The organism is Sulfitobacter indolifex (assembly GCF_022788655.1).
GTDB classification, from domain to species: Bacteria; Pseudomonadota; Alphaproteobacteria; order Rhodobacterales; family Rhodobacteraceae; genus Sulfitobacter; species Sulfitobacter indolifex.
This window is the reverse complement of the sequence record NZ_CP084951.1, coordinates 395,527-843,846: the sequence shown is the minus strand read 5'-3', so window position 1 is coordinate 843,846 and position 448,320 is coordinate 395,527. Positions and strand designations below refer to the sequence as shown.

The window sequence follows — 448,320 nt, the reverse complement described above, 5'->3', positions numbered from 1 at the left end:
TGCGGGCGGGACAGCTGGAACTGCCGGGCGTGCAGGCCCCGATTGGATCGCGGGTGCGGCTGCGGGTATTGGCACAAGATGTCATACTTTCACGCCATCGGCCCGAAGGGCTGTCATCGGTCAATATTCTAGCAGTGCGGGTGGAGGCCGTACATCCGGGCGACGGGCCGGGTGCGGCCATTGCCCTCAGCGCAGGCGGAGACCGCCTGCTTGCCCGCGTTACGGCGCGCGCCGTGCGCGATCTTGACCTGCGCGCAGGGATGGAGTGTTACGCCATCATCAAAGCGACCACCGTGGCACCGGGCAGCATCGGGCGTTAATCAAAGTTTCGGGGGTTTTCGGCCCATTTTCAGCCGCAACCGCGCGACCAGTTCTTCCTGAGGGATATCCGCTTCAATCGCCAATTTGCGCATGCCAAAATGCACATGCGCCATATCCTGATAATAGCTGGTATAGGCGTAATTCGTCGCCGCCCCGGCCACCGCCCCCAGCACCGGCACGGCTTGGGCCGCGAGTTTTTGACCCAGCACCACGGCAAGGCGCGGCGCCACACGAGCGATCACCGCGTTCATCGCCCGCCCCGTCAGCGCCATGCGCACGGTCAGAAACCCCAGATCGGCACTGTCGTCATCGGCCAGCGGCCCTGCGGCGGTGAAGACATGCACGCAATCGAACTGCACGTTCTCAGCCGCCGGATCAAACCCATGTTCTGCGGCCACACCCTGAATAACCCGTAAAAGCAGCGTGGTGGTTACGGGCAGCTCGGCCAGCGCGGTGGGCAGCCCCCCGGCCCCGCCAGCGGCCCCCATGGCGGTCGAGACCGCTTGGTTTAGCCAACCTTGCTGGTCCTTCACATAGCTGCGGCTGGAATGCGCAGCCTGCATTGCGTGGTTCAGCGCTTTCATCGTGGCGCTTTCAAGGTTGCGGCGCACAGCCCCCGGCAAACGGTCTATCAATCCATCCGCGCTGCCGCCGATCAGATTCAGCACATGGATTCCGACCCCTCCCGCCTGTTTGTAACGGCGGGCGATTTCATCCAGTCGGGCATCGACGTCGATGGTGCTGGGCAGGTTGCTTTCGATCCGCATTGGCGTCCCTCTTTGAGCTTAGGCTCAAAGTGGGTCGGGGATGGGGTAAAATCAATCGTGCCAGTGGCGAACCTTGCCGATTACGCCGGCCCAAGCATCCTCTGCCAAGGACCGGCCCAAGACGCGCGCGGGGTTTGTGGGCGGGGGCATTTCCACGTCTTGCAATAGGGTAAAGCCAAAGCGGTTATAGTAAGGCGCATCGCCCACCAGCATCACCCGTTCCCAACCAAGCGGCCCCGCATGCGCCAGCGAGGTCTCGATCAACGCCGCGCCCAGCCCTTCGCCCTGCCGCGTGGGGTGGACGGCAACCGGGCCCAGCAACAGCGCCTCTGTCGCGCCGATCCTAACGGGCCAATAGCGGATCGCGCCTGCCAGAATACCACCACTGTCACGCGCCACATGGCTCAGCCCCGCCACGGGCGGCACACCATCGCGCAGCCGGTAAGACGACAGCGCCTCGCGCCCCGGCGCGAAACAGGTGTCATAAAGCGCCTCAACCTCCCAATGGTCGGCGGGCACCTCCGGGGTCATCTTGTAGGGCATCTGATGCAAGGCCGGAGGCTTTCAGGAGCAATTGCGGGTGGCGCTGGACGTAGCATGAGGCTAGCCATGGGTGCAAACCATCAAGGAGTGTTCATGTTCTATCGTCCCGAAGACGGCCATGGTCTGCCGCACAATCCATTCAACGCCATCGTCACCCCGCGCCCCATCGGTTGGATCTCCAGCCGCGATGGTCAAGGCCGCGACAACCTTGCCCCATATTCTTTCTTCAACGCCGTGGCCTATGTGCCGCCACAGGTGATGTTCGCGTCGACCAGCGCCAAGGATGATGTGGACGGCACCAAGGATTCGGTGGCCAACATCCGCGAGACCGGGGTGTTTTGCGTGAACATCGTGGAATACGCGGCGCGGGATGTGATGAATGTGACCTCCGCAGGGTTGCCGCATGGCACCGATGAGTTTGAACGCGCCGGGATCGTGAAGGCGGAGTGTGAGCAGATCGCTTGCGCGCGGGTGGCGAATGCGCCGGCGAATATGGAATGTAAGGTGACGCAGATCGTGCAGTTGCCGGGCGAGGCGAACTTTGTGGTCTTCGGCGAGGTGATCGGTGTCCATCTGCGCGACGATTGCGTGGTGGACGGACGCTTTGATGTGACGCAGTTCCATCCGCTGTCGCGCATGGGGTACCGTGATTATACGGCGGTGCGTGAGGTGTTTGAGCTGAAGCGGCCTGATGATTGAGTAAGGGCCAGCGCCTGCCCGCGGGTGGGCGATCCTAAGGCCTATGCTGCCACTTTATGGCTCAACCATGATGTGCGTTCTCGAAGGAGCGCCTAGCCTCACCAAATCGCCTACCCGTCCGGGCGGGCAGGCGATGGCCCGGTGCCTGCGGCTTGATTCCGGGCTATGGTGAAAGAAAAAACCCGGCGCTTGAATTAAGCGCCGGGTTTTCTTTTTTAGTGCCCGCCTAGTACGCCGGTGCGCACGTCGTAGTCCACGGCCAATTCGTAATCCGGATCATCGTCACTATCGACCATGAGATGCCCGGCCTTGGTCAGCAGACGGTGACAATCGCGGCTCAGGTGGCGCAGCTGCAACCGCTTGCCTGCGGCCTCATATTTCGCAGCCATCGCCTCGATCGCTTGCAACGCGGATTGATCGACCACACGGCTGTCAGCGAAATCGACAATCACCACCTCGGGGTCATTCTCCACGTCAAACAATTCGGCGAACCCATCTGCGGATCCGAAGAACAGCGGCCCGTGAACCTCATAGACCTTGGCCCCTTCCTCGCGCACCGACTGGCGGGTGCTTGCATGGATGCGCCGCGCGTTGTTCCACGCATAGGCCAGCGCCGAGACGATAACGCCAACAACCACCGCCACGGCAAGGTCTTCCATCACGGTCACAACCGTCACCAGAATGATGACAAAGGCATCCATCAGCGGCACTTTGCGCAGGATGGTGAGCGAGTTCCACGCGAAGGTGCCGATCACCACCATGAACATCACGCCAACCAGCGCGGCCAGCGGAATGAGTTCAATGATGGAGGAACCAACGAGGATGAAGAGCAGCAGGAATACCGCCGCCGCGATGCCTGCCACACGCGTACGCCCACCGGATTTCACATTGATCATCGATTGGCCGATCATCGCACAGCCGCCCATGCCGCCAAAAAAGCCGGTGACGGTATTGGCCACGCCTTGGGCGATACATTCCTGGCTCGCGCCACCGCGCTTGCCCGTCAGATCGCCAACAAGGTTCAGCGTTAGCAGGGATTCGATCAGACCAATTGCGGCAAGGATCACCGCATAGGGCAGGATAATCTCAAAGGTTTCCCACGTCAGCGGCACCATCGGGATATGCCATTCCGGCAGGCCACCTTGGATCGAGGCCAGATCGCCCACGCGCGGCACATCTAGGCCAAAGCCGATCACCAGCGCGGCAATGATCCCAATGCCTGCCAAGGGCGCAGGGATAAGGCGGGTAATGCGCGGCGTGAGCCAAATGATCGCCATGGTTGCGGCAACCAATCCCAACATCATCACGAGCGGCTGACCCGAAAGCCATTCGCCGCCGCCCATGCCGTGACCTGTGTCGACCATGGTGCCGGGCACCTTAAACTGGCTCATTTGTGCCAAGAAAATCACGATGGCGAGCCCGTTGACAAAGCCCAGCATCACTGGATGCGGCACCAGTCGGATGAACTTGCCCCATTGCATGACGCCCGCGAAAATCTGCATGAGCCCCATCAGCACCACGGTGGCAAAGAGGTACTCGACCCCATGCTGCGCCACCAAGGCCACCATGACCACAGCCAACGCCCCTGTGGCGCCCGAGATCATGCCAGGTCGGCCGCCAATCAGCGCTGTGATCAGACCGACGAGAAAGGCCGCGTAAAGCCCCACCAGCGGATGCACCCCGGCGACAAAGGCAAAGGCCACCGCTTCGGGCACCAGTGCAAGTGCCACGGTCAGCCCCGACAGCAATTCGATCCGCAGCCGCCCGATGGAGAAACCATCGTCGGGCATCCAGCGCAAATCGGTCACATCAAGGTTCTTGGCAAAGTTGTGCAGCGTGGCGCGCATAGGGGCGTCCTTTGACTATCGGAAAACAGATATGAGCGCCGGAAGCCGCAGTTGCGGGGCGCTTTTGGCTGCACCTAGAACAGTTTTGCCGTGAAGAAAAGCATCTTGCCGATGATCAGGCCGAGGCTGCTGCAATGCAGAAACACATTGATGCAACGGCCAACGCGCAATGTGCTCCGGAAATTCCTGACGAAGACGTGTCTTCCGCGGTGGCAAAAACACTTGAACCCCACTGGAATCTGTGAGGTTCTTTGGGCTTCACTGGCAACCACCCAAGGCACAGGCTCCTTCATGACAGATACGAAAATCGCCGTTATCGGCGGCTCCGGCATTTATGACATCGACGGGCTGCAGGATGCCGATTGGGTCACAGTGGAGACCCCATGGGGTGCGCCGTCGGATCAAGTTCTGACCGGGACTTTGGATGGCGTTGCCATGGTCTTTCTACCGCGCCATGGCCGTGGCCATGTGCATACGCCGACTTCCGTGCCCTACCGCGCCAATATCGACGCGCTGAAACGGTTGGGCTGTACGGATGTGATCAGCGTCTCAGCCTGCGGGTCGTTCCGCGAAGAGATGGCACCGGGCGATTTCGTGATCGTCGACCAGTTCATTGACCGCACCATGGCGCGGGAGAAAACCTTCTTCGGCCCCGGCTGTGTGGCCCATGTCAGCGTGGCCCACCCCACCTGCCCGCGCTTGGGCGACGCCTGCCAAACTGCGGCACGGGAGGCCGGCATCAACGTGCACCGTGGCGGCACCTATCTGGCGATGGAGGGGCCGCAGTTCTCAACCTTGGCCGAATCCAAAATGTACCGCGAAAGCTGGGGTGCGGATGTGATCGGCATGACCAATATGCCGGAGGCCAAGTTGGCGCGGGAAGCTGAGCTTTGCTATGCTTCTGTCGCGATGATCACCGACTATGACAGTTGGCATCCGGATCACGGTGAGGTGGACGTGACACAGATCATCGCGACGTTGATGGGGAACGCCGACAAGGGCCGCGCCATGGTGTCGCGCCTGCCCGCGCTGCTGGGGGCCGACCGCGCGCCCTGCCCGCACGGTTGTGACCGGGCGTTGGAGTTTGCGATCCTGACCCAGCCGGATGCGCGGGATCCTGAATTGCTGGCAAAACTGGATGCAGTGGCGGGGCGGATGCTTTGAACGCGGGCGGTGGTGTGTGCAGCTGAGTGCGGACGGTATTTGAGAAAGGATGAAAGGGAGGGAGTTGGGCCCTCTTTCCAATAAGGTGCCAGGCGCAGATGAGGGCTTCGCCTACGGGGCGGCTTGCGCTAAGACGGGTCGGGTTAATTCACGCGGAAGGGCGGCATGAAACAGGTTCAGGACTATATTCGCACGATTGTAGATTTCCCGCACGAGGGGATCATGTTTCGCGACGTGACGACACTTTTTGCCGATCCACGCGGGTTTCGCATGGCGATCGACCAAATGCTGCATCCCTATGCAGGCATAGACATTGACAAGGTTGTGGGCCTTGAAGCGCGCGGCTTTATCTTGGGTGGCGCGATTGCGCATCAGTTGAGTGTGGGTTTTGTGCCTGTTCGCAAGAAGGGCAAGCTGCCGGGCACTGTAATCAGTCAGGAATACAAACTTGAATATGGCGAGGCCATTGTCGAGCTGCATGATGATGCCATCAAACCGGGAGAGAAAGTTTTGGTTGTCGACGACCTGCTGGCCACAGGGGGCACGGCGGAGGCCGGGATCAAGCTGATTGAGCGTTTGGGCGGTGAGATTGTTTCCTGCGCGTTCATCATCGACTTGCCCGAGTTGGGCGGCCGTAAGCGGTTGGAAGCGCTCGGCAAAGAGGTCCACGCGCTTTGTGCCTTTGAGGGGCTTTGAACGGCGCTTAGGCGCGTAGGACGGCGCCGGGGTTCATGATGCCCTTGGGGTCAAGTGCCGCTTTGATGGCGCGCATGGCGGCGAGTTTCGCCGGATCGCCGTAGCGTTCAAGGTCATCGACTTTGATCCGCCCGACGCCGTGTTCGGCACTGAATGAGCCGCCGAGCTCGTGCACAAGGTCGTGGACCAGGCGTTTGACTGCATCGCGTTGCTCTTCGTAGTCGGCACGCGTTTTTCCCTTTGCGGGGAAGACGTTGTAATGCAGGTTGCCGTCCCCGACATGGCCAAAGCAATTGATCCGGAAATCGTTGAGGGCGGTGAGTGCTTGGGTGGCGCGGGTGATGAACTCAGGAATCGCGCTGAGGGGCACCGAAATGTCGTGGCTGGAGACCGAGCCGATCAGGCGGTTGGCTTCGGGAATTGTCTCGCGAATGGTCCAGAAGTCTTGGGCCTGCTGGGCGTTTTGGGCGATCAAGCCGTCTGTGACGAGGGTCGCCTCTAGCGCCGCAGCGAAGAGGCTTTCGAGGGCGGCGTCAGTGTCGATCTCTCCGGGCGTGCCAATCTCGATCAATACGCACCACTCGGGGGGAGTGGCGAAAGGCTGACGGATATTGGGAAGGGTTTCGTTAAGAAAATCGAAACCTTGTCGGTGCATCAATTCAAAGGCGCTGATCATCTCGCCCAGGTGATCGCGCGCAAGTGAAAGGAGCGATAGCGCGGCGGCGGGGCTGTCGACAACCATGAGGGCGGTGCCACTGCGCGCCGGTCGGGCGTAGAGTTTGAGGGCTGCGGCGGTGATGATGCCGAGCGTACCTTCGGCGCCGATCAGCAGGTGGCGCAGGTCATAGCCAGTGTTGTTTTTGCGCAGGCGGGTCAGGCCGTGCCAAATTTGACCGTCAGGCAGAACGGCTTCGAGGCCTAGGCAGAGGTCCCGGGCATTGCCGTAGCGCAGCACGCCGGTGCCCCCAGCGTTGGTTGCCAGCGTCCCACCGATGCGGGCGGTGCCTTCGGCGGCGAGCGACAGCGGGAACAGGCGGTTTACCTCTTCGGCGGCGGTTTGGACGTCGGCGAGGATCACACCGGCTTCGGCGACCAACACATTCTCTTCGGGGAGTACGGCGCGGATGCGGTTCATGCGTTCGAGAGACAGGATCAGCGGAGCAGGTCCATCGCTGCTGATCTGACCACCGACGAGGCCGGTGCCGCCGCCATAAGGCACCACCGGTACGCGGGCCGCATGGGCAGCGCGGATCAGAGTGGAAACCTCCTCTGCGCTGCGTGGCAGAGCCAGCAGGCCGCCCTGCCCGGCATAGCGGCCACGGGGCTCTTCGAGGTGGCGCGGTTCGGGCTGGCGCAGTACCTCGTGGGCCAGATGCTGGCGCAGGGTGTCGGCGAAGGCGATGTCGGCGGGGTTCAGTGTCATACGGTCTTGATCCTGTGATGGAGGGAAGGATGCAAGGACAAAGCGGAGAACCGTTTGGCGGGCATGTGGCTTAGCAGGTGAAGGAGAAGCGGGGTTGCTTTTCGAAGGTTAACCGACATCCGTACGTCCGCGCCGGTCTTTGCGCAGCGCGGCGTAAAGCACATGGGTGCGCCAACGGCCATCAATTTGTAAATAGCTTTGTGCCACGCCCTCATATTTAAAGCCGGCCTTTTCCAACAGCCCCCGAGATGCTTGGTTTTCTGGCAGACAGGCAGCTTCGATGCGCGACAGGTCGAGCCGGGTGAAGGCCTGATGCACCGCCGCCTCGATCGCCTCGCGCATGTAGCCTTGGCGCGCGAAGGGCTCGCCCGTCCAATAGCCGAGCGTGCCTGATTGCGCAGGGCCGCGGCGGATGTTGTCCAGCGTGATCGCACCAACAAGGTTCTGATCGCTGCGTCGGATCAGGAACAGCGGCATGGCATTGCCCGACGATACCGAGCGCTGCGCCCAATAGACGCGGTTGGTAAATGCCTTGCGGGTGAGGTGATCCTCCGCCCATGTCGGCTCCCACGGGCGGAGATAATCGTTGCTGGCGCGGCGCAGGGCAGACCACGCGCGGAAATCGGCATGGACCGGCGGACGCAGGGTCAGCCGTTCCGTTTCGATCCGCAGTTTGCGTCGCCCCAGCAGCATCAGGCAGCGCGTCTGCTGTGGAGTTCGTCGAGCGTTGGCGCGCCATCAACGGGGCCGTAGAGCGCAAGTGCCGCGGGCGCTTGGGTGGCCATGCGTTCAGCAAAATCGCGCACGTCGCCGGTGGTGACGGCGTCGATCTGGGCCACGGTTTCTTCCAGCGGCGGGACACGGTCCCAGATCTGGATCAGGCGGGCCAAACGTTCGGCGCGGTTAGAGGGGCTCTCTAAGCCCATCAGCAGCCCGGCCTTCATCTGCGCACGGGCGCGGGCGACTTCGGCGGGGGACATGTCAGTGGCGGCGCGCTTCATCTCGTCTATGGTGATATTGGCCAGCTCGGGCAATTGCTCGGCGCTGGTGCCGGCGTAGATCGTGGTCATCCCTGTGTCGGCATAGGCGCCGGCTTGGGCGAAAATCGTGTAGCAGAGGCCGCGGTTTTCGCGAATCTCTTGGAACAGGCGTGAGGACATGCCGCCACCCAACGCAGAAGCGTAGATTTGAGCGATATAGATGTCGTCGGAGCGGTAGCCGGGGCTTTCGAAACCGAGGGCAAAATGGGCCTGTTCGAGCTTTTTGACCTGCCGGAACTCGCCGCCGCCGAAGCGGGCGCCGTCGACCTGGTAGAGCTTTTTCGACGGCATATCGCCAAAAAGGCTTTCGGCCAGTTTGACGATTTTGTCGTGATCGACGGCCCCAGCGGCAGAGAGGATCATCTGCTCTGGCCCGTAGTGGTCGGCGATGAAGAGTTTGAGATCGTCACGTGAAAAAGCCGAGACACGCTCGGATGGCCCAAGGATCGTGCGGCCGATGGGCTGATCGGGGTAGGCCTGCTCTTGCAGCCAGTCAAAGATCACATCGTCGGGCGTGTCGAGGGCTTGGCCAATCTCTTGCAGGATTACGCCGCGTTCGACTTCGACCTCGGAAGGGTCCAGCACCGGGTTGCGCAGGATGTCGGCGATCACGTCGAGGCCAAGCGCCACGTCGTTTTCCAACACGCGGGCATAATAAGCGGTGACTTCGCGCGAGGTATAGGCGTTAATATAGCCGCCCACGTCCTCGATGGCCTCGGCTATTTGCAGCGACGAGCGGGTCGCGGTGCCCTTGAAGGCCATATGCTCGAGGAAATGCGCGATGCCGTTCTGCTGCGGGGTTTCGTGGCGTGCACCGGCGTTCACCCAAACGCCGATGGCAGAGGAGGCAAGCCCCTCCATATGTTCGGTGACGATCCGGAAGCCGTTGGGCAATGTGGTCTGGTTCAAGCTCACGCGGGGAGGTTTCCTTTGATATGCGCTTTGAGCGCGTCGAGGTCATTGGGCAGCCGGGTGAAACGCTCTTCGCGGTCGAAAAGGTCCGACATGCGGGGCGGCAAGGCTGGGCGAATGCCGGTGGCCGCTTCAACAGCGTCGGGGAATTTCGCCGGGTGCGCGGTGGCGAGGGTGACCATTGGGATGGCCGGGTCGCGCTGCTCATCCGCGACCTTCACGCCAACGGCGGAATGCGGGCAGAGCAGCTCGCCGGTGGTACGGCGGCGGTCGGCGATGGTGGCAGTGGTTTCTTCCTCCGAGGCGCGGCCCGAGCGGTAGGTGTCTCGCAGCGCTTGCATCGCGCCTTGGGAGACGTCGAAACCGCCCTGCCCTAGCTCGTCCATCAATTGTGCCACGGCACCCGCGTCGCGGTCGTAGGCGTCGAAAAGGGCGCGCTCGAAGTTGGACGAGACTTGGATATCCATCGAGGGGCTGATCGAGGGGGTCACGCCGCCCTTGTGATAGCCCTGCCCCGAGAGGCAGCGGTGCAGGATGTCGTTTTGATTGGTGGCGACGACCAGATCGGCGATAGGCAGGCCCATGCGTTTGGCGATGTAGCCTGCGAAAATGTCGCCGAAATTGCCGGTGGGCACGGTGAAGCTGATCTCGCGTGCCGGTGCGCCGAGGCTGGTGGCGGCGGTGAAATAGTAGACCACCTGTGCCAGCACGCGGCCCCAGTTGATCGAGTTCACACCCGCCAGCCGCACCGAATCGCGGAAGTCGAAGTCGTTGAACATGTCTTTCAAGCGCGCTTGGCAGTCGTCGAAATCCCCGTCGATGGCGAGGGCGTGGACGTTGGCCTCCGACGGCGTCGTCATCTGGCGGCGCTGCACGTCCGAGACCCGGCCATGTGGGTAGAGGATGAAGACGTCGACGTTATCCAAGCCTTTGAAGGCTTCGATCGCGGCGGAGCCGGTATCGCCGGAGGTCGCGCCAACGATGGTGACGCGTTCGCCCTTGCGGCCCAGAGCGGCTTGGAACATCTGGCCGATCAGCTGCATGGCGAAGTCTTTGAATGCCAGTGTGGGGCCGTGGAAGAGTTCCAACAGGAAGTGGTTCGGGGCAAGTTGCACCATGGGGGCGCGGGCAGTGTGCTCAAAACCTGCGTAAGCGCGGCCGATGATAGCGCGAAATTCTTCGTCGGTGAACGTATCGCCGATGAAGGGGCGCATGACGATAAAGGCGACTTCTTCGTAGCTTTGGCCCTGCATGGCGGTGATCTGGTCGGCGCTCAGCGTCGGGATGGTTTCGGGCACATAAAGGCCGCCGTCACGGGCAAGGCCGGTTAGCATCGCCTCTTCGAAGGACAGGACGGGGGCGGAGCCACGGGTAGAGATATAGCGCATAGGGTCAGTCGACTTTCGGCGTTGCAGGGGCGCGGCGGCGGCGCAGGAAAAGGACGGTCATCGCCAGCCAGATGGCGGCGAGGGAAAACCAGGTGATCGCATATTGCAAGTGATCGTTGGGGATGCGGGCGGTATCGACGGGCAGCGGGGCGATTTTCGGGTCGATCCCGGTTCCATCGCGGGCGACGACGAGCAGCGGTTCGGTATTGAGGGTTTCGGCCATGCGGGGGACATTGCGGGCGAACCAAATGTTGCGCTCGGTATCGGCCTCTGGCGTGAAGCTGTCGACCTCTTGGGGCCATTGCATATTACCGATGATGCGGGAGGGGCCAGCAGTGTTGATAACGTCTTTGTTCTCGGTAGGCGTGAAACCCAAATCGACGAGAATCCGCCGGCCGTCTTCCAGCATCAGAGGAGCAATCACACGGTAGCCCGCGCCCGTTTGCTTTTGGCTGACCAGCACATGCAGCGCCTCGGCGCCGATTTCACCACTTACGGTGACGGGCAGATAGGCATCGACCTCCGGGTCGGGCGACGTGGGCAGGTCCACCGGCGTCGCGGTGATGCGTCCGTTGATGTCAGCGACAATCGCCTCTTTCCACGCCAGCCGTTGTACTTGCCATATCCCGAGCGTAACGAGGATGGCAGCCCCGCCGAGACCTACGATGATGAAGAACAGGCTGCGCCGCATTCGAATCTCTCTGGCTGAAACGACAAACGCGCGAAGAAGGCTTCGCGCGTTTGGGTTTTACGGGTGTGGGGCGCGGATGCAACCCCGCCTTATGTTTAGGGTGTGCCCCACATGTAGACAGCGAAGAAGAGGAACAGCCAGACCACATCAACGAAGTGCCAGTACCAAGCCGCCGCCTCGAAGCCGACGTGGCGTTCGGGGGTGAAATGGCCGCGCATGGCGCGCAGCAGGCAGATGAAGAGGAAGATCGTGCCGATGATCACATGGAAGCCGTGAAAGCCTGTCGCCATGAAGAAGCTGGAGAAATACATGTCACCGCCGAAGGTCCAGTCGTCATGAACCAGCAGTTCGTAGTATTCAAATGCCTGCAGCGCGGTGAAGAACACACCAAGCACCACGGCGATGGCCAGACCCGCGATCAGGTCTTTGCGGTTGTTTTCATGCGCCAGCGCGTGGTGCGCCCATGTCACGGCGCAGCCCGACAGCAGCAGAACCAGCGTGTTGATCAGCGGCAGGTGGAAAGCGTCAACCGCGTGGATCTCAGGTTTGAGATATGTGCTCCCGGCATATTCGTACATCGGGTAAAGGGCCTGTTTAAAGAAGGACCAGAACCACGCGACGAAGAACATCACTTCGGACATGATGAACAGGATAAAGCCATAGCGCAGGCCGATCCGCACCACACCGGTGTGATCGCCCACTTCGCTTTCGGTCACGACTTCAGCCCACCAGGCGAACATGACGTAGCAGACGGCGACAAAACCGCCGAGAAAGACAAAAGGCGTAATGCCGTGCATCCACAGCACAGCGCCGGCCAACATCGCAAATCCACCCAGCGATCCCAGCAGCGGCCAGGACGAGGGGGCTAGAATATGGTAGTCGTGGTTCTTTGCATGGGCCATGGTTTCGGGTCCCTCACCTTTGTTTAATCAGGTCGTTAATTGGTTGCTGTGGCGCTGTCCTGATCGAGGGCGGCATAGCCTTCGGGCAGGTCAATTTCGTAGAATGTATAGGACAGTGTGATGGTATGTACAAACTTCCCATCACGGTCGTTGACCATTTCTGGATCAACAAAGAAGCTTACCGGCATCTGCACCCGTTCGCCCGGTGCAAGCACCTGTTCGGTAAAGCAGAAACAGTCGATCTTCTCAAAGAAGGCCCCGGCGGTGTAGGGGGTTACGTTGTAGCTCGCCTGCCCCGCCACCGGTTTATCGGTAGGATTATAGGCCTCATAGAAGGCCAACCCCGTCTCGCCGATGCGGACTTCCATTTCGCGGACCACGGGTTTGAATTCCCATGGCATGCCGTCGTTCAACGAGCCGTCAAAGCGGACCTTGACCGTTTGGTCGAGAACTTCACCGCTGGATGCGCTCACCTGCCCCGGCGTGCCGCCAAAGCCGGTGACCCGGCAGAACCAGTCGTAAAACGGCACCGATGCCCAAGCCAGACCGCCCATCAACACCACGACGCTGACGGTTTGCATCACTGTTTTTTGAGGACCGGAAAGCGCCATTACTGGGTCACCTCACGTTGGTTGGCGGGCAGTTCAAAATCTGTCTGCGTAATTTTGACGTAGGTAAGTGCCATGATCAGCACCACAAAGGCCGCCAGCATCAAACCGACGCCGATATTGCGGCCGCGGCGGCGCTTGTGCAGTTCGTGCTCAGGACGAAAGCTCATGCCCAGCCTCCCAGTCCAAAGGCACGCAGGGCGGCTTCGCCCAAGATCGCGCCGAAATGCAAGAAGAGGTAGGCCAGCGACAGGCGGAAGAATTTGCGCTCTTCGGCGTAGTCGTCGGCTTCGGCCATCACCTCATCGCGGTTCCAGATGCGCCATGCGCCCAACAGGAATGCGGCGTTCAGAACCAAGGCCACGGCGAAGTAGAAGATACCACCGATAGCCGTAAAGGCTGTGCCGATCGCCAGAGCAGCCAGCAGAACGGTATAGATCAAGATATGCAGCCGCGTGGCCGGACGGCCATGGGTCACGGTCAGCATCGGCACTTTGGCATCGTCGTAGTCAGAGCGCATGAACAGGGCCAGCGCCCAGAAATGCGGCGGGGTCCACATGAAGATCAGCGCGAACATCAGCCATGCCTCGACCGAGAAGCTGCCGGTGGCGGCGACCCAGCCGATTACGGGCGGGAAAGCACCAGCCGCACCGCCGATAACGATGTTCTGCGGCGTCAAACGCTTGAGCCACATGGTGTAGAAAACCGCATAGAACAGGATGGTGAACAACAGCATACCGGCGGCCAGCAGATTCGTCGCCAGCCCCAGCATCATCACCGACAAGCCCGACAGCGCGACGCCAAGCGTCAAGGCTTCGCCGGGCTGTACACGGCCCGATGGGATCGGGCGGCCACGGGTGCGGCGCATCACAGCGTCAATGTCCGCATCCCACCACATGTTCAACGCGCCCGAAGCACCGCCGCCGATGGCGATGAACAGGATGGCGCAGAAGCCGACGATCGGGTTCACGGACACTGGTGCGGCCAAAAGCCCCACAAATGCAGTAAATACAACAAGCGACATCACGCGCGGCTTCAGCAGGGCAAAGTAATCCCCCAGCTGCGCATCGTACTCACTTGTCGGTGTATTGGTGATGTCAGTCATCCCGAACCTTCCAGGTTAAAAACGGGGCAGGTTTCCTCCCTGCCCCGCAGAACTGGCTTACTTGGAGGCCACGGTCAGCGGCTGTTCGATACCCGCATATTCCGCCTTAGCCTTACCGAGCCACTCGGCATAGGCTTCTTCCGAAACAACCTTCACGGTGATCGGCATATAGGCATGGGCCTGACCGCAAAGCTCGGAACACTGACCGTAGTAGACGCCTTCCTGCTCAGCGGTGAACCACAGTTCGGCCAAGCGGCCCGGCACGCCATCCTGCTTCACGCCAAAGGCGGGGATGGTCCAAGAGTGGATCACGTCGCTTGCGGTAACCTGTACCACGATGGTTTTGCCAACCGGGATCACGACCGATGTATCGGTGGCCAGCAAGAAGTCTTCGCGGGCATAGCCTTCGTCTTCGAGCTTGGCGACCATCGCGTCATTCAGCACGAAGGGGGTCACATCTTCGTCGCCATCGCCCAGCGTCGCGGGCGCGCCGATCATGTAGCTGTCAAAGGCGATTTCTTCGTCGACATATTCATAAGTCCAGTACCACTGGTTGCCGATCGCTTTGATCGTGATGTCTGCCTCAGGGATTTCCTGTTGGCGGAACAGGATGGGCAGCGAATATGCACCAATCAACACAAGGACCAAGATCGGCAGGATGGTCCAGGCGATCTCAATCGGGGTGTGGTGGGTGAACGACGACGGTGTCGGGTTCCGCTTTTTGTTGTAGCGGATCATGACCCAGATGATCAGGCCGGTCACAAAAACGGTGATCAGCGTGATGATCACGAGAATCAGATAGTCCAAATCGTGGATATCCTGCGCCACCCGCGTCACAGCCGGTTGAAAGCCTGTCTCGCCGTCAACAGGTCTGCCGATGACATCAAGCCCGTCAATGCGCAGGCTGTCCTGTGCCAATGCTGGCAGGGCGGCAAGGCTGGTCAAAAGACCGGAAAGGGGGAGTAGATGTTTCATATGTCGTCCTGATCTTGTGACCATTAAGAAGCCGATTAGACACCCGAACCGCTGCTGCGACCCGGTGCCGTTGTAATCCTGGATGCTTACAATCATATTCTGGTTACAAGATAAAGTCACATGCTTGCGTCATAGGGACGCGCGAGACAGTTTTGTGACAGCAAGCAAGGATACCCCCCAATGAGCAGCGCGCAATTTACCCCGTTTGAGGCCGATCTGGACCGAGAAACCGCTCTGAGCGTGCTGCGCGAGGCCGTGGCCGGTGCCGATGACGGCGAATTATTCCTCGAACGCCGCCGCTCTGAGGCGCTGGTGTTTGATGACGGGCGGCTTAAGACCGCGAGCTATGACGCCGCAGAGGGCTTTGGCCTGCGCGCGGTGCGTGGCGAGGTGGCGGGCTATGCGCATTCGACCGAACTCAGCGAAGCCTCCTTGCGCCGCGCGGCAGAGACGGCACGGCTTGCGGTTGGTGACGGCGGCGGTACTTGGGCTGATGCGCCGCAGGCCAGCAACGCGCGACTGTACACGGACGAAGACCCGATAGCCGGCCACGCTTTCCCAGTAAAAGTCGACACACTGCGTGAGATCGACGCCTATGCCCGCAGCCTCGATTCCCGCGTGGTGCAGGTGAGCGCGACGATTGCCGCCAGCATTCAGGAGGTTGAGATACTCCGGCCCGAGGGTCATTCCGTGCGCGACGTGCGCCCCATGACGCGGGTTAATGTCTCAGTCATCGTGGAACAAGACGGTCGACGCGAGAGCGGCGGTGTCGGCGGTGGCGGGCGGATTGGGCTGGACGGGATGCTGGCCCCTGAGGATTGGCAGGCCAAGGTGCGTGAGGCATTGCGCATCGCCTGCGTCAACCTTGAGGCTGTCCCCGCCCCGGCGGGCGTGATGGACGTGGTGCTTGGCCCTGGCTGGCCCGGCATCCTGCTGCATGAGGCCATTGGCCACGGGCTGGAGGGCGATTTCAACCGCAAAGGCTCCAGCGCATTTGCGGGTCTGATGGGCCAACAAATCGCCGCTAAAGGGGTCACCGTGTTGGACGATGGCACGATTCCCGACCGCCGCGGCTCGATCTCTGTCGATGATGAAGGCACCCCTTCGGCGCGCAATGTGCTGATCGAAGATGGCGTGCTGGTGGGATATATGCAGGATCGCCAGAACGGGCGATTGATGGGCGGTGCGTCAACCGGGAACGGGCGGCGGCAATCCTATGCGCATATCCCGATGCCGCGCATGACCAACACCTATATGCTGGGCGGTGATGCAGCGCCGGGTGATATCGTGGCAGACCTCAAGGATGGTATCTATGCCGTCGGATTTGGCGGGGGTCAGGTCGATATCACCAACGGCAAGTTCGTTTTTTCCTGCACCGAGGCGTATCGCGTGCAGAACGGCAAAGTTGGTGCGCCGGTCAAAGGGGCCACGCTGATCGGCGACGGGGCCACGGCGCTGCAGCAGATTCGCGCCATCGGAAATGACCCGACGCTTGACCCTGGAATGGGCAACTGCGGCAAACAGGGTCAGTGGGTGCCGGTGGGTGTCGGACAGCCGACGTTGATGATCGGCGGGCTGACCGTGGGCGGCGCGGCAACCTGACGGCACGCCTGAGTTGAATCGAATGGGTGGGGAAAAATTCATAGGTTGTTAAGCACTAAATCCTATACCTGATTCTGCAACGGACGGAGCTTTGGGATGACTGACAAGGACCTACATCCTTCTTCCACTCACCCCCCACTCCCACCCACCCAGGAAGATGAACGGTTTGCCCGGCTTCGTCTGTTGCGTTCTCGCAGGGTTGGTATCTCGACCTACCGGCGTTTGTTGGATGAACATGGCTCGGCGATTGATGCGCTGACCGCCCTGCCAGAAGTTGCCCGTGCCGCCGGCATTTCGGATTATCGCATCTGCCCCGAAGGGGTTGTTCAAGCCGAACTTAACGCCGCCCGCGCCGCCGGGGCGCGGCTGCTGGTGCAGGGCCAAGCGCCCTACCCTGACCTATTAAGGGATCTTGACGATGCACCGCCCTTTTTGTGGGTAATCGGTGACCCCGCGCTGCTGACCCGCCCGATGATTTCCCTCGTCGGCGCGCGGAATGCCTCATCGCTTGGCCTGCGCATGGCACGCACCCTTGCGGCAGAGCTGGGGGAGGCCGGGTTTGTCGTTGTCTCCGGCCTTGCCCGGGGCATCGACGCCGCAGCGCATGAAGCGGCCCTTACGCGCGGCACAATCGCCGTCCAGGCAGGTGGGGTCGACACTATATATCCCAGCGAAAATTCCGAACTGGCGGGGCAAATCGCGGCACAGGGGCTGCGGCTGTCAGAGCAACCAATGGGGCTGCAACCGATGGCGCGGCATTTCCCAAGACGCAACCGCATCATCTCGGGCCTGAGCCGGGCGACTGTCGTGGTAGAAGCGGCGGCACGGTCTGGCAGCCTGATCACTGCGCGAGATGCGCTGGATCAAGGGCGTGATGTGCTGGCGGTGCCGGGGCACCCGATGGACGCGCGCGCCGCAGGGTGCAACATGCTGATCCGCGACGGTGCTGTGTTGGTTCGCACCGCCGCCGATGTCTTGGAGATTTTGCCTGAACAGGATCGGCAAAAGGACAACGCGCCTGCCCCTGTGAAACCAGCTTCGGGTCCGACATCTGCGCCCCCGTCTCGCGCGACTCAACCCCGTGAAAATACGGGCTCCATCGCGAAGCTACACGCACGCATCCTATCTCGGCTTGGCCCTGCACCGATTGCAGAGGATCAGCTGATCCGCGATCTGCAAGTGCCCAGCACCGCCGTAGCCCCGGCGCTTCTTGATCTTGAAATGGACGGCCAAATTGAAAGACAGCCCGGTGGATTGCTGAGCCGCACCGCGTAGCTAGCAGAGTGACCTCTGCAAGCGATGAAACAGCAGCAAACCGCCAGCGTCTGAGTGAAGCCCTTCCCCGCCAGAGGCTCTGCACAAAGCATCGCAACCATGGCGCCTTTCCAAACCAACAAGCGCAGCAAACCGCTGCCGCGCAGAATCCTCATAATCAGCAGCCGCATTGACAAACACCCCCGCCATCCCACATGAGACAGCGCAAAGCTGCCCTCATTTTTGATCTAAGGTGCCTGTATTTATGCCCGTCGTCGTTGTCGAATCCCCCGCCAAGGCTAAAACGATCAACAAATATTTGGGCGATAATTATACCGTCCTCGCCTCCTATGGCCACGTCCGAGACCTGCCGCCCAAGGATGGATCAGTCGACACCGACGCTGATTTCGACATGAAGTGGGAAGTCGCCAGCGACAGTAAGAAACACGTCAAGGCGATCGCGGATGCGCTGGCCAAAGACAACGCATTGATCCTCGCGACTGACCCCGACCGCGAAGGCGAGGCGATCAGCTGGCACCTGCAAGAGGCGCTGACCAAGCGCAAATCGATCAAGAAAGACACGCCTGTCAGCCGCGTGGTGTTTAACCAGATCACCAAGAAGGCCGTGACCGAGGCGATGGAAAACCCGCGCCAAGTCGATATGCCACTGGTTGAGGCCTATCTCGCCCGCCGGGCTTTGGACTATCTGGTGGGTTTTAACCTGTCGCCCGTTCTCTGGCGCAAACTTCCCGGCGCGAAATCGGCAGGCCGGGTGCAGTCGGTTACCCTGCGCCTGATCGTTGAGCGTGAGATGGAAATCGAAGCTTTCCGCGCCCGCGAGTATTGGTCGGTCAAGGCGCTGCTCGCCACGCCGCGCGGTCAGGAGTTCGAGACGCGTCTTGTTTCTCTTGCGGGCAAAAAGCTGGATCGTTTCGACTTGGCCGATGCCACACAGGCCGAGATGGCGGTGCAGGCGATCACCAGCCGTGCGCTGAAGGTCATGAACGTCGAGGCCAAACCGGCCAGCCGCAACCCATCAGCGCCCTTCATGACGTCGACCCTGCAGCAAGAAGCCAGCCGGAAGTTTTCGATGGGCGCACGGCAGACGATGTCAACGGCGCAGCGCCTTTATGAAGCCGGTCACATCACCTACATGCGGACAGACGGCATCGACATGGCCCCCGAAGCGGTGACAATGGCGCGCGATGCGATCGCCGACCGTTTTGGCGCGGACTATGTGCCGAAAGAGCCGCGCATCTATAAAAACAAGGCCAAGAACGCCCAAGAAGCGCACGAATGTATCCGCCCGACGGATATGACGAAAGACGCCAAAGCGCTGAAACTCGACGCCGATCAGGCGAAGCTTTACGATCTGATCTGGAAACGCACCCTCGCCTGTCAGATGGAAAGCGCGCGCCTTGAGCGCACCACGGTTGAAGTCGGGAGCGAAGATGGTCAGGTCGGCCTGCGTGCAAATGGTCAGGTCGTGCTGTTTGACGGCTTCCTGCGCGTTTATGAAGAAGGCCGCGATGATGTGGTCGACGAAGACGACAAGCGCCTGCCCCAGATCAACAATGGCGATGCGATGGACAAGCGCAGCGTCACGCCAGAGCAGCACTTCACCCAGCCACCGCCGCGCTATACCGAAGCGACATTGGTCAAACGGATGGAAGAGCTTGGCATCGGCCGCCCCTCGACTTACGCCAGCATCGTCACCACGATTCAAGACCGCGAATATGTTCGCAAGGATGGCAACCGCCTGATCCCAGAAGATAAAGGCCGTTTGGTCACCGCCTTCCTTGAGAACTACTTCCGCCGCTACGTTGGGTATGATTTCACCGCCGATCTGGAAGACCAGCTTGATAAGGTCAGCGCGGGCGATGCGGCTTATAAAGAAGTGCTGCGTCGCTTCTGGCGCGACTTTTCGGCGGCGATTGCCGAAACATCCGAGCTGCGGATCACGGAAGTTCTGGAAAAGATCAACGAGGTGCTGGAACCGCACCTCTTCCCACCCACAGAAGACGGCAGCGATCCGCGCCTTTGCCCGAATTGCGAGATTGGACGCCTGTCGATGCGTACCGCGCGGTCGGGCGGGGCATTTATCGGCTGCTCAAACTACCCCGAATGCCGCTACACCCGCCCCTTCGGCCCGCCGGACCCAGAGGCTGAAGCCTCGGCCATTCCGCCTGATGGGAAGCTGTTGGGCGAAGATCAGGGGGACGAAATCCGCGTCTTCAAGGGCCGTTTTGGCCCCTATGTACAGCGCGGCCCGGTGACCGAAGAGAACAAAAAACCTCCGCGCCAATCGATCCCAAAGGATTGGCCCGCCGAAGAAGTGACGCTGGAACAAGGTGTTATGCTGCTGTCCCTGCCCCGCCAGATCGGCCCGCACCCAGAAGATGGCGTGATGGTCTGGTCGAACATCGGGCGTTATGGGCCGTATATCAAACACGCCGAGAGCACCTCGGACCGGGGCGGCACCAATGCCAACCTTGAAGGGATCGACGAGGTCTTTACCGTGGGCATGAACCGCGCGGTGCAACTGCTGGCCGAAAAAGTCGCCAGCCGTGGCGGCCGTGGCAAGGCCGCAAAACCGATCCGTGAGATGGGTGAACACCCAGATATGGGCGGCGCGGTGAATATCATGGAAGGCAAATATGGGCCGTATGTGAAGTGGGAAAAGGTCAACGCGACGATCCCGAAAGAGGTTGAGCCGGCGGACCTGACCATGGAACGCGCGGTGGAATTGATCGAGGAAAAGCTCGCTAAATCTCCGGCCAAGCGCAAGGCGGCAACCAAGAAGAAGGCGCCTGCAAAGAAGCCTGCGGCCAAGACCGCCACCAAGAAACCCGCAGCGAAAAAAACGGCTGCTAAGAAGCCGGCCGCAAAGAAACCGGCGGCTAAAAAGACCGACGGCGCGTAACCGATCGCGCCCGCACTGCAGCGGCCGCGCCGGATCGGCGCGGTTCCGCCTGTGGCGCACCGTCACATCCAGCATCATGAATATGTGATTTGCCATTTACCTTCGATTTTCGGATCAGGGGCAGACGGCAAGACCAGTATGAAAGGCAGATATATGTCAGGCATTAAATTTACCCGACGCGGCGTGATCGCCGCCAGCGGTGCGGCGTTGATGACCCCGCAGATCCTGCGCGCGCAGGAATTCGGCCAATCGGCCCGCGAATTTTCCAACGAAGCGCCAGTGTCGCGCAATGCGTCTAGCTTTGCCACGCAACGCTGGCAGGACCATTTCGACAGCCTCGGTCAAGGCGCAATCGTTGCCGACACGATCAGCCGCGCGTTGCATTACTGGAGCGCCGATGGCCAGACCTACAAGGTCTACCCGACATCCGTGCCTGCCACCGAAGAGCTGACCAAACGCGGCTATACCGAGATTGTGCGCAAGAAAGAGGGTCCGGATTGGACACCGACCGCTTCGATGATGGAGCGTTTCCCGCATTACAAATACATGCCGCCCGGCCCCGACAACCCGCTGGGCACCCATGCGATGTACCTCAGCTGGCCTGCGTACATCATTCACGGCACCCATGACACGCGCAAGATCGGGCGTCGGTCTTCGGACGGCTGTATCGGTCTCTATAATGAAAAGATCGAAGAGCTTTTCGGCATGTGCCCGGTCGGCACACAAGTGCGTATCATCTGACCCTTTCGGGCGGCCTCCCTGCGTAGCACCACGTAATTGACACTGCGACGACGCAGGGTCACATATGGCGCAACGAAACCAGAGGGAGGTCGCCCGTGAACAAAATCTATGGATCCGCCGCTGAGGCACTGGAAGGTGTCTTGTCGGATGGCATGCTGATCGCCGCCGGGGGCTTTGGCCTTTGTGGCATTCCTGAATTGCTGCTGCAGGCGATCAAGGATAACGGGGCCAAAGACCTTACCTTTGCCTCCAACAATGCGGGCGTCGACGATTTCGGCATCGGCATTCTGCTGCAATCGCGGCAGGTGAAAAAGATGATCTCCTCCTATGTCGGTGAAAACGCCGAGTTCATGCGCCAGTATCTGAGCGGTGAGCTGGAGCTTGAGTTTAACCCCCAAGGCACATTGGCCGAGCGCATGCGCGCCGGCGGTTCGGGCATTCCGGGTTTCTACACCAAGACCGGCGTCGGCACCCAGATCGCTGAGGGCAAGGAAGTGAAGCAATTCCACGGTGAGGATTACATCCTCGAAGAGGGCATTTTTGCCGACCTGTCGATCGTGAAAGCATGGAAAGCCGATGACACCGGCAACCTCGTGTTCCGCAAAACCGCGCGCAACTTCAACCCGCCTGCGGCCATGTGCGGCAAGGTTTGCATTGTTGAGGTCGAAGAGATCGTCCCCCGCGGCAGCCTCGACCCCGATAAAATCCATCTGCCCGGCATCTACGTGCATCGCATCATCCAAGGCGATCACGAGAAACGGATCGAAAAGGTCACAACACGCAAGCGGGAGGAAGCCTAATGCCCTGGGATAGAGATCAGATGGCCGCCCGCGCAGCGGAAGAACTCGAAGACGGCATGTATGTGAACCTCGGCATCGGCATTCCGACGCTGGTGGCGAACTACGTGGGCGACAAGGACATCACCCTGCAGTCGGAAAACGGCATGCTGGGTATGGGCCCCTTCCCCTTTGAGGGCGAAGAAGACCCCGACCTCATTAATGCAGGCAAGCAGACCATCACCGAACTGAGCCGCACAGCCTATTTCGACAGCGCCATGTCCTTCGGTATGATCCGCGGTGGTAAGATCGCCGCGGCGATCCTTGGCGCGATGGAAGTGGCCGAGAACGGCGATCTGGCGAACTGGATGATCCCCGGCAAGTTGGTCAAAGGCATGGGCGGCGCGATGGACCTTGTTGCCGGCGTGCGCAAGGTGATCGTTGTCATGGATCATCAGAACAAGGCCGGTGAGTCCAAACTACTAAAAGAATGCACCCTGCCGCTGACCGGCAAAGGCGTGGTTGACCGGATCATCACCAACCTTGGTGTGCTTGACGTGGTCGAAGGTGGATTGCGCATCGTCGAATGCGCCGATGGCGTGACGGAGGATGAGTTGCGCGCCGCGACAGACGCCACCATCGTTTAGACAAAGCCCCCGGCGGCATCCGCCGGGGCGCCACTGCGACGTTAGTTCATCGCCGCGAAAACACACCCATCGCTGATCAATTCCGGCGGTGTCAGGCAAAGCCCCTGCGCCACTTGGAAGGCTGCCAGTACCTTTGGCACATAGTCCCGCGTTTCAGCAAAGGGCGGCACGCCCGCGTGTTTGCGCACCGACCCCTCGCCCGCGTTATAGCCCGCAAGTACGAGGATCGGATCACGGTCGAACTCTCCCATCAGCCAATCGAGGTATTTGACGCCGCCCAAGATGTTCTGCGCCGCGATCATACTATCGCCTACGCCGAAACGTGCAGCGGTATCGGGCATCAGTTGCATCAACCCCGCAGCCCCTGCCCGGCTCACTGCATCGGTGCGCCCAGCGGATTCAACGCTGATCACCGCCAAGACGAGTGCCGGAGAAACTTTCGTGCCGACTGTCGCACGCAAAATATCCACACCATTGCTGCGAGCGATGTCTTGTAGATGTTGCAAACGCGGCGCGGGCACTTTGCCAGTGGAAAGCACGGCCATGGCAGGCGCCAGCCGCCCTGCCCCGCCCAAATCAGCAGCGGGAGAGACTTTATCCCAGAACCAATCAAACTGACCTGCGTTCAAAGGCGCGATGGCACCTGAAGGCGTGGCCGCCACGGCTGGACCTGTCTCAACCCTGGCAGCGGCGGCGGCACGGGCAGCCGGGTCGATCTGTACGGTGATGCGCTTGGCCCCTTTTTTGGGCGGCGCGACCCGTTTGGCCGAGAACTCGGGAAAAGGAGCGAGCCCCTCTGCCCAAGTGGCGGGGGCCGAAAGGGCCATGATCAGCCAAAGTGCCAATAAACGATACATGCCTGCTCTACCTTGCGTCTGACGCGCCTTTGGTTGGCAATATCTCATGAAAAGGGGAATCGGGCCAGCGATTGAGACGGGGATCGTGGCGATTTCGCCGCAATTGCGCCGATAACCCGGGAAAACACGCTAAAAAGCGACCTCAAAACGCCTTTAGACTCAATGGAAACAGGACGTTGAAGCCATTTTCAAAGAAAAACATGCCAGAACGGTAAAAGTCACATTTGCTGCCAAATTCGCGCCCCAATCGCAGGGCTATATAGGGTCATACCAAGTCGGACAGCCTTAATGAGAGAGCGAGGCAAACCGGACGGCGAGGTTAAAACCTTTACTCAGTGATCCTTGGAGGGACATGACATGATGAACTTTATCAAAAACTTCCGCAATGACGAAGACGGTGCCGTGACAGTTGACTGGGTCGTTCTGACCGCTGCGATCGTCGGCTTGGCAATTGTTGCTTTCAGCACCATCGGTGAAAACACAGAACTGCTTACAGGCCAGATTGCTGGTGATATTTCCGGTGAGATGCGCGCACCATAAGCTGTGTTAACAGTCCTACTTTTGTAGCCGCCTAAAGTGCTAGGGCCGCCTCCCTATCCAGGGTGCGGCCCTAGCTTATTCTCACAAACCGCTATCAAACGGAAATAGTTATGCCCAGATTTTTCAAAGGTTTTGCAAGCGACCAGAGTGGTGCGGTGAGCGTTGATTGGGTCGTTCTAACCGCCTTCCTGATCGGTATGACTATTTTGCTACTTGGCGTCTTCTCCAACAGTGTCGGTGAACTCTTGGAGTACATTCAGGTACAGATGACCTCCTGACAGCGGTAAGCTTCTAAAGACCGATATTCGCTACGGCAGGCATCATCGCATCGCCGCTGTGCCGACCAATTCTCGTCATAATCGGCAGCTATTCTGCCTTTGACACAAGCGGGCTCAGACCCGCTTCCATAGCAAAGAGGTGACAACATGCGGGCCGTATTTGGATTGGTTCTTTTGGTAGGTATCGCACTTGCCGGTGGGGCCGTATATCTGGCGAAAGACCGGATTTCTCAGTATCAAGCAGCCAATGCACAGGCGCAGGCCGCGCTGGCGCAAGTGGTGCCAACACAAACCGTCTGGGTGGCCGAAAAGCCGCTTAAATATGGGCAGCCCCTGACCCGCGAGGATGTGCGCGCCGTAAATTGGCCCGAGAACGCGATCCCCGAGGGCAGTTTTATTGAGGAAACCCTGCTGTTTCCTGAAAACACCAAGGACCACCGCATTGTCCTGCGCAATATCGAAAAAGATGAAGCAATCATGGCCGTCAAGGTGACGGAGCCGGGTGAAGACTCGGGTCTGACCTCGCGCCTGGCCCGCGGCATGCGCGCCTTTACCATCAAGGTGGATGTCTCCAGCGGTGTGTCGGGCTTCTTGCGCCCCGGCGACCGGGTCGATGTTTACTGGACGGGCCGCGTGAACGTGGGCAACCAATCCAGCAACGGCGACGTAACCAAGCTGATCGAATCAGCTGTGCAACTGATCGCCATCGACCAAAGCGCCGATGCGCTGGTGATGGAGGAAGCCTCAATCGCTAAGACCGTGACCGTAGCCGTGAAACCCCAACAGGTCGCCGCCCTTGCCCAAGCGCAGTCGACCGGCAAACTGTCTCTCTCCTTGGTCGGCACCAATGACGATACCGTGGCCGAAGCCATTGAGGTCGATCAGCGGTCGCTTCTTGGGATTGAGATGCAGGAAACCATCGCAGAGGTCGCCAAAGAGAAGATTTGTACGATCCGCACACGTCGCGGCGCTGAGGTGGTCGAACTTCAGATCCCCTGCACAAACTGACCTGATGACACCCTCTTGCTATGCTAAGCAAAGACGTCGCAGCCTCTGCGGCGTCTTTCCATTTCAAGTTATGTTGCGAATTGCCCACATGCAAAGCACCCGCGAAGAGCTTGATTCTTGCAATAAAATTCGAATTGCCTCAGAGTGCTGCCAAACGAGGGCGAAAAGACCCATCCCGAGGCGTGATCAAAAAGGCAGGTCACATGAAAATCGATAGATTTCTAAAAGCAGCCCTATTGGGGCTGACTCTGGGCGCGATGCCACTGGCATTGACCCTGCCCAGCTCTGCTGGCGCCGACACGCTGCGGGTTGTGAAACGCGGCACGAATTCCAGTCTCGATGTTCCGATGAACCGCGCCGTGGTGGTCGAAAGCGACATCCCCTTTGCGGAATTGAGCATTGCCAACCCTGGCATCGCGGATATCTCTTCGCTGTCTGATCGCACCATCTATGTGCTCGGCAAATCCCCGGGTCTGACCACGCTGACGCTGTTGGACGCTGGCGGGCAATTGATCACCAACGTCGATGTTCGCGTGGCTGCGGATGTATCCGAGTTTAAAGAACGGCTGCGCCAGATCCTTCCGGGTGAGAAGATCGAAGTGCGCACGGCCAATGATGGCATTGTGCTGTCGGGCATCGTGTCTTCGACACAGCGCTTGCAACGCGCGCTTGATCTGGCTGAACGCTATGCGCCTGAGCGGGTCAGCAACCTAATGAGCGTTGGCGGTATCCAGCAGGTGATGATGAAGGTCCGCTTTGCGGAAATGCAGCGTAACGTGTCCAAATCGCTGGGCTCTTCGCTTGCGATCAATGGCGCGATCGGCGGCACCGGCATCAACGGTGGGACAGGCAGCACCAATTCATCTGGCGGGGTTGCTTCCTCTCTTGGCGGCACGATCCCCTCTTCCAACCAGAACGCGGGCGCGGTGCTGTTTGGCTTTAACGCGGGTTCGACCCAAGTGGGCATCTTGCTGGAAGCGCTAGAAGAAAAAGGCGTTGTGCGGTTCTTGGCGGAACCGAACCTCGTCGCGCTGTCGGGGCAAGAGGCCAAGTTCCTCGCCGGGGGGGAATACCCCGTTCCCGTCGCGCAAACAGGTGACACCATCGCGGTGGAGTTCAAACCCTTCGGTGTTGAGCTCGCCTTTATTCCACGCGTCGTGGACAAAGATATCATCAACCTTGAGATGAACGCCGCCGTGTCGGCCATCGACGGGAGTAACAGCATCGCCCTGGGCAATGGGATTGAGATTTCAGCATTTACCCGCCGCGAAACGTCCACCACGGTTGAGATGCGCGATGGCGAAAGCTTTGCCATTGCCGGGCTTTTGACCGACGACTTTACTGACAGCACGCGGCAACTGCCGTGGATCGGCGATGTGCCAGTGCTGGGCGCGCTGTTCCGCTCAGCGGATTATCAGCGCAGCCAGACAGAGCTGGTGATCATCGTCACCGCGCATCTGGTAACGCCAACCCGCAGCGAAGCGCTGGTACTGCCCACGGACCGCATCAAGCCGCCCTCCGAGAAAGACCTTTTCTTGCACGGGCGCACCGCCGACGGCACCCGCACTCCGACCCGAGGTGCGGCGGGCGAAGTGGCCAAGCAGGACTTCCGCGGCTCCTACGGTTATGTACTGGATTGATCCGATGACACGCAGACATATCACGTTGATCGCTGGCACCGCGGCCCTCGCCGGGCTCACCGCCTGCGCGCCCAGCAACGATCCAGTCTATACACAGTTCTACCGCGAAGCCGGCTCGGTTGTGGACACAGGCCAGTTCGGCAATGCCACGCTGCACAACCGGCAGGTTATGACGGGCGAGGAGCGTGTGACCTTTGATCTGGCGAACCGTTTCGCCAACGAAGTCGGCTCTACCGTGACCTTCGCCTTTAACTCCGCCCAGCTGGACGCCACTGCACAGGCCGTTTTGCGCCAACAGGCCGGATGGATCCGCCAGTTCCCTGAGATTCGCTTCCGCGTTTATGGCCACACCGATCTGGTCGGCTCGCAGGCTTATAACCGGGCCTTGGGTATGCGCCGCGCGCAGGCGGTGGTCGGCTACCTCTCGACCTTGGGGATCAGCCCAAGCCGTCTGGAAGCCGTTGTTTCCTATGGTGAAACACAGCCCCTGATCGTGACCCAGGGCCGCGAGCGCCGCAACCGGCGCACCGTGACCGAGGTCAGCGGGTTTGTGCACGGCCATTCGATGCTTCTGGATGGTAAATATGCGCAGGTCATCTATCGCGAGTATGTGGCCAGCGCCGTGCCCCCCTCGCAGTTAAGCACCAGTGCCACTGCGGCTGGTGGCAGCGGCGGGGAGTAAGGCCAAGGGCCTCTTCTGCAATAGAAATTTACCCCCGTGCCCTTGGGTCGCGGGGGTTTCTCGTACCCGCCAAGAGATGTCCAATAGGGCGCTAAAACGCGGATCGTTTCACAATACCCAACAATGGAGGCTTTTTGGCCCCAATCTCGCCCCAGTTGGGCGCGATATTCGACCCAGAAGGACAGATGTGCCCGGCTCAGAGGCCGTGCATGAGGCAGAGGCCAGAGCGGACGCGGCGACAGAATATCGCCGCCCCCGGCCAAACCGTTGATGTAAAGGACAAAAGGTCATGAGCAACAGTATGCCCCAACCCGAAGCAGCGCCGATCGTTGCCTGCACAATCAGCCGTGATGTACAAAACTTCGACCTCTTGATCGAAGATATGGAGGCCACGCTTGGCGAAAGCTGGGGCGACCTGGGATTCGCCGAAGCGCTGGCATTCTTTGGGCAACCCGAAGCCGCGGCGATGGAATTTGTAGCCTTGGCTATGGATGAGACCGACGAAGACAACCTTGTATTGATGAGCGAGATCATCACCCAAGCCAAGGCACGTGATATCCGCGTGATCCTGATCGCCGAGGACATGACCCCCGCAGCGTTGCATTCACTGTTGCGCCAAGGTGCTGACGAATTCGTTCCCTATCCGCTGCCCGAAGGCGAGTTGGCTCAAGCTATCGCACGGGTTCGCGCAGGGGAGAATGCCCCCCCTGCCCCCGCCGCAGAGACAGAATCAGCAGCCCCACAGTTGAAAGCTGGCGCGCGCAAAGACGGTGCCTTGATCGTGGTGCACGGGTTGGCCGGTGGCACCGGTGCGACAACTCTTGCTGTGAACCTTGCTTGGGAACTTGCCAACGCGGACAAGAAGAACGCGCCCTCGGTCTGCCTGCTGGATTTCGATTTGCAATCTGGCTCCGTCGCGACATTCCTTGACCTGCAACGCCGCGAGGCGGTCTATGAGATGATGTCCGACACGCAATCCATGGACGAAGAGATCTTTGGCCAAGCCCTGCAAACCTTTGAAGACAAGCTGCATGTGTTGACCGCCCCCGCGGAAATGCTGCCGCTCGACATCATCACCAACGAAGACGTTGAACGTATCCTGAGCATGGCCTGCAACCAGTTCGACTACGTCATTGTGGATATGCCCTCAACGCTGGTGCAATGGTCTGAAACCGTACTGACCAGCGCGCATATCTATTTCGCTATGCTGGAGCTTGATATGCGTTCGGCCCAGAACGCACTACGCTTCAAACGCGCCCTGCAATCCGAAGAGCTTCCCTTTGAGAAGTTGCGCTATGTGATGAACCGCGCGCCCAAGTTCACCGATCTCAGCGCCAAGAGCCGGGTCAAGCGCATGGCCGAATCGCTCAGCATCTCGATTGACGTACAACTGCCTGATGGCGGCAAGGCGGTGACGCAGGCCAATGATCACGGCCTCCCGCTCGCCAATTCTGCCCCAAAAAGCCCGCTCCGGCGCGAAATAGCCAAGCTGGCAGGCTCCATCCACGATCTCAAGGGCGATCAGGCCAAAGCAGCCTGAGCCCCTAGCGAAAGAGCGTATCGATGTTTTCCAAGTATAAGAAACCAGCCTCCGCGACCCCGAAAGCGGCCCCAGCTTCGGCGCCAGCCAAACAGGCCGCGCCCGCCAAGGTTGTTGAAGCCGCGCCAGTAGCCACCCCCGCAGTTGCTGAGGCCGCCAAATCGGCTTCGATGCGCCGCGCCCTCAAGCCCGCAGCAGCAGCGCCGGAAGACCGTGATGTCAAGCGCAAGCAGCGGATGAGCGACATCAAACTTGAGCTGCACCGCGCGCTGTTGGACAACCTCAACCTTGCCGCTTTGGAACATGCTTCAGAAACAGAATTGCGCCAAGAGATCAACGACATAGCGGTCGAAATTCTCTCGGAAAAAAGCATCGTTCTCAACCGCGAAGACCGCATGACGTTGAACTCTGAGCTGTATGACGAGGTGACCGGTCTTGGTCCGCTGGAAACGCTGCTGAAAGACGACACCGTCAACGATATCTTGGTGAACGGCCCGCAGCAGATCTTCGTCGAGCGCGACGGTAAGCTGCAACTGACCGACATCACCTTTAAGGACGAAAAGCACCTGCTGCGGATCATCGACAAGATCGTCTCGGCGGTGGGTCGTCGCGTGGATGAAAGCAACCCTTACGTCGACGCACGCCTGAAAGACGGCTCGCGCTTCAACGCCATGGTGCCCCCCGTCGCGGTGGATGGGTCGCTGGTGTCCATTCGTAAATTCAAGAAAGACAAGCTGGGCATCGACGATCTGGTGAATTTCGGTGCCTTCTCGGAAGAGATGGCCGCCTATTTGCAGGCCGCCGTGGCGACGCGTCTGAATATCATCGTCTCCGGCGGTACTGGCTCGGGTAAGACCACCACGCTGAACGCGCTGTCTTCGTTCATCGCCAATGATGAGCGTATCTTGACCATCGAAGACACCGCCGAACTTCAGCTTCAGCAGACCCACGTAGGCCGGATGGAAAGCCGCCCGCCCAACGTCGAAGGCAAGGGCGAAGTCTCTCCCCGCGACTGTCTGAAAAACGCCCTGCGGATGCGCCCGGACCGGATCATCGTCGGCGAAACCCGCGGCGAGGAAGTCATCGACATGTTGCAGGCGATGAACACCGGCCACGACGGCTCTATGACCACGATCCACGCGAACTCTGCCCGCGATGGGGTGTCACGTCTGGAAAACATGATCGCCATGGCCGGGATCGAAATGCCACTCAAAGCCGTGCGCAGCCAGATTTCTTCGGCGGTGAACCTGATCGTGCAGGCCTCGCGCCTGCAAGACGGCTCGCGCCGCATGACCTCCATCACGGAAATCACCGGCATGGAAGGCGAGGTAATCTCAATGCAAGAGATCTTCCGCTATCAGCGTGTCGGCCTGACCCCGGAAAACAAGATCATTGGCCATTTCACCGCCACAGGTGTGCGCAGCCACTTCTCCGAGCGGTTCCGCATGTGGGGCTATGATCTGCCTGCGTCCATCTACGAACCGGTCGCGGCCCAGTAAGGATTGATGTAATGAGTGCCGAACCAATCATCTATGGTCTGATCTTCATCGGCGTTCTGGTGCTGGTCGAAGGGCTGTACCTTGTCGCATTCGGCAAATCCATCAGCCTCAACAGCCGGGTGAACCGTCGCCTTGAGATGCTGGAAAAAGGCGCCCGCCGCGAGGAAGTCTTGGACAAGCTGCGCAAAGAGATGCAGCAGCATATGAACGCTAAGTCGATCCCGCTGTATTCCCTGCTGTCAGAACGTGCGCAGAAGGCCGCGATTGCTTTCACGCCGCAGCAACTTTTGATGATTATGGCTGGTCTCGCCGCCGTGGCCTTTCTGGGGCTGACGATTGGCACTGATACGTCAGTGTCGGTGCGCGCGCTTATGTCCCTCGTCATGGGCGTTGGCGCGGTGTTCTTTTGGGTGTCGCACAAAGCCGGTAAACGTATGTCGATGATCGAAGAGCAGCTTCCCGATGCTGTTGAGTTGATGGTCCGCAGCCTGCGCGTCGGCCACCCGTTTTCTAACGCCATTTCGATCGTTTCTAAAGAAATCCAAGACCCGCTTGCCTCCGAATTCGGGGTGATCGCAGATGAGGCCGCCTATGGCCGTGATCTGGGCGAGGCGCTGAAAGACATGGCTGAAAGGCTCGACATGCAGGATTTGCGCTTCTTGGCCGTCGCTGTGACCATTCAACAGCAATCTGGCGGCAACTTGGCCGAAATCCTTGCCGGCCTGGCCAAGGTGATCCGCGCCCGCTTTCGCCTGTTCCGCCGCGTCAAAGCGATCACCGCCGAGGCAAAATGGTCGGGCAAATTCCTATCGGGTTTCCCACTTGCCGCGCTGGTCGTGATTAACCTTGGCGATCCGCATTACTACGACGAGGTCCGCGATCACCCCTACTTCATCCCCGCCTGTTTCATCGTGGGCATGTTCCTTGTGCTGAACTTGTTCGTGATGCGCATCCTCACCAATATCAAAGTCTGAGAGGCCGATGATGGAATTTCTCAATCAGCTTAACGAGCAGATCAACGAGGTCTTGGGCCCGATGGGCCTGATCATCATCATCGGCACCTTGGGCGTTACCTTGGTTGCGCTCACCTTGGTGATGATGTTGCGCCAGCCCGAAGATCCGCTGTCCAAGCTCAAACGCACCAGTTCTGCGCCTGCGGCTGACGGAGCGCGTCAGCAGTTGCGCCAGTCCGACCAAAACGCGCAATTGCAGAAATTCGCCAAATTTCTTGAGCCTGAGGACGTGGCCGAACTCAGTGCCAAACAGTTGATGCTGCGTCAGGCGGGCTATCGTTCGCGCGATGCGGTCCGGCTTTATTACTTTGCCCAGTTTGCCCTCGGGATCCTCGGGTTGGTGGGCGGTTTGGTCTATACCAAAGTCTTGGGCGGCGGCGAAGGGATGACCACGCAGCAGACAATGATGTGGGCCATCGGCCCCGGTGCGATCGGGTACTATCTGCCGAAATACTGGGTCCGCCGCCGGGTTGATTCCCGTAAAGAAGAGATCACCCGCGGCTTCCCAGATGCGCTTGATATGATGCTGGTTTGCGTCGAGGCGGGTCAATCGCTGGATCAATGTATCGTCCGTGTCGGTCGCGAACTGCGCGCCTCTTACCCCGCCCTTGCCGAAGAGTTCGAGATGGTCGCCTATGAGATGAAAGCCGGCAAGGACAGGATCACCGTCCTAAACGACATGAGTGAACGATGCGGCGTGCAGGATGTCTCTTCTTTCGTGACAGTGCTGATCCAATCCGCCGCCTTTGGTACCTCCATCGCCGACGCGCTGCGCGTCTACGCCGAAGAGATGCGCGACAAACGTGTGATGCGCGCCGAAGAAGCGGCAAACAAGTTGCCAACCAAGATGACCCTTGCCACAATGGGCCTCACCGTACCGCCGCTGTTGATCATTCTGATCGGCCCCTCGGCACATGGCATCTCGCAATTGGGACAGATGGGGAAATAATGACGGGCAAAATTCGGCGCAGGCTCGCCCGCGTCGTCTTCATCGGGCCGATCTTGGTCCTTGCTCTGGCCGCCTGTTCGACAGGCGGCTTTTCTGCGTTGGGTGGCGATAACAAGAAACCAGATACCCTTTTTGCCCCCGGTGTGAACCAGCGTGCAGAGGCCGTCGACGGGATTGAAGTGGGCCACAGGCTTATTGCCGCAGGACAGTATGAACTGGCGCTCAAATCCTTTAACCGCGCGGCGCTTGATCATGGGCTGACCGGCGAAATCCTCTCAGCTCTGGGCAGCGCCAACCTTGGGCTGGGCCGCTTGGGCCAAGCCGAGACCCTGCTGCGCCGCGCCGTGGAAAAGGACGCTGCCGGGCCGGAAGTCTGGAACAACCTTGGCGTCGTGTTGATGGAAAGCGGCCAAACCGCCGAGGCGGAGCAGATTTTTCGCAAAGCCTATGCGCTCGACAATGGCGAAAGTGACGCAATCCGGGACAATCTGCGCTTGGCGCTCGCAAAAACGGAAAAATCTGTTATAACAGAAGTCAATGAGGATAATTATAAATTGGTGCGGCGCGGCAGCGGGGATTACCTGATCCGTCCGACACCATGACCAGGCAGAGCAGTAAAAGGACGCAAAATGCGCCATCCAATCATTCTGGCCGTCTGCATGGCAGGCGTCACCGCCCTTGCTGGCTGCGGTGAAAAAGACGCGAACGCCACCGTTGAACGGGCCTTCAAGGACGTCAACGTGGTGGATGAAACCAACCTTTCAGACGTGATGCTGACCGTGGCCGACCCCAATGAGGCGGTCAGTTACTTTGCGCGGTCCGTCAAGGAAAGCCCCGACCGGGTCGACCACCAGCGCGGGCTGGCCGCATCGCTCGTGCGCGCCAAACGCACCACCGAAGCCGTGGGTGAATGGGATAAGGTCACCAAGATGGAGGGCGCCACGCCCGAAGACAACGTGCAACTGGCTGATGCGCTGATCCGCTCCGGCAACTGGGCGCGGGCCGAAACGGTCCTGAACGGCATCCCCCCCACCCATGAGACATTCGCCCGCTACCGGCTTGAAGCGATGGTCGCCGACAGCAAAGAACAGTGGAGCCGCGCCGACAGCTTTTATGAAATCGCCGTCGGGCTGACCACCACCCCCGCCGCTGTACTGAACAACTGGGGTTATTCCAAACTGACCCGTGGCGACTATGCCGAAGCGGAGCGTCTGTTCGGCGAAGCGATCCGTCAGGATGACACGCTTTTCACCGCCAAGAACAACCTCATCATGGCCCGTGCCGCGCAGCGCGATTACACCCTGCCCGTGATGCCGATGGAGCAATCCGAGCGCGCGCAGCTTTTGCACACAATGGCGCTTTCCGCGATCAAACGCGGCGATGTGGAGACCGGCAAAGGCCTGCTGCGCGAAGCGATCGACACCCACCCCCAGCATTTCGAAGCCGCCGTCCGTTCCCTGCGCGCATTGGAAAACGGCTAACCCATGGCGATCTCTGCCATGGCGGCCCTGTGGTTCCTGCCCTTCGTATTGCCGATCTGTCTTTATGTCGCCTTTACGGACATGAAGCAGATGCGCATTACCAATCAGGCAGTCTTACTGCTCACTGCGATCTTCGTAGTGCTGGGGCTGTTTCTGCTGCCCTTTGAGACCTATCTTTGGCGCTTGCTGAGCCTTGTCATCGTCTTGGGAGTCGGCATCGTGCTGAACGCCGCAGGGGTTATGGGCGCCGGAGACGCCAAATTCGCCGCCGCCGCTGCGCCCTTCATCGCGCTAGGTGATCTGCGTCTGCTGATGATGCTTTTCATGGCGACCCTTTTGGCCGCCGCCACCACGCACCGAGGGGTCAAATACACCCCTCTACGCCGCCTCGCCCCCGACTGGCAAAGCTGGCAGGAGACCAAGAAATTCCCCATGGGGCTCGCCCTTGGCACCACCCTTGGCCTCTATCTGATCCTGGGGGCGATCTACGGCGCTTGAGGTTGTCTGGCCCCTGATACAGCCCCCTTCACGACAATTAGATTGTCCATATTCACGCCATATTCACCATTTAGCCTACAGTCTGACCGAGCGCCGCCGCCCGCCCTTTCAAGGAACCCGTTGATGAACGCCCCGACCAGCACCGTGCTTGCCCCGCCGGCCCCCAAGCGGCTGGAGGAAATGAAGCTGCCCATCGTCATGATGCGCGACATCCTTCTGAAAACGATTTTCCGCAAAAACGTCGAATTGGTCAGCGATCTGGCAAGGGCACTGTGCCTACCGATCCAAGTCACGCAAGAAATGGTCGACCAAGCCCGCGGCCAGCGCCTGCTTGAGGCGACAGGCACACTGAGCGCTACCAGCGGCAATGAGATGGGATATCAGCTGACCGATGCGGGAAAGGCACGCGCGCTCGACGCGTTGGCGCAGTCGGAATATTTCGGCGCTATGCCTGTCCCGCTTGAGGTTTACCGCAAACAGGTCAAACGCCAGTCGGTGCGCAACCTACAAATCACCCGCGCGCAACTCACCAGGGCGATGGGCCATCTGGTGCTGCCCGACAGCTTGCTGGACCACCTTGGCCCCGCCGTATCCGCAGGACGGTCGATCCTGATGTACGGCCCGCCGGGCAACGGGAAATCCAGCATTTCTAACGGGATACGAGATGCGTTGGGCGACAAGGTCTATGTGCCGCGCGCCATCGAATACGCGGGCCAAGTCATCACCGTCTACGACCCGATCGTGCATTCCGCCGCCGAGTCTGAGGTCCAAGACCCCACCTCACTGCGCCGCGTCACCCGTTATGACGCCCGCTATGTCTGCTGCGAACGCCCCACCGTCATCACCGGCGGTGAGCTGACACTCGACATGCTCGATTTGGTCTACAATCCCGCGGCACGGACCTATCAGGCCCCGCTGCAACTGAAAGCCACGGGCGGCGTCTTTATCGTCGACGACCTTGGCCGCCAGCAAGAGCCACCGCAAAGCATCATCAACCGCTGGATTGTGCCGCTAGAAGAAAGCAAAGACATCCTCGCCCTGCAATCGGGTGAGAAGTTTGAGGTGCCGTTCGATACGCTGGTGATTTTCTCAACCAACTTCCACCCGAATGAGATTTTCGACCAAGCGGCCCTGCGGAGGATTTTCTTTAAAATCAAGATCGACGGGCCGAACCAAGAAAACTTTCTCAAAATCTTTGCCCTAGTCGCACGCAAACGCGGCATGCCATTGGACGAAGCGACACTGGTTCATCTGCTCAAAGAGAAATACCCAACCATCGACAACGTCTATGCGAACTATCAACCAAACTTCCTAATCGACCAGATGATCGCCATCTGCGATTTCGAGGGCATCCCCTATCAAATGAACCCCGATCTGGTGGACCGCGCTTGGGCAAACATGTTCGTCCGCGATGAGGTGATCGTTAAATAGCTCCAGCTGCTGGCCCCACGGCCTGCCGATACTACATTGGGTGTCATGCGCGCCCTACCCATTAAATTCGCCGATTGGTTTGCCCAAAACGGCTGGTCCCTGCACCCGCACCAGCAAGAGATGCTGGACCTCGCCGATGCCCCCGCCCTGCTGCTCATCGCCCCCACAGGCGGCGGCAAAACGCTGGCGGGCTTTTTGCCCACCCTCGTCGATCTGACCGAAGAGCCGCATGAGGGGATGCACACGCTCTATATCTCGCCCCTCAAAGCGCTGGCCGCCGACATCAAGCGTAACCTGACCCGCCCGGTTGAGGAGATGGGCCTACCGATCCGCATCGAAGACCGCACCGGCGACACCTCGCAATCGCGCCGCCAACGCCAACGCGCCGATCCGCCGCATATCCTGCTGACCACACCGGAAAGCCTCGCCCTGCTGACCTCTTACGAGGACGCGGCCCGCACATTTCGCGGCCTCAAACGGGTGGTGATCGACGAAATCCACGCCCTCGCCGAAAGCAAACGCGGCGATCAACTGATGCTCGCGCTAACCCGTCTTCAAGCGCTCTGCCCCGGCCTTAAACGGGTTGGCCTCTCGGCCACGGTCGAAGACCCCGCCGCGATCGCCCACCTCATGGCCCGCCACCCTGATCCCTGCGAAGTGCTGCTGGCCGACCCCGGCCCCGCCCCCGACATCCAGATGCTACATACCGAAGAAGCCCCGCCGTGGGCCGGCGGTGGCGCAGCCTATTCAATCCCGGCAGTGCTGGAGCAGGTTCGCCAACACAAAACCACGCTGATCTTTCACAATACCCGCGCGCAGGCAGAAATCTTCTTTCACAATCTATGGCTCGCCAATGAAGACGCGTTGCCCATCGCGATCCACCACGGCAGCCTCGACCGCGCCCAACGCGAAAAGGTCGAAGCGGCCATGGTCCGCGGCGATCTGCGTGCCATCGTCTGCACCGGCACGCTGGATCTGGGCATCGACTGGGGCGATGTGGACCTGATCATTCAGATTGGCGCGCCAAAGAACGTCAAACGCCTCGTCCAACGCATCGGCCGTGCCAACCACCGCTATAATGCGCCGTCCAAGGCGCTGCTGGTGCCCGCGAACCGCTTTGAAGTGGTCGAATGCGTGGCCGCCCTAGAAGCCGTGCTCGAGGGCGCACTTGATGGTGATCCCCGGGGCCCCGGCCCGCGCGACGTGCTTTGCCAACACATACTCATCACCGCTTGCGCTGGCCCTTTTGACGCAGATGACCTCTTTACCCAAGTCCGCTCTGCCGGAGCCTATGCCGCCCTGCCCCGCGCCGAGTTCGACGCATGCCTCGATTTCTGCGCCACGGGCGGCTACGCCCTGCGCGCCTATGACCGTTGGCAACGTTTGCTGCAACGCGCGGACGGTCAATGGCAGCTCCGCGACCCGCGCAGCACACAACGCATCCGCATGAACATTGGCACCATTCAGGATACCGATAAGCTGAAGGTTCGCATGAAACGCAACCGCGGTGGCAAACCGCTGGGCGAGATCGAAGAAGGCTTCGCCGCGACCCTCACCAAAGGCGACACGTTCCTCATCGGCGGCCAGATCGTGCGCTACGAAGGCTTGCGCGAAACAGTGGTTGAGGTCAGCCGGAACGCTGCGAAGAAACCCAAAGTTGCTACTTTCGGCGGCACCAAATTCGCCACTTCCACGCAGCTGTCGGCCCGCGTACAACGGATGTTCACCCAAGACAGCTGGCCTGAATTGCCGCGCCACACCGCGGAATGGCTGGGCTTGCAACGCGAAGTGAGCCAACTACCGCAACCCGGAACCCTGCTGGTCGAAAGTTTCCCGCATGACATGGCCGAGCAAACAGTCTTTTACGGCTTTGCCGGACGCAACGGTCAGCAGACATTGGGCCTTCTGCTAACCAAGCGCATGGAAGACCTGGGCCTACGGCCCTTGGGGTTTGTTGCCACTGACTATGCCACTCTGATCTGGGGACTGTCCCCTGTCGAGGACCCGGCGCTGCTGCTTGATCCCACCTTGCTACACGAAGGTCTCGACAGTTGGCTTGCAGGCAACGCCGTGATGAAACGCACTTTTCGCGCAGCGGCAACCGTCGCAGGGCTGATCGAGCGCAACACCCCCCAGGCCCGTAAATCCGGCCGGCAAGCGACGTTTTCCAGCGACATTCTTTATGACACGCTACAGCGCTATGAACCGGACCATCTGATGCTCGACATCACCCGCGAGGAGGCATTGAGCGGGCTGGTGGATTTTGGCCGAATCGAAGAGATGCTTGCCCGCATCGCCGGGCGCATAACCCATCGCAAACTGGCCCGGGTGAGCCCACTTGCCGCGCCGCTCTTTCTGGAAATGGGTCGTGTGCCCGTCGAAGGAGCCGGACAGGAACGCATGCTGGCGCAAGAGGCCGAAAGACTGATGGAAGCGTCCGGACTTGCTCAGCTCACCCCACCGCCATCCGATCAACCCCGCTGGCGAACGGGAGGCTAAACGCAGACTCCCCGCGGGTTGAGATGTCGTGCACGGTATTTGAAAAAGGATGAAGAGGATTAAGCATTCTTTAATCAACGAGGTGCATGTTTCCTCTGCGGTACAGGCTGCGGAGCCGATGACCGCAAAGGATGAAGGCGCGCCTCCGGTCGAGTTACCGCTTGGTTGCGGGGCGCGTTTTCTGCATTTCATCCTTTCGAAAATACCGCTGCGAGACCTTTTCCGATCATCCTACATCTGCGTTTGCCCCTTGCCAAATCAGCGCCGATCTCAGATGAACAAAGGATGAACGGACTGGATTTTTCTTTCGTAGGCGCCCTGCTGACTGCCCTTGGCTCAGGCGCGCTTTGGTGGCGTGAACGGGACTTGCTGTGTGTGAGTGATCTGCACTTGGGTAAGTCAGAGCGGATGGCGCGACGTGGCGGATCGGCATTGCCGCCTTATGAAACCCGGGACACATTGAACCGTCTGGCCGCGGATTTATCCTTTACGCAAGCGCGGCATGTGGTCTGTCTTGGCGATAGTTTTGATGACCTTGGCGCGGCGCAAGCGTTGCCGGAAGACGAGCGTTTGTGGATACTGGGCCTGCAAGCCGGTCGCCGGTGGGATTGGATTGAGGGCAACCACGATCCTGGTCCGGTCGGGCTAGGCGGTACGCATTTGAGCGAGCTTTCATTGGGGCCGCTAACTTTTCGTCATATCGCCGTGCCGGGGAGCCGTGGAGAAGTATCGGGTCATTATCACCCTAAGGCGACAGTCCGGACACGGGGGCGTAGCATATCGCGGCCAGCCTTTTTGTTTGACACTTCGCGGCTGATTATGCCTGCTTACGGCACGTATACTGGCGGACTTCGCAGTCAATCGCGGGTGCTCTGTGACCTGATGGACGCGGATGCCCGCGCGGTGCTGACCGGGCCGCAACCTGTGGCCATACCCATGCCCGGAAAGGGGCGATAATGAACGACACGATTGAACGCCGCGTGCGGGAGAGCTTTGCATCGCAGACGATGATGCAGACGCTCGGGGCGAGAATTATTGAGGTTCAGCCTGGTTTGGTGCGGGTTTCTGCGCCGATCTTGCCGAGTGCAATGCAGCAGCAAGGGTTCGGCCATGCGGGGTTAACCTTTTCCATCGGCGATTCGGCCGCGGGGTATGCGGCCTTAAGCATGCTTCCACCCGATGTCGATGTTGTGACCTCTGAGATAAAGATCAATCTATTGGCCCCGGCGCGTGGGGACCGGCTTGTTGCCACAGGCCGGGTGGTGAAACCGGGGCGGCGGCTATGCGTGGTTACGGCTGAGGTTCATGCTGAAAACGATGGCGAGACAAAGCTGATCGCCATCCTACAGGGCACCATTGTACCGGTGAGCGCTTCTTAAGCCGTTAGCCCCTCGGGTTCATCAAGGCCGTTGGCGCGGCAGCAGGCAGTGACGGTATTGGCCAAAAGGCAGGCGATGGTCATTGGCCCTACACCGCCCGGAACGGGGGTGATGGCCCCGGCGCGCTGACTGGCGCTTTCGAAATCGACATCGCCGACCAATTTAGTTTTCTCACCCACCTCGATCCGGTTGATGCCTACGTCGATCACCGTGGCGCCTTCTTTGATCCAATCCCCCGGTACCATCTCAGGGCGGCCCACAGCGGCGACGACGATATCGGCGCGGCGCACCACATCTGGCAAATCGCGGGTGCGGCTATGGGCAATGGTGACTGTGCAGCTATCGCCTAGGAGCAGCTGCGCCATAGGTTTGCCAACGATGTTTGAGCGCCCGATTACCACGGCGTTCATTCCAGACAGATCACCATGCTGTTCGCGCAGCATCATCAGACAGCCCAAGGGTGTACAGGGCACCATGCTTTTCTGCCCCGTACCCAGCAGACCGACGTTGGAGATGTGAAAGCCGTCCACATCCTTGGCCGGGGACACGGAGTTTACCACGCGCTGTTCATCAAGGTGGTCCGGCAGCGGCAGTTGGACAAGGATGCCATGGATCTCTGGATCGTTGTTCAACCTGTCAATCAGCTCAAGCAACGCCTGTTGTTCCACAGTGGCGGGCAGCTTGTGTTCAACCGACTTCATGCCAACTTCGCGGGTCATTTTGCCCTTGGAGCGCACGTAAACTTGGCTCGCGGGGTCTTCGCCCACCAGCACCACGGCGAGGCCCGGCGTTATCCCATGATCGGCCTCAAGCCGTGCAACATGGCCCGCCACCTTTTCACGCACTGTTGCCGCAAAGGCTTTGCCGTCGATGATCGTCGCTGCCATATCCGTCTCACTTTCGCTCGCTTCAGGTTGAACACGCCCTACATCACCGCGACGGCTGGGCAATGCAACCCGCCTTAGAACAATCCCTCCACATCGCCGTCGGCGTTAAGCTTGATTGCCTCCGCAGAAGGCACCCTTGGCAGGCCCGGCATGGTCATGATCTCACCGCAGATCACCACGACAAATCCCGCCCCAGCCGAGAGCCGTACCTCGCGGATTGGTACGCTAAAGCCTGTGGGCGCGCCGCGCAGGTCAGGGTCAGTTGAAAAGCTGTATTGCGTCTTTGCCATGCAGACCGGCAGGTCGCCGTAACCCTGTGCCTCCCAGTCTTTCAGCTGGTTGCGCACCTTTTGGTCGGCCAATACCTCGTCCGCGCGGTAGATGCGTTTGGCGATGGTCTCGATTTTTTGGAACAGTGGCATGGCGTCGGCATAGAGCGGTGCGAAATTGGCGCTGTCGCCATCGGCAATTTCTGCCACGCGGGTGGCCAGATCGGCGGAGCCTTCGGAGCCCAATTCCCAGTGGCGCGACAGGATCGCTTCTGAGCCCTGCGCGGCAACGTAGTCCTTTACCGTCTGGACCTCAGCGTCGGTGTCGGTGACAAAGTGGTTGATCGCCACAACAACCGGAACGCCAAAGGATTTGACGTTCTCGATATGGCGTCCGAGATTGGCGCAGCCCTTCTGAACGGCATCGACATTTTCGGCCCCAAGGTCGGCCTTAGCCACACCGCCGTTCATCTTCATCGCGCGCACCGTGGCCACGACGACAACGACCGACGGCGCGAGCCCAGCCTTGCGACACTTGATGTTCATGAACTTCTCAGCACCCAGATCGGCACCAAAGCCTGCTTCGGTCACCACGTAATCGGCCAGTTTCAGGGCCATTGTCGTCGCGATGACCGAGTTACAGCCGTGGGCGATATTGGCGAAGGGACCGCCGTGCACGAAAGCGGGGTTGTTCTCCAGCGTCTGCACGAGGTTCGGCTGCATCGCGTCTTTCAGTAGCACGGTCATGGCACCATCGGCTTTGATGTCGCGGGCATAGACCGGGGTGCGGTCGCGGCGGTAGGCGACGATCATCGCACCCAAGCGCTCTTGCAGGTCGGTCAAATTGCGCGCGAGGCACAGGATCGCCATGACTTCGGACGCCACAGTGATGTCGAACCCGCTTTCGCGCGGGAAACCGTTCGGCACGCCGCCCAAACTGGCCGTGATCTGGCGCAGCGCGCGGTCGTTCATGTCGACCACCCGACGCCAGACAACGCGGCGTGTGTCGATCTCTAGCTCATTGCCCCAGTAGATGTGGTTGTCGATCATTGCGGCGAGCAGATTATGCGCCGAGGTAATGGCGTGAAAGTCGCCGGTGAAATGCAAGTTCATCTCTTCCATCGGCACGATCTGCGCATAGCCACCGCCCGCGGCACCGCCCTTCATACCAAAATTTGGCCCGAGCGAAGCTTCGCGGATGCAAACCGCTGCCTTCTTACCAATACGGTTCAGCCCGTCTCCGAGGCCGACCGTGGTGGTCGTCTTCCCCTCCCCCGCGGGCGTGGGGTTGATCGCGGTGACGAGGATCAGCTTCCCGTCAGGGCGGTCCTGAACAGAATCGATAAAACTTTGGCTTACCTTCGCTTTGTCATGGCCATAGGGCAGCAGATCATCGCTGGAAATGCCCAGCTTTTCGCCGATTTCCTGAATAGGGCGTTTCGCCGCTTCGCGGGCGATTTGAATGTCGGTTTTAAAAGCCATGAGATTCCCCTGTTGCCATTGTTGGCGATCTTGATCCTTAATCCATAGCGCGACTACACCCCGGCGGGGAGCCGTGTTTCCGACACTCAAAGTTCGCGAAACGGCGCGCGGTTAGCCGAGGTGGGGCCAACTGGGTTGGTTGGGTACAAAAAGTCGCAGTTCGTCACCCAAGGACAGCGGCCCTTCCCGTTCGACCCAAGCGGTCACACCGCGCTTGCCCCGTGCCGCGGCCTTGAAGCCCTTGCCGTGACCGGGGGCCGCGCTTTCGATCTCTCGCGCGGGCAAATTGCAGGGGCCGTTTTCGATGTCGACCACAAGCGTCGTACCTTGGGCGTTTTGCAGGCGTGACCCCGGTGGCACGAGGGTAAAATCCGGAATGCCTTCAAGGATGATCGACACGCCGAGTAGTGTGGGATCAAGCTCAGGCAGATCGATGGCCGTGGCGATCTGGGCCATCTCTTCGGCTGAGAGAATAGAAAGCTGGCGCGTGTTGCGAATTTCCCGGCCCTTGGGGTACAGATTACGGACGCGCACGCAGGCAGGACGGGTGAGCCCGGCGTGGAAGTCGCCCTCGAACCCAGCGTAGGTCGCAAATGCCGCCTCCATAGAAACGGAGCGAATGTTCTTGCGGTCTTGGGGGACCATGCCCAGCCAGGTGATCCGGGCGCTGTGATCGGTCGTGCGTAGCTCAGGCATCTTTGCGTCCTTTGAGGCGGTTTGATCGAATGGTGAAACCCCCGCCTATTGGCGGGTCAGATGCACCTTGAATCCGCCACCGCTTAACGAAGCTTTGGCAAGTTCACCTGCCGTATAGACAAGCTCCATCCCAAACGACTTGAGGTAGAAAGGCGAGACATACCCCGGCCCCATCACAACGCGATAAGACATTTCGCAAAGCACAGAGGCCCCCTCTTGGCTCGTTGCTTGGGTCGCAATCTGAACCACGCGGCGGCCATCGTAGAGGGCAAGCGGGGACGGACAGCCACCGGATTTCGCCAATGCTGCAAAAACCTCGGGCGGGAACAGGACGCCGGCAGGCACCGCTTTGGCATTCGACATCGCAGTCATTTCCGAAGAGGGCGTGATCGTCACCGAAGTGACCCGATCTGCGGTTCGGGCAATCGCGATATCGCGCGTTTCGCTTCCCCGGTTGGAGCCAAGATAGCTGACGTCGCCTCCGGCAGATTGCGTCACCGCGTTAAAGGTGCCGTTCTTGATACCAAAGGGCGCATTGTTGAGCGACAGCAAGAATGCCGCGTTCCGGCTTTGCCCATTAAACTGCAATGTGCCCAAGGGACGCCCGCCCAAGGCCACCATGTAGTTTTGTGCCTCAGCCCAAGCCGGACCGGTCATAAATGCAGAGAGCGCAGCCAGAGCCAGAAGAATGCGTCGCATAAAACCCTTAATATAAAGCCATTTACCCACATCTAGCGCGTCAGCGCCGATGAGGCGACACCTGAATCTCTACTAGGGCCCATTCAGCCAGCCGTAACAAAAAAGACCCCACCGAAGCGGGGTCTTTAAAGGTAGCCTTAAGGTCAGGTTAAACCGAAGGCTCAGGCTCCATCCCGCCATCCTTTGGCGGGGTCTTCTTGCCTTTCGCTTTGGGGATCGCGGTGACGCTCGGCGCACTGCCCGCGTCAGAGTTGTCGTCGTCGGAATCTTCCGCAGGCGGCAGCCCCTCCATGACGCGTTTGATCTCATCGCCCGTCAGGGTTTCGTATTCCAGCAAACCTTGCGCCAGACGCTCGAACTCCACCTCTTTCTCGGTGATGATCTTCAGCGCGTGGTCATAGCCGTCCTGAATGAACTTCTGGACCTCTTTCTCAACCAGTTCCTTGGTATTAGCTGACACCGAGAACCCGCCAGTGTTGCCCTGATAGCCCTGCGCTGCTTCGGAATAGTCGATGTTGCCGACTTTATCCGACATGCCCCATTGCAGCACCATTGCACGTGCCAAGGCAGATGCCTGCTGGATGTCGCCCGCTGGCCCGTTGGAGACAGAATCGGGGCCGTACTTGTGAATCTCGGCCGCCTTGCCCGCCATGGCCATGGCCAAACGCTGGTGGCATTCGTCCTTGAACATGTTCAGACGGTCAATCTCAGGCAGGCTCATCACCATACCAAGCGCACCACCACGCGGAATGATCGTGGCCTTATAGACCGGATCACATTTCGGCAGGGTCATGCCCACCAGCGCATGACCAGCTTCATGATAGGCGGTCATTTCTTTCTGCTCGGCGGTCATCACCATCGAGCGGCGCTCTGGCCCCATCATGACTTTGTCTTTGGCCTGCTCAAAATCGATCATTGTGACGAAACGGCGGCCCACACGGGCGGCCATGAGTGCTGCCTCGTTCACAAGGTTCGCCAGATCAGCACCCGAGAAGCCCGGCGTGCCGCGCGCGATGATGCGCAGGTCAACATCCGGCCCAAGCGGGGTCTTGCGGGCGTGAACGGAGAGGATCTTCTCGCGGCCTTTGATGTCGGGGTTTGGCACTGTGACCTGACGGTCAAAGCGACCCGGCCGCAGCAGCGCGGGGTCGAGCACGTCGCGGCGGTTGGTCGCGGCGAGGATGATGACACCTTCGTTGCTCTCAAAACCGTCCATCTCGACCAGCAACTGGTTCAATGTCTGCTCACGCTCGTCATTGCCGCCGCCATAACCGGCACCCCGGTGACGACCCACGGCATCGATTTCGTCGATAAAGACGATACAGGGCGCGTTTTTCTTGGCCTGTTCGAACATATCGCGGACACGGCTCGCACCGACACCGACAAACATCTCAACAAAATCAGAGCCGGAGATGGTGAAGAAAGGCACACCCGCCTCGCCTGCAATCGCGCGCGCCAGCAATGTCTTACCCGTACCGGGAGGGCCCACGAGCAGCGCGCCTTTAGGGATTTTGCCGCCAAGGCGCGAGAATTTCTGCGGGTTGCGGAGGAATTCGACGATCTCTTCAAGCTCTTCCTTGGCCTCGTCGATGCCCGCCACGTCGTCAAAGGTCACGCGGCCCTGCTTTTCGGTCAGCATCTTGGCTTTGGATTTGCCAAAGCCCATTGCGCCGCCTTTGCCGCCGCCCTGCATGCGGTTCATGAAGTAAATCCAGACACCAATCAGCAACGCGATCGGCAGCAGCGACATCAGGAAGGTTTGGAAACCAGACTGCTGCTGCGGGCGCGCTTTTACAGGGATCTCATTGCTGATCAACAGCTGCGTCAGTTCTGCGTCTTCGGGCTTGATCGTGAGATAGTCCGCCCCGTCTGCCGACCGAAAACGCACCTGCTCGCCGTCCAATGTCACATTACGGACATCACCATCCTGTACGGAGGTAACAAACTCGGAATAGCTGACCTCGTTGTTTTGCAGCGAACCGCTGGACCCGCTGAACAGGTTGAACAGCGCCAGTACCAGCAGCATCAGGACAACCCAGAAGGCGAGGTTACGAACATTTCCCAAGGGAATTCTCCTAAATTCACATGGCCGCAGGCAAGTCCTGCGACCCAAGGGGCGCCCGTTCGGGCAACCACCATACTAAGATAGACATGATACGCTCATGTTCAATGCGATAATGGCGCGGTGTTGATCCATTCCGCGCCGCTTTCGAGCAGGACATGCCATTTCTCGTCCAGCCCGGCAAGGGGCGCTGCAAGCAGCTGCGCGCCTTGCCAGATCGCCGGGGTGGACAACAGCATGGCCCGGGGCCGCCCAAGGCTGCGCCAATTGGGACATTGGGCCAGACCTTCGGGCCCCAAGGCGCGCAACTCAGCCCCCTCTGGGGCCCCGCCCGACGGCACCGCACGCCAGCGCTTATCCCAGAGGTGATTCACAGGCACCCGAAGATCCCGCACCGCATTATATTCGCGAAAGAGCCAGATTTCACCGCGCCGTACCAGCGCCTGACAACCATCCAGCGTTGCGGCCTGTCCTTCCGCCAGCCCGGCAATCAGGGCTGCTACGGGTCCGCGTCGAGGGGAATAGGCGCTGCCGCTAATCTTCCCTAGCGCGCGGATCATCAGGCGGCGGCGGATCTCTTCGGGTTCGGCAAAGAAAGCCTCAGACCGCATCACCAGTGCCCCACCCTCCATGCGCAGAATATCGCCTGCGGCACGCTCAGTCTGGCGTTCCAGCGCGTCGCGGGCGGTTGCCATATTGCTTGCCACCTCGGCCAGCGTCTCGACATCAATGCCAAGCGGATCAAGTGCCGCAAGGCTTTGGCGGGTTTGAATGCGCGCGTAACGAGGATCATCGTTGCTGGGATCGTCGACCCACTCAAGACCCGCGCGGCGCAGATAGTCGCGCAAGCTTTCTCGGCGGGCGAAGAGTAAGGGACGCAGCCATGTGACCCCGTGCCGCCTGCTCTGCGGGGCCATGGCCGACAAGCCATCAACCCCAGAGCGGCGGGCCAGTCGCATCAAAACCGTCTCGGCCTGATCATCTGCCGTATGGCCAAGGGCGATGCAGGGCAAATCGCGTCGCGCCGCCCAATCCGCCATCAGCCGATACCGCGCCTCACGCGCAGCGTTTTGGAGGTTGCCCTGCCCATCCCAGCCGCGCCATTGCAGCGTTTCATGGGGCAGGCCCAAAGCACCCGCATGGTGTGCCACGAACGCCGCTTCTGTCGCGGCTTCGGGTCGCAGACCGTGATCCACGGTAACGGCTTCAAGTTGCGTACCCGCCGCCGCGCAAAGCCCGTGCAGCAGGGACAACAACGCCATGGAATCGCCCCCGCCCGAGACCGCAACACCAAGGCGGGGCGGTAACGTGCCGCCAAGCCCCGCCACCAGCCTGTCGGCCAGCGCGGTGTCAGCCAAAGCGGCGGGGGCAGCCATCAGCGTTTAGGAGCAACCCAGCGTCTGGCGCTGCGCTTCGGCTTGGCTCACCTGCGGCGCGCCGGGGAAACGCACGGCCACCTCAGACAGGGTTACGCAAGCCTCCTGTGTCTGCTCCAAGGTGCCAAGCGAACGGCCCAGCTCAAACAAAGACTGCGGTGCGACGGGCCCTTCTGGATCAGCGCTAAAGGCCGCGAGAAACGCGCGGGCTGCTTCGCGGTTGTCGCCCAACCCAGTCAGGGCTTCGCCCCGGCGCAATTCGGCTTCGGCGGCTAGCGGACCACCGGGATAGGTCTGACTGAAGGTCGCAAAGAGATCGGCGGCGCTGCGAAAGTCACCGGATGCGAGCGCCCCCTGCGCCCGCTCGAAATCGGTCTTTTCGCTGACCGCCAGCTCTGCCTCATTGATGGGGGTGATGATGCTACCCGACGTGCTTGCACCGTCGCCCGGGGTGACTTCTGTCACCGCCCGGCCTGCGTCGGGGGCAGGTGCCACAACAGCGGGTTTTTCACCGCCGCCCAGCGTCGAGGTTTCGCCAATCGCGCCCAGATCGCCGCCCTCAAGCTCAACCAGACGGTATTCCAGATCGCCGATGCGATTGGTCCCATCGGAAACGACCCGGTTGATCCGGTTCTCCATCTCTTCGGTTTTCGAAGTGAGACGCTGTAGTTCACTTTCCATGGTGCCGACACGTTCCAAAACCGAGTTGCCACCCGTTTCGACCGAGCCAGCGCCCGTGGTGGACAACTCGCGGCGCAGCTTTTGCACCTCGACGCTCAGCACAGTCAGTTGCTGGCGGATGTCCGCCAGCGTCTGATCGTTGTCCTGCGCCATAAGCGCGGCGGGGGCGGTCATCAGCCCCATCACCGCCACGAAGATATATCGCTTCAGCACATCGGCCTCCTTGGATTTTTATAACGTCGGCAGTTGCCGCGATTAGCTGGTCAGCGCGCCACCGGCCAGCACGGTCACGGCGCGGCGGTTCTTGGCATAGCAAGCCTCATCTGAGCAAATCTCGATCGGGCGTTCTTTGCCGTAGCTGATGGTCTTGAGCCGCGATGCAGCGATACCGCGCGAAATCATGTATTCACGCACCGCATTGGCGCGGCGACCGCCAAGCGCGATGTTGTATTCGCGTGTGCCCTGCTCATCCGCGTGACCTTCGATCACGGCTTGATAGTCCGAGTTTGTCTGCAACCAAGCGACCTGCCCATCGAGCGTGGCGCGGCCTACATCGGTCAGTGTGGATTGGTCCACAAGGAACAGCACCCGGTCGCCGACAGCCTGTTGGAAATAGGCTGTGGAGGTGGGATCGTTCGCACTGCCCGGCACCACGCCGGCGTTGACCCCTGCGCCACCATTGGCCCCGACCCCGGCACCGCCCATGCCATCGGCACCAAAGCGGTCAGGGTTGGTACAGGCCGACACGGCCAATGCGGAAATCAAAAGCGTGCTGGTCAAAATACGTTTCATGAGGGATCTGCCTTCTCTGTGGTGGCGTTGTTGTTGCTGGTGTTAACACAGGCGCGGAACCATTGGAATTGCCCGCGCCCGTTTGAAAGGTGTGGAATACGTTACTGCTGTAGCGGTGACCAAGAGGGGTCAGAGCCGCCTTCGGGCGTGCGCACCGGCTTGAGGTTGCGCCCCGAAATATCGACGGAATAAAGCGAGGACGACCCGCCTGCCCCTTGGGTTTCACGGGCGAACATGATCACCCGACCGTTGGGCGCCCAAGTCGGACCTTCATCAAGGAAGGACGCGGTCAACAGCCGCTCTTCTGAGCCATCAAGGCGCATCACGCCAATGTGGAAGCGGCCTTTGTTTTGTTTGGTGAATGCCACCAAATCCCCACGCGGCGACCAGACGGGCGTGCCATAACGCCCTTCGCCAAAGGAAATCCGCGTCGCCTCTCCGCCTGTGGCGGGCATGACATAAAGCTGCGGGCTGCCGGAACGGTCACTCTCAAAGACGATTCTGCTGCCATCGGGAGAGAAGCTGGGCGCCGTCTCGATCGCGGGGGTATTGGTCAGGCGCACCGATTGGCCGCTGTTGATGTCCATCGAGAAAATGTCGGTATTGCCACCTTGGCTCAGCGAATAGACCACGGTCTGACCGCTGGGTGAGAAGCGCGGCGCGAAGGCCATGGAGCCTTCGGCGCTTTGCAGCGCGCGGCGTTGGACAGTGCCGATATCCAGCACATAGATGCGCGGGAAACCGCTCTCGTAGCTGGTGTAAAGAACCCGATCACCGGTGGGCGAGAACCGCGGCGCAAGCACGATAGAGCCAGATTCGGTCAGATACTTCAGGTTGGCCCCGTCGTAATCCATCACTGCCAGACGTTTCTGGCGGGCGTCCTTCGGGCCGGTTTCCGAGACATAGACAACACGGCTGTCGAAATAGCCGCCCTCGCCGGTGATCCGGCTATAGACCGCATCGGCCACCTTATGCGCCATCCGGCGCCAGCCATCGACGGTGCCGGTAAATTGCAAACCGCCCTGCCCGCGGCCATCCAGAAGCTCTTCGCCCGAGAAAACATCATAGACGCGGAACTTCACGTTTACAGAATTACCGCTAACGTTCACCGCCCCGGTGATCAGCGCCTGCGCGTTAATCGCTTTCCAGTCCGCGTATTCCACGGGCGCGTTAAAATCGCTGACGGTGGAAATATAGGCGCTGGCCGGGATCTCACGGAAAAGCCCGGTGCCGGTCAGGTCTTCGGACACAACCCGCGCCAGATCGACGGCCATCTGCCCGGCCTCGCCGCTTTCAGGCTGAAAGCTGGGCACGGCGAAGGGCAAAGGCTCAATCGTTGGGTCGTCGATCACGATGCGCAGCGGTTGCGCGTGCGACTGGTTGGGGGCCAGTGTGAGCGTGGCCGCCGTGGCGCAGAGCGCCAGTAGTCCCAGAAGTCTAGTCAGCATGTTATCGGCTCCTCATTGGGTCGAATGTCATCTCGATGTCTTGCCATTGGCTGTATTTTTCCTGCGGCAGTTTGTAGCCGCTGCTGCCGCAACGAATGACCGCGCGCTTTGCGGCCTCATAGGCTTGCCGCGCGGCGGTGTCGCTGCCACCGCTGGAGCTCAGCAGGCGGATTGAACTGGCAACTGGCGTGCCGTCGGTGTTCATCTGCATGCCGACCACGACCGTGGTGCGGGCCGCCTCTGTCGAGAGCGCGCCGATGTTCCAGCAGGCAGATACCGCCACGCGCAGAGATTCGCGCTCACCCGACGACAGCGGCGGGCCGCTTGGTGTGGGCGCGGTGGCTTCTGGCTGGCCCAAGACTTCGCTCAGCGCATCGGCGATGGCGTCCTCGGTTGAGCTGGACGTCGCCGGTTCCTCTACGGGTGTGGGTTCTGGCTTCGGCTCGGGTTTTGGTTCAGGCTTCGCCTCGGGCTTCGGCTCGGGCTTTGGCGTCTCAACCGGTTTTTCAGCCACCTCGACGGGGGCCGGGGGCGGCGGTGTCGGACGGCGGCCGGGCGGACGTGCAGAGGCCGCCGGCGCTTTGTCGGCTTCGGTGACGATCTCGGTCGTGCTGTCCTCGGGCGTGCGGGCCTCTTGCGGCTCTTCCACGACGGCTTCGGCCTCGGCTTCGGCATCCGGCTCAACGGCGGGCTGCTCGTCCAGATCGGGGCGCACTTCGGGGTCGGGTTGCTCTACCGGTTCAGGGGCCACGCGCGGCGCTTCGCGCGGGCGGGATTCGGGCGCGATCTCAGGCACCAACACGGCGGTATCACCCACCGGCTCGTTCATCTCGGGCGGGGTATCATCCACTTGGGTCTGCGGCGGCAGTTCCAATTCCGTCACCTCAGGAGGGAGATCCTCCGGCGGGGTTTCGGTCTGCACCGGCTCGGGCTGTTCGATCTGCGTGTCAGGCTCTGCCGTGACCTCGGGGGTCTCCTCACTCACCTCTGGCGGGGCGGGTTGCGCCACTTCAGTGGACGAGGATGGCGGCTGTTGCGCGGCCACCAGCGCGTCATATTCGGCGGCCGAAATCACCGAAACCTCGGTCATTTCAACGGGCTCAGGCTCGGAGGTGAAGATGCTTCCAAACAACAGCCAGGCGATAAGGCCCAGATGCCCGGCACCTGATATGTAATGCCCGGTATGCACCGCTCAGCCACCCGACGTGTCGCTGCCGTCCAACGCCGGGCCACCGCTGTCGGTCACCAGACCGATATTGGAAAAACCGCCTGCGTTGAGCGCGCCCATGACTTCCATGACCTGCGCATAAGACACTTTGCCGTCCGCGCGCAGGAACACCCGATCGCTTGCGCGCTCCGAGGCGATCGCCCGCAACTTGGTCACCAATTGGTCACGCGCCGTGTCGGTAGTCTGGATCTGCACCGCGCCTTCGGCGGTGATGGTCACGGTCAGCGGTTCTTCCTGTTCGGACGGCAGGGCGCTGGCGGCGGTTTTGGGCAATTCAACAGGCACGCCCACGGTCAGCAGCGGGGCCGCGACCATGAAGATGATCAACAGCACCAGCATAACGTCAACAAAGGGCGTGACGTTGATCTCGGCCATCGGCTGCGCGCGGCCGCGACGCCGCCCCCTGCCGCCTTGTTTTTTCATGACACCTGCGCCCATGGCTTAGCTGTCCAACTGGCGGCTGAGGATGGTGGCGAACTCATCCGAAAAGGCTTCGTAGTTGCCAAGGATGCGGTCACTGTCGGCGCTGAGCTTGTTGTAGAACACAACCGCCGGGATCGCAGCCAAAAGGCCGATACCGGTCGCCAAAAGCGCCTCGGCAATACCGGGGGCGACGACCGCGAGATTGGTGTTTTGCTGCGCGGCGATCTCAATGAACGAGTTCATAATGCCGAAAACCGTGCCGAACAGACCGACGAAGGGCGCGGTGGACCCCACGGTCGCCAGCACCGGCAGCCCCTTTTGCAGACGTTCCGCCTCTTTGGAAATCGCCACATCCATCGAGCGGTCGATCCGCGCGGTGGCACCGGGGATCAGCGCGCCGTCTTCGCGGTGCGAGCGGCGCCATTCCGACATGCCAGCAGCAAAGATTTTTTCTGAAGATCCATCCGGGTCAGCGCCGATATTATCAAACAACCCATCCAGCGGCTCGCCCGACCAGAACGCCTGATCAAACTGCGCCGCTTCGGCGCGGGCTTTGCGGTACTGGATGGTCTTTTGAACGATGATTGACCAAGACCAGAAAGAGGCCCCGATCAGCATGATCATTACAAGTTTGACCGTGACTGTCGCCTTCGCGAACAGCCCCCACAGGGAGAAATCAATCCCCTGTGCCAATGCCAGCGTCTCTGCTTCCATTTAACTATGCTCTTTTACTGCCGCCCCTTTGGGGCAATCTGCCTCATGGGCCCTATTTTCCGGCCTCTATTTGGAGCAAAGCTAACGGACTGCAACCGGGATTGCCAGAATTATGGTATCACGCCGCAGGATCGCCGTCTGACAGGCGGAGTTTCGCTGGCAAACGGGTGGGTTTACCGGCTGTTGTCATGCAAACGGCCGTGACTTTAGCGCGAAAGATCACCTTTCCGTCGCGCAGCACGTCTTGATCGAACACCCACCGCACCGGCCCTTCGGCTTGGTGGGTGGTATGCACTTCCAGCCGATCCCCGAACCGCGCAGCGCCCAGATAATCCGCCTCTACCCGCGTCACGACAAAGACCAGCCCCTCGTCGTGCATGGCGCGTTGGTCGAGGCCGATCTGTTCAACAATGTCCGACCGCGCCCGTTCGATATAGCGCAGGTAGTTGGCGTAATAGACGACGCCCGCCATATCGGTGTCTTCGTAAAAGATGCGAACCGGGAAGGTATGGCTCATGACGCGACCTGCACCCGCGCGGCAAGGCGCAGCGCATGGGTGGGATCATTAGCGGCGGGCGGCATCACCGGGTCATAGGCGGCCCGGATCACATCGGCCACTTCGGGGCGCAGCACCAAAGCTTCGTCGGCCAAGGCCAGCGGGGATTGCTCTTGAAAGGCATCCTCGGACCACAGCAGGATGACCTGCACCGCTTGGCTCAGCGCCAGCACCTGCGCGGACATCTCTTGCAGGCTCTCGTCCATGCGCAGAAAGACAAAAGCCGCTTTGATCGCGCCATTCTCTTCAAAGCGGAAGAAGCGGTATTGGTTGGCCCCTGCCGCCTGCAAGCGCTCGACTTGCCCCGCAAGGTCCGGCACCAAACCATCCATCCCCGGCACGTCCAGCAGCTCTGCCCAATCGGCAAAGAAGAACATCATCAGGTTGCTGCCAAGCTCGGTGTCCGTCTCGGCCATGTCATGGCCTGCAAGTTTCACCACTGCTTCAAGCGCGCCCTTCACCACCGGCAGCGCGTCTTCCTCTATCCCAAAGGCCACCGGCGCGATGGGGCGGCCCCAGCGGGCAAAGGCGAACTGTCCGTCGCGGCGGGTGAAAAGGGTCTCGATCTGCTCAGCTGTCATCGTCATCTGTCTTACCTTCGATCTGGGGCGTCAGCCGAAAAGGTCGTTCTGCCCCTTGGGCGCAGCCATGCCGAGATGGGTCCACGCCTTGGCCGCCAACATTCTGCCGCGCGGGGTACGCTGGATCAGCCCTTGCTGCAACAGGAACGGCTCGATCACCTCCTCCAGCGCATCACGGCTTTCCGACAGCGCGGCGGAAAGGGTTTCGATCCCCACCGGGCCGCCTTGGTAATTTTCGGCGATCAGTTTGAGGTAGCGCCGGTCAGCGCCATCGAGGCCGAGGTGATCGACCCCAAGCCGGGTCAGCGCCATGTCGGCCAGTTCCTGCGTCACCCGGCCATCGCCTTCGACCACGGCGAAATCCACCACCCGGCGCAAGAGCCGACCCGCAATACGCGGCGTGCCCCGCGCGCGTTTCGCGATCTCGCGCGCGCCGCCTTCGTCTGCGGGGGCACCTAGTTTGCGGGCGTTGCGATCAACGATGATGAAAAGCTCGTCTTCGGTATAGAATTGCAGCCGCGTCGGGATGCCGAAACGGTCGCGCAGCGGCGTGGTCAGCAGGCCCATACGGGTTGTGGCCCCTACCAGCGTGAATGGCTGCAACTCGATCCGCACAGTCCGCGCGGCCGGGCCTTCGCCGATCACCAGATCAAGCTCAAAGTCTTCAAGCGCGGGATAGAGCACCTCTTCCACCGCCGGGTTCAGACGGTGGATCTCGTCAATAAACAGTACATCGCGGGCTTCGAGGTTGGTCAGGATCGCCGCCAAATCGCCCGCCTTGGCCAGCACCGGACCAGAGGTCATGCGAAAGCCCACGCCCAACTCCCGCGCCATGATCTGCGCCAGTGTGGTTTTGCCAAGGCCCGGAGGCCCATGGAATAGCGTGTGGTCCATCGCCTCGCCGCGCTGACGGGCGGACTGGATAAAGACGGCAAGGTTCGCCCGCGCCTCGGCTTGCCCGACAAATTCCGCCAGCATCTGCGGCCGCAGCGCGCGGTCGAAATCTTCAGGCATCGGCGCAGGCCGGACGGTGGGGTCAATGTCGGTCATAGAGCCTCGTTATGCCGCAGGGCGGAGGGTTCTGCCAGAGGAAGCATCACCCCTTCGGCGCCAGCAGTTTCAGCGCGGCGCGGATCAGCGTCGGCGTGTCCGCATCTGGCATCTCACCCGCGGCCTGCGCCACGGCGCCTGCTGCATCGCCGGGGCCGTAGCCGAGGTTGCCAAGCGCCGAAAGCGCTTCGGATTGGGCCGAGGCATTGGGCGCGGCGGGTTTCGGGGCGCGACGCGGGGTGGCGGCTTCGATGACGCTCTCATCTGCAGCGGCTTCGGCCTCGCCCATGGCGTCGGCCACCGTGCCGGTCATCGCCATGACACCGGGGGCTTTGTCCTTGAGGTCAAGCACCACGCGCTGCGCGATCTTTGGGCCGATGCCCTTGGCCGCCTTCACCGCGTTCCAGTCCCCAAGCGCAATCGCGCGGCTTACACCATCCGGCCCCAAAGTGCCGAGGATCGCCAGTGACGCCTTGGCCCCGACCCCCTGAACAGAGGTGAGCAAGCGGTGCCATTCCTTTTCCACCAAGGTCTGAAAGCCAAACAGTTGCATCAAGTCTTCGCGCACCACCAGATCGGTATAGAGCGCAACAACCTCGCCCACGCTCGGCAGCGCCGCCATGGTGCGGTCAGAGACATAGACGAGGTATCCAACACCGCGCACATCGATCAGGACATGGTCAGCGGCGCGGTAATCGATCCGGCCAGAAAGCTTGCCAATCATGCCTGCGCCCTCGCCACGGCCTGCGCCAAGGTGCTGGCTCCGCCGTGATGGGCGTGGCAGATGGCAATCGCGAGCGCATCGGCGGCATCCGGCCCCGCAATCTCGATCCCCGGCATCTGCATCCGCACCATATGCGCCACCTGTCCCTTGTCCGCATGGCCCACACCGACCACGGTTTTCTTGACCTTGTTGGGCGCATATTCGCCCACCGTCAGGCCAAACTGCGCAGGCACAAGCATCGCAATGCCCCGCGCCTGACCGAGTTTAAGCGTGCCCGCCCCGTCTTTGTTAACGAATGTCTGCTCAACCGCCGCGGCACCGGGGCGGTAGGTGGCCAGCACCCGCGTTAGCTGCCCGTGCAGGGAGAGGAGCCGCGCCGCAAGGTCTTCGCCCTCGGAATGACAGATGCCGTTGGCGACATGCGCGATTCGGCTGCCAGAGACGTCGATGACCCCCCAGCCCAAATTGCGCAGCCCCGGATCTATGCCGATCACCCGTATCATCTCTGCCCTCGATAAAATTGTTGCTTTTTTGGTGCACTAGCACGAAACGCGAACATCGCAAAGCCCTGATGCACCACAGGCGCTTTGCGACACGCGCCTTGTCGCTTTTAAGCCGCGCTGTCGAATTGCGTCTTTCCGTGACGCAAAACCGACACCGCCAAAGCGAGATTTATCCATCTGTAGTAGTAGGTTAACGCCACTTTAGACCTATGCAAAAAACGCAGAGCTCACTGTCGTTTTTAAGGGATTGCGCGACGCGATATTCGGGCATAATTGCCAAAAATCCCGTTTTGAACATGGCGCACTTTTATGCGCCGTGCAGGACGCAACCGACGATTAAACAAAGGACGGCACCATGGCAGCTTTCGACACCACCCGCACCGCTTACGGCTCAACATCGGCCGTCTCTCGTATTTTCAACTTTTTAGGCGCGTTCTTTGCTGCGGTCGAAGCATGGCAGGACTCCCGCGCGACCCGCAAAGCGCTGTCCGACCTGACCGATCTTGAGTTGCAGGACATTGGCCTGATCCGCGGCGATATCGACCTCGTGGCGCAAAACCACTTCGTGCGCTGACTGCTGTGCGCCTTTTGCGGCGCAGCGCCCTGCCCGAACGCAAAAGCCGTAGCCGGATGCCCCGCTACGGCTTTTTCTGTTTCAGAGTTAAGGCGCTTAAGATTAACGCATGATCGGGCCAGTCAACCCCGCCAAAGCCCCTGTCACCGGATCAATAGCCATCAACTTGGCACCAATCTGTTCGACACTTGATCCGTTGTTCAATCTCGACAGCCGCTCATTATACGTCACCGGACCGATCGCGGCGAGGGTGAAGACCTTAAATCCAAAGAAGACCAGGGCGATCAGGTAGAGCCCTGCCATCGGGAAGCTCCGTTTGCCGCGCTTTGGTAAGACGCTGATCAACCCGTCGCGACCGACACGGGTGACATAGCCATGCTGCATCTTCCGATGCTTGCGCCCCAGAAGTTCAATACGTTTCGCGAATTGAGCGTGTCCTTCAGCCATCACAGCCTCCGTAGCAATTCGGCCCCCACCGTTTGCTGCCAATTTGAATAAAGACAAATTGTGGCAGCAAAGGGGCAAAAGGGCCAAATGCAACGAAAATGAGGCGTGAATTATGCGTTAGTTTGCAACGTTAGTGTCGTCCAGTCGCCAATGCTTTCGCGATGTACCAGATTGATGCCAGATCGTGCATAAACCTCGATCACCTCGTCGGCTTGCTCGTTCAGCAGCCCCGAGAGAATCGCATAGCCCGCGGGCCGCAGTACTTCGGCCATGTCGGGGGCCAGTGCGACCAGCGGGCCTTTCAGGATATTGGCAAAAACCAAATCAAACGGCGCGGCTTGCGCCAGTTGCGGATGATCGAAGCCCGCGGCTTCGACACAGGTCACGCGGCCCGAAAGGTCATTGGCATCAACATTGGCCTGCGCCACTTCGACCGCGACCTCGTCGATGTCGCTGGCCAGCACAGGCTCGGGCCAGATGCGCGCGACGGCCATGGCCAGCACAGCAGTGCCGCAGCCGATATCGACAACGTTTTTGCCGTGAAACCCCTCGCCCGCCAGACGGTCCAAGGCCCGCAGGCAGCCCAGTGTCGTGCCGTGGTGCCCGGTTCCGAAGGCCATCGCGGCCTCAATTAACAGCGGTTCGCAGTTGTCTGGCACCTTGTCAGCGTCATGGCTGCCGTAGACAAAGAAACGCCCAGCTTCGACCGGGGCCAACTCGCGGCGCACATGTGCAACCCAATCGGTTTCGGGCAGCTCTGAGATCGTGAAATCCTTGGCCCCCAACGCAGCGGCCAACACGGCCAAGGCGGCGGTGTCGGGAGCTTCCTCGAAATAGCCGCCGACTTCCCACAGGCCCGATCCGTCTTCGACCTCAAACACGCCGACGCCAGTGGGTTCGGGGATCAGCCGTTCCATTGCCTCGCCCAAAGCGTAGGCAGGGTCGCGGCCCGTGAGGGTGGTCAGAGCGGTGAAAGTGGGCATGGCGCGGTCCTTTGCTGCGGTGCGGTTGCGCTTCGCCTAGGGCTGTGTGCGCTTCGGGTCAAGCCATGCTGGTTTTCGCGCGCTACTCGGCGGCTTGTGGCACAGCGCGCTGAAAGATCGTCTCATGCCCCGGTGCCGGGTGGCGCGGGATCAGCAGCGACAGCATCAGCGACACCGCCGCCATCCCCGCCGCAAGAAAGAACACTGCCGCGGGCGAGACGAGCCACAAGAGGCCAAGCCCGACCGGCAAGAACACCGCCGCGATGTGGTTGATGGTAAAGGCGACCGCCGCCGTGGGGGCGATATCTGCGGGGTCAGCGATTTTTTGGAAATAGGTCTTCAGCGCCAGCGCCAAGGCAAAGAACATATGGTCCAGCACATAAAGCGTCGCCGCGATGACCACGCCCCAGCCAAGGTAGTAAACCCCGCCGTAAGCAAGGAAGACGAGGATCAGCCCGACATATTCAACGGTCAGCGTCCTGCGTTCCCCGAAATGGCCAACCGCTCGGCCCATCAATGGGGCAAAAATCATATTGGCAACGAGATTGATGAGGTAAAGCATGGTGATCTCATGCACTTCAAAGCCGAAGCGTTCGACCATCATGAAACCCGCGAAGACCACGAAAATCTGCCGCCGAGCGCCAGACATGAATTGCAACGCGTAATAGAGCCAGTAGCGTTTGCGCAGGATCATCTTTTTGTTCTGCACTGTGGGGGATTCAAACTGCGGATAGGCAACCATCGCGATGATGGCGATCACCACGGTGACACCGCCGCCGATCATATAGACGATGTTGTAGCTGAGGTTCAGCGTCTCCCACAGCGCCATGATAGCGAGATAGGCCACCAGTGTTGCGAGCGACCCGGCGGCCATTAGCCAGCCGATCATGCGCGGCGCGTCTTCGATTTTGAGCCATTGTAGTTGCAGCGACTGGTTCACCGTCTCGTAGTAGTGAAAGCCGATGGAACTGAGCATGGTGATTGTGAGAATCCCGCCCATGGAGGGGAAATAGGCCGTGATCGCCGTGGCCGCGCCCAGCAGAATGAGCGAGACCAGCCCCAGCACCTGTTCGCGGACGAAGATGATGATGGCGATGACGCCAATGGCGAAAAATCCGGGGATCTCGCGCACTGTGTGCAGCAGTCCAATGTCGGACCCGTCGAAGTCGGCCACCTCGATGACGAAGTTGTTCAGCAGCGCCGACCATGTGTTGAAAGCGATGGGCATTGCCAGCGCCATGAGGAACAACAGGGCCACAGGACGGCGCCAGAACGGTAGGCGCTTGGCCTCTTCGAGGGTGATGAAACGGGTCATGGGAAATCCAATACGCCGAGGTTCTGCGCTTGGCGAGAGAAAAGGCGCAGAGCCGGGCAGTGCCAGACCGGGGGCTGGCGCTCACGACTTCACAGTTGGGCAATTTATGGCAGCACCCCATGTCGAGCCTCGCAAGCTGGCAATCCGATTGCAAAAGCGCCAGCCCAAGGGCCGGTCTGGCGCTGCCCGGCGGCCTTCGGCCTTGACTCCGGGCTGTTGCGCCCGAGGCAAACGGTTTGCTAGCTAACCTCAATAAAAACTCTGCGGATCAATATCCACTGCTAGCCGCAAGTCCCCCTTCAGCCGCACTGACCCGACCCAACGGCTCAGCGCCTCTTGCAGCGCCACACTCTTATCCGCCTTCACCAGCAACCGCACCCGATGCCGCCCGCGCACCCGGGCAATCGGCGCGGGCGCTGGCCCAAAAACCTGCGCGCCCACGGCCCTAAGCGGCCCGTCGTGCCGCGCCAAGTGGTTGCCCAAATCAAACACCGCGGCCGCATCGCTGCCGCTGAGGATGATCCCTGCCATACGCCCATAGGGCGGCACCCCGGCTTGCCGGCGCTCGCCCGCCTCGGCCGCCCAAAATTTCTCTTCCTCACCCGCCAAAATCGCCCGGATCACTGGATGCTCAGGCTGATAGGTCTGCAAAAGCGCCGCCCCCGGCGCTTCGGCGCGCCCTGCCCGGCCCGCCACCTGCCGCATCAGCTGAAACGTCCGCTCCGCTGCCCGCAGGTCCGACCCGGTCAGCCCCAAGTCCGCATCAATCACCCCCACCAAGGTCAGCTTGGGAAAGTTGTGCCCCTTGGCGACCAGCTGTGTGCCGATGATGATATCCGCCGTCCCCTCGGCGATTCCCGCAATCTCGGCCTTGAGCGCCCGCGCCGAGCCGTACATGTCCGAACTCAGCGTCGCGATGCGTGCTTCGGGCCAGAGCGCCGTGGCCTCTTCGCCTAATCGCTCAACCCCCGGCCCGATAGGCGCAAGCTTGCCTTCGACCTCGCACGAAGGACAGGCTTCGGGCATCGGCTTGGTCTCACCACACTGATGGCAAACCAGCCGCTTGAGGAACCGATGCTCCACCATCCGCGCGTCACACTGATCGCAGCCAATTTGTTCGCCACAGGCCCGGCACAGCGTGATCGGCGCATAGCCACGGCGGTTGATAAAGAGCATCGCCTGCTCGCCGCGCTCCAGCCGCGCATCAACCTCGCGTTTCATTTCAGCCGAGATCCACTTATCGCCGGGCAAGCCCGCCTGCCGCATGTCAATCGCGCCCATCTGCGGCATCACCGCCGGGCCAAAACGCGAGGTCAGCTCCAAACGTCGATACTTGCCTGCCTCGGCGTTGGCCCATGTCTCAAGGCTTGGCGTTGCACTGGCCAGCACCACCTGCGCCCCACAAATCGAGGCGCGGAGCACCGCCATGTCGCGGGCGTTATACAGAACCCCGTCCTCCTGCTTGTAGGACGTATCATGCTCCTCATCGACAACGATCAGCCCGAGGCTCTGGAACGGTAAGAACAGTGCCGAACGCGCGCCGATGACCAATTGCGCATTGCCCTCGCCCACCATGCGCCAGATGCGGCGACGCTCAGTCATGGTGACGCCGGAATGCCACTCGGCGGGCTTGGCCCCGAAACGCTCTTCGACACGGTCCAAAAACTGCTCGGTCAGGGCGATCTCGGGCAGCAGCACCAATGCCTGCCGCCCAGACTCAATCGCCGCCGCCACGGCTTCGAGATAGACCTCGGTCTTCCCCGACCCGGTGACGCCACGCAGAAGGGTCGTGCCGTAGGTCTCGGCCTTGATCCCCTCGCGCAGCACCGCCGCCGCTGACGCTTGGTCTTCGGTCAGCGCCTTGCCGGGCAATGACGGATCCAGCCGCCGAAACGGCAGATCGCGGGGGCTTTCCTCTTCGCGGACGGCTCCTTGCTCGACCAGCCCCTTCACCACCGAGGACGTCACCCCGGCCATCTCCGACAGTTCCTTCAGCGTAAACGCCAGATCGCCGTATTCCTCCAGCACCGCCATCACCCGCTGGCGCGCGTCGGTCATGCGGGTCGGCACGCCGTCGCCCGCGCGGTAAATCTTGCGCATCGACGGCGGATCGCCCAAGCCCGGCGCACGCGTGGCCAGCCGCAGCATCGCAGGCAGCGGGGTCAGCGTATAGGCCGCCGAGCGCAGCAAAAACTCGCGCATTTCATCGCGCATCGGCGGGGCGTCGAGCACGCGGATCACATGGCGCACCTTGTTGATGTCGTAATCCCCGGCCCCCGGCCCCCAGACCACGCCCATCACCTTGCGCGGACCCAACGGCACCTCGACAAATGCTCCCGCATGGCAGCCGCCTTCGGGGGCGCGGTAGTCCAGCGCCCGGCCCAGAGGCTGGGTGGTCATCACCGAGAGCAACTCGCCATGATGGTAGAATTCAGCCATGTCTGCCGCATGCTCCGTGTCGCTTGGGGGAATTGAGGCTTTAAGCATCGCAGATCATGCGGTAAAGCCAAGGCAAGCAATAGACCTGTTAGCGATCACATTCCAACCCGGAAGGAAAGCCCATGAAATTCTTCGTAGATACCGCCGAGATCGACGCCATCGCCGAACTCAATGACCTTGGCATGGTCGACGGCGTGACCACCAACCCCTCCCTGATCCTGAAATCAGGCCGCAACATCCTTGAGGTCACCAAAGAGATTTGTGACCTCGTTGACGGCCCCGTTTCCGCCGAAGTGGTGGCGCTGGAGGCCGATGCGATGATCGCCGAGGGCCGCAAACTGGCCGAGATCGCCGACAACATCACCATCAAGCTGCCGCTGACATGGGACGGGCTGAAAGCCTGTAAAGTCCTGTCGGGCGAAGGCCGCATGGTGAACGTTACGCTCTGCTTCTCGGGCAACCAGGCGCTGCTGGCTGCAAAGGCTGGCGCGACTTTCATCTCGCCCTTCATCGGCCGTTTGGACGACATTAACCTTGATGGCATGGACCTGATCCAGGACATCCGCACCATCTATGACAACTACGGGTTTGAGACGCAGATCCTTGCCGCCTCCATCCGCAGCCCGAACCACGTGCTCGACGCTGCGCGCATTGGGGCCGACGTGATGACCGCGCCGCCGGAAGTGATCAAGAAACTGGCCTCGCACCCGCTGACCGACAAAGGTCTTGAGCAGTTCATGGCCGATTGGAAAAAGACCGGTCAGAACATCCTCTGATCCGGCCTCATGGCAAAACAACAAACCCCTTCCGCCCGTGGCGGAGGGGGTTTTTCTTTGCCTTAAGCTGCGTTGCCTTCGACCGTCAGATGGTCACCGGACCACAGACCGGGGCGGACCTCGGCCTCAGCCGCACCCGCGCGAATGCGGCGACATTGGCCCACGGGGATCGCGGCGGCCTGCAAAACCAAATCGGTGCCATGCGCAGCCGTCTGCGGCGGCAAGGCCGCGTGCATCCCGTCCAGCGCTACGGAAACGTCGCAGGGCAAATACACGCTCGCCCCGCCCACGCCGGTGTCTTCCTGCCACGGGGTCAACGGCGCGCCAACAGCGCCAACGCAGCAAACGGCGGTCTGCAATTCAATCGCCCGCGCCCGCGCACAGCTAAAGACGCGGTTGTAGCCGGTGATCATGTCGGTCTTGGCCGGGATGATTACCAGATCAAGGTTCAGCTCCCCCAGCTTCGACCAAAGCGCGGTGTATTCCGCATCAAGGCAGATCGCGATCACGCAGCGCAGACCGTTCCACTCAAACAGGTTAATCCCCGTACCCGCGATGGTCACGCCACTGGCGCCATTCGCCTCAAGTGGCGTCAGGCTCAGTTTATTTTGCACCTGCATGCCGCCGCCCGGCGTCAAAAACCACGCTTGATTGAGGTAGCCTTCAGGCGCATCGACAGAGGGGAAAGCCACTGGGAAAGTGCCGGGCAGCAGGGCCACGCCGGTCTCCTCAACCATGCGGCGCATAGAATCGAGTGCAATCACGGCGGTTTGTGCCAACCAGCCCAACTGTTGATCTGCGGGCAGGTCCACCGGGGCAAAACTCAGCCATTGCGCGCAGCAAAATTCCGGCATCACCAGCAGGTGCGCTTCGCGCGCAGCGGCTTGTTGCAGACGCAGCTCGACACTGGCGAGCCAGCTTTGCAGGGACTCGGGCGCAACTTGAAGATTGGCCGCCCAGAGATCGACAGAAACATGTTCCATGTGAGATTTCCTCTCCCGGGAATGGCCATCTCACCACATCCGGGGATATGCGGCAGGCTTGTATCATGCGCGCAGCCTAGCGGCTGAAATCCGCGCGTTGACCGAAGCAAACACCCCCGCGCCGCTTTTGTTCCCGAAGGCTTCGTTCTACATCGGCGGCCTGACGCAGAGCGGCAACAAAGACCGCAAGCGGCAGAACCGTGACCAATTTGGGGCAGATCTTGGCGCCCCACCATGTTATGACACCGCAAATCAAAAAGAGACGCCCATGAGCAGCAGCCCGAAAATCGACGACGCCTTGCGCGAGGCGATCATCTCCGCGCCCGATGTCATCCTTGACGACAGCGATGTGATGCAGGCGCTGATCGCGGCGAACGAAAAGGCAATGGGTGGCAATATCGTCGACCTGCGCGGTATCGCGATGGAGCGTTTGGAAACCCGCCTCGACCGGTTGGAAGACACCCACCGAAGCGTCATCGCGGCGGCCTACGAGAACCTTGCCGGAACCAACCAAATCCACCGTGCGATCTTGCAAATGCTGGACCCGGTGGAATTTGAGACGTTCCTACGCAATCTAGGTGGAGAAGTGGCAGACATTCTGCGCGTAGATGCGGTGAAGCTGGTACTGGAGTCGGTCCAGAACGACAATGATCCGGCGGTGCAGCGTTTGGGTGATGTGCTGACCGTTGCCGAACCGGGCTTCATTGATGATTACCTCAGCCATGGCCGCGGCGGCTTGGTGCGGCAGGTGACCCTCCGTGCGCTCCAAGACGGTTCTGAGACGCTGTATGGCACCAAGGCTGGTTGGATCCGTTCTGAGGCCTGCCTGAAACTTGATTTCGGCACGGGCCGCCTGCCCGGTCTTTTGGTCATGGGGGCCGAAGACCCGCATATGTTTGGCCCGCAACAGGGCACTGATCTGCTCACCTTCTTTACCGGCGTGCTGGAACGTACCATGCGCCGCTGGCTGACTTGAGCGCCGAGGCAAATCCGCTGCTGATCAGCCCCGCCGCGCGGGATGCGCTGCAAACGTGGCTGACGCATCAAAGCGCGTTGAAGGGCGCGGCAGAAAATACCGTCACCGCCTATCGGGGCGATGTGACCGAGTTCCTCGCCTTCATGACCTTGCATAAGGGCGATACCCAAGGCCTTGGCGCTTTGGCCAAAATCACCATCAGCGACATGCGGGCCTGGATGGCCCGCATGCGCAGTGGCGGGGTCGGGTCCAGGTCGGTTGCGCGCAAGCTGTCAGCGGTGAAAGCCTTCTACCGCTGGCTGGCCGAGCGTGAGGGGTTCGAGCCCACCGCCGTGCTTCTTACCCGCTCGCCCAAGTTTCAAAAGAAACTCCCCCGCCCTTTGGCCGAAGACGCCGCCCGCGCGTTAATCGACTGTGTGGAGACCCAAGCCCGCGCCCCATGGGTGGCGGCACGGGATGTGGCGGTGCTGACGATGCTTTGGGGCTGCGGGCTGCGGATTTCCGAGGCGCTCGCACTCAAGGGCGGCGATGCGCCTTTGCCGAGCAGCCTACGTATTCTTGGCAAAGGCGGCAAAGAACGGGTCGTACCAGTGCTGCCTGCCGCCCGCGCCGCCGTCGAAGACTACCTCGCCGTCTGTCCCCACCCGCAAGAGCCGCACGCCCCGCTGTTCCGGGCTATTCGCGGCGGTGCCTTGGGCGCGCGGGCGGTGGCGCAAGTAATGGCCGATGCGCGGATGCAACTGGGCCTTCCAGCCACCGCCACACCCCATGCCATGCGTCACAGCTTTGCCACGCACCTGCTGGATGCGGGCGGCGATCTGCGGGCGATCCAAGAGCTTTTGGGGCATGCGTCCCTGTCGACCACGCAGGCTTACACCGCCGTTGATACTGCGCGGCTGATGGAAGTCTATAACAACGCCCATCCCAAGGCGGGCCGCTGACCCTCTTGCACCCTGCGCGCCAATCGCCATATTGGGGCCAAGCGAGGACGACCTCCCCCATTTGGGCAACCACTCGGGACGACCCGACCAATACCGGGACCGCCCCATGCGCAGCACCGCAGACCGCATACGCCACGCCATCAGCTTTGAAATTCTCGCCCTTTTGATCGTCACGCCCATGGGCGCGTGGCTTTTTGACAAACCTCTGCATGAGATTGGCGTTGTCACCGTCGTCAGCGCCAGCATCGCAACGGGATGGAATTACCTTTACAACCTTGGGTTCGACCACGCGCTGCGCCGTCTGCGCGGCACGGTGCGCAAGACCGTGCCGATCCGAGTTCTTCACGCCGTGACATTTGAGATCGGCCTGCTCTTCGTCCTAATGCCCTTTATCGCGTGGTATCTGGGCATTTCGCTGATGGAGGCGTTCTTGATCGACGTGAGTTTCGCGCTCTTCTACCTGATCTACGCTTTCGCGTTTAACTGGATCTACGACGTGATCTTCCCGGTGCCCGAGCCTGCAAGGCAGTCTTAATCGGCCCGCAGGCGGCTCACGAACTCGGCTGCCGCCTCTGCCGGATCGCGCGCGCCCTCGGCCACCGCGTCACTGAGGCGGCTCAGATCGTCCTTCGCCTGCGGTGTTTCCAACTGCGCCAAAAGCCTTTGTTTCACGTCTTGCTCGAACCAATAGCGCGCCTGCGCGGCGCGTGTTCGGTCCCAAAAGCCATTTGCGCGCCGCCAGTCGATCAGCTCCTGCAACGCGGTCCAAGTCTCATCTAGCCCGTGCTCCTCAAGCGCCGACACCGCCGTCGCTCGGGGATAACCTTCGGGATCCTGCGGGCGTTTGCGCAGAAGACGCAGTGCCCCGGCGTAATCCGCGCGCGTGCGCGACGCGGTGGATTTCAGGTCACCATCTGCCTTGTTAATCACAATCAGATCGGCAATCTCCATGATGCCGCGTTTGACGCCCTGCAACTCATCCCCGCCCGCCGGCGCCAGCAGCAGCACAAAGGCGTCAGACATCTCGGCCACCACGGTCTCAGATTGACCCACGCCCACGGTCTCGATCAGCACCACGTCAAACCCCGCCGCCTCGCACAGCCGCACCGCCTCGCGTGAACGGCGCGCCACGCCGCCGAGATGCGTCTGACTGGGGGAGGGCCGGATGAAAGCGCGCGGTTCACGGCTGAGCCGGTCCATCCGCGTCTTATCGCCCAAGATCGACCCACCTGAGCGCGCCGAACTGGGGTCTACTGCCAGTACCGCCACGCGCTTGCCCTGCGCGGTCAGCATCATGCCAAAGCTTTCGATGAAGGTGGATTTGCCCACCCCCGGCGTGCCCGACAACCCGATGCGCAGCGCTTGCCTATCGGTCGGCAAGGCCGCCAACAGCTCCGCCGCCGCCGCGCGATGGTCCGCACGGCCCGATTCCACCAGCGTGATCGCCCGCGCCAACGCGCGGCGCTCGCCTGCTATGATGCCCTTGGCCAGATCGTCGATATTCATGGGCTAACTTTTGCGGGGGCGGCGCGGAATTGTCCATCCCCACCCTTGGCGCGGCGGCGGCTTTGCCCGATAACCGCCCCATGTCCAACGCTGATTTCGCCCTGCCCATCGACGCCGTCCTGCCTGATGTGATCGCCGCCCTGCGCGAGACCGGCCGGGTGGTGCTGCAAGCGCCCCCCGGCGCGGGCAAGACCACCCGTGTGCCGCTGGCGATGCTCGACGCCGAGCTAACCCAAGGCCGCATTCTGATGCTGGAGCCGCGCCGCCTCGCCGCCCGCGCCGCTGCTGCGCGTATGGCCGACAGCTTGGGCGAAGAGACGGGACAGACCGTTGGCTTTCGCGTGCGCGGGGCCTCTGCCGTGTCGAAAAGCACCCGCGTTGAGGTCGTGACCGAAGGCATCCTGACCCGCATGTTGCAGGACAACCCCGACCTGCCCGGCATCGGTGCGGTGATCTTTGACGAATTCCACGAGCGCTCGCTGAACGCCGATCTGGGCCTCGCGCTTTGCCTCGAAGTCGCGGGGGCGCTGCGTGACGATCTGTTGCTCGTCGCCATGTCTGCCACGCTCGATGCCGCGCCGGTGGCTGAATTGATGGACGCACCCATCGTGACCTCTGAGGGGCGCAGTTTCGATGTGGAGCCGCGCTGGCTCGATAAGCCGGTGGGCAAGCAGCGGCTGGAGAACGCCGTGGCCGACCTCACGCTCAAGGCACTTAGCGAGGCTCCTGGCTCCGCGCTAGTCTTCCTCCCCGGTGAGGGCGAGATCAGGCGGGTGGAGGGGCTGTTGCGTTCTACCTTGCCGAGCGATTGCACCTTGGCCCCGCTGTTTGGCGCGCTGGATTTCAAAGCCCAGCAAGCGGCCATTGCTCCCGCAAAATCAGGTCGCAAGGTGGTGCTGGCCACCTCCATCGCCGAAACCTCCCTGACCATCGAAGGTATCCGCATCGTGGTCGACGCAGGCCGTTCCCGCCGGGCGCTGTTCGACCCGTCCTCGGGCATGTCGCGGTTGGTGACCGAGCGCGTCACCCGCGCCGAGGCGACACAACGCGCAGGCCGCGCCGGGCGGCTTGATGCGGGCGTGGCCTATAAGCTTTGGACCCGCGGCGAAGAGGGTGCCCTCGCCGCCTTCCCCCCGGCGGAGATCGAAGCGGGCGACCTCACCGGCTTTGCGCTGGAGCTGGCGCTCTGGGGCGCGCAGGCGGAAGAGTTGAGCTTTGTCACCCCGCCCCATGCGGGTCGCTTGGTCGAAGCGCAGTCGGTCTTGCAGATGCTGGGCGCGCTGGACGACAGCGGACGTATCACCGCGCATGGGCGGGTGCTGGCCAAACTGCCGCTGCACCCCCGTCTTGCGCATATGGTCGCGCGCGGCGGGCCACGCGCACCGCTGCTGGCCGCGCTTTTGGCAGAGCGTGATCCGATGCGCGGCGCGCCCGTCGACCTGTCGCTGCGGATGGACGCGCTGGCCGGAAAACGCACCGCCGCCGTGCCTCACGCCCCAACGCTTGCGCGGATCAAGGCAGAGGCCAAGCGGTTGGGCCGCATGACGAAGGGCGACGGGCCGGACGGTTTGGGCGTGCTGGCCGCCTTGGCCTATCCGGACCGTGTCGGCCTGCGCCGCAAGGGCGACGCGCCGCGCTATGTGCTCTCGGGGGGCAAAGGGGCGATTTTGCCGGACACCGATCCGATGGCGGGCGCACGTCTGCTGGTGGCAACGGATCTCGACGGCGACCCGCGTGAGGCGCGCATCCGGCAGGCGGCGCTGATCACGGACGCTGAGTTGCGCGCGACTTTCCCCGAGCAAATCCACTGGCAAGATGTTTGCCTCTGGTCGCGCCGCGAGGGGCGCGTGCTGACCCGGCGGCAAGAGGTTTTTGGTGCGCTGGTGCTGGAGGACCGCACGTGGCCCGACGCGCCTGCCGATGCGGTGGCCGTGGCGATGCTCGACGGGGTGCGGCAATTGGGTCTGAAGCCCGGCAAAGCAGCTGACCTGTTCTTGGCCCGCGCCCGTCTGATGTCCGCTCCTTTTCCTAATTTTTCTGACGATCACCTGATGGCGACGCGCGAAGACTGGCTGCTGCCGCATCTCGCGGGTGTGCGCAGCACGGGCGATTGGAAGGGCTTTGATCTAACCCCGGCGTTGAAGGCGCGGCTGACGTGGGAGCAGCAGCAAGAGCTTGACCGCGCGGCGCCGGGGCATTTCGAAACCCCGCTCGGGCGGCGTGTGGCGATTGACTACAGCGGCGAGCAGCCCGGCATCGCGCTGCGTCTGCAAGAGATGTTTGGCGTTACGCGGCATCCGACGGTGGGCGGGCAACCGCTGCAAGTCACCCTGCTGTCCCCCGCCCAGCGCCCGGTGCAGGTGACGATGGACATTCCGGGCTTTTGGGCGAGCTCCTATGCCGATGTGCGCAAGGATATGCGCGGGCGCTATCCGCGGCATCCATGGCCCGAAGACCCGACAGTGGCCGACCCGACCCTGCGCGCCAAACCGCGCGGCACTTAAAAACGAAAACGCGCGCCGAAGCGGCGCGCGGTCGGGTCGTCTAGGTCTTAGCTCTTAAGCTGCGACAAATTTCAACGAGACACCGTTGATGCAATGCCGCTTGCCGGTCGGCTCTGGCCCGTCGTCGAACACATGGCCCAGATGGCTACCACAACGGTCGCAATGGACCTCGGTTCGGCGGAAGAACAGGCTGTTGTCGGGCATGGTCTCGACGGCGTTGTCGAGCGGTTGATAGAAGCTCGGCCAGCCGGTCCCACTTTCGAATTTGGTCGCCGCATCGTAAAGCGGCTGATCACAGCCTTTACAGGTGAAGGTGCCAGCGCGGTCTTCATCGTTAAGCGGGCTGGTGAAAGCACGTTCCGTGTCGCCCTCGCGCATGACGGCATATTCCGTGTCGCTTAGCATCTTGCGCCATTCGGCCTCTGTGCGCTTAATCTCGAAATCACCGGAGACATAGGCCGCGAGCGCCCCCCGCGCACCCAGCCCAAAAGCGGTGGCGCCCAAAAAGGTCGATGTCAGAAAATGACGTCTGTTCATGGTATTACTCCTCGCGGTGGGGTGGGATTGCGCCGGGCCAACATGGGGGTGCTGGCCCGGCATCACAGTGTGTGTTGCCTATTATTTGGGAACCAACACGCTGTTTACAACGTGGATCACCCCGTTGGACTGGTTCACATCTGCGATAGTCACGCGCGAGGCGTTGCCGTTCTCGTCAAGGATATAGACGTTTTTGCCTTTGACCTGAGCCGACAGCGCGTCGCCCGACACGGCTTCGAAGTGGTAGAACCCATCTTTCGACGCGCGCGCCTTGGCGGCGATGTCTGCGGCGGACCACTTGCCGGCGACGACATGGGCGGTCAGCACTTTGGTCAGCATGTCTTTGTTTTCGGGCTTCAGCAGCGTGTCGACAGTGCCCGCGGGCAATGCGGCAAAGGCCGAATTAACCGGGGCGAAGACAGTGAAGGGGCCTTCGGAGGCAAGCGTATCCACCAGACCTGCGGCTTTCACAGCGGCAACCAGCGTGGTGTGATCGGCAGAATTCACAGCGTTTTCGACGATGTTCTTGCTCTCGAACATATCCGCACCGCCGACCTGTGGGTTGGCAGCGATGGCACCGGTGGCCAGCAGAGCGGCAGTGGCCGTGGCGGCGGCGAATGTCTTGAAGTTAATCATTTGGGTTTCCTCCTCAGATGCCCCCCGTTTTGGGCGGCGATGCAGAACCCACGGGTCGAGAAGGAGAGGAGTTTCAGAAAGGTTCAAAGAAATCTGAAAAAAATTTAAGGCGCTGCTTTTGCGAAGCAAAGTAAAACGCCCACCCTGATCTGGGGTGGGCGTTTGGCCTTTAAAGTTCGGCAACGGCACCGAGGGCCATGATGCCGCCAGTGGGCGATCCATCCGGCGCGCCGCCCGGTGGCTCGTCGGTGATGGCCAGCGTGATCTGTGCCGCCTCGGCAGCCAGATCGGCGGGCAAGGCCACGCGGGTCACGTCACCCTCAGGCAACACGCCCAAAGAGATCGGCGCGCGGTCGGGCAGAATGGCCCAAAGCTCCAGCACGCGGCCCTCAGGTGCATTACCCGATACCCGGCGCAACGCGATGTCGCCGCGTGACATGTCCATAACAGCCAGCATTTCCAGCGCACTGTCCTCGGCCGCCATGCGGGTGGCATAGACATCGCCTGGCAGTTCCGTCGGTGCTTCGCGCAGCATTGGCAGGGCGAGGAAGGCCACGGTGGCAAGTGCCGCAACCGACACACCCTGCCAGAGCCAGAGGCGCTGCATCAAAGGCACGCGGCGCGTGGGGAAGAGCCGCGACATCAACGCCTTGCGCGCCTTTGCAGGTGGGGCGACGGGCGCGATATCATCGGTCATCGCGACGAAACGCTCCTGCCAATCGGCCACACTGCGGGCAAACGCGCGATCCTGCAAAAGGCGGGCGCGTGCAGCCGCGCGGTCTTCGCCCTCAAGCAGGCCTAATGCCACTTCGGCAGCGAGCAGATCGTCGTCTTCGGGCGGGATGATGGGGGTATCGCTCATGCGCTCATACACTCCCGCAGGCTCAACAGCCCGCGCCGCAGCCAAGTGCGCATTGTGTTGAGCGGTACGTTAAACCGCTGGGCGAGGTCCGCGTAACTGTCGCCATCAAGATAGGCCCCGCGCACCGCAGCGCCCCGGTCAGCCTCTAGACTATCCAGACAGCCGGTCAGGCGCTTGGCCTCTGACGCGGCCACAGCGGATTGTTCGGGGTTCGGCCCCGGTGCGGCCAATTCCAGCCCTGGTGTGTCGATATCCTGATGCCCCTTGCGGGTCGCACGCAACCGGTCGATTGCAGTGTTCCGCGCAATGGTAATCAGCCACGTCATCGGCGACAGACCATTGGCCTGATAGCGGTCGGAATTATTCCAAATCTTGACGAAACTATCCTGCATGGCGTCCTCTGCTGTGGCCCGTGTCTCCAACACACGCAGGCACACCCCGAATAGTTTCGCCGACACTCGATCGTAGAGTGTCTCAAAGGCTGCGCGATCTCCCAAGGCTACCTGCGCGATCAAACGCTCAATCTCTTCACGGTCGCTGTTCAAGGGCCACTCCTTTGGGCGGTCATGTCTTTGGCGACGCAGGCGCGGCCCCATCGCTCATGGTGCGACAGACGCCACAAAAGTCAACGGCGCATTACAACCAGACGTTCTCTGCGCCACCCTGCCCCATCGTTGAGCATTCGCGCAACCCATCGCGGAAAAAGGAAAATCTGCCGTCCTGTTCACAGAGATTGCAGGCTGTGGATGCTTAGGCTACCCACGATTCAGAGGGGAATGCGCAAGGGGAGAATGTGCATGCAAAACGCGCTTGAGGCGTCTTATGACGTGGTTATCGTGGGCGGGGCCATCTACGGCTCGGCCTTGGCTTGGTGGCTAACGAACACGCCGGGCTTTGACGGCAAAGTGCTGGTGGTAGAGCGTGATCCCACCTATGAATTCGCCTCGACCAGCCATACGAATTCCTGCATTCGCCAGCAATTCAGCGCGCCGGTGAACATCCAGATTTCGCAGTTTGGGGCCGAGTTCATTCGCAACTTCCGCCATTTCATGCATGACGATCCCGAGGTGCCAGAACTGGCTTTGCAAAGCTTCGGCTACCTCTACCTTGCTGACACGCCCGAGTTTGCCCAGACCCTGCGCGAGGCGCAGAGCATTCAGGCCTCCATGGGCGCGCATACCCAGCATATGACCAAAGATGAGATCGCCGCGCGCTATCCGTTTTACATGCTCGACGACGTGATCGCGGGCAATCACAACACAGTTAACGAGGGCTACTTCGACGGCGGCACCATGTTTGACTGGTTCAAGCGCATGGCCAAGCGTCGGGGCGTGACCTTTATCCATGATGAGGTGACGGGCATGACGCTGAACGCCGCAGGCAGCGCGGTGGATGCGGTGGTACTGAAATCCGGCGCAACGGTCTCTTGCGGCACGGTGGTCAATGCCTCTGGTCCCCGCGCGGCGGCGACGGCGCAGATGGCGGGCATCGCCCTGCCGGTCGTACCGCGCAAACGCTACACCTTCATCTTTGACGCCGCCGAGCCGCTAGAGATGGACCTGCCGCTGACCATCGACCCCAGCGGCGTGCACATGCGCCAAGAGGGCAAGTATTATATGGCAGGCTGCCCGCCCGACGATGACTACGACGCAGCCTATGATGATTTCACCTTTGACCATTCGATCTGGGAGGAGAAAGTCTGGCCCATCATCGCCACCCGCGTCCCGGCCTTTGAACGGGTTAAAGTGATCAACGAATGGGTCGGGCATTACGCGTTTAACACCGTGGATCAAAACGCAATCGTCGGGCGGCACGATAAGGTTGAGAACTTCGTTTTCATGAACGGCTTTTCCGGCCATGGGTTGCAGCAAGCCCCCGCCATCGGGCGCGGCACGGCGGAGTTGATCACCCACGGTGCATATCGCACGCTGGACCTCACACCACTAGACTACGGGCGCATCACGCGGTCCGAAAGATTTATTGAAAGGGCCGTGATATGAAACACCCAGAGAACAAGTTCCTCTCTGCACTTCGCGCCGGGCAAAAACAGCTTGGCCTTTGGGTCTCCCTCTCCGACGGCTATGCCGCTGAAGTTGTGGCCCATGCAGGCTATGACTGGGTGATGCTGGATATGGAGCATGCGCCAAGTGATATGAAGTCGGTGCTGGGGCAGCTGCAGGCCTTTTCGGGCAGCGACACAACGGCGATGGTGCGGCCTGATTGGAACGACGCGGTCAAGGTTAAATGTCTGATGGATCTCGGCGCGCCGGGGCTGCTGTTTCCGATGGTACAGACCCCTGACGAGGCCCGCGCCGCTGTTGCCGCCTGCCGCTATCCGCCGCGCGGTATCCGGGGTGTGGCCGGGCTGAACCGGGCCAACCAATTTGGCCGGGTTGAGGATTACAACGCCGAGGTCGAGAACCAGACCGCCATCCTGATCCAGCTTGAAACCCGCGCCGCGGTGGAAAACGCCGCCGCTTATGCTGAGGTTGAGGGGATCGACGGTATTTTCTTTGGCCCCGCCGACATCGCCGCCGATATGAGCCATCTCGGCCAAACCATGCACCCCGAGGTTTGGGACCTGATCCGCCCCGCAGCCAAACTGCTGATGGATAAGGGCATTCCCGTGGGCACGCTGGTAACCGACCCTGATTTCGCGGCTCAATTGCTGAACGAAGGGTTCACCTTCGTCGCCTGTGGGACCGACGTGGGCCTTTTGGCCAGAGGGGCCGACGCGCTGCGCGCCCAAGTGCGCGACAAGATTTCTGAGACGTGAAAGGAAGATATTATGAAATTTAAAAAACTGGTCCTGACAGGTGCCGCCGGACGGCTTGGCTCCTACCTGCGCGAACCACTGGCCGCGATGTGCGAAGAGCTGGTTAGCACTGACATCGCTGATGACATCGGCAAGCTTTACGACGGCGAGCGCTACGCCAAGGCCGATCTGGCTGAATATGATCAGATCGCCCCTCTGATGGAAGGTGCCGACATGGTCGTGCACTTCGGCGCGATTGTGGACGAGAAGCCTTTCATGGAACTGCTCGGCCCGAACTTCGTCGGCTCTTATAACGTCTGGGAGGCCGCCTATCAGGCAGGCGCGCGGCGCGTGGTCTATGCCTCATCCATCCACGCCGTGGGGATGCATAAGAAATCCGATTTCATCGGCATCGACGCGCCCCACAAGCCCGACACGTTCTACGGCCTCGCCAAATGCTTCACCGAAGACTTAGGCTCCATGTATTGGGACAAGCGCCAGCTGGAATCGGTACATCTGCGCATCCTCAGCGCCGCGCAGGTCAACAACTCCCGCGCGCTTGGATCGTGGCTGTCGTATGACGATCTGATCCAACTGGTAACCCGCGCTGTGGATACGCCCTCAGTCGGTTTCTCGGTGATCTACGGTGTCTCGAACAACGACCGCGCCCCGGTGGACAACGCAAAGGCGTCCTTCCTCGGCTACCGCCCCAAGGACAACGCCGAGCAATTCGCCGAAAAAGTGCTGGCAGAAGAAGGCCCGGTGGACATCACCGACCCCGGCCAGATGTGTCACGGCGGCCCCTTCGCCAAGGTTGATCTGGGCGAAAGCGGATTGGCACAGATGACCATCGTCAACGACAAGAAAGAGACCTGATCGCAGGTTAACAAGAGGGACCGTCATGAAACTGCAAGACCTTGAAGTGATCGTGACGGCCCCGCCCGCCCCCGGCTGGGGCGGGCGCTATTGGATATTGGTTAAGGTGACGACCGATACGGGCGTGACCGGCTGGGGCGAATGCTACGCCAGCAGTGTCGGCCCAAAAGCGATGACTGCGGTCATCGAGGACGTTTTTGCCCGTCACATGGAAGGCGAGAACCCCGAGAACATCGAGTTAATGTTCCGCCGCGCCTATTCCTCGGGCTTCACCCAACGGCCCGATTTGACGGTCATGGGTGCCTTCTCGGGGCTTGAGATCGCCTGTTGGGACATCTTGGGCAAAGACCGAGACCGCCCGGTGCACGCGCTGCTGGGGGGCCGCACCAATGAAAGGGTCCGCGCCTATACCTACCTCTACCCACTGCCCCATCATGATGCAGCGGCCTTCTGGACCTCGCCCGAAATGGCCGCAGAGTCGGCCGCGGACTGCGTGGCGCGCGGCTATACGGCGGTTAAGTTCGACCCCGCGGGCCCCTACACGCTGCGCGGCGGCCATATGCCCGCGAAGTCGGACATCACGCGCTCAGTCGCCTTTTGCAAAGCGATCCGCGAGGCGGTGGGGGACAAGGCCGATTTGCTTTTCGGCACCCACGGGCAGTTTACGACTGCGGGAGCGATCCGTTTGGGCAAAGCCTTAGAGCCCTACGATCCGCTGTGGTTTGAGGAGCCGATCCCCCCCGACGCGCCAGAGCAAATGGCAAAGGTCGCGCGCGGGGTGCGCATTCCCGTCGCAACGGGCGAGCGGCTTACGACAAAGGCCGAGTTCGCGCCGCTGTTGCGCTCTGGTGCAGCGGAAATCCTGCAACCGGCGCTTGGTCGTGTGGGCGGGATCAACGAGGCCAAGAAGATCGCGGCGATGGCCGAGGTCTATAACGCGCAGATCGCGCCGCATCTCTATGCCGGGCCAGTGGAATGGGCGGCGAATGTGCAGCTTGCCACGGCGATCCCGAATATCCTGATGTGCGAGTGTATCGAGACGCCGTTTCATGACCGGCTGATCAAGGGGTCGATCCGGGTGGAGGATGGGTTTATCGCCGCCCCCGACGCGCCCGGTCTGGGGATTGACGTCGATGAGGAGCTTGCCCGCGCGCATCCCTACACCGGAGATGGTCTGCATCTGGAAATGCAGGAAGCACCTTGCGACTATGCGAACGGCAACAACTTCCAAGGCGGCGCGCCAGCGGAGAGCAGTTAGGCCGATCGCCTGCCCCAGCCCGGAATCAGGCCGCAGGCGCCGGGCCATCGCCTGCCCGCCCTCCGGGTAGGCGATTTGGTGAGGCACGCCGCAACCCCGCAAAGTCACGCAAATGCCGCCCCATAAAGTGGCATGAACCACCCTTCGCATCGCCAACCCGCAGGCAGGCGCTGGCCCTACCCCAGAAACTCTCGCGCCGCCGCTACGATCCCCTCACGCGACGGCAGCGTCGCCGCATAAGCCGGCCCCGTGGCGATAAAACTATCCTCCGCCGTCAGCCGCGCAAAGTGCTCAACGCCCCGCTCCGCCATCAGCGCCATCAACCCCTCAGCCTGCCCGCCCGTGCGGCGACATTCATCCACAATCAACACGGGTCGATCCCCAATCGCCTCGATCAACGCCGCCTCCGGCAAAGGCGCCAGCCAGCGCAAGTCAATCACCCGCGCATCCACCCCCTGCGCCGCCAAATCACGCGCCGCCTGCTGGCTAAGGTAATGCCCGTTGCCATAGCTCACGATCGCCAAGTCGGCACCGTCGCCCGACACACCAACCTCGCCCAAGCCAATCCGCTGGTCCGGCGCAGGGTAGCTCCGCATCCAGCCGCCATCCCCGGCCTCCGCCAAATCGCGCATCGGATAAAGCGCAATCGGCTCAACAAAAACCACCACCCGCTGCTCTTCGCGTGCCAGACGGTGCGCCTCGCGCAGCATCATCGCCGCATCATCCCCCGCAGAGGGGCATGCAATGATGATCCCCGGAATGTCGCGCAGCACCGCCAGCGAGTTGTCATTGTGGAAATGCCCGCCAAAGCCCTTCTGATAGCCCAGCCCCGCGATGCGCAGCACCATCGGGTTGCTCCATTGCCCGTCTGAGAAGAACGGCAGCGTCGCCGCCTCACCGCGCAACTGGTCCTCGGCATTGTGCAGATAAGCCAAAAACTGGATTTCTGGCATCGGCACAAAGCCATTATGCGCCATGCCAATCGCCAGCCCCAAAATGCTTTGCTCATCCAACAGCGTGTCGATCACACGGCCCGGCCCAAAGCGCCCCTGCAATTTCTGTGTGACGCCATAAACGCCGCCCTTCCGGCCCACATCCTCGCCCATCAACATGGTTTCGGGATGCGCCAACATCAGATCATGCAGCGCCCAGTTGATCAGCCGCGACATCGGCTGCGGGTTGTCCATCTGCGCCATATCACTGCCGAAGGTTTCGGCGCGCGTCTCTGCACTTGGCCCGTTGCTAGGTGCGCAGTCCCGCTTGGGCGGCACGAGGCTCGCCATCACATCCGATGCAGTCTTGAGCCGCGGGCGTTTAACCACCTTTGCCACCGCTTTCGCCACAGCCTCTTGCGTATCGCGGTAGATCGCCAACGCCTCCTCGGCGCTCCCCCCCGCCTCTACCAAAAGCCGCGCAGAATGCAGCAAAGGATCATTCGCCTCATCGGCCTCAACCTCGGCGCGCGGCAAATAGGAGGTCGCCACATCCGCACCAGCATGGCCATAAAGCCGCACCGTCCGCAGATGCAGGAAGGCAGGCTTGCGGTGCACCCGCACATAATCCGCCGCTTCTTTCGCCGCTGCAAAGGCGGCATGGAGATCCAGCCCGTCCCCCTCAAAATACTTCAGCCCCGGCCGTGCGGACATAGACGCCTTAATCCAGCCTGTCGGCGTCTTGGTCGAAATGCCAATCCCGTTGTCTTCGCAGACAAAGAGCAGCGGCAGCGGCACGCCCTGAACGGCGGTCCAGCAGGCCGCATTGATCGCTCCCTGCGCGGTGGAGTGGTTCGCCGATGCGTCCCCAAAACTACACATGGCAATCGCATCACGCGGCAAGATCGCATGCTCAGGACGGTTGCGCCGCGCCATGCCGATGGAATGCGCCGCCCCCACGGCCTTGGGCAGATGGCTGGCGATGGTCGAGGTTTGCGGCGGGATCATCAGGGGCCGCGAGCCAAGCACCTTATGCCGACCGCCGCTGATCGGATCGTCGGCGGAACAGGCGAAGCTCAACAGCATATCGCGCAGCATGTCCTGCCCCTCGGCCTGATCGGCCCGGGCGATCTGAAACGCCGCATCGCGGTAATGCAGGAACGCAATGTCATCCACGCGCAGGGCCGCCGCCACTGCCGCCATCCCCTCATGCCCGGACGAGCCGATGGTATAGAACCCTTGCCCCTCTTTCTGCATCACACGGCTTTGCAGGTCGAGCGCACGGCTCAACACCTGCGCGCGATAGAGCTGCTCCAACGCGGCACGATCAAGCGCCTTTTTATCGGAGGTGGAAACGGGAAAATCCCCCGCCGCAACGCGACGGAGGAAGTTCTCATGAACGATGGCAACGCGGTCCATGGGGCCTCTTGGTATTTTAGGATTCTACTTTCGGCGCGGCGAGATGGGGGGAGCCGATCCCCCCAAACCGTTTCTTAAAAGAACGCCTGCAGGCCGGTCTGGGCGCGACCCAGGATCAGCGCGTGGACGTCATGGGTGCCCTCATAGGTGTTCACCGTCTCAAGGTTCATCATGTGACGGATCACTTGGAATTCACCCGAGATGCCGTTGCCGCCGTGCATGTCACGCGACATACGCGCCACGTCCAGCGCTTTGCCGCAGTTGTTGCGCTTAACGATCGAGATCATCTCAGGCGCGGCGTTGGCGGCATCCATCAGACGGCCCACCTGCAACGACCCTTGAAGGCCCAGCGAGATTTCGGTCATCATGTCGGCCAGCTTTTTCTGGAACAGCTGTGTCTGCGCCAGCGGCTTGTTGAACTGTTTGCGGTCCAGACCATACTGGCGCGAGGCATGCCAGCAGAATTCAGCGGCGCCCATCGCACCCCAAGAGATGCCGTAACGCGCACGGTTCAGACAGCCAAACGGCCCTTTCAGACCCTGCACATTCGGCAGCAGCGCGTCTTCGCCGACTTCGACACCGTCCATGACGATCTCGCCGGTGATGGAGGCGCGCAGGGACAGCTTATTGCCGATCTTCGGCGCGCTCAGACCCTTCATGCCTTTTTCCAGCACGAAGCCACGGATTTTGTTGTCGTGCTCTTCGGACTTGGCCCAAACAACGAAAACATCGGCGATGGGGGAGTTGGAGATCCACATCTTGGAGCCGGTCAGCTTGTAGCCATTCGCAGTCTTTACGGCGCGGGTTTTCATGCCGGCAGGGTCAGAACCCGCATCAGGTTCGGTCAGACCAAAGCAGCCAATCCATTCGCCCGAGCAGAGCTTTGGCAGGTACTTCTTGCGCTGTTCTTCGGAGCCATAGGCATAGATCGGGTACATGACGAGGCTTGCCTGCACCGACATCATCGAGCGATAGCCGCTGTCGACCCGCTCAACTTCGCGCGCGACCAGACCGTAGGAGACATAGTTGCCGCCCAGCCCGCCGTATTCCTCGGGGATGGTGACGCCCAGAAGGCCCATGTCGCCCATCTCGCGGAAGATGCCTGCATCGGTTTCTTCGTTGGCGAAGGCGTCGATCACGCGGGGCTGTAGTTTTTCCTGCGCATAGGCATGGGCAGAATCGCGGATCATGCGTTCGTCTTCGGTCAACTGGCCGTCGAGGCGGAAGGGGTCCGTCCAGTCGAATGTACCAAGGTCGGGTTTATCTTTGGCGCGCAGCTTGGGGGCTTCGGAAGTCATGAGGCATCCTTTCGGGTGAGGTGATTTGCGGCAGTATTGCAAATTGGCGCGGCGAACTCTATCGCTGCTTTGTCCTGAGTTCATGAGAAAAAGTCATATGATCGCCCCGCGCCGCTTTTTACCGTCGATCTCGGCCCTGCTGTCTTTCGAGGCGGTCGTGCGGCTTGGCACCGCCACGGCGGCGGCGCAGGAGTTGAACCTGACCCAAAGCGCGGTGAGCCGTCAGATCAAGACGCTAGAGGATCAACTGGGCGTGTCGCTGATGATCCGGCAAGGGCGGCGGCTTTCGCCCACACAGGCTGGGTTGGACTATGTAACGCAGGTGCGCGATATCCTGAACCGGCTGGCGCAGGCCTCGGTCTCGGCCCGGACAAATCCTACCGGTGGCACGCTCGATCTGGCGATCCTGCCCGCCTTTGGGATGCACTGGCTCGCCCCCCGGCTGCGGGATTTCGCGCGGGCGCATCCTGAGGTGACGGTGAACCTTTCCACCCGATTGCATCCCTTTGCCTTTGCGGGCAGCCGCTTCGACGCCGCCATTCATTTTGGTCATGAAGACTGGCCCGGCGTGCGCTACCTGCCACTGCTGCCGGAAACGGTCGTGGCGGTCTGCGCGCCTGATCTGCTGGCCGAGCCGTTGGAAGATGCACGCGATGTGCGGCACTTGCCGCTGCTGCATCTTGAGACCCGCCCGCGCGGATGGGCGCGCTGGCTGTCGTCGCTGGGCGTGACCGATGAGCCGCCGGGCGGGATGATGTTTGACCAATTCTCGACCATGGCGCAGGCGGCGATCCACGGACTGGGCGTGGCGCTGTTGCCGACATTCTTTGCGCGCCCCTATCTGCGCGATGGTCAATTGGTGCTGGCCGCCTCGCAAACCACCCAGAGCATCGGCAATTACTATCTTGTCTGGCCGGAAGACCGGGACGAAACCGCCGCGCTCGCGTCCTTTCGCGCATGGCTGGCCGAGCAAGCCGAAGCAGTGGCGACCGATTAAACCGACCCCGAGACGGCCAAAGTTATGCCGCATTCACCCTATACTGAAGCGGCCAATCCGCCCGCGTCGGGCGACTTTGAGGAGCAGATGATGCTAAGTTCATATCGTAAAAGCGCTGGTGCTCTGGCCCTTGCCATGAGTGTTTTCGCAGCTTCCGGCGCAAGCGCCGAAACCCGCAATGTGCTGATCGTTGACGGCGCCTATTTCCCATCAATCTCGCATGTGCAACCGGGCGATCAGGTGGTTTTCACCAACAATGCCACGGGCGGCCACACGGTCACCGGCGACGCAGAAGCGTGGACCAGCGGCGCAATCCCTGTGAACGGCAGCTATACGCTCGATATCACCGCTGAGACCCCCACCACATTCAGGGGCCAAACATCAGATAACGCCGAGTTTGAAGGGGCGATCAGTTTCGACGTGCCCGTCACGCAGTAACGCGGCAGCCTCGCGCAAGACCAAAGCCCCGCCATGCTGCGGGGCTTTGTCGTTTTAGCGATCCGTTTTACTGAGCAAAGACACGCTCCATATCCGCGAAACCTTTGACCTCAATCGGGTTGCCCGACGGGTCGCGGAAGAACATCGTCGCTTGCTCACCCGGCTCACCCTCAAACCGCAGCGAAGGCTCGATCACGAAATCGACCTTTGCGCCTTTCAGCCGTTCTGCCAGCGCCTTCCAATCGTCCATCTGCAAAACCACGCCCAGATGCGGCATCGGCACCATGTGTTCGCCGACTTTCCCGGTGGCCTGCGTGGCGAAAGGCTCTCCCAGATGCATGGAAATCTGATGCCCAAAGAAGGAATAATCGACCCAAGTCTCGGTCGAGCGGCCCTCAGTACAGCCCAGCACATCGCCATAAAAGGCGCGGGTTTGGTCAAGGTCACGGACGTTGTAGGCAAGGTGGAACGGGGTGAGCATTGGTGGTCTCCTATTTATCTGCCGCCTGTGTATCTTGCCGGTGCAAAGGTGCAAGTGCGACCCGCGCCGCAGATCGAAGACAGGGGCCAAGTGCCGCCAGCCACGCATAAAAAAAGGGCGCGCCCGAAATCAGACGCGCCCCCAAAAATCAGGTTTGACCCCGTTTTACTTCATAGTGATCCGACCATCGGTATAGGGCTTATATGTCCCGTCCTTGGCCAAATACTCCGCCGTGACATCCGCCAAATCTGGGCCGTAGTCATAGGCATTGGCGGCGTCTTTAAACATCGCATAGCCATCGCCACCGTTGCGAACGTAGTTGTTCGAGACGGCACCATAGGTTTTCTCAAGGTCAATCGGCGCACCAGCAATCATCACATCGCTGATCCGGCTGCCAGCTTCGGCCTTAGGATCAAAGGCAAAGGACATGCCCGCCACTTGCGGGAAACGCCCTGCGCCTTCTTCATGCTGGCTCACACCGTTCTCCAGCGCCTCAACCAGTTGTGCGCCGGTGACTTGGAAGATCGACAGCGTGTTCTGGAACGGCAGCACGGTGAGCACTTCGCCCATCGTCACCTCGCCCGCGTCGATGGAGGCACGCAGCCCGCCCGAGTTGGCAATCGCCACGTCGATGCCCTGATCCTTCACCCGGTCAAGCATCGCGTCGGCCACAAGGTTGCCCATTGAGCATTCCTGCGCGCGACAGCTGCCGCGCTCCCCGTCGATTGCCTCGGCTGTATCGGCCACCACCCGGTTGCGGATTTCCTCGAGCGGCTTGGCGGCTTCGGCGATACGGTCGACGGTGGGCTGATCCTCGGTCACGGCCGCGTCCATGATCAGCGGCTCGCCCTCGGCCTTGGTGATGTTGCCCTCATCGTCAAAGGTCACATTCAACTCGCCAAGGAATTTGCCAAAGGCATAGGCCTGCACGATTGCAGTTTCGCCCACCATCGTCGGGTACGGCCCTTCAGCACGCTCGTTCGTGTTGCTGAGCAGCGTGTTGGTGTGGCCGCCCACGATCACATCGACCCCGGTGGTTTCCGCCGCCACCTTCTGGTCAACGCCATAGCCTGAGTGGCTGAGCACGATGATTTTGTTCACACCCCTAGCAATCAGCAGATCGACCTCACCCTGCACGGCGGCTACCGGGTCAGAGAAGGTGATATTGTCGCCTGGGCTGGCCAGCTCATGCGTGTCTTGCGGCGTCAGGCCGATCAAGCCGATCTGTTCGCCCCCCTTTTCGATCACGGTCGATTTGGCCAGCTTGTCGGCCAGCAGCGGCTCGCCAGAGACATCGGCATTGGACATAAGCACCGGGAATTCCAAGGCGTCCATAAAGCCGCGCAGCACTTCGGGGCCATCGTCAAATTCGTGGTTGCCCACGGTCATCGCATCATAGCCCATCTGGTTCATCATCTCGGCGGCCAATGCGCCCTTGTACTGGGTGTAGAACAACGTGCCCTGAAACTGGTCGCCGCCATCCACAAGGATGCTGTTGCCTGCACGCTCGCGCGCCTCGGTGATCGCGGTCATCAAACGGCCAGATCCTCCGAAACATTCACCCGCTGTGTTGTCTTCGGCACCGCAGGGACCGTCGTATTTGCTGATCGGCTCAAACCGCGCGTGAAAATCATTGGTGTGCAAAATGGTGAGATTATACTCAGCCGCCGCCATGCCACTGGTCAGCGCCAGTGCTGCGGTCGCAGTCAGGAATCGTTTCATGATAGTTCCCCTGTTGGTTGTTATGCCGGTATCGTGGCGCGCGGTTCGGCCTGTGTCAAAGGTCATATCGCCTGCCCTATGGTCAGCCACAGGTCTTGACCCCGCCCCGCCCGGCGGGCATCAGAAGTTATGCTGATTTTTAAGATATTCCGCGCCGACGAATGGGCGGCGCTGCGCAAAGATGGGGCCACCGATGGGGCGCCGATTGATGTAACCGACGGCTATGTGCATTTCTCAACCGCCGAACAGGCTGAAGAGACTGCTGCCAAACATTTCGCCGGGGTCGATGGCCTGTTTCTGCTCGCCATTGAGGCCGAGACGCTGGGCGATGCGCTGAAATGGGAGCCCTCGCGCGGGGGCGCGTTGTTTCCGCATCTCTACCGCCAGCTTAAACTGGGCGATGTGGTCTGGGCACAGCCCTTGCCCTTGGTGGAGGGCGCGCATGAATTCCCCGCCGGACTAGGCGAAGCAAGCGCATGATGCCGCTGATCGAAAAAATGGGCCTCAGCGCGCTGCACCGGGTTGATCCTGAAGCGGCCCATGGTTTGGCGATCCGGGCCTTGCGGTCGGGTCTGGCCCCGTCCCCCGGCCCTCAGACCTCTGCACGTTTGCACACAACGATCGCCGGGCTTGATCTGCCGAACCCCGTCGGGCTGGCGGCGGGCTTTGACAAAAACGCGACCGCCGTGGCTCCGCTCAGCCGGGCTGGATTTGGCTTTATCGAAGTGGGGGCTGCCACGCCCCTGCCCCAACCCGGCAACCCACGTCCGCGTCTGTTTCGCCTGACCGAAGACCGCGCGGCGATCAACCGTTTTGGCTTTAACAACGACGGGATGGAGGCGATCTGCGCGCGGCTTTCGCGGCGCGGTGCTGGCGTTCCGGTGGGGCTGAACCTTGGCGCGAACAAGACCAGCCCCGACCGCGCCGCCGACTTCGCCCGCGTGATGACCGCCGCGCGCAATCACGTCGATTTCGCAACGGTGAACGTCTCCTCTCCCAATACCGAGAAGCTGCGCGACCTTCAGGGCAAAGCGGCGCTGTCGGCCCTGCTCGAAGGGGTGATGGAGGTGCGCGGTGCGACGCCCGTGTTTCTGAAAATCGCCCCCGATCTCAGCCCGGCAGAGATTGAGGACGTGGCCGAGGTCGCCCAAAATTCGGGCGTCGCTGCCATTATCGCGACCAATACGACACTCGACCGGACCGGCCTTGCCAGCGCCCACGCGAGCGAGGCCGGTGGCCTTTCCGGCGCACCGCTGTTTGAGCGCTCGACCCGCGTTCTGGCACGGCTCGCCGGGCTGACCGACATCCCGCTGATTGGCGTCGGTGGCGTATCAGACGCCGAAACCGCCTATGCCAAGATCTGCGCAGGTGCCTCGGCGCTGCAACTCTATACGGCGCTGGTGTTTGGCGGCCTTGGACTGGTGCGTGAGATTACCTCCGGGCTGGAGACGCTGCTCGCCCGCGATGGCTTTGCCACTGTGGCCGAAGCTGTGGGCAGCAAGCGTGAGGACTGGCTATGATCACCCTGTGGCACAACCCGCGCTGCTCAAAGTCCCGCCAGACCTTGGCGTTGATTGAAGAAGCCGGAGCGCCCGTGACCGTCCGCCGCTATCTCGAAGACGCGCCGACACGGGATGAGATCGTGGCCGCCCGCGACACTCTCGGCCTGCGCGCTATCGAGATGCTCCGGACGGGCGAAAAGGTCTTTAAAGAGTTGAACCTGACCAAGGACAGCTCTGATGATATGTTGCTTAATGCGATGGCCGCCCATCCGATCCTGATCGAACGCCCCATCGCCTTTGCCCAAGGTCGCGCCGTGATTGGCCGCCCGCCCGAAGCGGTACGGGTGCTGCTCTAACCCGCCGCGCGCTCCAACGCCGGATAGCGCAGCCCCAATGTGACGCCCCGCACCACGAAGGACACCAGCAGCGAAATCCACAGCCCGTGGTTGCCCAGAGTCGGCACCAACAGCAACGCTACGGCGACATAGATCAAGAACGACACCAGCATCATGTTGCGCATATCGCGCGAGCGGGTGGCGCCGATGAAGATCCCATCGAGCATGAAGGCCGCACAGCCCAGCAGCGGAGCCGCAACCATATAGGGCAAATAGACCCGCGCGAGGTCCTGCACGTCGGACGCTTTGGCCATCAAGTCGATGATTAGGCCACCGCCAACCGCAAAGGCCACGGCCATCACAGCACTCACCAACAGCGCCCAGCCCGAGGTCAGTAGCGCCCCGCGCCGCAGCACTTCGCGCTGGCCCGCACCAAACGCCCGGCCTACGATCGCTTCGGCGGCAAAGGCGAAACCATCAAGGCCGTAAGCGGTGATCATCAGGAATTGCAGCAGCACCTGATTGGCGGCTAGCGTCACATCGCCCAAGCCCGACCCCATGAAAAGGAACGAGACAAAGATCGCCTGCAACAGCAGCGAGCGGATCAGGATGTCAGTGTTCACCTGCATCATCCGTTTCCAGCGCGGCCCGTCAAAGACCTGCACCCAGTCGCGCCAGGCCACCCCGGCAAAGGCCGCGCGGCAGAACCACAGCCCTAATGCCGCCCCGCTCCATTCCGCAAGGAAGGTAGCAATTGCGACGCCTTCGACACCCCAGCCGAGGCCCAGCACAAACCACAGATCAAGCAGGATGTTCAGCCCGTTCATCCAGACCTGCAACACCAGCACCGCGCGGCTGCGTTCTTGGGCAATCAGCCAGCCGGTGATCGCATAGATCGAAATGGCGGCGGGCGCAGACCAGATGCGGATCGCCATATACTGCCGCGCCAGCCCTTCAACTTCGGCAGAGGCCGGGGCGACCTGAAAGGAGGCCCAGAAGAGCGGCAATTGTAATGCCATGAGCACGAGCCCCGCACCCGCGCCGATCAGCAGACCGCGCGTCAGCAGAGCCGCGACTTCCCCGTCATCGCCATTGCCCGCCGCCTGAGCAGTCAGCCCGACAGTGCCCATGCGCAAGAAGCCGAAAATCCAGTACAGCGCCGAGAGGATAATCGCCCCTAGCCCCACCGCGCCAATCGGGGCCGCTGCGCCCAGCTGCCCCACCACGCCCGTATCAACCGCGCCGAGGATCGGCACGGTGGCGTTAGAAATCACGATGGGCAGGGCAATCTTCAGCACCCGGCGATGGGTCACCACATCACGCGCGGCCAGTGTGCCACGCTCAACCGCGCGCACTTCAGCGTCGGTGAGCGGCTCGGCCTCTGCGCCGGCCTCAGCCACGCCGTTGCGGCATTAGGAAATGGCCGGTGGCCTGTGCAAATATACGGCTGCGGTTGTCCTGCCACGCCTCAACATGAACCGAGGCATAGCGCCGGCCCGAGCGGTTAATCCGCGCCCGCGCATAAGCGTCGCGCGGCAGACCGGTGCGCAGATAGTCCACTGTGAAATCAATCGTCTTTGGCAGCCGTGGCAGGTGGTCACTGTCCAGATTATCCAGATCAAGCGCGCCGCTTTCCATGTCTTCCCAGATCAACCCCCAGCTCAGCGTGATGATCGCCGTGACCTCAAGGAAAGCTGCCGTCGCCCCGCCATGCAGGGCGGGCAAGATAGGGTTGCCGATCAACTGCTCGGAAAAGGGCATGACCCCAGTCAGCTCATCGCCCCGGCGCTCAAACTCGATACCAAGAAAGCGGATATAGGGCACGCCTTCGACCATGGCGCGCAGCACCCCGTCGCGGCGCTGTTTGACGACCTGTACTGGCTCTGGCTTGCGGTGTTTGGTCATTTGTGGCCCTCCACGGTGAAGGTTCCGGTGGCCGTGGCGACAAGGTTTTCGGCATCTTCATCAGTCGCCGTGGCGCGCACAAAGGCGACCGAGCGGGTGACGTGATAGCAGGTCGCGCGGGTCGTGATCGTCTGCCCGGGCTTTGCCGCGCGCAGGTATTCAATGCGCAAATCCATCGTCGCAGTCGCGGCGGGATTGCTGGGATGGCTCATCACTGCCGCCCCACAACAGGTGTCCATCAAGGCCGAGACCGCCCCACCGCTGATCACGCCAGTCTTCGGGTCGCCGATGAGTTTTTCATCATAGGGCATCGTGATCTCGGCAGAGCCGTCACCCAGCTCCTGCAGCTCCATCCCAAGCGCCATAGAATGGGGCAACGCTTGAATGAACTGTCGTGCCATCTTCAACTTGTCCGACATGCGGCTCGACCTCGTGTATCTGATTTCGACCTTTATCACGGGGGGATAGCGAAAGGGCAAGACCACCTGTTGCGCATCCCCGCGGCTGACAATAGTTTGCCTGAAGGGGGAAAACACTTTGGACGATGAACGCCTGACATTCAAAGAGATGTGCGCCGCATTCGACGTGACGCCACGCACCTTGCGCTATTACGAATATATCGAATTGCTACAGCCGCACCGCGAAGGGCGCTCTCGTTTCTATGGCCCGCGCGAACGCGCGCGGATGAAGCTGATCCTACGCGGCCGCAAGTTTGGCTTTGCGCTGGAAGACATCCGCCAGTGGCTGTTGATCTACGAAAAAGAGGGCACAGAGGCACAGATGCGCGCGTGGGTGACTATGGCGGATGGACAACTGTCAGAATTGGCCGAGCAACGCCGTCAGTTGGACGAAGCGATGGCAGAATTGCAAAAGCTGCGTGATGACACCGCCGCAGCAATCGGATCGGGCCAAGGCTAACCCCCGCCCTCCTGCGAGAGTTCAGTGACTGCTGCGCTGAGACAGTTGCCTGATGAGCATTTGCAAATCAGCGGCAATACGAATGAGGTCAGACACCGTATCTGGGTTTGCGGCTCCGGCCAGATCAAAGGCGCTATTCTCAATGATCTCCGACGCGGCTTTGAGGTCCGTGACCACACGTTGGCGCGTCTTTTGGTCAGAACCGTTTCCAGTCCCGTTACCTGTGCCTGTCTTCTCGTTTTCGTCCGACATACCTCACGCCTTTCTAGGTCAAGTTCCCTGACCTACAGAGCGCCCCCGCCGGGGTCATGTCACGCAGTCACGCGACAGCACAGCATGCTATTATGGTACCCGTTACGGCGCATTGTCTTTTGGACGGCGCAGCAGTCCTGCCCCCAGCCCCCGAATGGCTGCGGTGGTACGATCGTTCACGTCGAGCTTGGCAAAAATTCGGCGCACGATCGTATCCACCGTATGCGGCGAAATCCCAAGTATTTCAGCGATGACACCGTTGCTTTTGCCGGTAGCAATCCACTCCAACACCTCAACTTCACGCGGAGAGAGGCCAAAATCACGGGGCGATTGGCTCTCGGCCAAAGCGCAATACCGCAGGTGCGCAATCTGGGCGGCACAAAGAAGTTTATAGAGCGCAATTGATGACAAACGCGCCTGTTTCGCCGCAAATCCCAACCCCACGACGGCAGAATCTCCGCCAGGGCCGTGGACCTTTAGGGAAATGCCGTCATTTGGATACCGCCCCAGCAGCCTGTCCATATATGCACGCTCAGCGCGGGTAAGGCGGGCTTCTTTGGACACGGCTGACCAATAGACTGGCAGAACCTGCTGTCGGGCTATGGCTTCGACAGGGCTTTCGCGTAGCGTCTCTACGTCCAAGAACCGCGAATGCCACCGGGGCGTCTCCGCACCCGTCGCCTCATACCGATAGAGGATTGCCGGCGCGCCTGTGCTATCGCCATGATAGCTCACCAAATCGATCCCATGCGGTTGATAATAGGCCAGCCCACAAGCCAATAGGCTCGCTGCGGTCATAGCGTCCTGACAACACTGAACCAGCTCATCCAGCGTTTTGGGACTATGTTGATTGAGGTCGATCATCTCCCGTCCACTCCGATGCCCAGCGCCGTGGAGCGGACAGCCCGCCCCCGCAGCGCATGTCAAACCAAACGGTCGTTCCCTCGCGCACAAAGTGACGCAACGTATCGCTTACGTCAACGTCAGCTTCCGTTGTAACAGAAACGCCAGTCCCCACCTAAAGTCCTGAAACGACCATTGGAGAGTGATGAGATGACCGCCGACACGCTGACCATTCGCCAGATGTGCGACGCCTTTGAAGTGACCCCCCGCACCCTGCGCTTCTATGAGGCGAAAGAGTTGCTCTTCCCGCTGCGGGAAGGTCAGAAACGGCTGTTCACCAAAAGCGATCGCGCCCGGCTCAAGCTGATCCTGCGCGGCAAACGTTTTGGGTTCAGCCTCGAAGAAATTCGCCAGTTGCTCGACCTATACCACATGGGCGACCAACAGCAGACTCAAATCGCCGCCGCTTATGACGTGGCCCGCGCCCGATTGGCCGATCTAGAATTGCGCCGCGAAGAGCTGAACGAGGCCATCGACGACCTCAAAGACCAGTTAAAATGGGGGGAAAAGATGATCGCCTCCATGAACCAACCGCGCCGCGCCGCCGAATAATTATTAACACCCATAAAAAGACCACCCGGAGAGCATAGATGCCCAGCTACACAGCCCCCACCAAAGACCTGCAATTCGTTCTGCATGACGTGCTGAAAGTCACCGAAAGCAAGACACCCGGCTATGATGAGCTGGAGCCTGATTTCACCGCCGCCATCCTTGACGAAGCGGGCAAGCTGACCTCCGAAGTCCTCGCTCCGCTGAACGCCGTGGGCGACAAGGAAGGCTGCCGTCTGGAAAATGGTGTGGTCTATACGCCCAAGGGTTTCAAAGAAGCCTTTGAGAAGGTCAAAGAAGGTGGCTGGCCCGGTCTCGACATGCCCGAGCAATACGGCGGGCAGAACATGCCTTATGTCATCGGCACCGCCGTCGGCGAGATGTTCTCTGCCGCGAACCAAGCCTTTACCATGTACCAAGGCCTGACCCACGGCGCGGCCTCCGCGATCCTCGCCCATGGCACCGACGCACAGAAAGACACCTATCTGCCCAAGATGGTCTCCTGCGAATGGACCGGTACCATGAACCTGACCGAGCCGCATTGCGGCACCGATCTGGGCCTGATGCGCACCAAAGCAGTCCCACAGGACGACGGCAGCTACAAAATCTCCGGCCAGAAGATCTTCATCTCCTCGGGCGAACACGACATGGCCGACAACATCATCCATCTGGTGCTGGCCAAGATCGAAGGTGGGCCTGAGGGCATCAAGGGCGTGTCGCTCTTCATCGTGCCGAAGTTCATGGTCAAGGAAGACGGTAGCCTTGGCGAGCGCAACGGCGTCTCCGTCGGCTCCATTGAGGAAAAAATGGGCATCCACGGCAACTCAACCTGCGTGATGAACTACGACGGTGCCACCGGCTACCTGCTGGGGACCGAGCACAAAGGCATGCGCGCTATGTTCACCATGATGAATGAGGCCCGCGTCGGCGTCGGCATGCAGGGTCTGGCACAGGCAGAAGTCGCCTACCAAAACGCGGTGATCTACGCCAACGATCGCCTGCAAGGCCGCGCCGTGACCGGTGCCGTGGCGCCCGAAAAAGCGGCTGACCCGCTGATCGTACACCCCGACATCCGCCGTTCTCTGATGGACCAGAAAAGCTTTGTCGAAGCCGCCCGCGCCTTCATCCTCTGGGGTGCGACGATGATCGACGCCGCCCACCGCGCCGATGACAAAGACGCCGACGGTCTGGTGTCGCTGCTAACGCCTGTCATCAAGGGTTTCCTGACCGATCAAGGCTACGACATGACCGTGAAGGCCCAGCAGGTCTACGGCGGCCACGGCTATATCGAAGAATGGGGCATGTCCCAGTTCACCCGCGACGCCCGGATCGCCCAGATCTACGAAGGCGCCAACGGCGTGCAGGCGCTGGACCTCGTGGGTCGCAAACTGGCCCAAGACGGCGGCAAACACGTCATGGCCTTCTTCGATCTGGTCAAAGGCTTCATTAAAGACAACGCAGGCCAAGACGCCGAGTTCGACGCGGCCTTCCTTGACCCATTGAAAGCAGCGAGCAAAGACCTGCAATCGGCGGGCATGTACTTCATGCAGAACGGCATGAAGAACCCCAACAACGCGCTCGCGGGCTCCAATGACTTCATGCATATGTTCGGCCATGTCTGCTTGGGCCTGATGTGGGCCAAAATGGGTTTGGCTGCGAAAGAAGCCCTCAAGACCGGCAGCGGCGACGCCACGTTCTACGAGACGAAACTCGCAACCGGGCGCTACTATATGGCACGGCAACTGCCCGCCACGGCCCTGCACCTGACCCGCATCCAATCGGGCGCGGACACAGTCATGGCGCTGGAGGCCGCAAACTTCTAAAACGGGTGGTGGGGGTACGCCCCCACCCTGCCCAACACCCGGAGAGACCATGCCCAAACGCTTCCGCCTGACCCGCCGCTTCCCCGTCGCTATGACCGAAGAAGGCTACCGCAGGCTCAAGAAGTTCAGCACGGATGCAGGTCTTGATGAAGGGGAAGCACTGTCGTTCCTGTTCGAGAATTTCAACTCGGTCATGAACGAAGAAAACCTGACCGCGCGGCTGCGCCTGTTCAACGCTGAACTGGATGCCCGCAAACGCTGAACCCTTGGGGAGGGGGCCAGAAGATGCAGAACAAAACATCCACATGGATGACCGATGAACACCAGATGATCGCCGATATGACGGCGCAGTTCATCAACACCGAATGGGCGCCCAAATTCGAGAAATGGCGCAAGCAAGGCCAGATGGACCGCGAGACATGGGTCCAAGCCGGTGAGCTCGGCCTGCTTTGCCCCTCAGTGCCCGAAGAATACGGCGGCGCCGGTGGTGATTTTGGCCACGAAGCCGCGATCCTAATCGAAGGCTCCCGCGCCAACCTCGCCTCTTGGGGCCACGGCATCCATTCCGGCATCGTGGCGCATTACATCCTCGCCTATGGCACCGAAGACCAGAAGAAACGCTGGCTGCCCAAGATGGTTTCGGGCGAGCTTGTCGGCGCACTCGCGATGACCGAACCCTCCACCGGCTCTGACGTGCAGCGGATCAAGACCAAGGCCGTGCGCGACGGCAATGCGTATAAACTGTCGGGCCAAAAAACTTTCATCACAAACGGCCAACACGCAAACCTAATCATTGTCGCCGCCAAGACCGATCCCAAGGAAGGCTCCAAAGGCGTCTCGCTCGTCGTCGTCGAAACCGGCGGCGCACAGGGTTTTCAACGCGGCCGCAACCTCGACAAGATCGGCCTGCCCGCGGCGGACACCTCGGAACTGTTCTTCGACAACGTCGAAATTGCGCCCGAAAACATCCTCGGCCAAGAAGAAGGCCAAGGCTTCTACCAGATGATGAAGCAACTTCCCCAAGAACGGCTGATCATCGGCTGCGGCGCGGTGGGAGCGATGGAAGGCGCCGTGGCCCGCACGATCGCCTACTGCAAAGAGCGCGAAGCCTTCGGCGGCCCGCTGACTCAGTTTCAGAACACCCGCTTCCAATTGGCCGAGGTCAAAACCAAGACCGCCGTGTCGCGGGCATTCCTCGACGAATGCATCAGCGAGCACCTGCGCGGCGAGTTGACCGTCGATAAAGCCGCGATGCAGAAATATTGGCTCACCGACACCCAAGGCGAAGTGCTCGATGCGTGCTTGCAACTGCACGGCGGCTACGGCTTCATGCAGGAATATGCCGTTGGTGAAATGTGGGCCGACGCGCGGGTGCAACGGATCTATGGTGGCACCAATGAGATCATGAAGGAACTGATCGCGCGCAGCCTTTAACCGCGCGCCAGGGCCCGACCGCCGCGCAGAGGTATTTAAGAAAGGATGAAGATATGGCCCACTCTGCCCCCTTCATCCTTTTAAAAATACCGTCCGAATGTGCAGCGGGCGCCAACAGAATGAGGAGGAGAACAACGTGACCATTCAGCTCTATTGCTTTGGTGAATCCGGTAATGCCTACAAAGCTGCGCTCGCTTTGGAACTCTCAGGACTAGACTGGGAGCCGGTGAAGGTAGATTTCTTCGGCGGCCAGACGCGCCAGCCTGATTACCGCGCAGAGATCAATAATATGGGCGAAGCGCCAGTGATGGTCGACGGTGATCTGCGCCTAACCCAATCGGGTGTAATTCAGGATTACGTAGCGGAAAAGTCAGGAAAATTCGGCGGGCGCGACGCGACGGAACGGCGTGAAATCCTGCGGTGGGTGCTATGGGATAACCACAAGCTTAGTGGCGTGGCCGGGATGACTCGTTTTTTGATGAACTTTCTACCCGAGGACAAACGCCCTGCAGAGGTCATCGCCTTTAGCCAAGGACGGCTTAAGGCAGCCTACGCAGTGCTGAACGATCATCTCGATGGCCGCGACTGGATCGTGGGCGACGAATTAACCAACGCGGACCTGAGCTGTTGCGGGTATCTTTATTACCCCGAACCTTTCGGCTTCGACCGTAGCGACTGGCCGCATATCGACGCGTGGCTCACGCGTCTGAGTGAAACACCGGGCTGGAAAGCCCCATACGACCTGATGCCCGGCAGCCCTGCTGACCGCGCTTGATCCCGGAGGACATGAACATGACCCAAGACGCTTATATCTACGACGCCCTGCGCACCCCCCGTGGCAAAGGCCGCAAGGACGGCGCGCTGCACGAAGTCACGTCGCTGCGCCTCTCGGCCTTGACGCTGAATGCCCTCAAGGAGCGCAACAACCTTGAAGGTCACGCTGTTGAGGATGTGATCTGGGGCAATGTGACCCAAGTCATGGAACAGGGCGGCTGTCTGGCCCGCTCTGCCGTGCTGGCCTCGGACCTAGATGAGCGCATCCCCGGTTTGGCGATCAACCGTTTCTGCGCCTCTGGTATGGAAGCTGTGAACCTTGCCGCCAACCAAGTCAGAGGCGGCGCGGGTGACGGCTATATCGCGGGCGGGGTCGAGATGATGGGCCGCGTGGCCATGGGCGCTGATGGTGCGGCGATTGCCGTAGACCCAACGCTGGCGATGGAGAAATACTTCGTCCCGCAGGGCATCTCGGCGGACATTATCGCGACCGAGTTCGGCTTCACCCGCGATGAGGCGGATCAATTGGCCATGCAGTCTCAGCAGCGCGCGGCGCGGGCTTGGGAAGAGGGCCGCTTTGACAAATCCGTGATCACCGTGCGCGATCAGAACGGCCTCGCGATTTTGGACCGTGACGAATACATGCGCCCGCAAACCGATATGCAGTCGCTTGGCGGCTTGAACCCGGCGTTCCAGCAGATGGGTGAAGTCATGCCCGGCTTCGACAAAATTGCGCTGATGAAATACCCGCATCTGGAGCGGATCAACCATATCCACCACGCCGGCAACTCGTCCGGCATCGTTGATGGGGCCGCTGCCGTGTTGATCGGCAACAAGGAGTTTGGTGAAAAACACGGTCTGAAGCCCCGCGCCCGCATCCGCGCCACGGCCAAGATCGGCACCGACCCGACCATCATGCTGACCGGCCCGGTCCCGGTGACCGAGAAAATCCTCAAGGACAACGGCATGAATATCGGTGACATTGATCTGTTCGAGGTCAACGAAGCCTTTGCCGCCGTTGTCATGCGTTTCATGCAGGCCTTTGACGTGGACGATAGCAAGGTGAACGTGAACGGCGGCGGCATTGCCATGGGTCACCCACTGGGGGCCACCGGTGCGATGATCATCGGCATTCTGCTCGATGAGATGGAACGCGCGGACAAGGAAGTGGGCCTCGCCACGCTTTGCATCGCGTCCGGCATGGGTGCCGCAACCATCATCGAGCGCGTCTAATGGCCTCGGATCATCCTTTCCACGCGGTTGCGGCGCTTGCCGCGGCCCGTGGCACGCCGGACCTGCAGATCAAGGTCGAACGCGGTGGCGATTATGTGCGGCTCTATAGCACCGACCCTGCCCTATTCTTCAAACACCGCGACGATCCCAGTGACAGCTTTGACCGCGAAGCCTTTGGCCAGTCCAAACGCATCCTGCTCAGTGCCGATGACTGTGACGCGGGCCCCGAAGCCACGCTGGCCCTGATCGAGACGCTGCTGGAAAAATTCGCTGGCTACACGTTTCAGCGCCCCTAACCCATTTGAGGGAGAGACCAATGACCGATTTTACATTGAATAAAGACGCCGAGGGCATCGCCACCATCACATGGGACGTGCCGGGCAAGAGCATGAACGTGATGTCCTTTGACGGGCTGCGTGATCTGGAAACGCACATCGACGATGCGCTGGCCGATGACGCCGTGAAGGGCATCATCATCACCTCTGGCAAGGAAGGGTCTTTTGCCGGCGGCATGGACCTCAACCTGCTGGCCAAGATGAAAGACGATGCGGGCGACGATCCGGCCAAGGGGCTGTTCGAGGGCACGATGAAAATGCACGCCCTGCTGCGCAAGATCGAACGCGCAGGTATGGACCCGAAGACCAACAAGGGCGGCAAGCCTGTGGCCTGCGTGATCCCCGGCACGGCGGCGGGCATCGGGTTGGAACTACCATTGGCCACACATCGGACGTTTGCCGCCAACAATCCCAAGGCGCGCATCGGCTTGCCTGAAATCCTCGTTGGGATTTTCCCGGGTGCCGGTGGCACCACGCGGATGGTGCGCAAGCTTGGCGCGATGGCGGCCTCGCCCTTCCTGCTCGAAGGCAAGATGGTCAGCCCCGACGCTGCCGTTAAAGCCGGTATTTTGGATGAGGTCAGCGATGACCCGATGGCCGCCGCGCGTGACTGGGTGTTGGGCGCCAAAGACGCCGATCTGGTGAAACCGTGGGATGCCAAGGGCTACAAGATGCCCGGCGGTGCGCCTTATCACCCGGCGGGTTTCATGACCTTTGTGGGTGCCTCGGCCATGGTCAACGGCAAGACGCAGGGCGTCTATCCGGCGGCCAAGGCGTTGCTCTCGGCGGTCTATGAAGGTGCGCTGGTGCCTTTCGACACGGCGCTCAAGATCGAAGCACGCTGGTTCACCAATGTTCTGATGAACCCGTCCTCGGGCAATATGATCCGCTCGCTCTTCCTCAACAAAGAAGCGTTGGAGAAGGGTGCTGTGCGTCCTGAAGGTGTGCCGGACCAGCGCGTGAAGAAACTGGGCGTTCTGGGTGCAGGCATGATGGGTGCGGGCATCACGCTGGTGTCGGCCCAAGCGGGCATCGAAGTCGTACTGGTCGACCAGACGCAGGAAGCCGCCGATAAGGGCAAAGCCTATTCCGCGAGCTATTTCGACAAGGGCATCGCCCGGAAGAAATCGACCGCGGAGAAGAAAGAGGCCGCGCTGAACCTGATCACTGCGACCACCGATCTGGATGCGCTGAAAGGCTGTGACCTAATCATTGAGGCCGTTTTCGAAGACCCCAAAGTGAAGGCTGAGATGACCCAGAAAGTCGAAGCCGTGATCCCCGAAGATTGCATCTTTGCCTCTAACACCTCGACCCTGCCGATCACCGATCTGGCGAAAGCGTCGAGCCGTCAGGAGCAGTTCATCGGGATCCACTTCTTCTCGCCCGTTGAAAAGATGCTGCTGGTAGAGATCATTAAGGGCAAGCAGACCGGCGACCGGGCCGTGGCCAAGGCGCTCGACTATGTGCGCCAGATCCGCAAGACGCCGATCGTGGTGAACGACGCGCGCTTCTTCTACGCCAACCGCTGCATCATCCCCTATATCAACGAGGGTGTGCGCATGGTCCAAGAGGGCGTTGAGCCCGCGTTGATCGAGAATGCCGCCAAGCTCGTTGGCATGCCGCTGGGGCCGTTGCAGTTGATGGACGAGACCTCGATTGATCTCGGCGCCAAGATTGCCCGCGCGACCAAGGCAGCGATGGGTGCGGACTATCCGAACGATGACATCGACCCGCTGGTCTTCTGGATGGAGAGCGAGGGCCGTTTGGGCCGCAAGGCGAACGCTGGTTTCTACAGCTATGACGCCAAGGGCAAGCGCGAGGGTCTGTGGAAGGGCATGGGGGACAAGTATCCCGTGGCCGAGCAGCAGCCCGATCTGATTGAGGTGCAGCACCGACTGCTCTTCAGCCAAGTACTGGAAGCTGTGCGGGCGCTTGAGGAAGGCGTGCTGATGGACATCCGCGAGGGTGACGTTGGGGCGATCCTCGGCTGGGGCTTCGCGCCTTGGTCCGGTGGCCCGCTGAGCTGGCTCGACATGATCGGCGCGCCCTATGCCGCGGAACGTTGCGACCAGTTGACTGAGAAGTTCGGTGAGCGGTTTGCTTGCCCGGAGTTGCTGCGCGAGATGGCGAGCAAGGGGCAGAGCTTTTACGGGCGGTTCAACCCGGATGCCACAAAGGCAGCTTGATAGATCGGGGCGCTTCGGCGCCCCTTTTTATTGGGACCACAAGGGTCATCGCCTGCCCGCGGGTCGGCGATCATTACGGTCGTTCATGCCACTTTATGTCTCGGCCATGATGTGCGCTCTCAATGTCGCACCCAGCCTCACCAAATCGCCAGCCCGCCGGGACGGGCAGGCGATGGCCCGGCGCCTGCGGCTTGGTTCCGGGCTTAGGGGCCGCCGTAAACGTAGCCAAACCGTGCGATATCCTCGGCGCAGACCTCGGCCACGATATCGCGCAACTCTGGCGTGTAAGCCGCCGCCTCCTCGCGAGCCGAAGCATTCACCCGTGGCAATTCCAATTCAAACCCTAGATGCGCAAACAACGGCTGCGCATCCTCAGAAAAATGCTCCAACCGGATATACAAATCACAGCGCTCCCGCCCCGCCGCGTCCTCCATATACCGCCGCGCATGCCACGCCCGCAAACTCGCACGCGTCTGCGGATGCCGCAGGAACCCTGCAAAATCCTCCGCCTTGGCCAGACGCACCGCCGGATGCTCAAACCCCTGCCCGCGCAGCCAGCGGTAATAGCTTGCCACCCGATCCCACGGGTTGCGCACCAGCGTGAAGCAGAACAACCCGTCCAACTCCTCCGCCGATACCAGCCCGTCGATATCTGCCAGCGTGGAATGCTTCCACAACCGCCCCGCCGCCTGCCCCCCCTGCAACCGCCGCCGCCGTTTCAGCGCTTTGGGCGTGTCACCCAGCATCAGATCGTCCTTCATCGCCCGCCCCTCCAGCGCCAAGGCCAGCGAGGTGCCCCCAGTTTTAGGAATATGCACAAAGGCGTAGCGACGGCCGCGGCTGATGATCACTCTACTGCCTCCGGCGCGCGCAGGGTCGAAGGCTCATCGCTGCGCAGGGCAATCACCGCGCCCGCCAGCGCGATCAATGCCATGCCAACAAAGCCAAGCGCTGAGACCGTCTGCCCCCAAAGCACCCAGGCCCAAAAACTGGCGAAAATTAGCAACGAATACTCAAAGATCGCCACATGCCCGGCCTCGCCCAATTGGTAGCCGCGCACCAACAGCCCAATGCCCACCAGCGAGCCCACGGCCTGTACCGCGATCCAGAACCACATCGCCCCATCCAGCGGCCCCCATGTGCGGCTGACGAAGCCTTGCGCCCCCGTCACCTCGGCGCCCGGCAAGATCAGCATGCCAATCCCGCCCATCACCGCCAACATGCCAAAGAACCCGGCGGTCATGACCATGGTGCTTTCGCCCTCGCACCACGCCCGCGTTGCCACAGCACCGATGGCATAGAGCACCCCAGCCAGAAGCGGCAGAAAGGCCACGGGATCAAGGTCGGACGGGTCGGGTCGGATCACCATCAACGCCCCGGCAAAGCCCACGGCCACGGCACCCCACCGCCAGCGCCCGACGCGTTTGCCCTGAAACAGGGCCGAGATCATCAACACGAACAGCGGCGAGGTGAACAGCCCCGCCACCACAACGCCGATAGGCAAAAATGCCAGACAGCCGAAATAGATCAACATGGCCCCAGCCTGGAAAAGGCTTCGTCCGACCACCGCCCAGAACCGCAGCGGACGCAATATGCCAAGGCCAAAAGCCGCCAACACCGCGAGGATCGCCACCGCCATGATCCCGCGCACAAAATGGAACTGCCAGAGCGAGCCGCGCTCAGAAATATAGGGCACAAAGTTATCCGTGAGCCCCAATGCCGCCATGCCGCCCACCGCGCATAGCGCCGCCATGCCTGATTTTACCGCTACGTCCTGCATCAATCCTCCTTTTCGCGTCCTGCCCTCTTTGCAAAGTCACGCCTCAGCAGCAATACTCAACCCTAAATCGCAACCAATGCCTTGGGAGGGGTCGCATGGGGTGGATGACAGACGAGCGCGGGCTGGATAAATGCGCGGCGAACTTTGTGCCGCTGACGCCGCTGTCACATCTGCGTCGCGCGGCACAGGTCTTTCCGACCCAAACGGCGGTGATCTATGCCAACCACCACGCCACCTATGCGCAGTACCATGACCGCTGCACTCGGCTGGCCTCTGCGCTTGTAAAGTTGGGCGTTGCTCCGGGCGATGTCGTGGCCACGCTCATTCCCAACCTGCCCGCACAGGCCGAAGCGCATTTTGGCGTACCCGCCTGCGGTGCGGTGCTTAATACCATCAACATCCGGCTCGATGTGGGCACGGTGTCCTACATCCTTGATCATGGCGGCGCGGTTGTGCTGCTGGTCGACAGCGAGTTTATCGCTTTAGCCGAGGCCGCCTGCGCTGCCATGGATGGCCCGCCACCTGCGATTGTCGAAGTGCCCGACACGGATGCGGGGCACCCGCCCACAGGCCGCCATCCGCTTTACGAAGACCTACTGTCCGAGGGCGACCCCGCCTTCGATTGGATCTTGCCAAGCGACGAGTGGGAAAGCCTTGCGCTGAACTATACCTCTGGCACCACCGGGCGGCCCAAGGGTGTGGTTTATCACCACCGCGGCGCCTACCTAATGACCATGGGCACGGTCGTCTCATGGCAGATGGTGCTGCGCCCGGTCTTTATGCAGATCGTGCCGCTGTTTCACTGCAACGGCTGGAACCACACGTGGATGATGCCCCTGCTGGGCGGCACGCTGGTCTGTTGTCGCGACATCACGGCGGCGGCGATCTATGACGCCATCGCCGATCACGACGTCACCCATTTCGGCGGCGCACCGATCGTGCTGAACATGTTGGTCAACGCTGCTCAGGAAGACCGCCGCGCCTTCGATCATACGGTCGAAGTCTTCACCGCTGGTGCGCCCCCCGCCCCCGCAACCCTGTCGAAGATCGAGAAACTGGGCTTCAACGTCACGCAAGTCTACGGGCTGACCGAAACCTTTGGCCATGTCACCGAATGCCTCTGGCAAAGCGATTGGGACGCCCTGTCAGAAAACGAACGCGCCGCGATCAAAGCGCGCCAAGGCATTGCCATGCCGATGATGGAGGAGATCACCGTCACAGACGCCGAGATGTCCCAAACCCCGCGCGATGGCAAAGCGCAGGGTGAGATCATGATCCGGGGCAATGCGGTGATGAAAGGTTATCTCAAGAACCCCGAAGCAACGGCCGAGGCTTTTGCAGGCGGGTATTTCCACTCCGGCGACATCGCGGTGCAGCATCCCGACGGCTATATCCAAATCTCTGACCGGGCCAAGGACATCATCATTTCTGGTGGAGAGAACATCTCAAGCGTTGAGGTTGAGGGCGTCTTGATGGGTCACGACGCGGTTAATCTGGCCGCCGTGGTGGCGCAACCGCATGACAAATGGGGCGAGGTGCCCTGCGCTTTTGTTGAGATAAAACCGGGGTCAGAGGCCACCGAAGAGGCGCTGATTGCCTTCACCCGCGAAAGCCTTGCCGGGTTCAAAACCCCCAAACGGGTGATTTTTGGCGAGTTGCCTAAAACCTCCACCGGGAAGATACAGAAATTTGAACTTCGAAAACGGGCCGCAGCGCTCTAAGTCGGGGCGCATTATGTCACCTCCCATTGCTGATCCCGCAGCGCGTGGTAGAGTGGCGAAAATTGACAGGCCCGCAGCAGAACCCCATGACCGCCTTGACAAAATACGCCCGGCTCGAAGCGACGGGCCTTTGGCGCGCTACGCCCGAAGCGCAGCGACGCGAGGTGATCGTATCCATCGGTGATGCGACGCTGGTGATCAGTGATCTTAAGGATCAGGCGCTGACCCATTGGTCGCTTGCGGCGATCGAGCGGGCCAACGCAGGGCAACTGCCCGCGCTCTATCATCCTGACGGTGATCCGGGTGAAACGCTGGAACTGCCCGACGATGAGACCCAGATGATCGAGGCCATCGAGAAGCTGCGCCGCGCAATCAACCGCAGCCGCCCAAAACCGGGCCGCCTGCGGTGGATGGGCATGGCGGCATCTGTGGCCGTGGTGGCCGCGCTCGCGGTGTTCTGGATGCCCGGCGCACTGCGCGATCACGCCATCAAAGTGGTCCCAGACGTCAAACGCACCTCCTTGGGCACCGCGCTGCTGAAACGGCTTGAACGGGTCTCTGGCCCTGCCTGCGAAAGCGCGGGGGGCAGTGCGGCGCTGTCACGCCTCTCCAAGCGGTTGGAGGTGGGACGCGTGGCGATCCTGCCCGATATGACCCGTCCGAGCCTTCATCTGCCCGGACGCCTTATCGTGCTCGACCGCGCGGTGCTGGAAGATCACGAAGAACCAGACGTCGCCGCGGGCTATGTGTTGACCGAAGATGTCCTGCGGGTAGAACATGACCCCTTGCGCGCGCTGCTAGAGGCGGTTGGCCTGCGTGAGAACTTCCGACTGTTGACCACCGGCGACATCTCCTCAGAGGCGCTTGATGCCTATGCTGAGCAACTTCTGCTGCGCCCGGCTGCCAACAAACCGCAGGTCGACATGCAGCTGGCCCGCTTTGCCAAGGCTGAGTTGCGCAGCACCCCTTATGGCTATGCGCGCGACATCACGGGCGAAACCACCCTGCCCCTGATCGAAGGCGATCCGATGAGCGGTAAGCTGACCGCGCCGCTGTTGTCGGATGCTGATTGGCTGAGATTGCAAAACATCTGCGGCGGTTGACCGACCCGCACAACGCAAAAGGCCAGCCGGGGGGAACCACGGCTGGCCTTTGTTGTCTTCGCAATACGCTCAGCGGCGCAGGTAGGCGTCGCGGTATCCCGCCCGGCGCAGCTGGCTTACCGCCGATTGAACCGACCCACCCGCGATAGGACCGGCCTGAACGCTGTGATAGGTCTTGCCACCGCGTGTCTGTTTGCCGATGCGGGCAGGCAGGCCCATACCGGCGATCTGGCGTGCCGCGCGTTGGGCATTGGCCGGGCTGCCAAAGACACCGACCTGAACGTAACCCGCGCTTGCGCTTGGCTGTGGCACAGGGGTCGACCGGCTGGAATAGACCGGCTCTGCTTTGATCGGGCGGGCGTCGCGATGCACCGGCGCGGCATTGCGGTAGCGCACGACGCGTTTCACCACTTGGCCGTCCCGCTCAACAATCTTGACCAGCCCCAGTTTGCGACGCTGTGTTTCGATATCAAGATAGGGGTAAATCAGCGGCACTTTGGCAGTCACGTCTTCGCCGGTCGCCTTGTTCACCAAACGGCGCGGCAAGGTCTGGGTCCAGACCAGCAGCATGTCAGCGCGGCCTTCCAAGGTCTGCTCGGCCCGGTGCGGGTTCAGACGATCGTCTTCCCAAACCTTTTTATAGCCGTGTGGGACTTTCACATTGGTGGTGTTCAAACGGTTGATCGCCACATGTTTCGGCACGATCCGCGTCTGGGTGCCCACGGCTTTGGCAGGCGGCGCGGTGACCACCGGGGCAGTGACTGCAACAGGCGTCACGATCCGTGCGGGTGCTGCGACAACGCCGGGCATCATACCCGCGCTGCGGTAGGGCTGCGGTGCCGTGCCGCGCTGTGGGCTCGAGGGCGCAAACCGGCCCGTCACGATAGGTTCGGCCTGCGGGCCACAGCGCACGCTATAGCCATCACCGCGCCGCATGTAGCGTTGGGACAAGGGCGACGCGTCGGGGCAAGCTGTGCCCTCAAATGTAGGCGCCGCCAAGGTGACTGGTTTGCTCGGCACCACGGGCACAGGACGCGGCGCGGTTTGACGCACGACGACGGGCGCGGCGGTGCGTACCGGCGCAGGGGCCACCCGGCGCACGACCTTTTGCGGTGCGGGGCGGGCCACCGGCGCTTTGCGCGCTTTTGCAGTGGCGGCCGATGCTTCGGTCACGCGGGTCGGAGCTGGCTTGGCGGGTGTCGGCTCAACCGCAACCTTTTCAGCCACTGCGACCTTCGCCGCAGGCGCCGCTGCAGTTTGCACGCCACCGGTTGGCTGAAAGCCGCAAACTTGATCTCGTGCCCGGCTCATGCGCGGCACCCATGACACATTGCCGTCGATCCCTGCCCGGATAAACACACATCCCGCGCTGTCGACATATTGCTTGCCCTTGTAAGAGGACGGCGGAAATTCTGCTGGCTGGCTGCGGCTGTCTTGGGCCTGCGACTGCGATCCGCCGACGCCCAAAGCAGCGACGATCATCGCCATGGCAATACTTCTGGTAAGTGTCATCTAATGCCCCCACACTATCTGGTAGAACGATGCATCAGCGCGCGGCCTGAGTAAAGCACCGCGCGCTACATTGCTGATTTTACCCGATCACTTGGTGCCAAACATCCGGTCACCCGCATCGCCGAGACCCGGAATGATATATCCCTTCTCGTTCAGGGCTTCGTCCAGCGAGGCCGTGACGATCCGCACATCGGGATGCGCTTTCTTCATCGTGGCCACCCCTTCGGGCGAGGCAAGCAGACATAGGAAGATGATATTCGTGGCGCCCGCTTGTTTCAGCAAATCAATTGCTGCAACCGAGGAGTTGCCAGTGGCGAGCATCGGATCGACGGCAATCACCAGACGGTCATCCAGCCCTTCGGGCACTTTGAAGTAATACTGCACCGGCTGAAGCGTTTCTTCGTCCCGGTAAAGACCAACAAATCCGACCCGTGCCGACGGGATCAGTTCCAGCACACCGTCCATCAGACCATTGCCCGCCCGCAGGATCGAGATCAGCGCCAGCTTTTTGCCGTCTAGCGTCGGCGCGTCCATCTCTTGCATCGGGGTTTCGATGCGTTTGGTCGTCATCGGCAGACCGCGCGTGACCTCATAGGCCAAAAGCTGGCTGATCTCGCGCAGCAATTGCCGGAACACCGCCGTGGGCGTGTCCTTGTCGCGCATGATGGTCAGCTTGTGCTGCACCAGCGGGTGGTCGACGATCGTGAGGTGGTTGGGGATATCGGTCATGCGGCAGGCTCCTTTAGTTGCCTTGCTTCTAGCCGCACAAGTGCCTCGCTCGCAAGCAAAGGCTGCGCGGCTACTCCGGCACCTTTATCCCCAAATGCCCGGCAACAAGTGCCGCGACATCGGTAAAACTAATCTGACCCAGCTCCCCCGCCCCGGTTCCGGCGACCAGCACCGGCACCCTTTCGCGTGTGTGATCGCTGCCCGACCATGTGGGATCGTTGCCGTGATCCGCTGTGACGACCAGCATGTCACCGTCGCGCAGCGCGTCGATGACCTTGCCGATCTCGGCGTCGAACCACTCCAACGCGCGGGCATAACCCGACACATCGCGGCGGTGGCCATAAAGGCTGTCGAACTCCACGAAATTGGCAAATGTCAGGCTGCCCTCTTCGGCCTCGTTCATCAGATCATTCAAATGCCCCATCAGCACCGCATCCGGGCCTTTGCGCAGCTCATCAATGCCCTGCATGGTGAAGATGTCGCCGATCTTGCCTACCGCATAAACACGCCCCCCGGCGTTTTGCACCCAGTTGGTTAGCACCGGTTTCGGCGGCGTGATGGCATAATCGCGGCGGTTGGCAGTGCGCTCAAACGCGCCCGGCTTGCCGGTGAAAGGCCGCGCGATCACCCGGCCGACCTTCATCTCATGCAAGCGCGGCGCGATGTCTTCGCAAAGCTTCAGCAGACGGTCGAGGCCAAAGGTTTCTTCATGTGCTGCGATCTGGAAAACGCTGTCGGCGGACGTATAGCAAATCGGCCAGCCGCTCTCGCAATGCTCTGCCCCCAGCCGTTCGATGATCGCCGTGCCGGAGGCGTGGCAGTCCCCCAAAATGCCCTCCGTTCCCGCCAGCCGCGCGACCTCCTCCGTTAGGTCGGCCGGAAAGGCAGGGTGCTCATCTGGGAAGTAATGCCATGCCCAAGGCACCGGCAACCCGGCCAATTCCCAGTGCCCCGAGGGGGTATCCTTGCCCTGAGAGATTTCCGTTGCCGCGCCCCATCGCCCCTCGGGCGTGGCGCCCAAGCCCGGTGCCTCCATCCCGCTGGCGAGCGTCAGCGCAGCACCCAGCCCCAACCGGTCGAGATTGGGCAAAGTAAGCGGCCCACTGCGGCCCTCCTCGGCCTTTCCCGCAGCACAGGCCAGCGCGATATGGCCCAGCGTATTGGCCCCGCTATCCGGCAGATCGCCGTTAAAGAAATCCCCCGCATCCGGCGCACCGCCGATACCTACGGAATCAATCACGACCAAAAAAGCACGTCCCATCAACCGATCCTTTCAAAGATCAAATCCGGTGCCGCGACCGGCGCATCGCCCAAGCTGATCGCCGCCAGTACAGCCGCCTCGGCGGCATCCGCAGCCTCTGGCCGCGCCGCATGGATCATCGCCAAGGGTTGACCTGCCTGCACCTCATCGCCCAGACGCAGCACTTCTGAGAGGCCGACCGCCGGGTCGATCCGATCCGCCTCAACCACGCGACCTCCGCCAAGGTTGACGACAGCCATGCCAAGCGCGGCCCCGTCGATTGCGTTGACATAACCGGCGCGCGGCGCAGGCACAGCGCGGATCACAGGAGCCTCGGGCAGGACGCGGTGCCAAGTCTCAGCGAAATCTGCAGGCGCGCCCATCGCACTTAGCATGCGCGCGAAATGCTCCAATGCACGGCCATCGGCAACTGCTGCGCGCAGCGCTTGCGCGCCCGCTTCCGCATCCGCCGCCAAACCGCCACTGGCAAGCAGGCCGCCCCCCAGCTCGACTGTCACATCAAGGATCGGCCCGGTCTTCGCCCCCGTCAACACCCGCATGACTTCGGCCACTTCCAGCGCGTTGCCAAGGCTTGGCACCAGCGGCTGGTTCATGTCGCTGATGACCGCCGTGGTCGGGCAACCCGCCGCCGTAGCGGTGCCGCTCAGCGCTTGCGCCAAAGCGCGCGCCTCGGCCAAATCTTTCATGAAGGCGCCGCTGCCAACTTTCACGTCCAGCACCAACCCATCCAGCCCCGCCGCGAGTTTCTTGGACAGGATCGACGCGGTGATCAGGTCGAGCGAGTCGACCGTCGATGTCACATCCCGCACCGCGTAAAGCCGCCGATCCGCTGGGGCGATGTCGCCACTGGCGCTGACGATGGCGCAGCCGACTGTCCTCACGACCTCGCGAAACTGCGCCTCTTCCAACTGAGTACTAACGCCGGGAATCGCCTCCAGCTTATCAAGCGTGCCGCCCGTGTGACCCAAGCCCCGGCCCGAAATCATCGGCACGAACGCTCCGCACGCGGCCAGCGCCGGGGCAAGGATCAGTGACACACAATCGCCCACACCCCCGGTGGAATGTTTATCCAGCACCGGGCCGTCCAAGTCCCACGCCAGCACCCGCCCCGAATCGCGCATCGCAAGCGTCAGCGCCACGCGGCCTTGCTCATCCAAGCCGTTAAGGCAGATGCCCATGGCAAAAGCCCCGGCCTGTGCGTCGCTCACCGAGCCGTCAGCCAACGCGCCCGCCATCCAAGACAGGGCTTCGGCGTCCAGCGCCTTGCCGTGGCGCAGACGCGCCAAAATATTCCGCGCGCTCATAGGCTTAACCCTGCATATGGGCGGCGCCGAATGCCCCCGGCAGTAGGTCGCCCATGGTCATTTTCTGTTCTTTGCCTGCGACTGTCGCCATGGTCACCGACACCAAGTCGCCCGAGAACTCGGCCAGTTTCTGGCGGCAGCCACCGCAAGGCGTTACCGGCATGTCGCTGCCTGCCACGACATAGACCTCGGCAATCTCACGCTCGCCTGCCGCGACCATAGCGGCGATCGCCCCGGCCTCGGCACAAGTGCCCTGTGGGAAGGCAACGTTTTCGACATTGCAGCCGCTGAACACCGCACCCGAGGCGGTGCGGAGTGCCGCACCAACCTTGAAATTCGAATAGGGCGCATGGGCATTTTCCCGCACCTTCACAGCCGCTTCGCGCAAATCGCTCATCATGATCTCCCTTTTTCTTGGACTATAGAAAATTGCCCCGCCCTGTGCGATGCAAAACCGCGCGTCATTCCAGCCGTCCCTCATATCTCTAGCGCAATGGCCTGCAAGAACGACGCCAAGTCACCCCCCTTCAACCAGGGGCCCAAATGCCGCTTTGCCTGCGCGCAAAAAATAGTTTAACGCTAAACCATTATTCGGGAGAAGCATGAACGATGTCCGACACCCCCAACTTGCGCCAAGCAGCATTGGATTACCACGAACACCCCCGGCCCGGTAAGCTTGAGGTCCGCGCGACCAAGCCGCTGGCCAATGGTCGCGATCTGGCACGGGCCTATTCGCCCGGTGTGGCCGAGGCCTGTATCGAAATTCAAAAAGACCCCGACACCGCCGCCCGCTACACCTCGCGCGGGAACCTTGTTGCCGTGGTCACCAACGGCACCGCTGTGTTGGGGCTCGGCAATATCGGCGCGCTGGCCTCCAAACCGGTGATGGAGGGCAAGGCCGTGCTCTTCAAAAAGTTCGCCAATATCGACTGTTTTGACATTGAGCTGGACCAAGCCGACCCCGAAAAACTGGCCGATATCGTCTGCGCGATGGAGCCGAGTTTCGGCGCGATCAACCTTGAGGACATCAAGGCCCCCGATTGTTTCACGGTGGAGCGTATCTGCCGCGAGCGGATGAACATCCCCGTTTTCCACGATGACCAGCACGGTACTGCCATCGTCGTCGGTGCTGCTGTGAAGAACGCTTTGCATGTCGCAGGCAAACGGTTCGAGGACATCAAGATCGTCTCCACCGGGGGCGGGGCGGCGGGCATCGCTTGCCTCAACATGCTGCTGAAACTGGGCGTAAAGCGCGAGAACGTCTGGCTGTGTGACATTAACGGTCTGGTCTATGAGGGCCGTACCGAGGATATGAACCCGATCAAGGCCGAGTATGCGCAAAAGTCCGATCTGCGCACGCTGGACGATGTGATCGACGATGCTGACCTCTTCCTCGGCCTCTCCGGCCCCCGCGTGCTCTTGCCCGAGATGGTCGCGAAAATGGCCAAACGCCCGATCATTTTCGCATTGGCCAACCCGACGCCCGAAATCCTACCCGATCTGGCCCGCGCGGTGGCCCCCGATGCAATCATTGCCACAGGCCGCAGCGATTTTCCCAATCAGGTCAACAACGTCCTCTGCTTCCCCTTCATCTTCCGAGGCGCGTTGGATGTGGGGGCGACAACGATCAACGACGAGATGAAAATCGCCTGCATCGATGGTATCGCCGCCCTCGCCCGCGCCACGACAAGCGCCGAAGCGGCGGCGGCCTATCAGGGCGAACAGCTCACCTTTGGCGCCGATTATCTGATCCCGAAACCCTTCGATCCGCGCCTCATCGGGGTCGTGTCCTCTGCTGTGGCCAAGGCCGCGATGGAGACGGGCGTGGCCGCACGGCCCATCGAAGACCTCGACGCCTATAAGCGTAAACTCGACGGATCGGTGTTCAAATCCGCGCTGATCATGCGCCCGGTGTTCGAATCCGCCCGCTCCTCCCCGCGCCGTCTGGTCTTTGCCGAAGGCGAGGACGAGCGCGTGCTGCGCGCCGCACAGGCGATCATCGAAGAAACCGTCGAACGGCCCATTCTGATTGGCCGCCCCGAGGTGATCGAACGGCGCATCGAAAAGGCCGGGCTCAACCTGCAGCTGGGTCAGAACGTCGATCTGGTGAACCCCGAGAATGACCCCCGCTACCGCGACTATTGGGAGACCTATCACAGCCTCATGTGCCGCCGTGGCGTCAGCCCCGACATTGCCCGTGCGGTGATGCGCACCAACACCACTGCCATCGGCGCGGTCATGGTGCATCGCGGCGAGGCCGACAGCCTGATCTGCGGCACCTTTGGCGAGTTCGGCTGGCACCTGAACTACGTCAATCAGGTGCTGGGACGCGACGGCTTCCGCCCGCATGGCGCGTTAAGCATGATGATCCTCGAAGACGGGCCACTGTTCATCGCCGATACGCAGGTGAATCTGCACCCCTCTCCCGAACAGATCGCCGAGATCGCCATTGGTGCTGCCCGCCACGTGCGGCGCTTTGGGATTGAGCCGAAGGTCGCACTCTGTTCGCAAAGCCAGTTTGGCAATCAGGGCGAAGGGTCAGGCAAGCGTCTGCGCGCCGCGCTGCAAATCCTCGACGCGGGCCAGCATGATTTCTGCTATGAAGGCGAGATGAACATCGACACCGCGCTTGATGCGGAATTGCGCGGGCGGCTCTTGCCCTGCAACCGGATGGAAGGGGCCGCGAATGTGCTGGTCTTTGCCCATGCCGATGCGGCCTCGGGCGTGCGGAACATCTTGAAGATGAAGGGCGACGGTCTTGAGGTTGGACCCATCCTGATGGGCATGGGCAACCGGGCGCATATCGTTTCGCCCTCAATCACCGCGCGCGGGCTGCTCAACGTCGGCGCCATCGCGGGAACCCCGGTCGCGCATTACGGTTGAACCCAAAGCAAAACGCCGCCCCCATCAGGGGACGGCGTTGCGCGATCGGGCGTAGGCTTATTTACGGGGCGTGGCGGACTTGATCTCCGCGACGGAGGACGGGGCCTTGGAGGCTGGCTTTGCCGCCGCCTTGGCTTGCTTTTTCTTGTTGCTGATCTTGTCACCCATGGTCGGGCCCTTTGTCATGCGAGGGGCGCTGGCATCATGCCGCGCCTGCCCTCATCATGACAAAAACCCCTGCCCACGCTGATCCGTTTTCGACCATGATGTCGCAAACGACGCGCCGCCCCAAAGGGCGGCGCAATGCCGCTTAGAACCGCCAGTTGAACGCGCGGCTGACGCCAAGGCGCATGGTCCATTGATCGTCCGAACCAGCTTGGGTGATCGGGCTATCGGCAGCATCGTTCAGCAGACGTTGATAGGCCACAGCCCCTTCAAGTGCCCATGCGTCATCCAAACGGTAGGTCGCCTGCACCTCAACACCCGCGCCCAAAAGGCCGCCATCCGCCTCATAGGCCGCCAGTGTCGGCGTGGCGGTATCAACCCCGAAATAGGTGTCGGCATAGGTGTCATTGCCAAGGCTAAAACGTGGGCCTGCGGTGATGGTCCAACGCTCATCGGGGCGGAAGATCACGTCTGCGCCAATGTCACCGGTCACGCCTTCATGCCCGCCAAAACCTTGGCGCACCTTACCGAAGACTTGCCAGTTCACTTCGCGGTAGACCACGCCAAAGCCCAGTTCGACCGCCGCGTCGATATCCTCAAGCCCCGCCAGTTCGGGGTAGTCGGATGTGTCACGCTCGCCCACATACCGGAATGCGCCGGTAAAGCCGAAGCCGGTTTTGGGCGCGTCGCCGATGTTGGTGCCGATCTTACGACCGCCCCATTCCAGTGACCCGAAGGTGAAGGACAAATCCGGCGTCGCGCGGTAGCTGCTGGCGCCCGGATAATCCGGTGCCGCCCCGACCCCGCCGCGCAGGGCGAAGTTGAACGAACGGTCCTGTGCCGCTGCTGGCAGCGCGGCAACCAAGGCAAGACAGGAAGCAAGGGGCAGTGAAAGGGCGAGGCGCATGGGGGCAGGCTCCAAAGATAACAGGGTTTCAGGCCAACTTAGCATGACGCGCCACAACTGACAGGAACAATAGCGATCCGCTTGCTGAATTCTTTCTAAGCGGCCAGAGTGGCTGGAAATATTTGCGCGTCAGTACAGCTATACCCGGCCCGCGGGTTTGCCCCGCCCGCGCAATAAGAGGAGGATCACCATGGGATACCGCGACACCTACGACCGTTGGAAGGCCGACCCCGAAGCCTATTGGTTAGAGCAGGCCGAGGCGATCGACTGGGACATCGCGCCGAAACAGGCGCTTTTTGACCGGGGCGATGACATCTATGAATGGTTCGCGGATGCCAGTGTAAACACCTGCTACAACGCCGTGGACCGCCATGTGGAGCAGGGCAACGGCAAGCGCGTCGCGATCATCTACGACAGCCCAATCACCGGCAAGAAATCTACCCTGACCTATAGCGAATTGCAGGCCCATGTCGCCTCACTCGCCGGGGCGCTGGTGGCGCAGGGCGTGGAAAAAGGCGACCGCGTGGTGATCTATATGCCCATGGTCCCCGAAGCGGTGGAGGCGATGTTGGCCTGTGCGCGTATCGGCGCGATCCATTCGGTGGTGTTTGGCGGCTTTGCCTCCAGCGAACTGGCGGTGCGGATCGACGATTGCAAACCCAAGGCGATCATCGCCGCCTCCTGCGGGGTCGAGCCGTCGCGCGTGGTGGATTACAAACCCCTACTGGACGGCGCCATCGAACAGGCCACGCACAAACCCGACACCTGCATCATCCTGCAACGCGGCCAAAAACCCTGTGAGTTGAACCCCGAACGGGACATTGATTGGTACGCCGCCCAAGACGGCGTGCGCCCCGCGCCTTGCGTCCCCGTTGAGGGGAACCACCCGGCCTATATTCTTTACACCTCCGGCACCACTGGCGCGCCCAAAGGCGTGGTGCGCCCGACAGCGGGGCATCTGGTGGCGCTGAACTGGACGATGAAGAACATCTATAATGTCAATCCGGGCGAGGTGTTCTGGGCCGCGTCAGACGTGGGCTGGGTCGTGGGCCACAGCTACATCTGCTACGCGCCGCTGATTGCCGGCAACACCACTGTCGTCTTTGAAGGCAAGCCCGTGGGTACGCCGGATGCAGGCACCTTTTGGCGGGTGATCGAAGAACATGGCGTGTCGAGCTTTTTCACCGCCCCCACCGCGATCCGCGCTGTGAAACGCGAAGACCCCAAGGGCGAGGAGATCAAGAAATACGATCTGTCGAGCCTGCGTGCGCTTTATCTCGCGGGTGAGCGGGCCGACCCTGATACCGTCGAATGGGCGCAGGAAAAGCTGGGCAAACCGGTCTACGATCATTGGTGGCAGACCGAAACGGGCTATACCATCGTCGGCAACCCCGCAGGGCTTGAGGCGCTGCCGGTCAAGGTCGGCTCCCCCACCGTGCCGATGCCGGGCTATGACGTGCAGATTTTGGATGAGCGCGGCCAGCCGCTGCCTGCCGGAGAGTTGGGCGCCATCGCCATCAAGCTTCCCCTGCCCCCCGGCACCCTGCCCGGCCTGTGGAACGCCGAAGACCGCTTCCGCAAATCCTATCTGAACACCTTCCCCGGCTATTATGAGACCGGCGATGCGGGCCGGATTGATGAGGACGGCTATGTCTGGATCATGGCGCGCACCGATGACGTGATCAACGTCGCGGGCCACCGTCTGTCGACCGGCGCAATGGAAGAGGTTTTGGCGGGCCACCCCGATGTGGCCGAATGCGCCGTGGTGGGGGTTAGCGATGACCTCAAGGGCCAGACGCCCGTGGGCTTTTTGTGCCTCACCAAAGGCGTCGACCGCCCGCATGAAGAGATCGTCGCGGAATGCGTCACCCGAATGCGCGAGCAGATTGGCCCCGTCTCCGCCTTTAAGCAGGCCGTTGTGGTGGACCGGTTGCCCAAAACCCGATCGGGCAAAATTCTCCGCGCGACGATTGTGAAAATCGCGGATGGAGAGGACTTCAAGCCGCCTGCGACCATCGACGATCCGGCGATTTTGGACGAAATCCGCGAGGCGCTGAAAGGCATCGGCTACCCGCAGAGCTAATCAATCAACCTCAGGGCGGTGGACCTTCGCAGGTCTGGCGCTAAACTCTCACCCATGGAAACGCACGGGCTTGCCTGCCCGCGCGTTTTTTTACAATTGCGCTGCTTGCGCGAAATATGCGAAGCGCCCTCGGAAATGCCCCGCAGCGGGGCCAACCACGACAGCACATCCAGTGGGTCTTTTCCCTCCCGGAGCATGCACTCCGGCCGCGCAGAAAGGTTTTCGACGTGCAGACACCTTATTACCTGATCGACAAGGCCAATCTCCGCGACAATATGGAGAAGATCGCCCGCCTTCGCGCGCTTTCGGGCGCCCGTTGCCTGCTGGCGCTCAAGTGCTTCGCCACATGGTCGGTTTTCGATTTCATGTCGGAGTATATGGACGGTTCGACCTCCTCTTCGCTTTACGAGGTGCGGCTCGGGGCCGAGAAATTCCCCGGAGAGACCCACGCCTATTCCGTCGCCTATGCCGATCACGAGATTGACGAGGTGCTGGGCCACGCTGACAAGATCATCTTCAATTCCATCGGCCAGCTCGACAAGTTCGACACCCAATCCTCGGGCCACATCCGCGGCCTGCGGGCAAATCCCGGCGTCTCGACCTCGGAGTTTGACCTTGCCGACCCCGCGCGGCCCTTCAGCCGTCTGGGCGAGCACGACCCTGAAGAGATTGACGCCGTGGCGGACCGGATTAGCGGGCTGATGTTCCACAACAACTGCGAGAACGATAGCTTCGAGCGGTTCGACGAGATGCTAACGCTGATCGAAGACCGCTTTGGCGCCGTGCTGCATAAGATGGACTGGATCAGCCTTGGTGGCGGCATTCATTTCACGGGCGCTGACTACCCGCTTGATGATTTGGCGCTGCGCCTCAAAGCCTTTGCCGAAGCCTTCGGCGTGCAGGTCTATCTAGAGCCGGGTGAGGCCGCGATCACCGGGGCGGCCACGCTGGAAGTCACCGTGCTCGACACGATGCACAACGGCAAGAACCTCGCCATCGTCGACAGCTCAATCGAGGCGCATATGCTCGACCTGTTGATCTACCGCGAACCGGCCAAGATCGCCCCCAACACGGGCGACCACGAATGGATGATCTGCGGCAAGTCCTGTCTTGCGGGCGATATCTTTGGCGAATTCCGCTTTGACGCGCCGCTGAAAGCTGGCGACCGGCTGTCGTTTCAGGATGCCGCTGGCTACACGATGGTCAAGAAAAACTGGTTCAACGGCGTCAAGATGCCCAGCATCGCGATCCGCGAGTTGGACGGAACCACCCGAATGGTGCGCGATTTCGACTATGACGATTTCGCCGCCGCTCTGTCGTGACATTGAGAGAGGTACCCTACATGAAACGCAATGTTCTTATCATCGGCGCGGGCGGCGTCGCACAGGTTGTGGCGCATAAATGCGCGCAGAATAACGACAAATTGGGCGATCTGCATATCGCCAGCCGCACGGTCTCTAAATGCGAGGCGATCATCGCCAGCGTGCATGAGAAGAACGCGATGAAACAAGACGGCGTGTTCAAGGCCCATGCAGTCGACGGGATGGACACCGAAGCCGTGGCCGCCCTGATCAAGGAAACCGGCTGCCAGATCGTCATCAACGTCGGCTCGCCCTTCGTAAACATGACCGTGCTCGAGGCCTGCATCCAGACCGGCGCTGCCTATATCGACACCGCGATCCACGAAGACCCGACCAAAATCTGCGAAACCCCGCCGTGGTATGGCAACTATGAATGGAAGCGCCGCGAGGCCTGCGCCGAAGCAGGTGTGACCGCGATCTTGGGCGCCGGTTTCGATCCCGGTATGGTCAATGCCTTCGCCCGTTTCGCGGTTGATGAGTTCATGGACGAAGTGAAATCCATCGACATCGTTGACATCAATGCGGGCGATCACGGCAAGTATTTCTCGACCAACTTCGACCCGGAAATCAACTTCCGCGAATTCACCGGCACCGTCTACAGCTGGCAAGAAGGCGCATGGCAAGAAAACAAGATGTTCGAGGTGGGCCGCGAATGGGATCTGCCCGTCGTCGGCAAGCAAAAGGCCTATATGTCGGGCCATGATGAGGTGCATTCGCTGGCCGCGAACTACCCCGAGGCCGATGTGCGCTTCTGGATGGGCTTTGGCGATCACTACATCAATGTCTTCACCGTTTTGCAGAACCTCGGTCTGCTTTCCGAGCAGCCGGTGACCACTGCCGAGGGGCTAGAGGTCGTGCCGTTGAAAGTGGTGAAAGCCGTGCTGCCCGATCCGTCGAGCCTTGCGCCAAACTACACCGGCAAAACCTGCATCGGTGATCTGGTGAAGGGTGTGAAGAACGGCGAAGAGGTTGAGGTGTTCGTTTATAACGTCGCCGATCACAAGGACGCCTATAACGAGGTCGGCAGCCAAGGGATTTCCTACACCGCTGGCGTGCCGCCGGTCGCTTTTGCGATGCTGATCGCCGAAGGCGCTTATGACACGGGCACGATGGTTAATGTGGAAGAGCTGGACCCGAAGCCGCTGTTTGGTCTGCTGGACGACATTGGCCTCCCAACACGCGTAAAAGACGACAAGGGCGACCGCGCTTGGCACGAAGCTTGATGCCTTAGCGCATACTTAAACGCAAAAAGGCGACCCCTCGGGGTCGCCTTTTCTGATCTATCGTCAAGAACTCAATGCTTTGCAGCAAAGTCGTCAACCTGACGCTCGGCCTCGTCCTTGGCCACGCCGTAACGTTCTTGAATCTTGCCCACCAGCTGCTCGCGGTTGCCGCGTGCTTCGGTAATCTCGTCGTCCGTCAGATCACCCCATTGCGACTTCACGGCGCCGGTCATCTGTTTCCAATTGCCTTCGATACGATCCCAATTCATAGCAGGTCTCCTTTTATCGGCTGCGAAAATGCGGGATTGCCCCGCTCTTGCAAGTACAACGCTGGCGGGAAGTTCGTGGTTCCTGCGCCAATCCTCAGCAGCGGAAAGGTGCCAGCGGAACAGTCAGCCCGTCCCGTAGCCTAATTGAATTGCTCAGAGATCAACCGCTCTTCCAACCCATGTCCAGGATCAAACAGGATGCGGTGGGTGATCCCGGGATCTGAGGCCACTTCAACGGTCGTCACATTGCGGTGTGACTGCCCGTCGGCGTCCGCCATAACGGGGCGCTTTTCAGGCTCCTGCACATCAAAACGCACCGTGGCGCGTTTGGGCAGCAACGCCCCCCGCCAACGACGCGGGCGGAAGGCTGCGATAGGGGTCAGGGCCAGCACATCCGACCCAATCGGCAAAATCGGACCATGCGCGGAATAGTTATAGGCGGTGGAGCCCGCAGGCGTTGCCACCAGCGCGCCGTCGCAGACAAGCTCTTCCATCCGTTGCCGCCCGTCTATCGTGATCCGCAACTTGGCCGCCTGCGGCCCGGCGCGCAACAAGGACACCTCATTGATCGCAAGCGCGGTTGAGATGGTCCCATCAATATGCGTGGCACGCATGACCAAAGGGTTAATCACCGCCTCTTCGGCAGCGGCAAGACGCGCTTGCAGGTCACCTTCGCGGTAGGCGTTCATCAAAAAGCCGATGGTGCCCCGGTTCATCCCATAGACCGGCGCGTCCATCTCTTGGGTGCTGTGCAACGTGTGCAGCATGAACCCGTCACCACCCAGCGCCACAATCACATCCGCCTGACGCAGAGGCACATCGCCGTAGCGGCCAATCAGGGCGGCACGCGCTGTCTGGGCCACGGTGGCGCGGCTGGCCACAAAGGCGATCTTTAGGGACATGTCAGCAAGCTCACTCGGGGCAAAGTTTCCGATCATCGGCGTTTGGGGCCAAAACAACCACATTATTCCGCGCGCCACCAGTGTTGACGCACATATCTTGCACATGGTCGGTTTACAGCCTTCACCTCGGCCCGCGTTTCCGATAGGCAACACGCGAAACCAGCTCCAATGAGGATCCCCTGATGTCCGATTTCTTCACCAAATCTCTTGCAGATTCTGACCCAGCGATTGCCGCCGCAATTGGCGATGAATTGGGCCGCCAGCGCGATGAGATCGAACTGATCGCCAGCGAGAACATCGTCTCTGCTGCGGTGCTTGAAGCACAGGGCAGCATCATGACCAACAAATACGCCGAAGGCTATCCGGGCCGTCGGTACTATGGCGGTTGTGAGCATGTTGATGTGGCCGAGAACCTCGCGATTGAGCGGGCCTGCAAGCTGTTTGATTGTCAGTTCGCCAACGTGCAGCCGAACTCCGGCAGCCAAGCGAACCAGGGTGTCTTTACCGCCCTGCTGCAACCGGGCGACACCATTCTGGGCATGAGCCTTGATGCCGGCGGTCACTTGACCCACGGGGCCAAGCCGAACCAATCCGGCAAGTGGTTCAACGCCGTGCAATACGGCGTGCGCAAGCAAGACAACCTGCTGGACTATGATCAGGTCGCCGAATTGGCAGCCGAGCATAAGCCCAAGATGATCATCGCCGGCGGCTCTGCCATTCCGCGCCAGATCGATTTTGCCAAAATGCGCGAGATTGCCGACAGCGTGGGGGCCTACCTACTGGTCGACATGGCGCACTTCGCGGGCCTCGTTGCAGCGGGTGAACACCCCTCGCCCTTCCCGCATGCCCATGTCGCCACCACCACAACCCACAAAACCCTGCGTGGCCCGCGCGGCGGGATGATCCTGACCAACGACGAAGCGATCTCGAAAAAGATCAACTCGGCGATTTTCCCCGGCATTCAGGGCGGCCCCCTGATGCATGTGATCGCGGCCAAGGCCGTGGCCTTTGGCGAGGCGTTGCAGCCCGGCTTCAAAGACTACGCCAAACAGGTCATCGCCAACGCGCAGGCGCTGTCGGATCAGTTGATCAAAGGTGGGCTTGATACCGTGACCCACGGCACCGACACCCATGTCGTGCTGGTCGATCTGCGCCCCAAGGGCGTCAAAGGCAACGACACCGAAAAGGCACTGGGCCGCGCGCATATCACCTGCAACAAGAACGGCGTGCCGTTTGACCCCGAAAAGCCGATGGTGACCTCGGGCATCCGTTTGGGCTCCCCCGCAGGCACGACACGCGGTTTCGGTGAGGCCGAGTTCCGCCAGATCGCGGATTGGATCATCGAAGTGGTTGATGGGCTTGCGGCGAATGGTGCCGAAGGCAATGCCGAGGTTGAGGCGAAAGTGGCTGCCGAAGTCGAAGCGCTGTGTGAGCGCTTCCCAATGTATCCGAACCTGTAAGGCATTTGGCCCTCGCAGAGATGCGGGGGCTTTTCTGTGCCCGGACTCAAAGCGCCCTTCAGCAGGGCAGCGCCCGACCGCGGGTGGGCATCGCAACGAGCGTTCCTACCGCTTAATTTCTCAACCATGATGTGCTCCCAAGCTGACGCGTCCGGCTGCAAAAGCGCCCGCCCATGGGGCGGTCGGGCGCTGCCCGGCGGCGCAAAACGCCTTGATTCCGGGCGATCATCGCTAGACATCCCCCTTGCCGATCCCCCCGCCCCGCGCCACATTCTCCTGCAAAGGAGACCCACATGATCATTCACCCCCAAGGCAGCCGCCCCACTGAGCCCGGCCCCGAAGATTACTTCACCGGCGAGGTCGAAATGGCCCCGCTGATTTCGGCCCCGGCCCCTGCCCGACTGCGCGCTGTGACGGTGACCTTTCAACCCGGTGCGCGCACAGCGTGGCATACTCATCCGCTCGGTCAGACGCTGATCGTGACCGAAGGCACAGGCCGCGCCCAGACCGAAGGCAGCCCGGTGCAGACACTCAACAAAGGCGATGTGGTCTGGTTTGAACCGGGAGAGAAGCACTGGCACGGGGCCGCACCTGACAGCGCCATGACCCATATCGCCATGCAAGAGGCACAGGTCGGCGGAGCCGTTGAATGGATGGAGCAGGTCGCGGATGCGGACTACGATCCGTCCTGAGCCAAACGGCGCGGTGGCTTAGACGTATCCGCGCCACCACAGCCAGATCACAAACCCCACGAAAACCACGAGGATGTTAAAGGCAATTCCTGCCAAGCGATCCAGAATCTTACCGCGCCGTCGGGCTTTGCCATCGATTTCACGCAGATGTGTCGTCACCCGGTCGAAGGCAGCCCAAACAGGCGCGTCCTCTAGCTGACGTGCAATATGAGGGTTGGCGACCAGATGTTCGGTCTTGCCCAACAGGGCCCCATCGCCCCGAATGCCGCGCGGCAATTCCCGGCCTGCCCGATGAAAGGCCTGACGCAGATCACGCGTTTTGATGCGCAACCTATCCTCAAACAGGGGGCGCAGCGCCTCGGCGCGGGTGTTGAATTCTTGACGGTCGATCATGGCCGCATCTAATCGCTCTGGCCCCCGGGCTGCAATGACCGTAATTTAGTCGCATGTTAAATTACACTGAATATGGCGACACCGCCGCCGACCATCCGAGCTTGATCATTGTGCACGGGCTTTATGGCTCTGGCCGCAATTGGGGCGTGATTGCCAAACGTCTTTCCGATAACCGCCGGGTTGTGACCGTGGACATGCGCAACCACGGCAGCAGCCCGCATCACGCCAGCCACAGCTATCCCGACATGGCCCAAGACATCGCGGAGGTCATCGAACATCTGGGTGGGCCAGTGGACATCTGCGGCCACTCCATGGGCGGCAAGGCGGTGATGCTGCTGGCACTCACCCGTCCTGAGCTGCTGCGCCGCGTGATTGTCGCCGATATTGCGCCCGTCCCCTATGGCCACACACAGCAAATGTTCATCGACGCCATGCGCAGCGTGGATCTGGCCCATATCGAGCGCCGCTCAGACGCAGAGGCGCAGCTGGCCAAGGCCGGCGTAGAGCGCGCCTTGCAAAGCTTTTTCACCCAATCGCTTGACGTGCCCGGCAAACGCTGGCGCTTGAACCTTGACGCGCTTGAAGCAGAGATGCCCAAGATCATCGGCTGGCCCGAAGGTGTCGGCGGCCAGTTCGACGGGCCGACGCTTTTTCTATCCGGCGGCGCATCAGACTATGTCCGCGCCGAACATCGAGGTCCGATCAAGGAACTCTTCCCGCAGGCGCGCTTTGCCAAGATCCCCGGCGCGGGTCATTGGCTGCATGCCGAAAAACCACGAGAGTTTGAAGCCACGCTGCGCATCTTCCTGAATACCGAAAGAGCGGACACGCCAAGCTAGGTACCTCCTACTCCCGCATAGACGGACCAGAGCATCACCCCATGGGTAGAAGTCACCGCTCAACCCCGCGTTCTCAGGCCGTCAACGCCATTCCCCCTTGCAGCCACAGCCGCCTTGCCTATAAGGCAGGACAATTTTCAAGCACAGGGGGCCGCCATGCCAAAACGTACCGACATCCAGTCGATCATGATCATTGGTGCGGGGCCGATTGTCATCGGACAAGCCTGCGAGTTTGACTATTCCGGCGCTCAGGCCTGTAAGGCACTGAAAGAGGAAGGCTACCGCGTCATCCTCGTTAACTCCAACCCCGCCACGATCATGACCGATCCGGGCCTCGCCGATGCCACCTACATTGAGCCGATCACGCCTGAGATCGTTGCCAAGATCATCGAAAAAGAACGCCCCGACGCGCTGCTGCCCACGATGGGCGGCCAGACGGGCCTGAACACCTCGCTCGCGCTCGAAGAAATGGGCGTGCTCGAAAAATTCGGCGTTGAGATGATCGGCGCCAAGCGCGAAGCCATTGAGATGGCCGAAGACCGCAAGCTGTTCCGCGACGCGATGGACCGTCTGGGCATCGAAAACCCCAAGGCAACCATCGTCACCGCCCCCAAACGCGCGGACGGCAAGAAAGACCTCGCCGCAGGCGTGAACCTCGCACTTGAGGCACTGGAATACGTGGGCCTGCCCGCCATCATCCGCCCTGCGTTCACGATGGGCGGCACCGGCGGTGGCGTGGCCTATAACCGCGAAGACTATGAATTCTTCTGCCGCTCGGGCATGGACGCCTCGCCGATGGGGCAGATCCTCGTCGACGAGTCCCTGCTCGGCTGGAAAGAGTTCGAGATGGAAGTGGTGCGCGACACCGCCGATAACGCGATCATCGTCTGCGCGATTGAGAACATCGACCCAATGGGCGTGCATACCGGCGACAGCATCACCGTGGCTCCGGCCCTGACGCTGACGGACAAAGAATACCAAATCATGCGCAACCACTCCATCGCCGTGCTGCGCGAAATCGGCGTGGAAACCGGCGGCTCCAACGTGCAATGGGCCGTGAACCCCGCAGATGGCCGCATGGTCGTGATCGAAATGAACCCGCGCGTCTCGCGCTCCTCGGCGCTGGCGTCCAAGGCGACCGGCTTCCCCATCGCCAAGATCGCCGCAAAGCTCGCCGTGGGCTTCACGCTGGATGAGCTCGACAACGACATCACCGGCGTCACGCCCGCATCGTTTGAGCCGTCCATCGACTACGTCGTCACCAAGATCCCGAAATTCGCCTTTGAGAAATTCCCCGGCGCCGAGCCTCATCTCACCACCGCGATGAAATCTGTGGGCGAAGCCATGGCGATTGGCCGCACCATCCATGAAAGCCTGCAAAAAGCGCTGGCGTCGATGGAATCCGGTCTTACTGGCTTCGACGAAGTCAAGATCATCGGCTTCAACGCCGATCTGCCAAACGACGCGCCGGAAAACAGCGCCGCCCTTATAAAAGCGATCACCGCCCAGACCCCCGACCGCATGCGCACCATCGCCCAAGCTATGCGCCACGGAATGGCGGACGAAGATCTGCACGCCCACACGATGTTCGACCCATGGTTCCTCGCCCGTATCCGCGAGATTATTGAGGCCGAAGAAGCCGTCCGCACGAATGGCTTGCCGGAAGACAGCGACAGCTTCCGCGACCTCAAAATGATGGGCTTCACCGACGCCCGCCTCGCCATTTTGACCGACCAACGCGAAGCCGCAGTCCGCGACGCCCGCCTCGCCCTCGGCGTCAAAGCTGTCTTCAAACGCATCGACACCTGCGCGGCCGAGTTCGAGGCGCAGACGCCCTACATGTACTCCACCTATGAGACCCCGCTCATGGGCGAAGCCGAATGCGAAGCGCGCCCGTCGGACCGCAAAAAGGTCGTCATCCTCGGCGGTGGCCCCAACCGCATCGGCCAAGGCATCGAATTTGACTACTGCTGCTGCCACGCCTGCTACGCGCTGACCGACGCGGGCTATGAGACCATCATGGTCAACTGCAACCCCGAGACAGTATCGACCGACTATGACACCTCGGATCGCCTGTACTTCGAGCCGCTGACCTTTGAGCATGTCATGGAAATCCTGCGTGTTGAGCAGGAAAACGGCACGCTGCACGGCGTAATCGTCCAGTTTGGCGGCCAGACTCCACTGAAGCTCGCCAATGGCCTGCAAGAGGCGGGCATCCCGATCCTCGGCACCACGCCCGACATGATCGACCTTGCCGAAGACCGCGAGCGTTTCCAGCAGCTTGTGCTGAACCTCGGCCTCAAGCAGCCGCACAACGGCATCGCCCATTCCGACGCCGAAGCGATGGAAATCGCCAAGGAAATCGGCTTCCCGCTGGTGATCCGCCCCTCCTACGTTCTGGGTGGCCGCGCCATGGAGATCGTGCGCGACCAAGCCAGCCTTGAGCGCTACATCACCAACGCCGTGGTCGTCTCGGGCGACAGCCCTGTGCTGCTCGACAGCTACCTCTCGGGCGCTGTGGAGCTAGACGTCGACGCCCTCTGCGATGGCAAAGATGTCCATGTCGCAGGCATTATGCAGCACATCGAAGAGGCCGGCGTCCACTCCGGCGACAGCGCCTGCTCCCTGCCGCCCTACTCCCTCCCGCGCGAAATCATCGCCGAAGTTGAAAAGCAAACCCGCGCACTTGCGCTGGCGCTCAACGTCGTCGGCCTGATGAACATCCAATTCGCGGTCAAAGACGGCGAGATTTACCTCATCGAGGTCAACCCCCGCGCCTCGCGCACCGTGCCCTTCGTGGCCAAAGCGACCGACAGCGCAATCGCCTCCATCGCCGCACGGATCATGGCTGGTGAGCCGCTCAGCAACTTCCCCCTGCGCGCGCCCTATGACGCCTCCGCCGCCTATGAGGACACCCTGCCGCTGGGCGATCCGATGACGCTGGCCGACCCCAACATGCCGTGGTTCTCGGTCAAAGAGGCCGTGCTGCCCTTCGCCCGCTTCCCCGGCGTCGACACGCTGCTGGGACCGGAAATGCGCTCTACCGGCGAGGTTATGGGCTGGGACCGCGATTTCCCCCGCGCTTTCCTTAAGGCGCAGTTGGGCGCGGGCAACCCGTTGCCACGCAAAGGCTGCGCATTCTTGTCTGTCAAAGATGCCGACAAGGGCCAAGGCATGTTTGAGGCGGCAGAAATCCTGCTGGACCAAGGCTTTACCCTCATCGGCACCCGCGGCACCGCGGAATGGCTGTCTGAGAATGGCCATGCCTGCGATGTGGTGAATAAGGTCTACGAAGGCCGCCCCGACATCACCGACATGATGAAGAACGGCGATGTACATCTGGTAATGAACACCACGGAAGGCGCGCAGGCTGTCGAAGACAGCAAGTCGATCCGCTCCATCGCGCTTTATGACAAGATCCCCTACTTCACCACCGCCGCAGGCGCACATGCCGCCGCATTGGCGATCAAGGCGCAGGCCGAAGATGAGATCGGGGTGAAGGCCCTGCAAGGTTAAGAAATTGGGGCTGTCCATTGGGCGGCCCCACTTCATTGATGCGCTCAGCTGCCCTGAGGATCGGTGCCCTTTCAAGCGCCCCAAAGTGCCACACGGCTAACTAGCTGACGATGCACCTCAGCCAGCACAGCTGCGGCGCAAAGCGCATTCGCGTGGCGTGGGATACGCTGACTTCCCGGCCCTCTAGTCCAATCTGCGCGATCGGTTCGTGCATGAACGACGTCTCGACCAGCACCAGCCGGTCGCCTTCGGCCATCAGCGGCACGCGCTGACGTGACAGACCTGCTGCGAAATCCAAGTTCAGCAGACTGTCTAATCCAATCCCTTGCGAGAAATCGACCAAAATGATCCGACGGTTAAGATCAGCGCAATTGCTGAGACAGCGAACTTGGGTGATGCGCAGGGACACATCATAGCCGATCAACTGCTCTGCGACCGATTGAAGCCCAAGCAGCTCGTTCAGGTCAATTGGCGTTGTTTCCCGCGACAGGCTGTCGGCGATAACGGCAGTGGCATCCGTGGCCATTGCACGAATGCGAAATGCATCCGTAAAGGTCAGCATCGCCATGATGGACCAAACCAAAAGTGGCAATAGAACGACAAAGGCGATCGTTTGACTGCCCTCATCTGCCTTCAAGAAGCGTTTGAACCTATTTGCAATCATCCGCGCGGCTCCGTCACGAAGGCAGTAGTGACCCGCACGCCATACTGACTGTCAGACCCTTCGGGCAGACGGCGCCCCAGCCCGGTCCCCGGCAAAAGCGGGTCGAAAAGGCGGCAGACCCGCATCATCATCAGGTTGTTCTGCTGGCCGGGTAGAAAGCCGTTGGCCGGATCGTAATCCTCGTCTCGGTCGACACAGGGGGCTGGCCCTGAAAAGTCTGCCCAATCCGCCACAGGCTTGGCCTGCATCTCAATACGGATCCCCTCAAGACACCCTGCCTCAAACACAGAACGCTCGCAGATCAACGCCTTCATGTCATCATAGCTCGGCGTGGTGCCGGTCGACAGGCGCACATCCCGCACGGCCAAGTTCGTTGCGCGCCGCAACGTGATTTCACGCGCGCTCCACAGGCCGGTCTCAAGCGCTAAGAAGAAGAAATAAAGCACCAAGGGCAGCAGGATGACGAACTCAATGGTGACCCCGCCCGCCTCGGATCGGCGAAAACGATGTTTGAGAAAACCCTTCATTTCGTCAGCCTCAACATTGAGATCGACGCGGCGATCATGTCAAAAGCTGTCTGGATCTCCAGCCCTTCAACATCGAAGTAATGGGATTCAGAAGAGGCGCAGTCCTTCAGAAGGTTCAGCGAATTGGTGTTGTCCACGTCCATGCCGATGGAATAGATGACGACCCCCGCAGCATTCGCCACGCCGCAAATTTGCCGAAGGCGGCGGTCTTTTTCCACCGAGTCGACCGTCCATTGAATGTAATCTCGGAAATCTGTCGCACGCTGGTACCAGTACCAACTCGAATTGTATCGCCGCCCATACATGTTGTAGCCGTAGTAGTAGGGCGACATTTCGGCCCAGACTTCAGGCCAGTCCAGGCGCACTTCAGTTGACATTCGTGCCTGTCTGAAGTCGGAATTGTTCGCGAGCGTGTAATTGCTCCACATTCGCTGGGTTCCAAACGGGTGTATCGCGTAAAAGTTAGATTCGGGATAAGTCCAATCGCTGTCATTCTCGTAATTGCTCTCCGAAGACGCGACAGAATAGTATGTGTAGCCCCCATAAGTCGTTCGGGTCAAATCCGATTGGCCAGATGCAAATTCTGGCTTTAGGCGATACTCCTCGCGGTTCTCACCGTCGGTCATCAGCACCAAGACTTTCATGCTATTATCGGCACCATAAACATGGGGTCGACCCTGAAATGCGCGGTTGACCTGACCTGACGCAATCATGGCAGCGATGGGTGTTTGGGCGGAGGGATCAAGCAATGCCAACCCCCATTTCGCACCCATGTCGATTGATGTTGAACCCAGAGGGGTCAGCGCAGCAATCTGCGCTTTCAGCTCGGCGACTGAACTAGACAAAGGCGTCACCGCGAAGCCCGAATCAAACCGGCACACCCATTGCCCCGCAGTTCGGTTTGAAGTCGACTCACTGCCGATCAGAAAATGCCCGGTTCGCTGCAGTTCGGTGGCTGTATCAATGCGAAGATGCGTGAAGTCATCAGCGTCAAAGTCAACGCAATGCGAATATGAATGCTCTTGGGACACGGTGTATTGACCCAACAACGCCGACCCGGGGTTCACCTTTGTCGAATATGGAACGATTGAAATTGACACACGCCCCTCTTCAGCATCACTTAAAATCGTCTCAACAAAATCGCCTGCCGCCCTCTTTAGCAAATCCATCTTGATCCCGCTGCGGTCGCTGGTGATGTCCCCCATCGATCCCGAAACATCGAGCACGAGTGAAATCTCGATATCCTCCACCCGCTCTGTGGCCTCTGAGCTGATCGTCATGCCAAGCGTGTCTATATCGAAAAAGCGGAAGAAATAGGTGTTAAGCCCGGCAGGAAGTGACGCTTCGACTGTCCGGCCCACCAAGATACCGCCGATCTTTTCTTCGCGTGTCTCAATCTCGACTTCCGACGGGTCAAGCCCCGCGGATGTGAGATAGCTGCGCACCACCTCCTCAGCATCGAGGTCTTGTGACAGGCTGGCAGCTGCCAGCACCGCGTTATCGAGATGGGTCTGAAAGGTCGTCCGCGTCCGCTCGTGGTTTGCCAAATCTACGGCGAGCCCGCCAAAGATCGTAATCCCAAAGAATACGATCAGCATAAGGACCAGCATACCACCGCCCTCATCCTTGCGGAAATGCGCTATCCTGCTGATAAGCATCATATATTTACTTCTATGCCTCATGACACCCTCTTCTGCGGAGGTTAAAATCGTAAGGAGTTTTTGTGCTTTGCGTCGCGAAATCAGCGGCAAATAGCCTGTAAAATCATTGCCAGTTTCGTCGACGCCAGTGCAAAACTCTGAATAAATTTGAACAATTAGTGGTTGTTAATATCTGATCACTGCCCCCTGCGGATTGCATAGTCAAGGCATGCCGCAAGATAGAGATATATCAGATTGTGTGATTGTAGCGGCATTCCCACGCCTGCCATGTCAAACCCGTGGCAACTCTGTTGTGGTTTCGTTAAAGTCGAAACCTGCACCATTGCAGTATGCACCCAAAGGTGCAGCAACCGCGACGGCGGCCCCTTGCAAAACTTCTGGGGCTGCTCAGCTTTAGTAGACCAGCCATGCTGTTGGTGAGAAAGGGATAACTTCGATGTATCAAGCCGCCATCACCGGCACGGGCGTCTTCACGCCGCAACAGACCATCACCAATGCGGAACTGGTCGAAGCGTTCAATGCCTATGCCGATCTTTACAACGCCGAAAATGCCGAGGCGATCGAAGCGGGCACCGTGGACGCCAAGGCGCATTCTTCTGAGGAATTCATCCTCAAAGCTAGCGGCATTGAGCAGCGCTATGTCATGGACAAATCCGGCGTGCTTGACCCCAACATCATGCACCCCCTGCTGCGCCAACGCGCGGATGAGGAACCCTCATTGATGGCGGAAATGGCCGTTGACGCGGCCCAGAAAGCGCTTGCCGCTGCTGGCAAAACCGCCGCCGATGTGGATGCCGTAATTTGCGCCGCCTCTAATCTGGAACGCGCCTATCCTGCGGTGGCCATTGAAATTCAGGAACTGCTCGGGGTTAAGGGGTTCGCCTTTGACATGAACGTCGCCTGCTCTTCGGCCACCTTCGGCATCCAGGCCGCGGCAGATATGATCCGCTCCGGCTCCATCCGCTCTGCTCTGGTGGTGAACCCTGAGATTTGCTCAGCTCACCTCGAATGGCGCGACCGGGATTGCCACTTTATCTTTGGCGATGTCGCCACCGCCACATTGCTAGAGCGCGCCGAAGATACCGACGGCCCCTGTTTTGACGTCATCTCAACCCGCTGCGCCACAGAGTATTCCAACAACATCCGCAACAACAACGGCTTCCTCCGCCGCTCGCGCCCCGATGGGCTGAGTGACCGGCGCGATATGCAGTTCATGCAGAATGGGCGCAAAGTATTTAAGGAAGTGTTACCCATGGTGGCCGACCATATCGGCGGACATATGGCCGACAATGGGCTAGAATCCTCTGACCTGAAGCGCATTTGGCTACATCAGGCGAACAAGTCGATGAATGACTTTATCGGCCGCAAGGTGCTGGGCCGGGAGCCTGAACAAGGTGAGCAACCCAATATCCTGCAAGACTATGCCAACACGTCCTCCGCCGGGTCGATTATTGCCTTTGCGAAAAATTCCGATGACCTAAAAGACGGCGAAACCGGTCTGATTTGCTCCTTCGGTGCGGGCTATTCTGTCGGCTCGGTGATCGTCAAAAAACGCGGGTAACAGCCCGCGACATGCTCGCCGCCTTCTGTGCACGAGGGCGGGGTTTGCGGCTTGATCCGCTGTCATGGGCGGCGTAACACCCTGCCCATGGCAAAGCTCTACTTCAACTACTCCACCATGAACGCCGGTAAATCCACGGTGCTGTTACAAGCGGCGCATAACTACGTGGAACGCGGCATGGTCCCCTATCTGCTAACCGCCCAGTTCGACAACCGCGCGGGCGAAGGGCGCATTGCTTCGCGCATCGGCATCGGCCAAGAAGCCGACACTTTCGGCCCCGGCGAAGACCTTCTGGCCAAGATCGAAAGCCGTTTAGAGCAAGGCCCCTGCGCCTGTATCTTCGTCGACGAGGCGCAGTTTCTCGAGGTTGACCAAGTCTGGCAACTGGCCCGCGCGGTGGATGATCTGGGTGTGCCGATCATGTGCTTTGGCCTGCGGGTCGATTTCCTCGGTGAACTTTTTCCCGGTTCTGCGGCGCTATTGGCGCTGGCCGATGAAATGCGCGAAGTGCGCACCATCTGCCACTGCGGAAAAAAGGCAACGATGGTCGTGCGCCGCGACGCCGAAGGGCAAGCCATGCGCGACGGCGCGCAGGTGCAGATCGGCGGGAATGAAACCTATATCTCGCTCTGCCGCAAGCACTGGCGCGCCGCCGTGGGGGATGGCTAAACCCGGTTCGGTGGGGTCTCTCCGTCGATGAAGGCCTGCAGATTGGCCACTGCCATCAGCCCCATATCGACACGGACTTCATGCGCCGCCGTGCCCAGATGTGGCAACAGCACGACATTTTCTAAATCACGCAGCGCCTGCGGGACCTTTGGCTCGAATTCATAAACGTCCAGACCAGCACCGCCGATTTTGCCCGCTCGAAGGGCTTCGATCAGCGCGGCCTCCTGCACCACATCGCCGCGAGCGATGTTGATCAGCCGAGCATGGGACTGCATCGCGCTGAGCACCGTCTCATCGATCAAATGCCGCGTCTCTCCCCCGCCCGGCACGGCGATGACAAGAATATCGACGGAGGTGGCAAGGTCTATCAGGCTTTCAACACGCGTGGCTGGAAAATCCAGGTCCTTGGCGCTCCGATTGAAATAGCTGATCTGCATTTCAAACCCATAGTGACATCGCCGCGCAATCGCTTGCCCGATCCGGCCCATGCCAACGAGACCAACCATTTTGCCTGTCACGTGCAGCCCCAGCATCTGGGTCGGGTGCCACCCCTCCCACGCGCCGGAACGCACCAGCCGCTCCCCTTCAGCGGCGCGGCGTGCGGACATCAGCATAAGGGTCATGGCGACATCCGCCGTCGCATCGGTAACCGCGCCGGGGGTGTTCGTCACCTCAATCCCCGCAGCCCGGGACGCAGCCGCGTCGATATGATTATAGCCGACGCCGAAATTGGCGAGGATTTTGCAGCGTGGGTTGGGCACATCGGCAAAGACTTCAGCCGAGAATGCATCTCCCAAGGTCGGCATCACCCCGTCATAGTCGCGCAGCGCAACGCGCATTTCATCAGCCGAGAGGGGCGCGGTCTCCTCGCGCACGGTCACGTCGCAGCCTTTCAGCGCGCTGGTGACCTCTTCTGGCAAGGGTCTGGCAATCAATACTTTTTTCAATGCATCCGCCCCCCTTGTGGCACCAGTTGATCAGGTGAAAGCAGTACAATCTCGCCGTCTTTGTCCGGCAGGCCGAGCACCAGCACCTCTGACATGAATGGCCCAATCTGGCGCGGTGGGAAGTTCACCACGGCCACAACCTGCCGCCCCACCAGCGTTTCTGGGCTGTAATGGGCGGTGATTTGCGCCGAGGTTTTACGCTCGCCGATCTCATCGCCGAAGTCGATCCAAAGCTTGATCGCCGGCTTGCGGGCCTCAGGAAAGGGTTCGGCCCGGGTGACGGTCCCGACGCGGATGTCGACTTTCAAAAAATCGTCAAAGGAAATCTCAGCCATTTGCCAGCTCCCGCGATCTATCTGCGGCGGCGGCAACGGCGCGTTTCAGCAAGGGCGGGAAGCCTTCGGCCTCGTCCATCAAAACCTCAAGCGCGGCTTGGGTGGTGCCATTTGGACTGGTCACATTGACGCGAAGCTGGCCGGGATCCTCTTCGGCCTGCATCGCCAATGCCCCTGCCCCAGCGACGGTCGCTTTGGCCAGCTGCATGGCTAATTCTTCGGGCAACCCTTGCGCCACACCGGCGGCGGCCATGCATTCGATCATATGAAAAACATAGGCCGGACCAGAGCCGCTGACCCCGGTGACTGCGTTGATCTGGGCCTCTTCGGTCAGGCGGACGACTTCGCCCACGGCGCTTAGCAGGGTCTCGGCCTCATCCAGTGACCGGCTGCCCGCCTTGGCATTTCCAACGATTGCCGTGATCCCTTGGGAAATGGCGGCGGGGGTATTGGGCATGGCCCGCACAATGGGTGTGTCGCCGCCAAGGACGCTTTCAAAATAGCCGATGGTGGTACCCGCAGCGACGCTGACAAAAAGCGTGTCGCCATTGCCCATCGCCTGAAGCGTCGGCAGCGCATCTGCCATCATCTGCGGTTTCACTGCCACCAGCACCACGGCGGGCGCGGCGGGCAGATCGGCGTTAAGGTTCACGCCAGTGCCTTGCAACCAGTCTGACGGCTTCGGGTCACGAACCCAGACCGAGCTTGCCGGCAGTCCCTTTGCCAGCCAACCCGCCAACATGGCCGACCCCATCTTGCCGCAGCCTAGTAAAACCAGGCCATCACGTGCCACTCTGCCGTCTTTCATCGTCATCCCCCCGAAGTTGTTCGGGGACTTTGTTACGCCCGGCCGTAAGCCTCTGCAATGGCGACATCCATCGCGGCCTTCGGCGTTTGATCGCCCCAGACCAGCAATTGCAGCGCAGGATAGTAGCGTTCCGCGCTCATGACAGCGGCACCAATCATCGTGTCGATCTGCTCAGGCCCCGCAACCTGACCACCCGCTAGGACTAACCCGTAGCGGTAGACCATCATTTGCTGATCGGCCCAGAAGCTGAACGCCCCGGCCCAGCATTGATCGTTGACGAGGTTTAACAATTCGTAAAGCTGCGGCAGTTTTTCGGCAGGCGGCTCCATCTCAAAGGTGCAAATCAAGCGCAGGGTCTCATCATAGGCGGACCACGCAAGGGTGATGGAATAAGTACGCCACTGCCCTTCAACAGCCATGGCGATCTGGTCATCCGCAACTCGGTCAAAGTCCCAATCATGGTGGGCTGCGAGATTTTCTACGATATCAATGGGGTGAATGTCTTCTTCAAGGTAATGCTCGGACAGGGCCATTTCGCCACCTCTCAATCTGTTCCATAGGATGGGCCGTGGCGCCACCAGCCATGGAAGCCTGCACAAATAGGCGTGTAGGTTTACCTCGCCCATACAATATATGGTGCTTCCAGCAGGCCGCTCTGGCAACCTTTTTCTTGGGGATAACCACAAAAGGTAGGGGATAACCGCAATAACTTGTGGGTAAGTCGCGGAAAACGTCTAGGATTTGGAGGGGCATGCGGCGCGCGGCCCAGATTTGGGCCTCAGGCTACCGGAAGGATCACCGCCCCACGCAGGGGCAGCAGATCAATTTTTGGTGGGGCGTCGCTTAGCGCTCAGTCCTTGGCTTCCAGCTTGTCGAGCCGGGTTTTAAGCGCTTCGTTCTCTTCGCGGGCCTTTTGCGCCATCGCGCGCACCGCGTCGAATTCTTCGCGGGTGACGAAATCACGATCGGCCAACCAACGGTCAAGCATGCCTTTCATGGCAGTCTCGGCCTCGTCTTTGGCGCCTTGGGCGACGCCCATCGCATTTGTCATCATCTGTGAAACATCGTCGAAAAACTTGTTACGGGTCTGCATGTCTGGCCTCCAGGTGTCTGCTTGACCTCTATATGGGGCGCAAGGCCCTCACTCGCAAGGTTGACTTCCCCGCGCGGCCTTGCTCAATCAGCGACATGATAGCCATGCTCCCCTTCCCCGATATCGCGCCGGAAATCTTTTCGGTTAACCTGTTTGGTGCCACCTTCGCGCTACGGTGGTATGCGCTCGCCTATATCGTGGGCATTTTGCTGGGCTGGCGTGTTGCCACTGCGGCGATCAAACGGCCAACGCTATGGAAGAATGACACGCCAGTTATGAAGCCCGGTCAGGTTGAAGACCTGCTGTTTTGGGTGATCCTTGGCGTGATCCTCGGCGGGCGGTTGGGCTATGTGCTGTTTTATCAGCCGGCCTATTACCTGTCGAACCCCGCCGCCATTTTGCAACTGTGGGAAGGCGGCATGTCTTTCCACGGCGGGGCGCTTGGGGTCATTCTGGCGGGGCTTTTTTATACATGGAAACACCGCATCCCCGTCATCTCGACCGGGGATATGGTCTGTTTGGGGCTGGCACCGGGGCTGTTTTTGGGCCGGCTGGCGAATTTCATCAACGCCGAGCTTTGGGGGCGCCCGACCGACCTGCCTTGGGGCGTCGCCTTTCCCGGTGATGCCGCGCAGTTCTGCCCGGACGTGGCCGGTATCTGCGCGCGCCACCCCTCGCAGCTTTATGAGGCGCTGCTGGAAGGGCTGCTGCTGGGCGGCGTGCTGATCTGGATGGCGTGGAAGCGCGGTGCGTTGAAAACGCAGGGGTTAATTGGCGGCACCTTCCTTGCAGGCTATGGCGCGGCACGTTTCGCGGTAGAGTTCCTGCGCCAACCTGATGCGCAATTCGTGACGCCGGGCAACCCGCTGGGGCTGGCGTGGCATTTCGGTGGCTGGGGTCTGACCATGGGGCAAATCCTGTCGCTGCCGATGATCGCCGTAGGCCTCTTTCTTATCATCCGGGCGCGGCGGCAGGCATGAGCCTGAAGGACCATCTGCTGGCCCGGATCGCGCTTGAAGGCCCGATGCGGCTGGACGATTATATGCAGTCTTGCCTGCTGCATCCAGACTGGGGCTATTACACGACGCGCATGCCTTTTGGTGTGCAGGGGGATTTCACAACCGCGCCGGAAATCAGCCAGATGTTTGGGGAGTTAATTGGCCTCTCGCTGGCGCAATGCTGGTTGGATCAAGGTGCGCCTGCACCCTTCACGCTGGCCGAATTGGGGCCGGGGCGGGGCACGCTGATGGCCGATGTGTTGCGTGCCTGCGCGCGCGTGCCGGGGTTTCTGGCTGCAGCACAGGTAAGGTTGATCGAAGCCTCCCCTGCCCTGCGCGACTTGCAACGCCAGACCCTAGAGGGGTTTGAGGCCACTTGGCACGATACCGTGACGGAATTGCCGGACGTACCGCTTTTCCTCATTGCCAACGAATTTTTCGACGCGCTGCCGATCCGCCAGTTCCTCCGCCAAGGCGCAGGCTGGGCCGAGCGGCGCATCGGAGCGGCGGAAAACGGCCTTTGCTTCGGACTTGCCCCGGTCGCACCACATCCAGCTATCGCCCACCGGTTGGACGATACGAAGGATGGCGATTTGGTCGAGGTCTGCGCTCCGGCGGCCGATATTATGCTTGAGATCGGCAATCGCATCGCACAACAGGGCGGTGCCGCGCTGATCATCGACTATGGCGACTGGCGCGCGCTCGGTGACACGTTGCAAGCGATGGAACACCACGCCCCCGCCGATCCGCTGGCCAACCCCGGCTGCGCCGATCTGACCGCCCATGTCGATTTCGAAGCGCTCGCCCTCGCGTGCCCCTGTCAATACAGCCGCCTGGTCACGCAAGGTGTCTTTCTAGAGCGTTTGGGCATCACGGCCCGGGCGCAGAAATTGGCCGAAGCGCTCACAGATGACGCGCTTCACAGCCACATTGCTGCACATCGACGGTTGACGCACCCGGCGGAAATGGGAAACCTGTTCAAAGTTATGGGGCTCTACCCAAAGGGTCAGACCCCGCCTCCGGGAACAGAAATATGACGCTCGAAATTCTCACCTCAGACGCGCTTGCCCCGCTGCGGCACGGTTTTTTCACCCGGCGCGGCGGTGCGTCGTCGGGAGTCTTTTCCGGGCTTAACTGCGGCAGCGGCAGTTCTGACCAATCCGAAATTGTGCGCATTAACCGCACCCGCGCGGCCGAGGCGATGGGCCTGCCAGCCGATCATCTGGTGGGCGTGCATCAGGTACATTCTGCCACGGTCGTCACCGTTACAGAGCCACGCGAGGACAAACCCCGCGCCGACGCGCTGGTGACCAAGACGCCGGGGATTGCGCTGTCGATCTTGACCGCAGATTGCCAGCCGGTGCTTTTTGCAGATCCGCAAGCTGGTGTGGTGGGCGCAGCCCACGCAGGCTGGCGCGGCGCGCTTGATGGGATACTTGAGGCGACTGTCGACGCGATGGTTGATTTAGGTGCCACGCGCGAAAAAATCACCGCCGTGATCGGCCCCTCCATCAGCCAGCGTGCATACGAAGTTGGGCCAGAGTTTCTCGACAACTTCATGAACGCCGACCCCGAATTCGCCCGCTACTTTGCCCAAGGTGAAGGTGACCGGCTGCATTTCGATCTGCCGGGCTTTGGCTTGAACCGTCTGCGCGCGGCGGGCGTGGGCCATGCGGAATGGACGCGGCACTGCACTTATGCTGATCCGGCGCGATTCTATTCCTATCGCCGCACGACCCACGCCAAAGAAGCAGATTACGGGCGTTTGCTGTCGGCGATCACGCTCTGAACGGGGCGGGATTGGGGCAAAGCCCGTCCGCTTTACGCCCCATTGCTCTGAAAAGTTGCGAAACAGTTGCCGCAAACTAAGCGCACTGTTGATCACAAATTCAGTAACCCTTTGAAATAAAAAATCTTTCGAAATGTGGCGAGCGCGCCCCAAAGCCCCTCGCTCTGCCCGGGATTTTCCGTAAGTTTTTCCTTTACCGTCAAAAACCGGCCCGATTGCCCTGCGATAGTGATCATCAAGCAAAGATGCCTGCGTGACCCGAGAGGAACAGAGCCATGAAAAAGAACCCGCGTTTCATCAAGTCCATCGTCGAGACTGCCGCCAAGACCGACACGGTCATGCCGTGGGCCCGCGGCGCACGTCGCGCTGCCTTTATCGCCAAGCGCGCAGGTGCCGCCCCGGTCCGCAAAAGCGCCTGATAGGTTTCCCCCGGCACCGCCAGCGCCAAAGCGCCCGGTGCAACTGACCGCCCCTCGGTACGTTGATTCGTGCCGGGGGGCGCTTTCATTTAAATGTGGCAAGCAACCTCCCCCCGTCGGAAACAGAACCTTGGTTTTAGTCAAAATTGGCTATGAATAAGTCGTTAATGTTCTGGATACTTTGACAATCCATGCCAGACGTGGCGATTTGACTGTCAGACCGCGCCAACTAATACCGAGGTACAGCTGCTTGATGTCAGCGATGCCGGATGCAGCGGACCGATAAGAGGTTTTGAATGACACTGACCGCCGCCACCGATCACGGCAGCCCCACGCCCGAACCGCTGCGCACCTACGAAGTCGCTGCTTTGCGGGCCGATGGCTCGCTTTATATCGGTCAGGACAATGCGCCCGCCCTGCCACTTTTTGAAGCAGCCTTTGCCGCCTTTGCCCGTGGGACGTTGATCCAGACCGTGCAGGGTGACATCGCCATCGAGGATCTGCAGCCCGGCGACATAATCAACACTTCGTCGGGAGAGCCAGCCCAGCTGATCTGGATCGGGTCGAGCAATTTTATCCCCGCTGATACCGGGCGGCGCCTGCCGCTGATCCGCATCATGCCCGACAGTTTCGGAGAGGGACGGCCCAGTTCATTCCTAACCGTTGGCCCTGCCGCGCGGGTATTGCATACGCCACACCATCTGCGCGCAGAGGCGGGCGGCACCCGTCTGCTGGCGCCGGTACGTGAGTTTGTGGATGGGGTGAATGTAATCGAAGTGGCCCCGCCGACCCCGGTGCGCCTGTTTCACATTTGCCTGTCCCGCCATGCGGCGGTCAAAGCCGGCGGGTTGGAGATGGAGACCTTTCATCCCGGCGCACAAGCGCTGCGCGATGCTACGCCAAACCAACGTGATCGGTTTCTATCTATGTTTCCACAGATTGGTCATGCGACAGACTTTGGCCCCCTCGCCCATCCCCGCGCGCCTGACACACCAGCCGAGAGCGTGACCGGCTGAGTTAAGGCGCAGTCGAAAGTCGCGCTTCGAGCACGTCGAAGGGCACACCGGGATCATCTTTTGCGCCACGGATCACGAGACTGGTCTTCACGCTTTCCACATTTGGCGTGGTCAGCAACTGCCCGGTCAGGAAGCTCTGAAAGCTCGACAAATCAGGCGCCACGCATTTCAGGATGAAATCAACTTCACCGTTTAGCATATGGCACTCGCGCACCAGCGGCCAACCACGACATTTTTCCTCAAAAGCGCTCAGGTCAGCTTCGGCCTGACTGGCCAGTCCGACCATGGCAAAAACCTGCACCTCGAACCCCAATTCGCGCGCATCGACATCGGCATGATAGCCTTTGATATAGCCCTGCTCTTCCAACGTGCGGACCCGGCGCAAACAAGGCGGCGCAGAAATACCAACGCGTTTGGCCAGTTCGACATTCGTCATCCGACCATCCGATTGCAATTCGGCCAAGATCATCCGGTCAATCGGATCTAGTCGTGTACCTGCCATATCGCCCTCAATGATTTTCGATTCTTATAGCAGCCTGCGGTCTACACGCAATAAAGTTTCACGCAAGCGCAATATTCTTTGTCACCGACCACGGCCAGATCTGGTTGCGCCCCTCACATAGACGTATGGCGCATCGGCGACGGCAGGGGTTTAACGGCTCCCCCGCTACCGCTATATGAAGCGGGCAATATCAATGACAGCCCGGGGGCGCCAGATGGCCGAGACACGTAAAACCAAGGTACTGATCATCGGCTCCGGCCCTGCGGGCTATACCGCTGGTGTCTACGCTAGCCGCGCGATGCTTGAGCCGATCCTCGTGCAAGGGATCGAGCCCGGCGGCCAGCTGACTACAACGACAGAGGTTGAGAACTGGCCGGGCGACAGCGAGGTTCAGGGCCCTGACCTGATGATCCGCATGCAAGAGCACGCCAAAGCAATGGGCACCGAGATCATCGGCGACATCATCACCGATCTCGACCTCTCCAGCCGCCCTTTCCATGCTAAAGGCGACAGCGGCACCACCTATGTGGCCGACGCTGTGATCCTAGCCACCGGCGCCCGCGCCAAGTGGTTGGGGCTGGAGTCGGAAGAGAAGTTCAAAGGTTTCGGCGTCTCGGCCTGCGCCACCTGCGACGGGTTCTTCTATCGCGGGCAAGAGATCGTGGTCATCGGTGGCGGCAATACTGCTGTCGAAGAGGCGCTGTTCTTGACCAACTTCGCGTCCAAGGTGACCCTGATCCACCGCCGTGATGAGCTGCGCGCCGAGAAGATCCTGATCGACCGCCTAATGAAAAACCCAAAGATTGAACCGTTGTGGTTCCACCAACTGGACGAAGTCTATGGCACCGACAGCCCTCTGGGCGTCGAAGGCGTGAAGGTAAAGCACGTCAAAACGGGCGAGATCACGGACATCCCCGCCAAGGGCGTCTTTGTGGCCATTGGCCATGCGCCGTCGAACGAATTGGTCAAAGACACGCTGGAAACCCATATGGGCGGCTACGTCGTGACCAAACCCGACAGCACCGAAACTTCAATCCCCGGCGTCTTTGCTGCGGGCGATCTGACGGATCACAAGTACCGTCAGGCCGTCACCAGTGCGGGCATGGGCTGCATGGCAGCGCTGGAAGCCGAGCGTTTCCTGGCCGAAGTGGGCGATGATGAGGGCAAAGATACCTCTCTGCCGTTGGGCTACGGGGCCGAGGTGAGAGAAGGCGTTTAACAAGGAATAGAGTGCGGCGGAGATAATTCTCATCTCTGCCGCACACCTAAACCCGTATGACGGACATTCTCGATATTTTGGGAATTCGACCCTTTAACGCGCTGCTGCGGCCCGGTTCTATAGACAACTAACGCGCTTAGACGCTATGGCGGCCCCAACCAGAGCCGCCTGCGACTTGATGAAAAGAGATAGTTATGATGCCCAGCAACCTGACGCCGATCCCCGAACTTTATGTCTCCTACGAGTCTTCGCAAAAGCTGAAAGTAGAGGCGGGCAATCTTGTGAGCCTTGATCTCACCCCGCGTCAGATCTGTGATCTGGAGCTTTTGATGAACGGCGGTTTCAATCCGCTCAAGGGCTTCCTGACCGAAGAAGACTATGACGGCGTGGTCGAAAACATGCGGCTGGCCGACGGCACGCTCTGGCCGATGCCGATCAACCTCGACGTAAGCGACGCTTTCGCCGAAAAGCTCGAATTGGGTCAGGACATCGCCCTGCGCGACCAAGAGGGCGTGATCCTTGCGACCATGACCGTCACCGACCGTTGGACCCCTAACAAAGCCCGCGAGGCTGAGAAGGTCTTTGGCGCCGATGATGACGCGCACCCAGCGGTGAACTACCTGCATAACCAAGCGGGCGACGTGTATCTCGGCGGACCCGTGACCGGCATTCAGCAGCCCGTGCACTATGATTTCCGCGGCCGTCGCGACACGCCGAACGAGCTGCGCGCCTATTTCCGCAAGCTAGGCTGGCGCCGTGTTGTGGCCTTCCAAACCCGCAACCCGCTGCACCGCGCGCACCAAGAGCTTACCTTCCGCGCCGCGCGCGAGGCGCAGGCCAACCTGTTGATCCATCCCGTTGTTGGTCTGACCAAGCCGGGCGATGTCGATCACTTCACCCGCGTGCGCTGCTATGAGGCGGTGCTCGACAAATACCCGGCGGCCACCACGTCGATGAGCTTGCTAAACCTCGCCATGCGCATGGCGGGCCCGCGTGAGGCCGTCTGGCACGGATTGATCCGCAAGAACCACGGCTGCACCCATTTCATCGTTGGCCGTGATCACGCTGGCCCCGGCAAGAATTCCGCCGGTGAAGATTTCTATGGCCCGTATGATGCGCAGGACCTGTTCCGCGAACATCAGGAAGAAATGGGCATCGAAATGGTCGATTTCAAACACATGGTCTGGGTGCAGGAACGTGCCCAGTACGAGGCCATGGATGAGATCGAAGACAAAGAGAACGTTACCATCCTGAACATCTCGGGCACCGAATTGCGCCGCCGCCTGCGCGAAGGTCTGGAGATCCCTGAATGGTTCTCCTTCCCTGAGGTCGTCAAGGAACTGCGCCGCACCTCGCCGCCGCGTTCCGAGCAGGGTTTCACCGTCTTTTTCACCGGCTTCTCAGGCTCCGGCAAATCTACCATCGCGAACGCGCTAATGGTTAAGCTGATGGAAATGGGTGGTCGCCCTGTGACGCTGCTGGACGGTGACATTGTGCGGAAAAACCTCAGCTCCGAGCTGGGTTTCTCGAAAGAGCACCGCGACCTGAACATCCGCCGTATCGGTTATGTCGCGTCTGAGATCACCAAGAACGGTGGCATCGCCATCTGCGCCCCAATCGCGCCCTACGCGACCACCCGTCGCGCCGTGCGCGAGGATGTAGAGAACTTTGGTGCATTCGTTGAAGTGCACGTTGCGACCTCTATCGAGGAATGCGAACGCCGTGACCGCAAAGGCCTCTATAAGCTGGCCCGCGAAGGCAAGATCAAAGAGTTCACCGGCATCTCAGACCCCTATGACGTGCCGCAGAACGCCGAACTGGTGCTTGAAACCGAGAATGTCGATGTCGACAACTGCGCGCATCAAGTGCTGCTGAAGCTTGAAAACATGGGGCTGATCGCCGGTTAAACCGAGTTGCCGTTTGAAACGACCACGCAGCCCCTCGGGGCTGCGTTTTGCGTTTCGGACTAGGCCGTTTCAGGCATGAAAACCTGACCTGACATCACCACGCGGCCCTGCCCCGCCACGCGCACGCCCGTGATCGCATCGCGCGGGCCGAGCACCTCCACTTCGGCCCTGCCGGGGCGGCCCATGAGATGCCCCTGCTCTGCCACGAAAGCCGGGCTGTCTATCAAACCGCGCGCCCAGAGATAGGCCGCCATGGCGCCAGTGGCTGATCCGGTGAAAGGGTCTTCGGCGGGGCTGGGTGGCGCCAGCAGAAGCCGCGCATAGGTATCGCCTGCCGAAGTCGCCCCTTCGAGGGCCACCCAGAAGGGCTCCATCATGTCGCTGTCTTGCCCTAAATGAGCGTTGTACTCCGCCAATGCATCTGGATCGAGCGTCAATGTCTCCAACGCCGCGCGGCTGCGCAGAACGGTTATACAGAAAGGCAGCCCGGTGGAGACCACCTGCGGCTGTCCGATGATATCGCTGGTCACAACTCTGCCCACCCGCGCCACAAGGTTAGCCGGCACCTCGGCCCCGAAAACCGGCGCGATCTGCGTCATCGCGATCTGCGCGCCACGCACCTCCACGTTGACAATTCCCGCCCCCGTTTCCAACCTTAGCGGCCCTTCGCCGATCAATCCGCGATGGCGCAGTGCTGCCACGGTGGCGATGGTCGGGTGGCCTGCAAAGGGTATCTCGCGGCTGGCGAGGTAGTATTCCACCTTGAAGTCAGCGACCTCGGATGGACCAGTAAAGGTACACTCCACCAAAGATGTCTCACGCACATAGGCCATGCAAATCGCATCAGAAAGCACCGCCCCGCCGTGCACCACGGCACAACCGTTGCCACCGAAGACCTGATCCGTGAAGGCATCTACCCAGTCGAAATCGAAATTCAAAAGCCCGCTCCCAATAGAAAAGGCCGCAGCGGACTGCGGCCTTGCATCAGGCTTAGATTATCGTCGCCGTCTATGGCGTCAATGCACCATAACCGGGCGGTAGTCGTGTTCACGCGCCAGTGAGAACGCGAGTTTCTGATCGCCGACAAGCGCCAATTGCTGCCCTTCGGCATCATGGACCGCATAAAGAAGTTCAAGCCCCTCGGCCTGATCACGCACTTCGCGCGGCAGATCGGCGACAGCGATGGTTTTGACATAGACCATACGGTCATTTCCGTGGGTGATTGCGTCTTGCATGATATTACCCCTTCTTGATCTTGATGGTTTGAACCACCGTTTCAGGCTTGGCACGGGTCAGATCCACATGCAGCAGACCATTCTCCATTACGGCTTCACCCACATCGACCCCATCGGCCAGAACGAACGAGCGCTGAAATTGTCGCGCAGCGATGCCGCGATGCAGAAACACCCGATCTTCGCCATCGTCAGCCTGACGCCCACGGATCACGAGCTGTCTATCCTCAACGGTTATCGAGAGATCCTGTTCCGAAAAACCCGCAACGGCAAGTGTGATCCGATAGCTAAAGTCCGAGGTTTGTTCGATATTAAACGGCGGATAACCTTCGTTTCCGGCTTTGGCGCTGCGTTCGAGCACCCGTTCCAATTGTTCAAACCCAAGCATATGTGGGTAAGAGGCAAGCGTTAGTTTCGTCATGCGACACGTCCTTATCAGGTCAAGCGACAGTGTTTCACAGGCCCCGCAACCGGCAGCCCGTTGTCTAGAATATGGGGGGGCTTTCTTGCCTGCGCAAGGGCTATGCCAAATGATCTCAAGCGCTTATATTCAAAGTTCAGTTGCCTAACGGAATCACTCAACCATGAATGCCCCTACCGATCTGTCGATGAAAACGGATGAAGTGCTGCGTGTCGAACTTGAAGTCTTCCGACGGGAACATCGCGATCTGGATGACGCCATCCATGCGCTCGTTGAAAAAGGGACTGGCGATCAGCTGACCCTGCAACGGCTGAAAAAGCGCAAGCTGCGGCTCAAGGATCTCATCGCCCAGATCGAAGACCGCCTTACCCCCGACATTATCGCTTAACCCATTATCCCTGCGGCCCGTGGCAATCGACGTTGCCACATGGGCCGGGATGGGTATAGTGCGCGCTCTGATCCACCACGAGAAGGCCCTGCGCAATGACCACGCCCCCGGTTGGCATCATCATGGGGTCCCAGTCCGACTGGGCCACCATGCGCGAAGCAGCAACCCTGCTGGAAGAGCTTAACATCCCCTTTGAGGCGCGCATCGTATCAGCGCATCGCACGCCGGACCGGCTGTGGGAGTACGGCAAAACAGCGGTGGATCGCGGCCTGCAAGTGATCATCGCAGGCGCTGGCGGTGCGGCGCATCTGCCCGGCATGATGGCCTCAAAAACCCGCGTGCCGGTGATCGGCGTGCCGGTACAGACCAAGGCGCTCTCGGGTGTGGATTCGCTTTATTCCATCCTACAGATGCCGCGCGGCTTTCCTGTGGCAACGATGGCTATCGGCGCGGCGGGCGCCGCCAACGCGGCCTTGATGGCGGCGGGCATTCTGGCCCTGCAAGACGCGGAACTGGCCAAACGGTTGGATAATTGGCGCGAGGCGCTCAGCGCCTCGATCCCTGAGGTGCCGCATGACTGAGGCACTGCAAACCGGCGCCACCATCGGCATATTGGGCGGCGGTCAGCTGGGCCGGATGCTGTCCGTCGCCGCTGCCCGCTTGGGCTTTCGCACCCATATCTTTGAGCCGGGTGCCAACCCGCCCGCCGCCGATGTGGCCCATGCTGTGACCACCGCAGGTTATGACGACCACAAAGCGTTAGAGGCTTTCGCCCGCGCCTGTGACATCGTGACCTTCGAGTTTGAGAATATCCCCACCGAGGCGCTCGACGTGGTGGAGGCAATCACCCCCATCCGCCCGGGCCGCGAAGCGCTGCGGATTTCACAGGACCGGCTGACGGAGAAAACCTTCCTCGGCGACCTCGGCTTGAAGGTGGCCCCCTTCGCCGATGTCACTGACGCTGCGACCCTGAAAGCCGCCGTGGCACAAATCGGCACGCCCGCGATCCTCAAGACCCGCCGTTTTGGCTATGACGGCAAGGGCCAGGCGCGGCTGAAAGACGATGCCGATCTTGACGCCGCATGGGCCGAAATGAACGGCGCGCCGTCCGTGCTCGAAGGGTTCGTGAACTTCAGCGCCGAAATCTCTGTCATCGCCGCGCGCAGTGCAACGGGCGAAGTCGCCTGTTTCGATCCCGGTGAGAACGTCCACCGCGACGGCATCCTCCACACCACCACCGTCCCCGCGAAGATCAGCAATGCACAGCGCACCGACGCGGTTTTGCTGGCCGGTCGGGTGCTAAATGCGCTTGATTATGTCGGTGTCATGGGGGTCGAACTTTTCGTCACGCCGCAGGGGCTGATCGTGAACGAGATCGCACCACGGGTGCATAACTCAGGCCATTGGACCCAGAACGGCTGTGCCATCGACCAGTTCGAGCAGCACATCCGCGCCGTGGCCGGATGGCCCCTTGGCGATGGTCAGCGCCATGCGGATGTGGTGATGACCAACCTCATCGGCGATGACATGGCCCGCGTGCCAGAGCTTGCCCGCGCCCGTGATACGGCGCTGCATCTCTATGGCAAGGCCGAGGTGAAGCCGGGTCGTAAGATGGGCCATGTGAACCAGATCATCCGCGATTGAGTTCAGGCGGCGAAACGCTCTGCGATCACCCCTGACATAAAGCTCACCCGCCCCGCCACGAAAGTAGCGGAAACACGGCCCGTGGCCTTGTCCAGCACGACGAGATCAGCGCGTTTGCCCGGCGCGAGCGTGCCACGATCCGTTAGCCCCAGCACCTGCGCCGGCCCCGATGAAACCAACGCCCATGCGCTCGCGAGGTCCATCAACCCACTCTGCGCCAGCATCAACGCGGCACGACGCGGCGACGGGTAATGGTAGTCTGACGCCAAGGCATGACACAGCCCCATGCTGATCAAGTCCAGCGCCGAGAGGTTGCCGTTATGCGACCCGCCACGCACCACATTCGGCGCGCCCATGATCACCGCATCACCCGACACATGCGCGGCCTCGGCGGCCTCCTGCGTCTCTGGGAACTCAGCCAGCGTCACAGCCCGCGCCCGCCATAAGGCGCGGCCCTCTGCGGTCTGGTCGTCATGGCTACCCATCTTGACCCCGCGCTGCGCGAGGTCTGCGCAGAGCCGATCCAACGCCGCTGGCACCTCATCGCGCCGCGCGTGCATCTCTTGCATCTGCGCTAGATGGCTTTCGGGGCTGCGCCCGGCCTTCAGCGCTTGCCCCACCAGCCGTTTGGGCATTTTGCCCTGCGCCAAGCGATCATGCGGCAGGTGATCGTTAAAGACCACATAGCCCACACCCCAATCCGCGATCCGTTGCGGCAGGCAGTCATAGAGGTCGAGCATATGGGTCTCAAACCGCAGTTGGGGGCGGACATCGGTGACCAGTTCGGGCGCGGTATCGCGAATGCCGGTAAAGACCTGATCGGCAAACGCCAGCCCCCGAAGCCCGCCTTCCCAACTGACGAATTGCGCCAAAATCGCTGTCGTTATCCCATTGGCGGCCAACTCGGCTTCCGCCGCGACCAGCCCCTCGGAGAGTTGTTTCATCGCCCCCCGGCGCGGAGCCAGATGCCGCTCGAACGCATCGCCGTGAAGATCAACGATCCCTGGAAGCACCTGGAAACCAGTCAGATCGACGCGCCGCCCCACCGGGGCTTCGAGGATCAACCCATCGGCAAAGGACAGCGGCGCGCAGCTCAGCCCTTCGGGGTGCAGAACGTCTGCGTTGATCAAATTAAGGTTTGGCATCGGTCCCTCCCATCCCCGGCAGGCACCCCCCTTCGGGGCAGCCAATCGCATTCAATACGCCATCGATAAAGGTCATCGAACGGTCAAAGCTGCCGGTTTTCAGAAAGGCCATGGTCTGCGCAATCACACGCGGGTTGTTCATCATAAAAGTATGGGTCACGGGCAAAACGATATGCTCTTTCATACCCGCCACACGTGTTGACGCGACAGAGACTTTCCCATCATCCGGTCCCGGCAGTAGACTTGAAAAATATGGATTTAGCGACTGCGAGCCAGCGATCACCCCCAGTTCGAACGGCACGGGTGGCAATTGGTTTGGCAAGGCTTCATCGCCGGTACCGATCTCGGCCCCCGCGGGGCCGTTCAGCCATTCAAACGCCGGATTTTCGACCAGTTCGTCCACCACCTCGCTGCCATGGTTGGGCGGCCCCAGCATCACCACCCGGCCCACCCGATCAGCTCCGGCCTCTGCCACCCATTTGCGCACCAATATGCCACCCATGGAATGGGTCACGAAATCAATCCGTCCGGTTCCGCAGGCAGCTATCGCACGCGGCAGGGTTTGCTTCGTCAAATCAGCGATATTGGCCTCGGTCGAGGGGTAGCCGGGACGTACCACACGGTACCCTTCGGCAGCCAAGGCGGCCTCCATTACGGCGAAAGACGTTTCGGTCCGCGCCAAACCATGCAGCAATACAACACAGCGACCTACAGCAGTTTCCGCCTTGGCAGGCTGCGGCAGCGCCAACCAAAACGCGGCGAAAATCAGGGAAAGGCTTTTCATCATGCCCTCCAGATAGACTGATTGCCAGGACTGTGAAATGGTCTTGGCGCGTTACCTGACGAAAGTATGCCGATGCCCCGCCCCTGCCCCCGATTGGCCGCCCGTGCGGTCTTGCTCCATGAAAGCCGGTTGCTGCTGGTAAACGCCTATTCCGACAACAGGCTCGGTCTGATGTGCGCCCCAGGTGGCGGGGTAGAGGCCGGAGCGTCGTTACCTGAGAATCTGCGTCGTGAAGTTTTCGAGGAGACCGGTCTGCATATTTCGGTAGGCCAGCCTTGTCTGGTGAATGAATTCCACGACCCGGGCGGCGATTTCCATCAAGTAGATATCTACTTTCGTTGCCTTCTCTTGGGTTCGGCTGAAATTGCGCCCAATTGGCAAGACCGCGAGGCCATCGTCACCCGGCACCAATGGGTAACCAAATCCGAACTTGCGCAGGTGCCCCATAAGCCAGACAGCCTTGGCGCGGTCGCTTTCGGCATCGCAGATGCGGCGATTACCTATGATCCGTTGGAGCCGATCTTGCGCTGATCGCCCAGGCGATCCCGCCCAGCACCAGAACCGTGGCGATGAGTAGGGTAAAACTCAGCGGTTCCCCGAGAATCAGCGCGCCAGCAAAAATCGCAATGATCGGCACACTGAGTTGCGCCACGGCTGCCGTCCCTCCGTCGATCCGGGCCAGCACTGCATACCACAACGCGTAGCCAAGGCCCGAAGTTATCCCACCGCACAGCGCACCGAGCAGAAGACCTGATACGCTAAAATACCCGCCCGAAAATGCTGGCAGGATCAGCATGAAAGGCAAGCAAAGCAAAAAGTTTGCTGAAGTTGCGGCCAAAGGATCACCGGATGTGCGCCCGACGATCGTGTAGGCGGCCCAGCCGATCCCGGCGAGAACCATAAGCCCAGCACCCGCGACATCTGTAGAACTCTGCCCATCAGGCCAAAGTACAAGCACCAAGCCCGCGAAGGCTGCTGCCGCACCGATTACCTGCCTTGCTGTAGGTGCCGTGCCGGTAAGCGCTGCGTGGGTGAACATGGTTATCTGCACCACGCCGAAAAGAATAAGCGCGCCAAGACCGGCATCCAACGTCATGTAAGCGAGGCTAAAACCAATCATGTAGACAGCAAGGCTCAACGCCCCGCCAATCCTGTTACGTCGTAAAAGTGGTAATCGCCCTCCCCTCAACGCCACCATCACCGCCAATACCACAGCACCCGCGCCGACCCGAACCAAGGCAAAGCCAGCGGGATCAATATGCCCACCGTCGACCGCCATCCGTGTCAGAATGGAATTGGCCGCAAAAGCGCACATGGTGAGGGCGGAAAGAAGGAGCAGTTGCATAGCCATTCGATTAGCCTCCAGACTTGGCTGCGCCAAGCACGGAATCTCTCTGGCCTGGCAATCTAAACGGGTTGTGATGCTTCACCTCCTACGGCTTCACCGGATTTGCTTGTTTCGAGCCACCTCTTTCCCCGTCCGAACGGGATTGGTAAACCTGATCCGGCCCTTTTTACCTTCCTACATCGTGACCGTCTGCAATCTCACTTCAACCGTCGTTCCGCGCCCTTTCTGTCCGAAAAGAATTCTTGCAGATCCTTCATAACACCTGGCGATTTTTCGTACGATGGCCAGCCCAAGGCCAGACCCTTCAACGTCGTCCCGCGCACGCAGCGTGGTCATGGGCCTGAAAACCCGCTCATGAAACTCCGGCTGGATACCTGGACCGTCGTCCGAAATCGTCAGTACCAGAGCCGTTCCCTCCATCCGACCCATTACCTCAACAATTCCCGCAAGCTGATCATGATGCTTTACTGCGTTGCCAATCAATGCCGTAAAGAGCGCATGCAGATCCTGTTCGCAGATCGGAAATGAATGGCAATTGAACTGTTGGTTGAATCGAAATTCTCTTGGCAGCCGCAACTCTTCTAGGGCAACATCACAGGCATCACGCAAATTGACCTTTTGAACATTTCGACCTTCACCCGCACGAGAATACTCCAGCAAGTCGATCAGCATCCTGTCCAAGCGTCGCGTATGCCGTTTCATCAAGGAAATCGAATCAAGTACTGATGCACTCACTTCTAGCCCAGATTCTTCGAGGTCTTCAGCGATCCACTCAGGAAGTTCTAGTAATGCCCGGATGGAGCTTCGTAGATCATGGCTTAAAAGATAGATAAACTCTTGCGTATCCACGGCAGCGTTTTCCGGCGGCGCGGCCGAAAGCGGATCAGTGTCGGGGGTGAGGTTCAACAGCGGTGGTGTCATGTGCTAATAGCCAAGATGGCTCCATTAATTATATTAAATAGATTGAGCACTAATTATATGCGCAGCCCTGTAATCACGCGATATCTCGCAGTAAACGGCGAGCTTCTGGCGGATATTTGGCCCGAAGCTGCGCCCATCGCTGTATCTGTTCCGCACGCCCGGCGCGACTTGTAATAAGTTGCCATTTTTGAGCGACTCGGGTTAAGGCCACTTTCGGCGTTACGTCCCCTTGGAGGGCTCTGTCCAGCCCTCTGGCTAAAGTTTGAAAGTACTCCGATTGCCCTTTGAGATACAGATCGGGTATCGCCCCTTCGAGTGCCTCGCGATGCACTTTTAAGAAGGGCTCGGAATAGGCCTTTTGTACACCCGGATCGCTGTAGTGTTCATCGCGGTATGGGTCAAAGAACCCGCCGGGTTGCCGAACAGCAAGCGTTGACATTGCGGGAGTGGCCGCAAAGAGCGCAAAGAGATATCCGAGCTCTTTCTGCGTCGAGGCGGTGCTGATGACAAAGCTCCACCCCCAATTGAAATATGGGGCTGACAGCAATTCATGCCCAACCTTTCCGCCCGGCGTGGGCCCATGTACCATTCGCCCCCGCATCGGTGATTGCAAAGAATTCAGATACTTCTGCGTCCCGCCCCAGCCAATGTTGCAATACACATCGCCCTTTGCATACCGCGCCCAATTTCCGAATAGCCCAAGGCTGGATGCTTCTGGAACGAGGCAGTCTGTAATCGCGATCAATTCCTCCAATGCCGCGATACCCGCCTCCCCAGCGATTTGCGGCGTCATATCAGAGGCCAAAGGCCAATAACCGTTGGCATGAAATCTAACCCACCATTCCCAGGCCAGATAACCCGGCGTGCGAAATAATAACCCCCCATATCGGCCTTCCGCCGGCGAATCGAAAAAACGAATTTGCCGATCTAATTCCTCCCAAGTTTCTGGAGTGGAAAGAATATAGCCGAAGCGATCTGCATAGCGTTTTTGCGCATCCAAATCATTCAGCATTTCGCGGTGGTAAAACATCAAATAAGCGTCACCATCCGTCTGGAAGCCGTACGTCTGACCGTCGAACTTATCGCCCTCCTGATAGAGCATCGCGTTCCTAAAACCGTTAGGTTCATAACGCCCAATATAGTCATCTAAAGCATGGATCGCGCCTGCTGCAACAAGGTCGGCTACGCCGAAAGTTGCCGGTAAGGCAATGTCATATTTCGCCTGACCCAACACGCTATTTAACATCAGTTCAGCATTGATTTGATCGACATGGACCTCTTCTAAATTTATCTGAATACCGGTCTTCTTTGTAAAAGCTGCAGCGACCGGGTCGAGATTGGCTCGAGACCCTTCTGGTAACAAAACAGAGAGTGGGCGACCGTTGTCGCCTAGTTTACGCGCATCTTCCGCGACCACTATGTCAATTGCCTCCGACCCGAATACCGGGCCGGCTGCCAGCGCTGTAAGACTTGCCCCAAGGCCGAGGGAAAGCCGTCGTCGCGTAAGTTTCTTCCCTCTCAACACGTCATAAACCTCCAGATTTTCATACCGACAGCCGGGATGGTCCGCTGACGATGAATCAGTTTTAGGTCGGTGGCGCTTAACATTGCGTTAATTGGTTCCGGCTATTCATCCTGCATGGTTACGATGCTCCCTCTCAGACAACTGCTGCAGCTTTTTGGCAGCCGCATTAGCACCCGCCTTAGGGCGGTGCTTTTCCTGGTCGCTGCAATCATTTGCGTGGCAGGGTCAGCCGCTACGATACAAATGCGCTCTGCATTGAGCAGTCATGCCCATTTAAGTCTATCCGCGCTACCAATGATGGCTCTTTCACAACGAATTGAGCGCTCAGTGAATGACGTATTCTTACTGATTGAACAGTTAAACCAGACTGGGTTTGCGGTTTCCCTTGAAGCCCTTGAAGAGGACATTTCCGCAAAGATCGGTAGCGTTATCAGCTTGCTGGATACCCTCAAAGAATTGGGAATAGACCAGCCACTTTTGACCCAGCTTGAGGAGCGGTTGCAGGTGGCGCGGCGCGCGTCGGCTGCGACGATTCAAAACCGTCGTGAGATGCGGCGTTCAGATGCTCAAATTATAGAGGCGCTCGATAGTATTGAGCAGGTCCAGGATCAAAGCCATCTAATTATTGATGACCTCGCTTTTCAGCTTTCGGAAAGGTCCGAAGCCCTACTACGCAACCCAGATGGGTTTCCTCCTTCGGACGACGACTCCACTCGAGCGCTTAACGCAAACTTCCAGGACCTTCTGCTAAATGCCGTCAATCTTAATGATGCACGCCTAAGCCTAGATACGCTAATTAACATTGTTGTCGCGCAAAGGCTGCAAGACAAACCGCTTCAGCTTGAACGAGCGAAGCTTCAGGTAAAGGAGCACCTACAAGATATCATAGCCCGTCTTCCGCGTATTGCCGATACAGAAAAGCAGCAGTCCTTGGCACGTCAGATCACCGCGTTGCGTGATGTTCTGCTTGACTCCGAAATTGGCTTTTTTGTCCATACCGATGCGCGCCTGCGGTTTCAGAATGGCCTCAAGGCACTGCAGGCTGAGCATTTGCCCATGATCATTGAACTGTCAGACATGTCCTCCGACCTGACGCAGAATGCATTACAACTGGTTGATCGCGCGACAGAGGAACTTAGCAATGCTATTCACCGGGTCATTTGGATTGTGGGCGCAACAGTTACGATTGCGCTTTTCGCCATTGCTCTTACAAACGGGCTGGTTATCGAGCGGCAATTCAACCGTCGTATCAGAAAGTTAACCAATTCCGTAGCGGCCATTGCAGGAGGCGACCTAGATCATCCAATTACCATCCGAGGCCGCGATGAATTGGGAGAAATGGCGCGTGCTTTGGTTATTTTCCGCCAAAATGCAGAAGAACTTCGTCGCTCGAATATTGAGCTAGAGAAGTTTGCCTATGTGGCCGCACATGATCTTCGCTCTCCCCTACGTGCTGTACACGAACTAAGCCTTTGGGTGCTCGAGGATGAGGAAAACGTTCTAAGCAACGAAAGCCGTGAGTATCTACTGATGTCCCAGCAGCGAATTGATCGCCTCAACCGCTTACTGAACGATCTACTGGACTATGCACGCGCCGGGCAAGATCAGCCTATTCCAGAGCCAGTCAATTTTGCCCGCTTGGTGGCAGAGCAGGCACGCTATATCGATACTGAGGATCGGTTCGATATTAGCTTCACTGGCACGGATCAATTAATTGACGTGCAACTCAGCCCGCTGCAGCAAATTTTGGGCAACCTCATCTCTAACGCAATCAAGCATCATGACCGTACCCAAGGTGAAATCCATGTCAGCGCTGACGTTGTTGAGGATCGTTTGATCCTGATGGTCCGCGATGACGGCCCTGGAATAGAACTGCAACATCAAAACAAAATATTTGAATTATTCCAGACACTGAGACCGCGTGATGAGGTTGAGGGAAGTGGTCTTGGCCTTGCCATTGTAAGTAAATTGGCGAGCCACCAGAAGGGCAAAATCACCCTTATATCCGACCCTGTTAAAGGTCGGGGCTCAACCTTTATTGTCGAACTCCCACAAGCACCGGACTCTCACCGCCCTGCACCGCCGATAGCGGCGGCGGCGTGAGGCAAGCCTCGAAGGACTGCTGGATGAAAACTACTGCCGCAAAATTTCTTATCGTCGATGATGACAAGGTTAGTGTGATGGCCATGCAGCGGGCGATGCGAAAATTGAAAATCGTGAACGAAACGGCAGTCTGCCACGACGGCCAACATGCGCTAGAGTTCTTAGCAGAGGAGGTAAAACAGCATGGGCGATTGCCGCCCTATATCATTACACTCGACCTAAATATGCCGCGGATGGGTGGGCTCGAATTTTTAGAAATCGTTCGGGCGGATCCGGCTTTAGAACGTATGGTCGTTTTTGTTTTTACAACATCTGACATGCCCACAGATGTTCAATCGGCTTACAGCAAGAATGTCGCGGGCTATATTGTGAAGGAGAACCCGTCAGAGACCTTTGCAAATGCGCTCGACATGCTGAATGCCTATGCGCGGATTGTCGAGTTGCCCAATTGAGGGCAATAAACTGAGGGGCAAATATAACGGTGCCCCCACCAAAGAAAAAGAGGCGCGCCATTTCTGGCACGCCCCCTGATCTTGAGCCGATTGGGCTGGCTTACATCATGCCGCCCATGCCGCCCATGCCGCCCATGTCGGGCATGCCGCCGCCGGCACCTTCTTTGGACGGACGGTCAGCGACCATCGCCTCAGTGGTGATCAGCAGACCAGCGATGGACGCCGCGTCTTGCAGTGCTGTACGCACAACTTTGGCCGGGTCGATAACGCCGAACTTGAACATGTCGCCATATTCTTCGGTCTGCGCGTTGAAGCCGAACTTCAGGTCGTCGCTTTCGCGGATCTTGCCGGCAACAACCGAACCGTCCACGCCAGCATTTTCAGCGATCTGACGCAGTGGCGCTTCCAATGCTTTACGCACGATGGAGATACCGACGTTCTGATCGTTGTTGTCGCCTGTCAGACCTTCGAGCTTTTTGCCCGCCTGAACCAGAGCAACACCACCGCCAACAACGATGCCTTCTTGAACAGCGGCACGTGTCGCGTTCAGGGCGTCATCAACGCGGTCTTTGCGCTCTCTCACTTCGACTTCGGTCATGCCGCCGACGCGGATAACAGCAACACCGCCTGCCAGTTTGGCAACACGCTCTTGCAGCTTCTCACGGTCGTAGTCAGACGTGGTTTCTTCGATCTGGTTACGGATCTGAGCAACACGTGCTTCGATCTCGGCCTTCTCGCCTGCGCCATCAACGACGATGGTCGCATCTTTGGTGATCGACACTTTCTTGGCGGAACCCAGCATGTCCATGGTCACGGACTCAAGCTTCATGCCCAGATCTTCGGAGATCACCTGACCACCGGTCAGAACCGCGAGGTCTTGCAGCATTGCTTTGCGACGGTCACCGAAACCAGGTGCCTTCACAGCAGCAATTTTCAGACCGCCACGCAGTTTGTTCACGACGAGGGTCGCAAGGGCTTCGCCCTCAACGTCTTCGGCAATGATCAAGAGCGGCTTCTGGGACTGGATAACCTGCTCGAGCAGCGGCACCATCGGCTGAAGGCTCGACAGTTTCTTCTCGTGCAGCAGGATGATCGCGTCTTCCAGCTCGACAGTCATTTTGTCGGAGTTGGTGACGAAGTAGGGGCTCAGGTAGCCGCGGTCGAACTGCATGCCTTCGACGACATCGGTCTCTGTTTCCAGACCTTTGTTCTCTTCGACGGTGATGACACCCTCGTTGCCGACTTTCTGCATCGCGTCTGCGATCTGACGGCCGATCTCTTTTTCGCCGTTGGCGGAGATGGTGCCGACCTGTGCGACTTCGTCGCTGTCGGATACGTCACGGGCCGCGGCTTTGATCGCTTCAACGACCTTGGCAGTTGCCAGATCGATACCGCGCTTGAGGTCCATCGGGTTCATGCCAGCGGCAACCGATTTCATGCCTTCTTTGACGATGGCCTGGGCCAGAACAGTCGCGGTGGTTGTGCCGTCGCCTGCTTCGTCGTTGGTCCGGGAAGCGACTTCCTTGACCATCTGTGCGCCCATGTTCTCGAACTTGTCTTCTAGTTCGATTTCCTTCGCCACGGATACACCGTCTTTGGTGATGCGCGGTGCGCCGAAGGATTTGTCCAGAACCACGTTACGGCCTTTGGGGCCGAGTGTGACTTTCACCGCGTCGGCAAGGATGTTTACACCCTTGAGCATCCGGTTGCGGGCATCGGTGTCAAATTTGACGTCCTTAGCAGCCATGTTGTCTTCTCCTAAAATCTTAGATTGATGTGAGCGTCTTCAAAAAGGGTCGGCAAGCCGGGTGGCTTACGCGATGATCCCCATGATGTCGCTTTCTTTCATCATCAGCATTTCTTCGCCTTCGACGGTGACCTCTGTGCCGGACCATTTGCCGAACAGGATTTTGTCGCCGGGTGCGACGGCCATTTCGATCAGCTCGCCGTTGTCCTTGCGTGCGCCGGTGCCCACGGCAACAACTTCACCTTCGGAAGGCTTTTCTTTGGCGGAATCAGGGATGATCAACCCGCCGGCGGTTTTTTCTTCGCTTTCGGTACGCTTTACCAGCACACGGTCATGAAGCGGTTTCAATGCCATCTTTGCAGCTCCTTAAGGCTCAAAGTTACTCTTCCAAGCCACCCCCTCCGGTCGAGGGGTGCAGCCGTTAGCACTCAACCCATGTGAGTGATAACGAGGCATAGCTAAGCAGCGGTCCGCGTCCTGTCAACAACGGCGTCAAAAAATTTTGCGCGGGTTGGAACTGTTAACCCGCGCCCAGAATGCGGCCAGCGGTAGCCACAGCCTCTGCCCCCGTTGGGGTCAGGCCGTATATGCCTTTGTCGACCTTTTCAAACCACCCATAGTGATCGTCGCGCATCATGCGGGTTGCTGCCGACACCTCGGTCGCGCGGGCCACGTCAGCGCCCTTGCTTGCGCCAGCCTCAAAGAGGAATACCGCCAGCTTCAGTGCGTCTTGGCGGTAGGCCGTCACCAGACCCGCGCGGGTCTGACCGCCGTCATTCGGATCCCCCTGCCGCCGAGCGAATTCGCGCAAGAGCATAGCCGCGCGCTTGGCATTCTTGCGCGGCGCATAGGGGCCGGGATCGCAATGCACTTCGACCAGCCCATCCGAGAGCCGCACAGTAATCAGCCCTAGCCCGAGCCGCCGCGCCAGCGTGACGTTATCCTTCACCGACTTGGCAAAACGCTTGCCGGGTTGGCGCGCCACGGCGAGGTAGACATCATCCGACACCTTGAGCCGCGCCAGGCATTGATGGAACAGCGCCAGCGAAAAGCCGAGTTTCAGCTCCACCACCACCGGCGGTTCTGCCCCGCGCACCGCCACCACATCTGCCGCGCCGACTTCGGATTTTACAACATAGCCCTGATCTTCAAGGAACGCCTTGATTGGAGGGTAAAGATCGGTCTCACGGGGCTTACTCATGGCGGGCAACTTGCCCCATCGCGCAGCGCTATGCAAAGGGCCGCGTGCGGCTTAAGCTGATGCAATGACCCGCGACGAATTCAACGCCTTTTGCGCCGCCCTGCCCCAGACATCCCACGTCGTGCAATGGGGCAACGCTGACGTGTGGAAAGTCGGCGGCAAGGTCTTTGCGATCTGCGGCTGGGCCGACGACGCGCCTGCTTTCACCTTCAAGGTGACCGAACTGGGTTTTGAGGTGCTTTCAGACAGTCCCGGGTTGCGGCCTGCACCCTATTTGGCGTCACGCGGGCTGAAATGGATCCAACATTACGCCGAACCGGGGCTTGGTGACGATGGCCTACGGGATCACATCCGCGCCTCCTACGACATGATCGCCGCCGCACTTTCAAAAAAGAAACGTGCAGAACTGGGCCTTTAGGCGCTGCGTGCAATGCCGCGATGCAGCAGGCGCAGGTGACAAGCCTCTTGAACCTGCTATAAGGCCCGCAAATCCACCCGAACAGACAGGACCGCCCCATGACAACGCTTGTTTTTGGCCATAAATCCCCCGACACCGACAGCACCGGCAGCCCGATTGTCTGGGCCTGGTATCTTAACGAGGTTAAGGGCATCCCCGCCAAGCCCGTTCTGCTGGGCGAGCCGAACACCGAAGCGCTGTTCATGCTCGACAAATGGAACCTCGATAAGCCGGAAATCTTGACCGCGCTTGAGGCCGACACCAAGGTTGTCATCGTCGACACCAACAACCCAGCCGAGCTTCCCGCCAACATCAACGAGGCCGACATCACCGGCATCATCGACCACCACCGTTTGGTGGCGGGCTTGGAAACCCGCGGGCCGATTGAGATCAACATCCAGCCGCTCGCCTGCACCGCGACCATCATGTTCAAGATGATCGGCAAAGATTGGGCACAGGCCCCGCGCGGCGTCAAAGCGGCGGCCCTGTCCTGCATCCTTTCCGACACGCTGGAATTCCGCAGCCCGACAACCACCCAAGAAGACCGCGCGATTGCCGAAGATATCGCGCGCGATTTAGGCGTCGACATCAGCGAATACGCGGCCGAGATGTTCGCGGCGAAATCCGATGTGTCGTCCTTTAGCGAAGCTGAACTGCTGCGCATGGACAGCAAGGAATTCGACCTCGACGGCACCAACCTGCGCGTCAGCGTGTTGGAGACCACCTCCCCCGCGCCGCTGCTTGAGCGTAAGGACGCGCTGATGGCTGAGATGCCGAAAGTGGCCGAAGCCGACGGTGCCGCACAGGTGCTCTTGTTCATCGTCGACATCCTTAAGGAAGAGGCGACGCTGCTGGTGCCCAACGACATGGTCAAACACATCGCCGAGCAGAGCTTTGGCGCTGAGGTGTCCGGCGACACGGTCGTGCTGCCCGGCGTGATGAGCCGCAAAAAGCAGATCATCCCCAACCTCAAGATGTAAGCAAATCGGGCGGGCCAAGTGCCCGCCCTCGTTTTTTGAAAGGCCGCACCATGACCCGCATTATCTCTGCCCTGACCGACGTATCCGATCAATATGACGCGCTGTTCGTCGATCTCTGGGGCTGTGTTCATGACGGGCGCAAAGCGCTGCCTGATGCGGTGGCGGCGCTGCAGGCCTATCGCAAAACCGGCGGCAAGGTCGTGCTGGTCACCAACTCCCCCCGCCCGCGCACGGGCGTGGAAAAACAGTTGCAGCAGTTCGGCGTGCCGGAAGACGCATGGGACAGCATCGCTACTTCCGGCGATTCCGCACGCTCTGCCATGTTCCGCGGTGCGGTGGGCGAAAAGGTCTGGTTCATCGGCCATCCCGGCGAGCGCAAGTTTTTCGAGCCGCTGACCCTTCTCGAAGACCCAGTAGATATTGAAACTGTCGCATTGGATCAGGCCGACGGCATTGTCTGCACTGGCCCTATTGATCCAATGGCGGACCCCGACGTGATGCGCCCCGAGTTTGAGCAGGCCATCGCCCGCGGGCTGAAATTGCTCTGTGCCAACCCCGATATTGTGGTGGACCGGGGCGAGGTGCGCGAGTGGTGCGCCGGGGCATTGGCTGCGCTCTATACAAAAATGGGCGGTGAAAGCCTCTACTTTGGCAAGCCACACGGTCCGATCTACGATCTTGCGCGCCGTCGCCTTGCCGCACTTGATGTCGAAATTTCCGACGACCGTATTCTCGCTATCGGTGACGGCATTCTGACGGACGTTAAGGGCGCGATCGACGAAGGCATCGATTCGCTCTTCATCACCGGCGGTCTGGCGGCTGCGGAAACGGATACCACTCACCAACCCGATGAAGAGAAGCTGACGTCTTACCTGACCCGCGAATCTTCCTCCCCGACTTACGCCATCGGGTTCCTGCGTTAACCCAGATTTCACTTGATTTTCTGCAGTTGCGAAGTAATAAAGTTGCATCTCAACGCCTCTCGGCGTCACTTTGTTACTAGGGAGCCGTCATGTTGGATAATCTGCCGCGCGGGACGATTTGCATCGAAGACATCGAAATCGGGATGACCCGCCATTTGCGCAAAGTCGTGACTGATACGGATATCGAGATGTTTGCGCAGGTCTCCACCGACCATAACCCGGTGCATTTGGATGACGATTACGCCCGTGACACGATCTTTGAAGGGCGCATCGCTCATGGAATGCTGACCGCGGGGCTGATCTCTGCCGTGATCGGCGAACAGCTTCCCGGTCACGGCACGATCTACCTCGGACAGTCGCTTAGGTTTCTTGCCCCCGTTCGCCCCGGCGACATGGTGCTGGCGGAAGTGACAGTCACCGACATGGATATCCGCAAGCGCCGGGTCAAAATGGATTGCCGATGTTCGGTCGACGGCAAGCCCGTTCTCGAAGGTGAGGCCACCGTGCTCGCACCTTCAGCCAAGTTCGACTGACCGTACAGTTTCGCTCTGCCTGCATCTTGCCCTTGCGCGCAGGCACGGCTAGGCAAGGTCCATGCGGATCATCCGAGATTATCAATTCGTCGACCTGCCCGATCGTGGTGCCACCGCTGCGATTGGCAATTTCGATGGCGTTCACCTTGGCCACCGGTCGGTAATCGAACTGGCGCAGCGCGCGGCCCCCGAGGCGCCCCTCGGTGTGGTCACCTTTGAACCGCATCCCCGCGAATATTTCGCCCCCGATGCCCCGCCTTTTCGTCTGATGGGCCGCGAGGCCCGCGCACATCGACTGGAGAAGATCGGCGTCGAACGGCTTTATGAGCTAGCCTTTAACGGTACGCTTGCCAGCCTCAGCCCCGAGGCATTTGCCCGGGATGTGCTGCACGAAGGGCTCGGGCTTGCACATGTGGTGGTCGGTGCTGACTTCTGCTTTGGCAAAGGCCGCGCAGGGACGGCGGACGATCTGGTGCGCTTCGGCGATCAGTATGGATTTGGCGTCACCATCGCCCCGCTGATGGAGCGTGATGAGCTGACGGTATCCTCGACCGCGATCCGCGAAGCGCTGAGCGGTGGTGAGACCCGCGAAGCGGCGGCCATGCTCGGCCATTGGCACCGTATTGATGGGCCAGTGATCTCAGGCGAACAGCGCGGCCGCGAGCTGGGCTTCCCCACTGCCAACATGTCCATCGATGGGCTGCACCCGCCTGCCTTTGGCGTCTATGCCGTGTTGGTGGATGTGCTGGAGGGGCCGCATAAGGGCAGCTATCACGGTGCGGCCAGCATCGGCGTGCGCCCCATGTTCGGCGAAAACAAAGCCAACCTTGAAACCTATCTCTTTGATTTCAAAGGCGACCTCTATGGTGCGCCGCTCTCGGTTGGACTGGTCGAGCACCTGCGTGGTGAAGAGAAGTTCGACAGTCTTGAGGCACTCATCACCCAGATGGACGCCGATTGCACCCGCGCCCGTGCCATTCTGGAGGCTCTATGAGCGACCCGATCCCCCGCAAGGGCTTGGCTCCGAAATTCTGGGAGCAAAAGCCCCTCAAAGAGATGTCCCAAACTGAGTGGGAAGCGCTTTGTGATGGTTGCGGGAAATGTTGCCTGAACAAACTAGAAGACGAAGACAGCGGAGAAGTGGCCCTAACCCGTGTCGCCTGCCGTCTGCTGGACGATAGCACCTGCCGCTGCGTGCACTACGAGAACCGGCATGAGTTTGTGCCCGACTGCATCGTGCTGCGCCCCGACAACCTTGATACCCACGCCTATTGGATGCCCCAGACCTGCGCATACCGCCTGCTTTGGGAGGGCAAACCGCTGCCCGAGTGGCACCCCCTGCTGACCGGCACGCCCGACAGTGTCCATGACGCCGGGGTCAGCGTGCAATTTGATACCGTGTCCGAATTCGACACCCCGTTCGAGGAATGGGAAGACCATATTATCGAGGAGCCCACCTGATGTTTTTCGCCTCTGACAATGCCGGCCCCGTCCATCCCAAGGTGATGGAGCGCGTGATCGCCGCCAACAGCGATTACGCCATGCCCTACGGCAAAGACCCGATCATGGACGAGGTGCGCGCGCAGATACGTGAGCAGTTTGAGGCACCTGAGGCCGCGGTCTATCTTGTTGCAACCGGAACGGCAGCGAATGCGCTGGCGCTGGCCTGCTATTGCCAGCCGTGGCAGACGATCTTTTGCTCCAAAGTCGCGCATATCGAAGAAGACGAATGCAATGCGCCTGAATTCTACAGCGGCGCGGCCAAGCTGACGCTGGTCGAGACCGACGACAAAATGACCCCAGACGCCCTGCGCCGCGCCATCACCGCGCGGGGTCTTGGCGATGTGCACAGCCCGCAGCGCGGCCCGGTGTCAATCACCCAAGTGACCGAACGCGGCGGCGTCCATAGCCTTGACGAATTGCAGGCGCTGACAGCGGTCGCCAAGGAACACGATCTACCCGTCCATATGGACGGCGCGCGTTTTGCAAATGCGCTGGTGGCTCTAGGCTGCACCCCGGCAGAGATGACGTGGAAATCGGGCGTTGATGTTGTCAGCTTCGGCGGGACCAAAAACGGCTGTATGGGCGTGGAGGCGGTGGTGTTTTTCGACCCCCAGAAAGCGTGGGAGTTTGAACTACGTCGCAAACGCGGGGCGCATCTTTTCTCCAAACACCGGTTCCTTTCTGCGCAGATGGCGGGCTATCTCGCCGATGGCGCATGGTTGGAAACGGCCAAAATTGCCAATGCCAACGCAGCGCATCTCGCCCAAGGGCTGCGCAAGGCGGGCGTTAAGTTTCTCCATGAGCCTGCGGCCAATATGATCTTCGCCCGCTTCCCCCGCGCCATCCACCGCAAACTGCATGACGCAGGCGCGCGCTATTACCTGTGGGACGGCACGCTGGACGGTGACGATGGCGAGATGCTGGCCGCGCGGATGGTCTGCGACTGGTCGATCAGCCGCGACCAGATCGACCAGTTCCTAAGCCACTTTTAAACCCTCACACCAGCGGCACGTCGCTCAGGAAATCGCGGATCGCCTCGGCGACCTCGGCGGGGTGGGTGATGGGCACCATATGCCCTGCCCCGTCGACTGAAACCCGCCGCGCGTTTGGCAGGCGGCGCATGAGCGAATCGTTGATCGCATGTGCCGCCTTGGGCGAAGCGCTCCCCTCGACCAGCAGCGCGGGCATCGACGCGCGGTCGAACATGCCCGGCGCAAGCAACCCGGCGCTGTCTTCGCCAAGGAAGGGTGAAGAAGCGGGGATAAATCCAATCCGGTCCACCATATAGGCGCGGGTCGGTTCAGGGATTTGATCCCATTTCGTGCCATCGCCCCAGACCCGGTTGAACAGCCGTGCGGCGGTGTCTTTGTCGCCCTCGGCCAACGCAGCCTCGAATGCCGCGTTCTGATCGTTGTATTCGGCCATCGCGTCAGGATCATCCTGCTTGGCTGCGGCAAAATAGACTGGCTCAATCAAGGTCATGCTGCGCACCAATTCGGGGTGTTCGATCGCCAGCCGCAGCGCCACGGTCGCGCCGAAAGAATGGCCGATCAGGTCCATCGGCGCTTCGAGCAGGCTCAGCGCCATATCGGTCGCTACATCGTGGATATTGCCCTGCCCGTCCCAATCGCCAGAACGTCCGTGCATCGGCAGATCGAACGCCCGCAGGGTCAGCTCGTCCGACAAGGCGGCCCCAACGCCGCGCCAGGCACCGGAATGCGCCAGCGAGCAATGGATCGCCAGCGCCGGGCGCGGGCCGTGACCGAAACGGCGCGCGTTGGTCTCTGGAATCACAGCTTGCCCCCGAGGTGCAAATCAAGGTCTTCCAACCGATCCTGCCCCCAGAACTTTTGATCTCCGACGATATAGAAGGGCGCACCGAAGACGCCCTGCGCCACAGCCTCTTCAAGGTTCGCTGAATAGGTCTCAGCGCCCTGCAACAACCCGCTGTTCGCCAAGTCGGGGTCAAAACCGGCCTCTTCCAGACAAGCGCGCACGACATCGTCATGGCCAATGTCCCTTTCCTCGGCCCAAACGGCGCGGGTGATTGCATGAGTAAGCTTGCCTAGGTCACCGCCGCCTGCGTTCTGCGCAGCGATGACGGCATAGGCCGCGGGCGCGCCATTCGTGGGCCAATGCGCCGGCTTGAGGTTGAAGGGCAAATTCAGTTTGCGCGCCTGACGCGGCAAATCCTGCGCACGGTACTCATTGCGGCTAGGATGACGCTCGGCTGGGGGCAAACCACCTGTCCGCGGGAAAGCCGCGACGATGTCGAACGGCTTGTAAACGATCTCGGCCCCATGCATTTCAGCAATCGCCTCAAGCCGATTCCCGGCGAGGTAGCAATAGGGTGACAGGGTCGCGAAAAAATAGTCGATCCGGGCCATTTGAGTCTCCTTCGGGGGCGGTGCAGCTTTGCCCGACCGTAAGCGCATGCTAAGCGGTGTCAACGTCACGAATCTGCAACCTACCGCTGCTCCGGAGCCCCTATGCCACGCACTTCAGAACCTAAGCTGATCTCAGGCAATGCCAATATGCCGCTTGCCAAGGCCATCGCCCGGCGCATGTCGCTGCATCGCGGCGTTAACGTGGGGCTCGTGGACGCACGGGTCGAACGCTTCAACGACGGCGAGATTTTCGTCGAAGTTTATGAGAACGTGCGCGGTGAGGATATGTTCATCATCCAGCCCACGTCGAACCCGGCCAATGACAACCTGATGGAACTGATGATCATGGCCGACGCGCTGCGCCGGTCTTCGGCGGCCCGGGTGACGGCTGTGTTGCCCTACTTCGGCTACGCCCGCCAAGATCGCCGCACCAAGGCCCGCACGCCGATCACCGCCAAGATGGTCGCCAATATGCTGACCGGGAGTGGCATCGAACGCATCCTGACGATGGACCTGCACGCGGCACAGATTCAGGGGTTCTTCGACATCCCAGTCGACAACCTCTACGCCTCGCCGATCTTCGCGCTCGACATCAAAGACACCTTCAAAGACCGCATGGATGAGTTGATGGTCGTCAGCCCTGACGTGGGCGGCGTGGCCCGTGCGCGTGAGCTGGCCAAGCGTATTAATTCCCCTCTGTCGATCGTCGACAAGCGCCGCGAAAAGGCGGGCGAAGTGGCCGAGATGACCGTGATTGGTGACGTGAAGGGCAAGATCTGCCTGATCGTGGACGACATCTGCGATACTGCTGGCACGCTTTGCAAAGCCGCTGAAGTGCTGCTGGAGAATGGTGCCAAGGAAGTGCATTCCTACATTACTCACGGCGTTATGTCCGGCCCTGCGGTTGAGCGGGTTGAGAACTCGGTCATGAAATCGCTGGTGATCACCGACAGCATCGCGCCGACCGCTGCGATAAAGAAAGCACCGAACATCCGCATCGTGCCGACGGCGCCGATGTTTGCCCAAGCGATCCTGAACATCTGGAACGGCACCTCTGTCTCTTCGCTATTTGAGGCAGAGACACTTGGTCCGATCTATGACGGAATGTATGCCGCGAGCTAAGCTGCGCGCTGCGATCTAGGGGCGGCCTCCACGGGCTGCCCCACCCTGCTGGGCCTTGCCTAGCCGACGACCCAGTCGTCCTCTTCCCCTACGCCCCCAATCGCCGTCCAAGCCAAGCGCACCCGTGCGACGCGGGTGTCGCCCCAGGTGCGAAACACCATATCAAAACCCGCTTCAGTCACCGCCTCAGCGCAGATGTCCGCACGGGTGACGGTACTGGCGTCGATGTCCCAAAGCGACATGTTCACCTGAACATGGGGCGGCTCGCGGAAGGGTTCTGAAAAGGTGATCCGGCGACGGCGCTCGCGCTGGCCCCTGCCCGTCCACATCGGCCCACCGTCCTCATAGTCCGAGAACAGCATGACATCGCCGCTGTCCAGACCGATGGTATGGCTGCGCAGTCGTTTCATGTTTCGGATGTGTTTGATTTGGCTCTCATGACGCGATGATGCCGCAGGAGCCAGAGGCTTAAAAGCAAAAAGCCCCGCCGAAGCGGAGCTTTTTAAAAGCTTTCAAAGCATTACAGGTTGGGCTGCTTGCTCGACAACCCGATATGATCGCCAACGGCAACCATGTCGGCCAGAAGCTTGGCCGCATCATCCACGGGACCGGGTTCGTTTTCCCAGTTGTCCTTGGCGCGGGCGTAGACGGAATGCGCCTCCGCCACCATGCTGTCCATCTCTTCCTGGGTCATGTCGGCGCGTGCCACGGCACGTTCCGCCAGCACAGACACGCCGCCCTGACCGCCGATTTCGGCGAAGCCGCCGGTCACGACATACTCGAACGTGCCCTCCGGCCCTTCAACGCGCAGAAGGCCCGGACGCAGGGTGGTGATGGTGGGCGCATGATCGGCCATGGCCGTCATGTCGCCCTCAGTGCCCGGAATCTGCACGGCCGTCACCTGCATCGATGCCAGCCGCCGTTCCGGCGAAACGAGGTCGAATTGCATTGTGTCTGCCATTGTCAGCGCTCCTTAAGCGGCGTCTGCCGCCATTTTCTCGGCTTTCGCCTTCACGTCTTCGATGCCACCAACCATGTAGAAGGCACCTTCGGGCAGGTGATCGTATTCACCGGCAACCACGGCCTTGAACGACGCGATTGTTTCTTCCAGCGGCACCTGAACACCGTCGGAACCAGTAAAGACTTTCGCCACGTCGAAGGGCTGGCTGAGGAAGCGCTCGATCTTACGGGCGCGGGCCACGGTCAGTTTGTCTTCTTCGCTCAACTCGTCCATGCCGAGAATGGCGATGATGTCCTGAAGCGATTTGTAGCGCTGAAGCACCTGCTGCACGTCTGTCGCCACCTTGTAGTGCTCGTCGCCGATGATCAGCGGGTCAAGCAGACGCGAGGTGGAGCCGAGCGGGTCAACCGCCGGGTAGATGCCCTTTTCTGAGATCGAACGGTCAAGAACCGTTGTCGCGTCGAGGTGGGCAAAGGATGTTGCAGGCGCCGGGTCGGTAAGGTCATCCGCAGGAACGTAAACGGCCTGAACGGAAGTGATCGAACCGGATTTGGTCGAAGCAATACGCTCCTGCATCACGCCCATGTCGGTCGCCAGCGTTGGCTGGTAGCCCACAGCGGAAGGAATACGACCCAGCAGAGCGGACACTTCGGAACCGGCCTGTGTGAAGCGGAAGATGTTGTCGACGAAGAACAGAACGTCGGAACCAGATTCGTCGCGGAACTGCTCGGCCAGTGTCAGGCCGGTCAGGGCGATCCGCATACGCGCACCTGGAGGTTCGTTCATCTGACCGTAGACCAGCGCAATTTTCGACTCGACGAGGTTGTCAGGAACGATAACGCCGGATTCGATCATCTCGTGGTAAAGGTCGTTACCTTCACGGGTACGCTCACCCACGCCCGCGAAAACGGACAGACCGGAGTGCACTTTTGCGATGTTGTTGATCAGTTCCATGATGAGAACTGTCTTGCCCACGCCGGCACCGCCGAAGAGACCAATTTTACCACCCTTGGTGTAGGGCGCCAGCAGGTCGATGACCTTGATGCCTGTCACGAGGATCTGTGTCTCGGTCGACTGCTCGGCGAACTCAGGCGCGTCGCCGTGGATCGCACGGGTGGCTTCGGAGTTTACCGGACCTTTTTCGTCAACCGCGTCGCCGGTGACGTTCATGATGCGGCCCAGGGTCGCGGTGCCGACGGGCACGCGGATCTGGTCGCCAGTGTCGTTCACGGCTTGACCGCGGACGAGACCTTCGGTGGCGTCCATCGCAATTGCGCGGACTGTGTTTTCGCCAAGGTGCTGCGCCACTTCGAGAACCAGCGTTTTGCCCTGGTTCTGAGTGTGCAACGCGTTGAGGATCTCCGGCAGGTCGCCTTCGAATTGAACGTCAACGACAGCGCCGATGACCTGTGTGATTTTACCGACAGCATTTGCCATGTCGTTTCTCCGATTTGCTTACAGCGCTTCCGCGCCGGAAATGATTTCGATCAGCTCGTTGGTGATGACAGCCTGACGCGAGCGGTTGTACTGGATGGTCAGCTTGTCGATCATCTCGCCCGCGTTGCGTGTTGCGTTGTCCATCGCCGACATACGCGCACCCTGCTCGGACGCGCCATTCTCCAGCAGCGCCGAGAAGATCGCCGTGGCGACCCCGCGCGGCAGAAGATCGGCCAAGACCGCCTCTTCGCTGGGTTCATAGTCGAACAATGTGGACGCACCGCTGTCTTCGCCGTCTTCGGCTTCGAACTTGGCCGGGATGATTTGCTGCGCCGTCGGCGTCTGCATCACCACGTTCACGAACTTCGCATAGAAGATCGTCGCCACGTCGAATTCGCCGCCGTCGAACCGGTTCAGGACGTCCTGCGCGATCTTCTGCGCGTCGCCATAGCCGATCTTTTTGACGTCACTAAGGTCAACATGGCCAACCAGAAGGTTGCCCATGTCACGACGCAGCGCATCACGGCCTTTTTTACCAACGGTGAGGATTTTCACCTCTTTGCCCTGGGCCAGCAATTCACGCGCATGGGCTTTCGCCTTCTTTGCGATGTTGCTGTTGAAGCCGCCGCACAGCCCGCGTTCGGCGGTCATGACCACCAGCAGATGCACTTTGTCTTCACCGGTGCCGCTGAGCAGCTTGGGCGCGCTGTCGGAGCCGCCGACGCTGGCCGCGAGCCCTGCCATCACGGCATTGAACCGCTCAGTATAGGGACGCGAAGCCTCGGCAGCCTCCTGCGCGCGGCGAAGTTTCGCCGCGGCAACCATTTGCATGGCCTTGGTGATCTTGCGGGTCGATTTGACCGACGCGATCCTGTTCTTCAGGTCCTTGAGATTTGGCATTGCCTTATCTCCCGTTTAAGCGAAGTCGGCGGCGAAACCGTCAATGGCGGCTTTGATCTTCTCTTCCAACTCGCCTTTGACCTTGCGGTCATTGTTGGTGATGTCCTTGAGAAGGTCGTCATGCTTGCTGCGCAGATGCGCCAGCAGGCCCGCTTCGAAGCGGCCAACGTCGTTCAAGTCCACCTTATCGAGATAGCCGTGTGTACCAGCGTAGATCACGCAGACGATTTCCGAGTTGGTCAGCGGCGCGTACTGCGGCTGCTTCATCAGTTCGGTCAAACGCGCACCACGGTTCAGCAGCTGCTGTGTCGAGGCGTCGAGGTCGGAACCAAACTGAGCAAAGGCCGCCATTTCGCGGTACTGAGCCAGCGACAGTTTCACCGGGCCAGCAACGCTCGACATCGCCTTGGTCTGAGCCGAGGAGCCAACACGCGAAACCGACAGACCGGTGTTCACAGCAGGACGGATGCCCTGATAGAACAATTCGGTCTCAAGGAAGATCTGACCGTCGGTGATCGAGATCACGTTGGTCGGAATAAACGCGGATACGTCGCCACCTTGGGTTTCGATGATCGGCAGAGCCGTCAGCGAGCCGTTGCCAGCTTCGTCACCTAGCTTCGCAGAACGCTCAAGCAGGCGGGAGTGGAGATAGAAAACGTCGCCCGGGTAAGCTTCACGGCCCGGTGGGCGGCGCAGCAGCAGGGACATCTGACGGTAGGACACGGCCTGCTTGGAGAGGTCATCATAGATGATCAGCGCGTGGCGGCCGTTGTCGCGGAAGTGCTCTGCCATCGCGGTCGCGGCGTAGGGCGCGAGGAACTGCATTGGTGCAGGCTCGGACGCGGTCGCGGCCACAACGATGGAGTAGTCAATCGCGCCTGTTTCTTCGAGCTTTTTCACAAGCTGAGCAACAGTCGAACGCTTCTGGCCGATGGCGACATACACGCAGTACATCTTCTTGCCTTCGTCGTCGCCAGCAGCGGCGTTAACCTGCGCTTGGTTCAGCATCGCGTCGAGAGCGACAGCTGTTTTACCGGTCTGACGGTCACCAATGATCAGCTCACGCTGGCCACGGCCAATTGGGATCATCGCGTCAACGGACTTGAGGCCAGTTGCCATCGGCTCATGCACCGATTTACGCGGGATGATGCCGGGCGCTTTGACGTCGGCGATGCCGCGCTTGGTCGCGCCAATCGGGCCTTTGCCGTCGATGGGGTTACCAAGGCCGTCAACAACACGGCCCAGCAGTTCGTCACCGATTGGCACGTCCACGATGGAGTTGGTGCGCTTGACGGTGTCGCCTTCTTTGATGTCACGGTCGGAACCGAAGATAACAACACCCACGTTGTCAGCTTCGAGGTTCAGGGCCATGCCCTGAATGCCGCCGGGGAATTCGACCATCTCGCCGGCCTGAACGTTGTCCAGACCATAGACGCGGGCGATACCGTCACCGACGGAGAGAACGCGGCCCACTTCGGCGACTTCGGTTTCCTGACCGAAATCCTTGATCTGGTCCTTCAGGATCGCAGAAATCTCTGCTGCTTGGATACCCATTTATCCGACCTCTTTCATTACATTCTGGAGGGAATTGAGCTTGGAACGGATCGACGTATCGATCATTTTCGAGCCCACTTTGACAACAAGACCGCCGATGAGGCTTTCATCAACGGTCGCATGAAGTGATACTTTTTTGCCGGTGGAGGCATTGAGCGACTTGGTCAGCTTGTCCGACTGCGTCTTGGTCAGCGCTTTGGCCGATACGACGTCAGCGGTGATCTCGCCTTTGGCTTCGGCAATTGTCTCGCGCAGCGCCTTGACCAGCGCGGGCAACACAAACAGACGACGCTTTTGCGCCATCAGTGCCAGCGTGTTCGCCATGGTCTTGGTCAGGCCCATCTTGTCGGCCAGCACCTTGATCGCCTGCGCCTGCTGATCGCGCGTATAGAGCGGCGAAGAGATCAGGCGGCGAAAGTCGTCGCTGTCGTTCAATGCCGCTTCAAGTGCGGTAAGATCGCCCTCGATGGCATCGACCTGATTGGCCTCGCGGGCCAGATCATACACGGCTGTCGCGTAGCGTTCCGCGATGCCGGTGGAAATGGAAGCAGGTTCGGACACGTCCATCCTCTCGTTCAATAAGCGCCGGATATGCGAAAATCTCGCGTCACCAGCAGTTGGCGCGGCTTGAAGTTACCCAAGACGTCTAAATCAGGGGCGATGTAGCAGACAGGTTCGCGCCCGGCAACACAGTATAGGCAGGTAATGTTCCCACGCGCGGCAATATTGCAAAGGCTACGGCCTGCAGCGTCCCTGTGTCGCAGAAAAATGCGGCCTTTAAGGTCAAACGCCCGCAGCGTTGGCGAATCCTCTAGACCGAATGGTGGTTGCCTCAAGCCTGTAAGGCTCAGACCGGTTTGGCCTGCGGCTCAGCGATCCCCTCCAACACCCCGATCGCGCGCCGCGCGGTGCTGCGCTGTGGTCGGCCGCGTGGCGGGTAGACCAGCTTTGTCGCTTCAACCAAGATCGCCCCGCCGCCCATCATTGTTGGCATCTGGCGACCAACTTTCTCAAACAATGGGGCGGATTTCATCCAGATTCGCTGCTGTGACGGGAATTGAAACAGCGCCCCAAGATGACGCTCAGGCAGGAATTGATGCTTACGCAACTGCGTTTCCAGCTGTCCCGGCGAATAGGGCCGCCCATAGCCGAATGGCGTGCGATCCCGCCGCGCCCACATGCCCGCCCGGTTCGGCACGATAAACAGCGCCTTGCCCCCCGGCCCCAGCACCCGCCAGCATTCGTCCAGCAGTTCACTGGGCCGTTCCGAGGTCTCAAGCCCATGCATCAGCACCAGCTTGTCCACCGCCCCCGTCTCTACCGGCCATAGCGTTTCCTCGGTCAGCACCGAGGTATTGGGCATCCCCGCGGGCCAAGGCATCACGCCCTGCGGACCGGGCATCAACACCATCACCCGCCGGGCATCGGCCAAATAAGGCCGCAGCAGGGGTGCGGCAAAGCCAAAGCCGACCACCGTCTGGCCCTTCGCCTCGGGCCAAAGCTCTAACAATCGCCCGCGCAGGGATTTCTGCGCCGCACGCCCCAACGCGCTGCGATAATAGAAATTGCGCAGATCCTGTACATCAAGATGCATTGCAGCCCGCCTTGGTGAGTGTCACTCTTACCCGACCATAGCAACACAGCGAGGTAAGACGCCATGGCCTTTGATCTGGTCACGATTCCATGTCTGTCGGACAACTACGCTTTTCTGCTGCGCGACCATGACAGCGGCGACGTGACGCTGATTGATGTGCCTGAGGCTGCACCGATTATGGCGGAGCTTGATCGCCGTGGCTGGACGTTGAGCCAAGTTTGGCTGACCCACCACCACCCCGACCACGTCCAAGGCCTTGCCGAGCTGCTGACCCGTTTCCCCGCGCAAGTGGTCGGCGCCAAGGCCGATGCCCGCCGCCTCCCCCCGCTCGACCGCGAAGTGGCAGAGGGCGACAGCATCGCGTTGGGCGCGCTGCATGCCGAAGTTCTGGATGTGTCGGGCCACACCGTGGGTCATATCGCATTGCATGTGCCGGAGGCCAACGCGGCCTTTACCGCCGACAGCCTTATGGCGCTCGGCTGTGGGCGCCTGTTTGAGGGCACGCCCGCGCAGATGTGGGAAAGCCTGCAAAAGCTCGCTGCCTTGCCCCGCGATACCACGATCTGCTCGGGCCACGAATACACTGCCGCCAATGCAAAATTCGCGCTGACCGTTGATCCGGACAACGCGGCACTTATATCAAGGTCCAAGGACATCGAGGCTACCCGCACTGCAGGCCGCCCCACCGTCCCCTCGCAGCTTTCACTGGAACTAGAAACCAATCCCTTTCTGCGCCCGGGCGATCCCGCCATCCGCGCCACCTTGGGGATGCCAGACGCCACCGACACGGAAGTGTTCACCGAAATCCGCAAGCGAAAAGACCAGTTCTGATTGCCTGCAATCATGGCCCAAAGTCCCCGCTCACGTGAAATGTGACCGATTCGGACCAGAATCTTCTTGAAGATGGGCGATGATCAACCAAACTCTAATACTATGAGGCCATGGTCGGACCGGGGCCTGAGATATCTCAGCACCTCACCGACCCCGATCGAAAAGGAGCACGCCCGTGCCTTCATTCTCGACTACACTTGAGCAGGCAATCCACGCGGCCCTCGCGCTGGCCAATGCCCGCCGCCATGAATTCGCCACGCTAGAGCACCTGCTGTTGGCGCTGCTTGATGAACCTGACGCGGTTCAGGTGATGAAAGCCTGTTCGGTCGACGTCTCTGATCTGCGCGACACGCTGGTTGAATTCGTAGATGATGACCTGAGCAATCTGGTCACCGACATCGACGGCTCTGAGGCTGTGCCGACTGCCGCTTTCCAGCGCGTGATCCAGCGCGCCGCCATCCACGTGCAATCTTCGGGCCGGACCGAAGTGACCGGGGCCAATGTGCTTGTCGCGATCTTTGCCGAACGCGAAAGCAACGCCGCCTACTTCCTGCAAGAGCAGGACATGACCCGCTATGACGCGGTGAACTTCATTGCCCACGGCGTGGCGAAAGATCCCGCATATGGCGAAGCCCGCCCGGTGAGCGGCGCGCCCGAGCATGAAGAAGAGCCCCAAGGCGTCACCGAGGGCGATAAGAAAGAATCCGCGCTGGCAAAATACTGCGTAGATCTGAACGCTAAATCCCGCGAAGGCGACATTGACCCGCTGATCGGCCGCGAGAGCGAAGTCGAGCGCTGCATCCAAGTGCTCTGCCGCCGCCGCAAGAACAACCCGCTGTTGGTGGGTGATCCGGGCGTCGGCAAAACCGCCATCGCCGAGGGTCTGGCGCGCAAGATCGTCGCAGGTGAAACGCCTGAAGTGTTGGCCAACACCACGATCTACTCGCTCGATATGGGCGCACTTTTGGCCGGCACCCGCTACCGCGGTGATTTCGAAGAACGCCTGAAAGCCGTCGTGACAGAGCTGGAAGAGCATAAAGACGCAGTGCTGTTCATCGACGAGATCCACACCGTGATCGGTGCAGGTGCCACATCGGGCGGCGCGATGGATGCCTCCAACCTCCTGAAGCCCGCGCTTCAGGGTGGCAAACTGCGCACCATGGGCTCCACGACTTATAAGGAGTTCCGCCAGCACTTTGAGAAAGACCGCGCGCTGAGCCGCCGTTTCCAGAAGATCGACGTGAGCGAGCCTTCGGTCGAAGACGCCACCAAGATCCTTAAGGGTCTGAAGCCTTATTTTGAAGAGCATCACAGCGTTAAATACACGGCCGATGCGATCAAGACGTCGGTGGAACTGGCGCATCGCTACATTAACGACCGCAAGCTGCCCGACAGCGCCATCGACGTGATCGATGAAGCGGGTGCCGCCCAGCATCTCGTGGCCGCCTCTAAGCGCCGCAAGACCATCGGCACCAAAGAGGTCGAAGCTGTCGTGGCCAAGATCGCCCGCATTCCGCCAAAGAACGTGTCGAAAGACGATGTGGTGGTGCTGAAGGACCTGGAAAGCTCGCTCAAACGGGTGGTCTTTGGTCAGGACGACGCCATTGTGGCGCTATCTTCGGCGATCAAACTGTCGCGGGCTGGCCTGCGAGAGCCGGACAAGCCAATCGGCAACTACCTCTTTGCTGGCCCCACCGGTGTCGGCAAGACCGAGGTCGCCAAACAACTGGCGGATACCTTGGGCGTGGAACTGCTGCGCTTCGACATGTCGGAGTATATGGAGAAACACGCGGTCTCTCGCTTGATCGGTGCCCCTCCGGGCTACGTCGGCTTTGACCAAGGCGGCATGTTGACTGATGGTGTGGACCAGCATCCGCACTGTGTGCTGCTGCTTGACGAGATGGAGAAGGCCCATCCAGACGTCTATAACATCCTGTTGCAGGTGATGGACCACGGCAAGCTGACCGATCACAACGGCCGCACGGTGGATTTCCGCAATGTGGTGCTGATCATGACCTCTAACGCCGGCGCATCCGAGCAGGCGAAAGAGGCCGTGGGCTTTGGCCGCGAGCGGCGCACTGGCGAAGACACCGCCGCGATTGAGCGGACGTTTACGCCGGAATTCCGCAACCGTCTTGATGCTGTCATCAGCTTTGCGCCGCTGCCGAAATCGGTGATCCTGCGGGTGGTCGAAAAGTTCGTGCTCCAACTCGAAGCGCAGTTGATGGACCGCAACGTGACCATCGAGCTTAGCAAAAAAGCCGCCGAATGGCTGGCCGACAAAGGCTACGATGACAAGATGGGCGCACGCCCCTTGGGCCGCGTGATCCAAGAGCACATCAAAAAGCCGCTGGCCGAAGAACTTCTGTTCGGCAAGCTCGCGAAAGGCGGTGTGGTCAAGGTGGGTGCCAAGAAGGGCGAGTTGACGATCGAAGTGCTGGGCGTTGAAAACAAGCGCCTGTCGGGTGATCGGCCGCCCCTGCTGACCGCAGAATGATCTACAGGGCCGCTCTGGCCCTGATCCTCTCCTCCGCTGGCCCCGCGCTGGCGGAGGATTTGCAACTGGCCTTTCCGCTTGATTGCACCCTTGGGCAAGATTGCCACATTCAACAATATATGGACCACGACCCCAGCAGTGCTGTGCAGGATTACCGCTGTTCGGGGCTGACCTATGACGGCCATAAAGGCACCGACTTTGCCCTGCCCGACCTTGCTGCAATGGAAGCAGGCGTGTCCGTCCGCGCTGCGGCGGGCGGTATGGTCAAAGGCGTGCGCGACGGCATGGAAGACGGCGCACCGCTTAGCCAAGTGCAGGGGCGTGAGTGCGGTAATGGCGTGGTGATCGACAACGGTAAGGGGTGGGAAACGCAGTATTGCCACCTAAAGCGCGGCTCCCTACGCGTCACCGACGGCCAGCAAATCGCCGAAGGTGATGTCATCGGGCAAGTCGGCCAATCCGGCAGGGCCGCCTTCCCCCATCTGCACCTTTCACTGCGCCACAATGGCGAACCGGTTGATCCCTTTGACGCGGGTGGCACTGACTGCGCGGCTGAGCCGTCCGAAACTCTTTGGCAAGACACCCCGCCCTACCGTCCCGGTGGGTTGATCGCAGTGGGATTCGCGGATCATGTGCCCACTTACGCGGCCATTAAAGCAGGCGATGCCGGGCGCGAGACGCTCCCCACAGATGCAGCTGCCTTGGTGATCTATGGCTACAGCTACGGCACGCAAAAGGACGATATTTTGCGGCTTAGACTTTCAGGCCCAAAAGGTGTGGTGATTGAAAAAGACGTGGTGATGGACAAGCCCCAAGCGCAGTCCTTCCGCGCCATCGGCAAACGCATGGCGTCCCGGGAGTGGCCTCCAGGTCGCTATACTGGCACCGCGACCCTGCTGCGCGCGGGCCGTGTCATTGATGAAAGAAATGGCTTCGTAACCGTGCGTTAACCACCCGGCGCGATCACTTCTCGGTAAACTTCAACTCGATCCGCCGGTTTTGCGCCCGCGCGGCTTCGGTATTGCCCTCGGCCACGGGTTGATACTGGCCAAAGCCGTTGGCCGCCAGACGATCCGGCGCGATGCCGAGGAAATTGACCATATATTTGACGACAGACAGCGCCCGCGCTTGGCTCAACTCCCAGTTATCGGCAAACTCGCCAAAGCCTGAAAGGGGCACGTTGTCGGTATGACCGTCGACCCGGATCACCCAGTCAATCTCGGCGGGGATATCGTCCACAACACTGCGCAGAATGCCCGCGACCTTGGCGATCTCGCCCTGCCCATCTTGGCTCAGCACAGCGCTGCCCTGTCCAAACAGCACCTCGGAGGAGAAGACAAAGCGGTCGCCTTCGATTCGTACGCCTTCTTGATTGCCCAAAAGGTTGCGCAGACGGCCAAAGAATTCCGACCGGTACTGGGCCAGATCCTTGCTTTCCTCTTCCAAACGCTTGCGCTCTGCCGCTTCCATTTCAGCGCGGCGGCGCTCCTCTGCTGCGACCCGCGCAAGGGCGGTGTTCAACTCAGACCCCAGCGATTGCAACTCGACCGAATTCGCCGCATCCCGCGCCACGGCATCATCCAAAAGCGCCTGAAGGTTGCCCAATTGCGCGCGCAGTTCTGCGACCTGTTGGTTCAGCAATTCGGTCTGGCGCTGCGCCTCGGCACTTACGGCTTTTTCTTCGGCCAGGGTCTGCTCGGCCTGCGCCAACAGGGCCGCCCGGCGTTCGGCGGCGGTGGTATTGTCTTCGGCTAGTGTTTCAGCTGCGAGCTTTGCCGCCAACGCCTGTGCCAGCCGTTCGCGCAAGTCAGCTTGATCGCCACTCAACGCATTGCCCTCGGCCTCAAGCAGTTGCACACGGCTCAAGGCGTCTGAAAGCCGCGCGTTCAACTCCTGTTCGGTGACCTCCGCCTGCGCCAATCGGGTCCGCAGGTCTTCTTCGGTTCCCTCAGCCGCTTCAACCTGTGCCTCCAGCGTCGCGCGCTCGGCTTCGAATTCTGTACCGCTCTGCTCAAGGGTCTCCATCCGCAACAGGGCAGCGGCCAGTTCGGTATCAAGATCGCTGCGCGCCGCGCGGGCGGCGGCCAGCAGGGTCAGGGTATCTTCTGCTTCCTTGCGCTGCGCCTCAAGCGCGAGGGTCATGGCGGTCAGCTCCGCATCTGCATTTTCCAACCGATCACGCAGCGCTTGCGCGGCCGCGGCCTCTGCCAGCCGCGCGGTCTCTTCCTCGCTCAGCGCGTCTTCCGCCTCGGCTACCTGTGTATTCAACGTGGTAACTTCGGCCTCTGCCTCGGCATTCTGTGCCCGAAGGTCAGCGACCAACGCATCCAACGCTTCGCGTTTCGCCGCGGCCAAACGGGCCGTTTCGGCCTGCGCGTCGATCTCGTCACGGGCGGTGCTAAGCGCGAGGTTCAGCGCCTCTTGTTCATCCAGCAACTCAGCTTCGCGGTTTTCCAAAGTGCCGATACGGGCCTGATCCGTCGCCTGCGAAGCTAACAGCGCCGCAACGCGGGCCTCGAACCCGGTGATCTGCGCCTCTGCGGCTTTCAAGGCCGCGTCCTGCTCATCACGTTCGGTCGTTAGCCCGGCAATTACGGCCTCTTGCCGCGACACTTCATCCTGCGCGTCATTCAGCGTTGCGTTAAGCGCGCCAAGCCGTGCCTCCAACCGGGCGCTGGTGCGTTCCTCGACGCCAAGCGCTTGCGCAAGGGCGGCAACCTCTCCAGCCAGTTCATTCAATTCGCTTTCTTGGCCACTGATGCGTTCAGTCAGGACGAATTGCACCACCATGAAAATGGTCAGAACGAACATCAAAACCAGCAAAAGCCCGGTCATCGCATCGACGAACCCCGGCCAGATAGAGCCCTGAAACCGCGTGCCTGACCGCCGGGAAAGTGCCATTACTGGTCCCCGCCACCGGGGGCATCACCGGCCCGCAGGCGCCGCGCATCCGGCGCGCGTTGGCCAGAAAGTGCCTTGGCCAGAAGTGAGATATCCTTGCGGAGTTCGGCCATGGTTTCCTGTCGCCCGGCGGAAATCTCTTCTAAAATGCGCAGCATTTGCACATCGATCGACCGCAGCCGCATTCGGCTTTCGGCATCGATCCCTTCGCCCGTGACCTGACCTTCGAGGACAGAAACCAAACGCTCTTGTCCCTCGGCCACCCGCGTCAGAGCTGCCCCGGTCGGATCGTGCCGTTCCATCCTTGTGGTCATCCGGTCCACGGCATCGGCAAGCTTGCCCAGTTTGTCATCGACCATGGACCGGCTGATATCGGACTGGGTGAACATCTGCTGCATTTCGCCCATCTGTTCGACCATCTGATCCATCACGCTGGCCATGATGTTCTGGTCGCTCACATCGTCGCCGGAGGTCAGACTGACCCGCGTGATGGAACTGAGCCAGTCTTCTAGCTCTTGATAGAACCGGTTTTGCCCGTGGCCTGCGAAAAGCTCCAACAGCCCGACGACGAGAGAGCCCGCAAGGCCGAGAAGCGACGAGCCGAAGGCCACCCCCATGCCGCCCAACTGCGCCTCAAGCCCGGTCATGAGGCGGCCAAAGACATCGACGCCTGCCTCCCCCTCACCCGGGGCGAGCGAGCGGATCGTATCGACAACTGCAGGCACCGTCGTGGCAAGCCCGTAGAAGGTACCGAGAAGGCCGAGGAAAATCAGCATGTTGACGATATAGCGCGTGATCTCGCGCACTTCATCGATGCGCGAGGCGACAGAATCGAGGATCGAGCGGGTGGAGGCCGTGCTCACCTGCATCCGCGCGCCGCGCTGGCGCAGAAGCGATGCCAATGGCGCCAGCAGTTGCGGCGGCTGGGCATCGGGTTCGGAGTTGTCGGCGGCGAAATCCTCAATCCAGCGGACCGAGCCGATGAGTTGCGTCACCTGATAAAAACAGGCCAGCACACCGACGACGAAAACAAAGATGATGACCCCATTAAGCCATGGGTTCGCGGCAAAAATCGGCAGCACACTGGGCAGCGCCAAAAATGCCCCGACGCCGGTCAATGCCAATACGATCAGCATCAGTGAAATCTGACGCACCGGTTGTGAAAACTGCGGTTTTGCCTTGCGGTCTGGCTGTGCCATGCGGCCTTTCCTGACCCTTTATTCTGCTCTCGGCGCAGCTTACACTGAAACGCCGGGGGGTTGCCAAGTTTTTATGAAGCCAACGCCTTCACGCGGTCATGCAACCACTCCAACGCAGGGTCATGCAAGCCCACTTCGGAAAGATGCGCGGCAGTGTTGATTAAATACTCGGTATTTGGCCCGCGCCCGCCCACCGCACGGGCAATGATCTGGGCCTGTTCCTCCAATGGGAGCCCGCCGCAATATTGGTCATGCGCCGCGTCGATCACATAGGTGACCGCCTCCACATCGCGTTCATCGGTCAGATGCACAGTAAGGTTTTTCTCCACATAGGCGGACGAGATCAGCTCACGTTCGCGCAGATAATCCAGCGTCTGTGCCTCATGCCCCTCCGCCACGCGCATCGCCATGCCTTCGCAAGCCGAGCGGACGGATTCGTCAAGCGCCAGCACCAGCCCAGGCTGTTCGACCGTGCCACGGTGATGGATCGAGCGCATGCAGAACGATCGGGCATAGCCCGGCAGCGTGGCGATCACGCTTTCCGCCACCTCGAAACCGGGATTCCACAAGAGGCTACCGTATCCAAATACCCACATAGTCATCGTGCTGGTCCTTTCTGCTGGCCTTCGGTAAACCGCATCTGAAGCACGATTTGAAGGGCTATCGAAATGCGGAAATTAGTTTGGCTGCTGATTTTGCTCGCTGCACTTTGTGGCGCATGGTGGGCTGCGGCCACGGCGCAAATGCAAAGCACCCTGACCGGCCTGCTCGACAGCCGCCGTGCGGCGGGGTGGGATGTAACGCTCAAGGACATCAGCAAGGCCGGTTTCCCTCTGACGCTGCAAAACCGGCTAAGCGGTCTTGCTGTGGCTGAAGCGGGCCGAGGTGTGGCTTTTGAAGCGCCGCAGCTTGACCTATCGGCCCCAGTTTGGTGGCCCGGTGATCTGACCGCGCGCGCGCCGGTCGCGCAGGCCGCGTTCCCTGCGGGGGCGCTGCCCTTGGTCTTGAAAATGCGCGACATGCGCGCAGATCTGGCGTTGCATCCCGGCCTATCGCTTCAGCTTGAGGGGATGCTGGCCCGCAGCACCTATCTTGAGGTCAATGGCCCTGATGGTCTGTTGCTGGAAGCCGATGAGCCGCGCATGGAGGTCACGCAGTCGTCCGACGCTGAGAATGATTACAACATCGCATTGTTGCCCGGCAGGATTGCCCCCGGCCCCTTGCTGCGCAAAGTCCTAGGAGACGGCATCGGCCAACCCGGCGGGCAACCGATCCTGTCGGCGCGGATGGCCGTCACCTTTGCCCGCGCGCTGGATCGCCACACCGCAATGACCGGCACCCTGCCTCAGATCGACGCGCTGACGGTTGAGAACGTGGACGTGGCATGGGGCGATGTGGCGCTGGCCACCGAAGGGGCGCTTACATTCAACTCTGAGGGTATTCCTGCGGGCGTGTTGAGCCTGCGGGTCACCAATTGGCCTAAACTGTTGGACGCGGGGGAACGTGCAGGATTTTTGCCGCCATCGATGCGCGGGCAGGTCGATACCATGCTGCGCCTGCTAGAGGCACGGGGCGGCACAGCCGGCGGGCTTGATCTTGATCTGGTCTTTGCAGAGGGGCAGATGGTGCTGGCAGGCATTCCGCTTGGCGCGGCACCTCGATTGATCCAGCCGTAAACCGCCCTCAGCGGCAATAGCTGCCGCTGCGGTACCGCGCCGTGTCGAAGTGAAAATGATCTTGGTGGAAACGGTCGGATTCGGGGCCAAGCACGGTGCCGAATGGCCCACAGGCGCCCCGATGCATCCGCCGCATTGCCTCACTGCTACGCCGAGCGCGCCAGCCTTTCAGGACAGTGATCGTGCTGCCATCTGCCAGTTCAAACCCGGAAATATCGATCGCGCGACCTTTCCCATGTTCGGAAATCTTGCCACCCTTGCGGTTGTTCCGCGTGCGGCAGGCATAATGCGCGGCGACCCTCAGTTGCTTAAGCCCACCGCCCTGCCCCGCCAAGGCGGGCACCGCCGATTGCCGCACCCAAGTATCAAGCGCTTTGGCCGTGGTGCAGTCCATCACGGCAGAATTGCTAAGCTTGATGCCAGAGACGGAGCGTATCTTCACCGCATTCTCAATCCCGCAACCGCTGATCTTGCCGGGCACCCGGCCAACCTGCGCGCCCTGAATCGCCAGATCGCCACAGACCGCGCCTTTCGCCCGCATCTGTTGGCGCGCGCGGGCGGCTTTTTCAGCCTTGCGGCTGCGCAGAGAAGGGCGGAGAGAGGATTTCATTCCCTGTCCCCCTTCGGCGGCAGCACGCGCAGCGGGGTCCCGTTTGGGCTGTTCAATCGCCCCTGAGGGCACGACGATCACCGGCAGCGTGTCGCCATTGTCGCGCGGGACCGGGCGCTGCGACCTGTCCGGACCTGCGGCCAAGGCCATCTGCCCCAGCACGATCAGCGACAGGACAGCCCAGCCCTTCATGGCTTGCGCGCGCCCCGGCCAAAGTCGGGCGCGTCGGTGTCCTGCCCCGCCTCGATAATGCCGCGCCGGATCGCGCGGGTGCGGGTGAAATAGGCGTGTAGGTGGTCGCCGTCTCCGGTGCGGATGGCGCGCTGCAGGGCAAAAAGCTCTTCGGTGAAGCGCCCCAGAATTTCCAGGGTCGCGTCTTTGTTGGTCAGGAACACGTCACGCCACATGGTCGGGTCACTGGCGGCAATTCGGGTGAAATCTCGGAAACCGGCGGCAGAATACTTGATGACTTCGCTGTCGGTCACCCGGCGCAGATCATCGGCCACGCCCACCATCGTATAGGCAATCAGGTGCGGCGCATGCGAGGTAACCGCGAGCACGAGGTCATGATGCTCGGCGTCCATTTCCTCAACGTTGGCCCCCGCCCCTTCCCACAAGGCACGCAGCCGGGCGATGGCATCTGCGTCTGTCCCCTCAACGGGGACAAGCAGGCACCAGCGATTATCGAAGAGCTCAGCAAAGCCGCTGCGCGGGCCAGAATGCTCGGTGCCCGCCAACGGGTGGCCGGGGATAAAATGCACGCCATCCGGCAGATGCGGACCGACCTGCGCGATAACATCCGCCTTGACCGAGCCTACGTCCGTAACGGTCGCCCCCGGTGCCAGATGCGGCGCGATCTCGGCGGCCACGGCGCCCATGACGCCCACAGGCACGCAGAGCACCACCAGATCGGCGCCCGCAACGGCTTCGGCCACACTATCGCAAACCCGGTCGCAAAGGCCGATCTCGCGCGCGGTGGCGCGGGTCTCATCGCTGCGGGCATAGCCGGTAACTTCGCCCGCCAAACCACCGCGCTTGATCGCCCAGAAAAGCGAGGACGCAATCAGCCCCAGCCCGATCAGGGCGACCCTGTCATAAACCTGTGCCATCAGCGCGCCCCCTTGAACTGCCGCACGGCGTGGACAACGCGACGGCACGCGCTCTCATCCCCCACGGTAATCCGCAGACATTGCGGCAGGTTGTAGCCCGCCACCCGCCGCACGATCAGCCCTTGGGTTTTGAGGTAATCATCACAAGCTTCGGCTTCGGCCTGATTGGCAAAACGTGCCAGCACGAAGTTGGCGCAAGAGACATCCGATGGCACGCCAATTTCGGCCAGTGCATCCGCCAGCCAAGTCCGCCAGCGGGCATTCTCGACCCGGCAATGGTCGGTATAAGCGCGGTCCCTGATCGCAGCCTCGGCAGCAGCCAGCGCCGCTTGCGAAAGGTTAAACGGCCCCCGCACGCGGTTGAGCACGTCGATTACGTGGGCCGGACCGTAGCCCCACCCAATCCGCAGCCCGCCGAGCCCGTAAAGCTTGGAGAACGTCCGCGTCATCACCACGTTATCGCGCCGATCGACCATTTCGGCCCCACCGTCATAGCCCTCGACATATTCGGCATAGGCACCATCCAGCACCAAAAGCGCCTGCGGTGGCAGCCCTTCAGCCAGCCGTTCAATCTCTGCCAGACCGATCATCGTGCCGGTGGGATTGTTGGGATTGGCGATAAACACCAGCCGCGTCGCATCGGTACAGGCCGCAAGGATCGCATCGACATCGGTGACGCGCTCGCGTTCGCGGACCTCCACCGGTGTAGCGCCCGCAGCCAGCGCCGAAATGCGGTACATGGCAAAGCCGTGTTCGGTGTGCACAACTTCGTTGCCCGGCCCGGCGTAGGCCTGGCAAAGGAAGGCGATCACCTCATCCGAGCCTGCGCCGCAAATGATCCGATCGGCGTCCAGCCCCAGCACCTCGGCAATCGCGCCGCGCAGGGCGCGGTGGTCCGAGGATGGGTAGCGATGCAGATCGTAGGAGGCGCGGCGATAGGCCTCAATGGCAGCGGGGCTTGGCCCCAGCGGGTTCTCATTCGAGCTGAGCTTGACCACGTTATCAAGGCCCGCGACATGCGCCGCACCCCCTTGATACAGGTCGATCTCCATAATGCCCGGTTGCGGTGCGATCTTTGTCATCTCGCTCTCTTCCTCACGCTATTGCCGCCCTTCTACCGAGGCGGCCGCAGTGATGCCACAAACATCTTGCCCCATGCGCCATCCGCCGCAGCCTGTTGCAATGACGCGCCCTTGGAAGCCGAGAACCATGAGGCGAAGGGTCTGCCAAAGAAAAAGGCCGCGCGGTCTGCACCACGCGGCCTTTCGGTATTCGACGGGCGAAGAAACTTAGTTCTTCGCGTAGAATTCCACGACGAGGTTCGGCTCCATCACAACCGGGTATGGCACATCGGACAGGCCGGGTGTGCGCACGAAGGTTGCTGTCAGCTTGGAGTGATCCGTCTCAAGGTAGTCAGGCACGTCACGCTCGGGCAGCTGAACCGCTTCCAGAACGGAAGCCAACTGCTTGGAACGGTCACGCACTTCGATGACGTCACCCTCTTTCACGCGGTAGGAGGGGATGTTCACTTTTTTGCCGTTCACCCGGACGTGGCCGTGGTTCACGAACTGGCGCGCTGCGAAAACGGTCGCGACGAACTTGGCGCGGTACACAACGGCGTCCAGACGACGCTCCAGCAGACCGATCAGGTTTTCACCGGTATCGCCTTTAACACGCTCGGCTTCGCCGTAGATGCGACGGAACTGCTTTTCGGTCAGGTCGCCGTAGTAGCCCTTGAGCTTCTGCTTGGCGCGCAGCTGGATACCGAAATCGGAAATCTTGCCCTTACGACGCTGGCCGTGCTGGCCGGGGCCGTATTCACGACGGTTCACTGGGGACTTCGGACGGCCCCAGATGTTTTCGCCCATGCGGCGGTCTAGTTTGTGCTTGGCAGCTGTGCGTTTGGTCACGGCTGTTCTCCTTTATAAGGCCCCGAGGGGCGGTAAAGGGCGTTGTCCTTTGGCCGAAGCCCGACAGGGTTCCCCTTGCGGGGTCCACCAACACCAATGAAGGGGCGCTTATACGGTGCCATGGCGGGGAGTCAACGGGGGATTTCAGCGAGAGCTATACGCCCTGCCCTAACGCGCCAGCGTCGCACAGGGGCCGTGGCGGTGGCAGGTCAGGATATGGTCATTCACCAGCCCGCAGGCCTCCATCCACGCATAGGTGATCGTCGGCCCGCAGAACTTGAAACCGGCTTTTTTAAGGTCTTTGCTGACCTGCTCTGACAGCGCTGTTTTCGGTGGCACCTCAGACTGCGTGGCAAAGCCAGGCTGCAGGGGCACCCCATCCACATAACGCCACATAAATTGGTCGAACCCTTCGCGCGCCTCCATCTCCTGCCATGCCCGCGCGTTGGTGATTGCGGCCTCAATCTTGCCTCGGTGCCGAATGATGCCCGGATCACCCAGCAGACGGGTCACATCCGCCTCGCCCCACTCGGCAATCTGATGCGGATCGAACCCAGCAAAAGCAGCGCGAAAATTGTCGCGTTTTTTAAGGATCGTGATCCAGCTTAACCCGGCCTGGAACCCATCAAGAATCAACTTCTCCCAAAGCGCACGACTGTCATATTCGGGAACGCCCCATTCTGTGTCATGGTAGGCTTGGTAAATCGGGTCGTCCCCGGCCCAGTCACAGCGCTGCATCTTAGCTCTCCCGCGTGATCCACCGCGGAAATCGCCGCTGATTAAGACCGTGTTATCACCTGTGCGCCCATACCTATGGCAGGACAGAAAGAAGAGTACCGCCGTGCCCCGCCGATTCCAACGCCCTATCGCCGACATCCCTCCCGGAGGGGACAGCCCGCTGAACCATGCGGTCACGCAGCGCGATGCCTCGACCCTTGAGATGGTGCGCGTAGCCGTCGCACATCGTCAGACACTGCTGGCCTTTCAGCCGGTCATGCGCGCCAGCGATCCCACCCGTATCGCCTTTCACGAAGGGCTCATTCGCCTGCTTGACCCGACGGGCCGTGTGATCCCGGCCAAGGATTTCATGCCGGTCATTGAAGACACAGAAACGGGGCGGCAGGTTGATGTACTGGCCCTGCGGTTGGGGCTGAATGCGCTGCACAGCCACCCCGGCCTGCGCCTTTCAATCAACATGTCTGCGCGTTCTATCGGGTATCAGGATTGGAACCGCGTCTTACGCCACTGGCTCGCCCGGGATGCAACTTTGGGAGAGCGGCTGATCCTTGAGATTACCGAGAGCTCAGCCATGATGGTGCCGGAACTTGTGGCAAACTTCATGGATCAGCTGCAGCCCTATGGCATCTGCTTTGCAATGGATGATTTCGGAGCGGGGCAAACCGCAATCCGCTATTTCAAGGATTTTTACTTCGATATCCTTAAACTTGATGGGCAGTTCATCCGCGGGATCGCCACGAACCCCGATAACCGCGCATTGACTGCGGCGCTCATGTCGATCGCCACGCATTTTGACATGCTCACTGTGGCCGAATGCGTCGAAAACGCTGCCGATGCGGCGGTTTTGACCGAAATGGGCATCGACTGTTTGCAAGGCTATCACTACGCCGCGCCGACCACCCGACCCGATTGGTTTGATCTTGGCCACGCCCGCGCCACTGGGTAACCCTCGATCTATGATGTGATGTAGATGACGGGGTGCTGCCTGTTCAGTTGCCGCGTTGCAGCGCATCCGCTATCACTACCTCAGAGGGACGGAGGCGCCCACGCCCGACGACGGCGCGTGTCGGTGTGCCCCCGCCCAGTCAGGTAGAGGAAAGTCACATCATGACCAATGTCGTCATCGCATCCGCCGCCCGTACCGCCGTGGGCAGTTTCGGCGGGGCGTTTGCCAATACACCCGCCCATGATCTTGGTGCCGCCGTTCTAAAAGAACTGGTAGCCCGCGCCGGGGTGGACCCGTCCGAAGTCTCTGAGACCATTTTGGGTCAGGTGCTCACCGCCGCCCAAGGTCAGAACCCCGCGCGTCAGGCGCATATCAATGCGGGCCTGCCGAAAGAGAGCGCTGCTTGGGGCATTAACCAAGTTTGTGGTTCGGGCCTGCGCGCCGTAGCGCTGGCGGCACAGCATATCCAATTAGGTGACGCGAGCATCGTCGCCGCAGGTGGTCAGGAAAACATGTCCATGAGCCCCCATGCGCAAAACCTGCGTGCCGGACAGAAAATGGGCGATCTGCAGTTCATCGACACGATGATCCGCGACGGCCTGTGGGACGCGTTCAACGGTTACCACATGGGTCAAACGGCCGAAAACGTCGCTGAGAAATGGCAGATTTCCCGCGATCAGCAGGATGAGTTTGCCGTCGCCTCGCAAAACAAGGCCGAGGCTGCCCAGAAAGCTGGCAAATTCGCGGATGAGATCGTCGCCTACACCATCAAATCCCGCAAGGGCGAGACGGTCGTCGATCAGGACGAATACATCCGGCACGGTGCCACTATGGAAGCAATGCAAAAACTGCGCCCTGCCTTTACCAAGGATGGCTCGGTTACAGCGGCCAACGCTTCGGGCCTGAACGACGGCGCGGCGGGTGCCCTTTTGATGAGCGCGGACGACGCTGAAAAACGCGGCATCACCCCGCTGGCGCGCATCGCCTCCTATGCCACGGCAGGTCTCGACCCGTCGATCATGGGTGTCGGCCCAGTCTATGCCTCGCGCAAAGCGCTGGAAAAGGCGGGCTGGAAGCCCGAAGATCTCGACCTTGTGGAAGCCAACGAAGCCTTCGCCGCGCAGGCGTGTGCCGTGAACAAAGAAATGGGTTGGGATCCTGAGATCGTGAACGTCAACGGCGGTGCCATTGCCATTGGTCACCCCATTGGCGCGTCCGGTGCACGCGTGCTCAACACTCTGCTGTTCGAAATGCAGCGCCGTGGCGCCAAAAAAGGTTTGGCTACGCTGTGTATCGGCGGCGGTATGGGTGTTGCCATGTGCCTTGAGCGCCCCTAAAACTAAAATCGGCGCGCAATTTTGTTGCGCGCCGAAACATGCATTTGCAAGAACATTACCTTGAGGGAGGGATTACATGTCACGCATCGCTTTGGTCACCGGAGGCAGCCGCGGTATTGGCGCGGCCATTTCGACCACGCTGAAGGACAAAGGCTATACCGTCGCCGCCACCTATGCCGGCAATGACGAAGCCGCCGCGAAATTCACAGAAGAAACAGGCATCAAGACCTACAAATGGAACGTGGCAGACTACGACGCCTCCAAGGCCGGGATTGAAAAGGTTGAGGCTGATCTTGGCCCCATCGAAGTGGTCGTCGCCAATGCGGGCATCACCCGCGATGCGCCTTTCCATAAGATGACGCCCGATCAGTGGAACGAGGTCATCGCGACCAATCTCACCGGCGTATTCAACACGATCCACCCGGTATGGCCCGGCATGCGCGAACGCAAATTCGGGCGCGTGGTCGTGATTTCCTCGATCAATGGGCAGAAGGGCCAGTTCGCACAGGTCAACTATGCCGCGACTAAGGCGGGCGATCTGGGCATTGTGAAATCACTGGCCCAAGAAGGCGCACGTGCAGGCATCACCGCCAACGCAATCTGCCCCGGCTATATCGCGACCGATATGGTCATGGCCGTGCCTGAAAAGGTCCGTGAGAGCATCATCGCGCAGATCCCCGCAGGGCGTCTGGGTGAACCCGAAGAAATTGCCCGTGCTGTCGCCTTTTTGGTGTCGGATGATGCGGGCTTCATCAATGGCTCGACCATTTCAGCGAACGGCGCACAATTCGTCGTTTAACTGGCAAGACCTATTAGAATTGAAAAGGCCAGCCCTTCGCGGGGCTGGCCTTTTTCACATCGGCTCGGAGCAACATCTGCTATCAGGTCACCGCGCGGCTTGAGTATGCGTCAACCATAGCAGAAACGCGAAGCTGCCGCTCCGCCAGAACGGAACGACAGCCATCAGAAGAGTTTTATTTCTCGTCGGAGGTCAGCTCGACAGGCGGCTGATCTCCTCCTTTAAGCGCAGTTTTTCTTTCTTCATGGAAGCCACTTGCAGATCGTCCGAACCGGGGGCGCGCTGAGCGGTTTCAACCGCCTCACTCATCGCCTGATGCTTCCGCTTCAGAGTGTCCAGATGTGCGTTTAAAGCCATACAATCCTCCATGATTGGTGTTTAGAAATTAAGTGGATCACAGCGCGACCCACAAGTCACGCAGCACCGCAGCATAGGGGTGAAGTTGGTGAAAAAATGCTTAAGAATTGGGAAAGAGCAGTTGTGCGCCGCGGCGCAGGACCGCTTCAATTTCGGGCACATAGCTTTTCTGGTCGCCTTCATGCCGCGCTCCAAGGTGCATGGCATAGCTGTGATGCAATCGAAAAGCGCCCCGCCCGTTTTTGCGCGCCCGCAGCAGAATCAGTGCAGGCATCCGCCCCGCACGCGAGAACAAGGGCAGCACTTCGACCGATCCCATCTCATGCGGAAGCGCTGCCAAAAGCTCGGGCAGCCGTTCCGCACGGTGGATAAAATGCGCCTGTCCTTTAGGTTTTAGCCGTTTCGCGGCGATGCGGACCCATTGTCGCAGTGGCGTAGCTTCGCCCAAGGCCGCCTCCCGTCCCGGATCACGGGACTGGACCGAGGCGGCACGATCAAAGTAGGGCGGATTGGCCAACACATGATCGAATTGCCTCTGACGCAGATGCAAGGGCATGTCGGTCAGATCGGCCTCGACCACCTCCAACACATCTCCGCCATTGCGCCGCGCGAGATCGGCGTAGGCGGGCTGCAATTCGCACCCCGTCAGCGCCAACCCCGGCACCCGAGCGCTCAGGCATAGCACCGCGGCGCCCACCCCACAGCCCAGTTCCAGTACGCTTTGCCCCGCCGCGGCCTCGACACTCGCGGCCAGCAGAACCGGGTCCACCCCGGCGCGATAGCCCCGCCCCCGGCGCGGTTGCCATAGGCGCAGCTTACCGCCCAGAAAGGCATCGCATGTCAGGTCGTCTTCGGCAAAAAGGCTCACAGCCCGAGCGGGATCTCGTTGTCGCGCATCACCCGCAGGGCGGCGTCATGGTCATCGGGGTGCACCATTAGGCGGCGGGGGAAGATTCCAATGCCGCCTTCGAGCACGCTCATGTTTACGTCCATTTCAAAGCAGTCTATATCCTCCCCCCTAAGGAGGGCGGTGGCAAAGGCGATGATGGTCATGTCGGTGCTGCGCAAAAGTTCCTTCATATCAAAGATGTAGAGCCGGATTACCGGCATGTCGAGCGGGACGTGGGAAATGACGATGAAAATTGATGCAACAATGAAACCGCACGACCAAATGGCGGCCTATTTGGCCGATGATATGCAGGCGGTTAGCGCGCTGATCCGCGAGCGAATGGCCTCCAAACACGCGCCCCGTATCCCCGAAGTCACCGCCCATCTGGTCGAAGCCGGAGGCAAGCGCCTGCGCCCGATGCTGACGTTGGCCGCCGCGCGGATGTGTGGCTACGGCGGGCCCTATCACGTGCATCTGGCCGCCACGGTAGAGTTCATTCACACCGCGACCCTGCTGCATGACGATGTGGTGGACGAAAGCGCCCAGCGGCGCGGACGACCCACGGCGAACCTATTGTGGGACAACCAGTCTTCGGTACTGGTCGGCGATTATCTTTTCGCGCGCAGCTTTCAGTTGATGACCGAACCGGGGTCAATGCCCGTCATGCGCATCCTGTCCAACGCTGCGGCAACAATTGCCGAGGGCGAAGTGCTGCAGCTGACTGCGGCGCAGAATCTGGCCACCGATGAGGCAGTCTATTTGCAGGTGGTGCGCGGTAAAACGGCGGCGCTCTTCTCTGCCGCGACGGAAGTGGGCGGCGTGATTGCCGGTGCGTCGACAGATCAGGTTAAAGCGCTTTATGACTATGGCGACGCGCTTGGCATTGCATTTCAAATCGTCGATGATTTGCTGGATTATCAGGGAGATACCGGCGCCACGGGCAAGAACGTAGGCGACGATTTCCGGGAACGGAAGCTGACCCTGCCCGTGATCAAGGCCGTGGCCAAGGCCGACGCGGAGGAGCGCGCTTTTTGGGTCCGTACTATTGAAAAGGGCAAACAGGAGGACGGCGACCTCGATCAAGCGCTGTCTATTTTAAACAAACACGCCACGCTTGCCGCCACGCAGCGTGATGCGCATGGCTGGGCCGAAAAAGCCAAAGCAGCGCTCGCCCCCCTGCCCGACCACGATCTAAAAGACATGTTGATCGATCTGGCCGACTACGTCGTCAGCCGGATCAGTTAAGCGACCAAAATCGGTGCGGCGGCGACCCACCAATTGGGCGCGGCGGTGGTGATGCGATGGGCGGCGGTTTCAGCCTCTTTGGCAGTCGCGTAAATGCCGAAACACGTCGCGCCGGAGCCTGACATTCGCGCGAGTGCCGCGTCACTCAGTGCCTCCAAACAAGACGCGATGACCGGCGCGCGCGCGATGGCAGGGGCAGCAAGATCATTGCGCTGCAGACGCAGGAAATCAACAAATTCAGCAAAATTCGCAAATTTCGGAATCACATCCGGCATCGGCGGTTGGTTCTTGTCGGTCAGGGCCGCGAAGACCGCAGGCGTCGGCACATCTACGCCGGGATTCACCAGCACAATGTGGCAGGCCGGAAGCGGCGGCAGCGGGGTAAGTATCTCCCCCACTCCCTGCATCCGCTGAGGGCCGCGGGTGAGGCATACCGGCACATCCGCGCCAAGCCGCGCTGTATCAGCAGGCAGCGGCACACCCCAATGCGCGGAGAGCAATTCCAACGCCACTGCCGCATCGGCAGAGCCGCCGCCAATTCCCGCCGCAGCGGGCAGATGTTTAACCAGATGCAGCGCCGCACCCCGGCCCGCACCTGCATCCAGCATCTCAGCCGCGCGCAGCACGAGGTTGCGCGCATCGGTCGGCACGCCTTTAGCGCGCGGGCCGCTGATGGTGAGGGTCAGGATTTCAGCGGGTGCCACGTGCAGCGCGTCACCCACGCCCACACGGACCACAAGAGAGTCCAACAGATGATAGCCGTCTGCGCGCTGGCCGGTGCAATGCAGGGTCAGGTTTACTTTGGCCCAAGCCATCCGAGACGCCGTAGCGACGGGGCCAGCGGGCGCCGCATCTTCCATAACGGTCATTCGTCAGCAGCAACCTTTAGGGGCGGCGCGCCCTCTTCGGACAGCACGGCATCAAGCCCAACCTCCAACTTACGGCGCATCCGTTCGGGGTCGGCTTCGGAATCCGCATCGGTCAGGTCCACGAAGGACAGCGCCCGGCGCCACTGGAACTCGGCCTCGCGTTTGCGGCCCACGGCCCAGTAGACATCTCCGAGGTGATCATTCACCACCGGGTCCACAGGCTCCAACTCCACTGCGCGCTCCATCTGCTCCACCGCCTCGCCGTAACGGTCCAGCCGGTAGAACACCCAACCCAACGAATCGACGATATAACCGCTGTCGGGGCTGGCCGCGACAGCGCGCTCGATCATATCAAGCGCCTCGTCCAAGCTGCGCTGCTGCTCAACCAGCGAATAGCCGAGATAGTTCAAGACCTGCGGTTGCTCGGGGTTCAACTTAAGCGCCGCGCGGAAATCAGCCTCAGAACCTTCCCAATCGCCGCTGCGTTCCTTGGCGATGGCGCGGGCATAGAACAGCACCCAACGGGCACGAGCGGTTTCGGCAGTCAGATCGAGCGCTTGATCGTAAGAGGCGATGGCCGCCTCATAGTCTTCCTCAGCCCGCAGCATATCGCCCAGCGTTGAGTGCACGACAGCAAGACTACCATGGCTCCGCGCGAGCTGCTCCAACACTTCGATGGCCTGCGCGGTTTTGCCCGAGCGGCGCAGCGCTTCGGCACGGCCCAATTCGGCGGCGTGATAGGCGGGGCTATTGGGAGGCAGGGATTTATATTCGGCAATCGCCAGATCATGCTCACCAAGGTTTTCCAGCAGGCTTGCCGTCAACAGCAGCGCGTCGATGTGATCGGGGCGCAGGTAGCGGGCGATGCGGGAATAAAGCAGCACATAGTAATCCCCCGCCGCCTCGTTGCGCAGCACGGCGGCGAAGGTGAAAAACACCTCGGCCATCCCGGCTTGAGCGTCAGGCGTATGACTGAAAGGGGCGGGCGCGTCTTGTTGCAAGTTTTCGATCAGACGGGCGATCTCTGGATCGGTGTCATCGCCGAAACCGTCTTTGAGCACAGCAAGCGCATCATCGCTGCGGTCCAATTGGCCAAGGATTTCAGCATGCGCCATCACCCCACGTCGGGTCTGGCCCGCCGCCCCTGCCGCATCACTGGCAAAGATCGCCTCGGCCCCTTCGAAATCGCCGACACTCGCGAGTGCTAAGGCTTTGTGATACATCACAAAACCCTGCATCCCGGCTTCTTCACTTAGGCTATCGAAAGCGGCCATGGCGGCGGTGACATCGCCAGCGCCCATATGCGCCCAAGCCTGCACCAGCCCACCGACCCAAGGGCCGATCGCCGAGGTGTCACGCTCCAAAAGAGCGTCGTAATCGCCCTCCTTTGCCATGCCAGCCACGAGGGCCATCTCAGCCACTTGGCTTTTTGTGCCCAAGGTAATCATGTTGCGCGCTAATGGCAGCGCTTTCTCAACCCGCCCCAGCGACAGGTAGGACAGCACGGCGCTTTCCATCAGTTCGATGTTTTTGGGATCATTGGCTAGCGCTTGGGTGTAATAGCGCGCAGCCTCAGGATAGTCGCTGTTCACCGCGGCATGGCGCCCGGCCAGATAGGGGCCCGCGATAGATTGCGCCATCAAGGGCGCAGAAAGGCCGATGCAAAGCGCCGCGACGCTGGTGAACCCTAGGACATTCCGAAACATGCAAACCGCCTCATATCGCTTTGCGCTCAGGCTATCACCTCTGTGCCCGGGTGCAATGGCGTGGCCCCGATGAGACGCGCCGCCGACAGGATTTCGCCGACCGAGAAATAGAAAAGACCGACACGCCCTCGCGTGCCGGTCCTTTTCTACGTGCCACTTCGATCACCGTTTACATATTGGGGTAGTTCGGCCCGTCCCCGCCCTGCGGCGTGGTCCAAACGATGTTCTGCGTGGGGTCTTTGATGTCGCAGGTCTTGCAATGCACGCAGTTCTGGAAGTTGATCTGGAACCGCGTCTCCCCGGTCTTCTCATCTTCGACGAACTCATAGACACCCGCCGGGCAGTAGCGCGCCGATGGGCCTGCGTATTTCGGCAGGTTCACCTCGACCGGAATGCTCGGGTCTTTCAACTTAAGGTGCGCAGGCTGGCTTTCTTCGTGGTTGGTGAAAGAGAAGGCCACATTCGTCAAACGGTCAAAGCTGAGCTTGCCATCGGGTTTGGGGTAGTCGATTTTCTTGTGCTTATCCGCAGGCTCGGTCGCCTCGGCGTCCGATTTGCCGTGGCTCAGCGTGCCCAGCAACGAAAAGCCGAGCGTGTTGGTCCACATGTCGAACCCACCAAGCGCCAGCGACGCGGTCAGGCCGTATTTTGACCACAGCGGTTTGACGTTGCGCACTTTCTTAAGGTCTGCGGCAATCGGCCCGTCGCGCACATCGGTTTCATATTCGGTCAGCTCATCGCCGCCCCGGCCCGCTTGGATCGCCGCATAGGCGGCTTCGGCTGCGGCTTTGCCGGACAGCATGGCGTTGTGGTTGCCCTTGATGCGCGGCACGTTGACCATACCGACCGAACAGCCCAGCAAAGCGACGCCCGGCGCCACCATTTTGGGCATGGATTGATAGCCGCCTTCCGTGATCGCCCGCGCGCCGTATGCCACGCGTTTGCCACCCTCGAGCAGTTCGGCCACCATCGGATGATGCTTGAAGCGTTGAAATTCCATGTAAGGGAAAACATGCGGGTTTTTGTAGCCGAGGTGGACAACGAAACCGACGTAAACCTGATTATTTTCAAGGTGATAGATGAATGAACCGCCACCTGCGTTGCTGTTTAGCGGCCAGCCCATCGTGTGGGTGACGGTGCCTTCGCGATGCTTGGCGGGATCAATCTCCCAGATTTCTTTCATGCCAAGGCCGTATTTCTGCGGCTCTTTGCCTTCGTCCAACCCGTATTTCGCGATCACCTGTTTGCTCAGGCTGCCGCGCACACCTTCGGAGAGGAAGACATACTTACCATGAAGCTCCATGCCCGGCTCATAGCTTGGGCCCGGCGTGCCGTCGGCCTGACGTCCCATCTCACCGGCGACAACGCCTTTGACTTCGCCGTTCTCGCCGAACACCAGTTCAGAGCAAGCCATGCCGGGGAAGACTTCGACGCCCAGTTCTTCGGCCTGTTCGGCCATCCAGCGGCAGACATTGCCCATGGAGACGATGTAATTGCCGTGGTTTTTCATCAGCGGTGGCATCGGGAATTCGGGGATGCGCAGCTTGCCCGCCTCGCCCAGCAGATAGAAGTTGTCTTCTTTAACAGGCACATTGATCGGCGCGCCTTTTTCCTTCCAATCGGGGATCAGCGCATCCAACCCGCAAGGATCAAGCACCGCGCCCGACAGGATATGCGCACCCACTTCTGAGCCCTTCTCAAGCACCACGACATTGCAATCGGCGTCCAACTGCTTAAGCCGGATCGCAGCCGACAGGCCCGCAGGCCCGGCGCCAACGATCACAACGTCATATTCCATCGCTTCGCGTTCAATCTCGGCCATTCTTGGTGCTCCCTCACGGCAAATTCGGTTTGAATTTGGCTAAACCACCGCCGCACGCATTGCAATCGCGACCCTGCGTTTATTGCGCAAAACATGGCCCCAGCGACATAACATGGCGCACGGCCCATCAGGCCGCCGGTTTGTTCCCCATCAGATAGTGCAATCAGCCGTCGTTTCACCATACCTGCAGCAGTATTGCTATTGCACGGTTGGGACAGGATTGACGGCATCCAACCGCCGATCTCAGGGGCGTTAGGCCCTTGCAATTGGGGGGCAGTTTGGGTCAGGTAACTGCCAAGTTAACACGCAATTGGCCGCCCCCCGGCGAAAACCCGGGTGCGGCCCTCATTATGTAGGCACACCGCCATGGAAAAGATCCCGATGACCCGCGACGGTCACACCGCGCTCGAAGTCGAACTTAAGCACCTGAAATCGGTTGAACGGCCCGCCATCATCAAGGCTATCGCCGAAGCGCGCGAACATGGTGACCTGTCGGAAAATGCCGAGTATCATTCCGCCAAGGAAAAGCAGTCGTTCATCGAAGGCCGCATCAAAGAACTTGAGGGCGTGATCTCGCTCGCGGATGTGATTGACCCCAAGAAACTATCGGGCTCGATCAAGTTCGGCGCTACGGTGACGCTGGTCGATGAAGACACCGAAGAAGAGAAGACCTATCAGATCGTTGGCGAATATGAGGCCAACATCGAAAAGGGTCTTTTGAACATCAAGTCGCCCATTGCCCGTGCGCTGATTGGCAAAGACGAAGGTGATTCCGTTGAGGTGCGCACCCCCGGGGGGCAGAAGTCCTATGAGGTTCTCAAGATCGTCTACGCTTGAACGGGAAGGCTGACATGGCAGACCCCGACACTTCCGCATCCGGTCATCATCCCCCCCGCGCCCCGCGCAGCGGGGAAGGTGCCGCACGGCCCGCACCGATCGGTCTCTATGACCGATCCAAAGGCAGCAGCATCACCGAGATTGAAATCATCGCGGGTGCGCTCTCAGCGCTTTGGCTGCTTGGCACGGCGGGCTATTTCACCTTCATCGCCGCCGAGGTGCCGGAAGGTGCCAATGACGGTGGGCTGCGCGGGCTGTTGATCCTTCTGGTGGTGATTATGCCGGTCGCAATGATCTGGGTCGGGGCCACCGCCGCCCGCGCCGGACGAGTCATGCGTGAGGAAAGCCAACGTCTTCAAGCCGCGATCGACGCGATCCGACATTCCTATCTCTCGCAACAGCAGGGCAACAAACCTGCGGGCGAAAACAGCATTGCGCGCAAGCTGGATGAACTCGCCGCCAGTGCGCGCAAGACCGAGATCGCGCTGGCCGGGCTTCAGGGTCGCGACGGGCCTTCGCGCCCGGTCACCCCTGCCGCCGCGCCGACGCCACCCGCCGCCGAAGACCAACCCACGCTGGCGCTTGGCACGCAAGCGAGTGACAGTGCGCAGCCACTCTCTGCCGAGGATTTCACCCGTGCGCTGAATTTCCCCGAAACGGCGGAAGATCAGGCCGGGTTCAACGCGCTGCGCCGCGCGCTAAAAGACCGCTCCGCCGCGCAGCTGGTGCAGGCCGCGCAGGATGTGCTGACCCTGCTGAGCCAAGACGGCATTTACATGGACGACCTGCGCCCCGACCGAGCCCGCCCCGAGGTTTGGCGTCAGTTCGCAAACGGTGCGCGGGGCCGCACGATCGCGCCTTTGGGCGGCATCCGGGATCGATCATCCTTGGCGCTCGCCAATGCGCGGATGCGACAAGACCCGATCTTCCGCGATGCGGCGCATCACTTCCTGCGGCGGTTTGACCGAACCTTTGCGGAGTTCGAAAAGCAGGCAACGGATGAGGAAATCTCGTCACTCGCCGACACCCGCACCGCCCGTGCCTTCATGTTGCTGGGCCGATGTGCGGGGACGTTCGATTGAGGCGCGGCCTTAGCTGGTAAAACTGCCGTAAGGGATAAACCGCACGGTGTCGCCCGGCTTGATATCGCGGGCGGCTTCGTCCAATTCGACCAGCCCTTCGGCCCAGCTTAGCCCGCTGATGCGGCCCGATCCTTCTGAGGCAAAAACCTCCGCCCGGCCATCGCGCATCCGCGCGCGCAGGTATTCACGCCGCCCGGCCTTTTTGCGTTTGTCGAACGCCGCGGGCACATCAAAACCCTGAGGTTCCTGCCAGCCGCGCCCGGCGAGCAAAGCCATCGCAGGGCGTGCAAAGATCAGCGAACAAACCATTGCCGCCACCGGGTTGCCCGGCAGGCCAAAGACCGGCACCCCCTGCCACAATCCGAGCGCTAAAGGCCGCCCCGGCTTCACCGCAATTCGCCACAGCTGCATCGCCCCCGCCTCGGCCAGCAGGGCCGAAACGTGATCTTCGTCCCCCGCCGACGCGCCGCCACTGGTGAGGATCACATCCACCTGCTCTGCCGCCGCGTCGAGCCTTGCGCGCAGCGCCGCGCGGTCATCGGCCACACGGCCTAGATCAACCGCCTCATGGCCGAAGTCCGCCGCGAGTTGCAGCAACATGGGGCGATTGGCGTCGTAAATCTGCCCATCGCGGGCCGTCTCGCCCATCTCGACCAACTCGTCGCCGGTGGAGATCACCCCCACCTTCAACCGCTTGCGCAGGCTCACCTCCGCCACGCCCGCCGCCGCCAACAGCGCCAGCTCCGCCGGGCCAACGCGCGTACCTGCCGCGAGGATCATATCGCCCGCCTGCACGTCTTCCCCGGCTTTGCGGGTATTTGCGCCCTGCCTCACCGGCCCGTTGAACCGCAGCATGCCGCCCTCGGCAGTGACATCCTCTTGCAAGATTACGGTGTCGACCCCTTTGGGCAGTGCAGCCCCGGTCAGCACGCGGATCGCCTGCCCCGTGGGCACGGCCCCCGGACGATCTCCTGCCGCCGCACGCCCCGACATAAGCGGCATTTCATGCAGCCCCTCGCCGCGCGCCCCGGCAAAGCCATAGCCATCGACTGCCGTATTGGGCAACGGCGGGTTGGCGCGGATGGCGGTGACGTCTTGCGCCAAGATGCGCCCACCGGCATTGGCAGCGGGAAGGATTTCCGCCCCCGTCACCGGGTGGAGGCGATTTTTCAACAGGTCCAGCGCGTCGTTCACCGGGGTCCAATGCACGCCGGGTGGGAGGGCAAAACAATCGTTGCGCAGCGGTGGCGGCGAGGCGGTGTCGGGCTTCGAAGGGGCCGCGATCAGACCCACTTCGCGCAGGATGAAATCGGCAATCGCCTTGGTGTCATTCAGATCGAACACAGGCCGATCCAGCTGCAGCGCCACATCACTCGCGACGGCGCGCACAGTCGGGTCATCCGGCGCGATCAGAGCGTTTCCGGTTTCCGCCCGATGCGCTTCGACTTTGGGGTGGCTGTCGCGTTTGTAGCCTTCGATCAGCACCAGATCGACGGGCGAGAGCCGCGCAAGCTGAGCCTCCAGAGGTGGCTCCTCTGCGCCGCGCAACTCGTGCATCAGAGCAAAACGCGCGCCCGAGGCCAGCAACACTTCACGTGCGCCAGCAACGCGGTGACGGTGGCTGTCTTTGCCGGGGTGGTCAACGTCGAAGGTGTGATGGGCATGTTTGACTGTGGAGACGGTGAAACCACGGCCCGTGATTTCGGCCACGAGCCGTTCCATCAATCCCGTCTTGCCCGCGTTCTTCCAGCCGACGACACCGTAAACTCTCATGCCATCGCCTCTGCTTTCGCCAAATCCTCGGGCGTGTTCACGTTGAAGAACGCCGCCTCCTCCGGGAACATCGCCTCGCGCCCGTCATGCGCCTGCGTCCAAAGCACCACCTTGCGCAGCCCGCCCTGCAGAGCCGCGCGCAGATCATCGCGCAGGGCCACTGGCCAGAGGCCGAAGGTCGGATGCCGGGCGCTGCCGCGTTTGGCGTCTGAGGTTGCCGCCAAAGCGAGCGGGTGGGTCATGCCATCGGCGGCGAGCAAGAGACGCGGCACCAAATCGCAGGGAAAGAAAGGCGTGTCGGCAGCAGCGGTGACGATCGTCTCCGCCCCCTGCTCCGCCGCCCAATCCAACCCGGCGAGCACGCCCGCGAGCGGTCCGGCGAAACCCTCAATACTGTCAGCCAGCACCGGCAGACCCAGATCAGAAAAACGCGCCGCATCGCCATTGGCATTAAGCGCGAGCCCAGCGACCTGCGGCTCAAGCCGGTCAATCACCGACGACAGCAAAGTGCCCTGCCCCAGCGGCAGCAGCCCCTTGTCGCCACCGCCCATACGGGTCGCCTGCCCGCCCGCCAGAATGACGCCAAGTGGTTGTTTCATATTATTATTCCTTCGCGCCCTTGCGGCCACTTTTACGCGGCTCGTCGGCCACGCTGGCGGGGTCTGCGTCGCGGATCAACCGGCTTTCTCCTGCCAAACAGGTGAACCGCTGCCCGCGCATCCGTCCGATGAGTGTGAGATTGACCTGCTGCGCAATCTCCACCCCCCAAGCGGTGAAGCCCGAGCGTGACGCCAGCACCGGAATGCCCATCATCGCCGTCTTGATCACCATTTCAGACGTCAGCCGCCCAGTGGTATAGAGCACCTTATCCTCGGCCCCCACGCCTTCAGAGAGCATCCAACCGGCGATTTTGTCGACCGCATTGTGGCGGCCTACGTCTTCCATATAAACGAGTGGCCGGTCGCCTTGGCAGAGCACCGTGCCATGGATCGCTCCAGCCTCAAGATAAAGGCTCGGCGTGCGGTTGATCTTGGCCGCCAGCGCATAGAGGTCCGAGGTGCGCACCGGCGTATCAGGAAGGCGCACATCCGCCAGCCCCTCCATCATATCACCAAAGACAGTGCCCACAGCACAACCGCTGGTGCGGGTCTTGCGCTGCATCTTGTCTTCGTAGTCGGTCGCGCGTTTGGTGCGGACAACGACGGTCTCAAGCTCTTCGTCATAGTCGACGCCGGTGATCTCTTCGTCCGGGCGCAGCATCCCCTGATTGCGCAGAAAACCGAGCGCCAGATAGGCTGGATAGTCGCCAATCGTCATCGCGGTCACGATCTCTTGCCGGTTAAGGAATATCGTCAGCGGGCGCTCTTCGACCACATTGATCGCCACCTCCGCCCCGGTGTGATCCACGCCAGAGACATTGCGGGTCAGTCGAACAGCACTCGGATCGGGGGCGATCAGGTAATTGCTAAGTTCATTGTCTCGGGCCAATTGTATCCCCTTCCGGTTAGGTCTAAGCCTTTGACATTATATTTAAGAGTTCGTCATGGCCATCACCACCACCAAATCCGCCTATCGCAAAGGTATCGTTGATGCATTGCCTTTCGTGTTGGTAATCATCCCCTTTGCCTCACTCTTTGGCCTCTTGGCCACCGAAGCCGGGCTGAACGTCTTTGAGACGCTGACCTTCTCCATCGTGGTGATTGCGGGGGCCGCGCAGTTCACGGCCCTGCAACTGCTGCAAGAAGATGTGCCGACGGCGATTGTGCTGGCCTCAGCGCTGGCGGTGAACCTGCGCATGGCGATGTATTCGGCCTCTCTCACCCCTTGGATCGGCAGCGCGCCAGTCTGGCAGCGGGCGCTGGCGGCTTATATGACGGTGGATCAATCCTATGTCGCGTCCATGACCCAATACGAGCGTGATCCGCAGATGACGGTGCCGCAGCGGATGGCCTATTTCTTTGGGACCGTGACCCCGATCGTACCACTTTGGTATATCTTCACGCTGGTCGGTGCGATGGTCGGCTCAAATGTGCCAGACAGTTGGGCGCTGGATTTTGCAATTCCGATCACCTTCCTTGCCATGATCGCGCCGATGTTCCGCACCGTGGCGCATGTTGCCGCAGCACTGGTTGCGGTGATCGTAAGCTTGATCGCCGTCGATGTGCCCTATGCTCTTGGGCTGATCATTGCAGGGCTTGCTGGCATGATCACCGGCGCGCAGGTTGAGGCGTGGATGGAACGGCGCAAACCCGGGAGCACGGCACGATGATCGATAAAACCGCACTTTGGATCGTGATCATCGGTCTTGGTCTGGGCAGCTTTTTCCTGCGTTTCGTTTTTACCGGGCTGGTGGGCAACAAGCAGATGCCTGCGTGGCTGTTGCGGCACCTGCGCTATACCGCCGTGGCGATCCTGCCCGCGCTGGTGGCGCCGCAGGTGCTTTGGCCTTCGGGGACGGACGGGCAGTTTGATCTGCCGCGCGTGACTGCGGCGGTGGTCACGCTGGGTGTGGGGCTTGTGACCAAGAATGTCCTCGCCGCGATCCTGTCTGGGGCCGTGGCGCTTTATGGCTTGCTCTATCTGGTGGGGTAAGCGCGGGCGCTACTGGCGGGCCAGTTGCGCCGCACGCAGGGCGTCGATCACGTCGCCCTCATCATCTTCGTAATATTTCGTCGTGGTCACGCCCGGCAGGGTCTCAAACCGCTCTTGCAGTTTGACGGGATAGAAGGTCGAGCCGACGTTCTGAAAACCGGGGATTTGGCTAAGAATACCGCTGGTGGCATTGGCGCAAAAGGCGCCGGGCACCGCCCCGTTGGACGTCACCAACTGAAGCGCCCGTTCGGCCACTTCGGGGCTGACAGGGATTTCCTGACTGACCACATGAAAGGTGCTGCGGGCATGGGCAGATTTATAGGCCTGCAACCACCCAGGGGTCACGCCATAGAGCACATCGCCCCGCTCGGCCATCCGCGCGTCCCGGAATGACCCGGCGGGATCAAAGATTACACGTTGAGACCCGTTCACCATCAGCGCGGTATGGCCGCCACTGCCGGTCCGGTTGTTCACCATGGTCATCAATGTGAGGGACGGCGGCTCGGGCGAGCGATAGGCTGCACGCGCGACGACATCGGGCGGGCTATCGGGGCTTTGATCCACCGAACAGCCAGCCAGAACGCCCACCAGTACGATCGTAGTCAAGAGAGATTTCAAAGACTCACCCTCTTGGACAGGAGTACGAAGCAATCAACCGGCAAAGAGTGCCAGCAGAACCAAAATCGCGAGGATGGCAACGACGCTGCGTGTCACAAAGGTCATGAACCCGTCAAAGGTCTTTTCCTGAGCATCGTAATCCATGCTGCCATGTTCATGTTCAGCCATTTTCGTCTCCCTAAAACAACTTGTTGGCGCTGATTAACCTATTCGTTTCACGCTGTCACGAGGGGATAGACATCAGAATACCATACTAGCATTACGCATAACTGCGCGTTATAGGGGAATCCCTCGCGTGTCTGCACCCAGAGGATTCCTTTTCGATCAAGTGTCCTCTAGATCGGCGACCAATCGAAACCCGATCCGTTGCGGCGCGGCATCGGGCACCTTCTTTGGCAAGGCCCGGAGCATCACATTCAACTGCCCCACATGCTGCACCAATTGCGCCCGCGCCCCTGCCGGATCAACGCCATAGAATGTAATGATATCTGGGTCGAAATACCCCATTCCCTCGATCCGAAGCACGCCCGCATCGCCCCCGGCAAAGCCCATCGCCGCCTCGTGATCATTGTCGAGCTTTTCCTCAAAATTCTTGAGGTAAAGTATCACGCGCTCATAGGCCCATTGAGCCGGGGATTTTTGCTTTACCGGTCTGGCAATCATCGATTGCGGCAGCGGCTGGTCGCCTGATTTGGGCTGCTCCGGGTCCGTATGCACGTCATGCATGCGCGGTAATGCCGCGGCTTCATAGGCCTCGGCGGCTGTTTCCACTTCATCACCCATCGCTCACCCCCTGCGCTGATACACCCAAGCGCCGTCGGCTTCGCGCAACGCGCGCGTGGCCTCTCCGGCTTGGTAAAGGTGGCTTAGATGAGCGACGGCTTCAACCAGCGCTAGGCCATATTCCGCCTCGCCAATGTTGCGTTTGAACAGCAATCCAAAACATTCCGAGGCTGATTTCGGCGTGTCGATATGGGTCAACAGGCGGCGCAGCGCAGAGTGATGATTTTCGATCAGCTGTTTCAGGCGCGTCGGCAGACCGGTGAAGGGCAGTTTATGCCCCCCGAGCACCAGATGATCTTCGCGCGCGAGCGGAAGGAAACGCTCGCAGGCTTCCAGCCACTCCCCAATCGGATCGGCCATCGGTTCGGTCGGGTAAACGCCGATGTTAGGGCTGATCGAAGACAGGATTTGATCGCCTGCGATCACCAGATTGTCATCCCGGCTCCAGAAGGTCGCGTGTTCGGGGGCGTGGCCATTGCCGATATGCACCTCCCAATCGCGCCCACCCATGCGGATTACATCGTCTTGGCGGATGCGGGTAAAACCAAGCGGCAGAGGGGCCACCACGTCGGAAAAATTAAAGGGCCGCTCACTGGCGCGTTTTTCGTAAAGCGCCGCCGCCATGCCCGCTTTGCGGTAAAACAACAGGGATTCGGCAAGAGGCACCTCTTGAACATCCAACGTCAGCATGCGCGCGGTGAGCCAGGCGGTACGGGTGGTGACCAGCTCTGCGCCAAACTCCGTCTGCAACCAGCCTGCTAGGCCGATGTGATCGGGGTGATGATGGGTCACGACAACGCGCGAAATCGGCTTGCCGCCGAGCGGTCCGGCCATCAGCCCCCGCCAGATGTCTTTACCCCGGCGCGAAGCAAAGCCCGTGTCGATCACCGTCCAACTGTCGCCCTCGTCCAGCGCGTAGACATTGACGTGATCCAGCTTCATCGGCAGCGGCAGGCGGAACCAGAGCACCCCCGGCGCCACCTCGATCGCCTCGCCCTCGGCGGGCGGCACTTCCCAGGGGGTGCGCAGCCCCTTGGGCGGTTTCGGCGTGGTGGCGGAGAGGGTGGCCTGCTCTGTCATCAGCTTCTCAGGTCTTCGACGTCGAGTGCATAGAGGTCCTCTGCCCCGGTCTGCGCATGGGCCAGCAGGCCCTGATGCTCGGGCAACAGACGCTGGATATAGAAGCGCGCCAGCTTCTCCCGCGCGCCGCTGCCGCCTGCGGCTTTCTCGGCCATCGCGGCTTGCAGATGCAATTGCCCGCCCAGCACACGGGCAAAGGCGCGCAGGTAGGGCACGGCACCGGCAAAGCGCTGGTTCATGTCCTTTTGCGCGGTGATCCATTCGGTCGCCTCGCGCAGGGTTTCGCTGGCCTGCCAGACGGCATCGGCCATGCGCGGGAACGGGTCTCGCGCGGTCTCGGCATCGGCTTCGATCTCGTCCAGCAACCGGTTCGCCGCCTCACCGCCGTCCATCATCTTACGGCCCACAAGGTCCATCGCCTGAATGCCGTTGGTGCCCTCGTAGATCGCCGTGACGCGCACATCGCGGCTGAACTGCGCGGCGCCGGTTTCCTCGATAAAGCCCATGCCGCCATGGACCTGCACGCCCATCTCGGCAACGCTCATGCCCACATCGGTGCCAAAAGCCTTGGTGATCGGCGTCAGAAACGCCGCCCGCGCCGCCCATTCGTCGCCTTGCCCGGCGCGTGCCATATCGCTGGCATAGGCACAGCTGAGCGCGATGGCGCGGGAGGCAAAGATATCGGCCTTCATGCTCAGCAGCATCCGGCGCACATCGGCATGATCCACGATCGTGCCAGTGCCACTTTCAACGGGCGATCGGCCCTGCTTGCGCTCCAGCGCATAGTCGAGCGCCAGTTGATACGCCCCTTCCGCCGCACCGATCCCCTGTTCACCCACGCCAAGCCGGGCGTTGTTCATCATGGTGAACATCGCCGCCATGCCGCCGCCCTCGCGGCCAATCATCCAACCGGTGGCCTTGTCATATTGCATCACCGCGGTGGGCGAGCCGTGCAGGCCCATCTTATGCTCAAGGCTGACAACGCTGACGCCATTGCGCTGGCCCGGCTCCCCATTCTCATCGGGGATGAACTTCGGCACAAGGAACAAACTGATCCCCTTGGTCCCCGCAGGTGCGCCCGGCAAACGCGCGAGGACGAGATGGCAGACATTGCCCGCAAAATCATTGTCGCCCCAAGAGATATAGATTTTCTGGCCCGAGACCGCATAGGTCCCGTCGCCATTGTCCTCTGCCCGGCTGCTGAGCGCGCCGACGTCCGACCCGGCCTGCGGCTCGGTCAGGTTCATCGTACCGGTCCATTCGCCGCTGATCAGCTTGGGCAGGTAGAGGTTTTTAATCGCGTCCGAGGCATGATGCTCCAGCGCTTCAATCTGGCCTTGGCTCATCAAAGGGGCGAGCTGCAAAGACAGGCAAGCACCGCTCATCATCTCGTTCACGGCGCTGGTCAGGGTCATCGGCAGGCCCATGCCGCCGAACTCCGGGTCCGCGGACATGCCGATCCAGCCACCCTCGGCAATCGCGGCATAGCCCTCTGCAAACCCCGGCGAGGTGCGCACGACGCCGTTCTCCAGCTTTGCAGGATGCAGATCGCCACCCCGTTGCAGGGGGGCTAGCACGTCATCGCACAGCCGCCCGGCCTCAGAAAGGATCGCCCCGGTGACGTCTTCGCTGGCTTCAGAGAAACGGTCGGTGCTGCGGAGCGTTGCGAAATCCAGTACGTCCTCAATCAGAAAACGGTAATCATCCACGGCGGCGCGGTACGGCATATCATATCCTCCTGAAAGGCGCGCTTGATCTGGCAAGCCTGACATGGCCCTGATAAAGGCTGGTTTATGTTGCCGCCAGCATGAAATGCCCGGCCGCCCCCCGCAACCCAAACGCGGCGTCACGGGATGCTGCATGATCCGACAGGATTTGCCCTGCCATGACAGAGACGCTAACCCCTACGCCCCAAGGCATCGCCCGCGCGGCCCGTCTGTTGCAAGACGGCGCGCTGGTCGCCCTGCCGACGGAGACGGTCTATGGCCTTGGCGCGGATGCGCGCAACGGTGCGGCTGTCGCGGGGATCTACGCGGCCAAGGGGCGGCCCAGTTTCAACCCGCTGATCGTGCATTTGCCGGATATCGAGACCGCCAAACGCTATGTGCAATGGACCGACGAGGCCGACCGTCTGGCGCAGGCGTTTTGGCCCGGCGCGCTGACCTTGGTCTTGCCGCTGAGGCCCGACAGCGGGCTATCGTCATTGGTTACGGCAGGACTGGCCAGTCTCGCGGTGCGCGTGCCAGCCCATCCTGCGATGCGGCAGGTATTGCAGGCGCTTGACGGACCCGTGGCCGCGCCCTCGGCCAACCCCTCGGGCAAGATCAGCGCCACCACAGCCGCGCATGTGTTGGCGGGCCTCGACGGTAAGATCGCGGCGGTGCTGGATGACGGCGCTTGCAGCGTGGGCTTGGAAAGCACGATCATCGGCCTGACCGGCCCGCGCCCCGCCCTGCTTCGCGCAGGCGGTCTGCCGAGTGAGGCGATTGAAGCGGTACTTGGGCAGACGCTCGAGATTGTCGATGGGGCAGAGATCATCGCACCGGGGCAGTTGGCCTCCCACTACGCCCCCGGCGCGGCGGTGCGGTTAGATGCAGAAACGGCTGGGCCGGGCGAAGTGCTGCTTGGCTTTGGGACGATGATCTGTGACCTCAACCTCTCGCCTGCTGGCGATCTGACCGAGGCTGCGGCGAACCTTTTCGACCACCTGCACCAGCTTGACGCGACCGGTCAGCAGATCGCCGTGGCACCGATCCCCGACCACGGGTTGGGCCGCGCAATCAACGACCGTCTGGCCCGCGCAGCCGCCCCCCGTTAGGCGTGACCGGCTGAGGCCGACAGCCCTAAGGGGTCGATGCCCAGCGTTTTCAGCGCGGCGGACCATTTCTTGGAATCCGGCAGATCGAAAATAACCTCCGGCGACGCCTCACAGGTCAGCCAACCGTTCTGCGCAATCTCACCTTCCAACTGCCCCGGCCCCCAGCCCGCATAGCCCAGCATCAGCTGCGCCCGCGCCGGGCCTTTGCCGATGGCGATATCTTCGAGAATGTCGCGCGTGGCAGTGAGGGCAATGCCATCGCCCACCCGCAGCGTCTCAATGGCAGAGCGGTACTCATCAGAATGCAGCACAAACCCGCGCCCCGTCTCGACCGGCCCGCCGAAATGAACCACCAGCGATTTCGCCTGCGGCGGCGTGTCCTCAACCAGTTGATCCAGCACATCCGACAGGCGCAACTCCGGGGCGGGTTTGTTGACCATCAGCCCCATCGCTCCCTGTTCGGAATGCGCCGAAAGATAGATCACGGAATGGGCGAAACGTGGATCGCCCATGCCCGGCATCGCGACCAGCAGCTTGCCCGTCAGTTCCATTGTCTGACCCGTCAACGCCCACCTCCTGAAGGTAACCTTTCTTTGAACATGGCCGCTTGCGCCCAACAAAACAAGAGAGCTGCCACGCTTCCCGCCGCATCGGCGAAACATGGATGATGCAAATGTGACTTGGCAGGCGCGGATGGATACCGCATCAAGACCGTATGAATATATCGCACCTCTTCTCCGCCCTCCTGTCCTGCCTTGCCCTTGCCCTGCCCGCTGCGGCGCAGGACGGTGTCGGCACGCCGTTGCAGGGCGATCTGCTCACCGGTTGGCAACAGGCTGATGGGCGGCGGGTGGCGGCCATTCGGCTGCGCATGGCGCCGGGTTGGAAAACCTATTGGCGCAGCCCCGGTGACGCAGGCATTCCGCCAGAGTTCGACTGGTCCGGCTCGGAAAACCTGCGCGATGTGCAGATCACATGGCCCACGCCCAAGGTCTTTGACCAAGGGGGCGTGAACTCCATCGGCTATGCGCGCGAAGTGGTCCTGCCGCTGACCATCACCCCGCGCAGCGCCGGTGCCCCGGTGACTTTGGACACCAGCATCGACCTTGGCGTGTGCAGTGACATCTGCCTGCCGCAGACCATCCACCTGCGTGCCGTGCTCGACAATGACGACAGCAAGCCCACCCCGGCCATCGCCGCCGCCTTTGCTGCGCGGCCTTTTTCGGGGGCCGAGGCTGGTCTGAAAAGCGCCCAATGCAGCCTGCGCCCCACGGCGCGGGGGGTGGCGATTGAAACCCAGCTCGCCCTGCCCTCTGCCGGGGGCAAGGAAACCGTGGTGATTGAGCCCGGCAATCCCAACATGTGGATGAGCGCGACGGAAAGCCAGCGCTCGGGCGATACGCTTGTCGCCAGTGGCGAGATGATTGCCGAGAACGGTGCCGCATTGGCGCTGGACCGTTCCGCCATTCGGATCACCGTCATCGGCCAGAACCACAGTGTCGAGATTACGGGCTGCACTTCGGGCTAACCAACGGCGCTACTTTCGGCGCTTGTGCTCGTCCAACCGGGGCATGATCTCAACGAAATTGCAGGGCATGTGGCGGTAGTCCAGCTGCTTGAGCAAGATACCATCCCACGCGTCCTTACACGCCCCCGGACTGCCCGGCAGCGCAAACAAATACGTCCCCTGCGCCACACCGCCCGTCGCACGGCTTTGCACGGCGCTGGTGCCGATCTTCTCCATAGAGATCATGGTGAAGACCGTGCCGAAAGCGTCGATCTCTTTCTCATAGACATCGCGGTGCGCCTCGACCGTTACGTCGCGCCCCGTGAGGCCGGTGCCACCGGTGCTGATCACCACGTCGATCTCAGGGTTCGCACACCAATCGCGCAGTTGCGCCGCAATGGCGGGGCGGTCGTCGGTCACGATCTCACGCGCGATCAGTACATGGCCCGCCGCCTCGATCCGTCCGACCAGCACATCGCCCGAGCGGTCCTCGGCCAAGCTGCGGCTGTCCGAGACGGTTAAAACGGCGATCCTCACGGGGATGAACTCCCGGCTGTCGTCGATCCTGCTCATGTCCGCTCCATCATTGCCAAACGCGCGGCCAGTGCCACGAAAATGCCGCTGCTGATCCAGCCGAGCACACGCCCGCCTCCGGCCAGCCGCCGCCCGATCCCGGCAGCGAAAACACCCACCGCGCCGTTGATGACGAAACCGCCCAAGGCCAGCACCGCGCCAAAGGTCAAGAACTGCGCCAAGACCGGCCCGGCCTCGGGGACCACGAATTGCGGTAGAAAGGCCAGTACGAAAAGGATCACCTTGGGGTTGGTCAGATTGACGATAAACCCGGTGCTAAAAGCACGCCAGCCGCCCATGCCGGGCGTCGTGTCGCGCGGTTTACCGGCTTGGCGCAGCGTTTGAACCGCAAGCCAAAGCAGATAGGCCACGCCAAGCCAGCGGATCAGATCAAGCGCCCAAGGCAGCGCCGCCACCAGCGCACCAAGGCCAAGCCCCGCCAGCGTCACATGCACCAAAGCGCCCGCTGAAATTCCGGCACTCGCCGCCAATGCGGCACGCGGACCTGACCGCAGCCCCTGTCCAAGGCAGAACATCATATCCGCCCCCGGCGTGAGGTTCAGCGCAAGGGCTGCGGGCACAAAGGCCAGAAGGGTCAGCGCATCAACCATTGCGCAGCTTGGCCTGAACGCTCAACAGATCGGCCCAAGCCTCGCGCTTGGCCTCGGGATTGCGCAGAAGGTAGGCGGGATGCACCATCGGCATGCAGGGCAGATCCGCGGCTTTGGTCCAATTGCCCCGCAGCCGCATGATGCTGCGCTTTTCCAGCAGCGATTGGCAGGACCAATTGCCGAACAATATCAACACCTTGGGCTTGGCCAATTCGATATGACGCTGCACAAAGGGACGCATCATCGCGATCTCATCCGGCTTTGGGTCGCGCCCCTGCGGCGTGCGCCATGGCAGGATGTTCGACAGATAGACGTTGCGGTCCCGCCCCATGTCAATCGCGGCCAACATACGGTCGAGCATCTGGCCTGTGCGGCCAACAAATGGTTTGCCCGCGCGGTCTTCGTCGCGGTCGGGAGATTCGCCAAAGATCATCAGCGGGGCGCCGGGCACCCCATCGGAAAAGACCAGATTACGCGCGCCCTTGTGCAGCTCGCAGGCTTCAAACCCTTGGATCGCCGCACGCAGTTCGTCCAACGTCTGCGCGCCCTGCGCGGCGCGGCGGGCCAAGGCCACCGGATCGGGCTTTTCCGCCGCCTGCATGGGCTGCGGCCCTTTGGCAATCTTGGCGCTCGCCTTGGGCGGGCTTGCGGGCACCTCATAGCGGTTGACCGGCGCGTCGCAGATCGCCTCGGTCGCGCCGAGTTCAACCTGCCAAGCCAGCATCTCTGCCGCCTGATGATAATCGAATGATTCCATGGCCGCAGCTTACGCCCTGCGCGCGCGGGGCGAAATGCCCTATCGCTGCGCTTTACGCGCCAACCCACCCGCGCCTATAAGGCGGCAACAGCAGAAGGGATCGCCACCATGTCATTCGCCCATCGCCACCTGCTTGGCATTGAACAACTCTCGCAGTCCGACATTACCACCCTGCTGGATCTGGCCGATACATATGCCGACCGCAACCGCCAGCCGAACAAGCATTCGGACGCGCTGCGCGGGCTGACGCAGATCAACATGTTCTTTGAAAACTCCACCCGCACGCAGGCGAGTTTCGAGATCGCGGGCAAGCGCCTTGGTGCGGATGTGATGAACATGGCGATGCAGGCGTCCTCGATCAAAAAGGGCGAGACGCTGATCGACACGGCGATGACGCTGAACGCCATGCACCCCGATCTGCTGGTGGTGCGCCACCCGCAGTCCGGCGCGGTGGATCTGTTGGCGCAGAAGGTAAATTGCGCTGTGCTGAACGCGGGCGACGGGCGGCACGAGCACCCCACGCAGGCGCTGCTCGATGCGCTGACAATCCGCCGCGCAAAGGGGCGGCTGCACCGCCTCAGCATCGCGATCTGCGGTGACATTGCACACAGCCGGGTGGCGCGGTCGAACATTCTGCTGCTGGGCAAGATGGAGAACCGCATTCGCCTTGTTGGCCCGCCGACGCTGATGCCTGCCCAGATCGACCAATTCGGCGTCGAGGTCTTTGACGACATGAAAAAAGGGCTCGAAGGCGTCGACGTGGTGATGATGCTGCGGCTTCAGAAAGAGCGGATGGACGGCGGCTTTATCCCCTCCGAGCGCGAGTATTACCACCGCTACGGGCTGGACGCCGAAAAGCTCGCCCATGCCAGCCCCGATGCCATCGTTATGCACCCCGGCCCAATGAACCGCGGGGTCGAGATTGACGGCACATTGGCCGATGACATCAACCGCAGCGTCATTCAGGATCAGGTCGAGATGGGTGTCGCCGTGCGGATGGCCGCGATGGACTTGCTGGCGCGCAACCACATTGCTGCCCAACCCGGCGCGGCATGAGCGGAACTCCAAAGGGCCAAGCGGCGTTTTCCTGAGAACAGATAAAGGAAGCCGTCATGCCCCATACAGAAGTCGCCCCGCAAGAAGCCGGCAAAGTCCGGGTCTATACCCTCTCGCTCTCAGATGACGAGGCGCGGGCCATGCGCGATGATGAGACCGCGCAGGCGGCAGCCCTTGGGGTCGAACGGATCGACGCGGCCTATACAGAGGTGTTCCGGGTGGCCGATCTCGATCAACTGGGGCTTGCGGGCTATCTGCGCGACGGCAATGGCGTGAACCCCGATCAAATTGAGAAAGACCGCAGCAAGCTCGCCGCACTGGATGGCTGGGTGTTGATCGTCTACTCCCGCGCTTTCGCCGGGCAATCACTGCACTTGGCCCCGATCCCCGCCCTGACCCATATCGCCACCTATACCGAAGGTGGCCCAGACACCCCCGTGCAAGCGATGGAGGCCGAAGCCGCCCAGCCCTACACCGGCATCCCGCGCGTGTCCCCGCCTGAGCCTGCAAAAGGTGGTGGCGCTAAGACCATGGTCATCATCGGGGTCGCCGCTCTGATCCTGATTATCATCTGGTGGCTGCTATCCTAAGAGCGAATATCGCTGGCGCCCTTGGTGCCAGCGAGGTACATCAACCCAATGCAAGAACCCGAACACGATCCGAAAATGTCTGGCCGTATCGCCATGATCGCCCTGCTGGTCGCCTTTGGTGTGGTCGGGCTGATGATTTGGGTTGGCGGTTAAGGGCTAGCTGCCCGCCGCCTTGCGCGGAAACTGCTTCGTAAATCTGCTTGGTTCGCGGCGCGATTTGGGGCATGACAGCGGCGCATCCGCTCTCGCATCAAAGGCCCGCCCATGACCCAGCTTTTCACCAATCTGCGCCTGCTTGATCCTGAGGCAGGCACGCTTGAGCCTGCGGCGGTTCTGGTCCGCAATGGGGTGATTGCCGAGGTTTTAGATCATGGAGCCACTGCGGCGGACGGCGCAGAGGTAATCGACTGCGGCGGTCACATCCTCGCCCCCGGCATCGTCGATATCGGCGTGAAAGTCTGCGAACCGGGCGAGCGGCATAAGGAAAGCTACCGCTCTGCCGGGCTGGCCGCAGCAGCGGGCGGGGTGACCACGATGGTCACGCGCCCCGATACAGACCCTGCCATCGACAGCCCCGAAACACTCGAATTCGTGACCCGCCGCGCCAATGAGGCCGCCCCGGTGAATGTGGTCCCCATGGCCGCCCTCACCAAAGGCCGCGAAGGGCGCGAGATGACCGAGATCGGTTTCCTGATGGATGCAGGCGCCGCCGCCTTCACCGATTGCGACCGCGTGGTGACCGATACCAAGGTTTTCTCTCGCGCGCTGACCTATGCCCGCAGCCTCGGCGCGCTGGTCATCGCGCACCCGCAGGATCCGGGGCTGAGCAAGGGCGCTGCTGTCACCTCTGGCAAATTCGCCTCGCTGCGCGGCCTGCCCGCCGTGTCGCCCATGGCCGAACGGATGGGGCTGGACCGCGACATTGCCCTAATCGAGATGACCGGCGCGCGCTATCACGCGGATCAGATCACAACCGCCCGCGCCCTGCCTGCCCTCGAGCGCGCCAAGCGCAATGGGCTCGACATCACGGCCGGCGTGGGCATCCACCATCTGACGCTCAATGCGCTCGACGTGGCCGACTACCGCACTTTCTTCAAGGTGAAGCCCCCGCTGCGCGACGAAGAGGATCGGATCGCGGTGGTCGAAGCCGTCGCCAGCGGCCTGATCGATATCATCTGCTCTATGCACACCCCACAGGATGAAGAGAGCAAACGCCTCCCCTTCGAAGAGGCCGCCAGCGGCGCGGTAGGATTGGAAACATTGCTGCCCGCTGCCCTGCGTCTGGTCCATGCCGAGATGATGGATCTGCCGACCCTTTGGCGCGCGCTGTCGCTCAACCCGGCCAAACGCCTTGGCCTGCCCGGTGGGCGGATCGCGGTGGGTGCGCCTGCGGATATGGTGCTGTTCAACCCCGATGCGCCCTTCGTGCTGGATCGCGCGACGCTGCGGTCGAAATCTAGAAACACGCCCTTTGATGGGATGCGGATGCAGGGTAAGGTGATGGCAACTTATGTTGCAGGTTCTTGCGTTTACGAGGCGAATTGATGCCCCCTATCGATACTTCTATTGAAATGATCCTCTTTTGGGCGATGGCCGGGTATATTATCGGGTCGATCGCCTTTGGCATGGTGCTGGCCCGGATGATGGGGCTGGGCAACCTACGCGATATCGGCTCGGGCAACATCGGCGCGACCAATGTGCTGCGGACCGGCAACAAAAAGGCAGCGGCGCTGACGCTGTTGTTAGATGGCGCTAAGGGTGCTGTGGCGGTCTTGCTGGCCCGCGCCTTTGCTGGCGAAGACGCGGCGCAGGCGGCGGCGCTCGGCGCGATGATCGGCCATTGCTATCCAGTCTGGCTTGGGTTTCGCGGCGGCAAAGGGGTGGCTACTTTTCTGGGCATCATGTTGGCGCTGGCGTGGCCTGTTGGGCTGGCATGCTGTGCGGTGTGGTTTATCACGGCGGCACTCTCGCGCATCTCTTCTTTGGCCGCGCTGGCGGCAGCGGCAAGCTCAACCTTCCTTTTGGTGTTCTTCGGCTATGGTGAGATGCTGCTTTTGGGCATCGCACTGACGCTGCTGATTTTCTGGCGGCACCGTGACAACATCAGCCGCATCCGTGCAGGTACGGAATCGCGGATCGGTCAAAAGGGCTGACGCCGCCCCGAGGGCGGCATCAGCATCTTTATCGTTTAGTAGGAATATTCGGCGTAGATGCGGCTTAGGTCGCCGTTCCAGTCGCCATGGTAGTCCGCCAGCAAATCGTCGGCGGGCACGCGGCCTGTCTCGATACTGTCGCGCAGGGCGTTAAGGAAATGCGTCTCATCCGGGACAAGCCCACCAGCGCCGGCACGGGCACGCGCCTTCAAACCGGCTTCTGACAGAGCCACTGCTTCGCGCGCCAGATCATGCATTTTCAACCCGCCCACCTCGGCCTGCAGGCCATGGGTTGAGGCCGCAACCCGCAGTTCTTCGCGTGTTTCAGCATTCCAGCCTTTAACCAAATCCCAAGCGCCATCCAGCGCGGATTGGTCATACATCAAGCCAACCCAAAACGCCGGCAGCGCACAGAGGCGCCGCCAAGGGCCACCATCTGCCCCGCGCATCTCGATAAACTTTTTGACCCGCGCTTCGGGGAAAAGCGTGGTCAGGTGATCGGCCCAGTCGCTCAGCGTCGGCTTTTCGCCGGGCAGCGCGGGCAATTCCCCCTTGAGGAAATCGCGGAAGGACTGGCCAAGCGCGTCGATATATTTACCGTCGCGGTAGACAAAATACATCGGCACATCGAGCGCATATTGCACCCAAGCCTCGAACCCAAAGCCTTCGTCAAAGACGAAAGGCACCATGCCGGTGCGGGCATCATCAAGATTGCGCCAGACCAAACCGCGGGTAGATTTCACCCCGTTTGGCTTCCCATCAAGGAACGGCGAATTGGCGAAAAGCGCGTTGGCGATCGGTTGCATCGCGACGGCCACGCGCATCTTTTGCACCATGTCGGCCTCACTCGCGAAGTCGAGATTGACCTGAACCGTGCAAGTGCGGCGCATCATGGTGGTGCCCATGGTGCCGACCTTCTGCATGTAGCTGTCCATCAATTTGTAACGGCCCTTGGGCATCAGATCCATTTGCTCATGCGACCATTCGGGGGCCGCCCCCAGCCCGATAAAGCCGACGCCGATGTCATCGGCCACGTCTTTCACTTCGCGCAGGTGGGTGTTCACCTCGTCGCAGGTTTCGTGAATCGTCTCAACCGGCGCGCCCGACAGTTCCAACTGCCCGCCCGGCTCAAGACTGATGTTCGCGCCGTCTTTTTCCAGACCGATCAACTTGCCGCCCTCTTCGACCGGGGCCCAATTGTGACGGTCGCGCAGCCCTTCGAGCATCACCCGGATCGAGCGGTCGCCCTCATAGGGGAGCGGCTTGAGCGTGTCTTTGCAATAGCCGAATTTCTCGTGCTCGGTGCCGATGCGCCAGTCTTCGCGCGGCTTACAGCCGTCGGCCAGATACTCGGCCATTTGGTCGTGATGTTCGATCGGGCCGCCGCCGGATTGAGGAATGGACATATGCGAAGGCTCCGTTTTGAAGGGTCGTCTTAGGGTGTCGACTTGGCGTCGTGTCTAGCAGGGATGGGCGGATTTGCCGGGGCTGTCAATGCAGCAAGACATGGGCGGGGCGCAGCGGCGCGCGCTCCCAGATCACAACGGCGTCATGCCGGGTCTTGCGCAACTCAAAGAGCATCCGTTCGGTGCGCAGGCCGGGCAATGCCGCGAAAGCATCAAACAGCGCTTCGGAACCTGCGGCATTTACGGGGATCAACAAGGGCTCTTCATCGTCGCGCGGCTCAAGCCGCCAGTGGGCGGGAAACATCTGCCGATCAAGGCTCAGCCGCTGCAATTCGCGCAAAGAAACCGTGCCACCCGTGAGCGGCCCAAAGTAGGTGACCTGCCCTTCGACCACCTGAACGGCCCCCGCCCCGTCACCTTCACCGCGAAAACGCGCGCGCTGCACGCCGAGCCAGATCAGCGCCGCGCCGCCCGCCAGTGCCGCATAGCCCGGCACCGCCAGTAAAAAGCCCGGCCCGGTGACCAGCCAGAGGCCCAAGAGCATCACCCCCCCGCCGACAATCGCTTCGCGCCAGCGCCAAAGCTGGTCGCGCGCGCCTTGGCGCAGAAAACTCATCGGGCCGCCCTTTGCATCACCAATCTCCCAATGCCTGCTGCCACATGGTCATCGCCGCAACTGCCGCCGTATCAGCCCGCAAAATACGTGGTCCCAGCGTGACGGCATGCGCATGATCGAACCCGTGCAGCCGCATGCGCTCCGCCTCGGAAAATCCCCCTTCGGGACCGATCAAAATCGCCCACGGACCTTGCGCATCTGCTGGCAAGGCGCCGCTTTCCCCGGCCAACGCCTCATCGCAGAACATGATCTGGCGCGACGTATCCCAGCGATCCAGCAACCGCCCGAGCTTCTCAGCCTCGGCGACCTCAGGCACATAGGTGCCGCCGCATTGCTCTGCCGCCTCGACCGCATGGGCCTGAAGGCGGGTTTGCTGCACACGGCCTGCGTTGGTAAACTCTGTCATCACCGGGACAATGCGCGACGCGCCCATCTCGGCGGCTTTTTCGACAATAAAGTCGGTGCGTGTCTTTTTTATCGGGGCAAAGAGCAGCCACAGGTCTGGCGGCATCTGCAACGGGCGGGTCTGCTCCACACAGGTCAGCACCCCACCGCGTTTGCCCGCCTCGGTCACCTCGGCCAGCCATTCGCCATCGCGCCCGTTGAACAGCAGCACCCCGGCCCCAAGCGCCTGCCGCATCACCCCAAAGAGGTAATGCGCCTGCTCGCGCGCCAAAGGAACCGTTTGCCCCTGCCCCAAGGGCTGATCTACATACAATCTGATTTTCGCATTCATGGGGCCAGATATATGCACAACCAGCCGCCTTCGCCAGATGCTCCGCAAGATGGTTCGGTTGCCGATGCTGTGGCCGACAATTGGGTCGATCGCCACGCCCCCCGCGCCCTGCGCCCCTATCTGCGGCTAAGCCGCGCGGATCGCCCCATTGGGACATGGCTGTTGCTGCTGCCTTGCTGGTGGGGGCTGAGCCTTGCGATCTTGTTCGATCAATCACCCCGCTGGGAGGATCTGTGGATCTTTATGGGCTGCGCCATCGGCGCGTTCCTGATGCGCGGCGCGGGCTGCACGTGGAATGACATTACCGACCGCAACATCGACGGCAAGGTCGCCCGCACCCGCTCGCGGCCCATCCCTTCGGGCGCAGTCACGGTGAAACAGGCGTTGGCGTGGATGGTGCTGCAAATGCTGGTGGCGCTGGTGATCCTGCTGACGTTCAACCAAGCGGCGATTGCCATGGGCGTGCTGGCGCTGCTGCCGGTGGCGGTCTACCCCTTTGCCAAACGCTTCACATGGTGGCCGCAGGTTTTTCTGGGGCTGGCGTTTAACTGGGGCGCGATGCTGGCGTGGACGGCGCACGCCGGTACGTTGCACGCGCCCGCCATCGTGCTCTACCTCGCGGGCATCGCTTGGACGCTGTTCTATGACACCATCTATGCCCATCAAGATGCCGAAGATGACGCGCTGATCGGGGTGAAATCCACCGCGCGGCTCTTTGGTGAGAATTCGGGCCAATGGCTGCGGCGATTCTTGATGGCGACCGTGGGGCTGATGGGGATTGCGGTGATCTATGCCGGGCTGCCGGAGGCTTCGGTGCTGGCGCTTGCCATCGCCCTTGGCGGGCCTTGGGCCATGGGTTGGCATATGGCATGGCAGTTGCGCGGGCTGGATACCAACGACAATGCCAAGCTTTTGCAGCTCTTTCGGGCAAACCGTGATACCGGCATGATCCCGCTGTTGTTTTTCGCAGCAAGTCTTCTGGCCTGATTGCACCCCCGGCAGGACGCGCGTATCAAGTCTTGAGCTCAACAACCAGAAGTCCGCCCATGCGCCTGTCCGCCATTTTCATGATCGCCCTGACCTTTGCAGCCGCAGCGGTGGTCTCTTTGGTGGCGGCGAGCTTCTCGGTGCAACTGATTGAGGATACCTCCGAGATCGGCGTGCGTGACGCGCTGGACGATCAGGGCATGACATGGGCCGAGGTGCAGGCCGACGGTTTGCAGGTCACCCTCGCCGGGATCGCGCCCACCGAAGCGGTCCGCTTCCGCGCCCTGTCGACCGCAGGCACCGTGGTCGACGCCGCCCGCGTGATCGACGAGATGGAGGTCGAGGCCCAATCCGGTATTGCCCCGCCGCGATTCTCTGCCGAGGTGCTGCGCAATGATGCAGGCATTTCGATCATCGGCCTGATTCCCACGAGCACCGACCGCGACGCAGTGATCGAGGCTTTCGGCGACATGGCGGGCGACGCCACGGTGACCGATCTGCTTGAATCTGCTGATTATCCGTCCCCCGAAGGCTGGGAAGACGCGCTGAACTTTGCCGTGCGTGCCATGGCCGACCTGCCCCGCGCAAAGGCTTCGGTCAACGCGGGCCGCGTGACCATCACCGCCATTGCCGACAGCGCTGCTGCCAAAGCGCAGATGGAGCGCAAGCTGCAACGCGCGGCCCCGCCCAGCCTGCGCCTGAGGCTCGACATCGCCGCACCGCGCCCGGTGATTACACCCTTCACCCTGCGGTTTGAGATCGACGCCGAAGGCGCGCGATTTGATGCCTGCTCTGCCGACACTGAGGCGGCCGCCGCGCGCATCTTGAAAGCGGGCGTTGCTGCAGGCGCCTCTGAAAACGCCAACTGCACTGTCGGTCTTGGTGTGCCGAGCCCGAACTGGGGTCGCGCCGTGGCGCTGGCGATCGAAGCGCTGAGCCGTGTGGGCCAGGGCTCGATCTCTTTCGCGGACGCCGACATTACCCTGCTCGCCGCACCGGGCACCGATTCTGACAGCTTTGACCGCGTTGTCGGCGAGTTGGAAAACGCGCTGCCCGATGTCTTTGCCCTGACCGCGAAACTGCCCAAGGTCGAAGACCCAAACGCAGGCCCCCCTGAATTTACCGCCACCCTCTCTCCGGAGGGGCAAGTGCAGCTGCGCGGGCGGCTCACCACCGAAGGGCTGCGCGATCTGGCCGACAGCTATGCGAAATCACATTTTGGTTCGAGCAACGTCTATACCGCCGCCCGTCTGGACGAGACCCTCCCCGCCGATTGGGCCACACGTGTGCTGACCGGGCTGGAGGCGATGGCTTCGCTGGCCAATGGCTCTGTCACGGTTACCCCGGACCGGCTTGAAGTGACCGGCAACACCGGCAAGAAAGAGGCGAACACCACGGTCGCTTCGCTTTTGGCTGACAAACTGGGCGAAAGCGCCGATTACAGCATCGATATTACCTACCAAGAAAAGCTCGACCCAATTGCCGGCCTGCCCACGCCCGAAGAATGCGAAGCCGAGATTGGCGAGATCCTTACCATTGGCAAGATCACCTTTGAGCCCGGCAATGCCACGATTGACGCCTCGGCGCTTGGCACGATGGACGATATCGCCGAGGTTCTGAAACGCTGCGGTGACATCCCGTTGGAAATCCAAGGTTATACCGATAGCCAAGGCCGCGAAACGATGAACCTGTCGCTGTCGCAAAGCCGCGCGGAATCGGTTTTGAACGAATTGCGCGCCCGGCGGGTGCTGACGTCTTCCTTCCTCGCCAAAGGCTATGGGGAAGAAAACCCCATCGCTGACAACCAGACCGAAGAGGGTCGCGAGGCAAACCGCCGTATCGAATTCCGCCTGATCCAAGCGCAAACGGACGCGCCCGAAGACGAAACAGCGCTGGAAACTGCCGAAGAAACGGGCGATACCACTGCAGAAGAGATCGGGGAACCCGACGAAACCGAAGAAGGCAGCGGTGATGAGCAGAACTGAGTTTGTCCTGGCAACAGCCATCATTCTTTTCGTGGCATTCTGCATGGGGTGGTTCGCGAACTGGCTGCTGAACCGCTTTACCCGCGTGGCCGCCGACGATGTGGCACAGCTTGACCGGATGAGCCAAGAACTCCACGAAGCCGAAGAAACCCGCGATCAGGCGATTACCTATCTGCAACAGCGCGAAGCCGAGTTGACCAATCAGCTTGCCCAGACTGAGGCAGAGCTGCGCGCCGCGATGGACGGCCTGCGCGATGCCCGGCACGAGGCCGAAGAGATGCGCGCCTACATCGAGCGTCAGAAGGCCTGACCCCCAAGCCCTTCCGGAGACTCCCATGGCCAAACTCGCCCATTCCATGATCCGCGTCCTTGATGAGGCGGCATCGGTCAAATTCTACCAAGACGTCTTCGGCCTAAAGATCGCCGACCGCTTGGATTTTGAGAAATTCACCCTGGTCTATCTGCGCGACGCCACGGGTGAGTTTGAGTTTGAATTGACCGTCAACAAAGACCGCGAGACGCCATATGATCTTGGCGACGGTTATGGCCACATCGCCTTTGTCGTAGACGACCTTGAAGCCGCACGTGAAACCGCAATCACGGCCGGTGCTACACCGCGTGACATCGTTGATTTCCGCCCTGCCGGAGAGACTGTCGCGAAGTTCTTCTTTGTGGCGGACCCCGATGGCTATCAGATTGAAGTCATCGAAAAAGGCGGGCGTTTTACCTAAGACGCAGCGCTACCAGCGCTCGAGCGCTGCCTCGTCTTCGTCTTTTGCAGCAACCCAAGCTTCACCTTCTGCGGTGATTTCGCGCTTCCAGAATGGCGCGCGGGATTTAAGATAATCCATTAAAAATTCAGCCGCCTCAAAGGCGCTGCGGCGATGTCGCGCGGCGCTTGCGACCATCATAATCTGCTCACCCGGCACCAGCCGGCCGTAACGGTGGATCACCAGCGCATCTTGCAATTCGAACCGCGCCATCGCCTGCTCTGCAATCTCGCACAGCGCCTTTTCGGTCATGCCGGGGTAATGTTCGATCTCCATCGCGCTGAGCGTGCCTGCACCATTGTCGCGCACCACGCCGGTGAAGGTCACAATCGCACCACTGCCGCCCTCGCCCTTGGCAAAGCGCGCGGTTTCCTCGGCCAGATCAAAGGGCGCTTCCTGAACCAAAACGCGCATGGGTCAGCCCCCGGTCATCGGTGGGAAAAAGGCCACTTCGCGGGCGCCTTGGAGCGGCGCGTCGAAATCCGTCAATTCCTGATCCACTGCCACGCGAAGTGCGGTGAGGTCAGAAAAGGCCAGCGCATAGCGTTCTTCGCGCCCGCGCAATTCCTCGATCAGTTCGGCCACGGTGGTGGCTTGGCTCTCCACCTGCTCACGCGGCAGGCCGATCCGTTCGCGGACCCAAGCGAAATACAGAACATCCATCAGCGTGGCTCCTTCAGATGTGGCAGCGCCTTGCGCAGGTAGTCAAAGCCGGTGATGGCGGTCAGCACCGCCGCGATCCACAGCAGGACCAGACCCAACAGCCCTGCCCATTCCATCCCGGCCAGCTTCCAGCCCAGTCCCAAAGTATCTTCGACCTCGCCATCAAGGATTGCTTCGATCATCTGCTGGTCCATGCCGAAAACGCTCATCCCAAGGTAATGCTCGAACACGCCTTGTGAGAACAGCACGGCAATCGCGATCATCTGTAGCGTCGTCTTCCACTTGGCCAGTTGCGTGACCTTCAGTGTGCCGGCCACATCGCCCAGATACTCCCGCAAGCCCGAAACAAAGACCTCACGGAACAGGATCAGCGTCGCGGGCAGCACCAGCCACGGTGACCAGCTTGAGAATGCCACGATTACCATCAGTGCGATTACGACCATCGCCTTATCGGCAATCGGGTCGAGCATCGCACCCAGTTTGGTCTCTTGCCCCCACGCGCGGGCAAGGTAGCCGTCAAACCAATCCGTCACCGCTGCGCTTACGAAGAGCACCAAAGCGAACCAGTCGGCATAGGGCCGCGTAAAATAGAGAAACATGACCGCCACACCGGGGGCCGCAACCAGCCGGAGCAGGGTCAAGATATTGGGCAAATTCCATTTCATAACGTCATCCTATCGCGCGCCGTTGACGGCTGAAAGGACGAAACCGCGCCAGCGCTCCGCCCTTCGGCGGGCACGTACCTAACCCTTCTCATGAAAATAGCCATAGATCGTTTCTGCAAGCGCATCCGACACCCCCTCTACAGCCTTGAGGTCACTGAGATTCGCCCGGCCCACGGCCTTGGCCGAACCGAAATGCGCCAAAAGCGCGCGTTTGCGTGCAGCGCCCACGCCCGGCACATCATCAAGCGGCGTGGCGCTGATCCCCTTGGCGCGTTTCGCACGGTGGGTGCCGATGGCAAAACGGTGCGCCTCGTCACGCAAACGCTGCACGAAATACAGCACCGGATCATTGTGCCGCAGTGCCATGACGCGCTTGCCGACGCGGTGGAACTCTTCCTTGCCCGCATCGCGGTCGATACCCTTGGCCACACCAACCATCGGTATGTCCTCAACCCCATGCTGCGCCATGATGGAGGCCACCGCGCTCACCTGCCCCGCGCCCCCGTCGATCAGTAAAAGATCGGGCCAAAGGCCCCGGCTGCGGTCCGGATCTTCTTTGATGAGCCGTTTGAAGCGCCGATGCAGCACCTCTTTCATCATGCCAAAGTCGTCACCAGGGGTCAGGTCATCGCCGCGGATGTTGAACTTGCGGTATTGGTTTTTCATCATGCCTTCGGGGCCGGCCACGATCATCGCGCCAACGGCATTGGTGCCTTGGATGTGCGAGTTGTCGTAAACTTCGATCCGCTCGGGCGACCTAGGGAGGTCAAAGGCCTCAACCAGCCCTTGAAGCAATTTGGTTTGCGTCGCTGTCTCGGCCATCTTGCGGGCAAGGCTTTCGCGGGCATTGCGCAGCGCGCCGTCAACCAGCTCGGCCTTTTCGCCCCGCTGCGGCACCAGCAGTTCAACCTTGCGACCGATCTTACCGCTGAGCGCCTCGGCCATCAGATCGGGGTTTTCGATCTCGTTGCTCAGGATCAACTGGCGCGGTGGCTCGCGGGTATCATAGAACTGGCCGATGAAGGCCTCCAAGACCTCGGCGGCATCAACATCGGCTCCAACGCGGGGGTAGTAATCACGGTTGCCCCAGTTCTGATTGGCACGGATGAAGAAGACCTGCACACAAGCTTGGCCGCCTTCCATATGCAGCGCGATAATGTCGGCCTCATTCACACCCTGCGGATTGATGCCCTGAGCGGTCTGCACCTGCGTCAGCGCCTTGATCCGGTCGCGGAGCGCGGCGGCGCGTTCAAACTCCATCGCTTCTGACGCTTCGGCCATGTCCCGCGCCAGCCGGCCCTGAATTTCGGTCGACTTCCCGCTGAGGAACCGCTCGGCATCGCGCACGGTCTGACGGTAATCCTCGGCAGATATTTTACCCACACAGGGGGCAGAGCAGCGTTTGATCTGGTGCTGCAAGCAAGGCCGCGTGCGGCTGTCGAACATCGAATTGGAACAGTCGCGCAACAGGAACACCCGCTGCAACTGGTTCAGCGTGCGGTTCACTGCCCCCGCGCTGGCGAAGGGGCCGTAGTAGCTGCCCTTCTCTTTCTTCGCGCCGCGGTGTTTCTTGATCTGCGGATAGTCGTGGTCGGCGGTGACAAGGATGTTAGGAAAGCTCTTGTCGTCGCGCAGCAGCACGTTGAACTTGGGCTTGAGCTGTTTGATCAGGTTCTGCTCAAGCAGCAGCGCCTCGGTTTCCGTCTTGGTCGTCAGAAACATCATCGAGGCGGTATTGGCGATCATCCGCGATATGCGGCCCGAATGCCCCGTGGGCCGCGCATAGGACGACACCCGCGCCCGCAGGTTCCGGGCCTTCCCGACATAGAGCACGCGGCTTTCCGAATCGAGCATCCGGTAGACGCCCGGCGACGAATCGAGCGACTTCAAATAGGCCTGAATCACCTTACGGCCTTGTGGCGGTGGGCTGTCGTTGGGCGTGGTCATATTATGCGCTGATTCTCGTGCTTCGCTGCAATAGGACGGCAATGGGGGCAAGCTTTAACATGTCCACCGAAGATGTGGATAAGTCTGACGATAACTTCTGGGCATCTCGGATTTCTCTTTGTTTTTAACATGGTTCACTGATTTGCCTATTTTTTAGGCACTCCCACAAACCCCTGATTTCATTCACTCTTTTGTTTACCCTGAAACAAGCCTCTGAAAACAAAGGGGTTTCGGTAACACTTTGGTTACACAGGTTAAGGACGTGCAAAACTTCTCGCATCGCGGTCAGTTTCGGGGGCTTTTGGGGCTTGTATCCCACTGCAAATGTTCCCCCCCATCGGTGCAGATCAATTGGCCTGTGACCCCTGGAGAATCGATAAAATACCCCAGTGCGGCCGTGATATCCTCAGGATTGGCGCCCCGGGCGAGAACCGTGTTGCGGCGCTGTGTGGCGAAGTCTTCGGCAGCTTGATGATGGCCCTGCAAAGTAGGGCCAGGGCCGATGCCATTGACGCGGATCGCCGGAGCCAGCGCCTGCGCGGTGGTGCGCGTCATCGCCCAAAGGCCCATCTTGGCGATGGTGTAGGTCATGAATTCCGGCGTGAGATTACGGACCCGCTGGTCAAGCATATTGACGATCAGACCTGTCGCACGCGGCTCTCCCTTGGCGTCCAATTCAGGCCGTAGCCCCTGCCCCGCCATCGCCTGCGTCAGCACGAAGGGTGCGCGCAGGTTGCTGCCCATATGCCGGTCCCAACTCTCGCGGCTGGCGCTGGTGATATCGTCATGTTCAAAGATTGAGGCGTTGTTCACAAGGCAGGTGATCGGCCAGCCAAGCACCTCTGCCGCGCGGGGCAAAAGCGCTTCGGTCGCGGCATCATCCAAGAGGTCCGCCTGTAGGGCTACAGCGTGACTGCCCATAGCGGTGATCTCAGCGGCGGTCGCCTCGGCCCCGGTGCGCGAGGTGGCGTAATGCACTGCCACGTCAAAACCCCGCTGCCCGAGATAGAGCGCCATGGCGCGGCCCAGACGTTGCCCGGCTCCGGTCACCAATGCCCGCCGCATCTGCCGCCCTCCTCAGATCAGGATGATAAACATATAGAGCCCGTAAAGCGCGGTTAGTGCCACGCCCCAAAGGCGGGTGATATCCCGGCCCAGATAGACAAAGGGGATCAGCAACAGCGACGCGCCCAGCATCACCCAAAGGTCCATCCGCAAGAAGGCTTCGTCAACAGTAATCGGACCAACAAGGCTCGCGATGCCGATGATTGCCAGCAGGTTAAACATGTTGGAGCCGATGACGTTACCAAGCGCCACATCCGCCTGACGGCGCAGCGCGGCCATCACAGTGGTCGCGAGTTCAGGCAAAGATGTGCCCACGGCCACCAATGTCAGGCCAATCACCGTGTCACTGACACCATAAGCCTGCGCGATGATCGTGGCGTTATCCACGAGAAGGCTCGCGCCCAAGGGCAGGCCAATTAGTCCAAGGATCAGGAACAGTGCGATCTGCCAACCCGCCATGTCAGGATCGGCACCCTCGGGCTCCTCCTCCTCTTCCAGAGCTTCGCTGCGACCGGCGTGGCGATGGTCTTTGGCATCACTAAATGCGTCAAAAAGCATATAGGCCAGACCGCCGAGCAGGATGAGCCCTGCAATCCAGTCAAACACGCCGCGGAAGGCCAGCGCGATGAACAGAACCGAGGCGGCGATCATCTGGTTATAGGTCTTGCGCGTGCTGCATTCCGAAGTGTGCATCGTTGCCAGTAGCGCGGGAATGCCCAATACCATCAGAATGTTCGCCGTGTTCGACCCGACAACATTCCCAAGCGCCAGCCCCGGCGAATTGTCCAAGATCGCCTTGATAGAAATCAGCAATTCAGGCGCAGAGGTGCCAAAAGCCACGATCGTCAGACTGACGATCAGCGCGGGCACCCCAAGGCGCAGAGACAGGTTCACCGCCCCTTTGACCAGAGCGTCCCCCGCGAACAGCAGGATCACGAGGCCAAGCCCCGACAGTAGCCACGGCATCAGCATCAACGCCCTCCCTTACAGGCGCATTCGCCCTTGCCAATACGGTAACGTCCGCAGTCACGGCATTTGGTCCGGGTCAGGCGTTTGCCCCCCAGCCAATGCATTTTTCCAAACCAAGCCAAAAGGCCCATGGCCACCAGAAAGAGCAGAACGATCTTAAAAACCATGCGCTAGAGACCAAACCGCGCATAGGCTGCGCGTTCCTCTATGCCCTGCACCGCGTCTTGCACCATCTGCACGCCAAAGCGTGACAACAGCCCGCGCTTGACGCCATAGCGGCGCAGTTTGACCTTCTCGCCAAAGCGCTCTTTTAGCAGCGGTTTCAGATGACCAATGCCGTCTATCAACCCCAGTTCGGCGGCGCGTTTCGCCAGCCAAATTTCCCCGGTAAAGAGGTCTTGCCCCTCAGGCAGCTTGCCTGCGCGGCGGGTTTTCACATGGCCGATGAAGTTTTCGTGGATGTCTTCCAACAGCACCTTCAGCCGGGCGACATCCTCGGGGTTTTCAGGGCGGAACGGGTCGAGCATGGATTTGCTCTGCCCTGCCGTATAGACGCGCCGCTCAACCCCATGCTCGCGGATGAACTCATGCACCCCAAAGGAGGCCGAGATCACCCCGATGGAGCCCACGACCGAGCTTGGGTCCGCGTAAATCTCATCCGCCGCAGCCGCCAGCCAGTAGCCGCCTGAAGCGGCGACATCTTCGACAAAAGCGATGACGGGGATATTCTTTTCCTCAGACAGCCGCCGAATACGCGCCCCGATCAACGAGGATTGCACCGGGCTGCCACCGGGAGAGTTGATCTCGAGCGCGACAGCGGCGGGCTTGCCCTTGGCAAAGGCCCTTTCGATGACCGGGCCCATGGTGGCATCATTTAACACCGCGCGGCCCTGCGATCCGATCATGCCGGAAAGCCGGATTACCGAAACGCTGGGCGGGGATTTAAGGAAGGGGAGCCGAATTCTCATTCCTCCCATGTAGAACGCCCACCCGGTGCAAACAAGGCGGGCGCCCAAGTTTCGCGGCCCTTAGGCCCGCAGACGCCAGCCGGTGCGGAAAATCCACCAAATCACGCCAAGGCAGAGCGCCGTGAACAGCGCGATTGCCGCAAGGCTGGTCAGGATCGGTACATCAGCGGAGCCGAAAAACGCCCAACGGAAGCCTGAGATCAGATAGACCACCGGATTGAAATGCGAGATCACCTGCCAGACCGGTGGCAGCATCGAGATCGAGTAGAAAGACCCGCCAAGGAAGACCAACGGCGTGACGATCAAGAGCGGCACCAGTTGCAACTGTTCAAAATTCCCTGCCCAGATGCCGATGATAAAGCCCATGAGCGCGAAGCTGATACAGGTCAGGATCAGGAAAGCGACCATCGCGATGGGATGCTGGATCGTGATGTCGACAAAGAAAAACGCCGTGATCAGGATGATCGTGCCGACAAATAGCGCCTTCGTCGCCGCCGCCCCGACATAGCCGATAACGATCTCAAAAAAGTTGATCGGGGCCGAGAGGAGCTCATAGACTGTGCCGATGAATTTCGGGAAATAGATGCCAAAAGACGCGTTGGAGATCGACTGCGTGATAACGCTGAGCATGATCAGCCCCGGCACGATGAAGGCGCCATAGCTCACGCCCTCGACCTCTTCGATACGGCTGCCGATGGCCGCGCCGAAGACCACAAAGTAGAGCGAGGTTGATAGCACCGGCGAAATGATGCTTTGCGTGATGGTGCGAAAGAAACGCGCCATTTCAAAGGCGTAGATGGCCTTGATCGCGGTCCAGTTCATGCCGCATCCTCCTTGAGCAGGTCGACGAAAATATCTTCAAGACTGCTTTGCCGCGTCGCCACATCGCGCAGCACCAGACCGCTCTCGGCGACTTTCGACAGCAGTTTGGTGATGCCCGTACGCTCAGCGTTGGTGTTATAAGTGTAGATCAAGGACTGCCCGTCTGCCGACAATTCCACATCGGGCGATTGCAGCGCCAACGGCACTTCGGTGATCGGCTCAGAGAGCTGCACCTCAAGTTGCTTTTTGCCCATCCGCGCCATCAGGGCGTTCTTTTCTTCGATCAGCAGCAATTCACCCTTGGCGATCACACCGATGCGGTCGGCAATGGCCTCTGCCTCTTCGATGTAGTGTGTGGTGAGAATGATCGTCACGCCAGAGGCCTTCAGCCCGGCGACGATCTCCCACATGTCCTTGCGCAGCTCCACGTCGACACCGGCGGTAGGCTCGTCAAGGAAAAGCACCTGCGGGTCGTGGGCCAACGCTTTCGCGATGAGCACGCGGCGCTTCATCCCGCCCGAGAGTGCGCGGATTTGGCTGTCTTTCTTGTCCCAAAGGGAAAGTTGGCGCAAAATTTTCTCTAGTGCGGCCTCATCCTCTGGGCGGCCAAACAGCCCGCGTGAGAAACGTACGGTGTTGATGACCTTCTCAAAGGGTTCGAGATTGATCTCTTGCGGGACCAGCCCGATCATCGAGCGCGCGGCGCGGAAATCATCGTTGATGTCATGGCCACCCACGGTCACCTTGCCGCTGGTCGCGGTGGTGATGCCGCAAATGGTCGAAATCAGCGTCGTTTTGCCCGCCCCGTTGGAGCCCAAAAGCGCGAGAATTTCGCCCTTCTCGATCTGTAGGTTGACCCCTTTAAGCGCCTCGAAACCGCCCGCGTAGGATTTGCGCAGGTTTTGAATATCCACGATTGTCGGCATGGTCGTCTCCGCTTTAATAAGACGGGCAACCTAACTGGCTTTGGCCTGAGTGAACAGATGCGTTCAGGTCTTGGCGCGGCCGAACCAGCCCTTTTTGGCGGGGGCGTCCTCACCGGGGGTGTCGGCCTCGACGCCCTCTTCCGGCGTGCCTTCGAGCGAAGATTGCAGATTGTCGAAGAACTGATCCGCCATTTTCTTGGCAAAACCATCGATGATCCGGCTGCCGAGCTGTGCCAGCTTGCCACCGACCTTGGCCTCGACGTCATAGCTGAGCTCAGTGCCACCGTCCTTTTCGGCCAGCCGCACTTCCGCGCCGCCCTTGGCGAAACCGGCAGCGCCGCCCTTGCCCTCGCCGGTGATCGTCAGTGCTTCGTTCGGCACCAGATCAGAGAGTTTCACATGCCCCTTAAAGGTCGCCTTCACCGGGCCGACCTTTTGCACCACTGTCGCATCATAGCCCTCTTCGACCGAGCCGGTGACATCCTGCGCGCCGGGCACGCAGGTTTGCAGCATCTCAGGGTCCAGCAATGCGGCATAGACCTCGGCTGGGGTGGCGGCGATCTGGCGGGTGTCGGACATCTGCATTGCTGGCTCTCCCAATGGCGTTTCATGCCAGCCTAGCGGGTAATTCTGTGCAAACCAATGTCAAAGCGCTGGACCTTTCCCGCCGGGCTGGTAGGTCTTTGCCATGATAACTACTTCCCCTAACCGCGCTGGTCTTGCGATCGGGCTGATCCTTCTCGGCGTGGCTGCGATCTCGGTCAATGATATGCTGATCAAACGCCTATCGGACGGCTATCCGCTGCATCAGATCGTTTTCACCCGTTCGGCCATCGGGATCGTGCTGGGGCTGGTGTTGGTCAAACTCGAAGGCGGGCTTCATCTGCTCAAGACCCGCCAGCCGGGGCTGCATCTGCTGCGCGGATTGCTCATTGTGATCTCAAATATGTCGTTCTTTCTGGCTCTGGCGGTCCTGCCATTGGCCGAAGCGACGGCGCTGTTCTTTGCAGCACCTCTGTTTATTACCCTTCTGTCGATCCCTATTCTGGGCGAAAAAGTCGGCCCGCTGCGTATGGGCGCGGTGATTGTCGGCTTTGTTGGCGTGGTCATCATGCAGCGGCCTTGGGCCGGCGGGGACGCCTTGCAGGCGTCACGACTGGTGCTGTTTCTACCGGTTTTGGCGGCGCTGACCTATGCGTTGAACCAGTTGATGACGCGCAAACTGGGGGTAAGCACCAAGGCTTCGGTTCTGTCGGTCTATATTCAGGCCGTGTTTATCGTGGTTTCGCTTGGCTTTTTCGTGGTTGCTGGCGATGGCCGCTTTGTGGCGGGCGACAGCAGTGCATCGCTGGAGTTTTTGCTGCGGGCATGGGTTTGGCCTGCACAGGATGATTACCTCACCTTCCTCGGCATCGGCCTGAATGTGGCGCTGATCGGCTATTGCCTGAGCCAAGCCTACCGGCTGGGCGATGCCGCCACCGTCGCCCCGTTTGAATATATCGGTCTGCCGCTGGCCGTCTTCTGGGGCTTCGTGATTTTCGGCGATCTGCCGGTTTGGGAGGTCTGGGTCGGGATCGCGCTGATCCTTGCCTCAGGCCTTTTCGTCTACCTCCGCGAGCGCCAAAAGGCGCTGCGCGTGACCCGTTTGCAGGGCGGACGACGGGCCTAGCCCGCGACCTGCACCACCACCTTGCCCGTTGCCTTGCGGTCGCGCAGCAGGGCCAGCGCTTCGTTGGCCTGCTCCAGCGGCAAGACGTTGCTGACATGGGGCTTCAGCTTTCCAGCCACATACCACTCGATCAGCTTGGCGAAACTGTCGGTGAGCACCGAGGGTTTAATTTTGGCATAGCCGCCCCAGTAAAAGCCCAACACGCTCAGGTTTTTGACCAGCAGGATATTCGCCGGGATCTGCGGCACCTCGCCACTGGCAAAACCCAGGGGGATAAGCCGCGCTTCGGGGTTGCAGGCGCGCATAGCCGCTTTGAACTGGTCGCCGCCCACCGGGTCATAGACCACGTCGGCGCCGCCCAATTCCTTGACGATGGCGCGGATGTCGTCGGTTTCGGAATTGATCAGATGGTCGGCGCCGGCCTCTTTGCAGACCGCCAACTTGTCGGCTCCGCGCGCCACGGCGATGACCTCAGCGCCCATCATTTTGCCCAGTTCCACCGCCGTCAACCCAATGCCGCCCGACGCGCCCAGCACCAGCAGCCGTTCGCCCGGCTGCAGCCGCGCCTTATAGTCCAGCGCCACATGGCTGGTGCCATAGGCAATCAGAAAGGCTGCCGCATCCACAGCGGTCATCTCTTCGGGGATCGGCACGCAGACTGCTGCTGGGATGGCGGCATATTCGGCGAGCCCGTCAAATCCGGTATAGGCCGCAACGCGCTGGCCGACTTTCAGATGATCGACCCCTTCGCCCAAAGCGGTAATCGTGCCCGCCATCTCCATCCCAAGCGTGAACGGCAGCGGCGGCTTTTCCTGATAGGTGCCCTTGATGATCAGCAAATCGCCAAAGTTCAGCCCGCAGGTATCGACTTGGATCAGCACCTCGCCCTGCCCCGGCATGGGCATCTCAAGTTCCCGCAGGGTGAGCGGTTCGTCATAGGCGGTGACTTGCATGGCGCGCATCGGGCTGTCCTTTCGTGCTGCTTTGCGCCCGAAGAGGCCAGAAGCCGCAGCACTTGGCAAGACCCCATGCCCGCGCCGCTGCGTCAGCCGGGCATGATCACCAGTCGGATGCCATAGGCCACCACCGTCAGCAACGCCACGCTGGCCAGCCAAAGCGCCACGAACCAGCCGCTGCGTTTTAGCCATTTCCCCATCAGTGATAGCCTTCTTCTGGGTCAATCTTGCCGCGGAACACCCAATAGGCATAGGCCGTGTAGCTGAGGATCAAGGGCAGCAATACCAACGTACCGACAAGCGCAAACATCAAGCTTTCGTCAGGGGCTGCGGCCTCGGCGATGGTCAGGCTCGGGGGCACGATATGCGGATAAAAGCTGATCCCGATGCCGATGAACCCCAAGACGAAAAGCGCCTGTGCGCAGAGGAAAGGTTGGATGTCGGCCTTGCGTTGCAAGCCGCGCAGCATACCAAAGGCCGCCAGCGCCACCAGCAGGGGCACAACGCCGCTGAACAGCGCGGTGGGCCAAGCGAACCAGCGCTCGAAATAAACCCCATCCTTGAACGGGGTCCAAAGGCTGACCAACCCCATGAAGATCAAGGTCGCCACCGCCAGCGGCCAAGCAAGGCTGCGCATGTGGCGCTGAATGCGGCCCTCAAGCTTCATGTTCAACCAAGTGGCCCCCAGCAAGGCATAGCCAGCCGTCACCGCCACCCCAGTCAGGATCGAGAAGGGCGTGAGCCAATCCCACCAGCCGCCCGCATAAGCGCGACCTTCGATCTCGATGCCCTGTACCAGGGCGCCAAGGGCGATGCCCTGACAGAAAGACGCCACCAGCGAGCCGCCGAAAAACGCCATGTCCCACAGGGGCTTCCAACGTTTCGTGCGCCAGCGGTATTCGAACGCGACCCCGCGAAAGATCAGCCCCAGCAGCATCAGGATAATCGGCATGTACAGCGCGGGCATCACCACCGCATAAGCCAGCGGAAAGACGGCAAACAACCCGCCACCGCCCAGCACAAGCCATGTCTCGTTGCCGTCCCATATGGGCGCGACCGAGTTCATCATCACATTGCGCTCGCCCTCGTCCTTGGTCATCGGGAAAAGCAGCCCAACGCCCAGATCAAAGCCGTCGAGGATGACATAGATCAACACGGCCCCGGCGATGATTCCGGCCCAGATGAATGAAAGCTCAAATCCCAACATCTCAATTCTTCTCCGGTTTGTCTTTGACGGCCACCTCTTCGCCCACCGCAAGGGTTGGCCCGTCGCCCTGCATCTCGTCGCGTTCGTCTTCCAACACATGATCCAAGACCGGCTTGCGCATCATCGCAACAATGTACCAAGTGCCCGCCCCGAAGACGAAGAAATAGACCACGATAAAGGCAATCAGCGAAGCCGCCACCGCGGGGGCCGCCACCGGCGCGAGACTGTCTGAGGTCCGCAGCAGCCCATAAACGGTGAAGGGTTGCCGCCCCACCTCGGTCGTGATCCAGCCTGCCAGCACGGCGACAAAACCGGTCGGCCCCATCAGCAGCGCCAGACGGTGCAACAGCGGCGCGTCGTAAAGCCGCCCGCGCAGCCGCGCGAGTGCAGCCCAAAGGCCCAACCCCAGCATGGCGAATCCAAGGGCGATCATGATGCGGAAGGACCAGAAGACGATGGCCACCGGCGGTTCATCTTCGTCCGGAATTGTGTCCAATCCGTCCAAGGGCGCGTTCAGGTCATGCTTAAGGATCAGCGACGACAGTTTGGGAATTTCAATGGCATAGTCGATGCGCTTCTCTTCGGCGTTCGGAATGCCGAACAGGATCAGCGGCGCGCCGTCGGGGTGACTGTCGTAATGCCCCTCCATCGCCATCACCTTGGCAGGCTGATGCTCAAGCGTGTTAAGGCCATGCATGTCGCCCGCAAAGATTTGCAGCGGCGTCACCAGCACCAACATCCACATCGCCATTGAGAACATCTTGCGCGCAGCGGCGTTTGTCTGATCGCGCAGCAGGTGCATTCCGCCGACCGCGCCGACGACCAACGCCGTGGTCAGATAGGCGGCCAGCACCATATGCACCAAGCGGTAAGGAAAAGAAGGGTTAAAGACGATCGCCCACCAATCTTCGGGTACAAACTGGCCAAGATCATTTATCCCAAAGCCCGCAGGCGTCTGCATCCACGAATTTACCGACAAGATCCATGTGGCCGAGGCCAGCGTGCCCAGCGCCACCAGCGCCGTGGCGAACATATGCAGCCCGTCCCCCACCCGTTTACGACCAAAGAGCATGATGCCCAGAAACCCTGCCTCAAGGAAGAAGGCCGAGAGCACCTCATAGGCCATGAGCGGCCCAACAACTGGCCCGGCTTTGTCGGAAAAGACCGACCAGTTGGTGCCGATCTGGTAGGACATGACAATGCCCGAGACGACCCCCATGCCAAAGGCCACGGCGAAGATCTTCTTCCAGTAGTTGAAAAGGTTCAGATAGGTCTCATCCCGCTTCCACAGCCACAGCGCGTTCAGCACTGCCAGAAAACTGGCCAACCCAATGGAAAAAGCCGGGAAGATAATGTGAAACGAAATCGTGAATGCGAATTGCACCCGCGCTAGGATTTCGGCGGTGTAACCGTCGAGCATGAGAAGCCCTCGCGTGTTGTTTCCTGACCTATATAGGTCCGGGGGGCGAGAGAGGCACAGGCTAAATTGCCGCAGCCCTTTGCATCTGTCCTAACTATCGAATGTCACCACCACACGCAGCCCCGGCGCGTTGTCGATGAGTTCCAGCCTTGCCCCATGCAGTTTCACGACCCCATCGACCAGCGCCAGCCCCAACCCGTGACCCGGCGTGCCCCGGCTGCGATCAAGCCGGTAGAGCCGCTGCAACACTTTGTCGCGGTCCTGAGCCGGAATGCCGGGGCCGCCATCTGCGACGCTGAGTGTGACCTTACCCGCCGCCTGTTTCAGCGAGACGTCCACCGCTTCGGCACTGCCAGAATGGCGCAGCGCGTTCTCAATCAGGTTGGCGATCATCTGCCCCAGCAGTGCACGGTCGCCTGTGACATGGGCAGGCGTCTCCGGCAGGGTGCAGATCAGGCGTTTGCCCTGTTCCCCCGCTGCGGGCTCATAAAGCTCAATCATGGTTCGGCACAACGCAGTCAGATCGACGGGGGTGAAATGGGTGCGGGCGTCGCCTTGCTCCACCTGCGCGAGTTGCAGCAAGGAATGAAAGATCGCGGCGATTCCGTCCAGCTCGGCCCGGGCGCGGGCCAGCGGCTCGGCGCGATCTTCGCCCGTGGCCTCGGCCCGGTCGAGATCGTCCAGATGCACTGAAACCCGCTGGATCGGGGTCTTCAAATCATGCGCGATATCAAGCGAGACCTGCCGCAGCGCCACGACGGAAGTTTCCTGCGCCCGGGCCATTTGGTTCACCGCCTCACCGATGCGCAGCAGGTCATCCGACCAACGCGGCCCCGGCGATACCCTTGCTGCCAGATCGCCTGTGGTCAGCCGATCGAGTGTGCCGCGGATTACCTCAACATGGCGTTTTGAACGTCGGGCAAGGATTAACCCGCCCGAAAGCGCGATCAACACCGTGGGCAGCAGGCTGACGAGCAGGATATTCACGAAAACCTCGCGCAGGGCCGTGATCTCGGCCCGGCTGCGCGCGATGGTCAAAAGCCCGCCATAAAGCGTGTCAGTGAGCGTGAGGTAGACCCCGTCATACTGCGCCCGCGCCGCGCCGAGCGAGACGATATGATAGCCCTCGTTGTCCCGCGCGATGGCCCCGTTGCCATAGATGCGCCCATTGGGGCCGATGTAGCTGATGATTAACCGGTTGGGATCGGTCTCGCGCGATTCCGCCTCAACCAGCCGTGCGAGGGCAGCGGCACCGGGCGCGGCGCGAAATCCGGCCATGTCTTGCGCCAGATCGGCCCGGATCGCCTGTTCGAACGACCGTTGCGTGACCGCATAGCTGGCCGCAAGGCTGAGCAGGCTGACGATTGTGAAAAGCAGCACCAACAAAAGCGCCAGCCGCAGAGGCATTGAGCGCCACAGCCCGGCCAGCCGCGCCTTCACGCCTCAATCCTATAGCCCGCGCCGCGCACGGTTTGGATCAACTCGACGTCAAAGGGCCGGTCAACCTTGGCGCGCAGGCGGCTGATATGGGTCTCGACCACATTGGTCATCGGATCAAAAGAGATGTCCCAGACCGCCTCAAGCAGCATGGTCCGCGTTTGCACCCGGCCTTTCCGGCGGAGCAGATGTTCTAGCAAAGCAAATTCGCGGGGCAACAGGTCGATCTCTTGGCCCGCGCGGGTCACCCGGCGGCTGATCAGGTCCATCGTCAGATTGCCAGCGCGGAGGGTCGTTTCCTGCTCTAGCGCCTGCGGGCGACGCGCCAGCGCATTCACCCGCGCCGACAGCTCGCCAAAAGCAAAGGGTTTAACCAGATAATCATCCGCCCCGGCGTTCAGCCCGTCGATCCGGTCCTCCACCGCGCCCATCGCCGTGAGCAGCAACACCGGCGTGGCGTTGCCCGCTCCGCGCAGGGTTTTTAGCAGCGTCAGCCCGTCCAACTCAGGCAGCATCCGGTCAAGGATCAACACATCATATTGCCCGGTGGTGGCCTGCACCAAACCGTCGCGGCCATCGGCCACCACATCCACGGCATGCCCCTCTTCGCGCAGGCCGCGCGCGATATAGGTGCTGGTGGTGGTATCGTCTTCGACAACAAGCAGTTTCATTAAGGTCTCAATCTAGGGTCCACCAAGAGGTAGGGCAATTCCGCCGCCCACGCATCCCGCTGCCTGCATTCTCACAGATTTGTATAGCGCCTGCGACGACGCTGTAAAACGCAGCCCCCAGATAGGGGTTCAGAAACACCGAATGCACAGCAAGGAGCATCTCATGAACAAGACCCTTTCCAAGGCCCCCCGCGCCGCCGCCCTTGCGCTGAGCGCCGCCGTCGCTGCGACCCCGATGCTGGCTCTTGCGCCGTCAGCGGCGCTGGCCGTTCCCGCGGGCGGCTATGCCGACCTTGTCGAGGCCGTCTCCCCCGCCGTGGTCTTTATCGAAGTGACCGCCAGCCAAGAGAACACGCAAATTCAACAGCAGCTCCCCCCCGGCATGCCCGAAGAGTTACGGCGGCGGTTCGAGCAGATGCTGCCCGACCAGAACGGCGCCACCGCCACCCCGCGCCAAGGGCTTGGATCAGGCTTCATCATCTCAGAGGATGGCACCATCGTCACCAATCACCACGTCGTCGCTGGGGCGCAAACAGTGACCGTGAAACTGGCCGATGGCCGCAGCTTTAACGCCGAAGTCGTTGGCAGTGATCCGATGACGGATATCGCTGTGCTTAAGGTAAAGGCAGACGTGGACCTGCCCACGGTCGCATTTGGCACCTCCAAAACACTGCGCGTTGGCGATGAGGTCGTGGCCGTGGGCAACCCCTTTGGCCTTGGCGGGACTGTGACATCTGGCATCGTGTCGGCCCTGTCGCGTGACATTCAGGCCGGACCTTTCGATGACTTCATCCAAACCGATGCGGCGATCAACCGGGGCAACTCGGGCGGACCGCTCTTTAACAACGAGGGTGAGGTCGTGGGCGTGAACACCGCGATCCTATCGCCGGGCGGTGGCTCGGTCGGGATCGGCTTTTCGGTGCCGTCCGATTTGGTGCAAACCATCGTCGCCGATTTGGCCGATGACGGCACGGTTGAGCGCGGCTGGCTGGGCGTACAAATCCGCCCGATGAGCCCTGAGGTCGCCAATGTGCTGGGTTATGAAGAACCCCGCGGCGCGGTGATTGAGGCCGTCAGCCAAGACAGCCCCGCCGCCAAGGCGGGTCTTAAGAAGGGCGATATCATTCTGTCCTTCGGCGGCATCAAGGTCGACGATCTGCGCGACCTGACCCGTGCCGTGGCCACCACCACGCCTGAGACTGCGGCAGAGGTTGTCGTGCTCCGCAAGGGTGCAGAACAGACCCTCGACGTGACCGTGGGCGCGCTGGAACCCAAGCCAGTGTGACCCATGCCTTCCTGGCGATCCTCATGCCGCCGGGAAGCCCCCAGCCCTTCCCCCTCGCCGGGGCTGGGTGTTTTGCCCCGGTAGCCTCCGTGCTACCGGGGTTTTTTGAGCTGCTAACCGACTTCGAATTGTGATGGCGTCGCGCTGTGAAGGTGAAACCGCACCAATTCTGCAACCGAATTGGCCTCAAGCTTGCGCATTACCCTTGCGCGATGCACCTCGACCGTTTTGACCGAGATATCCATCTCGCTGGCAATCTCACGGTTGGAAAGCCCTGCCGCGACACGCTCGAATACCCGATGCTCTTGCGGAGTAAGCCGCGCCAGCAACTCTGCATTCTCAACATCGGCCTCAATGCCTTTGCGGCGCGCTGCGTCGATCTGAAGCGCGGTGTTGATAAGATCAAGCATGTCTTGGTTGTTGAAGGGCTTCTCGATGAAATCCACCGCGCCCGCCTTCATCGCTTTGACGGCTGTCGACACATCGCCGAAGGCCGTCATCAAGATGAACGGTATCTCGATGCCGCGTGTATTTAGCGCTTTTTGCAACTCCAAACCGCTCATCCCTGGCATGCGCACGTCGCTGACAAGGCAAGAAATACCGGTGTCGCTGTATCCCTCAAGAAATTCAGCCGCCGATGCGAAAGAAATGGCACGCAACCCAACCGAGCCCAGCAACCACACCAGAGAGTCCCGCACGGCGGCATCGTCATCGACGACGTAAACGATCCTATCTTCAGTCATTCTACTCTTGCACCTCCAACGGAAGACGTACCGTCAGGCAGGCCCCTTGCTCATCAGATTTACTCACCGCAATTGTCCCCCCATGCGACAGCACAATGGTTTCGCAAATTGCCAGACCCACACCAAGACCCTTCTCTTTGGTTGACCGGAAAGCGCTAAAAGCCGTTTCTGCAGGCATATCCGGGGCAAAGCCACGCCCGTCGTCGGTCACGTCGATCACGATCTCCCCCTCCGAGCAGTGTGCGGAAACAGAGACTTCGGCATCGGCTCGCTGCGCGTCACGGCTGGCATCAATGGCATTTTTTATCAGGTTGATCAGCAGTTGCTCTATCTCAATGCGGGCGCAATGAAGTTCGACGCCATCGCATTGATTATCCATTACAACGCTGACACCAGAGGCAGAGCTTTCCGGCTGGATCAACAGCTGCACAGAGCGGAGGATGTCATCAAAACACACGGCGATCCGGTCCGCATCGTCGTTGTGCAGATAGTTCGACATGGACCGTAGGATGGCACTGGCACGTTCTGATTGGCTTTGCATATTATTGAGCACGGCGATCATGTCCTCTCTCTCAAGCTGGTCGTTTTGGGCACGCAGCACACAGCCTGCAGCGAAGTTATGAATAGCCGCCAAAGGTTGGTTCAACTCATGGGCGATCGCAGCGGTCATCTGGCCCAAGGTCTCGCGGCGGTTAAGCAATTGAAGCGCCGTTTCATGGCGGTGCAGCCGCTCTTCGCGCTCAACCTTTTCGGTGATGTCGGAAACAATTGTCAAAAGGCCCCCGGCCGGCACGGGATAATCTGTCACCTCAAGCCAGCGCCCACTGGCAGACCGGGCGCGAAAGAACTTGGCCGGTGTGTTTCGACGGTCGCGGCGCTGCTCGCTCCAGCGAACTTTACCTTCGGAAGTCATGGTAAAATTATCAGAGCGGGTGAAATGCTCCAGTAGCTCATCGAAATGTCGGCCAATGATGTCGTCGCCTATACCGGCATAGCTCGCGCGATATTTCTCGTTGCAGTAGACCAACCGATCATTGCTGTCGAAAAGCGCGACCATCGTTGAGATATTCTCAAAAGCCAGCGCCAAGGCTTCGAGCGCGCTTTTACGCTCGGTCTCGGCCATGACGATCTCTGTCATGTCAAAACAGGTGCCACGATAACCTGCCAATTGCGCGTTGCTGTCGAAAAAGGGCTTACCAGACATGTCGATCAACCGCTCTCGCCCGTCGGTCGACGGAAATACCAATCGCAAATCGCGAAAGGGGGTTTGCCGGGCCAAGCGCTGCTGCAACACGTCGTAATCACCCTCGCCTTGTGCAATATCGGCTTGCGCAAGCGTTTTGCCCAGTTCGAAGATCGGGGTTTCCGCATCGGTCTGCCGCCCCCCACCTGACAAAAAGGTAAACCGCCGGTCTACGTCCATCTCCCAGACCCAGTCGGTCGCGCTTTCGGTGAAATCGCGAAAGCGGGTTTCGCTTTTCACCAGATCGTCCAGAACGTGCTGTTGATCTGTGACATCTTGGATCGCTGCCAAAAGATGCACGTCTTGCCCCCGGTCCAAACGGCGGATGCACGAGCGGGCCTCGATCTGGCGGCCATTGGCGGCCAGAAACTTTACATTCTCGATCACATCGCGCGGACGGCTCCCCGCCATATGCAGATTGTTGCGAATGGTGGCGCGACTGCGTGGCTCTACGAAACCCTGCCCCTGTTGCCACATCTCACGCAGGCTTTGCGCATCACGGCCTAGCAGAGCCTCCACCTCATGAGAGACATCGACCAGCGCACCTTCCTGATCCCATTCCAAATAGCCTACGCCTGCCACCTCGGCCGCGAGCGCGTGTTTTGTCGCGCTGAGCTCGGCATTATAGACCGCGTCCTGCACGGCAGAGCGGTCCATCACCATAACCAAGACGCCCACCACCTGACCCCGGTCCGACAGGGGCTGATAAATGGCCGTTCCTTGGTTGCGCGCCAGCACTGGGCGGGAAAAATCGAAATGCCATGTTACCTGCCGTCCGGCCAATGCCTTTTCAACATTGGCTATCACTTCGGCTAAAAGGTTCGGCGGAATGATTTGAGATAGATGCTGTCCCTCTATTTCACTCGCGGGCTTCCCAAAGGACGCGCTATAGGCATCGTTGACGAAAGCGTATGTCATATCTGGTGTGAGAAAGGCCGCTTGGACGGGGAGATCGTTCAGCAGATTAGGTAGGTTTCTGCGAGCCGCGTCGCCATCGCTCACGCCATTCATCTTGCGGTGGGTGCGCAAGACCCGCCAGATTTGCGCAATCAACAACGCAAACGCCGCCGTCGCTAAGACAAACTCAATAGGATCGCGGTAGAAAACGCCGCGCTGGTCGGCCACCAAAGCCAGCGTTACTCCGATGTATAAGAGCAAAACCGCAACCGCGCCAAACACACTGAAGCGATTGACCGGGTCGCCTGTTTGCTTGGCGATCATCACGCAATAGAAAACTACTCCGCATAGCGTAACTAATGTGAACGCCGCGATAAAGCTCATGCAGCACCTCTACTTTCTCTAGAAAAATCGACCTTTTTCGCCGCCATGTCTATTGGGGGAAACCCTGATAGCCCCCAATAAGGGCCGGTACACAGCATTCCATGTATCACCATGCGAAACAAATGCGTGAAAATAACTTCCACAATTTCAGCGCCTTGCTTCAGGCTGTTAGGGATAACCCTGATTCATCTGGGGCTTTGCCCAATTGGCGTCAAAATTGGAGGTCTGTAACGTAACCTATAGTCACGGAACTAGCCGTGAACTTTCTGGTGAAATGCGGATTAGTGAAATGAAAATAAGCCAAAGTTCCATGTCAAATATGACTGATGAAACTTCGACGCCCAACAAGGCCCCGACGAATGCAGATTTGATGGAAATCCGCAGTCTTTATGCTCAAGCGGACGCGATGATCGAGGCCACAGAAAAGGCTGAGAAGCACGATGAACAAGGCGATACCACGTAAAGTTCAAAATCGCTTATTTTTGGCTGTTGGATACCACATGGTCACTGTCGATACCGCCCAGTGAATGAAACAGGCCAGAGGTATTATTTACGCCGAATTTCTTTAATAATTTGGCGCGATACACCTCCACTGTGCGGTGCGAAATATCGAGCTTGATGGCAATCTCCTTGCTGGTTAGCCCCTCAGCCAAATGGCTTAATATCTCACGTTCGCGGCGGGTTAGCGGCAAATAGGGTCGCTCGCCCGACAAGTCGGCAAAGCTCCAGACTGCGCGCTCAAGCGGGCTTTCCGGGGTAAAAGAGTGCCCGCGCACCCGGCACCAAAACAGGCTGCCATCGCGACGGGCCATGATACGCTCATCCCAATAGGTGTTGGTCTCGCGCAGTTGGACAACACCCCGATCGCGGATGTTCACAAATTCCTCATCTGAGGGATAGAGCACGGAAAACCATTGGTCACGCAGGGCCGCGCACTCATAGCCGAACATCTGCGCAAAAGCGATGTTGCACTCGCGGATAACCCGGTTTTCTGTAACCACCAGACCGACGGGCGCATGCACGAAAGCCAGTTCAGCGAACTGCCCATCGCGAAAGCAATCATCGGTACGTATTTCCACCATCTTGCCCCAATCACCTCTTTCTTCGATGCTCGAAACTCAAGCTAGACGACGGGGGGAGACGGCGCAACAACGCGCTGGCCCGTCAAGGGAGGATACCATGAAGACACTCACGCGGATCGCCGCCGTGACGGCAAGTGTTGCGGCATTTGCCAGCGCGGCCTGGGCGCAAGACCCGATCAAGATTGCCCTTGTGCACGGGCTGTCGGGCAGCAGTTTCGAAGCTTTCTCCAAACAGGCACAGACCGGTTTTGAGCTTGGCATCGAATACGCCACCGACGGGACCAATACCGTCAAAGGTCACAAGATCGAACTCATCATCAAGGACACGCAGTTCAAACCCGATGTCGCCCGCGCCGTGCTGGCCGAAGCTTACGGCGACGACGAAGTCTTGATGGCCATCGGATCGACCTCTTCGGGGGTGGCCAAAGGCATGCTGCCCATCGCCGAGGAATACGAGAAAATCCTCATCGTGGAGCCTGCGGTGGCCGACAGCCTCACCGGGCCAGACAGCAACCGCTATGTGTTCAAGACCTCGCGCAACTCCTCGATGGACATGCAGGCGCAGGCGCTGGCGCTGAAGCCTGATGAAAACCTCTTTGTCGCCACCATCGCCGAAGACTACGCCTTTGGCCACGATGGTATCGACGCTTTCAAAGCCGCGCTCGACGGCACCGGTGCCACCGTGGTGACCGAAGAATTCGTGCCCCAAGGCACCGCCGACTTCACTGCCGCAGCCGAGCGTATGTTCAACGCCCTGAAGGACAAGGAAGGCCGCAAGGTTATCCTCGTTTATATCGCTGGGGGTGGTGATGCGCCGGGCAAAATTCAGGCGCTGGATCCGTCGCGCTTTGGCATTGAGATCTCCATGGGCGGGCATATCCTGCCGGTGCTGCCCACCTACAAGCGCTTCCCCGGCATGGAAGGTGCGGTCTATTACTACTATGAGGCCTACGACAATCCGGTGAACGATTGGCTGGTCAAGACCCATCAGGAACGTTTCGACGGCCCGCCTGACTTCTTCACCGCGGGTGGCATGGCGGCGGCGCTGGCTGCAGTCAAAGCGATTGAAACCGCCGACAGCCTTGAGACCGAAGACCTGATCGCGGCAATGGAAGGCATGTCTTGGGAGACACCCAAAGGCACCATGACCTTCCGCCCCGAAGACCATCAGGCATTGCAGTCCATGGTCCACTTCAAAATTCGCGTCGATGAGAACGTCGATTGGGCGATCCCCGATCTGGTGCGCATCATTGAAGCGGATGAGATGGACATCCCCATCGGTCGCACCAACGACTGATCGGACCCTCGGCTGGCCTGCCCGACCCATCGCATGCGGTGGGCCAGCCCCTCTGTGCCAATTTCCGTACCAAAGGTTTTTCAGATGTCCACGCCGTCGCTCATCACGCGCGATCTGACCATTCGTTTTGGCGGCCATGTCGCCGTCAATCAGGTCTCCTGCGCCTTCCACCCCGGTGAACTCACCGTCATCGTGGGGCCGAATGGGGCCGGTAAAACCACCTATTTCAATCTGATCTCAGGCCAGCTCACCGCGACCTCGGGCAAGGTGTTGAAAGGCGAGGTCGATCTGACCCGCATGGCCCCCTCGGCCCGCGCGCGCCAAGGTGTGGGCCGCGCTTTTCAGCTGACCAATCTCTTTCCACAACTTACCGTGCTGGAAAACATCCGCCTTGCTGTGCAGGCCCGCGAAGGCGACGGCTGGCGGCTGCTGCGCCCGGTGCGCCGCCTTACCAAACTCACCCAAGACGCCGAGCATTACCTCGAAGCGACCCGCCTCTCGCGCGTCGCCCATCTGCCCGCCGCGGCCCTGCCCCATGGCGACCAGCGCAAGCTGGAGGTGGCACTGTTGATGGCGATGGAGCCTGACATCTACATGTTCGATGAACCCACCGCTGGCATGTCGCTGGACCACGCGCCCGACGTGCTGGAGCTGATCGCGCAAATCAAATCCGACCCGACCAAGACCGTGCTGCTGGTCGAACACAAGATGGACGTGGTCCGCGCCCTCGCCGACCGGATTATCGTGCTGCACAACGGAGAGTTGCTGGCCGATGGCGCGCCTGCCGAAGTCATGGACAGCCAGATCGTGCGCGATGTCTATCTTGGCACCGCGACGGAGGAGACAGCATGAGCCTGCTAACCCTCGACAAGATGAAAACCGATATCGGCCAATATGCCGTGCTGCATGATGTAAGTCTTGAGGTGCCCGAGGGCGGGGTCTTTGTCCTATTGGGCCGCAACGGGGCGGGCAAAACGACCACGCTGCGTTCGATCATGGGCCTGTGGAAACCCAGCCCCGGAACGGTGCGCTTTGATGGCGATGACCTCACCGGGCTGCATACAGCCGATATCGCCCGCCGCGGCATCGCCTATGTGCCGGAAAACATGGGTATCTTTGGCAACCTTACGGTCGAAGAAAACCTGATCCTCGCCACGGCAAAGGGTCGTTTCGATGCAGCGCGGCTCAACCGCATTACCACACTTTTTCCTGCGCTGGAGCGGTTCTGGACCAAACAGGCCTGGTCGCTTTCAGGTGGTCAGAAGCAAATGCTTTCCGTCGCCCGCGCGATCGTTGAGCCGCGCCGTCTGATCCTGATCGACGAGCCGACCAAGGGACTGGCACCTGCGATCGTCGCCGCCATGGCTGAAGCCTTCACCGAGATCAGCCGTGAGGCGACGATCTTGCTGGTTGAGCAGAACTTTCATTTCGCCCGCAGCATCGGACGCGACATGGCGGTAATCGACGATGGCCGCGTGGTGCACAGCGGGACTATGGCCGCTTTCGCTGCCGATAAACCATTGCAAGACCGCCTGTTGGGCCTGTCGTGATGAGGGACACTATGGATCGAATTTCGGAAACGCTTGGCCGGTTCGGCGGGGTCTACCTGCTGCCGCTCGCCCTTGCCGCGCTGGCCTTTGTGCTGATTGGCGCGCCGTCATCTTGGGCCACGCTGACCGTCGCGGGGCTGGCGATGGGGATGATGGTATTCCTCATGGCCTCGGGTCTGAGCCTGATCTTCGGGTTGATGGACGTGCTGAACTTTGGCCACTCGGCCTTTGTTAGCTTTGGCGCATTTGTCGCCGCCTCTGTGCTGGCCGCGCTCAGCGGCTGGCTGGGGGCCGACAGCGTGTTTCTCAATGCAGCCGCGCTCGCTTTGGCTGTGATCGCGGCCATGTCCTTTGGCCTTGCCGCCGGTTGGTTTTTCGAAACGGTCATCATCCGCCCGGTCTATCATGACCACCTCCGGCAAATCCTCATCACCATGGGCGCGTTGATTGTGTCTGAGCAGATCATCCTCGCCGTTTGGGGCGGCACGCCGATTACGGTGCTGCGCCCGCAGTTCCTTGAAGGGGCATGGATCATTGGCGACGTGAGCATTGAAATTTACCGCGTCTTCGCCTTTGGCCTCGGGCTGGCGGCGTTTATCGGGCTTTACTTGGTGCTGAACCGCACCCGACTGGGCCTCTTGGTCCGCGCAGGCGTTGAGAACCGCGAGATGGTGGAGGCGCTTGGCTTTCGCATTGATCGGCTGTTCATCGGGGTCTTCATGGTGGGCTCGGCCCTTGCTGCCGTCGGCGGTGCGATGTGGGCGGGATACGAGACGCTGATCACCCCCGCGCTTGGTGGCGAGATGATGATTGTCGTCTTTATCGTCGTCATCATCGGCGGGCTTGGCTCTATCGAAGGCACGCTTTTGGGCGCTTTGCTGGTGGGGCTGACGGCAAACTACGTGGGCTTTCTGGCCCCTAAACTGGCGCTGGCGAGCAATATGATCTTGATGACGGCGATCCTGTTGTGGCGGCCCAATGGCCTGCGCCCGGCGGTGAAGTGAGGTGACCATGCAGACCAAATCCACCTATGGCACCATCGCCGTGAAAACCGCCGTGTTGCAGATCGCCGCCCTGCTGCTGTTTGCGCCCTTCCTGTTTCAAGACGTACGCGCGCTGGAGGTGGCAGCCCGCATCTGTATCTTCATCGTGCTGGTGGCAAGCTATGACCTTTTGATCGGGTACACTGGCATCGTCAGTTTTGCCCACACGATGTTCTTCGGCTTTGGTGCCTACGGTGCTGCCATTTCTTTGCGTGAAATGGGACCGGGCTGGGATGCCGTGGCCTTGGGCGCTGTCGCCGGGGTGTTGGTCTCGCTTATCGTGGCGACGGCGGTCGGTCTTCTGAGCCTGCGGGTCAAGGCGATCTTCTTTGCGATGATTACACTGGCCACGGCCTCAGTCGCGCTGGTGCTGGCCTCGCAACTGTCGCAGTTCACCGGCGGCGAAGACGGCATCACCTACCGCGCGCCAGACCTGTTCAAGACTGCGACAAAACTGATGGTGGACGAGGACGGCAAGGTGGTGCGCCTCTTCGGTGTGAAACTGAACGGCAAGCTTGCGGCCTACTACTTCGTCTTCTTCACCTCGCTCGCCTTGTTCCTGCTGATGCTGCGTGTCGTGGCGGCGCCGCTTGGCTCGGTCCTTAAAGCCATCCGCGAGAACGAAGCCCGCGCCGAAGCCATCGGCTACCGTGTCGTGGCTTACCGCACTTTCGTCTTCTGCCTGTCGGCTGCTGTCGCGTCATTGGCGGGAACGATCTATGCTGTTTGGCTCAAGTACACCGGGCCGGACACCACGCTTAGTTTTGCAATCATGATCGACATTCTGTTGATGGTGGTGATCGGCGGCATGGGCACGATGTGGGGCGCGGTTGTTGGCGCGGTGCTGATGGTCATGGCGCAATACTACCTGCGCGACCTTATGGGCGCTGCCGCCGAGGCAACCGCAAGCCTTCCCCTCCTGCCCGAGCTGCTTGACCCTGATCGCTGGCTCTTTTGGCTTGGCATCATCTTTATCCTGCTGGTCTATTTCTTCCCTCGGGGGATCACTGGCACCATCATGCAAAAGGGTGCGCGCTGATGACCTTCCCTCGTTTCCGCTTTGTCCCTGTGATGGACCACGAGATTCACGTTACCGAATGGGGCGACCCGACCAAGCCCTCCCTGATGATGTTGCACGGCCTGGCCCGTACGGGCCGCGATTTTGATGAGGTCGCAGCGGCGTTATCGGATCATTTCCATGTGCTTTGCCCCGATATGATCGGACGCGGATTGTCGAGTTGGTCGCGCAACCCAGAGGCAGAATATTCGGTCGAATACTATGCCGGCATCGCGACAGATGTGATGGACCACTACCAAATCGACTGCGCAACATGGTTTGGCACGTCGCTGGGCGGTATGATCGGGATGCACATCGCCTCGGGCCATGACGCAGACCGGATCAGCGCCTTGGTGGTGAACGACATCAGCCCCGAATTGCCCAGCGAGGCCGTCGACCGGATTTTATCTTATGTCGGCAGCCTGCCGGACTTCACGACCTTTAACGAAGGCGAGGCGTGGCTGCGCGACACCTACGCCCCCTTTGGCCCGGCAGCCGACGTTTTTTGGCAGCGCATGGCGCGAACATCTTTGCGCCGCCGTGGTGATGGGAACCTCACCCTGCATTATGACCCTCGCATAACCGTGCAATTCACAGCTTCGGCGCATGAACTTTCGACGTGGGACCGCTGGGCCCGGATCACCACGCCCACGCATCTTCTGCGCGGTTCCAAATCGGACCTGCTGCTGCCCGAAGCCGCCAAGCGCATGACCCAAAGCGGCCCGCGCCCTGGCCTCACTATTTTCCCCGATTGCGGCCATGCGCCAAACATTTCCAACCCCACGGACATCGCAGAGCTTCGCCATATTTTGCGAGAGATGTTGGGCAAGATCGAAACATAGAAAATAGCCACATTTGCAAATTTGACGCTGTTGCCCGGTGATTTGCCTGCCAGCGGGTATTTACCTTGCCTCAACAAAGAACTCTGCGGTCTAATGACTTAGGGGCGTACTAGGCACGTAGAAGGCCGTGGCGCAAAGGGCAGAGACCGACTTGGGCAAAACCGGCATGAAAAATATTAGAAATGCGCTATCCCGGCGTGCGACACAGATTTTCATTCTGGTTGCATTGGGCGGTGTAGTCCTTGGCTTTGGTCAAAGGATCGAGACCCTTTCCTACCAGACCTACATGCAGGATCTGGAGCTTGATACCACATTGGAATTGATCGAAGTGCGTGAGCGGATCCGCGCAGACATTTTCGACCAAATCCTCAAACTGCGCGAATTGGCCACGGTCGTTAGCGAGAACCCCACGATCAGCCAATCCGAGTTCAGCGCCCGCGCGACAGAGTTCATGGCCGACAATCAAGACGTTATAAACATCGCCGTCGCCCCTGACCTGGTTGTTACGATCATCCACCCCCTTGAGCCCAACCGAAGCGTGCTGGGCCTAGATTATCGCCAAAACGAGGCGCAGCGGCCCAAGGTCGAACAGGCCATGGAGAGTGGCGAAGGGCTGGTCACCGGGCCGGTTGATCTGGTCCAAGGCGGTCGCGGATTGATCTTGCGGCACCCGGTTTTCTATTCAAACGGCGGCCCAGATGTCGAAGCAAATCGGCCTTGGGGCATTTTGTCCATGGTTCTTGATTATGACGCCTTCGTCGCACGGCTGCAAATTCCCGAATTGGCCGAGAAATACGATCTGGCCATTCGCGAACTGAGCCCGACAGGCGAGGTTGAGCAGACGATCATCGGCGATCCGAACATAAATTTGGTCAACCCGATTGAGCTTGATTTCAACTTTGCCTTTGGGGTTTGGCAATTGGCCGCCACCGTTAAAAACGGCTGGCCCGAGCATCGCCCCGATTTCTGGCTACACTGGCTCCTGCGCTTGCAAGGTGCGGCGGGGGTAACCATTTTTGCGTGGTATATCATGCGATTGGCCGAAAACCGCAAACTGGCCGAAGAACGTCTGCGTATGGGAATCGAAGCGCTCGACCATGGGTTTGTCATGTATAATGCCAAGGGTATCTTGGTGCTTTGCAATGAGAAATACCGTGAAATTCACGATTATAGCGAGGTGGTAAAGCCCGGATCCTCCTACGAGAAAATCGTCCGTGACAGCATCCGCCGTGGCATTGTGCCCGATGCTGTCGGCAAAGAAGAGGAATGGATCCGCGTCTGGCTGGAAAAGCGCGAAAACGGTGCATTTGAAACCGAGCAGCGGATGCCCGATGGCCGCATCATCCGCACCTCAGACCGGCGTATGGAAGACGGCAGTGTTGTTGGCCTGCGGATTGATGTGACTGATCTGAAAAAAGCACTGCTGACAGCTGAGGATGCGAACAAGGCCAAAACCGACTTTATGGGTGTCCTCAGCCACGAACTGCGTACACCGCTGACCGTCATTCTGGGCCATGTGCGGCTTGCGCGGCATTTCGACCGCACCCCGGCGGCACGCGACCTCAGCACCGCCATCGATGCCGATCCGCAAACACGTGAAACACTCGCCCCGAAACTTGCGACCACGCTTAGCAAGCTGGGCGACATCATGCAGACGGTTGAGCGTTCTGGCAATCATCTGCTGACCTTGATCAACGAAGTGCTCGACTTTGCCAAGATCGACGCAGGCAGCCTGTCGATCACGATGGAGCCCGTCCAAATCGACGACATCGTCGCCCCCACCGTCGATCAGTTGCGCCCGATGATCGAAGACAAAGGGCTAGAGCTAAAGGTAAAATCGGCCACCGGCGTGATGTTGGCCGATGGCAAGCGCATCCAGCAAATTTTGATTAACCTGTTGAGCAACGCGACGAAGTTCTCTGACCAAGGCACCATCTCACTGACCTGCCGCATCCGCGGGGAAGTGGTTGAATTTCGCGTCACGGATACCGGCATCGGCATCCCCGAAAACGAGCTGGAGCGCGTTTTTGAGCCTTTCCATCAGGTCGATTCCACCGCCACGCGTCGTTTTGGCGGCACTGGGCTAGGGCTTGCCATCTCGCGCGATATTGCCACGGCCCACGGCGGCAGCCTTGTCGCGACAAGCATAATCGGCAAAGGCAGCAGTTTCCTGCTGACCCTGCCCCTGCGCCCCGCAATTGCCGTGGCCGCCGCCGAAGCACGAGAGGCCGAGGTGGCGTAACCCCCTCAGCTTTCGGATAGCCGTTCCACCACCTGCTCTTGCTCACCCAAGCCTTCGACACCCAGACGCACTCGGTCGCCCGGATTAAGGTAGCGGGGCGGTTTGAACCCCATGCCCACGCCGGGCGGCGTGCCCGTGCAGATCAGATCGCCCGGCTCTAGCTGAATGAATTCAGACATGTAGGAGATGATCGTCGCCACATCAAAGACCATCTTTTCGGTCGTGCCGTCCTGTAGCCGTTCGTCATTGATATCTGTCCAAAGGGACAGCTTGCCTGCATCGCCCAGCTCATCGCCCGTTACCAAAACCGGCCCTGTGGGGCAAAAATTGGGAAAGCTTTTGCCTTTGACCCATTGGCCGCCCCGCTCGGCCTGCCACGCGCGCTCTGACACGTCATTTACAACGCAATAGCCCAGCACATAATCCAGTGCTTCGTCGCGGCTGACGTTCAGCGCCGTGCGTCCGATAACCACACCCAACTCGACCTCCCAATCAAGCTTGGTCATCCCCTTGCTGTAAAATAGTGGATCATTTGGCCCGCAATAGCTGCGGCTGGCTTTGTTAAAAAGGATCGGCTCGGTCGGCACCTGCATCCCAGCTTCCGCCGCGTGGTCGGAATAATTCAGCCCAATCCCCCAGATGTTGCGCGGCTGGCTTACGGGTGCGGCAATGCGCTGCCCCTGAGCCTCAAACAGCGGCAACCCCTCCAGATCGACGCCGTCCAGCGTTTGGCGCAATGTCTCAATGGTCTCGGGTGTGAAATCGGCCACAAGGCTTGAGACATCACGTGCCTGCCCTGCCGCATCCAGCACCACTGGCGTCTTCGCCCCGTCGCGCGCCCCGTATCGCATCAATCGCATGGTCTGGTTCTCCCTTTCTCAACCATCATTGGGGGCACCATAGCCAAAGACGCGGCGCTGACCACACCCTTGGCAAGAGGGCATTTGAGACCACCTGACGTTGTGATCCATTAGGAACCGATAAGATGTGAAGGGCGTTGGCCTGGTGAAGGGGGCTCCCATGAAAAACCTGCGCACCGACCTGCTCACCAAACCAATTTACCGTTGGGCCAAGAAAGCCCTGCCCGCGTTGTCCCAGACCGAAAGCGAAGCGCTCACCGCTGGCGAAGTCTGGTGGGAGGCGGAGCTTTTCTCCGGTAATCCTGATTGGTCCAAGTTGCAGGCGGTCAAGGCGCCCCGCCTTAGCGCAGAGGAGCAAACATTCTTTGACGGTCCGGTGCAAGAGTTCTGCGCCATGATCGACGATTGGAAAATAAACCACGAAGCCGCGGATCTGCCCCCGGAGGCGTGGGCCTTTCTACGCGACAAGAAATTCTTCGGCATGATCATCCCTAAATCCCATGGTGGTTTGGGGTTTTCAGCCTTCGCCCACTCCGAGGTGGTACGCTTTATCTCGTCGCGCTCTGTTGCTGCGGCGGTCACCGTGATGGTGCCCAATTCCCTCGGTCCCGGTGAGCTGCTGCATCAATTCGGCACGGAGGCGCAGAAGGATCACTGGCTTCCACGGCTTGCGGATGGGCGCGAGCTGCCTGCCTTTGGCCTCACCAGCGCCGAGGCCGGCTCGGACGCGTCGGCCATGGTGGATGAGGGAGTGATTGAAAAAGGGATGTGGCAAGGCGAAGAGGTGCTGGGCATACGCCTTAATTGGGCGAAACGCTACATTACCCTCGCTCCGGTTTGCACGGTTCTTGGCCTTGCCTTTCAACTGCGCGACCCCGACAGCTTGTTGGGGGATACGCCTGACATTGGCATTACCTGCGCGCTTGTTCCGACTGATCTGGCGGGCGTGGAGACGGGCCGGCGTCACCTGCCATCCTCTACCATGTTCATGAACGGGCCGACGACCGGTAAGGACGTATTCATCCCGCTCGACCACATTATTGGTGGGGCAGACTACGCGGGAAAGGGCTGGATGATGCTGATGTCGGCCCTGGCCGCTGGCAGAGGTATCTCTTTGCCGTCAATGGGTTGCGCCGCCATCGCTTTCTCCGCACATACCACAGGTGCCTATGCCCGCATTCGCCAGCAGTTCAACTTGCCAATTGGTAAATTCGGCGGGGTGCAAGCGCGGATGGGGCGGCTTGCGGCAGACGCCTATGCGATGGACGCCGCCCGCCATTTAACCTGCGCTGGCTTGGATGAAGGCCGTGCGCTTTCCGTCATTTCGGCCATCATGAAAGCCCACGCGACCTTTAAAATGCGCGAGGCGCTGAATGACGCGATGGATGTGCATTCTGGCAAAGCTGTGATCGACGGGCCGCTCAACTACTTGCTGCCACTCTACCGCGCGGTACCAATTGGCATCACGGTCGAGGGCGCGAATATTGTCACCCGCAGCCTGATCATTTTCGGCCAAGGGTCTATCCGTGCGCATCCGCATATGCTCGACAATATGCTGGCATTGCAGATGGAGGATGAAGCCAAGTCTCTTGAGGCTTTTGATAAGTCTCTCTGGGCGCATGTGGGGCACACCACCAAAACGCTGTTCCGCGCTTGGGGCCGTGCACTGACGGGCGGACGTTTCGCCCCTGCCCCTGATGCAGGCGCTGCGACGCCGATTTACCGCGAGCTTGCGCGCTGGTCGGCGGCCTATGCGCTAACGGCGGATTTCCTTTTCCTCACTCTTGGCGGCGCACTGAAGCGCGAAGAGATGATCTCAGGCCGGATGGGCGATATCCTATCTGAAATGTATATCCTGTCGGCCGCGCTTAAGCGGTGGGAAGACGAAGGCCGTCAACAAGCCGATCTGCCGCTGCTGCAATTTGCAGCCGCCGACGGCTTTTCACGCATACAAGCAGCGCTCGATGGGGTGATCGCCAATCTGCCAGCCCGCTGGGCCGCGTGGGTGTTGCGTGCCCTGACGCTGCCGGGCATGGGCCGCCGTGGGCCGAACGACACGCTGACCGAAGAATGTAGTGCGTTGATCTATGCCCCCTCGGCCACCCGTGACCGCATCACCGGGCGGCTCTTTCAAGGTGGCGAAGGTGATGGAATTGATCTGCTTAATCGCTGCTATGTCAAAGTGGTCGAGATGGAGCCGGTGATGAAACGCCTGCGCGACGCGAAAAAGACACCGTTGGAAGCACGGCAAGCAGGGCTCATCAGCGACGCTGAAATGACCGAACTTGCTGCCATGAACGACCTCGTGACCAAAGTGGTCGCCGTGGATGACTATACGCCCGAAGCGCTGGCTTATTACTTCCCCGACCTAGATGCGCCGCGAGATGATCCTGACGAAAACACCAACCCGAGAGAGGCCGCCGAATGACCCATCACAAAGCGCAGCGCGTCTTTCTGGTCGATGGCGCCCGGACCCCATTCATGAAGGCACGCCAAGGCCCCGGCCCCTTTACCCCTGTTGATCTGGCCGTGCAGGCCGGGCGCCCCCTGCTAGCCCGCCAAAACTTTGACCGCGCAGCATTCGATTTAGTCATTCTCGGTTGCGTCAACGTGATTGCGGATGAGATGAACCCTGCCCGCGTCGCCGCACTGCGGTTGGGATTGGGGGAGCAAACTGTCGCCTTTACCGTACAGATAAACTGCGGCTCTGGCATGCAGAGCATCGACACCGCATACCGATACATTCGCGACGGCAGCCATCAGATGATCCTTGCTGGCGGCGCTGAGGCGTTAAGCCATGCCCCCTTGGTGCTGCGTCAGTCAGCGGTGGAATGGTTCGGTCGGATGAATGCCGCCAAGGGACCGATGGATATGGCCCGCGCTATGACCGGCCTACGACCGGAGTTTTTCAAACCCGTTATTGGGCTGGAGCGCGGCCTGACCGACCCGATTACAGAGCTTAACATGGGCCAAACAGCTGAGGTGTTGGCGCATCGGTTCGGGATCGACCGTGCGATGGCAGATACCTACGCGATGGAAAGCCACCACCGCCTCGCTGCAGCGCAAAACAATGGGCGACTGACAGATGAAGTCATGCCTGCCTTTGACCGCGATGGCACCGTCTATGACCACGACGACGGCGTGCGCCCCGACAGTGATATGGAGAGCCTTTCCAAACTGAACCCGGTTTTCGAAAAGCCCCATGGCAAGGTAACCGCGGGGAATTCCAGCCAGATTACCGACGGTGCAAGCTGGGTCATTGTCGCCTCTGAACGCGCGGTAGAGGCGCATGGGCTGACGCCCCTGGCCGAGATCACCGACAGCGAATGGGCGGCACTTGATCCGTCGATCATGGGGTTGAGCCCCGTACTGTCCGCTACCCCCATTGCGCAACGGCATGGGCTGGAGTTGAACGACATCGGCCTATGGGAATTGAACGAGGCCTTTGCCGCACAGGTGCTTTCCTGCGTGGCCGCATGGAACGACGAAGACTTTTGCCGCAATGTGCTGGGCTATGACGCGGCCTTTGGCCGGATCGACCGTGACAGGCTGAATGTCGATGGAGGGGCAATCTCACTTGGTCATCCGGTCGGCACCAGCGGCAACCGGATCGTGTTGCATCTGGCCAATGCCATGAAAGCGCGCGGTGCCAAACGGGGCATCGCCACGGAATGTATCGGCGGCGGGCTTGGCGGCGCAATGATGCTGGAGGCAGTGACATGACTGGGCATGTGTTAAAGTATTTGGGCGAAAGCAAACTCGAACTCGGTGCGGCAGAGGAGCGCAAGGGGAACTGGCGCACGGGCCGCGACCAAGAGGGCATTCTGTGGCTCGCGCTCGATAAAGCGGACAGCAGCACCAACACGATCTCTGGCGATGTGCTGCGTGAACTAGAGCGCCATGTCTCTGCCGCTGAAGAGGACCTGCCTCATGCCGTGGTAATCCGTTCGGCCAAGCCGGGTGGCTTTGCTGCCGGGGCGGATATCACCGGTTTTGCCAAAATGAGCGATGAGGGCGCGGGGGAACTGCTGACCCAAGGCCATGCAGTTCTGGACCGGCTTGAAAAACTCTCTTGCCCGACAATTTGTGTGGTCCACGGCGCAGCACTTGGTGCGGGCTTTGAATTGGCGCTTGCTTGCGACATTCGCATCGCGGTGCCGGGCGCATCTTTCGCCTTTCCTGAAGTGCAGCTTGGTCTTCACCCCGGCCTTGGCGGCACGTTCCGCCTGCCCGCATTGATCGACTCGACCGAAGCGATGACCATGATGCTGAGCGGGAAAACCGCCCATACCAAACGCGCCAAGACACTGGGGATCGTTGATGAAATCGTCGAAGAACGCCACGTCGCCGCCGCTGTTCGCGCGTTTGCCAAGACTGGGATAGAACGGGCGGAACCGGGGCTGAAAACCCGTGCGCTCGGGTTGGAACAGGCGCGCACTCTGCTTGCACGGCAAATGCGCAACCGCACCGAAGAACGCGCCCCCGCAGACCACTACCCTGCGCCACATGCGCTGATCGAACTTTGGGAAGAGCACGGTACCGACCGCAGAACCATGCAGCGCGGAGAGATCCGGTCGTTCGCTAACCTTCTGAAAACGCCCAGTTCCAAGAACCTCCGCCGTGTCTTTTTCTTACGGCAGAAGCTGAAAGACACGGCACGCGGTGACGATGATATAGCCCATGTGCATGTGATCGGCGCTGGCACCATGGGAGCTGAGATTGCCGCCATGACCGCGATCCGTGGCAAGCGCGTCAGTCTGAGCGATCTAGATACCACCGCCCTTGGTCGCGCCATCAAACAGGCGGCCAAGCTCTGCGAAGACAAACAGCTGACCAACACCAAAACGCGCGATGCCCTTGACCGATTGATGCCAGACCCCAATGGCTATGGCATTTCCCGCGCTGACCTGGTGATCGAGGCGGCCCCAGAACGCATGGAGGTCAAAGAGAAAATCTACGCCGAATTGAAGGCGCAGATGAAAGAGGGCGCGATCCTTGCATCCAATACGTCTAGCCTCTCAATTGACGATCTCAGCGCCCACGCCCCTGACAAAACCCGGTTTGCGGGGCTGCATTTCTTTAACCCCGTCGCAAAAATCCCGCTTGTCGAAGTGGTGGTCGGGACTGACACAGATACGCAAACCGCCGATCGTTTGGCGGCCTTCTGTGGCGCCATTGGCAAGCTGCCGGCCCAGGTTGGCGATTATCCCGGTTTCGTGGTGAACCGCATCCTAACCCCCTATCTTATGGAGGCGATGGTGCTGATGGATGAGGGCGTGCCGAAAGAGGTGATCGACAGCGCCGCCTTGCGGTTTGGCATGCCAATGGGGCCGGTAACACTGGCCGACCAGGTGGGGCTCGACATCGGATTGCATGTGGCCGAAAGCCTGCGCGATCGGCTTGATAAACCAATGGCTGAGATCACCGATATGCTGCAGGCGCGCGTCGAACAGGGTGATTTAGGCCGCAAAACGGGGCGTGGCTTTTATGATTGGTCCGACGGATCGCCACATCCCGATAGCGAAGAGCATGGCCCCGCGGACCTGACCGACCGGCTGATCTTGCCAATGCTGAACGCCGCTGTCGAAGTGCTGGGCCAAGGGGTCGCCAAAGACGCAGATCAAATCGATGCCGCGATGATCTTCGCCACCGGCTGGGCCCCCTTTCGTGGCGGCCCGCTGCAGTACGCCCGCACCCGCGGCACACGCGACGTGAGCGACCGACTGCGCGCTCTCGCCAAGGCGCACGGCCCGCGGTTTGAGCCCGATGAGGGTTGGCAAGGGTTCAATTGACCCACGGGCGGGGCTGCGCTTGCGACTGGCCAGACCCGCCTTTGCCATGATAGCTCCTTTCGCATGAGCAGCGAACGGAAGCCCCCGATGACCACCGCAAAAGTTTTCGACGGCCACAACGATTTCCTGCTGCGTCTGTTGCGAAACCCTGCCAATCGCGAAACCACTTTTTTGACCGATACCGGCCAAGGGCACCTTGACCTCCCCCGTATGCAGCAAGGTGGTTTTGCCGGGGGATTTTTCGCCATCTACATCTCATCGCCCGCGCCCGAGACCGATCTGATGGCGCAGATGAACAACCCGCCCTATGCGCTGCCCTTGCCCGAAGAGGTGCCATTGTCCGAGGCCCAGCCGGTAGCGCTGGCCATGGCTGGGCACCTGAAATGGATGGAACGCGCGTCGGACGGACAGTTCAAGATTTGCCGCACATCGGCAGAGCTACGTCATTGCCTCGACAACGATATCATTGCTGCAATCATGCATATCGAGGGGGCCGAGGCGATTGGTCCGGACCTTGATGCACTCTATCTATTCCATGACATGGGGCTGCGCTCTCTCGGCCCCGTCTGGAGCCGCCCGACGGCATTTGGGCATGGCGTGCCCTTTGCGTTTCCCGCCTCACCTGATAGCGGGCCCGGCCTGACACCTGCGGGCAAAGACCTGCTGCGCCTGTGCAACCGGATGGGCATTCTCTTTGATTTGTCCCACCTGAACGAGGCTGGCTTTAATGATGTTGCGGCCTTCTCAGATGCGCCGCTGGTGGCGACCCATTCCAACGCCCACGCCATTTCGCCCTCGTCGCGCAATCTGACTGACCGGCAACTTGGCATGATCCGTGACAGTGACGGGATGGTTGGGGTAAATTTCGCCACCGGCTTTCTGAACGCCGATGGGCGCAAGACAAGCGATCAGGGGTTTGACGCCATGCTGCGGCATCTCGATCACCTGATTACCCATCTGGGTGAAGACCGCGTTGGGTTTGGTTCAGATTTTGATGGGGCCGAGGTGCCTGTTAAACTAAAGGATGCGGCCGGTTTACCTGCGCTTTGCGATGCCCTGCGGGCGCATGGCTATGATGAACCTTTGCTATCAAAAATCAGCCACGAAAACTGGCTTGCCGTGCTTGAACGGACTTGGCGGGATTGAAAATCTCGGCGTTCCGGCGGGGATGAAACGCGCTCATTTCGCCCTCGCTCTTCCGCTGCGCCATTGGCAGTGGGGCTTAAGGGCGATACCGTAAGATGAACGCTGCCTTCTAAACAGGCCTAGTCGAGAAAAACGCGAGCAGAGCAGAGGCCTAGATGAACGATTTTTACGACGCGATGGCGGATTTCGATGATCCGCTTCGGCAACTCTATATGCTTGCTGTCGAACCAGACCTTTCAGTCGAAGGCAAGATTGCCAAACTCCTTCAACTGGGTACCGAGGCGCTTGGTCTTGAACTGGGCATCGTCAGTCGCATCGAGCATCCGGTCTACGAATGCCTTTTTGTACACGGCCCCGACTGGGCGCCTGCACCCGGCACCACCTTTGATATCAATGGCACCTATTGTCTGCACACGCTTAACAACGCTGATGTGACCTATTTCCACCACGCCGGACAGCAAGAGATCGCAACCCACCCATGCTATCTAAATTTCGGCCTGGAAAGCTATATCGGGGCGCCGCTGAACTGTGGCGGTGAGTTGTTTGGCACGATCAACTTTTCGGGCAGTGCCGCCCGTTCGGCGCAGTTCAGTAATGCACAGATACAGTTTGTTCAGTTCCTCGCGCGTTGGCTGGGCAGTGAGTTGACATTGCAATCCGAACGTCGCGAGCTGCGCGAGCAGCGCGGCCTGCTCAAGGCCATGGTGGATGCCGTGCCCGAAGCGATTATCATGGCCGATCCCAACCGCCGCGTGGCGCTTGTAAACCCTGCCGTCGAAACGCTGTTCGGCTATGAGCCAGATCAGCTTCTGGGGCGGCAAACGGCAGTCTTATACGAGACCTTGGGCGGCTACGAACGCGCAGGCGAGGAGCGTTTTAACGCGAAGGCACCCAATGCACCGGGTGAATTTTCGATCGCCTGCCGCCGCGCCGACGGAACGACCTTTGAAGGCCAGGTTTCAACTGCCAAGGTTGAAACCGATCTCGGTGAGCATCTGGGCTTTCTCGGCGTCGTGCGAGACGTGAGCGAGCAGCGCGAGTTTGAGCGCGCCAAAGACCAACTTATCGCCACGGTGAGCCACGAAATGAAAACCCCCCTCACCTCGCTGACCGGCGCACTGCGCCTGCTTGAGGCCACGCAAGACGACCTGCCCCCGCAAAAGCAAAAATTGCTGCGGCTTGCACTGCGCAACGCTCGGGCGATTGATCAGATGGTGGCGGATATTCTTGATGTGGAAACCCTGCGCAGGCCGGATCAATCAGGGTTCACCGAACGTCCTTTGGCGCCTCTGTTGGCGCAGGCCTCTGAGGCCTTAGTTTCTTACGCTAAGGACCGCGATGTCCATCTCGAAATGTCCCCCCGTGACGCGCCCGCCCCCCTGTTGCAGCTTCACGAAGGGCGGCTTATGCGGCTGCTGTCGAACCTGCTGTCCAACGCGATCAAAGCCTCTGACAAAGGGGGGACGGTTAAGCTGGGCATCTCAGAAAACGGTGCTGGTTTCTGGGTGCAGGACCAAGGCGGCGGCCTGCCGCTGGAGCTGCAACCGGTCCTCTTTGATCGGTTCTCACGCGGGTCCAGCTACCGGGTCGAAGAGGGGCACGGGCTGGGCATGAGCATCGTCAAAGCCATCGTTGACCAACACCTCGGCAGTATCAGGTTTGAAACGGCCGAAGGCGAAGGCACCACCTTTTTCGTGGATTTTCCTTCGCCTAAGACGAATTCAGATGCGATGGCACCCTCCTGACGGCCCCCTTCTGACGGCCACCACGGGCATCCCTAAGCGTTAGGCCAAGAACGCCCGCAGCGCTTGCAGGGTCCGCTCGATCCCTGCAGCGGTTGTCAGCACCCCCGGCGACATGCGCAGAATTTGACTGCGGTTGTCGACGTAAATATCCAAGGCCGCCAGATGCGCCACCACGTCGGCAGCGTCGATGTGATCCGGCAAGACAACCATCAAGCTACCACCGCGCTGGTCTGGGTCAGCTGGGCTTGCAAGGTTTAGCCCCATCTCATCCAGACCCGCCTGTAACTGGCCGGTCAGCTTGCGGTTATGCGCAGCCAACGCTGCCGTATTTTGCCCCATGCGCCATTTCATCGCCGGAAGGCTCGCCACCGCTGGCACTGTCGAAGGCGTGCCACTGTCGAGCCGTTGAATGTCGGGCGCAAACTCAAAAGCGCCCAAATCCCATGAGAACGGGTTGCCCTGCGAGAACCAGCCGCGCATTTCAGGTTCGCATTGTGGGATCAGATCAGCGTCCATGTAGACGATCCCGGCCCCCGGCGTGCCGCACATCCATTTGAGGCTCGTCGACAGCGCGAAATCCACGCGCGGTTCGGTCACGTCATAGGGCAGCAACCCCACCGCCTGCGTCATATCAACCCCGATGAGCGACCCCATATTCCGGCCATGTGCCACCAACGCCGGGATATCCAGACGGTGCGAGGTGGTCGAACTGACCCATGTCAGCAGCGCCAAGGCCACGTCTTCGTCCCAATGGGCGATGATATCCTCGGCCTCTACCCAATGCCCGCCTTGCCGGATTGGCACAGTGTTCAACGTGAAACCAAAACGTTTCGACAGCCCGGTGAGCAGGAAGTGCAGCGAGGGGAAGCCGTCTTCGGCCACCAACACCTTCTTGCCACGGAGGGTTCCTTCGGGCAGCGCACCGATGACGGCCATCAAGCCGGTGGTGACACTCTCAGTCGTGGTAACGGTTCCCTGTGGCGCGCCGATAAGCTCGGCCCAGAGGTCGATGAACTGCTGCCGCTTGGGCAGCACATCCGCCCATTGATCACCGTTCGGCGCGGCCCAAGCATCGGTGAAATCGGTGAGCCCCGCCAACATGTCGGCGTGTTTGCCAGGGTATTGGCCGATGGAATGATAAAGGAGATAGGCGTCGCCCGTTCCTGTTTTTGTGGACATTGTAATCTCCGTAGGGTGTTGGCCGCGCGGGGCGCGAGACGATAGGATTGATGTGAATTCTTGCTGAAAGGATCAGCGATAACCGCGTTTGTAATGCTGCTCGAGCCAGCCGGTAAATCGCACCATGGGCCAAAGGATTGCGATATAGAGCAGCGCGGCCAGCAGCAGGGGTGTAGGGTTCGCAAAAAGCGCCTGCGCGTCGGTGGCCTGTTTCAACAGATCATCCATCGCCACGACCGAAGCCAGCGATGTGTCTTTCATGATTGCCACGGCATAGGATGCCAGCGGCGGGATCATCATGCGAAATGCCTGCGGCAGGATCACTTTGCGCATGGTGGTGGCGAAAGACAGGCCAAGCGCATCACAAGCCTCAAACTGGCCACGCGGCACGGCTTCGATCCCGGCGCGCACGACTTCTGCGGTATAGGCCGCGAGCACCAGTGCCAGCGCAATGGTCGCCGCCACGAACGAAGAGAAGACAATGCCAGCGAAAGGCAGCGCATAGTAAACGAGGATCAGAACCACAAGAACCGGAATGGCGCGGAAGATATCCGTATACAGAACCGCGAGCAGCCGGAACGGTTTCGCCGCATAGAGCCGCACCAGACAGACCAAAACACCCAGAATCCCGCCAAAGAAGATGGCCGAAAAGCCGAGCAGGATCGTATTGACCAGCCCACGCATCAGGATGGGGAAAGCGCGGCGCATCACGTCGAGATTGAAAAAGATGTCGAAGATTTCCATAGCGCATTCCGTCAATTTGATCGCAGGAGGCCAGCCTTATGCCGCAAGCGGAGAGCACCCCGCCTGCGGCCTCAACTTTGTCAGTCAGCAGAAGTCGGTACGGGCAGCGGAGTGACCGCGAGGCTGCCTTCCGCAGGTGCTACGCCAAGCCATTTCTCATACAGCGTCGCCATGGTGCCATCTTCCTTCATAGAAGAGATCGCATCGTTGACCGCTTCCAGATGCTCAGACCCTTTCGGCATCATGATCGCAAATTTGTCGCCTGTGGGGATCTCGACCGAGACCTGAAGCCCCTGCATTGTCGGCTGCGCGAATGCATAACGCAGGCTAACGATATCGTTTACGGCGGCATCAATCCGGCCACTGCGCAGGTCGGTCAGCATATTCGCCGTCGTGTCATAGCTGGAATAGGATGCATAACCAAGCTCGGCCTCGCGCTCCTTCAACCAATTCTCTGGGAACGAGGTCGCAATAGAACCGATGCGCTTGCCTTCCAGCCCGTCCAGATCTGCGATCCCGGCATCGGTTTTGGTGCCCACGCCAAGCGCGCCCGAGAAATAAGGCTGCGTGAAGGACTGCGCCTCAAGCCGCTCATCGGTGATGGTCAATGACGAGATTACCGCGTCCACCCGGCCCGAGGCTGTCGCGACGAAAAGCGCGCGGAAATCGTAGCCGCTGATCTCGGTCGTCTTGCCAAGGCGAGCGGCAACTTCGTTAATGATGTCGACTTCAAAGCCTTCAAACTCTCCGGCTTCGTTCTTGAACTCCCACGGCGGGTTTGCCGGATAGGAGCCGATTTTCAGCACATCCTGCGCCATGGCAGAGACGCCAGACAGTGCCGTAAAGGCCGCGACGGTGAGGCCAACGATCAGATTTTTATTCAGATTCATGTTTTTCTCCCTGTGAACATCCCCGCGCAGTGCGGCTAGTTTCACAGTATGGCTGCCAGTTTTCGTATACGAATACAAATCAAATTTAATAGAAAGAGTGATTAAACCTAGCCATACGCGCATTTTTTGCGCATGATTGTGAGATAATTGAATACTTTTCTACGAGGTGAGAATGCCCCGCACAGCCAAGCGCCATATGAAAGATCAGATCTACGACATCTTCCTTGGGCGCATCCAGCGAGGTGAGATCAGCCACGGCGAACGCTTTGTCGACACCGCCGTCGCTGAGGAGTTCAACGTCTCGCGGATGCCCGTGCGCGACGCGCTGATGCGCCTGTCACACGAAGGCTACCTCGACAGCACGACACGGGGCTTTACCCTGCCAAACCTCTCGATGCGCCAGATTTGCGAGATTTTCGAGCTGCGCCGCCTGCTAGAGCCACGCGCCGCCGCGCTGGCGACCAATCAGCTGACCGACGACGATATCGCGACCCTGACGCGCGCAGTGCAACAGGCCGAACATACGTTGGAGACTGGCGAAATTGAGAGCCTCTTTGCCGCGTCCGAAGACATCCGCCGCACATGGATTATGGCCGTGCCCAACATTGAACTGCGCGACACGATCCTGCGTTACATGGCGCAAATTCAGGCCGTTCGTATGGCCACTCTGCGCGATGCCACCGCCCATGAAACGCTTGTTGATCTGCAACGCGACATGCTGCGTGCCTTTGTTGAACGCGACGCAGCCAAGGTCGAACTTCTCCTGCTGCGCTATGTTCTCGCCGGGGAAGACAGCTTCTTGCGCCTCAAAGCCAGCGAATGCGGTTAATCCGGTCTGCGTTTGGATAAGGCTCAGTTCATTCGCAGCGGCCCATTCGCAGCGGTTCGGGCGTACATTCGAGCCTGCCTCCTCGCGTCGTCAAACACGACGCCGAGCGGGTTATTCTTGCAACCCATAGGTTCCAGTACGGGGCACTTGCGGATCGCCCTTGCAGTTCATCCAGCCCCTCGGAATAGTGTGCGAAAGCGGTCCAGCCGGAGGCGCCGATGACCAACACACCAAACAACCCCCTGCGCCGCGTTTTACTAAGCCTTGCGATTTGGTTTTTCGTGGTGACCGTCGTGGTCCTGATCTACGCCAAAGGGGACGATCCGATGCCGCTGAGTTTCCTCAGCCGACTAGGCATCGCAGCGGGCATCGTTGCCTTTATGAATATCCCGCTGATACGCAAGATTGGGCACATCTATCTGCATACAACGCCAGACGACGGCGATCTTGACGACTAGTGCGCTCTGCCGCCGGGCGGCTTGCACGTCGCAGGAAACACCCCATATTTCCCCCATAGGGTACAACCGCGAGAAACCAAGATGGGCTATGTAAAGACGGCAATGCTGATGGCGGCGATGACCGCGCTTTTCATGGGCGTGGGCTATCTGATCGGCGGATCGGGCGGGGCGCTGATCGCATTGGTCGTGGCAGCAGGGATGAACGCCTTCACCTGGTGGAACTCCGACCGCATGGTGCTGAAGATGCACAAGGCGCAGCCGGTCTCTCCCGGGGATCGCAACGGGCTTTATGCCATGACGGCCGAGCTTGCCCGCAACGCCGGGCTGCCTGAACCCAAAGTATATTTGATCGACACGCCGCAGCCCAATGCCTTTGCCACCGGGCGCAATCCGGCCAATGCTGCCGTGGCAGTGACGGCGGGCCTGATGCAAAGCCTAAGCCGGGAAGAACTGGCCGGGGTGATCGCCCATGAACTGGCCCACATTCGCAACCACGACACGGCGATTATGACCGTAACAGCCACCTTTGCCGGTGCGATTTCCATGCTCGCGAACTTCGCGCTGTTCTTTGGTGGCGCGCGGGAACGGATGGGGATGATCGGCACGTTGATGATGATGTTCCTTGCGCCCATGGCCGCGGCCTTGGTGCAGATGGCAATCAGCCGGACCCGCGAATATGCCGCCGACAAGGCTGGGGCCGAGATTTGTGGCAATCCGCTCTGGCTGGCCTCCGCCCTTGAGAAGATCGCCATGGGCGCCGCGCGGATCGATAATCATGCTGCCGAGCGCAACCCGGCCACGGCACATATGTTCATCATCAATCCATTGCACGCCCATAAGCACGATCGCCTTTTCGCCACACACCCCGCGACCGAGAACCGCATCGCGGCCCTGCGGGCAATGACGCCCACCACGCCCCCTGTGCGGGCACAAAGCTCCCGCCCCACCAGCAGCAGCCGCATTCCCAAGAGCGGCAGACGCGGGGACGCAGGGCCGTGGAGCTAAGCCGCGCTCAGTCCCGCCGCCAGCAAGCCGTGCAAATCTGGCGTGTCTTATCCATGCCAAGTGCAGTTTTAGAATGGTCGCGCAGCTGCCGCAAAACACCTGCCATGCGAATCGTCACTGACTAAGAAATTTGCGGAAGTTTAGCCGGTCCGTAGCCTATACCGATGAGCCAAGTTAAGGCTCTGGACACCGTAGCTGTCCGCCCAAAGAGAGGCGGCGCCGCGTGACAATGGGGATGCAGTCAAAGGCCTACCTGAGCTTTCATCGCCGCCTGTGTGGCGCACCATGTGCCCGGCAAAGCTTCGCATAGGCCCCGCGCCCCTTCGTGTTTGTCAGTCTTACACGCGGTCTCGATTTCTTTGAGCAATCCGTGCAGACGGTCCGCCCCAAGCATACCACACATCCCGGCCAGGCCGTGGGCCCGCGTTTGTAAATCGGGTAAGCTGTCAGCGGCCAACAGGTTGGGCAGGTCATCCGCCACTTGATCGATAAGCTTTTGAACACGCTCTCGCAGTTTCTCATCTCCCAGGAGATCGAATAAATCTGTCATCTGTCTTTCGTCCAACAGCGGCCGTTTCGTAAATTTCCCTTGCACCGATGTCTGCGCGTTGGTGAGGCGCACTGGCAGCGGTTGATCTGGCATCACCTCGCGCACGGCGATCTCCTGCAAGCGTGCGCGGAGCACTTTCATATCTAATGGTTTTTGCAAGAACCCCGACATGCCCACTGTCGCAAACTCCGCGCGCTCTTTGGGCAAGGCATGGGCAGTTACGGCAAGTATCGGCGTCGTCTGGTTGGGGCCATTGCCAGACAGGATCGCCTTGGTTGCCTGAACGCCATTCACGTCTGGCATCGAAATATCCATCAGAATCGCATCGAAGGCCGCGCTTTCCGCAAGCGCAATCGCCTCGCGTCCTCCGCTTGCAAGGGTGACCTCATGGCCGATCCTTTCAAGCATCGCCTTGATGAGATCGCGGTTAATCTCATTATCATCGACCAAGAGCAGATTGAGCCGCGCTGCCGGGGTCTGTTCTATGCGCTTTTCGTGCAGGTCCGAAATGTTGTCCGACGGATCGGCCTGCACGGCATCCACGACCTCAACCGGCAGGCGGATTGTGAAACACGCCCCCTTCCCGAGAACTGACTCGCATTTGATTTCCCCGCCCAAGCGCTTGACCAAACGGCGCACGATCCCAAGCCCCAGACCCGTGCCCCCAGTTCGACGCTCATAGCGGCTATCGAGTGAGACGAAATCTTCGAAGATGCGGTCTATATCTTCTGCTGGGATGCCAGAGCCGTCATCTTCGACTTGAAAGTGAAACTCCTCGCCTGCCTTTGTTGACGTTTCTGCAAACCACCCCCTGAGGGTCACATCACCACCCGGATTGAACTTGATCGCATTGCTCAGAAGGTTGACCAGTATCTGCTGAATCGCCCGTGGGTCTGTTACGATGGGTTTGTCTTCCAGCCGCGTCAGATCAAGGTGCAGCCGGGTGCCACCCGCCTCGGCCAAGGGTTCCATCGTGTTAATGATACCCGCCATCAACACGGTCATGCCGCAGGCCTGCTGAACCTGCTCATATGTCCCTGCTTCGCTTCGCTCAATCGCAAGTACATCATTGATGTGGCTCAGAAGAATCTCCCCCGAAACCATGGCTGCATCGACATAGCGCTTTTGTTCGTTGTCGAGCCGATCGTCCTGAAGCAATTGCAATGCAGAGATCACGCCGTTGAGCGGGGTACGCATCTCATGGCTCATCATGGCAAAGAAACGCGACTTTTCTTGATAAGCATCCAAAGCTTCATCACGCGCGGTGATGATCTCGGCTTCACGCTGACGCTTTTCGGTGATGTCACGAATGTAGGCGATGAAAAGCGACCCTTCCGCCGAAGGGGATTGCGACACCGACATTTCTACGGGGAAAATGCGGCCATTCTGGTCGATCATCTCAAATTCGCGGCGGCCTTTGTCAGCGACCTCGGTTTCACCCGTCTCGCGAAATTTCATTAGCCGTTTGTGGTGGGTTGTGCGGTCTTCTGGCGGAATCAACAGGTTCACATAGCTCCTGCCTTTCGCCGCTTCGTGGGTAATTCCGAATATCTCCTCAGCTGAGCCGTTGAAATCTTCGATCTCGCCCCGCTCATTGATAACCACGATAGCGTCAAGCGATGCTTGGAGCGTCTTGGCAAGTCGCAGGTGGTTTTCTTCGACCATTTGCGAGGTGCGGTTTAATCGGCTGGCCTGCCGCGACAGGCGATAGACGGCGCCGACCAAAGCGAGTGTGACGATCAACACAATCGCTGCCATCACTTCGATCAGTCGCACAATCTCATGGCGTTCGTTCTGAGACATTTCGCTGGCGATCGCGATCGACGCCAACGCGATCTCGCGGGGTAGATCCTCTACGGTACGCAGCATCGTATCAATATCGTCGAGCGCGGCGGCCAATTGGGCATCCGTGCCATCAATCACCGGCAGGAAACGGTCGAGCAAAGCACGCAATTCGCGGATCTGCGGCTTGGCCTTAGCATTGTTGCGCACCCGCTCTGCCAGCAGGACGCGGCTGTAGAAGATGTCGAACCGTTTGCGAAACTCAACCAAAGCTTCAGGCGTGGCGGATTGCGCCTGTGTCAAAGCGCGGTCGGTCTTGAGGAACTCAATCTCAATCTGGGTGAAGACCCATTCGGCGTGGTCCTGCTGGGCACTGTCGAGCGCGCGGATCCTGTCCCAGACGTTATAGGCCAGATAGGCTGCGATGCTCATCCCCACGACAAGGGCGAGCACCAGAACCTGTCGGCTTCTGGCGCGCGCGGGCCCAAATTGTGTTGCGTCCTTCATCTGGGCCCTTCGCGCCATGTTCAGTTATTCGACACTAATTCGGTCAAGCTGCCAGATCGACCGGCTGTAGACCAGTTCAGTCTGGTAAGCGATGTCGCTGTCATACGGATAGACGACCCAAAGCGGCCCCTTGTCGCGGCGTGACATCTCTTCCCCATTGGTGTGGTAGGCGATGATTGGGCCATCCTCGACTGCATCCGACATCGGGATTTCCACGGCGTAGTCATTGATTGCCGTTGCCGTGATCGTGCCTTCGTCAATGCTCAAGGTTTCGAACAATTGCTCTAAGGAGACACCTTCAAATTCCTGCGCACCATCGGTCCAGATGGTCGTAGTCTCAAAGCGCGACACCGGCATCGACTTAAGGTCCGATAGGGTGAAGCTGTGGGCTTCCTCGGCCAGTGTCACTTGGAGCACAACCTCTTCGTCTTGGGCGGCAACCGCCGATGCAAGGCAAATGGTAAGCGCGGCGACGGTGGTGATTCTGCTGAGGCTTTGAAAGATCATGTCTGGTTCCCTTATCTAGCGGTATGACCTGACCATACCCTGCACCTATGAGCGACGCGAAGGTGCAGAAGCGCATCCCTCTATACCAAAGGATAGGAACGCCCGCCTAGGCCTGCTCCTACTGCCCATACCAAAGAATAGCCGCGCATGCCTTTGCCCCCTCGACCCCTCAAGCTTTCATCTTTCTTATCAAACAGGCACACTCTACCTATTAAAGAACCCCGGTCACGTTTGGCCTTAGGAGACCTATTATGTCTTTGCGAATTTTAATTGCTGATGATCACGACATGGTCCGCGAGACCATTGCGATGTTTCTTGATGCAGACGGTTCGACCGTAACCGAAGCTGCGAGCGATCTGGCAGGCGCGCTGGATAAGATCAAAACCGAGCCGCCCTACGATCTGGTTCTGCTGGACTATACAATGCCCGGCATGAAAGGCCTGCAGGGGCTGCAAACCGTGCTGGGTATCAACGAAGGCCGCCCGGTGGGATTGATCTCTGGCACAGCCACCCGGCTTATTGCGGAGCAAGCATTGGACATGGGCGCAATCGGCTTCCTACCCAAGACATTGCCTGCCAAGTCATTGGTCAACGCTGTGCGCTTCATGGCAGCAGGCGAGACTTATGCCCCCGTCTCTTTCATGTCCGGCAAGGATAACCCCGAAGAGACCGATTTTGAGAAGGCTCTGTCTGAACGTGAGCGTCAAGTGCTGCGTGGATTGATGATCGCGCAGTCCAATAAAGAGATCGCGCGCGACCTCGATTTGCAGGAAGTGACGATAAAACTGCATGTCAAAACACTTTGCCGAAAACTGGACGCAAAGAATCGTACGGATGCTGCGATTATTGCACGCGACGCTGGCTTCGTTTAACGCGCCTATTTCGCGTTTGATCTGGCCCAGCGATACCAGCGCGCGCCCGCCGAAGCGCGCCTAGTTCTCCCTCCTCCTTGGTAACCATAATCGCCCGCCTCGTGCGGGCGTTTTTGCGTTTAGTTCATGGGGCCAATCACCGAATCAGAATTTCCAAAGCGGCTCTTTTCCCTGCAAAATTAACCATATGCTTGCTTTGCCTCAGCGCTGATGCCGTGCCGAATGATAGGCCCCGGCGCGACCTGATAGGGCTCCCTATTCTTTCGGTTAAGGGCCTGACCTCAGGCTCAGCACGTTAACCGTTCGCTCAGATGATATCCGTATTCGGTTCCTCGAAGATGAGAACAGGACAGCGCAATGGGCGTGTCCGTTCATTGCAACTGCCGGCTCTTCACCGGCCAACGAGGGAACTACTAGATGCGTATCAATATCTCCCAGTTATCCAAAACACTCATCGCGAGTACGGCTTTGTCTATCGCCGGCTTCGCAGCCGCTGCCGACGCGCTGTCGAGCGAATTTTCTTTCCGCGTGGTGGAGACCAACGCCGAGGGCGAAGAAGTCCTCGTGGAGCGTGAAAGCATCCGCCCGGGCGAGATGATCTCTTATGAGCTGCGCCACGAGAATATGACCGACGGCGCGATGGCAGGTCTCGTTATCGCTGCCCCGGTCCCGGATGGCGTCTCACTCGCATTTGGGTCCGAAATAACCTCCGTTGCCGCAGTCTTTGAAGTCCAAGCCGAGATGGACCCCGAACAAGAAGGGCTGGAATGGTCGACCGTTCCCGCCGTCCGCAAGGTCATCGATGCCGATGGCAACTTGGTCGAAGAGCCGCTCCCCGAAGAAGCTGTCGCCGCTGTGCGCTGGACCCTCTCGGAACCGCTCGAAGCAGGGGATTCTGCCTTTAACAGCTACCGCGTGCGTCTGAACTGAACCCGGCGCCTCTCTCTCCAACTACCATAGAACTAAGGAATATTAACGTGAAATACCAAACAACCTTCCTTCGCTCCGTCAGCGTCGTTGCACTCACTTCCGTCATCGGCACGGTCGTTTTCGCGGCCCCCGATGCGGGCTCGGTGATCGGCAACCAAGCTGTCGCGACCTATACCAATGCTGCTGGCGACACCATCACGGTAACCTCGAACATTGTTGAGACAATTGTTCAGCAAGTTGCTGGTGTCTCTATGACCTCCGACAACACTGAAACCATCGCTCCAGGCGGTAAGGCTTTCTTGCCCCACATCATCACCAACGACGGTAACGGCGCAGATGCGTTCTTGCTGGAGGCGGCTGAAGACGACAGCGGGACGCTCGATTTGCAACCCTTGGTCTTCTACCCTGACGCCAACATGGACGGCGTGGCCGATAGCGCCACTCCACTTACTGAAACACCTACACTGGCACCGGGCGAGCAGTTCGGCGTTGTGATCGAAGCCACGGCCCCTTCAACGGCGTCCGGTTCTGACACGATCACCGTAACAGCGACTTCCAACCTTGACGGCACGGTACTTATTACCAACACCGACACGCTGACGATCTCCAACGATGCGATTATTGAGCTGGTCAAATCCATGACGGCGGACCCGGCTTCAGGCGGCAACCCCAACATCATTGACGCTGGTGATGAAGTGACCATTACTTTGACCTATTCCAGCACCGGTCTGGTCGCAGCCAATAACTACTCGGTGCAAGATGTTCTTGATGGTCGCTTGGCCTATGTGGAGGGCTCGGCCCGCTGGTCTGACTCTGCGGACCCGTTGCTGGATGGTAACGGCTCCACCGTCCCTGATACCGACAACGGCTCTGGGGAGGAAATCGCTTGGGATTGGGATGGTGGCCAGAACGTCAACTTCCTGATCTCTTCGGTCGGCTCTGGCCGTTCGGGCGAGGTGACATTCCGCGCCACAATCACGGACACTGCCGATGCGGGTATCATCACCAACGTGGCAACCCAAGACGTTGACGGCGTAGCCTTCCCGCCGTCGAACACCGCCTCTGTTACCGTCGACAACCAATACGCGGTGGCCATCGCTGATACGGCGATCAATTCAGATGGCACAGCGGACGCGACGAATGCTTCGGGAACCGATGATGACGGCGCCAATAACGATGTCGTAACGGAAACTGCCGATGTTTACCAAGGCGGCGTGATCCGTCAAGAATTCGTGCTGACCAACCTTTCCAACAGCCCGGACAGCCTGCAGCTTGATATTGCCAATGTAGACTTCCCAGACGGTACGACTTTCCGCTTTGTCGGGGCTGACGGTATCACACCTATCATCAGCTCAATCGGTCCGCTGGGTATCGGTGAAAGCGCCAAAGTGACGTTGCTCGCAACTTTGCCAACCAATGTGACTCCGACTGCGACCACTAACTACACTGCGACAATCACCACCACTTCGGACAGCTCCGGCGTCTCTGACGTATCGACCGCTGAATTCTCCGGCGCGGTGATCGCCGCTTCGGTCGACCTTGAAAACGCCGTAGTCGGTTCTGAAGGTGATGGAGCAGCTCCGACAAATGGTGGCAACCCATGGATCACCGAAGGGACGGACCCGGGCGCACCTGTCGTCTTTGACATGCTGGTCGAAAACAACGGCCCGACCTCGGACAGCTTCAACCTGTCACTGGATCAAGCCCTTCCCGCAGGCTGGACGGTTGAGTTCCAACTGCCCGACGGCTCGCTTGTGTCGAATACAGGCACCATTCCGGCAGGGGCTTCGCAAGCCATTCGCGCGGTGATCACGCCAGCCGATGATGCGCTGCCCGGCGACACTTTGGTCGACATCGCGGTTGTCTCTTCCGTCTCGGGACAGGGTGACCGTATCGTCAACCAAGTCACGGTCAACGAAATCTACGACGTGAAGATCATCGACAACCAAAGCGCGCAGGCTTCGCCGGGTGGTATCGTGGACATCCTCCACACCATCTCGAACGAAGGGAACGTGGCCATCACCGAAGGGACGATCACAGAAGACGGTCTGACCAACTTCTCTGGTGCGATCTTCTGGGACCAGAATGGCGACGGCGTTATTGATCCCTCCGAGCCGGTCATCGATAACTTCAATGATCTGGGTGTAGGTGGGCTGGCCCCGGGTGACAGCATTTCGCTGATCTACCGTGTGCAGACACCGTCAACAGCAACCCAAGGTGTGTCCGAGGTCGGTTCGATCACCATCGGCAGTACGCTGAACGGGACCGGGACCGACATTGACCTGACCAACAACGCCGTCGAAGACCGCGTGGTCATCATCTCGGGCGATGTCACATTGAGCAAGTACCAGTATATCGATGCGCAATGCGACGGCACTGCGGGTACCTTTACGAAGACGCGCCTAGACGTCGAGCCCGGCCAGTGCATTCGCTACATGGTCGAAGCCGAAAACACTGGTGCTTCTCCGGCGGACAATGTGACCATCTCGGATGCAGCACCGGCCTATACCGCAGTGACAGACTGTGGCGGCGACTGCACTGAAAGCCTGTTCCCTGGGACCAGCACGGCAACCATCACGCCGACAAACGTATCGAGCGCGCATGGCACGATCCTTCCCGGCGGCTTTGCTCGGGTAGAGTTCACCGTACGGGTCGAAAACTAACCGACCACTCCGGCACCTCCGGTTGAGCGATGCTCGCCCGGGGGTGCCACCTCCTCTCCCCGTTCTCGTCTCCCCATTTTATTCACGCCCTTCGCAGGGATCGCAACAGGAGCAAACTGATGCGCAGTTTCCTTATGTCTACAGCCCGTCCGGCTCTGGCCCTGATCAGCGCCTCCGCACTGGGCCTGAGCCTTCTACCGCAAATGACTGCAGCTGACCCAGCACTCGGCGGGTCTTTCATCCGCAACGTGGCAGAGGTGAGCTATTTCAACACGTCGCTCGGCATCATGGAACGCGTCTTCTCGAATCCCGTCCGGGCCGAAGTCGCCTCGGTTCCTGGGCTAGAAGTGACCGGTTATTCCGACCTTCTACTGACCCGCGGTGCATTCGGCCGCTACTATTTTGATGTGGTTAACAGCGGCAACGTTCCGCTAACAACATCGCTCAGCATTGGCGAACAGGGCCAGTCAGCGATGATGTCACATCAGACGCTGTTCCCCGATCTTAACGGCAACGGCCAGATTGATCCGGAGGACGCGGCCGCAGACATGTCGACCCCCTTCATGCTCGCGGTGGGTGAGCGGCTCCAGCTGATCTACGAATTCCGCATTTCGGCGGAAACCCCAATAAGCACTCAGTTCGCCAGCATGCTGAGGGTCTCTGCTGTGGCAGAGGATGGCCAAAGCCTAACCAGTGAAGCAACGGGCGAATCGCGCGTCGAAGAAGGCGGGCTTGAAGTCTCTAAAGAGCAGGCCATCTCGGAAACTGACGACGGGGCGATCATCACCTACACCTTGCGCCTGCGTAACGATTCAGAGCGTGACGCTTTTGGCTACCCCGAGATCGACGGCCAGCCCATTTTGATCGACGGTACGCCCAAGACCGGTGTGTTGCTGCGCGATGCGATACCGCTGAATACGGCTTTTAACGCGATCCGAAACTCAGGCACTATGACAGCGCTGGTCCATATGTACGGCGCACCTCTCCACGAATATGTCAGCGTTGTCCCGGCGGGCCTTTCCAACGAAGTTGATGCGGTGGCATTTTTCCATGAGGGTGACTACGCGATTGGCCATGCCTCAGACCCCAGCTTTTCGGTGCGTGTGCCTAAGGCTTTGGGCGCACTAGAAGTGCACAACACCGCCTCGGCCTTCTATAACAACCAAGAAAGCACTCTGTTGCTGGGCTCGAATACCGTCGTCTACAAACGCGAAACGGACACGCCCGGCACGCTGGTGTTCGAGCATCCCGAAACCGGCGAAGATCAACCCTATGGCACACCGGGAAGCGATACGCGTCTGCGTGTCACCGCTGGAGTTTGCAACGCCACCGTTGGTGTCGATACGACGCCAGTTACCATCCGCAGCAAGTTGACCGGTGATGTTGAAACCATCATCGCGACCGAGACGGGTGCCAACACCGGAGTCTTCCTCACGCCCGCGCTGCCAATGGCACAGATGTCGCCCGCCGTTGCCGGGGATCAGGTCATGGCAACCGATTTTGGCGATAGCTTAATCGCAACGGCGATCTGCGACGACGAGGTGCTTGAGGATGATCTGATGATCAACCCTGGAAACTTCTTGTTCAACTCCGTTACCAACGCCCCGATTGACGACGTATCCGTTGCCCTAGTCGACGCGCGCTCCGGTGCAGAGATGGCCCGCACGCAGACCGACCAACGTGGCTTTTTCACCTTCTTTGAGATGCCTGAGGGCGACTACCGCTATGCTGTAATGGATGCGCCCGCTTGGGTCTTTCCGTCAATGCGTGCCGATTATGTCGGTATGGGCCGCACTGTGATGCAGGCAGGTTTGGGCAAAGAGTTTAACCATGCGGGTGGCGCGCTCTTTGTATCTGACATTCCGGTAGATCCGCATTACGGCACGCCGCTGGCGCTCGATAAGACGGCGGACCTTGACAGTGTTGGGCATGGCGAATTCGTCACCTATACGCTTAGTTTCACCAACAACATGCACCAAGCGCTGATTGGTGGCGAAATCCTTGACCGCCCCGCTTATGGCGTAAACTTCGTTCCCGGCTCAGTCACCTTGAACGGGGCACTGCTGGACGATCCGCAGCAAATTGGTAACGGCGATCTGCGCTTTGAGGTCGGCATGCTTGAGCCTTTGTCGAGCCATGAGTTGACCTATGTCATGCAATTCTCTGCCGCCGCCCGCGAAGGCCGCAACGAGAACACTGCCATCTTATCGGGTCGCCAAGCGGGCACCGGCATGTTGCATCAATCACAAACGGCCCGCGCAATGGTGCGCTTGGACAACTCAGGCGGCGTTTTTTCCCGTCAGGGTACTGTGCTCGGCGCTGTGTTCATGGATTGCAACGGCAACGGCCTGCGTGACCGCGCATCGGATGAGCCGGGCATTCCTGGCGTGCGCATCGCGACCCAAGAGGGGCTCTTTGTGGTGACCGATATCAATGGCGCTTATTCACTGAACGGAATGCGCGCGGTGACCCACGCCTTTCTCGTCCAGCCCGAAACACTTCCCAACGGGACCGAGGTGCAAGTGACGCGCACCAACGATCTGCGGCGCGGAGGGTCACGACTGGTTCCGCTGAAGAAAGGCGAACTGCGGACTGAGAATTTTGCCGTGGCCCAGTGTAGCCCAGAAGCGCTTGAAGAAGTCAGCAAACGTCGCGCCCATTTCAAAGGGAAAAGCCAATCCCCCGGTGTGAATGCGACCGACCTGCCGATTGATGGCCAACGGAGCAACACCCGCTCGGTACGCGGCGAAGCTGGCATCGCGACCACGACGCAGCTGACCCCCGGCATGATTGCCGCCCAAAGCGAAGAGGCCGGGATTAATGCCGCTTCCGTGGCGCAGTCGGCCCGCGCTTCGGCCCAGCGCCAGTCGCTCGACAGTATTATCCAAAACCTTAATAGCGACCCAAGCTTCGTTGATTTTGCAGAAGACACTACAGTTACCCGCGCAACCCAGAACATCCGCGTTAAGGGTAAGGCGGACTTGACGCTAACGCTGCTGGTGAATGGCCGGGAGCTCGGCGGGGACCGTGTCGGTGAGCGCACAAATTTGGAAAAGAACAATGTGCAGGCGCTTGAATATGTCGCGGTGAAACTGGCGCCGGGCGAAAATGTCCTTACACTGGTGGGCCGTGATGGATTTGGCATCGAGCGTGTCCGCAAAGAACTGCGCCTGACCGCCCCCGGCAAACCAGCTAGAATCGAAATCTTGTTGCCCGATAACGCAGCGGCGAACCCGGCCTCTGTGGTCCCAGTGGTTGTCCGCGTTCTCGATGCCCGTGGTCGCCCGGTGCCTGCCTCAGGCACGGTTACCCTTTCTGCCCGACGCTCGCTTTGGGACGTAACTGACATCCGCAGCAGCACACCCGGTGTGCAGGCGTACCTCGACAATGGTGAGGCAACCTTTAACCTGATCCCGCCGCAGGCCTCCGGCCCTGATTTAATCACGGTACGCTCCTCCTTTGGCGAGGCCGAAGCGACGCTGACATTTACCCCTGACTTGAATGAACGGGTGTTGATCGGTGTGATTGAGGGCGCAGTATCGCTCAGCGGTGATGCAGGCAACGTGCTCGACACGGACCACATCAGTTCGTTCGAAGAGACCACCACAGGTGTGCGCGGTGAACTTTACCTCAAAGGTGTGATCCGCGGCGATGCGCTGTTGACGCTACGCTACAATTCGGACCGCGATACAGAAGATCGTTTGTTCCGCGACATCCGGGGCGAAGAATATTACCCCGTTTATGGCGACAACTCCGAACGCGGAGCCGATGCGCAATCCACGTCCAATCTATTTGTTAAGGTGGAAAAAGGCCGCTCCTATATGCTCTACGGCGACATTGCCATCGAGCCGGAAGCCAGCGCGCTGAAACTTGGGAATCTGCGCCGTGTCGCCACCGGGGCCAAGGGGCACTGGGAAAACGACCGCGTCTCGGTCACTGTCTTCGCAGCCCAGACCGCACAAGAACAGCAAGTGCAAGAAATCCGTGGTCGCGGGGTCTCTGGCCCCTATGACCTTGACCTAAGCGGTTATGTGCAAGGCTCTGAGCGGGTTGAAATCCTCGTGCGAGATGAAGACGGCGGCGACATATTAACAGCCACGCCACTGCTGCGCGGGACGGACTATCTACTCGACTTCTTCCGCAATACGATCACTTTTGACACACCGGTGCGCCAGTTCGATCTTGAGGGCAACCCCGTGTCGATCCGCGTCACCTACGAAGTTGAGCCCGATGGTGCAGAGGCTTACTGGCTTTATGGCGGCGAAGTAAACTACGCCCTTTCTGAAAATACTTCTATCGGGGCACGCGCCGTTCATGCCGATGCGCCGCTTGGCAACACGGCCCACCAACGGATGCACGCTGCCTATCTGCAGCACGAAGACCGTCAGGGCGGCATTTGGGAGGCCGAAGTCGCCCGTTCGGAAAATGAAATAGGTGAGAAAGACACCGCAGCCCGTTTGTCCTATGAGCTGAAAACCGAAACGCGTCACTTCGCTTTCGAGGCCATCCATACGGGGCAAGACTTTCACGCACAGGGAGGTCTGGCCCGCGCCGGTACCAGCCAAGTCCGTCTAAGCTATGGCGCAGAGATCGACCAGCGCAGCGATATTGCTTTCAGTGCCGAATACACCCGTGATCGGGTCAACCACAACGAACAGCTGACCCTTGATGCGATCTATTCACGTCGCCTCAGCAAGACCCTGCGCGGTGAGATTGGCCTAGAACACAGCCGAGACCGCAATGACGGCAGCGACGAAAGCAGAACTGCTTTGGTTCTCGGGGCAAATTGGGCGCCGGCGGCCCGCCCGGGCACGGTGATCGAAGCAAAACTACGCGCACCGCTAAACGGCGACGTCCCGACCGAACTTACACTGGGCCTATATGACGAGCCTAAGAACGGCTGGCGCGTCTATAACGAGATCGAGCTTCAGTTCGGCAGCGATGAACTTGTCTCCCGCGCGGCCTATGGCTTTTCCTACACTTTAAACGAGTGGGTTACAGGCCGGACCGAGATGACCAAAGCCAGCGGCGCAGGCGACACCAATATGGTGCAGGGTATGTCGGTCAATTGGGACATCAATCAAAGCACGACTTTCCGCGCTGATCTTGAGCACTCCCGCAACCTTGACACCGCAGAGGGTGAATTAACGTCGCTCGCGCTCGGCACGAGCTGGCAGTCGGGAGACGACAACTGGGTCGGTGACGCTGAGTTGGAAACCACATGGAAAAAGACTGGCAAAACTCACTACGCAAGCATCGGGATTGCAGGCAACGTAACCCCCGATCTTACAGTTCTGGCGCGAAGCCGTGCGGCACTAGATCGCCGCAATAGCGAAAACTCCCGCCGTCTGCGTACCCGTGTTGGGGCCGCCTATCGCCCCAAGGACAACGCGCGCCTTGATGTGCTGGCGTGGTATGAGCATCGGCTGGAGGAGCAGCACAATAACACGGAAACCCACCTGTGGTCTGTAGATGCGAACTACGAGATCGACGCTGACCTACGGATTAACGGCAAATACGCTGGTCAGTACCAGCAGATTGCCACCGCAGCAGGAACATCGCCCAACACCACCACACAACTGGTTCAAGGAGGACTGAACTACGAATTCGGCAATGATCGCTTCCAGCTTGGCCTGAACGCCACACATTTGTGGGACAGTGAAGGGAACTCCTCTAACGGGATTGGCGCGGAATTTGGTTTCACCCCGCGCAAAGGTGTCCTGCTCGCACTTGGCTACAACAAAGCACGCGGCCGGGTGGCAGGGCAAAGCAGCCTCTACGACGAGGGGTTCTATTTCCGCTTTAATCTACTGTTGGACAATTCACTCTGGACCCAGTTCGACCAGTTCCTCGGAAGCTGATCGGGAGACTCAGCCATGAGGGAGGGCCACGTTCCAAGCGCATCTGGAACGTGGCTCAACCCCATTCACGGATCCTAAGGCACAAGTGGCTACTCCAAGCGCACCAATACCTATCCTTTTGACAGGCTAACTATCTGTCCGTGTTAAGGAAATATCGATTTTGAAGGCGCATAATCAGGGTCAACGCAATATCTAACCTAGATAGGAAACCCCGATGAGAATGCTTGCTGCCAGCACTGCCTTTTGCCTGATCGCCACGACTTTTTCCGGGGCGGCAAATGCAGATGACCTAGCCCGTTTCGATAGTAGAAAAATCGCCGTTACCGGCCTGAATTTTGCACTATCGCCCTCTGCCTCAAAGGACCGTATTCACCTTAATCGCAGCATGATTAAAACGACCGCCGCACCCTCTCCTCGCAAGCTCTACATTCCAAAACGCGGCGGGCCATCCGACGCCGTCCTTCATCTAATAGCTTCGGCTGAGGCCGGTGCTAAAGGCTATGACGCGGTCCAGCATGGCGCACGGGTCAGGCCGCCGAAGCGGCCCACGGGCATGACCATCGGCGAAATCTATCGCTGGATTTCGGCGACTCCCGGTCAGCCACATGCCATCGGGCGCTATCAGTTTATCCCCAACACATTGAAAACACTGGTCACTGAGGCGGGACTCAGCAAGAATGATGTCTTCACCCCGCAAGTCCAAGACCTGCTTGCTGATATCCTACTCGAAGATGCAGGCTTCACCCCCTTTATGAAGGGCAAAATCAGTCGCCATCGATTTATGGAGAACCTCGCCCGTATTTGGGCCGGACTGCCAACATCGACGGGGCGCTCATATTACGACGGCCATGCGGGCAATCGGGCTGTTATCACTTGGAATGAGTTCGACAGCCATATGAAAAGCATCTTTGAAAGCAATGCGCGCGGCACATCATGACAGCGCGCGGGGGCGCGTTCAAATTTTCACGGCCAACGCGCGTAATTTCTCTTCGCCTTGGCCGATCTAGGAGCTGCGCCAATGGCATATGCCGATCCAGTAACTCTTGATTGTCCGTATGTTGTTCAGAAAAAGAACTGAGCGTGACTGATTTCGTTCTTTACCGCACATGCAAATTAGCAGCGACAAGTTCGCGGCTAACAGGAACTCAACCGATAGTTGCACCGTACGTTAGCGGAACCTATTAGTTATGCGAATCGTTAGTCTGTTAAATATACCGTAGGAGGAATGGTGCATGTGGAATAGTGAACTTTTGATCCTGATCATGGCCACGATGGTTTTCGCAGCGTTGATCACACGTCTTCCAGTGCTTCGCCAAGTTCGGGCGGATGTTTCACGACCTTCCAGAAAGATCTCCTCCCTGCATCGGAATTGAAAGCTCCTCAGGTGCAAAGAAGTTCAATAATCCAAGGTCGATTTAGCGATCCTTTAAGGCAGATTTTATGCTGGCTTCAGTTTTACACGCCAAAAAGCTGAGCTCACTTTAAATCAAAACGCTTCGCACGCAGTCTATGACTAAGGCTGCTCATGCAAAAAACAACGTTGAGGTCTTCGCGCGCGGTATCTTTGGCTCTATGACCTACTGCTCAAGATAACGTCCTGCTCAAGCGGCGACATGTACCGCGGCATAGATCATCTGATGCAGACGCACTCCGTCTTCGACAAACCGCATGGAGAATGGGCGTTCTAAAATCCGCCCACATACGGATAACACAGGTCGAAGCGATATCGCATCGGGCGCAGTGTTATTAAATTTTTCGGGTAGTGGCGGACCGAGGAGGATTCGAACCCCCGACCCCCTGATTCGTAGTCAGGTACTCTATCCAGCTGAGCTATCGGTCCACTGAGCGGGGGTTTAGTCTTAGCCCCGGAGAGTTGCAAGCCCTCGTTTCAAGGAAATGCAATTTTCTGCGAAAGTTTATAGAGTGCCGTCGCCCTTGGGCAGGGTGATGTCGAAAACCGTGCCTTCCGGACCGGTGTTATGCAGGGCCAAAGTGCCACCGTGGCCGCGCACCAACTCTGATGCGATGACCAGCCCCAGCCCCGAACCGCCCTTGCGCGCGCCCCCTTGAAACGCTGTAAAAAGATGTTCGCGCGCTTTGGGCGGCAGGCCCGGTCCGGTATCGCTCACGGTGATGCACCACGCCTCTGCTCGGTCCTCGGCGCGCAGATGTACCTCACCCGGTTTGCCGGTGGCCGTGATCGCCTGTCGGGCGTTCCGCATGAGATTTGCGAGAACGCGGTACATTTGTTCAGGGTCGGCGCGCACAGTCAGGTTGGCGGGGATGTCGGCGGCAAAGCTGATGTCGCTTTCAGGGTCGGCCAGGCGTTCGCCGTCAATCACTTCTTCCACCAACTCTTCTAGCAGCATCAGCGTCAGCGTGGGCCCCGGCTCTTCTGCTTTGCCAAATGCCAGTGTCGATTCGCATAGGTGAACCGCGCGTGTGATCGAGCCAACAAGTTTAGGGGCCATCCGTTTGACTGTCGGGTCTTCAGACATCTCGATCCGGTCGGTGAAAAGCTGCGCCGACGTCAGAATGTTGCGCAAATCATGGCTGATCTTGCTGACCGCGCTGCCCAGTTGTGCCAAACGCTCTTTCTGCTTGAGCGCCTGCGTCAGGTCCGTCTGTAGCTTTTTCAGCGCTTCTTCGGCCTCGCGCAATTCGGTTACGCTCGCCGAAGGTTCAATGATCCGCCGCGCATCTTCGGGGGCCGCGGCGTAGCGCTGCATATGCCCTGCGACCCGTTTGATCGGTTTGAGCAACAAGGCCCGCATGGCGAAGAACAAGAGCACCGCGGTTATAACGGAGATCACCGCCGAAAGCATCAAGATGCGAATCCCATAGTCGAGCATGGCAACCCGCATCGGTGCCGTTTCCATCGTGACTTCGATCAGCAGCCCCGCCTCGCGCACCGGGGCGCCGATCACACGCACCACCTCATTCCCGGGCCGGAACAGACGCAGCATCGCGTCGCGGATCAGAACCGTCGCAGAGGCATCGCGCAGATCATAGGTCTGCGACACCGTGCGCGGCATAGGGGAGGCCAGCACCAATTGCCGCGCCTCGTCCCGGCGCAGCACCACGTTGAAGACCTCGGCGTTGCGCAGCAGCTCTTCCTCCAGCTCCGGGTCGAGCATGTCGTCAGCCAGCAGCGCCAGTGACGCGATCTGTGCCCGTTCCAGCCGCGTCAGCATGTATTCTTCGCGGAACCGCGCGATGGAGGGGACAAAAATCAGCACCTCGGCCAGCATCACAAAGATGGTGGTGAGGATCAGCAGACGGCCAGAGAGCGAGTGGATCATGCGTTTTCTCAGGGCAACAGGCGCTGCACGGCGCGCACAACCGTTTTTACCAATGCGCTTTCGAAGAGGCGCGGGCTGAAATAGGCCCCCGCCGCGCGTTTGTTGATTTCCGAGATCGTGGGGTAAGGTGCAACCATAGCCGCAATCTGGCTCATCTTCATGTTATTGACCAGCGCAAGCGACCACAGGGTGATCAATTCCCCTGCTTGATGTCCGACGATGCTGGCCCCCACCGGGCGCCCCTTGACCACCATGACCTTGATGAACCCTTTGGTCTGACGCTCGGCTATTGCGCGGTCGTTATGGGTGTAGTGAAAGCGCACGACCTCCAACTTCTCCCCATGCTCCTCTCGCGCTTGCGCCTCGGTCAGCCCGACCTGCGCCAGCTCCGGCGCGGCATAGGTGACCCATGGGATATGGTGCAACTTGGTCTTGCTCGGCAGGCCAAAGAGGATCGAGCGGATCACCACCCCGGCGTGATAGCCCGCCACATGGGTGAACTGCAGCCCGCCCGCCACGTCGCCAATGGCATAAACACGGCGGTTGCTGCTGCGCAGACTGTCGTCGACCTTGATGCCCGCTTTGGTGGTTTCCACTCCCGCTTTATCGAGGTCGAGCCGGTCAATGTTGTTTTTGCGGCCCACGGCCATCAGCAGATGCGAGCCATTGATCACCCGGCCATCCTTGGTTTCAACCGTGATCGCGCCCGCTTGACCGCTGATCTTCGCAGCGTTGCTGCCTTCCTCAAAGATCACGCCTTCGTCCCGCATGGTCTGAAGAACCACCTCAGCCAGTTCCGGATCATCCTTGCCAAGCGCCCGATCGCCTTCGATCACCGTCACCTTGCAGCCCATCCGCACATGGGCCTGGGCCATCTCAATGCCGATGGGGCCGCCCCCGATGATGATCAGATGCTCGGGCTTTTCCCGTAGGTCGAAGAGCGTTTCGTTGGTCTCATAGGGCACATCCTTCAGCCCCGGAATCGGCGGCACCAGCGGGGACGACCCCGTAGCGACGACAATGCGCCGTGCCGTGATGATCGTATCGCCCGCCTGCACTTCTTTATCGGAAATGAAATGCCCGTATTCGCGGATCACCCGCACGCCCAAGCCTTCAAACCGCTCAACCGAATCGACCGGCGCGATTTGCGAGATGACATCGGCCACGTGATCCTTGGCGGCGGCGTAATCCACCACTCCGGCGGCATTCTCGACCCCATATTGTGCGCTGTGCTGCTGGGCATGGGCGGTCTTGCCAGTCTTGATCAGCGCCTTTGAAGGCACGCAGCCATAGTTCAGGCAATCGCCGCCCATTTTATGCCCTTCAAGTAGGGTCACATCCGCGCCCATCTGGACGGCCCCCGCCGCCACCGACAACCCGCCAGAGCCTGCGCCGATGATTAGAACGTCGGTCTTGATACGGTTGGTCATTTCAGCAGATCCTTCTTGCCGGTAAATGTCTTGATCGCCACGGGCAGCAGCGACAGAACGCAAAGGCCCAGAATGGGCAGCAAAATATGGGGCTCAAAGATAATCCCGAGGTCAGGCGTCTCACCTCGGGCAAAGACTGCACCTAGCCCAGCCCCGACAGAGGTAAAGACAAGCGCCCCCGGCATGATGCCGAAAAACGTCGAGATCGCGAAGCGAAACAGCGGTACGCCAAGGAATGCGGGCACCAGATTCGCAACGAAAAACGGCACCACCGGCACGAGCCGGATAAAGAAAAGCATCGACCACTGGTTATCGTCGATCCCTGCCTTGATCTTGCGCACCACCCCTTCTGCGGCATCCATCCGTTCTTTCAGCCGGTCGCCCAGGCCCCATTGCGCCGCCAGAAAGATCACGATTGCGCCGAGTGTGGCCCCACCCACGTTATAAAGAACACCCGGAAACAGCCCGAACAGAAAGCCGCCCGTTAATGTCGCCACCGTGGCCCCCGGAAGGGAGAATGCCACGATCACTACATAGGCGGCAACAAAGGCCAGCGCGGTCAGCAGGTAGTTGTTGTCGCGAAAGGCGATCAGCGCCTCGCGATTCTCACGCAGGGCGTCGAAACTCAGGTAATCACGCAGGGTAAACGCGCCGATGGCGGCGACCACTAGGATCACCGCAAGGGGCAGGTAACGCGTCAGCGCGGGCGTACTTTGGTCTTCGCGGCTCATTTCAACACTTTCACTGGGCCTACATCAGACCATTTGTCGTTACCTTAATGATGGCGTGAAGCTGTGCGCAGGAACAGGCTCCTCACACGCACTTGATAGAGCTTGTGCGCAAAGGGCCGTTTTTGCAGGGTAGAGGGGCGAACTGAAACAATTTGGCCCGTACGGACCGGCATTTTGTTGCAAAGGGCACATTTTTCCCTGTCAGGGGGTTTGACTTGCGCGCGCCACCGCTTTAGAGGACGGGCTTGAATTGACGCTGGCCGCGGTGGAACTCATGAGTGATTCCGTGCCCAGCCAGCTTTAAATGGAGACGGAGCGATGAAACGCACCTTTCAACCCTCGAACCTCGTGCGCAAGCGGCGCCACGGTTTCCGCGCGCGTATGGCCACCAAAGCCGGCCGTAAGATCATCAATGCGCGCCGCGCACAGGGCCGGAAATCGCTGAGCGCGTAAGCGCCTTCGATCTTCGGAACCAGAATATGATACCGCCGGAGGCACCCTTGGATGGCATTTGCGCCACAAAGGGGAACCCTGCCCCGGCGGCTTCTCTGCGTCTGGAAACCCTGACCAAACGGCCGGATTTCCAGCGTGCCAGCCGTGCAAAACGTGTGGCGACTCCCGGTTTTATCCTACAAATGCGACCCCGCCGGGAGGATGAGCCCAGCGCGGCCCCCATTCGCGTGGGCTTCACCTGCTCAAAGAAGGTCGGCAATGCCGTGGCCCGCAACCGCGCCAAGCGCCGTTTGCGTGAAATCGCCCGGCTGACCCTGCCGCAGGCCGGACTTGCGGGCATGGACTATGTCTTTGTCGGGCGGCGCGAGGCGACTGCCGCTCTGTCCTTCGATCAGCTGCTTGCCGATCTCACACGCGCACTCGATATCCTTCATGGGGCGCGCAAATGACCCCATTTGCCACGCTGCTTGCCCTGCCGGTGCGCGGCTACCGTCTACTTTTTAGCCCTTGGGTTGGATACAATTGCCGTTACCAGCCCACCTGCAGTGCCTATGCGCTGGAAGCCTTGCAAAAACACGGCGGGCTGCGGGGCGGATGGCTGGCCGCGCGGCGCATCGCCCGCTGCCACCCTTGGGGCCGCAGTGGAATCGACAACGTCCCCGATTAGCGCAACGCTTGCGGCAAAGGGGCAAAATGCCCTAGGTGAAGCCAAGCTGATAGTGAGAGACAGACGATGCTGGACGAAACCAACGAGATTCACCCCCTCTTTGCCGGCGCACCGCAAAGCACCGAGTTCAAGAAGCTGCGCAAGCGCATCGTCCGCATGACCCGCGAGGCGATTGATCAATACGGCATGATCGAGTCGACCGCCGAGGACGCGCCGAAGCCCAAATGGTTGGTCTGTCTGTCGGGCGGCAAAGACAGCTATACCCTGCTTGCGGTCTTGCATGAACTTCAATGGCGAGGTCTGCTGCCGGTCGATCTTTTGGCCTGCAACCTCGACCAGGGCCAGCCGAACTTCCCCGCAACCGTGCTGCCGGAATTCCTTGAAAAGATGGGCGTTCCCCATCGCATCGAATACCAAGACACCTACTCAATCGTCATGGACAAGATCCCCGCCGGGCGCACGTTTTGCGCTCTCTGCAGTCGTTTACGCCGTGGGAATCTCTACCGAATTGCGCGCGAAGAAGGCTGCTCTGCTGTGGTGCTGGGCCATCACCGGGATGACATCTTAGAAACCTTCTTCATGAACCTCTTTCACGGTGGGCGGCTGGCAACGATGCCGCCAAAATTGGTAAACGAAGAAGGCGATCTGTTCCTTTACCGCCCCCTTGCCCATGTGGCCGAACGCGACTGCGAGCGCTTCGCCACCGCAATGAACTACCCGATCATTCCTTGCGATCTTTGCGGGTCACAGGATGGGCTACAGCGCCAGCAGGTTAAGACGATTCTGGACGGCTGGGAGGCCAATAGCCCCGGTCGCCGGCAGGTGATGTTCCGTGCTTTGATGAACGCCCGCCCCTCCCATTTGCTTGATCCAGGCCTGTTCGACTTCGCAGGGTTAATGCGGAACGTAGAGCGTACGTAACAAGAACAATTTTAGATAAGAAATTGCATGAAAAGCGGTCTCTGTTAACCCACGACACATCCTAAAGGCGATATTGGTCCCTCAACAGCGCAGGCATTGCGCGATAATGGAAGGGATATCGCGATGGCATTCTACCAGCTTACTCGGCTGGCGCATTTGCGCCAGCCACTCGCCGCTTTGCTAAGTGGTCAAGCGGCTCTGGCCTTCCTTCCTGCAATGACACTTGTCGCGTTCTGGCTCGGGGGTGAATTGGCCCTGATCACGGCCTCCGCGGCTTTGCCACTGCTCTATCTTGCGGGGCAGCGGTTTGGCGACAGGCTGGCGCTACCCCGTGACGCAGTCAGCGGTATGCTGCAGCGCAGTACCTTTGAGGAATTGACCGAACAAGTTTTTCAACGCGCCAAAGCGCAGGGGCGGTTGTCGGCGACTTTCTTCATCTCGCTCGAAGAGTTTGACAAGATTACAGAACGTTACGGTCATGGAACTGCCGATTCAATCGCTCGGCAGAGCGGCGAACGTTTGATCAGCGTCCTGCGCGATGACGACAATATTGGCAAAATGGGCGAGGCGCGCTTCGCCATTTGTATGGCCCCAGTGCGCCAGCTTGATCTTGAGCTTTGTATCCAGCTTGCGGGGCGGCTTCAGGCTGTACTGGAAGAACCTATCTCCGTCGATGGGGTGACCGTCTATCTCAGCGCCTCAGTCGGCTTTTGCCTCAACACCCGCGCGCCGGGCGTGGACGGTGCGGCGTGGCTTGCCGCCGCTGCCACGGCCCTACGCACCGCTCAACGTCGTGGCCCCTCCTCCATTCGCGCCTTCTCAGACCAGATGCGCCGCGATACCGAAAGCCGCACAGAGCTGCGCGAGGACGTCGTGCAGGCATTGGATGGCGGCCAAATCCAGCCGTGGTTTCAGCCGCAGATATCGACTGACACGGGACAAATCACCGGCTTTGAAGCCCTCGCGCGCTGGAACCACCCGGTGCGCGGCATGATCCCCCCCTCAGATTTCCTACCTGCCATCGAAGAGGCTGGCCTTTTGGAGCGTTTGGCTGAGGTGATGATGTATCACTCTTTTGCCGCACTTAAAGCTTGGGATAGCTCTGGAACAGAAGTCCCACAGGTTGGCGTAAACTTCGCGGGAAGCGAACTTGCCAATCCCCAGCTGATCGACAAAATCTCTTGGGAGCTGGACCGTTTTGAACTGACCCCCGACAGGCTTGCCGTCGAAGTCCTGGAAACTGTTGTCGCATCCGCGCCCGATGACGTGATTACCCGCAATATCAACGCTTTGGGCAAGTTAGGATGCCGCATTGATCTTGACGACTTTGGCACTGGCCAGGCCTCCATTGCTTCGATCCGTCGCTTCTCGGTGAGCCGCATTAAAATTGATCGCTCTTTTGTCATGAAGGCAGATCGCGACCCGGATCAACAGCGGATGATAGGTGCCATTCTTACCATGGCTGAACGGCTCGGGGTCGAAACCCTTGCCGAAGGTGTGGAGACGGTAGGGGAGCATGTATTGCTGGCGCAGCTTGGCTGTGACCATGTGCAGGGATTCGGCATCGCACGTCCCATGCCGTTTGAGCAGACGCTCGACTGGATCTCCCGCCACAATGCTAAGTTACAAGACGTTCCACGCATTATGGACGGGCGCGCGACCTAGCGCGCTTGATCTACTCCGCGAGTTAGGGGGCTGCCCTGCACGCTTTATGCTACCGACAGCGCATTCAGCCGAGATACACCAAAGCACGGGTAGCGCTTGAAATTTTACAGAAACATATCACCCTTCGCTAAACCTCCTAACCGATCCGCGGCCAACTGCTCACAATTGACCCCGGCAAAACGCCTCAAGCCCCATGCCCGATGGGTCGAAACCCCGCCTTACACCCTATGGGCTTGCCCGATTCCGCTTGACCTTTGGCCCCGCACTCTGTTGAACCCCCGTGATATTCAAAGACATCAGGTGGCTGTCCCCATGGACGAACAGAACAAGAATCTCATCCTTGCCACGGCGCTCAGTTTTGCCGTCATCCTCGTGTGGTTCCTTTTGTTCCCGCCCCCCGAAGCCGATCCCGCGCTAGAGAACAGCGTTGAAATGAGCCAAGCCGAAGACGGCACCTCTGTTCCAGCCTCCCCGGCCGATACGGCTGCTGCACCTGGCACGGACAATGGCGAAGGCGCCGCTCCCCAAGGCCGCCGCGCGGCTTTGGCAGATGCCCCTCGCGTGGCCATCGCGACTGATAAGGTTAGCGGTTCCATTTCGCTCATGGGCGGTCGGATCGATGATCTGAAATTGAATGACTACCAGACCACGCTCGACGAAAACGCCGAGGTGGTTACCCTCCTGTCTCCCGAAGGATCGAGCGACGCCTATTACGCACTACACGGCTGGGCCGCAGGCTCTGGCCTCGCCCCTGATGCCGTACCCGGTGTCGATACTCTTTGGACACTAAGCGAAGGTGAGACGCTGGGTGTCGACAGCCCGGTCACCCTGTCATGGGATAACGGCGCGGGTCAGATCTTTAACCGCACCATCTCAGTCGATAACGAATATATGTTCGACATCACTCAGAGCGTCACCAACAACGGCGACGCGCCGGTCAACCTTGCCCCTTTTGGCATGATCGCCCAGCACGGATTGCCTGAAGACCTGAAAAGCTTCTTCATCTTGCATGAGGGGGCCGTGTCTATGGCCAACGGCGAGCTGTCGGAAATCGATTGGGACGATATCGCTGAGGCCGATGTAAACAGCACTTGGGGCCGCCCTGCTGTGGTCACCGAAGGGGTCACGGAAGGTTGGGTCGGCTTTACCGATCACTACTGGCAGGCCGTGCTGATCCCCGGGGCGGGCGAGGCTTTTGAACAAGCCCTCACCTACGACCCGCGTGCCGACACATACCGCGCCTTCACCCGCCAGCCGACCCGCTCGGTCGCCGCAGGTGAAAGCGTCAGCAGTTCCAGCAAGTTCTTCGCAGGTGCAAAGGAATGGGAAACACTGCAGGATTATCAATCTGCCGGTGTCGCCAAATTCATCGATAGCATCGACTGGGGTTGGTTCTTTTTCCTGACCAAGCCGATCTTCTGGCTGCTGCACAACCTCAACCAGCTTATCGGCAACATGGGCGTCGCGATCATCGGCCTGACGCTGCTGATCAAGGCGCTGCTTTTCCCGCTGGCCTATAAATCCTATGTCTCCATGGCGCGGATGAAGGAGCTTCAGCCCGAGATGGAGAAGCTGAAGAAAGAAGCTGGCGACGACCGTCAGAAGATGCAGCAGGGCATGATGGAGCTCTATAAAAAGAACAAGGTGAACCCCGCTGCGGGCTGTCTGCCGATCCTGATGCAGATCCCAATCTTCTTCTCCCTCTACAAGGTGATCTTTGTCACGATCGAACTGCGCCACGCACCTTTCTTTGGCCCGTTCCAAGACCTTAGCTCGCCCGATCCAACCTCGATCATGAACCTTTGGGGTCTGCTGCCCTATGCGGCGCCTGAGCCTGGCTCGATGCTGGCGTTGGTATTCATCGGAATCCTGCCGCTTCTGTTGGGTATCTCCATGTTCTTGCAGCAGAAATTGAACCCCGCGCCCACCGATCCAACACAGCAGATGATCTTTGCTTGGATGCCTTGGGTCTTCATGTTCATGCTGGGTGGCTTTGCGAGTGGTCTTGTCGTTTACTGGATCGCGAACAACACGATCACCTTTACGCAGCAGTACCTGATCATGCGCAGCCAGGGGTACAAACCTGACCTTTGGGGCAACATCGCGGGCGGTTTCAAACGTACGCCCAAGGGTGATGCGGCCAATGCAGACGCCAAGCCCAAGTCGGGCAAGTCGAAAAAGTGATGCAGGTCACCGCGCTCAACCGGCATCCGCTCAAGGCCCATGGCCGCGAGACGGTTGAGCGTGTGACCCTGCGCGCCGGGCAATCCATGCCTTACGATCGGCTTTGGGCCGTGGCGCATGATGCCTCCAAAGCCGTGCCCGGCGATTGGGCGCGGTGTTTGAACTTTACGCGTGGCGCGTCCTCTCCGCAGTTGCAGGCGATTACCGCCGAACTGGATGAGGCGACCGAGATGCTGACCCTGCGGCATCCGGAATGCGGGGAAATTACCTTTCACCCGGCCCGCGACAAAGCACAGTTCCTCGATTGGGTACGCCCGCTGGTGGCCGAGGGCCGGGCCGCCCCGGCGGACATCCTGCGCCTTGATGGCCGCGGCTATACCGACAGCACTGAGCCGACCCTCTCGCTTAACAGCCTTGCCTCGCACACCGCTGTCGAAGACCTCGCCGGTCGCTCGCTGCAAACCGCCCGCTGGCGCGGCAACATCTGGTTTGACGGCGCCGCCCCTTGGGATGAGTTCGAATGGCTCGGGCGCGACATGAAAATCGGCAGAGCCCGGCTGCATGTGTCTAAACGCATCGCCCGCTGCCTTGCCACGACCGTAAACACCGACACCGGCGCGCGCGACGTAGATACGCTTGCCGCGCTTGACCAATTGGGTCACCGAGATTTCGGTGTTACCCTGACCGTCACCGAGGGCGGAGAGATCGCCGTGGGCGACGAACTGGAGCTAATTTGATGCAAGTGAACTACACCATCGCCGAAGAGCCTGACGCACCGAGCGCCGAGAAGGGCCGCCTGCTTTTCGCGGGCGAGACGACATTCGTTAAAGGTGTCGTGGCGATGGACGGGCTGCCGCCCCCTGACCGGATGGAGGTCTGCTTTGCCGGGCGTTCCAACGTGGGCAAATCGACGTTGATTAACGCACTGACGGGCATGAAGGCGCTCGCGCGGGCCTCGAACACGCCAGGTCGTACGCAGGAGATTAACTTCTTTACGGCTGGCGAGGAGCACTACCTCGTCGACCTTCCGGGCTACGGCTATGCCAATGCCCCCCTGCCCGTGGTCGAAAAATGGCAGCGTTTGCTGAAACAGTACCTGTCGGGCCGTCAGACCCTGCGCCGCGCTTTCGTGCTGATTGACGCGCGCCATGGGGTTAAAAAGGTCGACAACGAAATTATGTCGCTGCTCGACAGTTCTGCTGTGACTTTTCAAGTTGTTTTGACCAAGGGCGACAAGGTCAAAGAAGCCGAACGCACTAAGATCCTTGAACAGGTCAAAGAAGCGCTGAGCAAACACCCCGCCGCCTATCCTGAGATTGTGGTCACGTCTTCGGAAAAGGGCTGGGGCATCCCGACCTTGCGTGCCATCATCGCCACGCTGGTATAACACCTCCGCCGCTATCGGCTTCCCATGGGTCAACAGATGAGAACGCAAGACATGAACCGCGACTGGATCGCCACTGCCCGTACCCTCAGCCAAGCCCTGCCCTTTTTGCAACGCTATGCCGATGCCACCGTGGTCATCAAGCTGGGCGGTCATGCGATGGGCAGCGATGAAGCGATGGATGAATTCGCCCGTGATGTTGCGTTGATGCGGCAGGTGGGGGTGAACCCGGTGATCGTCCATGGCGGCGGACCGATGATCAACAACATGTTGGCGCGGTTGAACATTAAATCTGAGTTCGTGAACGGCAAACGCGTCACCGATGCCGCGACCATGGAAGTGGTCGAGATGGTCCTTTCCGGCCTCGTCAATGCGCGGATCGTGCAGGCCATTTCCGAACAAGGCGGCCGCGCCGTAGGTGTCTCAGGCAAGGACAGCGGGCTGATTGTCTGCGAGCCGGAAGACCCGGCGCTTGGGCTTGTGGGCAATCCGACCCAAGTGAACCCACGCATCCTGCGCGACTTTGCGGACAAGGGCATCATCCCCGTCATCGCGCCGCTTGGTATGGGCCGGGGCGGCGAAACTTATAACATCAACGGCGACACCGCCGCCGGGGCCATCGCGGGCGCGTTGAAGGCCGACCGTTTGCTGCTGCTGACGGACGTGGCCGGCGTCAAAGATGGCGCGGGCGAGGTGGTGACCGACCTGACGGCGAGCCAGATCAACGAGATGATCGCCGACGGCACCATCGCAGGCGGGATGATCCCCAAGGTCCAGACGGCGCTGGATGCGCTCGAAGGGGGCGTGCGTGCTGCGGTAATTCTCGATGGGCGTGCCCCCAATGCTTGCCTGCTGGAACTGTTCACCGAACACGGCGCGGGCAGCATCATTCGCAAAGGCTGAGGCAAAGCCCTTGCCCCCTGCCCCTGCTTCGCGCCTATGATGGACCGAGCAGTGAAAGGAATGACATGCGCCGCCTGATCCTAATGCGACATGCGAAATCGGACTGGTCCCACGGCACCAGCGATCACGATCGTCCGCTGAACAGACGGGGGCGTAGGGCTGCCGAAGCACTTGGCAATTGGCTGCGGTCCGAAGGGTTGGTGCCTGACGCAGTGCTTTGCTCGACGGCTGCCCGTACGCGCGAGACCTGCGCACTTCTGGACCTGCCTGAAAGCAGCACGGTCGATCATCTCCAACAGCTTTACCTTGCCGAGCCAGAGAAGATCATCTCAAACCTTCGGCAGCGGGCAAAAGGCGATACTGTACTGCTCGTGGCACATAACCCCGGCATCGCCGCAGCCGCAGCGGTGCTGTTGCGGCAGACGCCCGATCAAGATGCGTTTGATCGCTATCCATCAGGTGCGACCACGGTGATGGATTTCGATATCGACGATTGGGCGGACCTCGCCCCCGGCACCGGGGCGCTGCGCGCCTTCACTGTCCCAAAACAACTGGTTTGAAACGCAAACGCCCCGACCAATTGGCCGGGGCGTTTTGTTAGAATGTGGCCGTAACCCGCTTCAGTGACCCAAAATCTGGCTTAGGAACAACTGTGTGCGCGGGCTTTGCGGGTTGTTGAAGAAGGCTTCCGGCTCGTTCTGCTCAACGATTTGACCCTCGTCCATAAAGATCACCCGGTTCGCCACCTGACGGGCAAAGCCCATCTCGTGGGTGACACAAAGCATCGTCATGCCTTCTTCGGCAAGCTCGATCATGGTGTCGAGCACTTCCTTGATCATCTCAGGGTCGAGCGCCGATGTCGGCTCATCAAACAGCATGATGCGCGGGCGCATGCAGAGCGAACGGGCAATCGCCACACGCTGCTGCTGCCCGCCCGAAAGCTGGCCGGGATACTTGTTGGCCTGATCGGGGATCTTCACCTTCTCAAGGAAGTGCATCGCGACTTCTTCGGCTTCCTTCTTGGGCGTTTTACGGACCCAGATCGGCGCCAGCGTGCAGTTCTCAAGGATCGTTAGATGCGGGAAGAGGTTGAAGTGCTGAAAGCACATGCCGACCTCTGAGCGGATCTTGTCGATGTTCTTGAGGTCCGAGCTAAGCAGCGTGCCGTCAACTTCAATGCTCCCCTTCTGGTGCTCTTCCAACGCGTTGATGCAGCGGATCAGCGTCGATTTACCCGAGCCCGAAGGCCCGCAAATCACGATACGCTCGCCGCGGTGCACGGTCAGGTCGATGTCGCGCAGCACGTGAAACGCGCCGTACCACTTATTCATATTGTCGATACGGATCGCGACTTCGTCGGATACTTTCATTTGTGCGGTCTCAGCCATGCGAGAACCCTCCCTTAACGATGGTCAGTCGCAAGACGGCGTTCCAGCCACTGCGAATATTGTGAAATGCCGTAGCAAACGATGAAGAACAGCAACGAGGCGAACATGAAAAGTTCCCAGTAAACGCCGTTCCAATCAGTCGAAGCAAGGATCGGGCCGCGGATCATGCCGATGATATCGAACAGCGAAATGACCGAGACTAGCGTGGTGTCCTTGAACAGACCCACGGCAATGTTGACGATACCCGGAATGGAGATCTTCATCGCCTGCGGTAGGATGATCAACCGCATCGCCTGCGCATAGTCGAGCCCGAGGCTGTCTGCGGCCTCATACTGGCCCTTCGGCAGTGCGGCGAGGCCACCCCGGATCACCTCGGCGATATAGGCCGAAGAGAACATGGTGATCATGATGACCACGCGGATGAAGAGATCGACCCCCGAACCCGGTGGGAAGAAATAGGCCAGCATCACGTTCGCTACGAAAAGCAAAGTGATCAGCGGCACACCCCGCACGAATTCGATGAAGACCACGCAGATGCCTTTGACGATCGGCAGATGCGACTGACGCCCAAGTGCCAGTGCAACGCCGATGGGCAGCGAGAGCGACACACAGGTGATGCCCAGCATCATGTTGAGCATGAAGCCGCCAAGGTCACGGCTTGGGATCGCTTCAAGCAGCGGCGACGCGGGGCGCAGCGCTTCCCCTATAAAGCCACCGATATACCAGACGATCACCGCAGCCACGATGCCGCCGGCCAAGGCCATGGCAAAGCTTTTGTGCACCAAACGGCTGTAGGCAACATAGCCCGCAATCACGCCCAACAGAGCAAAGATCGGCCCCCAGATCGGGCCGCCCCAGATCAGCCAGAAGGCAAGGAACGGGTAGAGGCCTGTAAAGAACAGCAGCTTGCGCGGCAGATCGATGAAGAGCACGGGCGCAATGGCGATGAACAGCAGCACCAGCGCGAGGGTCGGTCGCCAATATTGATCGCTTGGGTATTTGAAGCCAAAGAGCAGCTGATGCCAGCGTTCACTGATGACCGAGAAACAAGCCCCCGATGCGCCGTCGAGTATCTCACGACACTCCGACAGGCTGCTGGCTGACCAGACCCCATTGAGCAACCAGGGCAAAGAGCCTGACAGCAGCAGATACAGGAAATAAAGCGCCACCACCGTCAGCAGGGCGTTTGCCCATGTGGGGAAGAGGTTGTCTTTGACCCATTTCAGCGGGCCACCAACCTTGTCCGGCGGGGCCGAAGGCGGCAGCGAGGATTCGCGTACGAAGGCGATGGATTCAGCATGTGTATCTGACATGGCTTAACGCTCCTTCAGCTTCGTTGCGTTATTGTAGACGTTCATCACCATGGAGATGCCCAGCGAAATCACGAGGTAGAACAGCATGAGCAGAACGACACATTCGATCGCTCGCCCGGTCTGGTTCAGGGTGATCCCGCCCAGCGTTGCGGTGATGTCAGCATAGCCAACAAGGATCGCCAGCGATGAGTTCTTGGTGATGTTAAGATAGTTAGAGATTAGCGGCGGAATGATTACGCGCAGTGCCTGCGGCAACACCACAAGGTTCATTACGCGGCCCGGACGCAGACCAAGGGCCGCGGCGGCTTCGGATTGGCCACGGCTGACGGCCTGAATGCCGGCGCGGACGTTCTCGGCGATGAAGGCACCGGTGTAGATCGACAGGGCGAACCACAGTGCGATCAGCGGTGCACCGATCTGGATACCGCCCTGGAAGTTGAACCCCTTGAGTGCCGGGTAGTCCAAACCAATCGGCATGCCCATGATAAAGAACACGACAATCGTCGGCAGCAACAGGATCGCAACCGACGGCCAAAGCATCGGCAGCAGACGCCCAGTGTCATAAAGCAGCTTGGTCGCGTAGCGGCGATAGGCAAAAACGCCGATGATCGAGGCGATGAACGTCGCGACCACAAACATTGATCCCGCCCCCCAAACCGGCCCCGGGATATAAACCCCGCGGTTGGTAAAGGCGAAAGAGCCGAGCATCATGCTAGACGCGGGATCGTCGCCCCGGAAAGCCGAAGGCGCAGGCATCGCGGCAGTCATGATCGTATAGATGATCAGAATCCAGATCAGCACCGGGATGTTGCGAAAGATCTCGACGTAGCCCGCCATCAACTTGCGGACGAGCCAGTTGTTCGAGAGGCGTAGAACCCCCGCGACCACGCCAAAGAGCGTAGCAGTCAGACAGGCGAGAAACGACACCAGCAGCGTGTTGATGATACCGACCCAAGCTGCCTGAAGGTTCGACGACTGGCTGGTGTAGGGGATCAACGTTTGGTTAATGTCATAGCCCGCAGGGTTACCGAGGAACTGGAATGAGATGTTTAACCCCGCAGCGCGCAGGTTCGCGGCAAGGTTAGAGCCCAGATACCAGATCGCCGTGACCAGCAGCACAAGTGCGATAACCTGAAAGGTAATCGACCGATAGCGGGTGTCGCTCAACAGCATAGATGGCCGGAACGACGCCTTGGGAGGGTCGGAGAATGTCGTCATGTATGTATCCCTGTGTTCCGGCTTGTTTTTTATTGGTGCATTTAGCGCACCTTGGCCGAATCGTTTTTGGTCGTTGATCGTTTAGTCGATCGTGGGTTCTTATTGTCTTCTTAGCGCGTTGTTTTTCGTCTTGGGGTAACTTGCATCAACTAACGTCAGGTTACCCGGCTCGGAGGCGCAAGGGGCGCAGGAATTCCTGCGCCCCCTGACATCTTAGTTAGCGTACTGGCGGTGCGTAAAGCAGGCCACCGTCTGTCCACTGAGCGTTCAGCCCGCGTGCCAGACCGATGGGTGTCTCTTCGCCGATGTTCTTGGCAAAGATTTCACCGTAGTTGCCCTCGGCCATGATCGCGCGCTTGGCCCACTCATTGTCGAGACCAATCATCTCACCCAACGTGCCCTCGGTGCCCAAAAGGCGGGCAATCTCGGGATTGTTGGTGTTGCCGGTCATCTCTTCGATGTTGGCAGAGGTGATGCCCAGCTCTTCGGCTGCGATCAACGCGTTCAGCACCCAGCGGGTAATATCGCCCCATTCGTTGTCGCCGTGACGGACCAGCGGGCCGAGCGGCTCTTTCGAGATGATCTCGGGCAGCAGGATGTGGTCGCCGGGGGTTTCAAAGGTCGCGCGTGTCGCGGCCAGACCGGAGGCGTCCGTGGTGTAGGTATCGCAAGCACCGGCAAGGTACTGCTGCTGGCCTTCGGCGTTGGTTTCAACCGGAACGGGCTCATAGCTGATGTTGTTCTTGCGGAAGAAGTCCGCGAGGTTCAGCTCGGTTGTGGTGCCGGTTTGGATGCAGACGGTCGCGCCGTCGAGGTCCTTGGCCGAAGAAACACCAAGCGCTTTGGGGACCATGAAGCCCTGACCGTCGTAGTAGTTCACGCCGATGAAATCGAATTTCAGGTCGGTGTCACGGCTGAAGGTCCATGTGGTGTTCCGTGCGAGGAAGTCGATCTCGCCCGAGGCCAGCGCGGTGAAGCGGGTCTTGCCGGTTGTTGGAACGAATTCCACGGCGTTTTTGTCGCCCAGAACGGCTGCGGCAACGGCACGGCACACGGCCACGTCGAAACCTTCCCATTCGCCATTGGCGTTCGGCGCGGCAAAGCCAGCAAGGCCTGTGGTCACGCCACAGTTCAGCTTGCCACGGGCTTTAACGTCGTCGAGCGTGGCAGCGCCAGCAGCACCGGCTGCAAGGCCAGCAACGGTCAGCGCGCCAAAAATTACGGTTTTTTTCATTTTTACCTCTTCCTGATAGTCCGCCACGTTCACTGGCGGTTAATCCGACGTCAGGTGACGCCGAAAGCGATCATGCGCAGGGTCTCCCCTGCTCAATGGAAAGCAGTGTGGGCGGATTCAGGTTTGAAGGTCAAGGGCGCGTTGGGCAAATTTAAATCGCGAATTTCCATAATCGCGGAAAGCTTTTAGCAAGTTAAGCAGCCTTGGAAAGCACGATCATTGCACATGCATGTAAAAACGCTTGCCGCTTAATTTCGGCTTCCGCCTCGGCCACGTCATCGCGGCCCCACTGCTCGGCCTGCCAGTTCTCATCAAGCCGCGAAAGTGCCCATATCTCTTGGGGGTCAAACGCCTGTTCAGCGGCAGCAAGCCCCAACACCAGTGACCCGGTCAGACTGACGAGATCATGGAAAGCCGCCAATTCAAACGCATCCAACTCTGCCGTCCGACGGTGCATCTTAGCTAACGCTTCAGGCGATTGTGGCCGATGCATTATGCCCTGCCGCGTCTCCAGCTTGACGCCAAGGAACGCGGCTGCCCAGTTTAGCATCGGATCCCACTCCGCCGCCTGTCGTGCCATCAATTCCTCGGGGTTGTCGGCGCGGTAGCACAGCAGATCACTATCGCCGTAAGCGGCCAGCATGGCGACGACTTCGTCCTGTTGCACCGCGACCTTATCAATCGCTGCGTTGGCGGTCTTTGTCACCGGCATGGTCCGTGGGTCGATTTGCTTTTCTTGCGCCTGCCATTCGGCGGCCACAGCCTCTGCCATGGCGCGGGTCGGCAGGGTCAGCGGGCGTTTGGCTGGCGTTTTCACACGTCGGCCATCAAGCTCGACGGTAAAACCGCCATCGACCTCAACCACGTCGGCATCTTTCCAAAAACGCTTCGCTTTCCAGTCACTCATGCGGGAATGCTCCAGATCTGTTCCAGCAAGGCAGGCAGCGCCGAGAAATCCTCAACAAGATGCGCGGCAGCGGCCAATTTATCCGGGCTGTGATAGCCCCATTTGACGCCGATCCCGGTCACCCCAGCAGCGGCGGCCATGTCCATGTCGAAAGAAGTGTCTCCGATCATCACGGTCGTCTCTGGCCCCACCCCGGCATCGGTCATTGCTTGATGGATCATCGAAGGATGCGGCTTGGACGGGTGAAAATCAGCGACCTGCTGGGTGACGAACAGCCCTTCCAGCCCATGCCCGGCGATCAGCTTATCCAACCCGCGCTTCGACTTCCCCGTGGCCACGCCCAACAGCACTTCCGGCTCGGAATGCAAGCGGTGCAATGTCTCTAGCGCACCGGGATAGAGCGGCGACGATTGCGCCACGCCTGCCTCGGCCCGTAGCGACATATAGGCGGCCTTATAGGCCTCAACCATCGCGATGTGATCCCCGGCAGACCGCGTGGGCGCCAATACCGTCATCGCCACATCAAGCGACAGGCCGACGATCGACAGGACTTCGGCCCGTGTCGGCACAGGCGCTTCGACAGCCGCAAAGGCCGCCGTCATCGCCGCGACGATGTCACCCTGACTGTCGACCAATGTGCCATCGACATCAAAGATCACCAATCGCAGTGGCTTGGTCATTGCAGCGCCTCAAAGGGGTCTTCATCGGCCAGGTCCTCGGTCCAACCGAAGGTGTCCCAGCTATGCGCCATATGCTCGGGCAGTTCAGCGGTGATGGTCACCGGCTTGCGGGTGTGGGGATGCTCAAAACGCATCATCCGCGCGTGCAAATGCAGCTTTTTCGAGATGATCCCGCCCAGTTGCGCCCCCCAGCCGTCGCCGAGGTTTTCCTGCCCAGAGCCGCCGTATTTGCCGTCACCGACAATCGGATGCCCGATCTCGGCCATATGCGCGCGCAGTTGGTGCGTGCGGCCTGTGACCGGCTCCATCGCCACCCAAGAGGCGCGCGAACCGACGCGGAACAGCGTGGCGTAAAGCGTATGCGCCCGTTTCGCGCCCGGCGTCGCGTCCATGTCGCGTGGATGCACGGCGATCATCTTCTCGCCTTCACCACTGCGGCCATGACCACCGGCTTTGACGAGACCATATTTGACCTCGCCCAGATAGGGCGTCGGCACACCCGCGACGATGGCCCAGTAAATCTTGCGCGTTTCACGGTGGCGCATTGCGGCCGTCAGCGCCTTGGCTGCCAGACGAGTCCGCGCCAGCAGAAGCACACCAGAAGTATCGCGGTCCAACCGGTGCACCAGACGCGGCTTTTCTTCAGCGTCAAAGATCAGCGCCTCGGACAGCGCATCAACATGGCGATCCGCTTGGCCCGAGCCACCTTGCACCGCCAAACCGGGCGGCTTGTTCAGCGCAATCACATGCTCGTCGCGGTAGATCACACAGTTGCGGATCATCTTGGCGTCGGCATCGGTGATCCGCGTCCGCTTTGGCGGCGGCGGGGGCGCACTATCAGGCAGCGGCGGCACGCGCACTTCTTGGCCCGCCTCCAGCCGAGTGTTGGCCTTAACCCGGCCGCCATCTACGCGAATTTCGCCTTTGCGGCACATCTTCTCGATGAGCCCTTGATTGATCTGCGGAAACATCCGCTTGAACCAACGGTCAAGCCGTTGGTCGCCATCGCCCACTGCGACGGTAATAGTTTGTACGCGGCTCATGCCAACACCTCTCGGGCCACCCAGAGGCCCAGCAAACAGGCGGCCAGCGACAAGATCACCGAGGCCCCCACATATGAAAATGCGACCCCTGCCCGGCCCGCTTCAAGCAGCCGCAGGGTATCGAGTGAAAACGCCGAAAAGGTCGTGAAACCGCCCAGCAATCCCGTCATCAGGAAGGGCAGCAACAGCGACGATTTCTCCGCCAGCAGCACCCAAACCAAACCGATGGCCAGAGAACCACTGACGTTGACCGCCAAGGTGCCCAAAGGAAAGCCAACCGCGAGACCGACAAGGAACCGCAGGCTCGCGCCCAGAGCGCCGCCGAGGGCCACCATGATCAGTGTTTTCATCATCGACACCCCATCGCGCGCACGCGCGCCGGAGTCAAGTTTTCCGCTTGGCCCGTAGCCCCGCAAAGTAATCCTGTCGCTTTTTCAACTCGCGCTCAAAGCCCCGTTCGACCGGCTCATAAAGGCTGGGTCGCTCCATCGTATCGGGAAAGTAGTTCTGGCCCGAGAATCCGTCCTCCGCGTCATGGTCATAGGCGTAGCCGCTGCCGTAGCCCTGCTCTTTCATCAGCTTGGTCGGCGCGTTGAGGATGTGTTTGGGCGGTGGTTCTGACCCGGTGCTGCGGGCCAGCCTGCGCGCATCCTTGTAGGCCTTGTAGACGGCGTTGGATTTCGGGGCGAGGCAGATGTAGGTCAACGCTTGCGCGATGGCCAATTCCCCCTCGGGACTGCCGAGCCGTTCATAGGTTTCCCAAGCCTGCAGGCAAAAGGCCTGCGCTTGTGGGTCGGCAAGCCCCACATCCTCGACCGCCATCCGGGTGATGCGGCGCATCAGGTAGCGAGGGTCTTCGCCGCCCTCCAACATCCGCCCCAGCCAATAAAGCGCCGCGTCGGGGTCGGACCCTCGCATGGACTTATGCAGCGCCGAAATCAGGTTGTAATGCGAATCGCCTGACTTGTCGTATTGCGCCGCGCGGCGCATCAGGCGCTTGGACAGGCCCGCCTTGTCGAGCAAGCCATCGCCCTTCCACGCGGTCACCTGTTCGATCAGGTTTAGCAAAGCGCGCCCGTCCCCATCGGCCATTTCCAACAGCGCCTCACGCGCCTCGGGCTGTAATGGCAGCGGTTTGCCCAACTCCTGCTCGGCCCGCTGCGCCAGACGTTCCAGATCGTCATGCGGCAAGCGTTCCAGAACCAGCACCTGCGCGCGGGATAGCACAGCGGCATTTAACTCAAAGCTGGGGTTTTCCGTTGTGGCACCGACTAAGAGGATCGTCCCATCCTCCATATGCGGCAAAAACCCGTCCTGCTGCGCTTTGTTAAAGCGGTGGATTTCGTCGACAAACAGCAGCGTCCCCTGCCCCTGTCGCCGCCGCAGCTTGGCCGCGTCAAAAACCTTGCGCAGTTCCGGCACGCCCGAGAAAATCGCGCTAATCTGCACAAAATGCAGATCGGTTTCATCTGCAAGCAGACGCGCGATGGTGGTTTTCCCCACCCCTGGCGGCCCCCAAAAGATCAGCGACGACAATGCACCCGAGGCGAGCATTACCGTCAGCGGCGCATCTGGGCCGAGCACTTGGTCCTGCCCGATAACCTCCACCAAGGCGCGCGGACGCAAACGATCTGCCAATGGACGGTGTCCGCTCTCTGCTACCGTCTCGCTGTCGCCGAATAAATCTGCCATGCTGCCCCCTAAGCCCCCGCGCCGGTTACGGCGTTTGCCTCATGATACGGGCGCAGATGGCCTGTCATGCTTGATGCAGCCCCTATGACCAGCGGTCCCAACCTCAATCGCGTTGACGCGGCCGAAGTTGCCGGCGCCGGCATCAAGAGCATCATAAAGTATCTCATGCTTCCTGATATGCGCAGCCACCCTCCCTGGTGCAACTCCCTTTCCCTCTGCCCCAAAAGAAAAAGCCCCGCCAAATGGCAGGGCTTTCCAATCCGCAATCTGCGAAATCTTATTCCGCGGCGTCTTCTTCAGCCAGACGCGCTTTGTCTGCGGCGCCTTTGGCGTCGCGGTCGCGGTCGACGAATTCGATGATCGCCATTGGCGCCATGTCACCATAGCGGAAGCCAGCTTTCAGAACGCGAACGTAACCACCCTGGCGGTCTTTGTAGCGCGGGCCGAGGATGTCGAACAGTTTCGCGACATACTGGTCTTCTTTCAGCTTCGACGCGGCCTGACGACGGGCGTGCAGATCGCCACGTTTGGCCAGCGTGATCATCTTTTCGATGATCGGCTTCAGTTCCTTGGCTTTCGGCAAGGTTGTTTTGATTTGCTCATGCTCGATGAGCGAGCCTGCCATGTTCGAGAACAGCGCTTTGCGGTGTTCATGTGTACGGTTCAGGCGGCGGTATCCACGTGCGTGACGCATTTCTTAGTCTCCAATTTGATGCCCTCTACGGGCGGTTTTGCTTTGTCTGGCCCGCGATGCGTGTCTTGGGCTCTCCTTGGGGCGTGCGCCCAGTCGTAACGGTGCCCGATTTCCGTTGAAGAAATCGGCCCGGAAACTTTGAAAGTTTCCGGGGCCGTGTCTCTTAGAACGAATCCTCGAACTTCTTGGCGAGGTCTTCGATGTTTTCTGGCGGCCAGTCTTCGACGTCCATGCCAAGGTGCAGACCCATGCCCGACAGCACTTCCTTGATCTCGTTCAAGGACTTGCGGCCAAAGTTCGGCGTGCGCAGCATTTCGGCTTCGGTCTTCTGGATCAGATCGCCGATGTAGACGATGTTGTCGTTCTTCAGGCAGTTTGCCGAACGGACCGACAGCTCCAGCTCGTCGACCTTCTTGAGCAACAGCGGGTTGAATTCCAACCCATCGTCGTCGTCCTGACGGGACGCCGATTCCGGCTCGTCGAAGTTGACGAAGATGCCCAGTTGGTCCTGCAGAATACGCGCGGCGAAGGCCACGGCGTCATCCGGCGTGATGGAACCGTCTGTTTCCACTTTCATGGTCAGCTTGTCATAGTCCAGCACCTGGCCCTCACGGGTGGGCTGAACGTCATAGGAGACCTTCTTGACCGGGGAATAGATCGCGTCGATCGGGATCAGACCGATAGGCGCATCTTCGGGCTTGTTCTTGTCAGCCGAGACATAGCCCTTACCGGTGTTGACGGTCAGCTCCATGTAGACATCTGCACCATCGTCGAGGTGGCAGATCACATGCTCGCGGTTCAGAATCTCGATACCGGCGGATTCAGAAATGTCACCGGCGGTCACAACGCCCGGACCCTTTGCAGAGATCGACAGGCGCTTGGGCCCTTCGACTTCCATGCGCAGGCTGACGCCTTTGAGGTTCAGGATGATGTCGGTTACGTCTTCGCGCACACCGGCTACGGAGGAAAACTCGTGCAGCACGTTGTCGATCTGTACGGATGTGATCGCCGCACCCTGCAGCGAGGACATCAGCACGCGGCGCAGCGCGTTGCCGAGCGTCAGGCCAAAGCCCCGCTCCAGCGGTTCGGCCATTACTGTGGCCTGACGGGCTGGGTCATTGCCCGGCTTGACGTCAAGCTGTTGCGGCTTGATCAATTCAGCCCAATTCTTGTGGATCATGCGTCCCTCCATCCTTGTTTGTGCCTCATGTCCAAATGACACAAACGCTCGAGGTTTCTGAAAAGCGGTATGGGGCCGTGCAAAACACGCGGCCCCATATAGCAAATTGCTGTCTTAAACGCGGCGGCGCTTTGGCGGGCGGCAGCCGTTGTGCGCCATTGGCGTCACATCACGGATCGAAGTGATGTTGAAACCAGCGGCAGCCAGTGCGCGCAGTGCGGATTCACGGCCGGAACCGGGGCCCTGCACTTCAACTTCCAGCGTCTTGACGCCGTGATCCTGAGCCTTACGGCCTGCATCTTCGGCGGCCATCTGAGCTGCGTAAGGTGTCGATTTACGCGACCCTTTGAAGCCCATGGTGCCGGCAGAGGACCATGCAATTGCATTGCCCTGCACATCCGAGATCAGGATCTTGGTGTTGTTGAAGGAGCTGTTCACATGCGCCACACCTGCGGCGATGTTCTTGCTGACCTTACGCTTGGTCTTTGTCTTATCGCGTGCCATTGATCAGACCCTCCCTTATTTCTTCTTGCCAGCAATGGCCTTAGCGGGGCCTTTGCGGGTGCGAGCATTGGTGTGGGTACGCTGACCACGGACGGGCAGGTTACGACGGTGGCGCAGGCCACGGTAGCAACCAAGGTCCATCAGGCGCTTGATGTTCATCTGCGTGTCACGACGCAGGTCACCTTCGACGGTGTAGTTCGCGTCGATGTGCTCACGAACGGCCAGAACTTCGGCGTCCGACAGTTCGTTAACCCGGCGCGTCGCGTCGATGCCAACGGCTTCGCAGATGGCTTTGGCGGAAGAAGTGCCAATACCGGTGATATAGGTGAGGGCGATTGGAACCCGCTTTGCAGTCGGGATGTTTACGCCGGCAATACGTGCCACGTTAGCTATTCCTTTTCGTTGCGGGTCCGTCGTTCCAGACCCTTTTTTCACAACACAAGCCCGAGGCGATAAGGCCATCGGGCTGAGGCTGATCAGGTGATCTTGCGGGGATAGGCCGGGCCCGTGCCGCAATTTGATTCTCTTTCGAGATAGGGGTGACTATGAGGTTTTGCGCAGGGCGTCAAGCCGCTGCGCAAAACTGTGCTACTGTGGCGCTGTCTGAGGAAAGCGAGCGGCACCCCCTTCCCTTTCGGCAGGCATATCAGGCGTCTAGAACGCCCGCGATCTCGGCACGGACTTCGTCGATCTTGCCCAGACCATTCACACCGCTCAGCATGTCCTTGGCGTAGTAGTAGCCAATCAGCGGGGAGGTCTGCTTGTAATAGGCCATCAGACGGGTCTTGAGGCTTTCCTCATTGTCATCCGCGCGGCGCTTAAACTCGGTCCCGCCACAGTTGGTGCATTTGCCATCTTCGGGGATCGGCTTAGTCAGGTCGTTATAGACCTCACCGCAGCTTGCGCAGGTTGAGCGGGCGGTGATGCGGGCAACGAGCGCCTCATCGTCGACCTTCATCTCGATCACGGCATCAAGGGTCTGACCTTCTTGCGCCATCAAATCAGCCAGCGCGTCGGCCTGTGCCAAGGTGCGTGGGAAACCGTCAAAGATGAAACCGCCATGCGCGGCCTTATCAGACAGCTTTTCGCGGATCAGGCCGATGACGATCTCATCGGTGACCAACGCGCCACGGTCCATAACGTCGGCAACGATCTTGCCCATCTCTGTGCCGCTGTCCTTGGCTTCACGCAGCATATCGCCGGTGGAGAGTTGGACCATATTGCGGGTTTCGACCAGATGACGTGCTTGGGTGCCTTTGCCTGCGCCCGGAGGCCCGAGAAGGATAATATTCATCGACGTACGGGGCTCCGTTTCTTGCGTGGACCTTTACCTTTGCCTGCACCTTTGCCGCGCAATTGCGAGCGCTCAAGCAGACCTTCGTATTGATGGGCGAGCAAATGGCTCTGCACTTGTTGAATGGTGTCCATCGTCACCGACACGACGATCAGCACCGATGTGCCGCCGAAGTAGAAGGGAATGGCGAACTGACCGCGCAGGATTTCCGGCAGAACACAGACCGCAGCGAGGTAGAACGAGCCCAAGACCAGAATTCGGTTCACGACATACTCAAGATACTCAGCGGTGCGCTTGCCCGGACGGATGCCCGGCACAAAGCCGTTCTGGTTCTTGAGGTTGTCGGCCACGTCATCAGGTTTGAAGCTGACGTTGAACGTATAGAAATATGCAAAGAAGACGATCATCGCCACGAAGAACAGCAGATAAAGTGGCTGACCGGGACCGAAGTTCGCCAGAAGCCAAGACATCACAGGGCTGGTGGAGTTGCCTGAGAAAGTGCTGACCGTAACGGGCAACAGCAGCAGCGAAGAGGCAAAGATCGCCGGAATCACGCCCGCTGGGTTCACTTTAACCGGCAGGTGCGAGGTGCCGCCGTCATACATCTTCATGCCAACTTGGCGGCGGGGATACTGAATATGGATCTTGCGCAGCGCGCGCTCCATGAAGACCACGAACATGATCGTCGCAATCACCATGACCAGCACGCCAATAATCACCGCAGGGCTGATCGCGCCAGAGCGGCCGGAGGCAAAGAACTGCGCGATGGCGGCGGGAACTTCGGCGATGATGCCAACGAAGATGATGAGCGAGATGCCATTGCCGATGCCGCGCGCGGTGATCTGTTCACCCAGCCACATCAGGAACATCGTACCGCCCACGAGCGTGATCATACAGGCCGCGATGAAGCCGAAGCCCATCTGACCATCAGCGACGATGTCACCGGCCTGAAGGCTGACCGCGAGGCCGTAGGACTGCAAGGTCGCCAGCGCCACCGTGCCGTAGCGCGTGTACTGGTTGATCTTCTTGCGCCCCTGCTCGCCCTCTTTTTTCAACTGTTCCAGCGCTGGTACCATGGAGGTCAGAAGCTGAACAATGATCGAGGCCGAAATATAGGGCATGATGCCCAGAGCGAAGATACCCATCCGGCCAAGTGCGCCACCGGTGAACATCGAGACCATGCCGCCGATGCCCTGCCCCGCGCTCTCCATGAAGTCACGCAGCGCGCCACCGTCGATGCCGGGCACCGGGATGAAGGTGCCAAGGCGGTAAACGATGAGCAGCCCGAGTGTGAACAGGATCCGATTGCGCAGGTCTGTTGCCTTGCCCAATGCGGCCCAGCTCGTGTTCGCGGCCATGTTTTCGACGGCAGATACCATGAGGGGTCTCTTCTTTTGTTGCGAAAACGCCGCCCGGGCCGTTTTCCGGCGGGCGGCGTTCGGGAAAACTTGAGGTTATGTAAGCGGCTGGCGCGCCGCTCACAAGCCTTAAGGCCGCTTTACTCGGATGCCTCAGCAGCCTTCGCAGCCGCCACAGTCACCTTGCCGCCTGCCTTCTCGACCGCTTCGATGGCGGACTTGGAAGCGCCAGCGACGTTCAGGTCGATCTTGGAGGTGATGTCACCTTTGGCCAGAACGCGGATACCGTCCAACTCGCGACGGACCAGACCGGAAGCGATCAGAGCGGTCGCGTCGATGGTGTTGCCAGCGTCGAGCTTCTTGGCGTCGATGAATTTCTGGATCAGGCCCAGGTTCACAACTGCGTAGGATTTGCGGTTCGGCTTGTTAAAGCCACGCTTGGGCAGACGCTGGTAGATCGGCATCTGGCCGCCTTCAAAGCCCTTGATCGCCACGCCGGAACGGGACTTTTGACCTTTGATACCACGGCCACCCATTTTACCCTTGCCAGAGCCGGGGCCACGGCCAACGCGCATACGCTTTTTGGTTGCGCCTTCGTTGTCGGAAAGTTCGTGAAGTTTCATGTCGCTTCTCCTTTTGCCGGAAATGGCCCCCAGCGACGGGAGTGGCCAAACGCGGCGTTTCGATTCCATTGCGACCCAACACGGGCCACCGGGGGCGTATAGGGGATGGCGCGAGGCGTGACAAGGGGGTGGGCAAACGCAGGTAAGGCGTCCCCCTCCCCCTACCTGCGCAATCCGTTTGATTAATGGCAGTGGTATGGCTCTGACCCGGCATGACAGCATTGACCGGGCGGTGAAAATTTCCGGCACCGCCGCCATGCGAAGGAACTTCGGAGGTATAGCGTGTGGCGCTTTGCGTGTGAGCCGACGCGAAGGATGGCATGCCGACCGTCGCAATAATGAGTACAAAAACTGAAAAGGCTTTCATCGTTTATCCAATACGTTTACGGCCCCGCCAAAATATACGAGGCCACTCAACGTTAGATGTTAACTAAATATTAACAAGTGTAGAGAATCCCGCTCTTACGGTAGCAGCGATATCCTCATGGTTCCGTAAGACCCGATCGAAGGCATCCACGATCACTCCAACACATATGTCCGGAACAGTACGCGAATCCGCAAATGAAAAAACGCCCCGCAGTTTCCTGCGAGGCGTCTTCGTAGAGTGGTCCCCCACCCTACCGCTAAACCTTAAGTTCAGCCCTTCTCTTCGACGATCTCGACCATGTGCGAGACCTTGTTGATCATGCCGCGCACGGAAGGTGTATCTTCCAGCTCACGGGTACGACCCATCTTGTTCAGACCCAGGCCAACCAAAGTTGCCTTTTGCTTGGCGGGGCGGCGGATCGGCGAGCCGACCTGCTTGATTACGAGTGTCTTGGCCATGCTTATGCCTCCTCAGCCACTTGTGCGGAGGACTCTACGTTGTCTTCACGCTTGGGCAGAATGTCAGCCACTTTCTTGCCGCGACGCTGCGCGACGGAACGGGGCGATTGCTCTTTTTTCAGACCGTCCAGAGTGGCGCGGATCATGTTGTAGGGGTTCTGCGAACCGATCGACTTGGACACAACGTCCTTAACGCCGAGCATTTCGAAAACGGCACGCATTGGACCACCGGCGATGATACCGGTACCTTCTGGTGCTGTCCGCATCACAACTTTGCCGGCGCCGTGGCGGCCGTGCATGTCGTGGTGCAGTGTACGACCTTCGCGCAGTTGCACGCGGATCATCTGACGCTTGGCTTGCTCAGTCGCCTTACGGATGGCCTCGGGTACTTCTTTCGCTTTACCCTTACCAAAGCCGACGCGGCCTTTCTGATCGCCCACGACCACGAGTGCGGCGAAGCCGAAACGCTTACCACCCTTAACGGTCTTGGACACGCGGTTGATCGCGACCAGACGGTCAGCGAATTCCGGGGTCTCGTCGCGCTGGTTGCGGCGGTTGCCCCCACGGTTGTCATCTCTTGCCATCTGGCATCTTCCTTTTTCTGCGGCCCCTTGGGGCCCCTATTGGTCAATCCTGGTGGGCCATCGGCCCCCGGATCATCGAGAGGGCCAGCGTGGCCCTCTTCGTAGGAAAGCTGCGCACGTGGCACAGCTTCCATATGAAAGCAGGTGCGTGGTTGCCCACGCACCGCACAATCAGATTTTCAGACCGCCTTCGCGGGCCGCTTCGGCCAAAGCTTTGACCTTGCCGTGGAACAGGAAACCGCCACGGTCGAAGTATGCTTCGGTCACGCCGGCCTTCTTGGCACGCTCGGCAATCAATGCGCCGACCTTGGTCGCCGCTTCGACGTTGTTTTTGCCAACGACGCCCAGATCCTTCTCCATGGTGGAGGCGGAAGCCAGTGTCACGCCGTTCACATCGTCGATCAGCTGAGCCGAGATGTTCTTGGACGAACGGTGTACCGACAGACGCATGCGCCCGGCGTTCACTTTGCGGAGTTTGTTCCGAACGCGCATGCGGCGTTTCAGGAACAGCTGTCTTTTGGTGTTTGCCATCTTTCCGTTCCTTACTTCTTCTTGCCTTCTTTGCGGAACACGAACTCACCCTTGTAGCGGATGCCTTTGCCCTTATAGGGCTCGGGCTTGCGCCAAGCGCGGATGTTCGCAGCGACTTGACCAACAAGCTGTTCGTCAATGCCTTCCACAATGATTTCGGTCTGCTTCGGTGCTGTCACGGTGACGCCCTCGGGCGCAACGTAGTCAACATCGTGGCTCAGGCCGAGGTTCAGTCTCAGCGTGTTGCCATTGATGGCTGCACGATAACCAACACCTTGGATCTCAAGCTCTTTCTTGAAGCCCTTGGTGACACCAGTCACCAGGTTTTCGATCATGGTGCGGGACATGCCCCACTGCTGACGTGCGCGCTTGGACTTGCCACGCGGTGTCACAGTGATTGCGCTGTCTTCGACCGTCAGCGTTACGTCGTCAGTCGCGCGGAAGCTGCGGGTGCCCTTGGGGCCCTTAACTTCGATCGTCTGACCGCTGACCTCTGCCGAGACGCCCGAAGGCATGGCGACAGGTTTCTTACCAATACGAGACATGGTCTACTCCTTAGAATACGGTGCAGAGCACTTCGCCGCCAACATTGGCAGAACGTGCAGACGCGTCCGACATCACACCCTTGGAGGTGGAGACAATCGACACACCGAGGCCTTGACGGACAACGGGGATGTCATTGACGGACATGTAGACGCGACGACCGGGTTTGGAGACCCGCTTCAATTCGCGAATAACAGGTTCGCCCTCGTAGTACTTCAGGCTGATCTCGATAGCGGGGTGGCCATCGGCGCCCGTCATCTTTTCGTAGCCGCGGATGTAGCCTTCGTCGGCCAGCACGTCCAAGACCCATGCACGCAGCTTGGAAGCCGGTGTGGAAACTGTGGATTTGCCGCGCAGCGAAGAGTTACGGATGCGTGTCAGCATATCTGCGATAGGATCGTTCATCTGATGCGCTCCTTACCAGCTCGACTTGACCATGCCGGGGATTTGGCCCGAAGAGCCAAGGTCCCGCAGCGCGATCCGCGAAATTTTCAGTTTACGATAGTAGGCGTGTGGGCGGCCCGTCAGCTGGCAGCGGTTGTGCAGACGCACAGCAGAGCTGTTGCGCGGCAGTTTCGCCAGTTTCAGGGAAGCGCGGAAACGCTCTTCCATCGGTTTGCTTTCGTCGCTCACGATCTCTTTCAGAGCCGCGCGCTTCTCAGCGTACTTCTTCACCAGTGCTTCGCGCTTCTTCTCGCGCTCAATCATGGATTTCTTAGCCATTTCTAATCCTTCCCGCGCTTATGAATTGAAGGGCATGTTGAAAGCTTTCAACAGCGCCTTGGCTTCAGCGTCGGTTTTCGCCGTGGTGGCGATCACAATGTCCATACCCCAGGTCTCGTCAACTTTGTCGAAGTCGATCTCGGGGAACACGATATGCTCTTTCAAGCCCATGGCGTAGTTGCCACGGCCATCAAAGCTCTTGCCCGGAACGCCGCGGAAGTCGCGGATACGGGGCATTGCGATCGTGATCAGACGGTCAAGGAATTCGTACATGCGGTCACCGCGCAGGGTCACTTTCGCACCCAGCGGCATTTCTTCACGTACGCGGAAACCAGCGATGGATTTCTTGGCGATGGTTGTCAGAGCCTTCTGGCCTGCAATCGTCGTCAAGTCTTCCTGAGCCGACTTGGCTTTTTTGCTGTCGCGAACGGCTTCGGCACCACAGCCGATGTTCAGAACGATTTTATCCAAACGAGGGATCATCATGTCGTTCTTGTAGCCGAATTCCTCTTTCAGGGCGGCGCGGATCGTTTCGCGGTATTCGGCCTGAAGGCGGGGTGTGTAGGTTGCGGTATCAAGCATCGATCACGTCCCCCGTGGTCTTGGCAAAGCGCACTTTTTTGTCGCCTTCGATTTTGAAACCCACGCGGGTGGCTTTACCGTTGGCATCCACCAATGCGAGGTTGCTCAGGTCGATCGGCATCGCCTTGGGGATGCGGCCGCCCTGAGATGTCTGTGTCTGGCGCGTTGCGCGGATGGCGATTTTCACACCATCGACGATTGCTTTACCGGACTTCGGGTCAACGGACGAGATGGAGCCTGTCTTGCCCTTGTCCTTGCCGGACAGCACGATGACCTTGTCACCTTTGCGAAGTTTAGCAGCCATGATTACAGCACCTCCGGAGCGAGCGAGATGATTTTCATGAAGTTCTTCGCACGCAGCTCACGAACAACCGGCCCGAAGATACGGGTGCCGACAGGCTCGTTGTTGTTATTCAGGATAACAGCAGCGTTACGGTCGAAACGGATGGCGGTGCCATCGTCACGACGAACTTCTTTGGCGGTGCGAACGACAACGGCCTTACGGACGTCGCCTTTTTTCACACGACCGCGAGGGATGGCTTCCTTAACCGACACGACAATGATGTCGCCGACGGATGCGTATTTACGCTTGGAACCACCCAGGACCTTGATGCACTGAACACGGCGAGCGCCGCTGTTGTCAGCAACATCCAGGTTGGTCTGCATCTGGATCATTTGGTTTCTCCCGACCTTCTGGGGGGCGATGCGGCCCTCATCCCAGGGTTTCGTTTAAGGGGTTTAGGCTTCGGCTGTTTCCGAAGTCAAAACTTCCCAACGTTTGGTTTTCGACTTGGGTGCACATTCGATGATGCGGACGCTATCGCCCACTTTGAATGTGTTGTTCTCGTCGTGAGCCCGGTACTTCTTGGACTTACGAATGGTTTTCTTCAGAACCGGGTGCGTAAAGCGGCGCTCTACCGAAACGGTTACGGTCTGTGCGTTGGCGTCCGATGTCACGGTGCCTGTAAGGATACGCTTGGGCATTTTTCAGGCTCCTCTTATTCGGCTGCCGCAGCAGCGGCTTTCTGGTTCAGCACGGTGTGGACACGGGCCACGTCACGCTTCACGGTCTTCAAACGAGCGGGGTTCTCCAGCTGGCCGGTGGCCTGCTGAAAACGCAAGTTGAAGGATTCTTTTTTCAGGTTCACAAGTTCGTCGCGGAGCTGGTCCGGCGTCTTGTCATGTAGTTCGCTGGCTTTCACGGCCTCTTCCTTTCAACATCACCAGTAGGCCCCTGTGGGGTGACCATGATTCTGGTGGAGTTCATGATGAAAGGTGCCAATACGCGCTGAGGTCACACATAGCAACCCCTGCTGGCCCGCACAGGTGCTTTTGGCGCAAATAGGCTGGCGATGGGGGTATGTTCGGCGTATGACGGGGCCATGTCAAACATCAAATCGCTTTTCGCCACCCGCCTCTATCATGCCGCCCTGTCGGCGCACGGCAAGCCCATCGATACCGATGAGCTGGCCGCCTCTTGTTTCTCGATCGCCGAAGATGACGAGGCCGGTCAGGACTGGTGCGAAGAGAACGGCTATGCTGGCTACACCTCTTATGCCTCGCTAGACGACCTGCCCTACCGCTTCCCGATCTTCAAAGATCTGGTTGCGGTGCTGGACAAGCATGTCGCGGCCTTTGCCAAAGACCTCGAGTTCGATCTGGGTGACCGCAAGCTGGTGCTCGACTCGCTATGGCTGAACATCCTGCCCGAGGGCGGCATCCACACATCCCACATTCACCCCCACTCGGTGATCTCTGGCACGACCTATGTGACCATGCCCGAAGGCGCCAGCGCGATCCGTTTTGAGGACCCGCGCCTGCCAATGATGATGGCCGCCCCCGGTCGGGTAAAAGACGCCCGCGAGGAACTGCGCCCCTTCATCTATGTTGCGCCCGAAGCTGGCGATGTGCTGCTGTGGGAAAGCTGGCTGCGCCATGAGGTGCCGATGAACATGATCGAAGAAGATCGTGTTTCGGTGAGCTTCAACTACAATTGGGCCTAGGATGCCAGAACACCCCGACGGGCGGCCCCTGTCAGAGTTAATGATAGACCCCGACAACCGCCCGCCGCTGCCACAGCTAGACAAGGTCACTGACGACCAGCGCCAAGCGGGGCGGCATCTGGCAGCCATTCACAGGCATTACCTAAAGGATCTCGCGCGCATTGCGCAGATCATGGCCCGGATCGAAGCCGGAAAGACGCCACCCGCCGATCTAGCCCATATCGTCCTGCATACTGAGATGGCCCAGAATTTCGCTGCTGCCGGAACGCTCTGCGGGCAGCAATGCTGGGCGTTGACGATGCATCACAACATCGAAGAACAAAGCATCTTTCCGCAGTTGCAGACCCGTGGGTCTAAGGCTGTCCGCACCATCGTGGATCGGCTACGGGCTGAGCATGAGGTTGTGCATGCGCTTTTGAAACGGCTCGCCAAGGCCGCGGAAGGCTTGACCGAAACACCAAGCGCGAAAGACTTTAGCGAAACCCGCGCAATCTTTGACCAACTCGTCACCGTCGTGCAGTCACACTTCCATTTCGAAGAAACTGCGCTGGCCGAGGCTTTGGGCGTCTATCAGATCGATATCTGACGGCACACCATCGCGCTTGGACTACTTCTTGGCCACCTTCGCCGCCTCTTCCTGCGCCTTTACCGCTGCCTTCTCTTCTTTGGTCAGCTTATTGCCCCACTGATTATTGCTGAGGCCCAAATCGCTGGGCATCGGCTTGGTCTTTCCCTTTTTGACCTCCCCACCCTTGTCGAGGAACGCACGGATCAAATCTTCGTCGGTGTTGGGCTTTGGGACGTGTTTCATGTGACTGGGCCTTTCCTGTCGCGAGGAGTTGTGACGAGGCTACCGACAATTGGGCGGGATGGCCAGCACGGGCCACCGGTCTTGTCATGGCCGCATATTTGCCCGACACTCAACCCTAAGTATTATTCAAAGCAGTTATTTCGCATATGTTTACCCCGTTCTTATTACTACTTGGTTCCTTGATCCTCACCATCGCCGGCGCTTCTCTGCCGGGCTGGCAGGACTTCATGCTGCTCGGTGTGCCCTGCGTGATAGCCAGCGCAATTCTCTTGCTGCGGGCGTTGGCCCAACCCAAGCGACCCGGCAATAAATGGATCATCGTAGATGGCTCTAACGTGATGCACTGGAAATCAGGGGAGCCGAACATCAGAGTCGTGCGCGATGTCGTCGATGAGTTGCGCGCACGCGGTTACACGCCCGGTGTCGTGTTTGATGCGAATGCAGGCTACCTCCTTATCGGGCGCTATCAGCATGACAAAGCGCTAAGCAGCCAGCTCGACCTTCCTGTGGACCGGGTGTTGGTCGTTCCCAAAGGCACCCCAGCTGATCCGTATATCCTCCAATCCGCGCGGGACTACGGCGGGCAAGTGGTCAGCCGCGATCAGTTCCGCGATTGGGCGGAGGCTCACCCCGAAATCGCTGAGCCGGGGCATCTGATCAAAGGCGGCTACCGAAACGGAAAGCTCTGGCTTGATCTCGAGACCGAAGCTGTCGCCTGACAAAGCAAAACCCCCGCCGATCGCTCGACGGGGGTTCATTTCTCTTACCCACCCCGCAATCGGGGTGTGCGGCTTACCAGTCCTCGCGGACGACAACCCGGGTCTTGATCGGCAGCTTCATGGCTGCCAGGCGCAGGGCTTCGCGTGCCACGTCTTCACCGACACCGTCGATTTCGAACATGATGCGGCCCGGCTTGACCTTGGCTGCCCAGAAGTCGACGGAACCTTTACCTTTACCCATACGAACTTCGACGGGCTTGGAGGTAACCGGTACGTCCGGGAAGATGCGGATCCAGACACGGCCCTGACGCTTCATGTGACGCGTCATGGCGCGGCGTGCCGCTTCGATTTGACGGGCTGTAACCCGCTCCGGCTGCAGTGCCTTCAGGCCGTAGGTGCCAAAGTTCAGGTCAGACCCGCCCTTTGCCAGACCCTTGATCGAGCCCTTAAACTGCTTGCGGAATTTAGTACGCTTTGGTTGAAGCATTTCTCATTCCCCCTTAACGACGACCGCCGGCACCGCGAGGTGCTGGGCCGTCTTGGAGTTCCTGTGCCTTACGGTCACGCGCGGCAGGATCATGTTCCATGATCTCACCTTTGAAGATCCATGTCTTGATACCGATGATGCCATAGGCAGTCATCGCTTCAACATGGGCGTAATCGATGTCGGCACGCAATGTGTGCAGCGGCACGCGACCCTCACGGTACCATTCGGTACGCGCGATTTCGGCCCCACCAAGACGGCCCGCGAGGTTCACGCGGATGCCCAGTGCGCCCATGCGCATGGCGTTCTGCACGGCACGTTTCATGGCGCGGCGGAAAGATACCCGGCGCTCCAGCTGCTGTGCAATGCTCTCACCAACCAAGTGTGCGTCCAGCTCGGGCTTGCGGATCTCAACGATGTTGAGGTGCAGTTCCGACTTGGTCATCTTGGCGATCTTCTGGCGCAGCGTCTCGATGTCCGCGCCTTTCTTGCCAATGATGACACCGGGGCGTGCTGTGTGGATCGTGACGCGGCACTTTTTGTGCGGACGCTCGATGATCACACGGGCAACACCAGCCTGGTGGCACTCTTTCTTGATGAAGTCGCGGATTGCGAGGTCTTCAAGCAGAAGATCACCGTAATCCTTGGTGTCGGCGTACCAGCGGCTGTCCCAGGTGCGGTTCACCTGAAGACGCATACCGATCGGATTGACTTTGTTACCCATCAGGCTTGCTCCTCAACTTGACGCACTTTGATCGTGATCTCGGCAAACGGCTTGATGATCTTGCCGAACCGGCCACGGGCACGCGGGCGACCGCGCTTCATGGTCAGGTTCTTACCAACATAGGCCTCGGCCACGATGAGCTCATCGACGTCCAGGTTGTGGTTGTTCTCGGCGTTGGCAATCGCAGACTGAAGGCATTTCTTCACGTCCAGCGCGATCCGCTTCTTGGAGAAGGTCAGATCGGTCAACGCTTTGTCCACGGACTTACCACGGATCAGGGCTGCAACCAGGTTCAGTTTCTGCGGGCTTGTGCGAAGCATGCGCAGTTTTGCCATTGCTTCGTTGTCTGCCACGCGGCGGGGATTCTTATCCTTGCTCATGGCTTATTTCCGCTTCGCTTTTTTGTCGGCGGCATGACCGTAGTAGGTCCGAGTCGGGGAGTATTCACCGAACTTCTGACCGATCATGTCTTCGCTAACGTTAACAGGGATGTGCTTATGACCGTTGTACACGCCAAACGTCAGACCCACGAACTGGGGCAGGATCGTGCTGCGGCGCGACCAGATCTTGATCACTTCGTTGCGGCCGCCCTCGCGGGAAGCCTCTGCCTTTTTGAGGACATAAGAGTCAACAAAAGGACCTTTCCATACTGAACGAGCCATTGATTAACGCCCCTTCTTCTTGGCGTGACGCGAGCGGATGATAAGCTTGCTGGACGCTTTGTTCTTGTTGCGGGTCTTGGCACCCTTCGTCGGCTTACCCCAAGGAGTAACTGGGTGACGACCACCAGATGTCCGGCCTTCACCACCGCCGTGCGGGTGGTCGATCGGGTTCATCACCACACCACGTACAGAAGGACGGATGCCCTTGTGACGCATGCGGCCCGCTTTACCGTAGTTCTGGTTGGAGTTGTCGGGGTTAGACACAGCACCAACGGTGGCCATGCATTCCTGACGCACGAGACGCAGCTCGCCGCTGCTCAGACGAATCTGAGCGTAGCCACCGTCACGACCCACGAACTGGGCGTAGGTGCCGGCGGCACGTGCGATCTGACCACCCTTGCCGGGCTTCATCTCGATGTTGTGGATGATCGTACCGATTGGCATGCCCGAGAAAGGCATCGCGTTACCGGGTTTGATGTCCACTTTGGCGCCGGCGATGATTTTGTCGCCGATGGCCAGACGCTGGGGGGCCAGAATGTAGGCCTGCTCGCCGTCTTCGTACTGGATCAGTGCGATGAAAGCGGTCCGGTTGGGGTCATATTCGATCCGCGCGACAACAGCGGACATGTCCAGCTTGTTGCGTTTGAAATCAACGATACGGTAGAGGCGCTTTGCACCACCACCTGTACGACGCATTGTGATTCGTCCGGTGTTGTTCCGACCGCCAGATTTGGTCAAACCCTCAGTAAGGGCTTTGACCGGGCGGCCTTTCCACAGCTCCGAACGGTCGATCAGTACCAGTCCACGCTGGCCTGGCGTCGTCGGTTTGTACGACTTGAGTGCCATGTTCTCTGTCTTCCGTTTGCTTGGCACGCCTCCATCGAGATGAAAGCGCGTTGGTTGTAGGGCCCCGAAGGTCCCCTGTAGGAGTGGCGAATGGGGCGATTATCTCTCTCGAGGTAAGCATCCGATCCACCGGGATCGTTCAAATAGCCAAACCCCGGACGAATCCGGGGCTTGAGCCGATGTGGCGACCTAGCAGGTTCAAATCTGCCCGTCCAGTGGCCTTGGCAAGATTCCTCGCAACCCGTCGCCACAAACGAAAAGAAGGCGCCGAGGCGCCTTCTTCTATAGGTTCAAAGCTTACAAAAAGCTGGGCTTAGTCAAGGCCAATGCTTTCGGCCAGACGCATACCCGGATCAAGGATCTGCACTTCGGCTTCGTTGAATTCTGGCATGCTTTCCAGACGCTCTTCGGTCACGCCAGGAACGATAACTTCGTCTTCACGCAGGATCAGCTTCTCAACTGGAATGGCGACTTCGTTTTCGCCCATACCAAGGAAACCACCAACGCCGATGATCGCAACGACGGTATCACCGCGCACACCGATGAAGTCGATCTCACCAACGTCCTCACCAGTTTCGGTGGCAACGCTACGGCCAGTCAGTTCTTCGGCAGTCAAGTTGAAGATCGGCAGGCGCTGTACGTCTTCCTGATAGCGCTTACGGTCTTCGTCGGCCATTTTGCCTTGCTCGTCAGCGTTGAAGTCTTCCATCAGGACGCGAGCTTGCTCCTGCTCGACGTCAACGTCGGCGCTTTCGGAACCCTCAATACGCACTGTAGGCTCAGCTTCTTCGACAACCACATTGGCGTCATCGCTCTGCTCTACGTTCACGTTGGCTTCTTTTTGCTCAACGTCGACCTTGGCTTTGCCAGCTTCGTCAACATTCACGTCCGCTTCGGCGCGCTCGATTGTGACTTTAGGCTCAGCTTCTTCGATAGTGATTTTGGGCTCAGGGCGCACAAATTTCACAACGGGCTCTGGCTGGTTCAGATCAACGATTGGCTCGCCGGTGTTCACATCGACCTTCGGCTTAGGCACCTGCACAGTCACAACCGGCTCGGGGATGCGAACGGTGACCTGGGGCTGGGCCTGCTCAATGGTGATGATTGGCGCTTGCTGCTGCACACGCACGTTTGGCTCAGGTACCTGCACGGTTACTTCGGGCTGGCCCTGCTCAACAGTCACGACAGGCGCTTCCTGAGAGACATTCACGTCGGGCTCGGGAACGGTAACGTCGACTTCAGCGTCTTCCTGCTCAACGACAACTTGGCCGCCAGCAACGTTAGCTGTCGCAGCCGCATCGGCTTCGGCGTTGCGCTCGATTGTTTCTTCGACGTTCTTAGTCGGATCATCCGTGTGCTTCTCAGCCAGCACTGGTGCAGCTGCGAAAAGGGCTACGGCGGAAACGCCGGCCATGAGTGTCTTGGTATAGATCATAAGGTCTCTCCCATTAGTTCATTCAAGGTAATCAAGGCGACTGGCGCCCCGTCTTCCATGGGGAGACAACCGGCAGCTTCCTGCTGTGTTCCGACAAAATCAGGAGTTTATTTTTGGAACAATTTACGAAACCGCTGCATTGTTGTTCTCGGCCATAGCGGGGTGGTGTTCTGGTAACTTGGATGCGGCGCGAAACGCAAAACCCCCGCCGAAGCGGGGGTTTTAAAGTCGATCAGTTCAGGGGGCGAATTTACGCAGCCCGGCGCGCCTGCGCAAAAGACAAAAGACGTTTGGTCTTCTCATCCCAAAGATGCAGCCGCGCGTTCGCAAGGCTTTCGCGAACGGTCATTCGATTGCCGTCCGCCAAGGCGGCGTGATCGCGCAGTACTTCGGGCAGCCGGTAGAATGGGATGCGGCTATAGAGGTGGTGCACATGGTGAATGCCGATATTCGCACTGAGCCACTGCAAGGGCCGAGGCAGGATGTAATGCGACGAACCATGAAAAGCAGCGTCATGCAGGTCCCAAGTTTCGTCCTCTTCCCAATGGGTGGTCTCGAACTGGTGCTGCACATAGAAAAGCCACATGCCCGCAGTCGCCGCCAAAAGCGTGCTCGGCACAAAGATCAGCAGGATCGGCATGATCCCTCCGAAGTAGAAGATCACGGTAAGTGCCGCAACGATCGAAAGGTTGGTCCCCATCGCGCTCAGCCAATAGCGTGCTTTGGCCATCAGCCCCAGTGGGATGCGGTTTTGCACAAAAAACAGATAGCTCGGCCCAAGACCGAACAGCACCACCGGATTGCGATAAAGCCGATAATGAAACCGTCCGAACAGGCTCAGCGCGCGATATTCTGCGACTGTCAGGGTATGGATATCCCCAATCCCACGGCGACCGAGGTTGCCAGCAGAGGAATGGTGAATGGAATGAGTGCGGCGCCAGACGTCATATGGCGTTAGAGTTAGCACCCCCAAAACGCGGCCGACCCAATCGCTGGTACGCCTGCTGGCAAAGAATGCCGCATGGCCGCAGTCATGCTGAATGGCAAAGAGCCGCAGCAAAAAGCCCGCGTTGATGACAGAGATCGCCAGGGTTAGCCAGCCGCTCACTGACAGCGCCCACCACGCCAGTGCCCAGAGCAGGATGAAAGGCCCAAGGGTGATCGCCAGCTCGAAACTACTGCGCCAAGTGCTGGGCTCGCGGTAACGAGCCAGCACGCGCACCCAATCGCGGGCGTTCGACACATCGGCTGATGCGCCAGAGGGAAGATTTTCGTGAGACATAGTACTGCTTTTTATCGTTGCTTAATGCCTTGTAAAGGAAAGCGCGCAGCAAGCAACTTATCCGTTGGGTATTAACGCCGGGTTTCCGCCCACCCGGCCACAAACAGCCGGAATGGCGAGCCTGTTAGACGAAAGTTAATTGCTCCACCTAGGATCCAGACATACGTTTGAGCATGACCCAACCCACCCCGCCCTTTCAAAACGACGCCGTAAAGAACACGTTCGCCGGTTTTTCAGAAACTGTGCGCCCGGGCCTTTTGGAACTGCGGCGGCTCATCTTCGATGTGGCGGAAACTGAAAATGTAGGCCGCATCGAAGAAACCCTGAAATGGGGACAGCCCGCCTATCTTACACCCGAAAGCAAATCCGGCACGACGCTGCGGCTGGGGGTGCCAAAGGCGGGCGGATACGCGTTATTCGTGCACTGCCAGACGACCATAATTCCGGACGCCCGTGCGGTTTTCGCGGATGCCTTTACCTATGACGGCAACCGCGCTGTTCTTTTTAACGCACAGTCCGAAATCGCGATAGCACCGCTGGCGCTTTTGATCGCGCAGGCCCTAACCTACCACCGCCGCAACAAAAAAGGCCCCCGCTAAGCGGAGGCCTTCCTCAAATCTTTCACCGAAAGCTTACAGCCCGGTGGAGACGTCGATTGTGTTGCCCTCTTCGAGCGTCACATAAGCCTTTTTCACGTCTTTACGGCGGCCCATCTGGCCCCGGAAACGCTTGACCTTGCCTTTGGTGATGGACGTGTTCACGGCCTTCACCTTGACGTTAAAGAGCGCCTCAACGGCCTCTTTGATCATTGGCTTGTTGCTTTCAATCGCCACTTCGAAAACGACAGCGTTCTGTTCGGACGCCATGGTTGCTTTCTCGGTGATGATCGGCTTGCGGATCACGTCGTAGTGTTCATGCTTGGCGCTCATTTCAGGCGTGCCTCCAATGCTTCGATCCCCGCTTTGGTGATCACCAGAGTGTCACGCTTGAGGATGTCATAGACGTTTGCGCCCATCGACGGCAGGATATCCAAACCTTCGATGTTGCGTGCAGCCTGTGCGAAGTTCTCGTTGACCGAAGCGCCATCGATGACCAGCGTGCGCTTCCAACCCAGGTTCGACACCTGCTTGGCCAGTGCGGCTGTTTTGCCTTCGGACGTTGCTTCGTCGATGATGACCAAGGAACCGGCTTTTGCTTTGGCGGACAGCGCGTGGCGCAGACCCAGCTTGCGGAACTTTTTGGTCAGCTCGTGGCCGTGGCTACGCGGGGTTGGACCCTTGTAAATACCACCCTTACGGAAGATCGGCGCGTTCCGGTCACCGTGGCGTGCGCCGCCGGTGCCTTTTTGGCGATAGATCTTCTTTGTCGAGTAGCTGGTCTCGGACCGTGTCTTGACCTTGTGCGTACCCTGCTGCGCGTTGTTACGCTGCCAGCGTACGACGCGGTGCAGGATGTCGGCACGCGGCTCAAGGCCGAACAGTGCTTCGTCCAGGTCTACGGACCCAGCGTTGCCACCGTCGAGTTTGATGACATCGAGTTTCATGCGTCACCTTCCTTCTTGTCAGCGTCGGCATCGGAATTGTCGGCATCCGAACCTTCAGCTGCGATTTCAGCTTCAGCGGCTTTCAGCGCTTCGGCTTCCTGTGCGGCTTGCTCTTCGGCCAAACGCTTGGCTTCGGCTTCTGCCTCTGCTGCGGCTGCGGCGGCTGCCTCTTCGGCGGCTTTTGCGGCTTCTTCAGCGGCGGATTTCAGAGCGGCGGGCAGAATCGCGTCTTCGGGGAACGGCTTTTTGACCGCATCCTTGACCGTGACCCAGCCACCTTTGGAGCCAGGAACGGCGCCTTTAACCATGATCAGGCCACGCGCGCTGTCAGTCTTAACGACTTCGAGGTTCTGCGTGGTGACACGGGCAGCGCCCATGTGACCGGCCATTTTCTTACCTTTGAAAACCTTGCCGGGATCCTGACACTGGCCTGTGGAGCCGTGCGAACGGTGGCTGATGGAAACACCGTGTGTCGCCCGCAGACCGCCAAAGTTGTGACGCTTCATCGCACCGGCAAAACCTTTACCGATCGAAGTGCCTGCAACGTCAACGTACTGACCTGCGAAGTAATGGTCCGCGATGATTTCCTCACCGACTTCCAGCATCGCTTCCGCGTCGACGCGGAATTCAGCAACCTTGCGCTTTGGTTCCACTTTCGCTGCTGCGAAGTGGCCACGCATGGCTTGGCTTGTACGTTTGGCTTTCGCCGAACCTGCACCGAGCTGAACGGCAGTGTAGCCGTCACGGTCTGCGGTGCGCTGTGCGACAACCTGAAGCTTGTCCAACTGGAGAACGGTCACAGGAATCTGCTTGCCGTCTTCCATGAACAGCCGGGTCATGCCGACTTTTTTTGCAATAACGCCTGAGCGCAACATATGATTACCCTCCGGGCTTACGATTGCAGCTTGATCTCGACATCCACGCCAGCGGCGAGGTCGAGCTTCATCAGCGCGTCCACGGTCTGGGGAGTCGGATCAATGATATCCAGCAGACGCTTGTGCGTGCGGATTTCGAACTGGTCACGGGATTTCTTGTCAACGTGGGGACCACGCAGAACGGTGAATTTCTCGATTTTGTTCGGCAGCGGAATGGGTCCGCGGACCGAAGCGCCTGTGCGCTTGGCGGTGCTGACGATTTCCTGTGTAGAAGAATCGAGCACCCGATAGTCAAACGCCTTCAGGCGAATGCGGATGTTCTGGCTTTGAGCGGCCATATGCATATCCCTTGTTTTGGGATTTCAACGGATTGGAGGAAGCAGGCTCATCCGGCCCCCTCATCGCGCCTTGGTATCAAATCAAACGGGGCGCGTCTGACGCACCCCGGTGATTGGCGTCCTATAGGGGGAATCGATGGTAGTGGCAAGCAGGTTCTGAAAACGCCTCGGTTTTTAGAGCCAGTGCGCAAGGTCATGCCGCTCACAGCGTAACAGCGGACCCCGCCAGCGTTCAATCAAAACCCAACCAAACCACCCAGTTCCCTGACTTGGCTGGCATGCGCAAAAGCGCCCACCACAAAACGCAAAAGGCCGCAGCAGATGCTGCGGCCTTTCGAAAGTCTTACAAGTCAGGCCCAAAAGCCCGCCCTATAATTACTCAGTGATCTTCGACACAACACCAGCGCCAACCGTACGGCCACCTTCGCGGATCGCGAAGCGCAGACCGTTTTCCATGGCGATCGGTGCGATCAGCTCAACGCCGAAAGACACGTTGTCACCGGGCATAACCATCTCGGTGCCTTCTGCCAGCTGAACGGTGCCAGTCACGTCAGTTGTACGGAAGTAGAACTGTGGACGGTAGTTCGCGAAGAACGGCGTGTGACGGCCACCTTCCTCTTTGGTGAGGATGTAGGCTTCGGCTTCGAACTTGGTGTGCGGGTTCACGGAACCGGGCTTGCAGAGAACCTGACCACGCTCAACGCCGTCACGCTCAACGCCACGCAGCAGCGCGCCGATGTTGTCGCCAGCTTCACCACGGTCCAGCAGCTTGCGGAACATTTCCACACCTGTACAGGTGGTTTTCTTGGTGTCGCGGATGCCGACGATTTCGATTTCGTCGCCAACGTTGATCACGCCACGCTCAACACGGCCCGTCACAACGGTACCACGACCGGAGATCGAGAACACGTCTTCGACGGGCATCAGGAACGGCTGGTCAACGGCACGCTCAGGTGTCGGGATCCATGTGTCGACGGCTTCCATCAGCTTGCGGATGGAGTTCTCGCCGATCTCTTCGTCGCGGCCTTCCATGGCTGCCAGAGCGGAACCAGGCACAACGGGGATGTCGTCGCCGGGGTACTCATAGGAAGACAGCAGCTCGCGGATTTCCATCTCGACCAGCTCAAGCAGCTCTTCGTCGTCGACCTGGTCAACTTTGTTCATGTAGACAACCATCGTCGGGATGCCAACCTGACGGCCGAGCAGGATGTGCTCACGCGTCTGGGGCATTGGGCCGTCGGCGGCGTTCACAACCAAGATCGCGCCGTCCATCTGAGCGGCACCGGTGATCATGTTTTTCACATAGTCAGCGTGGCCGGGGCAGTCGACGTGTGCGTAGTGACGTGCTTCGGTCTCATACTCAACGTGTGCGGTCGAGATGGTGATGCCACGTGCCTTTTCTTCAGGCGCGCCGTCGATCTGGTCATACGCTTGGAAGTCACCGAAGTATTTGGTGATCGCCGCGGTCAGCGTGGTTTTACCGTGGTCAACGTGGCCGATTGTGCCGATGTTGACGTGTGGCTTGTTACGTTCAAACTTTGCCTTTGCCATGGTGTTGGCTCCTTTAAGTGTTGGGTGGTGGGCTTAAAAACCCACCCTACAGATTGGGTAGGGCGGGGTTCACCCCGCCATCCCGGTTATGCAAATTTGGCCTGAATCTCGTCAGAGATGTTCTGCGGCACAGGCTCGTAGTGGTCGAACTGCATGGTGAAGTTCGCACGACCGGAAGACATCGAACGCAGCGTGTTGATGTAGCCGAACATGTTCGCCAGCGGCACGAAGGCGTCGATCGCGATGGCATTGCCGCGCGTGTCTTGACCCTGCACCTGACCACGACGAGATGTCAGGTCACCAATGATGCCACCGGTGTACTCTTCCGGTGTCACAACTTCGACCTTCATGATCGGTTCCAGCAGTTTCGCGCCAGCTTTCTTCATGCCTTCGCGCATACCCATACGGGCAGCGATTTCGAAGGCCAGAACGCTGGAGTCAACGTCGTGGAACTTACCGTCGATCAGGGCGACTTTGAAGTCGATGACCGGGAAGCCCGCCAGCGGACCGGAGTCCAGAACCGACTTGATACCTTTTTCCACGCCCGGGATGTATTCCTTGGGAATGGCACCACCGACGATACGGCTCTCGAAGGAGTAACCTTCGCCCGGCTCGGTCGGCATCAGGATCATCTTAACTTCACCGAACTGACCCGAACCACCCGACTGTTTCTTGTGAGTGTAGGTGATTTCGGCTTCACGGCTGATCGTCTCACGATAAGCAACCTGTGGCGCACCGATGTTCGCTTCGACCTTGAATTCACGCTTGAGGCGATCAACCAAGATATCGAGGTGAAGTTCGCCCATGCCCTTCATGATGGTCTGACCGGATTCCAGATCGGTTTCGACGCGGAAAGAGGGGTCTTCGGCGGCCAAACGGGCCAGACCTGCAGACATCTTTTCCTGGTCGGCCTTTGTCTTCGGCTCAACCGCAATCTCGATAACCGGATCGGGGAAGGTCATGGTTTCCAGAACCACCGGATCGTTGGCGGCACAAAGCGTGTCACCTGTGGTGGTGTCTTTCAGACCGGCAAGCGCGATGATGTCGCCCGCAAAGGCTTCTTCGATCTCTTCACGGTTGATCGAGTGCATCATCATCATACGACCGACGCGCTCTTTCTTACCTTTGGTCGAGTTCAGAAGGGTATCGCCCTTCTTGAGCACGCCCGAGTAAACGCGGGTGAATGTCAGCGAGCCAACAAACGGGTCGTTCATGATTTTGAACGCAAGGCCAGAGAACGCCATGTCATCATCCGCACGACGCGGGATGTTACGGGTTTCTGTCTCATCGCCCGGCTTGAAGCCCATGTAGTCGACAACGTCCAGCGGGCTGGGCAGATAGTCGATTACGGCGTTAAGCAGCGGCTGAACACCTTTGTTCTTGAAGGCAGAGCCACAAAGAACGGGGATGAACTTGATTGCCAGCGTGCCCTTACGGATCAGCGCGCGCAGGGTGTCGACGTCCGGCTCAGCGCCGTCCATCAGGTAGTTTTCCATCGCCTCATCGTCCATCTCGACCGCAGTCTCGATGAGCTTGGCACGCCACTCGTCGGCTGTGTCCTTCAGGCTGTCACGGATTTCGCGCTGTTCCCAGCCGGCACCCAGATCTTCACCGGACCAGACCCACTCCTTCATGGTGACGAGGTCAACGAGCCCTTCGAGCTCGGTCTCGGCGCCAATTGGGATCTGGATCGGAGCAGGTGTGGCACCTGTACGGTCTTTGATCATCTTCACGCAGTTGAAGAAGTCAGCGCCGATTTTGTCCATCTTGTTGACAAAAACAATACGCGGAACCTTGTAGCGGTCAGCCTGACGCCACACGGTTTCGGTCTGCGGCTCAACACCAGCGTTGGCGTCAAGCACGGCAACCGCGCCATCGAGAACCGCCAGCGAACGCTCAACTTCAATGGTGAAGTCAACGTGGCCGGGGGTGTCGATGATGTTCATCCGGTACTTGGTGTCGGATGTCGCATCGGCTGTAGGCTCTTCCTGGCGCTGCCAGAACGTGGTGGTCGCGGCGGATGTAATGGTGATCCCGCGTTCCTGCTCCTGCTCCATCCAGTCCATCGTCGCGGCGCCGTCATGCACCTCACCGATGTTGTGGGATTTGCCGGTGTAGAACAGAATGCGTTCGGAACAGGTGGTTTTGCCGGCATCGATGTGGGCCATGATGCCGAAGTTGCGGTAGCGTTGGAGCGGATAGTCGCGTGCCATGGGGCTGCTTCCTCGAAAATGTCAGTACGAACAGATCGCGCCCGAAACCGGGCGCGACGTTGAAATTACCAGCGGTAGTGGCTGAACGCTTTGTTGGCGTCGGCCATCTTGTGCGTGTCTTCGCGCTTCTTAACGGCAGTACCACGGGACTGGACGGCGTCCATCAGCTCGCCTGCGAGGCGCTCTTCCATGGTGTTTTCGTTGCGGGCGCGCGCGGCTTTGATCAACCAGCGGATCGCCAGCGCCTGACGGCGCTCGGGGCGCACTTCGACCGGCACCTGGTAGGTGGCACCACCAACGCGGCGCGAACGAACTTCGACGGACGGCTGGATGTTTTCAAGCGCTTCGTGGAACACTTCGATCGGGGCGCGTTTGATCTTGTCTTCGACGCGTGTCATCGCGTTGTAGACGATGCGCTCGGCGACAGATTTCTTGCCGTCGATCATCAGGTTGTTCATGAATTTGGTAAGAACCAGATCGCCGTATTTGGCGTCTGGCAGGACTTCGCGTTTTTCAGCGGCGTGGCGGCGTGACATGTCAGTGTCTTCCTCTTGGCGGGTGGTGGGGCCAAGCCCCACCCAACATCGAATGGATTGGTGGGGACGCGCCCCACCACTGCGAGATTACTTCGGACGCTTCGCGCCGTACTTGGAGCGGCGCTGCTTCCGGTCCTTGACACCTTGGGTATCGAGAACACCGCGCAGGATGTGGTAGCGCACACCGGGAAGGTCTTTTACACGACCGCCGCGGATCAGAACCACAGAGTGCTCCTGAAGGTTGTGGCTCTCGCCCGGGATGTAGGAGATGACTTCGAAACCATTGGTCAGGCGCACTTTGGCAACCTTACGCATGGCCGAGTTCGGCTTCTTGGGTGTTGTTGTGTAAACCCGTGTGCAGACGCCACGCTTTTGCGGGCACTCCTGCAGGTGCATGGATTTCGAACGTTTGACTTTCGGCTGCCGCGGCTTGCGGATCAGCTGTTGGATCGTTGGCATTCCGGATATATCCCCGTATCGCTCAGATTTTGTACACGGGGGATCCCCCATGCGGCTAAATTCGGTTACTTCGTGCGTCCACAAAGCAAATTGACCGCAACGTTCCCGTACCGAGGAAAACGACGCGGTGGGTTAACAGAGGATCGGGCCAGTAGTAGGCCGGATCGTGACCACTTGAGTTATGAGTTCGGATTGGCAGAGCGGCCTCCACCTCCGAGATAGCGGGCGTATAGGACGTTGCGCGGGGGCTGTCAACAGCAGGGCCCGGCCCGGCGCTGTCCAGAGCAGAGGATCGCGTGCTCTGGATGCGCCATGTGGCCCCTTCCATCGCAGAGCCCCCTTGCCAGCGGCTGCCCCCTGTCGCCATATTCGTCGAAGTTTTCCTTGAGGGGCAATACCATGCAAGCCATCGGCCTGTGCCGTTTTTCTTACCCCGCCCTTGGTGGATTTCAGGTGGGCCACGACACCACCGAGGAACGCATCGCTTATCTCTATGACGAGGCCCGGCTCGAAGAACGCTTCAGCCTGCTGGAAACGGTCGCCCTGCCCTGCCTCAAAGCGCAGACCGATCCGGACTTCTCCATGGTCTTTCTGATCGGAGACCAGTTTCCTGCCCAACATGCTAAGCGGCTCGAATCGCTTTTGTCGGACCTGCCTCAGGCGGTGATCCACCGCGAGCCGCCGCGCCAGCACCGAGAAGTGATGAAAGAAGTGCTAAACGCCGCACGGATCAACCCCAAGGAGCCTTGCCTGCAATTTCGCTATGACGATGACGACGCGGTCTCGGTCGATTTTATCGCCCGGCTGCGGCGTACGGTTGAGGACAGCGCGGGCCTTTTGAAAGATCAACGCTCCGTCGCGTTCGACTGGCCCAAGGGGTATATCGCGGAATTCGGGCCGGACGGCATCCGCGCGGCAGAAGTGTTTCGGCCCCTGAATGTGGCTGCACTGGCGATGTATGTCAAAGGCGGCAGCCCGGTCACGATCATGAACTTCGCCCATGATAAACTGCCGAGGTTCATGCCCTGCGTCAGCCTTCCCGACGCGGCGATGTTTGTGCGCAGCCACAACGGTTCAAACGATTCGCGCCAAGGGCTTGCCCGACATGTAGAGGTCGCCCCGCTTGATGCCGAAGGCGAAGCGCTGTTTCGCGAGCGCTTTGCCATCGACGCGGATCAGGTGCGCCGGACCTTCTCAGCCTGAATTTTGAGCGCGCGTTCGCGGTAAAGGGTGAAGACCCCCGTGGCCACAACGATCCCCGCGCCGATCATGGTCAGGGTGCCCGGCCAGTCGCCAAAGATGAACCAGCCCAGCAGCAGCGCCCAGAGCAAACCAGTGTAGCGAAACGGCGCCACAAATGCGACGTCGCCGACCCGCATGACCTGGATCGAAAAGAAATACCCGCCAAGCACGAAGACCCCAGACCCGCCAATCAGCACCGCCAATGAAGGGGTCACCGGCGCCCATGGCGCGCTGAGCGACGCGAACCCCGCCGCCGTCATGACCGACAGCGCAGTGATCAATGTGACCGTCATCGAGGGCACCGCAGGGGACAGGGCGCGGGTCGAGAGGTCTCGGACCGTCACGCAGAGCACCGCAATCAGCACGTAGATTGACCAGATGTTGAACCCTTCGGCCCCCGGTTTGACGATCAGCAAGACACCACAGAAACCAATGCCAATCGCCACCAACCGCCGCCAACCTACCGCCTGCCGCAACACCAGTGCCGCGGCCAGCGTGACGGAAAGCGGCACGACTTGAAGGATCGCGGTTACGTTGGCCAAAGGCATGTTGAACAGGGCCGTGAGGAAAAAATAGGCCGCAGCAATCTCGGCCACGGAGCGCAGGCCGATCACCCGCCAGTCCCGCGCCTCAAGCCGGAAATCGATGCGCCCCAGTTGGCGGCTGAGGGCAAGGATCAACACCGTCGTCGTTGCCCCCCGCAGAAACAACAGTTGAAACAGCGGCAACGCCCCGTCGGTCATCTTGAGCAGCGTGTCGTTAAACGTGAAACAAGCCATCGAGGCGATCATCAGCAATGCGCCGATGGTATTGGGGGACATGAAATCGCTCCGGGAAAAATGGGCGCGGCTTATGCTGGTGCCGCTCCGGAATGACTGGCAGCGGGCACGGGGGCTGTCAAGAACGGCGGTTGTCACGAACGGCGGCTTGTACCGCCCTCTGCGATTAGGCAGGTGCGCGGGGCGAAAGACGGCGCAGCGGCTGTGCGCCCCTACTGATTAGAGGCCTGCGCCAAGGGCTGTTGCTGACTGGCCAGCAGATTGCGGACCGTGCTGCGCAGAAACCCCGGCTCGACGGGCTTTTGCATCACCGTAGCGGCCAGATCGCGGAAAGCGTCATAAACCTCTAGATCGCGGGTGCGACCGCTCAGAAAGATGATCGGCGTTCCGGCAATCGCTGGGTTCTCGCCAAAGCGATGCGCCAATTCCAAACCGCCCATATCGGGCATGGAGATATCACTGATGATCAAATCGGGCTTCAGGTCATTCACCACAGCCAGCGCGTCGCGGGCGTTCAGGCAAGAGACGAAAGTCAGCGATCTGTCGTCAGAAAAGATCATCTTTACCAATTCCAGAATGATCGGATCATCGTCGATATGTAGAATGCGGGACGTCATTTGAATGAACCTCACGACGGTTAAGCTTTTGCAAACTTATTGCGACTATGTGGCGGATGTAAGGCTACAGCGGCATTATCCGGGCCATCTTGCCGGCATTGTGCTTTCGATATTGTAGCGCGGCACAAAAAAGCCCCCGCAGTTTTCACTGCGGGGGCTTTTGATTTTCAACTTAAACCTGCGATCAATCGCGGCTCTCGTCGTCACCGACCGGCGTGTTGAACACATCGCCACCGACGATGTCTTCCTCGGCAGAAGGCGTCGGCGCAGCCAGAGCGGCAGCGGCTTCGGCTTCTTCGCGGCGCGCTTCGATCACGACGTTGTCGCGGTCTGTCGCCACTTTGCGCATCTGCTGGGTCGCCCCACCAGTACCCGCTGGGATCAGACGGCCGACGATGACGTTCTCTTTCAGACCGACCAGTTTGTCCCGCTTGCCCTGAACCGAAGCTTCGGTCAGCACGCGCGTTGTTTCCTGGAAGGACGCGGCAGAGATGAAGCTGCGGGTTTGCAGCGACGCCTTGGTGATGCCCAGAAGGATCGGTTCGCCCTTGGCAGGACGGCCACCCTTCGACAGCGCCTTTTCGTTGGCCTGATCGAATTCCTGCTTGTCGACGTGTTCACCCTTAAGCAGCGTGGTGTCGCCGCTTTCTTGGATTTCCCACTTCTGCAGCATCTGACGCACAATGACTTCGATGTGTTTGTCGTTAATCTTCACACCCTGCAGGCGGTAAACGTCCTGCACTTCGTCAATCATGTATTCGGCCAAGGCTTCGACGCCCATGATCGCCAGAATGTCGTGGGGCGCGGGGTTGCCGTCCATGATGTAGTCACCCTTCTGCACGAAGTCGCCTTCGGCAACGGGGATGTGTTTCCCCTTGGGCACCATGTATTCAACCTTCACGTCCGGATCATCCGAGCTTTCGATCGCGATGCGGCGTTTGTTCTTATAGTCTTTGCCGAAGCGCACATAGCCGTCGATTTCCGCGATGATGGCGTGGTCTTTGGGGCGACGTGCCTCAAAGAGTTCGGCCACACGCGGCAGACCACCGGTAATGTCCTTGGTCTTGGCACCTTCACGCGGGATACGCGCGATGATGTCACCCGCTTGGATTTCGGTCTGATCCTCGACGGACAGAACGGCATCCACAGACATCGGATAGGTCACCGGGTTGCCCGCGTCGTTGCGGACCGGCTCACCATCGTCACCAACCAGAATGATCTCAGGCTTAAGCTCGTTGCCCTTTGGGGCCGCGCGCCAGTCGATCACGATCTTCTGGGTCATGCCTGTCGCATCATCGGTGTCGTCTTTGACAGCGATGCCCGACACGAGGTCGACGTACTTCGTCATACCCGCTTTTTCAGCGATGATCGGCAGGGTGTAGGGATCCCATTCAAACAGCTTGTCGCCGCGTGCAATGGTATCGCCATCCTTGACGAACAGCTTGGTGCCGTAACCGACCTTGTGGCTGGACCGCTCATCACCGCTTTCGTCAACGATCGACAGCTTCATGTTCCGGCCCATGACGAGGATCTCGCCCGAGCTGTTTTCCAACGTCATAGCGTTTTCGAACACGATTTTGCCGGACTGGCTGGCCTCTTGGAAGGACTGCTGGCCACCCTGCGCAACGCCGCCGATGTGGAATGTCCGCATCGTCAGCTGTGTACCCGGTTCACCAATCGACTGGGCCGCGATGATGCCGACGGCCTCACCTTGGTTGACCAGCGTACCGCGTGCGAGGTCACGACCATAGCACATCGCGCAGACGCCTTCTTCGGCCTCACATGTCAGCGGGCTACGGATACGGGCAACCTGAACGGCCGCTGCATCAATCGCATCCGCCATGCGTTCGTCGATGAGACCACCGGCGGGCACGATAACTTCTTCGGTGCCTGGTGCCAGAATGTCATCCGCCGCAACACGGCCCAGCAGACGCTCGGCCAGCGAGGAGACGACTTCGCCGTCGTTAACCGCTGCTTCAGCCGTAATCGCAGTCTCAGTACCACAGTCATGCTGACGCACGATGCAGTCCTGTGCCACGTCCACCAGACGGCGTGTCAGGTAACCGGAGTTCGCTGTTTTCAAAGCGGTATCCGACAGACCCTTACGGGCGCCGTGTGTCGAGTTGAAGTACTCAAGAACGGTCAGACCTTCTTTAAAGTTCGAGATGATCGGCGTCTCGATGATGTCGCCATTCGGCTTCGCCATCAGACCGCGCATCCCGCCCAGCTGTTTCATCTGCGTGACCGAGCCACGCGCACCGGAGTGGGCCATCATGTAGACCGAGTTCGGCTCTTTCTCGGAGCCATCCTCGTGGTAGGTGATGGCCGAGATGGAGCCCATCATCGCGTCGGTGACCTTGTCGTTACACTTCGACCAAGCATCGACGACTTTGTTGTACTTTTCGCCCTGAGTGATCAGGCCGTCCATGTACTGCTGTTCAAAGTCCTTCACCTGCTCGCGGGTCTCTTCAACCAGCGGCCATTTGGAGTCTGGGATCAGCATGTCGTCTTTGCCGAAGGAAATGCCCGCTTTGAAAGCTTCGCGGAAACCCATCGTCATGATCTGGTCACAGAAGATAACCGACTCTTTCTGACCGCAATAACGGTAGACGGTGTCGATGACCTGCTGCACTTCTTTCTTCCGCAGCAGACGGTTGACCAGGTCAAACGGTGCTTTGGCGTTCAGCGGCAGAAGCGCGCCAAGGCGTACGCGACCGGGGGTCGTGTCGAAGCGCATCATCACTTCGTTGCCTTCGGCGTCGATCTGTTTGATCCGGGCTTTGATCTTGGTGTGCAGGTGAACTGCACCGGCGTCGAGGGCGTGCTGCACCTCATCAACCGACCCAAAGACCATGCCTTCGCCAACCATGCCTTTACGCTCGAGGGTCGTGTAGTACAGACCCAAGATCATATCCTGCGATGGCACGATGATCGGTGCGCCGTTTGCAGGCGACAGAACGTTGTTCGTGGACATCATCAGAACACGCGCTTCCAGCTGGGCTTCCAGCGAGAGCGGCACGTGAACGGCCATCTGGTCACCGTCGAAGTCAGCGTTAAAGGCCGAGCAGACGAGCGGGTGAAGCTGGATCGCTTTACCTTCGATCAACACGGGTTCAAACGCCTGAATGCCAAGACGGTGAAGTGTCGGCGCGCGGTTCAGCATGACGGGGTGTTCGCGGATCACCTCATCCAGAATATCCCAAACCTCGGGACGCTCTTTTTCGACCAGCTTTTTCGCCTGTTTCACGGTCGAGGACAGACCTTTGGCCTCCAGACGCGAGTAGATGAAGGGCTTGAACAGCTCCAACGCCATCTTCTTGGGCAGACCACACTGGTGCAGCTTGAGCTCCGGACCAGTCACAATGACCGAACGACCGGAGAAGTCGACGCGCTTGCCCAAAAGGTTCTGACGGAAGCGACCCTGCTTACCTTTCAGCATGTCCGAGAGCGACTTCAGCGGGCGCTTGTTGGCACCGGTGATGACGCGGCCACGGCGGCCGTTGTCGAACAGAGCATCGACGGATTCCTGCAGCATCCGCTTTTCGTTGCGGACGATGATGTCAGGCGCGCGCAGTTCGATCAGACGCTTCAGACGGTTGTTCCGGTTGATCACGCGGCGGTACAGGTCGTTCAAGTCAGACGTCGCAAAACGGCCCCCATCCAGCGGCACCAACGGGCGCAGCTCTGGCGGGATCACCGGGATCACGGTCATGACCATCCACTCGGGACGGTTACCCGACTCGAGGAACGACTCGACCACTTTCAGACGCTTGATGATCTTCTTGGGCTTCAGCTCGCCTGTCGCCTCTTTCAAGTCGGCGCGCAGGGTTTCAGCTTCGGATTCCAGATCAATCGCCGCCAGCATTTCGCGGATCGCTTCGGCACCGATGTTGGCGGTGAAAGCGTCCATGCCATAGGCGTCTTGGGCGTCCATGTATTCTTCTTCGGTCATCATCTGACCGTACTGAAGGTCTGTCAGGCCCGGCTCGATCACAACGTAGTTCTCGAAGTAGAGAACGCGTTCCAGATCACGCAGGGTCATGTCCAGCATCAGGCCGATGCGCGAAGGCAGCGACTTGAGGAACCAGATGTGCGCGACTGGCGAGGCCAGTTCGATGTGGCCCATACGCTCACGACGGACCTTTTGCAGCGTCACTTCGACACCACATTTCTCGCAGACAACGCCGCGATACTTCATCCGCTTATATTTGCCGCAAAGACATTCGTAATCTTTGATCGGGCCAAAGATACGCGCACAGAACAGGCCGTCCCGCTCAGGCTTGAACGTACGGTAGTTGATGGTTTCCGGCTTTTTGATCTCGCCGAAGGACCAGCTGAGGATCCGCTCGGGCGAGGCCAAAGAGACCTTGATTTCGTCAAACGCTTTTTGCGGCGTCAGCGGGTTGAACGGGTTGTTTGTCAGTTCCTGGTTCATTTTCAGATCCTTGAAAGGGGTGCGATGGGAGGGAGGGGCGCCGTTCTCTTGAGAAGAAAACGGCCAGGAATTTTCAGAAAATTCCGTTTATGCCTCACTCATCCTCCTCTGCATCCAGGAGTTCCATATTCAGGCCGAGGCCGCGCACTTCCTTGACGAGAACGTTAAAGCTCTCTGGAATGCCCGCTTCGAAGTTATCCTCGCCCTTAACGATGCTTTCATAGACCTTGGTCCGGCCCGCGACGTCGTCCGACTTGACGGTCAGCATTTCCTGCAATGTGTAAGCGGCGCCGTAAGCTTCGAGAGCCCAGACTTCCATCTCACCAAAGCGCTGGCCACCGAACTGTGCCTTACCACCCAGCGGCTGCTGTGTGACGAGCGAGTACGGCCCTGTCGAACGTGCGTGGATTTTGTCGTCCACCAGGTGGTGCAGCTTGAGCAGGTACTTGACGCCGACGGTCACGGGGCGGGCAAACTGCTCACCTGTACGACCATCGAACAGCACCGACTGACCAGACGTGTCGAACCCGGCCCGCTTGAGGCTGTCGTTCACGTCCGCTTCCTTGGCACCGTCAAAGACCGGCGTGGCGATTGGCACGCCGCGGCGCACGTTGTCGGCCACTTCAAGAAGCGTGTCCTCGTCCATGCCGGTAATGCCCTCTTCGTAGACATCATCGCCGTAAGCCAGCTGCATTGCTTCACGCACAGGTGTCAGATCGCCGGAGCGCTTATACTCTTGCAGCGCCTCGTCGATGTTGATGCCCAGACCGCGTGCGGCCCAGCCCATGTGTGTCTCAAGAATCTGACCGACGTTCATCCGCGATGGAACACCCAGAGGGTTAAGGCAGAAGTCGACCGGGGTACCATCGGCGAGGAACGGCATGTCCTCCATTGGCACCACTTTCGAGATTACACCCTTGTTCCCGTGACGACCGGCCATCTTATCGCCCGGCTGCAGCTTACGCTTCACCGCCACGAACACTTTGACCATCTTCATCACACCCGGGGGCAGATCGTCACCACGACGGACTTTTTCGACCTTATCCTCGAAACGTGCATCCAAGGTCCGTTTCTGGATCTCATACTGCTCGTTCAGGGCTTCGACGATCTTCGCGTCATCCTCGTCCTCAAGAGCCAGCTGCCACCACTGACCACGGGTCAGGGTTTCCAGCAGTTCCTCGGTGATCTGGCTGTTCGCCTTCACGCCTTTCGGGCCTTTGACGGCGATTTTGCCAAGGATCATATCCTTGAGACGCGCGTAGATGTTGCGGTCGAGGATCGCCAGCTCGTCGTCCCGGTCACGGGCCAGACGTTCGACTTCCTCACGCTCGATCTGCAGCGCACGCTCGTCTTTCTCAACGCCGTGACGGTTGAAGACACGCACTTCGACAACAGTGCCGAAATCGCCCGGCTTCACACGCAACGAAGTGTCGCGCACGTCAGAGGCTTTCTCACCAAAGATGGCACGCAGAAGCTTTTCTTCTGGCGTCATCGGGCTTTCGCCCTTCGGTGTGATCTTACCCACAAGGATGTCGCCCGGCTCCACGTCCGCACCGATATACACGATACCGGCTTCGTCGAGGTTGCGCAGAGCTTCCTCGCCGACGTTGGGAATGTCGCGGGTGATTTCTTCTGGCCCAAGCTTCGTGTCACGGGCGGCGACTTCGAATTCCTCGATGTGGATCGAGGTGAAGACGTCGTCTTGGGAAATCCGCTCGGAGATCAGGATGGAGTCTTCGTAGTTGTAGCCATTCCACGGCATGAAGGCGACGACGACGTTCTTGCCGAGCGCCAGCTCCCCCATGTCGGTCGACGGACCATCAGCGATGACCTGACCTTTGGTGACCTTCTCGCCCACTTTCACCAGCGGACGCTGGTTGATGCAGGTGTTCTGGTTCGAGCGCTGGAATTTGCGCATGCGGTAGATGTCCACACCCGCGTCGCCCAACTCAAGGTCTTCGGTGGCCCGGATCACGATACGGCTGGCATCGACTTGGTCGATGATACCCGCGCGGCGTGCCATATAGGCAGCCCCGGAATCGCGCGCCACAACTTCTTCGATGCCGGTGCCGACGAGCGGCGCTTCGGCTTGCAGAAGCGGTACGGCCTGACGTTGCATGTTCGAGCCCATGAGAGCGCGGTTGGCGTCATCGTTTTCCAAGAAGGGGATCAACGATGCGGCGACCGAGACCAACTGCTTGGGGCTAACGTCGATCAGGTCCACGTTTTCCGTCGGGGCCAGCGTGTAGTCGCCGGACTGACGGGTCGAGACCATCTCGTTCACGAACTTCATGTTCTCGTCGAGGTTGGCGTTCGCCTGTGCCACGGTGTGACGCATTTCCTCGGTCGCGGACATGTAGTGCACTTCGTCGGTGACGATGCTGTCTTTGACAACGCGGTAAGGCGTTTCGATGAAGCCGTATTTGTTCACGCGGGCAAAAGTGGCCAGCGAGTTGATCAGACCAATGTTCGGACCTTCCGGCGTTTCAATCGGGCACATCCGACCATAGTGGGTCGGGTGAACGTCGCGGACTTCAAAGCCCGCACGCTCGCGGGTCAAACCGCCGGGTCCAAGCGCCGAGAGGCGACGCTTGTGCGTCACTTCGGACAGCGGGTTGGTTTGGTCCATGAACTGCGACAACTGCGAAGAGCCGAAGAATTCACGCACCGCAGCCGCTGCCGGCTTGGCGTTGATCAGGTCTTGCGGCATCACGGTGTCGATCTCGACGGAGGACATCCGCTCTTTGATCGCGCGCTCCATGCGCAGCAGGCCAACACGGTACTGGTTTTCCATCAATTCGCCGACCGAACGCACACGACGGTTGCCGAGGTGGTCAATGTCGTCGATGTCGCCACGGCCATCGCGCAGGTCAACCAGCGCTTTGATACAAGCAACGATGTCGTCACGGTCCAGCGTGCGCTGCGTGTCAGGCTTTTCAAGCGCCAGACGCATGTTCATCTTCACGCGGCCAACAGCCGAAAGGTCGTAACGCTCGCTATCAAAGAACAGCGTGTCGAAAAGCGCGGAAGCGGCCTCAACGGTGGGCGGCTCGCCCGGACGCATGACGCGGTAGATGTCCATGAGCGCGGTGTCGCGGTTCATGTTCTTGTCCATCGCCATGGTGTTACGCATGTAGGGGCCGACGTTGACGTTATCGATGTCCAACAGTGGAATCTCGGTGATGCCCGCGTCGATCAGCTCCTTCGCGGTGCCACCGATCAGCGTGCCGTCTTTGTCGTATTCCAGCGTCAACTCGTCACCGGCTTCGACGTAAATCGCGCCGGTTTCTTCGTTGATGATGTCACGCGCAACAAATTTGCCAACGATATGATCGAAGGGCAGCAGCAGGTCTTTGACCTTGCCTTCGTCGAGCAGCTTTTTGACGGCCCGAGGCGTAACCTTTTTGGTTGCCTCGAACAGGATTTCGCCGGTGTCCGCGTCTACCAGATCATAGGTCGGACGGGTGCCGCGCACACGATCGGGGAAGAAGGGTGCAACCCAGCCCTTGTTCTTCTCAAGCTTGTAGGTGACGGTTTTGTAGTAGGCGTCCATGATCGCCTCTTGGTCCAGCCCAAGGGCATAGAGCAAGGTTGTCACAGGCAGCTTACGGCGACGGTCGATGCGCGCATAGACATTGTCTTTGGCGTCGAACTCAAAGTCCAGCCAGGAACCGCGGTATGGGATGATGCGGCAAGCGAACAAGAGCTTGCCCGAAGAGTGGGTCTTGCCCTTGTCGTGGTCAAAGAACACGCCCGGCGAACGGTGCATCTGGGATACGATCACACGCTCGGTGCCGTTCACGACAAAGGTGCCGTTCGGCGTCATCAAGGGCATGTCGCCCATGAACACGTCTTGCTCTTTGATGTCTTTGACCGACTTCGCGCCGGTGTCTTCGTCCACATCAAACACGATGAGGCGCAGCGTCACCTTGAGGGGCGCGCTGTAGGTCATGTCACGCTGCTGACATTCCTCAACATCGTATTTCGGCTTTTCCAGCTCGTACTTGACGTACTCAAGCACGGAGGTCTCATTAAAATCTTTGATCGGGAAAACCGACTGGAAAACGCCTGTGATACCTTCACCATCGGTGGGGGTCTCGGCGTCGCCGGAATTCAAGAACAGATCGTAAGAGGATTTCTGAACCTCAATGAGGTTCGGCATCTCCAGCACTTCGCGGATTTTGCCGTAATATTTACGCAGACGTTTCTGGCCAAGGAAGGATTGTGCCATGTGTCGTGTCACCTTTCGTGTCTCTTGCCGAGCGCATCAACCACCGGGGCCGTGGTGCGCGCCCATAAGAGCGGAAAATCCGGGTCAATTCTTGGAATGCGTCCCACCGCATCCCTTCCGACCATGGACCTCTCCAGAGAAATACTCCGCCGGGCGGAACATTCGTCAAAACAGGTCAGGCTGGACAGGAAAACTCCCGTCCAGCCCTTGTTCATGCGTGGTGCACGTTGCCGCGCACCTCTGGCTTAGGCCAGCTCGACTTCGGCGCCAGCTGCTTCCAGCTTGCCTTTGATCTCTTCGGCTTCGGCTTTGTCGACGCCTTCTTTGATCTTGCCACCGGCTTCGACCAGGTCTTTGGCTTCTTTCAGGCCGAGACCTGTGATGCCGCGGACTTCCTTGATCACGTTGATCTTGGATGCGCCGGCGTTCTTCAGAACGACGTCGAATTCGGTCTTTTCTTCTTCGGCAGCGCCGCCATCAGCAGGACCAGCCATCATCACTGCGCCGCCAGCGGCGGGCTCGATGCCGTACTCGTCTTTCAGGATGGTTTTCAGTTCTTGTGCTTCAAGCAGAGTCAGACCAACGATGTCTTCTGCCAGTTTTTTCAGATCAGCCATGTTTAGCTCTTTCCGTTACGATATGTGTGTTCCAACGCGCGTGTTCAACCCGAGCGCCGGCTTGACGATATGCCTTACGCAGCCGCCTTGTCCTCGATCGTGGACAAGATGGATGCGATGTTGCTTGCAGGTGCGCCAATGGCCCCGGCGATGTTCGAAGCAGGTGCGCCGAGCATGCCCGCGATGGTGGAGATAAGCTCCTCCCGCGAAGGCATTTTCGACACGGCTTCGACACCAGCGGCGTCCAACGCGTTCTCACCCATGGAACCACCGAGGATCACCAGCTTTGGGTTTTCCTTGGAGAATTCCTGAGCAACCTTGGCCGCGGCCACAGGATCCTCAGAATAGGTCAGAACGGTCATACCCGTCAGAAGGTCAGCGATGCTTTCGCATGGCTTGCCCTCAAGGGCGATCTTGGCGAGCCTGTTTTTGGCAACACGCACGGCCCCACCGGCTGCGCGTGCGCGCGCCCGAAGGTCCTGCATTTCGGCAACTGTCAAACCGACGTAGTGGCTAACCACAACGACGCCAGAGCTTTCAAAGATCTGGCCGAGTTCGTCGACCAGCTGTTCTTTTTGTGCTCTATCCACAGTTTCACTCCAAATTTGGGGGTTGCCCCCCGGCTCAGTTCAGGATGCGATCTTTTGCATCCCATTCGGGTCCAATGTCAGGGTCCCGGCCAAAACCGCCCGAAGGCAGAATTTTTCCGGTTTCCCATCTCAGGAAGGAATTATTCAGGCTGACGCCCAAACCCTCCGTCTCGGACAGACGCGAGGACCGATCTTCTGGCCCTTGCGTATCTGGCGGCCGAAGCCGCCAAATTCGGGTCGTAAGGTGGGAGGTTGGCCCCACCCCACTAGATCACTCGGCGGTTGCGTTCTCAACAGCGACCGACACGCCTGGGCCCATTGTGGAGCTCAGGTTGATCTTTTTCATGTATGTGCCTTTGGCACCGGCTGGCTTGGCTTTGGACACCGCGCCAACAAAGGCACGGATGTTTTCGGCCAGCTTGGCTTCGTCGAAGGACAGTTTGCCAATGCCTGCGTGGACGACACCGCCCTTTTCGGCTTTAAACTGAACTTCACCGCCCTTAGCCGCTTTCACGGCGTCAGCAACGTCCATGGTCACGGTGCCAACCTTGGGGTTCGGCATCAGGTTGCGGGGGCCAAGCACTTTACCCAGACGGCCAACGATCGGCATCATGTCAGGTGTCGCGATGCAACGATCGAAGTCGATCTTGCCGGACTGCACGGATTCCATCAGGTCTTCTGCGCCAACGATATCTGCGCCAGCCTTTTCGGCTTCTTCAGCTTTCGCGCCACGGGCGAAGACAGCAACGCGCATGGTTTTGCCGGTGCCGTTTGGCAGGCCGACAACACCGCGAACCATTTGGTCTGCGTGGCGTGGGTCAACACCGAGGTTCATCGCGATCTCGATGGTTTCGTCAAACTTCGCGTTTGCGTTTGCTTTGATGAGGCTTACCGCTTCTTCAACGGTGATCTCTTCTTTGCCAGCAAAGGCTTCACGGGCGGCGCGGGTGCGTTTACCAAGTTTTGCCATCTTACTTCACCTCGATGCCCATGGACCGGGCGGAGCCCAGGATGATTTTCATCGCCGCTTCCACGTCGTTCGCGGACAGGTCGGCGGCTTTTGCTTCTGCGATCTCGCGCAGCTGCTTGGTGGTCACGGTGCCAACGGTTTCACGCGAAGGCGTTTTCGCGCCAGAGTTCACCTTGGCCGCTTTTTTCAGGTAGTAGGACGCCGGGGGCGTCTTGATGTCCATCGTGAAGGACTTGTCCTGATAGTAGCTGATCACGGTCGGGCAAGGGGCGCCCGGCTCCAGGTCTGCAGTCTTGGCGTTGAACGCCTTGCAGAATTCCATGATGTTAATGCCGCGCTGACCGAGAGCCGGACCAACGGGCGGGGACGGGTTTGCTTGACCCGCTTTAACTTGCAACTTCATCGTACCGACGAGTTTCTTGGCCATCTGACCATTCTCCTTTCAACACCCTTGGAGCGCGCCCCGCGGGATCTTCGTTGCGTGGTCCGGATTGGGCGCCGCGGCGCCCTCGCCTCCCACAATGACCGACACCCTCAGGCACCGGGATGGCGGGGCGAACCCCGCCTCACACTCAGATCTGCTTGTTGACCTGCGTGAATTCCAGTTCGACCGGGGTTTCCCGGCCAAAGATCGAGACCGACACCTTGAGGCGCTGGTTGTCCTCGTCGACCTCTTCGATCATGCCGTCGAAATCCTCGAACGGACCGTCGGCAACCTTGACCTTTTCGCCGATCTCGAAGTGGATCAGCGTGCGTGGGGCTTCTTCGCCTTCCTGCACACGACCCAAGATCGCCTGAACTTCGGCATCGCGCATCGGCATCGGGCGGCCTTGTGGGCCCAAGAAACCGGTGACGCGGTTGATCGAGTTGATCAGGTGGTAGCCCGCGTCGGACATTTCCATATGCACCAGCACATAGCCGGGCATGAAGCGACGCTCGGTTGTCACCTTCTTGCCGCGCCGGACCTCGATCACCTCTTCGGTGGGCACCAGCACTTCGTCAATCTGGTCTTCAAGTTCCTGCTCAGCCACGGATGCGCGGATCTGCTCGGCGATCTTCTTTTCGAAGTTCGACAGGACACTGACCGAATACCACCGTTTTGCCATCTGAACTCTGGTCCCTGTCTTGCCATGCGGGCTGCCCCGGCATGTAAATTCGTAAATCACACGAGGCGATGGCCCCGCAACATCTGAACAAAAAATCGGCGCGCAACTCGAATCGCCGCACGCCCCTTTTCAGGTCAGGTCTGCGCAATAGCCCGCGCAGACGCAGGTTTCAAGGGTGTAAACATAAAATCACCCAAGCGGGCGATGCTTAGCCGAACATCCCAAGGATCTGCTGCAAACCGCCGCGGATCAAAATATCAACAATTGCGAAGAAAACCGCAGTCAAGGCAGCGAGAATGAAGACCATCACAGTGGTCAGCATCACTTCGCGCTTGGTCGGCCAAACAACCTTGGCAACTTCGGTGCGAACCTGCTGGATGAACTGAAGTGGATTGGTGGTGGCCATGACTACTTTCCCTATTAGCGGATTGGGCGGATGTAACGGGTCCGTCGTCTAGTTTCAAGACTACATCGCGCTGCGGCTAGGCTTCGGAGTTGCGCAGACTGTCAAAGCGGCGGTCAAGGGCTTCATCATGGCGCAAGTCAGCTGCGGCCATTTCGCCAAAGTCTGGCAGATAGAGCCCATCAACCGTCCCTTCCGGGAATCGGTCAAGAACGGCGTCCCATCTCATCGCAAAAGCATCCAATCGTGCGTGTATCCGCGCCGCCCGCTCTGGCCGACGCCCGGCATACCAGCGTCCAAGCGCCATCGCACGTTGCCAAAATCCGTCATAGCCAAGCGCCAGGAACACCCCAAGCGTGATGAACACCATAAGAAGGATAAGACCGAGCACCAGCCAAGGGCGGAGAACAACCAGCAAGGCAAGCACAGCGAGCGTGATCATCCTCGGCGATGGACGCCAATTGGGAAGTTTCGATACAGCACGTTTACGAGATTTTGCTTTGTCGGACTCTGGCTTTGACAAGTCAGGAAATGCCCCGCGCCCTAAGGGGCGCGTTTTGACCAAAGATGTCTGCGACGCCCCTGAAGGTTCTACTTCATTGTCTCTGGGCGATCTAACAACATCAGCCGCACCACCACTCCCCACGAGGTTGCGGATCGCGGACAGCGACGCTGGATCTAAATCCGGTGCTTTCGATTGCGGTGAATTGTTCATCTCAGTCTCTCTACGCAGTTGCCAAAGAGTTACCGAGCCTTTGCGCCGTAGATTAGACGGAAAGTTGACCGATATTGGGCAGGGTCAAGCGGATGGCAGGCCGCCGGCTGCGTAACCGGGCGTCATATCGCGATCAAAAAGAACCCACCCCCCCAAACGCAAAACCGCCGCTGCGTGTTTTGCAGCGGCGGTTTTGTATTTGTGTCATCGTTGAGAGATACTGATGTGAGGAACTTATTAGGTTTGGCGATGACCTACTCTCCCACGTCTTAAGACGCAGTACCATCGGCGCTACGGCACTTAACGGCTGGGTTCGGGATGGGACCAGGTGTTTTGCTCGCGCTATGATCACCAAACCAAATAAATTCCTCACGCGCTTTGGGCTGATGCGCAAAGCGTTGTTAATTCCAAGTCGAGTACAACTGATTGTATGTGTATGCTTTTGATTGATAAGTTGAAGTCTTGCTTCTACTGGATCAAATCAAGCCTATCGAGCAATTAGTACCAGTCAACTGAACGTGTTACCACGCTTACATCTCTGGCCTATCGACGAGGTGGTCTACCTCGGCTCTCAGGGATACCTTGTTTTGAGGGGGGCTTCCCGCTTAGATGCCTTCAGCGGTTATCCTGTCCGATCATAGCTACCCAGCACTGCTATTGGCATAACAACTGGTCCACCAGTGGATCGTTCACCCCGGTCCTCTCGTACTAGGGGCAACTCCTCTCAAGTATCCTACACCCACGGAAGATAGGGACCGAACTGTCTCACGACGTTCTAAACCCAGCTCACGTACCTCTTTAAACGGCGAACAGCCGTACCCTTGGGACCTGCTCCAGCCCCAGGATGAGATGAGCCGACATCGAGGTGCCAAACACTGCCGTCGATATGGACTCTTGGGCAGTATCAGCCTGTTATCCCCGGCGTACCTTTTATCCGTTGAGCGATGGCCCTCCCACTTGGGACCACCGGATCACTATGGCCGTCTTTCGACTCTGCTCGACTTGTCAGTCTCGCAGTCAGGCTGGCTTCTGCCATTGCACTCAACGAGCGATTTCCGACCGCTCTGAGCCAACCTTCGCGCGCCTCCGTTACGATTTAGGAGGCGACCGCCCCAGTCAAACTACCCGCCACACAGGGTCCCGGAACCGGATAACGGTCCGCGGTTAGACATCAAGCAGAACAAGGGTGGTATCTCAAGGGAGGCTCCACCGAGACTGGCGTCTCGGTTTCAAAGCCCACCACCTATCCTGCACATGTTCGGCCTAATGCCAGTGTGAAGCTGTAGTAAAGGTGCACGGGGTCTTTCCGTCTAACCGCGGGTAACCGGCATCTTGACCGGTAATTCAATTTCGCTGAGTCTATGTTGGAGACAGCGGGGAAGTCGTTACGCCATTCGTGCAGGTCGGAACTTACCCGACAAGGAATTTCGCTACCTTAGGACCGTTATAGTTACGGCCGCCGTTTACCTGGGCTTCAATTCAGAGCTCTCACCCCTCCTTTTAACCTTCAGGCACCGGGCAGGCGTCAGACCCTATACGTCGTCTTACGACTTCGCAGAGCCCTGTGTTTTTAATAAACAGTCGCCACCCCCTGGTTTGTGCCCCCAGCCTCTAGTTGCCTAGAAACCGGGCCTCCTTCTCGCGAACTTACGGAGGTATTTTGCCGAGTTCCTTCAACATAGTTCTCTCAAGCGCCTTGGTATTCTCTACCTATCCACCTGTGTCGGTTTAGGGTACGATCTAGCGATGGAGCTATTTCCAGGGACCTCTAAGCAGCCCATTCAATCCGATAAGGATGAACTACCCTCGAGATCCGTCACTTCCATCTGGCCCAGGAATATTAACCTGGTTCCCATCGACTACGCCTTTCGGCCTCGCCTTAGGGGTCGGCTTACCCTGCTCAGATTAGCTTTAAGCAGGAACCCTTGGATTTTCGGCGAGAGTGTCTCTCACACTCTTTGTCGCTACTCATGTCATCATTCTCACTAGTGATCTCTCCACCGGATCGCTCACGCGCCAGCTTCACAGAAAGCTCCTTGTGTCCAACTCACCCCGAAGGATGATAAGGACACATGGAACTATGTCACACTACGCTCTGCTACCATGCAATAAATGCATCCTCAGCTTCGGCTCATGGCTTGAGCCCCGTTACATCTTCGCCGCAAGACAACTTATTTAGACCAGTGAGCTGTTACGCTATCTTTAAAGGATGGCTGCTTCTAAGCCAACCTCCTGGTTGTTTTGGTCGTCTCACCTGCTTTCCCACTTAGCCATGAATTAGGGGCCTTAGCTGGAGGTTAGGGTTGTTTCCCTCTTCACGACGGACGTTAGCATTCGCCGTGTGTCTGCCGACTAGTACTCACCGGTATTCGGAGTTTGGTTAGGATCAGTAAGCCTGTGGGGCCCCATTACCCATCCAGTGCTCTACCCCCGGTGGTATTCGGTCGACGCTCTACCTAAATAGATTTCGCAGAGAACCAGCTATCTCCGAGTTTGATTGGCCTTTCACCCCTAGGCACAGCTCATCCCGATCTTTTTCAACAGATGTGGGTTCGGTCCTCCAATAAGTGTTACCTTATCTTCAACCTGGCCATGCCTAGATCACTCGGTTTCGGGTCTGATCCCACGAACTCAACGCCCTATTAAGACTCGCTTTCGCTACGCCTACACCTAACGGCTTAAGCTTGCTCGTGAGACCAAGTCGATGACCCATTATACAAAAGGTACGCTGTCAGGACGCAAGGTCCCTCCAACTGATTGTAGGCGTTCGGTTTCAGGTACTGTTTCACTCCCCTCGTCGGGGTGCTTTTCACCTTTCCCTCACGGTACTGTTTCACTATCGGTCAGTAAGGAGTACTTAGCCTTCGAAGGTGGTCCTCCGATCTTCAGACAGAATTTCACGTGTTCCGCCCTACTTAATACGTCCAATCATGCTTCTTATACGGGACTATCACCCACTCTGGTTGCGCATTCCAACGCATTCTAACCACACTCATGGCTCGGCTGGTCCCCGTTCGCTCGCCGCTACTAGGGGAGTATCATATTGATTTCCTTTCCTCCGGGTACTTAGATGTTTCAGTTCCCCGGGTTTGCCTTTTTAAGCCTATATATTCAGCCTAAAAATACCTGGTTTACCAAGTTATTAGCTGATCCGAAGATCAGTAATAACAAAGTATCAGGTGGGTTGCCCCATTCAGAAATCCATGGATCAAAGCTTATTCTCAGCTCCCCATGGCTTATCGCAGAGTATCACGTCTTTCATCGCCTCTTACTGCCAAGGCATTCACCAAACGCCCTTTTCGCGCTTGATTTGATCCAGAAAAAGCAAGACTTAGCGTCTCGCGCGAAGATCAGAAGCTGGTAAGAAACTGATCCTCTTATCCTGTATCAAAAGCATACTTTTACCCGCCCAGACTAGCGTCTGGACAAATGAGCGATGCAGATAGCGAACCGTCCGTGCAGGAGGCCCGCGTCATCGCTCTGGTTAGTGTACTTGACTTGGACAACATATTCGTTTCAGTCGCGATATGCCTGATAGGCCGAGGAAACAGCCATTCAAACACCGGCCCCGAAGGGCAGCAACCGAGATCATCCCCTAACGCGGGGCGATCAAACATGTTGTTAGTATCTCTCTTTACGATGTCAATTCGTCTGCGAAACAGACGTTCAAACACACTGTATGTGCTTGAAGGTATGTTCCGTGTGCCATCCGATGGGGGATGGTGGGTCGAGGAGGACTTGAACCTCCGACCTCACGCTTATCAGGCGTGCGCTCTAACCACCTGAGCTACCGACCCGGTGTGCGCCGGAGGCGCGCACGTCGCACAAACAGCATATTGCGAAGCAATGTGCGAGTTGTGCCAGCGTGTGATAGTAAGACCTGGTTTGTGGCTGGCCTGCCCTTCTCATCGTTGCTGCGCAACGACTGCCAGGGCGACGCCTTTTGCTCTGCAAAAGGCTTGGTGGAGCCTAGGAGGATCGAACTCCTGACCTCCTGAATGCAAATCAGGCGCTCTCCCAGCTGAGCTAAGGCCCCAAACTTTTGAGACCTACGCGTTCAGCGCAGGACCTATTTTCTGAAGAGATATGAGGACGGCTCGGTTCTAAATATGGCCGGCTTTGTATGCCGACCTGCTAAGTGTTCCATGAGATGAGCAAGCTCATCTGGCTAGGAACATCCTTAGAAAGGAGGTGATCCAGCCGCAGGTTCCCCTACGGCTACCTTGTTACGACTTCACCCCAGTCGCTGATCCTACCGTGGTCCGCTGCCTCCTCGAAAGGTTGGCGCACGGCCGTCGGGTAGAACCAACTCCCATGGTGTGACGGGCGGTGTGTACAAGGCCCGGGAACGTATTCACCGTGGCATGCTGTTCCACGATTACTAGCGATTCCGACTTCATGGGGTCGAGTTGCAGACCCCAATCCGAACTGAGACAGCTTTTGGGGATTAACCCATTGTCACTGCCATTGTAGCACGTGTGTAGCCCAACCCGTAAGGGCCATGAGGACTTGACGTCATCCACACCTTCCTCCCGCTTATCACGGGCAGTTTCCTTAGAGTGCCCAGCCGAACTGCTGGCAACTAAGGATGTGGGTTGCGCTCGTTGCCGGACTTAACCGAACATCTCACGACACGAGCTGACGACAGCCATGCAGCACCTGTCACTGCGTCACCGAAGTGAACGCCCGATCTCTCGGGTTAGCACAGGATGTCAAGGGTTGGTAAGGTTCTGCGCGTTGCTTCGAATTAAACCACATGCTCCACCGCTTGTGCGGGCCCCCGTCAATTCCTTTGAGTTTTAATCTTGCGACCGTACTCCCCAGGCGGAATGCTTAATCCGTTAGGTGTGTCACCGAACAGTATACTGCCCGACGACTGGCATTCATCGTTTACGGTGTGGACTACCAGGGTATCTAATCCTGTTTGCTCCCCACACTTTCGTACCTCAGCGTCAGTATCGAGCCAGTGAGCCGCCTTCGCCACTGGTGTTCCTCCAAATATCTACGAATTTCACCTCTACACTTGGAATTCCACTCACCTCTCTCGAACTCAAGACCAGGAGTTTAAGAGGCAGTTCCAGGGTTGAGCCCTGGGATTTCACCCCTTACTTTCTGATCCGCCTACGTACGCTTTACGCCCAGTAATTCCGAACAACGCTAACCCCCTCCGTATTACCGCGGCTGCTGGCACGGAGTTAGCCGGGGTTTCTTTACCAGGTACTGTCATTATCATCCCTGGCGAAAGTGCTTTACGATCCTAAGACCTTCATCACACACGCGGCATGGCTAGATCAGGCTTGCGCCCATTGTCTAAGATTCCCCACTGCTGCCTCCCGTAGGAGTCTGGGCCGTGTCTCAGTCCCAGTGTTGCTGATCATCCTCTAAAACCAGCTATAGATCGTAGACTTGGTAGGCCATTACCCCACCAACTATCTAATCTAACGCGGGCCGATCCTTCTCCGATAAATCTTTCCCCCGAAGGGCGTATGCGGTATTACTCACCGTTTCCAGTGGCTATTCCGCAGAGAAGGGTACGTTCCCACGCGTTACTAACCCGTCCGCCGCTAGACCCGAAGGTCTCGCTCGACTTGCATGTGTTAGGCCTGCCGCCAGCGTTCGTTCTGAGCCAGGATCAAACTCTCAAGTTGAAATGATCTTACGATCATATCCTTGACGTCGAACCTCTGCACATCGACCTGTATCCCTTACTGAAAGATACAAGCCATTCTCTGTTTGTTGTGCTTGAGACTACAAAGTAGTCGAAAGCCGTCCAAACAGTGAAGCTGACACTCTATCATCGGACATAAGCCCTAAGAGCGCGATATACAGACGTTGATCCATCGAATGAACCAAACCGCCCACATATCTCTTCAGATATCAAATTTTCAAACAGCGTTGAGACAAAAGAAACTGAGATGCGCCCTATCTTCTTGGCGCGCCCCGCCTCTAGTACCTCGAATTTTCCCGCCTTACCGAACCAAACCTCCGCGTCTCCGCTTCCGTCCGCCCCGTCTGGCGCCCCGTTGGTGCATCTCTGCGCCGCCGGTATGGGGGGTTCTAAGGTTAGTGGCCCAGACCCGCAACCCATTTTTTGCGGTTTTGTGCAGTTTTTGTAAAGCGATGAAGAAATCATTATATTACAGTATGTTGGATGCATTTCAGATCGGTCAAATCTCGCCTCCCGCACCTACAAGACAGCGGGTTATGTTAACGCAACCAGTTATCCACAGGGCGAAGCGTCCGAAGCAGCGATTCCGAGGCGTGAATCAGCGGCTCCGCCGCCGAATCTGAATCACTTATCCCGGTAAAAACCTCCGCCGGATACGTTTGTGGGGCAACCGATAGACAAGAAGCGCTAGAATCACGGCTGCATAGACCAACGGCTCTAGTTGAAAGCCCTTTGCGAGCCAGATGAAATGAAGCGACGCCAATAAGGCCGCTGCGTAGGTAAGGCGGTGTAGCTTTCGCCACCGGGCGCCCAGTTTGCGCAGTGACCAGTTGTTTGAGGTAGCCGCCAAGGGAACCAGGCAAAGGAACCCCGCCATGCCGATCGTAATATAAGGCCGTTTCAAGATATCAGCCCAAACGCGGGACAGGGTTTGCACATCCAAGACGGCCCAAACCATCAAATGCGCCAGTACATAGATAAAGGTCATAACGCCAATGGCCCGGCGAAAGCGGAGCAGGTTCAGCCCAAGCTCTCGGCGCAGGGGCGTAATGATCAAACCCGCGATCAGCAGGCGCAGCGCCCATAGGCCGTAGAGGTGCTCTAACCCTTTGACGGGGTCGCGGCCCAACCCGCCGTTTAGCCCTTGGTAAAAGAACCATGGAATTGGCAGCGCCAAGATAAGGTAGACCGGCCATACCGGGAGGCGGCGCGCAAGGCTGTTTAGGGTGTCGATTAGCTCTGTCATCGCGCTGCCAACCAGAACGGCAGAGCCCCTTCGCGAAGGCCCCCAAAACGGCTCTGCATATATAGTGTGTCGCCCATCAGAAATTCGCGGTCAGATCCATGCCCTCATAGAGCCCTGCCACCTCTTCTTCGTAGCCGTTGAACATCAGCGTCGGCTGGCGCCGGGCAAAGAGGCCCGCGCCGAGGGGTCGTTCGTCCGCCTGCGACCAGCGCGGATGGCTCACGTCGGGGTTCACGTTGCTGTAGAAACCATATTCCCGTGGCGCGGCCCTGTTCCAACTTGTCGGCGGCTGCTTGTCCGTCAGAGTAATGCGCACCACAGATTTAATAGATTTGTATCCGTACTTCCACGGCACCACCAACCGCAACGGCGCGCCGTTTTGGTTCGGGATGTCCTTGCCATAGATACCTGTGGCCATGATCGTCAGCGGATGCATCGCCTCATCCAAACGCAACCCTTCGACATAGGGCCACTCTAGCACCGGAAAGCGAAGGCCGGGCATTTCCTCGGGGCGGTAGGCGGTCTCGAAGGCGACGTATTTGGCACCTGATTGCACCCCCGCCATGTTGAGCAGGTCGGCCAGCTCAAACCCGTTCCACGGCACCACCATTGACCACGCCTCAACACAACGCAGACGATAGATGCGCTCCTCAATGGTCATCGCCTTCATGATGTCTTCGAAGGCGTAATCGCCCGGTTTGTCGACCATCCCTTCGATGGCCACTGTCCATGGTGTGGTCGTCAAGCTTCCCGCGTATTTGACCGGATCGCCCTTACCGGTGCCGAACTCATAGTAATTGTTGTATTGGGTGATGTCCTCGTAATCATTAGGGGTCAGCGCTTCTTGGGCGCTGGCAGCCTGCCCCAGCCCGGCAAGGCCAAGCCCGGCCATCGCGCCGCCCATAATCTGCCGCCGGTTTAGGTACTGCGCCTCGTCAGTCACGTCTTTGTCTGTCAGTCGATTAATCCAACGATTGGCCATTTCAGCGCTCCCTACTATACTCAGGGGAAGTTAGCGCCCGCTGCCAGTTGCACCAAATCCTTTCAACGGGATTTCAGTCAGCACACCGGAATGTTAGGCGCCGTTATATAAAGGAGTGCCGTCATGGTCCGTTTTCTTTTTGCTGCCGGTCTAATGTTGGCCAGCGCCGCGCAAGCGGATGAGATGGTCACCTATACCACCGATCAGAGCTTCGGCGATGTGACCTTTGGGGTGGAGAATGCGATCCTGAACCAAGGGCTGATCCCCGAGAGCGTCAGCCATGTGGGTGAAATGCTGGACCGCACGCGCGCCGATGTCGGTTCTGACGTTGTGCTGTTTCAGGCGGCAGAGGTGTTTAGCTTTTGCTCTGCCGCGCTATCACGCAAGGTGATGGAAGCGGATGTGATGAACATCGGCTTTTGCCCCTACGATATCTTCGTCATGCAACTGCCCGAGAGTGACGAGGTGACCGTCGGCTACCGCGCTTTCCCCGAAGGAGCGATGGAAGAAGTGCAGAGCCTGCTGGACGAGATCGTAAAGGAAGCGATCGGCCAGTAGCAGAGGGCATCGCCCTTCCTGGGGGGCGTCGAGACATCAAGTCTTGGCGCTTGTCCAGCGAAGCCCGCTGGCGGCCCGACACGAGGTGAGCGTGCAAAATCGCCCTCCGGGGGGAGGGAGGGCGACGCCCGGTATACCACCGGGCGGAGCGTTCTTAAGCTTAAAGCGAAAAGGGCCAGAAACCCGGCCCTTCTCTTCATTCTACGACGCTTAATGCACCGTGGCATCATCCGGCTTGGGCCGATTTGACGCGGCCACCTGATCGCCGATGATCAACCCATCGGCACCGGCGCGAACGGTGACGGTATCGCCGTCCTTCACATCACCGGCCAGCAGCATCTCTGCCAGCGGATCCTGCACGGTGCGCTGGATCACCCGCTTCAAAGGCCGCGCGCCGAAGACCGGGTCATAGCCCTCATCCGCGAGCCATTTCCGCGCAGCATCATCCAGATCAAGCGTGATCTTCCGCCCCGCCAGCCGCTTGAGCAGCCGTGCCATCTGGATCGTCACAATCCCGTCCATGTCGTCGCGGCCCAGACGGTCAAAGATGATCGTCTCATCCAGACGGTTGAGGAACTCAGGCCGGAAATGCGCCCGCACCGCGTCCATCACGTCACGTTTGGCCCCAGCCATGTCACCGCCATCCGGCAATTGGCTCAGCGCCTGCGCGCCAAGGTTCGAGGTCAGGATGATCAGCGTTTGCTTGAAATCGACCGTTCGGCCCTGACCATCGGTCAGCACACCGTCATCAAGCACCTGCAACAGCACGTTGAAAACATCCGGATGCGCCTTTTCGACCTCATCGAAGAGCACGACCTGATAGGGCCGGCGCCGCACCGCTTCGGTCAACACACCACCCTCGTCATAACCGACATAGCCCGGAGGGGCACCGATCAGACGGGCAACCGAGTGTTTCTCCATGAACTCGGACATATCGATGCGCACCATCGCGCTGTCATCATCAAAGAGGAATTCGGCCACCGCTTTGGTCAGTTCGGTCTTGCCCACGCCGGTTGGCCCGAGAAAGAGGAAACTGCCCAGCGGGCGGTTTTCGTCGTTCAGCCCAGCCCGCGCACGGCGCACCGCATTGGCGACCGCTTTCACAGCAGCACTCTGGCCGATCACCCGGCCATGCAACTGGTCTTCCATGCGCAGCAGCTTGTCACGCTCGCCTTCCAGCATCTTGCCCGCGGGGATACCTGTCCAACGCTCAACCACGCTGGCGATCTGATCCGGGCGCACGGCCTCTTCGACGAGCATGTCGTCCTCACGGCCTTCGGCTTCCTCAAGGTCGCGCTCCAACTGCGGGATCACGCCATAAGATAGCTCGCCCGCGCGCGCGAGATTGCCTTCGCGCTTAGCGATGTCGAGATCGGCGCGGGCATGGTCCAGCTTTTCCTTGATGTCGCGCGCGCCAGCCAGCTTGTCCCGCTCAGCCTGCCACTGCGCTGTCATCTCGGCGCTGCGGTCCTGCAGATCACTCAAATCCTTTTGAAGGGCTTCCAGCCGATCCTTCGACGCGGTGTCGTCTTCCTTCTTCAGCGCCTCAGCCTCGATCTGAAGTTGCATGATCTGGCGATCCAGCGCGTCCAACTCTTCGGGCTTGCTGTCCACTTCCATGCGCAGACGGCTGGCGGCCTCGTCCATCAAGTCGATTGCCTTGTCGGGCAGAAAGCGGTCGGTGATGTAGCGATGGCTGAGCGTTGCTGCCGCAACCAGCGCCGTATCGGTGATGCGCACGCCGTGGTGCAACTCATACTTCTCTTTGATACCGCGCAGGATCGACACGGTGTCTTCCACCGTCGGCTCTTGCACCATGACAGGCTGGAACCGCCGAGCCAAAGCCGCGTCTTTCTCTACATATTTGCGGTATTCATCGAGCGTGGTCGCCCCGACACAGTGCAACTCACCCCGCGCCAGCGCCGGCTTCAATAGGTTTGACGCATCCATCGCGCCATCGGCTTTCCCGGCCCCTACAAGCGTATGCATCTCGTCGATGAACAGGATCACCTCGCCCGCGGCTTCTGTGACCTCGGTCAGCACGGCCTTCAGACGCTCTTCAAACTCACCACGATACTTCGCACCAGCGATCAACGCGCCCATGTCGAGCGCGAGCAGCCGCTTGTTGCGCAGGCTTTCAGGCACATCACCATGCACGATCCGCAGCGCCAAGCCCTCGGCAATGGCAGTCTTACCCACACCAGGCTCACCGATCAGCACCGGGTTGTTCTTGGTCCGGCGGCTCAACACCTGCATCGTACGGCGGATTTCCTCATCGCGGCCGATGATTGGGTCAATCTTGCCCTCTTCGGCGCGTTCAGTCAGATCAAGGCTGTACTTCTTCAGCGCGTCATACCCCTCTTCCGCCGTCGCGCTATCGGCCTTGCGGCCTTTGCGCACGTCATTGATGGCACTGTTCAGCCCCTGCGCGGTCACTTTACCCGCTTCCAGCGCGGTCTTCGCACCGGATTTCACCAAGCAAAGCGCAGTCAGAATCCGCTCAACAGTGACAAAGCTGTCGCCCGCCTTCTTCGCCATGGCCTCAGCCTCGGCCAACACCTTTGCAGTGATGCCGTCCAGATAGACCTGTGCCGCGTCGCCCGTGACTTTGGGGATTTTACCAAGCGACAGGTCCAACGCCTGCATCACGCGCGCACCATCGCCGCCCGATGCAGCAATAAGGTTCCGCGCGAGCCCTTGGTCATCGTCTAGCAGTGCCTTGAGGACGTGTTCAGGCGCAAGCCGTTGGTGGCTTTCCCGTGTTGCAATGGTCTGCGCTGCTTGAATAAAGCCGCGCGATCTCTCCGTGAACTTGCTCAAGTCCATGGGTCTCTCCTTTTCTAAAAGCGCTCCAAAATGCTGTGCCCGATAAGCGGCGCACATCTGTCTGAGCCTCGGTATTAATTTGGGAAGCGGACCCGCCCATTCAAGACCAACATATCGCAAAAAACCGCCGAGAGACGGCCACCTAAATAGTGAAATTTCGTCAATATGGCGGAAATGGGGCGAAATTGAGACCGAAATTGCGATGTTAACCTCTTGTTTAGATTGTATATCTAATTCTTATCCACAGAACTTGTCACCATAATGAAACCATTTGGCTCTTTGCTGCGTTTACTGATTAGACGAGAGCAGGAACAGAAAGCCTGCCGGGTTCAAACGAACGCAAGAGGTGAAACGATGCAGACGCGCCCTATCCAGTTGACCGATGTCATCTACAACGCGGCCACTCAGTGTTTCGAAGCGCTGGTTACCGTCCAAGACGGGGAGCAGCTGCGCCGATACGCTTGCGCAATCGAAGCCCCGATCACCATGTCATACAGCGATGCCGCTGACGGGCTTTCCCGTCAAGCAATCCGCCGCCACGCTCAGAAACGCGGTCTAAGTTCCGAAGTTCTGCGCCACGTCCCCGCTCTGCGGGCCGGACGCCGCAGCTTTGACCCGTTGCGCTGGCTGGAAGAGGTCATGCACCTCTCTGGTCGCGACGCAGCCTAACCCTCTTCCGCGCGGCGCCTGCCTGCCGCGCGGCTGCCCCGCGGACCTGCCGCCACCTCATCTGTCCCGATGTGGCGATCCGCACACCAGAGACCAGTGCCTGCCTGCTAAGTCTCTGAACACTGGGCCCGGACCCCGCGATGCGGTGTTCGGGCCTCTTTTTTTGCGCCCCGCCCTTTTGAATGAATGATGGACTTGCTGCGCCCTGCAGCGTAGGTCAAAGCCGTCCGAAAATTGGCAGGAGCCCCCGCATGTCTGATGACCGTCTGATTGTCGCCCTTGATGTTCCTCATGCGGTCGCGGGGATGGAACTGGCCCAGACCCTCGGCGATGCGGTGAGCTTTTATAAAATTGGCCTTGGCATGCTGACCGGCGGCGGGCTGGCCTTGGCCAATGAGCTGAAGCAAGAGCACGGCAAACGCATTTTCCTTGATATGAAGCTCTTTGATATCGGTGCCACGGTTGAAGCTGCGGTGCGCGGTCTGGCGCAATTCGATCTGGATTTCCTCACCGTGCATGGCGACCCGCATGTTGTGGCCGCCGCGAAACAGGGTGCCGCAGGGACTGATATGAAAATCCTTGCCGTTACGATCCTGACGTCGCTCGACCGTGCCGACCTTGATGCCGCGCTGATCCAACCGGGCGATCTGGCTGATCTGGTGCTAACCCGCGCAGGCCGCGCGCTGGATGCTGGTGCGGATGGTGTCATCGCCTCCCCTCAAGAAGCCGCCGCGATCCGCGCGTTACCCGAAGCGACGGGCAAGCTTATCGTCACCCCCGGCGTGCGCCCGCAAGGCGCTGCTTTGGGCGACCAAAAGCGCGTTGCCACACCGGGTCAGGCCATCGCAGATGGCGCAGATCATATCGTGGTAGGCCGCCCGATTTGGCAAGCAGAAGACCCGGCCGCCGCCGCCCGCGCCGTGCTGCAGGAAATTTCTGAATATTAACAACGTGCTTTTCGCCATCTGTAGCAAATCGACCACAGCGCGTCGCGATGCACCGACGCTGAGACCATGAATGTTAGGCAGAGACTCCCTAACATGTTATGTTGAACTCAGGTGATACTCCCCGACGAACTGGTTCTTCCTGATGTTCGTCACCTCCCCCCCGCTGACGCAAGCGGGGGGCCTTTATTTCCCTCGCAAAACCTTAGCGTTGCCCGTCGCAGACTGCGCCAAATAGACCCTAAGTCGATCCTGAAACGCAGGCACGGCACGAGGATGGTTCAGAAACTCCTCTTCCTCCATCAACCTCCAGCGCTGACCTTCATTGCCAAAAACAATCTCTGCCTCCGCTTGCGCAGGCATCCGCGCAACAAAGAACCATTTGGTGCGCCCGGCCTCATCAAAACTGCCCTGCCAGACCACGGCCTGCTCGGGCACCGCAATTCCTAGCGCTTCGCGGCATTCGCGCAGGGCGCAGGCGAGCGGGGTCTCTGCCCCCTCGCGCCCACCGCCGGGCAAATCCCAGTGATCGGCAAATAGCAGCCCCGGCGTGTCATCGCGCAGGATCACAGCCAACTTCTCTCCGAGATAGAGCGCCAGCTTGGCCCCATCAAAACCCATGTTCAAACCCCCGCGATCTGGTTAGAGTCGTCGCCCGAACCCTGCCCTCTCGGTGTATCCATGGCTACCCTCTGTCGCGACTGTTTGAACGAAATCGCCCCGGCGCGACGCTGTCCGCGTTGCGGCAGCCCCCGTGTGCTGTCCCACCCCGAGCTTTTCGATCTGTCCATCGCGCATATGGACTGCGACGCCTTCTATGCTTCGGTTGAGAAACGCGACAATCCCGAGCTTGCAGGCAAACCCGTCATCATCGGCGGGGGGCGGCGCGGCGTTGTCTCGACGGCCTGCTATGTGGCGCGCATCCGGGGCGTGCGTTCGGCCATGCCGATGTTTCAGGCACTCAAACTCTGCCCCGAAGCGGTGATCATCAAACCGCGGATGGAGGCCTACGTCGAAGCCTCCCGCGCGATCCGCGCGATGATGGAAGAGATGACCCCGGCGATTGAGCCCCTCTCGCTCGACGAGGCCTTCCTCGACATGACCGGGACCGCGCGGCTACACGGCCAGCCCCCCGCGGTCATGTTGGCCCGCCTAGTGCGGCGGATGAAGCTTGAGCTGGGGCTAACCGGCTCTATCGGGCTGAGCCATAACAAGTTTTTGGCCAAGGTCGCATCAGACCTCGACAAGCCGCATGGGTTTTCGGTGATCGGCGCGGGCGAAACCGCTGATTTTCTGCGCGACAAACCGGTCGGAATGATCTGGGGCGTTGGGGCCGCCACGCAGACCTCGCTGGAAAAGGCGGGCATCCGTAGCTTTTCCGATCTGCTGCGGTGGGAGCAGACCGACCTCATCGCCCGCTTTGGCAGTATGGGGGACCGGCTTTGGCATCTGGCGCGCGGCCAAGACAAACGCCGCGTGTCGCGGCACCGCCCGGTGAAGTCGATCAGCAATGAAACAACATTCTCTGACGATACGGGCAACCATGAGATTCTCGACGGGCACATCTGGCGCTTGGCGGAAAAGGTCGCGGACCGCGCCAAGGCCAAGGACATGGCGGGCCGGGTGGTGACGCTAAAACTCAAACGCGCCGATCACTCTTTGCTGTCGCGCCGCCTGTCGTTGCACGATCCGACGCAACTGGCCGACCGGATCTACCGCACTGCCCGCGCATTGTTCGATCAGGTCGACCACAAAAGCTCCTACCGGCTCATCGGCGTGGGATTGTCGGACCTTTCGGGTGCAGACGGCGCGGATATGGCCGGTGACCTGCTTGATCCTGGTGCTGTACAGCGCAGCAAAGCTGAACGCGCCGCCGATAGCATCCGCAGCCGTTTCGGAGAAAAGGCGATCCTGAAAGGCCGCGCCTTGCGGTGACTTTATTCCGCTGCGAGCGGTAGTCGCTCCTGACCGATCTGCGCCACCTCGGCCACCACGCGCTGCAAGGCTGCCTGCACCGCCTCAAATGCACCATTGGGCCGAATCAAACGCTCGTTCATGTAAAGCGCCCGGTCGATCTCGACCTGCACTGCATGTTGCCCGCGTGAGGGGCGGCCATAGGCTTGGGTAATATAGGCTCCGGCAAAGGGCGAGTTGCGCGTCACGACGAAACCGGCATCGACAAAGGCCGCTTCGATCCGGTCGACCACCTCGCCGCCAGCCGCCGCGCCAAAACGGTCGCCAAGCACAACATCAGGCCGCCGCATTCCGCTACGCGCCACGCCGTCCATCGCTTCATGCGGCATGGAGTGGCAATCAACCAGCACCGCCTGCCCGTGGCGACGATGCGCCCGTGTCAGCAATTCCTGCAACTTGGCATGATAGGGTCGCCAGTAGCTGTCGATTCGCAGCTGTGCCTCTTCTTGGCTGAGTTTTCCGCGATAAATCGCCCGACCATTCGCCACCACGCGGGGAATCACACCCAGCCCAGACGCCACGCGCGGGTTGTGTCCCTGCCGTGACACCCCTTCGATCACCGAGGGGTCCAATTCTTCCGGCGCGCGGTTAAGGTCAATATAGGCGCGCGGCGCCCCCGCTTTGATGAAAGACGCGCCAAAGCGCGGCGCACAATCGAATAAACGGTCGACGAACGCATCCTCAGAGGAGCGGATCGCATGTTCGTCCAAAACCGACCGCCGCAAGAAGGATCCCGCATAATCGCGTCCCGAATGGGGCGACGCAAAGACCACGCAAGACAGGTTGCGGTCAGGATGCAGTACTTCGTAAGCGGTCATCGGCATAATAAATCCCTCTAAGTCGAACATAGCGTGTTTATTCCGCGTCAAAAGCCCTTGATCCTCCTGCCGACTCCTTTTATAGCACCCAAACGGCGCGAAATTTCCCGCCCCATTTTTGTTTGGGGCCGGTTTTGAAACGTCGTTAAGTGGGTGATTAGCTCAGCGGTAGAGCACTTCGTTGACATCGAAGGGGTCACTGGTTCGATCCCAGTATCGCCCACCATTTATTCATCGACCCGCCTTGGCGGGTTGCCCGCAACCCAGGCGCTGGCCCGCGCCACGACATGAGGAGACCACCTATGAAGGTTCGCAATTCGCTCCGCTCGCTCAAGAATCGGCATCGCGATTGCCGTGTTGTGCGTCGCAAAGGCCGCGTTTACGTTATCAACAAAACGCAGCGCCGGTTCAAAGCCCGTCAGGGCTGAGACTTGCAGCAATTCGATTTTAAAGGCCGTTCCTTCTTGGGGCGGCCTTTTTTCGTTGCGGCACAGCGCTTGCAAGAACAGCGCAAAGCCCCACCTAGAAAACAGACCCGAATAACAAGGAATACCAGCATGTCGGACACCTCCGAATATACCCCACCCAAGGTTTGGGAATGGGACGCAGAAAGCGGCGGCAAATTCGCCAGCATTAACCGGCCCATCGCCGGGGCGACCCATGACAAGGAGTTGCCCGTCGGCGAGCATCCTTTCCAGCTTTATTCATTGGCGACACCCAATGGGGTGAAGGTCACGGTGATGTTTGAGGAACTTCTCGCTGCCGGTCACAAGGGCGCGGAATATGATGCATGGCTGGTCGATATCTCCGAAGGCGATCAGTTCGGCTCGGGCTTTGTCGAGGTGAACCCCAACTCCAAAATCCCTGCGCTGATGGACCGCTCCGGCGATACCCCGCAGCGCGTTTTCGAATCGGGTTCGATCCTGCTTTATCTCGCCGAGAAATTTGGTGCCTTCCTGCCCAAAGACCCCGCCCGTCGCACCGAAGCGATGTCTTGGCTGTTCTGGCAGATGGGCAGCGCGCCCTACCTCGGCGGCGGCTTCGGGCACTTCTACGCCTACGCGCCCGAGAAATTTGAATACCCGATCAACCGTTTCACCATGGAAACCAAGCGCCAGCTTGACGTGATGGACAAGCATCTGGCCGAGCATGACTATTTCGCCGACGAATACTCCATCGCCGATATGGCGATCTGGAGCTGGTACGGCCAGCTGGTCCTCGGGCGGCTCTATTCCGCGGCGGAGTTCCTTGACGTGACCTCCTACAAAAACGTGATGCGTTGGGCCGAGGCGATTGATGCCCGCCCTGCTGTGACCCGTGGCCGTATGGTCAACCGCGCTTTTGGCGATGACCTGTCGATGCAATTGCATGAGCGCCACGACGCCAGTGATTTCGATACTAAGACTCAAGACAAGATCGGCAGCGAAAGCTGACCATGCAACCGTCGGCCAGAACAGGCCGGCGGTTTTCCGACAAAATTGCTCAGAATTGGTTGCAGGAGCCTCCAAAATCTGTTTCTTACTCTTTCAGTCAAGTTATCCCAAATGAAACAGGACCCTGATATGACCTTCTGCAAAACATCGACTGCCGCCGCCGCGCTGATGTCGCTGGCCCTCCCTGCGTTGGCCGATAGCGAGTTGAATCTCTACTCCGCCCGTCACTATGACACCGATGAGCGCCTCTACTCCGACTTTACCGAAGCGACCGGCATCACCATCAACCGCATCGAAGGCAAGGCCGACGAATTGCTGGCCCGTATGGAAGCCGAGGGTGCCAACTCCCCCGCCGACGTGCTGCTCACCGTCGACACCAGCCGCCTGAAACGCGCCAAGGACATGGGCCTGCTACAAGCGGTTGAGAGCGACACGCTTGAAGAGCGTATCCCCAGCAATCTGCAAGACGACGACAACCAGTGGTTCGGCCTGTCGCAGCGCGCGCGGATCATTTTCTACAACAAAGAAGCGCTCGACAATCCACCCGCGACTTACAAAGACCTCGCCGATCCAGCCTACAAAGGTCAGGTCTGCATCCGGTCCTCGACCAACACCTACAACCAGACTCTGCTGGCTGCCATCGTGACCCACGAAGGCGAAGAAGCTGCAACCGAATGGGCGCAGGGTGTGGTCGACAACATGGCGCGCGCACCGCAGGGCGGCGACACCGACCAGCTGCGTGGCATCGTCTCGGGCGAGTGCGACATCGCCGTATCCAACAGCTACTACTTCGCCCGCGCGATCCGCACTGATGTGGATGGTGTGAGCGCCGACATCGACAAGATCGGCCTGGTCTGGCCGGACCAAGAAGGCAACGGCGCGCATATGAACCTTTCGGGTGGCGGTGTGGCCAAGAACGCGCCGAACCGTGAAAACGCTGTCGCTTTCCTAGAGTACCTCGCCTCTGATCAGGCGCAGGTCTACTTCTCGGCGGGCAACGATGAATTCCCGACCGTGGAAGGTGTTGAGCTGGCCGATAGCGTGAAGCAGTTGGGTGAGTTCAAAGCCGACGACGTGAACTTGTCCGACGTGGCCGAAAATATCGGCACCGCGCAGAAGATCTTTGACACGGTTGGCTGGGAATAATCACCCTCTGAACAGTTGTGAGAGGCGGGCTATCGAGCCCGCCTTTTTTTGATAACTGCTGCCACCCTAGCCCGGAAACAAACCGCAGGCGCTTGCCCTCGTTCTTTAACGCTGACGCCCCACCTGCCGGCAGATCAAGATCACCGGCAGCAGCCCCATCGCAACGATCACCAAGCTTGGCACCGCCGCCCCGTTCAACCGCTCATCGCTTGCCAAGCGGTACGCCTGCACTGCCAGCGTGTCATAGTTAAACGGACGCATGATCAGCGTCGCAGGCAATTCTTTCATCACGTCAACAAACACGATCAGCAGCGCGGTCAGCAGACTGGGCGCAAGAATTGGCAAATGCACCCGGCGGAGTGTGCCCAAAGGTGTCTGCCCAAGCGACCGCGCGGCGGCATCCATATTGGCATGAACCATCGCCTGCCCGCCTTCATAGGCGCCAAGCGCCGCGGCGAGGAAGCGCACCAAATAGGCCAGCACCAACAGCCAGATCGACCCGGTGATAAGCAACCCTGTGGAAATATCGAAAGTCGCCCGCATCCACGCATCCAGGGCATTGTCAAAGGCCGCGAAGGGGACCAAAAGCCCCACCGCAATCACCCCGCCCGGCACTGCATAGCCCAAGCGCGCCACATAGGCTGCACCTTGGGAAAGCCGCCCAGGCCGCAACCGCCGAAAGAACCCCACGCTGATTGCCGCCAGCACGGTCAGCACAGCGGCAACACCAGCCAGCGTCACCGAATTGCGCATGAAACCTAAGTAGCGCGGGCTGAACAGGTTTTGCTCAGACTCCATCCCCATGGTCACCAAGATCACCACCGGCAAGACCGCACCAAACAGCACGGGCACACCACACAGCACAATCGCAGCCGCCGCCTGCACGCCCTTCAATTCCGAAGGCGGGGCTGATTGGGTGCGCCGGGACGGATCGTGGTACTTTGCCTTTCCGCGCTGCGCACGCTCTAGCATCGCCAGCAGCAGGGCGAAGCTCAGCAAACAAAGCGCAAGTTGCGCCGCCGCCGCGCGGTCAAAGAGCGAAAACCAACTGGTGTAGATGCCCGTCGCAAAGGTCTGCACGCCGAAATAGGCTACTGTGCCGAAATCGGCGATGGTTTCCATGACCGCCAGCAGCACACCGCCTGCGATAGCGGGGCGGGCCAGCGGCAGGCTGACCTTGAAGAACGCGGCCCATGCGCTGGAGCCAAGGGCGCGGGCCGCCAAAAATGTTGTGCCGCTTTGCTGAAGAAACGCAGCACGGGCCAATAGATAGACGTATGGATAAAGCACCAAAACCAGCATCGCCGCTGCACCGCCGAGCGAACGGATCTCTGGGAACCAATAGTCGCGCGGCCCCCACCCAGTCACGTCGCGCAGCGTTGCCTGTACAACGCCGGGATGGTCCAGCACATGGGTATAGGCATAGGCCAGAACATAGGCGGGAAAGGCCAAGGGTAGCACCAGCGCGATTTCCAAGACCTTTGCGCCGGGGAAGCGGGTCATCGTGACCAACCACGCCGCGCCAACACCGATAGAGAATGTCCCAGCCGACACCAACAACACCAGCAACAGCGTCGTGACCGTATAGCGGCCCAAAACGGTATCGATCAAATGCTGAACCGTCTCTGTCCCACCGCTGAGCGCCGCTATCAACACGGCGATCATCGGCAGCGCACAGATAGCGGCTATGGTCAGCGCGACACCAGAAAGGGCGCGCAGCCCGTCGCGGGCGCGAGAGAGGTGAGGTGTGGCGGAGGGAGCGGGTTTCGACGTCATGCCCCTATTTCGACTAATTCACTCGGAAATGCCAGAGGGCGCGACACCGCACCTTAGTCGTAGCTGCGCTTTAGTCGTAGCTGCGCTGATCCTCAATCACCAGACCGTCGCGTGGCAAGCTGCCGGGGGCCACAAGTTCGACGCGACCCTTGAGCTTGAGCAGATCGGCGACTGACTGCGCGTAGCGCGCCTCGTCCCCATTCGCGGTCTCAATTTGCACAGTCATCACGTCGGCCTCGCCTTCGCGGCTGGCGATCACGCGGGCCTTTTCGATTTCCTCGTGCTGGGCAACCAATGCCGCCACCTGCTCGGGGCGGACGAACATGCCCTTAATCTTGGTGGTTTGATCGGCGCGGCCCATCCAACCTTTGATGCGCATATTCGTCCGGCCACAGGGGCTTTCGCCTTCGAGCACCGCACTCAGATCGCCGGTGGCAAACCGGATCAGCGGGTAATCGGGGTTCAGCGTCGTAACCACAACCTCACCGACCTCGCCCGGTGCGACCGGAATGCCGGTGCCGGGGGTGACGATCTCGACGATGACCTGCTCATCGACAATCAGCCCCTCCATCGCGGGGCTTTCATAGGCAATGTTGCCCAGATCTGCGGTGGCATAGGATTGCAGGCAGGTGATGCCACGCTCCTCGTAATAGGCGCGCAGGCTGGGGAAGAGCGCGCCACCACCGACGGCGGCCTTGGTAATCTGTAGCTCAATGCCCATCGCATCGGCCTTTTCCAAGATCACCTTGAGGTAATCCGGCGTGCCCGCATAGGCGGTTGATCCAACGTCGCGTGCGGCGGTGACCTGAAGCTCGGTCTGCCCAGTACCGGCAGGCAGCACGGTTGCCCCCACAGCCCGTGCACCGGATTCAAAGATCATGCCCGCCGGGGTCAGATGGTAGCCAAAGCAGTTGTGAACGATATCGCCCGCGCCGATGCCTGCGGCGTGCAGGAACCGCCCCATGCGCCACCAGTCGGGGGCGTTGCTGGACGGCTCGTAGATCGGGCCGGGGGATTGGAAGACATGGGAAAACTCATGCACCGGCTTGGTGGTGAAGCCGCCAAAGGGCGCGTTGCCCGCCTGCGCTTTGCCCAGTTCCGATTTGCGCAGCACCGGGAGGTCAGCCAACGCCTCGGCAGAGGTAATCTTTGCCGCGTCGACACTTTTCAGCGCGTCGCCATAGCCCGGAAGTGCCTGCGCGCGGGCGATCTGCTCGGGCAGAGCCTTGGCCAGATCGGCGGCACGCTCACTGGCGCTGCGGGTTTCCAGATCGTCGAAATGGGGCTTGGTCAGCATCCCTGTCACTTTCCTGCTATGGCATCACTGGAGAGGGCGTAGGCCCGGCTCAAGGTCGCATCTTTTGTCTCTGTCGGTCTCTGGCGGTTAGCTCAGCCAGCGTTTGCGGCGGCGGTAGCTGCGCACGTCGCGAAAGCTTTTGCGGCCTTCGTCGGACATGCCGAGGTAGAATTCTTTCACGTCTTGGTTCTCGCGCAGATCCTTGGCGGGGCCGTCCATCACAACGCGGCCCGATTCCAGAATGTAGCCGTAATGCGCAAACCGCAGCGCCACGTTTGTGTTCTGCTCGGCCAACAGGAAGGTCACGCCTTCTTTTTCGTTCACCGATTTCACGATCTCGAAAATCTGCTCAACCAACTGCGGGGCGAGGCCCATCGACGGTTCATCCAGCAGGATCGTCTCGGGCCGGGACATCAGCGCGCGGCCAATGGCGCACATCTGCTGCTCGCCGCCTGAGGTATAGCCAGCCTGCGAACGGCGACGCTCTTTCAGGCGGGGGAAATAATCATAGACCATCTCAAGATCACGCTGGATCGCGGCGTTGCCGTCGGTCCGGGTATAGGCGCCCGTCAGCAGGTTTTCTTCGATGGTGAGGTGTTCAAAGCAGTGGCGGCCTTCCATGACCTGCACGACACCCTTCTTCACGGTCTCGGCGGGATCCTGATGCTGGATCGCACCGCCGCGGTATTTGATAGAGCCTTTGGTGACCTCACCACGCTCAGAGGCCAGCAGGCCAGAGATCGCCTTGAGCGTTGTCGTCTTGCCCGCGCCATTGCCGCCCAGCAGCGCGGTGATACCGCCTTTGGGCACGTTCAGGCTGACGCCCTTCAGCACGAGGATGACGTGGTTGTAGATCACCTCGATATTGTTGACCTCAAGCAGGTTTTCGACTGCGACGTCATTGGAGTTGGCAGCATCCAGCATGGGGAAGGACCTTTCTTGGGGTTCGGTAGGTTCCCGGCCACCCGTGAAAGGGCGGCCGGGAGAGGCGTGTTTAGCAGTTGCCTTCGATGGCGTTTTCAGTCGCGTAGGCTTTGCTGTCTTCGTCGATCAGCGGCTGGATCACGTCTTGGTCGGACTGCATAAAGTCCGAAACGAGGTTCCATTCCTTGGCTTCCGCGTCCCACTGGGTCACGGCCACAAAGCCTTCGCCACCGTGGTTGTCACAGGAGACGGAGAACTCAGGACCAAAGTCCGGCAGACCGAGGGCCGCCATCTTTTCTTCGGTGATCTCCAGCTGCTCCATCCCGTCGCGCATTTGGCCACCGGTGATGTTGCTCACACCGTGGATTTCCTGCGCTGTACGCGCGGCTTCGGACACCAGCATCGCGGCATAGACGCCACGGTTATACAGCACCGTGCCGACCTGATCGCCTGCACCGGCAGCTTTGCCCGCGTCGACAACGTGCTTTTTCAGATCGTCATAGAGCGGATAGTCAGAACCGACATTGTGGAAGGTCAGCGCCTTGTAACCATCTGCTGCAGCACCTGCCGAGAGAACGTCGTTCTCAGAGCCGGACCACCAAATGCCGATGAACTTGTCCATCGGGAAGCGGATGTTGGCGGCTTCTTGAACGGCAACTTGGTTCATCACGCCCCAGCCGTACATGATCACATAGTCAGGCTTGTCGCGGCGGATTTGCAGCCACTGCGATTTTTGCTCCTGACCGGGGTGATCGACAGGCACTTCTTTCAGCTCGAAACCGTGCTTCTTGCTCAGTTCTTGCAACGTGCGGATCGGCTCCTTGCCATAGGCGGAGTTGTGGTACACGAGGGCGATCTTCTTGCCGCTCAGGTCGCCGCCTTCCTGCTCCATGATGTGCTTCACAGCAACCGATGCGCCATCCCAATAGTTGGCAGGGAAGTTGAAGACGTGGCTGAAAGTGTTGCCGTCCTTGGCCGAGGTGCGGCCGAGACCGGAGGTCAGCATCGGGATGTCATCGGCGGTGACTTTGGGGATCAGCTGATAGGTGATGCCTGTGGAGAGCGGCTGATAAACCAGCGCGCCTTCGCCTTTGGTGGATTCGTAGCATTCCACGCCTTTTTCGGTGTTATAGGCGGTTTCGCATTCCGGCACGCGGATGGTTTCGCCACCGATGCCGCCGTCACGCTCGTTCAGCAGCGTAAAGTAGTCGGCGTAACCATCGGCAAAGGGGATGCCGCCCGCGGCATAAGGCCCGGTGCGATAGCTCAGCGATGGAAAGACAAGGTCTGCCATCACGGGGCTTGCGGCCATCAGGCCAGCTACGGCCAGTGTTCCCAGTTTATATTTCATCGGTGTTTCCTCCCATGGATTGTCCGATTTGGTTTCTTCGGGCTGGGTTTCCTCCCCCCGCCTCGTTTCTTATGGCCCCCGCTTAGTGCGGGAAGGGCCACAATCTCAGTTTTTCCTTGGCGACGCGCCAGAGCTGCGCAAGGCCGTGGGGTTCTGCGATCAGGAAGATGATGATCAACCCGCCGACGATCACAAGCTGTAAATGCGCCACGATATCGGTGGGCCAGCCCAGCCAATCCACGCCGACGATCTTCAAAAGCACCGGCAGCAGCACAAGGAACGCGGCCCCCGCAAAGCTGCCAAAGATGCTGCCTAAGCCGCCGATGATGATCATGAAGAGCACCAAAAAGCTTTTCTGGATGCCAAATGCTTCGCCCACTTCGACAGCGCCCAGATAGATTGAGAAGAACAGCGCGCCCGAGATGCCGATGAAGAAGGAGCTGACCGCAAAGGCCGTCAGTTTCGCCCGCAGCGGGTTCACCCCGATGATCTCGGCGGCGATGTCCATGTCGCGGATCGCCATCCATTTGCGGCCCACCGAGCCGCGCGTCAGGTTGCGTGCCACCAGCGCCGAGAAGACAGTGAAAATCAGGCAAAACATATAGGTGGCCCAGGCTTCGGTATTGGGGCCGGTGATCAGGATGCCAAAGGTGTCCCGCTCAGGCGCGCTGATCTGGCCAGAAGCAGAGTAGTTGTAGAACCACGGCACCCGGTTGAAGAGCCACACAAGGAAGAACTGCGCCGCCAGTGTCGCCACGGCAAGGTAAAAGCCCTTGATCCGCAGACTTGGAAGACCAAACAACGCGCCCACGGCGGCAGTGATCAACCCGGCAAGCAGGATATGGATAAACATGCTGACATCTGGCATCGCCGTCATCAGCTTGTAGGAGGCGTAAGCGCCCACCGCCATGAAGCCCCCGGTGCCAAGGCTCACCTGCCCGCAATAGCCGACAAGGATGTTCAGCCCGATCGCCGCGATGGCATAGATCAAAAAGGGCAGGAACAGCGAGTTTACCCAGTAGTCATTGACCAGAAAGGGAATGACAAAGATCGCAACGAACAGCACCACATAGTAGCGGTAGCGGTCGAACTTGATCGGAAAGGTCTGTTGGTCTTCGGCGTAAGTCGTGCTGAAATCGCCTGCTTCACGATAGAACATTAGACTGATTTCCCTTCTGCGATCATTGTGTCGTTGGATGCACAGTGGCGCATCATGCCTGTATCAATCCGGGGCTCCGCCCTTTGAACAGGCGAAACTGTCCCCCGGACAGTTTCCGGGTAGCCTGTATCAAACCCGCTCAATGATCTTCTCCCCAAACAGGCCCTGCGGGCGGAAGACGAGGAAGACGAGCGCCAACATATAGGCGAACCAGTTCTCGGTCGCGCCGCCAAGGAAGGGGGCACCGATCAGGAATTCGAACAGTTTTTCGCCCACACCGATGATCAGCCCGCCGACGATGGCACCGGGGATCGAGGTGAAGCCACCCAACATCAGCACTGGCAGCGCCTTCAAAGCAATCAGTGACAGCGAGAACTGCACGCCCGATTTCGCGCCCCACATGATGCCCGCGACCAAGGCCACGAAACCTGCTAGCGACCAGACCAAAATCCAGATGAAGTTCAACGACACACCGACCGACAGCGCGGCTTGGTGGTCATCAGCCACAGCCCGCATGGCGCGGCCCTGTTTGGTGTATTGCGCGAACATCACCAACCCGATCACAAGGATCGCCGCGACGATGGAGGCCACGATATCAAGGTTGTCGATAAAGAAGCCGTAGCCGGTGGCCTCAAAAGTGAACTCATCAATCCAGACGTTGATGCCCTGCGGCAGACCAACGTCGAGGGTCTTGATCTCAGACCCCCACATCAGGTCGCCCACGCCTTCGAGGAAATAGGCAAGGCCAATGGTCGCCATGAAAAGGATGATCGGCTCTTGCCCCACAAGGTAGCGGAAGACGAAACGCTGCACGCAATAGGCCAGCACGATCATCACCACCATCGTCAGCAGGATGGCGAGGAAGGCAGGCACATGCCACCCGAAGTGGTGCACCTCGGTGCCGAGGATCGCGTTGATCAGGTGGCTAAAGGGCACTTGCCCGTCCATGATCCCGACCAGTGTCAGCGCGGCGAAAAGAGCCATAACCCCTTGAGCATAATTGAAAATGCCCGAAGCCTTGTAGATCAGCACGAAGCCAAGCGCCACGAGCGCATAGAGCACCCCGGCCATCAGCCCGTTCATGAAGACCTCGATTGTAAACGCCAGTTGCTCAGGCATCATTGGCCCTCCCCAAAGTCAGAACGGCAGTGTTGCTGCCTGCGGTCGCCATGCAAAGATCACTCATGTGCCACCCCCAGATACGCGTCGATCACCTCTTGATTGTTGCGCACGTCGTAGGGCGAGCCGTCGCCGATCTTGCGGCCGTAATCCATAACGACCACGCGGTCGCTGAGGTCCATGACCACGCCCATGTCGTGCTCAATCAGCGCGATGGTGGTGCCGAATTCGTCGTTCACGTCGAGAATGAAGCGGGACATGTCCTCTTTCTCTTCGACGTTCATACCGGCCATCGGCTCATCCAGCAGCAGGATCGTCGGCTCGGCCGCCAAGGCGCGGGCCAGTTCGACGCGTTTCTTCAAACCGTAAGGCAGACGCGCCACGGGCGTCTTGCGGATCGCCTGAATTTCCAGAAAGTCGATGACCTTCTCAGCGATCTCGCGGTTTTCGATCTCTTCGCGCTCGGCCTTACCCTTCCACAGGGACTGCGCCAGCAGACCAGATTTCATTTGGGTCAGACGGCCCGTCATCACGTTATCCAGCACCGACATGCCCTCAAACAGCGCGATGTTCTGGAACGTCCGGGCGATGCCCTGCTGCGCCACCTGAAACGGCTTCATCGGCGGACGCCGCGACCCCTTATACCAGACCTCACCCTCCTGCGGGACGTAGAAGCCACTGATAACATTGAGCATTGAGGACTTGCCCGCCCCGTTCGGCCCGATGATCGCGCGGATTTCGCCCTCGCGGATGTCAAAAGAGATATCCTTGATCGCTTCCACACCGCCGAAACGCAGGGTGATGTTTTTCATCTCCATCACCGTGGGGCCGATGGTGCGGCCGTCGTCGGTGACATAGCTGTCAGCCTGATCTTTCACGCTGTCCCTTTCCATAGTTCCCGGCTGCCCGCCGCTCGCCTGTGCCACGCTCATTCCGCTGCCATCTTGTGACTGGTCGGCTGCACGGCGGCATCGCGAATTTCGAGCGTCGCCTTGATCGAGCCTTTGCGGCCGTCCTCATAGGTCACTTCCGTCTCGGTGCTGACCTGTTTGGAGCCGTCATAGAGCGCTGCGATGATATCGGCGTATTTCTCTTCGATGATCTTGCGGCGCACTTTGCGGGTGCGGGTCAATTCACCATCATCAGCGTCGAGTTCTTTGTGCAGGACAACGAAGCGATGCACCTGACAGCCAGACAGCATCTCATCCTCAGCGACCGAACGGTTCACATCCTCCACATGGCTTTGGATCGTGTCCATCACCTGCGGATGCCGCGCCAGTTCTTGGTAAGAGGCATAGCCGATGTTGTTACGCTCGGCCCAGTTGCCCACCGCCGTGAGGTCGATGTTGATGAAGGCGGTACATTCGGTGCGCTTGTTCCCGAACACCACGGTCTCAAGAATGTTGGGGAAGAACTTCAGCTTGTTCTCTACATACTTCGGCGCAAAGAGCCGCCCGTCGGCCATCTGGCCCACGTCTTTAGCCCGGTCGATGATGCGCAGGTGTCCCGAACCTTCTTCGATAAAGCCCGCATCGCCCGTGGCGACCCAGCCGTCCGCATCCTTGGTGTCGGCGGTGCTTTCGGGGTTCTTGTAGTATTCCACAAAAACGCCGGGCGAGCGGTAGAAGACCTCGCCGTTGTCCGCGATTTTCAACTCCACACCGGGGCAGGTCACGCCAACGGTGTCGCTGCGTACCTCGCCATCGGGCTGGGCAGTGATGAACACCGTGGCCTCGGTCTGGCCGTAGAGTTGTTTCAGGTTGATGCCGAGCGAGCGGTAGAAATCAAAGATCTCCGGCCCGATCGCCTCGCCTGCCGTATAACCCACCCGCACGCGGCTGAACCCCAGCGTGTTTTTCAGCGGGCCATAGATCATCAGCTCACCAAGCGCATATTTCGCGCGATCCATGAACGAGACCTTCTTGCCGTCCAGAATGGCCGGACCAACCTTGCGGGCATTGGCCATAAAGACGTCGAACAGCCATTTCTTAAAGCGGCTCGCGTCTTCCATGCGGATCATGACGGAGGTTAGCTGCGTCTCGAACACACGCGGCGGAGCGAAGTAGTAGGTCGGCCCGATCTCGCGCAGATCGACATGCATCGTCTCGGCGCTTTCGGGGCAGTTGGTGCAGAACCCGGTCCAGAGCGCTTGGCCGACGGAGAAGATGAAATCGCCAACCCACGCCATTGGCAGATAGGCGAGAATTTCGTCGGTGCGACGCAGGTTGTCGAACTCCGACGAAGATTTCGCCGTCTCGATCACGTTGCGGTTGGACAGAACCACACCCTTAGGCTTGCCGGTGGTGCCCGAGGTATAAAGCATCACGCCAGTTGAATCGTAGTTCAGCTTGGCCTGACGGGCTTCCAGTTCCGCGATATGCTTCTCGCGGTTGGCGCGGCCCATTTCCTGCACGGCACTGTATTGGTCGAGCTTGGAGTGGTCGTATTTGCGCAAGCCCCGCGGGTCGAGATAGATCATCCGCTCAAAATCGGGCAGCTGCGCCTGCACTTCGATGATCTTGTCGACCTGTTCTTGATCGCCCACCACGGCAAAGCGCGCGCCGCAGTGACCCATGACATAGGCCATCTCTTCGGCATTGGCGTCTTGGTAAAGCGGCACTGGAATGGCCCCGGCCATCTCGGCTGCGATCATCGCCCAATAAAGCGTGGGCCGGTTGCGGCCGATAACGGCGACGAAATCGCCCTCTTTCAACCCCAGCTCCAAGAAACCGAGCGCCAGCGCTTCAACCTCGTCGCGGGTCTGCGACCAGGTCCAGCTTTGCCAGATCCCGTATTCCTTCTCCCGGTAAGCGGGGGCGTTTGCGAATTCACTTGCGTTGCGGTGCAACAGCGCCGGCACGGACTGTGGTCCGTCGGCACGCGTCAGCGGCTTAGCCAAATTGTCTTCCTCCCATGCCCGCCCTCCCCGGCGGGTTCGATCGCTTGTGCGATTCTATGATCTCACAAGTGACGTTATCTTATTTGTGGAGGTCAACTTTTTCCTGATCTTTTCCAAATCCTAACGAATTGTTACAACGCGATTTAGACGCCGTTTACGTCTACTCAATCCCATTGGCGCGCTGGACCTCGCGCACATAGGTCACGATGGATTTGATCTCGGCCGGGGTGATCCCCTCGACTGGGGGCATACTGCCGAAAGACCAGTGATGCTGGCGTACGCCATTGGTTGCCGCGACCATGAACGCGCCATCGCCGTGGTGGCTGGGTTCATAGATTTTATGAATGAGCGGGGGCCCCGCCCCTTCGCGCCCGGCAGCGCCGACCCCATGACAAGCCGCGCATTTCGCCTCAAATGCGCGCGCGCCGATCTGCGCCTCCTCGCTCAGGCTGTCCGGTAGGGTGACGGCCACCATCGCCTCGCCTCTGGCAGTGGGCGCAGGGCTCTCTTGGCCACTCCACCACATATATCCGCCAATCGCGACCACCGCAGCCACCGCCACCACTCCAAAGTTCTTGTCCATGCTCTGCCTTTCGCGTTTCATTTTGCGCGCTTCTCAAGGCCTCCAGCGCAAGAAGGTCAAGCACCATTTGGCCTTTCCTCTGCGCGGCGCTGGCCCTACCGTCAGGGTATGCCGATGCAGATCACCGACGACCAAACCAAAGCGCTGACCAATGCTGGTCTAAACCTGATCGCTCAGGCGCTTACCATCTATGACAGTAGCCTGCGCCTCGCGGTCTGCAATGGGCCGTTTCAATCCATGTTCGACCTGCCCGATGCGCTGGTCACCCCCGGTGCGCCGTTTGAAGATACGATCCGTCATCTTGCCGGGACCGGCGAATATGGCGAGGTCACGGATGTCGATGCCTTTGTGGCCGAGCGTGTCGAGCAGGCGCAGGCCTTCGTGCCGCATTATATGGAGCGGACCCGCTCGAACGGGCGCACCATCAGCGTCGAAGGTTCCCCGCTGCCCCAAGGCGGCTGGGTGACTGTTTACACCGACATCACCAACACCAAACGCCAAGAGGCGCTCTTGCGTGCGCGATCGGACGCGCTGAGCGATCAGGTCCTGTCCCACGCCGAACAGCTTGCCGCCAGCAACCGCAAGCTAGAGGCGACGATCACCGCGCTGGAGGAAGCAAAGCGGCAGGTTACCGAAAGCGAAGCCCGCACCCGCCTGACGACCGAGATGATGCCCGCGCATATTGCCCATGTCGACGCCAGCGGCCGCTACATCTATTCCAACCGCCGCCTCAGCAGCGTTATGCCGGGACGGCCCAGCAATATCTACGGTCTGCATATTAGCGACGCGCTCGGGGCATCAGCCTATGAGCGGATCATGCCCGCGTTGACCCAAGCCTATGCCAGCAGCCCAGCGGTCATTGAGTTCACCGATGATGCGTCCGCCCGCCGCATTCGTGGGGCATTTACCCCCGACGGGCGCGGCGGGGTCTATATCCTGTCGATGGACATCACCGAGGAAACGCAAACGCGGGTAGCCCTGCAACAAACGCTGAAACGAGAGCTCGCCTCGCGGATGATCTCTGGGCTGGCGCATGATTTCTCGAACCTTTTGACCATCATCCTTGGCATGCAGTCGAAACTCGCCCGCCTGCCCGATCTGCCGCCTCAAGCTGGCGAACTGGTCGATGGCACCCTCGCCGCTGCGCGGCGTGGTGGCACCTTGCTCAGCTCAATCGCTGATGTGACCGAACCCCGCGCCCTGCGCCCTGCGGCCACTGATCTCGCCGACCTGCTGAACGAGCTTTCGACTCTCGCAGCCCCCACCCTGCCGCCGAAATGCGCGCTGGTGGTGCGCAATGACGCGCCGGAGGGGTCGGTCCTGCTTGATAAGGGGCGGGTGCAGGACAGCTTGTTGAACCTCATCCTCAATGCCCGCGACGCCTGCGGTGCCAGCGGCACCATCACCCTGACGCAGCGATTGGTGCATGACACTTGGATCGAATGGATGGTTCATGACACCGGACCGGGCTTTTCGCCTTCGGCACTGGAGCGCGGGGTTGAGCCGTTTTTCACCACCAAGGGCAGCGAAGGGTCTGGGCTGGGTTTGTCGATGGTCTACGACATGACGAAATCCTCTGGCGGCGATCTGCGGCTGAGCAATGCGCCCGAAGGCGGCGCGCAGATTAGCCTGCGCTTGCCCTTCCGCGCCGCTGTGCCAGCCACGACCGGGCTGGTGCTGCTGGTCGAAGACACCACCGACATTCGCGCCGTGGTGCGGGACATGCTGATGGATCAGGGCCATTCGGTGATCGAAGCCACCAGCGCCGATGAGGCCACCGCTTTGATCGCCGATCTGCCTGACATCACCCTTGTCCTCTCGGACATTCAGCTATCGGGCGAAGGCACTGGCATTGACCTTGCCCGCCGCATCGGCAGCAGCCTGCCGCTGTTGCTGATGACCTCCCTGCCCGCCGATCACCCGCTGCTTCTTGAGGCCCAAACCCTCGTCCCGGTGCTGCGCAAACCCTTTGACAAAGACGATTTGCAATCACTGATTGCCCCATTGAAAGCTGCCACCCCATGAGCCGTGACACCACCCCGCGCCCGCTGGTCACCATTCTGGATGACGAACCCGAAATCCGCAGCATGTTGTCGGACACCCTTGAGGAAGCCGGGTTCGACACCCTCAGCTTTGGCCGCGCGCGGGCTTTTGAGGCGGCACTGGCCACGCATACCCCTGATGTCTGTCTTGTCGATCTCAGCCTGCCCGACACCGACGGGCTGACATTGGTGCACCGGTTGGCGCTGGAACAAGGCGCGATTGTGATCATCATTTCGGGCCGCGCGCAGGTGCAAGACCGAGTAACCGGGCTGGAACTGGGGGCCGACGATTACATCATCAAACCCTTTGACCCCGCCGAAGTCGTTGCCCGCATTCGCGCCCGCCTGCGCAGCGCCAAGCCGACGCCACAGGCGGGCACCACGGCGCGTTTCAACGGCTGGACCGCGCATTTTGACCGCTATGTCTTACAGGACGCGAAAGGCGCTGAAGTCACCTTCTCTCATGCAGAAGGCGAGGTGCTGCGCCTGTTCCTCGACGCGCCGAAACGCCTGATCAGCCGCGCGCAGATGCAAGAAAGCCTCGGCGGCGTGGCTTCCGAGAGTTTTGATCGGGCGATGGATGTGCGTATCTCGCGGCTGCGCACGAAGCTTGGCGAAGACCCCAAGAACCCGCAGCTGATCAAGACGATCTACGGCGCGGGCTATATCTTCCTTGGTGATGTGAACTGGGACTAAAGGCGCTCAAAGCGCCGCGACGGCCCGCCCCAGCACCTCAACCGCTGCGATCAGATCCTCTTCCGCCGTGTCCTCTTCAAAGGCATGGCTGATCCCATTGATCGACGGCGCGAACAACATCGCCACGGGCATCAATCGCGCCACATTGGTCGCGTCATGCAAGGCACCCGAAGGCATCTTGCGCCATTTGCCGGGGGCCACGGCATCCGCCGCCTGGGCCAGCGCATCTTGCAGTCGTGCATCCATCGCCACAGGCTCCAACCCCAGCATCGAACCAAAGGACAGGTCCATCCCGCGGGTCTTGGCCACCTCTTCGGCCGTCTCGCGGATGATCGCTTCCATCCGGGCCAGACGGTCGCTGTCTCCGTCCCGCCACTGCATGGAAAACACTGCTTTGCCCGGCACGATGGACGAAGCATTGGGATGCAGGCTGACATGGCCAATGGTCCAGACCGTGGTCGGCGTCACCACATTGCGCAGCCGATCGTTCAGCAGGCTGTTGAACTCAGACACCGCCTGAAAGGCATCGCGGCGCACCTGCATCGGCGTGGTGCCTGCGTGGTTTTGCTGGCCTTCAAAGGTCACCTTCATGTCGCGAATGCCGACGATATCGCTGACCACACCTATTTGCTCGCCGCTGTTGTCCAGCGTCGGACCCTGTTCGATATGCAGCTCGATGTAGCCGCTGAACTGCGCCGGATCGACCGGGCCGGTCACCATACCAGCCACGGCCTTGCGCGCCTCGGCCAAGCTGACCCCGGCATCATCGGTGAACCCGTCTGCCTCCGCCTGATCCAAAGCGCCCGACCAGACGGTCGAGCCGGTGGTCACGCCAAAGCGCCCCTCTTCATCCTGAAACGACACGACCGATACCGCAGGGCCACCGGCCTCTTGCGCCGCGCGGGCGACTTCGAGCGCCGCGATCACACCCAAGGCACCGTCCAGCCAGCCGCCCTCGGGCTGGCTGTCGGAATGTGAGCCCAGCAGAATCGATGTCCCCTCGGCCAAGCCAAAAAGGTTGCCCATGGCATCGACCTCAATCTTGAGCCCTGCCTCCCGCATTCGTCCGGCGAGCCAGTCCCGCGCCTCGACATCGGCGGCGGAATAGGCCGGGCGCACCACGCCCTTGCCCACGCCTGCCGCGCCAATAGCACGCAGACCATGCAAATCTTTTAAAAATCGCGCGGCATTAATCTTCATTTCTCGGTACTTTCCTTACTCGGCGGCAACGGCCTCTTTCGCCGCCTCCACCCTGACGGCAGAGAATTTAAACTCCGGGATCTTGCCGTAGGGGTCAACCGCTGGATTGGTCAGGATATTCGCCGCGGCCTCGACATAGGCGAAGGGCAGGAAAACCATATCAGGGGCCACGGCGCGGTCCTCACGGGCCATGATCTCTATGCTGCCGCGTTTGGTGGAAAGCCGCACATGTTCACCCGGTGCCACGCCAAGACGCCGCAGGGTCGACGGATGGAGTGAACAGTTTGCCTCCGGCTCCAATCCATCCAACACCTTGGAGCGGCGGGTCATTGAGCCAGTGTGCCAATGCTCCAACTGCCGCCCGGTGGTCAGGATCATCGGGTAGTCTGCATCCGGCACATCATCAGGGGCCACGATCGCAGCGGGGGTGAATTTGGCCCGCCCCTCAGGGCGCGGGAAGCCATCGCCGAAAACAATCGCCTGCCCCGGATCATCCGCGCTGAGCGACGGGTAGGTCACCGCATTTTCACGCGCCAGACGGTCCCATGTGATGTTGTCGAAAGACTTCATGTTGAGCTTCATCTCGGCAAAGACATCCGCCGGGCTTTCGTAAGACCAGTCCAGCCCCAGCCGCTTGGCCAGCTCCACCTCAATCCACCAATCCTCGCGCGCCTCCCCGGGAGGTGTCACCGCCGGGCGGCCCATCTGGACCTGACGGTTGGTATTGGTCACCGTGCCCGACTTTTCCGCAAAGGCGCTGGCCGGGAGGATCACATCGGCGTAATTCGCCGTTTCGGTGAGGAAGATGTCCTGCACCACAAGGTGGTCAAGTTTCGCCAGCGCATCGCGGGCATGGTCCACATCCGGGTCCGACATCGCCGGGTTTTCGCCCAGCACATACATCGCTTTGATGTCGCCGTCATGGACCGCGTCCATGATCTCGGTCACGGTTAGCCCCTTCTCGGCGCTGAAATCACCCGAGCCCCAAACTTCGGTAAAGGCGCTGCGCATGCCATCGTCGCCCACGGGCTGATAGTCGGGCAGGAACATCGGGATCAACCCCGCATCAGACGCGCCCTGCACGTTGTTTTGCCCCCTCAGCGGGTGCAGCCCTGCGCCGGGACGGCCGATTTGGCCGGTCATCAGCGCGAGAGAGATCAAGCAGCGCGAATTGTCGGTGCCGTGAATGTGCTGGCTCACCCCCATGCCCCAAAAGATCATCGCCGCATTGGCCCCTGCAAAAGTCCGCGCCACATCGCGCAGCACGTCGGCTTCGATACCGCAGATCGGGGCCATTTTTTCGGGGCTGAAGTCCTCGAGGTGCGCCTTTTCGGCCTCCCAATTCTCGGTATAGGCGGCGATATATTGCGCGTCATACAGCCCTTCTTCGACGATCACATGCATGATCGCGTTGAGCATCGACACATCAGTGCCGGGGCGGAATTGAAGCATATGGCTGGCGAAGCGCCGCAGCCCCACGCCGCGGGGGTCCATCACGATCAGCTTGCCACCGCGTTTGGTGAACTGCTTGAAATATGTTGCGGCGACGGGGTGGTTCTCAACCGGGTTCGCGCCGATGACGATGGCCACATCAGCGTTTCCGATCTCGTTAAAAGTTGCCGTCACCGCGCCTGAGCCGACGTTCTCCATCAGCGCCGCCACGGATGAGGCATGACACAGCCGCGTGCAGTGATCGACGTTGTTATGACCAAAGCCCTGACGGATCAGTTTCTGGAACAGATAGGCTTCCTCATTGGCGCATTTGGCGCTGCCAAAGCCCGCCACTTCGCGCCCGCGCCCCTTAAGACCCTTTGCTGCGAAATCTAGCGCCTCCTCCCAAGACGCCTCGCGAAAAACCTCGCCCCAATTGCCGGGATCGACGTTCAGCCCTTTAGCGGGCGCATCGTCGCGGCGGATTAGCGGTTTGGTCAGGCGGTGATCGTGGTGAATATAGTCAAAGCCAAAGCGGCCTTTAACGCAGAGTCGCCCTTCGTTCGCCGGGCCGTTGATGCCCTCGACGTACTTGACCTTGTTGTCCTTCACCTTCAGCGAAATCTGGCAACCCACGCCGCAGAAGGGGCAGATGCTCTCAACCTCGCTGTCGTAATCCGCGCTATCACCCACCTGCTGCTCATCCACCACCGTGGCAGGCATCAGCGCCCCCGTCGGGCAGGCCTGAACGCACTCACCGCAGGCCACGCAGGTCGATGCGCCCATGGGATCGTCGATGTCAAACACCGGATAGGCATCATGCCCGCGTCCGGCCATGCCGATCACGTCGTTGACCTGCACCTCGCGGCACGCCCGCACGCAAAGGTTGCACTGGATACACGCATCAAGGTTGACCCGCATCGCGACATGGCTGTCATCCAACAGCGGAATGCGGTCCCGCTCCAGCTTGGGAAAACGGCTGCTCTCCACCCCGCTCAGGGCCGCCATGTCGCGCATGTGGCTCGACTTGTCATGCGCCACGTCCTGCGCGGGCTGGTCTGCTAGCAGCAGTTCCATCACCATCTTGCGGGCATTCTCGGCGCGCGCATTGTTGGTGGTCACCACCATGCCATCGGCAGGCTCACGGATGCAGGAGGCCGCCAGCACGCGCTCGCCCTCAATCTCAACCATACAAGCGCGGCAGTTGCCGTCGGGGCGATAGCCGGGGGCGGGTTTATGGCACAGATGCGGGATTTTAAGACCCCGACCATTGGCCACTTCCCAAATGGTCATGCCAGCCTCTGCCTCAACAGTTTGCCCATCAAGCGTGAATGTGATCCTCTCGGCCATGGCTACCCCTCCCGCTAGCTATTGCCCAAACTATAAGCAAAACCCGGCGCGTGTCAGGGGCCAATCCCGACACCCCGTCACGGATAAACGCCGCCGCCCCACATTGCATTGAATGGCCAGACAAGCTGCCCTATCACTGGGGCGAACAGTGAAAGCCCTTTGATGTCCCACATTACTTTGATCCGCCACGGCCAAGCGAATTCAACCGCGAAGGACGAGCTGAGCTATGATAAACTCAGCCCGCTGGGTCATGAGCAGGCCGCGTGGCTGGGCGACCATTTGCGCCAGAGTGAAACCCACCACACGCGGCTTTATACCGGCACGTTGACGCGCCACATCGAGACGGCGGAGGGGATGAACACCGGGCTGGAACCCATTCGCGACGCGCGGCTGAACGAGTTGGAGTATTTCACCCTCGCCAGTCTGATGGAGCAGCAGCACAAGGTGCCCTTCCCCCGCGCGGGCGAGTTTGTGCATCACCTGCCGCAGGTCTTTGACTATTGGAAAGCGGGCAAACTGGCCGACACGCCTGAGACCTACGAGCACTTTGAAACGCGGGTGCAATCCGCGCTGGCCGAGATTGCCGAGGGCGAAGGACCGGCGCTGGTGGTGACCTCAGGCGGGCTGATCTCTCTGGCGATGGCGCAGGCCATGGGCGTCGGCATCCCGGCGATGGCGCGGCTGGCGCTGGCGATCATGCACACCTCGATGCACCGGCTCTTTCCCATCGGCGGGCACTGGTCGCCGGTGCTGTTCAACGCCGTGCCACATCTTGACCGGCCTGACCGGCGTCTTGCACAAACGCATATGTAATCCCTCTCCCGTGAAAGGCTGACCTCCATGCTGAAACTCCACTACGCCCCTGGCACGATTTCGGTGGCCGTTGCTCTTGCCCTTGAAGAAGCCGGGCTGTCCTACGAGCCGGTGAAGGTCGATTTCGCAACGGCCGAGCAAACCGCAGCGCCTTATCTAGCGCTGAACCCCAAGGGCCGTGTTCCCACGCTGGTCACCGAAGCGGGCACCGCCTTGACCGAGACCGGCGCGCTTTTGGAATATGTCGCCACGCGCGCGCCCGACGCATCACTGGTCCCTACCGATCCCGACGCCGCCGGACACATGCGGGGGGTGATGTACTACCTCGCCTCGACCATGCATGTGGCGCACGCCCATAAAATGCGGGGCCACCGCTGGGCCGACCAGCAATCCAGCTTTGACGATATGACGGCCAAGGTGCCGCAGACCATGGCGGAATGCGCGGCCTATATAGAGAATAACGCATTTCTTGGGGATTACGTCGCTGGCGACAGCCTTTCACTGGCTGATCCCTATCTGTTCGTCGTGTCGTGCTGGTTGAAAGGGGATGGTGTTGACCGCGCGGATTTCCCCAAACTCGACGCTTTCGCCGCCCGGATGGAAGACCGTGCCAGTGTGAAAACCATCCGTGACAAGGGAATGCTCGCATGACCCATCTGTGGCTCCGTGCAGAGCAGCGGGATAATGAGACCCGCACGGGGCTGACACCCGAAGGCGCGGCCGCCCTGATTGCAGCAGGCATGAAGGTGAGCGTTGAAGACAGCGACACCCGTGTCATCGCCACCGCCGCCTATGCGCAGGCGGGCTGCGAAATTGTCCCGGCGCATAGCTGGCCAGACGCGCCGGGGGATGCGGTGATATTCGGCCTAAAGGAGTTGCCCGAAGATGGCACCCCTCTGCCGCATACGCACATCATGTTCGGCCATGCCTACAAAGGGCAATCTTCGGGCCGTAAGCTGCTGGAGCGGTTCAAGGCAGGCGGTGGCACACTGCTGGATCTGGAATACCTGACGGATGACAATGGTCGCCGGGTTGCGGCCTTTGGCTATTGGGCGGGCTTTGCCGGGGCTGCCGTTTCTATCAAATGCCGCATCGCACAGTTGCGCGGTGAATCCTGCGGGCAGGTGCAGCCCTACCCTAACGCCGAGGCGTTAAAGGCCGCACTGGCCAAGGAATTGGCCGACGTGGACAGCAGCGCCGACCGGGCGCTGGTGATCGGTGCTTTGGGCCGCGTCGGGCGCGGGGCCAGTGACCTTTGCACAGCCTTGGGCATCCCCGTGACCGGCTGGGACATGGCTGAAACCGCCCATGGCGGACCGTTCGCTGAGATCCTTGAGCATGCCTATTTCTTTAACTGTATCCTCGCTGGCCCAGACACGCCGGCCTTTGTCTGCCCTGATGCACCGCAGGCAGACCGCGCATTGCGGGTGATCGGTGACATCGCCTGTGACCCCGACAGCGCGTTCAACCCAGTACAAGTCTATGACCGCGCGACGACGTGGGAGGCGCCCGCGCGGCGTGTGCATGATGATCCGCCGCTGGATGTCATGGCCATCGACAACCTTCCCTCGATGCTGCCGCTCGAAAGCTCTGAGGATTTCGCCAGCCAGTTGCTTAGCACATTGCTTGCGCTGCCCGAGGCGGACAACGCAGTCTGGCAAAGGGCGCGGGCTCTATTCGCCCAGCACCTTGCCGAGGTTTAAGCTTAAGAAAACAGCCGGTAATAAAGCCCATCTGGCAAAAACCGCCCCAAACGGAACAGCAGTGAGAACCCGTAAGGGAAGTCCAATTTAAAGCTGTCGCCGCCCATATGCTCCAAAACCCGGCGCGCAGCGTCTTCCGGCTCCATCAAGAAGGGCATTTTGAAGTCGTTCTTATCGGTCAACTGGGTTTTGATAAAACCGGGGTTGATGACCTGAACCTGCACGCCCGTCTTGCGCAGATCGGCGTGCATACACTCTGCCAATGACAGCGTCGCGGCCTTGGACGCGGTATAGCCAATAGAACCGGGCAGCCCGCGATAGGCGGTGAGGCTAGAGGTGATAACGATATGGCCGTGATCGCGCGCGACCATATTGGGCACCACCTGCCCCAAGACCCGCATCAACCCGGTAAAGTTCACGTCCGCCATCGTCACACCGTGACCGGCCTGCCAGTCCTTTGCGCCGAAGGGCCAATAGGCACCGGCCAAATAGACCAGACCATCAATGGGGCCGATATCCTGCACGGCGGCTGCCACATCGGCGTCATCGGTTACATCCATAACACGCACCCGCGCCCGGCCCGGTAATGCTTGGGCCAATTCGGTCAGCTTGTCCTCGGAACGGGCCGAAAGGATCACTTCTGCACCCGTACGGCTGAGTTGATGCGCAAGTGCAGCGCCAAGCCCATCGCTTGCCCCGACCAACCAATAGGTCTTACCTTGCCAGTCTTTCATCGCTCCTCCGCCGGTCGCAGCGTGGCAACCAATTCTGCTACTTTGATCCCGAATTTCCGAAACTGGCTGCGATTGACGATGGTGCCATCGGGCGTCAGATACATCCAATCGACGGTCTTCAAGACATGGCTTCCCAGTTCTTCGGGCAAGCGGATCCGGTAGCGCAGCTGCAACGTCGGGCCCGATTGTATCCCCAGCCCTTCGCCCACCACATCAGGTGCGGTGCTGATAAAGTTACCGTTCTTGCCCAGCGTTACCGTCCATTCCCGTTCTTGCCGAGACCCGTCGTTATAGCGAAACGTCTCTGCCACGGTGGCCACGTTCCCCTCCCAAGAGACGTCGAACACGGCGGTAAAACTGCTTGTCACCCGGCCGAGAGGGCCAAAAATCACGCCTTCGCAGATCATCTTATCGCGCAGATGCAAGCGCAGGTCGAACACGGGAAATGAATCTACATAGTCGCTCGGCGACTGGCCGTGGAACTCTCCCAACCGGCGGCGCAGAAAGGTTAGCAATAGACCAAGGCCAAGCCCGACAGCGATAAAGATCAGCGGCTCTGTCACGGTTTCTCCACGTCATTGGCACTGGCATTGGCACTGGCAAGCAGAGCGATCGCCAGCAATTTCAATGCGCAAGGTACACCAGCATAGAACCAGATCAACAGGGAGATGGATGCCTCGGAGCTGTCACCCGCTCCGGTTTGCAATCCTGCGCGTTCTAAAGCTGGAAGTAGAGCAACGGCTGCGAAAGCCAAGGTCAATTTAGACACGAACGACCAAAGTCCAAAACCTTCGGCTGCCGATGGTGAGATTTGGGCCATGCGGGCGGCGAACATGGCGGGCAAAAGCGTCAAATCCGCGCCTAGAACTGCGCCAGAGGCCAAACAGACCAGCGCGAATAGCATCACATCCCCCGGCCCCAGCAACAGCGCGCCACCAAAGGCCACAATGCCCAAGGCCATGGCGATCAACAGCACCCGCCGCGCGCCGTGGCGTTCGGCCAAAATTCCCCAAAGTGGCGCTGCCCCCGCAGCAGCCAAGAAGAACAGCAGCAACAACGGCCCTTCCCATCCCGGCGCGTCGAGGGCCAACTCGACGTAGAACAGGAATAAGGTTGAGGTGACGGCCACCGGCGCTGCATTGACCAGCGCGATCAAAAGCAACCGCCGCGCTTGTAGGTCGCGTAAAACAATGCCAAATCCGCTGGCCACCGGCACCCCCGCCGCACGCCATTCGCCGCGCATCGCGGTCGCGGCCCAAAGCGCCAAGACCACAAAGCCGACCGCGAAACCCGCAAAGGGCCGGTCAAGCGCCATGCCCAGCAACAAAGGCGCCACAGAGGCCACGCAGACCCCCAATAGCGCTCCGGTCTCGCGCCAACGGGCTAGGGTCAAATGGCCTGCGCCCGGCAGTGTATCTGCCTTGGCGACCCCTTGGGCATAGAAGCAAATTGTCAGAAAACTGAAAGAAGAGAACACCAGCGTCAGCATGAACGCGAACCAAAGCACCGGGGCCACGGGGGCTGGCACGGCAAATAGCCCCAGCATTGCCAGCGCCATTACCGTGGCGGCCACCGCCACTGCCGCCGCCCGCTGCGCCCGCAATGCTTGGGCCAGCCAACCAAGTGCCGGGTCTTGCACAACATCAAGCAACCGCAGCCCAAAAAGCACCGCCCCGAGTGCGGTGAGCGAGACCCCATATTCATCGACGTAAAATTTCGGCGCGTGGATGTAGATCGGCAGCCCTGCCGACGCGAGCAATGCCGCAAACAGCGCATAGGCAGGAAGACCGGCTGCACGCGCCGTCATCGGCCACCTACGCCATGGGCACTATCGCGCGAGACCTCGCTCTCGGGCGCGTCGGGTCGCGCACGAAATCCGGCGCGTTTGATCCACAGCTTCAGCGCCTGCCAATGTATCAGCGCCAGCACCCGCCGCGCCCCAAAGGGGCGGCGCAGCAGCGACCACAGGATGCCACCATTGGTCAGCGGTGCACGCGGGCCGGTCAGCGTGGCAATCAGCCCGTTTTCGCCATCGGTGAAATCGATCCAAACGCCGATCCGCGCGGCGTTGATATCAAAACGAAAGACATAACCGCCTGAAACATCCTGAAAGGGTGAAACATGCAAGAGCTTGGCCGCCTTGAGGCGATCCTCGGGCAGAATAGGCCGCATTCCAGGTTGATGGCACAGGTAAGAATGCCGGTCGCCGTATGTATTCGTGACCTCGGCAATCACCGCGATGAGCGCGCCCCCGGCCCGGCGGCAAAGCCAAAAGCTAACCGGGTTAAACACATGCCCCAAGACGCGCGGTTGCGCCAAAAGTTCGATCCGCTGCACGCCGGTAATCTCATGTGCTGCCAATACCTCACGCACCCATGCAGCACCACGCCCCTGCCCCGGAGCGCCACCGTGGTCACTGTCTTGCAGGCTCGTTAGTCCCGCTCCATTGCGGGTAAACAGCGAGGGTGTTGCCAACTCCTTCGCCTCCGCATCGCACAGCACATAGTCTACCGAATAGCGAAAGCGGTTCTCCACCGCGCCCTTGCGGCCATGAAAGGTTTGCCCTCGGATATGATCGACCCGCGGTGTCACTCCGCCGCCAATGGTGCCGCCCGCGCGGCCTGCATCCGCTCGACCACATCCACCGCGCTGGCCAGCCCGTCTTCGTGGAAACCATGGCGCATCCACGCGCCGCAGAACCATGTGTTGTGGCTGCAGTTGAACGCGCGCACCTCGTCTTGCGCGGCTAAGGCGGCAAGGTCATAAACCGGATGCCGCAGCGTGGTTTGATCGTAAATAAGCTCTTCGCGGATCGTCCGCTTGGTGTTGAGCGTCACGAAGTGCAGGTCGTCCTGCGGGATCGGTTGCAGCGAGTTCATCCAATAGGTCAGATCAATCCGGTCAGACTTCTGATGGCTGTCTTCGGTATAGACCCATGACGCCCAAGTAGAGCGGCGCTTGGGCATGATGCTGGCGTCGGCGTGCAGGATGATATCATTCGGTTGATAGCGAATTGCCCCAAGCGCGCGCTGCTCGGCCTCCGTCGGGTCGGCGAGCATTTTGAGCGTGTCATCGGAATGGGTCGCAAAGATCACTTCGTCAAACGCCTCCCACTCACCGCCCCAAGCGCGGACCTCGGCCCCCTGCGCGGTGCGACGCACGGCTTGGACCGGGCTGTCGGTGCGCAGTTCCACGCCTTTGTTGCGCAGGGCGTTTTCAAGCCGATCAACATACTGCCGCGAGCCGCCTTTGACCGTGTACCACTGATGCTGGCCGGAGTAATTCAACAGCGCGTGGTTCTCAAAAAAGTTAACCATCGCATGGGCCGGGAAGTCCATGATCTTCTCGGTCGGGGTCGACCAGATCGCGCCGGAAAGCGGCGAGAGATAGAAGTCGCGGAAATAGCGCCCGGTGCCGAGCCGGTCGAGAAACTGCGCAATCGTCATCGACGGATCACGCGATACGGCCAGCGCGTTTTTGTTGAAATGCACGATATCACGCAGCATCCGCAGGAAAGGCGGGCTGAACATATTGCGCTTTTGCGCAAAGACCGCGTTAAAATTGGTCAGCGCATATTCCAGCCGCCCGCCATCGATGGACGCACCAAAGCTCATGTTCGACGGCACGACGGGCACGTCCAATTCGGCGAAAAGCGCCGCGAGATGCGGATAATTGGCATAGTTGAACACGATAAACCCGGTATCGACCGGCTGATCGCCATTCTTGCCCGCCATCACAGTACGCGCATGGCCACCAATTTGCGCGCCTGCCTCAAACAGGGTCACCCGGTCGGTCGGCGCCAACATATGCGCCGCCCCCATACCAGAAATACCCCCGCCAATCACCGCGACCCGTCGGCTGATAGGATGCTTAGGGTCGGTGGCGTCGTTCATCGCTTCAAAAGGCATAGGGGTCCTGCTTTGGTCCGGGACATTGGATATGGGGCAAACACGGATAAAGGGGAGTTAAAGTTTCAGCGCCCGGTACATTTTTTTGGATGTTTTCGCAGGGCGGTAGGGCTGCGAGCAGTCTGGCAACGGGCCGCTATGAGAGCAGGCTTTCAAGCGCTGCCTGCCCACGGGCCAGTTGGCCCAGATAACTTTCGGTGTCGATGTTGGCGCCACAAACGATCACCCCAACACGGCGCCCGGCCAAGTGACCTCTCAATGGCCCAAGTGCCCCGGCCATCGCGGCCCCGGCCGCAGGTTCCACCGCGAGTTTTGCGGCCTGTTGCAGCACCACCATCCCTGCACAGATTTCGTCATCGCTGACCGTCACAACATCATCGACATAGACCGCACAAAGCGCATGGCCAAAGGGCAGCGCCATTGGTGGGCCAAGGCTATCGGCGATGGTATTGACCTTTGGGATGGTCACCGGCTCTCCAGCGGCAAGGCTTTGTGACATGCTGTCAGCGCCCACAGGCTCCACACCGTAAACGCGGCACGCCGGATTGACCGCCTTGACCGCCGCAGCCACGCCACTGATCAGCCCGCCACCGCCGACCGAGACGACCACCGCGTCCAGATCAGCCACCTGCGCCATGAGTTCCAGCCCCACACCTGCGGTACCAAGCGAAGTATGCAGCCCCTCAAAAGGATGGATAAAAAAGCGCCCCTCATCGCGGACCAGCCGCTCCGCCTCGGCAAAGGTCTCCGCCCCCGGGGGTTTCATAACTACTTCAGCCCCGGTGGCGCGGGCCAGTTCTACGCGAAACGGGTTCGCGTTGTCTTGCATCACCACCTTGGCGCTGATTCCCAGCTTGGCCGCGGCCCACCCTGCGGCAATGGCATGGTTGCCGGCGCTGGCCGCCGTGATACCCCGCCCGCGGGTGTCGTCATCAAGGTTGCGCGCGACCGACAGCGCCCCGCGTGCTTTGAACGTGCCGGTATGCTGAAAACACTCCAGTTTGAGCGCCACATGGGCACCCCGCAGAACGTCATCAATCATGGGAGAAGATAGCGACACCACCGGGGTGTGTAAGATATCGCTGCGCAACGCGGCGGCCCGTGCCTGCATCGCATCCAGTGTCATACCGGTGATATCCACGTCCCGCATCTAGCTGTTCCCTTCGGGTTTCCTTAAGGGAACAATAGCTTCGGATTTCTCTTCGGCCAGTTCTTCGAAGTCGAAATTATGCAATCGACCTGCACGTTTGGCGGCTTTCTCGCTGCTGACCTTGATCTCTTCGACATCGCGGCGCGCTTGGCTGAAGTGGCGGTCAAGGTTGCCCACACGCATCGCCAACCGCTCGACATCCTTGTTCAGGTTGCCCAATTCGCGGCGAATTGCGCCTGCCTGTTCACGCATCCGCGCGTCTTTCAGAATGGCGCGCATGGTGTTGAGCGTGGCCATGCAGGTGGTCGGGCTGACGATCCAGACGCGCTTTTCAAACCCTTCGCGCACCAGTTCGGGGAAGTTCGCGTGCAGCTCGGCATAGACGGCTTCAGAGGGCAGGAACATCAACGCGCCCTCGGCGGTCTCACCCTCCAGAATATATTTGTCGGCAATCGCGTTCAGATGCACCCGCACGGCGGTTTTCATCTGCTGAGCAGCGGCGCGGGCCTCGACATCGGTCTTGGCGCGGCGCAGCGCCTCATAGGCTTCCAGCGGGAATTTACTGTCGATCACAATCGGCCCCGGTGGGTTGGGCAGATGGATTAGACAATCGGGGCGCTTGCCGTTGCTGAGCGTGGCTTGCAGCGAATAGCTGTCGCTCGGCAAAGCCTTGGAAACGATGTCACGCAACTGAATTTCACCGAAGGAGCCACGCGTCTGCTTGTTGCTCAGTATGTCTTGTAGCGACAGCACATCGCCCGAAAGCTTGGTGATATTGTCCTGCGCCTTGTCGATAGAGGCGAGCCGTTCTTGCAGCTGCGTCAGGCTGGTCGTGGTGCGCTTGGACGAGCCGTGCAGCGTTTCGGTCATGCGCTGCTGCATCTCGGCCAAAGACCGAGCCGAACGGGCGGCGTTCTCGGCCAAACGGTCCTGCATCTGCTGCTGCACATGGGCCAGCCGCGCTTCCATGCTTTGCATCATCTGCGCTTGGGTGTTGGTCTGGGTGTCCGACACCATCTGCAACCCGCCCCGCAGCTGCTCTTGCCCCTGCCCCAACTGCTGCACATGCCCCCCAAGGATGCGCATCTGCTGGGCCAAGGGTGCGGCCACGCGGGCCGAGCGGCCTGCGGCGCGGACCGCCATGATAAGCAGGATGATGATGAGGAATAGCAGTCCCGCCCCCGCGAGCGCTGCGAGAGTCAGAGGATCAGACAAGTTCAAAGTCGCGCCGCCAAGCTCCATCAAGTGCGCCCGAAAAGCCGTTCGATGTCAGCCAGTTTAAGCTCGACGTAGGTGGGGCGACCGTGGTTGCACTGGCCGGAATGGGGGGTCGCCTCCATCTCGCGCAGCAGGGCGTTCATCTCTTCTGCGCGCATCCAGCGGCCTGAACGGATCGAGCCGTGACAGGCCACGCGGCTTAGGATCGCTTCGATCTTGGCCTGCACGATGTTGCTGCTGTCGCCGTCGGCCAATTCGTCCAGCACATCAAGGATCAGCGCGCGGGCGTTCACGGTGCCGAGGATCGCAGGGGTTTCGCGCACCGCGATGGCGCTGCCGCCAAAGGCTTCGATGCCAAGGCCGAGTTTCGCGAGGTCGTCGGCCAACTCCAGCAGCCGCGCACAGTCGTTGGCAGACAGTTCGACAATCTCAGGGATCAGCAGCGCTTGGGCCGCCACGCCGTTGTCATTCATCTGGCGTTTCAGTTTTTCGTAGACCAACCGCTCATGCGCGGCGTGTTGATCCACAATGACCATGCCATTGGCGGTTTGGGCGATGATGTAATTCTCATGCACCTGCCCGCGCGCAGTGCCGAGCGGGTAGTCCGGCGCAGGAGCCTCTGACGCCTCTTCAACAACCGGTGCAGCGGGCATCGGCGTGCCTTCCACCCGGCCCCAAACGCCTGCGGTCTCGGCAAAGCCGGGCGCTTGCGCCTCATAGGCAGCTTGGCGCGCAGCGGGGCTGGGGCGGTCCATGCCTGCGCGATCCATCTGGTAGACCCGCGCGCCCTGTGGCTCTGGCTGCATCGCGCCAAGCGTCGCCTGCGCCACGGTGGTTGAGGCGCGGTGCCCTGCTTCGGCCAGCGCATGGCGCAGCGCCGAGACGATCAGCCCCCGCGCCAGACCGGGATCGCGGAAACGCACTTCGGACTTGGCCGGGTGCACGTTCACATCCACCAAAGTCGGCGGGCATTCGACAAAGAGCGCCGCCGCCGGGTGACGGTCGCGGCTGAGGAAATCGGAATAAGCACCGCGCAACGCGCCGGTCAGCAGCTTGTCCCGCACCGGGCGGCCATTCACAAAAAGATATTGCGCCACCGCAGAGCCGCGCGAATAGGTTGGCAGTGCTGCGAAACCCGTCAGGTGCAGCCCCTCGCGCATCGCATCGATGGGCAGGGAGTTTTCGGCAAACTCACGGCCCAAGACCTGCGCCAGACGACCATGCAACGCTTCAAACAGATCCCCCTGCTCAGCCTCGGCGCGGAAGACATCGCGGCCTTTGCCGTCGCCCGAGACATCGCGCAGCACGAAGCGCACGAAGGGCTCGGCCATGGCCAGCCGCTTGATAACATCACCAATCGCCTGCGCTTCGGCTCGGTCGGTGCGCAGAAACTTGAGGCGCGCTGGCGTGGCAAAGAACAGATCGCGCAGGGTGACGATGGTGCCGCTGTTGAGTGCTGCTGGGCGCGCCTCGCCCATGCGGCCACCGTCGACAGTAATCTCGGCCCCCTCAAAACCCGCAGCCCGGCTGGTGATGGTCAGCCGCCCGACCGCGCCGAGCGAGGGCAGCGCCTCGCCACGAAAGCCGAAAGTGTGGATGTTCAGCAGGTCGGACCCATCGATCTTGGAGGTAGCATGTCGCGACAAAGCCAGTGCGAGATCGTCGGGCGCAATGCCGCAGCCATCATCGGTCACACGGATCATCGTCTTGCCGCCGTCGGCGTATTCCACCGTGATCCGCCGCGCGCCGGCGTCGATGGCGTTTTCGACCAGTTCCTTCACGGCAGAGGCCGGACGTTCGACCACCTCGCCTGCGGCGATACGATTGATCGCGGAATCATCCAATTGCCGGATAACGGGGCGATTTTCGCTTATATTGGGGTTCGTAGTGGCCATACCGCAAAACCTAGCTGGGCTACGCCGATTCTGCCAGATGCGAATGGGGCGTAGAAAACGCTTATCAGAGGGGTTTAGGGAAGTCAGCGGACCGCCGCCAATGCTGGGGCGATCCGCTTATGGGTCGTCTACTCGGCGCACTGGTGCTTTTGTTATTCCGGTCTTATCAGAGCGGCGGGCGACCCGGGTAAAAGTGATCTCCGGGGGGAGCTTGCCACCTGTATAGACGCAGGACGAATCACAGGTCAAAGCAAAAGCGAATCGGTCGCGTAAAAAACGAATCGTTGCGATTCCCTTAAGCAGCGGGTGCTGCGGCGCCTCTTTGCCGATGCGGGCCCATAAGTGCTGCCAGCCCAAGGATAACACCCGAGACTGTGGCGATCATTCCGGCTGCCGAGACCGAATCCCGCATGCCGATCCAAAGCGGCCCATATCCCGCCAAAACATAGCCCAGCACTGCGGCGAGCGTGGCAAAAAGCACCGACCACGCAATCTGATGCTCCAACCGGTTGGTCATCATCCGTGCGGCGGCGGGGGGGCAAATGAACATGGCGATGACAATGATACTGCCCACCGCATCAAACGCGGCCACAGCGGCAATCGCCGCGACAATCACCAGCCCAAGGCCAAGCGGCCCGGTCTTCATGCCGATGGTGCGGGCGAACCCTTCGTCGAAGGTGCTGATTTTCAGCGGTCTCCAGAACAGCGCTGTGAAAAGCGCGACGAAAAGCAGCGTCACAGCCATGCGCGGCAGTTCAACCGGGATGGTCGCCAGCGCTTCGGGGTCTAGCAGAGAGCCCCAGCCGGTCGCGTCCAGCCAGATCAGGCTTTCAAGGTTGCCGTAAAGCGCATGTTCCACATCCAAATGCACATTGCTGGTGTCCGATTGCTCAAGCAGCAGCACGCCGCCCGCGAACATCGCGGTAAAAATCACGCCCATCGCCGCACCGGATTCGATCTTGCCCAAGCGGCGCACGCCCTCAATAGCCATCACAGAAACCAGCGCCGCGCCCGCGGCGCCCAGCAGCATCGGCCACGTGCTGACCACGCCGGTCACCAGAAACGCGACGACGATCCCCGGCAGCACCACATGGCTGATCGCATCGCCGATCAGCGCTTGGCGGCGCAGCACAAGGAAGTTCCCCGGCAGGGCGCAAGCCACGGCGACGAAAATGCCGATAAGCATTGGCACCAACGAGAGGGGGACAAATTCAGAACCGTTCATGCCATCACCCCGCCGCGCATGTCGATGCGGCTGTCAATTTCGCGAATTTGATCGGCGGTCAGCACCGTCTCAATCGGAGTCAGACCGTCATATTGCTGGGCGGCGGCCTCATAAGCCGGATCGCGGCGGATGAGCTGCCAGCGGGTCTCATCCCGCAGCGCCTTTGCGGCGCGGCCCCGGCCTGCTTTGGTGGCCACCCCATCGGGCAGGGCGTAGCCTTCGGCGCGCAGCAGCCGCAGGGTGAGTTGTTCGTAGATCGGTTGCCCATGGGCCAGCGCCAGCAACCCCTGCCGGAGATGCACCCGGCGCTGGTACCGGCGGTGCCGCAGCAGAGCCGACAGCGCCCCGCGCCCCGGTGCCAGCAGCAGCGACAGCGCGAAGAGCGCGAAACCCACCAGCACAATAATCGGCCCCGTCGGCAGGTTCGGCTGCGCCGCCGACAGCGCCGCACCGACATAGGCCGCGATGCCGCCAAGTGCGCCTGAGATCAGCACCACGTGATCGGTCCGCTCGCTCCAAAACCGGGCAGTCACGGGCGGGATGATCAACAGCGCGACAATCAGGATCAGCCCGACGATTTTGAGCCCCACAACCGTCACGGCCAGCACCAGCCCCATCATCGCCAGATCCGTGCGTGGCACGTTCTGGCCGATGGCGGTGCCATATTCGGGATCGAACGACGCCAATGTCAGCGGGCGGCGCAAGAGCAAAACCAGCGCCAGCGTCAGCGCCGCTGCCACCGCGATAATCAGCGCATCGTTGCGCAGCATCCCGGCGGTGGAGCCCAAAAGGAAATCCTCTAGCCCCGCCTGCCGTCCGGCACTCATGTTCTGGATCACGGTCAGCAAGACGATGCCAAGCCCAAAGAAAACCGACAGCACAGAGCCAATCGCCGCATCTTCGGCCAGCCGCGTGCGGTTGCTGAGCCATGAGACCAAGAGCAGCCCTGCCGCTGCCGACGCCGCCGCGCCCAACAGCAGGCCAATCAGGTTGCGCCCGTCATCCCCGAACGCGACCATCACCATGAAAGCAATCGCCACACCGGGCAGCGTTGCATGCGATATCGCATCGCTCACCAGCGCCCGTTTGCGCAGGAAAAGAAAAGTGCCGCCGACCCCTGCGGCCATGCCCAAAAGCGTGGCCCCCAGTGTCACCAGCGTGGCGTTATAGCCCAGTTGTAGCGTCAGCGCGTCCCAGATCATGACAGTTGCAGCGCATCCATCTGCGCGCCGGCCAAGCGCCCTCCATAGGCGTCTTGCAGGTGGTGGGCTTGAAATACGTCTTCGACGCTGCCTTCGGCGACGCGGTGGGTATTGATAAGGAACACATTGTCGAAATACTCGGCCACGGTCGACAGGTCATGGTGCACGGCCACAACCGTCTTACCTGCGTCCCTCAGAGATTTCAGCACGGCGATGATCGCCTTCTCGGTCGCCGCATCGACCCCGGCAAAGGGTTCATCCAACAGATAAAGGTCTGCGTCCTGCGCCAAAGCCCGTGCAAGAAACACCCGCTGTTGCTGGCCGCCCGACAGCTGGCCGATCTGGCGGGTGGCGAAATCCTCCATCCCGACGCGCGCCAGACAATCTGTGGCGCGGGCGCGGTGCACGGGGCGGATGCGGCCCAAAAGGCCCAACTGTGGGTAGAGACCCATCAGCACCACGTCGATCACGCGGGTCGGGAAATCCCAATCCACGCTGGCGCGTTGCGGCACATAGGCAATCCGGTGGCGCTGTTCGGCGACCGGCTTGCCATAGACGGTGGCGGTGCCAGCGAGTGGGGTAAGAATGCCCAAAGCGGCCTTGAGCAAAGTCGACTTGCCCGCGCCATTCGGGCCAATGATCGCCGTCATCTTGCCCGGCTCAACGGTCATATCGACCGAGAAGACCGCAGGCTTCTGCCCATAAGAGACGGTCATCCCGCGCACGGCAAGCGGGCTGTCGGCGCGGGACGTGGGCGCGGTTTCGCGACTGCTGGCAAGTTCAAGTGTCATAGATCAGCTTCCCTGTACCAGCTTGCCGTTCATCCCGCCCGCATCCACCGACGCGCCGAGCGCGCGGGCGATGGTGGTGACATTGTGATCGATCATACCGATATAAGTGCCCTCATAGCTGCCGGGTTCCCCCATGGCGTCACTATAGAGCGATCCGCCGATCACGACCTCATGACCGCGCGCCGCAGCCCCTTCGACCAGCGCACGCATGTTGCGGTCGGAAACCGAGGTTTCGACAAAGACCGCGCCGATCTCGCGCTCGACCAGTTCATCGACCAGCCCAGAGATACGGTTCAATCCCGCCTCACTGTTGGTCGAGATGCCCTGAATGCCGATCACCTCAAACCCAAAGGCGCGTCCGAAATAGCTGAAGGCATCATGGGCCGTGACCAGCACGCGCTGGTCTGCTGGCACCTGCGCCACGGTCTCGGCCGCATAGCTGGCTAATTGCTCCAACTCCGCGCGATAGGTGGCCGCGTTCTGAGCAAAGGTCTCGGCCCCTGCGGGCTGGGCCTCGGTCAGCGCGCGGGTAACCTCATCCACGACGGCGATCCATGTTTTGGGGTCCATCCAGACGTGCGGGTCATAGCGGCCCTCGTAGTCAGGGTGGCTGAGCAGATCGTCCTTAGGCAGCGCATCGGCCACAGCGACCACGGCGCGCTTGCGGCCCAGATCCTCAAAAAACCGCTCCATCTGTGCCTCAAGGTAGAGGCCATGCCAGAGCACCAGATCGGCGCGGGTCAGCGCCACGATGTCGCTGCGGGTTTGGCGATAGCTGTGCGGATCGACGCCTGAGCCCATCAGCGAGCGGACCTCAACCAAATCGCCACCAACGCGGCGGGCGGCGTCGGCGATCATACCTGTCGTCGCGACGATGTTGAGCTTTTGTGCCGCGAAGGCGGCAGGGGCCGCTCCCAGAAGTGCAAATGCACTCAGGCCACCGATCAATGCGGTACGGCGGGACGGGCGAAAAGGGTCAGATACATGTTTCATGAGACATTAATGAGAACGATTCTCAATTAAGTCAACAGTTGCGAATGGTTCTCATTAACAATTGCAGCATTTCGCTTAGTTTTGAGGCATTCCCCAAGTGACGCGGGGTTAGCGTCGCTTGCCTTGCCCTCGGCCTCATGCCATTTTGCCTGCCTGACCAAACCGGAGAGACCCGATGGCCACCCAAACGACCCCGCAGGAAAGCGACACAGAAACCGGCACACCCGGCCATCTGCCGCAGGTGACTGAACAGCGCGTTGAGCCTATGCCGCTTGATATGGATTGGCTGCGCTCTGTGCAGGCGAACACCTCGGCGATTGAGCGCCGTGCCGCCGCCCTGCCCGCGCGCCGTTCGCTGAAAAAAGCGCATCAGGCCGCTTGGCTGCTGCGCGCTGTGACCTGTATCGACCTGACGACCCTGTCGGGCGATGACACCGCGCGCCGGGTTGAGCGGCTTTGCGCCAAGGCCCGCCAACCGATTGCGCCGGATCTGCTTGATGCGCTTGGCATGGCACCGATCACTACCGGCGCGGTTTGCGTTTATCACGAGATGATCCCCGCCGCGCGCAAAGCGCTGGAAGGGACGAATATCCCCATCGCCGCCGTCTCTACCGGCTTTCCGGCAGGCCTGTCGCCGCTGGAACTGCGTATCCGAGAGATTGAGATGAGTGTGGAAGAAGGGGCCAGCGAGATCGACATCGTGATCTCGCGCCGCCATGTGCTTTCGGGCGATTGGCAGGCGCTTTACGACGAAATGCGCGCCTTCCGTGAGGCCTGCGGGGAGGCCCATGTAAAAGCGATCCTTGCCACCGGCGAATTGGGCTCGTTGCGCAATGTCGCACGCGCGTCGCTGGTTTGCATGATGGCCGGGGCGGACTTCATCAAGACTTCCACCGGCAAGGAAAGCGTCAACGCCACGCTGCCTGTCAGCCTCGTGATGATCCGCGCGATCCGTGAGTATTATGAGCGTACCGGGGTGCGGGTGGGCTATAAGCCTGCTGGCGGCATCTCGAAAGCCAAGGATGCGATCACCTATCTGGCCTTGATGAAGGAAGAGCTGGGCGACCGTTGGTTGCAGCCTGATCTGTTCCGCTTTGGCGCGTCCTCGCTCTTGGGCGATATCGAGCGGCAGTTGGAGCATCATGTGACCGGAAATTATTCGGCGGGCTACCGCCACGCGACCTCCTGAGCCTGTTGCAGGCTTCGGGACGGTATTTGGAAAAGGATGAAGGCATGAGCGTGTCCGAGATTTTTGAGAGCATGGAATACGGGCCAGCCCCGGAATCGGCGGCAGATGCGCTGGCGTGGATCGTGGATCAGGGCGGGCGTTTTGGTCATTTCATTGATGGCGCTTTCACCGCGCCGGGAGCGGGTTTCGACAGCACCAACCCGGCCACGGGCGAGGTTTTGGCCAGCCTGACGCAGGCGACGCAGGGTGATGTTGATAGCGCGGTGAAGGCCGCGCGAAAGGCGCAGCCGAAGTGGGAGAAGCTGGGCGGCCATGGCCGGGCGCGGCATATCTATGCGCTGGCGCGGTTGCTGCAAAAGCATGCGCGGCTGTTTGCAGTGTTGGAGGTGTTAGACAACGGCAAGCCGATCCGCGAGGCGCGCGATATCGATGTGCCCTTGGCGCAGCGACATTTCTATTATCACGCGGGCATGGCGCAGTTGATGGAAAGCGAACTGCCCGATGCGCAGGCGCTTGGCGTGTGTGGGCAGATCATTCCGTGGAACTTCCCGCTGTTGATGCTGGCGTGGAAGATCGCTCCGGCGCTGGCGATGGGCAATACTGTCGTGTTGAAGCCTGCTGAGTATACATCGCTGACGGCGTTGTTGTTTGCAGATATCTGCCGTCAGGCTGGGTTGCCGAAGGGTGTCGTTAACATCGTCACCGGCGATGGGGCAGTTGGCGAGATGATTGTCACCCATGAGGATATCGACAAGATCGCCTTTACCGGCTCTACCGCCGTGGGCCGCCGCATTCGTGAGGCGACGGCAGGTTCGGGCAAGGCGCTGACTTTGGAGTTGGGTGGAAAATCGCCTTACATCGTCTTTGATGACGCCGATCTTGATAGTGCGATCGAAGGGTTGGTTGACGCGATTTGGTTCAATCAGGGGCAGGTCTGCTGTGCGGGCTCGCGCCTTTTGGTGCATGAGCCGGTGGCTGATCGTTTCTATGCCAAGCTGCGCACGCGGATGGAGAAGCTGCGCATTGGCGATCCGCTGGACAAGAGCGTTGACGTTGGTGCGCTGGTGGACCCGGTGCAATACAAGCGCGTGAGCGAGATGGTGGAGGCGAATACTGCGGGTGAGCGTTTTGTGACGCCGGGCGCGATGCCGGAGAATGGGTGTTTCTATCCGCCGACGCTGATCACCGGGTTGAACCCCGCCGACACGCTGATGCAGGAAGAGATTTTTGGGCCGGTATTGGTCTCGACCACCTTCCGCACGCCTAGCGAGGCCGTGCAATTAGCCAATAACACGCGCTACGGGCTGGCGGCGACGGTCTGGACCGAGAATGTGAACCTGGCGCTTGATATTGCGCCACAGTTGGAGACCGGGATCGTCTGGGTCAACGGCACCAATATGATGGACGCCGCCGCCGGCTTCGGTGGCAAGCGCGAGAGTGGCTTTGGCCGTGAGGGCGGTTGGGAAGGTCTGGCGGGCTATACGAAGCCAAAGGTTTCCGGCAAGCCGCTGAAAGAGATTGAGCCCTTCACTGGCGAAGGCGCACCGGAAGACGGGATTGACCGTACAGCGAAGCTTTATATTGGGGGCAAGCAAGCGCGGCCCGATGGCGGCTATTCCGCACCGGTCTGGGGCAAGTCTGGTGGGCTGTTGGGGCATGTAAGCCTTGCCAGCCGCAAGGATGTCCGCAACGCGGTCGAAGCGGCGCATGCGGCGAAGGGCTGGTCAAAGACCACTGGCCATCTGCGGGCGCAGATCCTCTACTACATTGCTGAGAACCTCTCTGCGCGGGGTGATGAATTTGCCGCGCGGCTTGATGCGATGCAGGGGACGAAGACGGGCCGCAAGGAAGTCGACGCCGCGATTGACCGGCTCTTCACCTATGCCGCATGGGCCGACAAATACGACGGTCAAGTGCACGGCGTGCCGATCCGGGGTGTGGCGCTGGCGATGAAGGAACCTGTGGGCGTGATCGGGGCGCTCTGCCCGGCTGAGGCACCGCTCTTGGGGTTGGTCGCTTGCATGGCGCCAGCGATTGCCATGGGCAACCGGGTGATCCTGTCGGCGAGCGAGCCCTTCCCGCTGGCGGCGACTGATTTCGTGCAGGTGCTTGAGACATCGGACGTGCCTGCCGGGGTGGTCAATATCCTGACCGGACCGCAGGCCGATTTGGCCGAGCCGATGGCGCGGCATATGGATATTGATGCGGTTTGGTGCTTTGGCGCGGCGGAACTGTCTGGCGTGGTTGAGAAAGGGGCAGCGAGCAATATCAAGCGCACTTGGGTCAACCACGGTATGGCGCGCGATTGGTTCGGGGCCGAGGGCGCGGGGCGCGAATTCCTGCAAGCCGCGACCGAGGTTAAGAACATCTGGGTGCCTTACGGCGAATAAGCCCTGACGCCCGAGACAAGTTGAAAGCGCCGCCCCTTTTCGGGAGCGGCGCTTTTTTCATTCCTGCGGTGAGGTGGAAGCCTCAAGCCCCTCGGGCTGGCCGACCACGACGAAGTGCAGGTTTTCCGGGTCCAGCAGATCAGCCGCTACACGTTTGACATCCGCCAGCGTCACGGCCTCAACCTTGTCGTTGCGGGTGGCGATATAGTCGGTCGGCAGGTCGAGCATCTGCATACCGACGAGGATATTGGCAATCGGGCTATTTCCGTCAAAACGCAGCGGATAGGCGCCGGTGATATAGGTCTTGGCGGCTTCCAGTTCCTCTTGGGTAATGCCTTCGGCAGCGGCTTTGGCCCATTCGGCGCGGATCACGTCAATCGCCTCACCGATACGGTCATTGGCCGAACTGACGGAGCCGAGATAGGTCTCAGCCAGATCGCGCGGGGCGAGGTAGGAATAGACACCGTAGGTCAGGCCGCGCTTCTCACGCACCTCAGTCATCAGCCGGGATTCGAAACCGCCACCGCCGAGAACGTGGTTCAGCACCGTGGCGGTAAACCAATCGGGATCATCCTGCGCAAGGCCCGGCTGACCAAAGATCGCGACAGATTGCGGCGTAGCGAAATCGACCAGCGTGGTGCCGGCTGGAATATCGACTTCGGCGCGGGAAGGCATCGGCGCCCCTTTGGCAGGCAGATCGCCCAGCAGGGTGTCGAGCAGCTCACCCAGTTCTTCGGGCGTGATGTCCCCCACCGCACCCACATAGATACGGTCACGGGCCAGCACAGCGCTCTGGGCCGCGATCAGATCGTCGCGGGTTAGCCCGGCCACGGTCTCCAACGTACCGTTCAGGGAGCTGCCGTAGGGGTGGTCGCCAAAAGCGACCTTGTCAAAGGTCTCGCGGGCGATCTCATTCGGGTCTTTCTGGTTCGACTGGATGTTTGAGATCACCTGACCGCGCACACGCTCAACTGCGTCTTCGTCAAAGCGCGGCTCCAACAGCGCGGCGCGCAGCAACTCGATGGAAGCGTCGCGGTTCTCGGTCAGGAAACGGGCGGAGACGGAGAGCGCATCATCTGACACGTCAAAGCTGAGACTCGTGGCCAGTGCTTCGGTCTCGCGGCTAAAGGCACGCGCGTCCATGTCGCCTGCGCCCTCTTCCAGAAGGCCTGTCATCAGATTGATCGCGCCGCGTTTGCCGGGGGCGTCCAGCGAAGCGCCACCGCGGAAACGGATTTCCAAAGCGACGAAGGGGATCGAATGCTCTTCGACCAACCAAGCGGTGATGCCGCCGGGGCTGGTGACGGGCTGAATGTCGACTTCGGCTCGGGCGGGGAGTGCCGCAACTACCGTCAGGATCAGGGCGTAGATCAGTCTCATTGCGCGTCCTCCTTCATCAGCCAACCGGTGACCGATGCGCGTTTGTCGAACAGGTCGCGGGCGGCCTGCATGATGTCTTCGGCGGTGACGGCTTGCAGCACATCGGGCCAGTCCTGCACGTCTTCGACGGTCAGGCCGATGGCAAGGGCCGAGCCGTAGCGATTTGCCACACGATCTGCATCGTCGCGGGCGTAGATCTGATCGGCGCGCAACTGTGATTTGAGGCGCTCAAGGTGTTCTGGGTCCACCCCGGCTTCCATGAACTGCACCAGCACCTCGTCCAGCGCCTCTTCAGCTTGCTGAAGGCTGACGCCGGGCACGGGCAGCACGACGAGGTCGAAGGTCGTGTCGTCCAGCGTATCGGCCTTGTAGAAGGCGCCGGTGTAGTTGGCGATCTGCTCATCGAATTGCAGCTTTTCGGCAAGGTAAGACGTGGTACCGCCGCCGAGCAACTCGCTTAGCAACAGCAGTGCTGCCGCTTCCTCTTGGGCACCGCTGTCACGCTCTTGGGCGAGGTACGAGCGGCGCACATAGGGTTGAGCCACCCGGGGGTCTTTGTAGATCAACCGACGTTCGGCGATTTGCGGCGGCTCTGCGGTGCGCAGGCGTTCCGGCAATTCGGGGTTGGCGGGGATTTGGCCGTAGGTGGCTTCGGCCAGGACGCGCACTTCCTCTGGTGTCACATCGCCCGAGACCACGAGGATCGCGTTGTTGGGCGAATAGTAGAGCTCATAGAAAGACAGCGCATCTTCGAGGTCCAACTCCTCCATCTCATGTTTCCAGCCGATGATCGGCACGCCGTAGCGGTGGTTGAGATATTGCGCGGCGTTGAGCTGTTCGCTGAACAGCGCGGCGGGGTTGTTCTCGGTCCGCTGGTTGCGCTCTTCCAAAATCACATCGCGTTCGGTTTCGATGTTTTTGGGGGTCAGGCGGATGTTTTTCATCCGGTCGGCCTCCATCTCCATCATCAGGCCGAGGCGGTCAGCGGCGACGCGCTGGAAATAGGCGGTGTAGTCGTAGCTGGTGAAGGCATTGTCGCGCCCACCGTTGGCGGCCACGGTCGCGGAAAACTCGCCCGACTCCAGCTTGTCCGTCGCCTTGAAAAGCAAGTGTTCAAGAAAGTGCGCCACCCCGGATGACCCTTTGGGTTCATCAGCCGATCCCGCGCGGTACCAGACCATTTGCTGCACGACCGGGGCGCGGTGGTCTTCGACGACCACGACCTCCATGCCGTTATCGAGGGTGAAATGGGTTACCGCCTCATTCTCATTATCGCGCGCCTGCGCGGAGGGGGCTGTGAAGAGCGTCGCCACCAGGGCCGCCATCATCGGCAGTCGGATCATTGCTTACCTCGAAATATATCGCCTCCCGCATTACCTACGCGGTCTGGCGCTACTTTCAAGAAGCCTAGCGAAAACGTGTGTCTTCTTGCGGCGGGTAAGAGGGCGTGCGCCCGCCCGCATTTCGCCAACGCTCTGCCTCGCTATAGGCGTCGAGGGTTTGGCGCTGGTAGGCTTGGCTATAGCGATCCACGGGCACGATGCGGAACTGGGTGAACCGCCCTTTGCGCTTGCGGAATTCCGCATCAGATTGGGCCAGCGTGGCCCGAATGCCGGGTTGCACGCCCATTCGGCCCGTATGTTGGACCAGCGCGGCGTCCCCAGCGGGGATTGCGGTAGACGTGTCCAGACGCCCGCCAAATGCCGCCACACCTTCGGCCACCGCCGACCGGTCGGTCAGGTTCGCCTGCCCCGGCGCGGGGGTCGGCAGTGCATTCAAATTATCTGGGCGTTCCAGCGGCTTGACCGGCTGGATCAGGAACTCATCCGGCCCTTCAGAAACAGGCTGCAAGTCGCGAAGGCCCTGATTGCTGCAGGCGGCGAGGGCCAGCGGGATCAAGCTGATGAGGGCAATGCGGCGCATGGTGTCTCCTTTCGGGGTCTAGCTCTCAATATCGCAGGCGAGCGGGCAATGTCACTGACCTTTTTTGCCCCGGCGCTTGGGCGCGGTGTTCGGCTCTCCGGTAAAGAGGATCAGGCCCAAAGCGCCGGCAAAAATAAAGACATCGGCAAGGTTGTAGACGAATGGATTATTCAGGCCGCAGCAGGAGTTGTTCAGGAAATCCAGCACATAGCCATAGATCAGCCGATCGGCCACATTCGCCAAGGCCCCGCCGACCAGCAAGCCGCCGCCCAGCTGCGCCCAGCGCCCATGCGGGCTGCGCCAAAGCCAGAGGGTGACGCCCGCGCAGATCGCCAGCGCCACCGCTATCAGCACCCATTGGCTCATGTCGCCACCAAGGCCAAAGTTGATGCCCCGGTTTTCGCCGTAGCGGAAATTCAGCACCGGGGGCAGCACGTCGATAGAGCGGATGCGTGCCAGCTCCATCATGTGAATGACCACATATTTGCTGATCTGGTCGATCATAAAGGCCACAAAGGCCGCGATGCCGAATGTCCGCATGGTGCTGCCCTTCGCTTAGTGCCGGAAGTGGCGCATGTTGGTGAAGACCATGGCAAGGCCCGCTTCATCCGCTGCAGCGATCACTTCATCGTCCCGCATTGAGCCACCCGGCTGGATCAGCGCCGTCGCCCCAGCCTCTGCCGCCGTGATCAGACCGTCCGCGAAGGGGAAGAACGCATCGGAGGCCACGACCGACCCTTGGGTCAGCGGCGCGTCGATGTCCATCACCTCGGCCATGTCTTGGGCCTTGCGCGCGGCGATGCGCGTGCTGTCCACCCGGCTCATCTGGCCTGCGCCGACACCAACGGTGGCGCCGTCTTTGACATAGATGATCGCATTGGATTTGACGTGTTTCGCCACAGTCCAAGCAAAGAGCATGTCGTCGAGCTCTTGATCCGAAGGCTTGCGCTTGGTCACGACCTTCAGATCATCGCGGCTGACGCGGCCCACGTCCTTGTCCTGCACCAAAAAGCCGCCCGAAACCTGACGCACGGCCAGTGCAGCGGCGGCAGGGTCGGCCAGACCTTCGGTGGTCAACAGACGCAGGTTTTTCTTGGCCGCAAAGATACGCTTGGCATCCTCATCCGCGCCGGGGGCGATGACAACTTCGGTGAAGATCGCGGCGATGGCTTCCGCGGTGGGGCCGTCAAGCGGCTGGTTCAGCGCGATGATGCCGCCAAATGCTGAGGTGCGGTCACAATCAAAGGCGCGTTTGTAGGCCTCCAGCATCGTTTCACCCCGTGCCACGCCGCAGGGGTTGGCGTGTTTGATGATCGCGCAGGCGGGGCCGTCCTTCGGGTCAAACTCGCTGACCAGCGCAAAGGCCGCGTCGGTGTCGTTAATGTTGTTGTAGGACAGTTCCTTGCCCTGATGCTGCACGGCGTTGGCCAGACCGGGCGCGGTGGAGCCGTCGGTGTAGAAAGCCGCCTGCTGGTGCGGGTTTTCGCCATAGCGCAGGGTCTGGGCCAACGTACCGCCAAAAGTGCGGCGGCGCGGGGTGCCTGCGACCTGTTCGGCCATCCATGTGCTAACGGCAGTGTCATAGGCGGCGGTGCGGGCATAGGCAGTCTGGGCCAAGCGCTGGCGCAGGGCGTAAGATGTCTGGCCGTCGTTGGCCTCCATCTCAGCGATGACTTCGGCGTAGTCTTCGACATCGACCACCACATTGACGAAACCGTGGTTCTTGGCCGCAGACCGGATCATTGCAGGGCCGCCAATGTCAATATTCTCGATGACTTCAGCGTATTCCGCGCCTTTGGCGACGGTTTCCTCGAACGGGTAGAGGTTCACCACAACCAGATCGATCGCGCCGATGTTATGCTCGTTCATCGCGCCGACATGTTCATCATTATCGCGCAGGGCCAGAAGGCCACCGTGCACCACCGGGTGCAGCGTCTTTACCCGCCCGTCCATCATCTCGGGGAAGCCCGTTATATCGGCCACATCCAGCACCTTTAACCCCGCCTCGCGCAGTGCGCGTGCCGTGCCGCCGGTGCTGAGCAGTTCGACGCCCCGCGCCGCCAGCGCCTTGCCAAGGTCCAAAAGACCGGTCTTGTCAGATACGGAAAGCAGGGCGCGTTTGATGGGATAGAGGTCGGGCATGGGGCTGGTTCCTTGGTCAGTCTTCATCAGCATAGGGATCGTCGATCGACAAATCTCGCACGCCAATCGCAGTTTCCTGCGCTTTGGACAAGGACCAGCGCACCCGTGTGGCATAGTTCATGGCGTATCCGGTCAGCACAATCTGCTGCGCTGCACGCGGTTTTAGGCGGGTTGCCTCAAGGTAAACCCCTGGTTCCAATGACAGATTATGCGTGCCGTCATGGCGAAACACCCAAATCTCACCGCTTTTCAGCGCCATGGAGATTGCAGCCCCGCCAAGGTCGACCGTAGCATCGACATCCGGGTGCAGGTGAAAACGAATATCAAAGGGCACGCCTTTAAGCCGCGTGGCATCCAACATCTTGTCAAACCGCCGCTTCTCCGCATCCTCTATCGCCAGCAGCATATCCTCTCCCGACAGACCGCGCCCGTCGGAGGTGAGCTCAAGCCGCCGCGCGTGGGTCAGTCCGTGACTGCGCAGATAGGCGTCGTGGCCCCCATCAAAGCGCAGGCCGTCAGACTCTTCTGCAATCTCCACCGGTACATGACGCGGGCCGTTGATCAGCGCCTCCTCCCCGCTATGACGGTCGGGTTCGGCCAGCCGCGCGCTGGAGTGGCCGACCAGCGACAGGGCCGAATGCGACGGTGTAGCGCGCCCCGCCCGGCGCCACTCCAACCCAAATGACGCGCCATTGCCGCAGTTCACCACCAAAGGCCGCCGCCCCGAGGTGAGCTCAAACGCCAGTGTGGACGCATGGGCATTGGCAGAGGCCGCGCCGCTCGGCGGGGCCGCCGCATCTACGATCACGCTGGTGCGCCCCGCCGACAGCCTTGCATAGCCCATGGCCAGGCCATCGGGCTGCCGCGTTTTGACTTTGGCCGCCGCCAGAGCGTGGTCCAGCCAACCTTCCATGCCGCGCCCACCGCCGTGAAACCGCGCCAGCGCCCCATCCGCATGGCGCAGGCTGCGCAGGGTGGGCGCGATACGCTCGATCGCGGTCAGGTGTTCTTTGGGCGTGCTGCGGCCCGCATCGCTGAGCGCAGCTGCGGCCCATGTCAGCAGGGTAAAAACGACGAGCAGTTCTTCGGGGTTGCGGGTGGGCAGGCCGCCCTCGGCGTCGATCTGACTGGCACATTCGCGCGCCAGTGCCTTGATCGCTGGGTCGGCCAGTTCCTCCAGCCCCTCTAGCGAGAGGCCCGCGTAGATCAGCCCGGTCAGCGCTTCGAACCGCGGCAGGCCCGGGGCGGAGGCATTCCAGCGCTTTGACAGAAATCGGGTCTGCTGCTCCAGCGCGCGGTAAAACGCATCGCTCTGCTCGGCTTCTGCCCCCCGCAACATGAAAAGCGCGTGGTTGATCCAGCGGATCAGCCGCCGCCCCGTTAAGGCCGGGGTCCAGCCCGGCCCCTGCCCACGGCCAAAGCGGTCAATCCAGCCCCAAAGCCACTCCTGCGCCGCCGCCCGCGCCCGTGCGTCGCCCACGGCGGCAAGGTCATCCAGCCATGCAAAGCCATGCAATTCAGCTGCGAAGGCAGGGTCGGGAGAGGGCAACTCCCACATAGCGGTCTGCGGTGCGGTCAGCAGGCTGCCTGCAAAGAGGTAATTGCCTGCCATCAACTGCCGCCCCCGCGCGAAAGAGCCAATTGTGCGGGGCTCAGGCGACGAGGTGAAGCCGACCACCCGCCCTCGGCCACGGGTCGCGCGCCAAGCGTGCCAACGGTTCAAAAACCGTGCCCTTCGGGCCATGACGCTGGAAAGATTAGTCATATCAAGCTGCCCCTGACGCTCTGATGGCGTTTGGCGACAGCATAGCCACCGCGCCGCAATGAGTCACCGGATTTTCCCTCACTGTCGGGCAATAGGCGGGGAACGGTCCCTTGCCAGCGCGGGTGGCCGCTGCCTAAACAAGAACACCTAACCGGAGCGCGCCTTGAATGATTGCCAGCCTGATGATGTACCTGCGCCCGGAGACTGCTGAGGCAACGGCGCGGTATTGGGCGTTGATCCGAGACGAACTCGCCACGCGCGGCATCGCGGCCCCTAAGGAATTGAGCAATGAGGTCGAGGAGTTCGCGGTTTGGAAGGCGGAAGGCCTGATCCTCTCGCAAACCTGCGGGATGCCTTACCGCCTGTGGCTGCACGACTGTGTCACGCTGATCGGCACACCTGTGTTTGGCGTCGAAGGCTGCCCGTCGGGGTATTACAACAGCGTTTTTGTCGTCCGCGCCGATGATCCCCGTGAAACAATTTCTGATTTTCGCACGGCGCGCTTTGCTTACAACCAGACATTCTCGCAATCCGGCTATGCCGCCCCCTATGCGCATTGCATGGCGGAGGGATTCTGGTTTGAGGATCGCTCGCAAAGCCACGGGCACCGGAACTCAGCCCAAACCGTCGCCGAAGGGCGCGCGGATATTGCAGCACTTGATGCGGTGTCGTGGCGGTTGATCCAGCGATATGACGCTTTCGCGGATCGCCTGCGGGTGTTGGACAGCACACAAGCTACGCCGTGCCTGCCCTATATCGCGGCAGCCGGCGCGGATCGCGCGGCGACATTCGCCGCCCTGCGCGACGCCATCACCCAGCTCACGCCAAAAGATGCTGATACGCTAGGACTGCGCGGTTTGATGGATATCCCTAAAGCCGCATATCTCGCCGTGCCCTCACCGCCACCGGGGGCGTGACGCTCAGCCTTTGCGCAGGCAGGCGATATAGAACCCGTCCATCCCGCCTTTGTCGGCCCAGAAATCAGGCCGCAGGCGTAGGCCGCCTTCTTCGGTGATCCACGCCGCCTCGACCCCGGCCACGTCCAACGCGGCGCGGTCGACCGTCATGTCACCATGCCGCTCTAGCGCCTCGTCGACCTGCACTTCGCCTTCATCGGGCAGCAGGCTACAGGTGCAGAACACCAACCGCCCGCCGGGTTTGAGCAGGCTCCACGCGTGGTCGATCAGCTCTGACTGCAACTCGATAAGGTCACCAAATTCCGATCCGTCCTTGGCGTGGGGCAGATCTGGGTGGCGGCGGATGGTGCCAGTGGCAGAGCACGGCGCATCCAGCAGGATCGCGTCAAACTCGCCCTGCACAGCACGCGCATCTTTGGTGAGCGTCTTAGCCTTGAGGCCCACGCGGGTCAGGTTTTCCTTCACCCGCTGCATACGGGGATGCGATTGGTCAACGGCGGTGACTTCAGCGCCCGCAGCGGCAAGCTGCATGGTCTTGCCCCCCGGCGCGGCGCAAAGGTCCAGCACACGTTCGCCCTCTTTAGGCGCCAGCACCCGGACCGGAATCGCGGCAGCGGCATCCTGCACCCACCAGTCGCCTTCCGCAAAGCCGGGCATGGCAGAGACCTGACCGGCGTTCATCACGCGCACCGATCCCGTGGGCAGGAGCGTACCGCCTACGGCCTCGGCCAAAGCACTCGCATCGCCCTTGGCGGTTAGATCAAGCGGTGCGCCAGCAAAATGCGCCTCTTCCATCGCGGCGATGGCGTCCGTGCCCCAAGCCTCTGCCAGCGGACCACGCAGCCATTTGGGCAAGCGCGGCGCGCGCAGGGCGTCCCATGCCTCCGGTCCCTGTGCCGCGATCTTGCGCAGCACCGCGTTGGTCAGCCCTTTGAGATGGCTCAGCGTGCGGTGTTGCGAGACGAGGTTCACCATCGCATTCACGACCCCATGCGCCGCGCCGCCCTGACACAACTCCACCGTGCCGACGCGCAGCACATTGCGCACCGTCAGCGGCGGGGCCTTTTGCAGGTGCTTTTGCAACAGCCGGTCGGCGCGTTCCAACCCGCGCAGGGTGTCCTGCGCCAAACGTTGCGCACGGGCGCGATCATCAGGGGGCAGCTTGTCCAGCGCGCCAGATGCCAAAAGCTCGGACATCAGCCGCGGCTCATCGTCCAAGATCATATCCAGCAGATATACTGCGCTTCTGCGGGCCTGAACGCCTGTGTCTGCCATGATCTTATCCTATCTGGGTCTACGTCTGGGGTTGCCGGGTTGTCTGGGCCAGCGCACGACGTATATCAAGGGAGAACTTGGCTCAAGAGGACCATGATGACCGATCAACGCCCCATTCCCGACAGTAAACCCGGCCCTGATCCAACTCCAAGCCCCGCGCCGGACCTGCCGCCGCAGCCAAAACCGGGGCCAAAGCCCATGCCGGATACGCCGCATGATCCGACCCCGACCCCCGGCCCCGACCTGCCAGCCGCCGCTCAACGCGCGCTGGCCGAAGCCGCTGCGCGCCGTAAGGCCGAAGCAGCGCTCGACCTGCCCGCTGAACTGGGCGGGCGCGATGGGCCAGAGCCTGTGCGCTATGGCGATTGGGAGAAAAAGGGCATCGCTGTCGATTTCTGAACCGCCTTAGCGCAGATTCAGCACCGCCGACTCGCCGGTGCCTTTGTCAGAGGTGAAGCGGATTTTCGCACCGTCGCGCGTGACGACTTGGCAATTATAGCCCATATCCTTGCCGCCCCAGACCAATGTGCGGCAGAAATAGCCGTTTTCCCATGTCCATGTGCCAACAACCTCCCAAACCGCGCCTTTGCCAGAAATGGCCCCGCCGGAGGTTACGCGCAGATCGACGAGCGGGCGGGTTAGTCTTTTCCCGTTCACAGCCTCCACGAAGTCCGACTTGCTTTGAATACGCGCGTATTCTGCCGCTGCCGGCATCGCGCTCAACGCCAATACCGCTGTCGCGGCTAGTGCAAAAATGGACCTCATCGAAACCTCCCTTCAGTGAATTGCCTGCGGCATTCACGTAGCCTGCGAAGGTAAAGTTTCAGCTAAACTGCGTCTTGCTAGGTTTTGAGGCCCAGCACATCCAGCATGTCATATTCGCCGGGCGCCTGCCCCTGCCCCCAAAGCGCTGCCTTAAGCGCGCCCCGCGCAAAGAGCGCTCGGTCTGACGCGATGTGGCGCAGGATGATCCGTTCGCCCGCTGCGGCGAACATCACGTCATGTTCGCCCACGATATCGCCACCCCGGATCGCGGTGAAACCGATGTCGCCCTTTTCCCGCGCGCCGGTGATTCCGTCGCGGCCCCGGTCGGAGACGTCGGCCAGCTTCACGCCGCGCCCCTCGGCGGCGGCTTCGCCCAGCATCAAAGCGGTGCCGGAAGGTGCGTCAACCTTCTGGTTGTGATGCGATTCGATGATTTCAATGTCGTAATCCGCGTCCAGCGCTGCCGCGACCTGACGGGTCAGCTGCGTCAGCAGGTTCACCCCAAGGCTCATATTACCCGCGCGGATGATGATCGCCCCCTGTTCGGCCGCCGGGGCAAGCTGCGCAATCTCATCGTCGCTCATCCCCGTGGTGCCGATCACATGCACGATCCCAGCCTTCGCGGCCGCGGCGGCAAAGGCGATCGTGGCCTGCGGCGCGGTAAAGTCGATGACGGCCTGCACTTTGGCAAAAGCCTCTGCGGCGTCGTCGGTGACGGTCACGCCCGACGCGGTGCCACCCATCGCTTCGCCGATGTCACGACCAACCCAATCATGGCCCGCCCGCTCAACCGCTGCCGCCAGATGCATTTTATCGCTGGAGGTGATCTCACGGATCAACATTTGGCCCATGCGGCCAGAGGCGCCGGTGACGGCAATGCCGGGGGTCTTTGTCATACTCGGTCTCCTGCGGTTCTGGCCGTGATTGGCCCTGCTCGTTTAGCCCGTCGCGGACCGCTTGGCAAAGTGCAACCGAAGCCTTAGATGGGGGTCATGGCAAAGAACAACCTTCATGAGGGCTCCGGCCCGACGCAACGACAACTCCGCGTGGGCGAAACCGTCCGCCGCGCCTTGTCTGATGTCCTCGCACGTGGTGACGTGCATGACACCGACCTTAATCGGCTGTCGATCACCGTGGGAGAAGTGCGCATGTCGCCCGACCTCAAGATCGCCACGGCCTATGTTCTGCCGCTCGGCGGTGAAGGTCAGGACGAGGTGCTCAAACTGCTGGCGCGGAACAAGAACGAGCTGCGCCGACAGGTGGCCAAAAAGCTCACGCTGAAGTTTTCCCCTGATCTGCGCTTCCAACTGGATCGCACATTCGACCAGATGGACGACACCCGCCGGATGATGAACCAAGATGTTGTACGCCGCGATGCGGATGCACCGGATGATGATGCAACAGATGGCGCAGCGGATCAGTGATCCGCGCCGGTCTGATTGCATTGGCGCTGATCGCGCTGAAGGGCACGCCTGCGGACGCTGCCGAATGCCGCAACATCACGTTTGACGGCAGTTCCTATACCGTTTGCGAAGTTGATCTGGACCGCGACGATCTGCGCCTGTTCCTCAACGATGACGCAGGTGCGCCCTATGGGTTCTTCGGCTCGCTTGATGAAGCGCTGAAAGCGCAAGGCCTCCGGCTCGGCTTTGCCATGAACGCAGGCATGTACCACGAAGACCGCTCCCCCGTGGGCCATTACGTTGAAGAAGGTGTTGAGAAACGCGGCGTGATCGACAATGCAGGGCCGGGCAACTTTGGCTTGCTGCCGAACGGTGTCTTCTGCCTGCGCGACGGCCGCGCCGATGTGATTGAGACCAAGCGCTTTCTTAGGAATCGGCCCGCCTGCCGCTTCGCCACGCAATCTGGCCCGATGCTGGTGATTGATGGTGCCCTACACCCGCGGTTTCTACCCAACAGCACCTCGCGCTATATCCGCAACGGGGTAGGCACCAGCGCCGACGGGAAACGCGCGGTCTTTGCAATTTCCAACGATGTCGTGACGTTCCATGAATTTGCTCGGCTCTACCGCGATGAGCTAGACCTGCCCAACGCGCTGTATTTTGACGGCAATATCTCGCGCCTGCGCGCGCCGGGTTTACGTCGCACGGGTGCAGGGTTCACCACGCTGGGGCCAATCATCGGCGTCGTCACGCCTGCAAAGTGACTTTTCCCCAGCTCTAGGGCTGGGCAGCGGCGCGCGGCTCCGTTAGAGGGCAGCACCACACACGCGAAGGGGCAAGACATGGCACGCAAACGCAAGGGTCGCGATATTTCCGGCTGGCTGGTTGTAGATAAACCCGCTGGACCGACATCGACCGCCGTGGTCAACAAGGTCCGCTGGGCGCTTGAAGCGAAAAAGGCAGGCCACGCGGGCACGCTGGACCCTGAAGCCACCGGCGTTCTGGCCATCGCCTTGGGCGAAGCGACCAAGACCGTGCCCTACATCACTGACGCGCTCAAAGCTTATGAGTTTACCGTGCGTTTGGGGATTTCCACCAACACCGACGACGCCGAGGGCGAGGTCATCGGCACTTCCGACCTGCGCCCCGACGATGCGGCGATTAAGGATGCGCTGAGCGATTTCATCGGGGACATCCAACAAGTCCCGCCACAGTTCTCTGCCGTGAAGATTGACGGTCAGCGCGCCTATAAACGCGCCCGCGACGGCGAAGAGATGGACATCGCCGCGCGTCCGCTCTGGGTGGAAAGCCTGCTGCTGCTCGACCGGCCCGATGCGGATCACGTCACGCTTGAGATGGTCTGCGGCAAGGGCGGCTATGTCCGCTCCATCGCCCGCGATCTGGGGCAAAAACTTGGCTGCCTCGGCCACGTCCGCGAGCTGCGCCGCACATGGTCTGGCCCGTTTGAGGCCTCGAATGCCCTGACACTGGCACAGATCGACGAGATCGCCCGCACGCCAGAACTCGACACGCATCTGCTGCCGCTGGCCGAAGGATTGGTTGAGTTGCCCGAGGTCAAAGCCACCCCCGAAGGCGCGACGCGCCTGCGCAACGGCAACCCCGGCATGGTAATCGCCCATGACGTGGAATACGGCGATGAATGCTGGGCCTCGCTGGACGGTCAGCCCGTCGCCGTGGGCCGCTTCAAAGCAGGCGAGTTGCACCCCAGCCGGGTCTTCAACCTATCTTCGGACACGAACGAGGGCTAAATGGCCCTCATCACCCGCAGCCACACCAAGGGCGATGCGCCCTCAACCGCTGTCTACTCCCCCTGTGAGCTGTATCGCTACAGCCTCACACGGGTCTGGGACAGCGCCGCGCCGCGGGTGATGTTTGTGATGGTGAACCCCTCCACCGCGACCGAGGTGCAGAACGATCCCACAGTTGAGCGTTGCGAGCGCCGCGCGCGGGTGCTGGGCTTTGGCGGTTTCCGGGTGACCAATATCTTTGCATGGCGCGCCACCGATCCGCGCGACATGCGCGCGGCTGTTGACCCCGTCGGCCCCGACAATGACGCCACGCTGGTCGATGGGGCCGGTTGGGCCGACCGGATCATCGCCGCTTGGGGCGTGCATGGTGCGCATCTGGACCGGGGTCTGGCCGTCGCCGCGCGGTTGGCGCAAGGGGATAAACCGCTTTACCACCTTGGCCTCTCCAAAGCCGGCCACCCGCGCCATCCGCTTTACCTGCCCTATACCCAAGAGCCGGTTTTGTGGCAGCCCTAGCGCACTGCGCTGGCAACCACGCGTTAACCATTCTCCGTCTATTCCTTTGATTTTAAAGCCACGCCATGCCCATTTAGGGTCGGGATGGTGTGTGGGGCATCAGGCAATGAACGGTGGAACTGCGGATGCTGTGGCTGGCTGGAATGATGGGACTGATGGCGGTTGGCGCTGTCACATTTGTGGAAATCGAAACACCGGAAGAGGATGACACGCCAGAGGCTGACATCTCGCGCGGCGGCAGCGCTACTTTGGGGGACATCCTTACCGGCAGCGATGACGGCGAGACGGTGCAGGGCGGCAGCGGCAACGATCAGCTTGGCGGCTATGGCGGGAATGATCTGCTCCATGGCGCTGGCGGCGACGATGATCTGCACGGTCAAGACGGCAATGACACGCTGCGCGGCGACGATGGTAACGACAGAATGCACGGCAATGACGGGGATGATGACCTGTTCGGCGGCGCGGGCAACGACAGCCTTTTTGGCCACAATGGCGATGACTTTCTCTATGGCGGCGCGGGCGATGATGCGCTCCAGGGCTCTGCGGGTGATGACTTGCTGAATGGCGACGCAGGAGACGACGCGCTCCAAGGCGGGCTTGGCGATGATGCGCTGCGGGGTGGCAATGGCGAAGATACGCTCTTTGGCGGCTGGGGGGATGACACGCTCACCGGCGCGGATGATGAGCAGAGCCGCGACTACCTTAATGGCGGCGGCGGGGATGACCTGATTGTCGCAGGCGCGCAGGACGTTGTGACGTCAGGCGAAGGTACGGATCAAATTGTTTTGGGGGATTGGATTGCCGAGCAGGGCGCGGCGCAGATCATGGACTATCACGCAGAAGATGATTCGCTTTTGTTTGTCTGGGATGACAGCACCGCCACCGGGTCAGAGCCGCCCCTTTCCATCCTGCCCGATCCCGACCAACCGAACCAGACGCTCGTCCTGCTGGATGACATCATCGTCGCGCGGGTGGCCGGAGATAGTGTCGCGCTGGAAGATATCGCCCTGATCCCGCTCAGCGCGGCCCTTGCACTTGTTCCTGCCGCGTGACGCATGCAACCGCCGTCGCAAAAATCACCCTTTGCCAAAGGCGCAAATTCGCCCTATACGCCCCCATCGCCTGCTGATTCCGTCAGCGGGTGATATCTCCATGGGCCTGAGCTGGACGACATCCCGGCCTGCGCCATCCATTTAAACTCTTTTCGAAAGGAGACCCCGATGTCGATTACTGCTGAAGAAAAAGCAAAAGTCATGAAAGATTTCGGCACCAAAGAAGGCGACACAGGTTCGCCCGAAGTACAGGTTGCCATTCTGACCTCGCGCATCGTCACGTTGACCGAGCACTTCAAGACCCACAAAAAAGACAACCACGGCCGCCGTGGTCTTTTGAAAATGGTCGCGACGCGCCGCAAGCTGCTGGATTACGTTAAGGCCAAAGATGACGCCCGTTATCAGGACCTCATCAAGCGTCTGGGCCTGCGCCGCTAAGCGCACGCCTACCGGGTTTCCCGGTGACAGGACTATTAAAACCTCCCGGCCCACGCCGGGAGGTTTTTTTATGCATGCCGATTGTACGATAGCGCAGCGGAAAGAACCCGCCGCTTGCCGTTCCGCCCCGACAGAACGCTTCCCATTTGCCTTGAAAACATGTATGCCCGCGCAATCTGAAATCCGGCGCGCGGACTCCTGCGCCTGAAAAAGAAGATACCGGAGTCAGGGGCAATACGGCCCCTATGCAATGGCCAATGGGCCAAAAAGGAAACGTAGATGTTTAATGTAACGAAAAAATCGATCCAGTGGGGCGAAGAAACGCTTACACTGGAAACCGGTAAGGTTGCCCGTCAGGCGGACGGGTCGGTGATTGCCACGCTGGGTGAAACCAGCGTTATGGCCAACGTGACGTACGCACGTCAGCAAAAGCCGGGCCAGGATTTCTTCCCCCTGACCGTGCACTACCAAGAAAAATACTATGCCGCCGGTAAAGTACCGGGTGGCTTCTTCAAGCGTGAGGCCCGCCCCACCGAGAAAGAAACACTGACCGCGCGTCTGATCGACCGTCCGATCCGCCCACTCTTTGTCCCCGGCTTCAAAAACGAAGTTCTGGTGATGTGTACCGTGCTGAGCCACGATCTGGTGAACGACCCCGATATGGTCGCGATGATCGCCGCTTCTGCCGCGCTGACCATTTCCGGCGCGCCGTTCCGTGGCCCAATCGCTGGCTGCCGTGTGGGTTATGAGGGTGGCGACTACATCCTGAACCCAACAATCGACGACATGCAGGACCTGCGCTTGAACCCCGAGCAGCGCCTCGATCTGGTTGTCGCCGGCACCAAAGACGCTGTGATGATGGTCGAATCCGAAGCCTATGAGCTGTCGGAAGAGGAAATGCTGGGTGCGGTGAAATTCGCCCACGAGCAGATCCAGCCGGTTATCGACCTGATCATCGATCTGGCCGAAGACGCGGCGAAAGAGCCGTTCGACTTCCAGCCCGACGATTACTCGGACCTGTCTGCTGCTGTTAAAGCTGCCGGTGAAGACGAAATGCGCGCTGCATTCGCCATCGCCGACAAGCAAGAGCGCACCGCCGCTGTTGCCGCTGCTCGCGAGACGATCAAGGGCAAGCTCACCGAAGAACAGCTTGAGGACAAGAACCTCGGCTCCGCGATGAAGGGCCTTGAGGCCAGCATCCTGCGCGGCGACGTGGTGAAAACCGGCAAGCGTATCGACGGTCGTCGCACCGACGAAATCCGCGACATCGTGGCCGAAACCGGCATCCTGCCGCGGACCCACGGTTCGGCGCTGTTCACCCGTGGTGAGACACAGGGTCTCGTCGTGACCACACTGGGGACTGGCGACGATGAGCAATTCATCGACGCGCTGCACGGCAACTTCAAATCGAACTTCCTGCTGCATTATAACTTCCCTCCCTACTCGGTTGGTGAAGTTGGTCGCGTCGGCCCTCCCGGCCGTCGTGAAGTTGGCCACGGTAAGCTTGCTTGGCGTGCCCTGCAGGCCGTTCTGCCCGCAGCCACAGACTTCCCCTACACCATCCGTCTCGTGTCCGAGATCACCGAATCCAACGGCTCCTCGTCGATGGCATCGGTCTGCGGTGGCTCGCTGTCCATGATGGACGCAGGCGTGCCGCTGAAATCGGCTGTGGCCGGTGTTGCAATGGGTCTGATCCTCGAAGATGACGGCTCCTACGCGATCCTGTCGGACATCCTGGGTGACGAAGACCACCTCGGAGACATGGACTTCAAAGTGGCCGGTACCGAAGCGGGCATCACCTCGCTGCAGATGGACATCAAGGTCGCAGGCATCACGCCCGAGATCATGGAAAAAGCCTTGGCTCAGGCCAAAGACGGCCGTATCCACATCCTCGGCGAGATGAACAAAGCGCTTTCGGGTGCTTCTGACTTCTCCGTCCACGCCCCACGCATCGAGACCATGCAGATCCCCACCGACAAGATCCGTGAAGTGATCGGTTCCGGCGGTAAGGTGATCCGCGAGATCGTCGAAGTCTCCGGCGCCAAGGTCGACATCAACGACGAAGGCATCATCAAGATCGCCAGCGCCAATGGCGACGCCATCAAGAAGGCCTATGACATGATCTATTCGATCGTGGCAGAGCCCGAAGAAGGCGCCGTTTACACCGGCACCGTGGTCAAGATCGTCGATTTCGGCGCTTTCGTGAACTTCTTTGGCAAGCGCGACGGTCTGGTTCACGTGTCCCAGATCGAAAACCGCCGCTTGAACCATCCTTCGGACGTTCTGAAGGAAGGCCAGGAAGTGAAAGTGAAGCTCTTGGGCTTTGACGATCGCGGCAAGGTGCGCCTGTCGATGAAAGTCGTCGATCAGGAAACTGGTGAAGAAGTGTCAAAAGAAGAAGCGGCAGAAGGTTAATCCTTCTCCTGCGCTATTGGCCCCGGCGGTTCATCCGCCGGGGTTTTTCTCGGGGGTTCCTCACACCATGCCAATCTATCCCGCCCTTAACCTTGTCTTCGTGCATGTGCCGAAAACAGCGGGCGGCGCGATAGAAGAGCTGCTGGCGCCGTATAAGGCCCCCGGACGAAAGACGGCGTTCAACCGGCTCGTCGCAAAACTACCCATTAAAAGAGACATCGCACGCGCCTATATTCCGGGCCATGCCACTGCGCTCTATCTCCGCCGCCGTATGGGATTGAAACATTGGGACGCCTACAGCAGTTTTGCAGTGGTGCGAAATCCTTACGATCAGGCCATATCAGCCTATGAATTCGAGCGGCAGAACACCCGTCATCATCGTCACACCCGCAGTGTACGGATGAGTTTCCTCGAGTATGTCAAAGCGCGCGACCTCGGCCAATCTGCCTTTGTCTGCGATCAAAGTGGCCGTGTCATCGTCGACCAGCTTATCAAGTTCGAATGCCTTCATGCAGACCTCGACGCGTTTTTCGCAGACCTGAACATTAAAGAACGCCTGCCCCGTCAAGGCAGCCGCAATACTTCCGACAAAAAGCCCCGCGAAAGCTACCTCACGCCAGAGGTTATCTCCGTCATCAACACCAAGACGCGCGCCGACTTCGGCAATTTCGGCTACGAAATGATGTCCTGACCCGCCCGGCGGCGCAGTTCAAAGGCTAGGTTATCGGGCAAATCGTTATAGCTGCCGTGCAAAAGGTAGCGGTTCCACAAATAGCCTAAAAACTGCTGACGTAGCATCTCGTCTGGCCGAAAGTCCCGGTTCTGCAACGCTTTGTTTAAGGCCGCTGTATCCTGTGCCCGCTGAACAAGCCCTTCGATATTATAACAGGCTTCGCCTAACGTGATCACAGGTTTATCGTGCAGCAGCGCCTCGATCCCCACGGTCGAGTTCAGCGTCATCACAGCGCGCGATTGTTCCAAAAGCTCAGAGGTGATGTTCCCATTCGCAAAGATCACGCGCGGATGCGGCGGCAAATGGTTTTTGACAGAATGTTTGAAAGAGGGGTGTTCTTTAATGACAAATACTTCGTCCGGATTATCCTCGGCTGCTGCGGTCACGACCTCTAAAAAATGCGCCATGTCCCGCACCCATGGGGAGTGTAACGTCACCTGCATGTCTGACGGCACCTGAAAGGGGACAAAGACAAACCCCGGCGCTAGATCAACCTTTTCAAACTGACGCTTGGATGGACGGTTGTTAACCGTCTTCGGCAAGCCTTCAGATGCAAAATCAGCAGCGCGGTAAAATTCCGGAGATCTGGGGATCGAATTTGCACCATTCAGACCCTTGGGGTCAATCTGCAGTGTATTTGGGAAAAACCCACCTTCTACAAAAACACGCGGAAGGGTACGAGAAACAGCCGCCAAAACAGATTCAGGATACGCCGACCCGTTAAAAATAAGCGTACAGTCAGGCACTTGCGCTTCTATCTCTGCCTCAAGCGCCTGTTTCAGCAGCCCCGCTTGCGTCACTTTCACACGTCGATAAATCCCAGCAACGACTTTGTTGGAAAAGATCTGCGGCACACGGATACGCTTCCGGTCAAGGTTGCCTTGCACCAATGCACCAGCCTCAGGATCGGGAGAGACCACCTGCCCAATCAAAGCTCTCACCGCCGCACCCCAGCCACGCCGCGCGGCCAAACTTCGTAAAACCGCGCCCGTACTTGTATTAAATGTGATAATATCCGGCGCGAGCTTTGCATCAAACTCTGCAAGCTGATCGCCATCTAGTTTGAAAAACATAGCTGTTTCATTCCCCGGAAGTAAGGGGCCGCAATGCGGCCCCAATCGCGCCTTCAACCCGGCAGCTTTGCCTTACGCAGATAAGGCAGCACAGTATCAAACGCCCCGAATTTCGCTTTGGCGTCCTCATCCGACACGGTCGCGGGAATAATCACATCCTCGCCAACTTGCCAATCTGCGGGCGTCGCTACTCCGTTCTTCCCGGCCGTCTGCAACCCATCCAACGCGCGCAGAACTTCGGCAAAGTTACGGCCGACATTCATCGGATAGGTCATGCTCAGCTTCAGTTGCTTATCCGGCCCAATGATAAAGACCGACCGCACAGTGGCGCTGTCATTCGGCGTCCGGCCATCGGGCATATAGGCTTCTGCAGGTAGCATATCAAAGGCCTTCGACACCTCCAGCCCCGCGTCAGCGATAATCGGGAAGCCGGCTTTTGTGCCCGCAACCTTCTCAATATCGCCCTTCCACTTTTTATGCTCTTCAACCCCGTCGACACTAATGCCGATCACCTTAGTCCCGCGCTTTTCCCACTCATCGGAAAGCCGCGCCACGGCACCGAATTCGGTCGTGCAAACGGGGGTGAAATCCTTCGGATGGGAAAACAAGATCGCCCAATTGTCACCGACGAACTCATGCAGCGAAAAGCTGCCCTGATCTGTTTCGACTGTAAGGTCGGGAATAGTGTCGTTGATACGCAAGCCCATGATATCCTCCGGGTCAATCTGTGAACAGTTAGCCTAGAGGTAGTCTCAAACCCCGCAGGTTTCACCCCCCCAATACCACAAAGCACAACTTCCCCGCAGCGCCACCGCCCCTATTGCTTTCATCCTTTCTTAAATACCGATCCCACACCCGACACAGATTACAAGGCTGGGCACGGAGCGCTCTCAGAACGGCGCCTTAACCCGCACCTTGGTCGAAGCCCCGCCCTGCGGATGGTTAAACCGCAGCTCTTCACTATGCAGCATCAACCGCGGGTAATCCCGCGCGGGCCCGGTGGCATAGAACGGATCCCCTAGAATCGGATGCCCAAGCGCCAACATATGCACGCGAAGCTGGTGGCTGCGCCCGGTCTTGGGAAACAGCCGCACGCGAGAGGTTTCTCCGTCGGTCTTGATCACCTTCCAATCGGTCTGCGCGGGCTTGCCGGTCTCATGACAGACCATCTGCAGCGGGCGGTTCGGCCAATCGACGATCAGCGGCAGATCGATAGAACCAGATTTCTCTTCCGGCACGCCCCAGACCCGCGCAACATAGGTTTTCCGCGTCATGCGCTTTTCAAACTGCAGCCCAAGGTGGCGTTGCGCATGAGCAGTCATCGCAAAGATCATCACGCCCGAGGTGTCACGATCCAGCCGATGCACCAGCAATGCTTCCGGAAAGACCGCCTGCACCCGCGCGATCAGGCAATCCGCCAGATGCTCACCCTTGCCCGGCACGCTGAGCAGCCCCGCGGGTTTATCGACCAGCAGCACTTCGGCGTCTTCATGCAGAATGACCAGCGGTTCCTGCGGCGGGTTATATTCGCTATCCATAGCTCCCCCTCGCAGATGCCGCCCCGCGGATCAAGCGGGGCGTGACCTTTAGGCGGCCGCAGCGAAACTGTCCTTGAGGATCGCCGCCAATGCATCGGCATCCGCTTGGGTGAAGGCATTTGGTTGGTCGCTGTCGATGTCAAAGACCCCCAGCAAATCCCCCGCCCCATTCCAAACCGGCAGCACCAGTTCCGACCGTGTCGACGACGCGCAGGCGATATGACCGGGGAAGGCATCGACATCTTCCACCAACTGCACCTCGCCCGTGCGCGCCGCAGCGCCGCAGACCCCGCGCGAGAATGGGATCACCAGACAACCGTGACCGCCTTGATAGGGTCCGATTTTCAGCACTTCGGGCGCGGTCACGCGGTAAAATCCCGTCCAATCAAAACGGTCATCGGATTGATGCACCTCGCAGGCGATGGTGGCCATCAAGGCCACGGCGTCATCTTCGCCCTCGGTCAGGGCGGCGATGGTTTTGGCAAGGGTTTGGTAGTCGACTGTCATGGGGAAACTCATATTGCAGACGGGAAAAGGGAGGCAGGCCGCCTCCCCTTCAGGATACTTTGGATGGCCCGAGGATCAGGGACGCTCAATCGCGATGGCGGTGCCTTCGCCGCCACCAATGCAGATCGCCGCGATGCCACGCTTCAGCCCGCGCTTCTCCAACGCGTTCAGCAAGGTCACCATAATCCGCGCGCCAGAGGCGCCGATAGGATGGCCAAGCGCACAGGCGCCGCCGTTGACGTTCACGATATCATGCGACAGGTCCATTTCATGCATAAAGGCCAGCGGCACGACGGCAAAGGCTTCATTGACCTCCCAGAGGTCCACGTCCTCTTTCTTCCAGCCGATCCGCTCCAGCAGCTTTTGCGCGGCGGGCACGGGTGCTGTGGTGAAAAGCCCGGGCGCTTGGGCATGGCTGGCGTGGCCGACGATACGCGCACGGATGTTCAGACCCTTGGCATTGGCGCTGTCCTCATCCGCCAGAACCAAAGCCGCCGCTCCGTCTGAAATCGAAGAGGAGTTTGCCGCCGTCACCGTGCCCCCCTCGCGGAAAGCAGGCTTTAGCTGCGGGATCTTCTCAGGCCGGGCGCTGGCGGGCTGTTCGTCCGCGCTAACCGTGGTGCTGCCTTTGCGCGATATCACCTCAACCGGGGCGATTTCATCGGCGAAAGCACCGCCTTCCTGCGCCTCAATCGCGCGCGACAGCGATGCCAGCGCATAGTTATCCTGCGTCTCGCGGGTGAACTGGAAACGCTCGGCGCAATCCTCGGCGAAGGTGCCCATCAGGCGACCCTTGTCGTAAGCATCTTCCAAGCCATCAAGGAACATATGATCGATCACCTGCCCATGGCCTAGCCGCGCGCCGCCGCGCATTTTGGGCAGCACATAGGGCGCGTTGGTCATGCTCTCCATGCCGCCCGCGACCATCACATCGGTATGGCCAAGTGCGATCTGGTCAAAGGCCATCATCGCCGCCTTCATGCCTGAACCGCACATCTTGTTGAGCGTGGTGGCCGGCACCTCTTCGCCAAGACCTGCCTTAAAACCGGCCTGACGCGCGGGCGCTTGGCCCTGCCCTGCGGGCAGAACGCAGCCCATCAGCAGTTCTTGCACCTCGGCGGGGTTCATCGCGCCCAACGCGGCCTTGATCGCGCTGCCGCCCAATTCCGCGGCCGTAAGCCCTTCGAAAGCGCCCTGAAAGCCGCCCATCGGGGTTCTGGCTGCACCGGTTATGACAACATTGCGCATCACGTTCTCCTTGAGTTGGGCCGCATACCAATTGGTAAGGTTTTGCGGTTAATCATGTCTTGAACTTCACAGTCTTGAGGCATGTCTATGGAAGTTTCCGCTAAAACAGAAGACCGCTTTTGCGTGGTCAGCGTGCTGCACGAACGGATTGACGCCGCGGCCGCGCTTGAGTTCAAGGACGCCGTGCGCCACGCCACAGCCAGTGCCCCACCGGTGGTGATCCTTGACCTGCACCGGGTCAACTTTATTGATTCCAGCGGGCTGGGCGCGATCGTGGCAGCGATGAAGCATCTGGCACCGCAGCGGGCCTTGGTGCTGGCCGGACTAACCCCCGCAGTCGAAAAGGTCTTTGCCCTTACCCGAATGGATACGGTTTTTGGCATATTCGGCACTTTAGATGCTGCCTTAACCGCGCATCGGGGATAGCGCGGTGCGGCGGCCCGCCGCGCGGTCTGCGCTATCCCCGTTTGAGATCAGCATCCACAGCGGCCCCTGTGCCGCGCGCGAGGCGCTGGCGCTTTTGTTTGACGGTCTTACCTGTCTCAAGCTGGAGGCTGAAGAGACCTGCTTAGTAAGGCTCGTATTGGCTGAGATGCTTAACAATATCGTCGAACACGCCTATCCAGACCCGGATCGCCCCGGGCCGATCCATATCGCCTGCCACCACGAACCGGATGGTCTGCATCTCTCTGTCAGTGACGAAGGGTTGCCGATGCCGGATCTACAAGCACCCTTAGGCCTGCCGCAGGAAATTGACGGGCCGATTTGCGACCTACCCGAAGGGGGCTTTGGCTGGTTCTTGATCCGGGATCTGGCCAAAGACCTAAGCTATCAACGTTTGGCGCAGGAAAATAGGATTGAACTGCGGTTGGCGGTGGGCCTGCTAACGTCCGATTAACCTCTATGGCAGGGCGGCACGCATATTCCCCAAAACGGCCCCTCTGGGATCACATTTGCGCCTTGGTTAAGGGGCATAGTGAAACCTGTAGCTGCATATGGCTTCCCTCGGTGCCGCGTTTAATAGCCCCCACCCAGTACGCGGCACCGAGGATCTTACCCCCGCATTGGCAGAACCGAATCGACCGGATAGGGTCGCGCTGACAGACATCAGTGAGGACCTGTAGATGCGCGATTTTCACCTTCCAGGCCGTTCGGCCGTTTTTGCGACGAACGGCATGTGCGCTACCTCGCACCCGCTGGCGGCGCGAGCGGCGGTCGATATCCTTGCACGCGGCGGCAACGCGATGGATGCGGCAATAGCGGGTGCGGTCTTGCTGGGCATTTGCGAGCCGCAGATGACCGGGATTGGTGGGGATTGCTTTGTGCTTTACTCCCCCGCGGGCGGCGAAGAGGTACTTGCGCTCAACGGCTCTGGTCGCGCGCCTGCGGCTCTGGATGCTGCCAAATTGCGCGACAAGGGCGAAAAGACCGTGCCGCTGCGCTCTGCCGATGCGGTGACAATCCCGACCGCCATTGATGCCTTCTGCCACTTGTCTGAGAGCGTGGGTAAATTGGGGTTGGACGCGCTGCTCGCCCCCGCGATCCACTATGCCGAAGCCGGTGTGCCCGTCGCGCCGCGCGTGGCTTTTGATTGGGCCACGGATGGCGGCACCCTTCAGGGGCGCGCGCGGGATCATTTCCTCATCAACGGGAAAACGCCCCGCGTTGGTGACCTCTTCCGCGCGCCGGGCCAAGCCGAAGTGCTGCGTTGCGTCGCCGCGCAGGGGCGCGATGCTTTTTATACCGGAGAGATCGCCGAAGACATGATCGCCACGCTGCAAGCCGCAGGCGGCAGCCACAGTGCCGGAGATTTCGCAGCAGCACGGTGCGAGGCCACGACGCCCGTCTCGGGCCAATACAAAGACCTCGAAGTGGTGGAGCATCCGCCCAACGGCCAAGGCGCCACCGCCCTCCTACTAATGAACATCCTGAGCCACTTCGACATCGCCGGAATGGACCCTCAAGGCGCAGAGCGGCTGCATATCGAGGCCGAGGCCACCAAGCTCGCCTATGATGCGCGCAACCGCTTTCTGGCCGACCCGGACCATACGACGCGGCTCGGCCACATGCTTGCCCCCGAAACCGCCCGCGGTTTGGCCGCGCTGATCGATCCCAAACGCGCCATGGCTGCCGCCGCGCCGATCAGCGAGGCGGTGCATAAAGACACGATCTACATCACCGTGGTAGACAGCGACGGCATGTCAGTGTCGTTGATCTATTCAATCTTCCACGGCTTCGGCTCTGGCATCGCGTCAGACAAGTTCGGCATCCTGCTGCAAAACCGTGGCGCGGGCTTCACGCTGGAAGAGGGTCATCCGAATGAGTTGAAAGGCGGCAAGCGCCCGATGCATACGATCATTCCCGGCATGATCCGCGAGAACGGTCGCGTCACCATGCCCTTTGGGGTGATGGGCGGGGCCTATCAGTCCTACGGCCACGCGCGCTTTGCCTCAAACCTCACCGATTTCGGCATGGACGTGCAAAGCGCCATCGACGCGCCGCGGGCCTTTGCCGATGGGCAGGTGATGAAGGTCGAGCGCGGCTTTGGCGATGAGGTCCGCCAGAGCCTGAGCGATATGGGCCATAAAGTTGTGATACCCGACACCGCAATCGGCGGCGCTCAGGCGATCCGCATCCGCGAAGATGGCGTGCTGGAAGGGGCCAGTGACCCGCGAAAAGACGGCTGTGCTTTGGGGTATTGATGGAACGACAGTCTGGCGGGCAGTGTACCGCCGGGCTTAGTTCAACTGGAAGTGTAGCGGATAGGCACCATCGGTGAAGGGGCCGAAGAGATCGGGAATGTCGGGGTGGTCCACAGGCTCCCCCGAATAATCGGCCACGAGGTTCTGCTCGGACACATAGGCCACATAGTAGCTCTGATCATTCTCGGCCAAGAGATGATAGAACGGCTGGTCTTTCACCGGGCGGCTCTCTTCGGGGATCGCCTCATACCATTCTTCGGTATTGGCGAATTCCGGGTCGACGTCAAAAATCACGCCACGGAAGGGATGCTTCTTGTGACGGACAATTTGCCCGAGGTGATATTTTGCGCGCGTTCGTATCATAACATGCTGCCCTACCCCTCGACGGTAGTCCTTTCAAGGGGCATTTGTCCAATCATGGTAGCGGTTGGCAGGGAAACAGACTGTGAACCTGCAGCCGACAGTCCGATTTACCTTTGTCCTCTATGGGTGAGATCAATGCGCTCGTTAGGCCTTCGCGAAATCCCGCCTGTGGGACGCTGAGTGGTCAGCGCATTATCGCGCAGCCCTGCGCGGATTTTCCCAATTTAGTGATGTGATGAAGGGGTGGAATCGGTTAAACTACAAAAAAACGTACTTATAAAAAACGAGAGGCGAGAGGCAGATGAGCAAGCATCTTCGCGCAATGATTATCGTGCTGCTGGTAGCATCCTGCGGCGGTGGCCCACAAACGGCCCCGCGTGATCTGGATAATGCCTGCACGATTCTCAAAGAGCGCCCCGACTACCTGAAAGCATTCCGCGCGACCGAGCGGAAATGGGGTGTGCCCATCCACGTTCAGATGGCCACCATTCACCAAGAAAGCAAGTTCGTGGCCGATGCCCGGACACCGTTCAAATATGTGCTGGGCGTGATCCCGATGGGCCGCCAGTCCAGTGCCTATGGCTATTCGCAGGCCTTGGACGCAACTTGGGATGAATACCTCAAATCCGAAGGCAGCCGCCGCGCCAAGCGCGATGAAATTCGCGACGCGAGCGATTTCATGGGGTGGTATATGAACCAAACCCGCCAGCGGAACGGCATCTCATTGCATGACGCGCGCAACCAATACCTCGCCTATCATGAGGGTCACACCGGTTATGCCCGGCAGAGCTATAACAGCAAAGCCTGGTTGGTGGGTGTTGCGGGCAAGGTTGATTCCCGTGCGCAGCTCTATGAACGTCAGATTGCCGGGTGCCGCTTAGGCCGCTGGTAACCCCTGCGCCACGACCAAACGCAAAACGCCCCGGTCAGCCTGACCGGGGCGTTTTCTATTTCTGGCGAGCTGCTTAACGCTTGGCGCCAGCGCGTGCGCCTGCGGTGTCAAACAGGCTGTTCGAGATATTGCCCCCGGCCTGCATATCCCCCAGCACAACGGTCGTCGCGCTGCCGTTGCCGTCGTTGATGACCCACTGGCGCAGCTGCACCGGGTTGCCGGTGAACTTCATCTGGATGTTGCCATACTGCGGGTTCGCCGGATCCTGAGCCGTCACCGTGGTGGCAGTACCGTCATAGCTGTGGCCGGTGACCATCTTGGCGCGGCCCAGATTGACGTTGTCGGCCAAGATGATCGACAGCGGGGTGCGCGCCAGCGGGTAGGTCTCGGCCGGTTGGTTGGATTTCTTGTCATAGATCACAACCGTGTTGGCCCCGGCGACGACCAAACCACTGTCGGGCGCGTTATATTCAAACCGCACCTTGCCGGGGCGTTTGATATAGATCGTACCGGTGCTGATCGAGCCATCGTCGTTGATCTGGGTGAAGTCACCTTTCGCTGTCTTCAACTGGTTCAGATAGCCTGAGATTTCGTTCAGCGACAATTGCTGCGCCGCCGCCGCCAAGGGGGCGGATACGGCCAAACCAATCGCCAGAATCGCAGAAGTAAGTTTACGCATGTTGTTCGTCCTGTGTTGCCTCACGCTCTGACATAGGGCGGGTTGCCGTGATATTCGATATCAGGGCGCGGTTTTTCGCTAACTGCCCTGCTCCGCCATAAAAAAACACCGCCGGACGTGGGGCCCAACGGTGTTTTTTCATGCTCGGTCCCCAAGAGGGGAGGGCGAGGTAGCCCTATCCCTGTTCCGGCACCAGAATTTCGCGCTTGCCGACGTGGTTGGCCGGAGAGACCAGCCCTTCGTCTTCCATCTGCTCGACCAGTCGCGCGGCCTTATTATAGCCGATCGCCAGTTTCCGCTGGATGTAGGACGTTGAGCATTTGCGGTCTTTGATGACCACCTGAACGGCAGTGTCATAAAGCGCGTCTTCGCCATCGGTGTTGCCGCCAAGGCCCAGCACCGCGTCGATATTGCTTTCATTATCCTCGGACGGACCTTCGACCACACCGCCGACATAATCCGGCTCACCAAATTGCTTGAGGTGGTTGACGATCTCTTCGACCTCTTCGTCGCTGACGAAGGGGCCGTGGCAACGGGTGATTTTCGCCCCGCCTGCCATATAAAGCATGTCGCCCATGCCCAGCAGCTGTTCGGCACCCATTTCACCCAAGATCGTGCGGCTGTCGATTTTCGAGGTCACTTGGAAGGAAATCCGCGTGGGGAAGTTTGCCTTGATCGTGCCGGTGATAACATCGACCGACGGGCGCTGCGTCGCCATGATCAGGTGGATACCCGATGCCCGCGCCATCTGCGCCAGACGCTGGATGCAGGCTTCGATCTCTTTGCCTGCGACCATCATCAGGTCGGCCATCTCGTCGACAATCACGACGATATAGGGCAGCGCCTCGGGTGTTGTTTCCTCGGTCTCAAAGATCGGCTCGCCGGTATCGTCGTCAAAACCGGTCTGCACGGTGCGGCTAAACATCTCGCCTTTGGCCAGTGCTTCGCGGACACGCCCGTTGTAGCCTTCGATATTGCGCACGCCCATCTTGGACATCTTGCGATAGCGCTCTTCCATCTCGCCCACGGTCCATTTCAGCGCGACGACGGCCTTTTTCGGGTCGGTCACAACTGGGGACAGCAGATGCGGGATGCCGTCATAGACCGACAGTTCCAGCATCTTGGGGTCGATCATGATCATCCGGCATTCCTGCGGTGTCAGCTTGTAAAGCAGCGACAGGATCATCGTGTTAATCGCCACGGATTTACCCGAACCAGTGGTCCCCGCGATCAGCAGGTGGGGCATTTTCGCAAGGTTCGCGACAACCGGGTCGCCACCGATGTCCTTGCCAAGCGCCAGCGGCAGGCGCTGGTTGCCGTCGCCGAAATCGCGGCTCGACAGGATCTCGCGCAAGATCACCTTCTCGCGGTGCTCATTGGGCAGTTCGATCCCGATCACGCTACGGCCCGGCACGGTCGAGACACGCGCGGAAAGGGCAGCCATGGAGCGCGCGATATCGTCCGCGAGACCGATCACACGGCTGGCTTTGAGGCCCGGCGCGGGTTCAAGCTCATACATCGTAACAACAGGGCCAGGGCGCACGGCGACGATCTCGCCTTTTACGCCATAGTCATCAAGCACGGTTTCCAGCATGCGCGCGTTTTCTTCCAACGCCTCATCGCTCAGGTGCAAACGCTGCACGCCTTCGGGGCTTTCCAAAAGGCTCAGCGGTGGCAGTTCAAAGCCGGGATGCGTGTCTTCAAAGGTCAATGCGGGCTGCGCTTCGACCTGTGCCTGCTTGGAAGGCTGCACGACCCGTCGGATCGGCTGTTGCACCACTTTACGCGGCTCGGCCACGGGAATTTTCATCGCTTCGGGTGCAGGCGCTTGCTGCAAAGGCAGGCTTTCGGAGGTGACTGTATCTTCGTAAGGCTCGTCCATCGGCTCTTGCATCATCGGCTCTTCGGCCATCAGCTCCGGTGCAGGCTCAGGCTGAACCTGCGGCCTGCGCAGCAGCGGCTCGGGGCGCAATGTAGCAGCGCCTGCGGTCAGCGGCGGCTCGGCGCGCAGGGTGGCGGGCTGGCTGGTGTTCAACAGCAGCGGGTCCGGTCCACGGCCCCGGCCTTTGGTCAGCGGCGCAGTTGTCGGCGTGTGGATCGCATTGGCATTGCGGACGCGGTTCTTGATCACATCGGCGATCTTGCTTTTGATGCGCTCCTCACCCGGTGTCTCGTCGACGATGGCGTCGCTATAGGTCTCGATCAGCTCGAGCTCGGGCATACCGGCTTCGGGGCGTTTGATAAGGCCCGGCATCCGGCCAAACATGCTGCGCGGCTCTGCTTCCAACTCGGCCATAGGGGCTTGTTGCGCGTAATAATCCTGACCTGCGTCCGGTGCGGCCCAAGTGTCGGCTTCCTCAGCCTCTTGCCGGCGGCGCTCACGGCGCTCGGCCTGACGGGCCGACAGGTTCTGCGCGGCCACAACGGCACCGCTGGCGCCCCGGCCCAAAAGGGTCATCAACCCGGCATAGGCCATGATCAGGCCAACCAGCAAGAACCGCGTGATGCGCACCAACTCAGTCTTGGTGAAGCCCAGCACAAAAGCGCCCAAGGCCAGAATCGCCACGCCCATCAAAAGCGACATCAGCTTGACCGTCAGGGTCGAGCCAATCGGCAAGATCGTCAAAAGCGCGCCCATGACAGTATCGCCAAAGAGCCCGCCCAGACCGAAACTATGGGTTAGCAGCCATTCCTGACCGGGGGCCAATGTCGCGGCATAAATCGCCCCAAGCGCCACGGCGATAGGGGCAAAGATCAGACGCCCAATGGCGCGGTCATCCCCCTGATGCAGCGCGAAACGCCCACCCCAGAACAACAGGACGATGGCAATGCCCCAAGCGCCCCAACCAACGATCATGAACAGCGGTGCAGCGATGGAGGCACCGATCCGGCCCATCCAGTTCTGCACCGGCGCGTCGGTCGAAACCATCCAGTTGGGATCGTCGGGCGTGTAGCTGCCGATCATCATGGCAGCCATGACGCCCAGCATGATCAGTGCCAGTCCCAGCAGTTCACGACCGCGCTTTTCGATTGCCTCGGCCATGTTGCTGTCTAGCAATGGATCGCGTCCCCGTGTCTGATATGCCATGTCGTCCCTCGCTTATGTCGAATACAGACAGTCGCGGATCGCTTCCAACCCGCGCGTCGTTTCGTCTTTTGGGGCCACCAAGGCGACCCGAATGTAATTCTGACCGGGATTTGTCCCGGCGACGTTCTGCGCCAAATAGCTGCCGGGCAGCACCCGCACGCCTGTCTCGCGCCACAGTTTCAGCGCTGCGGCCTCGTCATCCTCGACCGGGAGCCACAGGAAGAACCCTGCCTCGGGGCTCGCATAGCCCGGCACATTGCCAAAGATACGGTCGGCGATGGCGTATTTCTCTTGGTAGAGCGCGCGGTTCTCTTCCACATGCGCCTCATCCGCCCAAACGGCGGCAGCGGCCTGCTGCAAGGGCAGCGGCAATGGCGCGCCCGCGTAGTTGCGCAACTGTTTGATCTCACGCATCGTCTCTGGTCCGCTGGCGGCAAAACCCGCGCGCAGCCCTGGCAGATTGGAGCGCTTCGACAGCGAGTGAAAGATCACCACGCGGTTGCGGTCGGTGCCCAGTTCCTTAACCACCTCCAACGCGCCGGTGGGCGGCGTGTCGCGGTAGATCTCAGAATAGCATTCATCAGCGAAGATCAGGAAATCATATTTCTCGGCCAATGCGATCAGTTCGGCCCAATAATCGCGCGAGGCGACGACGCCCTGCGGATTGGCGGGCGAACAAAGATAGGCCGCCGTGGTGCGGCGCAGCACATCTTCGGGCAGGCTGGCAAAATCGGGCAGATGGCCGGTCTCTGCGGTGGCGGGCACCATAATGGGCTCTGCTTCTCCGGAAATCGCGCCGATCATATAGACTTGGTAGAACGGGTTCGGCATCAGAATCGCTGATTTTTCGCCGTTCTTAGTAGGCGGACAGAGCGCGATGACAGCGTTATAAAGCCCCTCGCGTGTGCCGTTCAGGGCCATAACCTCAGTATCGGGGTCCATCTCAACGCCATAGCGCCGGGCGATCCATGCGGCGATGGCGCCGCGCAATTCGGGCGAACCGTCGTTCGGCGGGTATTTGTTAAAGCCCTCGGCGTGTTTCGTGATCTCATCGGTGACCCAAGCCGGAAACGCATGCTTCGGCTCGCCAATGGTCATATGGATAGGCGTACCGCCGCCTTCATGCCCATCAAGCAAGGCGCGCAGGCGCGGCCACACGTGGGCCGGAAGGTTCGAAAACCGCTCAGGATACATCATTAAAACTGCCTCGGATCGGGATCATTCATGCCCCGTTTGCCCCAAGGTACCCAAGGGCGCCTCTCCCGTCCAGAAAAACCGGGAGATTTGCGGCCCTTGTGGCTTTTCGGTCGTGCGCTGTTATGCCCCGCGCAGCGCTGCTTCAGCAGCTGCACCAAGGCGCAAAAGCTGCTCCTCGGCATTGGGCGCGGCCATAAAAGAGATGCCGCATGACGGCGCGCCGGTCGGCAACGTAAGCGCGCAGAGCCCCATCAGATTCGCGACTCGCGTGTTGCGCAGCGACAGGAGATTCTGTGCGAGGTAGTAGTCATGGTCACTATTGAGCCGCTCAATGTTCGGCGGCAGCATCGGTGCAGTTGGCACCAGCACCGCGTCATAACCCGCAACGGCCCGGTCATAGCCTGCCCGCGCCAGATCAAGCTTGGCCCACGCCGCCACATAATCGGGGCCCGAGAATCCTTTACCCAGCTGGAAACGCTCCAAAATTTCGCTGAACATCGCTTCAGGGTTTGCCTCGATCACATCGCGCCACAAGCCGTAGGCTTCGGTGGTGTAGAGGCATGAACTCAGCGGCATCGCATCTTCGACCTCGGGCACGGCGATTTCGTCGACCGTGGCGCCCGCTTCTTTCAGCCGCTCGATCGCGGCTTCAAAGGCCGCTTTCGGCTCGTCTGAGAGGTCTTCCATCACAACGTTGGTCAACACCGCAAAACGGCAACCTTCGAGATCGCTTTCGTGCAAATCGGGAGATTTGGCACCTTCCAAAACGCCCAGCAGCAGCGCTGCATCTTCGACCGAACGGCAAAGCGGGCCGACCGTATCGAACTTCGCCGCCAGCGGCACCGTCCCGGCCAACGAGACTCGGCCCGCTGTGGTTTTCAATCCGACCAAATCATTCCATGCCGCCGGAATACGAACCGACCCGCCTGTGTCGGAGCCAATTGCCGCCGCCGCCAGCCCAAAGGCTACTGAGGCCGCAGCGCCAGAGGACGACCCGCCCGACACACTGTCAGGCTCGTTCACGCAGGGCGGTGTCGCAGTGCTGGGGTTATGACCAAGGCCCGAAAAAGCCAATTCGCTCATATGGGTCTTGCCCAAACAGACCAGCCCCATGGCCGTGGCATTGGCGAGGACTTCGGCGTCGTTTTCCGGCACGCGGCCTTCTAGCAGCTTTGTCCCCGCCTCCGTCGCCGTGCCCGCGGTGTCAAAAAGATCTTTCCAAGAGATCGGCACGCCATCAAGCGGCGAAAGGCGCTGCCCTTCGCGGGCGCGCTCTGCCGCCGCCGCTGCTTCGGCGCGGGCGCGGTCAGGGGTGACACGGGCATAGATACGGTCGCGCATCGGGTGCGCGTCGATGGCATCGAGATAGGTGTCGCAAAGCGCCACGGGGTCGATATCGCCAGTCGCAATCCCGCGCCCCAGATCCGCCGCCGTCATTTCCAACCATTCGCGCATGTCGTACCCCTTTGCCACTGTTCGTGGCGAACCTAGCGACCGTTCGGCGCATGGACAATCCCCGCCCGCAGGTCATATTTAGGGCCATGGAATTTGACCACGATATCGCGATCATTGGGGGCGGCCTGAACGGCCCTGCCCTTGCCCTGGCCCTTAGCCGCGCCGGGTTGCGCGTGGCAGTGATTGATGCCCTGCCCGCGCAGACGTTTGAAGATGCCGAATTCGATGGCCGCGCCTATGCGCTGGCGCTGACGTCGGTCCGGTTGATGGAAGGCATCGGCATCTGGCCCGAGATTGCGGATGACGCCCAGCCGATGCTGGAAATCAAGGTGACCGACGGGCGCGCGGGGACCGGCCCCTCCCCCATGTTCATGCATTTCGACCATGCCGAGATTGAAGAAGGCCCGATGGGCCATATGGTCGAAGACCGCCACCTGCGCCGCGCCTTGCTGAAGGCGGTGAACGACGACCCGGCGATCACGGTGCTGAACGATACGCGCGTTACGGAACAAAAGGTGGAGCCGACCGGCATCACTCTGACGCTTGAGAGCGGCAAAAGCCTGCGCGCGCGACTGGCAGTCGGCGCCGATGGCCGTGGCAGCGGCACAGCCGAACGCGCCGGGATCAAGCGCGTCGCTTGGTCCTACGCGCAGACCGCGCTGGTCTGTGTGGTCAACCACGAGAAGCCGCATCACGGCATCGCGCATCAGTTCTTCATGCCGCCCGGCCCGCTGGCGATCCTGCCGCTGACCGGGAACCGCTCGCTTATCGTTTGGAGCGAAGCCAAAGCCAATGCCGCCGCGATCAATGCCCTGCCGAACGCGCAATACCTCGACGTGCTGCGCCCGCGCTTCGGCAGCTTTCTGGGTGAGATTTCACTGACCGGCCCGCGCTACAGCTATCCGCTGGGCCTGTCGCTGGCCCATTCGATGACCGCCCCGCGCGTGGCGCTTTTGGGGGATGCAGCACACGGGGTGCATCCCATCGCGGGTCAGGGATTGAACGCAGGCCTGCGCGATGTGGCAGCCTTGGCCGAGGTGCTCGCCGATGCGGTTCGCCGTGGCGAAGACCCCGGTAATGATGCGGTACTGGCGCGCTACCAAGAATGGCGACGTTTTGACAACGCGAGCCTTGCTCTGGCGACCGACAGCTTCAACAGACTGTTTTCAAACGACAACGCACTGGTGCGTCTGGCCCGCGACATGGGCATGGCCACCATCAACGCCCTGCCCGGCCTGCGCCGGACCTTTATCCGCGAAGCGGCGGGGCTTACCGGTGAGCTGCCCAGATTGATGCGTGGAAAGCCCCTGTAACGGGGCCGTGCCGCGTTACAGCGTCCGCGCTTCGTCCGGCAGCATGACCGGAATGCCATTGCGGATTGGGTAGGCAAGCCCGGCAGCTTTTGACACCAGCTCCTGCTTTTCGGCGTCATAGGTCAGCGTGGTCTGGCTGCGCGGGCAAATCAACGCCTCCAGCATCCGGCGGTCAAATTGAATGGTTGCATCCGTCATTGCATCAAGCCTTCTTCCTGACCGCCGCGCATTGCGAATTCGATCAATGTCACCAATGTTTCGCGCCGCGTTTCGAGCGAGGGCGCCTCAAGCAGCGCTTGTTTGTCCTCGTCCTCGAACTCAAGCATCATCGACAGGGAGTTGATGAGCAACTCGTCCTCGGCGTCTTTCAAAGCATCCCAATCCGCCGAAAGCCCGCGTGCATCAAAGTAGCGGCCTAACAGGTCAAGGAACCGCGCGCGGTCAAAGGTATCGTCAAACTCATCCTCGCCGAGGTCACGGTCAAACCCCGACCAATTCACATCGCAGCGGCGATAGGGGCAAAATCCCTCGATCTCTTCCACAACACGGAAACGAGACACTCCGCCCAGCGTCACCATATAGCGGCCATCTTCAGTCTCGGAAAACTGCGTGATGCGCCCGGCACAGCCGATTTGGTGCAGGCCGTTGCCCTCGCGGCCAGGCACTTCGTTGGGCTGGACCATGCCGATCAACCGCGTATCGGTTTTGAGCGCGTCTTCGATCATCTGAAGATAGCGCGGCTCAAAGATATGCAACGGCAGGCGCGAGCGGGGCAGCAGCAGCGCCCCTGCCAAGGGAAAGATCGCAATAGTCTGAGGCAATTCTGCTGGCTTGATCATGACAAGGGACTTAGTGCGCCCGCCTCCTCAGGCAAATATCATCGACGACAGTTTGCGGCGTCCGTTCAACACCACCGGATCATTGGGTTTAAGCGCCTCAAAAATGGTGAAAAGCTGCGTCTTGGCGGCGGCGTCATTCCACTCACGATCCCGGCGGAAAAGCTCCAACAGGTGATCCACGGCCCCTTCGGCATCGCTATGCGCATAAAGCGCTTGGGCCAGATCAAACCGCGCCTGATGGTCGTCGGGGTTTGCCTCGACCTTCTCGGTCAACTCAGCCACGGGGCCTGCGTCAGCGGCCTGGTGCGCCAGTTGCAACTGGGCATGGGCCGCTTCGAGTTCGGGCGCTTTTGAGATTTCAATCGGCGCGCCGTTCAACAGGGCTTCGGCCTGCTCCAACTCGCCCATCGCGATATAGGACCGGACCATCCCGCCATAGGCAGCGGCGTTCATCGGGTCTTCTTCCAAAATCGCGGCAAAGGTCTGCGCCGCATCAGTAGCGGCACCTTCGGCCAGCATCTCTTCGGCGGCGGCCACGGCATCGGCGAGCGTATCACCGGGTGCCTCGCCGCCCCCCGCCTTCACAACGCGGTCAACGAAGGCCTTGATCTCAGACTGTGGCTGCGCGCCTTGAAAACCGTCGATCGGCTGGCCTTTGTAGAATGCATAGACTGTGGGGATCGACTGAATTTGCAACTGGCCGGCAATTGCCTGTGCCTGATCGACATCGACCTTCACCATCTTCACCGCGCCATTGGCCGCGCGAACCGCGTCTTCCAGCATCGGGCCGAGCGTTTTACACGGGCCGCACCAAGGCGCCCAGAAATCGACGATGACCGGCACTGTCTGCGAAGCTTCGACCACATCGGCCATAAAGGTCGCTTCGGTCGTATCTTTAATCAGGTCGGCATCCGCAGGGGCGGCGGTGGAAAGGTTCAGGTCAATCATGATGTCATCCTCGCTAATCGCGTTTGGCTTTATATGGACGTGCAGTGGCCCGATTCAAAGGTCAAAACTGGCAAAAACCGGCGCGTGGTCGCTGGGTTTCTCCCAACCGCGGGCATCACGGACGATATGGCTGGAGTGTCCGGCCTGCGCGATATCAGCAGTCGCCCAGATATGATCGAGCCTGCGGCCCTTGTCGGCGGCATCCCAATCGGCGGCGCGGTAGGACCACCAGCTATAGAGATTCCCCGTCGGCACGTCCTGCCGCGTGATATCGACCCAATTGCCTGCATCCTGCACTGCGCCAAGTGCCTCGACTTCAACCGGCGTGTGGCTGACGATCTTAAGCAGCTTTTTGTGATCCCAGACATCATCCTCACGCGGGGCGATGTTGAGGTCGCCGACAAGGATCGACTTCTCAGGCTTATCGCTATGAAACCAGTCGCGCATTTCTGAAAGGTAATCGAGCTTTTGGCCAAACTTCTCATTGATCTCACGGTCGGGTTTGTCACCACCTGCAGGCACATAGAAGTTGTGGATCGTCGTGCCATTTTCCAGCTTTGCCGCAACATGGCGCGCGTGGCCCAGCATGGCGAAATCTTGATCGCCGGCGTCCAGCAACGGCAGCTTCGACAGGATCGCCACGCCGTTGTAGCCCTTCTGCCCGCGCGCCACCATGTGGGTGTAGCCCGCCGCCTGAAACGCCTCGACGGGGATCTTATCAACGGGGCTTTTGCATTCCTGAAGGCACAGCACATCCGGCCCGTGCTCCGCGAGCAGCTTTAGCACCAAAGGCTCGCGCAGGCGGACAGAGTTGATGTTCCAAGTGGCGAGGGAAAAGGACATGGGCGCAGGCTCCGGTCTGGGGGGTGGTCCGGCACAGTAACGCGGGTGGCGTGGGGGTGCCATGCGGAAATCTGCGGCGCGGGTCACGGGGGGGGGCGGACGATGGACAGCGGACAAAAAAAAGGCCGGGCACAGTGGCCCGGCCAGTCCAACAGGGAGGTATGTACCTTTGCCCGGGTACAATAGTCGGGCTTCAAACCGAGTGGCGGGTCATGAAAACCCCGCCTCTCAGTATTTCCAACCAAGAAAGGTTGGAAATTGTTCCCAGTTTTTATGCCATCAGGCGATAACCACCGGATTCCGTTACCAACAAACGGGCATTCGAGGGGTCAGGCTCGATCTTCTGCCGCAGGCGGTAAATGTGGGTTTCAAGCGTGTGGGTCGTGACGCCCGCGTTATAGCCCCATACCTCATGCAGCAGCACATCGCGCGGCACCACACCGTCGGTCGAGCGGTAGAGGAACTTGAGGATATTGGTTTCTTTCTCGGTCAGACGCACCTTGCGGTCGTCTTCCGTTGTCAGCACCTTCATGGCGGGTTTGAAGGTATAGGGCCCAAGCTGGAACACCGCATCTTCGGACTGTTCGTGCTGGCGAAGCTGCGCGCGGATGCGGGCCAGAAGGACCGGAAATTTGAACGGTTTGGTGACATAGTCATTCGCCCCGGCATCAAGGCCAAGGATCGTATCAGCATCGGTATCATGCCCCGTCAGCATCAAGATCGGGCTTTTCACCCCCTGCTTGCGCATCAAACGGCACAGTTCGCGCCCATCGGTGTCCGGTAGGCCGACATCAAGGATCACCAAGTCATAAAGCGCCTCTTTGGCCTTGGTCATCGCTTCGGTGCCATTGGCGGCTTCAAAAACGTCGAAATCTTCGGTCATGATAAGCTGTTCGCTCAGCGCTTCGCGCAGATCATCGTCGTCGTCAACAAGCAGGATTTTCTTAAGCTGGGCCATCTATCTCTCCGTCTGTTGTCTTATACATGCGCTTCGGCACGGTGTCCGACAAGGGATGTGACCTCTGTCTCACAGCCTCGTGTCAACAAAGCGTGAAATGTTTCAATTCCTTGGGAAATAACTTAGATAAACGCTGAAGCCTTTGCGGAGTTGCAACAAACCATGAGTTTCGCCCCGGACATTACCGAACAACTGGCGCGCGCGCGGGCCGATTTACGCATGGGCGTGCCCGTGGTTTTGGCAAAGGGGGCGCAGGCCGCCCTCGTGTTGGCGGCGGAAACGCTCACCGCGCAGCGCCTTGCGGATGTGCTGGCCCTGGGCGGTGCGCCGGTGCTGGCGATCACCGCACGGCGGGCCGAGACGCTGAAGGCCCGCGCCTATGACGGCAATCTCGCCCGCGTTCTGCTGCCCCCCGGCGCGACGCCCGCTTGGGTGCAAAGCATCGCCGATCCAGCGGATGACCTGCGCGCGCCGATGAAAGGACCGCTGCAGACTGCGCGGGGTGGCGATACCGCCGCGCACAGTGCGGCGCTTGATCTGGTGAAAGCGGCGCGAATGCTGCCCGCTGCGTTGGTGCTGGACTTGCCGCAAGGCGCGGATTTCGCGCGACAGCATGGCCTGACCCTTATTGATCTCACCGCCGCCGCCCCCGTTCTTGCGCGCCGCAGCGCGCTGCACCCAGTGGTCAATGCCCGCCTGCCGATGGAGGTGTCAGAAGCCGGTCGCCTGCATATTTTCCGCCCCGAAGACGGCGGCGAGGAGCATTACGCCATCGAGATTGGCCGCCCTGCCCGCAATACACCCGTGCTTTGCCGCCTCCATTCGGCCTGCTTCACGGGCGATCTGATGGGCAGCCTGAAATGCGACTGCGGCCCGCAGCTTCGAGCCGCGCTGGCGCAGATGGGCGGCGAAGGCAATGGCATCCTGCTGTACCTCAACCAAGAAGGGCGCGGCATCGGCCTTGCCAACAAGATGCGCGCCTATTCCCTACAAGATCAGGGTTTTGATACCGTAGAGGCCAATCACCGCCTTGGATTTGAGGATGACGAACGCGATTTCCGCCTTGGTGCGGACATCCTGCGCTCAATGGGTTTCTCCGCTGTGCGATTGCTGACCAACAACCCTCGCAAGGTCGGCATGATGGAGCAAAGCGGCATCTCTGTGACCGAACGGGTGCCGCTGGCCGTGGGCGAGAACCGCCACAACAGCGCCTATCTGGCGACCAAAGCTGCGAAATCGGGGCATCTGCTATGACCCCGAATGACATGGTGCTAACGCCCACGGGGCTGCGCTTTCAGGGTCAGCGCTATGCCTGCAGCATCGGCAAGGGCGGGCTGACGGACAACAAGCGCGAAGGCGATGGCGCCACGCCGCGCGGGATACATCGTTTGGTCGGCATGCTTTACCGGCCTGACCGTATCGTGGCCCCAAGTGCGTGGGCGCAGCCGATCCTGCCGGGGGATCTATGGTCAGATGCCAGTGGTCAGCCCGATTACAACCACCGCGTCCGCGCGCCTTATGCCCATAGCCACGAGGCGCTGCGGCGGGCTGATCCGCTGTATGACTTGGTGATACTGACTGATTGGAACTGGCCGGAAGCCGACGCCGGGCGCGGCTCCGCGATCTTTATCCACCAATGGCGGCGGCCTGGCTATCCGACCGAAGGCTGCATCGCCTTTTCGCGCGAGGATTTACACCACATCGCCGCGCGGGTGGGCCCGGCGACGCGGCTGATTATTCGCTAACACGTTCGCCAAAGATAGCAGAGCCGACACGCACATGGGTTGCTCCAAGCGCGATGGCCTGCTCAAAATCGCCGCTCATGCCCATCGACAGGCCGCTGAGATCATTGCGTGCGGCGATCTTGGCCAGCAGCGCGAAATGCAGCGATGGCGCCTCGTCCACCGGGGGGATGCACATCAGCCCTTTGATCGGTAGGTCAAGTGCCCGACATTCCGCAATGAAATCATCCGCCTCACGGGGCATCACGCCGGCTTTCTGGTCCTCTTCACCCGTATTTACTTGAATGAACAGATCGGGGCAGCGGCCCAGTTCTTCGGCCAGACGCGCGATGGTCTTGGCCAGCTTGGGGCGGTCAACGGTATGGATCGCATCTGCCAGCTCTATCGCTTGGCGCACCTTATTGGATTGCAATGGGCCGATGAGATGAAGCTCAACATCCGCGAACTCCTCGCGGAACCCCGGCCATTTGCCCTCCGCTTCCTGCACGCGGTTCTCACCAAAAATGCGATGCCCCTCGTCCAATACTGCGCGCACGCGGGCGTCGGGCTGAACCTTGCTCACGGCAATCAGCTTGACCGATCCCGCCGCGCGGCCTGCATCGGCTTCGGCCTTGGCAATACGGTTTTTGATGTCGCTGAGACTCATTTTCGGCCCTCCATTTCAGGCGCGCAGAAAACAACAGGCCCGCGCAAAAGAAAAGGGGCAGACCGCAAGGCCTGCCCCAATAGTCAGAGTATGTCGTTCAACTTAGAAGTTGAAGCGAACACCCATGTCGGCTTGTGTGTTGCCGTCGAAGCGCTTCGCCACACCGCCGCGCAGCGAAGTACCGCCGCCCAGGTCGTGGTTGAAGTCGATGCCGTAGCCGGTGTCGGAACCGTCTTGGTCGGCGACATAGACTTCGATGTCTGTTGCTGCGCCAACGTCAAAGCGGCCAGCCAGAACAACACGGTCGGTGCCGCCGTTGTCAGCATAGGCCAAAGTTACGTCGGCGATGCCGAAGGAACCGCCAGCTGTCGCTGTCCAATCGTTGTCGGTTGCGTCATCGGAGTCCTGACCACCGACTGCGAAAGTCCAGCCGCTCCATGTGTAAGCAACGTAACCGGCAATGCGGTCGTTCATGTCGGAAGCCGAAACATGAACCGACAGGTCGCCTGCGGAGTACAGAACTTCAACACCGTTAGGAGCGCCGTCACCAGTGGAGGTGTATGCGTCTGCACCGGAGAAGGCAGTGTAGTCATAACCCAGACCGGTCAGACCGAGGTCGATCGGGTACTGACCCGGCATGGATTCCAGAGCACCGAAGATGTTGCCAACGCCAACTTCAAAGCCGCCCGAACGTGCGAAGTAACGAACGCCGTTGAAGTCTGCGCCTGCACCGTTGGTGACGCCGTTGCCGTCAGCATTGATACGTGCACGTGCACCGAAAACAACGCCTGCATCGGATTCAGCAGTCGCATCGATCTGAAGACGCATACGCGTTGTCAGGTCTGTCGACGAAGCGTCTTCATCGTACTTGATACCGAAACGGCCGTAGCCGCCGAATGTTACGTCTGCTGCTGCTACGCCGGCGGTCGCAACCAGGGCTGTTGTAGCGAAGAGAACTTTTTTCATGAGTTTTCCCTCGGTTTGAATTCATATGCCCAGACCGGGGAATCCGGTAAGGGTATGAAGGGTGTTTGCCCCCGATGACCCGCTCTTGGCAAGGTTCACGCGCTCTGGGTCAGCAATGTCGCGGAGGTTGGTGCAGCTATGCCACAGTTTCGCCAATCGTCCCGGTGGATAGCGTCTCTTACGACGCCAAACGCGCCTATACTCTCTCCTATGACATAGACCTTGCCGATATGGGCCCGCTTGGATAGACCGGAGCGCAAACAGGCAAAGGAAAGCTGCAATGGCCCTTCGTACCGCTTGCAAGATGGCAATCTCCGTTCTGGCGCTTAGCGCGCTTGCCGCCTGTGGTGGGGGCTTTGGTAGCCCGCCCACAAAACGGCCAGATCAGTATACCAACGCGAATAACCCCAATAACATTGAGACCGATCCGGGAAACACGATCTGGTCGATCTTTAACCGCAAGAACACTGACACCAGCGTTTCGGTAAACAAGTACCTGTGGTCGGCCTCGCTTGAAGTGCTGAACTTCTTGCCGGTGCAATCGGTCGATCCTTTCACAGGGGTTATCGTCACCGGGTACGGCACCCCGCCCGGCGGTGGCCGCGCCTATCGCGCGACCGTGCTGATCGACGATCCGGCACTGGATGCGCGGTCGCTTAACGTGGCGCTGCAATCCTCGGGCGGTCAGCCGGTGGCCCGCGCGACAACCCGCGCGGTAGAGGATGCAATCCTCAGCCGGGCGCGGGAAATGCGCGTTTCCGATAGCAAATTCTGAGCCCGCTTAACTCAACACGTTTCCAACGCCGGGCCTTGTGAAAACAGCAGCCCGGCGTTTTTCATGTCATAAGGTCCCCGTCATGCCCCGCTATACCCCCGCCGAGATCGAAGCCCGCTGGCAGCAAGCCTGGGAAAAGGATGGCGTCTTTCAGGCCGTCCGCAACGCTGACAAGCCGAAATACTATGTGCTTGAGATGTTCCCGTACCCGTCGGGCCGCATCCACATGGGCCATGTGCGCAACTACACGATGGGCGACGTGATCGCGCGCTACAAGATCGCGACAGGCCATAACGTGCTGCATCCGATGGGCTGGGACGCCTTCGGCATGCCCGCCGAGAACGCCGCCATGGCGATCGGCGGTCACCCGGCGGATTGGACCTATGCCAATATCGCCGAAATGAAGAAGCAGATGAAACCTCTGGGCCTGTCGATTGACTGGAGCCGCGAGATCGCCACTTGCCATCCCGGTTATTACGGCCAGCAGCAGGCGCTGTTTTTGGACTTCCTCGAAAAGGGTCTGGTCTACCGCAAGAACGCCGTGGTGAACTGGGACCCGGTCGATATGACCGTGCTGGCCAACGAGCAGGTCGAGAACGGCTGCGGCTGGCGCTCTGGCGCGCCGGTGGAGCGGCGCGAGCTGACGCAGTGGTTCTTTAAGATTTCGGACCACTCCGAAGAACTGCTCTCCGCGCTCGACAGTCTCGACAACTGGCCTGCCAAGGTCAAACTGATGCAGGCCAACTGGATCGGCAAATCGCGCGGATTGCAGTTTGCCTTCTCGACCATCGAAGCCCCCGAAGGTTTCGACCGCATCGAAGTCTATACCACCCGCCCCGACACGCTGCTGGGCGCGTCCTTCGTCGGCATTTCGCCCGATCACCCGCTGGCCAAAACGCTGGAGCGCGACGACGAAGCCGTCGCCGCCTTCTGCGCTGAATGCCGCAAGGGTGGCACCACCGAAGAAGCGATCGAGACCGCCGAGAAGCTGGGCTATGACACCGGCATCCGCGTGCGTCACCCCTTCGACACGGCGCACGAGCTGCCGGTCTATATCGCCAACTTCATCCTGATGGACTACGGCACTGGCGCAATCTTTGGCTGCCCCGGCCACGACCAGCGCGATTTTGACTTCGCCACCAAATACGAGTTGCCGATCATCTCGACCTTCCTGCCGTCCGAGGATGTCTCGCCCAAACTGACTGAGGCCTATGTGCCGCAGAAGTCGGAAAAGGTGTTCTACAACCGCGGTTTCGCGGGCGACCAGTGGCAGACCGGCGAAGAGGCCGTTGATGCCGCCATCGCCTTCTGCGAGGAAAACGGCATCGGCCAAGGCGTCACCAAGTTCCGCCTGCGCGACTGGGGGCTGAGCCGCCAGCGCTACTGGGGCTGCCCGATCCCGGTTGTCCATTGCGACGATTGCGGTGTGGTGCCCGAAAAGAAAGAGAACCTGCCGATCGAGCTGCCCTATGATGTCACCTTCGACACCCCCGGCAACCCGCTCGACCGTCACCCGACATGGCGCAACTGCGCCTGCCCTGCCTGCGGCAAGGATGCGCTGCGCGAAACCGACACGATGGATACATTCGTCGACAGCTCGTGGTACTACGCCCGTTTCACCGCGCCGCGCGCCGATACCCCTACCGATCTGGAAGACGCTGCCTATTGGATGAACGTCGATCAATATATTGGCGGTATTGAGCACGCGATTCTGCACCTGCTCTACGCCCGGTTCTTTGCCCGCGCCATGCAGATCACCGGCCACCTGCCCGAAGGTGCGGCCGAGCCTTTCGACGCGCTCTTTACCCAAGGCATGGTGACGCATGAGATCTACCAGACGCGCGACGCCAATGGCCGCCCGGTCTATCACCTTCCCGAAGACGTAACGGACGGCAAATTGGCGGACGGCTCTGAGGTGGAAATCATCCCCTCTGCCAAAATGTCGAAGTCCAAGAAAAACGTCGTCGATCCGCTGCACATCATCTCGAACTACGGCGCTGACACCGCCCGCTGGTTCGTGCTGAGCGATTCGCCCCCCGAGCGGGATGTGGAATGGACCGCCAGCGGTGCCGAGGCGTCTTACAAGCACCTCTCTCGCGTCTGGAATATCTGCGACCGCGTGGGCGAAATGGACCGCGATGCCGCTGGCACTGGCGACGACGAGTTGCTGCGCGCCATGCACAAAACGATCCATGACGTGACCATGGGCATCGAATCCTTTGGCTTTAACGCCGCAATCGCCAAGCTCTATGCTTTCACCGCGACACTGCAGAAATCCAAGGCAGGCTATGCCGCACAGCGCGAAGCGATCATGACGCTGGCGCAGCTGATGTCCCCGATGACCCCGCACCTGTCCGAAGACATCTGGGCGCATCTGGGCGGCGAAGGGCTGATTACCAAGGCACCTTGGCCCAAGGCTGATGAGGCGATGCTGGTCGATGACACGGTGACCCTGCCGATCCAGATCAACGGCAAACGCCGGGCGGAAATTCAGGTGCCCGCCGACATGCCGAAGGAAGAGGTTGAAAAAATCGCGCTGGCGCATGAAGCTGTCATTCGAACGCTGGACGGGGCCACACCGAAAAAGGTCATCGTCGTGCCCGGACGGATTGTGAATGTCGTTGCCTAAAACCATACCCTCGCGCCGCCGCTTTCTGCTGGCCCTGCCCCTAGTGGCGCTCGCCGCCTGCGGGTTTGAGCCCCTCTATGGCCCCGGCGGCGCGGGCACGGCTCTGCAAAACCGCGTGCTGGTGGACGCCCCCGAAGATCGCTACGGCTATTTTCTGGTGCGCGAGTTGGAAAGCCAACTGGGCCATGCGGCATCGCCGCAATGGGGTTTGGCATTAACCACAACAACCACTGAAGACGGGCTGGCCATCGACAGCGAAGGCAACACGCGGCGCTACAACTTGCTGGGCACGACCTCTTACGCGCTGCGCGACCTGTCGAGCGGCCAGATCGTGACCTCCGGCAAGGTCGAAAGCTTCACCGGCTATTCCGCCACCGGCACCACCGTGGCCACTCGCGCAGCCGAATTGGACGCCCAAGAACGACTGATGAAGATCCTTGCTGACCTTGTCGTGAGCCGTCTTTACGCGGCTGACCTGCCTCAATGAAGCTCTCCCCGCGCGAGGCCAAACCCTATTTCACGCGGCCTGACCCCGCGCGAACCGGGCTGCTGATCTATGGCAGTGACGCCATGCGCGTGGCGCTGAAACGGCAGGAATTTCTGAAAAACCTGCTGGGTGCCAATGCCGAAGAGGAAATGCGGCTGAGCCGGATGCCCGCGGGCGAACTGCGCCGCGATCCGGCGATGCTGCTTGATGCGATCAAAGCAGTCGGCTTTTTCCCCGGCCCCCGCGCCGCGCTGGTGGAAGAGGCGAACGACAACATTGCTAAGATCCTGCTCGACGCGTTGAAAGACTGGCAGCCCGGTGACGCGCAGATCATCGTTACGGCGGGCGACCTGAAAAAGACCTCTAAGGTGCTTAAAGCCTTCGAGAGCCACCCAAACGCCTACGCCACTCCGATCTACGACAACCCGCCCGACCGGGCCGAAATCGAGCAGATGCTGAAGGATGCGGGCCTCACGCCTGAGGCCGACGCCATGGCCGCGCTCAGCGATCTGGCCCGAACGCTCGATCCCGGCGACTTCCGCCAGACGCTGGAAAAGATCACGCTCTATAAATTGGGCGACAGCACCCCCATCGGACTGGATGACATCGCCGCCTGCGCCCCCACCTCGACCGAGGCTGAGGTGGATGACATCCTGCATGTGGTGGCTGAGACCCGCGCCGCCGAGATCGGCCCGGTGATGAGCAAGCTGCAAGGTCAAGGCGTGAACGCCGTGACCCTAACCATCATGGCCACCCGGCATTTCCGCACCCTCTACCGGATCGCGGCCAACCCCGGCGCGCCCATCTATGGCGTGCGCGACCGCGACCGCGCCATGCGGCAGGCCCGAAACTGGGGCGCAGCGAAATTGGAAACGGCGCTTGCGGTGCTCACTGAGACCGACCTTAAGCTGCGCTCTGCGGGCCAGCACGCCCCTGCACTGGCACTGGTCGAGCGGGCCTTTATCCGTCTGGCAATGCTGGGCGCACAACGTTGATTTTGGGAGAGGAAATTCAATGTATACTGTCATCGGCGGCACCAAATCCCGCGCTTTTCGCGTCATGTGGATGCTCGAAGAATTGGGCCAGCCTTACGCGCTGAACCCCGCCGCGCCCCGCTCGGAAGAGGCGCGCAAATACAACCCCTCGGGCAAAATCCCCGCGCTTGTGGACGGCGAGGAGGTGCTAACCGATTCCACCGCGATCATGACCTATCTGGCCGACAAGCATGGCGCATTGACCGCCCCCGCTGGCACGCCCGCGCGCGCCCGGCAGGACGCGATGACCTTTTGGCTAATCGACGAATTCGACGCGATCCTCTGGGCCGCGGCCAAACACAGTTTTATCTTCCCCGAAGAGGCCCGCGTGCCCGCGATCAAAGACAGCCTTAAGGCCGAATTCGAACGCGCAGCCAAAACGCTATCCGACCGCCTTGAGGGGCCGTTTCTGATGGGCGACCAAATCACTCTGCCGGATCTGCTGGCCGTGCATTGCATCAACTGGTCGATCGGCGCGAACTTCCCGCGGGTGGATGACAAGTTGAACCTCTGGGCAAAGTCCCTGCGCGAGCGCCCCGCCTTTGTCGCCGCGATGGCCAAGGAAAAAGGTTAACGCCGGACCCAATCAACTGCATGGCGGCCCGCCCAATGGCCGGTCGCCAGACAGCCATTGATCAGATAGCCGCCTGTGGGCGCTTCCCAATCCAGCATTTCCCCGGCAGCAAAAACCCCCGGCAGATCACGCAGCATCAGCCCCTCGTCGAGCGCATTGAGCCGCACGCCGCCTGCGGTGGAAATCGCTTCATCCATCGGGCGCAGCCCGGCATGGGCAATTGGCAGTGCCTTCAGCAGCTCTGCCAGTGCTTCGACACCCTGCGGTAGGGGCCGCGCCATTTCTTGCAACAGCGCGATCTGTGCAGGACTAAGCTTCAGCCGCTTGCGCAGGTGGTTGGCCTGACTGTCCTTGCCCCGCGGCTTTGCCAAACGGGCCATGACATCACTGACCTCTAGGTCAGGCAGTAAATCAAGCGTCAGACCATGCCCCTCGCGCAGCCCGCGCGAGATCGAATAAATCCCGCCGCCCTCTAACCCACGGGCCGAGATCACCGCCTCCCCGCGTGAACGATACGCGCCAGCCGACCATGCCACCCCTTTTAACGCAGCACCGAAATGCCGTGTCATGTGAGAGGACCAATCGACCAGCAGACCCACATTCGCTGGGTCAAAATCGCTTAACCCCACCCCGCGCTCGGCCAACAACGGCGCCCATGCACCAGTGGCCCCCAGCCGTGACCAACTCGCGCCGCCAAGCGCCAGCACGGTCACATCTGCGTTAATCTGCTGCTGTCCATTGGGCGTATCGAAAACGAGCGCATCGCCGTCCCAACCCTGCCACTGCCAGCGCGTTTTGAGCTGCACGCCCTGCGCTGCCAAACGCGCCAACCAAGCGCGCAGCAACGGGGAGGCTTTCATCGCGCGGGGGAATACGCGGCCGGTTGAACCGGTAAAGACCTCTTGGCCCAACCCTTCCGCCCAATCCTGCACCGCTTGGCTATCAAACGCCTCTAGCATTGGACGCAGCGCGGGGGCGGCCTCTTCAAAAGCTGCGAGGAAGGGATCGAACGGCTCGGCTTTGGTCAGGTTCAGCCCCGATTTGCCCGCCATTAGAAACTTCCGCCCCACCGAAGGCTTGCCCTCACAAAGCGTCACGGGCAGGCCCGCGCTAGCCATGACCTCTGCTGCCATGAGCCCGGCAGGCCCGCCACCGATAACGACAGCGCCGCTCATCTGCGCGTTTGCGGATCGAAAACGCCGCCCTCTGGCGCGCACATTTCCTTGATCCCGCTGGCGATCTCGGCAGAGGCGGCGCGCGTGTCGGCTGCAAGCTCGGCGGCGTGGTTCAGCAGGTCTTCCCCTTGCACGATGCGGTCGATCAAGCCAAAGGCCAGCGCCTCGTCCGCCGCGATCTTTTGCCCGCCCATCAAGATCAGCTTGGTCCGCGCGGGCCCAATCAGCGCCGCCATTCGCGCCGGATCAGACGGCTGCGGCAAAAACCCAAGCTTCATCACCGGATAGAAGAACTTTGCCCCCGGCACCGCGATGCGCAGGTCGCAGGCCAGCGCCATGCCCATCGCGCCCCCGGCCAGCGTGCCGTTGAGGGCTGCGATGCTCAGCCCCGGCAGCGCTGCCACCGCACCCGAAAGACGCTCCCAAACGTCCGACTTCGCCAGACCCGCGCGGGCTTCCTCCAGATCGGCTCCGGCGCTGAACACCTTGCCCCGCCCCGTTAGGATCACCACCCGAGCGGTTTGCGCCGCCTCCATGATCTCGGCCAGTTCGACCAACATGGCGTGGGTCAGCGAATTGGCCTTGTCGGGGCGGTTTATCGTGACGGTCCAGATGTCGCCCGCGCGGTCTAGCTCAATCATATCAGGCCCACCGCCTTGCGGATGCCTTCATCGCGCAGTGAAATTTCATCACCCAAGAAGCGATCCGCCTCGGGGCCACACATCCACAGCAGGGCACGCGCGGGCCAATCTGCGGGAATATGCACGTCCCAATCCAACTGGCTGACCGGGTTCACGCCGCTTTGCTTGATGTCGCGCTGCATGTCGGTGGCGACGGTGCCGGGTGACAGGCCAATGGCGCGGATGCCGTTGCCACCTTCTTCGTGGTGCAGGCATTGGGTCATCATGTTCGCCGCAGCCTTAGAGGCGCAGTAATGGCTCCAGGCCTCAACCGGACCATGGGCCGCCCCAGAAGAGATCGTCAGAATCGTGCCGCCGCCGCCGTCCTTCATCACTGGCAGGGCTGCGCGCATCCCGTGGAAGACGCCTGTGACATTGATGTTGATGGCCTTGGCCCAATCAGCCGGATCAGCCTCCCCCATGAGGGAGATCGGATCAATCACGCCGGCGTTGTTGATCAACACATCAAGTCCCCCAAAGGCCTGCCGCGTTGTTTCCACCGCCGAGGACATTTCGTTATAGCGGGTCACATCGCAGGGGATGGCGATGGCCTGCTTGCCCAGTTCGCCGGACAGATCGGCGATGGCATCCTGACTGCGCGCCAGCAGGGCGACATTGCCGCCTGCCTTGACGAATACACGCGCGGCGGCAGCGCCGATGCCCCGGCTTGCGCCGGTAATCATGATCGTCTTGCCTGTCATGTCCATGTGGTGATCCTTATGCTAATTTGGTACATTGCTTGAGGGCTGTGGTAATCCGCCGATCAATCCGGGTCCAGCCTCGCGTCGCTTGACCCTGTGCGGGGATTGGCAGACTCTATGCGCAACTCATTGCCGAAAAGGATTTTCCGATGTCCCGCATTCCCACAGCATCGCTGTTTCTCGCTCTCCCGGTATCGCTGGCATCGACGGCCCTTTGGGCCGATCTGACCCCGGCAGAGGTTTGGGGCGATTGGCGCCAATACATGGAGAGCATGGGCTATCAGGTTCAGGCAAGCGAAGCCTTTGATGGCGAAGACCTGACGGTTAGCGATGTGACCCTGAAGATGGACATGATCGAAGAGGGCGGCGACTTTTCCATGTCGCTCGGCACGCTGAGTTTTGAGCCCGAGAGTGACGGCGCAGTCAACGTTCGCATGCCCAATGTCATGCCGATGACCATCAACGTCGCCCCCGAAACGCCCGAAGATGAACCGGTGTCGATGGTGTTGAACTACGCCCAGACGGCCCCGGTGATGCGCGCCAGTGGCAGCCCCGACGCGCTGCAATACGACTATGCCGCCGACACGATCTCGCTCACCCTTGCGGGGCTCAAGGTCGGCGCGCAGAGCTATACCGAAGAAGAGGCCAAGTTCAGCGTCACCGGCAGCGGCGTCAGCAGCCGGACCGAGATGACCGGGACCGAGACGCGCCGCTATGACCAATCTGGGCGTATCGACAGCCTGCAGTATGACGTGGTGATGAAAACGCCCGATGATCCCGCGCGCGTTGCGGTAAAAGGCGGCGTGGATCAGGTGGTCTTTAACGGCAGTGGCGCGCTGCCGATGCTGGAAGCTGGTTCTGACATGGCCGCGATGATGCGCGCAGGCCTTACCTTTGATGGCAGCTTTACCGCCGGAGCAGGCCGTACCGACATGCAGGTCTCTGACCCTGAGAATGGCGATTTCCAACTGGTAACCGGCTCAGCAGGTGCCAAACTGGGCGTGGCCATGGGGCCGGAGGGGATGGTCTATGAGGGTGGCCAGCAGGACATCGAAGTCAGCGTCACCGCCGCCGATATGCCCTTCCCGATCCAGTTCAGCATGGCGGAAAGCGCCTTTAACCTGAAAATGCCCTTGATGAAGTCCGAAGAACCGCAGGACTTTGCCTTTGGCGTCACGCTCGACAGCTTCAAGATGTCCGACATGATCTGGGGCATCTTTGACCCGACCGGCCAACTGCCCCGCGATCCAGCGACATTGGTGGTGGATTTGTCTGGCAAGGCCAAGCTCCTGTTCGAACTGATGGACCCCGAAGTGACCGCCACCATGGGTGATGAAGTGCCCGGCGAAATTCACGAACTGAACGTGAATGAAGTGTCGCTTGACGTGGCGGGGGCAGAGTTTGACGCGACGGGCGCGATCACCTTTGACAATAACGATTTGGAAACCGTGCCCGGCATGCCCAAACCCGTCGGCGCGCTGGACCTGTCGTTGATCGGCGGCGTGGCCCTGCTCGACAAACTGGTAACCATGGGTCTGATCCCGCAAGAGCAGGCATTGGGCGCTCGGATGATGATGGGCCTCTTTACCGTCCCGGGCGAGGGCGAAGACTCTCTGACCTCCAGAATTGAGTTCACCGAAGAGGGCGGCATCCTCGCCAACGGTCAGCAGATCAAATAACCGCACTGCGCGGGCCTGCGCCGCGTCTTCCCAGCCTGGGAAAATACTGTGTTGCCCTTGCCCCTCTCGGGGCGGGGGATTACCCCTTTTGTAACCCAATCGGAGCCAGACCATGCCAGAAGCCCTTGATGCATTGACCAAGTCCCTCTTGCAGGCGGCCACAAACGCCGGTGCGCATGCGGCCGATGCCATGGCGATCACGGCAAGCTCCGTCTCGATCGAAGTGCGGGGCGGGGCACTGGAACAGGCCGAACGCTCGGAAGGGACAGACATCGGGCTCCGGGTTTTTGTCGGGCAACGCTCGGCCAGCGTCTCGGCCTCCGACACGTCATCACGCACGATTGAGGAAATGGCCGAACGCGCCGTCGCCATGGCCCGCGAAGCGCCCGAAGACCCTTATTCAGGGCTGGCCGATCCCGATCAACTCTCTGCCCGCCGTGATGCGGAAGGGCTGGAGCTTTATGACGCAACGCCCGAGCCCTCCCCCGAAGCCCTGCAGGATGACGCCGCCCGCGCCGAAGCTGCTGCATTGGCCGTCAAAGGCGTGAGCCAAGTTCAATCGGCGGGCGCTGGCTATGGTGCGCAAGAAATCTACCTCGCCGCGACCAACGGATTTGAGGGCGGCTATGCCCGCAGCGAACGTGGGCTGTCCTGCGTCGCCATCGCCGGTAGCGGCACAGGGATGGAGCGCGACTACGACGGCGACAGCCGCATCTTTCAGGCCGATCTACGCGATGCGCAGGATATCGGCACCCGCGCGGGCGAACGGGCGCTGGCGCGGCTCGACGCACGCAAGCCACCCACCGGCAGCTATCCGGTCCTGTTTGACGAACGCATCGCCGCTTCACTGATCGGTCACCTGCTCGGCGCGATCAACGGTCAGGCGATTTCGCGCGGGGCGTCTTTCTTGCGCGATGCGATGGGCGAACAGGTGCTGCCCGAAGGCCTGTCGCTGATCGAAGACCCAACCCGCATCCGCGCCACCGGCTCCCGCCCCTTTGACGCCGAAGGGCTGCCGACCCAGCAGCGTGCCATTGTCGATAACGGCATCTTGCAAGGTTGGACGCTTGATCTGGCCAATGCGCGCAAGCTGGAGGCTGCCCCCACCGGCAACGCCGCGCGCGGCACCGGCTCGGGT

441 protein-coding genes, 4 tRNA genes and 3 rRNA genes (2 of these 448 cut by a window edge) are annotated in these 448,320 nt (G+C 60.1%); 183 read left to right on the top strand and 265 right to left on the bottom strand.

What is annotated here, in order from left to right; translation table 11 throughout:
- Positions 1-320, top strand: the 3' end of a protein-coding gene (gene modC / locus DSM14862_RS04150; protein ID WP_007119168.1) for a molybdenum ABC transporter ATP-binding protein. It extends 766 nt beyond the left edge of the window; 320 of the gene's 1,086 nt are visible here — the last part of the coding sequence; the start codon falls outside the window, past its left edge; the stop codon is at positions 318-320.
- Here the strand turns inward: modC and DSM14862_RS04145 are convergent, their stop codons facing one another.
- Positions 321-1,088, bottom strand: coding sequence for an EcsC family protein (locus tag DSM14862_RS04145; protein WP_007119167.1), 768 nt, complete (start codon positions 1,086-1,088; stop codon positions 321-323).
- A gap of 51 nt (positions 1,089-1,139) precedes the next feature.
- Positions 1,140-1,631, bottom strand: a complete 492-nt coding sequence (locus DSM14862_RS04140; RefSeq protein WP_243254312.1) for a GNAT family N-acetyltransferase — start codon at positions 1,629-1,631, stop codon at positions 1,140-1,142.
- A 93-nt stretch (positions 1,632-1,724) separates the two neighbouring features.
- Here DSM14862_RS04140 and DSM14862_RS04135 point away from each other — a divergent pair, with 93 nt between their 5' ends.
- A complete protein-coding gene (locus DSM14862_RS04135; protein WP_007119165.1) occupies positions 1,725-2,330 on the top strand; it encodes a flavin reductase family protein in 606 nt (201 codons plus the stop codon).
- 215 nt (positions 2,331-2,545) lie between these two features.
- Here the strand turns inward: DSM14862_RS04135 and DSM14862_RS04130 are convergent, their stop codons facing one another.
- Entirely contained in the window at positions 2,546-4,177 is a 1,632-nt protein-coding gene (locus DSM14862_RS04130) for a SulP family inorganic anion transporter (RefSeq protein WP_007119164.1), read from the bottom strand.
- A 291-nt stretch (positions 4,178-4,468) separates the two neighbouring features.
- On the opposite strand from DSM14862_RS04130, the gene DSM14862_RS04125 reads away from it, so the two are divergent.
- Complete coding sequence (locus DSM14862_RS04125) at positions 4,469-5,341, top strand: S-methyl-5'-thioadenosine phosphorylase (protein ID WP_007119162.1); 873 nt, start codon at positions 4,469-4,471, stop codon at positions 5,339-5,341.
- A gap of 165 nt (positions 5,342-5,506) precedes the next feature.
- Positions 5,507-6,037, top strand: coding sequence for an adenine phosphoribosyltransferase (locus DSM14862_RS04120; RefSeq protein WP_007119161.1), 531 nt, complete (start codon positions 5,507-5,509; stop codon positions 6,035-6,037).
- A gap of 7 nt (positions 6,038-6,044) precedes the next feature.
- On the opposite strand, the gene DSM14862_RS04115 is transcribed toward DSM14862_RS04120, so the two are convergent.
- From DSM14862_RS04115 to coxB, 10 genes are all read right to left on the bottom strand, one after another.
- Complete coding sequence (locus DSM14862_RS04115) at positions 6,045-7,460, bottom strand: FAD-binding oxidoreductase (protein WP_007119160.1); 1,416 nt, start codon at positions 7,458-7,460, stop codon at positions 6,045-6,047.
- A 108-nt stretch (positions 7,461-7,568) separates the two neighbouring features.
- Positions 7,569-8,153, bottom strand: a complete 585-nt coding sequence (locus DSM14862_RS04110) for a GNAT family N-acetyltransferase (protein ID WP_007119159.1) — start codon at positions 8,151-8,153, stop codon at positions 7,569-7,571.
- Positions 8,153-9,361: a M16 family metallopeptidase gene (locus tag DSM14862_RS04105; RefSeq protein ID WP_407705371.1), complete on the bottom strand. Its 1,209-nt coding sequence runs from the start codon at positions 9,359-9,361 to the stop codon at positions 8,153-8,155. Before DSM14862_RS04105 ends, DSM14862_RS04110 begins: the two co-directional genes overlap by 1 nt.
- Positions 9,362-9,411: 50 nt before the next feature.
- Positions 9,412-10,800, bottom strand: coding sequence for a threonine synthase (gene thrC / locus DSM14862_RS04100; RefSeq protein ID WP_007119157.1), 1,389 nt, complete (start codon positions 10,798-10,800; stop codon positions 9,412-9,414).
- Between the two features lie 4 nt (positions 10,801-10,804).
- Positions 10,805-11,491 carry an SURF1 family protein gene (locus tag DSM14862_RS04095; RefSeq protein ID WP_007119156.1) on the bottom strand — a complete coding sequence of 229 codons (687 nt, stop codon included), beginning with the start codon at positions 11,489-11,491 and terminating at the stop codon, positions 10,805-10,807.
- Between the two features lie 95 nt (positions 11,492-11,586).
- On the bottom strand, positions 11,587-12,393 hold the full coding sequence (locus DSM14862_RS04090; RefSeq protein WP_007119155.1) for a cytochrome c oxidase subunit 3: 807 nt from the start codon (positions 12,391-12,393) through the stop codon (positions 11,587-11,589).
- Between the two features lie 35 nt (positions 12,394-12,428).
- The gene (locus DSM14862_RS04085) at positions 12,429-13,004 is read right to left on the bottom strand and encodes a cytochrome c oxidase assembly protein (RefSeq protein WP_007119154.1); all 576 of its coding nucleotides are present in this window, start codon (positions 13,002-13,004) and stop codon (positions 12,429-12,431) included.
- Positions 13,004-13,171 carry a hypothetical protein gene (locus DSM14862_RS04080; protein WP_007119153.1) on the bottom strand — a complete coding sequence of 56 codons (168 nt, stop codon included), beginning with the start codon at positions 13,169-13,171 and terminating at the stop codon, positions 13,004-13,006. Before DSM14862_RS04080 ends, DSM14862_RS04085 begins: the two co-directional genes overlap by 1 nt.
- Positions 13,168-14,106 carry a heme o synthase gene (gene cyoE, locus DSM14862_RS04075; RefSeq protein WP_007119152.1) on the bottom strand — a complete coding sequence of 313 codons (939 nt, stop codon included), beginning with the start codon at positions 14,104-14,106 and terminating at the stop codon, positions 13,168-13,170. The genes DSM14862_RS04080 and cyoE overlap by 4 nt, the downstream gene beginning before the upstream one ends.
- A gap of 57 nt (positions 14,107-14,163) precedes the next feature.
- Positions 14,164-15,081 carry a cytochrome c oxidase subunit II gene (gene coxB, locus DSM14862_RS04070; RefSeq protein ID WP_007119151.1) on the bottom strand — a complete coding sequence of 306 codons (918 nt, stop codon included), beginning with the start codon at positions 15,079-15,081 and terminating at the stop codon, positions 14,164-14,166.
- 180 nt (positions 15,082-15,261) lie between these two features.
- Here coxB and tldD point away from each other — a divergent pair, with 180 nt between their 5' ends.
- The 6 genes from tldD to DSM14862_RS04040 all read left to right on the top strand — a co-directional run bounded on the left by tldD (position 15,262) and on the right by DSM14862_RS04040 (position 23,024).
- Positions 15,262-16,683 carry a metalloprotease TldD gene (tldD, locus tag DSM14862_RS04065; RefSeq protein ID WP_007119150.1) on the top strand — a complete coding sequence of 474 codons (1,422 nt, stop codon included), beginning with the start codon at positions 15,262-15,264 and terminating at the stop codon, positions 16,681-16,683.
- Between the two features lie 96 nt (positions 16,684-16,779).
- A complete protein-coding gene (dprA, locus tag DSM14862_RS04060) occupies positions 16,780-17,958 on the top strand; it encodes a DNA-processing protein DprA (RefSeq protein WP_083804552.1) in 1,179 nt (392 codons plus the stop codon).
- A 244-nt stretch (positions 17,959-18,202) separates the two neighbouring features.
- Positions 18,203-20,860 (top strand): type I DNA topoisomerase, encoded by a 2,658-nt coding sequence (gene topA, locus DSM14862_RS04055; RefSeq protein ID WP_007119147.1) that lies wholly within the window; start codon positions 18,203-18,205, stop codon positions 20,858-20,860.
- Between the two features lie 153 nt (positions 20,861-21,013).
- Positions 21,014-21,601: a L,D-transpeptidase gene (locus DSM14862_RS04050; RefSeq protein WP_007119146.1), complete on the top strand. Its 588-nt coding sequence runs from the start codon at positions 21,014-21,016 to the stop codon at positions 21,599-21,601.
- A gap of 95 nt (positions 21,602-21,696) precedes the next feature.
- On the top strand, positions 21,697-22,401 hold the full coding sequence (locus tag DSM14862_RS04045; protein ID WP_007119145.1) for a CoA transferase subunit A: 705 nt from the start codon (positions 21,697-21,699) through the stop codon (positions 22,399-22,401).
- Positions 22,401-23,024: a CoA transferase subunit B gene (locus tag DSM14862_RS04040; protein WP_007119144.1), complete on the top strand. Its 624-nt coding sequence runs from the start codon at positions 22,401-22,403 to the stop codon at positions 23,022-23,024. The genes DSM14862_RS04045 and DSM14862_RS04040 overlap by 1 nt, the downstream gene beginning before the upstream one ends.
- A 41-nt stretch (positions 23,025-23,065) precedes the next feature.
- Here the strand turns inward: DSM14862_RS04040 and DSM14862_RS04035 are convergent, their stop codons facing one another.
- Positions 23,066-23,881, bottom strand: a complete 816-nt coding sequence (locus tag DSM14862_RS04035; RefSeq protein WP_007119143.1) for a lytic transglycosylase domain-containing protein — start codon at positions 23,879-23,881, stop codon at positions 23,066-23,068.
- A 357-nt stretch (positions 23,882-24,238) separates the two neighbouring features.
- Here DSM14862_RS04035 and DSM14862_RS04030 point away from each other — a divergent pair, with 357 nt between their 5' ends.
- The 16 genes from DSM14862_RS04030 (at position 24,239) to DSM14862_RS03955 (ending at position 40,318) form a co-directional block, all read left to right on the top strand.
- Positions 24,239-24,421 carry a Flp family type IVb pilin gene (locus tag DSM14862_RS04030; RefSeq protein ID WP_040700935.1) on the top strand — a complete coding sequence of 61 codons (183 nt, stop codon included), beginning with the start codon at positions 24,239-24,241 and terminating at the stop codon, positions 24,419-24,421.
- A 110-nt stretch (positions 24,422-24,531) separates the two neighbouring features.
- Positions 24,532-24,699: a hypothetical protein gene (locus DSM14862_RS04025; protein ID WP_007119141.1), complete on the top strand. Its 168-nt coding sequence runs from the start codon at positions 24,532-24,534 to the stop codon at positions 24,697-24,699.
- Positions 24,700-24,846: 147 nt separating this feature from the next.
- Positions 24,847-25,707 carry a Flp pilus assembly protein CpaB gene (gene cpaB, locus DSM14862_RS04020; protein WP_007119140.1) on the top strand — a complete coding sequence of 287 codons (861 nt, stop codon included), beginning with the start codon at positions 24,847-24,849 and terminating at the stop codon, positions 25,705-25,707.
- Between the two features lie 203 nt (positions 25,708-25,910).
- On the top strand, positions 25,911-27,347 hold the full coding sequence (locus tag DSM14862_RS04015) for a type II and III secretion system protein family protein (RefSeq protein WP_007119139.1): 1,437 nt from the start codon (positions 25,911-25,913) through the stop codon (positions 27,345-27,347).
- Positions 27,348-27,351: 4 nt separating this feature from the next.
- On the top strand, positions 27,352-28,029 hold the full coding sequence (locus DSM14862_RS04010; RefSeq protein ID WP_243254310.1) for an OmpA family protein: 678 nt from the start codon (positions 27,352-27,354) through the stop codon (positions 28,027-28,029).
- A gap of 289 nt (positions 28,030-28,318) precedes the next feature.
- On the top strand, positions 28,319-29,569 hold the full coding sequence (locus DSM14862_RS04005; protein ID WP_007119137.1) for an AAA family ATPase: 1,251 nt from the start codon (positions 28,319-28,321) through the stop codon (positions 29,567-29,569).
- Between the two features lie 23 nt (positions 29,570-29,592).
- A complete protein-coding gene (locus DSM14862_RS04000; RefSeq protein WP_007119136.1) occupies positions 29,593-31,068 on the top strand; it encodes a CpaF family protein in 1,476 nt (491 codons plus the stop codon).
- Positions 31,069-31,079: 11 nt separating this feature from the next.
- A complete protein-coding gene (locus tag DSM14862_RS03995; protein ID WP_007119135.1) occupies positions 31,080-32,042 on the top strand; it encodes a type II secretion system F family protein in 963 nt (320 codons plus the stop codon).
- Between the two features lie 10 nt (positions 32,043-32,052).
- Positions 32,053-33,030 (top strand): type II secretion system F family protein, encoded by a 978-nt coding sequence (locus DSM14862_RS03990; protein ID WP_167536020.1) that lies wholly within the window; start codon positions 32,053-32,055, stop codon positions 33,028-33,030.
- Positions 33,030-33,632, top strand: coding sequence for a tetratricopeptide repeat protein (locus tag DSM14862_RS03985; protein ID WP_007119133.1), 603 nt, complete (start codon positions 33,030-33,032; stop codon positions 33,630-33,632). Before DSM14862_RS03990 ends, DSM14862_RS03985 begins: the two co-directional genes overlap by 1 nt.
- Before the next feature lie 27 nt (positions 33,633-33,659).
- Positions 33,660-34,511, top strand: coding sequence for a tetratricopeptide repeat protein (locus tag DSM14862_RS03980; RefSeq protein WP_007119132.1), 852 nt, complete (start codon positions 33,660-33,662; stop codon positions 34,509-34,511).
- A gap of 3 nt (positions 34,512-34,514) precedes the next feature.
- The gene (locus DSM14862_RS03975; protein ID WP_007119131.1) at positions 34,515-35,009 is read left to right on the top strand and encodes a prepilin peptidase; all 495 of its coding nucleotides are present in this window, start codon (positions 34,515-34,517) and stop codon (positions 35,007-35,009) included.
- 123 nt (positions 35,010-35,132) lie between these two features.
- Complete coding sequence (locus DSM14862_RS03970; RefSeq protein WP_007119130.1) at positions 35,133-36,440, top strand: P-loop NTPase family protein; 1,308 nt, start codon at positions 35,133-35,135, stop codon at positions 36,438-36,440.
- Between the two features lie 45 nt (positions 36,441-36,485).
- Complete coding sequence (locus DSM14862_RS03965) at positions 36,486-38,939, top strand: ligase-associated DNA damage response DEXH box helicase (RefSeq protein ID WP_007119129.1); 2,454 nt, start codon at positions 36,486-36,488, stop codon at positions 38,937-38,939.
- A gap of 285 nt (positions 38,940-39,224) precedes the next feature.
- Entirely contained in the window at positions 39,225-39,896 is a 672-nt protein-coding gene (pdeM, locus tag DSM14862_RS03960) for a ligase-associated DNA damage response endonuclease PdeM (protein WP_040701022.1), read from the top strand.
- Positions 39,896-40,318, top strand: coding sequence for a PaaI family thioesterase (locus DSM14862_RS03955; RefSeq protein ID WP_007119127.1), 423 nt, complete (start codon positions 39,896-39,898; stop codon positions 40,316-40,318). The genes pdeM and DSM14862_RS03955 overlap by 1 nt, the downstream gene beginning before the upstream one ends.
- On the opposite strand, the gene folD is transcribed toward DSM14862_RS03955, so the two are convergent.
- The 17 genes from folD to ruvC all read right to left on the bottom strand — a co-directional run bounded on the left by folD (position 40,315) and on the right by ruvC (position 56,489).
- Complete coding sequence (folD, locus tag DSM14862_RS03950; RefSeq protein ID WP_007119126.1) at positions 40,315-41,205, bottom strand: bifunctional methylenetetrahydrofolate dehydrogenase/methenyltetrahydrofolate cyclohydrolase FolD; 891 nt, start codon at positions 41,203-41,205, stop codon at positions 40,315-40,317. The two genes, DSM14862_RS03955 and folD, sit on opposite strands and share 4 nt — an antisense overlap.
- 74 nt (positions 41,206-41,279) lie before the next feature.
- Positions 41,280-42,956 (bottom strand): formate--tetrahydrofolate ligase, encoded by a 1,677-nt coding sequence (locus DSM14862_RS03945; RefSeq protein WP_007119125.1) that lies wholly within the window; start codon positions 42,954-42,956, stop codon positions 41,280-41,282.
- A 111-nt stretch (positions 42,957-43,067) separates the two neighbouring features.
- On the bottom strand, positions 43,068-43,652 hold the full coding sequence (locus DSM14862_RS03940) for an MOSC domain-containing protein (protein ID WP_007119124.1): 585 nt from the start codon (positions 43,650-43,652) through the stop codon (positions 43,068-43,070).
- 45 nt (positions 43,653-43,697) lie between these two features.
- Positions 43,698-44,351 carry a hypothetical protein gene (locus DSM14862_RS03935; RefSeq protein WP_007119123.1) on the bottom strand — a complete coding sequence of 218 codons (654 nt, stop codon included), beginning with the start codon at positions 44,349-44,351 and terminating at the stop codon, positions 43,698-43,700.
- Positions 44,352-44,499: 148 nt separating this feature from the next.
- Positions 44,500-46,416, bottom strand: a complete 1,917-nt coding sequence (gene ftsH, locus DSM14862_RS03930) for an ATP-dependent zinc metalloprotease FtsH (RefSeq protein ID WP_040700934.1) — start codon at positions 46,414-46,416, stop codon at positions 44,500-44,502.
- A gap of 101 nt (positions 46,417-46,517) precedes the next feature.
- Positions 46,518-47,789 carry a tRNA lysidine(34) synthetase TilS gene (gene tilS, locus DSM14862_RS03925; protein WP_007119121.1) on the bottom strand — a complete coding sequence of 424 codons (1,272 nt, stop codon included), beginning with the start codon at positions 47,787-47,789 and terminating at the stop codon, positions 46,518-46,520.
- A gap of 6 nt (positions 47,790-47,795) precedes the next feature.
- On the bottom strand, positions 47,796-48,653 hold the full coding sequence (gene ybgF / locus DSM14862_RS03920; RefSeq protein WP_040701018.1) for a tol-pal system protein YbgF: 858 nt from the start codon (positions 48,651-48,653) through the stop codon (positions 47,796-47,798).
- Positions 48,654-48,725: 72 nt separating this feature from the next.
- Positions 48,726-49,262, bottom strand: a complete 537-nt coding sequence (gene pal, locus DSM14862_RS03915) for a peptidoglycan-associated lipoprotein Pal (protein ID WP_007119119.1) — start codon at positions 49,260-49,262, stop codon at positions 48,726-48,728.
- 101 nt (positions 49,263-49,363) lie between these two features.
- Positions 49,364-50,710 (bottom strand): Tol-Pal system beta propeller repeat protein TolB, encoded by a 1,347-nt coding sequence (tolB, locus tag DSM14862_RS03910; protein ID WP_007119118.1) that lies wholly within the window; start codon positions 50,708-50,710, stop codon positions 49,364-49,366.
- A gap of 1 nt (position 50,711) precedes the next feature.
- Positions 50,712-51,800 carry a superantigen-like protein SSL4 gene (locus tag DSM14862_RS03905; RefSeq protein WP_322790844.1) on the bottom strand — a complete coding sequence of 363 codons (1,089 nt, stop codon included), beginning with the start codon at positions 51,798-51,800 and terminating at the stop codon, positions 50,712-50,714.
- A 102-nt stretch (positions 51,801-51,902) separates the two neighbouring features.
- Complete coding sequence (gene tolR, locus DSM14862_RS03900) at positions 51,903-52,376, bottom strand: protein TolR (RefSeq protein WP_007119116.1); 474 nt, start codon at positions 52,374-52,376, stop codon at positions 51,903-51,905.
- A gap of 3 nt (positions 52,377-52,379) precedes the next feature.
- Positions 52,380-53,075: a protein TolQ gene (gene tolQ / locus DSM14862_RS03895; protein ID WP_007119115.1), complete on the bottom strand. Its 696-nt coding sequence runs from the start codon at positions 53,073-53,075 to the stop codon at positions 52,380-52,382.
- Positions 53,076-53,193: 118 nt separating this feature from the next.
- Positions 53,194-53,592, bottom strand: coding sequence for a YbgC/FadM family acyl-CoA thioesterase (locus DSM14862_RS03890; RefSeq protein ID WP_007119114.1), 399 nt, complete (start codon positions 53,590-53,592; stop codon positions 53,194-53,196).
- A complete protein-coding gene (locus tag DSM14862_RS03885) occupies positions 53,589-54,212 on the bottom strand; it encodes a hypothetical protein (protein WP_040701016.1) in 624 nt (207 codons plus the stop codon). The genes DSM14862_RS03890 and DSM14862_RS03885 overlap by 4 nt, the downstream gene beginning before the upstream one ends.
- A gap of 30 nt (positions 54,213-54,242) precedes the next feature.
- Complete coding sequence (gene ruvB, locus DSM14862_RS03880; protein ID WP_007119112.1) at positions 54,243-55,262, bottom strand: Holliday junction branch migration DNA helicase RuvB; 1,020 nt, start codon at positions 55,260-55,262, stop codon at positions 54,243-54,245.
- Between the two features lie 46 nt (positions 55,263-55,308).
- Positions 55,309-55,986, bottom strand: a complete 678-nt coding sequence (gene ruvA, locus DSM14862_RS03875; RefSeq protein WP_007119111.1) for a Holliday junction branch migration protein RuvA — start codon at positions 55,984-55,986, stop codon at positions 55,309-55,311.
- On the bottom strand, positions 55,983-56,489 hold the full coding sequence (gene ruvC / locus DSM14862_RS03870; RefSeq protein ID WP_007119110.1) for a crossover junction endodeoxyribonuclease RuvC: 507 nt from the start codon (positions 56,487-56,489) through the stop codon (positions 55,983-55,985). Before ruvC ends, ruvA begins: the two co-directional genes overlap by 4 nt.
- Before the next feature lie 355 nt (positions 56,490-56,844).
- On the opposite strand from ruvC, the gene DSM14862_RS03865 reads away from it, so the two are divergent.
- Positions 56,845-57,063: a DUF1127 domain-containing protein gene (locus DSM14862_RS03865; protein ID WP_007119109.1), complete on the top strand. Its 219-nt coding sequence runs from the start codon at positions 56,845-56,847 to the stop codon at positions 57,061-57,063.
- A gap of 102 nt (positions 57,064-57,165) precedes the next feature.
- Here DSM14862_RS03865 and DSM14862_RS03860 read toward each other — a convergent pair whose 3' ends face one another.
- The 4 genes from DSM14862_RS03860 to DSM14862_RS03845 all read right to left on the bottom strand — a co-directional run bounded on the left by DSM14862_RS03860 (position 57,166) and on the right by DSM14862_RS03845 (position 62,247).
- A complete protein-coding gene (locus DSM14862_RS03860; protein ID WP_007119108.1) occupies positions 57,166-57,510 on the bottom strand; it encodes a hypothetical protein in 345 nt (114 codons plus the stop codon).
- Positions 57,511-57,620: 110 nt separating this feature from the next.
- Positions 57,621-58,493 (bottom strand): 50S ribosomal protein L11 methyltransferase, encoded by an 873-nt coding sequence (locus DSM14862_RS03855; RefSeq protein WP_007119107.1) that lies wholly within the window; start codon positions 58,491-58,493, stop codon positions 57,621-57,623.
- 82 nt (positions 58,494-58,575) lie between these two features.
- On the bottom strand, positions 58,576-59,808 hold the full coding sequence (locus DSM14862_RS03850) for an MFS transporter (RefSeq protein WP_007119106.1): 1,233 nt from the start codon (positions 59,806-59,808) through the stop codon (positions 58,576-58,578).
- 249 nt (positions 59,809-60,057) lie between these two features.
- On the bottom strand, positions 60,058-62,247 hold the full coding sequence (locus DSM14862_RS03845) for a primosomal protein N' (RefSeq protein ID WP_040701014.1): 2,190 nt from the start codon (positions 62,245-62,247) through the stop codon (positions 60,058-60,060).
- 122 nt (positions 62,248-62,369) lie between these two features.
- Between DSM14862_RS03845 and fsa the strand changes: the two genes are divergently transcribed.
- The gene (fsa, locus tag DSM14862_RS03840; protein ID WP_007119104.1) at positions 62,370-63,023 is read left to right on the top strand and encodes a fructose-6-phosphate aldolase; all 654 of its coding nucleotides are present in this window, start codon (positions 62,370-62,372) and stop codon (positions 63,021-63,023) included.
- Positions 63,024-63,085: 62 nt separating this feature from the next.
- On the opposite strand, the gene DSM14862_RS03835 is transcribed toward fsa, so the two are convergent.
- Positions 63,086-64,006: a nitrilase-related carbon-nitrogen hydrolase gene (locus DSM14862_RS03835; protein ID WP_007119103.1), complete on the bottom strand. Its 921-nt coding sequence runs from the start codon at positions 64,004-64,006 to the stop codon at positions 63,086-63,088.
- A gap of 268 nt (positions 64,007-64,274) precedes the next feature.
- On the opposite strand from DSM14862_RS03835, the gene DSM14862_RS03830 reads away from it, so the two are divergent.
- The 3 genes from DSM14862_RS03830 to DSM14862_RS03820 all read left to right on the top strand — a co-directional run bounded on the left by DSM14862_RS03830 (position 64,275) and on the right by DSM14862_RS03820 (position 66,458).
- Positions 64,275-64,982, top strand: a complete 708-nt coding sequence (locus tag DSM14862_RS03830) for a DUF484 family protein (RefSeq protein WP_040701012.1) — start codon at positions 64,275-64,277, stop codon at positions 64,980-64,982.
- Positions 64,979-65,923: a tyrosine recombinase XerC gene (locus DSM14862_RS03825; RefSeq protein WP_007119101.1), complete on the top strand. Its 945-nt coding sequence runs from the start codon at positions 64,979-64,981 to the stop codon at positions 65,921-65,923. The genes DSM14862_RS03830 and DSM14862_RS03825 overlap by 4 nt, the downstream gene beginning before the upstream one ends.
- A 106-nt stretch (positions 65,924-66,029) precedes the next feature.
- Complete coding sequence (locus tag DSM14862_RS03820) at positions 66,030-66,458, top strand: PACE efflux transporter (RefSeq protein ID WP_007119100.1); 429 nt, start codon at positions 66,030-66,032, stop codon at positions 66,456-66,458.
- Here the strand turns inward: DSM14862_RS03820 and meaB are convergent.
- Positions 66,455-67,429 carry a methylmalonyl Co-A mutase-associated GTPase MeaB gene (gene meaB / locus DSM14862_RS03815; RefSeq protein WP_007119099.1) on the bottom strand — a complete coding sequence of 325 codons (975 nt, stop codon included), beginning with the start codon at positions 67,427-67,429 and terminating at the stop codon, positions 66,455-66,457. The genes DSM14862_RS03820 and meaB overlap by 4 nt on opposite strands.
- Positions 67,430-67,509: 80 nt before the next feature.
- Between meaB and hrpB the strand changes: the two genes are divergently transcribed.
- A complete protein-coding gene (hrpB, locus tag DSM14862_RS03810) occupies positions 67,510-69,933 on the top strand; it encodes an ATP-dependent helicase HrpB (RefSeq protein WP_040701008.1) in 2,424 nt (807 codons plus the stop codon).
- A gap of 54 nt (positions 69,934-69,987) precedes the next feature.
- On the opposite strand, the gene msrB is transcribed toward hrpB, so the two are convergent.
- From msrB to DSM14862_RS03790, 4 genes are all read right to left on the bottom strand, one after another.
- Positions 69,988-70,470: a peptide-methionine (R)-S-oxide reductase MsrB gene (msrB, locus tag DSM14862_RS03805; RefSeq protein ID WP_007119097.1), complete on the bottom strand. Its 483-nt coding sequence runs from the start codon at positions 70,468-70,470 to the stop codon at positions 69,988-69,990.
- Between the two features lie 81 nt (positions 70,471-70,551).
- Positions 70,552-71,106 carry a fasciclin domain-containing protein gene (locus tag DSM14862_RS03800; RefSeq protein WP_007119096.1) on the bottom strand — a complete coding sequence of 185 codons (555 nt, stop codon included), beginning with the start codon at positions 71,104-71,106 and terminating at the stop codon, positions 70,552-70,554.
- Positions 71,107-71,275: 169 nt separating this feature from the next.
- On the bottom strand, positions 71,276-71,968 hold the full coding sequence (locus tag DSM14862_RS03795) for an anti-sigma factor (RefSeq protein ID WP_007119095.1): 693 nt from the start codon (positions 71,966-71,968) through the stop codon (positions 71,276-71,278).
- A complete protein-coding gene (locus DSM14862_RS03790; RefSeq protein WP_050770368.1) occupies positions 71,965-72,564 on the bottom strand; it encodes a sigma-70 family RNA polymerase sigma factor in 600 nt (199 codons plus the stop codon). Before DSM14862_RS03790 ends, DSM14862_RS03795 begins: the two co-directional genes overlap by 4 nt.
- A gap of 201 nt (positions 72,565-72,765) precedes the next feature.
- On the opposite strand from DSM14862_RS03790, the gene DSM14862_RS03785 reads away from it, so the two are divergent.
- From DSM14862_RS03785 to DSM14862_RS03770, 4 genes are read left to right on the top strand one after another with little or no spacing between them, the layout of a single operon-like run.
- Positions 72,766-73,968, top strand: coding sequence for an NAD(P)/FAD-dependent oxidoreductase (locus tag DSM14862_RS03785; protein WP_007119093.1), 1,203 nt, complete (start codon positions 72,766-72,768; stop codon positions 73,966-73,968).
- The gene (locus DSM14862_RS03780; protein ID WP_007119092.1) at positions 73,965-74,744 is read left to right on the top strand and encodes an HpcH/HpaI aldolase family protein; all 780 of its coding nucleotides are present in this window, start codon (positions 73,965-73,967) and stop codon (positions 74,742-74,744) included. The genes DSM14862_RS03785 and DSM14862_RS03780 overlap by 4 nt, the downstream gene beginning before the upstream one ends.
- Positions 74,745-74,756: 12 nt before the next feature.
- The gene (locus DSM14862_RS03775; RefSeq protein WP_007119091.1) at positions 74,757-75,599 is read left to right on the top strand and encodes an NAD-dependent epimerase/dehydratase family protein; all 843 of its coding nucleotides are present in this window, start codon (positions 74,757-74,759) and stop codon (positions 75,597-75,599) included.
- 25 nt (positions 75,600-75,624) lie between these two features.
- Complete coding sequence (locus DSM14862_RS03770) at positions 75,625-76,857, top strand: mandelate racemase/muconate lactonizing enzyme family protein (protein ID WP_007119090.1); 1,233 nt, start codon at positions 75,625-75,627, stop codon at positions 76,855-76,857.
- A 176-nt stretch (positions 76,858-77,033) separates the two neighbouring features.
- Here DSM14862_RS03770 and DSM14862_RS03765 read toward each other — a convergent pair whose 3' ends face one another.
- Both DSM14862_RS03765 and DSM14862_RS03760 read right to left on the bottom strand, forming a co-directional pair.
- Positions 77,034-79,208, bottom strand: coding sequence for a thiamine pyrophosphate-dependent enzyme (locus DSM14862_RS03765; RefSeq protein WP_007119089.1), 2,175 nt, complete (start codon positions 79,206-79,208; stop codon positions 77,034-77,036).
- A 74-nt stretch (positions 79,209-79,282) separates the two neighbouring features.
- Positions 79,283-80,506 (bottom strand): acyl-CoA dehydrogenase, encoded by a 1,224-nt coding sequence (locus DSM14862_RS03760; RefSeq protein ID WP_007119088.1) that lies wholly within the window; start codon positions 80,504-80,506, stop codon positions 79,283-79,285.
- 97 nt (positions 80,507-80,603) lie between these two features.
- Here DSM14862_RS03760 and DSM14862_RS03755 point away from each other — a divergent pair, with 97 nt between their 5' ends.
- Both DSM14862_RS03755 and DSM14862_RS03750 read left to right on the top strand, forming a co-directional pair.
- Complete coding sequence (locus tag DSM14862_RS03755) at positions 80,604-81,503, top strand: LysR substrate-binding domain-containing protein (RefSeq protein WP_007119087.1); 900 nt, start codon at positions 80,604-80,606, stop codon at positions 81,501-81,503.
- A 24-nt stretch (positions 81,504-81,527) separates the two neighbouring features.
- Positions 81,528-81,941: a cupredoxin domain-containing protein gene (locus DSM14862_RS03750; RefSeq protein ID WP_007119086.1), complete on the top strand. Its 414-nt coding sequence runs from the start codon at positions 81,528-81,530 to the stop codon at positions 81,939-81,941.
- Between the two features lie 67 nt (positions 81,942-82,008).
- On the opposite strand, the gene DSM14862_RS03745 is transcribed toward DSM14862_RS03750, so the two are convergent.
- Together DSM14862_RS03745 and DSM14862_RS03740 are read right to left on the bottom strand one after the other, a co-directional pair.
- Positions 82,009-82,422 (bottom strand): VOC family protein, encoded by a 414-nt coding sequence (locus DSM14862_RS03745; RefSeq protein ID WP_007119085.1) that lies wholly within the window; start codon positions 82,420-82,422, stop codon positions 82,009-82,011.
- A gap of 165 nt (positions 82,423-82,587) precedes the next feature.
- Positions 82,588-84,144 carry a bifunctional metallophosphatase/5'-nucleotidase gene (locus DSM14862_RS03740; protein WP_007119084.1) on the bottom strand — a complete coding sequence of 519 codons (1,557 nt, stop codon included), beginning with the start codon at positions 84,142-84,144 and terminating at the stop codon, positions 82,588-82,590.
- A gap of 129 nt (positions 84,145-84,273) precedes the next feature.
- On the opposite strand from DSM14862_RS03740, the gene DSM14862_RS03735 reads away from it, so the two are divergent.
- The 3 genes from DSM14862_RS03735 to arsC are packed head-to-tail and all read left to right on the top strand — an operon-like array spanning position 84,274 to position 86,002.
- Positions 84,274-84,624, top strand: a complete 351-nt coding sequence (locus tag DSM14862_RS03735) for a DUF952 domain-containing protein (protein WP_007119083.1) — start codon at positions 84,274-84,276, stop codon at positions 84,622-84,624.
- Positions 84,624-85,664, top strand: coding sequence for a quinone-dependent dihydroorotate dehydrogenase (locus DSM14862_RS03730; RefSeq protein ID WP_007119082.1), 1,041 nt, complete (start codon positions 84,624-84,626; stop codon positions 85,662-85,664). Before DSM14862_RS03735 ends, DSM14862_RS03730 begins: the two co-directional genes overlap by 1 nt.
- On the top strand, positions 85,661-86,002 hold the full coding sequence (gene arsC / locus DSM14862_RS03725) for an arsenate reductase (glutaredoxin) (RefSeq protein WP_007119081.1): 342 nt from the start codon (positions 85,661-85,663) through the stop codon (positions 86,000-86,002). The genes DSM14862_RS03730 and arsC overlap by 4 nt, the downstream gene beginning before the upstream one ends.
- On the opposite strand, the gene DSM14862_RS03720 is transcribed toward arsC, so the two are convergent.
- The 3 genes from DSM14862_RS03720 to DSM14862_RS03710 are packed head-to-tail and all read right to left on the bottom strand — an operon-like array spanning position 85,999 to position 88,305.
- Positions 85,999-87,336 carry an MATE family efflux transporter gene (locus tag DSM14862_RS03720; protein ID WP_407705370.1) on the bottom strand — a complete coding sequence of 446 codons (1,338 nt, stop codon included), beginning with the start codon at positions 87,334-87,336 and terminating at the stop codon, positions 85,999-86,001. The two genes, arsC and DSM14862_RS03720, sit on opposite strands and share 4 nt — an antisense overlap.
- 37 nt (positions 87,337-87,373) lie before the next feature.
- A complete protein-coding gene (locus DSM14862_RS03715) occupies positions 87,374-87,886 on the bottom strand; it encodes a PaaI family thioesterase (protein ID WP_007119079.1) in 513 nt (170 codons plus the stop codon).
- Positions 87,883-88,305, bottom strand: coding sequence for a PaaI family thioesterase (locus DSM14862_RS03710; RefSeq protein ID WP_007119078.1), 423 nt, complete (start codon positions 88,303-88,305; stop codon positions 87,883-87,885). Before DSM14862_RS03710 ends, DSM14862_RS03715 begins: the two co-directional genes overlap by 4 nt.
- 118 nt (positions 88,306-88,423) lie before the next feature.
- Between DSM14862_RS03710 and DSM14862_RS03705 the strand changes: the two genes are divergently transcribed.
- Positions 88,424-88,804 (top strand): MerR family transcriptional regulator, encoded by a 381-nt coding sequence (locus tag DSM14862_RS03705; RefSeq protein ID WP_007119077.1) that lies wholly within the window; start codon positions 88,424-88,426, stop codon positions 88,802-88,804.
- A gap of 21 nt (positions 88,805-88,825) precedes the next feature.
- On the opposite strand, the gene DSM14862_RS03700 is transcribed toward DSM14862_RS03705, so the two are convergent.
- The gene (locus DSM14862_RS03700) at positions 88,826-89,056 is read right to left on the bottom strand and encodes a hypothetical protein (RefSeq protein WP_007119076.1); all 231 of its coding nucleotides are present in this window, start codon (positions 89,054-89,056) and stop codon (positions 88,826-88,828) included.
- 102 nt (positions 89,057-89,158) lie between these two features.
- Positions 89,159-89,920 carry a helix-turn-helix transcriptional regulator gene (locus DSM14862_RS03695; protein WP_007119075.1) on the bottom strand — a complete coding sequence of 254 codons (762 nt, stop codon included), beginning with the start codon at positions 89,918-89,920 and terminating at the stop codon, positions 89,159-89,161.
- 189 nt (positions 89,921-90,109) lie between these two features.
- On the opposite strand from DSM14862_RS03695, the gene DSM14862_RS03690 reads away from it, so the two are divergent.
- The 8 genes from DSM14862_RS03690 (at position 90,110) to DSM14862_RS03655 (ending at position 98,293) form a co-directional block, all read left to right on the top strand.
- Positions 90,110-90,511: a MerR family transcriptional regulator gene (locus DSM14862_RS03690; RefSeq protein WP_007119074.1), complete on the top strand. Its 402-nt coding sequence runs from the start codon at positions 90,110-90,112 to the stop codon at positions 90,509-90,511.
- Between the two features lie 38 nt (positions 90,512-90,549).
- Positions 90,550-92,331, top strand: a complete 1,782-nt coding sequence (locus DSM14862_RS03685; RefSeq protein ID WP_007119073.1) for an acyl-CoA dehydrogenase C-terminal domain-containing protein — start codon at positions 90,550-90,552, stop codon at positions 92,329-92,331.
- Positions 92,332-92,380: 49 nt separating this feature from the next.
- On the top strand, positions 92,381-92,593 hold the full coding sequence (locus tag DSM14862_RS03680) for a hypothetical protein (RefSeq protein ID WP_007119072.1): 213 nt from the start codon (positions 92,381-92,383) through the stop codon (positions 92,591-92,593).
- Between the two features lie 23 nt (positions 92,594-92,616).
- Positions 92,617-93,765 (top strand): acyl-CoA dehydrogenase family protein, encoded by a 1,149-nt coding sequence (locus tag DSM14862_RS03675; protein WP_040700921.1) that lies wholly within the window; start codon positions 92,617-92,619, stop codon positions 93,763-93,765.
- A gap of 136 nt (positions 93,766-93,901) precedes the next feature.
- On the top strand, positions 93,902-94,540 hold the full coding sequence (locus tag DSM14862_RS03670) for a glutathione S-transferase family protein (protein ID WP_040701006.1): 639 nt from the start codon (positions 93,902-93,904) through the stop codon (positions 94,538-94,540).
- Positions 94,541-94,557: 17 nt separating this feature from the next.
- Positions 94,558-95,772, top strand: coding sequence for an acetyl-CoA C-acetyltransferase (locus DSM14862_RS03665; protein WP_007119069.1), 1,215 nt, complete (start codon positions 94,558-94,560; stop codon positions 95,770-95,772).
- Entirely contained in the window at positions 95,772-96,068 is a 297-nt protein-coding gene (locus DSM14862_RS03660) for a hypothetical protein (protein ID WP_007119068.1), read from the top strand. The genes DSM14862_RS03665 and DSM14862_RS03660 overlap by 1 nt, the downstream gene beginning before the upstream one ends.
- A 20-nt stretch (positions 96,069-96,088) precedes the next feature.
- Complete coding sequence (locus DSM14862_RS03655) at positions 96,089-98,293, top strand: 3-hydroxyacyl-CoA dehydrogenase NAD-binding domain-containing protein (RefSeq protein ID WP_007119067.1); 2,205 nt, start codon at positions 96,089-96,091, stop codon at positions 98,291-98,293.
- A gap of 203 nt (positions 98,294-98,496) precedes the next feature.
- Here the strand turns inward: DSM14862_RS03655 and DSM14862_RS03650 are convergent, their stop codons facing one another.
- Both DSM14862_RS03650 and DSM14862_RS03645 read right to left on the bottom strand, forming a co-directional pair.
- The gene (locus tag DSM14862_RS03650; RefSeq protein WP_007119066.1) at positions 98,497-99,144 is read right to left on the bottom strand and encodes a sulfotransferase family protein; all 648 of its coding nucleotides are present in this window, start codon (positions 99,142-99,144) and stop codon (positions 98,497-98,499) included.
- Positions 99,141-100,073, bottom strand: coding sequence for a DMT family transporter (locus DSM14862_RS03645; protein ID WP_007119065.1), 933 nt, complete (start codon positions 100,071-100,073; stop codon positions 99,141-99,143). The genes DSM14862_RS03650 and DSM14862_RS03645 overlap by 4 nt, the downstream gene beginning before the upstream one ends.
- Before the next feature lie 95 nt (positions 100,074-100,168).
- Between DSM14862_RS03645 and DSM14862_RS03640 the strand changes: the two genes are divergently transcribed.
- Both DSM14862_RS03640 and DSM14862_RS03635 read left to right on the top strand, forming a co-directional pair.
- Positions 100,169-101,794 (top strand): AMP-binding protein, encoded by a 1,626-nt coding sequence (locus tag DSM14862_RS03640; protein ID WP_007119064.1) that lies wholly within the window; start codon positions 100,169-100,171, stop codon positions 101,792-101,794.
- Positions 101,795-101,880: 86 nt separating this feature from the next.
- Entirely contained in the window at positions 101,881-102,897 is a 1,017-nt protein-coding gene (locus DSM14862_RS03635; protein ID WP_040700918.1) for a hypothetical protein, read from the top strand.
- 69 nt (positions 102,898-102,966) lie between these two features.
- Here DSM14862_RS03635 and DSM14862_RS03630 read toward each other — a convergent pair whose 3' ends face one another.
- The 5 genes from DSM14862_RS03630 to DSM14862_RS03610 all read right to left on the bottom strand — a co-directional run bounded on the left by DSM14862_RS03630 (position 102,967) and on the right by DSM14862_RS03610 (position 108,103).
- Positions 102,967-104,409, bottom strand: coding sequence for an SPOR domain-containing protein (locus DSM14862_RS03630; RefSeq protein ID WP_040700916.1), 1,443 nt, complete (start codon positions 104,407-104,409; stop codon positions 102,967-102,969).
- Positions 104,410-104,496: 87 nt separating this feature from the next.
- A complete protein-coding gene (gene upp, locus DSM14862_RS03625; RefSeq protein WP_113075692.1) occupies positions 104,497-105,129 on the bottom strand; it encodes a uracil phosphoribosyltransferase in 633 nt (210 codons plus the stop codon).
- Positions 105,130-105,208: 79 nt separating this feature from the next.
- Complete coding sequence (locus tag DSM14862_RS03620; RefSeq protein WP_007119060.1) at positions 105,209-106,399, bottom strand: phosphopentomutase; 1,191 nt, start codon at positions 106,397-106,399, stop codon at positions 105,209-105,211.
- A complete protein-coding gene (locus DSM14862_RS03615; protein WP_007119059.1) occupies positions 106,399-107,703 on the bottom strand; it encodes a thymidine phosphorylase in 1,305 nt (434 codons plus the stop codon). The genes DSM14862_RS03620 and DSM14862_RS03615 overlap by 1 nt, the downstream gene beginning before the upstream one ends.
- Before the next feature lie 4 nt (positions 107,704-107,707).
- Positions 107,708-108,103 carry a cytidine deaminase gene (locus DSM14862_RS03610; RefSeq protein WP_040700912.1) on the bottom strand — a complete coding sequence of 132 codons (396 nt, stop codon included), beginning with the start codon at positions 108,101-108,103 and terminating at the stop codon, positions 107,708-107,710.
- A gap of 209 nt (positions 108,104-108,312) precedes the next feature.
- Between DSM14862_RS03610 and DSM14862_RS03605 the strand changes: the two genes are divergently transcribed.
- Positions 108,313-110,586, top strand: coding sequence for an NADP-dependent malic enzyme (locus DSM14862_RS03605; RefSeq protein WP_243254308.1), 2,274 nt, complete (start codon positions 108,313-108,315; stop codon positions 110,584-110,586).
- A 57-nt stretch (positions 110,587-110,643) separates the two neighbouring features.
- Here DSM14862_RS03605 and DSM14862_RS03600 read toward each other — a convergent pair whose 3' ends face one another.
- Together DSM14862_RS03600 and DSM14862_RS03595 are read right to left on the bottom strand one after the other, a co-directional pair.
- Positions 110,644-110,754, bottom strand: coding sequence for a hypothetical protein (locus tag DSM14862_RS03600; protein ID WP_007119054.1), 111 nt, complete (start codon positions 110,752-110,754; stop codon positions 110,644-110,646).
- Positions 110,755-110,896: 142 nt separating this feature from the next.
- Positions 110,897-111,658 carry a MipA/OmpV family protein gene (locus DSM14862_RS03595; RefSeq protein WP_050770366.1) on the bottom strand — a complete coding sequence of 254 codons (762 nt, stop codon included), beginning with the start codon at positions 111,656-111,658 and terminating at the stop codon, positions 110,897-110,899.
- Positions 111,659-111,848: 190 nt separating this feature from the next.
- Here DSM14862_RS03595 and DSM14862_RS03590 point away from each other — a divergent pair, with 190 nt between their 5' ends.
- The 3 genes from DSM14862_RS03590 to DSM14862_RS03580 all read left to right on the top strand — a co-directional run bounded on the left by DSM14862_RS03590 (position 111,849) and on the right by DSM14862_RS03580 (position 116,325).
- Positions 111,849-113,741 (top strand): propionyl-CoA synthetase, encoded by a 1,893-nt coding sequence (locus DSM14862_RS03590; protein ID WP_007119052.1) that lies wholly within the window; start codon positions 111,849-111,851, stop codon positions 113,739-113,741.
- Between the two features lie 227 nt (positions 113,742-113,968).
- Positions 113,969-115,063, top strand: a complete 1,095-nt coding sequence (locus DSM14862_RS03585; protein ID WP_007119051.1) for a carboxynorspermidine decarboxylase — start codon at positions 113,969-113,971, stop codon at positions 115,061-115,063.
- Positions 115,064-115,083: 20 nt separating this feature from the next.
- Entirely contained in the window at positions 115,084-116,325 is a 1,242-nt protein-coding gene (locus tag DSM14862_RS03580; protein ID WP_007119050.1) for a saccharopine dehydrogenase family protein, read from the top strand.
- A gap of 71 nt (positions 116,326-116,396) precedes the next feature.
- Here the strand turns inward: DSM14862_RS03580 and DSM14862_RS03575 are convergent, their stop codons facing one another.
- Together DSM14862_RS03575 and DSM14862_RS03570 are read right to left on the bottom strand one after the other, a co-directional pair.
- Entirely contained in the window at positions 116,397-116,594 is a 198-nt protein-coding gene (locus DSM14862_RS03575) for a CsbD family protein (protein WP_007119049.1), read from the bottom strand.
- A 140-nt stretch (positions 116,595-116,734) separates the two neighbouring features.
- Entirely contained in the window at positions 116,735-117,496 is a 762-nt protein-coding gene (locus tag DSM14862_RS03570; RefSeq protein ID WP_040700863.1) for an NAD kinase, read from the bottom strand.
- 182 nt (positions 117,497-117,678) lie between these two features.
- Here DSM14862_RS03570 and glyA point away from each other — a divergent pair, with 182 nt between their 5' ends.
- Together glyA and DSM14862_RS03560 are read left to right on the top strand one after the other, a co-directional pair.
- On the top strand, positions 117,679-118,956 hold the full coding sequence (glyA, locus tag DSM14862_RS03565; RefSeq protein WP_007119047.1) for a serine hydroxymethyltransferase: 1,278 nt from the start codon (positions 117,679-117,681) through the stop codon (positions 118,954-118,956).
- 293 nt (positions 118,957-119,249) lie between these two features.
- The gene (locus DSM14862_RS03560; protein WP_007119046.1) at positions 119,250-119,648 is read left to right on the top strand and encodes a (R)-mandelonitrile lyase; all 399 of its coding nucleotides are present in this window, start codon (positions 119,250-119,252) and stop codon (positions 119,646-119,648) included.
- Between the two features lie 18 nt (positions 119,649-119,666).
- On the opposite strand, the gene DSM14862_RS03555 is transcribed toward DSM14862_RS03560, so the two are convergent.
- Positions 119,667-120,041 (bottom strand): hypothetical protein, encoded by a 375-nt coding sequence (locus tag DSM14862_RS03555; RefSeq protein WP_007119045.1) that lies wholly within the window; start codon positions 120,039-120,041, stop codon positions 119,667-119,669.
- A 53-nt stretch (positions 120,042-120,094) separates the two neighbouring features.
- On the opposite strand from DSM14862_RS03555, the gene DSM14862_RS03550 reads away from it, so the two are divergent.
- The gene (locus tag DSM14862_RS03550; protein ID WP_007119044.1) at positions 120,095-120,880 is read left to right on the top strand and encodes an alpha/beta fold hydrolase; all 786 of its coding nucleotides are present in this window, start codon (positions 120,095-120,097) and stop codon (positions 120,878-120,880) included.
- Positions 120,881-121,036: 156 nt separating this feature from the next.
- Positions 121,037-124,396, top strand: coding sequence for a carbamoyl-phosphate synthase large subunit (gene carB, locus DSM14862_RS03545; RefSeq protein ID WP_007119043.1), 3,360 nt, complete (start codon positions 121,037-121,039; stop codon positions 124,394-124,396).
- Between the two features lie 100 nt (positions 124,397-124,496).
- Here the strand turns inward: carB and DSM14862_RS03540 are convergent, their stop codons facing one another.
- From DSM14862_RS03540 to DSM14862_RS03530, 3 genes are read right to left on the bottom strand one after another with little or no spacing between them, the layout of a single operon-like run.
- A complete protein-coding gene (locus DSM14862_RS03540) occupies positions 124,497-125,060 on the bottom strand; it encodes a TadE/TadG family type IV pilus assembly protein (protein WP_007119042.1) in 564 nt (187 codons plus the stop codon).
- Entirely contained in the window at positions 125,057-125,587 is a 531-nt protein-coding gene (locus DSM14862_RS03535) for a TadE/TadG family type IV pilus assembly protein (protein WP_007119041.1), read from the bottom strand. The genes DSM14862_RS03540 and DSM14862_RS03535 overlap by 4 nt, the downstream gene beginning before the upstream one ends.
- The gene (locus tag DSM14862_RS03530) at positions 125,584-127,338 is read right to left on the bottom strand and encodes a TadE/TadG family type IV pilus assembly protein (protein ID WP_131541670.1); all 1,755 of its coding nucleotides are present in this window, start codon (positions 127,336-127,338) and stop codon (positions 125,584-125,586) included. Before DSM14862_RS03530 ends, DSM14862_RS03535 begins: the two co-directional genes overlap by 4 nt.
- A gap of 346 nt (positions 127,339-127,684) precedes the next feature.
- Here DSM14862_RS03530 and DSM14862_RS03525 point away from each other — a divergent pair, with 346 nt between their 5' ends.
- Together DSM14862_RS03525 and DSM14862_RS03520 are read left to right on the top strand one after the other, a co-directional pair.
- On the top strand, positions 127,685-128,809 hold the full coding sequence (locus DSM14862_RS03525; RefSeq protein WP_007119039.1) for a beta-ketoacyl-ACP synthase III: 1,125 nt from the start codon (positions 127,685-127,687) through the stop codon (positions 128,807-128,809).
- 87 nt (positions 128,810-128,896) lie between these two features.
- A complete protein-coding gene (locus tag DSM14862_RS03520) occupies positions 128,897-129,478 on the top strand; it encodes a thymidine kinase (RefSeq protein ID WP_040700526.1) in 582 nt (193 codons plus the stop codon).
- Here DSM14862_RS03520 and DSM14862_RS03515 read toward each other — a convergent pair.
- The 5 genes from DSM14862_RS03515 to DSM14862_RS03495 all read right to left on the bottom strand — a co-directional run bounded on the left by DSM14862_RS03515 (position 129,475) and on the right by DSM14862_RS03495 (position 132,661).
- Positions 129,475-130,425: a 2-hydroxyacid dehydrogenase gene (locus tag DSM14862_RS03515; protein ID WP_007119037.1), complete on the bottom strand. Its 951-nt coding sequence runs from the start codon at positions 130,423-130,425 to the stop codon at positions 129,475-129,477. The genes DSM14862_RS03520 and DSM14862_RS03515 overlap by 4 nt on opposite strands.
- Entirely contained in the window at positions 130,422-130,760 is a 339-nt protein-coding gene (locus DSM14862_RS03510) for a tRNA-binding protein (RefSeq protein ID WP_007119036.1), read from the bottom strand. The genes DSM14862_RS03515 and DSM14862_RS03510 overlap by 4 nt, the downstream gene beginning before the upstream one ends.
- Positions 130,753-131,568 carry a pyrroline-5-carboxylate reductase gene (proC, locus tag DSM14862_RS03505; RefSeq protein ID WP_208855090.1) on the bottom strand — a complete coding sequence of 272 codons (816 nt, stop codon included), beginning with the start codon at positions 131,566-131,568 and terminating at the stop codon, positions 130,753-130,755. The genes DSM14862_RS03510 and proC overlap by 8 nt, the downstream gene beginning before the upstream one ends.
- Before the next feature lie 32 nt (positions 131,569-131,600).
- Complete coding sequence (locus DSM14862_RS03500) at positions 131,601-132,101, bottom strand: type III secretion system chaperone family protein (RefSeq protein ID WP_007119034.1); 501 nt, start codon at positions 132,099-132,101, stop codon at positions 131,601-131,603.
- A 317-nt stretch (positions 132,102-132,418) separates the two neighbouring features.
- A complete protein-coding gene (locus tag DSM14862_RS03495; protein ID WP_007119033.1) occupies positions 132,419-132,661 on the bottom strand; it encodes an accessory factor UbiK family protein in 243 nt (80 codons plus the stop codon).
- Positions 132,662-132,756: 95 nt separating this feature from the next.
- Here DSM14862_RS03495 and lgt point away from each other — a divergent pair, with 95 nt between their 5' ends.
- From lgt to DSM14862_RS03470, 5 genes are all read left to right on the top strand, one after another.
- Positions 132,757-133,641, top strand: a complete 885-nt coding sequence (lgt, locus tag DSM14862_RS03490; protein ID WP_040700860.1) for a prolipoprotein diacylglyceryl transferase — start codon at positions 132,757-132,759, stop codon at positions 133,639-133,641.
- The gene (locus DSM14862_RS03485; RefSeq protein WP_007119031.1) at positions 133,638-134,696 is read left to right on the top strand and encodes a class I SAM-dependent methyltransferase; all 1,059 of its coding nucleotides are present in this window, start codon (positions 133,638-133,640) and stop codon (positions 134,694-134,696) included. Before lgt ends, DSM14862_RS03485 begins: the two co-directional genes overlap by 4 nt.
- On the top strand, positions 134,693-135,448 hold the full coding sequence (pgeF, locus tag DSM14862_RS03480) for a peptidoglycan editing factor PgeF (RefSeq protein ID WP_007119030.1): 756 nt from the start codon (positions 134,693-134,695) through the stop codon (positions 135,446-135,448). The genes DSM14862_RS03485 and pgeF overlap by 4 nt, the downstream gene beginning before the upstream one ends.
- Positions 135,449-135,723: 275 nt before the next feature.
- The gene (locus DSM14862_RS03475; RefSeq protein WP_165481274.1) at positions 135,724-135,867 is read left to right on the top strand and encodes a hypothetical protein; all 144 of its coding nucleotides are present in this window, start codon (positions 135,724-135,726) and stop codon (positions 135,865-135,867) included.
- Positions 135,868-136,163: 296 nt separating this feature from the next.
- Complete coding sequence (locus DSM14862_RS03470; protein WP_007119027.1) at positions 136,164-136,883, top strand: Hint domain-containing protein; 720 nt, start codon at positions 136,164-136,166, stop codon at positions 136,881-136,883.
- A gap of 1 nt (position 136,884) precedes the next feature.
- On the opposite strand, the gene DSM14862_RS03465 is transcribed toward DSM14862_RS03470, so the two are convergent.
- Positions 136,885-137,385: an Lrp/AsnC family transcriptional regulator gene (locus DSM14862_RS03465; protein WP_040700523.1), complete on the bottom strand. Its 501-nt coding sequence runs from the start codon at positions 137,383-137,385 to the stop codon at positions 136,885-136,887.
- A 214-nt stretch (positions 137,386-137,599) separates the two neighbouring features.
- Here DSM14862_RS03465 and trxB point away from each other — a divergent pair, with 214 nt between their 5' ends.
- Entirely contained in the window at positions 137,600-138,604 is a 1,005-nt protein-coding gene (gene trxB / locus DSM14862_RS03460; RefSeq protein ID WP_040700521.1) for a thioredoxin-disulfide reductase, read from the top strand.
- Positions 138,605-138,798: 194 nt separating this feature from the next.
- On the top strand, positions 138,799-140,511 hold the full coding sequence (locus DSM14862_RS03455; RefSeq protein ID WP_007119024.1) for a bifunctional sulfate adenylyltransferase/adenylylsulfate kinase: 1,713 nt from the start codon (positions 138,799-138,801) through the stop codon (positions 140,509-140,511).
- Positions 140,512-140,570: 59 nt separating this feature from the next.
- On the opposite strand, the gene DSM14862_RS03450 is transcribed toward DSM14862_RS03455, so the two are convergent.
- The 3 genes from DSM14862_RS03450 to DSM14862_RS03440 all read right to left on the bottom strand — a co-directional run bounded on the left by DSM14862_RS03450 (position 140,571) and on the right by DSM14862_RS03440 (position 142,164).
- Positions 140,571-141,449 (bottom strand): PhzF family phenazine biosynthesis protein, encoded by an 879-nt coding sequence (locus DSM14862_RS03450; RefSeq protein ID WP_007119023.1) that lies wholly within the window; start codon positions 141,447-141,449, stop codon positions 140,571-140,573.
- A gap of 78 nt (positions 141,450-141,527) precedes the next feature.
- A complete protein-coding gene (locus tag DSM14862_RS03445; protein WP_007119022.1) occupies positions 141,528-141,746 on the bottom strand; it encodes a DUF1150 family protein in 219 nt (72 codons plus the stop codon).
- 4 nt (positions 141,747-141,750) lie between these two features.
- A complete protein-coding gene (locus tag DSM14862_RS03440; RefSeq protein ID WP_007119021.1) occupies positions 141,751-142,164 on the bottom strand; it encodes an Hsp20 family protein in 414 nt (137 codons plus the stop codon).
- Between the two features lie 163 nt (positions 142,165-142,327).
- On the opposite strand from DSM14862_RS03440, the gene DSM14862_RS03435 reads away from it, so the two are divergent.
- From DSM14862_RS03435 to DSM14862_RS03425, 3 genes are all read left to right on the top strand, one after another.
- Positions 142,328-142,552 (top strand): YdcH family protein, encoded by a 225-nt coding sequence (locus tag DSM14862_RS03435; RefSeq protein WP_007119020.1) that lies wholly within the window; start codon positions 142,328-142,330, stop codon positions 142,550-142,552.
- 95 nt (positions 142,553-142,647) lie between these two features.
- The gene (purE, locus tag DSM14862_RS03430; RefSeq protein WP_007119019.1) at positions 142,648-143,133 is read left to right on the top strand and encodes a 5-(carboxyamino)imidazole ribonucleotide mutase; all 486 of its coding nucleotides are present in this window, start codon (positions 142,648-142,650) and stop codon (positions 143,131-143,133) included.
- Complete coding sequence (locus DSM14862_RS03425) at positions 143,126-144,196, top strand: 5-(carboxyamino)imidazole ribonucleotide synthase (protein ID WP_007119018.1); 1,071 nt, start codon at positions 143,126-143,128, stop codon at positions 144,194-144,196. The genes purE and DSM14862_RS03425 overlap by 8 nt, the downstream gene beginning before the upstream one ends.
- A 2-nt stretch (positions 144,197-144,198) precedes the next feature.
- On the opposite strand, the gene DSM14862_RS03420 is transcribed toward DSM14862_RS03425, so the two are convergent.
- Complete coding sequence (locus DSM14862_RS03420; RefSeq protein ID WP_007119017.1) at positions 144,199-145,341, bottom strand: alpha-D-ribose 1-methylphosphonate 5-triphosphate diphosphatase; 1,143 nt, start codon at positions 145,339-145,341, stop codon at positions 144,199-144,201.
- Positions 145,328-146,128, bottom strand: coding sequence for an alpha/beta fold hydrolase (locus DSM14862_RS03415; protein ID WP_007119016.1), 801 nt, complete (start codon positions 146,126-146,128; stop codon positions 145,328-145,330). The genes DSM14862_RS03420 and DSM14862_RS03415 overlap by 14 nt, the downstream gene beginning before the upstream one ends.
- A 63-nt stretch (positions 146,129-146,191) precedes the next feature.
- Between DSM14862_RS03415 and DSM14862_RS03410 the strand changes: the two genes are divergently transcribed.
- Positions 146,192-146,656, top strand: coding sequence for an NUDIX domain-containing protein (locus tag DSM14862_RS03410; RefSeq protein ID WP_007119015.1), 465 nt, complete (start codon positions 146,192-146,194; stop codon positions 146,654-146,656).
- Here the strand turns inward: DSM14862_RS03410 and DSM14862_RS03405 are convergent.
- From DSM14862_RS03405 to DSM14862_RS03395, 3 genes are all read right to left on the bottom strand, one after another.
- Positions 146,622-147,470, bottom strand: a complete 849-nt coding sequence (locus tag DSM14862_RS03405) for a DMT family transporter (RefSeq protein WP_040700519.1) — start codon at positions 147,468-147,470, stop codon at positions 146,622-146,624. The two genes, DSM14862_RS03410 and DSM14862_RS03405, sit on opposite strands and share 35 nt — an antisense overlap.
- A 177-nt stretch (positions 147,471-147,647) precedes the next feature.
- The gene (locus DSM14862_RS03400; protein ID WP_007119013.1) at positions 147,648-148,394 is read right to left on the bottom strand and encodes a sensor histidine kinase; all 747 of its coding nucleotides are present in this window, start codon (positions 148,392-148,394) and stop codon (positions 147,648-147,650) included.
- A gap of 73 nt (positions 148,395-148,467) precedes the next feature.
- Complete coding sequence (locus tag DSM14862_RS03395; protein ID WP_083804551.1) at positions 148,468-149,811, bottom strand: extracellular solute-binding protein; 1,344 nt, start codon at positions 149,809-149,811, stop codon at positions 148,468-148,470.
- 435 nt (positions 149,812-150,246) lie between these two features.
- Here DSM14862_RS03395 and DSM14862_RS03390 point away from each other — a divergent pair, with 435 nt between their 5' ends.
- Both DSM14862_RS03390 and DSM14862_RS03385 read left to right on the top strand, forming a co-directional pair.
- Complete coding sequence (locus DSM14862_RS03390; protein ID WP_165481273.1) at positions 150,247-152,022, top strand: sensor histidine kinase; 1,776 nt, start codon at positions 150,247-150,249, stop codon at positions 152,020-152,022.
- A gap of 23 nt (positions 152,023-152,045) precedes the next feature.
- Positions 152,046-152,474, top strand: coding sequence for a response regulator (locus DSM14862_RS03385; RefSeq protein ID WP_007119010.1), 429 nt, complete (start codon positions 152,046-152,048; stop codon positions 152,472-152,474).
- 100 nt (positions 152,475-152,574) lie between these two features.
- On the opposite strand, the gene groL is transcribed toward DSM14862_RS03385, so the two are convergent.
- The 3 genes from groL to DSM14862_RS03370 form a co-directional block, all read right to left on the bottom strand.
- Complete coding sequence (gene groL / locus DSM14862_RS03380) at positions 152,575-154,221, bottom strand: chaperonin GroEL (protein WP_007119009.1); 1,647 nt, start codon at positions 154,219-154,221, stop codon at positions 152,575-152,577.
- 66 nt (positions 154,222-154,287) lie between these two features.
- A complete protein-coding gene (groES, locus tag DSM14862_RS03375) occupies positions 154,288-154,575 on the bottom strand; it encodes a co-chaperone GroES (RefSeq protein ID WP_007119008.1) in 288 nt (95 codons plus the stop codon).
- Between the two features lie 166 nt (positions 154,576-154,741).
- Positions 154,742-155,422: a DUF2161 domain-containing phosphodiesterase gene (locus tag DSM14862_RS03370; protein WP_007119007.1), complete on the bottom strand. Its 681-nt coding sequence runs from the start codon at positions 155,420-155,422 to the stop codon at positions 154,742-154,744.
- 64 nt (positions 155,423-155,486) lie between these two features.
- Here DSM14862_RS03370 and DSM14862_RS03365 point away from each other — a divergent pair, with 64 nt between their 5' ends.
- From DSM14862_RS03365 to DSM14862_RS03335, 7 genes are all read left to right on the top strand, one after another.
- Positions 155,487-155,840: an MmcQ/YjbR family DNA-binding protein gene (locus DSM14862_RS03365; protein ID WP_007119006.1), complete on the top strand. Its 354-nt coding sequence runs from the start codon at positions 155,487-155,489 to the stop codon at positions 155,838-155,840.
- Between the two features lie 98 nt (positions 155,841-155,938).
- Positions 155,939-156,859 (top strand): manganese-dependent inorganic pyrophosphatase, encoded by a 921-nt coding sequence (locus tag DSM14862_RS03360; RefSeq protein WP_007119005.1) that lies wholly within the window; start codon positions 155,939-155,941, stop codon positions 156,857-156,859.
- Positions 156,860-156,909: 50 nt separating this feature from the next.
- Positions 156,910-157,782 (top strand): TIGR01459 family HAD-type hydrolase, encoded by an 873-nt coding sequence (locus DSM14862_RS03355; protein WP_007119004.1) that lies wholly within the window; start codon positions 156,910-156,912, stop codon positions 157,780-157,782.
- 89 nt (positions 157,783-157,871) lie between these two features.
- Positions 157,872-158,315, top strand: coding sequence for a MaoC family dehydratase (locus DSM14862_RS03350; protein ID WP_007119003.1), 444 nt, complete (start codon positions 157,872-157,874; stop codon positions 158,313-158,315).
- 61 nt (positions 158,316-158,376) lie between these two features.
- Positions 158,377-159,309, top strand: a complete 933-nt coding sequence (locus DSM14862_RS03345; protein ID WP_007119002.1) for a bifunctional riboflavin kinase/FAD synthetase — start codon at positions 158,377-158,379, stop codon at positions 159,307-159,309.
- A complete protein-coding gene (locus DSM14862_RS03340) occupies positions 159,306-159,776 on the top strand; it encodes a YcgN family cysteine cluster protein (RefSeq protein ID WP_007119001.1) in 471 nt (156 codons plus the stop codon). The genes DSM14862_RS03345 and DSM14862_RS03340 overlap by 4 nt, the downstream gene beginning before the upstream one ends.
- Positions 159,776-160,810 (top strand): threonine aldolase family protein, encoded by a 1,035-nt coding sequence (locus DSM14862_RS03335; protein ID WP_007119000.1) that lies wholly within the window; start codon positions 159,776-159,778, stop codon positions 160,808-160,810. The genes DSM14862_RS03340 and DSM14862_RS03335 overlap by 1 nt, the downstream gene beginning before the upstream one ends.
- Positions 160,811-160,814: 4 nt before the next feature.
- On the opposite strand, the gene DSM14862_RS03330 is transcribed toward DSM14862_RS03335, so the two are convergent.
- Both DSM14862_RS03330 and DSM14862_RS03325 read right to left on the bottom strand, forming a co-directional pair.
- Positions 160,815-161,612, bottom strand: a complete 798-nt coding sequence (locus DSM14862_RS03330; protein WP_007118999.1) for an alpha/beta fold hydrolase — start codon at positions 161,610-161,612, stop codon at positions 160,815-160,817.
- Positions 161,609-162,205: a 2-hydroxychromene-2-carboxylate isomerase gene (locus DSM14862_RS03325; protein ID WP_007118998.1), complete on the bottom strand. Its 597-nt coding sequence runs from the start codon at positions 162,203-162,205 to the stop codon at positions 161,609-161,611. The genes DSM14862_RS03330 and DSM14862_RS03325 overlap by 4 nt, the downstream gene beginning before the upstream one ends.
- 102 nt (positions 162,206-162,307) lie before the next feature.
- Here DSM14862_RS03325 and DSM14862_RS03320 point away from each other — a divergent pair, with 102 nt between their 5' ends.
- A complete protein-coding gene (locus tag DSM14862_RS03320; protein ID WP_040700515.1) occupies positions 162,308-163,327 on the top strand; it encodes a ribose-phosphate pyrophosphokinase in 1,020 nt (339 codons plus the stop codon).
- A gap of 59 nt (positions 163,328-163,386) precedes the next feature.
- Here DSM14862_RS03320 and DSM14862_RS03315 read toward each other — a convergent pair whose 3' ends face one another.
- The 7 genes from DSM14862_RS03315 to DSM14862_RS03285 form a co-directional block, all read right to left on the bottom strand.
- Positions 163,387-163,737: an H-type lectin domain-containing protein gene (locus DSM14862_RS03315; RefSeq protein WP_007118996.1), complete on the bottom strand. Its 351-nt coding sequence runs from the start codon at positions 163,735-163,737 to the stop codon at positions 163,387-163,389.
- A gap of 110 nt (positions 163,738-163,847) precedes the next feature.
- Entirely contained in the window at positions 163,848-164,288 is a 441-nt protein-coding gene (locus DSM14862_RS03310) for a F0F1 ATP synthase subunit epsilon (protein ID WP_007118995.1), read from the bottom strand.
- 12 nt (positions 164,289-164,300) lie between these two features.
- Positions 164,301-165,725: a F0F1 ATP synthase subunit beta gene (gene atpD / locus DSM14862_RS03305; RefSeq protein WP_007118994.1), complete on the bottom strand. Its 1,425-nt coding sequence runs from the start codon at positions 165,723-165,725 to the stop codon at positions 164,301-164,303.
- An 18-nt stretch (positions 165,726-165,743) separates the two neighbouring features.
- Complete coding sequence (locus tag DSM14862_RS03300) at positions 165,744-166,625, bottom strand: F0F1 ATP synthase subunit gamma (RefSeq protein ID WP_007118993.1); 882 nt, start codon at positions 166,623-166,625, stop codon at positions 165,744-165,746.
- Positions 166,626-166,640: 15 nt separating this feature from the next.
- Complete coding sequence (atpA, locus tag DSM14862_RS03295; protein WP_007118992.1) at positions 166,641-168,179, bottom strand: F0F1 ATP synthase subunit alpha; 1,539 nt, start codon at positions 168,177-168,179, stop codon at positions 166,641-166,643.
- Positions 168,180-168,740: a F0F1 ATP synthase subunit delta gene (locus DSM14862_RS03290; protein ID WP_208855089.1), complete on the bottom strand. Its 561-nt coding sequence runs from the start codon at positions 168,738-168,740 to the stop codon at positions 168,180-168,182.
- Between the two features lie 286 nt (positions 168,741-169,026).
- Positions 169,027-169,773: a methyltransferase domain-containing protein gene (locus tag DSM14862_RS03285; protein ID WP_007118990.1), complete on the bottom strand. Its 747-nt coding sequence runs from the start codon at positions 169,771-169,773 to the stop codon at positions 169,027-169,029.
- A gap of 63 nt (positions 169,774-169,836) precedes the next feature.
- Between DSM14862_RS03285 and gloB the strand changes: the two genes are divergently transcribed.
- The 3 genes from gloB (at position 169,837) to DSM14862_RS03270 (ending at position 174,051) form a co-directional block, all read left to right on the top strand.
- Positions 169,837-170,604, top strand: a complete 768-nt coding sequence (gene gloB / locus DSM14862_RS03280) for a hydroxyacylglutathione hydrolase (RefSeq protein WP_007118989.1) — start codon at positions 169,837-169,839, stop codon at positions 170,602-170,604.
- A 175-nt stretch (positions 170,605-170,779) separates the two neighbouring features.
- A complete protein-coding gene (gene clpA / locus DSM14862_RS03275) occupies positions 170,780-173,101 on the top strand; it encodes an ATP-dependent Clp protease ATP-binding subunit ClpA (protein WP_007118988.1) in 2,322 nt (773 codons plus the stop codon).
- Complete coding sequence (locus DSM14862_RS03270; RefSeq protein WP_007118987.1) at positions 173,098-174,051, top strand: peptidoglycan DD-metalloendopeptidase family protein; 954 nt, start codon at positions 173,098-173,100, stop codon at positions 174,049-174,051. The genes clpA and DSM14862_RS03270 overlap by 4 nt, the downstream gene beginning before the upstream one ends.
- Positions 174,052-174,064: 13 nt before the next feature.
- Here the strand turns inward: DSM14862_RS03270 and DSM14862_RS03265 are convergent, their stop codons facing one another.
- The 3 genes from DSM14862_RS03265 to DSM14862_RS03255 all read right to left on the bottom strand — a co-directional run bounded on the left by DSM14862_RS03265 (position 174,065) and on the right by DSM14862_RS03255 (position 177,803).
- Positions 174,065-176,002, bottom strand: a complete 1,938-nt coding sequence (locus DSM14862_RS03265; protein WP_007118986.1) for a peptidoglycan -binding protein — start codon at positions 176,000-176,002, stop codon at positions 174,065-174,067.
- On the bottom strand, positions 176,002-177,201 hold the full coding sequence (locus DSM14862_RS03260; RefSeq protein ID WP_007118985.1) for a hypothetical protein: 1,200 nt from the start codon (positions 177,199-177,201) through the stop codon (positions 176,002-176,004). Before DSM14862_RS03260 ends, DSM14862_RS03265 begins: the two co-directional genes overlap by 1 nt.
- Before the next feature lie 71 nt (positions 177,202-177,272).
- Entirely contained in the window at positions 177,273-177,803 is a 531-nt protein-coding gene (locus DSM14862_RS03255) for a gamma-glutamylcyclotransferase (RefSeq protein WP_040700512.1), read from the bottom strand.
- 66 nt (positions 177,804-177,869) lie between these two features.
- Here DSM14862_RS03255 and DSM14862_RS03250 point away from each other — a divergent pair, with 66 nt between their 5' ends.
- The gene (locus DSM14862_RS03250) at positions 177,870-178,877 is read left to right on the top strand and encodes a DUF2125 domain-containing protein (RefSeq protein ID WP_007118983.1); all 1,008 of its coding nucleotides are present in this window, start codon (positions 177,870-177,872) and stop codon (positions 178,875-178,877) included.
- 7 nt (positions 178,878-178,884) lie between these two features.
- Here DSM14862_RS03250 and DSM14862_RS03245 read toward each other — a convergent pair whose 3' ends face one another.
- The 5 genes from DSM14862_RS03245 to DSM14862_RS03225 form a co-directional block, all read right to left on the bottom strand.
- Positions 178,885-179,679 (bottom strand): extensin-like domain-containing protein, encoded by a 795-nt coding sequence (locus tag DSM14862_RS03245; protein ID WP_007118982.1) that lies wholly within the window; start codon positions 179,677-179,679, stop codon positions 178,885-178,887.
- Positions 179,676-180,596: a prephenate/arogenate dehydrogenase family protein gene (locus DSM14862_RS03240; RefSeq protein WP_007118981.1), complete on the bottom strand. Its 921-nt coding sequence runs from the start codon at positions 180,594-180,596 to the stop codon at positions 179,676-179,678. The genes DSM14862_RS03245 and DSM14862_RS03240 overlap by 4 nt, the downstream gene beginning before the upstream one ends.
- The gene (gene hisC, locus DSM14862_RS03235; protein WP_007118980.1) at positions 180,596-181,678 is read right to left on the bottom strand and encodes a histidinol-phosphate transaminase; all 1,083 of its coding nucleotides are present in this window, start codon (positions 181,676-181,678) and stop codon (positions 180,596-180,598) included. Before hisC ends, DSM14862_RS03240 begins: the two co-directional genes overlap by 1 nt.
- A 207-nt stretch (positions 181,679-181,885) precedes the next feature.
- Positions 181,886-182,506, bottom strand: coding sequence for a 30S ribosomal protein S4 (gene rpsD / locus DSM14862_RS03230; RefSeq protein ID WP_007118979.1), 621 nt, complete (start codon positions 182,504-182,506; stop codon positions 181,886-181,888).
- Between the two features lie 168 nt (positions 182,507-182,674).
- Entirely contained in the window at positions 182,675-183,244 is a 570-nt protein-coding gene (locus tag DSM14862_RS03225) for a DNA-3-methyladenine glycosylase I (RefSeq protein ID WP_007118978.1), read from the bottom strand.
- A gap of 103 nt (positions 183,245-183,347) precedes the next feature.
- Between DSM14862_RS03225 and DSM14862_RS03220 the strand changes: the two genes are divergently transcribed.
- The 3 genes from DSM14862_RS03220 to phbB all read left to right on the top strand — a co-directional run bounded on the left by DSM14862_RS03220 (position 183,348) and on the right by phbB (position 186,326).
- Positions 183,348-184,190, top strand: a complete 843-nt coding sequence (locus DSM14862_RS03220; protein ID WP_007118977.1) for an EAL domain-containing protein — start codon at positions 183,348-183,350, stop codon at positions 184,188-184,190.
- A gap of 161 nt (positions 184,191-184,351) precedes the next feature.
- Positions 184,352-185,527: an acetyl-CoA C-acetyltransferase gene (locus tag DSM14862_RS03215; protein ID WP_007118976.1), complete on the top strand. Its 1,176-nt coding sequence runs from the start codon at positions 184,352-184,354 to the stop codon at positions 185,525-185,527.
- Between the two features lie 76 nt (positions 185,528-185,603).
- Entirely contained in the window at positions 185,604-186,326 is a 723-nt protein-coding gene (phbB, locus tag DSM14862_RS03210; RefSeq protein WP_007118975.1) for an acetoacetyl-CoA reductase, read from the top strand.
- 192 nt (positions 186,327-186,518) lie between these two features.
- Here phbB and DSM14862_RS03205 read toward each other — a convergent pair whose 3' ends face one another.
- From DSM14862_RS03205 to DSM14862_RS03195, 3 genes are all read right to left on the bottom strand, one after another.
- Positions 186,519-186,683 carry a YdcH family protein gene (locus DSM14862_RS03205; RefSeq protein WP_083804549.1) on the bottom strand — a complete coding sequence of 55 codons (165 nt, stop codon included), beginning with the start codon at positions 186,681-186,683 and terminating at the stop codon, positions 186,519-186,521.
- Between the two features lie 100 nt (positions 186,684-186,783).
- Positions 186,784-187,551: a tRNA1(Val) (adenine(37)-N6)-methyltransferase gene (locus DSM14862_RS03200; RefSeq protein WP_007118973.1), complete on the bottom strand. Its 768-nt coding sequence runs from the start codon at positions 187,549-187,551 to the stop codon at positions 186,784-186,786.
- Entirely contained in the window at positions 187,548-187,763 is a 216-nt protein-coding gene (locus DSM14862_RS03195; RefSeq protein ID WP_040700850.1) for a putative signal transducing protein, read from the bottom strand. The genes DSM14862_RS03200 and DSM14862_RS03195 overlap by 4 nt, the downstream gene beginning before the upstream one ends.
- A 49-nt stretch (positions 187,764-187,812) precedes the next feature.
- On the opposite strand from DSM14862_RS03195, the gene DSM14862_RS03190 reads away from it, so the two are divergent.
- Positions 187,813-188,817, top strand: a complete 1,005-nt coding sequence (locus DSM14862_RS03190) for a polyprenyl synthetase family protein (RefSeq protein ID WP_007118971.1) — start codon at positions 187,813-187,815, stop codon at positions 188,815-188,817.
- Here the strand turns inward: DSM14862_RS03190 and DSM14862_RS03185 are convergent.
- From DSM14862_RS03185 to DSM14862_RS03175, 3 genes are all read right to left on the bottom strand, one after another.
- Positions 188,814-189,677 carry a 4-(cytidine 5'-diphospho)-2-C-methyl-D-erythritol kinase gene (locus tag DSM14862_RS03185; RefSeq protein WP_040700507.1) on the bottom strand — a complete coding sequence of 288 codons (864 nt, stop codon included), beginning with the start codon at positions 189,675-189,677 and terminating at the stop codon, positions 188,814-188,816. The two genes, DSM14862_RS03190 and DSM14862_RS03185, sit on opposite strands and share 4 nt — an antisense overlap.
- Positions 189,678-189,682: 5 nt before the next feature.
- Positions 189,683-191,392: a tetratricopeptide repeat protein gene (locus tag DSM14862_RS03180; RefSeq protein ID WP_007118969.1), complete on the bottom strand. Its 1,710-nt coding sequence runs from the start codon at positions 191,390-191,392 to the stop codon at positions 189,683-189,685.
- Between the two features lie 169 nt (positions 191,393-191,561).
- Positions 191,562-193,214 carry an electron transfer flavoprotein-ubiquinone oxidoreductase gene (locus tag DSM14862_RS03175; RefSeq protein WP_007118968.1) on the bottom strand — a complete coding sequence of 551 codons (1,653 nt, stop codon included), beginning with the start codon at positions 193,212-193,214 and terminating at the stop codon, positions 191,562-191,564.
- Positions 193,215-193,580: 366 nt separating this feature from the next.
- Here DSM14862_RS03175 and greA point away from each other — a divergent pair, with 366 nt between their 5' ends.
- Both greA and DSM14862_RS03165 read left to right on the top strand, forming a co-directional pair.
- Positions 193,581-194,051, top strand: coding sequence for a transcription elongation factor GreA (gene greA, locus DSM14862_RS03170; RefSeq protein WP_007118967.1), 471 nt, complete (start codon positions 193,581-193,583; stop codon positions 194,049-194,051).
- Positions 194,052-194,065: 14 nt separating this feature from the next.
- The gene (locus tag DSM14862_RS03165; RefSeq protein WP_007118966.1) at positions 194,066-195,133 is read left to right on the top strand and encodes a hypothetical protein; all 1,068 of its coding nucleotides are present in this window, start codon (positions 194,066-194,068) and stop codon (positions 195,131-195,133) included.
- Positions 195,134-195,142: 9 nt separating this feature from the next.
- On the opposite strand, the gene DSM14862_RS03160 is transcribed toward DSM14862_RS03165, so the two are convergent.
- From DSM14862_RS03160 to DSM14862_RS03150, 3 genes are read right to left on the bottom strand one after another with little or no spacing between them, the layout of a single operon-like run.
- The gene (locus DSM14862_RS03160; RefSeq protein ID WP_007118965.1) at positions 195,143-196,906 is read right to left on the bottom strand and encodes a bifunctional molybdopterin-guanine dinucleotide biosynthesis adaptor protein MobB/molybdopterin molybdotransferase MoeA; all 1,764 of its coding nucleotides are present in this window, start codon (positions 196,904-196,906) and stop codon (positions 195,143-195,145) included.
- Positions 196,903-197,505, bottom strand: coding sequence for a molybdenum cofactor guanylyltransferase MobA (gene mobA / locus DSM14862_RS03155; protein ID WP_007118964.1), 603 nt, complete (start codon positions 197,503-197,505; stop codon positions 196,903-196,905). The genes DSM14862_RS03160 and mobA overlap by 4 nt, the downstream gene beginning before the upstream one ends.
- A gap of 4 nt (positions 197,506-197,509) precedes the next feature.
- Positions 197,510-198,400, bottom strand: a complete 891-nt coding sequence (locus tag DSM14862_RS03150) for a formate dehydrogenase accessory sulfurtransferase FdhD (RefSeq protein WP_040700505.1) — start codon at positions 198,398-198,400, stop codon at positions 197,510-197,512.
- Positions 198,401-198,449: 49 nt separating this feature from the next.
- On the opposite strand from DSM14862_RS03150, the gene DSM14862_RS03145 reads away from it, so the two are divergent.
- Complete coding sequence (locus DSM14862_RS03145) at positions 198,450-199,175, top strand: AzlC family ABC transporter permease (protein WP_007118962.1); 726 nt, start codon at positions 198,450-198,452, stop codon at positions 199,173-199,175.
- Positions 199,172-199,498 carry an AzlD domain-containing protein gene (locus DSM14862_RS03140; protein ID WP_007118961.1) on the top strand — a complete coding sequence of 109 codons (327 nt, stop codon included), beginning with the start codon at positions 199,172-199,174 and terminating at the stop codon, positions 199,496-199,498. Before DSM14862_RS03145 ends, DSM14862_RS03140 begins: the two co-directional genes overlap by 4 nt.
- Positions 199,499-199,507: 9 nt before the next feature.
- Here the strand turns inward: DSM14862_RS03140 and DSM14862_RS03135 are convergent, their stop codons facing one another.
- From DSM14862_RS03135 to DSM14862_RS03115, 5 genes are all read right to left on the bottom strand, one after another.
- Positions 199,508-200,116: a hypothetical protein gene (locus DSM14862_RS03135; RefSeq protein ID WP_007118960.1), complete on the bottom strand. Its 609-nt coding sequence runs from the start codon at positions 200,114-200,116 to the stop codon at positions 199,508-199,510.
- Between the two features lie 33 nt (positions 200,117-200,149).
- The gene (locus DSM14862_RS03130) at positions 200,150-200,284 is read right to left on the bottom strand and encodes an aa3-type cytochrome c oxidase subunit IV (protein ID WP_007118959.1); all 135 of its coding nucleotides are present in this window, start codon (positions 200,282-200,284) and stop codon (positions 200,150-200,152) included.
- A gap of 156 nt (positions 200,285-200,440) precedes the next feature.
- Entirely contained in the window at positions 200,441-200,899 is a 459-nt protein-coding gene (locus tag DSM14862_RS03125) for a DUF6173 family protein (RefSeq protein WP_007118958.1), read from the bottom strand.
- A gap of 3 nt (positions 200,900-200,902) precedes the next feature.
- Complete coding sequence (locus DSM14862_RS03120) at positions 200,903-201,979, bottom strand: MBL fold metallo-hydrolase (RefSeq protein WP_007118957.1); 1,077 nt, start codon at positions 201,977-201,979, stop codon at positions 200,903-200,905.
- On the bottom strand, positions 201,979-203,706 hold the full coding sequence (locus DSM14862_RS03115) for an acyl-CoA dehydrogenase (protein WP_007118956.1): 1,728 nt from the start codon (positions 203,704-203,706) through the stop codon (positions 201,979-201,981). Before DSM14862_RS03115 ends, DSM14862_RS03120 begins: the two co-directional genes overlap by 1 nt.
- A 158-nt stretch (positions 203,707-203,864) precedes the next feature.
- Here DSM14862_RS03115 and DSM14862_RS03110 point away from each other — a divergent pair, with 158 nt between their 5' ends.
- Positions 203,865-204,797: an L-threonylcarbamoyladenylate synthase gene (locus DSM14862_RS03110; protein ID WP_007118955.1), complete on the top strand. Its 933-nt coding sequence runs from the start codon at positions 203,865-203,867 to the stop codon at positions 204,795-204,797.
- Here the strand turns inward: DSM14862_RS03110 and DSM14862_RS03105 are convergent.
- Positions 204,794-205,348, bottom strand: coding sequence for a YqgE/AlgH family protein (locus tag DSM14862_RS03105; RefSeq protein WP_007118954.1), 555 nt, complete (start codon positions 205,346-205,348; stop codon positions 204,794-204,796). The two genes, DSM14862_RS03110 and DSM14862_RS03105, sit on opposite strands and share 4 nt — an antisense overlap.
- A gap of 164 nt (positions 205,349-205,512) precedes the next feature.
- Between DSM14862_RS03105 and DSM14862_RS03100 the strand changes: the two genes are divergently transcribed.
- Complete coding sequence (locus DSM14862_RS03100) at positions 205,513-206,325, top strand: protein-disulfide reductase DsbD domain-containing protein (RefSeq protein ID WP_007118953.1); 813 nt, start codon at positions 205,513-205,515, stop codon at positions 206,323-206,325.
- 9 nt (positions 206,326-206,334) lie between these two features.
- Here the strand turns inward: DSM14862_RS03100 and moaB are convergent, their stop codons facing one another.
- The 3 genes from moaB to DSM14862_RS03085 are packed head-to-tail and all read right to left on the bottom strand — an operon-like array spanning position 206,335 to position 208,245.
- On the bottom strand, positions 206,335-206,877 hold the full coding sequence (gene moaB / locus DSM14862_RS03095) for a molybdenum cofactor biosynthesis protein B (RefSeq protein ID WP_007118952.1): 543 nt from the start codon (positions 206,875-206,877) through the stop codon (positions 206,335-206,337).
- Positions 206,874-207,488 (bottom strand): LysE family translocator, encoded by a 615-nt coding sequence (locus DSM14862_RS03090; protein ID WP_007118951.1) that lies wholly within the window; start codon positions 207,486-207,488, stop codon positions 206,874-206,876. The genes moaB and DSM14862_RS03090 overlap by 4 nt, the downstream gene beginning before the upstream one ends.
- A complete protein-coding gene (locus tag DSM14862_RS03085) occupies positions 207,481-208,245 on the bottom strand; it encodes a uracil-DNA glycosylase (RefSeq protein WP_007118950.1) in 765 nt (254 codons plus the stop codon). The genes DSM14862_RS03090 and DSM14862_RS03085 overlap by 8 nt, the downstream gene beginning before the upstream one ends.
- Positions 208,246-208,353: 108 nt before the next feature.
- On the opposite strand from DSM14862_RS03085, the gene DSM14862_RS03080 reads away from it, so the two are divergent.
- The 4 genes from DSM14862_RS03080 to plsY all read left to right on the top strand — a co-directional run bounded on the left by DSM14862_RS03080 (position 208,354) and on the right by plsY (position 212,044).
- A complete protein-coding gene (locus tag DSM14862_RS03080; protein ID WP_007118949.1) occupies positions 208,354-209,301 on the top strand; it encodes an aspartate carbamoyltransferase catalytic subunit in 948 nt (315 codons plus the stop codon).
- A gap of 56 nt (positions 209,302-209,357) precedes the next feature.
- Positions 209,358-209,891, top strand: coding sequence for a hypothetical protein (locus DSM14862_RS03075; RefSeq protein WP_007118948.1), 534 nt, complete (start codon positions 209,358-209,360; stop codon positions 209,889-209,891).
- Positions 209,892-210,155: 264 nt separating this feature from the next.
- On the top strand, positions 210,156-211,436 hold the full coding sequence (pyrC, locus tag DSM14862_RS03070; RefSeq protein WP_007118946.1) for a dihydroorotase: 1,281 nt from the start codon (positions 210,156-210,158) through the stop codon (positions 211,434-211,436).
- Positions 211,436-212,044 carry a glycerol-3-phosphate 1-O-acyltransferase PlsY gene (plsY, locus tag DSM14862_RS03065; protein WP_007118945.1) on the top strand — a complete coding sequence of 203 codons (609 nt, stop codon included), beginning with the start codon at positions 211,436-211,438 and terminating at the stop codon, positions 212,042-212,044. The genes pyrC and plsY overlap by 1 nt, the downstream gene beginning before the upstream one ends.
- Before the next feature lie 35 nt (positions 212,045-212,079).
- Here plsY and DSM14862_RS03060 read toward each other — a convergent pair whose 3' ends face one another.
- From DSM14862_RS03060 to DSM14862_RS03050, 3 genes are all read right to left on the bottom strand, one after another.
- On the bottom strand, positions 212,080-213,450 hold the full coding sequence (locus DSM14862_RS03060; protein ID WP_007118944.1) for a glutamate--cysteine ligase: 1,371 nt from the start codon (positions 213,448-213,450) through the stop codon (positions 212,080-212,082).
- A gap of 85 nt (positions 213,451-213,535) precedes the next feature.
- Entirely contained in the window at positions 213,536-214,066 is a 531-nt protein-coding gene (locus DSM14862_RS03055; RefSeq protein WP_007118943.1) for a hypothetical protein, read from the bottom strand.
- Between the two features lie 16 nt (positions 214,067-214,082).
- Positions 214,083-214,802 (bottom strand): 16S rRNA (uracil(1498)-N(3))-methyltransferase, encoded by a 720-nt coding sequence (locus tag DSM14862_RS03050; protein ID WP_040700502.1) that lies wholly within the window; start codon positions 214,800-214,802, stop codon positions 214,083-214,085.
- 12 nt (positions 214,803-214,814) lie between these two features.
- Between DSM14862_RS03050 and ubiA the strand changes: the two genes are divergently transcribed.
- Genes ubiA through DSM14862_RS03030 form a run of 4 tightly spaced genes read left to right on the top strand, consistent with a single transcriptional unit; the run spans position 214,815 to position 218,505 of the window.
- On the top strand, positions 214,815-215,789 hold the full coding sequence (gene ubiA / locus DSM14862_RS03045) for a 4-hydroxybenzoate octaprenyltransferase (RefSeq protein WP_040700500.1): 975 nt from the start codon (positions 214,815-214,817) through the stop codon (positions 215,787-215,789).
- Positions 215,790-215,848: 59 nt separating this feature from the next.
- The gene (locus DSM14862_RS03040; protein WP_007118940.1) at positions 215,849-217,774 is read left to right on the top strand and encodes an OmpA family protein; all 1,926 of its coding nucleotides are present in this window, start codon (positions 215,849-215,851) and stop codon (positions 217,772-217,774) included.
- Positions 217,761-218,084 carry a hypothetical protein gene (locus tag DSM14862_RS03035; protein WP_007118939.1) on the top strand — a complete coding sequence of 108 codons (324 nt, stop codon included), beginning with the start codon at positions 217,761-217,763 and terminating at the stop codon, positions 218,082-218,084. Before DSM14862_RS03040 ends, DSM14862_RS03035 begins: the two co-directional genes overlap by 14 nt.
- Before the next feature lie 25 nt (positions 218,085-218,109).
- The gene (locus tag DSM14862_RS03030; protein ID WP_007118938.1) at positions 218,110-218,505 is read left to right on the top strand and encodes a VOC family protein; all 396 of its coding nucleotides are present in this window, start codon (positions 218,110-218,112) and stop codon (positions 218,503-218,505) included.
- 9 nt (positions 218,506-218,514) lie between these two features.
- Here DSM14862_RS03030 and DSM14862_RS03025 read toward each other — a convergent pair whose 3' ends face one another.
- The 10 genes from DSM14862_RS03025 to DSM14862_RS02980 all read right to left on the bottom strand — a co-directional run bounded on the left by DSM14862_RS03025 (position 218,515) and on the right by DSM14862_RS02980 (position 227,154).
- Complete coding sequence (locus DSM14862_RS03025; RefSeq protein WP_007118937.1) at positions 218,515-218,958, bottom strand: molybdenum cofactor biosynthesis protein MoaE; 444 nt, start codon at positions 218,956-218,958, stop codon at positions 218,515-218,517.
- Positions 218,959-218,961: 3 nt separating this feature from the next.
- Positions 218,962-219,210, bottom strand: a complete 249-nt coding sequence (moaD, locus tag DSM14862_RS03020; protein ID WP_113075661.1) for a molybdopterin converting factor subunit 1 — start codon at positions 219,208-219,210, stop codon at positions 218,962-218,964.
- Entirely contained in the window at positions 219,207-219,872 is a 666-nt protein-coding gene (pgsA, locus tag DSM14862_RS03015) for a CDP-diacylglycerol--glycerol-3-phosphate 3-phosphatidyltransferase (RefSeq protein WP_007118935.1), read from the bottom strand. Before pgsA ends, moaD begins: the two co-directional genes overlap by 4 nt.
- Before the next feature lie 78 nt (positions 219,873-219,950).
- Positions 219,951-221,819, bottom strand: coding sequence for an excinuclease ABC subunit UvrC (gene uvrC, locus DSM14862_RS03010; protein ID WP_007118934.1), 1,869 nt, complete (start codon positions 221,817-221,819; stop codon positions 219,951-219,953).
- A gap of 285 nt (positions 221,820-222,104) precedes the next feature.
- The gene (locus tag DSM14862_RS03005; RefSeq protein ID WP_007118933.1) at positions 222,105-222,884 is read right to left on the bottom strand and encodes an SDR family oxidoreductase; all 780 of its coding nucleotides are present in this window, start codon (positions 222,882-222,884) and stop codon (positions 222,105-222,107) included.
- Between the two features lie 12 nt (positions 222,885-222,896).
- On the bottom strand, positions 222,897-223,856 hold the full coding sequence (locus DSM14862_RS03000; RefSeq protein ID WP_007118932.1) for a calcium/sodium antiporter: 960 nt from the start codon (positions 223,854-223,856) through the stop codon (positions 222,897-222,899).
- A 167-nt stretch (positions 223,857-224,023) separates the two neighbouring features.
- Positions 224,024-224,821: a S49 family peptidase gene (locus tag DSM14862_RS02995; protein ID WP_040700497.1), complete on the bottom strand. Its 798-nt coding sequence runs from the start codon at positions 224,819-224,821 to the stop codon at positions 224,024-224,026.
- A gap of 60 nt (positions 224,822-224,881) precedes the next feature.
- Complete coding sequence (locus DSM14862_RS02990; RefSeq protein WP_007118929.1) at positions 224,882-225,643, bottom strand: ABC transporter permease; 762 nt, start codon at positions 225,641-225,643, stop codon at positions 224,882-224,884.
- Positions 225,640-226,569: an ABC transporter ATP-binding protein gene (locus DSM14862_RS02985; RefSeq protein ID WP_007118928.1), complete on the bottom strand. Its 930-nt coding sequence runs from the start codon at positions 226,567-226,569 to the stop codon at positions 225,640-225,642. Before DSM14862_RS02985 ends, DSM14862_RS02990 begins: the two co-directional genes overlap by 4 nt.
- Before the next feature lie 63 nt (positions 226,570-226,632).
- Positions 226,633-227,154, bottom strand: a complete 522-nt coding sequence (locus tag DSM14862_RS02980) for a CoxG family protein (RefSeq protein WP_007118927.1) — start codon at positions 227,152-227,154, stop codon at positions 226,633-226,635.
- A 103-nt stretch (positions 227,155-227,257) separates the two neighbouring features.
- Here DSM14862_RS02980 and DSM14862_RS02975 point away from each other — a divergent pair, with 103 nt between their 5' ends.
- Positions 227,258-228,238 carry a DMT family transporter gene (locus DSM14862_RS02975; RefSeq protein WP_007118926.1) on the top strand — a complete coding sequence of 327 codons (981 nt, stop codon included), beginning with the start codon at positions 227,258-227,260 and terminating at the stop codon, positions 228,236-228,238.
- Here the strand turns inward: DSM14862_RS02975 and DSM14862_RS02970 are convergent.
- The 6 genes from DSM14862_RS02970 to DSM14862_RS02945 form a co-directional block, all read right to left on the bottom strand.
- A complete protein-coding gene (locus DSM14862_RS02970) occupies positions 228,235-229,200 on the bottom strand; it encodes an NADPH:quinone oxidoreductase family protein (protein WP_007118925.1) in 966 nt (321 codons plus the stop codon). The genes DSM14862_RS02975 and DSM14862_RS02970 overlap by 4 nt on opposite strands.
- Before the next feature lie 83 nt (positions 229,201-229,283).
- On the bottom strand, positions 229,284-229,394 hold the full coding sequence (locus DSM14862_RS02965) for a DUF2474 family protein (protein WP_007118924.1): 111 nt from the start codon (positions 229,392-229,394) through the stop codon (positions 229,284-229,286).
- Positions 229,394-230,401 carry a cytochrome d ubiquinol oxidase subunit II gene (cydB, locus tag DSM14862_RS02960; RefSeq protein ID WP_007118923.1) on the bottom strand — a complete coding sequence of 336 codons (1,008 nt, stop codon included), beginning with the start codon at positions 230,399-230,401 and terminating at the stop codon, positions 229,394-229,396. Before cydB ends, DSM14862_RS02965 begins: the two co-directional genes overlap by 1 nt.
- A gap of 1 nt (position 230,402) precedes the next feature.
- Positions 230,403-231,821: a cytochrome ubiquinol oxidase subunit I gene (locus tag DSM14862_RS02955; protein ID WP_007118922.1), complete on the bottom strand. Its 1,419-nt coding sequence runs from the start codon at positions 231,819-231,821 to the stop codon at positions 230,403-230,405.
- Positions 231,822-231,911: 90 nt separating this feature from the next.
- Positions 231,912-233,261 carry a HAMP domain-containing sensor histidine kinase gene (locus tag DSM14862_RS02950; protein ID WP_007118921.1) on the bottom strand — a complete coding sequence of 450 codons (1,350 nt, stop codon included), beginning with the start codon at positions 233,259-233,261 and terminating at the stop codon, positions 231,912-231,914.
- Positions 233,258-233,929, bottom strand: a complete 672-nt coding sequence (locus DSM14862_RS02945; RefSeq protein WP_007118920.1) for a response regulator — start codon at positions 233,927-233,929, stop codon at positions 233,258-233,260. Before DSM14862_RS02945 ends, DSM14862_RS02950 begins: the two co-directional genes overlap by 4 nt.
- A 163-nt stretch (positions 233,930-234,092) precedes the next feature.
- Between DSM14862_RS02945 and DSM14862_RS02940 the strand changes: the two genes are divergently transcribed.
- A complete protein-coding gene (locus tag DSM14862_RS02940) occupies positions 234,093-235,214 on the top strand; it encodes a Do family serine endopeptidase (RefSeq protein WP_007118919.1) in 1,122 nt (373 codons plus the stop codon).
- Positions 235,215-235,327: 113 nt separating this feature from the next.
- Here the strand turns inward: DSM14862_RS02940 and DSM14862_RS02935 are convergent, their stop codons facing one another.
- Together DSM14862_RS02935 and DSM14862_RS02930 are read right to left on the bottom strand one after the other, a co-directional pair.
- Positions 235,328-235,957 (bottom strand): response regulator transcription factor, encoded by a 630-nt coding sequence (locus DSM14862_RS02935; protein WP_007118918.1) that lies wholly within the window; start codon positions 235,955-235,957, stop codon positions 235,328-235,330.
- Position 235,958: 1 nt separating this feature from the next.
- Positions 235,959-238,481 (bottom strand): PAS domain-containing sensor histidine kinase, encoded by a 2,523-nt coding sequence (locus tag DSM14862_RS02930; RefSeq protein ID WP_007118917.1) that lies wholly within the window; start codon positions 238,479-238,481, stop codon positions 235,959-235,961.
- A 310-nt stretch (positions 238,482-238,791) separates the two neighbouring features.
- Between DSM14862_RS02930 and DSM14862_RS02925 the strand changes: the two genes are divergently transcribed.
- Positions 238,792-238,944 carry a hypothetical protein gene (locus tag DSM14862_RS02925; protein WP_165481272.1) on the top strand — a complete coding sequence of 51 codons (153 nt, stop codon included), beginning with the start codon at positions 238,792-238,794 and terminating at the stop codon, positions 238,942-238,944.
- 13 nt (positions 238,945-238,957) lie between these two features.
- On the opposite strand, the gene DSM14862_RS02920 is transcribed toward DSM14862_RS02925, so the two are convergent.
- Positions 238,958-239,563: a LuxR C-terminal-related transcriptional regulator gene (locus DSM14862_RS02920; RefSeq protein ID WP_007118915.1), complete on the bottom strand. Its 606-nt coding sequence runs from the start codon at positions 239,561-239,563 to the stop codon at positions 238,958-238,960.
- Between the two features lie 97 nt (positions 239,564-239,660).
- On the opposite strand from DSM14862_RS02920, the gene DSM14862_RS02915 reads away from it, so the two are divergent.
- From DSM14862_RS02915 to DSM14862_RS02885, 7 genes are all read left to right on the top strand, one after another.
- Positions 239,661-240,860, top strand: coding sequence for a substrate-binding domain-containing protein (locus DSM14862_RS02915; protein WP_007118914.1), 1,200 nt, complete (start codon positions 239,661-239,663; stop codon positions 240,858-240,860).
- An 84-nt stretch (positions 240,861-240,944) separates the two neighbouring features.
- Complete coding sequence (locus DSM14862_RS02910; RefSeq protein WP_007118913.1) at positions 240,945-241,712, top strand: ABC transporter ATP-binding protein; 768 nt, start codon at positions 240,945-240,947, stop codon at positions 241,710-241,712.
- A complete protein-coding gene (locus DSM14862_RS02905; protein WP_007118912.1) occupies positions 241,709-242,410 on the top strand; it encodes an ABC transporter ATP-binding protein in 702 nt (233 codons plus the stop codon). Before DSM14862_RS02910 ends, DSM14862_RS02905 begins: the two co-directional genes overlap by 4 nt.
- An 11-nt stretch (positions 242,411-242,421) precedes the next feature.
- Complete coding sequence (locus tag DSM14862_RS02900; RefSeq protein WP_007118911.1) at positions 242,422-243,414, top strand: branched-chain amino acid ABC transporter permease; 993 nt, start codon at positions 242,422-242,424, stop codon at positions 243,412-243,414.
- 7 nt (positions 243,415-243,421) lie between these two features.
- Complete coding sequence (locus DSM14862_RS02895; RefSeq protein WP_007118910.1) at positions 243,422-244,492, top strand: branched-chain amino acid ABC transporter permease; 1,071 nt, start codon at positions 243,422-243,424, stop codon at positions 244,490-244,492.
- Positions 244,492-245,352: an alpha/beta fold hydrolase gene (locus DSM14862_RS02890; RefSeq protein WP_007118909.1), complete on the top strand. Its 861-nt coding sequence runs from the start codon at positions 244,492-244,494 to the stop codon at positions 245,350-245,352. The genes DSM14862_RS02895 and DSM14862_RS02890 overlap by 1 nt, the downstream gene beginning before the upstream one ends.
- Before the next feature lie 166 nt (positions 245,353-245,518).
- Entirely contained in the window at positions 245,519-247,594 is a 2,076-nt protein-coding gene (locus DSM14862_RS02885) for a sensor histidine kinase (protein WP_131541668.1), read from the top strand.
- 5 nt (positions 247,595-247,599) lie between these two features.
- Here the strand turns inward: DSM14862_RS02885 and DSM14862_RS02880 are convergent, their stop codons facing one another.
- Positions 247,600-248,454 (bottom strand): fumarylacetoacetate hydrolase family protein, encoded by an 855-nt coding sequence (locus tag DSM14862_RS02880; RefSeq protein ID WP_007118907.1) that lies wholly within the window; start codon positions 248,452-248,454, stop codon positions 247,600-247,602.
- Between the two features lie 160 nt (positions 248,455-248,614).
- Here DSM14862_RS02880 and DSM14862_RS02875 point away from each other — a divergent pair, with 160 nt between their 5' ends.
- From DSM14862_RS02875 to DSM14862_RS02855, 5 genes are all read left to right on the top strand, one after another.
- A complete protein-coding gene (locus tag DSM14862_RS02875; RefSeq protein WP_007118906.1) occupies positions 248,615-250,882 on the top strand; it encodes an acyl-CoA dehydrogenase in 2,268 nt (755 codons plus the stop codon).
- Positions 250,879-252,177, top strand: coding sequence for an acetyl-CoA C-acetyltransferase (locus DSM14862_RS02870; RefSeq protein WP_007118905.1), 1,299 nt, complete (start codon positions 250,879-250,881; stop codon positions 252,175-252,177). The genes DSM14862_RS02875 and DSM14862_RS02870 overlap by 4 nt, the downstream gene beginning before the upstream one ends.
- Entirely contained in the window at positions 252,174-254,246 is a 2,073-nt protein-coding gene (locus DSM14862_RS02865; protein WP_007118904.1) for a 3-hydroxyacyl-CoA dehydrogenase NAD-binding domain-containing protein, read from the top strand. The genes DSM14862_RS02870 and DSM14862_RS02865 overlap by 4 nt, the downstream gene beginning before the upstream one ends.
- Before the next feature lie 87 nt (positions 254,247-254,333).
- Entirely contained in the window at positions 254,334-255,392 is a 1,059-nt protein-coding gene (locus DSM14862_RS02860; RefSeq protein ID WP_007118903.1) for a dipeptidase, read from the top strand.
- Positions 255,393-255,547: 155 nt separating this feature from the next.
- Positions 255,548-257,137 carry a sensor histidine kinase gene (locus tag DSM14862_RS02855; protein ID WP_243254304.1) on the top strand — a complete coding sequence of 530 codons (1,590 nt, stop codon included), beginning with the start codon at positions 255,548-255,550 and terminating at the stop codon, positions 257,135-257,137.
- A 39-nt stretch (positions 257,138-257,176) separates the two neighbouring features.
- On the opposite strand, the gene DSM14862_RS02850 is transcribed toward DSM14862_RS02855, so the two are convergent.
- From DSM14862_RS02850 to DSM14862_RS02840, 3 genes are all read right to left on the bottom strand, one after another.
- A complete protein-coding gene (locus DSM14862_RS02850; RefSeq protein ID WP_007118899.1) occupies positions 257,177-258,316 on the bottom strand; it encodes an aminotransferase class V-fold PLP-dependent enzyme in 1,140 nt (379 codons plus the stop codon).
- Between the two features lie 72 nt (positions 258,317-258,388).
- A complete protein-coding gene (locus tag DSM14862_RS02845) occupies positions 258,389-259,060 on the bottom strand; it encodes an amino acid ABC transporter permease (protein ID WP_007118898.1) in 672 nt (223 codons plus the stop codon).
- An 80-nt stretch (positions 259,061-259,140) separates the two neighbouring features.
- Positions 259,141-259,950: an ABC transporter substrate-binding protein gene (locus DSM14862_RS02840; protein ID WP_007118897.1), complete on the bottom strand. Its 810-nt coding sequence runs from the start codon at positions 259,948-259,950 to the stop codon at positions 259,141-259,143.
- Positions 259,951-260,122: 172 nt separating this feature from the next.
- Between DSM14862_RS02840 and DSM14862_RS02835 the strand changes: the two genes are divergently transcribed.
- The 3 genes from DSM14862_RS02835 (at position 260,123) to htpX (ending at position 262,242) form a co-directional block, all read left to right on the top strand.
- The gene (locus DSM14862_RS02835) at positions 260,123-260,779 is read left to right on the top strand and encodes a GntR family transcriptional regulator (protein ID WP_007118896.1); all 657 of its coding nucleotides are present in this window, start codon (positions 260,123-260,125) and stop codon (positions 260,777-260,779) included.
- Positions 260,780-260,997: 218 nt separating this feature from the next.
- Positions 260,998-261,237: a hypothetical protein gene (locus DSM14862_RS02830; RefSeq protein ID WP_007118895.1), complete on the top strand. Its 240-nt coding sequence runs from the start codon at positions 260,998-261,000 to the stop codon at positions 261,235-261,237.
- An 81-nt stretch (positions 261,238-261,318) separates the two neighbouring features.
- The gene (gene htpX / locus DSM14862_RS02825) at positions 261,319-262,242 is read left to right on the top strand and encodes a zinc metalloprotease HtpX (protein ID WP_007118894.1); all 924 of its coding nucleotides are present in this window, start codon (positions 261,319-261,321) and stop codon (positions 262,240-262,242) included.
- A 241-nt stretch (positions 262,243-262,483) separates the two neighbouring features.
- Here htpX and DSM14862_RS02820 read toward each other — a convergent pair whose 3' ends face one another.
- Together DSM14862_RS02820 and DSM14862_RS02815 are read right to left on the bottom strand one after the other, a co-directional pair.
- Complete coding sequence (locus tag DSM14862_RS02820; RefSeq protein WP_007118893.1) at positions 262,484-265,081, bottom strand: hybrid sensor histidine kinase/response regulator; 2,598 nt, start codon at positions 265,079-265,081, stop codon at positions 262,484-262,486.
- 24 nt (positions 265,082-265,105) lie between these two features.
- Entirely contained in the window at positions 265,106-265,588 is a 483-nt protein-coding gene (locus tag DSM14862_RS02815; protein ID WP_007118892.1) for a molybdopterin-dependent oxidoreductase, read from the bottom strand.
- A 251-nt stretch (positions 265,589-265,839) separates the two neighbouring features.
- On the opposite strand from DSM14862_RS02815, the gene DSM14862_RS02810 reads away from it, so the two are divergent.
- From DSM14862_RS02810 to DSM14862_RS02790, 5 genes are all read left to right on the top strand, one after another.
- Positions 265,840-266,460: a response regulator transcription factor gene (locus tag DSM14862_RS02810; RefSeq protein ID WP_007118891.1), complete on the top strand. Its 621-nt coding sequence runs from the start codon at positions 265,840-265,842 to the stop codon at positions 266,458-266,460.
- 417 nt (positions 266,461-266,877) lie between these two features.
- A complete protein-coding gene (locus DSM14862_RS02805) occupies positions 266,878-267,390 on the top strand; it encodes a hypothetical protein (RefSeq protein WP_007118890.1) in 513 nt (170 codons plus the stop codon).
- Between the two features lie 47 nt (positions 267,391-267,437).
- Positions 267,438-270,053, top strand: a complete 2,616-nt coding sequence (locus DSM14862_RS02800) for a beta strand repeat-containing protein (RefSeq protein WP_007118889.1) — start codon at positions 267,438-267,440, stop codon at positions 270,051-270,053.
- A 119-nt stretch (positions 270,054-270,172) separates the two neighbouring features.
- Positions 270,173-275,914: a DUF11 domain-containing protein gene (locus DSM14862_RS02795; RefSeq protein ID WP_007118888.1), complete on the top strand. Its 5,742-nt coding sequence runs from the start codon at positions 270,173-270,175 to the stop codon at positions 275,912-275,914.
- Between the two features lie 220 nt (positions 275,915-276,134).
- The gene (locus DSM14862_RS02790; RefSeq protein ID WP_007118887.1) at positions 276,135-276,851 is read left to right on the top strand and encodes a lysozyme family protein; all 717 of its coding nucleotides are present in this window, start codon (positions 276,135-276,137) and stop codon (positions 276,849-276,851) included.
- A gap of 826 nt (positions 276,852-277,677) precedes the next feature.
- Here DSM14862_RS02790 and DSM14862_RS02785 read toward each other — a convergent pair.
- From DSM14862_RS02785 to DSM14862_RS02770, 4 genes are all read right to left on the bottom strand, one after another.
- Positions 277,678-277,754 (bottom strand) — tRNA-Arg (locus tag DSM14862_RS02785).
- A 76-nt stretch (positions 277,755-277,830) separates the two neighbouring features.
- Positions 277,831-279,216 carry a sensor histidine kinase gene (locus DSM14862_RS02780; protein ID WP_007118885.1) on the bottom strand — a complete coding sequence of 462 codons (1,386 nt, stop codon included), beginning with the start codon at positions 279,214-279,216 and terminating at the stop codon, positions 277,831-277,833.
- Between the two features lie 8 nt (positions 279,217-279,224).
- Positions 279,225-280,646, bottom strand: a complete 1,422-nt coding sequence (locus DSM14862_RS02775; RefSeq protein ID WP_007118884.1) for a dihydrolipoyl dehydrogenase family protein — start codon at positions 280,644-280,646, stop codon at positions 279,225-279,227.
- On the bottom strand, positions 280,643-281,377 hold the full coding sequence (locus tag DSM14862_RS02770) for a TVP38/TMEM64 family protein (protein WP_007118883.1): 735 nt from the start codon (positions 281,375-281,377) through the stop codon (positions 280,643-280,645). Before DSM14862_RS02770 ends, DSM14862_RS02775 begins: the two co-directional genes overlap by 4 nt.
- 318 nt (positions 281,378-281,695) lie before the next feature.
- Here DSM14862_RS02770 and rpmH point away from each other — a divergent pair, with 318 nt between their 5' ends.
- The 10 genes from rpmH to DSM14862_RS02720 all read left to right on the top strand — a co-directional run bounded on the left by rpmH (position 281,696) and on the right by DSM14862_RS02720 (position 290,114).
- Positions 281,696-281,830 carry a 50S ribosomal protein L34 gene (gene rpmH, locus DSM14862_RS02765; RefSeq protein ID WP_007118882.1) on the top strand — a complete coding sequence of 45 codons (135 nt, stop codon included), beginning with the start codon at positions 281,696-281,698 and terminating at the stop codon, positions 281,828-281,830.
- A gap of 26 nt (positions 281,831-281,856) precedes the next feature.
- Complete coding sequence (gene rnpA / locus DSM14862_RS02760; protein ID WP_007118881.1) at positions 281,857-282,279, top strand: ribonuclease P protein component; 423 nt, start codon at positions 281,857-281,859, stop codon at positions 282,277-282,279.
- Positions 282,276-282,497: a membrane protein insertion efficiency factor YidD gene (gene yidD, locus DSM14862_RS02755; protein ID WP_007118880.1), complete on the top strand. Its 222-nt coding sequence runs from the start codon at positions 282,276-282,278 to the stop codon at positions 282,495-282,497. The genes rnpA and yidD overlap by 4 nt, the downstream gene beginning before the upstream one ends.
- 66 nt (positions 282,498-282,563) lie before the next feature.
- A complete protein-coding gene (gene ttcA, locus DSM14862_RS02750) occupies positions 282,564-283,418 on the top strand; it encodes a tRNA 2-thiocytidine(32) synthetase TtcA (RefSeq protein ID WP_007118879.1) in 855 nt (284 codons plus the stop codon).
- Between the two features lie 123 nt (positions 283,419-283,541).
- Positions 283,542-285,083, top strand: a complete 1,542-nt coding sequence (locus DSM14862_RS02745; protein WP_007118878.1) for a putative bifunctional diguanylate cyclase/phosphodiesterase — start codon at positions 283,542-283,544, stop codon at positions 285,081-285,083.
- A 312-nt stretch (positions 285,084-285,395) separates the two neighbouring features.
- Positions 285,396-287,267: a membrane protein insertase YidC gene (gene yidC, locus DSM14862_RS02740; protein ID WP_007118877.1), complete on the top strand. Its 1,872-nt coding sequence runs from the start codon at positions 285,396-285,398 to the stop codon at positions 287,265-287,267.
- On the top strand, positions 287,267-288,004 hold the full coding sequence (locus DSM14862_RS02735; RefSeq protein WP_007118876.1) for an MOSC domain-containing protein: 738 nt from the start codon (positions 287,267-287,269) through the stop codon (positions 288,002-288,004). The genes yidC and DSM14862_RS02735 overlap by 1 nt, the downstream gene beginning before the upstream one ends.
- Positions 288,004-288,654: a ribosome biogenesis GTP-binding protein YihA/YsxC gene (gene yihA, locus DSM14862_RS02730; protein WP_007118875.1), complete on the top strand. Its 651-nt coding sequence runs from the start codon at positions 288,004-288,006 to the stop codon at positions 288,652-288,654. The genes DSM14862_RS02735 and yihA overlap by 1 nt, the downstream gene beginning before the upstream one ends.
- A 36-nt stretch (positions 288,655-288,690) precedes the next feature.
- The gene (gene argB / locus DSM14862_RS02725; protein WP_208855088.1) at positions 288,691-289,554 is read left to right on the top strand and encodes an acetylglutamate kinase; all 864 of its coding nucleotides are present in this window, start codon (positions 288,691-288,693) and stop codon (positions 289,552-289,554) included.
- Between the two features lie 65 nt (positions 289,555-289,619).
- Complete coding sequence (locus tag DSM14862_RS02720; RefSeq protein ID WP_007118873.1) at positions 289,620-290,114, top strand: SixA phosphatase family protein; 495 nt, start codon at positions 289,620-289,622, stop codon at positions 290,112-290,114.
- A gap of 60 nt (positions 290,115-290,174) precedes the next feature.
- Here DSM14862_RS02720 and DSM14862_RS02715 read toward each other — a convergent pair whose 3' ends face one another.
- The 27 genes from DSM14862_RS02715 to rpmC all read right to left on the bottom strand — a co-directional run bounded on the left by DSM14862_RS02715 (position 290,175) and on the right by rpmC (position 309,672).
- The gene (locus tag DSM14862_RS02715) at positions 290,175-290,942 is read right to left on the bottom strand and encodes an amino acid ABC transporter ATP-binding protein (protein WP_007118872.1); all 768 of its coding nucleotides are present in this window, start codon (positions 290,940-290,942) and stop codon (positions 290,175-290,177) included.
- 14 nt (positions 290,943-290,956) lie between these two features.
- On the bottom strand, positions 290,957-292,255 hold the full coding sequence (locus DSM14862_RS02710; RefSeq protein ID WP_007118871.1) for an amino acid ABC transporter permease: 1,299 nt from the start codon (positions 292,253-292,255) through the stop codon (positions 290,957-290,959).
- A gap of 3 nt (positions 292,256-292,258) precedes the next feature.
- Positions 292,259-293,473 (bottom strand): amino acid ABC transporter permease, encoded by a 1,215-nt coding sequence (locus tag DSM14862_RS02705; protein ID WP_040700486.1) that lies wholly within the window; start codon positions 293,471-293,473, stop codon positions 292,259-292,261.
- 217 nt (positions 293,474-293,690) lie between these two features.
- On the bottom strand, positions 293,691-294,707 hold the full coding sequence (locus DSM14862_RS02700) for an amino acid ABC transporter substrate-binding protein (RefSeq protein WP_007118869.1): 1,017 nt from the start codon (positions 294,705-294,707) through the stop codon (positions 293,691-293,693).
- Between the two features lie 193 nt (positions 294,708-294,900).
- Positions 294,901-295,614, bottom strand: coding sequence for an ATP12 family chaperone protein (locus tag DSM14862_RS02695; RefSeq protein ID WP_007118868.1), 714 nt, complete (start codon positions 295,612-295,614; stop codon positions 294,901-294,903).
- Positions 295,611-296,294 carry an HAD-IA family hydrolase gene (locus tag DSM14862_RS02690; RefSeq protein ID WP_007118867.1) on the bottom strand — a complete coding sequence of 228 codons (684 nt, stop codon included), beginning with the start codon at positions 296,292-296,294 and terminating at the stop codon, positions 295,611-295,613. The genes DSM14862_RS02695 and DSM14862_RS02690 overlap by 4 nt, the downstream gene beginning before the upstream one ends.
- The gene (locus DSM14862_RS02685) at positions 296,291-297,337 is read right to left on the bottom strand and encodes an RluA family pseudouridine synthase (protein WP_007118866.1); all 1,047 of its coding nucleotides are present in this window, start codon (positions 297,335-297,337) and stop codon (positions 296,291-296,293) included. The genes DSM14862_RS02690 and DSM14862_RS02685 overlap by 4 nt, the downstream gene beginning before the upstream one ends.
- Positions 297,334-297,690: a fluoride efflux transporter FluC gene (locus tag DSM14862_RS02680; protein ID WP_040700839.1), complete on the bottom strand. Its 357-nt coding sequence runs from the start codon at positions 297,688-297,690 to the stop codon at positions 297,334-297,336. The genes DSM14862_RS02685 and DSM14862_RS02680 overlap by 4 nt, the downstream gene beginning before the upstream one ends.
- A 31-nt stretch (positions 297,691-297,721) precedes the next feature.
- Positions 297,722-299,029 (bottom strand): replication-associated recombination protein A, encoded by a 1,308-nt coding sequence (locus DSM14862_RS02675; protein WP_007118864.1) that lies wholly within the window; start codon positions 299,027-299,029, stop codon positions 297,722-297,724.
- 277 nt (positions 299,030-299,306) lie between these two features.
- On the bottom strand, positions 299,307-299,723 hold the full coding sequence (gene rplQ / locus DSM14862_RS02670; RefSeq protein ID WP_007118863.1) for a 50S ribosomal protein L17: 417 nt from the start codon (positions 299,721-299,723) through the stop codon (positions 299,307-299,309).
- Positions 299,724-299,886: 163 nt separating this feature from the next.
- On the bottom strand, positions 299,887-300,903 hold the full coding sequence (locus DSM14862_RS02665) for a DNA-directed RNA polymerase subunit alpha (protein WP_007118862.1): 1,017 nt from the start codon (positions 300,901-300,903) through the stop codon (positions 299,887-299,889).
- A 114-nt stretch (positions 300,904-301,017) separates the two neighbouring features.
- Positions 301,018-301,407: a 30S ribosomal protein S11 gene (rpsK, locus tag DSM14862_RS02660; RefSeq protein ID WP_007118861.1), complete on the bottom strand. Its 390-nt coding sequence runs from the start codon at positions 301,405-301,407 to the stop codon at positions 301,018-301,020.
- A gap of 15 nt (positions 301,408-301,422) precedes the next feature.
- Positions 301,423-301,791 (bottom strand): 30S ribosomal protein S13, encoded by a 369-nt coding sequence (rpsM, locus tag DSM14862_RS02655; protein ID WP_007118860.1) that lies wholly within the window; start codon positions 301,789-301,791, stop codon positions 301,423-301,425.
- A gap of 262 nt (positions 301,792-302,053) precedes the next feature.
- On the bottom strand, positions 302,054-302,701 hold the full coding sequence (locus DSM14862_RS02650) for an adenylate kinase (RefSeq protein ID WP_007118859.1): 648 nt from the start codon (positions 302,699-302,701) through the stop codon (positions 302,054-302,056).
- Complete coding sequence (gene secY, locus DSM14862_RS02645; RefSeq protein ID WP_007118858.1) at positions 302,698-304,080, bottom strand: preprotein translocase subunit SecY; 1,383 nt, start codon at positions 304,078-304,080, stop codon at positions 302,698-302,700. Before secY ends, DSM14862_RS02650 begins: the two co-directional genes overlap by 4 nt.
- Before the next feature lie 119 nt (positions 304,081-304,199).
- Entirely contained in the window at positions 304,200-304,682 is a 483-nt protein-coding gene (gene rplO / locus DSM14862_RS02640; RefSeq protein WP_007118857.1) for a 50S ribosomal protein L15, read from the bottom strand.
- Positions 304,683-305,318: 636 nt separating this feature from the next.
- Positions 305,319-305,507 carry a 50S ribosomal protein L30 gene (gene rpmD, locus DSM14862_RS02635; protein WP_007118856.1) on the bottom strand — a complete coding sequence of 63 codons (189 nt, stop codon included), beginning with the start codon at positions 305,505-305,507 and terminating at the stop codon, positions 305,319-305,321.
- A gap of 2 nt (positions 305,508-305,509) precedes the next feature.
- Positions 305,510-306,091, bottom strand: coding sequence for a 30S ribosomal protein S5 (gene rpsE / locus DSM14862_RS02630; RefSeq protein ID WP_007118855.1), 582 nt, complete (start codon positions 306,089-306,091; stop codon positions 305,510-305,512).
- 171 nt (positions 306,092-306,262) lie between these two features.
- Complete coding sequence (gene rplR, locus DSM14862_RS02625) at positions 306,263-306,622, bottom strand: 50S ribosomal protein L18 (protein WP_007118854.1); 360 nt, start codon at positions 306,620-306,622, stop codon at positions 306,263-306,265.
- Positions 306,623-306,633: 11 nt separating this feature from the next.
- On the bottom strand, positions 306,634-307,167 hold the full coding sequence (gene rplF / locus DSM14862_RS02620; protein WP_007118853.1) for a 50S ribosomal protein L6: 534 nt from the start codon (positions 307,165-307,167) through the stop codon (positions 306,634-306,636).
- A gap of 10 nt (positions 307,168-307,177) precedes the next feature.
- Complete coding sequence (gene rpsH / locus DSM14862_RS02615) at positions 307,178-307,570, bottom strand: 30S ribosomal protein S8 (protein WP_007118852.1); 393 nt, start codon at positions 307,568-307,570, stop codon at positions 307,178-307,180.
- Between the two features lie 12 nt (positions 307,571-307,582).
- Complete coding sequence (gene rpsN, locus DSM14862_RS02610; RefSeq protein WP_007118851.1) at positions 307,583-307,888, bottom strand: 30S ribosomal protein S14; 306 nt, start codon at positions 307,886-307,888, stop codon at positions 307,583-307,585.
- Positions 307,889-307,906: 18 nt separating this feature from the next.
- On the bottom strand, positions 307,907-308,470 hold the full coding sequence (gene rplE / locus DSM14862_RS02605; RefSeq protein ID WP_007118850.1) for a 50S ribosomal protein L5: 564 nt from the start codon (positions 308,468-308,470) through the stop codon (positions 307,907-307,909).
- Positions 308,463-308,774 (bottom strand): 50S ribosomal protein L24, encoded by a 312-nt coding sequence (gene rplX / locus DSM14862_RS02600; RefSeq protein ID WP_007118849.1) that lies wholly within the window; start codon positions 308,772-308,774, stop codon positions 308,463-308,465. Before rplX ends, rplE begins: the two co-directional genes overlap by 8 nt.
- A 2-nt stretch (positions 308,775-308,776) precedes the next feature.
- Positions 308,777-309,145: a 50S ribosomal protein L14 gene (gene rplN / locus DSM14862_RS02595; RefSeq protein WP_007118848.1), complete on the bottom strand. Its 369-nt coding sequence runs from the start codon at positions 309,143-309,145 to the stop codon at positions 308,777-308,779.
- A gap of 63 nt (positions 309,146-309,208) precedes the next feature.
- Complete coding sequence (gene rpsQ / locus DSM14862_RS02590; RefSeq protein ID WP_007118847.1) at positions 309,209-309,454, bottom strand: 30S ribosomal protein S17; 246 nt, start codon at positions 309,452-309,454, stop codon at positions 309,209-309,211.
- Positions 309,455-309,468: 14 nt separating this feature from the next.
- Positions 309,469-309,672 (bottom strand): 50S ribosomal protein L29, encoded by a 204-nt coding sequence (rpmC, locus tag DSM14862_RS02585; protein ID WP_007118846.1) that lies wholly within the window; start codon positions 309,670-309,672, stop codon positions 309,469-309,471.
- 180 nt (positions 309,673-309,852) lie between these two features.
- Here rpmC and DSM14862_RS02580 point away from each other — a divergent pair, with 180 nt between their 5' ends.
- Together DSM14862_RS02580 and DSM14862_RS02575 are read left to right on the top strand one after the other, a co-directional pair.
- Positions 309,853-310,473, top strand: coding sequence for a TIGR02466 family protein (locus tag DSM14862_RS02580; protein WP_040700482.1), 621 nt, complete (start codon positions 309,853-309,855; stop codon positions 310,471-310,473).
- Between the two features lies 1 nt (position 310,474).
- Positions 310,475-311,059 carry a hemerythrin domain-containing protein gene (locus tag DSM14862_RS02575; protein WP_040700480.1) on the top strand — a complete coding sequence of 195 codons (585 nt, stop codon included), beginning with the start codon at positions 310,475-310,477 and terminating at the stop codon, positions 311,057-311,059.
- A 21-nt stretch (positions 311,060-311,080) separates the two neighbouring features.
- Here DSM14862_RS02575 and DSM14862_RS02570 read toward each other — a convergent pair whose 3' ends face one another.
- The gene (locus tag DSM14862_RS02570; protein ID WP_007118843.1) at positions 311,081-311,284 is read right to left on the bottom strand and encodes a hypothetical protein; all 204 of its coding nucleotides are present in this window, start codon (positions 311,282-311,284) and stop codon (positions 311,081-311,083) included.
- A gap of 146 nt (positions 311,285-311,430) precedes the next feature.
- Between DSM14862_RS02570 and DSM14862_RS02565 the strand changes: the two genes are divergently transcribed.
- Positions 311,431-312,003: an NYN domain-containing protein gene (locus tag DSM14862_RS02565; protein ID WP_007118842.1), complete on the top strand. Its 573-nt coding sequence runs from the start codon at positions 311,431-311,433 to the stop codon at positions 312,001-312,003.
- A gap of 73 nt (positions 312,004-312,076) precedes the next feature.
- On the opposite strand, the gene rplP is transcribed toward DSM14862_RS02565, so the two are convergent.
- From rplP to DSM14862_RS02530, 7 genes are all read right to left on the bottom strand, one after another.
- On the bottom strand, positions 312,077-312,490 hold the full coding sequence (gene rplP / locus DSM14862_RS02560) for a 50S ribosomal protein L16 (RefSeq protein ID WP_007118841.1): 414 nt from the start codon (positions 312,488-312,490) through the stop codon (positions 312,077-312,079).
- A 13-nt stretch (positions 312,491-312,503) separates the two neighbouring features.
- Positions 312,504-313,211 carry a 30S ribosomal protein S3 gene (gene rpsC, locus DSM14862_RS02555; RefSeq protein ID WP_007118840.1) on the bottom strand — a complete coding sequence of 236 codons (708 nt, stop codon included), beginning with the start codon at positions 313,209-313,211 and terminating at the stop codon, positions 312,504-312,506.
- A complete protein-coding gene (rplV, locus tag DSM14862_RS02550; RefSeq protein ID WP_007118839.1) occupies positions 313,211-313,591 on the bottom strand; it encodes a 50S ribosomal protein L22 in 381 nt (126 codons plus the stop codon). Before rplV ends, rpsC begins: the two co-directional genes overlap by 1 nt.
- Before the next feature lie 3 nt (positions 313,592-313,594).
- Positions 313,595-313,873 carry a 30S ribosomal protein S19 gene (gene rpsS / locus DSM14862_RS02545; protein WP_007118838.1) on the bottom strand — a complete coding sequence of 93 codons (279 nt, stop codon included), beginning with the start codon at positions 313,871-313,873 and terminating at the stop codon, positions 313,595-313,597.
- A 3-nt stretch (positions 313,874-313,876) separates the two neighbouring features.
- Positions 313,877-314,719, bottom strand: a complete 843-nt coding sequence (gene rplB / locus DSM14862_RS02540) for a 50S ribosomal protein L2 (RefSeq protein WP_007118837.1) — start codon at positions 314,717-314,719, stop codon at positions 313,877-313,879.
- A 313-nt stretch (positions 314,720-315,032) separates the two neighbouring features.
- Complete coding sequence (locus tag DSM14862_RS02535) at positions 315,033-316,154, bottom strand: PRC-barrel domain-containing protein (RefSeq protein WP_007118836.1); 1,122 nt, start codon at positions 316,152-316,154, stop codon at positions 315,033-315,035.
- 250 nt (positions 316,155-316,404) lie between these two features.
- Complete coding sequence (locus DSM14862_RS02530; protein WP_007118835.1) at positions 316,405-317,436, bottom strand: fatty acid desaturase family protein; 1,032 nt, start codon at positions 317,434-317,436, stop codon at positions 316,405-316,407.
- Between the two features lie 173 nt (positions 317,437-317,609).
- On the opposite strand from DSM14862_RS02530, the gene DSM14862_RS02525 reads away from it, so the two are divergent.
- Positions 317,610-318,035 (top strand): DUF1801 domain-containing protein, encoded by a 426-nt coding sequence (locus DSM14862_RS02525; RefSeq protein ID WP_007118834.1) that lies wholly within the window; start codon positions 317,610-317,612, stop codon positions 318,033-318,035.
- Positions 318,036-318,068: 33 nt separating this feature from the next.
- Here DSM14862_RS02525 and DSM14862_RS02520 read toward each other — a convergent pair whose 3' ends face one another.
- The 8 genes from DSM14862_RS02520 to rpsL all read right to left on the bottom strand — a co-directional run bounded on the left by DSM14862_RS02520 (position 318,069) and on the right by rpsL (position 324,951).
- Positions 318,069-318,365: a 50S ribosomal protein L23 gene (locus tag DSM14862_RS02520; RefSeq protein WP_007118833.1), complete on the bottom strand. Its 297-nt coding sequence runs from the start codon at positions 318,363-318,365 to the stop codon at positions 318,069-318,071.
- Complete coding sequence (rplD, locus tag DSM14862_RS02515; RefSeq protein WP_007118832.1) at positions 318,362-318,979, bottom strand: 50S ribosomal protein L4; 618 nt, start codon at positions 318,977-318,979, stop codon at positions 318,362-318,364. Before rplD ends, DSM14862_RS02520 begins: the two co-directional genes overlap by 4 nt.
- Entirely contained in the window at positions 318,976-319,854 is an 879-nt protein-coding gene (gene rplC / locus DSM14862_RS02510; protein WP_007118831.1) for a 50S ribosomal protein L3, read from the bottom strand. The genes rplD and rplC overlap by 4 nt, the downstream gene beginning before the upstream one ends.
- Positions 319,855-319,871: 17 nt before the next feature.
- The gene (gene rpsJ / locus DSM14862_RS02505) at positions 319,872-320,192 is read right to left on the bottom strand and encodes a 30S ribosomal protein S10 (protein WP_007118830.1); all 321 of its coding nucleotides are present in this window, start codon (positions 320,190-320,192) and stop codon (positions 319,872-319,874) included.
- 375 nt (positions 320,193-320,567) lie between these two features.
- Positions 320,568-321,743 carry an elongation factor Tu gene (gene tuf, locus DSM14862_RS02500; RefSeq protein ID WP_007118020.1) on the bottom strand — a complete coding sequence of 392 codons (1,176 nt, stop codon included), beginning with the start codon at positions 321,741-321,743 and terminating at the stop codon, positions 320,568-320,570.
- 86 nt (positions 321,744-321,829) lie between these two features.
- Positions 321,830-323,956, bottom strand: coding sequence for an elongation factor G (gene fusA / locus DSM14862_RS02495; protein WP_007118829.1), 2,127 nt, complete (start codon positions 323,954-323,956; stop codon positions 321,830-321,832).
- Positions 323,957-324,021: 65 nt separating this feature from the next.
- Positions 324,022-324,492: a 30S ribosomal protein S7 gene (gene rpsG, locus DSM14862_RS02490; protein WP_007118827.1), complete on the bottom strand. Its 471-nt coding sequence runs from the start codon at positions 324,490-324,492 to the stop codon at positions 324,022-324,024.
- An 87-nt stretch (positions 324,493-324,579) separates the two neighbouring features.
- Positions 324,580-324,951: a 30S ribosomal protein S12 gene (gene rpsL, locus DSM14862_RS02485; RefSeq protein ID WP_007118826.1), complete on the bottom strand. Its 372-nt coding sequence runs from the start codon at positions 324,949-324,951 to the stop codon at positions 324,580-324,582.
- A 399-nt stretch (positions 324,952-325,350) separates the two neighbouring features.
- Between rpsL and DSM14862_RS02480 the strand changes: the two genes are divergently transcribed.
- The gene (locus tag DSM14862_RS02480) at positions 325,351-326,154 is read left to right on the top strand and encodes a putative rhamnosyl transferase (RefSeq protein WP_007118825.1); all 804 of its coding nucleotides are present in this window, start codon (positions 325,351-325,353) and stop codon (positions 326,152-326,154) included.
- Here DSM14862_RS02480 and DSM14862_RS02475 read toward each other — a convergent pair.
- The 18 genes from DSM14862_RS02475 to msrP all read right to left on the bottom strand — a co-directional run bounded on the left by DSM14862_RS02475 (position 326,127) and on the right by msrP (position 348,552).
- Positions 326,127-327,014 carry a DMT family transporter gene (locus DSM14862_RS02475; protein WP_007118824.1) on the bottom strand — a complete coding sequence of 296 codons (888 nt, stop codon included), beginning with the start codon at positions 327,012-327,014 and terminating at the stop codon, positions 326,127-326,129. The two genes, DSM14862_RS02480 and DSM14862_RS02475, sit on opposite strands and share 28 nt — an antisense overlap.
- 170 nt (positions 327,015-327,184) lie before the next feature.
- Positions 327,185-327,589, bottom strand: a complete 405-nt coding sequence (locus DSM14862_RS02470; protein ID WP_007118823.1) for a response regulator — start codon at positions 327,587-327,589, stop codon at positions 327,185-327,187.
- A 184-nt stretch (positions 327,590-327,773) separates the two neighbouring features.
- The gene (rpoC, locus tag DSM14862_RS02465) at positions 327,774-332,024 is read right to left on the bottom strand and encodes a DNA-directed RNA polymerase subunit beta' (protein ID WP_007118822.1); all 4,251 of its coding nucleotides are present in this window, start codon (positions 332,022-332,024) and stop codon (positions 327,774-327,776) included.
- A gap of 94 nt (positions 332,025-332,118) precedes the next feature.
- The gene (rpoB, locus tag DSM14862_RS02460; protein WP_007118821.1) at positions 332,119-336,255 is read right to left on the bottom strand and encodes a DNA-directed RNA polymerase subunit beta; all 4,137 of its coding nucleotides are present in this window, start codon (positions 336,253-336,255) and stop codon (positions 332,119-332,121) included.
- Positions 336,256-336,500: 245 nt separating this feature from the next.
- Complete coding sequence (gene rplL / locus DSM14862_RS02455; RefSeq protein ID WP_007118820.1) at positions 336,501-336,872, bottom strand: 50S ribosomal protein L7/L12; 372 nt, start codon at positions 336,870-336,872, stop codon at positions 336,501-336,503.
- 74 nt (positions 336,873-336,946) lie between these two features.
- Positions 336,947-337,462, bottom strand: coding sequence for a 50S ribosomal protein L10 (gene rplJ / locus DSM14862_RS02450; RefSeq protein ID WP_007118819.1), 516 nt, complete (start codon positions 337,460-337,462; stop codon positions 336,947-336,949).
- 271 nt (positions 337,463-337,733) lie between these two features.
- Positions 337,734-338,432 (bottom strand): 50S ribosomal protein L1, encoded by a 699-nt coding sequence (gene rplA / locus DSM14862_RS02445; protein ID WP_007118818.1) that lies wholly within the window; start codon positions 338,430-338,432, stop codon positions 337,734-337,736.
- Position 338,433: 1 nt separating this feature from the next.
- Complete coding sequence (gene rplK, locus DSM14862_RS02440; RefSeq protein ID WP_007118817.1) at positions 338,434-338,859, bottom strand: 50S ribosomal protein L11; 426 nt, start codon at positions 338,857-338,859, stop codon at positions 338,434-338,436.
- Positions 338,860-339,004: 145 nt separating this feature from the next.
- Positions 339,005-339,538: a transcription termination/antitermination protein NusG gene (nusG, locus tag DSM14862_RS02435; RefSeq protein ID WP_007118816.1), complete on the bottom strand. Its 534-nt coding sequence runs from the start codon at positions 339,536-339,538 to the stop codon at positions 339,005-339,007.
- Between the two features lie 208 nt (positions 339,539-339,746).
- Positions 339,747-339,944, bottom strand: a complete 198-nt coding sequence (secE, locus tag DSM14862_RS02430) for a preprotein translocase subunit SecE (protein ID WP_007118815.1) — start codon at positions 339,942-339,944, stop codon at positions 339,747-339,749.
- Positions 339,945-340,020: 76 nt separating this feature from the next.
- Positions 340,021-340,656, bottom strand: coding sequence for a hypothetical protein (locus DSM14862_RS02425; RefSeq protein ID WP_131541667.1), 636 nt, complete (start codon positions 340,654-340,656; stop codon positions 340,021-340,023).
- A gap of 241 nt (positions 340,657-340,897) precedes the next feature.
- A 5S ribosomal RNA gene (gene rrf, locus DSM14862_RS02420) occupies positions 340,898-341,012 on the bottom strand.
- A gap of 121 nt (positions 341,013-341,133) precedes the next feature.
- A 23S ribosomal RNA gene (locus tag DSM14862_RS02415) occupies positions 341,134-343,967 on the bottom strand.
- Positions 343,968-344,376: 409 nt separating this feature from the next.
- A tRNA-Ile gene (locus tag DSM14862_RS02410) sits at positions 344,377-344,453 on the bottom strand.
- 163 nt (positions 344,454-344,616) lie between these two features.
- Positions 344,617-344,692, bottom strand: a tRNA-Ala gene (locus tag DSM14862_RS02405).
- A 148-nt stretch (positions 344,693-344,840) separates the two neighbouring features.
- Positions 344,841-346,304, bottom strand: a 16S ribosomal RNA gene (locus DSM14862_RS02400).
- The 16S, 23S and 5S rRNA genes sit together here with 2 tRNA genes alongside, the layout of an rRNA operon.
- 648 nt (positions 346,305-346,952) lie before the next feature.
- A complete protein-coding gene (gene msrQ, locus DSM14862_RS02395) occupies positions 346,953-347,570 on the bottom strand; it encodes a protein-methionine-sulfoxide reductase heme-binding subunit MsrQ (RefSeq protein ID WP_007118813.1) in 618 nt (205 codons plus the stop codon).
- Positions 347,571-347,646: 76 nt separating this feature from the next.
- On the bottom strand, positions 347,647-348,552 hold the full coding sequence (msrP, locus tag DSM14862_RS02390; RefSeq protein WP_007118812.1) for a protein-methionine-sulfoxide reductase catalytic subunit MsrP: 906 nt from the start codon (positions 348,550-348,552) through the stop codon (positions 347,647-347,649).
- Positions 348,553-348,675: 123 nt separating this feature from the next.
- Between msrP and DSM14862_RS02385 the strand changes: the two genes are divergently transcribed.
- Complete coding sequence (locus DSM14862_RS02385) at positions 348,676-349,110, top strand: hypothetical protein (protein ID WP_007118811.1); 435 nt, start codon at positions 348,676-348,678, stop codon at positions 349,108-349,110.
- A 210-nt stretch (positions 349,111-349,320) separates the two neighbouring features.
- On the opposite strand, the gene clpB is transcribed toward DSM14862_RS02385, so the two are convergent.
- Positions 349,321-351,936: an ATP-dependent chaperone ClpB gene (gene clpB / locus DSM14862_RS02380; protein WP_007118810.1), complete on the bottom strand. Its 2,616-nt coding sequence runs from the start codon at positions 351,934-351,936 to the stop codon at positions 349,321-349,323.
- A 354-nt stretch (positions 351,937-352,290) separates the two neighbouring features.
- Between clpB and DSM14862_RS02375 the strand changes: the two genes are divergently transcribed.
- Both DSM14862_RS02375 and pyrF read left to right on the top strand, forming a co-directional pair.
- Complete coding sequence (locus tag DSM14862_RS02375; protein WP_007118809.1) at positions 352,291-352,605, top strand: hypothetical protein; 315 nt, start codon at positions 352,291-352,293, stop codon at positions 352,603-352,605.
- 251 nt (positions 352,606-352,856) lie between these two features.
- Positions 352,857-353,552 carry an orotidine-5'-phosphate decarboxylase gene (gene pyrF / locus DSM14862_RS02370; protein ID WP_007118808.1) on the top strand — a complete coding sequence of 232 codons (696 nt, stop codon included), beginning with the start codon at positions 352,857-352,859 and terminating at the stop codon, positions 353,550-353,552.
- Positions 353,553-353,735: 183 nt separating this feature from the next.
- On the opposite strand, the gene DSM14862_RS02365 is transcribed toward pyrF, so the two are convergent.
- A complete protein-coding gene (locus DSM14862_RS02365; RefSeq protein ID WP_007118807.1) occupies positions 353,736-354,170 on the bottom strand; it encodes an NUDIX hydrolase in 435 nt (144 codons plus the stop codon).
- A gap of 60 nt (positions 354,171-354,230) precedes the next feature.
- Here DSM14862_RS02365 and DSM14862_RS02360 point away from each other — a divergent pair, with 60 nt between their 5' ends.
- Positions 354,231-355,484 carry a DNA polymerase IV gene (locus tag DSM14862_RS02360; RefSeq protein WP_040700478.1) on the top strand — a complete coding sequence of 418 codons (1,254 nt, stop codon included), beginning with the start codon at positions 354,231-354,233 and terminating at the stop codon, positions 355,482-355,484.
- A gap of 2 nt (positions 355,485-355,486) precedes the next feature.
- Here the strand turns inward: DSM14862_RS02360 and DSM14862_RS02355 are convergent, their stop codons facing one another.
- Complete coding sequence (locus DSM14862_RS02355; protein WP_040700476.1) at positions 355,487-356,347, bottom strand: N-formylglutamate amidohydrolase; 861 nt, start codon at positions 356,345-356,347, stop codon at positions 355,487-355,489.
- 145 nt (positions 356,348-356,492) lie between these two features.
- On the opposite strand from DSM14862_RS02355, the gene DSM14862_RS02350 reads away from it, so the two are divergent.
- The 4 genes from DSM14862_RS02350 to DSM14862_RS02335 all read left to right on the top strand — a co-directional run bounded on the left by DSM14862_RS02350 (position 356,493) and on the right by DSM14862_RS02335 (position 358,920).
- Positions 356,493-356,567, top strand: a tRNA-Val gene (locus DSM14862_RS02350).
- A gap of 76 nt (positions 356,568-356,643) precedes the next feature.
- Positions 356,644-356,769 (top strand): type B 50S ribosomal protein L36, encoded by a 126-nt coding sequence (ykgO, locus tag DSM14862_RS02345; RefSeq protein WP_005850168.1) that lies wholly within the window; start codon positions 356,644-356,646, stop codon positions 356,767-356,769.
- A gap of 129 nt (positions 356,770-356,898) precedes the next feature.
- Positions 356,899-357,774, top strand: a complete 876-nt coding sequence (gene yghU, locus DSM14862_RS02340) for a glutathione-dependent disulfide-bond oxidoreductase (RefSeq protein WP_007118803.1) — start codon at positions 356,899-356,901, stop codon at positions 357,772-357,774.
- 129 nt (positions 357,775-357,903) lie between these two features.
- The gene (locus DSM14862_RS02335) at positions 357,904-358,920 is read left to right on the top strand and encodes a Fe(3+) ABC transporter substrate-binding protein (RefSeq protein ID WP_007118802.1); all 1,017 of its coding nucleotides are present in this window, start codon (positions 357,904-357,906) and stop codon (positions 358,918-358,920) included.
- A 105-nt stretch (positions 358,921-359,025) separates the two neighbouring features.
- On the opposite strand, the gene DSM14862_RS02330 is transcribed toward DSM14862_RS02335, so the two are convergent.
- The 9 genes from DSM14862_RS02330 to DSM14862_RS02290 form a co-directional block, all read right to left on the bottom strand.
- Positions 359,026-360,696, bottom strand: a complete 1,671-nt coding sequence (locus tag DSM14862_RS02330) for an ABC transporter permease (protein ID WP_007118801.1) — start codon at positions 360,694-360,696, stop codon at positions 359,026-359,028.
- 70 nt (positions 360,697-360,766) lie between these two features.
- The gene (locus DSM14862_RS02325) at positions 360,767-361,993 is read right to left on the bottom strand and encodes a phenylacetate--CoA ligase family protein (protein WP_007118800.1); all 1,227 of its coding nucleotides are present in this window, start codon (positions 361,991-361,993) and stop codon (positions 360,767-360,769) included.
- A gap of 87 nt (positions 361,994-362,080) precedes the next feature.
- On the bottom strand, positions 362,081-362,917 hold the full coding sequence (locus DSM14862_RS02320; protein WP_007118799.1) for an ABC transporter ATP-binding protein: 837 nt from the start codon (positions 362,915-362,917) through the stop codon (positions 362,081-362,083).
- A gap of 70 nt (positions 362,918-362,987) precedes the next feature.
- Positions 362,988-364,268, bottom strand: a complete 1,281-nt coding sequence (locus tag DSM14862_RS02315) for an ABC transporter substrate-binding protein (RefSeq protein WP_007118798.1) — start codon at positions 364,266-364,268, stop codon at positions 362,988-362,990.
- 82 nt (positions 364,269-364,350) lie between these two features.
- A complete protein-coding gene (locus DSM14862_RS02310; protein WP_007118797.1) occupies positions 364,351-365,427 on the bottom strand; it encodes a branched-chain amino acid ABC transporter permease in 1,077 nt (358 codons plus the stop codon).
- Between the two features lie 129 nt (positions 365,428-365,556).
- Positions 365,557-366,546, bottom strand: a complete 990-nt coding sequence (locus DSM14862_RS02305; protein ID WP_040700835.1) for a branched-chain amino acid ABC transporter permease — start codon at positions 366,544-366,546, stop codon at positions 365,557-365,559.
- A 59-nt stretch (positions 366,547-366,605) separates the two neighbouring features.
- Positions 366,606-367,424, bottom strand: a complete 819-nt coding sequence (locus DSM14862_RS02300) for an ABC transporter ATP-binding protein (protein WP_040700833.1) — start codon at positions 367,422-367,424, stop codon at positions 366,606-366,608.
- Between the two features lie 50 nt (positions 367,425-367,474).
- Positions 367,475-369,445: an AMP-binding protein gene (locus tag DSM14862_RS02295; protein ID WP_050770338.1), complete on the bottom strand. Its 1,971-nt coding sequence runs from the start codon at positions 369,443-369,445 to the stop codon at positions 367,475-367,477.
- Positions 369,446-369,605: 160 nt separating this feature from the next.
- On the bottom strand, positions 369,606-370,049 hold the full coding sequence (locus DSM14862_RS02290; protein ID WP_407705338.1) for a c-type cytochrome: 444 nt from the start codon (positions 370,047-370,049) through the stop codon (positions 369,606-369,608).
- Between the two features lie 93 nt (positions 370,050-370,142).
- Here DSM14862_RS02290 and DSM14862_RS02285 point away from each other — a divergent pair, with 93 nt between their 5' ends.
- Complete coding sequence (locus DSM14862_RS02285; protein ID WP_040700472.1) at positions 370,143-372,053, top strand: hybrid sensor histidine kinase/response regulator; 1,911 nt, start codon at positions 370,143-370,145, stop codon at positions 372,051-372,053.
- On the top strand, positions 372,050-372,766 hold the full coding sequence (locus DSM14862_RS02280) for a response regulator transcription factor (protein WP_007118791.1): 717 nt from the start codon (positions 372,050-372,052) through the stop codon (positions 372,764-372,766). The genes DSM14862_RS02285 and DSM14862_RS02280 overlap by 4 nt, the downstream gene beginning before the upstream one ends.
- Before the next feature lie 6 nt (positions 372,767-372,772).
- Here the strand turns inward: DSM14862_RS02280 and DSM14862_RS02275 are convergent, their stop codons facing one another.
- Both DSM14862_RS02275 and fdhF read right to left on the bottom strand, forming a co-directional pair.
- Complete coding sequence (locus DSM14862_RS02275) at positions 372,773-373,966, bottom strand: Zn-dependent hydrolase (RefSeq protein WP_007118790.1); 1,194 nt, start codon at positions 373,964-373,966, stop codon at positions 372,773-372,775.
- A 15-nt stretch (positions 373,967-373,981) separates the two neighbouring features.
- Positions 373,982-376,747: a formate dehydrogenase subunit alpha gene (gene fdhF / locus DSM14862_RS02270; protein ID WP_007118789.1), complete on the bottom strand. Its 2,766-nt coding sequence runs from the start codon at positions 376,745-376,747 to the stop codon at positions 373,982-373,984.
- 162 nt (positions 376,748-376,909) lie between these two features.
- Here fdhF and DSM14862_RS02265 point away from each other — a divergent pair, with 162 nt between their 5' ends.
- Genes DSM14862_RS02265 through DSM14862_RS02255 form a run of 3 tightly spaced genes read left to right on the top strand, consistent with a single transcriptional unit; the run spans position 376,910 to position 379,263 of the window.
- Entirely contained in the window at positions 376,910-377,560 is a 651-nt protein-coding gene (locus tag DSM14862_RS02265; RefSeq protein WP_007118788.1) for a histidine phosphatase family protein, read from the top strand.
- A gap of 27 nt (positions 377,561-377,587) precedes the next feature.
- Positions 377,588-378,211, top strand: a complete 624-nt coding sequence (locus tag DSM14862_RS02260) for a glutathione S-transferase family protein (RefSeq protein ID WP_007118787.1) — start codon at positions 377,588-377,590, stop codon at positions 378,209-378,211.
- Positions 378,208-379,263: a saccharopine dehydrogenase gene (locus tag DSM14862_RS02255; protein ID WP_007118786.1), complete on the top strand. Its 1,056-nt coding sequence runs from the start codon at positions 378,208-378,210 to the stop codon at positions 379,261-379,263. The genes DSM14862_RS02260 and DSM14862_RS02255 overlap by 4 nt, the downstream gene beginning before the upstream one ends.
- Before the next feature lie 2 nt (positions 379,264-379,265).
- Here DSM14862_RS02255 and DSM14862_RS02250 read toward each other — a convergent pair whose 3' ends face one another.
- The 12 genes from DSM14862_RS02250 to DSM14862_RS02195 all read right to left on the bottom strand — a co-directional run bounded on the left by DSM14862_RS02250 (position 379,266) and on the right by DSM14862_RS02195 (position 392,379).
- The gene (locus DSM14862_RS02250; protein WP_007118785.1) at positions 379,266-379,997 is read right to left on the bottom strand and encodes an SDR family NAD(P)-dependent oxidoreductase; all 732 of its coding nucleotides are present in this window, start codon (positions 379,995-379,997) and stop codon (positions 379,266-379,268) included.
- Positions 379,994-380,560 (bottom strand): DUF3833 family protein, encoded by a 567-nt coding sequence (locus DSM14862_RS02245; RefSeq protein ID WP_007118784.1) that lies wholly within the window; start codon positions 380,558-380,560, stop codon positions 379,994-379,996. Before DSM14862_RS02245 ends, DSM14862_RS02250 begins: the two co-directional genes overlap by 4 nt.
- On the bottom strand, positions 380,557-381,804 hold the full coding sequence (locus DSM14862_RS02240; protein ID WP_007118783.1) for an MFS transporter: 1,248 nt from the start codon (positions 381,802-381,804) through the stop codon (positions 380,557-380,559). The genes DSM14862_RS02245 and DSM14862_RS02240 overlap by 4 nt, the downstream gene beginning before the upstream one ends.
- Positions 381,801-382,589, bottom strand: a complete 789-nt coding sequence (locus DSM14862_RS02235; protein ID WP_007118782.1) for a DUF1365 domain-containing protein — start codon at positions 382,587-382,589, stop codon at positions 381,801-381,803. The genes DSM14862_RS02240 and DSM14862_RS02235 overlap by 4 nt, the downstream gene beginning before the upstream one ends.
- Positions 382,586-383,905, bottom strand: a complete 1,320-nt coding sequence (locus tag DSM14862_RS02230; RefSeq protein ID WP_007118781.1) for an NAD(P)/FAD-dependent oxidoreductase — start codon at positions 383,903-383,905, stop codon at positions 382,586-382,588. The genes DSM14862_RS02235 and DSM14862_RS02230 overlap by 4 nt, the downstream gene beginning before the upstream one ends.
- Positions 383,906-384,041: 136 nt before the next feature.
- A complete protein-coding gene (locus DSM14862_RS02225) occupies positions 384,042-385,055 on the bottom strand; it encodes a pyridoxal-phosphate dependent enzyme (protein ID WP_007118780.1) in 1,014 nt (337 codons plus the stop codon).
- On the bottom strand, positions 385,056-386,300 hold the full coding sequence (locus DSM14862_RS02220) for a DNA recombination protein RmuC (RefSeq protein ID WP_040700469.1): 1,245 nt from the start codon (positions 386,298-386,300) through the stop codon (positions 385,056-385,058).
- The gene (gene mutL / locus DSM14862_RS02215) at positions 386,297-388,168 is read right to left on the bottom strand and encodes a DNA mismatch repair endonuclease MutL (protein ID WP_007118778.1); all 1,872 of its coding nucleotides are present in this window, start codon (positions 388,166-388,168) and stop codon (positions 386,297-386,299) included. Before mutL ends, DSM14862_RS02220 begins: the two co-directional genes overlap by 4 nt.
- A 295-nt stretch (positions 388,169-388,463) precedes the next feature.
- The gene (locus tag DSM14862_RS02210) at positions 388,464-389,393 is read right to left on the bottom strand and encodes a metal ABC transporter permease (RefSeq protein WP_007118777.1); all 930 of its coding nucleotides are present in this window, start codon (positions 389,391-389,393) and stop codon (positions 388,464-388,466) included.
- On the bottom strand, positions 389,390-390,595 hold the full coding sequence (locus DSM14862_RS02205; RefSeq protein ID WP_007118776.1) for a metal ABC transporter permease: 1,206 nt from the start codon (positions 390,593-390,595) through the stop codon (positions 389,390-389,392). The genes DSM14862_RS02210 and DSM14862_RS02205 overlap by 4 nt, the downstream gene beginning before the upstream one ends.
- Positions 390,592-391,386 (bottom strand): metal ABC transporter ATP-binding protein, encoded by a 795-nt coding sequence (locus DSM14862_RS02200; protein ID WP_007118775.1) that lies wholly within the window; start codon positions 391,384-391,386, stop codon positions 390,592-390,594. The genes DSM14862_RS02205 and DSM14862_RS02200 overlap by 4 nt, the downstream gene beginning before the upstream one ends.
- A gap of 3 nt (positions 391,387-391,389) precedes the next feature.
- Positions 391,390-392,379 carry a metal ABC transporter solute-binding protein, Zn/Mn family gene (locus DSM14862_RS02195; protein ID WP_007118774.1) on the bottom strand — a complete coding sequence of 330 codons (990 nt, stop codon included), beginning with the start codon at positions 392,377-392,379 and terminating at the stop codon, positions 391,390-391,392.
- A 175-nt stretch (positions 392,380-392,554) separates the two neighbouring features.
- Here DSM14862_RS02195 and deoC point away from each other — a divergent pair, with 175 nt between their 5' ends.
- Entirely contained in the window at positions 392,555-393,568 is a 1,014-nt protein-coding gene (gene deoC, locus DSM14862_RS02190; protein ID WP_007118773.1) for a deoxyribose-phosphate aldolase, read from the top strand.
- A 44-nt stretch (positions 393,569-393,612) separates the two neighbouring features.
- Positions 393,613-395,958 carry an aldehyde dehydrogenase family protein gene (locus DSM14862_RS02185; RefSeq protein ID WP_007118772.1) on the top strand — a complete coding sequence of 782 codons (2,346 nt, stop codon included), beginning with the start codon at positions 393,613-393,615 and terminating at the stop codon, positions 395,956-395,958.
- 57 nt (positions 395,959-396,015) lie between these two features.
- Here DSM14862_RS02185 and DSM14862_RS02180 read toward each other — a convergent pair whose 3' ends face one another.
- The 6 genes from DSM14862_RS02180 to DSM14862_RS02155 all read right to left on the bottom strand — a co-directional run bounded on the left by DSM14862_RS02180 (position 396,016) and on the right by DSM14862_RS02155 (position 403,168).
- Positions 396,016-397,338 carry a M16 family metallopeptidase gene (locus DSM14862_RS02180; RefSeq protein ID WP_007118771.1) on the bottom strand — a complete coding sequence of 441 codons (1,323 nt, stop codon included), beginning with the start codon at positions 397,336-397,338 and terminating at the stop codon, positions 396,016-396,018.
- Complete coding sequence (locus DSM14862_RS02175; RefSeq protein ID WP_040700466.1) at positions 397,335-398,681, bottom strand: M16 family metallopeptidase; 1,347 nt, start codon at positions 398,679-398,681, stop codon at positions 397,335-397,337. The genes DSM14862_RS02180 and DSM14862_RS02175 overlap by 4 nt, the downstream gene beginning before the upstream one ends.
- A gap of 64 nt (positions 398,682-398,745) precedes the next feature.
- The gene (locus tag DSM14862_RS02170) at positions 398,746-399,261 is read right to left on the bottom strand and encodes a DUF3035 domain-containing protein (protein WP_007118769.1); all 516 of its coding nucleotides are present in this window, start codon (positions 399,259-399,261) and stop codon (positions 398,746-398,748) included.
- Between the two features lie 51 nt (positions 399,262-399,312).
- A complete protein-coding gene (gene lspA / locus DSM14862_RS02165) occupies positions 399,313-399,801 on the bottom strand; it encodes a signal peptidase II (protein WP_007118768.1) in 489 nt (162 codons plus the stop codon).
- Between the two features lie 15 nt (positions 399,802-399,816).
- Complete coding sequence (gene purH, locus DSM14862_RS02160; protein WP_007118767.1) at positions 399,817-401,403, bottom strand: bifunctional phosphoribosylaminoimidazolecarboxamide formyltransferase/IMP cyclohydrolase; 1,587 nt, start codon at positions 401,401-401,403, stop codon at positions 399,817-399,819.
- Between the two features lie 16 nt (positions 401,404-401,419).
- Positions 401,420-403,168: a heparinase II/III family protein gene (locus tag DSM14862_RS02155; RefSeq protein WP_040700464.1), complete on the bottom strand. Its 1,749-nt coding sequence runs from the start codon at positions 403,166-403,168 to the stop codon at positions 401,420-401,422.
- Positions 403,169-403,335: 167 nt separating this feature from the next.
- Here DSM14862_RS02155 and DSM14862_RS02150 point away from each other — a divergent pair, with 167 nt between their 5' ends.
- Positions 403,336-404,085 carry a phosphate/phosphite/phosphonate ABC transporter substrate-binding protein gene (locus DSM14862_RS02150; RefSeq protein WP_007118765.1) on the top strand — a complete coding sequence of 250 codons (750 nt, stop codon included), beginning with the start codon at positions 403,336-403,338 and terminating at the stop codon, positions 404,083-404,085.
- Between the two features lie 3 nt (positions 404,086-404,088).
- On the opposite strand, the gene DSM14862_RS02145 is transcribed toward DSM14862_RS02150, so the two are convergent.
- Entirely contained in the window at positions 404,089-405,360 is a 1,272-nt protein-coding gene (locus DSM14862_RS02145; RefSeq protein ID WP_007118764.1) for an RsmB/NOP family class I SAM-dependent RNA methyltransferase, read from the bottom strand.
- A gap of 96 nt (positions 405,361-405,456) precedes the next feature.
- On the opposite strand from DSM14862_RS02145, the gene DSM14862_RS02140 reads away from it, so the two are divergent.
- Positions 405,457-405,759, top strand: a complete 303-nt coding sequence (locus DSM14862_RS02140) for a DUF1674 domain-containing protein (protein WP_040700462.1) — start codon at positions 405,457-405,459, stop codon at positions 405,757-405,759.
- A 6-nt stretch (positions 405,760-405,765) separates the two neighbouring features.
- On the opposite strand, the gene DSM14862_RS02135 is transcribed toward DSM14862_RS02140, so the two are convergent.
- Positions 405,766-406,125, bottom strand: coding sequence for a hypothetical protein (locus DSM14862_RS02135; RefSeq protein ID WP_007118762.1), 360 nt, complete (start codon positions 406,123-406,125; stop codon positions 405,766-405,768).
- Positions 406,126-406,202: 77 nt separating this feature from the next.
- Entirely contained in the window at positions 406,203-407,021 is an 819-nt protein-coding gene (dapB, locus tag DSM14862_RS02130; RefSeq protein ID WP_007118761.1) for a 4-hydroxy-tetrahydrodipicolinate reductase, read from the bottom strand.
- Between the two features lie 96 nt (positions 407,022-407,117).
- Between dapB and rbfA the strand changes: the two genes are divergently transcribed.
- From rbfA to DSM14862_RS02090, 8 genes are all read left to right on the top strand, one after another.
- Complete coding sequence (gene rbfA / locus DSM14862_RS02125; RefSeq protein WP_050770335.1) at positions 407,118-407,549, top strand: 30S ribosome-binding factor RbfA; 432 nt, start codon at positions 407,118-407,120, stop codon at positions 407,547-407,549.
- On the top strand, positions 407,546-408,292 hold the full coding sequence (locus DSM14862_RS02120; protein ID WP_007118759.1) for a phosphodiester glycosidase family protein: 747 nt from the start codon (positions 407,546-407,548) through the stop codon (positions 408,290-408,292). The genes rbfA and DSM14862_RS02120 overlap by 4 nt, the downstream gene beginning before the upstream one ends.
- Before the next feature lie 78 nt (positions 408,293-408,370).
- A complete protein-coding gene (truB, locus tag DSM14862_RS02115; protein ID WP_007118758.1) occupies positions 408,371-409,297 on the top strand; it encodes a tRNA pseudouridine(55) synthase TruB in 927 nt (308 codons plus the stop codon).
- Complete coding sequence (locus DSM14862_RS02110) at positions 409,298-409,813, top strand: DUF1643 domain-containing protein (protein ID WP_007118757.1); 516 nt, start codon at positions 409,298-409,300, stop codon at positions 409,811-409,813. It begins immediately after the preceding gene.
- A 113-nt stretch (positions 409,814-409,926) separates the two neighbouring features.
- Positions 409,927-410,865 carry a calcium-binding protein gene (locus DSM14862_RS02105; protein WP_243254301.1) on the top strand — a complete coding sequence of 313 codons (939 nt, stop codon included), beginning with the start codon at positions 409,927-409,929 and terminating at the stop codon, positions 410,863-410,865.
- 168 nt (positions 410,866-411,033) lie between these two features.
- Positions 411,034-411,303: a 30S ribosomal protein S15 gene (rpsO, locus tag DSM14862_RS02100; RefSeq protein WP_007118755.1), complete on the top strand. Its 270-nt coding sequence runs from the start codon at positions 411,034-411,036 to the stop codon at positions 411,301-411,303.
- A gap of 279 nt (positions 411,304-411,582) precedes the next feature.
- On the top strand, positions 411,583-413,718 hold the full coding sequence (pnp, locus tag DSM14862_RS02095; protein WP_007118754.1) for a polyribonucleotide nucleotidyltransferase: 2,136 nt from the start codon (positions 411,583-411,585) through the stop codon (positions 413,716-413,718).
- A complete protein-coding gene (locus DSM14862_RS02090) occupies positions 413,681-414,409 on the top strand; it encodes a sulfotransferase family 2 domain-containing protein (protein WP_131541666.1) in 729 nt (242 codons plus the stop codon). Before pnp ends, DSM14862_RS02090 begins: the two co-directional genes overlap by 38 nt.
- Here DSM14862_RS02090 and DSM14862_RS02085 read toward each other — a convergent pair.
- From DSM14862_RS02085 to DSM14862_RS02065, 5 genes are all read right to left on the bottom strand, one after another.
- On the bottom strand, positions 414,391-415,524 hold the full coding sequence (locus tag DSM14862_RS02085; RefSeq protein ID WP_007118751.1) for a capsular polysaccharide export protein, LipB/KpsS family: 1,134 nt from the start codon (positions 415,522-415,524) through the stop codon (positions 414,391-414,393). The two genes, DSM14862_RS02090 and DSM14862_RS02085, sit on opposite strands and share 19 nt — an antisense overlap.
- A gap of 53 nt (positions 415,525-415,577) precedes the next feature.
- Complete coding sequence (locus DSM14862_RS02080; protein WP_007118750.1) at positions 415,578-416,231, bottom strand: peroxiredoxin; 654 nt, start codon at positions 416,229-416,231, stop codon at positions 415,578-415,580.
- 183 nt (positions 416,232-416,414) lie between these two features.
- The gene (locus DSM14862_RS02075; RefSeq protein WP_007118749.1) at positions 416,415-417,062 is read right to left on the bottom strand and encodes an RluA family pseudouridine synthase; all 648 of its coding nucleotides are present in this window, start codon (positions 417,060-417,062) and stop codon (positions 416,415-416,417) included.
- A gap of 48 nt (positions 417,063-417,110) precedes the next feature.
- A complete protein-coding gene (locus DSM14862_RS02070; protein WP_007118748.1) occupies positions 417,111-417,569 on the bottom strand; it encodes a GAF domain-containing protein in 459 nt (152 codons plus the stop codon).
- Positions 417,570-417,644: 75 nt separating this feature from the next.
- Positions 417,645-418,817 carry a thiolase family protein gene (locus DSM14862_RS02065; protein WP_007118747.1) on the bottom strand — a complete coding sequence of 391 codons (1,173 nt, stop codon included), beginning with the start codon at positions 418,815-418,817 and terminating at the stop codon, positions 417,645-417,647.
- Between the two features lie 87 nt (positions 418,818-418,904).
- Between DSM14862_RS02065 and DSM14862_RS02060 the strand changes: the two genes are divergently transcribed.
- The 3 genes from DSM14862_RS02060 (at position 418,905) to DSM14862_RS02050 (ending at position 421,519) form a co-directional block, all read left to right on the top strand.
- Positions 418,905-419,243 carry an STAS domain-containing protein gene (locus DSM14862_RS02060; protein WP_007118746.1) on the top strand — a complete coding sequence of 113 codons (339 nt, stop codon included), beginning with the start codon at positions 418,905-418,907 and terminating at the stop codon, positions 419,241-419,243.
- Between the two features lie 4 nt (positions 419,244-419,247).
- Positions 419,248-419,715, top strand: coding sequence for an ATP-binding protein (locus tag DSM14862_RS02055; RefSeq protein ID WP_007118745.1), 468 nt, complete (start codon positions 419,248-419,250; stop codon positions 419,713-419,715).
- A gap of 226 nt (positions 419,716-419,941) precedes the next feature.
- Complete coding sequence (locus DSM14862_RS02050; RefSeq protein ID WP_007118744.1) at positions 419,942-421,519, top strand: gamma-glutamyltransferase family protein; 1,578 nt, start codon at positions 419,942-419,944, stop codon at positions 421,517-421,519.
- Positions 421,520-421,555: 36 nt separating this feature from the next.
- Here DSM14862_RS02050 and hspQ read toward each other — a convergent pair whose 3' ends face one another.
- Positions 421,556-421,882, bottom strand: coding sequence for a heat shock protein HspQ (hspQ, locus tag DSM14862_RS02045; protein ID WP_007118743.1), 327 nt, complete (start codon positions 421,880-421,882; stop codon positions 421,556-421,558).
- A 301-nt stretch (positions 421,883-422,183) separates the two neighbouring features.
- Between hspQ and DSM14862_RS02040 the strand changes: the two genes are divergently transcribed.
- Complete coding sequence (locus DSM14862_RS02040; protein ID WP_007118742.1) at positions 422,184-422,774, top strand: transglycosylase SLT domain-containing protein; 591 nt, start codon at positions 422,184-422,186, stop codon at positions 422,772-422,774.
- 73 nt (positions 422,775-422,847) lie between these two features.
- Here DSM14862_RS02040 and DSM14862_RS02035 read toward each other — a convergent pair whose 3' ends face one another.
- The 4 genes from DSM14862_RS02035 to DSM14862_RS02020 form a co-directional block, all read right to left on the bottom strand.
- Positions 422,848-423,453, bottom strand: a complete 606-nt coding sequence (locus tag DSM14862_RS02035) for a LolA family protein (protein ID WP_007118741.1) — start codon at positions 423,451-423,453, stop codon at positions 422,848-422,850.
- 175 nt (positions 423,454-423,628) lie between these two features.
- A complete protein-coding gene (locus tag DSM14862_RS02030; RefSeq protein ID WP_007118740.1) occupies positions 423,629-426,541 on the bottom strand; it encodes a DNA translocase FtsK in 2,913 nt (970 codons plus the stop codon).
- Positions 426,542-426,553: 12 nt separating this feature from the next.
- A complete protein-coding gene (locus DSM14862_RS02025; protein ID WP_040700458.1) occupies positions 426,554-427,738 on the bottom strand; it encodes an aminotransferase class I/II-fold pyridoxal phosphate-dependent enzyme in 1,185 nt (394 codons plus the stop codon).
- Between the two features lie 120 nt (positions 427,739-427,858).
- A complete protein-coding gene (locus DSM14862_RS02020) occupies positions 427,859-429,193 on the bottom strand; it encodes an amidase (RefSeq protein WP_007118738.1) in 1,335 nt (444 codons plus the stop codon).
- 86 nt (positions 429,194-429,279) lie between these two features.
- On the opposite strand from DSM14862_RS02020, the gene DSM14862_RS02015 reads away from it, so the two are divergent.
- Positions 429,280-430,506 (top strand): FAD-dependent monooxygenase, encoded by a 1,227-nt coding sequence (locus DSM14862_RS02015; protein ID WP_007118737.1) that lies wholly within the window; start codon positions 429,280-429,282, stop codon positions 430,504-430,506.
- Positions 430,507-430,521: 15 nt separating this feature from the next.
- On the opposite strand, the gene DSM14862_RS02010 is transcribed toward DSM14862_RS02015, so the two are convergent.
- The 5 genes from DSM14862_RS02010 to DSM14862_RS01990 form a co-directional block, all read right to left on the bottom strand.
- Positions 430,522-430,704, bottom strand: a complete 183-nt coding sequence (locus DSM14862_RS02010) for a Trm112 family protein (protein WP_007118736.1) — start codon at positions 430,702-430,704, stop codon at positions 430,522-430,524.
- Entirely contained in the window at positions 430,701-431,345 is a 645-nt protein-coding gene (locus tag DSM14862_RS02005; RefSeq protein WP_007118735.1) for an LON peptidase substrate-binding domain-containing protein, read from the bottom strand. The genes DSM14862_RS02010 and DSM14862_RS02005 overlap by 4 nt, the downstream gene beginning before the upstream one ends.
- A gap of 27 nt (positions 431,346-431,372) precedes the next feature.
- Positions 431,373-432,293 (bottom strand): thioredoxin, encoded by a 921-nt coding sequence (trxA, locus tag DSM14862_RS02000; protein ID WP_007118734.1) that lies wholly within the window; start codon positions 432,291-432,293, stop codon positions 431,373-431,375.
- 54 nt (positions 432,294-432,347) lie between these two features.
- Positions 432,348-433,136 (bottom strand): exodeoxyribonuclease III, encoded by a 789-nt coding sequence (locus tag DSM14862_RS01995; RefSeq protein ID WP_007118733.1) that lies wholly within the window; start codon positions 433,134-433,136, stop codon positions 432,348-432,350.
- A gap of 271 nt (positions 433,137-433,407) precedes the next feature.
- Positions 433,408-434,094, bottom strand: coding sequence for a response regulator transcription factor (locus DSM14862_RS01990; RefSeq protein ID WP_007118732.1), 687 nt, complete (start codon positions 434,092-434,094; stop codon positions 433,408-433,410).
- 162 nt (positions 434,095-434,256) lie between these two features.
- On the opposite strand from DSM14862_RS01990, the gene ribA reads away from it, so the two are divergent.
- Positions 434,257-435,348, top strand: a complete 1,092-nt coding sequence (ribA, locus tag DSM14862_RS01985) for a GTP cyclohydrolase II (protein ID WP_007118731.1) — start codon at positions 434,257-434,259, stop codon at positions 435,346-435,348.
- Entirely contained in the window at positions 435,345-435,839 is a 495-nt protein-coding gene (locus DSM14862_RS01980; RefSeq protein WP_007118730.1) for a L,D-transpeptidase family protein, read from the top strand. The genes ribA and DSM14862_RS01980 overlap by 4 nt, the downstream gene beginning before the upstream one ends.
- On the opposite strand, the gene DSM14862_RS01975 is transcribed toward DSM14862_RS01980, so the two are convergent.
- Together DSM14862_RS01975 and DSM14862_RS01970 are read right to left on the bottom strand one after the other, a co-directional pair.
- Complete coding sequence (locus tag DSM14862_RS01975; RefSeq protein ID WP_007118729.1) at positions 435,829-436,482, bottom strand: YggS family pyridoxal phosphate-dependent enzyme; 654 nt, start codon at positions 436,480-436,482, stop codon at positions 435,829-435,831. The genes DSM14862_RS01980 and DSM14862_RS01975 overlap by 11 nt on opposite strands.
- Before the next feature lie 102 nt (positions 436,483-436,584).
- Positions 436,585-437,448, bottom strand: coding sequence for a porin (locus DSM14862_RS01970; protein WP_007118728.1), 864 nt, complete (start codon positions 437,446-437,448; stop codon positions 436,585-436,587).
- Positions 437,449-437,522: 74 nt separating this feature from the next.
- Here DSM14862_RS01970 and DSM14862_RS01965 point away from each other — a divergent pair, with 74 nt between their 5' ends.
- From DSM14862_RS01965 to DSM14862_RS01940, 6 genes are all read left to right on the top strand, one after another.
- Positions 437,523-437,696, top strand: a complete 174-nt coding sequence (locus DSM14862_RS01965) for a hypothetical protein (RefSeq protein ID WP_165481271.1) — start codon at positions 437,523-437,525, stop codon at positions 437,694-437,696.
- Positions 437,697-437,728: 32 nt separating this feature from the next.
- The gene (locus DSM14862_RS01960; protein WP_007118727.1) at positions 437,729-438,223 is read left to right on the top strand and encodes a DUF3576 domain-containing protein; all 495 of its coding nucleotides are present in this window, start codon (positions 437,729-437,731) and stop codon (positions 438,221-438,223) included.
- A gap of 82 nt (positions 438,224-438,305) precedes the next feature.
- Positions 438,306-440,852, top strand: a complete 2,547-nt coding sequence (gene leuS / locus DSM14862_RS01955) for a leucine--tRNA ligase (RefSeq protein ID WP_007118726.1) — start codon at positions 438,306-438,308, stop codon at positions 440,850-440,852.
- Positions 440,839-441,339 carry an LPS assembly lipoprotein LptE gene (gene lptE / locus DSM14862_RS01950; RefSeq protein ID WP_007118725.1) on the top strand — a complete coding sequence of 167 codons (501 nt, stop codon included), beginning with the start codon at positions 440,839-440,841 and terminating at the stop codon, positions 441,337-441,339. Before leuS ends, lptE begins: the two co-directional genes overlap by 14 nt.
- Positions 441,336-442,334 (top strand): DNA polymerase III subunit delta, encoded by a 999-nt coding sequence (gene holA, locus DSM14862_RS01945; protein WP_007118724.1) that lies wholly within the window; start codon positions 441,336-441,338, stop codon positions 442,332-442,334. The genes lptE and holA overlap by 4 nt, the downstream gene beginning before the upstream one ends.
- Before the next feature lie 19 nt (positions 442,335-442,353).
- Positions 442,354-442,947, top strand: a complete 594-nt coding sequence (locus DSM14862_RS01940) for a glutathione S-transferase family protein (protein ID WP_007118723.1) — start codon at positions 442,354-442,356, stop codon at positions 442,945-442,947.
- Here the strand turns inward: DSM14862_RS01940 and DSM14862_RS01935 are convergent.
- From DSM14862_RS01935 to DSM14862_RS01925, 3 genes are read right to left on the bottom strand one after another with little or no spacing between them, the layout of a single operon-like run.
- Positions 442,944-444,122 (bottom strand): TIGR03862 family flavoprotein, encoded by a 1,179-nt coding sequence (locus DSM14862_RS01935; RefSeq protein ID WP_007118722.1) that lies wholly within the window; start codon positions 444,120-444,122, stop codon positions 442,944-442,946. The genes DSM14862_RS01940 and DSM14862_RS01935 overlap by 4 nt on opposite strands.
- On the bottom strand, positions 444,119-444,763 hold the full coding sequence (locus DSM14862_RS01930; RefSeq protein ID WP_007118721.1) for an enoyl-CoA hydratase/isomerase family protein: 645 nt from the start codon (positions 444,761-444,763) through the stop codon (positions 444,119-444,121). Before DSM14862_RS01930 ends, DSM14862_RS01935 begins: the two co-directional genes overlap by 4 nt.
- Complete coding sequence (locus DSM14862_RS01925) at positions 444,760-445,509, bottom strand: SDR family oxidoreductase (protein ID WP_007118720.1); 750 nt, start codon at positions 445,507-445,509, stop codon at positions 444,760-444,762. The genes DSM14862_RS01930 and DSM14862_RS01925 overlap by 4 nt, the downstream gene beginning before the upstream one ends.
- Before the next feature lie 143 nt (positions 445,510-445,652).
- On the opposite strand from DSM14862_RS01925, the gene DSM14862_RS01920 reads away from it, so the two are divergent.
- Positions 445,653-447,182 (top strand): hypothetical protein, encoded by a 1,530-nt coding sequence (locus tag DSM14862_RS01920; protein WP_007118719.1) that lies wholly within the window; start codon positions 445,653-445,655, stop codon positions 447,180-447,182.
- Between the two features lie 112 nt (positions 447,183-447,294).
- Positions 447,295-448,320, top strand: partial view of a TldD/PmbA family protein gene (locus DSM14862_RS01915; protein ID WP_007118718.1) — the 5' portion only. Its footprint extends 321 nt past the window's final position; only the first 1,026 of its 1,347 coding nucleotides appear in the window; it begins with the start codon at positions 447,295-447,297; its stop codon lies beyond the right edge, outside the window.

Excerpts from the sequence above, each read along its gene's own strand:
- pgsA (WP_007118935.1), bottom strand. The coding sequence starts at position 219,872 with ATGAAATGGAATTTGCCCAATATCTTGACCCTGCTCCGGCTGGTTGCG.
- DSM14862_RS03550 (WP_007119044.1), top strand. The coding sequence starts at position 120,095 with ATGTTAAATTACACTGAATATGGCGACACCGCCGCCGACCATCCGAGC.
- DSM14862_RS03485 (WP_007119031.1), top strand. The coding sequence starts at position 133,638 with ATGAGCCTGAAGGACCATCTGCTGGCCCGGATCGCGCTTGAAGGCCCG.
- DSM14862_RS03325 (WP_007118998.1), bottom strand. The coding sequence starts at position 162,205 with ATGGCCCGGATCGACTATTTTTTCGCGACCCTGTCACCCTATTGCTAC.
- DSM14862_RS03030 (WP_007118938.1), top strand. The coding sequence starts at position 218,110 with ATGGCCAAACTCGCCCATTCCATGATCCGCGTCCTTGATGAGGCGGCA.
- DSM14862_RS02280 (WP_007118791.1), top strand. The coding sequence starts at position 372,050 with ATGAGCCGTGACACCACCCCGCGCCCGCTGGTCACCATTCTGGATGAC.
- clpB (WP_007118810.1), bottom strand. The coding sequence starts at position 351,936 with ATGGACTTGAGCAAGTTCACGGAGAGATCGCGCGGCTTTATTCAAGCA.
- DSM14862_RS02330 (WP_007118801.1), bottom strand. The coding sequence starts at position 360,696 with ATGACGTCGAAACCCGCTCCCTCCGCCACACCTCACCTCTCTCGCGCC.
- DSM14862_RS03270 (WP_007118987.1), top strand. The coding sequence starts at position 173,098 with ATGATCTACAGGGCCGCTCTGGCCCTGATCCTCTCCTCCGCTGGCCCC.
- DSM14862_RS02065 (WP_007118747.1), bottom strand. The coding sequence starts at position 418,817 with ATGCGCAATGTTGTCATAACCGGTGCAGCCAGAACCCCGATGGGCGGC.
- DSM14862_RS03620 (WP_007119060.1), bottom strand. The coding sequence starts at position 106,399 with ATGGGACGTGCTTTTTTGGTCGTGATTGATTCCGTAGGTATCGGCGGT.
- ruvB (WP_007119112.1), bottom strand. The coding sequence starts at position 55,262 with ATGACCGACATTGACCCCACCGTCCGGCCTGCGCCGATGCCTGAAGAT.
- DSM14862_RS03180 (WP_007118969.1), bottom strand. The coding sequence starts at position 191,392 with ATGTTTCGGAATGTCCTAGGGTTCACCAGCGTCGCGGCGCTTTGCATC.
- DSM14862_RS03765 (WP_007119089.1), bottom strand. The coding sequence starts at position 79,208 with ATGGACCGCGTTGCCATCGTTCATGAGAACTTCCTCCGTCGCGTTGCG.
- DSM14862_RS03140 (WP_007118961.1), top strand. The coding sequence starts at position 199,172 with ATGATCGATAAAACCGCACTTTGGATCGTGATCATCGGTCTTGGTCTG.
- DSM14862_RS02705 (WP_040700486.1), bottom strand. The coding sequence starts at position 293,473 with ATGACGACATTCTCCGACCCTCCCAAGGCGTCGTTCCGGCCATCTATG.
- DSM14862_RS03035 (WP_007118939.1), top strand. The coding sequence starts at position 217,761 with ATGAGCAGAACTGAGTTTGTCCTGGCAACAGCCATCATTCTTTTCGTG.
- rplO (WP_007118857.1), bottom strand. The coding sequence starts at position 304,682 with ATGAAACTTCACGAACTTTCCGACAACGAAGGCGCAACCAAAAAGCGT.
- DSM14862_RS03770 (WP_007119090.1), top strand. The coding sequence starts at position 75,625 with ATGAAACTGCAAGACCTTGAAGTGATCGTGACGGCCCCGCCCGCCCCC.
- DSM14862_RS03160 (WP_007118965.1), bottom strand. The coding sequence starts at position 196,906 with ATGAGAGTTTACGGTGTCGTCGGCTGGAAGAACGCGGGCAAGACGGGA.
- DSM14862_RS03520 (WP_040700526.1), top strand. The coding sequence starts at position 128,897 with ATGGCAAAGCTCTACTTCAACTACTCCACCATGAACGCCGGTAAATCC.
- DSM14862_RS03145 (WP_007118962.1), top strand. The coding sequence starts at position 198,450 with ATGGCCATCACCACCACCAAATCCGCCTATCGCAAAGGTATCGTTGAT.
- rpsL (WP_007118826.1), bottom strand. The coding sequence starts at position 324,951 with ATGCCAACGATCCAACAGCTGATCCGCAAGCCGCGGCAGCCGAAAGTC.
- DSM14862_RS03340 (WP_007119001.1), top strand. The coding sequence starts at position 159,306 with ATGAGCGACCCGATCCCCCGCAAGGGCTTGGCTCCGAAATTCTGGGAG.
- ttcA (WP_007118879.1), top strand. The coding sequence starts at position 282,564 with ATGCTGGACGAAACCAACGAGATTCACCCCCTCTTTGCCGGCGCACCG.
- DSM14862_RS03790 (WP_050770368.1), bottom strand. The coding sequence starts at position 72,564 with ATGGGGCCGCGCCTGCGTCGCCAAAGACATGACCGCCCAAAGGAGTGG.
- DSM14862_RS03695 (WP_007119075.1), bottom strand. The coding sequence starts at position 89,920 with ATGATCGACCTCAATCAACATAGTCCCAAAACGCTGGATGAGCTGGTT.
- DSM14862_RS02930 (WP_007118917.1), bottom strand. The coding sequence starts at position 238,481 with ATGAGCTTTATCGCGGCGTTCACATTAGTTACGCTATGCGGAGTAGTT.
- DSM14862_RS02885 (WP_131541668.1), top strand. The coding sequence starts at position 245,519 with ATGAAAAATATTAGAAATGCGCTATCCCGGCGTGCGACACAGATTTTC.
- DSM14862_RS03885 (WP_040701016.1), bottom strand. The coding sequence starts at position 54,212 with ATGACAGCTGAGCAGATCGAGACCCTTTTCACCCGCCGCGACGGACAG.
- DSM14862_RS04140 (WP_243254312.1), bottom strand. The coding sequence starts at position 1,631 with ATGCCCTACAAGATGACCCCGGAGGTGCCCGCCGACCATTGGGAGGTT.
- DSM14862_RS03050 (WP_040700502.1), bottom strand. The coding sequence starts at position 214,802 with ATGAATGCGAAAATCAGATTGTATGTAGATCAGCCCTTGGGGCAGGGG.
- DSM14862_RS02925 (WP_165481272.1), top strand. The coding sequence starts at position 238,792 with ATGTCAAATATGACTGATGAAACTTCGACGCCCAACAAGGCCCCGACG.
- DSM14862_RS03355 (WP_007119004.1), top strand. The coding sequence starts at position 156,910 with ATGACCCGCATTATCTCTGCCCTGACCGACGTATCCGATCAATATGAC.
- DSM14862_RS03100 (WP_007118953.1), top strand. The coding sequence starts at position 205,513 with ATGAATATATCGCACCTCTTCTCCGCCCTCCTGTCCTGCCTTGCCCTT.
- DSM14862_RS03690 (WP_007119074.1), top strand. The coding sequence starts at position 90,110 with ATGACCGCCGACACGCTGACCATTCGCCAGATGTGCGACGCCTTTGAA.
- DSM14862_RS02225 (WP_007118780.1), bottom strand. The coding sequence starts at position 385,055 with ATGCGGGACGTGGATATCACCGGTATGACACTGGATGCGATGCAGGCA.
- gloB (WP_007118989.1), top strand. The coding sequence starts at position 169,837 with ATGGCCTTTGATCTGGTCACGATTCCATGTCTGTCGGACAACTACGCT.
- cyoE (WP_007119152.1), bottom strand. The coding sequence starts at position 14,106 with ATGACTGACATCACCAATACACCGACAAGTGAGTACGATGCGCAGCTG.
- ybgF (WP_040701018.1), bottom strand. The coding sequence starts at position 48,653 with ATGGGGCTGATGACCGCCCCCGCCGCGCTTATGGCGCAGGACAACGAT.
- DSM14862_RS03945 (WP_007119125.1), bottom strand. The coding sequence starts at position 42,956 with ATGGCTTTTAAAACCGACATTCAAATCGCCCGCGAAGCGGCGAAACGC.
- DSM14862_RS02060 (WP_007118746.1), top strand. The coding sequence starts at position 418,905 with ATGGAAGTTTCCGCTAAAACAGAAGACCGCTTTTGCGTGGTCAGCGTG.
- lspA (WP_007118768.1), bottom strand. The coding sequence starts at position 399,801 with ATGCGGACATTCGGCATCGCGGCCTTTGTGGCCTTTATGATCGACCAG.
- DSM14862_RS03435 (WP_007119020.1), top strand. The coding sequence starts at position 142,328 with ATGAATGCCCCTACCGATCTGTCGATGAAAACGGATGAAGTGCTGCGT.
- DSM14862_RS03115 (WP_007118956.1), bottom strand. The coding sequence starts at position 203,706 with ATGCCGTACCGCGCCGCCGTGGATGATTACCGTTTTCTGATTGAGGAC.
- DSM14862_RS04035 (WP_007119143.1), bottom strand. The coding sequence starts at position 23,881 with ATGTATCGTTTATTGGCACTTTGGCTGATCATGGCCCTTTCGGCCCCC.
- msrQ (WP_007118813.1), bottom strand. The coding sequence starts at position 347,570 with ATGACAGAGCTAATCGACACCCTAAACAGCCTTGCGCGCCGCCTCCCG.
- DSM14862_RS03440 (WP_007119021.1), bottom strand. The coding sequence starts at position 142,164 with ATGACGAAACTAACGCTTGCCTCTTACCCACATATGCTTGGGTTTGAA.
- rplR (WP_007118854.1), bottom strand. The coding sequence starts at position 306,622 with ATGGCAAACACCAAAAGACAGCTGTTCCTGAAACGCCGCATGCGCGTT.
- DSM14862_RS03445 (WP_007119022.1), bottom strand. The coding sequence starts at position 141,746 with ATGCAAGACGCAATCACCCACGGAAATGACCGTATGGTCTATGTCAAA.
- DSM14862_RS03175 (WP_007118968.1), bottom strand. The coding sequence starts at position 193,214 with ATGGCCGAGATTGAACGCGAAGCGATGGAATATGACGTTGTGATCGTT.
- purE (WP_007119019.1), top strand. The coding sequence starts at position 142,648 with ATGACCACGCCCCCGGTTGGCATCATCATGGGGTCCCAGTCCGACTGG.
- tolQ (WP_007119115.1), bottom strand. The coding sequence starts at position 53,075 with ATGGAAGCAGAGACGCTGGCATTGGCACAGGGGATTGATTTCTCCCTG.
- DSM14862_RS02860 (WP_007118903.1), top strand. The coding sequence starts at position 254,334 with ATGACCACCGCAAAAGTTTTCGACGGCCACAACGATTTCCTGCTGCGT.
- rpsE (WP_007118855.1), bottom strand. The coding sequence starts at position 306,091 with ATGGCAAGAGATGACAACCGTGGGGGCAACCGCCGCAACCAGCGCGAC.
- tolB (WP_007119118.1), bottom strand. The coding sequence starts at position 50,710 with ATGCTGACTAGACTTCTGGGACTACTGGCGCTCTGCGCCACGGCGGCC.
- DSM14862_RS03655 (WP_007119067.1), top strand. The coding sequence starts at position 96,089 with ATGACCGATTTTACATTGAATAAAGACGCCGAGGGCATCGCCACCATC.
- DSM14862_RS01940 (WP_007118723.1), top strand. The coding sequence starts at position 442,354 with ATGTATACTGTCATCGGCGGCACCAAATCCCGCGCTTTTCGCGTCATG.
- DSM14862_RS02900 (WP_007118911.1), top strand. The coding sequence starts at position 242,422 with ATGGATCGAATTTCGGAAACGCTTGGCCGGTTCGGCGGGGTCTACCTG.
- DSM14862_RS03385 (WP_007119010.1), top strand. The coding sequence starts at position 152,046 with ATGAAAACTACTGCCGCAAAATTTCTTATCGTCGATGATGACAAGGTT.
- lptE (WP_007118725.1), top strand. The coding sequence starts at position 440,839 with ATGTCGTTGCCTAAAACCATACCCTCGCGCCGCCGCTTTCTGCTGGCC.
- DSM14862_RS04145 (WP_007119167.1), bottom strand. The coding sequence starts at position 1,088 with ATGCGGATCGAAAGCAACCTGCCCAGCACCATCGACGTCGATGCCCGA.
- DSM14862_RS03535 (WP_007119041.1), bottom strand. The coding sequence starts at position 125,587 with ATGAAGGGTTTTCTCAAACATCGTTTTCGCCGATCCGAGGCGGGCGGG.
- DSM14862_RS01920 (WP_007118719.1), top strand. The coding sequence starts at position 445,653 with ATGTCCCGCATTCCCACAGCATCGCTGTTTCTCGCTCTCCCGGTATCG.
- DSM14862_RS03830 (WP_040701012.1), top strand. The coding sequence starts at position 64,275 with ATGAGCAGCAGCCCGAAAATCGACGACGCCTTGCGCGAGGCGATCATC.
- DSM14862_RS03750 (WP_007119086.1), top strand. The coding sequence starts at position 81,528 with ATGCCGCATTCACCCTATACTGAAGCGGCCAATCCGCCCGCGTCGGGC.
- DSM14862_RS03755 (WP_007119087.1), top strand. The coding sequence starts at position 80,604 with ATGATCGCCCCGCGCCGCTTTTTACCGTCGATCTCGGCCCTGCTGTCT.
- DSM14862_RS03005 (WP_007118933.1), bottom strand. The coding sequence starts at position 222,884 with ATGCGGCGGGCATTGGTGACCGGAGCCGGGCAACGTCTGGGCCGCGCC.
- DSM14862_RS02080 (WP_007118750.1), bottom strand. The coding sequence starts at position 416,231 with ATGGGCTTGCGTATCAACGACACTATTCCCGACCTTACAGTCGAAACA.
- truB (WP_007118758.1), top strand. The coding sequence starts at position 408,371 with ATGGCACGCAAACGCAAGGGTCGCGATATTTCCGGCTGGCTGGTTGTA.
- pgeF (WP_007119030.1), top strand. The coding sequence starts at position 134,693 with ATGACGCTCGAAATTCTCACCTCAGACGCGCTTGCCCCGCTGCGGCAC.
- DSM14862_RS02530 (WP_007118835.1), bottom strand. The coding sequence starts at position 317,436 with ATGTCTCACGAAAATCTTCCCTCTGGCGCATCAGCCGATGTGTCGAAC.
- DSM14862_RS03470 (WP_007119027.1), top strand. The coding sequence starts at position 136,164 with ATGACACTGACCGCCGCCACCGATCACGGCAGCCCCACGCCCGAACCG.
- DSM14862_RS03970 (WP_007119130.1), top strand. The coding sequence starts at position 35,133 with ATGAACGCCCCGACCAGCACCGTGCTTGCCCCGCCGGCCCCCAAGCGG.
- DSM14862_RS03890 (WP_007119114.1), bottom strand. The coding sequence starts at position 53,592 with ATGAGCCATACCTTCCCGGTTCGCATCTTTTACGAAGACACCGATATG.
- DSM14862_RS02720 (WP_007118873.1), top strand. The coding sequence starts at position 289,620 with ATGCGCCGCCTGATCCTAATGCGACATGCGAAATCGGACTGGTCCCAC.
- DSM14862_RS02865 (WP_007118904.1), top strand. The coding sequence starts at position 252,174 with ATGACTGGGCATGTGTTAAAGTATTTGGGCGAAAGCAAACTCGAACTC.
- DSM14862_RS03315 (WP_007118996.1), bottom strand. The coding sequence starts at position 163,737 with ATGAAACGACTGCGCAGCCATACCATCGGTCTGGACAGCGGCGATGTC.
- rpsK (WP_007118861.1), bottom strand. The coding sequence starts at position 301,407 with ATGGCACGCGATAAGACAAAGACCAAGCGTAAGGTCAGCAAGAACATC.
- htpX (WP_007118894.1), top strand. The coding sequence starts at position 261,319 with ATGGGCTATGTAAAGACGGCAATGCTGATGGCGGCGATGACCGCGCTT.
- plsY (WP_007118945.1), top strand. The coding sequence starts at position 211,436 with ATGCCCCCTATCGATACTTCTATTGAAATGATCCTCTTTTGGGCGATG.
- DSM14862_RS04105 (WP_407705371.1), bottom strand. The coding sequence starts at position 9,361 with ATGGAGGGGCTTGCCTCCTCTGCCATCGGCGTTTGGGTGAACGCCGGT.
- DSM14862_RS02850 (WP_007118899.1), bottom strand. The coding sequence starts at position 258,316 with ATGTCCACAAAAACAGGAACGGGCGACGCCTATCTCCTTTATCATTCC.
- DSM14862_RS03610 (WP_040700912.1), bottom strand. The coding sequence starts at position 108,103 with ATGATGAGCGATTTGCGCGAAGCGGCTGTGAAGGTGCGGGAAAATGCC.
- leuS (WP_007118726.1), top strand. The coding sequence starts at position 438,306 with ATGCCCCGCTATACCCCCGCCGAGATCGAAGCCCGCTGGCAGCAAGCC.
- DSM14862_RS03300 (WP_007118993.1), bottom strand. The coding sequence starts at position 166,625 with ATGCCAAATCTCAAGGACCTGAAGAACAGGATCGCGTCGGTCAAATCG.
- rplX (WP_007118849.1), bottom strand. The coding sequence starts at position 308,774 with ATGGCTGCTAAACTTCGCAAAGGTGACAAGGTCATCGTGCTGTCCGGC.
- DSM14862_RS02680 (WP_040700839.1), bottom strand. The coding sequence starts at position 297,690 with ATGATGAAAACACTGATCATGGTGGCCCTCGGCGGCGCTCTGGGCGCG.
- DSM14862_RS03260 (WP_007118985.1), bottom strand. The coding sequence starts at position 177,201 with ATGGCACAGCCAGACCGCAAGGCAAAACCGCAGTTTTCACAACCGGTG.
- rpsS (WP_007118838.1), bottom strand. The coding sequence starts at position 313,873 with ATGGCTCGTTCAGTATGGAAAGGTCCTTTTGTTGACTCTTATGTCCTC.
- cydB (WP_007118923.1), bottom strand. The coding sequence starts at position 230,401 with ATGTTGGGATTTGAGCTTTCATTCATCTGGGCCGGAATCATCGCCGGG.
- DSM14862_RS03025 (WP_007118937.1), bottom strand. The coding sequence starts at position 218,958 with ATGCGCGTTTTGGTTCAGGAAGCGCCCTTTGATCTGGCCGAGGAAACC.
- DSM14862_RS02915 (WP_007118914.1), top strand. The coding sequence starts at position 239,661 with ATGAAGACACTCACGCGGATCGCCGCCGTGACGGCAAGTGTTGCGGCA.
- rbfA (WP_050770335.1), top strand. The coding sequence starts at position 407,118 with ATGGCAAAGAACAACCTTCATGAGGGCTCCGGCCCGACGCAACGACAA.
- yihA (WP_007118875.1), top strand. The coding sequence starts at position 288,004 with ATGCAAGTGAACTACACCATCGCCGAAGAGCCTGACGCACCGAGCGCC.
- DSM14862_RS03590 (WP_007119052.1), top strand. The coding sequence starts at position 111,849 with ATGGGATACCGCGACACCTACGACCGTTGGAAGGCCGACCCCGAAGCC.
- DSM14862_RS03600 (WP_007119054.1), bottom strand. The coding sequence starts at position 110,754 with ATGGGTGACAAGATCAGCAACAAGAAAAAGCAAGCCAAGGCGGCGGCA.
- yidC (WP_007118877.1), top strand. The coding sequence starts at position 285,396 with ATGGACGAACAGAACAAGAATCTCATCCTTGCCACGGCGCTCAGTTTT.
- DSM14862_RS04110 (WP_007119159.1), bottom strand. The coding sequence starts at position 8,153 with ATGCTGCTGGGGCGACGCAAACTGCGGATCGAAACGGAACGGCTGACC.
- pal (WP_007119119.1), bottom strand. The coding sequence starts at position 49,262 with ATGAAACGTATTTTGACCAGCACGCTTTTGATTTCCGCATTGGCCGTG.
- carB (WP_007119043.1), top strand. The coding sequence starts at position 121,037 with ATGCCAAAACGTACCGACATCCAGTCGATCATGATCATTGGTGCGGGG.
- yghU (WP_007118803.1), top strand. The coding sequence starts at position 356,899 with ATGTCGGACACCTCCGAATATACCCCACCCAAGGTTTGGGAATGGGAC.
- DSM14862_RS03775 (WP_007119091.1), top strand. The coding sequence starts at position 74,757 with ATGAAATTTAAAAAACTGGTCCTGACAGGTGCCGCCGGACGGCTTGGC.
- DSM14862_RS03845 (WP_040701014.1), bottom strand. The coding sequence starts at position 62,247 with ATGGCTGAATTCTACCATCATGGCGAGTTGCTCTCGGTGATGACCACC.
- rpsH (WP_007118852.1), bottom strand. The coding sequence starts at position 307,570 with ATGAACGATCCTATCGCAGATATGCTGACACGCATCCGTAACTCTTCG.
- topA (WP_007119147.1), top strand. The coding sequence starts at position 18,203 with ATGCCCGTCGTCGTTGTCGAATCCCCCGCCAAGGCTAAAACGATCAAC.
- DSM14862_RS03785 (WP_007119093.1), top strand. The coding sequence starts at position 72,766 with ATGCAAAACGCGCTTGAGGCGTCTTATGACGTGGTTATCGTGGGCGGG.
- DSM14862_RS02040 (WP_007118742.1), top strand. The coding sequence starts at position 422,184 with ATGAGCAAGCATCTTCGCGCAATGATTATCGTGCTGCTGGTAGCATCC.
- DSM14862_RS02870 (WP_007118905.1), top strand. The coding sequence starts at position 250,879 with ATGACCCATCACAAAGCGCAGCGCGTCTTTCTGGTCGATGGCGCCCGG.
- atpD (WP_007118994.1), bottom strand. The coding sequence starts at position 165,725 with ATGGCAAATGCTGTCGGTAAAATCACACAGGTCATCGGCGCTGTCGTT.
- DSM14862_RS01995 (WP_007118733.1), bottom strand. The coding sequence starts at position 433,136 with ATGTCCTTTTCCCTCGCCACTTGGAACATCAACTCTGTCCGCCTGCGC.
- rpsN (WP_007118851.1), bottom strand. The coding sequence starts at position 307,888 with ATGGCTAAGAAATCCATGATTGAGCGCGAGAAGAAGCGCGAAGCACTG.
- DSM14862_RS02920 (WP_007118915.1), bottom strand. The coding sequence starts at position 239,563 with ATGGTGGAAATACGTACCGATGATTGCTTTCGCGATGGGCAGTTCGCT.
- DSM14862_RS03580 (WP_007119050.1), top strand. The coding sequence starts at position 115,084 with ATGAAACGCAATGTTCTTATCATCGGCGCGGGCGGCGTCGCACAGGTT.
- lgt (WP_040700860.1), top strand. The coding sequence starts at position 132,757 with ATGATAGCCATGCTCCCCTTCCCCGATATCGCGCCGGAAATCTTTTCG.
- folD (WP_007119126.1), bottom strand. The coding sequence starts at position 41,205 with ATGGCAGCGACGATCATCGACGGCAAAGCCTTTGCGGCAACAGTGCGT.
- DSM14862_RS01980 (WP_007118730.1), top strand. The coding sequence starts at position 435,345 with ATGACCCCGAATGACATGGTGCTAACGCCCACGGGGCTGCGCTTTCAG.
- DSM14862_RS03185 (WP_040700507.1), bottom strand. The coding sequence starts at position 189,677 with ATGGAAGATGCGGCGCCCGCTGGCCCCGTCGCTACGGCGTCTCGGATG.
- DSM14862_RS02810 (WP_007118891.1), top strand. The coding sequence starts at position 265,840 with ATGTCTTTGCGAATTTTAATTGCTGATGATCACGACATGGTCCGCGAG.
- DSM14862_RS03700 (WP_007119076.1), bottom strand. The coding sequence starts at position 89,056 with ATGTCGGACGAAAACGAGAAGACAGGCACAGGTAACGGGACTGGAAAC.
- rpsQ (WP_007118847.1), bottom strand. The coding sequence starts at position 309,454 with ATGCCCAAGCGTATCCTTACAGGCACCGTGACATCGGACGCCAACGCA.
- DSM14862_RS03615 (WP_007119059.1), bottom strand. The coding sequence starts at position 107,703 with ATGAGCGCGCGGAATATTTTGGCGCGTCTGCGCCACGGCAAGGCGCTG.
- DSM14862_RS03575 (WP_007119049.1), bottom strand. The coding sequence starts at position 116,594 with ATGAATTGGGATCGTATCGAAGGCAATTGGAAACAGATGACCGGCGCC.
- rpsC (WP_007118840.1), bottom strand. The coding sequence starts at position 313,211 with ATGGGTAACAAAGTCAATCCGATCGGTATGCGTCTTCAGGTGAACCGC.
- DSM14862_RS03640 (WP_007119064.1), top strand. The coding sequence starts at position 100,169 with ATGGGGTGGATGACAGACGAGCGCGGGCTGGATAAATGCGCGGCGAAC.
- DSM14862_RS03990 (WP_167536020.1), top strand. The coding sequence starts at position 32,053 with ATGGAATTTCTCAATCAGCTTAACGAGCAGATCAACGAGGTCTTGGGC.
- DSM14862_RS02360 (WP_040700478.1), top strand. The coding sequence starts at position 354,231 with ATGGCTACCCTCTGTCGCGACTGTTTGAACGAAATCGCCCCGGCGCGA.
- DSM14862_RS03935 (WP_007119123.1), bottom strand. The coding sequence starts at position 44,351 with ATGCGACGCATTCTTCTGGCTCTGGCTGCGCTCTCTGCATTTATGACC.
- DSM14862_RS02250 (WP_007118785.1), bottom strand. The coding sequence starts at position 379,997 with ATGAAAGACTGGCAAGGTAAGACCTATTGGTTGGTCGGGGCAAGCGAT.
- fsa (WP_007119104.1), top strand. The coding sequence starts at position 62,370 with ATGAAATTCTTCGTAGATACCGCCGAGATCGACGCCATCGCCGAACTC.
- tldD (WP_007119150.1), top strand. The coding sequence starts at position 15,262 with ATGAGCAGCGCGCAATTTACCCCGTTTGAGGCCGATCTGGACCGAGAA.
- DSM14862_RS04000 (WP_007119136.1), top strand. The coding sequence starts at position 29,593 with ATGTTTTCCAAGTATAAGAAACCAGCCTCCGCGACCCCGAAAGCGGCC.
- DSM14862_RS03730 (WP_007119082.1), top strand. The coding sequence starts at position 84,624 with ATGCCGCTGATCGAAAAAATGGGCCTCAGCGCGCTGCACCGGGTTGAT.
- DSM14862_RS03985 (WP_007119133.1), top strand. The coding sequence starts at position 33,030 with ATGACGGGCAAAATTCGGCGCAGGCTCGCCCGCGTCGTCTTCATCGGG.
- DSM14862_RS02855 (WP_243254304.1), top strand. The coding sequence starts at position 255,548 with ATGAACGATTTTTACGACGCGATGGCGGATTTCGATGATCCGCTTCGG.
- groL (WP_007119009.1), bottom strand. The coding sequence starts at position 154,221 with ATGGCTGCTAAGGACGTCAAATTTGACACCGATGCCCGCAACCGGATG.
- DSM14862_RS02875 (WP_007118906.1), top strand. The coding sequence starts at position 248,615 with ATGAAAAACCTGCGCACCGACCTGCTCACCAAACCAATTTACCGTTGG.
- rpmD (WP_007118856.1), bottom strand. The coding sequence starts at position 305,507 with ATGGCCAAGACACTCGTAATCAAGCAGGTCGGCTCGCCGATCCGCCGC.
- secY (WP_007118858.1), bottom strand. The coding sequence starts at position 304,080 with ATGGTATCTGCCGTCGAAAACATGGCCGCGAACACGAGCTGGGCCGCA.
- DSM14862_RS02010 (WP_007118736.1), bottom strand. The coding sequence starts at position 430,704 with ATGACGGATGCAACCATTCAATTTGACCGCCGGATGCTGGAGGCGTTG.
- DSM14862_RS03760 (WP_007119088.1), bottom strand. The coding sequence starts at position 80,506 with ATGACTTCCGAAGCCCCCAAGCTGCGCGCCAAAGATAAACCCGACCTT.
- DSM14862_RS03405 (WP_040700519.1), bottom strand. The coding sequence starts at position 147,470 with ATGCAACTGCTCCTTCTTTCCGCCCTCACCATGTGCGCTTTTGCGGCC.
- DSM14862_RS04095 (WP_007119156.1), bottom strand. The coding sequence starts at position 11,491 with ATGCGGCGCAGCCTGTTCTTCATCATCGTAGGTCTCGGCGGGGCTGCC.
- DSM14862_RS03905 (WP_322790844.1), bottom strand. The coding sequence starts at position 51,800 with ATGACCGAGGTTTCGGTGATTTCGGCCGCCGAATATGACGCGCTGGTG.
- DSM14862_RS02580 (WP_040700482.1), top strand. The coding sequence starts at position 309,853 with ATGTCAAACATCAAATCGCTTTTCGCCACCCGCCTCTATCATGCCGCC.
- DSM14862_RS03630 (WP_040700916.1), bottom strand. The coding sequence starts at position 104,409 with ATGACACTTACCAGAAGTATTGCCATGGCGATGATCGTCGCTGCTTTG.
- DSM14862_RS04050 (WP_007119146.1), top strand. The coding sequence starts at position 21,014 with ATGTCAGGCATTAAATTTACCCGACGCGGCGTGATCGCCGCCAGCGGT.
- DSM14862_RS02175 (WP_040700466.1), bottom strand. The coding sequence starts at position 398,681 with ATGATCCGACTGCCGATGATGGCGGCCCTGGTGGCGACGCTCTTCACA.
- hspQ (WP_007118743.1), bottom strand. The coding sequence starts at position 421,882 with ATGATACGAACGCGCGCAAAATATCACCTCGGGCAAATTGTCCGTCAC.
- DSM14862_RS02185 (WP_007118772.1), top strand. The coding sequence starts at position 393,613 with ATGAGCGTGTCCGAGATTTTTGAGAGCATGGAATACGGGCCAGCCCCG.
- DSM14862_RS03555 (WP_007119045.1), bottom strand. The coding sequence starts at position 120,041 with ATGATCGACCGTCAAGAATTCAACACCCGCGCCGAGGCGCTGCGCCCC.
- DSM14862_RS04090 (WP_007119155.1), bottom strand. The coding sequence starts at position 12,393 with ATGGCCCATGCAAAGAACCACGACTACCATATTCTAGCCCCCTCGTCC.
- DSM14862_RS03105 (WP_007118954.1), bottom strand. The coding sequence starts at position 205,348 with ATGGAACTGACGGGCAAGCTGCTGGTCGCGATGCCGGGCATGGGCGAT.
- DSM14862_RS02025 (WP_040700458.1), bottom strand. The coding sequence starts at position 427,738 with ATGATGTATCCTGAGCGGTTTTCGAACCTTCCGGCCCACGTGTGGCCG.
- DSM14862_RS02970 (WP_007118925.1), bottom strand. The coding sequence starts at position 229,200 with ATGCGCGCCATGCAAGTCACCGCCTATGACGAACCGCTCACCCTGCGG.
- purH (WP_007118767.1), bottom strand. The coding sequence starts at position 401,403 with ATGCCCGACCTCTATCCCATCAAACGCGCCCTGCTTTCCGTATCTGAC.
- greA (WP_007118967.1), top strand. The coding sequence starts at position 193,581 with ATGGAAAAGATCCCGATGACCCGCGACGGTCACACCGCGCTCGAAGTC.
- DSM14862_RS02075 (WP_007118749.1), bottom strand. The coding sequence starts at position 417,062 with ATGGATAGCGAATATAACCCGCCGCAGGAACCGCTGGTCATTCTGCAT.
- DSM14862_RS03475 (WP_165481274.1), top strand. The coding sequence starts at position 135,724 with ATGAAAAAGAACCCGCGTTTCATCAAGTCCATCGTCGAGACTGCCGCC.
- pyrF (WP_007118808.1), top strand. The coding sequence starts at position 352,857 with ATGTCTGATGACCGTCTGATTGTCGCCCTTGATGTTCCTCATGCGGTC.
- DSM14862_RS03335 (WP_007119000.1), top strand. The coding sequence starts at position 159,776 with ATGTTTTTCGCCTCTGACAATGCCGGCCCCGTCCATCCCAAGGTGATG.
- mutL (WP_007118778.1), bottom strand. The coding sequence starts at position 388,168 with ATGGCCACTACGAACCCCAATATAAGCGAAAATCGCCCCGTTATCCGG.
- glyA (WP_007119047.1), top strand. The coding sequence starts at position 117,679 with ATGTCCGATTTCTTCACCAAATCTCTTGCAGATTCTGACCCAGCGATT.
- rplL (WP_007118820.1), bottom strand. The coding sequence starts at position 336,872 with ATGGCTGATCTGAAAAAACTGGCAGAAGACATCGTTGGTCTGACTCTG.
- DSM14862_RS02690 (WP_007118867.1), bottom strand. The coding sequence starts at position 296,294 with ATGACCAAGCCACTGCGATTGGTGATCTTTGATGTCGATGGCACATTG.
- uvrC (WP_007118934.1), bottom strand. The coding sequence starts at position 221,819 with ATGACCACGCCCAACGACAGCCCACCGCCACAAGGCCGTAAGGTGATT.
- DSM14862_RS03400 (WP_007119013.1), bottom strand. The coding sequence starts at position 148,394 with ATGACACCACCGCTGTTGAACCTCACCCCCGACACTGATCCGCTTTCG.
- DSM14862_RS04025 (WP_007119141.1), top strand. The coding sequence starts at position 24,532 with ATGCCCAGATTTTTCAAAGGTTTTGCAAGCGACCAGAGTGGTGCGGTG.
- DSM14862_RS03350 (WP_007119003.1), top strand. The coding sequence starts at position 157,872 with ATGTTGGATAATCTGCCGCGCGGGACGATTTGCATCGAAGACATCGAA.
- DSM14862_RS02020 (WP_007118738.1), bottom strand. The coding sequence starts at position 429,193 with ATGCGCGAATGGTTGGAAATGACGGCGGCGGATCTGGGGCGCGGGATT.
- DSM14862_RS04115 (WP_007119160.1), bottom strand. The coding sequence starts at position 7,460 with ATGACACTGAACCCCGCCGACATCGCCTTCGCCGACACCCTGCGCCAG.
- DSM14862_RS03205 (WP_083804549.1), bottom strand. The coding sequence starts at position 186,683 with ATGGCTTTAAACGCACATCTGGACACTCTGAAGCGGAAGCATCAGGCG.
- fusA (WP_007118829.1), bottom strand. The coding sequence starts at position 323,956 with ATGGCACGCGACTATCCGCTCCAACGCTACCGCAACTTCGGCATCATG.
- DSM14862_RS02015 (WP_007118737.1), top strand. The coding sequence starts at position 429,280 with ATGGAATTTGACCACGATATCGCGATCATTGGGGGCGGCCTGAACGGC.
- DSM14862_RS03500 (WP_007119034.1), bottom strand. The coding sequence starts at position 132,101 with ATGGCCCTGTCCGAGCATTACCTTGAAGAAGACATTCACCCCATTGAT.
- DSM14862_RS02795 (WP_007118888.1), top strand. The coding sequence starts at position 270,173 with ATGCGCAGTTTCCTTATGTCTACAGCCCGTCCGGCTCTGGCCCTGATC.
- DSM14862_RS02355 (WP_040700476.1), bottom strand. The coding sequence starts at position 356,347 with ATGCCGATGACCGCTTACGAAGTACTGCATCCTGACCGCAACCTGTCT.
- DSM14862_RS03605 (WP_243254308.1), top strand. The coding sequence starts at position 108,313 with ATGTCCGACACCCCCAACTTGCGCCAAGCAGCATTGGATTACCACGAA.
- DSM14862_RS02935 (WP_007118918.1), bottom strand. The coding sequence starts at position 235,957 with ATGACTGAAGATAGGATCGTTTACGTCGTCGATGACGATGCCGCCGTG.
- DSM14862_RS02470 (WP_007118823.1), bottom strand. The coding sequence starts at position 327,589 with ATGACGTCCCGCATTCTACATATCGACGATGATCCGATCATTCTGGAA.
- DSM14862_RS02305 (WP_040700835.1), bottom strand. The coding sequence starts at position 366,546 with ATGCCTGAGCAACTGGCGTTTACAATCGAGGTCTTCATGAACGGGCTG.
- DSM14862_RS03345 (WP_007119002.1), top strand. The coding sequence starts at position 158,377 with ATGCGGATCATCCGAGATTATCAATTCGTCGACCTGCCCGATCGTGGT.
- DSM14862_RS03675 (WP_040700921.1), top strand. The coding sequence starts at position 92,617 with ATGCAGAACAAAACATCCACATGGATGACCGATGAACACCAGATGATC.
- rnpA (WP_007118881.1), top strand. The coding sequence starts at position 281,857 with ATGATACCGCCGGAGGCACCCTTGGATGGCATTTGCGCCACAAAGGGG.
- DSM14862_RS02180 (WP_007118771.1), bottom strand. The coding sequence starts at position 397,338 with ATGAGACTGATCTACGCCCTGATCCTGACGGTAGTTGCGGCACTCCCC.
- DSM14862_RS02790 (WP_007118887.1), top strand. The coding sequence starts at position 276,135 with ATGCTTGCTGCCAGCACTGCCTTTTGCCTGATCGCCACGACTTTTTCC.
- DSM14862_RS04010 (WP_243254310.1), top strand. The coding sequence starts at position 27,352 with ATGACACGCAGACATATCACGTTGATCGCTGGCACCGCGGCCCTCGCC.
- DSM14862_RS02035 (WP_007118741.1), bottom strand. The coding sequence starts at position 423,453 with ATGCGTAAACTTACTTCTGCGATTCTGGCGATTGGTTTGGCCGTATCC.
- DSM14862_RS02995 (WP_040700497.1), bottom strand. The coding sequence starts at position 224,821 with ATGAGAATTCGGCTCCCCTTCCTTAAATCCCCGCCCAGCGTTTCGGTA.
- DSM14862_RS03285 (WP_007118990.1), bottom strand. The coding sequence starts at position 169,773 with ATGCATCTTGATGTACAGGATCTGCGCAATTTCTATTATCGCAGCGCG.
- DSM14862_RS02265 (WP_007118788.1), top strand. The coding sequence starts at position 376,910 with ATGTCCCACATTACTTTGATCCGCCACGGCCAAGCGAATTCAACCGCG.
- DSM14862_RS03040 (WP_007118940.1), top strand. The coding sequence starts at position 215,849 with ATGCGCCTGTCCGCCATTTTCATGATCGCCCTGACCTTTGCAGCCGCA.
- msrB (WP_007119097.1), bottom strand. The coding sequence starts at position 70,470 with ATGAACAGACGTCATTTTCTGACATCGACCTTTTTGGGCGCCACCGCT.
- ykgO (WP_005850168.1), top strand. The coding sequence starts at position 356,644 with ATGAAGGTTCGCAATTCGCTCCGCTCGCTCAAGAATCGGCATCGCGAT.
- DSM14862_RS03425 (WP_007119018.1), top strand. The coding sequence starts at position 143,126 with ATGACTGAGGCACTGCAAACCGGCGCCACCATCGGCATATTGGGCGGC.
- DSM14862_RS03855 (WP_007119107.1), bottom strand. The coding sequence starts at position 58,493 with ATGCCCACTTTCACCGCTCTGACCACCCTCACGGGCCGCGACCCTGCC.
- DSM14862_RS03415 (WP_007119016.1), bottom strand. The coding sequence starts at position 146,128 with ATGATGAAAAGCCTTTCCCTGATTTTCGCCGCGTTTTGGTTGGCGCTG.
- DSM14862_RS04130 (WP_007119164.1), bottom strand. The coding sequence starts at position 4,177 with ATGCGCGCCACGCTGCACAACTTTGCCAAGAACCTTGATGTGACCGAT.
- DSM14862_RS02565 (WP_007118842.1), top strand. The coding sequence starts at position 311,431 with ATGTTTACCCCGTTCTTATTACTACTTGGTTCCTTGATCCTCACCATC.
- DSM14862_RS01970 (WP_007118728.1), bottom strand. The coding sequence starts at position 437,448 with ATGAAAAAAGTTCTCTTCGCTACAACAGCCCTGGTTGCGACCGCCGGC.
- fdhF (WP_007118789.1), bottom strand. The coding sequence starts at position 376,747 with ATGGCCGAGAGGATCACATTCACGCTTGATGGGCAAACTGTTGAGGCA.
- phbB (WP_007118975.1), top strand. The coding sequence starts at position 185,604 with ATGTCACGCATCGCTTTGGTCACCGGAGGCAGCCGCGGTATTGGCGCG.
- DSM14862_RS03645 (WP_007119065.1), bottom strand. The coding sequence starts at position 100,073 with ATGCAGGACGTAGCGGTAAAATCAGGCATGGCGGCGCTATGCGCGGTG.
- pdeM (WP_040701022.1), top strand. The coding sequence starts at position 39,225 with ATGAACGGACTGGATTTTTCTTTCGTAGGCGCCCTGCTGACTGCCCTT.
- DSM14862_RS02005 (WP_007118735.1), bottom strand. The coding sequence starts at position 431,345 with ATGATCAAGCCAGCAGAATTGCCTCAGACTATTGCGATCTTTCCCTTG.
- DSM14862_RS02735 (WP_007118876.1), top strand. The coding sequence starts at position 287,267 with ATGCAGGTCACCGCGCTCAACCGGCATCCGCTCAAGGCCCATGGCCGC.
- DSM14862_RS02085 (WP_007118751.1), bottom strand. The coding sequence starts at position 415,524 with ATGTTTTTCAAACTAGATGGCGATCAGCTTGCAGAGTTTGATGCAAAG.
- DSM14862_RS03245 (WP_007118982.1), bottom strand. The coding sequence starts at position 179,679 with ATGAAGGGCTGGGCTGTCCTGTCGCTGATCGTGCTGGGGCAGATGGCC.
- groES (WP_007119008.1), bottom strand. The coding sequence starts at position 154,575 with ATGGCATTGAAACCGCTTCATGACCGTGTGCTGGTAAAGCGTACCGAA.
- rplC (WP_007118831.1), bottom strand. The coding sequence starts at position 319,854 with ATGTTGCGCTCAGGCGTTATTGCAAAAAAAGTCGGCATGACCCGGCTG.
- DSM14862_RS03225 (WP_007118978.1), bottom strand. The coding sequence starts at position 183,244 with ATGCAGCGCTGTGACTGGGCCGGGGACGACCCGATTTACCAAGCCTAC.
- DSM14862_RS02195 (WP_007118774.1), bottom strand. The coding sequence starts at position 392,379 with ATGAAACATGTATCTGACCCTTTTCGCCCGTCCCGCCGTACCGCATTG.
- rpsO (WP_007118755.1), top strand. The coding sequence starts at position 411,034 with ATGTCGATTACTGCTGAAGAAAAAGCAAAAGTCATGAAAGATTTCGGC.
- DSM14862_RS02910 (WP_007118913.1), top strand. The coding sequence starts at position 240,945 with ATGTCCACGCCGTCGCTCATCACGCGCGATCTGACCATTCGTTTTGGC.
- rplP (WP_007118841.1), bottom strand. The coding sequence starts at position 312,490 with ATGCTTCAACCAAAGCGTACTAAATTCCGCAAGCAGTTTAAGGGCTCG.
- rpoB (WP_007118821.1), bottom strand. The coding sequence starts at position 336,255 with ATGGCACAATCCTTCCTTGGCCAGAAACGTCTGCGTAAATATTACGGC.
- DSM14862_RS03865 (WP_007119109.1), top strand. The coding sequence starts at position 56,845 with ATGGCAGCTTTCGACACCACCCGCACCGCTTACGGCTCAACATCGGCC.
- DSM14862_RS03955 (WP_007119127.1), top strand. The coding sequence starts at position 39,896 with ATGAACGACACGATTGAACGCCGCGTGCGGGAGAGCTTTGCATCGCAG.
- DSM14862_RS04135 (WP_007119165.1), top strand. The coding sequence starts at position 1,725 with ATGTTCTATCGTCCCGAAGACGGCCATGGTCTGCCGCACAATCCATTC.
- DSM14862_RS02210 (WP_007118777.1), bottom strand. The coding sequence starts at position 389,393 with ATGAACGGTTCTGAATTTGTCCCCCTCTCGTTGGTGCCAATGCTTATC.
- DSM14862_RS03820 (WP_007119100.1), top strand. The coding sequence starts at position 66,030 with ATGCGCAGCACCGCAGACCGCATACGCCACGCCATCAGCTTTGAAATT.
- trxA (WP_007118734.1), bottom strand. The coding sequence starts at position 432,293 with ATGATTGACCTGAACCTTTCCACCGCCGCCCCTGCGGATGCCGACCTG.
- DSM14862_RS03835 (WP_007119103.1), bottom strand. The coding sequence starts at position 64,006 with ATGGAACATGTTTCTGTCGATCTCTGGGCGGCCAATCTTCAAGTTGCG.
- DSM14862_RS03310 (WP_007118995.1), bottom strand. The coding sequence starts at position 164,288 with ATGGCAGACACAATGCAATTCGACCTCGTTTCGCCGGAACGGCGGCTG.
- DSM14862_RS03130 (WP_007118959.1), bottom strand. The coding sequence starts at position 200,284 with ATGGCTGAACATGAACATGGCAGCATGGATTACGATGCTCAGGAAAAG.
- DSM14862_RS02230 (WP_007118781.1), bottom strand. The coding sequence starts at position 383,905 with ATGCCTTTTGAAGCGATGAACGACGCCACCGACCCTAAGCATCCTATC.
- DSM14862_RS02685 (WP_007118866.1), bottom strand. The coding sequence starts at position 297,337 with ATGAGCCGCGTACAAACTATTACCGTCGCAGTGGGCGATGGCGACCAA.
- DSM14862_RS03110 (WP_007118955.1), top strand. The coding sequence starts at position 203,865 with ATGACAGAGACGCTAACCCCTACGCCCCAAGGCATCGCCCGCGCGGCC.
- DSM14862_RS02205 (WP_007118776.1), bottom strand. The coding sequence starts at position 390,595 with ATGATCTGGGACGCGCTGACGCTACAACTGGGCTATAACGCCACGCTG.
- DSM14862_RS01975 (WP_007118729.1), bottom strand. The coding sequence starts at position 436,482 with ATGAGTCTCAGCGACATCAAAAACCGTATTGCCAAGGCCGAAGCCGAT.
- DSM14862_RS02535 (WP_007118836.1), bottom strand. The coding sequence starts at position 316,154 with ATGATCTATACCAAGACACTCATGGCCGGCGTTTCCGCCGTAGCCCTT.
- DSM14862_RS04085 (WP_007119154.1), bottom strand. The coding sequence starts at position 13,004 with ATGGCGCTTTCCGGTCCTCAAAAAACAGTGATGCAAACCGTCAGCGTC.
- DSM14862_RS03190 (WP_007118971.1), top strand. The coding sequence starts at position 187,813 with ATGACGATGAAAATTGATGCAACAATGAAACCGCACGACCAAATGGCG.
- DSM14862_RS02650 (WP_007118859.1), bottom strand. The coding sequence starts at position 302,701 with ATGAATATTATCCTTCTCGGGCCTCCGGGCGCAGGCAAAGGCACCCAA.
- secE (WP_007118815.1), bottom strand. The coding sequence starts at position 339,944 with ATGGCCACCACCAATCCACTTCAGTTCATCCAGCAGGTTCGCACCGAA.
- DSM14862_RS02200 (WP_007118775.1), bottom strand. The coding sequence starts at position 391,386 with ATGACACTTGAACTTGCCAGCAGTCGCGAAACCGCGCCCACGTCCCGC.
- DSM14862_RS02275 (WP_007118790.1), bottom strand. The coding sequence starts at position 373,966 with ATGAAGATTAATGCCGCGCGATTTTTAAAAGATTTGCATGGTCTGCGT.
- DSM14862_RS03715 (WP_007119079.1), bottom strand. The coding sequence starts at position 87,886 with ATGACCAAACACCGCAAGCCAGAGCCAGTACAGGTCGTCAAACAGCGC.
- tolR (WP_007119116.1), bottom strand. The coding sequence starts at position 52,376 with ATGGGCGCAGGTGTCATGAAAAAACAAGGCGGCAGGGGGCGGCGTCGC.
- yidD (WP_007118880.1), top strand. The coding sequence starts at position 282,276 with ATGACCCCATTTGCCACGCTGCTTGCCCTGCCGGTGCGCGGCTACCGT.
- DSM14862_RS02310 (WP_007118797.1), bottom strand. The coding sequence starts at position 365,427 with ATGTTCTATCGTGAAGCAGGCGATTTCAGCACGACTTACGCCGAAGAC.
- DSM14862_RS02315 (WP_007118798.1), bottom strand. The coding sequence starts at position 364,268 with ATGAAATATAAACTGGGAACACTGGCCGTAGCTGGCCTGATGGCCGCA.
- hisC (WP_007118980.1), bottom strand. The coding sequence starts at position 181,678 with ATGACAAAGATCGCACCGCAACCGGGCATTATGGAGATCGACCTGTAT.
- DSM14862_RS02985 (WP_007118928.1), bottom strand. The coding sequence starts at position 226,569 with ATGCCGACAATCGTGGATATTCAAAACCTGCGCAAATCCTACGCGGGC.
- DSM14862_RS02835 (WP_007118896.1), top strand. The coding sequence starts at position 260,123 with ATGCCCCGCACAGCCAAGCGCCATATGAAAGATCAGATCTACGACATC.
- rplA (WP_007118818.1), bottom strand. The coding sequence starts at position 338,432 with ATGGCAAAACTTGGTAAACGCACCCGCGCCGCCCGTGAAGCCTTTGCT.
- DSM14862_RS02050 (WP_007118744.1), top strand. The coding sequence starts at position 419,942 with ATGCGCGATTTTCACCTTCCAGGCCGTTCGGCCGTTTTTGCGACGAAC.
- DSM14862_RS03240 (WP_007118981.1), bottom strand. The coding sequence starts at position 180,596 with ATGGCACAGGTTTATGACAGGGTCGCCCTGATCGGGCTGGGGCTGATT.
- atpA (WP_007118992.1), bottom strand. The coding sequence starts at position 168,179 with ATGGGTATCCAAGCAGCAGAGATTTCTGCGATCCTGAAGGACCAGATC.
- DSM14862_RS04125 (WP_007119162.1), top strand. The coding sequence starts at position 4,469 with ATGACAGATACGAAAATCGCCGTTATCGGCGGCTCCGGCATTTATGAC.
- DSM14862_RS01965 (WP_165481271.1), top strand. The coding sequence starts at position 437,523 with ATGACCCGCTCTTGGCAAGGTTCACGCGCTCTGGGTCAGCAATGTCGC.
- DSM14862_RS03000 (WP_007118932.1), bottom strand. The coding sequence starts at position 223,856 with ATGCTGATGCCGTGGCTACTGTCGGGGCTTGGCCTCGTGATCCTGCTG.
- rpmH (WP_007118882.1), top strand. The coding sequence starts at position 281,696 with ATGAAACGCACCTTTCAACCCTCGAACCTCGTGCGCAAGCGGCGCCAC.
- DSM14862_RS02480 (WP_007118825.1), top strand. The coding sequence starts at position 325,351 with ATGCAAGCCATCGGCCTGTGCCGTTTTTCTTACCCCGCCCTTGGTGGA.
- DSM14862_RS03660 (WP_007119068.1), top strand. The coding sequence starts at position 95,772 with ATGGCCTCGGATCATCCTTTCCACGCGGTTGCGGCGCTTGCCGCGGCC.
- DSM14862_RS03455 (WP_007119024.1), top strand. The coding sequence starts at position 138,799 with ATGATGCCCAGCAACCTGACGCCGATCCCCGAACTTTATGTCTCCTAC.
- meaB (WP_007119099.1), bottom strand. The coding sequence starts at position 67,429 with ATGAATATCGACGATCTGGCCAAGGGCATCATAGCAGGCGAGCGCCGC.
- DSM14862_RS02070 (WP_007118748.1), bottom strand. The coding sequence starts at position 417,569 with ATGACAGTCGACTACCAAACCCTTGCCAAAACCATCGCCGCCCTGACC.
- DSM14862_RS02255 (WP_007118786.1), top strand. The coding sequence starts at position 378,208 with ATGACCCATCTGTGGCTCCGTGCAGAGCAGCGGGATAATGAGACCCGC.
- DSM14862_RS02570 (WP_007118843.1), bottom strand. The coding sequence starts at position 311,284 with ATGAAACACGTCCCAAAGCCCAACACCGACGAAGATTTGATCCGTGCG.
- DSM14862_RS03860 (WP_007119108.1), bottom strand. The coding sequence starts at position 57,510 with ATGGCTGAAGGACACGCTCAATTCGCGAAACGTATTGAACTTCTGGGG.
- DSM14862_RS02135 (WP_007118762.1), bottom strand. The coding sequence starts at position 406,125 with ATGAGGTCCATTTTTGCACTAGCCGCGACAGCGGTATTGGCGTTGAGC.
- pyrC (WP_007118946.1), top strand. The coding sequence starts at position 210,156 with ATGACCCAGCTTTTCACCAATCTGCGCCTGCTTGATCCTGAGGCAGGC.
- DSM14862_RS03055 (WP_007118943.1), bottom strand. The coding sequence starts at position 214,066 with ATGAGTTTTCTGCGCCAAGGCGCGCGCGACCAGCTTTGGCGCTGGCGC.
- DSM14862_RS02575 (WP_040700480.1), top strand. The coding sequence starts at position 310,475 with ATGCCAGAACACCCCGACGGGCGGCCCCTGTCAGAGTTAATGATAGAC.
- rplK (WP_007118817.1), bottom strand. The coding sequence starts at position 338,859 with ATGGCCAAGAAACTCGTCGGTACGATGAAGTTGCAAGTTAAAGCGGGT.
- DSM14862_RS04080 (WP_007119153.1), bottom strand. The coding sequence starts at position 13,171 with ATGAGCTTTCGTCCTGAGCACGAACTGCACAAGCGCCGCCGCGGCCGC.
- nusG (WP_007118816.1), bottom strand. The coding sequence starts at position 339,538 with ATGGCAAAACGGTGGTATTCGGTCAGTGTCCTGTCGAACTTCGAAAAG.
- DSM14862_RS03320 (WP_040700515.1), top strand. The coding sequence starts at position 162,308 with ATGCCACGCACTTCAGAACCTAAGCTGATCTCAGGCAATGCCAATATG.
- DSM14862_RS03215 (WP_007118976.1), top strand. The coding sequence starts at position 184,352 with ATGACCAATGTCGTCATCGCATCCGCCGCCCGTACCGCCGTGGGCAGT.
- msrP (WP_007118812.1), bottom strand. The coding sequence starts at position 348,552 with ATGGCCAATCGTTGGATTAATCGACTGACAGACAAAGACGTGACTGAC.
- DSM14862_RS02820 (WP_007118893.1), bottom strand. The coding sequence starts at position 265,081 with ATGAAGGACGCAACACAATTTGGGCCCGCGCGCGCCAGAAGCCGACAG.
- moaB (WP_007118952.1), bottom strand. The coding sequence starts at position 206,877 with ATGAGCAGGATCGACGACAGCCGGGAGTTCATCCCCGTGAGGATCGCC.
- DSM14862_RS02260 (WP_007118787.1), top strand. The coding sequence starts at position 377,588 with ATGCTGAAACTCCACTACGCCCCTGGCACGATTTCGGTGGCCGTTGCT.
- DSM14862_RS02770 (WP_007118883.1), bottom strand. The coding sequence starts at position 281,377 with ATGAGCCGCGAAGACCAAAGTACGCCCGCGCTGACGCGTTACCTGCCC.
- rpoC (WP_007118822.1), bottom strand. The coding sequence starts at position 332,024 with ATGAACCAGGAACTGACAAACAACCCGTTCAACCCGCTGACGCCGCAA.
- DSM14862_RS02665 (WP_007118862.1), bottom strand. The coding sequence starts at position 300,903 with ATGATCCACAAGAATTGGGCTGAATTGATCAAGCCGCAACAGCTTGAC.
- rplB (WP_007118837.1), bottom strand. The coding sequence starts at position 314,719 with ATGGCACTCAAGTCGTACAAACCGACGACGCCAGGCCAGCGTGGACTG.
- rplQ (WP_007118863.1), bottom strand. The coding sequence starts at position 299,723 with ATGCGTCACGCACGTGGATACCGCCGCCTGAACCGTACACATGAACAC.
- coxB (WP_007119151.1), bottom strand. The coding sequence starts at position 15,081 with ATGAAACATCTACTCCCCCTTTCCGGTCTTTTGACCAGCCTTGCCGCC.
- DSM14862_RS02840 (WP_007118897.1), bottom strand. The coding sequence starts at position 259,950 with ATGAATCTGAATAAAAATCTGATCGTTGGCCTCACCGTCGCGGCCTTT.
- DSM14862_RS02710 (WP_007118871.1), bottom strand. The coding sequence starts at position 292,255 with ATGTCAGATACACATGCTGAATCCATCGCCTTCGTACGCGAATCCTCG.
- DSM14862_RS04005 (WP_007119137.1), top strand. The coding sequence starts at position 28,319 with ATGAGCAACAGTATGCCCCAACCCGAAGCAGCGCCGATCGTTGCCTGC.
- DSM14862_RS01925 (WP_007118720.1), bottom strand. The coding sequence starts at position 445,509 with ATGGACATGACAGGCAAGACGATCATGATTACCGGCGCAAGCCGGGGC.
- ruvC (WP_007119110.1), bottom strand. The coding sequence starts at position 56,489 with ATGATACGGGTGATCGGCATAGATCCGGGGCTGCGCAATTTGGGCTGG.
- DSM14862_RS02715 (WP_007118872.1), bottom strand. The coding sequence starts at position 290,942 with ATGGCTGAGACCGCACAAATGAAAGTATCCGACGAAGTCGCGATCCGT.
- ruvA (WP_007119111.1), bottom strand. The coding sequence starts at position 55,986 with ATGATTGGCAAGCTTTCTGGCCGGATCGATTACCGCGCCGCTGACCAT.
- DSM14862_RS03595 (WP_050770366.1), bottom strand. The coding sequence starts at position 111,658 with ATGCGCCTCGCCCTTTCACTGCCCCTTGCTTCCTGTCTTGCCTTGGTT.
- DSM14862_RS02525 (WP_007118834.1), top strand. The coding sequence starts at position 317,610 with ATGACCCAACCCACCCCGCCCTTTCAAAACGACGCCGTAAAGAACACG.
- ribA (WP_007118731.1), top strand. The coding sequence starts at position 434,257 with ATGAGTTTCGCCCCGGACATTACCGAACAACTGGCGCGCGCGCGGGCC.
- trxB (WP_040700521.1), top strand. The coding sequence starts at position 137,600 with ATGGCCGAGACACGTAAAACCAAGGTACTGATCATCGGCTCCGGCCCT.
- DSM14862_RS03525 (WP_007119039.1), top strand. The coding sequence starts at position 127,685 with ATGTATCAAGCCGCCATCACCGGCACGGGCGTCTTCACGCCGCAACAG.
- DSM14862_RS04120 (WP_007119161.1), top strand. The coding sequence starts at position 5,507 with ATGAAACAGGTTCAGGACTATATTCGCACGATTGTAGATTTCCCGCAC.
- DSM14862_RS02335 (WP_007118802.1), top strand. The coding sequence starts at position 357,904 with ATGACCTTCTGCAAAACATCGACTGCCGCCGCCGCGCTGATGTCGCTG.
- DSM14862_RS02890 (WP_007118909.1), top strand. The coding sequence starts at position 244,492 with ATGACCTTCCCTCGTTTCCGCTTTGTCCCTGTGATGGACCACGAGATT.
- DSM14862_RS02945 (WP_007118920.1), bottom strand. The coding sequence starts at position 233,929 with ATGAAACTGCTTGTTGTCGAAGACGATACCACCACCAGCACCTATATC.
- DSM14862_RS03735 (WP_007119083.1), top strand. The coding sequence starts at position 84,274 with ATGCTGATTTTTAAGATATTCCGCGCCGACGAATGGGCGGCGCTGCGC.
- DSM14862_RS03570 (WP_040700863.1), bottom strand. The coding sequence starts at position 117,496 with ATGTCCCTAAAGATCGCCTTTGTGGCCAGCCGCGCCACCGTGGCCCAG.
- DSM14862_RS03665 (WP_007119069.1), top strand. The coding sequence starts at position 94,558 with ATGACCCAAGACGCTTATATCTACGACGCCCTGCGCACCCCCCGTGGC.
- DSM14862_RS03795 (WP_007119095.1), bottom strand. The coding sequence starts at position 71,968 with ATGAGCGATACCCCCATCATCCCGCCCGAAGACGACGATCTGCTCGCT.
- DSM14862_RS03995 (WP_007119135.1), top strand. The coding sequence starts at position 31,080 with ATGAGTGCCGAACCAATCATCTATGGTCTGATCTTCATCGGCGTTCTG.
- DSM14862_RS04030 (WP_040700935.1), top strand. The coding sequence starts at position 24,239 with ATGATGAACTTTATCAAAAACTTCCGCAATGACGAAGACGGTGCCGTG.
- DSM14862_RS03360 (WP_007119005.1), top strand. The coding sequence starts at position 155,939 with ATGACAACGCTTGTTTTTGGCCATAAATCCCCCGACACCGACAGCACC.
- DSM14862_RS02325 (WP_007118800.1), bottom strand. The coding sequence starts at position 361,993 with ATGCTGACCAAGCCCCATTTCGACGATCTGGAAACCCGCAGCGCCAGT.
- DSM14862_RS02145 (WP_007118764.1), bottom strand. The coding sequence starts at position 405,360 with ATGGCAGACACAGGCGTTCAGGCCCGCAGAAGCGCAGTATATCTGCTG.
- DSM14862_RS03800 (WP_007119096.1), bottom strand. The coding sequence starts at position 71,106 with ATGATTAACTTCAAGACATTCGCCGCCGCCACGGCCACTGCCGCTCTG.
- DSM14862_RS03250 (WP_007118983.1), top strand. The coding sequence starts at position 177,870 with ATGCGGAAATTAGTTTGGCTGCTGATTTTGCTCGCTGCACTTTGTGGC.
- rplF (WP_007118853.1), bottom strand. The coding sequence starts at position 307,167 with ATGTCTCGTATTGGTAAGAAACCTGTCGCCATGCCTTCGGGCGTCTCG.
- cpaB (WP_007119140.1), top strand. The coding sequence starts at position 24,847 with ATGCGGGCCGTATTTGGATTGGTTCTTTTGGTAGGTATCGCACTTGCC.
- rplN (WP_007118848.1), bottom strand. The coding sequence starts at position 309,145 with ATGATCCAGATGCAGACCAACCTGGATGTTGCTGACAACAGCGGCGCT.
- DSM14862_RS03370 (WP_007119007.1), bottom strand. The coding sequence starts at position 155,422 with ATGAGTAAGCCCCGTGAGACCGATCTTTACCCTCCAATCAAGGCGTTC.
- ubiA (WP_040700500.1), top strand. The coding sequence starts at position 214,815 with ATGCACAACCAGCCGCCTTCGCCAGATGCTCCGCAAGATGGTTCGGTT.
- DSM14862_RS03465 (WP_040700523.1), bottom strand. The coding sequence starts at position 137,385 with ATGGCAGGTACACGACTAGATCCGATTGACCGGATGATCTTGGCCGAA.
- pnp (WP_007118754.1), top strand. The coding sequence starts at position 411,583 with ATGTTTAATGTAACGAAAAAATCGATCCAGTGGGGCGAAGAAACGCTT.
- DSM14862_RS02695 (WP_007118868.1), bottom strand. The coding sequence starts at position 295,614 with ATGAGTGACTGGAAAGCGAAGCGTTTTTGGAAAGATGCCGACGTGGTT.
- DSM14862_RS03680 (WP_007119072.1), top strand. The coding sequence starts at position 92,381 with ATGCCCAAACGCTTCCGCCTGACCCGCCGCTTCCCCGTCGCTATGACC.
- holA (WP_007118724.1), top strand. The coding sequence starts at position 441,336 with ATGAAGCTCTCCCCGCGCGAGGCCAAACCCTATTTCACGCGGCCTGAC.
- DSM14862_RS03255 (WP_040700512.1), bottom strand. The coding sequence starts at position 177,803 with ATGACTATGTGGGTATTTGGATACGGTAGCCTCTTGTGGAATCCCGGT.
- DSM14862_RS02675 (WP_007118864.1), bottom strand. The coding sequence starts at position 299,029 with ATGGCAGATTTATTCGGCGACAGCGAGACGGTAGCAGAGAGCGGACAC.
- DSM14862_RS03125 (WP_007118958.1), bottom strand. The coding sequence starts at position 200,899 with ATGGGTGATGAAGTGGAAACAGCCGCCGAGGCCTATGAAGCCGCGGCA.
- DSM14862_RS02805 (WP_007118890.1), top strand. The coding sequence starts at position 266,878 with ATGCGTATCAATATCTCCCAGTTATCCAAAACACTCATCGCGAGTACG.
- DSM14862_RS03080 (WP_007118949.1), top strand. The coding sequence starts at position 208,354 with ATGTCATTCGCCCATCGCCACCTGCTTGGCATTGAACAACTCTCGCAG.
- DSM14862_RS03710 (WP_007119078.1), bottom strand. The coding sequence starts at position 88,305 with ATGTCGGACAAGTTGAAGATGGCACGACAGTTCATTCAAGCGTTGCCC.
- tuf (WP_007118020.1), bottom strand. The coding sequence starts at position 321,743 with ATGGCAAAGGCAAAGTTTGAACGTAACAAGCCACACGTCAACATCGGC.
- DSM14862_RS03965 (WP_007119129.1), top strand. The coding sequence starts at position 36,486 with ATGCGCGCCCTACCCATTAAATTCGCCGATTGGTTTGCCCAAAACGGC.
- DSM14862_RS03975 (WP_007119131.1), top strand. The coding sequence starts at position 34,515 with ATGGCGATCTCTGCCATGGCGGCCCTGTGGTTCCTGCCCTTCGTATTG.
- mobA (WP_007118964.1), bottom strand. The coding sequence starts at position 197,505 with ATGAAACAACCACTTGGCGTCATTCTGGCGGGCGGGCAGGCGACCCGT.
- DSM14862_RS01990 (WP_007118732.1), bottom strand. The coding sequence starts at position 434,094 with ATGGCCCAGCTTAAGAAAATCCTGCTTGTTGACGACGACGATGATCTG.
- DSM14862_RS03365 (WP_007119006.1), top strand. The coding sequence starts at position 155,487 with ATGACCCGCGACGAATTCAACGCCTTTTGCGCCGCCCTGCCCCAGACA.
- tilS (WP_007119121.1), bottom strand. The coding sequence starts at position 47,789 with ATGGCTGCCCCCGCCGCTTTGGCTGACACCGCGCTGGCCGACAGGCTG.
- DSM14862_RS03980 (WP_007119132.1), top strand. The coding sequence starts at position 33,660 with ATGCGCCATCCAATCATTCTGGCCGTCTGCATGGCAGGCGTCACCGCC.
- rplD (WP_007118832.1), bottom strand. The coding sequence starts at position 318,979 with ATGAAACTCGATGTCATCAAACTCGACGGTGGCAACGCTGGGTCCGTA.
- thrC (WP_007119157.1), bottom strand. The coding sequence starts at position 10,800 with ATGCGCTATATCTCTACCCGTGGCTCCGCCCCCGTCCTGTCCTTCGAA.
- DSM14862_RS02140 (WP_040700462.1), top strand. The coding sequence starts at position 405,457 with ATGACCGATCAACGCCCCATTCCCGACAGTAAACCCGGCCCTGATCCA.
- DSM14862_RS02425 (WP_131541667.1), bottom strand. The coding sequence starts at position 340,656 with ATGAACAATTCACCGCAATCGAAAGCACCGGATTTAGATCCAGCGTCG.
- DSM14862_RS02780 (WP_007118885.1), bottom strand. The coding sequence starts at position 279,216 with ATGATCCACTCGCTCTCTGGCCGTCTGCTGATCCTCACCACCATCTTT.
- deoC (WP_007118773.1), top strand. The coding sequence starts at position 392,555 with ATGGCCACCCAAACGACCCCGCAGGAAAGCGACACAGAAACCGGCACA.
- DSM14862_RS02290 (WP_407705338.1), bottom strand. The coding sequence starts at position 370,049 with ATGAAACGCGAAAGGCAGAGCATGGACAAGAACTTTGGAGTGGTGGCG.
- DSM14862_RS02285 (WP_040700472.1), top strand. The coding sequence starts at position 370,143 with ATGCAGATCACCGACGACCAAACCAAAGCGCTGACCAATGCTGGTCTA.
- hrpB (WP_040701008.1), top strand. The coding sequence starts at position 67,510 with ATGTCCAACGCTGATTTCGCCCTGCCCATCGACGCCGTCCTGCCTGAT.
- DSM14862_RS03745 (WP_007119085.1), bottom strand. The coding sequence starts at position 82,422 with ATGCTCACCCCGTTCCACCTTGCCTACAACGTCCGTGACCTTGACCAA.
- DSM14862_RS02030 (WP_007118740.1), bottom strand. The coding sequence starts at position 426,541 with ATGGCATATCAGACACGGGGACGCGATCCATTGCTAGACAGCAACATG.
- rpsG (WP_007118827.1), bottom strand. The coding sequence starts at position 324,492 with ATGTCACGCCGCCACGCCGCTGAAAAACGCGAAGTCCTGCCAGACGCC.
- DSM14862_RS02745 (WP_007118878.1), top strand. The coding sequence starts at position 283,542 with ATGGCATTCTACCAGCTTACTCGGCTGGCGCATTTGCGCCAGCCACTC.
- DSM14862_RS03085 (WP_007118950.1), bottom strand. The coding sequence starts at position 208,245 with ATGGAATCATTCGATTATCATCAGGCGGCAGAGATGCTGGCTTGGCAG.
- DSM14862_RS01960 (WP_007118727.1), top strand. The coding sequence starts at position 437,729 with ATGGCCCTTCGTACCGCTTGCAAGATGGCAATCTCCGTTCTGGCGCTT.
- DSM14862_RS04040 (WP_007119144.1), top strand. The coding sequence starts at position 22,401 with ATGCCCTGGGATAGAGATCAGATGGCCGCCCGCGCAGCGGAAGAACTC.
- DSM14862_RS02110 (WP_007118757.1), top strand. The coding sequence starts at position 409,298 with ATGGCCCTCATCACCCGCAGCCACACCAAGGGCGATGCGCCCTCAACC.
- DSM14862_RS03560 (WP_007119046.1), top strand. The coding sequence starts at position 119,250 with ATGATCATTCACCCCCAAGGCAGCCGCCCCACTGAGCCCGGCCCCGAA.
- DSM14862_RS02155 (WP_040700464.1), bottom strand. The coding sequence starts at position 403,168 with ATGACTAATCTTTCCAGCGTCATGGCCCGAAGGGCACGGTTTTTGAAC.
- DSM14862_RS03090 (WP_007118951.1), bottom strand. The coding sequence starts at position 207,488 with ATGGTTGATGCGCTGACCCTTCTGGCCTTTGTGCCCGCAGCCCTTGCG.
- DSM14862_RS02320 (WP_007118799.1), bottom strand. The coding sequence starts at position 362,917 with ATGCTGGATGCTGCCAACTCCAATGACGTCGCAGTCGAAAACCTGCTT.
- DSM14862_RS03685 (WP_007119073.1), top strand. The coding sequence starts at position 90,550 with ATGCCCAGCTACACAGCCCCCACCAAAGACCTGCAATTCGTTCTGCAT.
- DSM14862_RS02940 (WP_007118919.1), top strand. The coding sequence starts at position 234,093 with ATGAACAAGACCCTTTCCAAGGCCCCCCGCGCCGCCGCCCTTGCGCTG.
- DSM14862_RS01930 (WP_007118721.1), bottom strand. The coding sequence starts at position 444,763 with ATGATTGAGCTAGACCGCGCGGGCGACATCTGGACCGTCACGATAAAC.
- DSM14862_RS02990 (WP_007118929.1), bottom strand. The coding sequence starts at position 225,643 with ATGAACTGGACCGCGATCAAGGCCATCTACGCCTTTGAAATGGCGCGT.
- rplE (WP_007118850.1), bottom strand. The coding sequence starts at position 308,470 with ATGCTTGATACCGCAACCTACACACCCCGCCTTCAGGCCGAATACCGC.
- DSM14862_RS03495 (WP_007119033.1), bottom strand. The coding sequence starts at position 132,661 with ATGCAGACCCGTAACAAGTTTTTCGACGATGTTTCACAGATGATGACA.
- DSM14862_RS03265 (WP_007118986.1), bottom strand. The coding sequence starts at position 176,002 with ATGGCACTTTCCCGGCGGTCAGGCACGCGGTTTCAGGGCTCTATCTGG.
- DSM14862_RS03120 (WP_007118957.1), bottom strand. The coding sequence starts at position 201,979 with ATGACAGAGCAGGCCACCCTCTCCGCCACCACGCCGAAACCGCCCAAG.
- DSM14862_RS03165 (WP_007118966.1), top strand. The coding sequence starts at position 194,066 with ATGGCAGACCCCGACACTTCCGCATCCGGTCATCATCCCCCCCGCGCC.
- DSM14862_RS02845 (WP_007118898.1), bottom strand. The coding sequence starts at position 259,060 with ATGGAAATCTTCGACATCTTTTTCAATCTCGACGTGATGCGCCGCGCT.
- DSM14862_RS02905 (WP_007118912.1), top strand. The coding sequence starts at position 241,709 with ATGAGCCTGCTAACCCTCGACAAGATGAAAACCGATATCGGCCAATAT.
- DSM14862_RS02385 (WP_007118811.1), top strand. The coding sequence starts at position 348,676 with ATGGTCCGTTTTCTTTTTGCTGCCGGTCTAATGTTGGCCAGCGCCGCG.
- DSM14862_RS03410 (WP_007119015.1), top strand. The coding sequence starts at position 146,192 with ATGCCGATGCCCCGCCCCTGCCCCCGATTGGCCGCCCGTGCGGTCTTG.
- dprA (WP_083804552.1), top strand. The coding sequence starts at position 16,780 with ATGACTGACAAGGACCTACATCCTTCTTCCACTCACCCCCCACTCCCA.
- DSM14862_RS02775 (WP_007118884.1), bottom strand. The coding sequence starts at position 280,646 with ATGACCAACCGTATCAAGACCGACGTTCTAATCATCGGCGCAGGCTCT.
- rpsJ (WP_007118830.1), bottom strand. The coding sequence starts at position 320,192 with ATGGCCGCTCAAAGCCAGAACATCCGCATTCGCCTGAAGGCGTTTGAC.
- DSM14862_RS03060 (WP_007118944.1), bottom strand. The coding sequence starts at position 213,450 with ATGTCCATTCCTCAATCCGGCGGCGGCCCGATCGAACATCACGACCAA.
- DSM14862_RS02815 (WP_007118892.1), bottom strand. The coding sequence starts at position 265,588 with ATGATCTTTCAAAGCCTCAGCAGAATCACCACCGTCGCCGCGCTTACC.
- DSM14862_RS03510 (WP_007119036.1), bottom strand. The coding sequence starts at position 130,760 with ATGGCTGAGATTTCCTTTGACGATTTTTTGAAAGTCGACATCCGCGTC.
- DSM14862_RS02965 (WP_007118924.1), bottom strand. The coding sequence starts at position 229,394 with ATGGGGAAATGGCTAAAACGCAGCGGCTGGTTCGTGGCGCTTTGGCTG.
- DSM14862_RS02150 (WP_007118765.1), top strand. The coding sequence starts at position 403,336 with ATGATTGCCAGCCTGATGATGTACCTGCGCCCGGAGACTGCTGAGGCA.
- DSM14862_RS03635 (WP_040700918.1), top strand. The coding sequence starts at position 101,881 with ATGACCGCCTTGACAAAATACGCCCGGCTCGAAGCGACGGGCCTTTGG.
- DSM14862_RS01935 (WP_007118722.1), bottom strand. The coding sequence starts at position 444,122 with ATGAGCGGCGCTGTCGTTATCGGTGGCGGGCCTGCCGGGCTCATGGCA.
- arsC (WP_007119081.1), top strand. The coding sequence starts at position 85,661 with ATGATCACCCTGTGGCACAACCCGCGCTGCTCAAAGTCCCGCCAGACC.
- argB (WP_208855088.1), top strand. The coding sequence starts at position 288,691 with ATGAGAACGCAAGACATGAACCGCGACTGGATCGCCACTGCCCGTACC.
- DSM14862_RS02700 (WP_007118869.1), bottom strand. The coding sequence starts at position 294,707 with ATGAAAAAAACCGTAATTTTTGGCGCGCTGACCGTTGCTGGCCTTGCA.
- DSM14862_RS03075 (WP_007118948.1), top strand. The coding sequence starts at position 209,358 with ATGCCCCATACAGAAGTCGCCCCGCAAGAAGCCGGCAAAGTCCGGGTC.
- proC (WP_208855090.1), bottom strand. The coding sequence starts at position 131,568 with ATGAAAGACGGCAGAGTGGCACGTGATGGCCTGGTTTTACTAGGCTGC.
- DSM14862_RS03420 (WP_007119017.1), bottom strand. The coding sequence starts at position 145,341 with ATGCCAAACCTTAATTTGATCAACGCAGACGTTCTGCACCCCGAAGGG.
- DSM14862_RS02895 (WP_007118910.1), top strand. The coding sequence starts at position 243,422 with ATGCAGACCAAATCCACCTATGGCACCATCGCCGTGAAAACCGCCGTG.
- DSM14862_RS02170 (WP_007118769.1), bottom strand. The coding sequence starts at position 399,261 with ATGCGCCGCATTGCCCTCATCAGCTTGATCCCGCTGGCCCTCGCCGCC.
- DSM14862_RS03740 (WP_007119084.1), bottom strand. The coding sequence starts at position 84,144 with ATGAAACGATTCCTGACTGCGACCGCAGCACTGGCGCTGACCAGTGGC.
- rplV (WP_007118839.1), bottom strand. The coding sequence starts at position 313,591 with ATGAGCAAGGATAAGAATCCCCGCCGCGTGGCAGACAACGAAGCAATG.
- DSM14862_RS02880 (WP_007118907.1), bottom strand. The coding sequence starts at position 248,454 with ATGCGATTGATGCGATACGGGGCGCGCGACGGGGCGAAGACGCCAGTG.
- DSM14862_RS04015 (WP_007119139.1), top strand. The coding sequence starts at position 25,911 with ATGAAAATCGATAGATTTCTAAAAGCAGCCCTATTGGGGCTGACTCTG.
- DSM14862_RS02830 (WP_007118895.1), top strand. The coding sequence starts at position 260,998 with ATGACCAACACACCAAACAACCCCCTGCGCCGCGTTTTACTAAGCCTT.
- dapB (WP_007118761.1), bottom strand. The coding sequence starts at position 407,021 with ATGACAAAGACCCCCGGCATTGCCGTCACCGGCGCCTCTGGCCGCATG.
- DSM14862_RS02975 (WP_007118926.1), top strand. The coding sequence starts at position 227,258 with ATGATAACTACTTCCCCTAACCGCGCTGGTCTTGCGATCGGGCTGATC.
- DSM14862_RS02375 (WP_007118809.1), top strand. The coding sequence starts at position 352,291 with ATGCAGACGCGCCCTATCCAGTTGACCGATGTCATCTACAACGCGGCC.
- DSM14862_RS02980 (WP_007118927.1), bottom strand. The coding sequence starts at position 227,154 with ATGCAGATGTCCGACACCCGCCAGATCGCCGCCACCCCAGCCGAGGTC.
- DSM14862_RS03540 (WP_007119042.1), bottom strand. The coding sequence starts at position 125,060 with ATGATTGCAAATAGGTTCAAACGCTTCTTGAAGGCAGATGAGGGCAGT.
- DSM14862_RS02365 (WP_007118807.1), bottom strand. The coding sequence starts at position 354,170 with ATGGGTTTTGATGGGGCCAAGCTGGCGCTCTATCTCGGAGAGAAGTTG.
- DSM14862_RS02475 (WP_007118824.1), bottom strand. The coding sequence starts at position 327,014 with ATGTCCCCCAATACCATCGGCGCATTGCTGATGATCGCCTCGATGGCT.
- DSM14862_RS02955 (WP_007118922.1), bottom strand. The coding sequence starts at position 231,821 with ATGCTCGACGGTTACACCGCCGAAATCCTAGCGCGGGTGCAATTCGCA.
- DSM14862_RS03780 (WP_007119092.1), top strand. The coding sequence starts at position 73,965 with ATGAAACACCCAGAGAACAAGTTCCTCTCTGCACTTCGCGCCGGGCAA.
- DSM14862_RS02240 (WP_007118783.1), bottom strand. The coding sequence starts at position 381,804 with ATGACGGCGCGTGCAGCCGGTCTTCCTGCCTATGCGCTGTTTGCGGCA.
- DSM14862_RS03850 (WP_007119106.1), bottom strand. The coding sequence starts at position 59,808 with ATGACCCGTTTCATCACCCTCGAAGAGGCCAAGCGCCTACCGTTCTGG.
- DSM14862_RS03940 (WP_007119124.1), bottom strand. The coding sequence starts at position 43,652 with ATGCCTGAGCTACGCACGACCGATCACAGCGCCCGGATCACCTGGCTG.
- DSM14862_RS03195 (WP_040700850.1), bottom strand. The coding sequence starts at position 187,763 with ATGAAGGAACTTTTGCGCAGCACCGACATGACCATCATCGCCTTTGCC.
- DSM14862_RS02520 (WP_007118833.1), bottom strand. The coding sequence starts at position 318,365 with ATGAGCGCCAAGCATGAACACTACGACGTGATCCGCAAGCCGATCATC.